The organism is Pseudomonas sp. PvP009 (assembly GCF_017832995.1).
In the GTDB taxonomy this organism is placed as follows: domain Bacteria; phylum Pseudomonadota; class Gammaproteobacteria; order Pseudomonadales; family Pseudomonadaceae; genus Aquipseudomonas; species Aquipseudomonas syringae.
This window is the reverse complement of sequence record NZ_JAFIBG010000001.1, coordinates 1,588,505-2,049,877: the sequence shown is the minus strand read 5'-3', so window position 1 is coordinate 2,049,877 and position 461,373 is coordinate 1,588,505. Positions and strand designations below refer to the sequence as shown.

The 461,373-nt window shown below is 59.3% G+C and carries 414 protein-coding genes, 6 tRNA genes, 3 rRNA genes, 1 pseudogene and 1 riboswitch (2 of these 425 only partly in view); of the genes and pseudogenes, 192 read left to right on the top strand and 232 right to left on the bottom strand.

The features are described 5' to 3' along the window. The 7 genes in view from nuoH to nuoN are tightly spaced (at most 39 nt apart) and all read left to right on the top strand, a layout consistent with a single transcriptional unit that may run on beyond the window. Nucleotides 1–51, top strand: partial view of an NADH-quinone oxidoreductase subunit NuoH gene (gene nuoH / locus JOE29_RS09125; protein WP_003317976.1) — the 3' end only. The gene continues 957 nt to the left of window position 1, outside the view; the window shows 51 of its 1,008 coding nt (coding positions 958–1,008); its start codon lies beyond the left edge, outside the window; it ends in the stop codon at nt 49–51. An 11-nt stretch (nt 52–62) separates the two neighbouring features. Next, nucleotides 63–611: an NADH-quinone oxidoreductase subunit NuoI gene (gene nuoI, locus JOE29_RS09120; protein ID WP_002554018.1), complete on the top strand. Its 549-nt coding sequence runs from the start codon at nt 63–65 to the stop codon at nt 609–611. 10 nt (nt 612–621) lie between these two features. Beyond that, nucleotides 622–1,131, top strand: coding sequence for an NADH-quinone oxidoreductase subunit J (nuoJ, locus tag JOE29_RS09115; protein WP_003317979.1), 510 nt, complete (start codon nt 622–624; stop codon nt 1,129–1,131). Beyond that, nucleotides 1,128–1,436: an NADH-quinone oxidoreductase subunit NuoK gene (gene nuoK, locus JOE29_RS09110; RefSeq protein WP_003317980.1), complete on the top strand. Its 309-nt coding sequence runs from the start codon at nt 1,128–1,130 to the stop codon at nt 1,434–1,436. Before nuoJ ends, nuoK begins: the two co-directional genes overlap by 4 nt. After that, the gene (gene nuoL / locus JOE29_RS09105) at nt 1,433–3,286 is read left to right on the top strand and encodes an NADH-quinone oxidoreductase subunit L (protein WP_044313367.1); all 1,854 of its coding nucleotides are present in this window, start codon (nt 1,433–1,435) and stop codon (nt 3,284–3,286) included. Before nuoK ends, nuoL begins: the two co-directional genes overlap by 4 nt. A 39-nt stretch (nt 3,287–3,325) precedes the next feature. Beyond that, nucleotides 3,326–4,858: an NADH-quinone oxidoreductase subunit M gene (nuoM, locus tag JOE29_RS09100; RefSeq protein WP_003395680.1), complete on the top strand. Its 1,533-nt coding sequence runs from the start codon at nt 3,326–3,328 to the stop codon at nt 4,856–4,858. 7 nt (nt 4,859–4,865) lie between these two features. After that, nucleotides 4,866–6,335, top strand: a complete 1,470-nt coding sequence (nuoN, locus tag JOE29_RS09095) for an NADH-quinone oxidoreductase subunit NuoN (RefSeq protein ID WP_024665371.1) — start codon at nt 4,866–4,868, stop codon at nt 6,333–6,335. A 68-nt stretch (nt 6,336–6,403) separates the two neighbouring features. Here nuoN and JOE29_RS09090 read toward each other — a convergent pair whose 3' ends face one another. Continuing rightward, nucleotides 6,404–7,360 carry an AraC family transcriptional regulator gene (locus tag JOE29_RS09090; RefSeq protein WP_210079414.1) on the bottom strand — a complete coding sequence of 319 codons (957 nt, stop codon included), beginning with the start codon at nt 7,358–7,360 and terminating at the stop codon, nt 6,404–6,406. A 120-nt stretch (nt 7,361–7,480) separates the two neighbouring features. On the opposite strand from JOE29_RS09090, the gene JOE29_RS09085 reads away from it, so the two are divergent. Beyond that, nucleotides 7,481–8,404 (top strand): alpha/beta hydrolase, encoded by a 924-nt coding sequence (locus tag JOE29_RS09085; RefSeq protein WP_210079413.1) that lies wholly within the window; start codon nt 7,481–7,483, stop codon nt 8,402–8,404. A gap of 107 nt (nt 8,405–8,511) precedes the next feature. On the opposite strand, the gene JOE29_RS09080 is transcribed toward JOE29_RS09085, so the two are convergent. The 5 genes from JOE29_RS09080 to JOE29_RS09060 form a co-directional block, all read right to left on the bottom strand. Then, nucleotides 8,512–9,576, bottom strand: a complete 1,065-nt coding sequence (locus JOE29_RS09080; RefSeq protein WP_003426090.1) for an AI-2E family transporter — start codon at nt 9,574–9,576, stop codon at nt 8,512–8,514. 312 nt (nt 9,577–9,888) lie between these two features. Continuing rightward, nucleotides 9,889–11,208 (bottom strand): ATP-binding protein, encoded by a 1,320-nt coding sequence (locus JOE29_RS09075; protein WP_057407138.1) that lies wholly within the window; start codon nt 11,206–11,208, stop codon nt 9,889–9,891. Then, nucleotides 11,205–11,873: a response regulator transcription factor gene (locus JOE29_RS09070; protein WP_003426085.1), complete on the bottom strand. Its 669-nt coding sequence runs from the start codon at nt 11,871–11,873 to the stop codon at nt 11,205–11,207. Before JOE29_RS09070 ends, JOE29_RS09075 begins: the two co-directional genes overlap by 4 nt. Further along, a complete protein-coding gene (locus tag JOE29_RS09065) occupies nt 11,873–12,181 on the bottom strand; it encodes a PepSY domain-containing protein (protein WP_003317989.1) in 309 nt (102 codons plus the stop codon). Before JOE29_RS09065 ends, JOE29_RS09070 begins: the two co-directional genes overlap by 1 nt. Then, on the bottom strand, nt 12,181–12,489 hold the full coding sequence (locus tag JOE29_RS09060; RefSeq protein WP_004417249.1) for a PepSY domain-containing protein: 309 nt from the start codon (nt 12,487–12,489) through the stop codon (nt 12,181–12,183). The genes JOE29_RS09065 and JOE29_RS09060 overlap by 1 nt, the downstream gene beginning before the upstream one ends. 210 nt (nt 12,490–12,699) lie before the next feature. On the opposite strand from JOE29_RS09060, the gene queD reads away from it, so the two are divergent. Further along, the gene (queD, locus tag JOE29_RS09055) at nt 12,700–13,056 is read left to right on the top strand and encodes a 6-carboxytetrahydropterin synthase QueD (RefSeq protein ID WP_003317991.1); all 357 of its coding nucleotides are present in this window, start codon (nt 12,700–12,702) and stop codon (nt 13,054–13,056) included. A gap of 182 nt (nt 13,057–13,238) precedes the next feature. On the opposite strand, the gene rrf is transcribed toward queD, so the two are convergent. From rrf to JOE29_RS09030, 5 genes are all read right to left on the bottom strand, one after another. After that, nucleotides 13,239–13,354 (bottom strand): 5S ribosomal RNA (gene rrf / locus JOE29_RS09050). Between the two features lie 158 nt (nt 13,355–13,512). Beyond that, nucleotides 13,513–16,406 (bottom strand): 23S ribosomal RNA (locus JOE29_RS09045). Nucleotides 16,407–16,648: 242 nt separating this feature from the next. After that, a tRNA-Ala gene (locus JOE29_RS09040) sits at nt 16,649–16,724 on the bottom strand. A 30-nt stretch (nt 16,725–16,754) separates the two neighbouring features. Beyond that, nucleotides 16,755–16,831: transfer RNA gene (locus tag JOE29_RS09035), tRNA-Ile, on the bottom strand. A 123-nt stretch (nt 16,832–16,954) separates the two neighbouring features. Then, nucleotides 16,955–18,493 (bottom strand): 16S ribosomal RNA (locus JOE29_RS09030). Together the 16S, 23S and 5S rRNA genes with 2 tRNA genes alongside form the textbook arrangement of a ribosomal RNA operon. Nucleotides 18,494–19,149: 656 nt before the next feature. Between JOE29_RS09030 and rhtA the strand changes: the two genes are divergently transcribed. Together rhtA and JOE29_RS09020 are read left to right on the top strand one after the other, a co-directional pair. Next, entirely contained in the window at nt 19,150–20,037 is an 888-nt protein-coding gene (gene rhtA / locus JOE29_RS09025; RefSeq protein WP_003370628.1) for a threonine/homoserine exporter RhtA, read from the top strand. A gap of 166 nt (nt 20,038–20,203) precedes the next feature. Next, nucleotides 20,204–20,518, top strand: coding sequence for a hypothetical protein (locus JOE29_RS09020; protein WP_003315720.1), 315 nt, complete (start codon nt 20,204–20,206; stop codon nt 20,516–20,518). 24 nt (nt 20,519–20,542) lie between these two features. Here JOE29_RS09020 and JOE29_RS09015 read toward each other — a convergent pair whose 3' ends face one another. Both JOE29_RS09015 and JOE29_RS09010 read right to left on the bottom strand, forming a co-directional pair. Continuing rightward, nucleotides 20,543–22,351, bottom strand: coding sequence for an aminopeptidase P family protein (locus tag JOE29_RS09015; protein ID WP_074997503.1), 1,809 nt, complete (start codon nt 22,349–22,351; stop codon nt 20,543–20,545). Between the two features lie 57 nt (nt 22,352–22,408). Then, nucleotides 22,409–23,602 carry an aminotransferase class V-fold PLP-dependent enzyme gene (locus tag JOE29_RS09010; RefSeq protein ID WP_074997504.1) on the bottom strand — a complete coding sequence of 398 codons (1,194 nt, stop codon included), beginning with the start codon at nt 23,600–23,602 and terminating at the stop codon, nt 22,409–22,411. Between the two features lie 667 nt (nt 23,603–24,269). Between JOE29_RS09010 and JOE29_RS09005 the strand changes: the two genes are divergently transcribed. The 13 genes from JOE29_RS09005 (at nt 24,270) to ssuE (ending at nt 39,299) form a co-directional block, all read left to right on the top strand. Continuing rightward, a complete protein-coding gene (locus JOE29_RS09005; RefSeq protein WP_122220338.1) occupies nt 24,270–25,391 on the top strand; it encodes a DegT/DnrJ/EryC1/StrS family aminotransferase in 1,122 nt (373 codons plus the stop codon). Nucleotides 25,392–25,396: 5 nt separating this feature from the next. Continuing rightward, entirely contained in the window at nt 25,397–26,911 is a 1,515-nt protein-coding gene (locus tag JOE29_RS09000; RefSeq protein WP_210079412.1) for an oligosaccharide flippase family protein, read from the top strand. A gap of 3 nt (nt 26,912–26,914) precedes the next feature. Next, nucleotides 26,915–27,850 carry a glycosyltransferase family A protein gene (locus JOE29_RS08995; RefSeq protein WP_003348528.1) on the top strand — a complete coding sequence of 312 codons (936 nt, stop codon included), beginning with the start codon at nt 26,915–26,917 and terminating at the stop codon, nt 27,848–27,850. Next, complete coding sequence (locus JOE29_RS08990) at nt 27,840–28,292, top strand: low molecular weight protein-tyrosine-phosphatase (protein ID WP_003420458.1); 453 nt, start codon at nt 27,840–27,842, stop codon at nt 28,290–28,292. The genes JOE29_RS08995 and JOE29_RS08990 overlap by 11 nt, the downstream gene beginning before the upstream one ends. After that, nucleotides 28,293–30,500 (top strand): polysaccharide biosynthesis tyrosine autokinase, encoded by a 2,208-nt coding sequence (locus JOE29_RS08985; RefSeq protein WP_210079411.1) that lies wholly within the window; start codon nt 28,293–28,295, stop codon nt 30,498–30,500. A 52-nt stretch (nt 30,501–30,552) separates the two neighbouring features. Then, nucleotides 30,553–31,065, top strand: coding sequence for a transcription/translation regulatory transformer protein RfaH (rfaH, locus tag JOE29_RS08980; RefSeq protein WP_016568466.1), 513 nt, complete (start codon nt 30,553–30,555; stop codon nt 31,063–31,065). Nucleotides 31,066–31,149: 84 nt separating this feature from the next. Further along, nucleotides 31,150–32,151, top strand: coding sequence for a glycosyltransferase (locus JOE29_RS08975; RefSeq protein WP_024663604.1), 1,002 nt, complete (start codon nt 31,150–31,152; stop codon nt 32,149–32,151). After that, entirely contained in the window at nt 32,148–33,353 is a 1,206-nt protein-coding gene (locus JOE29_RS08970; protein ID WP_074954696.1) for a glycosyltransferase family 4 protein, read from the top strand. The genes JOE29_RS08975 and JOE29_RS08970 overlap by 4 nt, the downstream gene beginning before the upstream one ends. A 104-nt stretch (nt 33,354–33,457) precedes the next feature. After that, nucleotides 33,458–34,573 (top strand): glycosyltransferase family 1 protein, encoded by a 1,116-nt coding sequence (locus JOE29_RS08965; RefSeq protein WP_210079410.1) that lies wholly within the window; start codon nt 33,458–33,460, stop codon nt 34,571–34,573. 73 nt (nt 34,574–34,646) lie between these two features. Next, a complete protein-coding gene (locus JOE29_RS08960; RefSeq protein WP_210079409.1) occupies nt 34,647–35,876 on the top strand; it encodes a glycosyltransferase family 4 protein in 1,230 nt (409 codons plus the stop codon). Nucleotides 35,877–35,889: 13 nt separating this feature from the next. Then, the gene (locus tag JOE29_RS08955; protein ID WP_210079408.1) at nt 35,890–37,299 is read left to right on the top strand and encodes an undecaprenyl-phosphate glucose phosphotransferase; all 1,410 of its coding nucleotides are present in this window, start codon (nt 35,890–35,892) and stop codon (nt 37,297–37,299) included. Nucleotides 37,300–37,379: 80 nt separating this feature from the next. After that, nucleotides 37,380–38,468: a polysaccharide biosynthesis/export family protein gene (locus JOE29_RS08950; protein WP_003391720.1), complete on the top strand. Its 1,089-nt coding sequence runs from the start codon at nt 37,380–37,382 to the stop codon at nt 38,466–38,468. 249 nt (nt 38,469–38,717) lie between these two features. Further along, nucleotides 38,718–39,299 carry an NADPH-dependent FMN reductase gene (ssuE, locus tag JOE29_RS08945; protein WP_003348618.1) on the top strand — a complete coding sequence of 194 codons (582 nt, stop codon included), beginning with the start codon at nt 38,718–38,720 and terminating at the stop codon, nt 39,297–39,299. A 19-nt stretch (nt 39,300–39,318) separates the two neighbouring features. On the opposite strand, the gene JOE29_RS08940 is transcribed toward ssuE, so the two are convergent. The 3 genes from JOE29_RS08940 to JOE29_RS08930 form a co-directional block, all read right to left on the bottom strand. After that, nucleotides 39,319–39,927: a LysE family translocator gene (locus JOE29_RS08940; RefSeq protein WP_210079407.1), complete on the bottom strand. Its 609-nt coding sequence runs from the start codon at nt 39,925–39,927 to the stop codon at nt 39,319–39,321. Between the two features lie 124 nt (nt 39,928–40,051). Further along, nucleotides 40,052–40,333, bottom strand: coding sequence for a lipoprotein (locus JOE29_RS08935; protein WP_003348622.1), 282 nt, complete (start codon nt 40,331–40,333; stop codon nt 40,052–40,054). 88 nt (nt 40,334–40,421) lie between these two features. Further along, nucleotides 40,422–41,312, bottom strand: coding sequence for a LysR family transcriptional regulator (locus JOE29_RS08930; RefSeq protein ID WP_024649998.1), 891 nt, complete (start codon nt 41,310–41,312; stop codon nt 40,422–40,424). Nucleotides 41,313–41,441: 129 nt separating this feature from the next. Between JOE29_RS08930 and JOE29_RS08925 the strand changes: the two genes are divergently transcribed. From JOE29_RS08925 to JOE29_RS08915, 3 genes are all read left to right on the top strand, one after another. After that, nucleotides 41,442–42,143, top strand: a complete 702-nt coding sequence (locus JOE29_RS08925; protein WP_003391701.1) for a CoA transferase subunit A — start codon at nt 41,442–41,444, stop codon at nt 42,141–42,143. A gap of 42 nt (nt 42,144–42,185) precedes the next feature. Continuing rightward, a complete protein-coding gene (locus tag JOE29_RS08920) occupies nt 42,186–42,842 on the top strand; it encodes a CoA transferase subunit B (RefSeq protein ID WP_003315741.1) in 657 nt (218 codons plus the stop codon). A gap of 487 nt (nt 42,843–43,329) precedes the next feature. Next, nucleotides 43,330–44,748: a TIGR00366 family protein gene (locus JOE29_RS08915; protein WP_003391699.1), complete on the top strand. Its 1,419-nt coding sequence runs from the start codon at nt 43,330–43,332 to the stop codon at nt 44,746–44,748. Between the two features lie 4 nt (nt 44,749–44,752). On the opposite strand, the gene JOE29_RS08910 is transcribed toward JOE29_RS08915, so the two are convergent. The 3 genes from JOE29_RS08910 to JOE29_RS08900 form a co-directional block, all read right to left on the bottom strand. Further along, nucleotides 44,753–45,079, bottom strand: a complete 327-nt coding sequence (locus JOE29_RS08910) for an antibiotic biosynthesis monooxygenase (protein ID WP_032659152.1) — start codon at nt 45,077–45,079, stop codon at nt 44,753–44,755. Continuing rightward, nucleotides 45,076–45,798, bottom strand: a complete 723-nt coding sequence (locus JOE29_RS08905) for a CTP synthase (protein WP_210079406.1) — start codon at nt 45,796–45,798, stop codon at nt 45,076–45,078. Before JOE29_RS08905 ends, JOE29_RS08910 begins: the two co-directional genes overlap by 4 nt. 109 nt (nt 45,799–45,907) lie before the next feature. Further along, on the bottom strand, nt 45,908–46,840 hold the full coding sequence (locus JOE29_RS08900) for a 2-hydroxyacid dehydrogenase (protein ID WP_003391695.1): 933 nt from the start codon (nt 46,838–46,840) through the stop codon (nt 45,908–45,910). Nucleotides 46,841–47,112: 272 nt separating this feature from the next. Between JOE29_RS08900 and JOE29_RS08895 the strand changes: the two genes are divergently transcribed. After that, nucleotides 47,113–48,255, top strand: a complete 1,143-nt coding sequence (locus JOE29_RS08895; RefSeq protein WP_004417221.1) for a glycerophosphodiester phosphodiesterase — start codon at nt 47,113–47,115, stop codon at nt 48,253–48,255. Between the two features lie 38 nt (nt 48,256–48,293). On the opposite strand, the gene JOE29_RS08890 is transcribed toward JOE29_RS08895, so the two are convergent. Beyond that, nucleotides 48,294–50,480: a TonB-dependent receptor gene (locus JOE29_RS08890; protein WP_210079405.1), complete on the bottom strand. Its 2,187-nt coding sequence runs from the start codon at nt 50,478–50,480 to the stop codon at nt 48,294–48,296. Nucleotides 50,481–50,773: 293 nt separating this feature from the next. Here JOE29_RS08890 and pssA point away from each other — a divergent pair, with 293 nt between their 5' ends. Beyond that, nucleotides 50,774–52,117: a CDP-diacylglycerol--serine O-phosphatidyltransferase gene (gene pssA, locus JOE29_RS08885; protein ID WP_024960503.1), complete on the top strand. Its 1,344-nt coding sequence runs from the start codon at nt 50,774–50,776 to the stop codon at nt 52,115–52,117. An 84-nt stretch (nt 52,118–52,201) separates the two neighbouring features. On the opposite strand, the gene ligD is transcribed toward pssA, so the two are convergent. Both ligD and JOE29_RS08875 read right to left on the bottom strand, forming a co-directional pair. Further along, nucleotides 52,202–54,805 carry a DNA ligase D gene (gene ligD / locus JOE29_RS08880; RefSeq protein ID WP_210079403.1) on the bottom strand — a complete coding sequence of 868 codons (2,604 nt, stop codon included), beginning with the start codon at nt 54,803–54,805 and terminating at the stop codon, nt 52,202–52,204. Between the two features lie 20 nt (nt 54,806–54,825). Beyond that, nucleotides 54,826–55,731, bottom strand: coding sequence for a Ku protein (locus tag JOE29_RS08875; protein ID WP_137983125.1), 906 nt, complete (start codon nt 55,729–55,731; stop codon nt 54,826–54,828). A 390-nt stretch (nt 55,732–56,121) separates the two neighbouring features. Here JOE29_RS08875 and ssuD point away from each other — a divergent pair, with 390 nt between their 5' ends. Together ssuD and JOE29_RS08865 are read left to right on the top strand one after the other, a co-directional pair. Next, a complete protein-coding gene (ssuD, locus tag JOE29_RS08870; protein ID WP_003407645.1) occupies nt 56,122–57,261 on the top strand; it encodes an FMNH2-dependent alkanesulfonate monooxygenase in 1,140 nt (379 codons plus the stop codon). Beyond that, a complete protein-coding gene (locus JOE29_RS08865; protein WP_003391680.1) occupies nt 57,261–58,367 on the top strand; it encodes a sigma-54 dependent transcriptional regulator in 1,107 nt (368 codons plus the stop codon). Before ssuD ends, JOE29_RS08865 begins: the two co-directional genes overlap by 1 nt. A gap of 152 nt (nt 58,368–58,519) precedes the next feature. Here JOE29_RS08865 and JOE29_RS08860 read toward each other — a convergent pair whose 3' ends face one another. After that, nucleotides 58,520–59,923, bottom strand: coding sequence for an FAD/NAD(P)-binding protein (locus tag JOE29_RS08860; protein WP_074954670.1), 1,404 nt, complete (start codon nt 59,921–59,923; stop codon nt 58,520–58,522). Nucleotides 59,924–59,964: 41 nt separating this feature from the next. Next, a complete protein-coding gene (locus tag JOE29_RS08855) occupies nt 59,965–60,534 on the bottom strand; it encodes an XRE family transcriptional regulator (protein WP_003427076.1) in 570 nt (189 codons plus the stop codon). Between the two features lie 111 nt (nt 60,535–60,645). On the opposite strand from JOE29_RS08855, the gene JOE29_RS08850 reads away from it, so the two are divergent. The 7 genes from JOE29_RS08850 to JOE29_RS08820 all read left to right on the top strand — a co-directional run bounded on the left by JOE29_RS08850 (nt 60,646) and on the right by JOE29_RS08820 (nt 67,857). Further along, on the top strand, nt 60,646–61,581 hold the full coding sequence (locus JOE29_RS08850) for a DMT family transporter (RefSeq protein ID WP_003391675.1): 936 nt from the start codon (nt 60,646–60,648) through the stop codon (nt 61,579–61,581). 194 nt (nt 61,582–61,775) lie between these two features. Then, complete coding sequence (locus JOE29_RS08845; RefSeq protein ID WP_024692196.1) at nt 61,776–64,694, top strand: monovalent cation/H+ antiporter subunit A; 2,919 nt, start codon at nt 61,776–61,778, stop codon at nt 64,692–64,694. Beyond that, nucleotides 64,694–65,038, top strand: a complete 345-nt coding sequence (locus JOE29_RS08840; protein WP_002554068.1) for a Na+/H+ antiporter subunit C — start codon at nt 64,694–64,696, stop codon at nt 65,036–65,038. Before JOE29_RS08845 ends, JOE29_RS08840 begins: the two co-directional genes overlap by 1 nt. Next, on the top strand, nt 65,035–66,720 hold the full coding sequence (locus tag JOE29_RS08835; RefSeq protein ID WP_003427086.1) for a monovalent cation/H+ antiporter subunit D: 1,686 nt from the start codon (nt 65,035–65,037) through the stop codon (nt 66,718–66,720). The genes JOE29_RS08840 and JOE29_RS08835 overlap by 4 nt, the downstream gene beginning before the upstream one ends. Beyond that, complete coding sequence (locus JOE29_RS08830) at nt 66,717–67,205, top strand: Na+/H+ antiporter subunit E (RefSeq protein ID WP_003319342.1); 489 nt, start codon at nt 66,717–66,719, stop codon at nt 67,203–67,205. Before JOE29_RS08835 ends, JOE29_RS08830 begins: the two co-directional genes overlap by 4 nt. Next, on the top strand, nt 67,202–67,480 hold the full coding sequence (locus JOE29_RS08825) for a K+/H+ antiporter subunit F (protein ID WP_002554071.1): 279 nt from the start codon (nt 67,202–67,204) through the stop codon (nt 67,478–67,480). Before JOE29_RS08830 ends, JOE29_RS08825 begins: the two co-directional genes overlap by 4 nt. Further along, entirely contained in the window at nt 67,477–67,857 is a 381-nt protein-coding gene (locus tag JOE29_RS08820; RefSeq protein WP_003391671.1) for a Na+/H+ antiporter subunit G, read from the top strand. The genes JOE29_RS08825 and JOE29_RS08820 overlap by 4 nt, the downstream gene beginning before the upstream one ends. Before the next feature lie 18 nt (nt 67,858–67,875). Here JOE29_RS08820 and JOE29_RS08815 read toward each other — a convergent pair whose 3' ends face one another. Then, on the bottom strand, nt 67,876–68,343 hold the full coding sequence (locus tag JOE29_RS08815; protein WP_003349255.1) for a hypothetical protein: 468 nt from the start codon (nt 68,341–68,343) through the stop codon (nt 67,876–67,878). A gap of 443 nt (nt 68,344–68,786) precedes the next feature. Here JOE29_RS08815 and JOE29_RS08810 point away from each other — a divergent pair, with 443 nt between their 5' ends. After that, on the top strand, nt 68,787–69,026 hold the full coding sequence (locus JOE29_RS08810; protein ID WP_003391670.1) for a DUF2789 domain-containing protein: 240 nt from the start codon (nt 68,787–68,789) through the stop codon (nt 69,024–69,026). A 19-nt stretch (nt 69,027–69,045) separates the two neighbouring features. On the opposite strand, the gene JOE29_RS08805 is transcribed toward JOE29_RS08810, so the two are convergent. The 16 genes from JOE29_RS08805 to iolC form a co-directional block, all read right to left on the bottom strand. Beyond that, entirely contained in the window at nt 69,046–70,530 is a 1,485-nt protein-coding gene (locus tag JOE29_RS08805; protein ID WP_044313210.1) for a DUF2235 domain-containing protein, read from the bottom strand. Nucleotides 70,531–70,801: 271 nt separating this feature from the next. Further along, on the bottom strand, nt 70,802–72,406 hold the full coding sequence (locus tag JOE29_RS08800) for a methyl-accepting chemotaxis protein (RefSeq protein WP_210079394.1): 1,605 nt from the start codon (nt 72,404–72,406) through the stop codon (nt 70,802–70,804). 192 nt (nt 72,407–72,598) lie between these two features. Continuing rightward, nucleotides 72,599–73,003, bottom strand: coding sequence for a TraR/DksA C4-type zinc finger protein (locus JOE29_RS08795; RefSeq protein ID WP_002554078.1), 405 nt, complete (start codon nt 73,001–73,003; stop codon nt 72,599–72,601). A 302-nt stretch (nt 73,004–73,305) separates the two neighbouring features. Next, nucleotides 73,306–74,331: an ABC transporter permease gene (locus JOE29_RS08790; RefSeq protein WP_003370536.1), complete on the bottom strand. Its 1,026-nt coding sequence runs from the start codon at nt 74,329–74,331 to the stop codon at nt 73,306–73,308. Between the two features lie 47 nt (nt 74,332–74,378). After that, entirely contained in the window at nt 74,379–75,956 is a 1,578-nt protein-coding gene (locus JOE29_RS08785; RefSeq protein WP_016568489.1) for a sugar ABC transporter ATP-binding protein, read from the bottom strand. Between the two features lie 69 nt (nt 75,957–76,025). Beyond that, a complete protein-coding gene (locus JOE29_RS08780) occupies nt 76,026–76,961 on the bottom strand; it encodes a sugar ABC transporter substrate-binding protein (RefSeq protein ID WP_210079392.1) in 936 nt (311 codons plus the stop codon). A gap of 44 nt (nt 76,962–77,005) precedes the next feature. Further along, on the bottom strand, nt 77,006–77,176 hold the full coding sequence (locus JOE29_RS08775; protein WP_154219789.1) for a hypothetical protein: 171 nt from the start codon (nt 77,174–77,176) through the stop codon (nt 77,006–77,008). Between the two features lie 252 nt (nt 77,177–77,428). After that, nucleotides 77,429–78,448 carry a Gfo/Idh/MocA family oxidoreductase gene (locus JOE29_RS08770; protein WP_004417202.1) on the bottom strand — a complete coding sequence of 340 codons (1,020 nt, stop codon included), beginning with the start codon at nt 78,446–78,448 and terminating at the stop codon, nt 77,429–77,431. Between the two features lie 66 nt (nt 78,449–78,514). After that, nucleotides 78,515–79,375 (bottom strand): sugar phosphate isomerase/epimerase family protein, encoded by an 861-nt coding sequence (locus JOE29_RS08765; protein ID WP_074954646.1) that lies wholly within the window; start codon nt 79,373–79,375, stop codon nt 78,515–78,517. A 52-nt stretch (nt 79,376–79,427) separates the two neighbouring features. Further along, entirely contained in the window at nt 79,428–80,438 is a 1,011-nt protein-coding gene (locus tag JOE29_RS08760; protein WP_210079390.1) for a Gfo/Idh/MocA family oxidoreductase, read from the bottom strand. A 68-nt stretch (nt 80,439–80,506) separates the two neighbouring features. Continuing rightward, complete coding sequence (iolD, locus tag JOE29_RS08755) at nt 80,507–82,444, bottom strand: 3D-(3,5/4)-trihydroxycyclohexane-1,2-dione acylhydrolase (decyclizing) (RefSeq protein ID WP_044313214.1); 1,938 nt, start codon at nt 82,442–82,444, stop codon at nt 80,507–80,509. 58 nt (nt 82,445–82,502) lie between these two features. Further along, the gene (locus tag JOE29_RS08750) at nt 82,503–83,333 is read right to left on the bottom strand and encodes a TIM barrel protein (protein WP_210079388.1); all 831 of its coding nucleotides are present in this window, start codon (nt 83,331–83,333) and stop codon (nt 82,503–82,505) included. A gap of 36 nt (nt 83,334–83,369) precedes the next feature. After that, on the bottom strand, nt 83,370–84,872 hold the full coding sequence (locus JOE29_RS08745) for a CoA-acylating methylmalonate-semialdehyde dehydrogenase (RefSeq protein WP_057407484.1): 1,503 nt from the start codon (nt 84,870–84,872) through the stop codon (nt 83,370–83,372). Between the two features lie 28 nt (nt 84,873–84,900). Then, nucleotides 84,901–85,710: a 5-deoxy-glucuronate isomerase gene (iolB, locus tag JOE29_RS08740; protein WP_003315783.1), complete on the bottom strand. Its 810-nt coding sequence runs from the start codon at nt 85,708–85,710 to the stop codon at nt 84,901–84,903. A 13-nt stretch (nt 85,711–85,723) separates the two neighbouring features. Beyond that, nucleotides 85,724–86,629, bottom strand: coding sequence for a myo-inosose-2 dehydratase (gene iolE, locus JOE29_RS08735; protein WP_003348013.1), 906 nt, complete (start codon nt 86,627–86,629; stop codon nt 85,724–85,726). Between the two features lie 58 nt (nt 86,630–86,687). After that, nucleotides 86,688–88,625, bottom strand: a complete 1,938-nt coding sequence (iolC, locus tag JOE29_RS08730) for a 5-dehydro-2-deoxygluconokinase (protein ID WP_044313217.1) — start codon at nt 88,623–88,625, stop codon at nt 86,688–86,690. Nucleotides 88,626–88,907: 282 nt separating this feature from the next. Here iolC and JOE29_RS08725 point away from each other — a divergent pair, with 282 nt between their 5' ends. Further along, nucleotides 88,908–89,816 carry a MurR/RpiR family transcriptional regulator gene (locus JOE29_RS08725; RefSeq protein WP_003315787.1) on the top strand — a complete coding sequence of 303 codons (909 nt, stop codon included), beginning with the start codon at nt 88,908–88,910 and terminating at the stop codon, nt 89,814–89,816. Between the two features lie 11 nt (nt 89,817–89,827). Here JOE29_RS08725 and JOE29_RS08720 read toward each other — a convergent pair whose 3' ends face one another. From JOE29_RS08720 to JOE29_RS08710, 3 genes are read right to left on the bottom strand one after another with little or no spacing between them, the layout of a single operon-like run. Then, a complete protein-coding gene (locus tag JOE29_RS08720; protein ID WP_004417191.1) occupies nt 89,828–90,826 on the bottom strand; it encodes a lysylphosphatidylglycerol synthase domain-containing protein in 999 nt (332 codons plus the stop codon). Then, entirely contained in the window at nt 90,823–92,073 is a 1,251-nt protein-coding gene (gene clsB, locus JOE29_RS08715; protein WP_210079378.1) for a cardiolipin synthase ClsB, read from the bottom strand. The genes JOE29_RS08720 and clsB overlap by 4 nt, the downstream gene beginning before the upstream one ends. Further along, nucleotides 92,070–92,855, bottom strand: coding sequence for an endonuclease/exonuclease/phosphatase family protein (locus tag JOE29_RS08710; protein WP_210079376.1), 786 nt, complete (start codon nt 92,853–92,855; stop codon nt 92,070–92,072). Before JOE29_RS08710 ends, clsB begins: the two co-directional genes overlap by 4 nt. Nucleotides 92,856–93,059: 204 nt before the next feature. Between JOE29_RS08710 and JOE29_RS08705 the strand changes: the two genes are divergently transcribed. Continuing rightward, nucleotides 93,060–93,599 carry a cytochrome b gene (locus tag JOE29_RS08705; protein ID WP_004417189.1) on the top strand — a complete coding sequence of 180 codons (540 nt, stop codon included), beginning with the start codon at nt 93,060–93,062 and terminating at the stop codon, nt 93,597–93,599. A 1-nt stretch (nt 93,600) separates the two neighbouring features. Here JOE29_RS08705 and JOE29_RS08700 read toward each other — a convergent pair whose 3' ends face one another. The 3 genes from JOE29_RS08700 to psrA all read right to left on the bottom strand — a co-directional run bounded on the left by JOE29_RS08700 (nt 93,601) and on the right by psrA (nt 96,186). Beyond that, nucleotides 93,601–94,341: an S-methyl-5'-thioinosine phosphorylase gene (locus JOE29_RS08700; RefSeq protein WP_003391630.1), complete on the bottom strand. Its 741-nt coding sequence runs from the start codon at nt 94,339–94,341 to the stop codon at nt 93,601–93,603. A 9-nt stretch (nt 94,342–94,350) separates the two neighbouring features. Then, the gene (nagZ, locus tag JOE29_RS08695; protein WP_032659193.1) at nt 94,351–95,361 is read right to left on the bottom strand and encodes a beta-N-acetylhexosaminidase; all 1,011 of its coding nucleotides are present in this window, start codon (nt 95,359–95,361) and stop codon (nt 94,351–94,353) included. Between the two features lie 108 nt (nt 95,362–95,469). After that, on the bottom strand, nt 95,470–96,186 hold the full coding sequence (gene psrA, locus JOE29_RS08690; RefSeq protein WP_003315795.1) for a transcriptional regulator PsrA: 717 nt from the start codon (nt 96,184–96,186) through the stop codon (nt 95,470–95,472). A 257-nt stretch (nt 96,187–96,443) separates the two neighbouring features. Here psrA and lexA point away from each other — a divergent pair, with 257 nt between their 5' ends. Together lexA and sulA are read left to right on the top strand one after the other, a co-directional pair. Beyond that, nucleotides 96,444–97,052 carry a transcriptional repressor LexA gene (gene lexA / locus JOE29_RS08685; protein WP_003315796.1) on the top strand — a complete coding sequence of 203 codons (609 nt, stop codon included), beginning with the start codon at nt 96,444–96,446 and terminating at the stop codon, nt 97,050–97,052. 9 nt (nt 97,053–97,061) lie between these two features. Beyond that, nucleotides 97,062–97,532 carry an SOS-induced cell division inhibitor SulA gene (gene sulA, locus JOE29_RS08680; protein ID WP_003315797.1) on the top strand — a complete coding sequence of 157 codons (471 nt, stop codon included), beginning with the start codon at nt 97,062–97,064 and terminating at the stop codon, nt 97,530–97,532. A gap of 14 nt (nt 97,533–97,546) precedes the next feature. Here sulA and JOE29_RS08675 read toward each other — a convergent pair whose 3' ends face one another. From JOE29_RS08675 to JOE29_RS08645, 7 genes are all read right to left on the bottom strand, one after another. Then, nucleotides 97,547–97,780, bottom strand: coding sequence for a hypothetical protein (locus tag JOE29_RS08675; protein WP_003315798.1), 234 nt, complete (start codon nt 97,778–97,780; stop codon nt 97,547–97,549). 64 nt (nt 97,781–97,844) lie between these two features. Continuing rightward, on the bottom strand, nt 97,845–98,366 hold the full coding sequence (locus JOE29_RS08670) for a DUF6586 family protein (RefSeq protein WP_003348039.1): 522 nt from the start codon (nt 98,364–98,366) through the stop codon (nt 97,845–97,847). A 123-nt stretch (nt 98,367–98,489) separates the two neighbouring features. Continuing rightward, entirely contained in the window at nt 98,490–101,102 is a 2,613-nt protein-coding gene (gene topA / locus JOE29_RS08665; RefSeq protein WP_016568498.1) for a type I DNA topoisomerase, read from the bottom strand. A 113-nt stretch (nt 101,103–101,215) separates the two neighbouring features. Next, a complete protein-coding gene (locus JOE29_RS08660; protein ID WP_003391619.1) occupies nt 101,216–101,452 on the bottom strand; it encodes a DUF1653 domain-containing protein in 237 nt (78 codons plus the stop codon). A gap of 102 nt (nt 101,453–101,554) precedes the next feature. Then, a complete protein-coding gene (gene fadA / locus JOE29_RS08655) occupies nt 101,555–102,730 on the bottom strand; it encodes an acetyl-CoA C-acyltransferase FadA (protein ID WP_003370497.1) in 1,176 nt (391 codons plus the stop codon). Between the two features lie 4 nt (nt 102,731–102,734). Next, a complete protein-coding gene (gene fadB, locus JOE29_RS08650; RefSeq protein WP_004417184.1) occupies nt 102,735–104,900 on the bottom strand; it encodes a fatty acid oxidation complex subunit alpha FadB in 2,166 nt (721 codons plus the stop codon). Nucleotides 104,901–105,593: 693 nt separating this feature from the next. Further along, the gene (locus JOE29_RS08645; RefSeq protein ID WP_003391608.1) at nt 105,594–106,031 is read right to left on the bottom strand and encodes a hypothetical protein; all 438 of its coding nucleotides are present in this window, start codon (nt 106,029–106,031) and stop codon (nt 105,594–105,596) included. A 130-nt stretch (nt 106,032–106,161) separates the two neighbouring features. Here JOE29_RS08645 and JOE29_RS08640 point away from each other — a divergent pair, with 130 nt between their 5' ends. Continuing rightward, nucleotides 106,162–106,602, top strand: a complete 441-nt coding sequence (locus JOE29_RS08640; protein WP_003391606.1) for a universal stress protein — start codon at nt 106,162–106,164, stop codon at nt 106,600–106,602. A gap of 68 nt (nt 106,603–106,670) precedes the next feature. Here the strand turns inward: JOE29_RS08640 and JOE29_RS08635 are convergent, their stop codons facing one another. Beyond that, on the bottom strand, nt 106,671–108,581 hold the full coding sequence (locus JOE29_RS08635) for an ATP-binding cassette domain-containing protein (protein ID WP_003427133.1): 1,911 nt from the start codon (nt 108,579–108,581) through the stop codon (nt 106,671–106,673). Nucleotides 108,582–108,785: 204 nt separating this feature from the next. Here JOE29_RS08635 and JOE29_RS08630 point away from each other — a divergent pair, with 204 nt between their 5' ends. Continuing rightward, nucleotides 108,786–110,714, top strand: a complete 1,929-nt coding sequence (locus JOE29_RS08630; protein WP_210079373.1) for a transglycosylase SLT domain-containing protein — start codon at nt 108,786–108,788, stop codon at nt 110,712–110,714. Nucleotides 110,715–110,771: 57 nt separating this feature from the next. Here the strand turns inward: JOE29_RS08630 and JOE29_RS08625 are convergent, their stop codons facing one another. Both JOE29_RS08625 and JOE29_RS08620 read right to left on the bottom strand, forming a co-directional pair. Next, nucleotides 110,772–111,581, bottom strand: a complete 810-nt coding sequence (locus tag JOE29_RS08625; protein WP_210079363.1) for an MOSC domain-containing protein — start codon at nt 111,579–111,581, stop codon at nt 110,772–110,774. 102 nt (nt 111,582–111,683) lie between these two features. After that, complete coding sequence (locus tag JOE29_RS08620) at nt 111,684–112,610, bottom strand: chemotaxis protein CheV (RefSeq protein WP_003315817.1); 927 nt, start codon at nt 112,608–112,610, stop codon at nt 111,684–111,686. Between the two features lie 451 nt (nt 112,611–113,061). On the opposite strand from JOE29_RS08620, the gene JOE29_RS08615 reads away from it, so the two are divergent. Both JOE29_RS08615 and JOE29_RS08610 read left to right on the top strand, forming a co-directional pair. After that, nucleotides 113,062–113,493 (top strand): hypothetical protein, encoded by a 432-nt coding sequence (locus JOE29_RS08615; RefSeq protein WP_044313222.1) that lies wholly within the window; start codon nt 113,062–113,064, stop codon nt 113,491–113,493. Between the two features lie 165 nt (nt 113,494–113,658). Beyond that, nucleotides 113,659–114,321: a response regulator transcription factor gene (locus JOE29_RS08610; RefSeq protein ID WP_137983288.1), complete on the top strand. Its 663-nt coding sequence runs from the start codon at nt 113,659–113,661 to the stop codon at nt 114,319–114,321. Here the strand turns inward: JOE29_RS08610 and yegS are convergent. Further along, on the bottom strand, nt 114,305–115,222 hold the full coding sequence (gene yegS, locus JOE29_RS08605) for a lipid kinase YegS (RefSeq protein ID WP_003315820.1): 918 nt from the start codon (nt 115,220–115,222) through the stop codon (nt 114,305–114,307). The genes JOE29_RS08610 and yegS overlap by 17 nt on opposite strands. A gap of 523 nt (nt 115,223–115,745) precedes the next feature. On the opposite strand from yegS, the gene JOE29_RS08600 reads away from it, so the two are divergent. The 11 genes from JOE29_RS08600 to JOE29_RS08550 all read left to right on the top strand — a co-directional run bounded on the left by JOE29_RS08600 (nt 115,746) and on the right by JOE29_RS08550 (nt 130,029). Next, nucleotides 115,746–117,182 (top strand): undecaprenyl-phosphate glucose phosphotransferase, encoded by a 1,437-nt coding sequence (locus JOE29_RS08600; RefSeq protein WP_003348243.1) that lies wholly within the window; start codon nt 115,746–115,748, stop codon nt 117,180–117,182. Then, nucleotides 117,182–118,639 carry a mannose-1-phosphate guanylyltransferase/mannose-6-phosphate isomerase gene (locus JOE29_RS08595; RefSeq protein ID WP_210079360.1) on the top strand — a complete coding sequence of 486 codons (1,458 nt, stop codon included), beginning with the start codon at nt 117,182–117,184 and terminating at the stop codon, nt 118,637–118,639. Before JOE29_RS08600 ends, JOE29_RS08595 begins: the two co-directional genes overlap by 1 nt. Before the next feature lie 132 nt (nt 118,640–118,771). Next, nucleotides 118,772–119,551, top strand: coding sequence for a polysaccharide biosynthesis/export family protein (locus JOE29_RS08590; protein ID WP_003427153.1), 780 nt, complete (start codon nt 118,772–118,774; stop codon nt 119,549–119,551). A gap of 17 nt (nt 119,552–119,568) precedes the next feature. After that, nucleotides 119,569–121,560, top strand: a complete 1,992-nt coding sequence (locus JOE29_RS08585) for an exopolysaccharide transport family protein (RefSeq protein ID WP_058447218.1) — start codon at nt 119,569–119,571, stop codon at nt 121,558–121,560. After that, complete coding sequence (locus JOE29_RS08580) at nt 121,560–122,738, top strand: glycosyltransferase (RefSeq protein ID WP_044313226.1); 1,179 nt, start codon at nt 121,560–121,562, stop codon at nt 122,736–122,738. Before JOE29_RS08585 ends, JOE29_RS08580 begins: the two co-directional genes overlap by 1 nt. A 1-nt stretch (nt 122,739) precedes the next feature. Next, nucleotides 122,740–124,053 carry a cellulase family glycosylhydrolase gene (locus JOE29_RS08575; RefSeq protein WP_003315826.1) on the top strand — a complete coding sequence of 438 codons (1,314 nt, stop codon included), beginning with the start codon at nt 122,740–122,742 and terminating at the stop codon, nt 124,051–124,053. 3 nt (nt 124,054–124,056) lie between these two features. Beyond that, a complete protein-coding gene (locus tag JOE29_RS08570; protein WP_024683396.1) occupies nt 124,057–125,274 on the top strand; it encodes a glycosyltransferase family 4 protein in 1,218 nt (405 codons plus the stop codon). Next, nucleotides 125,265–126,365 (top strand): glycosyltransferase family 1 protein, encoded by a 1,101-nt coding sequence (locus JOE29_RS08565; protein ID WP_044313229.1) that lies wholly within the window; start codon nt 125,265–125,267, stop codon nt 126,363–126,365. The genes JOE29_RS08570 and JOE29_RS08565 overlap by 10 nt, the downstream gene beginning before the upstream one ends. Next, complete coding sequence (locus JOE29_RS08560; protein ID WP_210079358.1) at nt 126,365–127,780, top strand: O-antigen ligase family protein; 1,416 nt, start codon at nt 126,365–126,367, stop codon at nt 127,778–127,780. The genes JOE29_RS08565 and JOE29_RS08560 overlap by 1 nt, the downstream gene beginning before the upstream one ends. Beyond that, nucleotides 127,777–128,598, top strand: coding sequence for an acyltransferase (locus JOE29_RS08555; RefSeq protein WP_024664518.1), 822 nt, complete (start codon nt 127,777–127,779; stop codon nt 128,596–128,598). Before JOE29_RS08560 ends, JOE29_RS08555 begins: the two co-directional genes overlap by 4 nt. 15 nt (nt 128,599–128,613) lie before the next feature. Continuing rightward, nucleotides 128,614–130,029 (top strand): lipid II flippase MurJ, encoded by a 1,416-nt coding sequence (locus tag JOE29_RS08550; RefSeq protein WP_003427163.1) that lies wholly within the window; start codon nt 128,614–128,616, stop codon nt 130,027–130,029. Here the strand turns inward: JOE29_RS08550 and JOE29_RS08545 are convergent. Next, on the bottom strand, nt 129,963–130,916 hold the full coding sequence (locus JOE29_RS08545; RefSeq protein ID WP_210080006.1) for a LysR family transcriptional regulator: 954 nt from the start codon (nt 130,914–130,916) through the stop codon (nt 129,963–129,965). The two genes, JOE29_RS08550 and JOE29_RS08545, sit on opposite strands and share 67 nt — an antisense overlap. Before the next feature lie 128 nt (nt 130,917–131,044). On the opposite strand from JOE29_RS08545, the gene JOE29_RS08540 reads away from it, so the two are divergent. The 6 genes from JOE29_RS08540 to JOE29_RS08515 all read left to right on the top strand — a co-directional run bounded on the left by JOE29_RS08540 (nt 131,045) and on the right by JOE29_RS08515 (nt 136,504). Beyond that, entirely contained in the window at nt 131,045–132,205 is a 1,161-nt protein-coding gene (locus tag JOE29_RS08540; protein ID WP_016568514.1) for a TDT family transporter, read from the top strand. Between the two features lie 65 nt (nt 132,206–132,270). Beyond that, a complete protein-coding gene (locus JOE29_RS08535; protein WP_074954623.1) occupies nt 132,271–133,203 on the top strand; it encodes a hypothetical protein in 933 nt (310 codons plus the stop codon). Nucleotides 133,204–133,278: 75 nt separating this feature from the next. Further along, a complete protein-coding gene (locus JOE29_RS08530) occupies nt 133,279–133,629 on the top strand; it encodes a hypothetical protein (protein WP_004417166.1) in 351 nt (116 codons plus the stop codon). 540 nt (nt 133,630–134,169) lie between these two features. Beyond that, complete coding sequence (locus JOE29_RS08525; protein WP_003412206.1) at nt 134,170–135,387, top strand: aldose 1-epimerase family protein; 1,218 nt, start codon at nt 134,170–134,172, stop codon at nt 135,385–135,387. Between the two features lie 165 nt (nt 135,388–135,552). Further along, entirely contained in the window at nt 135,553–136,230 is a 678-nt protein-coding gene (locus JOE29_RS08520) for a type 1 glutamine amidotransferase domain-containing protein (protein ID WP_103363142.1), read from the top strand. 124 nt (nt 136,231–136,354) lie between these two features. Continuing rightward, the gene (locus JOE29_RS08515) at nt 136,355–136,504 is read left to right on the top strand and encodes a hypothetical protein (protein ID WP_002554136.1); all 150 of its coding nucleotides are present in this window, start codon (nt 136,355–136,357) and stop codon (nt 136,502–136,504) included. 7 nt (nt 136,505–136,511) lie between these two features. On the opposite strand, the gene JOE29_RS08510 is transcribed toward JOE29_RS08515, so the two are convergent. The 3 genes from JOE29_RS08510 to JOE29_RS08500 all read right to left on the bottom strand — a co-directional run bounded on the left by JOE29_RS08510 (nt 136,512) and on the right by JOE29_RS08500 (nt 139,962). Further along, entirely contained in the window at nt 136,512–137,447 is a 936-nt protein-coding gene (locus tag JOE29_RS08510) for a LysR family transcriptional regulator (RefSeq protein WP_016568518.1), read from the bottom strand. Nucleotides 137,448–137,515: 68 nt separating this feature from the next. Next, complete coding sequence (locus JOE29_RS08505) at nt 137,516–138,742, bottom strand: cyanate transporter (RefSeq protein WP_044313355.1); 1,227 nt, start codon at nt 138,740–138,742, stop codon at nt 137,516–137,518. 113 nt (nt 138,743–138,855) lie between these two features. After that, the gene (locus JOE29_RS08500; protein ID WP_210079356.1) at nt 138,856–139,962 is read right to left on the bottom strand and encodes an MBL fold metallo-hydrolase; all 1,107 of its coding nucleotides are present in this window, start codon (nt 139,960–139,962) and stop codon (nt 138,856–138,858) included. 194 nt (nt 139,963–140,156) lie between these two features. Between JOE29_RS08500 and JOE29_RS08495 the strand changes: the two genes are divergently transcribed. Continuing rightward, entirely contained in the window at nt 140,157–140,771 is a 615-nt protein-coding gene (locus JOE29_RS08495; protein WP_003315845.1) for a TetR/AcrR family transcriptional regulator, read from the top strand. Nucleotides 140,772–140,791: 20 nt separating this feature from the next. On the opposite strand, the gene fahA is transcribed toward JOE29_RS08495, so the two are convergent. Together fahA and hmgA are read right to left on the bottom strand one after the other, a co-directional pair. After that, on the bottom strand, nt 140,792–142,087 hold the full coding sequence (gene fahA / locus JOE29_RS08490) for a fumarylacetoacetase (protein ID WP_099315491.1): 1,296 nt from the start codon (nt 142,085–142,087) through the stop codon (nt 140,792–140,794). After that, on the bottom strand, nt 142,087–143,391 hold the full coding sequence (gene hmgA / locus JOE29_RS08485; RefSeq protein ID WP_210079354.1) for a homogentisate 1,2-dioxygenase: 1,305 nt from the start codon (nt 143,389–143,391) through the stop codon (nt 142,087–142,089). The genes fahA and hmgA overlap by 1 nt, the downstream gene beginning before the upstream one ends. Before the next feature lie 140 nt (nt 143,392–143,531). Here hmgA and JOE29_RS08480 point away from each other — a divergent pair, with 140 nt between their 5' ends. After that, nucleotides 143,532–144,323 (top strand): IclR family transcriptional regulator, encoded by a 792-nt coding sequence (locus tag JOE29_RS08480; RefSeq protein ID WP_099315493.1) that lies wholly within the window; start codon nt 143,532–143,534, stop codon nt 144,321–144,323. Nucleotides 144,324–144,404: 81 nt separating this feature from the next. Here JOE29_RS08480 and JOE29_RS08475 read toward each other — a convergent pair whose 3' ends face one another. Continuing rightward, complete coding sequence (locus tag JOE29_RS08475) at nt 144,405–145,979, bottom strand: sensor domain-containing diguanylate cyclase (RefSeq protein WP_210079352.1); 1,575 nt, start codon at nt 145,977–145,979, stop codon at nt 144,405–144,407. 356 nt (nt 145,980–146,335) lie between these two features. On the opposite strand from JOE29_RS08475, the gene JOE29_RS08470 reads away from it, so the two are divergent. Continuing rightward, nucleotides 146,336–148,534, top strand: a complete 2,199-nt coding sequence (locus tag JOE29_RS08470) for an EAL domain-containing protein (protein ID WP_074954598.1) — start codon at nt 146,336–146,338, stop codon at nt 148,532–148,534. A 60-nt stretch (nt 148,535–148,594) separates the two neighbouring features. On the opposite strand, the gene hppD is transcribed toward JOE29_RS08470, so the two are convergent. Both hppD and JOE29_RS25410 read right to left on the bottom strand, forming a co-directional pair. After that, nucleotides 148,595–149,671: a 4-hydroxyphenylpyruvate dioxygenase gene (gene hppD / locus JOE29_RS08465; protein ID WP_003315852.1), complete on the bottom strand. Its 1,077-nt coding sequence runs from the start codon at nt 149,669–149,671 to the stop codon at nt 148,595–148,597. 142 nt (nt 149,672–149,813) lie between these two features. Beyond that, nucleotides 149,814–149,969, bottom strand: a pseudogene (locus JOE29_RS25410) (maleylacetoacetate isomerase); the annotation flags it as partial. 139 nt (nt 149,970–150,108) lie between these two features. Between JOE29_RS25410 and glcD the strand changes: the two are divergent. From glcD to JOE29_RS08445, 4 genes are read left to right on the top strand one after another with little or no spacing between them, the layout of a single operon-like run. After that, a complete protein-coding gene (gene glcD / locus JOE29_RS08460; protein ID WP_024684012.1) occupies nt 150,109–151,608 on the top strand; it encodes a glycolate oxidase subunit GlcD in 1,500 nt (499 codons plus the stop codon). Next, complete coding sequence (gene glcE, locus JOE29_RS08455) at nt 151,608–152,666, top strand: glycolate oxidase subunit GlcE (RefSeq protein ID WP_058447199.1); 1,059 nt, start codon at nt 151,608–151,610, stop codon at nt 152,664–152,666. The genes glcD and glcE overlap by 1 nt, the downstream gene beginning before the upstream one ends. Nucleotides 152,667–152,669: 3 nt before the next feature. Then, nucleotides 152,670–153,902, top strand: coding sequence for a glycolate oxidase subunit GlcF (gene glcF / locus JOE29_RS08450; RefSeq protein WP_099315496.1), 1,233 nt, complete (start codon nt 152,670–152,672; stop codon nt 153,900–153,902). A gap of 34 nt (nt 153,903–153,936) precedes the next feature. After that, on the top strand, nt 153,937–154,344 hold the full coding sequence (locus JOE29_RS08445; protein WP_003344090.1) for a heme-binding protein: 408 nt from the start codon (nt 153,937–153,939) through the stop codon (nt 154,342–154,344). A gap of 47 nt (nt 154,345–154,391) precedes the next feature. Here JOE29_RS08445 and JOE29_RS08440 read toward each other — a convergent pair whose 3' ends face one another. Together JOE29_RS08440 and JOE29_RS08435 are read right to left on the bottom strand one after the other, a co-directional pair. Beyond that, on the bottom strand, nt 154,392–155,363 hold the full coding sequence (locus tag JOE29_RS08440; RefSeq protein ID WP_044313244.1) for a YncE family protein: 972 nt from the start codon (nt 155,361–155,363) through the stop codon (nt 154,392–154,394). Nucleotides 155,364–155,691: 328 nt separating this feature from the next. After that, on the bottom strand, nt 155,692–156,708 hold the full coding sequence (locus JOE29_RS08435) for a LacI family DNA-binding transcriptional regulator (protein ID WP_016568529.1): 1,017 nt from the start codon (nt 156,706–156,708) through the stop codon (nt 155,692–155,694). Nucleotides 156,709–156,991: 283 nt separating this feature from the next. Here JOE29_RS08435 and JOE29_RS08430 point away from each other — a divergent pair, with 283 nt between their 5' ends. The 3 genes from JOE29_RS08430 (at nt 156,992) to csrA (JOE29_RS08420) (ending at nt 159,641) form a co-directional block, all read left to right on the top strand. Continuing rightward, on the top strand, nt 156,992–157,480 hold the full coding sequence (locus JOE29_RS08430; RefSeq protein ID WP_003344097.1) for a gluconokinase: 489 nt from the start codon (nt 156,992–156,994) through the stop codon (nt 157,478–157,480). A 98-nt stretch (nt 157,481–157,578) separates the two neighbouring features. Beyond that, nucleotides 157,579–158,931, top strand: coding sequence for a GntP family permease (locus JOE29_RS08425; RefSeq protein WP_003315860.1), 1,353 nt, complete (start codon nt 157,579–157,581; stop codon nt 158,929–158,931). A gap of 521 nt (nt 158,932–159,452) precedes the next feature. Next, complete coding sequence (csrA, locus tag JOE29_RS08420; RefSeq protein ID WP_002554157.1) at nt 159,453–159,641, top strand: carbon storage regulator CsrA; 189 nt, start codon at nt 159,453–159,455, stop codon at nt 159,639–159,641. 110 nt (nt 159,642–159,751) lie between these two features. On the opposite strand, the gene JOE29_RS08415 is transcribed toward csrA (JOE29_RS08420), so the two are convergent. The 3 genes from JOE29_RS08415 to JOE29_RS08405 all read right to left on the bottom strand — a co-directional run bounded on the left by JOE29_RS08415 (nt 159,752) and on the right by JOE29_RS08405 (nt 163,051). Beyond that, the gene (locus tag JOE29_RS08415) at nt 159,752–161,152 is read right to left on the bottom strand and encodes a pyridine nucleotide-disulfide oxidoreductase (protein ID WP_044313245.1); all 1,401 of its coding nucleotides are present in this window, start codon (nt 161,150–161,152) and stop codon (nt 159,752–159,754) included. Nucleotides 161,153–161,875: 723 nt separating this feature from the next. After that, nucleotides 161,876–162,136, bottom strand: a complete 261-nt coding sequence (locus JOE29_RS08410; protein ID WP_044313246.1) for a DUF1652 domain-containing protein — start codon at nt 162,134–162,136, stop codon at nt 161,876–161,878. A gap of 405 nt (nt 162,137–162,541) precedes the next feature. Beyond that, nucleotides 162,542–163,051, bottom strand: coding sequence for a GNAT family N-acetyltransferase (locus JOE29_RS08405; RefSeq protein WP_044313247.1), 510 nt, complete (start codon nt 163,049–163,051; stop codon nt 162,542–162,544). Between the two features lie 351 nt (nt 163,052–163,402). Between JOE29_RS08405 and JOE29_RS08400 the strand changes: the two genes are divergently transcribed. From JOE29_RS08400 to JOE29_RS08390, 3 genes are all read left to right on the top strand, one after another. Next, a complete protein-coding gene (locus JOE29_RS08400) occupies nt 163,403–164,347 on the top strand; it encodes an alpha/beta hydrolase (protein WP_210079350.1) in 945 nt (314 codons plus the stop codon). Nucleotides 164,348–164,401: 54 nt separating this feature from the next. Further along, nucleotides 164,402–164,842 (top strand): GNAT family acetyltransferase, encoded by a 441-nt coding sequence (locus JOE29_RS08395; protein WP_044313248.1) that lies wholly within the window; start codon nt 164,402–164,404, stop codon nt 164,840–164,842. Between the two features lie 120 nt (nt 164,843–164,962). Continuing rightward, nucleotides 164,963–167,080: a TonB-dependent siderophore receptor gene (locus tag JOE29_RS08390; RefSeq protein WP_080397680.1), complete on the top strand. Its 2,118-nt coding sequence runs from the start codon at nt 164,963–164,965 to the stop codon at nt 167,078–167,080. Nucleotides 167,081–167,137: 57 nt separating this feature from the next. On the opposite strand, the gene JOE29_RS08385 is transcribed toward JOE29_RS08390, so the two are convergent. Beyond that, nucleotides 167,138–167,659: a DUF3237 domain-containing protein gene (locus tag JOE29_RS08385; protein WP_003344107.1), complete on the bottom strand. Its 522-nt coding sequence runs from the start codon at nt 167,657–167,659 to the stop codon at nt 167,138–167,140. 184 nt (nt 167,660–167,843) lie between these two features. Here JOE29_RS08385 and JOE29_RS08380 point away from each other — a divergent pair, with 184 nt between their 5' ends. Next, nucleotides 167,844–168,461, top strand: coding sequence for a TetR/AcrR family transcriptional regulator (locus JOE29_RS08380; RefSeq protein WP_003315871.1), 618 nt, complete (start codon nt 167,844–167,846; stop codon nt 168,459–168,461). Between the two features lie 131 nt (nt 168,462–168,592). Further along, nucleotides 168,593–170,221, top strand: coding sequence for a methyl-accepting chemotaxis protein (locus tag JOE29_RS08375; protein ID WP_210079348.1), 1,629 nt, complete (start codon nt 168,593–168,595; stop codon nt 170,219–170,221). 88 nt (nt 170,222–170,309) lie between these two features. On the opposite strand, the gene JOE29_RS08370 is transcribed toward JOE29_RS08375, so the two are convergent. From JOE29_RS08370 to JOE29_RS08360, 3 genes are all read right to left on the bottom strand, one after another. After that, on the bottom strand, nt 170,310–171,191 hold the full coding sequence (locus JOE29_RS08370) for a CAP domain-containing protein (protein WP_003412256.1): 882 nt from the start codon (nt 171,189–171,191) through the stop codon (nt 170,310–170,312). 138 nt (nt 171,192–171,329) lie between these two features. Then, a complete protein-coding gene (locus tag JOE29_RS08365) occupies nt 171,330–172,970 on the bottom strand; it encodes a methyl-accepting chemotaxis protein (protein ID WP_057407490.1) in 1,641 nt (546 codons plus the stop codon). A 190-nt stretch (nt 172,971–173,160) separates the two neighbouring features. Then, nucleotides 173,161–173,886: a GNAT family N-acetyltransferase gene (locus tag JOE29_RS08360; RefSeq protein ID WP_057407441.1), complete on the bottom strand. Its 726-nt coding sequence runs from the start codon at nt 173,884–173,886 to the stop codon at nt 173,161–173,163. A gap of 574 nt (nt 173,887–174,460) precedes the next feature. Here JOE29_RS08360 and katB point away from each other — a divergent pair. Beyond that, a complete protein-coding gene (gene katB, locus JOE29_RS08355) occupies nt 174,461–175,966 on the top strand; it encodes a catalase KatB (RefSeq protein WP_003344123.1) in 1,506 nt (501 codons plus the stop codon). A 60-nt stretch (nt 175,967–176,026) separates the two neighbouring features. Further along, nucleotides 176,027–176,602, top strand: coding sequence for an ankyrin repeat domain-containing protein (locus JOE29_RS08350; protein WP_032659258.1), 576 nt, complete (start codon nt 176,027–176,029; stop codon nt 176,600–176,602). A gap of 12 nt (nt 176,603–176,614) precedes the next feature. Here the strand turns inward: JOE29_RS08350 and JOE29_RS08345 are convergent, their stop codons facing one another. The 3 genes from JOE29_RS08345 to JOE29_RS08335 form a co-directional block, all read right to left on the bottom strand. After that, nucleotides 176,615–178,708, bottom strand: coding sequence for a PAS domain-containing protein (locus tag JOE29_RS08345; RefSeq protein ID WP_210079346.1), 2,094 nt, complete (start codon nt 178,706–178,708; stop codon nt 176,615–176,617). Nucleotides 178,709–178,923: 215 nt separating this feature from the next. Continuing rightward, complete coding sequence (locus JOE29_RS08340) at nt 178,924–179,148, bottom strand: DUF6434 domain-containing protein (RefSeq protein ID WP_032699114.1); 225 nt, start codon at nt 179,146–179,148, stop codon at nt 178,924–178,926. Between the two features lie 108 nt (nt 179,149–179,256). Then, nucleotides 179,257–180,141, bottom strand: a complete 885-nt coding sequence (locus JOE29_RS08335) for a LysR family transcriptional regulator (protein ID WP_024649341.1) — start codon at nt 180,139–180,141, stop codon at nt 179,257–179,259. A gap of 104 nt (nt 180,142–180,245) precedes the next feature. Between JOE29_RS08335 and JOE29_RS08330 the strand changes: the two genes are divergently transcribed. Together JOE29_RS08330 and JOE29_RS08325 are read left to right on the top strand one after the other, a co-directional pair. Then, nucleotides 180,246–180,725 carry a multidrug/biocide efflux PACE transporter gene (locus tag JOE29_RS08330; RefSeq protein WP_074997538.1) on the top strand — a complete coding sequence of 160 codons (480 nt, stop codon included), beginning with the start codon at nt 180,246–180,248 and terminating at the stop codon, nt 180,723–180,725. Nucleotides 180,726–180,828: 103 nt separating this feature from the next. Beyond that, nucleotides 180,829–181,662: a PhzF family phenazine biosynthesis protein gene (locus JOE29_RS08325; protein ID WP_044313255.1), complete on the top strand. Its 834-nt coding sequence runs from the start codon at nt 180,829–180,831 to the stop codon at nt 181,660–181,662. Nucleotides 181,663–181,668: 6 nt separating this feature from the next. Here the strand turns inward: JOE29_RS08325 and JOE29_RS08320 are convergent, their stop codons facing one another. Further along, the gene (locus tag JOE29_RS08320) at nt 181,669–182,820 is read right to left on the bottom strand and encodes an MFS transporter (protein ID WP_003391460.1); all 1,152 of its coding nucleotides are present in this window, start codon (nt 182,818–182,820) and stop codon (nt 181,669–181,671) included. Nucleotides 182,821–183,650: 830 nt separating this feature from the next. Here JOE29_RS08320 and JOE29_RS08315 point away from each other — a divergent pair. The 13 genes from JOE29_RS08315 to rarD all read left to right on the top strand — a co-directional run bounded on the left by JOE29_RS08315 (nt 183,651) and on the right by rarD (nt 195,945). Further along, nucleotides 183,651–184,670: a Gfo/Idh/MocA family oxidoreductase gene (locus JOE29_RS08315; RefSeq protein ID WP_044313256.1), complete on the top strand. Its 1,020-nt coding sequence runs from the start codon at nt 183,651–183,653 to the stop codon at nt 184,668–184,670. A 40-nt stretch (nt 184,671–184,710) separates the two neighbouring features. Then, the gene (locus JOE29_RS08310) at nt 184,711–185,823 is read left to right on the top strand and encodes a DegT/DnrJ/EryC1/StrS family aminotransferase (protein WP_003315892.1); all 1,113 of its coding nucleotides are present in this window, start codon (nt 184,711–184,713) and stop codon (nt 185,821–185,823) included. Then, on the top strand, nt 185,824–186,336 hold the full coding sequence (locus JOE29_RS08305; RefSeq protein ID WP_044313258.1) for an NUDIX hydrolase: 513 nt from the start codon (nt 185,824–185,826) through the stop codon (nt 186,334–186,336). Then, the gene (locus JOE29_RS08300) at nt 186,333–187,439 is read left to right on the top strand and encodes a DegT/DnrJ/EryC1/StrS family aminotransferase (RefSeq protein ID WP_137983665.1); all 1,107 of its coding nucleotides are present in this window, start codon (nt 186,333–186,335) and stop codon (nt 187,437–187,439) included. Before JOE29_RS08305 ends, JOE29_RS08300 begins: the two co-directional genes overlap by 4 nt. Next, a complete protein-coding gene (locus JOE29_RS08295; RefSeq protein ID WP_137983664.1) occupies nt 187,420–188,790 on the top strand; it encodes an FAD-dependent monooxygenase in 1,371 nt (456 codons plus the stop codon). Before JOE29_RS08300 ends, JOE29_RS08295 begins: the two co-directional genes overlap by 20 nt. After that, complete coding sequence (locus JOE29_RS08290) at nt 188,787–189,485, top strand: HAD family hydrolase (RefSeq protein WP_044313261.1); 699 nt, start codon at nt 188,787–188,789, stop codon at nt 189,483–189,485. Before JOE29_RS08295 ends, JOE29_RS08290 begins: the two co-directional genes overlap by 4 nt. A gap of 2 nt (nt 189,486–189,487) precedes the next feature. Continuing rightward, nucleotides 189,488–190,600, top strand: a complete 1,113-nt coding sequence (locus tag JOE29_RS08285) for a fatty acid desaturase (protein ID WP_044313262.1) — start codon at nt 189,488–189,490, stop codon at nt 190,598–190,600. Then, the gene (gene mtnP / locus JOE29_RS08280) at nt 190,597–191,502 is read left to right on the top strand and encodes an S-methyl-5'-thioadenosine phosphorylase (protein ID WP_210079338.1); all 906 of its coding nucleotides are present in this window, start codon (nt 190,597–190,599) and stop codon (nt 191,500–191,502) included. The genes JOE29_RS08285 and mtnP overlap by 4 nt, the downstream gene beginning before the upstream one ends. Then, on the top strand, nt 191,499–192,095 hold the full coding sequence (gene nudK / locus JOE29_RS08275; protein WP_003315898.1) for a GDP-mannose pyrophosphatase NudK: 597 nt from the start codon (nt 191,499–191,501) through the stop codon (nt 192,093–192,095). The genes mtnP and nudK overlap by 4 nt, the downstream gene beginning before the upstream one ends. A gap of 8 nt (nt 192,096–192,103) precedes the next feature. Beyond that, nucleotides 192,104–193,018: an ABC transporter substrate-binding protein gene (locus tag JOE29_RS08270; RefSeq protein WP_044313264.1), complete on the top strand. Its 915-nt coding sequence runs from the start codon at nt 192,104–192,106 to the stop codon at nt 193,016–193,018. Next, the gene (locus JOE29_RS08265) at nt 193,015–194,235 is read left to right on the top strand and encodes an MFS transporter (RefSeq protein ID WP_137983662.1); all 1,221 of its coding nucleotides are present in this window, start codon (nt 193,015–193,017) and stop codon (nt 194,233–194,235) included. The genes JOE29_RS08270 and JOE29_RS08265 overlap by 4 nt, the downstream gene beginning before the upstream one ends. A gap of 6 nt (nt 194,236–194,241) precedes the next feature. Then, on the top strand, nt 194,242–194,898 hold the full coding sequence (locus tag JOE29_RS08260) for an HAD-IA family hydrolase (RefSeq protein ID WP_044313266.1): 657 nt from the start codon (nt 194,242–194,244) through the stop codon (nt 194,896–194,898). 162 nt (nt 194,899–195,060) lie between these two features. Next, nucleotides 195,061–195,945, top strand: a complete 885-nt coding sequence (gene rarD, locus JOE29_RS08255; RefSeq protein WP_003315903.1) for an EamA family transporter RarD — start codon at nt 195,061–195,063, stop codon at nt 195,943–195,945. A gap of 3 nt (nt 195,946–195,948) precedes the next feature. On the opposite strand, the gene zapE is transcribed toward rarD, so the two are convergent. Both zapE and JOE29_RS08245 read right to left on the bottom strand, forming a co-directional pair. Further along, complete coding sequence (gene zapE, locus JOE29_RS08250) at nt 195,949–197,064, bottom strand: cell division protein ZapE (protein WP_210079330.1); 1,116 nt, start codon at nt 197,062–197,064, stop codon at nt 195,949–195,951. Between the two features lie 82 nt (nt 197,065–197,146). Further along, nucleotides 197,147–198,592, bottom strand: coding sequence for a SulP family inorganic anion transporter (locus JOE29_RS08245; protein ID WP_044313268.1), 1,446 nt, complete (start codon nt 198,590–198,592; stop codon nt 197,147–197,149). A 143-nt stretch (nt 198,593–198,735) separates the two neighbouring features. Here JOE29_RS08245 and ampC point away from each other — a divergent pair, with 143 nt between their 5' ends. Beyond that, entirely contained in the window at nt 198,736–199,893 is a 1,158-nt protein-coding gene (gene ampC, locus JOE29_RS08240) for a class C beta-lactamase (protein ID WP_024664596.1), read from the top strand. Here the strand turns inward: ampC and ada are convergent. Together ada and JOE29_RS08230 are read right to left on the bottom strand one after the other, a co-directional pair. Beyond that, a complete protein-coding gene (gene ada / locus JOE29_RS08235; RefSeq protein ID WP_058447184.1) occupies nt 199,882–200,988 on the bottom strand; it encodes a bifunctional DNA-binding transcriptional regulator/O6-methylguanine-DNA methyltransferase Ada in 1,107 nt (368 codons plus the stop codon). The two genes, ampC and ada, sit on opposite strands and share 12 nt — an antisense overlap. Before the next feature lie 69 nt (nt 200,989–201,057). Beyond that, nucleotides 201,058–201,738, bottom strand: coding sequence for a DNA-3-methyladenine glycosylase (locus tag JOE29_RS08230; RefSeq protein ID WP_137983660.1), 681 nt, complete (start codon nt 201,736–201,738; stop codon nt 201,058–201,060). A gap of 260 nt (nt 201,739–201,998) precedes the next feature. On the opposite strand from JOE29_RS08230, the gene efeU reads away from it, so the two are divergent. Genes efeU through efeO (JOE29_RS08210) form a run of 4 tightly spaced genes read left to right on the top strand, consistent with a single transcriptional unit; the run spans nt 201,999 to nt 206,269 of the window. Next, on the top strand, nt 201,999–202,853 hold the full coding sequence (gene efeU, locus JOE29_RS08225) for an iron uptake transporter permease EfeU (protein ID WP_003427234.1): 855 nt from the start codon (nt 201,999–202,001) through the stop codon (nt 202,851–202,853). 8 nt (nt 202,854–202,861) lie between these two features. After that, nucleotides 202,862–204,073, top strand: a complete 1,212-nt coding sequence (efeO, locus tag JOE29_RS08220; RefSeq protein WP_137983659.1) for an iron uptake system protein EfeO — start codon at nt 202,862–202,864, stop codon at nt 204,071–204,073. Nucleotides 204,074–204,092: 19 nt separating this feature from the next. Beyond that, nucleotides 204,093–205,415 (top strand): iron uptake transporter deferrochelatase/peroxidase subunit, encoded by a 1,323-nt coding sequence (gene efeB, locus JOE29_RS08215; protein WP_137983658.1) that lies wholly within the window; start codon nt 204,093–204,095, stop codon nt 205,413–205,415. A gap of 29 nt (nt 205,416–205,444) precedes the next feature. Next, nucleotides 205,445–206,269: an iron uptake system protein EfeO gene (gene efeO, locus JOE29_RS08210; RefSeq protein WP_003427240.1), complete on the top strand. Its 825-nt coding sequence runs from the start codon at nt 205,445–205,447 to the stop codon at nt 206,267–206,269. 157 nt (nt 206,270–206,426) lie between these two features. Here efeO (JOE29_RS08210) and JOE29_RS08205 read toward each other — a convergent pair whose 3' ends face one another. The 3 genes from JOE29_RS08205 to JOE29_RS08195 all read right to left on the bottom strand — a co-directional run bounded on the left by JOE29_RS08205 (nt 206,427) and on the right by JOE29_RS08195 (nt 208,493). Beyond that, the gene (locus tag JOE29_RS08205; protein ID WP_003344155.1) at nt 206,427–207,197 is read right to left on the bottom strand and encodes a molybdopterin-dependent oxidoreductase; all 771 of its coding nucleotides are present in this window, start codon (nt 207,195–207,197) and stop codon (nt 206,427–206,429) included. Beyond that, nucleotides 207,194–207,814, bottom strand: a complete 621-nt coding sequence (locus JOE29_RS08200; RefSeq protein ID WP_003370324.1) for a cytochrome b/b6 domain-containing protein — start codon at nt 207,812–207,814, stop codon at nt 207,194–207,196. Before JOE29_RS08200 ends, JOE29_RS08205 begins: the two co-directional genes overlap by 4 nt. A 73-nt stretch (nt 207,815–207,887) precedes the next feature. Next, nucleotides 207,888–208,493, bottom strand: a complete 606-nt coding sequence (locus tag JOE29_RS08195) for a hypothetical protein (RefSeq protein WP_137983657.1) — start codon at nt 208,491–208,493, stop codon at nt 207,888–207,890. A gap of 170 nt (nt 208,494–208,663) precedes the next feature. On the opposite strand from JOE29_RS08195, the gene JOE29_RS08190 reads away from it, so the two are divergent. Next, the gene (locus JOE29_RS08190; RefSeq protein WP_002554192.1) at nt 208,664–209,353 is read left to right on the top strand and encodes a heavy metal response regulator transcription factor; all 690 of its coding nucleotides are present in this window, start codon (nt 208,664–208,666) and stop codon (nt 209,351–209,353) included. Next, entirely contained in the window at nt 209,332–210,720 is a 1,389-nt protein-coding gene (locus JOE29_RS08185) for a heavy metal sensor histidine kinase (protein WP_016568557.1), read from the top strand. The genes JOE29_RS08190 and JOE29_RS08185 overlap by 22 nt, the downstream gene beginning before the upstream one ends. A gap of 19 nt (nt 210,721–210,739) precedes the next feature. Here the strand turns inward: JOE29_RS08185 and JOE29_RS08180 are convergent, their stop codons facing one another. Then, complete coding sequence (locus tag JOE29_RS08180; RefSeq protein WP_016568558.1) at nt 210,740–211,408, bottom strand: polysaccharide lyase family 7 protein; 669 nt, start codon at nt 211,406–211,408, stop codon at nt 210,740–210,742. A 538-nt stretch (nt 211,409–211,946) separates the two neighbouring features. Between JOE29_RS08180 and JOE29_RS08175 the strand changes: the two genes are divergently transcribed. Genes JOE29_RS08175 through JOE29_RS08155 form a run of 5 tightly spaced genes read left to right on the top strand, consistent with a single transcriptional unit; the run spans nt 211,947 to nt 217,000 of the window. Then, on the top strand, nt 211,947–212,399 hold the full coding sequence (locus tag JOE29_RS08175) for a MarR family transcriptional regulator (protein ID WP_003344167.1): 453 nt from the start codon (nt 211,947–211,949) through the stop codon (nt 212,397–212,399). Further along, complete coding sequence (locus tag JOE29_RS08170) at nt 212,396–214,483, top strand: FUSC family protein (RefSeq protein ID WP_137983656.1); 2,088 nt, start codon at nt 212,396–212,398, stop codon at nt 214,481–214,483. The genes JOE29_RS08175 and JOE29_RS08170 overlap by 4 nt, the downstream gene beginning before the upstream one ends. After that, entirely contained in the window at nt 214,480–214,689 is a 210-nt protein-coding gene (locus JOE29_RS08165) for a DUF1656 domain-containing protein (RefSeq protein WP_003315925.1), read from the top strand. Before JOE29_RS08170 ends, JOE29_RS08165 begins: the two co-directional genes overlap by 4 nt. Then, nucleotides 214,686–215,570 carry an HlyD family secretion protein gene (locus JOE29_RS08160; protein ID WP_003344172.1) on the top strand — a complete coding sequence of 295 codons (885 nt, stop codon included), beginning with the start codon at nt 214,686–214,688 and terminating at the stop codon, nt 215,568–215,570. Before JOE29_RS08165 ends, JOE29_RS08160 begins: the two co-directional genes overlap by 4 nt. Further along, nucleotides 215,567–217,000: an efflux transporter outer membrane subunit gene (locus JOE29_RS08155; RefSeq protein WP_137983655.1), complete on the top strand. Its 1,434-nt coding sequence runs from the start codon at nt 215,567–215,569 to the stop codon at nt 216,998–217,000. The genes JOE29_RS08160 and JOE29_RS08155 overlap by 4 nt, the downstream gene beginning before the upstream one ends. A 20-nt stretch (nt 217,001–217,020) precedes the next feature. On the opposite strand, the gene JOE29_RS08150 is transcribed toward JOE29_RS08155, so the two are convergent. Then, nucleotides 217,021–217,563: a GNAT family N-acetyltransferase gene (locus JOE29_RS08150; protein ID WP_044313275.1), complete on the bottom strand. Its 543-nt coding sequence runs from the start codon at nt 217,561–217,563 to the stop codon at nt 217,021–217,023. Between the two features lie 541 nt (nt 217,564–218,104). Here JOE29_RS08150 and JOE29_RS08145 point away from each other — a divergent pair. Together JOE29_RS08145 and JOE29_RS08140 are read left to right on the top strand one after the other, a co-directional pair. Beyond that, a complete protein-coding gene (locus JOE29_RS08145; protein ID WP_003319214.1) occupies nt 218,105–218,938 on the top strand; it encodes an ion transporter in 834 nt (277 codons plus the stop codon). Nucleotides 218,939–219,038: 100 nt separating this feature from the next. Beyond that, nucleotides 219,039–220,037: a sulfate ABC transporter substrate-binding protein gene (locus tag JOE29_RS08140; RefSeq protein WP_024961282.1), complete on the top strand. Its 999-nt coding sequence runs from the start codon at nt 219,039–219,041 to the stop codon at nt 220,035–220,037. Between the two features lie 58 nt (nt 220,038–220,095). On the opposite strand, the gene JOE29_RS08135 is transcribed toward JOE29_RS08140, so the two are convergent. The 10 genes from JOE29_RS08135 to ccmA are packed head-to-tail and all read right to left on the bottom strand — an operon-like array spanning nt 220,096 to nt 227,486. After that, nucleotides 220,096–220,503, bottom strand: a complete 408-nt coding sequence (locus JOE29_RS08135; RefSeq protein WP_003316888.1) for a lipoprotein — start codon at nt 220,501–220,503, stop codon at nt 220,096–220,098. Between the two features lie 11 nt (nt 220,504–220,514). Continuing rightward, nucleotides 220,515–221,708, bottom strand: coding sequence for a c-type cytochrome biogenesis protein CcmI (ccmI, locus tag JOE29_RS08130; protein ID WP_137983654.1), 1,194 nt, complete (start codon nt 221,706–221,708; stop codon nt 220,515–220,517). Then, a complete protein-coding gene (locus JOE29_RS08125; RefSeq protein WP_003391431.1) occupies nt 221,705–222,175 on the bottom strand; it encodes a cytochrome c-type biogenesis protein in 471 nt (156 codons plus the stop codon). Before JOE29_RS08125 ends, ccmI begins: the two co-directional genes overlap by 4 nt. Continuing rightward, nucleotides 222,172–222,708: a DsbE family thiol:disulfide interchange protein gene (locus JOE29_RS08120; protein ID WP_003319244.1), complete on the bottom strand. Its 537-nt coding sequence runs from the start codon at nt 222,706–222,708 to the stop codon at nt 222,172–222,174. The genes JOE29_RS08125 and JOE29_RS08120 overlap by 4 nt, the downstream gene beginning before the upstream one ends. Next, nucleotides 222,705–224,678, bottom strand: coding sequence for a heme lyase CcmF/NrfE family subunit (locus JOE29_RS08115; RefSeq protein WP_210079327.1), 1,974 nt, complete (start codon nt 224,676–224,678; stop codon nt 222,705–222,707). The genes JOE29_RS08120 and JOE29_RS08115 overlap by 4 nt, the downstream gene beginning before the upstream one ends. A gap of 3 nt (nt 224,679–224,681) precedes the next feature. Next, a complete protein-coding gene (ccmE, locus tag JOE29_RS08110) occupies nt 224,682–225,149 on the bottom strand; it encodes a cytochrome c maturation protein CcmE (protein WP_044313279.1) in 468 nt (155 codons plus the stop codon). Continuing rightward, nucleotides 225,146–225,322 carry a heme exporter protein CcmD gene (gene ccmD, locus JOE29_RS08105; protein ID WP_004417064.1) on the bottom strand — a complete coding sequence of 59 codons (177 nt, stop codon included), beginning with the start codon at nt 225,320–225,322 and terminating at the stop codon, nt 225,146–225,148. Before ccmD ends, ccmE begins: the two co-directional genes overlap by 4 nt. Beyond that, a complete protein-coding gene (locus JOE29_RS08100) occupies nt 225,319–226,122 on the bottom strand; it encodes a heme ABC transporter permease (RefSeq protein WP_057407407.1) in 804 nt (267 codons plus the stop codon). The genes ccmD and JOE29_RS08100 overlap by 4 nt, the downstream gene beginning before the upstream one ends. A 54-nt stretch (nt 226,123–226,176) precedes the next feature. Further along, on the bottom strand, nt 226,177–226,848 hold the full coding sequence (gene ccmB, locus JOE29_RS08095; RefSeq protein WP_003370279.1) for a heme exporter protein CcmB: 672 nt from the start codon (nt 226,846–226,848) through the stop codon (nt 226,177–226,179). Beyond that, nucleotides 226,845–227,486 (bottom strand): cytochrome c biogenesis heme-transporting ATPase CcmA, encoded by a 642-nt coding sequence (gene ccmA, locus JOE29_RS08090; RefSeq protein WP_044313281.1) that lies wholly within the window; start codon nt 227,484–227,486, stop codon nt 226,845–226,847. The genes ccmB and ccmA overlap by 4 nt, the downstream gene beginning before the upstream one ends. A 189-nt stretch (nt 227,487–227,675) precedes the next feature. Between ccmA and JOE29_RS08085 the strand changes: the two genes are divergently transcribed. After that, nucleotides 227,676–229,304: a flagellar hook-length control protein FliK gene (locus JOE29_RS08085; RefSeq protein WP_016568567.1), complete on the top strand. Its 1,629-nt coding sequence runs from the start codon at nt 227,676–227,678 to the stop codon at nt 229,302–229,304. Next, on the top strand, nt 229,304–229,627 hold the full coding sequence (locus JOE29_RS08080; protein WP_003316875.1) for an EscU/YscU/HrcU family type III secretion system export apparatus switch protein: 324 nt from the start codon (nt 229,304–229,306) through the stop codon (nt 229,625–229,627). The genes JOE29_RS08085 and JOE29_RS08080 overlap by 1 nt, the downstream gene beginning before the upstream one ends. A gap of 21 nt (nt 229,628–229,648) precedes the next feature. Here the strand turns inward: JOE29_RS08080 and recR are convergent, their stop codons facing one another. Continuing rightward, a complete protein-coding gene (recR, locus tag JOE29_RS08075) occupies nt 229,649–230,251 on the bottom strand; it encodes a recombination mediator RecR (RefSeq protein ID WP_003316874.1) in 603 nt (200 codons plus the stop codon). Nucleotides 230,252–230,361: 110 nt separating this feature from the next. Further along, nucleotides 230,362–231,246 carry a LysR family transcriptional regulator gene (locus JOE29_RS08070; RefSeq protein ID WP_003391417.1) on the bottom strand — a complete coding sequence of 295 codons (885 nt, stop codon included), beginning with the start codon at nt 231,244–231,246 and terminating at the stop codon, nt 230,362–230,364. A 96-nt stretch (nt 231,247–231,342) separates the two neighbouring features. Here JOE29_RS08070 and JOE29_RS08065 point away from each other — a divergent pair, with 96 nt between their 5' ends. The 5 genes from JOE29_RS08065 to JOE29_RS08045 all read left to right on the top strand — a co-directional run bounded on the left by JOE29_RS08065 (nt 231,343) and on the right by JOE29_RS08045 (nt 236,608). After that, a complete protein-coding gene (locus JOE29_RS08065; RefSeq protein ID WP_058447161.1) occupies nt 231,343–232,479 on the top strand; it encodes a DSD1 family PLP-dependent enzyme in 1,137 nt (378 codons plus the stop codon). Continuing rightward, nucleotides 232,469–232,867, top strand: coding sequence for a RidA family protein (locus tag JOE29_RS08060; RefSeq protein WP_044313284.1), 399 nt, complete (start codon nt 232,469–232,471; stop codon nt 232,865–232,867). The genes JOE29_RS08065 and JOE29_RS08060 overlap by 11 nt, the downstream gene beginning before the upstream one ends. A gap of 13 nt (nt 232,868–232,880) precedes the next feature. Further along, nucleotides 232,881–234,065 (top strand): FAD-binding oxidoreductase, encoded by a 1,185-nt coding sequence (locus tag JOE29_RS08055; protein WP_024649315.1) that lies wholly within the window; start codon nt 232,881–232,883, stop codon nt 234,063–234,065. A gap of 38 nt (nt 234,066–234,103) precedes the next feature. Then, on the top strand, nt 234,104–234,961 hold the full coding sequence (locus JOE29_RS08050) for a GNAT family N-acetyltransferase (protein ID WP_210079325.1): 858 nt from the start codon (nt 234,104–234,106) through the stop codon (nt 234,959–234,961). Between the two features lie 186 nt (nt 234,962–235,147). After that, on the top strand, nt 235,148–236,608 hold the full coding sequence (locus JOE29_RS08045; protein WP_044313286.1) for an aldehyde dehydrogenase family protein: 1,461 nt from the start codon (nt 235,148–235,150) through the stop codon (nt 236,606–236,608). A 492-nt stretch (nt 236,609–237,100) separates the two neighbouring features. Here JOE29_RS08045 and rlmM read toward each other — a convergent pair whose 3' ends face one another. Continuing rightward, nucleotides 237,101–238,174, bottom strand: coding sequence for a 23S rRNA (cytidine(2498)-2'-O)-methyltransferase RlmM (gene rlmM / locus JOE29_RS08040; RefSeq protein ID WP_074997553.1), 1,074 nt, complete (start codon nt 238,172–238,174; stop codon nt 237,101–237,103). Between the two features lie 192 nt (nt 238,175–238,366). On the opposite strand from rlmM, the gene acnA reads away from it, so the two are divergent. The 5 genes from acnA (at nt 238,367) to JOE29_RS08015 (ending at nt 245,628) form a co-directional block, all read left to right on the top strand. After that, nucleotides 238,367–241,111, top strand: coding sequence for an aconitate hydratase AcnA (gene acnA, locus JOE29_RS08035; protein WP_210079314.1), 2,745 nt, complete (start codon nt 238,367–238,369; stop codon nt 241,109–241,111). Nucleotides 241,112–241,236: 125 nt separating this feature from the next. Beyond that, complete coding sequence (locus JOE29_RS08030) at nt 241,237–242,034, top strand: CPBP family intramembrane glutamic endopeptidase (RefSeq protein ID WP_024961266.1); 798 nt, start codon at nt 241,237–241,239, stop codon at nt 242,032–242,034. A 91-nt stretch (nt 242,035–242,125) separates the two neighbouring features. After that, a complete protein-coding gene (locus tag JOE29_RS08025) occupies nt 242,126–243,691 on the top strand; it encodes a PAS domain-containing methyl-accepting chemotaxis protein (protein ID WP_003422194.1) in 1,566 nt (521 codons plus the stop codon). Between the two features lie 320 nt (nt 243,692–244,011). Further along, on the top strand, nt 244,012–244,677 hold the full coding sequence (locus tag JOE29_RS08020; protein ID WP_210079305.1) for a hypothetical protein: 666 nt from the start codon (nt 244,012–244,014) through the stop codon (nt 244,675–244,677). Nucleotides 244,678–245,103: 426 nt separating this feature from the next. Next, nucleotides 245,104–245,628, top strand: coding sequence for a hypothetical protein (locus JOE29_RS08015; RefSeq protein WP_044313291.1), 525 nt, complete (start codon nt 245,104–245,106; stop codon nt 245,626–245,628). 64 nt (nt 245,629–245,692) lie between these two features. Here the strand turns inward: JOE29_RS08015 and JOE29_RS08010 are convergent, their stop codons facing one another. Next, the gene (locus tag JOE29_RS08010) at nt 245,693–247,636 is read right to left on the bottom strand and encodes an autotransporter outer membrane beta-barrel domain-containing protein (protein ID WP_161806292.1); all 1,944 of its coding nucleotides are present in this window, start codon (nt 247,634–247,636) and stop codon (nt 245,693–245,695) included. Between the two features lie 603 nt (nt 247,637–248,239). Here JOE29_RS08010 and JOE29_RS08005 point away from each other — a divergent pair. The 3 genes from JOE29_RS08005 to JOE29_RS07995 all read left to right on the top strand — a co-directional run bounded on the left by JOE29_RS08005 (nt 248,240) and on the right by JOE29_RS07995 (nt 253,304). Further along, on the top strand, nt 248,240–250,069 hold the full coding sequence (locus JOE29_RS08005; RefSeq protein ID WP_210079302.1) for a hypothetical protein: 1,830 nt from the start codon (nt 248,240–248,242) through the stop codon (nt 250,067–250,069). A 50-nt stretch (nt 250,070–250,119) separates the two neighbouring features. Next, nucleotides 250,120–252,753, top strand: coding sequence for a hypothetical protein (locus JOE29_RS08000; protein WP_210079300.1), 2,634 nt, complete (start codon nt 250,120–250,122; stop codon nt 252,751–252,753). A 92-nt stretch (nt 252,754–252,845) separates the two neighbouring features. Continuing rightward, nucleotides 252,846–253,304 carry a hypothetical protein gene (locus JOE29_RS07995; RefSeq protein ID WP_044313294.1) on the top strand — a complete coding sequence of 153 codons (459 nt, stop codon included), beginning with the start codon at nt 252,846–252,848 and terminating at the stop codon, nt 253,302–253,304. A 1-nt stretch (nt 253,305) separates the two neighbouring features. On the opposite strand, the gene JOE29_RS07990 is transcribed toward JOE29_RS07995, so the two are convergent. Then, the gene (locus JOE29_RS07990) at nt 253,306–253,995 is read right to left on the bottom strand and encodes an alpha/beta family hydrolase (RefSeq protein ID WP_044313360.1); all 690 of its coding nucleotides are present in this window, start codon (nt 253,993–253,995) and stop codon (nt 253,306–253,308) included. A gap of 695 nt (nt 253,996–254,690) precedes the next feature. Here JOE29_RS07990 and ccoN point away from each other — a divergent pair. From ccoN to hemN, 12 genes are all read left to right on the top strand, one after another. Beyond that, complete coding sequence (gene ccoN, locus JOE29_RS07985) at nt 254,691–256,133, top strand: cytochrome-c oxidase, cbb3-type subunit I (RefSeq protein ID WP_003417808.1); 1,443 nt, start codon at nt 254,691–254,693, stop codon at nt 256,131–256,133. Then, on the top strand, nt 256,133–256,741 hold the full coding sequence (gene ccoO / locus JOE29_RS07980; protein WP_016568579.1) for a cytochrome-c oxidase, cbb3-type subunit II: 609 nt from the start codon (nt 256,133–256,135) through the stop codon (nt 256,739–256,741). Before ccoN ends, ccoO begins: the two co-directional genes overlap by 1 nt. Before the next feature lie 5 nt (nt 256,742–256,746). After that, nucleotides 256,747–256,938 (top strand): CcoQ/FixQ family Cbb3-type cytochrome c oxidase assembly chaperone, encoded by a 192-nt coding sequence (locus JOE29_RS07975; RefSeq protein ID WP_003319506.1) that lies wholly within the window; start codon nt 256,747–256,749, stop codon nt 256,936–256,938. Next, nucleotides 256,935–257,912: a cytochrome-c oxidase, cbb3-type subunit III gene (gene ccoP, locus JOE29_RS07970; RefSeq protein ID WP_058445925.1), complete on the top strand. Its 978-nt coding sequence runs from the start codon at nt 256,935–256,937 to the stop codon at nt 257,910–257,912. The genes JOE29_RS07975 and ccoP overlap by 4 nt, the downstream gene beginning before the upstream one ends. Before the next feature lie 125 nt (nt 257,913–258,037). Further along, nucleotides 258,038–258,289, top strand: a complete 252-nt coding sequence (locus tag JOE29_RS07965) for a type II toxin-antitoxin system prevent-host-death family antitoxin (RefSeq protein ID WP_210079298.1) — start codon at nt 258,038–258,040, stop codon at nt 258,287–258,289. Further along, entirely contained in the window at nt 258,289–258,753 is a 465-nt protein-coding gene (locus JOE29_RS07960) for a type II toxin-antitoxin system VapC family toxin (protein WP_099315527.1), read from the top strand. Before JOE29_RS07965 ends, JOE29_RS07960 begins: the two co-directional genes overlap by 1 nt. A 52-nt stretch (nt 258,754–258,805) precedes the next feature. Continuing rightward, entirely contained in the window at nt 258,806–260,218 is a 1,413-nt protein-coding gene (ccoG, locus tag JOE29_RS07955) for a cytochrome c oxidase accessory protein CcoG (RefSeq protein WP_099315528.1), read from the top strand. A gap of 10 nt (nt 260,219–260,228) precedes the next feature. After that, on the top strand, nt 260,229–260,765 hold the full coding sequence (locus JOE29_RS07950) for a FixH family protein (protein ID WP_024961256.1): 537 nt from the start codon (nt 260,229–260,231) through the stop codon (nt 260,763–260,765). A gap of 2 nt (nt 260,766–260,767) precedes the next feature. Next, complete coding sequence (locus tag JOE29_RS07945; protein ID WP_210079296.1) at nt 260,768–263,242, top strand: heavy metal translocating P-type ATPase; 2,475 nt, start codon at nt 260,768–260,770, stop codon at nt 263,240–263,242. Beyond that, on the top strand, nt 263,221–263,424 hold the full coding sequence (ccoS, locus tag JOE29_RS07940; RefSeq protein ID WP_044313301.1) for a cbb3-type cytochrome oxidase assembly protein CcoS: 204 nt from the start codon (nt 263,221–263,223) through the stop codon (nt 263,422–263,424). The genes JOE29_RS07945 and ccoS overlap by 22 nt, the downstream gene beginning before the upstream one ends. Continuing rightward, entirely contained in the window at nt 263,417–264,100 is a 684-nt protein-coding gene (locus JOE29_RS07935) for a sulfite exporter TauE/SafE family protein (RefSeq protein ID WP_032662653.1), read from the top strand. The genes ccoS and JOE29_RS07935 overlap by 8 nt, the downstream gene beginning before the upstream one ends. A gap of 95 nt (nt 264,101–264,195) precedes the next feature. After that, the gene (gene hemN / locus JOE29_RS07930; RefSeq protein WP_044313302.1) at nt 264,196–265,578 is read left to right on the top strand and encodes an oxygen-independent coproporphyrinogen III oxidase; all 1,383 of its coding nucleotides are present in this window, start codon (nt 264,196–264,198) and stop codon (nt 265,576–265,578) included. A 14-nt stretch (nt 265,579–265,592) separates the two neighbouring features. On the opposite strand, the gene JOE29_RS07925 is transcribed toward hemN, so the two are convergent. Continuing rightward, nucleotides 265,593–266,060 (bottom strand): hypothetical protein, encoded by a 468-nt coding sequence (locus JOE29_RS07925; RefSeq protein WP_024662695.1) that lies wholly within the window; start codon nt 266,058–266,060, stop codon nt 265,593–265,595. A gap of 152 nt (nt 266,061–266,212) precedes the next feature. On the opposite strand from JOE29_RS07925, the gene fnr reads away from it, so the two are divergent. Together fnr and JOE29_RS07915 are read left to right on the top strand one after the other, a co-directional pair. Further along, nucleotides 266,213–266,947: a fumarate/nitrate reduction transcriptional regulator Fnr gene (gene fnr, locus JOE29_RS07920; RefSeq protein WP_003316840.1), complete on the top strand. Its 735-nt coding sequence runs from the start codon at nt 266,213–266,215 to the stop codon at nt 266,945–266,947. A gap of 61 nt (nt 266,948–267,008) precedes the next feature. Next, complete coding sequence (locus JOE29_RS07915; protein WP_003316839.1) at nt 267,009–267,557, top strand: adenine phosphoribosyltransferase; 549 nt, start codon at nt 267,009–267,011, stop codon at nt 267,555–267,557. A gap of 150 nt (nt 267,558–267,707) precedes the next feature. Here the strand turns inward: JOE29_RS07915 and JOE29_RS07910 are convergent, their stop codons facing one another. The 50 genes from JOE29_RS07910 to JOE29_RS07665 all read right to left on the bottom strand — a co-directional run bounded on the left by JOE29_RS07910 (nt 267,708) and on the right by JOE29_RS07665 (nt 323,143). Then, on the bottom strand, nt 267,708–268,109 hold the full coding sequence (locus JOE29_RS07910) for a DUF2802 domain-containing protein (protein ID WP_003316837.1): 402 nt from the start codon (nt 268,107–268,109) through the stop codon (nt 267,708–267,710). Further along, complete coding sequence (locus tag JOE29_RS07905) at nt 268,110–268,589, bottom strand: chemotaxis protein CheW (RefSeq protein WP_003343961.1); 480 nt, start codon at nt 268,587–268,589, stop codon at nt 268,110–268,112. It abuts the gene before it with no gap. Nucleotides 268,590–268,646: 57 nt separating this feature from the next. Further along, a complete protein-coding gene (locus JOE29_RS07900) occupies nt 268,647–269,549 on the bottom strand; it encodes a CheW domain-containing protein (protein ID WP_210079294.1) in 903 nt (300 codons plus the stop codon). A gap of 75 nt (nt 269,550–269,624) precedes the next feature. Further along, the gene (locus JOE29_RS07895; RefSeq protein ID WP_003316833.1) at nt 269,625–270,413 is read right to left on the bottom strand and encodes a ParA family protein; all 789 of its coding nucleotides are present in this window, start codon (nt 270,411–270,413) and stop codon (nt 269,625–269,627) included. Nucleotides 270,414–270,458: 45 nt separating this feature from the next. Then, the gene (gene motD / locus JOE29_RS07890) at nt 270,459–271,346 is read right to left on the bottom strand and encodes a flagellar motor protein MotD (protein WP_003316832.1); all 888 of its coding nucleotides are present in this window, start codon (nt 271,344–271,346) and stop codon (nt 270,459–270,461) included. Nucleotides 271,347–271,352: 6 nt separating this feature from the next. Next, nucleotides 271,353–272,093, bottom strand: coding sequence for a flagellar motor protein (locus JOE29_RS07885; protein ID WP_003412383.1), 741 nt, complete (start codon nt 272,091–272,093; stop codon nt 271,353–271,355). Continuing rightward, on the bottom strand, nt 272,093–273,253 hold the full coding sequence (locus JOE29_RS07880; protein ID WP_003391381.1) for a chemotaxis response regulator protein-glutamate methylesterase: 1,161 nt from the start codon (nt 273,251–273,253) through the stop codon (nt 272,093–272,095). Before JOE29_RS07880 ends, JOE29_RS07885 begins: the two co-directional genes overlap by 1 nt. A 50-nt stretch (nt 273,254–273,303) precedes the next feature. After that, nucleotides 273,304–275,571 (bottom strand): chemotaxis protein CheA, encoded by a 2,268-nt coding sequence (locus tag JOE29_RS07875; RefSeq protein ID WP_210079292.1) that lies wholly within the window; start codon nt 275,569–275,571, stop codon nt 273,304–273,306. A gap of 33 nt (nt 275,572–275,604) precedes the next feature. After that, entirely contained in the window at nt 275,605–276,390 is a 786-nt protein-coding gene (locus JOE29_RS07870) for a protein phosphatase CheZ (RefSeq protein ID WP_096114069.1), read from the bottom strand. A gap of 19 nt (nt 276,391–276,409) precedes the next feature. Beyond that, nucleotides 276,410–276,784 (bottom strand): chemotaxis response regulator CheY, encoded by a 375-nt coding sequence (locus JOE29_RS07865; protein ID WP_161420660.1) that lies wholly within the window; start codon nt 276,782–276,784, stop codon nt 276,410–276,412. Nucleotides 276,785–277,040: 256 nt separating this feature from the next. After that, entirely contained in the window at nt 277,041–277,781 is a 741-nt protein-coding gene (fliA, locus tag JOE29_RS07860) for an RNA polymerase sigma factor FliA (protein ID WP_003316826.1), read from the bottom strand. Continuing rightward, a complete protein-coding gene (gene fleN, locus JOE29_RS07855; RefSeq protein ID WP_003343974.1) occupies nt 277,778–278,611 on the bottom strand; it encodes a flagellar synthesis regulator FleN in 834 nt (277 codons plus the stop codon). Before fleN ends, fliA begins: the two co-directional genes overlap by 4 nt. 115 nt (nt 278,612–278,726) lie before the next feature. Further along, a complete protein-coding gene (gene flhF, locus JOE29_RS07850) occupies nt 278,727–280,055 on the bottom strand; it encodes a flagellar biosynthesis protein FlhF (RefSeq protein WP_003422173.1) in 1,329 nt (442 codons plus the stop codon). 11 nt (nt 280,056–280,066) lie between these two features. Continuing rightward, nucleotides 280,067–282,196, bottom strand: coding sequence for a flagellar biosynthesis protein FlhA (flhA, locus tag JOE29_RS07845; RefSeq protein ID WP_003343980.1), 2,130 nt, complete (start codon nt 282,194–282,196; stop codon nt 280,067–280,069). A 214-nt stretch (nt 282,197–282,410) separates the two neighbouring features. Further along, nucleotides 282,411–283,547 (bottom strand): flagellar biosynthesis protein FlhB, encoded by a 1,137-nt coding sequence (gene flhB / locus JOE29_RS07840; protein WP_016568592.1) that lies wholly within the window; start codon nt 283,545–283,547, stop codon nt 282,411–282,413. After that, nucleotides 283,548–284,333 carry a flagellar biosynthetic protein FliR gene (fliR, locus tag JOE29_RS07835; RefSeq protein WP_032620940.1) on the bottom strand — a complete coding sequence of 262 codons (786 nt, stop codon included), beginning with the start codon at nt 284,331–284,333 and terminating at the stop codon, nt 283,548–283,550. 6 nt (nt 284,334–284,339) lie between these two features. Further along, on the bottom strand, nt 284,340–284,609 hold the full coding sequence (locus JOE29_RS07830) for a flagellar biosynthetic protein FliQ (RefSeq protein WP_003321783.1): 270 nt from the start codon (nt 284,607–284,609) through the stop codon (nt 284,340–284,342). Nucleotides 284,610–284,634: 25 nt separating this feature from the next. Further along, nucleotides 284,635–285,387 (bottom strand): flagellar type III secretion system pore protein FliP, encoded by a 753-nt coding sequence (gene fliP / locus JOE29_RS07825; RefSeq protein ID WP_003412403.1) that lies wholly within the window; start codon nt 285,385–285,387, stop codon nt 284,635–284,637. Beyond that, complete coding sequence (fliO, locus tag JOE29_RS07820; RefSeq protein ID WP_003343990.1) at nt 285,387–285,827, bottom strand: flagellar biosynthetic protein FliO; 441 nt, start codon at nt 285,825–285,827, stop codon at nt 285,387–285,389. The genes fliP and fliO overlap by 1 nt, the downstream gene beginning before the upstream one ends. Further along, nucleotides 285,828–286,286, bottom strand: a complete 459-nt coding sequence (gene fliN / locus JOE29_RS07815) for a flagellar motor switch protein FliN (protein ID WP_003316817.1) — start codon at nt 286,284–286,286, stop codon at nt 285,828–285,830. A 61-nt stretch (nt 286,287–286,347) separates the two neighbouring features. Then, complete coding sequence (gene fliM, locus JOE29_RS07810; protein WP_003422170.1) at nt 286,348–287,316, bottom strand: flagellar motor switch protein FliM; 969 nt, start codon at nt 287,314–287,316, stop codon at nt 286,348–286,350. Nucleotides 287,317–287,325: 9 nt separating this feature from the next. Then, entirely contained in the window at nt 287,326–287,838 is a 513-nt protein-coding gene (gene fliL, locus JOE29_RS07805; RefSeq protein WP_003343996.1) for a flagellar basal body-associated protein FliL, read from the bottom strand. Between the two features lie 522 nt (nt 287,839–288,360). Further along, nucleotides 288,361–289,767 carry a flagellar hook-length control protein FliK gene (locus tag JOE29_RS07800; RefSeq protein ID WP_058444806.1) on the bottom strand — a complete coding sequence of 469 codons (1,407 nt, stop codon included), beginning with the start codon at nt 289,765–289,767 and terminating at the stop codon, nt 288,361–288,363. A gap of 111 nt (nt 289,768–289,878) precedes the next feature. Further along, nucleotides 289,879–290,235 carry an Hpt domain-containing protein gene (locus JOE29_RS07795; RefSeq protein ID WP_003316811.1) on the bottom strand — a complete coding sequence of 119 codons (357 nt, stop codon included), beginning with the start codon at nt 290,233–290,235 and terminating at the stop codon, nt 289,879–289,881. Nucleotides 290,236–290,269: 34 nt separating this feature from the next. Further along, nucleotides 290,270–291,976, bottom strand: coding sequence for a fused response regulator/phosphatase (locus JOE29_RS07790; protein ID WP_016568595.1), 1,707 nt, complete (start codon nt 291,974–291,976; stop codon nt 290,270–290,272). Beyond that, nucleotides 291,936–292,283, bottom strand: a complete 348-nt coding sequence (locus tag JOE29_RS07785) for an STAS domain-containing protein (RefSeq protein ID WP_003344003.1) — start codon at nt 292,281–292,283, stop codon at nt 291,936–291,938. Before JOE29_RS07785 ends, JOE29_RS07790 begins: the two co-directional genes overlap by 41 nt. A gap of 84 nt (nt 292,284–292,367) precedes the next feature. Further along, a complete protein-coding gene (gene fliJ, locus JOE29_RS07780) occupies nt 292,368–292,817 on the bottom strand; it encodes a flagellar export protein FliJ (protein ID WP_002554288.1) in 450 nt (149 codons plus the stop codon). 6 nt (nt 292,818–292,823) lie between these two features. Continuing rightward, a complete protein-coding gene (gene fliI / locus JOE29_RS07775) occupies nt 292,824–294,182 on the bottom strand; it encodes a flagellar protein export ATPase FliI (RefSeq protein WP_003391356.1) in 1,359 nt (452 codons plus the stop codon). Continuing rightward, entirely contained in the window at nt 294,172–294,990 is an 819-nt protein-coding gene (fliH, locus tag JOE29_RS07770; RefSeq protein ID WP_003344005.1) for a flagellar assembly protein FliH, read from the bottom strand. Before fliH ends, fliI begins: the two co-directional genes overlap by 11 nt. A 15-nt stretch (nt 294,991–295,005) precedes the next feature. Continuing rightward, the gene (gene fliG, locus JOE29_RS07765) at nt 295,006–296,022 is read right to left on the bottom strand and encodes a flagellar motor switch protein FliG (RefSeq protein ID WP_003316807.1); all 1,017 of its coding nucleotides are present in this window, start codon (nt 296,020–296,022) and stop codon (nt 295,006–295,008) included. Further along, the gene (fliF, locus tag JOE29_RS07760; protein WP_016568596.1) at nt 296,015–297,799 is read right to left on the bottom strand and encodes a flagellar basal-body MS-ring/collar protein FliF; all 1,785 of its coding nucleotides are present in this window, start codon (nt 297,797–297,799) and stop codon (nt 296,015–296,017) included. The genes fliG and fliF overlap by 8 nt, the downstream gene beginning before the upstream one ends. Before the next feature lie 15 nt (nt 297,800–297,814). Further along, nucleotides 297,815–298,144, bottom strand: coding sequence for a flagellar hook-basal body complex protein FliE (gene fliE / locus JOE29_RS07755; protein WP_003344011.1), 330 nt, complete (start codon nt 298,142–298,144; stop codon nt 297,815–297,817). 242 nt (nt 298,145–298,386) lie between these two features. Next, nucleotides 298,387–299,802, bottom strand: a complete 1,416-nt coding sequence (locus JOE29_RS07750; RefSeq protein WP_003422163.1) for a sigma-54 dependent transcriptional regulator — start codon at nt 299,800–299,802, stop codon at nt 298,387–298,389. After that, nucleotides 299,802–301,016 (bottom strand): ATP-binding protein, encoded by a 1,215-nt coding sequence (locus JOE29_RS07745; protein WP_210079290.1) that lies wholly within the window; start codon nt 301,014–301,016, stop codon nt 299,802–299,804. Before JOE29_RS07745 ends, JOE29_RS07750 begins: the two co-directional genes overlap by 1 nt. Nucleotides 301,017–301,138: 122 nt before the next feature. Next, a complete protein-coding gene (gene fleQ, locus JOE29_RS07740) occupies nt 301,139–302,614 on the bottom strand; it encodes a transcriptional regulator FleQ (protein WP_003422160.1) in 1,476 nt (491 codons plus the stop codon). 179 nt (nt 302,615–302,793) lie between these two features. Then, nucleotides 302,794–303,090, bottom strand: coding sequence for a flagellar protein FliT (fliT, locus tag JOE29_RS07735; RefSeq protein WP_003391333.1), 297 nt, complete (start codon nt 303,088–303,090; stop codon nt 302,794–302,796). Between the two features lie 24 nt (nt 303,091–303,114). Continuing rightward, complete coding sequence (gene fliS, locus JOE29_RS07730) at nt 303,115–303,504, bottom strand: flagellar export chaperone FliS (protein ID WP_024960291.1); 390 nt, start codon at nt 303,502–303,504, stop codon at nt 303,115–303,117. 123 nt (nt 303,505–303,627) lie between these two features. Beyond that, nucleotides 303,628–305,079 (bottom strand): flagellar filament capping protein FliD, encoded by a 1,452-nt coding sequence (gene fliD / locus JOE29_RS07725; protein WP_044313308.1) that lies wholly within the window; start codon nt 305,077–305,079, stop codon nt 303,628–303,630. An 83-nt stretch (nt 305,080–305,162) separates the two neighbouring features. Further along, entirely contained in the window at nt 305,163–305,555 is a 393-nt protein-coding gene (locus JOE29_RS07720; protein ID WP_003316799.1) for a flagellar protein FlaG, read from the bottom strand. A gap of 72 nt (nt 305,556–305,627) precedes the next feature. Next, entirely contained in the window at nt 305,628–306,476 is an 849-nt protein-coding gene (locus tag JOE29_RS07715) for a flagellin domain-containing protein (RefSeq protein ID WP_024682832.1), read from the bottom strand. A gap of 327 nt (nt 306,477–306,803) precedes the next feature. Beyond that, complete coding sequence (locus tag JOE29_RS07710) at nt 306,804–307,730, bottom strand: ketoacyl-ACP synthase III (protein WP_003316797.1); 927 nt, start codon at nt 307,728–307,730, stop codon at nt 306,804–306,806. 307 nt (nt 307,731–308,037) lie between these two features. After that, a complete protein-coding gene (locus JOE29_RS07705; RefSeq protein WP_210079288.1) occupies nt 308,038–310,929 on the bottom strand; it encodes a TIGR00180 family glycosyltransferase in 2,892 nt (963 codons plus the stop codon). A 114-nt stretch (nt 310,930–311,043) separates the two neighbouring features. After that, on the bottom strand, nt 311,044–314,616 hold the full coding sequence (locus JOE29_RS07700; RefSeq protein ID WP_210079286.1) for a glycosyltransferase: 3,573 nt from the start codon (nt 314,614–314,616) through the stop codon (nt 311,044–311,046). 89 nt (nt 314,617–314,705) lie between these two features. Beyond that, the gene (locus tag JOE29_RS07695) at nt 314,706–316,298 is read right to left on the bottom strand and encodes a flagellar hook-associated protein 3 (protein WP_024648360.1); all 1,593 of its coding nucleotides are present in this window, start codon (nt 316,296–316,298) and stop codon (nt 314,706–314,708) included. A 13-nt stretch (nt 316,299–316,311) separates the two neighbouring features. Beyond that, nucleotides 316,312–318,372: a flagellar hook-associated protein FlgK gene (gene flgK / locus JOE29_RS07690; RefSeq protein WP_003347339.1), complete on the bottom strand. Its 2,061-nt coding sequence runs from the start codon at nt 318,370–318,372 to the stop codon at nt 316,312–316,314. 10 nt (nt 318,373–318,382) lie between these two features. Next, nucleotides 318,383–319,636 carry a flagellar assembly peptidoglycan hydrolase FlgJ gene (gene flgJ / locus JOE29_RS07685; RefSeq protein ID WP_003422153.1) on the bottom strand — a complete coding sequence of 418 codons (1,254 nt, stop codon included), beginning with the start codon at nt 319,634–319,636 and terminating at the stop codon, nt 318,383–318,385. Nucleotides 319,637–319,646: 10 nt separating this feature from the next. Next, the gene (locus JOE29_RS07680) at nt 319,647–320,756 is read right to left on the bottom strand and encodes a flagellar basal body P-ring protein FlgI (RefSeq protein WP_003347335.1); all 1,110 of its coding nucleotides are present in this window, start codon (nt 320,754–320,756) and stop codon (nt 319,647–319,649) included. Between the two features lie 13 nt (nt 320,757–320,769). Further along, on the bottom strand, nt 320,770–321,483 hold the full coding sequence (gene flgH, locus JOE29_RS07675; protein WP_003316787.1) for a flagellar basal body L-ring protein FlgH: 714 nt from the start codon (nt 321,481–321,483) through the stop codon (nt 320,770–320,772). Between the two features lie 84 nt (nt 321,484–321,567). Continuing rightward, complete coding sequence (gene flgG, locus JOE29_RS07670; protein WP_003404338.1) at nt 321,568–322,356, bottom strand: flagellar basal-body rod protein FlgG; 789 nt, start codon at nt 322,354–322,356, stop codon at nt 321,568–321,570. A 46-nt stretch (nt 322,357–322,402) separates the two neighbouring features. Beyond that, entirely contained in the window at nt 322,403–323,143 is a 741-nt protein-coding gene (locus tag JOE29_RS07665) for a flagellar basal body rod protein FlgF (RefSeq protein ID WP_003316785.1), read from the bottom strand. A gap of 283 nt (nt 323,144–323,426) precedes the next feature. On the opposite strand from JOE29_RS07665, the gene JOE29_RS07660 reads away from it, so the two are divergent. After that, nucleotides 323,427–323,618: a hypothetical protein gene (locus JOE29_RS07660; RefSeq protein WP_003316783.1), complete on the top strand. Its 192-nt coding sequence runs from the start codon at nt 323,427–323,429 to the stop codon at nt 323,616–323,618. Here the strand turns inward: JOE29_RS07660 and JOE29_RS07655 are convergent, their stop codons facing one another. The 5 genes from JOE29_RS07655 to flgB all read right to left on the bottom strand — a co-directional run bounded on the left by JOE29_RS07655 (nt 323,619) and on the right by flgB (nt 328,469). Continuing rightward, nucleotides 323,619–325,364, bottom strand: a complete 1,746-nt coding sequence (locus JOE29_RS07655; RefSeq protein WP_210079284.1) for a flagellar hook-basal body complex protein — start codon at nt 325,362–325,364, stop codon at nt 323,619–323,621. It abuts the gene before it with no gap. 194 nt (nt 325,365–325,558) lie between these two features. Then, entirely contained in the window at nt 325,559–326,887 is a 1,329-nt protein-coding gene (gene flgE, locus JOE29_RS07650; RefSeq protein WP_004416968.1) for a flagellar hook protein FlgE, read from the bottom strand. Between the two features lie 25 nt (nt 326,888–326,912). Next, nucleotides 326,913–327,602, bottom strand: coding sequence for a flagellar hook assembly protein FlgD (locus JOE29_RS07645; protein ID WP_103694375.1), 690 nt, complete (start codon nt 327,600–327,602; stop codon nt 326,913–326,915). Nucleotides 327,603–327,617: 15 nt separating this feature from the next. Continuing rightward, the gene (gene flgC, locus JOE29_RS07640; RefSeq protein ID WP_002554316.1) at nt 327,618–328,058 is read right to left on the bottom strand and encodes a flagellar basal body rod protein FlgC; all 441 of its coding nucleotides are present in this window, start codon (nt 328,056–328,058) and stop codon (nt 327,618–327,620) included. A gap of 3 nt (nt 328,059–328,061) precedes the next feature. After that, nucleotides 328,062–328,469 (bottom strand): flagellar basal body rod protein FlgB, encoded by a 408-nt coding sequence (gene flgB, locus JOE29_RS07635; protein WP_003316778.1) that lies wholly within the window; start codon nt 328,467–328,469, stop codon nt 328,062–328,064. Between the two features lie 288 nt (nt 328,470–328,757). Between flgB and JOE29_RS07630 the strand changes: the two genes are divergently transcribed. After that, nucleotides 328,758–329,537 (top strand): hypothetical protein, encoded by a 780-nt coding sequence (locus JOE29_RS07630; protein ID WP_245226668.1) that lies wholly within the window; start codon nt 328,758–328,760, stop codon nt 329,535–329,537. Nucleotides 329,538–329,583: 46 nt separating this feature from the next. On the opposite strand, the gene JOE29_RS07625 is transcribed toward JOE29_RS07630, so the two are convergent. Together JOE29_RS07625 and cynS are read right to left on the bottom strand one after the other, a co-directional pair. Next, nucleotides 329,584–330,057: a nuclear transport factor 2 family protein gene (locus JOE29_RS07625; protein ID WP_004416966.1), complete on the bottom strand. Its 474-nt coding sequence runs from the start codon at nt 330,055–330,057 to the stop codon at nt 329,584–329,586. 10 nt (nt 330,058–330,067) lie between these two features. Beyond that, nucleotides 330,068–330,535 carry a cyanase gene (cynS, locus tag JOE29_RS07620; RefSeq protein ID WP_210079282.1) on the bottom strand — a complete coding sequence of 156 codons (468 nt, stop codon included), beginning with the start codon at nt 330,533–330,535 and terminating at the stop codon, nt 330,068–330,070. Between the two features lie 73 nt (nt 330,536–330,608). Between cynS and cynR the strand changes: the two genes are divergently transcribed. Then, nucleotides 330,609–331,523 carry a transcriptional regulator CynR gene (gene cynR / locus JOE29_RS07615; RefSeq protein WP_183132320.1) on the top strand — a complete coding sequence of 305 codons (915 nt, stop codon included), beginning with the start codon at nt 330,609–330,611 and terminating at the stop codon, nt 331,521–331,523. A gap of 93 nt (nt 331,524–331,616) precedes the next feature. On the opposite strand, the gene cheR is transcribed toward cynR, so the two are convergent. Then, nucleotides 331,617–332,444, bottom strand: a complete 828-nt coding sequence (gene cheR / locus JOE29_RS07610) for a protein-glutamate O-methyltransferase CheR (protein ID WP_003347319.1) — start codon at nt 332,442–332,444, stop codon at nt 331,617–331,619. A 51-nt stretch (nt 332,445–332,495) separates the two neighbouring features. Next, nucleotides 332,496–333,422 carry a chemotaxis protein CheV gene (locus tag JOE29_RS07605; protein WP_003316772.1) on the bottom strand — a complete coding sequence of 309 codons (927 nt, stop codon included), beginning with the start codon at nt 333,420–333,422 and terminating at the stop codon, nt 332,496–332,498. A gap of 77 nt (nt 333,423–333,499) precedes the next feature. Between JOE29_RS07605 and flgA the strand changes: the two genes are divergently transcribed. The 4 genes from flgA to JOE29_RS07585 all read left to right on the top strand — a co-directional run bounded on the left by flgA (nt 333,500) and on the right by JOE29_RS07585 (nt 336,080). Further along, entirely contained in the window at nt 333,500–334,258 is a 759-nt protein-coding gene (gene flgA, locus JOE29_RS07600) for a flagellar basal body P-ring formation chaperone FlgA (RefSeq protein ID WP_003417867.1), read from the top strand. 161 nt (nt 334,259–334,419) lie between these two features. Then, nucleotides 334,420–334,734 carry a flagellar biosynthesis anti-sigma factor FlgM gene (flgM, locus tag JOE29_RS07595; RefSeq protein WP_044313316.1) on the top strand — a complete coding sequence of 105 codons (315 nt, stop codon included), beginning with the start codon at nt 334,420–334,422 and terminating at the stop codon, nt 334,732–334,734. Nucleotides 334,735–334,783: 49 nt separating this feature from the next. Continuing rightward, entirely contained in the window at nt 334,784–335,251 is a 468-nt protein-coding gene (locus tag JOE29_RS07590) for a flagellar protein FlgN (RefSeq protein WP_003316769.1), read from the top strand. 82 nt (nt 335,252–335,333) lie between these two features. Beyond that, entirely contained in the window at nt 335,334–336,080 is a 747-nt protein-coding gene (locus JOE29_RS07585) for a flagellar brake protein (protein ID WP_003316768.1), read from the top strand. 67 nt (nt 336,081–336,147) lie between these two features. Here the strand turns inward: JOE29_RS07585 and JOE29_RS07580 are convergent, their stop codons facing one another. The 3 genes from JOE29_RS07580 to JOE29_RS07570 form a co-directional block, all read right to left on the bottom strand. Next, entirely contained in the window at nt 336,148–337,569 is a 1,422-nt protein-coding gene (locus JOE29_RS07580) for an MFS transporter (RefSeq protein WP_210079270.1), read from the bottom strand. Nucleotides 337,570–337,623: 54 nt separating this feature from the next. Further along, the gene (locus JOE29_RS07575) at nt 337,624–338,865 is read right to left on the bottom strand and encodes a glutamine synthetase family protein (RefSeq protein ID WP_161806260.1); all 1,242 of its coding nucleotides are present in this window, start codon (nt 338,863–338,865) and stop codon (nt 337,624–337,626) included. 202 nt (nt 338,866–339,067) lie between these two features. After that, complete coding sequence (locus JOE29_RS07570) at nt 339,068–339,979, bottom strand: methyltransferase domain-containing protein (protein ID WP_004416963.1); 912 nt, start codon at nt 339,977–339,979, stop codon at nt 339,068–339,070. A gap of 392 nt (nt 339,980–340,371) precedes the next feature. Between JOE29_RS07570 and JOE29_RS07565 the strand changes: the two genes are divergently transcribed. Continuing rightward, nucleotides 340,372–341,181 carry a hypothetical protein gene (locus JOE29_RS07565; RefSeq protein WP_003316764.1) on the top strand — a complete coding sequence of 270 codons (810 nt, stop codon included), beginning with the start codon at nt 340,372–340,374 and terminating at the stop codon, nt 341,179–341,181. Between the two features lie 63 nt (nt 341,182–341,244). Here the strand turns inward: JOE29_RS07565 and JOE29_RS07560 are convergent, their stop codons facing one another. The 3 genes from JOE29_RS07560 to JOE29_RS07550 form a co-directional block, all read right to left on the bottom strand. Further along, nucleotides 341,245–341,940 (bottom strand): ATP-binding protein, encoded by a 696-nt coding sequence (locus tag JOE29_RS07560; RefSeq protein ID WP_003422148.1) that lies wholly within the window; start codon nt 341,938–341,940, stop codon nt 341,245–341,247. Further along, nucleotides 341,937–343,538 (bottom strand): tetratricopeptide repeat-containing response regulator, encoded by a 1,602-nt coding sequence (locus JOE29_RS07555; RefSeq protein WP_210079267.1) that lies wholly within the window; start codon nt 343,536–343,538, stop codon nt 341,937–341,939. Before JOE29_RS07555 ends, JOE29_RS07560 begins: the two co-directional genes overlap by 4 nt. Before the next feature lie 399 nt (nt 343,539–343,937). Next, nucleotides 343,938–344,612: a TIGR04211 family SH3 domain-containing protein gene (locus JOE29_RS07550; RefSeq protein ID WP_003316760.1), complete on the bottom strand. Its 675-nt coding sequence runs from the start codon at nt 344,610–344,612 to the stop codon at nt 343,938–343,940. Nucleotides 344,613–345,063: 451 nt separating this feature from the next. Between JOE29_RS07550 and ppnN the strand changes: the two genes are divergently transcribed. After that, nucleotides 345,064–346,437 (top strand): nucleotide 5'-monophosphate nucleosidase PpnN, encoded by a 1,374-nt coding sequence (gene ppnN / locus JOE29_RS07545; RefSeq protein WP_003391287.1) that lies wholly within the window; start codon nt 345,064–345,066, stop codon nt 346,435–346,437. Nucleotides 346,438–346,488: 51 nt separating this feature from the next. Here the strand turns inward: ppnN and JOE29_RS07540 are convergent, their stop codons facing one another. Continuing rightward, complete coding sequence (locus JOE29_RS07540) at nt 346,489–347,358, bottom strand: helix-turn-helix domain-containing protein (protein WP_003422144.1); 870 nt, start codon at nt 347,356–347,358, stop codon at nt 346,489–346,491. 153 nt (nt 347,359–347,511) lie between these two features. On the opposite strand from JOE29_RS07540, the gene pobA reads away from it, so the two are divergent. The 4 genes from pobA to JOE29_RS07520 all read left to right on the top strand — a co-directional run bounded on the left by pobA (nt 347,512) and on the right by JOE29_RS07520 (nt 354,626). After that, a complete protein-coding gene (gene pobA / locus JOE29_RS07535; protein WP_210079265.1) occupies nt 347,512–348,696 on the top strand; it encodes a 4-hydroxybenzoate 3-monooxygenase in 1,185 nt (394 codons plus the stop codon). 215 nt (nt 348,697–348,911) lie between these two features. Further along, complete coding sequence (locus JOE29_RS07530; RefSeq protein ID WP_210079263.1) at nt 348,912–350,237, top strand: MFS transporter; 1,326 nt, start codon at nt 348,912–348,914, stop codon at nt 350,235–350,237. Between the two features lie 307 nt (nt 350,238–350,544). After that, nucleotides 350,545–353,937 (top strand): toxin VasX, encoded by a 3,393-nt coding sequence (locus JOE29_RS07525; RefSeq protein WP_210079261.1) that lies wholly within the window; start codon nt 350,545–350,547, stop codon nt 353,935–353,937. Then, nucleotides 353,934–354,626 (top strand): permease, encoded by a 693-nt coding sequence (locus JOE29_RS07520; protein WP_183132307.1) that lies wholly within the window; start codon nt 353,934–353,936, stop codon nt 354,624–354,626. Before JOE29_RS07525 ends, JOE29_RS07520 begins: the two co-directional genes overlap by 4 nt. Nucleotides 354,627–354,673: 47 nt before the next feature. Here the strand turns inward: JOE29_RS07520 and JOE29_RS07515 are convergent, their stop codons facing one another. The 7 genes from JOE29_RS07515 to JOE29_RS07485 form a co-directional block, all read right to left on the bottom strand. Next, nucleotides 354,674–356,911, bottom strand: coding sequence for an ATP-binding protein (locus tag JOE29_RS07515; RefSeq protein WP_057406012.1), 2,238 nt, complete (start codon nt 356,909–356,911; stop codon nt 354,674–354,676). Further along, nucleotides 356,908–357,522 carry a biliverdin-producing heme oxygenase gene (locus JOE29_RS07510; RefSeq protein WP_044312938.1) on the bottom strand — a complete coding sequence of 205 codons (615 nt, stop codon included), beginning with the start codon at nt 357,520–357,522 and terminating at the stop codon, nt 356,908–356,910. The genes JOE29_RS07515 and JOE29_RS07510 overlap by 4 nt, the downstream gene beginning before the upstream one ends. Nucleotides 357,523–357,871: 349 nt before the next feature. Further along, a complete protein-coding gene (locus JOE29_RS07505; RefSeq protein ID WP_210079258.1) occupies nt 357,872–359,905 on the bottom strand; it encodes an LTA synthase family protein in 2,034 nt (677 codons plus the stop codon). A gap of 10 nt (nt 359,906–359,915) precedes the next feature. Next, nucleotides 359,916–360,536, bottom strand: a complete 621-nt coding sequence (locus JOE29_RS07500; RefSeq protein ID WP_003314790.1) for a hypothetical protein — start codon at nt 360,534–360,536, stop codon at nt 359,916–359,918. Then, nucleotides 360,533–361,831, bottom strand: a complete 1,299-nt coding sequence (locus JOE29_RS07495) for a sialidase family protein (protein WP_210079256.1) — start codon at nt 361,829–361,831, stop codon at nt 360,533–360,535. The genes JOE29_RS07500 and JOE29_RS07495 overlap by 4 nt, the downstream gene beginning before the upstream one ends. A 38-nt stretch (nt 361,832–361,869) precedes the next feature. After that, nucleotides 361,870–362,415, bottom strand: a complete 546-nt coding sequence (locus JOE29_RS07490; RefSeq protein ID WP_210079254.1) for a cytochrome b/b6 domain-containing protein — start codon at nt 362,413–362,415, stop codon at nt 361,870–361,872. Beyond that, a complete protein-coding gene (locus JOE29_RS07485) occupies nt 362,415–362,678 on the bottom strand; it encodes a PepSY domain-containing protein (protein WP_003349279.1) in 264 nt (87 codons plus the stop codon). Before JOE29_RS07485 ends, JOE29_RS07490 begins: the two co-directional genes overlap by 1 nt. Before the next feature lie 167 nt (nt 362,679–362,845). Between JOE29_RS07485 and JOE29_RS07480 the strand changes: the two genes are divergently transcribed. Together JOE29_RS07480 and JOE29_RS07475 are read left to right on the top strand one after the other, a co-directional pair. After that, complete coding sequence (locus JOE29_RS07480; RefSeq protein ID WP_003412541.1) at nt 362,846–363,508, top strand: response regulator; 663 nt, start codon at nt 362,846–362,848, stop codon at nt 363,506–363,508. Then, on the top strand, nt 363,505–364,878 hold the full coding sequence (locus tag JOE29_RS07475; protein WP_003314786.1) for a sensor histidine kinase: 1,374 nt from the start codon (nt 363,505–363,507) through the stop codon (nt 364,876–364,878). Before JOE29_RS07480 ends, JOE29_RS07475 begins: the two co-directional genes overlap by 4 nt. Before the next feature lie 12 nt (nt 364,879–364,890). Here the strand turns inward: JOE29_RS07475 and JOE29_RS07470 are convergent, their stop codons facing one another. Together JOE29_RS07470 and JOE29_RS07465 are read right to left on the bottom strand one after the other, a co-directional pair. Further along, nucleotides 364,891–366,177: an FAD-binding oxidoreductase gene (locus JOE29_RS07470; RefSeq protein WP_210079252.1), complete on the bottom strand. Its 1,287-nt coding sequence runs from the start codon at nt 366,175–366,177 to the stop codon at nt 364,891–364,893. A 42-nt stretch (nt 366,178–366,219) separates the two neighbouring features. Continuing rightward, complete coding sequence (locus tag JOE29_RS07465) at nt 366,220–367,710, bottom strand: aldehyde dehydrogenase family protein (protein WP_046270696.1); 1,491 nt, start codon at nt 367,708–367,710, stop codon at nt 366,220–366,222. 255 nt (nt 367,711–367,965) lie between these two features. Here JOE29_RS07465 and JOE29_RS07460 point away from each other — a divergent pair, with 255 nt between their 5' ends. From JOE29_RS07460 to JOE29_RS07450, 3 genes are all read left to right on the top strand, one after another. Continuing rightward, nucleotides 367,966–369,213: an aspartate aminotransferase family protein gene (locus tag JOE29_RS07460; RefSeq protein ID WP_210079250.1), complete on the top strand. Its 1,248-nt coding sequence runs from the start codon at nt 367,966–367,968 to the stop codon at nt 369,211–369,213. Between the two features lie 23 nt (nt 369,214–369,236). Continuing rightward, a complete protein-coding gene (locus tag JOE29_RS07455; protein ID WP_210079248.1) occupies nt 369,237–370,628 on the top strand; it encodes a VOC family protein in 1,392 nt (463 codons plus the stop codon). Nucleotides 370,629–372,734: 2,106 nt separating this feature from the next. Next, on the top strand, nt 372,735–374,063 hold the full coding sequence (locus JOE29_RS07450; protein ID WP_044313617.1) for a DUF3100 domain-containing protein: 1,329 nt from the start codon (nt 372,735–372,737) through the stop codon (nt 374,061–374,063). A gap of 25 nt (nt 374,064–374,088) precedes the next feature. On the opposite strand, the gene JOE29_RS07445 is transcribed toward JOE29_RS07450, so the two are convergent. Then, a complete protein-coding gene (locus JOE29_RS07445) occupies nt 374,089–375,000 on the bottom strand; it encodes a LysR substrate-binding domain-containing protein (protein ID WP_003314779.1) in 912 nt (303 codons plus the stop codon). Nucleotides 375,001–375,129: 129 nt separating this feature from the next. Here JOE29_RS07445 and JOE29_RS07440 point away from each other — a divergent pair, with 129 nt between their 5' ends. Beyond that, nucleotides 375,130–376,506 carry an L-serine ammonia-lyase gene (locus JOE29_RS07440; RefSeq protein ID WP_024664098.1) on the top strand — a complete coding sequence of 459 codons (1,377 nt, stop codon included), beginning with the start codon at nt 375,130–375,132 and terminating at the stop codon, nt 376,504–376,506. Nucleotides 376,507–376,536: 30 nt separating this feature from the next. Here the strand turns inward: JOE29_RS07440 and JOE29_RS07435 are convergent, their stop codons facing one another. Continuing rightward, on the bottom strand, nt 376,537–377,172 hold the full coding sequence (locus JOE29_RS07435; RefSeq protein WP_024663550.1) for a LysE family translocator: 636 nt from the start codon (nt 377,170–377,172) through the stop codon (nt 376,537–376,539). A gap of 6 nt (nt 377,173–377,178) precedes the next feature. Next, complete coding sequence (locus JOE29_RS07430) at nt 377,179–377,961, bottom strand: YqcI/YcgG family protein (RefSeq protein ID WP_004416936.1); 783 nt, start codon at nt 377,959–377,961, stop codon at nt 377,179–377,181. Between the two features lie 151 nt (nt 377,962–378,112). Between JOE29_RS07430 and JOE29_RS07425 the strand changes: the two genes are divergently transcribed. Next, nucleotides 378,113–379,057, top strand: coding sequence for a LysR substrate-binding domain-containing protein (locus JOE29_RS07425; RefSeq protein ID WP_017279811.1), 945 nt, complete (start codon nt 378,113–378,115; stop codon nt 379,055–379,057). A 138-nt stretch (nt 379,058–379,195) separates the two neighbouring features. Here the strand turns inward: JOE29_RS07425 and JOE29_RS07420 are convergent, their stop codons facing one another. From JOE29_RS07420 to JOE29_RS07410, 3 genes are read right to left on the bottom strand one after another with little or no spacing between them, the layout of a single operon-like run. Beyond that, complete coding sequence (locus tag JOE29_RS07420) at nt 379,196–380,353, bottom strand: M20 aminoacylase family protein (protein WP_024663548.1); 1,158 nt, start codon at nt 380,351–380,353, stop codon at nt 379,196–379,198. Nucleotides 380,354–380,357: 4 nt separating this feature from the next. Next, on the bottom strand, nt 380,358–381,875 hold the full coding sequence (locus tag JOE29_RS07415) for an aldehyde dehydrogenase family protein (protein ID WP_210079246.1): 1,518 nt from the start codon (nt 381,873–381,875) through the stop codon (nt 380,358–380,360). 3 nt (nt 381,876–381,878) lie between these two features. Continuing rightward, nucleotides 381,879–382,769, bottom strand: coding sequence for an NAD(P)-dependent oxidoreductase (locus JOE29_RS07410; protein ID WP_003417958.1), 891 nt, complete (start codon nt 382,767–382,769; stop codon nt 381,879–381,881). 161 nt (nt 382,770–382,930) lie between these two features. Between JOE29_RS07410 and JOE29_RS07405 the strand changes: the two genes are divergently transcribed. Together JOE29_RS07405 and JOE29_RS07400 are read left to right on the top strand one after the other, a co-directional pair. Continuing rightward, complete coding sequence (locus tag JOE29_RS07405) at nt 382,931–383,836, top strand: LysR family transcriptional regulator (protein WP_003314770.1); 906 nt, start codon at nt 382,931–382,933, stop codon at nt 383,834–383,836. A gap of 105 nt (nt 383,837–383,941) precedes the next feature. Continuing rightward, on the top strand, nt 383,942–385,177 hold the full coding sequence (locus tag JOE29_RS07400) for a zinc-dependent alcohol dehydrogenase (protein ID WP_210079244.1): 1,236 nt from the start codon (nt 383,942–383,944) through the stop codon (nt 385,175–385,177). Nucleotides 385,178–386,025: 848 nt separating this feature from the next. Here the strand turns inward: JOE29_RS07400 and JOE29_RS07395 are convergent. Both JOE29_RS07395 and JOE29_RS07390 read right to left on the bottom strand, forming a co-directional pair. Beyond that, a complete protein-coding gene (locus tag JOE29_RS07395) occupies nt 386,026–386,757 on the bottom strand; it encodes an aspartate/glutamate racemase family protein (protein ID WP_003412566.1) in 732 nt (243 codons plus the stop codon). A gap of 10 nt (nt 386,758–386,767) precedes the next feature. Continuing rightward, the gene (locus tag JOE29_RS07390; protein ID WP_122232646.1) at nt 386,768–387,487 is read right to left on the bottom strand and encodes a GntR family transcriptional regulator; all 720 of its coding nucleotides are present in this window, start codon (nt 387,485–387,487) and stop codon (nt 386,768–386,770) included. Nucleotides 387,488–387,831: 344 nt separating this feature from the next. On the opposite strand from JOE29_RS07390, the gene JOE29_RS07385 reads away from it, so the two are divergent. From JOE29_RS07385 to JOE29_RS07375, 3 genes are all read left to right on the top strand, one after another. Next, nucleotides 387,832–389,283: an NCS1 family nucleobase:cation symporter-1 gene (locus JOE29_RS07385; protein ID WP_003417967.1), complete on the top strand. Its 1,452-nt coding sequence runs from the start codon at nt 387,832–387,834 to the stop codon at nt 389,281–389,283. A gap of 289 nt (nt 389,284–389,572) precedes the next feature. Further along, the gene (locus JOE29_RS07380; RefSeq protein WP_122255465.1) at nt 389,573–391,648 is read left to right on the top strand and encodes a PAS domain-containing sensor histidine kinase; all 2,076 of its coding nucleotides are present in this window, start codon (nt 389,573–389,575) and stop codon (nt 391,646–391,648) included. Between the two features lies 1 nt (nt 391,649). Continuing rightward, nucleotides 391,650–391,988: a hypothetical protein gene (locus tag JOE29_RS07375; protein WP_074997995.1), complete on the top strand. Its 339-nt coding sequence runs from the start codon at nt 391,650–391,652 to the stop codon at nt 391,986–391,988. Nucleotides 391,989–392,045: 57 nt separating this feature from the next. Here the strand turns inward: JOE29_RS07375 and JOE29_RS07370 are convergent, their stop codons facing one another. Further along, nucleotides 392,046–393,029, bottom strand: coding sequence for a GlxA family transcriptional regulator (locus tag JOE29_RS07370; protein WP_210080005.1), 984 nt, complete (start codon nt 393,027–393,029; stop codon nt 392,046–392,048). A gap of 277 nt (nt 393,030–393,306) precedes the next feature. Here JOE29_RS07370 and JOE29_RS07365 point away from each other — a divergent pair, with 277 nt between their 5' ends. Beyond that, nucleotides 393,307–394,101 carry an NYN domain-containing protein gene (locus JOE29_RS07365; protein ID WP_003314764.1) on the top strand — a complete coding sequence of 265 codons (795 nt, stop codon included), beginning with the start codon at nt 393,307–393,309 and terminating at the stop codon, nt 394,099–394,101. On the opposite strand, the gene JOE29_RS07360 is transcribed toward JOE29_RS07365, so the two are convergent. Both JOE29_RS07360 and JOE29_RS07355 read right to left on the bottom strand, forming a co-directional pair. Beyond that, nucleotides 394,071–394,490: a hypothetical protein gene (locus JOE29_RS07360; RefSeq protein WP_210079242.1), complete on the bottom strand. Its 420-nt coding sequence runs from the start codon at nt 394,488–394,490 to the stop codon at nt 394,071–394,073. The two genes, JOE29_RS07365 and JOE29_RS07360, sit on opposite strands and share 31 nt — an antisense overlap. Nucleotides 394,491–394,707: 217 nt before the next feature. Next, on the bottom strand, nt 394,708–395,571 hold the full coding sequence (locus tag JOE29_RS07355) for an alpha/beta fold hydrolase (RefSeq protein WP_096133953.1): 864 nt from the start codon (nt 395,569–395,571) through the stop codon (nt 394,708–394,710). A 117-nt stretch (nt 395,572–395,688) separates the two neighbouring features. Here JOE29_RS07355 and JOE29_RS07350 point away from each other — a divergent pair, with 117 nt between their 5' ends. From JOE29_RS07350 to JOE29_RS07335, 4 genes are all read left to right on the top strand, one after another. Beyond that, nucleotides 395,689–396,291, top strand: a complete 603-nt coding sequence (locus tag JOE29_RS07350) for a TetR/AcrR family transcriptional regulator (RefSeq protein ID WP_074997998.1) — start codon at nt 395,689–395,691, stop codon at nt 396,289–396,291. A gap of 255 nt (nt 396,292–396,546) precedes the next feature. Continuing rightward, nucleotides 396,547–397,335: an SDR family oxidoreductase gene (locus JOE29_RS07345; protein ID WP_210079239.1), complete on the top strand. Its 789-nt coding sequence runs from the start codon at nt 396,547–396,549 to the stop codon at nt 397,333–397,335. Nucleotides 397,336–397,394: 59 nt separating this feature from the next. Next, complete coding sequence (locus tag JOE29_RS07340; protein WP_210079237.1) at nt 397,395–398,396, top strand: NADP-dependent oxidoreductase; 1,002 nt, start codon at nt 397,395–397,397, stop codon at nt 398,394–398,396. 65 nt (nt 398,397–398,461) lie between these two features. Continuing rightward, nucleotides 398,462–399,274 carry an oxidoreductase gene (locus JOE29_RS07335; RefSeq protein ID WP_210079235.1) on the top strand — a complete coding sequence of 271 codons (813 nt, stop codon included), beginning with the start codon at nt 398,462–398,464 and terminating at the stop codon, nt 399,272–399,274. 39 nt (nt 399,275–399,313) lie between these two features. Here the strand turns inward: JOE29_RS07335 and JOE29_RS07330 are convergent, their stop codons facing one another. Together JOE29_RS07330 and JOE29_RS07325 are read right to left on the bottom strand one after the other, a co-directional pair. Beyond that, complete coding sequence (locus JOE29_RS07330; protein ID WP_210079233.1) at nt 399,314–399,898, bottom strand: TetR/AcrR family transcriptional regulator; 585 nt, start codon at nt 399,896–399,898, stop codon at nt 399,314–399,316. Between the two features lie 198 nt (nt 399,899–400,096). Beyond that, entirely contained in the window at nt 400,097–400,798 is a 702-nt protein-coding gene (locus JOE29_RS07325; protein ID WP_010422548.1) for a glutathione S-transferase N-terminal domain-containing protein, read from the bottom strand. A gap of 339 nt (nt 400,799–401,137) precedes the next feature. Between JOE29_RS07325 and JOE29_RS07320 the strand changes: the two genes are divergently transcribed. After that, complete coding sequence (locus tag JOE29_RS07320) at nt 401,138–403,549, top strand: DUF3772 domain-containing protein (protein ID WP_074998004.1); 2,412 nt, start codon at nt 401,138–401,140, stop codon at nt 403,547–403,549. Nucleotides 403,550–403,864: 315 nt separating this feature from the next. Here the strand turns inward: JOE29_RS07320 and JOE29_RS07315 are convergent, their stop codons facing one another. Then, entirely contained in the window at nt 403,865–404,617 is a 753-nt protein-coding gene (locus JOE29_RS07315; protein WP_210079231.1) for a DUF5677 domain-containing protein, read from the bottom strand. 376 nt (nt 404,618–404,993) lie between these two features. Between JOE29_RS07315 and JOE29_RS07310 the strand changes: the two genes are divergently transcribed. The 3 genes from JOE29_RS07310 (at nt 404,994) to JOE29_RS07300 (ending at nt 407,285) form a co-directional block, all read left to right on the top strand. Further along, nucleotides 404,994–405,149 carry a hypothetical protein gene (locus JOE29_RS07310; protein WP_164490387.1) on the top strand — a complete coding sequence of 52 codons (156 nt, stop codon included), beginning with the start codon at nt 404,994–404,996 and terminating at the stop codon, nt 405,147–405,149. Between the two features lie 48 nt (nt 405,150–405,197). Continuing rightward, the gene (locus JOE29_RS07305; RefSeq protein ID WP_210079229.1) at nt 405,198–406,445 is read left to right on the top strand and encodes a hypothetical protein; all 1,248 of its coding nucleotides are present in this window, start codon (nt 405,198–405,200) and stop codon (nt 406,443–406,445) included. A gap of 141 nt (nt 406,446–406,586) precedes the next feature. Beyond that, a complete protein-coding gene (locus tag JOE29_RS07300; RefSeq protein ID WP_029572378.1) occupies nt 406,587–407,285 on the top strand; it encodes a GIY-YIG nuclease family protein in 699 nt (232 codons plus the stop codon). A 139-nt stretch (nt 407,286–407,424) separates the two neighbouring features. On the opposite strand, the gene JOE29_RS07295 is transcribed toward JOE29_RS07300, so the two are convergent. Next, nucleotides 407,425–407,501: transfer RNA gene (locus JOE29_RS07295), tRNA-Arg, on the bottom strand. 317 nt (nt 407,502–407,818) lie between these two features. Here JOE29_RS07295 and JOE29_RS07290 point away from each other — a divergent pair. The 3 genes from JOE29_RS07290 to JOE29_RS07280 all read left to right on the top strand — a co-directional run bounded on the left by JOE29_RS07290 (nt 407,819) and on the right by JOE29_RS07280 (nt 409,035). After that, nucleotides 407,819–408,058: a hypothetical protein gene (locus JOE29_RS07290; RefSeq protein WP_003342562.1), complete on the top strand. Its 240-nt coding sequence runs from the start codon at nt 407,819–407,821 to the stop codon at nt 408,056–408,058. Between the two features lie 36 nt (nt 408,059–408,094). Beyond that, a complete protein-coding gene (locus JOE29_RS07285; RefSeq protein WP_044313595.1) occupies nt 408,095–408,280 on the top strand; it encodes a PA3371 family protein in 186 nt (61 codons plus the stop codon). A 428-nt stretch (nt 408,281–408,708) separates the two neighbouring features. Next, the gene (locus JOE29_RS07280) at nt 408,709–409,035 is read left to right on the top strand and encodes an Arc family DNA-binding protein (protein WP_002554423.1); all 327 of its coding nucleotides are present in this window, start codon (nt 408,709–408,711) and stop codon (nt 409,033–409,035) included. A gap of 186 nt (nt 409,036–409,221) precedes the next feature. On the opposite strand, the gene mgtE is transcribed toward JOE29_RS07280, so the two are convergent. After that, complete coding sequence (mgtE, locus tag JOE29_RS07275) at nt 409,222–410,664, bottom strand: magnesium transporter (RefSeq protein ID WP_003424840.1); 1,443 nt, start codon at nt 410,662–410,664, stop codon at nt 409,222–409,224. Between the two features lie 325 nt (nt 410,665–410,989). On the opposite strand from mgtE, the gene bamE reads away from it, so the two are divergent. Continuing rightward, the gene (gene bamE, locus JOE29_RS07270; protein ID WP_074998007.1) at nt 410,990–411,481 is read left to right on the top strand and encodes an outer membrane protein assembly factor BamE; all 492 of its coding nucleotides are present in this window, start codon (nt 410,990–410,992) and stop codon (nt 411,479–411,481) included. A gap of 44 nt (nt 411,482–411,525) precedes the next feature. Here the strand turns inward: bamE and JOE29_RS07265 are convergent. The 7 genes from JOE29_RS07265 to ltaE form a co-directional block, all read right to left on the bottom strand. Then, a tRNA-Arg gene (locus tag JOE29_RS07265) sits at nt 411,526–411,602 on the bottom strand. A gap of 87 nt (nt 411,603–411,689) precedes the next feature. Next, nucleotides 411,690–411,766: transfer RNA gene (locus JOE29_RS07260), tRNA-Arg, on the bottom strand. Between the two features lie 109 nt (nt 411,767–411,875). Then, nucleotides 411,876–411,966 (bottom strand) — tRNA-Ser (locus JOE29_RS07255). Nucleotides 411,967–412,028: 62 nt separating this feature from the next. Continuing rightward, on the bottom strand, nt 412,029–412,217 hold the full coding sequence (gene csrA / locus JOE29_RS07250; protein WP_002554426.1) for a carbon storage regulator CsrA: 189 nt from the start codon (nt 412,215–412,217) through the stop codon (nt 412,029–412,031). A 169-nt stretch (nt 412,218–412,386) separates the two neighbouring features. Next, nucleotides 412,387–413,619: an aspartate kinase gene (locus JOE29_RS07245; protein ID WP_074956072.1), complete on the bottom strand. Its 1,233-nt coding sequence runs from the start codon at nt 413,617–413,619 to the stop codon at nt 412,387–412,389. 91 nt (nt 413,620–413,710) lie between these two features. Then, nucleotides 413,711–416,335, bottom strand: a complete 2,625-nt coding sequence (alaS, locus tag JOE29_RS07240; RefSeq protein WP_058446416.1) for an alanine--tRNA ligase — start codon at nt 416,333–416,335, stop codon at nt 413,711–413,713. Nucleotides 416,336–416,479: 144 nt separating this feature from the next. Next, nucleotides 416,480–417,484, bottom strand: a complete 1,005-nt coding sequence (gene ltaE / locus JOE29_RS07235; RefSeq protein ID WP_210079227.1) for a low-specificity L-threonine aldolase — start codon at nt 417,482–417,484, stop codon at nt 416,480–416,482. A 212-nt stretch (nt 417,485–417,696) separates the two neighbouring features. After that, a riboswitch (FMN riboswitch) is annotated at nt 417,697–417,862 on the top strand. 126 nt (nt 417,863–417,988) lie between these two features. Here ltaE and JOE29_RS07230 point away from each other — a divergent pair. Beyond that, nucleotides 417,989–418,501 carry a 6,7-dimethyl-8-ribityllumazine synthase gene (locus JOE29_RS07230; RefSeq protein ID WP_003369893.1) on the top strand — a complete coding sequence of 171 codons (513 nt, stop codon included), beginning with the start codon at nt 417,989–417,991 and terminating at the stop codon, nt 418,499–418,501. A 78-nt stretch (nt 418,502–418,579) separates the two neighbouring features. Here the strand turns inward: JOE29_RS07230 and astE are convergent, their stop codons facing one another. From astE to acs, 14 genes are all read right to left on the bottom strand, one after another. Then, nucleotides 418,580–419,587, bottom strand: a complete 1,008-nt coding sequence (gene astE / locus JOE29_RS07225; protein WP_044313591.1) for a succinylglutamate desuccinylase — start codon at nt 419,585–419,587, stop codon at nt 418,580–418,582. Nucleotides 419,588–419,598: 11 nt separating this feature from the next. After that, nucleotides 419,599–419,886: a hypothetical protein gene (locus tag JOE29_RS07220; RefSeq protein ID WP_003314741.1), complete on the bottom strand. Its 288-nt coding sequence runs from the start codon at nt 419,884–419,886 to the stop codon at nt 419,599–419,601. A gap of 61 nt (nt 419,887–419,947) precedes the next feature. Next, a complete protein-coding gene (gene astB / locus JOE29_RS07215) occupies nt 419,948–421,294 on the bottom strand; it encodes an N-succinylarginine dihydrolase (protein WP_044313590.1) in 1,347 nt (448 codons plus the stop codon). Nucleotides 421,295–421,340: 46 nt separating this feature from the next. Further along, a complete protein-coding gene (gene astD / locus JOE29_RS07210) occupies nt 421,341–422,810 on the bottom strand; it encodes a succinylglutamate-semialdehyde dehydrogenase (RefSeq protein ID WP_210079225.1) in 1,470 nt (489 codons plus the stop codon). After that, complete coding sequence (gene astA / locus JOE29_RS07205; protein WP_004404400.1) at nt 422,807–423,832, bottom strand: arginine N-succinyltransferase; 1,026 nt, start codon at nt 423,830–423,832, stop codon at nt 422,807–422,809. Before astA ends, astD begins: the two co-directional genes overlap by 4 nt. A gap of 63 nt (nt 423,833–423,895) precedes the next feature. Then, entirely contained in the window at nt 423,896–424,927 is a 1,032-nt protein-coding gene (gene aruF, locus JOE29_RS07200) for an arginine/ornithine succinyltransferase subunit alpha (protein WP_003424821.1), read from the bottom strand. Between the two features lie 133 nt (nt 424,928–425,060). Then, nucleotides 425,061–426,278, bottom strand: a complete 1,218-nt coding sequence (locus JOE29_RS07195) for an aspartate aminotransferase family protein (RefSeq protein WP_004416903.1) — start codon at nt 426,276–426,278, stop codon at nt 425,061–425,063. Nucleotides 426,279–426,514: 236 nt separating this feature from the next. After that, nucleotides 426,515–427,507: a transcriptional regulator ArgR gene (gene argR / locus JOE29_RS07190; RefSeq protein WP_003424817.1), complete on the bottom strand. Its 993-nt coding sequence runs from the start codon at nt 427,505–427,507 to the stop codon at nt 426,515–426,517. A 135-nt stretch (nt 427,508–427,642) separates the two neighbouring features. Then, nucleotides 427,643–428,407 (bottom strand): ATP-binding cassette domain-containing protein, encoded by a 765-nt coding sequence (locus JOE29_RS07185; RefSeq protein ID WP_004416899.1) that lies wholly within the window; start codon nt 428,405–428,407, stop codon nt 427,643–427,645. A 22-nt stretch (nt 428,408–428,429) separates the two neighbouring features. Further along, complete coding sequence (locus JOE29_RS07180; RefSeq protein ID WP_044313586.1) at nt 428,430–429,542, bottom strand: succinylglutamate desuccinylase/aspartoacylase family protein; 1,113 nt, start codon at nt 429,540–429,542, stop codon at nt 428,430–428,432. 1 nt (nt 429,543) lies between these two features. After that, nucleotides 429,544–430,242 carry an ABC transporter permease gene (locus JOE29_RS07175; RefSeq protein WP_024648262.1) on the bottom strand — a complete coding sequence of 233 codons (699 nt, stop codon included), beginning with the start codon at nt 430,240–430,242 and terminating at the stop codon, nt 429,544–429,546. Further along, nucleotides 430,239–430,928, bottom strand: coding sequence for an ABC transporter permease (locus JOE29_RS07170; protein WP_003314732.1), 690 nt, complete (start codon nt 430,926–430,928; stop codon nt 430,239–430,241). The genes JOE29_RS07175 and JOE29_RS07170 overlap by 4 nt, the downstream gene beginning before the upstream one ends. 84 nt (nt 430,929–431,012) lie before the next feature. Beyond that, on the bottom strand, nt 431,013–431,789 hold the full coding sequence (locus tag JOE29_RS07165) for an ABC transporter substrate-binding protein (RefSeq protein ID WP_003424807.1): 777 nt from the start codon (nt 431,787–431,789) through the stop codon (nt 431,013–431,015). A gap of 531 nt (nt 431,790–432,320) precedes the next feature. Further along, complete coding sequence (gene acs, locus JOE29_RS07160; RefSeq protein WP_003342595.1) at nt 432,321–434,276, bottom strand: acetate--CoA ligase; 1,956 nt, start codon at nt 434,274–434,276, stop codon at nt 432,321–432,323. Between the two features lie 373 nt (nt 434,277–434,649). Here acs and JOE29_RS07155 point away from each other — a divergent pair, with 373 nt between their 5' ends. Continuing rightward, nucleotides 434,650–434,916 (top strand): DUF2790 domain-containing protein, encoded by a 267-nt coding sequence (locus JOE29_RS07155; RefSeq protein ID WP_003342597.1) that lies wholly within the window; start codon nt 434,650–434,652, stop codon nt 434,914–434,916. Between the two features lie 98 nt (nt 434,917–435,014). On the opposite strand, the gene JOE29_RS07150 is transcribed toward JOE29_RS07155, so the two are convergent. Further along, nucleotides 435,015–436,592 (bottom strand): sigma-54-dependent transcriptional regulator, encoded by a 1,578-nt coding sequence (locus JOE29_RS07150; protein WP_210079222.1) that lies wholly within the window; start codon nt 436,590–436,592, stop codon nt 435,015–435,017. A 267-nt stretch (nt 436,593–436,859) separates the two neighbouring features. On the opposite strand from JOE29_RS07150, the gene phhA reads away from it, so the two are divergent. From phhA to JOE29_RS07130, 4 genes are all read left to right on the top strand, one after another. Next, nucleotides 436,860–437,657 (top strand): phenylalanine 4-monooxygenase, encoded by a 798-nt coding sequence (phhA, locus tag JOE29_RS07145; RefSeq protein WP_044313584.1) that lies wholly within the window; start codon nt 436,860–436,862, stop codon nt 437,655–437,657. A 35-nt stretch (nt 437,658–437,692) separates the two neighbouring features. Then, nucleotides 437,693–438,049, top strand: a complete 357-nt coding sequence (locus JOE29_RS07140) for a 4a-hydroxytetrahydrobiopterin dehydratase (protein WP_003342603.1) — start codon at nt 437,693–437,695, stop codon at nt 438,047–438,049. A 454-nt stretch (nt 438,050–438,503) separates the two neighbouring features. Continuing rightward, nucleotides 438,504–438,683 carry a hypothetical protein gene (locus JOE29_RS07135; protein ID WP_054994329.1) on the top strand — a complete coding sequence of 60 codons (180 nt, stop codon included), beginning with the start codon at nt 438,504–438,506 and terminating at the stop codon, nt 438,681–438,683. Nucleotides 438,684–438,822: 139 nt separating this feature from the next. Then, on the top strand, nt 438,823–440,022 hold the full coding sequence (locus JOE29_RS07130; protein ID WP_137983803.1) for an MFS transporter: 1,200 nt from the start codon (nt 438,823–438,825) through the stop codon (nt 440,020–440,022). Nucleotides 440,023–440,115: 93 nt separating this feature from the next. On the opposite strand, the gene JOE29_RS07125 is transcribed toward JOE29_RS07130, so the two are convergent. Then, nucleotides 440,116–441,063, bottom strand: coding sequence for a transposase (locus JOE29_RS07125; RefSeq protein ID WP_210078781.1), 948 nt, complete (start codon nt 441,061–441,063; stop codon nt 440,116–440,118). A 720-nt stretch (nt 441,064–441,783) separates the two neighbouring features. Here JOE29_RS07125 and JOE29_RS07120 point away from each other — a divergent pair. After that, nucleotides 441,784–442,731, top strand: coding sequence for an IS110 family transposase (locus JOE29_RS07120; protein ID WP_024648092.1), 948 nt, complete (start codon nt 441,784–441,786; stop codon nt 442,729–442,731). 213 nt (nt 442,732–442,944) lie between these two features. On the opposite strand, the gene arfB is transcribed toward JOE29_RS07120, so the two are convergent. The 8 genes from arfB to JOE29_RS07080 form a co-directional block, all read right to left on the bottom strand. After that, nucleotides 442,945–443,358: an alternative ribosome rescue aminoacyl-tRNA hydrolase ArfB gene (gene arfB / locus JOE29_RS07115; protein WP_003314723.1), complete on the bottom strand. Its 414-nt coding sequence runs from the start codon at nt 443,356–443,358 to the stop codon at nt 442,945–442,947. Between the two features lie 31 nt (nt 443,359–443,389). Beyond that, entirely contained in the window at nt 443,390–444,799 is a 1,410-nt protein-coding gene (locus JOE29_RS07110; RefSeq protein WP_004416880.1) for an amino acid permease, read from the bottom strand. A gap of 271 nt (nt 444,800–445,070) precedes the next feature. Further along, nucleotides 445,071–446,300: a 23S rRNA pseudouridine(2605) synthase RluB gene (gene rluB / locus JOE29_RS07105; RefSeq protein WP_210079220.1), complete on the bottom strand. Its 1,230-nt coding sequence runs from the start codon at nt 446,298–446,300 to the stop codon at nt 445,071–445,073. A gap of 184 nt (nt 446,301–446,484) precedes the next feature. Continuing rightward, a complete protein-coding gene (locus tag JOE29_RS07100; protein WP_003314720.1) occupies nt 446,485–446,676 on the bottom strand; it encodes a DUF1289 domain-containing protein in 192 nt (63 codons plus the stop codon). 304 nt (nt 446,677–446,980) lie between these two features. Next, on the bottom strand, nt 446,981–447,748 hold the full coding sequence (gene scpB / locus JOE29_RS07095; protein ID WP_004411101.1) for an SMC-Scp complex subunit ScpB: 768 nt from the start codon (nt 447,746–447,748) through the stop codon (nt 446,981–446,983). Between the two features lie 15 nt (nt 447,749–447,763). Beyond that, a complete protein-coding gene (locus JOE29_RS07090; RefSeq protein ID WP_170855934.1) occupies nt 447,764–448,462 on the bottom strand; it encodes a ScpA family protein in 699 nt (232 codons plus the stop codon). A 119-nt stretch (nt 448,463–448,581) separates the two neighbouring features. After that, entirely contained in the window at nt 448,582–449,211 is a 630-nt protein-coding gene (locus tag JOE29_RS07085) for an L-threonylcarbamoyladenylate synthase (RefSeq protein WP_003424791.1), read from the bottom strand. Between the two features lie 13 nt (nt 449,212–449,224). After that, nucleotides 449,225–450,088 (bottom strand): PHP domain-containing protein, encoded by an 864-nt coding sequence (locus JOE29_RS07080; RefSeq protein ID WP_122572194.1) that lies wholly within the window; start codon nt 450,086–450,088, stop codon nt 449,225–449,227. A 65-nt stretch (nt 450,089–450,153) separates the two neighbouring features. Between JOE29_RS07080 and JOE29_RS07075 the strand changes: the two genes are divergently transcribed. The 5 genes from JOE29_RS07075 (at nt 450,154) to JOE29_RS07055 (ending at nt 453,909) form a co-directional block, all read left to right on the top strand. Then, nucleotides 450,154–450,750 carry a septation protein A gene (locus JOE29_RS07075; protein WP_003314713.1) on the top strand — a complete coding sequence of 199 codons (597 nt, stop codon included), beginning with the start codon at nt 450,154–450,156 and terminating at the stop codon, nt 450,748–450,750. Nucleotide 450,751: 1 nt separating this feature from the next. Beyond that, on the top strand, nt 450,752–451,051 hold the full coding sequence (locus tag JOE29_RS07070) for a YciI family protein (RefSeq protein WP_003393869.1): 300 nt from the start codon (nt 450,752–450,754) through the stop codon (nt 451,049–451,051). An 86-nt stretch (nt 451,052–451,137) separates the two neighbouring features. Then, entirely contained in the window at nt 451,138–451,815 is a 678-nt protein-coding gene (locus JOE29_RS07065; RefSeq protein WP_003424789.1) for a response regulator transcription factor, read from the top strand. 178 nt (nt 451,816–451,993) lie between these two features. Beyond that, nucleotides 451,994–452,473, top strand: coding sequence for a Spy/CpxP family protein refolding chaperone (locus JOE29_RS07060; protein WP_003314709.1), 480 nt, complete (start codon nt 451,994–451,996; stop codon nt 452,471–452,473). Nucleotides 452,474–452,559: 86 nt separating this feature from the next. Further along, nucleotides 452,560–453,909, top strand: coding sequence for a HAMP domain-containing sensor histidine kinase (locus JOE29_RS07055; protein WP_016568665.1), 1,350 nt, complete (start codon nt 452,560–452,562; stop codon nt 453,907–453,909). On the opposite strand, the gene JOE29_RS07050 is transcribed toward JOE29_RS07055, so the two are convergent. Continuing rightward, entirely contained in the window at nt 453,910–454,470 is a 561-nt protein-coding gene (locus tag JOE29_RS07050) for a nitroreductase family protein (protein WP_004411117.1), read from the bottom strand. A 173-nt stretch (nt 454,471–454,643) separates the two neighbouring features. Between JOE29_RS07050 and JOE29_RS07045 the strand changes: the two genes are divergently transcribed. Together JOE29_RS07045 and JOE29_RS07040 are read left to right on the top strand one after the other, a co-directional pair. After that, nucleotides 454,644–456,098 carry a TrkH family potassium uptake protein gene (locus JOE29_RS07045; protein ID WP_003314706.1) on the top strand — a complete coding sequence of 485 codons (1,455 nt, stop codon included), beginning with the start codon at nt 454,644–454,646 and terminating at the stop codon, nt 456,096–456,098. A 181-nt stretch (nt 456,099–456,279) separates the two neighbouring features. Continuing rightward, nucleotides 456,280–457,655, top strand: a protein-coding gene (locus tag JOE29_RS07040; RefSeq protein ID WP_210079218.1) for an IS3 family transposase whose coding sequence is annotated in 2 segments (ribosomal slippage) — nt 456,280–456,751 and nt 456,751–457,655 — 1,377 coding nt in all. Because the reading frame shifts where the segments join, the coding sequence is not laid out codon by codon here. Between the two features lie 407 nt (nt 457,656–458,062). Here the strand turns inward: JOE29_RS07040 and JOE29_RS07035 are convergent. Beyond that, nucleotides 458,063–459,085, bottom strand: a complete 1,023-nt coding sequence (locus tag JOE29_RS07035) for an IS110-like element ISPsy7 family transposase (protein ID WP_210079216.1) — start codon at nt 459,083–459,085, stop codon at nt 458,063–458,065. Nucleotides 459,086–459,564: 479 nt separating this feature from the next. On the opposite strand from JOE29_RS07035, the gene JOE29_RS07030 reads away from it, so the two are divergent. After that, nucleotides 459,565–459,876 (top strand): DUF962 domain-containing protein, encoded by a 312-nt coding sequence (locus tag JOE29_RS07030; RefSeq protein ID WP_003393857.1) that lies wholly within the window; start codon nt 459,565–459,567, stop codon nt 459,874–459,876. Nucleotides 459,877–459,886: 10 nt separating this feature from the next. Here the strand turns inward: JOE29_RS07030 and JOE29_RS07025 are convergent, their stop codons facing one another. The 3 genes from JOE29_RS07025 to JOE29_RS07015 form a co-directional block, all read right to left on the bottom strand. Next, nucleotides 459,887–460,708, bottom strand: a complete 822-nt coding sequence (locus JOE29_RS07025) for a UDP-2,3-diacylglucosamine diphosphatase (protein WP_003342638.1) — start codon at nt 460,706–460,708, stop codon at nt 459,887–459,889. Between the two features lie 93 nt (nt 460,709–460,801). Further along, complete coding sequence (locus JOE29_RS07020; protein ID WP_003314703.1) at nt 460,802–461,104, bottom strand: SelT/SelW/SelH family protein; 303 nt, start codon at nt 461,102–461,104, stop codon at nt 460,802–460,804. A 51-nt stretch (nt 461,105–461,155) separates the two neighbouring features. Next, a protein-coding gene (locus JOE29_RS07015; RefSeq protein WP_057445898.1) for an ABC transporter ATP-binding protein crosses the window boundary here: on the bottom strand, nt 461,156–461,373 show its 3' portion. The gene runs 607 nt beyond the window's last position; the window shows 218 of its 825 coding nt (coding positions 608–825); its start codon lies off the right edge, out of view; it ends in the stop codon at nt 461,156–461,158.

The following is a 461,373-nucleotide window of genomic DNA, read 5'->3' as shown; positions in this document are numbered from 1 at the left end:
GTGACTGCTGCGATTGTGTTGTTGAACACACCGGCAGGCTCGGTTCAGTGAGGATTTGACCCATGTTCAAATATATTGGTGACATCGTTAAGGGTACGGGTACCCAGTTGCGCAGCCTGGTCATGGTCTTCGGCCACGGCTTTCGCAAGCGCGACACCCTGCAATACCCCGAAGAGCAGGTTTATCTCCCTCCTCGCTACCGTGGCCGCATCGTTCTGACCCGCGACCCCGATGGTGAAGAGCGCTGCGTGGCGTGCAACCTGTGTGCAGTAGCCTGCCCGGTCGGCTGCATTTCGCTGCAGAAGGCCGAGACAGAGGACGGACGCTGGTATCCCGACTTCTTCCGCATCAACTTTTCGCGCTGCATCTTCTGCGGCCTGTGCGAAGAAGCCTGCCCGACAACCGCGATCCAGCTCACGCCGGACTTCGAGATGGCCGACTTCAAGCGTCAGGATCTGGTGTACGAGAAGGAAGACCTGCTGATCTCCGGACCTGGCAAGAACCCTGACTACAACTTCTATCGCGTTGCCGGTATGGCCATCGGCGGCAAGCCCAAGGGCTCCGCACAGAACGAAGCCGAGCCGATCAACGTCAAGAGCTTGCTGCCTTAAGGAAGTAAAGATGGAATTCGCTTTCTACTTCGCATCCGGTATCGCTGTTGTGTCCACCCTGCGGGTGATCACCAACACGAACCCGGTGCACGCCCTGCTCTACCTGATCATCTCGCTGATCGCCGTAGCAATGACGTTCTTCAGCCTCGGTGCGCCGTTCGCCGGTGTGCTGGAAGTCATTGCCTACGCGGGCGCGATCATGGTCCTGTTCGTGTTTGTGGTGATGATGCTCAACCTCGGCCCGGCCTCGGTTCAGCAGGAACGTGCCTGGCTCAAACCCGGCATCTGGATCGGCCCGGTCATTCTCGGCGCGCTGTTGCTGGCCGAGTTGCTGTACGTGCTGTTCGCCAACCCGACCGGCGCTGGTGTCGGTCACACCACGGTCGACGCCAAGGCAGTCGGCATCAGCCTGTTCGGGCCCTATCTGCTGGTGGTGGAACTCGCCTCGATGCTGTTGCTTGCAGCAGCCATCACGGCCTTCCATCTGGGCCGCAACGAGGCCAAGGAGCCAAGCCAATGAATGCTATCCCTCTTGAGCACGGTCTGGCGGTCGCCGGGGTCCTGTTCTGCCTGGGTCTGGTCGGCCTGATGGTGCGCCGTAACATTCTCTTCGTGTTGATGAGCCTGGAAATCATGATGAACGCCGCTGCACTGGCGTTCGTCGTGGCCGGCAGCCGTTGGGGGCAACCGGACGGGCAGGTGATGTTCATCCTGGTGATCAGCCTTGCGGCAGCCGAGGCCAGTATCGGCCTGGCGATCCTGATGCAACTCTATCGCCGCTTCCACACTCTCGATATCGATGCTGCCAGCGAGATGCGCGGATGAATCTTCTCTTTCTGACTTTCGTATTCCCCCTCATCGGCTTTCTGCTGCTGTCGTTCTCCCGTGGACGCATCTCGGAAAACCTCGCTGCGCTGATTGGCGTCGGCTCCATCGGCCTGTCAGCCATTGTCACTGCCTGGGTCATCTGGCAGTTCAACGTGGCACCACCCGAAGGCGGTCACTACACCCAGGTGTTGTGGCGCTGGATGGACGTCGATGGCTTCCAGCCCAACTTCGCGCTGTATCTGGACGGGCTGTCCGTCACGATGCTGGGCGTCGTGGTGGGCGTCGGCTTCCTGATCCACCTGTTCGCGTCCTGGTACATGCGCGGTGAAGCGGGTTATTCGCGCTTCTTCGCCTACACCAACCTGTTCATTGCCAGCATGCTGTTCCTGATCCTGGGCGACAACCTGCTGTTCATCTACTTCGGTTGGGAAGGCGTGGGCCTGTGCAGCTATCTGTTGATCGGTTTCTATTACAGCAACCGCAACAACGGCAACGCAGCGCTCAAAGCGTTCATCGTCACCCGTATCGGTGACGTGTTCATGGCTATCGGCCTGTTCATCCTGTTCCAGCAACTGGGCACGCTCAATGTGCAGGAACTGCTGGTCAGGGCGCCGGAACACTTCAAGGTCGGCGATTTCTGGATCGTGCTGGCGACGTTGATGCTGCTGGGCGGTGCGGTCGGTAAATCCGCCCAACTGCCACTGCAAACCTGGCTGGCTGACGCGATGGCCGGTCCTACTCCGGTGTCGGCGCTGATCCACGCAGCGACCATGGTCACGGCGGGCGTTTACCTGATCGCGCGTACTCACGGCCTGTTCGCACTGGCACCTGACATTCTGCATCTGGTCGGCATTGTCGGCGGCGTCACGCTGGTTCTGGCGGGTTTCGCCGCACTGGTACAGACCGACATCAAGCGTATCCTCGCCTACTCGACCATGAGCCAGATCGGCTACATGTTCCTGGCACTGGGCGTCGGTGCCTGGGAAGGCGCGATCTTCCACCTGATGACCCACGCCTTCTTCAAGGCGCTGCTGTTCCTTGCTTCCGGTGCGGTGATCGTTGCCTGCCACCACGAACAGAACATCTTCAAGATGGGCGGCCTGTGGAAGAAACTGCCATTGGCCTACGCCAGCTTCATCGTCGGTGGCGCTGCTCTTTCCGCCCTGCCGCTGCTGACGGCGGGCTTCTACTCCAAGGACGAAATTCTCTGGGAAGCATTTGCCAGCGGTAACAACGGTTTGCTGTATGCCGGTCTGGTGGGCGCGTTCATGACGTCGCTGTACACCTTCCGTCTGATCTTCATCGCGTTCCACGGTGAAGCCAAGACCGAAGCACACGCAGGTCACGGTATCGCTCATTGGCTGCCACTGTCGGTGCTGATCGTGCTGTCTACGTTCATCGGCGCGTTGATCACTCCGCCCCTGGCCGGTGTGCTGCCGCAGAGCGTCGGCCATGCCGGTGGCGAAGCCAAGCACAGTCTGGAGATCGCCTCCGGCGCCATCGCGCTGGCCGGTATCCTGCTGGCAGCGTTGCTGTTCCTCGGCAAGCGTCGCCTGGCAACGGCTATCGCCAACAGTGGTCCGGGCCGTTTCCTCTCGGCCTGGTGGTTCGCGGCCTGGGGCTTCGACTGGATCTACGACAAGCTGTTCGTCAAGCCGTATCTGGCAATCAGCCATGTACTGCGTAGCGATCCGTTCGACCGCACCATCGGCTTGATCCCACGTCTGGTCAAAGGCGGTCATGACACCATGAGCCGCACCGAGACCGGCCAGTTGCGTTGGTATGCTGCCTCGATCGCCGTGGGTGCCGTTCTGGTACTCGGTGCCGTCGTTCTGGTTGCGATCTGATATGAACCTTGCGAATTTGCGAAAGGAATTGAGCCCGTCATGATTCTGCCCTGGCTAATCCTGATCCCCTTCATCGGCGGCCTGCTGTGCTGGCTGGGTGAGCGCTTCGGCTCTACCCTGCCGCGCTGGATTGCGTTGCTGACAATGACCCTGGAACTGGTTCTCGGCCTCTGGCTGTGGGCTACCGGCAACTTCGGCTACGCGCCGGTGCCGGGTGCCGATCCAACCTGGACCCTGGAATTCCACCACCCGTGGATCACCCGCTTCGGCATCGACGTGCATCTGGCACTCGATGGCCTGTCGCTGCTGATGATCCTGCTGACCGGCCTGCTGGGCGTGCTTTCGGTGCTGTGCTCGTGGAAGGAAATCCAGCGCAAGGTCGGTTTCTTCCACCTTAACCTGATGTGGATCCTGGGCGGTGTCGTCGGCGTGTTCCTGGCCATCGACCTGTTCATGTTCTTCTTCTTCTGGGAAATGATGCTGGTGCCGATGTATTTCCTCATCGCGCTCTGGGGTCACAGTTCTTCGGACGGCAAGAAAACCCGTATCTATGCAGCCACCAAGTTCTTCATCTTCACTCAGGCCAGCGGCCTGATCATGCTGGTGGCGATCCTGGGCCTGGTGCTGGTGCACTTCAATCAGACCGGCGTGATCACTTTTGCCTACGCCGACCTGCTGAAGACCAAACTGACACCGGGTACCGAGTACATCCTGATGCTGGGCTTCTTCATTGCCTTCGCCGTCAAGCTGCCGGTGGTGCCATTGCACTCATGGCTGCCGGATGCGCATGCCCAGGCACCGACTGCAGGCTCCGTCGACCTGGCGGGTATCCTGCTGAAGACGGCGGCTTACGGCCTGCTGCGCTTTGCCCTGCCGCTGTTCCCCAACGCATCGGCCGAGTTCGCACCGATTGCAATGACGCTGGGCCTGGTCGGTATCTTCTACGGCGCATTCCTCGCGTTTGCCCAGACCGACATCAAGCGTCTGATCGCGTTCTCCAGCGTTTCGCACATGGGCTTCGTGCTGATCGGTATCTACTCGGGCAGCCAGCAAGCGCTGCAAGGCGTACTGATCCAGATGATCGCCCACGGTCTGTCGGCCGCGGCACTGTTCATTCTCAGTGGCCAGTTGTACGAGCGTCTGCACACTCGCGACATGCGTGAGATGGGCGGTCTGTGGTCACGCATCGCCTACATCCCGGCCATCAGCCTGTTCTTTGCCGCCGCCTCTTTGGGTCTGCCGGGCACCGGCAACTTCGTCGGCGAATTCCTGATTCTGCTGGGCAGCTTCGCCAGCTCACCATGGATCACGGCGATCGCCACCTCCGGTCTGGTGTTTGGTTCTGTCTACTCGCTGATCATGATCCACCGCGCCTATTTCGGCCCGTCGAAGTCCGACGAGGTTCTGAAGGGCATGGACGGACGGGAAATGATCATGGTGCTGGGCCTTGCCGTGTTGCTGGTCGTGCTCGGGGTATTCCCGCAGCCGTTCCTCGACACATCGGCGGCGACCATGCACGGCGTGCAGCAATGGCTAGGCACTGCCTTCACTCAACTCGCTTCGGCCCGGTAAGAGCGCTATGGACCTGACGATTCAACACTTTATTGCGCTTGCGCCACTGCTGATCACCAGCCTCACCATTGTCGTGGTGATGCTGGCGATCGCATGGCGCCGCAATCACTCGCAAACGTTCCTGCTTTCGGTAGCAGGCCTCAACCTGGCTCTTCTGTCGATCTATCCAGCACTGAAAGTTGCCCCTCTGGTCGTGACGCCACTGCTGCATATCGACAACTTTGCCTGCCTGTACATGGCGATCATCCTCGCCTCTACCCTCGCTTGCGTGACCATGGCGCACGCCTATCTGGGTGACGGCAAGGCCGGGTATCCGGGCAATCGCGAAGAGCTTTACCTGCTGATCCTGCTGGCAGCTGCCGGTGGACTGGTGCTGGTCAGCGCTCAGCATCTGGCGGGCCTGTTCATCGGCCTGGAACTGCTGTCGGTGCCGGTCTATGGGCTGGTGGCTTATGCCTTCTTCAACAAGCGTTCGCTGGAAGGCGGCATCAAGTACATGGTCCTGTCGGCCGCAGGCTCGGCGTTCCTGCTGTTCGGTATGGCGCTGCTGTACGCAGAGGCAGGCTCGCTGAGTTTCGACGGTATCGGCAAGGCCATCGCAGCGACCGGCATGCCGAGTCCGATTGCCAGCCTGGGTCTGGGCATGATGGTCGTCGGCTTGGCCTTCAAGCTGTCACTGGTGCCTTTCCACCTGTGGACCCCGGACGTTTACGAAGGCGCTCCTGCGCCGGTCGCAGCCTTCCTGGCAACTGCCAGCAAGGTGGCGGTATTCGCGGTACTGGTGCGTCTGTTCCAGGTTTCGCCGGCAGCCAGCAGCGGTGTCCTGCATGATGTACTGGCAGTCATCGCCGTCGCGTCGATCCTGGTCGGCAACCTGCTGGCGCTGACTCAGACCAACCTCAAGCGTCTGTTGGGCTACTCCTCCATCGCGCACTTCGGTTACCTGATGATTGCGCTGGTGGCCAGCAAAGGCATGGCTGTCGAAGCGATCGGCGTCTATCTGGCGACTTACGTCCTGACCTCGCTGGGCAGCTTCGGTGTGATCACCATGATGTCTTCGCCTTACAGCGGACGTGATGCCGACGCAATGTTCGAATACCGTGGTCTGTTCTGGCGTCGCCCTTACCTGACGGCAGTCATGACCCTGATGATGCTGTCGCTGGCAGGTATCCCGCTCACCGCAGGTTTCATCGGCAAGTTCTATATCATCGCCACCGGTGTCGAATCGCAGCTGTGGTGGCTGGTCGGGGCTCTGGTAATCGGTAGCGCCATCGGCGTGTTCTATTACCTGCGCGTGATGGTCACCATGTATCTGGTCGACAACAAGCTTCCTCGCCACGACGCAGCCATCAACTGGGCACAGCGCACGGGCGGCGTGATGCTGCTGGCCGTTGCGATCCTGACCTTCGTGCTGGGTGTCTACCCGCAACCGCTGCTCGATCTGGTGCTCAATGCCGGTCTGCACGTAGCGGGCTGATCCTGCGCAAACGCAAAGCCCTGCTCTCGAGCAGGGCTTTTTTTTGTCTCCGAAAATGGCTGGAACGGCTACCCGGCAACACTTTTCGCGGCCCGCACAGCGCCAGGGGATAGGCCCACCGTTCTTTTGAATGCACGGCTGAACGCGGCCAATGAGCCGTAACCCAGTTGACTGGCAACAGCCTCCAGAGAACAGTGTTCACGGCTAAGCCTGTGCAATGCCAGGCGCATTCTCAGCTCCGTCAGGTACTGCAATGGCGGCATACCCGTTGCCTCGAGAAAGCGCTGTGCGAACACAGAGCGGGAATGCCTGGCCTCACGGGCAAGCGTGGCCACCGTCCAGCGTCTGCCTGGACGCTGGTGCATCATGACGATGGCGCGACTCAGCCGAGGGTCTTGCAAAGCACCGAGCCAGCCTGTGGCATTTCCACAGCCGCCCGCGACCCAACCACGCACCAACAGCGCGGCCACGACTTCAGCAAGACGTGCCAGAATCCCCGCATGCCCGGCCTGCAGCATCAAGGTCTCACGCTCCATTGCCGCGAGCATGGGCCGCAGCTCGGGACATGTCTCCAACAGCGTGCTGACCTGCATGACATCCGGCATGGCGGCAACAAGCGGTTGCATGCCGCCCAGCTCCAACTCCATGCAACAGCTGAAAATGATCGCGTGATCAGAGACTCCGCCCTCCTCGTCGTATGCCCCATTGTGAACGCCATCGACAATGCCGGTAGACGGGTCAAACAGCTGTATATCGCTCGCAGCCGTGTCTTCAGCCGGCAAAATGGCATGGTGCCCACCGCGCGGAATCAGAACCGCGTCCCCGCTGTCAAGCCTGCATAGAACGTTCTCAGCGCTGCGCAACCACACCGGCCCACGTCCGACGAAATGAAACTGTGCTCGCCCGATTGCGTTACTGAAGCCAACACCAATAGGCGGTACGACTTTCAACCTCCGGAATTGAACACCGAATAGACGCATACCGAGCAGCAGTTCGCTGATGGGGTCATTTGAGCAGGTTGGCATGGAGAACGGTGACCATGAATTCAGGACGATTAATCAATTTTTCCGGATCTTACGTCATAGACCGTCCTGCGTCATCGACCTACAGTGCGCCCATCACTTCTGCCGCAGGGAAATCGCCTCATGAATCACATTCGCTTCGTTCGCCTACTGCGTAATACCTGGCTTGTCGCGCTGTTAAGCGGACTATCGTCAATTGCCCTGGCAATAGAAAAAAACTACACCGTCACAGCCCCTGACGGCGTCAAACTCGCTGTGCAGGAATCAGGAGATCCGAACGGCCCGGCTCTGATTTTCATCCACGGCCTGCTGGGCAGTCACCTCAATTGGGAGAAGCAGATCGGTAGTCCTCAGCTGCAGCGCTACCGGATGATTACCTATGACCTGCGCGGTCACGGGCTTTCCGATAAGCCCGAGAATATCGAGGCGTACCGCAATGGACGTCATTATGCGGACGATCTGGCAGCGGTAGTTGAAGCCACTGCAAGCAGGCGTCCGGTGCTGGTTGGCTGGTCAATGGGCGGCGTGGTCATGTCCAACTACCTCGCCACCTATGGCGATGCGAAGATCGGCGGGGTTGTGTATGTCGATGGTGTCATCGAGCTCAACGCTGCTTTGATTACAGCTCATCCTCAAGTGTATGCAGGCCTGAGCTCAGAGGACCTGAAGACCCACCTTGATGCAGTACGTACTTTTCTCGGACTGTGCTTCCAGACAAAACCGGATGCACTAACATTCGGACGGCTGTTATCGAGTGCCGCGATGGCATCGTGGGCGATGACCCGTGCTACGCCTGCAATGACTGTCGATGCGGCAGAAGGCTTGCCCAGGGCAAAGGTGCCGGTATTGATGCTGTATGGCGGCAAGGATGAGCTGGTCAATGTTCAGCCCAGCATCGCACGTGCCCGGCAACTCAATGCGCGGATTCAATCCAAGGTGTACGAAAATTCAGGCCACGCGCCATTTCTGGAAGAAGCATCACGCTTCAATACTGATCTGACAGCCTTCATGGACTCGGCTGCCATCGCGGCAAAAGGCTTAGAATGAGACCTGATCCGAGCGTTATGTCCTAATCAAAAAAACCGCGCATGCTCCTGCCTGATAAATGGCAGGAGGCATGCGCGGGTCTGTGTCGGCTACGCCTCCTTACAATATCAGCCTGGCAGTTTTACGGGCTTCTTGGCTCCGCTGAACAACCCCCAGCTGGACATGAACAGCGCCGCCACCAGAGGTCCGATCACAAAGCCGTTCAGACCAAAGACCGACATGCCGCCCAACGTGGAAATAAGGATCAGGTAGTCCGGCATCTTCGTGTCCTTGCCCACCAGGATCGGGCGCAGTACGTTATCAACCAGACCGATGACGAAGACGCCAAACAAGCCCAGCACCACACCTTGCCAGATCATGCCGCTGAGCAGGAAGTAGACTGCCACCGGCGCCCAGACAATCCCGGCTCCCACCGCAGGCAACAGCGACAGGAACGCCATGATCACCGCCCAAAGCAGCGCACTCGGGATGTCCAGCACCCAGAAGATGAAGCCGCCCAGCGCACCTTGCGTGACCGCGACCACCACGTTGCCTTTGACCGTGGCACGTACCACACGGGTGAACTTGAGCTGCAGACGACGCTTCTGCTGTTCGCCCAACGGGAAGGCGGTGCGGATCTTGCGCACCAGTTCCTGTCCGTCGCGCAGGAAAAAGTACAGCAGGTAGAGCATGATGAAGACGCTCACGACAAAGTCGAACGTGCCCTGTCCAAAGCTGAATGCCTGCGTCGCCAGGTACTGACTGCCCTGCATCGCACCCTTGGCGATCTTATCGCGCAACCCTTCCAGGTCTCCCATGCCCAGACGATCGAGCAGCGCCTGCACGGAGTGCGGCAGCAGGTCCTTGAACTCGGCCAGGTAGCCGGCGATATCCAGTTGCCCGGTCTCGACGTTCTTGTACAGCATGGTCCCCTCCTGAACCAGCAAGGCGCTGATCACGATCACCGGCAGAATCGCGATAACCAGACAGATCATCAGGGTGCACAGGGAGGTGAGATTGCGTGACCAGTTGAACTTGATCTGCAACTTGCGCTGCACAGGCGCGAAGATGATTCCGAGGATGACCGCCCAGAACACTGCGCCATAGAACGGCAGCAGAATCCATATGAAGGCGATGGTCACCAGTACCAGTAGTAGAATGAGGGTTTTGTATTGCAGCGTGGTTTCGTTCATGTCCTGTCCATGTCATTAGACCGCGCATCGCGCCCGGTCTAGAGCTTAGTCAGCACACAAGCGCACGAGTGCCATCTTCTATGAAGGCAATATGACGGCGACGAAAGTCACGGGTGATGGCAGGGATTCAAGCCACTGCCCGACAGACATCAGCGCCGGAACTGACCAAGCAGGCTGTCCAGGCGCGCGCCCGTTCAGCCAGGCTGCGTGAGGTCTTGGCGGTGTGCCGGGTTTCATCGGCGACGCCCTCGACTGCACTCAAGATCTGATGAACGCTGCGATTAATTTCTCTGAAAGGTGCCGGCTGACGTACTACGGGGCAGTCCGCTCTGGCAGGTCTATGCGTACCCGCAATCCCCCTGCCGGACTCTCCTGGAGTTGCAATTGACCGCCCCACGCCTCGACGATGTCGCGCACGATACCAAGACCCAGCCCGTGGCCAGTAATCTGCTCGTCAAGACGAGCGCCCCGACTGAACACTTCTGCGCGTTGCGCCTCGGGAATACCAGGCCCGTCGTCATCCACCAACAGACAGAAGCCCTGATGCTGACTCAGAATGTCCAGACGCACTTCGCTGTCGGCCCATTTGCAGGCGTTGTCCAGCAGGTTGCCGAGCAGCTCGAGAATGTCCTCTCGATCCCACGGCAGGTACATGCCCGCCTCGACATCATTGATCAACTGGAGGTGGGCACCATGAATCATACCCAGCGTGGAGAAAAGCCCGGGCAGTTCGGCGTCACAATCGAAGCGGGCTCCCGGTAGAGCGTCGCCGGAGAGGCGTGCGCGATTAAGCTCGCGCTCCAGACGCAGACGGATATTTTCCAGTTGCTCCTGCAGCGTCCTGCGCAAGGCCGGGTTGGCGTCCAATTGTCCGCTGAGGGCCAGGCTGAGCAAGACCGCGAGCGGTGTTTTCAAGGCATGTCCAAGATTACCCAGTGCATTGCGTGAGCGTTTCAGGCTGTCTTCGGTATGCGCGAGCAAGTGGTTGATCTGCGCCACCAGCGGCTCGAGTTCGAGGGGAACCTGATTATCCAGTTGTGAGCGCTGGCCCTGCTGGAGCTGAAAAATCTGCTCGCGAACGGTTTCAAGCGGACGAAGCGCTCTTCGCACGGTGATGCGTTGCAATACCAGCACCAGGATCAGCGCGGCAAGCCCGAGCCCCATCCCGACCTGCTGCATGAGACGAAAGCTCGCCCTGACCGGCGTATAATCCTGTGCGACGGTGATTGAAATCTGCTTGCCGAACTTGCGGTATTCACTGGTCAGCATCAACAGCGATTGCCCGGTCTTGCCGAGCTCAAGATTGGCATGCAAACCCACCCCAGGCTGGGGCAGCTCGAAATCCCACAGGGAGCGGGAGCGCCAGTGCCCCTGTGGCAGATCCATGCGGAAGTAATGGCCGGACAACGGACGCTGGTATGCACCCGAGAGGCGATGGTCATCCAGCTGCAGCCCGGCAGGACCTCGCACCAGTGCTACCAGCAGGTTTTCACTTTCGTTGCGCAGGCCTGACTCCAGATAGCGCTGCAGGCCCACTTCGAATAGCCAGAGACTGGTCTGCGCCATCACCAGACCGACAACGACCATGACGGCGATCAAACCCAGACTCAGACGCCGCTGTATGGATTTCAACCGCCGACTCCACCGTACAGATAGCCCTGACCGCGGCGTGTCTCGACGACTGCGCGGCCCAACTTGCGCCTCAGGTGATTGACATGGACTTCGATGACGTTGGAATCACGCTCGTTTTCGCCATCGTACAAGTGCTCTGAAAGATGGCTTTTCGAGAGAATCTGTCCCGGGTGGAGCATGAAATAACGCAGCAACCGAAACTCAGCCGAGGTGAGCTGAATATCCACGCCATCCCGGCTGACGCATTGCCGGCCTTCATCCAGATTAAGGCCGGCCGATTCCAGTGTGGGCTGGTTGGCCAGCCCGTGCGAACGTCGCAGCAATGCCTGAATACGCAGCTGCAGCTCTTCAGGATGAAAAGGCTTGGTCAGGTAATCATCGGCGCCTGCCTTCAAGCCTTCTATACGCTCTGACCAGGAGCCCCGCGCGGTCAGAATCAACACGGGGGTCGCCAGACCTTTGCTGCGCCAATGCTGGAGAACCTCAAGCCCTGGCATGCCAGGCAGACCCAGATCCAGAACAATCAAGTCATACGGTTCACTTGCGCCTTGATGAACCGCATCACGCCCGTCAGCCAGCCAGTCGACCGCGTAGCCTTGACGCCCCAGCGCAGCCAGCAGCTCATCGGCAAGGGGAACATGGTCTTCAACCAGTAGCAGGCGCATCAATCATCGTCCTCGTCTTTCAATAATCGGCTATCACGTGCATCGAACTTGAGCTCGCGGACGACGCCCTCAGGGGTCAGCAACTCAAATTCATACACGTACACATTATTCTTTTCCTCGAGCTCGGCCTCCAGCAGACGAGAGCCCGGATGAAGGCCCATCGCGCGTTCGATGAACTGTTCGAGAGGCAGGATGACCCCGCGCTGCCGCAAACTGAGCGCTTCATCCTGATTCAGATCTCTGGCATACACAAAAGAGCAGGTCAGGCTCAAACCAAGGATGACACAGAGACGCTTGTCGACATTCATTAGTTATCCTGATGATTCCTGTAGACCTGGCCCGTGGCGGCGTCCATTTCGAGAACCCACTCAACACCCTGTTTGTCACGCAGCTCGACATTGTAAACGTACCTGCCGTAGATGTTCTTGAACTGCGTGCCGGTGATACTGGCATCGGGGTGTTTGCTCAGCGCTTTGGCATCGAGCTTTTCAGCCGAATGAAGCGTACCGGCCTCACTGAGGCGCAGCACTTCCTGTGGGTCGACCCCACGCGCCTGGATGAAACAGGACGTCAAAACAAATGTAAGGGCCGCCAGCAGGGTGGTCAGCGTTTTCATAGGGGGTATCCATAGCGATCGGTGCTTCTATGGCGTCCACCTTAACCGGTACAACTTAACTCAAACTGAATAGATCTGGCCGAGTGCCATCAAACGTTCTGGCAGGTTTATCGCGGCTAACCCTTGCATGGAGTTTCAGGCCATTGCTGTTAAACTCCTCGATTGCATTTATCGCGTGAGCGATCGCCATTTTTCCGGGGCCAATACACAGTGGAAATCTTCAAAGAGTTTACCTTCGAGTCAGCACACCGCCTCCCCCACGTTCCAGAGGGGCACAAGTGTGGACGCCTGCACGGCCATTCGTTTCGTGTCGGCATTCATCTGGCCGGAAAGGTTGATCCCCATACCGGCTGGATCCGGGACTTCTCGGAAATCAAGGCGATCTTCAAGCCGCTGTATGAACGCCTCGATCATAACTACCTGAATGACATCCCGGGCCTTGAGAATCCGACCAGCGAAAACCTGGCGAAATGGATCTGGAATGAGTTGAAGCCTCTGCTACCGGAGCTGTCGGCAGTCCGTATTCACGAGACTTGCACCAGTGGATGTGAATACCGCGGCGATTGATTGCCCTGACAATAAAAAACCACCTCACCGGTGGTTTTTTTGTGCCTGTCGATCGGCGGCAGATATAGCCACGCAGAGCCATGATGCATAGAAACGAAAACGTGTTTTCACGCTGGTTTTTTGCAGGCACCAGACAAACAAAAACCCTCAACGCGTAAGCGATGAGGGTTTCTGGAATTTAATCTTGACGATGACCTACTCTCACATGGGGAAACCCCACACTACCATCGGCGATACATCGTTTCACTACTGAGTTCGGGATGGGATCAGGTGGTTCCAATGTTCTATGGTCGTCAAGAAATTCGGGTACCGAATCGTGCCCTGCGGCGCGCTTCAGCAAATCGGGTATGTGATAGCAAGCTGTTTCAGGTGTCGTTCGTGACGCAAACTTTCGGTTCGTGTCATCTTCACAGTCACCGCAATCTGCTCATTCAACGCAAATTGCTTGGGTGTTATATGGTCAAGCCTCACGGGCAATTAGTATTGGTTAGCTCAACGCCTCACAGCGCTTACACACCCAACCTATCAACGTCGTAGTCTTCGACGGCCCTTTAGGGAACTCAAGGTTCCAGTGAGATCTCATCTTGAGGCAAGTTTCCCGCTTAGATGCTTTCAGCGGTTATCTTTTCCGAACATAGCTACCCGGCAATGCCACTGGCGTGACAACCGGAACACCAGAGGTTCGTCCACTCCGGTCCTCTCGTACTAGGAGCAGCCCCTCTCAAATCTCAAACGTCCACGGCAGATAGGGACCGAACTGTCTCACGACGTTCTAAACCCAGCTCGCGTACCACTTTAAATGGCGAACAGCCATACCCTTGGGACCGGCTTCAGCCCCAGGATGTGATGAGCCGACATCGAGGTGCCAAACACCGCCGTCGATATGAACTCTTGGGCGGTATCAGCCTGTTATCCCCGGAGTACCTTTTATCCGTTGAGCGATGGCCCTTCCATACAGAACCACCGGATCACTAAGACCTACTTTCGTACCTGCTCGACGTGTCTGTCTCGCAGTCAAGCGCGCTTTTGCCTTTATACTCTACGACCGATTTCCGACCGGTCTGAGCGCACCTTCGTACTCCTCCGTTACTCTTTAGGAGGAGACCGCCCCAGTCAAACTACCCACCATACACTGTCCTCGATCCGGATAACGGACCTGAGTTAGAACCTCAAAGTTGCCAGGGTGGTATTTCAAGGTTGGCTCCACGCAGACTGGCGTCCACGCTTCAAAGCCTCCCACCTATCCTACACAAGCAAATTCAAAGTCCAGTGCAAAGCTATAGTAAAGGTTCACGGGGTCTTTCCGTCTAGCCGCGGATACACTGCATCTTCACAGCGATTTCAATTTCACTGAGTCTCGGGTGGAGACAGCGCCGCCATCGTTACGCCATTCGTGCAGGTCGGAACTTACCCGACAAGGAATTTCGCTACCTTAGGACCGTTATAGTTACGGCCGCCGTTTACCGGGGCTTCGATCAAGAGCTTCGCTTGCGCTAACCCCATCAATTAACCTTCCGGCACCGGGCAGGCGTCACACCCTATACGTCCACTTTCGTGTTTGCAGAGTGCTGTGTTTTTAATAAACAGTCGCAGCGGCCTGGTATCTTCGACCGGCAGGGGCTTACGCAGTAAATGCTTCACCTCCACCGGCGCACCTTCTCCCGAAGTTACGGTGCCATTTTGCCTAGTTCCTTCACCCGAGTTCTCTCAAGCGCCTTGGTATTCTCTACCCAACCACCTGTGTCGGTTTGGGGTACGGTTCCTGGTTACCTGAAGCTTAGAAGCTTTTCTTGGAAGCATGGCATCAACCACTTCGTGTTCTAAAAGAACACTCGTCATCAGCTCTCGGCCTTAAGATCCCGGATTTACCTAAGATCTCAGCCTACCACCTTAAACCTGGACTACCAACGCCAGGCTGGCCTAGCCTTCTCCGTCCCTCCATCGCAATAACCAGAAGTACAGGAATATTAACCTGTTTTCCATCGACTACGCTTTTCAGCCTCGCCTTAGGGACCGACTAACCCTGCGTCGATTAACGTTGCGCAGGAAACCTTGGTCTTTCGGCGTGGGTGTTTTTCACACCCATTGTCGTTACTCATGTCAGCATTCGCACTTCTGATACCTCCAGCAAGCTTCTCAACTCACCTTCACAGGCTTACAGAACGCTCCTCTACCGCATCATCAAAAGATGATACCCGTAGCTTCGGTGCATGGTTTGAGCCCCGTTACATCTTCCGCGCAGGCCGACTCGACTAGTGAGCTATTACGCTTTCTTTAAAGGGTGGCTGCTTCTAAGCCAACCTCCTAGCTGTCTAAGCCTTCCCACATCGTTTCCCACTTAACCATGACTTTGGGACCTTAGCTGACGGTCTGGGTTGTTTCCCTTTTCACGACGGACGTTAGCACCCGCCGTGTGTCTCCCATGCTCGGCACTTGTAGGTATTCGGAGTTTGCATCGGTTTGGTAAGTCGGGATGACCCCCTAGCCGAAACAGTGCTCTACCCCCTACAGTGATACATGAGGCGCTACCTAAATAGCTTTCGAGGAGAACCAGCTATCTCCGAGCTTGATTAGCCTTTCACTCCGATCCACAGGTCATCCGCTAACTTTTCAACGGTAGTCGGTTCGGTCCTCCAGTTAGTGTTACCCAACCTTCAACCTGCCCATGGATAGATCGCCCGGTTTCGGGTCTATTCCCAGCGACTAGACGCCCTATTAAGACTCGCTTTCGCTACGCCTCCCCTATTCGGTTAAGCTCGCCACTGAAAATAAGTCGCTGACCCATTATACAAAAGGTACGCAGTCACCCAACAAAGTGGGCTCCCACTGCTTGTACGCATACGGTTTCAGGATCTATTTCACTCCGCTCTCCGCGGTTCTTTTCGCCTTTCCCTCACGGTACTGGTTCACTATCGGTCAGTCAGTAGTATTTAGCCTTGGAGGATGGTCCCCCCATATTCAGACAAGGTTTCTCGTGCCCCGTCCTACTCGATTTCATTGCAAAGGGATTTTCGCGTACAGGGCTATCACCCACTATGGCCGTCCTTTCCAGAACGTTCCGCTAATCTCAATACAACTTAAGGGCTGGTCCCCGTTCGCTCGCCACTACTAAGGGAATCTCGGTTGATTTCTTTTCCTCAGGGTACTTAGATGTTTCAGTTCCCCTGGTTCGCCTCTTGCACCTATGTATTCAGTACAAGATAACCATCTTATGATGGCTGGGTTCCCCCATTCAGATATCTCCGGATCACAGTCTGTTTGCCGACTCCCCGAAGCTTTTCGCAGGCTACCACGTCTTTCATCGCCTCTGACTGCCAAGGCATCCACCGTATGCGCTTCTTCACTTGACCATATAACCCCAAGCAATCTGGTTATACTGTGAAGACGACATTCGCCGAAAGTTTGCATTTCACAAACTTTACCTTAGCCCGGACACACACCAGTGAAAGAGGTGCCCGGTCTATATTTCTTTCTATCACATACCCAAATTTTTAAAGAACGATCTAATCAAAGACTAGAAATCAACATTCATGCACTGATCATCAGGATCAATGGAATGCTCATTTCTAAGCTTTCAAACAGAAGCAGTAAGTGGTGGAGCCAAGCGGGATCGAACCGCTGACCTCCTGCGTGCAAGGCAGGCGCTCTCCCAGCTGAGCTATGGCCCCGTATTTCTACAGGCGTTTCCCACACAAAATTGGTGGGTCTGGGCAGATTCGAACTGCCGACCTCACCCTTATCAGGGGTGCGCTCTAACCAACTGAGCTACAGACCCAATTTCGAGCTTGTAGCCGCTAGCGTTGAGCTATCAGCTTGGAGCTTAAAGCTGCTTCTAATCGTCTTCTTCAATGAATCAAGCAATTCGTGTGGGTGCTTATGGTGCAGCTGAGTCGTCGATTAAGGAGGTGATCCAGCCGCAGGTTCCCCTACGGCTACCTTGTTACGACTTCACCCCAGTCATGAATCACACCGTGGTAACCGTCCCCCCGAAGGTTAGACTAGCTACTTCTGGTGCAACCCACTCCCATGGTGTGACGGGCGGTGTGTACAAGGCCCGGGAACGTATTCACCGCGACATTCTGATTCGCGATTACTAGCGATTCCGACTTCACGCAGTCGAGTTGCAGACTGCGATCCGGACTACGATCGGTTTTGTGAGATTAGCTCCACCTCGCGGCTTGGCAACCCTCTGTACCGACCATTGTAGCACGTGTGTAGCCCAGGCCGTAAGGGCCATGATGACTTGACGTCATCCCCACCTTCCTCCGGTTTGTCACCGGCAGTCTCCTTAGAGTGCCCACCATAACGTGCTGGTAACTAAGGACAAGGGTTGCGCTCGTTACGGGACTTAACCCAACATCTCACGACACGAGCTGACGACAGCCATGCAGCACCTGTCTCAATGTTCCCGAAGGCACCAATCCATCTCTGGAAAGTTCATTGGATGTCAAGGCCTGGTAAGGTTCTTCGCGTTGCTTCGAATTAAACCACATGCTCCACCGCTTGTGCGGGCCCCCGTCAATTCATTTGAGTTTTAACCTTGCGGCCGTACTCCCCAGGCGGTCAACTTAATGCGTTAGCTGCGCCACTAAGAGCTCAAGGCTCCCAACGGCTAGTTGACATCGTTTACGGCGTGGACTACCAGGGTATCTAATCCTGTTTGCTCCCCACGCTTTCGCACCTCAGTGTCAGTATCAGTCCAGGTGGTCGCCTTCGCCACTGGTGTTCCTTCCTATATCTACGCATTTCACCGCTACACAGGAAATTCCACCACCCTCTACCATACTCTAGCTTGCCAGTTTTGGATGCAGTTCCCAGGTTGAGCCCGGGGATTTCACATTCAACTTAACAAACCACCTACGCGCGCTTTACGCCCAGTAATTCCGATTAACGCTTGCACCCTCTGTATTACCGCGGCTGCTGGCACAGAGTTAGCCGGTGCTTATTCTGTCGGTAACGTCAAAACAGATACGTATTAGGTAACTGCCCTTCCTCCCAACTTAAAGTGCTTTACAATCCGAAGACCTTCTTCACACACGCGGCATGGCTGGATCAGGCTTTCGCCCATTGTCCAATATTCCCCACTGCTGCCTCCCGTAGGAGTCTGGACCGTGTCTCAGTTCCAGTGTGACTGATCATCCTCTCAGACCAGTTACGGATCGTCGCCTTGGTGAGCCATTACCTCACCAACTAGCTAATCCGACCTAGGCTCATCTGATAGCGCAAGGCCCGAATGTCCCCTGCTTTCTCCCGTAGGACGTATGCGGTATTAGCGTCCGTTTCCGAGCGTTATCCCCCACTACCAGGCAGATTCCTAGGCATTACTCACCCGTCCGCCGCTCGCCACCAGGTACAAGTACCCGTGCTGCCGCTCGACTTGCATGTGTTAGGCCTGCCGCCAGCGTTCAATCTGAGCCATGATCAAACTCTTCAGTTCAAACATCTAACTGGGTTTTGAGAAAAACCCTAAACTTGGCTCAGCAATCGTTGGTTACATCTTTGATTTCTCGCGGAGTAACTTGGGTTGCTGATAATCTGTTGACTTCAGTCTGACACCACAAGCACCCACACGAATTGCTTGATTCAGTTGTTAAAGAGCGGTTGGTTAAGACCTTTCGTCTCAACCGAGGCGCGCATTCTACAGCGTCCTCTGTATCTGTCAAGCGGTTATTTTAAGAAGCTTTCAAAGTTTCCTTTGCAACTTCAACCACTTGCGCTGCGATCAACTCTTGAGTTGCTCATCAGCGGGAGGCGAATTCTACAGCGTTACAACCGCGTGTCAAACTCTTTTTTCTCACCGCTGTCGATCAACCCAGACCCGACCTCCTTCCTCGCTGACTCTTCACTTCAAAACCTTGCAAACTATTGATCTACAAGGCTTTTTAGTTTCCGTCTGCGCCGGAAGTGGGGCGAATTATAGACACCTCACAGAGGGCGTCAACCGTTAATTTCAAAATCGCCGAAATTGACCGTTTCGTGATTACTTATATAGAAGAGCACACGCGCCTTGCGCAATATATTGCCCATTCATTGATTATTCCGCATCATGGGCCATTACCTGTACCAGGATCACGCCCAGGATGTACATCTGAAATGTCTGAGAAATCCCGCAACATAGCCTCTGCCCTGTTCCCTCTGGGACTGCTGATGATCGCCATGATCTCGATTCAAAGCGGCGCATCGCTGGCAAAGAGTCTTTTCCCTGTCGTGGGCGCGCAAGGCACCACGACACTCAGGCTGGTATTCGCAAGCCTTATCCTGGTTGCCGTCCTGCGCCCGTGGCGAGCGAATCTGACTGCAAAGTCGTTACGCACTGTCGTGATCTACGGCATTGCGCTGGGCTGCATGAACCTTCTCTTCTATATGTCGTTGCAAACAGTGCCCTTGGGAATTGCAGTAGCCCTGGAGTTCACCGGCCCGCTGGCTGTGGCGTTGCTGTCCTCCCGCAAGCCCATTGATTTCCTCTGGGTAACTCTGGCAGTCATCGGCCTGCTGCTGTTGATCCCTTTGGGGACCTCAGCTGCCGCGATCGATCTGCTCGGTGCAGGCTATGCCTTGGGCGCCGGGGTGTGCTGGGCCGCATACATCGTGTTCGGTCACAAGGCTGGCGCCGACAACGGTGTGCAGACGGCTGCCCTCGGCGTCGTTATTGCCGCGCTCTTTATAGGACCGATTGGCGTGATCCACGCAGGCTCTGCGTTACTGGATATTTCACTGATACCCGCAGCGTTGGGTGTCGCTATCCTGTCGACTGCCCTGCCCTATAGCCTGGAGATGATTGCCCTGACGCGGATGTCGGCGCGTACATTTGGCACGCTCGCAAGCCTGGAACCCGTCTTCGCAGCGCTTTCCGGCCTGGTTTTTCTCCATGAAAGCCTTTCACTGACGCAATGGCTGGCGATCGGCGCAATCATCTTCGCCTCCATCGGCGCAACCCTTGGTTCTGCAAACAGCAAACCTCAACTGGTACCGGCCGACTGAACTTACCACGCAGCAAGAAGCCATATGGCACTAGCATTTGTTACGCGCATGCGCCATGTTTGTACCTGACCGATTTATATTCGGTGGCTATGCGTTACAGTTCAAACGACTCATGGTCCAGTCAATCGGATGGATCGCGATCAGCAATGGCCCGCTAAGGAAAGGAATGAAATACATTTTTGTCGTATTGGCCATATTGGCTGTGGCAGGTTGTGCAGCCACATCCAAACCCGTCACGCAAAGCAAGCGAGGCATCCACATCAACTGCTCAGGCCTCACGTCGTCTTGGGCAAAATGCTACGAACTGGCTACCAACTCTTGCGCTTCCAGAACATTCAAAGTGATCGCAAAGTCCGGCGATGCCACCGAGGAGCCCGAAGACTATCCGTTCGGCCTGAACCCGGCGGGTTACACCAGCCGCAGCATGATCATCGTGTGCAGGAAAGCAGCACCACTGGCCGATCCGTCACCGCAGGACTGAGCCCGCGGCAACGTGAAGGCTTGATCAGACAGGGATCGTGCGGGCCTGCAGCCACAACAGCGCAGTGCCCTGCAGAAACGGGCTCAAGCGCGTCAGAACCTGCACATGGTAGTCGTTCAGCCAGGCGCGTTCTTCTGCGTTCAACATCGACACCTCGAGGCAACGGGTGTCGATCGGGCACAGCGTCAGGGTTTCAAAGCGCAGGAACTCGCCGAACTCGGTTTTGCCTGCTTCCTGGTTGATCACCAGGTTTTCGATACGCACCCCCCAGCGTCCAGGCCGGTACGTACCGGGCTCGATGGACGTGATCATCCCTGGCAGCATGGCCGTCTGCGGCGTTGCAGGTGCCTGATAGGCAATGACTTGCGGCCCCTCGTGCACATTCAGGAAATAACCCACACCGTGCCCGGTGCCGTGGCCGTAATTGACACCCTCACTCCAGATCGGCGCTCGGGCGATGGCGTCCAGCAGCGGCGACTGAATGCCCTTGGGGAATTGAGCACGTGACAGTGCGATCACACCCTTGAGGACGCGCGTACAGTCCTGCTTCTGTTCGGCACTCGGTGTTCCGATCGCCACCATCCGCGTGATGTCAGTGGTGCCACCAAGGTACTGGCCGCCCGAATCGATCAGCAGCAAACCATCACCTTCTATCCGCGCATGCTCCGCCTCGGTGGCGCGATAATGCGGCATTGCGCCATTAGCGTTGAAACCCGCAATAGTCGCGAAGCTGGGCGAGACATAACCCGGACGTCGCTCACGTGCCTGCGTGAGTTTTTCATCGATGGTCAGTTCGCTGACAGGCTCTCGCCCCAGTGCACTGTCCAGCCAGGCGAAGAATTCGCACAGCGCCGCGCCGTCCTGCTCCATTGCCTGACGGATATGAGCCGTATCGGTCTCGGTTTTTCGCGATTTCAGCAACGTGCTCGGGTTAAGCCCTTCAACCAGCGTGACCTCACTGTCCAGGTAATCGAGCAGTCCGCAGGTAACCCGCGCCGGATCGACCAGCAGTCGCGCATCCTTCGGCAGTTCACGCAAGGCGGCGCCAATCTGCGTGTACTCCATGAGGTTAATGGCCTCGCGCTCCAGGCGCGCACGCACCGAGTCCGGCACTTTCTTCGAGTCCACGAACAGCGTGACGCTTTGCGGACCGATCAAGGCAAACGCGATGAACACCGGATTGTAGGAAACGTCAGCGCCACGCAGATTGAACAGCCAGGCGATGTCGTCCAGCGTTGCAATGAAATGCCAGTCAGCTTTTCGCTCGACGATGATCTGACGAACCCGCGCGAGTTTTTCGCTACGGCCCAGTGACGCCTGGGGAGGCAAATGCTCGTAAATCGGGTGGGACGGCAACGCGGGCCGGTCCTGCCATAGCTCGGTAAGCAGGTCGATGTCGGTTCGCAGCCGCGCGCCGCGCTCGTAGAGCTTGCTTGCCAGGGTTCGCGAAGAAGCAACGGCCAGAACCGCGCCATCAACGGCAACCACGCTTTCGGCCTTGGCTTCATCTGCCAGCCATTCGAGCGGACCTTGCTGGCCAGGCATCAGTTTCACCAACTCGATGCCGCTGCCGGCCAGCTCCTTGGTGGCCTGCTCCCAATAGCGGCTGTCAGCCCAAATGCCGGCAAAATCCTGGGTGATGATCAGCGTACCGACCGAGCCGTGAAAACCCGACAGCCACTGGCGCCCCTGCCAATAGCCGGGCAGGTATTCGGAGAGGTGCGGATCCGCTGACGGCACCAGATAGGCATCGATGCGCTCCCTGCTCATCAAGGCGCGGGTTTGCGCCAAACGTTCTGCCACGTCTGAACTGGCATTGGATTGCGTGCTCATTGACTCTCCTGCTGACCCGGAAATTGACTGCTTTCACTGGTTCAGATAATGGAGCACTCATCGAGCCTGAGCAACCGCCCAGAACGCTGGCTGAATCAAAGAGGCGCGAATCGAGTCGACCGCACGCTCTATGTCCTGCTCGCGGGTGAAGCGCCCCAGGCTCAGGCGTATGGTCTGGCTGGCGGCCTGCGGGCTCAGCCCGAGAGCGAGCAGGACATGCGACGGCAGTTTTTTTGCCGAGTTGCAGGCTGAGGTGGACGAAAAGGCCAGACTCTCACCCAGCGCGGCGACGTCCAGATCGTTATGGGTGAAGGTAAAACTGAGTGTGTGGGCAATCCGCTGCGTGGGACTGCCGTTGATACGCACCCCGGGGATCTTGGCCAAGCGCTCACAAAGAAGATCACTCAGCCGCTGTACTTCAACCACTTCTTCTCCGAGCACCTCTGCCGCCAGGGCAAAGGCAGCGCCCATTCCTGCGATCTGATGCGTCGCCAGTGTCCCGGAGCGCAAGCCACATTCGTGGCCTCCCCCATGAATCTGAGCGAGTACACGCTGCTGCGCGCGCGGACCGACGTACAAGGCGCCAACGCCCTTGGGCCCATAGATCTTGTGTGCCGAGAGCGACATCAAATCCACCGCGAGCTGGCTGAGGTCAATCGGCAGCTTGCCAGCGCCTTGTGCAGCGTCGACATGCAACAGCGCCCCGTGCCCACGTACACGCCTGCCGATTTCGGCGATGTCGTTGACGGTACCCAGTTCGTTATTGACCAGCATCAGCGAGACCAGAAATGTATCGTCACGCAAGGCTGCACTGACCGCATCGGCACTGATAAGGCCCTCGCTGTCCGGCGCCAGCCAGGTAACATCGACGCCCTCTTCCTCAAGTTGACGGGCGGTGTCGAGGGTAGCCTTGTGCTCGATCAGGCTGGTGATGATATGACCGGGTCTGCCTCCTAAGACCGCTGCCTGGCGCTTGGCACGTTCCTGAGCTACCCCCTTTATTGCCAGATTGCTGGATTCGGTCGCGCCGGAAGTCCAGATGATCTGCGAGGCTTGCGCACCCACCAGGTGCGCAACCTGCCCACGGGCAAACTCCACTGCAAGGCGGGCTTTCTGGCCGAACGAATGGGAGCTGGAGGCGGGATTACCGAAATTGCCTGATGCCCCCAGGCAATCTACCATCACTCTGATGACGCGCTCGTCCACAGGCGTGGTGGCAGCGTAATCAAAATACAGCACTGGCTCGTTCATGCGTGTTCCTCGTTCACAGACCATGAAGAGGATCATGCACGAAATCAAATAGAACCAAAAATTATAAATTAGCATTTATATAGATTAAAAAAGAATAAATAGAAAGCTACTGTCGTAAAATCCGCTGATCTCTCGACGCCGGATAGAGGCCGTAAGCTGTGTCGTTAAAAAGACATCAACTGATGATATTTTTTTGACACACTTATAAATCAGTACGTTAGATTCTCCGCTCTACCATTTATCAAAAATCTAACAGAAACCTGACGAAATAATTTGACAGATACCCTGCCGCCACCGATATATAGGACCGTCAGGCACATTCCGGTTTTACGCACATGCCGCAGAGCATGGCGTCGGAATCATCCGCCGAAGTTGACTGCTGTCCCGTCTCACCCTGTCAGTTATTTCCACGGCGCTTACCCGGCGCTGGCGGATGTCCGTTGACTCTCACTTCCTTTTTAAACTGCTGAATGCGTTCGGTGTGGCGGTAGCTTTGCCTGTTGCAATGCGACCCACTCGACGCTTACGCGTTGGTTCTGTGTAAGCAGCGCCCTGACTGGATCGACACGATTCGGCGGTAGCGTGCCCGGCAGTCAACGCACGTCTGCGAAAGATGCCCGGTCACCCGCTTGGCAACGCGCTGATTCAAAGAAACATGGAGGCTTCGATGATTAACGTGACCAAGACATATCTGGGTGATATCGACCAGTTCAAACGCTATGTCGAAGGCATCTACGCACGTGGCTGGCTGACCAATCACGGTCCGCTGGCCAGGGAGCTGACGGATAGACTCAAGGACTACCTGGGCGTCAGGCACATTATTCTGACCAACAACGGCACCCTGGCCCTGCAAGTGGCCTATCGGGCGCTGGGGCTGAGTGGCAGCGCAGTGACTACGCCATTCAGTTTTGTCGCGACCAGCAGCTCGCTGCAATGGGAAGGCATCCGGCCGATCTTTGCCGACATCGATGCGCACACCTGGAACATCTCGCCGAAACACATCGAAAACAGTATTGCCGAAGACACCACTGCGATCGTCGCCACCCACGTGTTCGGCAATCCGTGTGACGTGCAAGCCATCGAGCAAATAGCCCGCGAGCATAAGCTCAAGGTCGTCTATGACGGCGCACATGCATTCGCCGTGCGTCACGCAGGCCAGTCGGTGCTCAATCACGGCGACATCAGCACCTTGAGCTTCCATGCCACCAAGCTGTTTCACACCATTGAAGGTGGCGCGATCATCACCAACGATGACGAGCTGGCCAGACAGGCCCATCTGATGTGCAACTTCGGCATTTCCGGCGTCGACCGGATCGACGGCATCGGCATCAACGCCAAGCTCAATGAATTCTCCGCCGCCATGGGGCTGTGCATTCTCGACAACATCAGCAACATTCTCGAAGAGCGTGCAGAGATAGCCGATCACTACACCTCGTCGCTGCAGGACTATCTGGATCTGCAGACACCGCAGGCCGACAGCCAGTTGAATCACAGTTATTACCCTGTGGCCCTGCGCGACGAGCAACAATTGTTGAGCGTGCGCACGGCACTCAACCAGCACAAGATCAACCCTCGCCGCTACTTCTACCCCTCGCTGGATACCCTTGAATACCTGCAGCCGCAACCCGGCCAGCCGGAGTCCAGAGCGTTGAGCGAGCGAGTGCTGTGCCTACCGATCTATCCCGGTCTGCTGAGAAGCGAGCAGGACCTGGTGATCCGCACCCTGATCGAAGCCTGCAACGGGACTGAAACTGACTACCGGGCCTGCACCGTTGCGCGGGTCTGCTGACGATCATGCCCGGCAAACATTCCCTCATTCGCAACACCCTCCTGAATTATGGCGGGCAGGCTTACGTGCTGCTGGTCGGGATTCTGATCATGCCGTTTTATCTGGGCCATCTGGGTGCCGAAGCGTATGGCCTGATCGGCTTCTTCACCCTGCTGCAGGCCTGGCTGCAATTGCTGGATGCCGGGCTGTCACCCAGCCTGGTGCGGGCGGTGGCGCATCAGCGAGACACCCCTGCAAGCAAACAATACCTGGGCCGTCTGCTGCGCTCGTTCGAACTGGTTTTTCTGCCGATGGCCATGTTCTGCGCCCTGCTTGTCTGTATCGCCAGCCCCTGGATCGCCGCGCACTGGCTGAACGCAAACACGCTACAACCCGACACGCTGACCCATTGCATCACTTTGATGGGCATCATCATTGCCCTGCGCCTGTATTCGACGCTGTACAAAAGCGCGATTCAGGGCCTTGAACAGCATGGCTGGCTCAACGTCGCCAATGTGTTGATCGCGACATTGCGCTACTTCGGTGGCCTGGTGCTGGTCAGTCAGTTTTCCCGGGACCCACGAGACTTCTTTGAATTTCAACTTGCGGTGGGGCTGATCGAAACCCTGTGGTTTGCCGGCAAGGCCCGCGGGCAGATGCCTGCGCCGCATTGGCTGACCGGTCTGGACTGGCCATTGATCAAGCCGATCCTGCCCTTCGCCGCCAGCCTGTCGCTGAGCGCTGTGCTGTGGATCGTGCTGACTCAGGTGGACAAGGCTCTTCTGTCGAATCTGCTGCCGCTGGGCCAGTACGGCTACTTCTCACTGGTGGCGTTGATCGCCACCGGCATCGTGATGCTGACCAACCCGCTGGTCCAGACGCTGCTGCCACGCCTGACAGTGTTGATGGCCGAGGGGCGGCGCGACGAGATGCACGCCTTGTTCCTCGCCGCCAATCGCTTCGCCTGCACCTTTGTGTTTCCTCTGGCGGCGGTCATTGCCCTGTATGCAGAACCGTTGATTCTCGCCTGGACCGGCGATCCGGTCGCCGCAAACTGGAGTCGCCCGGTACTGGGCTGGTACGCACTGGGCAGCGCCATCATGGCCGCCAGTGCCTTTCAGTTCTATTTGCAATACGCCTATGGCCGAATGAATTTGCACCTGTGGTACAGCCTGATATCGACGCTGGTCAGCGTGCCGGTGATGGTGCTGGCGATTCATTACCAAGGCGTGTACGGCGCGGCGTTGGCGTGGTTTTTTCTGCGCGCGACGTCTTTCGCGATATGGCCAGCCATCGTGCATCGACACCTGGCCCCCGGCCTTCATCGCCAGTGGCTGAGCGACATCCTGCGTATCAGCGTCATGACCGCTACTGGCCTGGTGGTCAGCGCTCCCATATTCAATCTGATTGCCGGTGAAAGCCGCAGCAGCGTGCTTCTGGCACTCGCGCTCAGCGGGCTTGTCACCCTGACGCTGGTGGCGACGAGTCACCGGCCGCTGGCATCGAAACTCTATGTTCTGTTCAGTAAACCGAGTACTTGAGCCATGGACGACACTGTAAGAAATACCGAGGAAACCTGCCTGGCGCCGCCGCTGCTGAGCATCGTATGCCCCGCCTACAATCAGGAAGGCTTCATCGCCCAGACGCTGGACGGGCTTTTGTCACAGCAGACCGATTTCAGGTACGAAATCCTGATCAACGACGACGCCTCCACAGACGCTACGGCGCGCATCATTGCGCACTACGCCGAGCGGCATCCGACGATCATTCGGCCCTTCTATCAGCAGATCAATCAGTACAGCCAGGGCAGAGCTTGCGTCCCGGGCCTGTTTGGCGAAGCGCGCGGTCGTTACATCGCCTACTGCGAAGCCGACGACTACTGGACCGATCCGCAAAAACTGCAGCAGCAAGTGGACTTTCTCGAAGCTCATCCGGATTACGTCATCACTTATCACGACGCGTTCGTCTTCGATGATCACGGCCAGTATGGAGTGCAATTGCAAGGCCACCTGCGCGCCGATGCCTCGGCGCTGGAGTTGCAACAGGCAAGACGCCTGTCGACCCTGACCGTCTGCTTTCGCAATGTGTTCAGCCAGATGCCACCCGAACTGAGCCTGTGCAGCGCACCATTGAACGATATGTGCTGGTGGTCGTTGCTGGGGGCCTACGGCAAGGGCAAGTTCATGGCCGGGATCAAGCCGGCCGCCTATCGCGTGCACCCTGGCGGGGTGTTCTCGATGCGCAGTGACAAACGCAAGTTGCACATGAACCTGCAGACCTGCTCAAGCCTGGCCAACTATTACAACCGCTTGGGCAATCAGCCGCTGTACCAGTATTTCCTGATGCAGACGGTGTGCCTGTCGCTGGCCGCACTCGCCCCCCGCCACAAACTGCAGACGCTGTGGAAAGTGGCGGTCAACATGATCGGCAATCTGCGCAGGCGCCTGCCGCCCGCCACTGGCAAAGCTCATGTTCAGTAGTGTGCTGGTGTTGTGCGTCGGCAACGTCTGCCGCAGTCCGATGGCCGTGGCGATGCTGCATGAACGCCTGCAGGCCACGCAGGTGCGTATCCAGTCGGCAGGCATCGCCGCGTTGTCGGGTTCATCGATCGACCCGACGGCACATGCAGTGCTGCAGTCGCACCGGGTACAGCCCCGGCGGCATGCCGCTCGCCAGATGAGTCGCGAGCTGCTGCGCCAGGCCGACCTGATCCTGCTGATGGAGCAGGCGCATTTTTCCGACGTCCTCGAACTGGCCCCCGAGGTGCGCGGCAAAGCCTTTCTGATCGGCAAATGGCAGGACCCGCTCGACATCACCGACCCTTACCGGCGGCCCGCGTCAGCCTTCGAACAGACCTACGCGCAGCTCTCGCGCTGCATCGACGACTGGCTCCCTCATTTTCAGTCAGGAGCAACAGGATAAATGACCGTCATGAACCATCCTTCCCTGAATTTCCAAGCGGACTCCCGGATCGATCTGGCAACAGTCCTGCGGATGCTGTTCGATCACAAGACCCTGATCCTGTGGACCGTCGGCGTGTTTTTCCTGATCGGCCTGGGCTATGCCATTCTGGCCACACCGGTGTATCAGGCCACCGCCATGATTCAGATAGAGCCTCGAAAAATCGGCATCGAGGGCACACCGGAAGTCAGTGCAAAGCCACTCTCGGTGTCGCAGGCGACCACCGAGATCGAGCTGATCAAGTCCCGCGCGCTGCTGGGCAAGGTCGTCGACGATCTGCAGCTCAATAGGCTCCAGACACCTGATTTGTTTCCTGTGATCGGTCCTTATCTGTATCGCACCTTCAAGCCCGCACGCGACGGTGAGCTGGCGCAGCCTTTATTCGGCCTGACCCAATATGCGTGGGGCGGCGAAAAAATAGAGGTGTTCCAACTGGAAGTGCCGGAGCACCTGCTGGGTGAAAAACTCACCCTGACCGCAGGCAAACCCGGCCAGTTCTCGCTCTACGACAGCGAACACAATCTGCTGCTCGGCGGTGCGATCAATCGCGTGGTCGAAGGCCACGGAATCAAGATCCAGGTCGCTACGTTGCAGGCCCGGCCTGGTACCGATTTCACTGTCTCCAGACAGCGCACGCTCAGCACCGCGCTGATCTATCAGAACCGCCTGAAGATCGCCGAGGCCGGCAGGGACTCGGGCATCATCTACCTGTCGATCGAGGACCAGGACGCACAACGGGCCAACCGGATTCTCGATGAGGTCAGCCATCTGTATGTACGTCAGAACGTCGAGCGCAGTTCGGCCGAGGCCGCCCAGCGCCTGCAGTTCTTGCGCTCGCAGTTACCCGCCGTACGCAAGCAGCTCGAGGAATCGGAAACCGCGCTGAACACCTTCCAGACCAGCGCCCGATCGGTGGACCTGAGCATCGAAACCAAGGGGGTGCTTGACCAGGTGGTCAGTCTTGACTCGATGCTGTCCGAACTGAAACTCAAACGCGTCGAACTGGAGCGGCTGTATACCCGTGAGCACCCGACCTATCGCAGCCTGATGAGCCAGATGAACCAACTGGAACAACAGCGCCAGGGCCTGCTGAAAAAAATCGACGCGCTGCCCATGACCCAGCAAGAGTTGTTGCGTCTGACCCGCGATATGCAGGTCATCAGCCAGACCTACACACTGATGCTCAACAAAAGCCAGGAGCAGGACATTCTGCGCGCTGGCAACATCGGCAATGTACGGGTCATCGACAACGCCGACACCAATGTCGAAAGACCCGTCAAACCGATGAAAACACTGATCGTGCTGATTGCCACGCTGCTCGGCGCACTGGTGGCAATGACCATGGTTTTCGTGCGCCAGGCGTTCTATCGCGGCGTCGAAAGCGCCGAGATCATTGAAAATCTGGGCATGCCGGTCTACGCGTCGCTGCCCTACTCGCGTCAACAGGAGCATCTGGACAAGCGCGACCATGCTGGCAAGGAGTCGAAGTTGCTGAGCATTGCCGCTCCTGCCGAGCTGGCGATCGAGTCATTGCGCAGCCTGCGCACAAGCCTGCACTTCGCCATGCTTGAAGCGCGCAACAACGTGTTGATGATATCCAGCCCGACACCGGGTGCAGGCAAGTCTTTTGTGTCGAGCAATCTGGCGACCATCATTGCCCAGACCGGCAAGCGGGTCCTGCTGATCGATGCCGACATGCGCAAAGGCTACCTGCATCGCCTCCTCGGTCTGCAACCCAAACACGGGCTGTCCGACACACTGGCGGCGCGTCTGCGGTGTACCGAGGTCATCAACACCACCCGTGTCCGGCATCTGGATTTCATCTCCTGTGGTTTCGCCGCGCCCAACCCCTCGGAGCTGCTGATGCATGACAACTTCCACAAGATGCTTGCCGAACTGTCGCCGCTGTACGACCTGATTCTGATCGACACCCCGCCCATCCTCGCCGTGACCGACGCGACGCTGGTCGGCCGTCAGGCGGGCACTTGCCTGCTGGTGGCGCGCTTCGGCATGACCACCGTTCAGGAAATCGAAGCCAGCAAACGACGTTTGGGTCAGAACGGAATTCTGATCAAGGGCGCCATTTTCAACGCGGTGGTGCGCAAGGCCACGACCTCCGACTACGACTGCGCCGCCTACGGCTACAACTACCACCCCGCGCCCCGATAACCGGGGTGCTGCTTGCCGCTGACCGAGCTGTTTCATTTAAAAGGAATTAACCATGTCCCACTCCGACCAGGATGTCCGCTGGTACCTGATCCAGACCAAACCCCGGCAGGAAGCCCGCGCCGAAGAACATTTGCGGCGTCAGCAGTTCGAGTGCTATCGACCGTTACAGGCCGATGCAAAGAAAAACGGCACCAGGGTTCAGACCGGCGAGCCGTTATTCCCCGGCTATCTGTTCATTCACATGGATCAGGTGCAGGACAACTGGTACCCGATTCGCTCCACCCGCGGCGTCTCGCGCATCGTGACCTTCGGCGGTCATCCGGTGCCGGTTCGGGATCATCTGATCGAGCAGATCCGCCAGCGACTGGCCACGCCCGCGCCGAAAACACAGTTTGCTCAGGGAGACGCGGTGCTTATCACGCATGCCAGTTGGGGTGACGTCGAGGCCATCTTTTTGAGCGAAGACGGCGCGCAGCGCGCGGTGATCCTGCTCAATATGCTGCAACGCCAGCAAAAAGTGGTGCTACCGATCAGCAGCCTGTCGCGAATCGAGGCGAGCGCCTAGCGCTCGAACCCGCCGTAATCTGCCGCACGACGTGTCCTTAAAGAACGCGTCGCACGTCTGTTTCACCAGCCTCGGAATCGCACCATGCCGCGCCAGACCACCCTGGTGACGCTCACCTATGGTGACCGTTTCAGCTATTTGCACACCCTGATCAGCCGCTCGCTGGAAAGCCCGCTGATCGGCCGTGTGATCGTTGTCAGCAATGCTTCCACCGCGCCACTGCAAGCGCTGTGCGATGAGTGGCCCGATCGGGTTCAGGTGATCTGGCTGTCACACAACACCGGCTCGGCCAATGGCTACTCGGTGGGCATCAACGCTGCGCTGCAAGCCGGAGACGACTGCATCTGGCTGATGGACGACGATAACGCACCGACCGCGCATGCCATCGAGGCATTGCATCGATCCTTGCGTGAACGGCAACTCCTCGACGGCCAGGACAACTGCGCGGTGCTCGGCTTTCGCCCCACGCATCAAGCCGACATCGCCGCAGGTGTGCCGCTGCAATACGCAATCCAGCGGCGCTCAAGCTTCTTCGGCTTTCACATCGCCCAGTTGCCTTACAAGATCTGGCGACGCCTGCCGTGGGGACAGCCCGATGCGACCCGGCTGATGCCGGAGCGCGTGCAACTGCCCTTTGCCACTTACGGCGGGCTGCTTGCCCATCGCAGCCTTTACGAAAAGATCGGCCTGCCACTGGATGCTCTCAAGCTGTACAGCGATGACAGCGAATACACCTGGCGCATCACCGACGGTGGCGGAAAGCTGTTTCTGGTGCCCGATGCGCGGCTGGATGATCTGGAAGACTCCTGGAACATCAAGGCACGGACCCGCAATGTCTATGAAAGCTACCTGCTGGGCGGGTCGGATCTGCGCGCCTACTACGCAGCGCGTAATCAGGCCTGGTTCGACAAACATGTCTGGGCAGCTTCCACGCTCAGCTATCGGCTCAATCGCCGGGTGTTTCTCTGCCTGCTGAACCTGTATGCCTGGCGCCATGACGCGGCCCAGCGTCTGGACCTGCTCAACGACGCCATTCGCGAAGGCGAAGCCGGCAGGCTGGGCCTGAACAGGGCCTACCCACTATGAAAATCCTGTTCATCAATAGCCTCTACGCGCCCGATATCGGCGGCGGCGCAGAAATCATTCTGCAGCGTACGGTCGAGGGCTTGCAGCAGCGCGGGCACAGCGTCGCGGTATTGGCCACCACTGACCGGCCTGGCTTGCAACTGGCGGAGGTCAACCGGGTCAAGGTCTATCGGGCCGGCCTGCTTAACCACTATTGGCACTTCATCGCCCAGCGTCCGGGCCGTCTGGCGCGCTTTGCCTGGCACTGGCGCGACCGCTACAACGCAGGCATGCGTGAGTACGTGGAGCGCGTGATGGAGCTGGAGCAGCCAGAACTGGTGGTGTGCCATAACCTGACGGGCTGGTCGGTCTCGGCATGGGACCAGATCACCCAGGCCAATTGCCCGATCGTGCAGGTGCTGCATGATTTCTACCTGCTGTGCCCGGCAAGCACGATGTTCAGAAAAGGCAAAAGCTGTCAGCGCCAGTGCACGACGTGCACACGGTTGCGCAGCCATCATGCACAACAGTCGGAACAGGTCAGCGCGGTGGTCGGCGTCAGCCGCTTCATGCTCGACACGCTGCGGGCGCAGGATTATTTCAAGCATGCCAGAGGCTATGTGGTGCATAACGCCAGCCCGTTTACGCCAGCGCTTCGCGAGCAGCCCAAAGCACTTGTCGATAACGCACCGTTGCGTTTCGGTTACCTGGGCACCCTGTCGACCAACAAGGGGCTGGAGTGGATGATCGAGCAGTTCCAGCGCCTGCCGTTCAAAGCCACCCTGCAGATCGCCGGGCGCGGACAGCCATCCGATGAAAAGCGCTTCAGGGCCATGGTCACGTCCCCTGACATCAGCTTCGTCGGTTTTCAGAGGCCTGAGCATTTCTATCGCCAGATCGACGTGGCGGTTGTGCCTTCCCTGTGGAATGAGCCATTCGGCATGGTCGCGGTCGAGGCGTGCGCGCACTCGCTGCCGGTCATCGCCAGCCGAATGGGCGGGCTCACGGAAATCATTCAGGAACCGCTCAATGGCTTGCTGTGCAGCCCCGATGACCCTGACTCACTGGGGCTGGCGATGCTCAAGCTGCATCAGCAGCCCGAACTGCTGGCACGCCTCGGCAGCCAGGCACGCAGCAGCGTCGCGTCATTGATGAACCTGGACTTGATGCTGGACCAGTACGAAAGCATCTTCGCCCAGACCTTGCAGGATCGCAGCACGTAGCACCTGGCAAGTAGCACGGCGAACGGGCGCAGTCGCCCCGTTCGACGACATCACGGACACGGTGTGGCACCCGCCAGTTCACCTTCATCAGCAGGATGCTCAAGATGATTTTCATCAATGCACGGTTTCTTACCCAGGACATCAGTGGTGTACAGCGCTACGCAGAGCAGATGTGCCGAGCGCTGAAGCGACTGCGCGACGATCTGGTATTCGTTGCCCCGCATAACATCAGACTGCATGACTGCGCCAGCGCATTGGAGGCGCACTGCATCGGGCGCTCCACCGGGCATGTGTGGGAGCAGATCGACCTGCCGCTGTACCTGAAACGTCGGGGCAGTCCGTTGCTGATCTCGATCAGCAACACCGGGCCCATGCTGTATGGCAACCAGATTGCGACTCACCACGACATCAACTATGTGCGCTACCCGCAAAGTTACACCCGGTTGTTCCGTCTGGCCTATCGGACCATCACCCCGATCCTGCTGTCGCGCGCCAGAACGCTGATCACCGGCAGCCACTTCTCGCGCAGAGAAATATCCTCGTTCTATGGCTACGCAGAAGACAAAGTGCTCGTCGTACCGGCTGCGGTCAGCGACGATTTCATCCCGGGGCCGACCGCTGTGAATCGTCCGAACTACCTGCTGGCCGTGTCCTCGCCGGCCGTACACAAGAATTTCAGACGCATGATTCAGGCCTTTCTCAGCCTGCGTGGCCATACGGATCTGCAATTGCATATTGTCGGCGCAGCCAGCGCGCTGTTCGCCGACCCGAACCTGCAGCACATCGCCTGTCGTGACCCGCGTATCCGTTTTCTGGGTCGCCTCAGTGATGCCGAGCTGATCGCGCAGTACCAGGGCGCGACTGCGTTCGTGTTCCCTTCGATTTACGAGGGCTTCGGCATCCCGCCGCTCGAAGCCCAGGCCTGCGGCTGTCCGGTGCTGGCATCCAATGCTGCGTCTATTCCGGAAGTTCTGCAGGCCAGTGCGCTGTATTTCGACCCGCTGGACGTCAGCCACATGGCCGCAGCCATGCAGCGCATTCTGCTGGATGCGCCCTTGCGCAAGGCGCTGCGTGTGCAAGGCCTGCAAAACGTGCAGCGTTTTTCCTGGGAGCTTTCCGCACAGCGTATTTCCCAGCGCATCGATACGTTGCTGGCGGCCGACCCTGCGCAGCAAAGCAAGCTGCACGTCGCCGCCGAATCGTCCACCGGCAAACCCTGAATCCACAACAGCAACGCCAGGATGCGCGCCGTCGCGTCCGCAGTAGCGCGGGCCATTACAGCAAGGAACGCCCATGAGAATCGCTATCGTCCACGACTGGCTGGTGAGCTACGCCGGTGCCGAGCGCGTGCTCGCGTCATTGATCAACGTCTGGCCTGCTGCTGACCTGTTTGCGGTCATCGACTTCCTCAACGATCAGGACCGCGCGCACCTGCATGGCAAGGTCGCCAGAACGACGTTCATCCAGAAGCTGCCCGGTGCCCGCAAACACTATTCGCGCTACCTGCCACTGATGCCGCTGGCCATCGAGCAACTGGATCTGTCCGGCTATGACCTGATCATCAGCAGCAGCCACGCAGTGGCCAAGGGCGTGCTGTGCGGCCCGGACCAATTGCACATCAGCTATGTGCACTCGCCGATCCGCTATGCCTGGGACTTGCAGCATCAGTACCTTCAGGAGTCAGGGCTGAGCAAGGGAATCAAGGGTGGCCTGGCACGCCTGGTCCTGCATTACATTCGCTTGTGGGACCAGCGCACGTCGAACGGCGTGGATGCCTTCATTGCCAATTCCGGGTTTATCGGTGCGCGCATCACCAAGGCCTATCGACGCGACTCCACCGTCATCTACCCGCCGGTGGACACGCTCGGCTTCACTGCCCAGGGCACGCGTGGGGACTTCTACCTCTGCGCCTCGCGAATGGTGCCTTACAAACGCATGCCGATGATTGTCGAGGCCTTCGCCGCGATGCCTGACAAACGCCTGATCATGATCGGCGACGGACCGGACCTGGCCAAGGCACAGGCTATCGCCAGTCAAGTGGGCAACGTGACGCTGCTGGGTTTTCAGCCAGGTAACGTGCTGCTCGAGCACATGCGCAGTGCCAAGGCGTTTGTCTTCGCCGCCGAGGAAGATTTCGGCATCAGCCCGGTCGAAGCCCAGGCTTGCGGCACGCCGGTCATCGCCTTCGCCAAGGGCGGCGTCATGGAGACCGTGCGCGGCCTGGATCACCCGCAACCGACCGGCGTGTTCTACCGACAGCAAACAGTCGCATCACTGATCACCGCCATAGGCGAATTCGAAGCGGCGCAATCACGCATCTCTCCCGAGGCTTGCCGGGCCAATGCCGAGCGGTTTTCGGTCGCGCGCTTCGAGCAGGAGATCAAAGCCTTCGTCGAGGACCGTCTGGCCCTCTCAAGCAGGGTTCATCTGGCGCGCCTGCCTCAGTCGCAATGGGTCGCCCAGGCAGCGCCCGGCCTGGGCAGCGAACTGCCGAACCGTGTCGTCCCTCTGAAAATCGTCTGAGCGAGCCCTCCCCATGCGTACTTCAGTCCGCGGCATTCTGCGTGCCCACCAGTCAGCGCTTTCGCTCGCCCATCGCTTGCTGGACCTGACCGTCATTGTGCTGATCGGTTACTGGCAAACCGGGCTGACAGTCACCGACAGCACAGAAGCCTGGTCGCACATTTTCCTCGCGGTGCTGGTCTTTCACTGGGTCAGCGAGTACCACCAGTTGTATGGCTCATGGCGTGGCGAGCGCATCCTGCGCGAGCTGACCAAGGTCTTCAGTTACTGGGCGATGACCTTCATCACCCTGCTGTCGCTGAACAGCCTGCTGCTCAACCAGACGCAATTGCCCGATAACGGCCAGATGAGCTGGTTCGCGCTGGCCCTCGCCGTGCTGTGCGGCTACCGGCTGCTGATTCGCCTAGCCCTGCACACCCTGCGTCGGCGTGGCTTCAATACGCGCCGGGTGGCGATCGTCGGCACCGGCCAGGTCGGCGAGCGGCTGGCCCAGTCTATCGCCTTGGCGCCCTGGATGGGCCTGATCCTGCTGGGCTTTTATGACGCGCATCCGCAGCAGATGAATCTGCAGGCACACAAGCGCCGACCGCCCGTACTGGGTGACCTGCAGCAGTTGATCGAAGATGCCCGCGCTGGCCGGATCGACAAGGTGTACATCACCCTCGCCTTCAGCGCAGAACCGCAACTGCGCGAGTTGATTACCGGCCTGAGCGACACCACCGCCTCGGTGTACCTGATTCCGGATGTGTTCATGTTCGACCTGCTGCACGCGCGCAGTGAAAGCATCAACGGCCTGGCCAGCATCAGCATTTTCGATTCGCCCATGGACGGTGCCTGGAGCCTGGCCAAACGTGCCGAAGACATCGTGCTGTCGAGCCTGATTCTGTTGCTGATCGCCGTGCCCCTGGTGACCATTGCGGCAGCCATCAAGCTTACCTCGGCCGGCCCGGTGCTGTTCCGCCAGCGCCGCTACGGGCTGGACGGCCGCTCGATCATGGTCTGGAAATTTCGCAGCATGAGCGTCCAGGAAAACACCGATGTGGTGCTTCAGGCGACGCGCAACGACGCGCGGGTAACACCGCTGGGCCGCTTTTTGCGCCGGACGTCGCTGGATGAGCTGCCGCAGTTCTTCAACGTGCTGCACGGCGACATGTCCATCGTTGGCCCACGCCCCCACGCCATTGCCCACAACGAGCAATACCGCAGGCAGGTCAGCGGTTACATGTTGCGCCACAAGGTCAAGCCCGGCATCACCGGCTGGGCGCAGATCAACGGCTGGCGCGGCGAAACCGACACGCTGGACAAGATGCGCATGCGCGTCGAGTTCGACCTGGAATACATCGAGCACTGGTCGATCTGGCTGGACCTGAAAATCATTCTGCTGACGCTGCTCAAGGGGTTCGTCAACAAGAACGCCTTCTGATGCCAGCGCTGACCTGAGCACACACCGAACACCCTCGGTACGCAACAAGAACGGAGCAATCCCATGAAAGGAAAAACGTCATGAATCGAAGCGTTACTGCGTTACTGCTGGTCAGCCTGGCGCTGCAAGGCTGTGCATTCGCGCCGGGGCAACATATGACGCCGGATGACGTCACTCTCGACAAACCGGACGAACCCCGTGCACAGCTGATCGAGGTCACGCCGAAGACCCTGCAGCAACAGCAACTGCGCGCCACTGCAGAGGCCAAGGCCCTGCCGCAGGTGCTGCTGGACTACAGGACTCCGGAATACGTGATCGGTGCTGGCGATACCTTGCTGGTCACCGTGTTCGAACACCCCGAACTGACCGCGCCAGGCTCACAGGACCAACTGGATGCCAACACCCGGGAAGTGCTCAACGACGGCACGCTCTACTTCCCCTATGTAGGCAGAATCCGCGCGAGTGGCAGAACGGTCAGCGAGGTTCGTGAGCAGTTACGCATGGGCCTGGCGCCGCAATACACCGAGGTCAAGGTCGACGTCAAAGTGCTGCGCTACAACAGCCAGCGAATACTGTTGTCCGGTTCTTTCAAGGTCCCCGGTCCGCAACCGATCACCAATATTCCGTTGAGCCTGGTGCAGGCGGTGAGTGTCGCTGGCGTCGACCTGACCGATGCCAACCTGGCCGGGCTGACCCTGCGCCGGGAGGGCAAGGACTACCTGATCGACATCGACTCGCTGAACCGCCGGGACTCGCAACTGAGCCGGATCTTCCTGAAGGACGGCGATTACCTGCACCTCAACAGCAACTCGCGAAACAAGATCTACGTGCTGGGCGAGGTCCGTAACCCTCAGGTAATCTCGTTCGGCACCACCCGCCTGACACTGCTCGAGGCGTTGGGAAACTCCGGCGGCCTCAGCCCGGACAGCGCAGACGGCGATGCGGTGTACGTCATACGCGGTGCGGAAAACTTCGCCCAGGCGCCTTCCACCGTCTACCACCTCAATGCCAAGAAGCCCACCGCGTACCTGCTGGCGGGGCAGTTCGAGCTCAAGGCACAGGACGTGGTATTCGTCGGCCCTGCCGATATCACCCGCTGGAGCCGCTTCATCAGCCAGCTGCTCGGCTCGGCCAGCGTGATACAGACCGGTGCGGCCTTTCGCAACTGAACCGCGCGGCTGTGCGCCAATCTCCCTGCACGCGGTTGTGCAGGGATTTTTTTGCCTGTCGCACTGCGCCAGACTGTTGCCAGAGCAACAGCTGTTCAACAGTTGACGGCTTTTGCATCAGCGCGGCGAACCCTCTCCTGCGGCATGAAACAGACGCAGACCCAACGACTGCGGGCCATCGCCAGACACACAAGAAGGCTGGCACATAAGCTGCTTTGCAGGCTTACGTTTATCGCAAGGACATCCCACATGCGCGTCGTTTCACTTTCAGGCAGTCCCTCCCCCAAATCCCGTTCCGGCGTTGTGCTGGCCCACGCCGGCCGCTGGCTGCAGAGTCACGGCGTCGAAGTCACCACATTGCGCATACGCGACTTCAATGCAGAGGACCTGCTTTTCGCCCGTTTCGACAGCCCGCAGGTGCTCGAATTGATCGAAGCGGTCAGTCAGGCCGATGGCCTGCTGATCGGCACGCCGGTATACAAGGCGTCATTTTCCGGCGCACTGAAAACCCTGCTCGACTTGCTGCCCGAGCGCGCGCTGCATGGCAAAGTGGTCTTGCCGCTGGCCACCGGCGGCAGTATCGCGCACATGCTGGCCGTGGATTACGCGCTCAAACCGGTGCTGTCGGCGCTCAAGTCGCAGGAAGTGCTGCACGGCATCTTCGCCATCGATACCCAGGTCAGCTACGACGACAACGAACTAGGCGGTACGCTGGACGAAATCCTCACGGAGCGCCTGCATGAAGGGCTGGAGCATTTCCACCACGGCCTGCAACGCCGCTTGCAGGCGCGTCACCAGCAGGCTGGCGGGCACTTGCAACTGGCGTTGTAGTGCCGGAATAGCAAAGGCATCAATGCTCGATAAACAGCGGATACAGCGAGGCCACCAACAGCGCTGCCATCACGCTGTTGAAAATACGTAACCCGAGCGGATCGCACAGAACGTTGCGCAGCAAACTGCCAAAGCCTGCCCAGATGCCCACGCTGGGCAGGTTAATCAGCGCAAACACTGCGGAAATCACCACAACGTTGTAGAAGTAGCCCTGCATGGGGGTGTAGGTGCTGATCGCGCCGATCGCCATGATCCAGGCCTTGGGATTGACCCATTGAAAAAGCGCGGCGCTCATGAAACTCAGCGGCTTGCCCTCGCTGTCGACGCTATCGGAGGCAGGCCCCGACGTGGCGATTTTCCAGGCCAGGTACAGCAGATAGGCAGCGCCCACATAGCGCAGGATCGTGTAGAGCACCGGCCAGGCCTTGAACACGCTGCCCAGACCGAAACCGACGGCCAGCACCAGAACGAAAAAACCGACACTGATACCCAGCATGTGCGGCAGGGTGCGACTGAAACCGAAGTTCACGCCCGAGGCCAGCAGCATCATGTTGTTGGGGCCGGGAGTGATGGAGGTGACGAATGCGAAGAGTGTGAATGCCAGAAGCAAATCGAAAGAGAGAAACATGCTGCCTGTCCGGATCAGTGAGTCAGGTGCTCACCCTATCGAAGGCGGTGCAGGAAACACACGGACAGTTGACGGCCAATTACAGCAGTACAGTTCTTACACAACGCACTTTTCAAGCCGACTGTTAACCTTGTGGCTGCTGACCCGTGACACCCAGATCGACGCTTGTTTCGCCTTTTTCATCGAAGTCCCGCGCCTGCTGGATCTGCGGATCCGCCATCAATTGCGCCTTGCGTGCCTGATACTCATCAAATGACAGGCCGCGACGGTTGAGGTCTTCAAGGGCCAACTGATGGCTTTCTTCAGCGCTGAACGCCCGCTGCTCGACAGCGTGGTGAGTGGAGCAGCCGGAAACCAGCGCAACAGTGAATGTCAGGACAAGCGCAAGGGCGAGCATACGGTTCATCGGGGGCCTCCGGTCGGGCTTCATTTCAGGAATGAAGCAAGGTTACGCCTGCCCCTGGCGCAGCAAAAATCATCCGCCGTGATAGTCGCTATCGACTGTTGCGAGCATTCTCGATCAACACCTCGCGCAACGCTTGAGCCGCAGTTGAAAGCTTGTGATCGGCAAGCATCATCAGGCCGATACGCCGTTCGATCAGCGGCTCCACCAGCGCCACGCAGCAGGCCCCCAGTTCCTGCATCTGCCCGATGCACAGTGACGGTACCGCGCTGACGCCCAGGCCATTGGCAACCATGCGCCCGATGGTCGACAACTGATGGCTCTCGAACGCGACCGCCAGCTTGCCGTGGCGCGGCTCGATAGCCTGTTCCAGCAGCAAACGTACCGCCGAAGGGCGTTGCAGGGCGATGAAGTCTTCACGCAGCAGTTCTTCCCAGGTGACCTCACGCCGCTGGGCCAGCGGCGACTCCCGGGGCACCACGGCGACGAAGCGGTCCATATAGAACGGAGTGAACGACAGGGCACTGTTCGACTCGGGCTCAAAGCCGATACCCAGTTCGACACGGCGATGTCGGACCATCTCCAGCACTTGCTCGTTGATCACGTCATGCACCGCGACATTGACGCGCGGGTAGCGCCCACGAAACACCTTCAAGGCCGCTGGCAGCAGATTGCCGGCAAACGATGGCATGGCGGCCACCGACACCCTGCCCATTTGCAAAGTGAAACGCTGACGCAGCAGTTCTTCGGTGTTGTCCCAGTCGGCCAGCAACTGGCGCGCCAGCGGCAACAGGGTCTCGCCTTCGGGCGTCAGACCGACGTTGCGTGTGGTGCGCGTCAACAGCTGTCCGCCAAGGTCCTCTTCTAGGCTTTTGATCGTCAGGCTCAAGGCCGGTTGCGACACGTTAAGACGCTCGCCGGCCTGAGCGAAACTCAGGTACTGCGCGACGGCCAGAAAAGCGCGAAGCTGCTTGACGTTCATATATTTGCTTTTCTTATGAATTGATCAGAAAAACAAAATTAACAAATCAGTCACGCCGAGAGAAGATGCAGGTCACCCGATCCTCCGACAGCGCGACTGTCGGTCAACAACTATAAAAGGCGGATCATCATGGCTGGACTCGATAAACGAGTAGCGACCTACGAAGAAGCCCTCGCCGGGCTGACCGACGACATGACGGTACTCTGCGGCGGCTTCGGCCTGTGCGGCATCCCGGAAAACCTGATCGCGCAGATCAAGCGCATGGGTATCAAGGGCCTGACCGTGGTCTCCAACAACTGCGGCGTTGACGGCTTCGGACTCGGCATCCTGCTTGAAGACCGGCAGATCCGCAAAATGATTTCGTCCTACGTCGGCGAGAATGCCTTGTTCGAAAAGCAGCTGCTCAGCGGCGAGCTGGAAGTCGAACTCACGCCACAAGGCACCCTGGCGGAAAAACTGCGTGCCGGTGGCGCAGGCATTCCGGCGTTCTATACCGCAACCGGTTACGGAACGCCGGTCGCCGAAGGCAAGGAAACCCGTCAGTTCAACGGCCGCAACGTGATTCTGGAAGAGGCCATCACCGGTGACTTCGCCCTGATCAAGGGCTGGAAAGCCGACCACTTCGGCAACGTCATCTATCGCCATACCGCACAGAACTTCAACCCGGTGGTGGCCACCGCCGGACGGATCACCGTGGTCGAGGTCGAGGAAATCGTCGAGCCGGGCGTGCTGCTGCCTACCCAGATCCACACCCCAGGCATCTACGTCGACCGGGTCATCCAGGGCACTTTCGAAAAACGCATCGAACAGCGCACCGTCAGAAAATCCTGATAGCGCAGCCTTGGCCCTACAACAATAAAGAGGCTTCAGACGATGGCACTTTCCCGCGAACAAATGGCTCAACGTGTCGCCCGTGAGCTCAAGGACGGTTATTACGTGAACCTTGGCATCGGTATTCCGACCCTGGTGGCCAACTACGTGCCCGATGACATCGACGTCATGCTCCAGTCGGAAAACGGCCTGCTGGGCATGGGCGCCTTCCCCACCGAAGACACCATCGACGCAGACATGATCAATGCCGGCAAGCAGACGGTCACCGCGCGCATCGGCGCCTCTATTTTTTCGTCGGCCGAATCCTTTGCCATGATCCGCGGCGGCCATGTCGACCTGACGGTGCTCGGCGCTTTCGAGGTGGATATCGAGGGCAACATCGCTTCGTGGATGATCCCCGGCAAGCTGATCAAGGGCATGGGTGGCGCGATGGACCTGGTGGCGGGGGCTGACAACATCATCGTCACCATGACCCATGCGTCGAAGGACGGCGAATCCAAACTGCTCACCCGTTGCAGCCTGCCACTGACCGGCGCAGGCTGCATCCGCAAGGTGCTGACTGATCTGGCTTACCTGGAAATCGAAAACGGCGCGTTCATCCTCCGCGAACGCGCGCCGGGGGTCAGCGTGGAAGAAATCGTGGCCAAAACCGCAGGCAAGCTGATCGTGCCGGATGACGTGATCGAGATGAGCTTCTGAGCACAGGCCAACGCGGAGCATTGGCAAGATACTCATGGCCAGCCACCCTCGTTCCCAAGCTCCAGTTTGGGGACGATGGTTATCAGCTCACAAGCCGGGCCTTTGGCCAAGTTGCTCTAAAGCGCTTTTCGAGCACGATGGCACAGACGACGCAGAGTGCGACGTAAGTGACGGCTGAGTCCTGGCGCTGATCCGGGGGTAGCCTGGCAGGACGCCAGGCTAGCCGCACCGGACCATGGATGGTCCGTTGCGGCGCCCCCCGGAGCAGTGACAGGGCGAAGGAACCCGACGAAGTCGGGCCGGAAACGGAGCTTGGGGGTTTGCCTACTTTGGCCCCATCAAAGTAGGTCGCCGAGGGGCGAAAAGGTGACCTGAGTCTAACCCTAATCCACCTGAAAAAGAAAAACCGCCGTGTGACGTGGAGCGTCCGCAATAGTCGGCTGTTCAAGTAACTCCCCGATAATAATTACAAAAAGAGGTGCCCCAGATGGCCGCCAACATAGAAGAAAGCCGCTCCGCCCGATTTGCCTTGCGCTGTGCTGCGTGGGCTGAACGCTGGTTTCCTGATTCATGGGTATTTGCCGCACTGGCAGTGGTCATCGTCACGCTGGCGACACTGGCGATCGGCGCGCGCCCGGCCGAGGCTGCCAAGGCGTTCGGTGACGGGTTCTGGAGCCTGATTCCGTTCACCATGCAGATGGCCTTCGTGGTCATCGGCGGTTACGTGGTCGCCAGTTCACCGCCTGCGGTGCGCCTGATCGACCGCCTGGCCCGGGTGCCGCGCAACGGCCGTTCGGCGGTGGCCTGGGTGGCGCTGATTTCCATGCTCGCTTCGCTGCTCAACTGGGGCCTGTCGCTGGTGTTCGGTGGCCTGCTGGTGCGAGCCCTCGCCCGCCGCACTGACCTGCGCATGGATTACCGCGCAGCCGGCGCAGCCGCCTATCTGGGTCTGGGTGCAGTCTGGGCGCTGGGGCTGTCGTCTTCGGCCGCGCAATTGCAGGCCAACCCGGCCAGTCTGCCGCCGTCGATCCTGGCGATTACCGGCGTGATCCCGTTCACCGAAACCATCTTTCTCTGGCAATCCGGGGTCATGCTCGCCGCGCTGGTGGTCATCTCACTGATCGTTGCCTATGCCACCGCGCCCGGCCCGAACAGCGCCCGCGACGCCAAGGCCTGCGGTGTCGACCCGGCCTTCAACCTGCCGCCACTGCCGCCCCGCACACGGCCCGGGGAATGGCTGGAATACAGCCCGCTGCTGATCATCCTGATGGTGCTGCTGGGGGTTGGCTGGTTGTTCAGCGAGTTTTCGAGCAAACCGGCGATCACGGCGATTTCCGGGCTCAACACCTACAACTTCCTGTTCATCATGCTCGGTGCCCTGCTGCACTGGCGACCGCGCAGTTTTCTCGACGCCGTCGCACGGGCGGTGCCCACCACCACCGGCGTGCTGATTCAATTCCCTCTGTACGGTTCGATAGCCGCGCTACTGACCACGGTCAAGGGCGGCGATGCGCAAACCCTGGCGCATTACATTTCGACATTTTTCACCAGCATTGCCTCCCACGACACTTACGCGATTCTGATGGGCGTCTATTCGGCCATATTGGGCTTTTTCATTCCGTCGGGCGGCGGCAAGTGGATCATCGAAGCGCCCTACGTAATGCAAGTTGCCAATGACCTGCAGTATCACCTCGGCTGGGCAGTACAGATCTACAACGCAGCCGAAGCCTTGCCCAACCTGATAAACCCGTTCTATATGCTGCCGCTGCTGGGTGTACTGGGCCTGAAGGCGCGTGACCTGATCGGCTTCTCGTTCGTGCAGCTGCTGGTCCACACGCCGCTGGTGCTGTTTCTGCTCTGGGCACTGGGCACCACGTTGGCCTATGTGCCACCGGTAGTGCCCTGAATGCCTACGCGTCGAATGCGTAGTCACGCTCGACCCGGCAGATTCGCGTGGTAAACGCCTGATACCAGCGTGAACGTCCCTGCTCGCGGACCTGGGCATGATCGGCCTGCTGTTTCCAGGCCAGAATCGCGGCTTCATCGCTCCAGTAGGACACGGTGATGCCCAGGCCGTCGTCACCGCGCGCCGACTCCACGCCCAGAAAGCCTGGCTGTTGTCGGGCCAGACTCACCATGCGCTGCGCCGCCTCCGCGTACGCCTGATCATCGTCAGGCGTACGCAGCGAGGTGAACACCACAGCGAAGTAAGGCTTGGCAAACCGGGCGGCCATCATGCCGGGTTGCTCAGGCAGGCGCGGACAAACGCGGCCACCAGAGGAGGCGTCTGGCCCTGCAACGCAGCGCGCTCCGGCTGGAACAGTGTGGCGACGTAGAACGGGTGCCCCTGCAATTCCATACTGCGCACTTCGCCCTCGGGACCGCGCCCGCTGACCTTCAGGTGCTCGCCGAACAGCGCCGACTCCAGCTCGCGGCGCAGACCGTAGCGGCAGTGATAGCGCTCGTCGGTGTCGAGCCTGCCATAGGCTTGGGCAATCAGCGTGTCGGGTTGCAACTGAATCGCTGCCACCGATTCAACCAGCGAGCAACTGAGTGGCTCGATAATCACGTTTGCCGCGTGCGGCGCAGTTTCGCCATGCTCGGCGTCTGCCCAGCCCAGTTGGTGGCGGGCGTACTCGACCAACGCGTGCTGAAAGCCCCCGCACGTCCCCAGAAACGGCACCCGGTGCTCACGAGCGAAACGAATGGCCGTCAACGCGCCCAGCATGTCCCGATACGGACTGGCCGGAACGCACCACAGACCATCGAATTCGGCGAGTTGCGCACCGCTGCCGATCCCCGGCGTCGGCAGCCATTCGAAACCGACCCGTACCTGCGCGGCCTCCGCCGCCCTCTGCAAGGCCAACGGAATGGCCTGATGCGCAGGGACATCCGCACTAAAGTCCCCTACCAGACCGATCCGTATCCCGTTGCGTGTGTTATCTGCTTTGCCCATGCCCTGCTCCCTGTTTGATGTCGTACAGCCCGGGGGGACTATAAACAGGCAGCAAAATCAGCAGAATGGGCGTTACAGCAATGCCTCGCGTGCAACGCTGCACGGTTGCTCATTCAGTCACAGGCGTCAGCACCGGTTGCCCGGCAAAAAACGCCAGCAGGTTATCGTTGACCATTTGCACACTGTCTCTCGAAGCCTCGGGGGACAGGCCTGCCACGTGCGGTGTCAGCACCACATTGTCCAGCGTCTTGAGCACATCCGGCACAGTCGGTTCATCGTCGAACACGTCCAGCGCGGCCCCGGCAATCTGCTCATGCTGCAGTGCACTGACCAACGCCTGGGTATCCACCACGCTGGCGCGGGCAATATTGACCAAAAACCCGTCAGGGCCCAGCGCCTCAAGCACCCGAGCGTCGATCAGATGCTGCGTGCCGCTGCCACCGGGCGTGGCGATGACCAGAAAATCCGATGCGGCCGCCAGCGCCTGCGCTGTCGCATGCCAGGTGTAATCGCAGTCGCTGCGTGGCTTGCGGTTGTGGTAACCGATGGCAATATCAAAGGCGGCTGCACGCTTGGCAATCGCCAGCCCTACCGCCCCCAGCCCGACGATCCCCAGACGCTTGCCTGCCAGCGACGGGCGCACCACCTTGCGCCATTCGCTGCGTCGCACCGAGGCATCGGCCTGCGGAATGTCGCGCACCAACGACAGCAGCAACGCCAGCGTATGATCGGCCACCGTGGCGGCGTTGACGCCTGCACCATTGGTCACGACGATGCCACGTGCCTGCGCGGCAGGCAGATCGACCTTCTCGTAACCGGCGCCGCTTACGCAAATGATGCGCAGCTGCGGCAGTGCATCCATTTCCTCGGCGAAAAATCCCAACGGCCCGCGTGTCACCACGGCAATGATGCTCGGCCCGTGCGTGGCAATCGCCTCGGCACGCAGTTCGGCCGTCGGGGCGCGAATCAACTGAAAACCGCTGCTTTCAAGAATCGGCAAATACGTGTCCAGGTTTTCCACCAGCACCAATACCGTTGTCATGCGCGCTCCCGTTCGATCAGCAAAATGCTGACCTTAACGCGACTCGACCCACTTGTGCAGCGCCGCTGACGCTGGAACTGAAAAAAGCCTTCCCGAATACGCCAGGCGTTCATAAAGTGGACGCATTTGCGGGACAGACTAATGCGCAAGCAGACTTGGCAATCAGCAGAGTGCGTTATGGTTGCGTGCAGTGACGCGACCAGTGGCTCTAAGGTCTGGCGCGCAGGCTGCTCATAAAACAGGCTTTCTCAAAAACAAGGAAACACCCGCCCATGCAAGGATTTCCCACCACCCTGTTGAAAAAGACCCTATTGGCTGCGGCTGTCATGTCGGGCCTGATGCTGTCGTCAGGCATGGCAGCGGCGGCGGACGCCCCAGGCAAGGTGCTGAGCGAGAAATACGGCCTGCCCTGGCCAGCCGTGATCGCCCATCGCGGTGCTTCGTTCGACGCACCGGAAGAAACCATCCCGGCCTACACCCTGGCGCGGGACCTGGGCGCGGACTACCTGGAAATGGACATCCAGCGAACCAAGGACGGCGTGCTGATAGCGCTGCACGATGACGTGCTGGAACGCACTACCAACATCGCTCAAGTGTTCCCGACACGGGTGAAAGACCCGGTCAGCACCTTCACTCTGGCGGAGCTCAAGCAACTGGACGCCGGTTCGTGGTTCAACAAGGCTTACCCGGACAGGGCCCGCGACAGTTACAACGGGTTGCAGATCCTGACGCTGGATGAGGTCATCGACATCGCCGAGGGCGGCGCCAACAAACCTGGGCTGTACATAGAGACCAAGGTGCCGAACAAGTTTCCCGGTGTCGAAGCCGACCTGAAAAAACTGCTGGCCAAACGCGGCTGGCTCGACCAGCGCCCTGCGGCAGCGGCCGGCCATGTCAACGTCGCGCACATGCCAGGACGCGTCGTCCTGCAGACGTTCGAGAAGCAAAGCCTGGAACTGCTGCAGAAAGAAATGCCGAAAGTGCCCAAGGTCATGCTGTTGTGGATTGGCGAAGGCTCGATAGAGCCCAAATCCAGCGTCGCGTTCAAGGACTCCGGAGCCAAGGACAAGGCCAGCTATTACGCGACCCAGGAAGTCAAATCAGCGCAAGAGTTCGAGCAGTGGATTGACTGGGCCAAGGCCCACGGCGCCATCGGCACCGGCCCTTCGTCGCAACTGGCCAAGGGTGGCGACCAGAGCTACATGGACCTGGTCAAACCCTGGATGAACAACCTGACCCACGAGAAAGGCATGGTCATCCACCCGTACACGGTGGATGACGCAGAGGACTTCAAGCGGATCAGCCATGATGGCGCGGACGGCTTCTTCACCAACCGCACCGCCGAACTGTTGAAGTTCTACGAGCGGCCGGCAAAAGAAAGCATTGAAACGATTCTGAAGCGTAACGGCTACTGATCCAGCGGCTGGCTGCATCCTGCGATGCGGCCAGTCGATCAGAAGTCGATAGTGCCCGACAGCTTGAGAGTACGTGGCTCGCCCTGAGTCAGGTAACCGCCATTGGCTGATGCCCAATAATCCTTGTCCATAAGGTTCTCGACGTTGGCGCGCAGGGTCACGTCCTTCTGCGCAACGTTGAAGGTGTAGCGTGCGCCCAGGTCGAAGCGGTTCCAGGTCGGGATGCTCAGGTTGTTGGCAGCATCGACATATTGCCCACCGGTGCGCAGCATGCGCGCATTGATGGCCGCGCCTTCGATCCCCGGAATGTCCCAATCGGCACCCGCATTGAACTGGAAGGTCGGCACACCCACGGCCCGATTGCCGTCGTTGCTGCCACTGGCCGTACCGCTCACCTCGGTGTCCATCAGGGTCAGACCGGCCAGCAGACGCAAGCCGCTGACGGGCTGGCCAAAGACGTTCATCTCAACGCCGCGATTGCGCTGCTGACCATCACGGACATAACGCGACCCGGTGCCTTCCAGAACCTGATAGCCGTCAGCCGGTTGCTCGATGCGGTACACGCCCAGGCTCGCGCCGAACGTACCCATGTCCAGCTTGACGCCCGCTTCCACCTGTTTCGAACGCGACGGCGCAAAAACTTCGCCAGGGTTGATGGTGACGGTATCCGGAGCCGTTGGACCTTGCGCCAGACCTTCGATGCGGTTGGCGTAGAACGACACATAGTGCCAAGGCTTGAATACCACCCCGTAGACCGGCGTGGTGATCGCTTCGTCGTACAGCGCATTGCGCGGGCCGCTGCCGTATTCATACCCCTGAACACGCAGTTGCTGGCGACGCAGGCCGGCAGTCAGCAACAGGCGATCATCGAAAAAGCCCAGCGTGTCTGAGAACGCGACGCTGCGCATGCGGCTCTTGCCGACAATGCCGGGATCATTCAGATCGCCTGCGGTGAAACTGTCGAGTGCCGGGCGCTCTTGGGAGACAGGGTCGTAAAGGTTGTTGCTGGAGGTGCCGCCAAACAGATACGCACTGCGCTGTTCGGTCCAGATACCGGACAGCCCGAAGTTGACCTTGTGGCTGACCGCGCCGGTCTGCAGCTTGCCGTTGATGCCGGCCATGGCGGTCTTGTTGTCTTCGTCATGCGGGATAAAAGACGGTGCGGCCGTGGTATTGCCTGCGGCATCGTGGACAGTTGGCGAGCCATATACGCCGACCTCGCGGGTGTGCTTGGCGCCCACTGCGGCGTACAGCGTCCAGTCTTCGTTGAGGTCGTACTCGGCGCGGCTCATGCCGAAGGTGTCTTCGGTTTCGGTCCAGGTCCAGTTCGGCGCGTAATTGGTATCCGAGTCCGGAGCATGCGGCACGCTGGTCAGGGCGCTGTCGACAAACACCGTGTTGCGGCTCTGGTTGATGCGCTGCTTCTGGTAGGCAAAATCGCCGGACAAACGGAAGTTGTCACCTCGATAATCCAGCCCCAGCGCGAACAGCTTGCTGCGATGCTCTTCGTCCTCGACGCCGGTCTCGCCTTCGCGCTGCGACAGGTTAAGACGCGCGCCGAAGCGATTGCCCTCGCCAAAGCGCTGCCCCAGATCGAGGTGCTCGCCGACCCGGCCGTCGCTGCTGATGTCGGAGGTAAAACGACGCGTCGGTGTGTCCTGCGCGCGCTTGGGCTGCAGGTTCACGCCGCCGCCAATCCCGGAACCGGTCGGCGTCACGCCGTTGATGAAGGCGTTGGGGCCCTTGAACACTTCAACGCGCTCCAGCGCATCGGTCGATATGATCTGGCGTGGCAGTACGCCGTAAAGGCCGTTGTAGGAGATATCGTCGGTGGTCAGCTTGAGGCCGCGAATGACGAAGATATGCGAAGCGTTGGCATAACCACTTGACTGACGCACCGATGCATCATTAAGCAATACGTCGCCGACGGTTTCAGCCTGCTGGTCCTTGATCAATTGCTCGGTGTAACTGCTCATGGTGAACGGCACGTCCATGATGTCGGCATTGCCCAGAACGCCCAGTTGCCCACCGCGCGCCACCTGCCCACCGGCATAAACCGGCGGTAGCGCGTGAGGGTCGGCCTTGTCGGCACTGATGTCGGTCTCGCCCAGCACCACAGGGCCGTCCTGCCGAGTGGCAGCCTCTGCAGCGGCCCAGGCCGGAGATCCAATGGAACAGCAAAACGCGAGCAACGTAAGGCGCATCGGGAACGATGGGGAGTTCATCAGTAAGTCCTGAAGACAAGTTGAACGAGATCGGAAGCAACCGTCCTGGACATCACCGATCGGGTGGATGCGAAATGATATCAGATGTTACTGGTAATGCTTATCATTTGTTTATGCATAGAAGATGATAAGTCAGCAACGTGATGCGGTTCGTTCCGGCGCTGCATCATGAAAAATCAGCGCGCATGGCGCCCCGTGGCGTTCCGCAATGCTTTGAAACAGGTTGGCGACAGCCACAGGAGGGCCACTGTCGTGTAAGCTCACAGGCTATTGGTTTTCCCATCGAGAGGCCTATGCAGTCCACTTTCCGACGCTCGACCCTGGCAGCACTTCGTGGTTTTGCCTTGCAGAGCGATGCAATCTCCATTGTTCCTTCTGCCGCCGACTATCGACGCTGCCTGCTGGAAAAGATCGCTTCGGCCACCCGGCGCATCTATATCATCGCGCTGTACCTGCAGCAGGATGAAGCCGGCCAGGAGATTCTCGACGCGCTGTACGCTGCCAAATCCGCGAGGCCGGAGCTGGATGTGGTAGTGCTGGTCGACTGGTTTCGCGCGCAACGCGGCCTGATAGGTGCTGGACGCCAGCCCGGCAACTCGACCTGGTATCAGGCGCAGAACCTTGAATACGATGAAGAAGTGCCGATCTACGGCGTGCCGGTGCAGACCCGCGAACTGTTCGGCGTGCTGCACCTCAAGGGCAGTGTGATCGACGACTGTGTGATCTACAGCGGCGCCAGCATCAACAACGTCTACCTGCACAAGCTCGACAAATACCGTCTGGACCGTTATCACCTGATCGAAAACGCAGCATTGGCCGACGCTTTCCAGAATCTGGTGCAGCGGGAAATACTTTCGTCGCCGGCCGTGCACCGCCTCGATCTGCAATCGCCGCCCAGCTCGCGCAGTTTGCGCAGCGAGATCCGTGCGTTTCGTAGCGACCTGAAACGCGCCGCCTACGACACATCGGCAGGCGAAAAGGAAAACGGCGAGATGCGCGTGATTCCGCTGCTCGGCGTCGGCCCACGCAACAATCTCAACCGCGCCATTTGCGATCTGATCGCGTCGAGCAAGATCCAGCTGACCATCTGCACGCCGTACTTCAACCTGCCGGTGGCCGTCACTCGCGAGATCAACCGGGCGCTCAAGCGCGGCGTACAGGTCGATATCATCATTGGCGACAAGACCGCCAACGACTTCTTCATCGATCCGGATGAGCCGTTCAAGGTGATCTCGGCCCTGCCCTATCTCTATGAAATCAGCCTGCGGCGCTTTGCCCACAAGCATCAGAAGGCAATCGCTCAGCACCGCCTCAATGTGCACCTGTGGAAACACGGCGATAACACCTTCCACCTCAAAGGCATCTGGGTCGACCAGCGTTATACCCTGCTGACCGGCAACAACCTGAACCCTCGCGCCTTCAACCTGGACCTGGAAAACGCCTTGTTGATCGACGACCCGAAGGGTCAGTGGAGCGAGCCAAGGGAAGCGGAAATCGCGCACTTGATGCGCAACACACAGCGCGTCAACCAGTATGACGAGCTCGACACACTGGCCAACTACCCCGAAGGCGTGCGCAAGTTTCTCAAGCGTGTCAGCCGCGTGCGGGTCGAGCGACTGCTATACCGGATTCTCTAAGCCCCAGTGTGCGGCCGGCATGTCAGTTATTGCTTGACGTGCCGCCCACGTTTCCCCTTGCAAAACCCGGACAGCGACCTAGCCTCAAGGCCGTTTCGCACCCAGTTGCTTCCACATCTTCTGCGTGATTTTACGCCGGTTGCTGTAGCCAGCCCACGGGTCGTCCTTGAGCCGCTTCAAACGCTGCTCAAGGTTGGTGATGTCCCACTGTGCCGACGACTTCAGACCCGCCAGCTCATCCAGCGCAATCGGCACCGAGACCGGCAACCCGGGCCGGGCGCGTACTGAATAGGCGGTCACCGTGCTGCCGCCGCGGCTGTTGCGCAGGTAATCGATGAAGATTTTTCCGACGCGGTTTTTCGGCCCCATGGTGGCGGTGAAGCGTTCCGGCAACTGACGGCTGGCAAACTCGGCGATGGCCTTGGCGAACGCCTTTACGGTGTCCCAGTCTGCCTGCCGCGCCAACGGCACGATGATGTGCATGCCCTTGCCGCCGCTGGTCTTGAGAAAGGCTTCCAGACCCAGCTCTTCCAGCACGGCGAGCACCATTTGTGTGGCCTCGATCATGCTGCGCCAGGGCAGTGCCGGATCGGGATCAAGGTCCAGCACGAAATGGTCCGGCGTTTCGATCCTGTCACGCGTCGCGCCCCAGGTATGCAGCTCTATAGCGCCCATTTGCGCAGCACCGACCAGCGCCTGCACCGAATCTATTTCCATCAGCGCGGCGTGCCCGGGGTCCAGCGCGCGATCCAGTTGCTTGATGTGCGGGATCGCCAGATGCTCGGCATGCTTCTGGAAAAACTGCTCACCGTCGATGCCCTCAGGACAGCGCAGCAGGGCTACGGGACGCTTGTTCAGGTAGGGCAGAATCCAGTCGGCGATGGACTGGTAAAACTGTGCAAGTTCGATTTTGCTGGTGCCGGTCTTGCTGTCGATGACGCGGTCCGGATGACTGATGCCGGTGCCCGCCACATCAACCTTCCCCTGCGCAGCCTTTTTGCGCGCCTTGGGCGCTGCCGTCTTGGTTCGTGCCTGGCTGGGCACATTGGCAGGCTGAGCGTCTTCACGCACCACGTCCTTGGCGGGCTTGTCGCTGCGCAGTCCGACAAAGGCAGCCTGGCGCACAATCCCTTCGCGGGTCCACTGGGCGAACTCGGCTTCGCAGACCAGTTGCGGTTCCACCCACTGCACGCCACGGGCCTGGGACGCGGAGAGCTTTTTGGCCAGCGGTGAATCCTTGCGCTGCAACTTCTTCAGCTGTTTATACAGTTGCTCAAGGGTCACTTCAGTGAACCCGGTGCCGACCCGCCCGGCGTAGACCAACCCATCCTCACCGGCATTGACCGCAAGCAACAGGGCACCGAACGCCGATCGGCTGCCCTGCGGCGCCGTGTAGCCGACGACCACGAATTCCTGTCGCAAGCGACATTTGAGCTTGATCCAGTCGGCATTGCGCTTACTGACGTACGCACTACCGGCACGCTTGCCGATCACCCCTTCCAGGCCCATTGCCGCAGCACTCGCGACAATGTCCTGATGGCCCGCCTGAAAGGCATCCGAATAACGCAACAGGCGACTTTTCTGGGCGTCGAGGACTTGCTTCAAGGCATCACGACGCTGCTCAAGCGGCACTTCACGCAGGTCCTCCGCGCTCAGAAACGGCATGTCGAACAGGTAATACAGAATGTCCTTGCTGTTCCCCGCGTCGAAGGCATTCTGCAAGCCCTGGAAGTCGGGCAGCCCTTGCTCATCGAGAACCACCACTTCGCCGTCGAACCAACTGTCACGCAGCTTCATGCCCTTGAGCGCCTTGACCAGCTCCGGCAGCCGCTCGGTCCAGTCATGCCCGTTGCGGGTGAACAGCCGCACATCGTCGCCCTGAATACGGGTCAGCATGCGGTAGCCATCGAATTTGATTTCGTACAACCAGTCACCGGCCGGCGGCGCTTCCACCAGCGTTGCCAGTTGCGGCGAAAGCGTATCAGGGAAAGCCGCTTTCGCTTTCCTGCGGGTCGGCTTTGCAACTGGCGTCGGCGCTTTTGATTTTGATGTGGCGGCCTTGGCTTTGCCGCTTGCAGCACTGGCCCCGGACTTTTTCGAGGCGCTGCGTTGCTTGCCCACATGAGCACCACTGATCACGCTTTGCGGCTGCTCATGGGTGATGTCGTATTCGGCAGCAGGTCGCGCGATGTCATCCTTTTCCTTGATCAGCAGCCACTGCTCCTTGCTGCCGCTGCCCTTGAGGCGCGTACGCACCAGTGCCCAGTCACCGCTGAGTTTCTCGCCGACCAGGGTGAACTTGAGTTTGCCGTCCTCGTAGGTCTTTTGCGGATCGCCGTGCGGCTGCCAGACACCGCGGTCCCAGACGATCACATCACCGCCACCGTATTGACCCTGCGGGATACTGCCCTCGAAGCCGGCGTAGTCCAGCGGATGGTCTTCGACATGCACTGCCAGACGCTTTTGCGTAGGGTCCAGGCTCGGGCCTTTGGGCACGGCCCAGCTCTTGAGCGTGCCATCGAGTTCCAGTCGAAAGTCGTAATGCAGGTTACGTGCGTCATGCTTCTGGATCACGAAACCAAGCGCACCGGGCTGCGATTTGCCTTTGCCCTTGCGTTTGCTTTCCGCAGGCTCGGAGGTGATGGCGAAATTGCGCTTGCGGGTGTATTCACTGGCGGGCTTGGCCATCACCGGTCACTCCGTAGGGCTCAAGAGGCTTTGCTGGTTTTCTTGCGCGCGGCGGGCCGCTTGGGCCTGGGGCTGTCCTTGTCGGCCGGTTTTTCCTTCGCCGCGGGCTTGCTCGCCTTGCCTTTGCTGGCCCCGCCCTTGCCCGCCAGACTGCGCCGTAGCAGGTCGGTGAGATCGATGACATCGGCGCTCTTGCGTTCTTCCTCGGCCGGATCGGTCTCGACATCCTCGATCTGTCCTTCGTCTGCCTTGGTCTTGACCAGGTGCATGATCTTGTCCTGAAAGGTGTCGCGATACAGCTCAGGCTGCCAGTCAGCGCTCATGTCCTTGACCAGGCGCTTGGCCATGTCACGTTCGCTCTTGTTCAACTTGGCGTCAGTCACCGCATCGCTCAGTTCCAGTGCATCCAGCTCACGCACGTCGGCAGGCCAGCGCAGGATCACCATCACCAGCGCCGATTCCAGTGGCATGACCGCCGCGAGGTGTTCGCGGGTATGCAGCACAACATTGGCCAGCGCGACCTTTTTGGTGTCGACCAGGGTTTCGCGTAGCAACGCATAGACTTTCTCGCCGCGCTTGTCGGGGGTCAGGAAATAAGGCGTGTCGATGTTCTGCAAGGGGATCTGCTGGCTGTCGACGAACGCGAATATGTCGATGGTCTGCGTCGACTTGGGGTGCGCAGAACGGATTTCCTCCTCGCTGAGCACCACATAGCGATCCTTCTCGTACGCCACGCCCTTGACGATGTTTTCGCTGGTGACTTCCTTGCCGGTGACCTTGTTGATTCGCTTGTAGCCGACCGGGTCCATGCTGCGTTTGTCGAGCCAGTCGAAGTCGACACTGGTCGACGTTGTCGCCGAAACCAACGCGACCGGTATATGCACCAGCCCGAAGCTGATTGCGCCCTTCCAGATTGCCCTTGCCATGGTCTGACTCCTGTTGGTCCTGGAAAAGTGACAGGGCCGGTCGGAGAAAAGTTTCGGCAGCCTGACGAGCGCCGGGAAACCTGCCCAACCGGAAACGTTTTTTACCCTGAATGCCAGACTTTCACCGCGTCGGCGCTCGGCAGGCGCCTTATTGACCGGGGGCTCTGCCACCGTCAAAAGCCTTGTGTTCAAAGGGCTGGCGCAGAGATGTCAGCGGGGTCGCAGAGGACATATGCATTTAGGATCTAAAAATATGGTTTAACGTTCTTTTGCGGAATAAAAAAGACGTTCTATAAATGGCCCCACCCCGAACGCTGTTGGTGAGGTGTCTGCCAACCGACAGCGGATCCCGTCAGCTTCCATCTGGCTGATTACTTCCAAGGATTTGTCATGAACGTTTTCTGGTTTCTTCCGACTCACGGCGACGGCCATTATCTGGGCACGACAAAGGGCGCACGTCCCGTCACCCTCAATTATTTGAAGCAGGTGGCGCAGGCCGCCGATGACCTGGGTTATTACGGCGTATTGATCCCTACCGGTCGCTCCTGCGAAGACTCGTGGGTCATCGCCTCGGCGCTGGTGCCGCTGACCGAGCGCCTGAGGTATCTGGTAGCGATCCGTCCGGGGATTATCTCGCCGACCGTCTCGGCACGCATGGCAGCCACGCTGGATCGCCTGTCCGGCGGCCGGCTGCTGATCAACGTGGTGACCGGTGGCGACCCGGACGAAAACCGTGGCGATGGCAGCTTTCTCGACCACAGCGAGCGTTATGAAGTCACCGACGAATTTCTGAAAATCTGGCGTCGCGTCCTGCAGGGTGAAGCGGTCGACTTCGAAGGCAAGCACTTGCGCGTGCAGAACGCCAAAGCGCTTTACCCGCCGATTCAAAAACCCTACCCGCCGCTGTATTTCGGTGGTTCCTCCGACGCGGCGCATGACCTTGCGGCCGATCAGGTGGACGTGTACCTGACCTGGGGTGAGCCTCCGGCAGCCGTGGCGCAAAAGCTCGCCGATGTGCGTGAACGCGCCGCGCGCAAGGGACGTACCGTGAAGTTCGGCATTCGCCTGCACGTGATCGTGCGCGAAACCAGCGAAGAAGCCTGGAAAGCCGCCAGCACACTGATCGAACACATCAGTGATGACACCATTGCTGCGGCGCAGAAGTCCTTTTCGCGCTTTGATTCCGAAGGCCAGCGGCGCATGGCGGCACTGCATGACGGGCGTCGCGACAACCTGGAGATCGCGCCCAACCTGTGGGCCGGTGTCGGCCTGGTACGCGGCGGAGCGGGCACGGCGCTGGTCGGCAATCCCGAAGAAGTCGCGGCACGTATCAAGGAATACGCCGACCTGGGCATCGAGAGCTTCATTTTCTCGGGTTACCCGCATCTTGAAGAAGCTTACCGCTTCGCCGAGCTGGTCTTCCCGCTGCTGCCTGAGCCTTACGCCAGCCTCGCAGGGCGCGGCATCACCAACCTGACGGGCCCGTTCGGCGAAATGATCGCCAACGATCTGCCCCCGCAGGCCAAGTGATGTCCGGACAACTGCTGACCTTACCGCACTCGCCTGCGCTGGCCACCTCGATCAGGGCCACTGCGCAGGTGTTCGAAGACCCCAAGTCCCGGGCCCTACTCGCTCACGTACGCCAGGTTGCGCCCAGTGATGCCAGCGTGCTGATCATTGGCGAGACCGGCACCGGCAAGGAACTGGTCGCACGTCACGTCCACGAACTGAGCGCCCGCCGCGACAAACCGTTCGTGGCGGTCAACTGCGGCGCGTTCTCCGAGAACCTGATCGAGGCCGAGTTGTTCGGCCACGAAAAAGGCGCGTTCACCGGAGCGATCAGCGCCAAGGCGGGCTGGTTCGAAGAGGCCAACGGCGGCACGCTGTTTCTCGATGAGATCGGCGACCTGCCCATGTCGCTGCAGGTCAAATTGCTGCGCGTGCTTCAGGAGCGTGAAGTGGTGCGTCTGGGCTCGCGCAAGAGCGTGCCCATTGATGTAAGGGTCCTCGCAGCCACCAACGTGCAGCTTGAAAAGGCCATCAACGCCGGGCATTTTCGCGAAGACCTTTATTACCGGCTCGATGTGGTCAATCTGGAATTGAGCCCGCTGCGCGACCGGCCGGGCGACATCCTGCCCTTGGCCCGGCATTTCATAGAGGTCTACAGCCAGCGGCTGCGGCATGGTCCGGTACGGATCAGCCCAGAAGCCGAGCACAAGCTCAAGACCTACAGCTGGCCGGGGAATATTCGCGAGCTGGAAAACGTCATCCATCACACCCTGCTGGTGTGCCGTGAAGGCGTCATTCAGCGTGATGACCTGCGCATGTCCAACCTTAGAATCGAGCGCCAGGATGAACAGAACCCGCCTGACGAATCAGCCGAGCAACTACTCAACCGGGCGTTTCAAAAGCTCTTTGAAGAACAGGCCGGTGCCTTGCACGAGAAGGTCGAGGATACGTTGCTCAGAACCGCCTATCGCTTCTGCCACCACAACCAGGTGCACACAGCCAGCCTGCTGGGCCTGACCCGCAACGTCACGCGCACACGCTTGATCAAGATTGGCGAACTGGCGGTCAACAAACGCAGACCGGGTGAAAACGTCCAGGGCGACCGCATGCTGCATCTGTCGGTGTGAAGACTCAGACCGATGACGCAGAGCGTCACGAACGGCATTCCCACGCTGGAGCGTGAGGAACGATCGCTGTCCGGGAGAACACTATCGTGCCCATGCTCCGCGTGGGTATGCGTTTCCGGACGCTCTGCGTCCTCTTCTGAGCAAGCGGCGCTTTACGACAAACGCATCGCCAGCGCCTTGGCCTGGATCGCTACATCGGTCACTGCGGTGCTTTCCCACCACATGCCGCGCAATGGCGGGCCCATGGCGAACAGGCGTGCCGAGTACTGACCGTGTGCGTCGAGCACAGCGCCAGCGGCGTCGGCGGCGATGCCGAGTGCCAGCGGGCCGGGCTGTATCAGACCGCGAACCAGCAACTGCCGGGGCAACGGGCGATCCACGCGTCGCCAGTCGTATTCGATGCCGGTAGAGTTGATTAACGCATCACCAGTAATCTGCGTCGGCTGACTCTCACCGCGCCGACGCACGCTGATCTGTACCTGACCTGACGGCAGACTGGCCACGCCCTGCAACGAGGCCGCGTCAATGCTCAACCGCCCTTGCCTGATCAGCCGCGCAAGCAGCGCAGCGCTGGGTGGCGGGGAGCGATGGTGGTGACTCTCCCACCACGGTCGTACATGACGGACGAACTGGCGGCGCTGCTGATCGCTGGCCTGATTCCACAGCCTGCCCACATTGGCACGCACGGTGTCCAGCGGTGCCTGCCAGTCAATCCCGCTCTCGATGGCCAGCTCGCACTGTTCACGCACTTTGCGCAGCAGTTGCCGAGTACTGCGGATACTCGGGTCCTGAGCGAGAAAATCAGACCATTCCGGCGGCTGACGCCGGACATGCGGCAACAGGCCGTGCCGGGAAAAGATCTGGATGGGCCCACGATGCCCGGCCGTTTCCAGCGAGACCAGCGCATCGACCATGGTCAGCCCCGAGCCGATGATCAGCACACTCGACTGCGGATCGAGCTTTCTCATCACCGCCACATCCCAGGGATCCAGCGCAGCCGTGTTCAGCTCGTTCGAATCACGTCGCGGGGTGCGTGACGCCGCGTACATACCGGTCGCCAGTACGGCGCGGCTGCCGCGCAGCATACGACCGTCAGCCAGCGAGACACTGACGCCACCTTCATGGACCTGCAGGTCCACTGCCTCGCCGGGCACATGCACGGCGGTCGAGCCAAAGGCTTCGCCAGCGCTTCGGGCTTCACGCAGCCGCTGCTGGACGTAAAGCCCGAACACCCCGCGCGGCGGAAACAGTTCGGCGACCGGGACCCTCTGCTCAGCGGCTTCAGGCCAGCCACCAGCGGCCAGATAGTCAGTCAGCCATCGGGTAAGGTCATCCGGGTTATCCGGATCGACGCTCATCCGCGCAGCGTTGCCATTGAGTGTATGGCCCGGCTCCGTCGCACTGTAGGCCTCGCCCCTGCCGAGTTCGCTACGGGTTTCGATGATCAGGATTCGCCGCTGGCCCGGTCTGCGCAGCAGTTGCGCCGCCAGCATGGTCCCGCTCAGACCGCCGCCGATGATCAGAATGTCAGCCGTCTGATGGGAATTTTCGGTCATCGAACAGTGCCTCGGTCGGGTTGCGATAAAGAATCGGAAGGTCAGAGCGCGACGTTACGCACGAAACGCAGCGGCACGTCGGCATCGTTGCAATAGCGGTGCGGCTGATTGCTGGGGAACATGAAGAACTCGCCCGCTCCTATCTGCTGCGTGGCCGCAGGGTCGGAAAAACGTATCGTCAGATGCCCTTCGACGACGTAGACCTGTTCACTCCAGCCATCGGGATCGGCCTCCGAGACATAGGCGTCCCCGGGCTGCAGACAGAACTCCCACAACTCCACCTCGCGCCGGGCAACGGCCCTGGCCAGCAGCACCGCCTTGCTGCCGGCGATAGTACCGGCCCATGCCAGCTCGTTGATGCGGCTGTAATCGTGATTTTCGGGGGCCTGGATCAGGTCGCTGAACGCCACTTCCAGGGCTTCGGCCACGCGGTCCAGAGTCGCCAGGCTGACGTTTTTCTCGCCGGCCTCGATAGCGACCAGCATACGTCGGCTGACCCCGGACTTTTCCGCCAGCGCCGTCTGGCTGAGGTCCGCACTGTTACGCAGACGCCGTACGTTCTGGCTGACGTGCTGCAGCACCGGAGGGCGCTGGGAATTTTCTTTGTGCATGCTGGTGCTCACATCAAACCGTTGCGCATTATACTGCCCAGCCCAGGGACACTGTCAGGGTGTTCAGCCTCACACCGCGCGCATGGCAATTAACAGGAATCCGGAGCTGACATGAAGTCTATCAGCCGCACACCCCGCATCAGCAAGGCAGAAGCCGTGCTGATTCTGATCACCATGCTCTGGGGAGGCACCTTTCTACTGGTCCAGCATGCGATGACCGTCAGCGGGCCGATGTTCTTCGTCGGCCTGCGCTTTGCCGCCGCAGCGCTTATCGTAGCGCTGTTTTCAATGAAGGTGCTGCGCGGTCTTACCTTTCTTGAGCTCAAGGCCGGCGTCTTCATCGGCATCGCGATCATGCTCGGTTATGGCCTGCAGACGATCGGACTGCAGACCATCCCCAGCAGTCAGTCGGCGTTCATCACGGCGCTCTACGTACCCTGCGTACCTTTGTTGCAATGGCTGGTACTGGGCCGGCGACCAGGGTTGATGCCGACACTGGGCATCATCCTCGCCTTCACCGGGCTGATGCTGGTCGCCGGGCCGCAGGGCGCTTCCCTGCAACTCAGTTCCGGCGAGATCGTGACGCTGATCAGCACAGTGGCCATCGCCGCCGAGATCATCATGATCAGTGCCTATGCCGGTGAGGTCGATGTGCGTCGAGTCACCGTGGTGCAACTGGCTACCGCATCGGCGCTGGCATTTCTGATGATCGTCCCGACCGAGGAGCACTTGCCGGATTTTTCCTGGTTGCTGGTGTTCAGTGCTGTGGGGCTTGGGACCATGAGTGCGGCGATCCAGATCGCCATGAACTGGGCACAGAAAAGTGTTTCGCCGACCCGCGCCACGGTGATTTATGCCGGTGAACCGGTCTGGGCCGGAATTGTCGGAAGACTCGCCGGCGAGCGTTTGCCGGGCGTCGCCCTGCTGGGCGCGGCACTGATTGTGGCCGGGGTGATCGTCAGCGAAATGAAGCGGCGTTCGGCGTCTGATGATCAGAGCATTGTCGACGAAGAGGGAAATGAACAAGCCGTGCGCAAAGCTGAGTGAACAGCGGGCTTTGCCAGCCATGAAACACCTTGCTTCTTCAAAGCTATTTCAAATACATATCGCTGCATCAGAAGTAATTATTTACCGAATTAAAAAAGCAGACACTTTTTGTAGGAAATTTCGGAAACCGTCCCTTTGGTATCGGAGTGTCTGGCACGTATGATGCTTGACATTCCCCTGCAGATTAGAAGCCTATGTCCCTGATAGTTCTACTGCTTCTGCCTTTCATCGGCAGCTGTCTGGCGGCCTTTTTGCCGCACAACGCGCGTAATGCGGAATCGTTTCTGGCCGGTCTGATCGCCCTCATCGGCGCGGTGCAGATGGCCTTGTGGTTCCCTCAGATCGCCGACGGCGGCGTGATTCGTGAAGAGTATTTCTGGCTGCCAAGCCTGGGCATGAACTTCGTTCTGCGCATCGACGGCTTCGCCTGGCTGTTCTCGATGCTGGTGCTGGGCATCGGTGCGCTGGTCTCGCTGTACGCGCGTTATTACATGTCGCCTGACGATCCGGTGCCGCGCTTCTTTGCGTTTTTCCTGGCCTTCATGGGCGCCATGCTCGGACTGGTGATGTCCGGCAATCTGATTCAGATCGTGTTTTTCTGGGAGCTGACCAGCCTGTTCTCGTTCCTGCTGATCGGCTACTGGCACCATCGGGCCGATGCCCGACGCGGCGCGTACATGGCGCTGATGGTTACCGGTGCGGGCGGTCTGGCGCTGCTGGCCGGCATGATGATCCTCGGCCATGTGGCAGGCAGTTACGACCTGGACCGTGTTCTGGCCTCCGGTGACGCGATTCGTGCGCACGCCCTGTACCCGGTGTTACTCACCCTGATTCTGATCGGCGCACTGACCAAAAGCGCCCAGTTCCCTTTCCATTTCTGGCTGCCGCACGCTATGGCGGCCCCCACGCCGGTGTCGGCGTATCTGCACTCGGCGACCATGGTCAAGGCCGGGGTGTTTCTCATGGCGCGCATGTGGCCGGCGCTGTCCGGCACCGAGCAATGGTTCTGGATCGTCAGTGGCGCGGGTGCCTGCACGCTGATTCTCGGCGCCTACGCGGCCATCTTTCAGAATGACCTCAAGGGCCTGCTGGCCTATTCGACCATCAGCCACCTGGGCCTGATCACCCTGCTACTCGGCCTCAACAGCCCGCTGGCTGCGGTGGCTGCGGTGTTCCATATTCTCAACCACGCGACCTTCAAGGCGTCGCTGTTCATGGCCGCCGGCATCATCGACCACGAGAGCGGAACCCGCGATATCCGGCGTCTCAGTGGTCTGGTAAGGCTGCTGCCCTACACCGCGACACTGGCGATGGTCGCCAGCGCGTCGATGGCCGGCGTGCCGCTGCTCAACGGTTTTCTATCCAAGGAAATGTTCTTTGCCGAAACCGTGTTTATTTCCGCCACTGCCTGGGTCGAGATTGCCTTGCCGGTGATCGCGACCATCGCCGGGATCTTCAGCGTTGCCTATTCGCTGCGCTTCACGGTCGATGTGTTTTTCGGTCCGGCGGCCAAGGATCTGCCGCACTTGCCCCACGAACCGCCGCGCTGGATGCGTGCGCCGGTCGAACTGCTGGTGCTGACGTGTCTGGTGGTGGGGATTTTCCCGGCGCAATCGGTCGCGCCCCTGCTCGCCGCCGCTGCGCGTCCGGTGGTCGGTGGCACACTGCCCGAATACAGCCTGGCGATCTGGCACGGCTGGAACCTGCCGATGGTCATGAGCCTGGTGGCAATGGCGGGCGGTATCATTCTGTATCTATTACTGCGCAAGCCGCTCAAGCACGAGCGCATCACCGCCCCGCCGCTGGTGGGACGTCTCAATGGCAAGCGCTTTTTCGAGCGCAGTCAGGTGGTGATGATGCACTGGGCACGCCGTTTCGAACGCAAGGTCAGCACTCGCCGCCTGCAGCCGCAACTGTTTCTGCTGGTGCTCGCGGCGGTACTGGGCGGTTTCATTCCGATGTATTTCAGCGGCCTGACCTGGGGCGACAGACCGAAGATTCCGGGTTCCGGGGTGTTTGTCACGCTGTGGCTCATCGCGATTGCCTGCGCCATAGGCGCGGCCTGGCAGGGTAAATATCACCGTTTGGCGGCACTGGTGATGGTCAGCGTCTGCGGGCTGATGACCTGCATTACCTTCGTCTGGTTCTCGGCCCCTGATCTGGCACTGACGCAACTGGTCGTGGAGGTGGTGACCACCGTGCTGATCCTGCTCGGTTTGCGCTGGCTGCCGCGACGCAATGAAGACGTCGCCCCGCTCAGCGCACGCCTGCGTGCCCGCACCCGACGCATCCGCGACTTCGGCCTGGCGGTGCTCGTAGGGCTGGGCATGGCGATACTCTCCTATGCCATGCTGACCCGCCAGACGCCCAACGCCATCTCGTCCTTCTACCTGAGTCGTGCGCTGCCCCAGGGCGGCGGCACCAACGTGGTCAACGTGATGCTGGTGGATTTCCGCGGCTTCGACACGTTCGGCGAGATCACCGTGCTGGCGGCGGTCGCCATGACAGTGTTCGCCCTGTTGCGACGCTTCCGCCCACCGAAGGAAAGCATTCTGCTGCCCGCACAACAGCGCCTGCTGGCCCGTGACGTGGTAACGGACCTGGTCAACCCGCGCAGCGCCAGCGATACCGCGCTCGGTTTCATGATGGTTCCGGCAGCGCTGGTTCGATTGCTGCTGCCTATTGCTTTCATCATTTCGATGTACCTGTTCGTCCGCGGCCACAACCAGCCTGGCGGCGGGTTTGTTGCCGGGCTGGTGATGTCGGTGGCGTTCATTCTGCAATACATGGTGGCAGGCACCCAGTGGGTCGAGGCGCAAATGAGCCTGCGCCCGCTACGCTGGATGGGCACGGGCCTGTTATGCGCGGTTCTGACTGGCGCAGGCTCGATGGCGCTGGGTTATCCGTTCATGACCACCCACACCGCCCATGTCGATCTGCCGATCCTGGGTGATATTCACATTGCCAGCGCGCTGTTCTTCGATGTCGGCGTGTACGCCGTGGTGGTCGGCTCGACGCTGCTGATTCTCACCGCACTGGCGCACCAGTCGGTGCGCAGCCATCGGCCGACGCAGTTGCCCAAGCCTGTCGCCAACCCGCAAGGAATCCTCTGATGGAAGAAGTCATTGCAATCGCCATCGGTGTACTGGCCGCCTCGGGCGTCTGGCTGATCCTCAGGCCACGTACCTTCCAGGTAGTGATGGGGCTGTGCCTGTTGTCGTACGGGGTCAACCTGTTCATCTTCAGCATGGGCAGCCTGTTCATCGGCAGAGAGCCGATCATCAAGGACGGCATTCCTCAGGACCTGCTCAATTACACTGATCCGTTGCCACAGGCGCTGGTGCTGACCGCGATTGTCATCAGCTTCGCCATGACCGCGCTGTTTCTGGTGGTCTTGCTCGCCTCCAGGGGCCTGACCGGCACCGACCATGTAGATGGCCGGGAGCCCAAGGCATGAGCTGGATGAACCAACTGATCATCGCGCCCATCCTGCTGCCGCTGCTGACCGCCGGGCTGATGCTCTGGCTGGGCGAAAAGCACCGGCCGCTCAAGGGCCGTATCAATCTGTTTTCCAGCATCCTCGGGCTGGGCATTTCCGTAGCGCTGTTTCTCTGGGTGCAACACAGCGGCAGCAGCGGCTCGATCGGTGTCTATCTGCCGGGCAACTGGGGCGTGCCGTTCGGCATCGTGCTGGTGGTCGACCACCTGTCAGCGATGATGCTCGTCCTGACCGGGATTGTCGGGGTCTGCGCCCTGCTGTTCGCGCTGGCTCGCTGGGACAGGGCCGGTGCCAGCTTCCACGCGCTGTTCCAGATCCAGCTCATGGGGCTGTACGGCGCGTTCCTGACTGCGGATCTGTTCAACCTGTTCGTGTTCTTCGAAGTACTGCTCGCGGCGTCCTACGGCCTGATGCTGCACGGCTCCGGCCGGGCACGGGTGTCGACGGGCCTGCATTACATTTCGATCAACCTGCTGGCGTCGTCGCTGTTTCTGATCGGTGCAGCGTTGATTTACGGGGTGACCGGCACGCTGAACTTCGCCGACCTGGCCATCAAGATCCCGCAGGTAGCGGAGTCCGATCTGGGCCTGCTGCACGCGGGGGCTGCAATTCTGGCCACGGCGTTCCTGGCCAAGGCTGGCATGTGGCCGCTGAACTTCTGGCTGGTTCCCGCCTATTCGGCAGCCAGCGCGCCGGTGGCGGCGATGTTTGCGATCATGACCAAAGTGGGGGTCTACACCCTGCTGCGCCTGTGGACCCTGCTGTTTTCCGGTCAGGCCGGTGCGTCGGCCTTCTTCGGCGGCGACTGGCTGATCTACGGCGGCATGGCGACGATTTTCACCGCAGCCATCGCCATCATCGCCGCCCAGCGCCTGGAACGACTCGCCAGTCTGAGCATACTGGTGTCAGCAGGCATTCTGCTGTCCGCCGTTGGCTTCGCCCAACCGAGCCTGACCTCGGGCGCGCTGTTCTACATGGTCAGCTCGACGCTGGCATTGAGCGCCATGTTCCTGCTGGGCGAACTGATCGAACGCTCCCGCTCGGCCAACGAGATCCCTCTGGAATACGACGTGGATCAATTGCCTCGTACCCTGGAGTCTCTGCATCCGCCGCCCGGCGCCAACCTGGACGACGAACAGAAGGTCGTGGTCGGTCAGGTCATTCCCATGACCATGGCTTTTCTGGGCCTGAGTTTTATCGCCTGCGCCTTGCTGATCATCGGCATGCCGCCGCTCTCGGGGTTCATCGGCAAGCTCACCTTGATCAGCGCCCTGATGAACCCGCTGGGCCTGGACGTCGCGAAGGATGAGGCGCTTTCCACTCAGGCGTGGATGCTGATCGGCCTGCTGATCTTTTCCGGACTGGCGTCGCTGATCGCTTTTTCAAGGCTCGGCACGCAACGTTTCTGGACGCCACACGAGCGTCCTTCGCCGATGCTGCGCCGCAACGAATGCCTGCCGATCATCATTCTTCTGGGTCTGTGTATCGCGCTGACCTTCAAGGCCGAACCCTTGTTGCGCTACACCCAGGACACCGCTGCAGCGCTGCATGAGCCCAAGCAGTACGTGCAGTCAGTGCTCGCCACACGCCCGATACCGGGCCCCACCAGCCAGGAAGTCGATGCGGAGGGACAGCCATGAAACGCCTGTTTCCCGCCCCTCTCCTCTCGTTGGCACTCTGGCTGCTTTGGCTGGTATTGAACCTGTCGATTAGCCCCGGTCACCTGCTGCTGGGCGCGGTGCTGGGTTTTCTCGCGCCGCTGTTGATGGCTCCTTTGCGCCCGCTGCCGGTACGTATTCGCAAACCCGGCACGATCCTGAAGTTTCTATGGCGGGTGGGACGCGACGTGGTGGTCTCCAACGTGCAGGTCGGCCTGAGCGTCTGGCGGCTCGAAAGCCGTCCGCCACGCTCGGCCTTCGTGCGCATTCCACTGGACCTGCACAACGCTCACGGCCTCGCCGCGCTGGCGATGGTCACCACGGTAGTCCCCGGAACGGTGTGGTCGGAGCTGGCACTGGATCGCAGCGTGCTGCTGATGCATGTCTTCGACCTGGAGGACGAAGCGCAATTCATCGAGCACTTCAAAACCACCTATGAGCGACCGTTGATGGAGATCTTTCAATGAGTGCACTGCTCGACAACGCCATCCTGATCAGCCTGCTGATCTTCGCCCTGGCGATGGTGATCACCCTGCTGCGCCTGCTCAAGGGGCCTTCGGCCCAGGACCGGGTACTGGCGCTGGACTATCTGTACATCATTGCCATGCTGATGATGCTGGTGCTTGGCATTCGCTACGCCAGTGACACGTATTTCGAAGCGGCCATGCTGATTGCCCTGTTCGGCTTCGTCGGCTCGTTCGCTCTGGCCAAGTTCCTGCTGCGCGGAGAAGTGATCGAATGACCGGACTGCCGAACACAGTACCCTTCTGGGTGGAAATACTGACCGCCGGGCTGCTGATCGCCAGCAGCCTGTTCGCCTTGACCGGTGCTCTGGGGCTGCTGCGCCTCAAGGACTTTTTCCAGCGCATGCATCCACCCGCCCTCGCGTCGACGCTGGGCGCCTGGTGCGTTGCGCTGGCGTCGATCATCTACTTTTCGGCGCTGAAGGCGGAGCCGGTGATCCACGCCTGGCTGATCCCGGTATTGCTGGCGATCACGGTACCGGTGACTACGCTGTTGCTGGCGCGAACGGCGCTGTTCCGCAAGCGCATGGCCGGTGACGACGTGCCCGCGGAGGTCAGCAGCGGTACCGGCAACGGAGAATCGGCAGGCGGCTGAATCAACGTCTGGCCAGTGTTACTCGCTGGCCTTGAACGTCAGCTCGCCCTTGCGCCATTTGGCAGCCTTGCCGACGGCGCCTTTGAGAAGCTTGCTCATGCCGATCTGCAATTGCTCTTTCGCAGCGAAAACCATGAACACGGTCTGACCTTCCTTGAACACGATACCGTGACCTTCGGGGACGTCGACGAAGGCATATTCGCCCAGCCCGTACACGGTGGTCTTGATTTCGCGGAATTTCAATTCGAGCTTGCCGCCCTCGCGGCTGGGCAGAACAGACGCGCGGAAATGGTCGCCCACCTTGAGCTCAAGGCGAGGTTTGTCGTCGACGACCAATGCGCTTTCGGTGTCGATTTCGGCGATATAGATGCCTTCGGCTGATTGCTCGGTGATGTAGACAAAACGGGATTGAAACTGCTTGACCAATTGTGCGCGGAGGTCGCCGAGCACGAACAAGGCATGGGTATCCAGATTACTTACAGCCAAAGTACAAACCCTCAAACATGAAATGAGGCTGCCTGATGTCAGGGCAGTCGAGAAAGTGATTCATCCATAGACCGCTTCATGTGGCCGGAAATTTTCCGGCATGCTGCACGCAGAAGCGCAGACAGCGCCGCCGCAAACCTTGTGCAGGCGGGTGGCGGATTCTACCGGCTCATGGCAGCTACGGGATATATACCTTTTGTACACAGCAGTGTCGCGCAAGCGCTGGGGCCCCGAAAATAAAGGTCAGCCCGGGCACGGCGCAAAGGCTGGACGGGTTCCAGCCTGCAATGTGTGCGTCCTGCGATAGCAGAAACATATCATTTATAGCCGCTGTAGAAAAAGCCATCTTTTCCTGCACAGCCAAATGCATCGAACTCTTGCCTGTGCCCACTACTCCCATAAGAACTGATGAATACGGGGATAACCCCCGGCGAGGAGATGACATGGAACAGACTACAACTACCATCAACGACCTGTTCGCCCAATTGGCGCTGGACTCCGATGATGACAGCATCGAAAAGTTTATCGCCAGCCATCCTCTGCCCGACGACGTCAAACTGATCGACGCAGAGTTCTGGACGCCGCGTCAGTCTGACTTTCTCAAGGAGCAGCTGCACGAAGATGCCGAATGGGCGATGGTGGTCGACGAACTGAACGTGCGTCTTCACAAAAAGCCCGAGTGAGCCACTCGGGCGTTGAGGCCTATTGCGGATAACCGGGCTGGCCGATATTGGGATGCAATATCCGGCCGCCTGACTGGGGTGCGTGGACGAAAACAGCGTCGCCTAATGTACCCACTCTGCCGACCACTGCATTCCAGTGCGCAGACTGATGGATATAGCGCCAGCGCAGTAATGCCTCTTCATGACTGTCCAGCAGGTAAGGCCCGCCTCGCGCATAGTCGATCAGCCGGCTAGAGATGTTCTCGAGCTCGGGAGGCAGCTGGAATTCGGGGGTTAGTGGCACCGGATTGAAAGGCACGCCCTCGTCACACGCCAGTGTGTGCATCACCAGCAACGATACCCTCGACAGGTGGCCAAATACCTGGCGGCCCATCCCCACTGCGGCAACAACTGTACTCATGCCATTCAGGCTTTTCCTGCACGGATAACACTTGCTCTCGCAAGCCTGAACCCCCAGCCAGGCCTGACTATCGAGCGGGTCGATCCAGTGATCGCGGTTCATTCGGTTCAATTCAGCCTGTGCCTCCTTCCAGCTTGGTGCCTCCTCGCACGGGCTGCCACGGCTGACCACACTGCTGCGGGGACGCGTGAGCAATACGCTTTCCTCCATCTGTGGAGGGTAACCCCCACCGATATCGGAATGTGCACCGGGCAGAACGATTTCCCTGGGCCACACGGGCCGAACGCTGTTCAGCGCAAAGTTGCGCCGTGACTCATCGCGGGCCACCAGATGCAACACCTGCTGCGCACACCCCGGAGGCAGGTACAGATTGACTCTCCTGTTGCTCGCATCGCGGGTATTGCCCATGTCCTTGAAGCTGCCGATGGCTGCAACGGTATCGAACAGACCGATGACCTTGAGCCGTACGCTGCCGTTGCTCCAGCTGAAACTGTCGCTCAGCCTGGCCTTGCGGCTTTCAAGTATCGGCTCGAGCATGCCCGAACGCTGCTTGAGTATTTCATTGACCAGATGCCTGGCCGACGCTGCACCTCGGCTGAAGCCGAACACGTCCAGTTCCAGCGCTTCGAGCACACAATCCGGGTTGTCGCGGGGAAACGCTTTCAATACCGATTCCAGCTTTTTGAATGCGTTTTCCACCTTGGAGATCACACCGGTGGCCCCGCGACCGAAACTCTGCCCCGGCCATACCGAATCACGTCCACCGGAGGTGGTGCCGGCCCCGCTTACATAGATCGGGTAATACACCTTCAGGCCTTCACCGTCATTTTCGGCAACAGGTTGCAGACGGTAGATATCGACCAGTCTGGCTATATTGCTTGGATCATTACTGTAACTACTGCCAGGCTGAACATGACGACCCGCGCACGCTTTAATATGCTGCCCCTCATTGATCTCCATCAATGCCTGGCAGTCGGCTCCGATCTGACTATTGACGCGATTATTTCCCGTCCCATCGAAGAAAATCCCTACCCGCGCCGTGACGCGCCGTGTCACCACATCTGAAAGGGCTGCTGACTGTTGAGAACTCCGTTTATCGCTCATAACACTTCCGTCCCTAGAGGCAAGCCATGAAAAGGCTGCGCTTAAATCAAAACGTAAATAACGTTGATTTAAACAGCTTGCTTAAAGACAGTGAGCAGTCAAGCCATGTTGCACGTTTTCAGACAGCTCCTACAACTTCTATCGCCATGACTTTATTACCTTCAACTAAAAACCTACACACGCGCCAGCAACTTTGCTGATTAGTTATTTCTTTGAAAAAACCAACTAACAGGCCAGCCCTTTTGCCGGCCTGAATGATCGGTTACGCGTCTCAGCGGCCTTGCGGCCTGTACCCCAAGCGCAGGCCGCCCCAATGTCGGCCGTTGACCAGGATCGGCACGGACAGGTCGTGCATCAGTTCACCGGTGTCTCGCGTGTAGGTTTGCAGCAGGACCGGCTGTTGGTGGCTGCCACAGCGAATGCCGGTACGGTCATCGAACTTGCGCTTGCTTCGATTGCGCGCGTTATCCAGCGTGGCATCGCCGGTCAAGGGCTGGCTGAAGGCATTGTTGTGCGTCGGCACATAGCCTTGCTGGGTACAGGCGATGGCAAATACCAGACCTTCGTGGCGCGACAGCAGCGGTTCTTGCAGTGCTGGCAATACCTGATCGGTATAACGGTCGAAACGTGTTGTAAAGCGAGTGGGTGAAGTATTGGCGACGGGTTTGTAATTGCGGTCGAACAGGTCATCAAGGCTGACGCGCCCCTGTTCGATATCGGCCTCGAATTTTTCGCTGATCATTCGCGCGCCTTCACGAGCCAGGTCGTAAATGCGTTGGTGGTATTCATCCAGACCGACCTGCGCCAGGCGCTGACTGATAGTCTCGGCCTGCTCCTCCATCTGCACTGCGGACTTGGCCAGTTGCCGGGTCTGCTCATCGCTGACAGAAAGATCACTGCGCATGTGCTCGACAGCGTCGAACAGGCTCGCCAACTGATCCTGATTGCTCCTCGCGCCCTGCGCGATTTCGCCGACCTGGCTTTCCAGTTCGACCGCAAGCCGGGCGATATTGCCCAGGTGCTCGCCGGTCAGCTCGACCTGCTCGACACCCACATCCAGATCGGACGACAGCTCACGAATCTGCTCCACGACTTGTGCGGTGCGCTGCTGGATATCCGCCACCATCTGCCCGACCTCGCCCGTGGCACTGGCAGTGCGACCGGCGAGACCACGGACTTCGTCGGCAACCACCGCAAAACCGCGTCCGTGCTCGCCAGCCCGCGCCGCTTCGATGGCGGCGTTGAGCGCCAGCAGGTTGGTCTGGCTGGCAATCGACTGAATGACCAGCGTCACACGCTGGATCTCTTCACTGCGCTGGCTGAGTGCCTCGATCAGCTCACGGCTGCCGACGGCACGCTTGCTCAGGCGGTGCATGCGTTCGATGGACTCATTCAGCACGCTGCTGCCCGATTCGCTGCGCTGGCGCGCCTCGCTGGCGGCAACCAATGCCTGCTGACTCAACTGGGCTGTCTGTTGCTCGGTGGCGATCATCTGTTCGGCACTGCTGACGATCTGTTCGGCAGCCCCCAGTTGCGACTGCACCTTGCCAGCCAGTTGCCCGACCGAAAAGGCCACCTGGGCCGCGGACAGCGCGTTATGACTGGTGGTGCGCGACAGATCGCGGGTCAGCAAGGCGATATCGCTGTCGCCCACCGCGCTGCCTGGAAGCGCTTGCCTGCTGCGCACCAGGCGCGGCAACCAGACCACCAACAACGCCAGCGGAACGACGACATACAGCGACAGGCCTGCAACGCTCATGGCGGCGAGCAACAGGCACAGGACCACGCTTTGCACCGCCGGCACCCACCACCTCGATGCAGCGTCGGGCGTATCGGCCAGCGGTAATCCGGCTGCCATGGATAGGTTGTCGGCCATGTTGCGTCACCCCGTCTGTCATTGTCGTTATGGCGCTATTAAACGCCAGATAACGGCCTTGTGCCATGCGCTGTTGGTCGTAGCGACCGGGCGATGGACGTCAACGCGTTTTCGACAAATTCCGGGCACAACAAAACCGGGAGGCAATTGCTTGCCTCCCGGTCTGGACACTCAGCCGCTGTTACCTGTCTATCAGGCCTGGCGCTGGTGCTTGTCGATCTGCTCGTGGCGCTCTTGCGCTTCGATGCAATACTTGGTGGTCGGGCTGATCAGCAGGCGCTTGAGGCCGATTGGCTCGCCGCTGTCGTCGCACCAGCCGAAGGTGTCATCGGCAATACGCGAAAGGGCCATTTCCAACTGTGGCAGCATGCGCTGGTCGCGATCGATCACGTTGACCAGCCAGTGACGCTCTTCTTCGACCGAAGCAGCGTCAGCCGGATCGGCAGGCGTGTCCAGGCTCTCGATCGCAATGCGGCTCTGCTCGATACGCTCATGGATCTCGACCTTCATGCCCTGCAACAGCTCGACGAAGAAAGCGTGCTGCTCGGCGTTCATGTAGTCATCGGCCGGCATGGCCAGCAACTTTTCCTTTGTCATTTATTTCTCTATAAAAAAACGTGCATTGAGGAGCGGCCTGACGTTGCCGTACAAACCAATAATCTCCAAGCGCCACCTGGCACTCAATTTACGAGGGGCGGCAGTCTAAGGCCGGCTAGCGGGCTCGGCAACACAATTGAAGGATTTTTGTACAGCAAATACCTTAAAACCCTTCAAGTGCGGGCGAAAGACCTGGCCAGCAGGTTGCTTGATGAGGCTCTGACCCACTGACAACGAATCGGTTCCTGCAAACTCCAACGCACAAAAGGGCCTTGAAAGGCCCTTTGATGCAGGTGATGGAATCAGCGCTTGGTCTTGCGCTTGTTGCGATATTGATCGATTACCACGGCCACGACAATGATCAAGCCTTTGATAATGTCCTGAACATAGGCGTCTACACCAACAAAGGTGAAACCGCTGGCCATCACGCCGAGGATCAGCGCACCGATAACCGTACCGGTAATCCGCCCGACCCCTCCGGAAAGGCTAGTGCCGCCGATGACCGCAGCGGCGATGGCGTCCAGCTCGTAGGACATGCCCATCCCGGCCTGCCCGGTTGCCGCTCGCGCCGAGGCAACCACACCCGCCAGCCCGGCCAGCAGCCCGGCGATGCTGTAGACGATGACCAGATGGCGCTTGACGTTGATCCCCGAGGTGCGTGCCGCCTGCATGTTGCCGCCAATGGCGTAGGTGTACTTGCCGTACTTGGTGTAACGCAGGGCTATGTGAAAGATGACCGCCACCACCAGGAAGATGATCACCGGCATCGCGCCCTGGCCAATGGCCGTGTACGAGTCGGAGAGCATGCTGACCGGCTGACCTTCGGTGTAGAAGCGTGCAAGGCCGCGCGCAGAGACCATCATGCCCAGCGTGGCAATGAACGGCGGAATACCGGTTATGGCAATGATGCTGCCATTGATGGCGCCCGCCAGCAGCCCGACGCCGAGACCGACAACGACCGGAATCCACACCGGCAGGTCGGTCAGCGACGGAAACACCGCCCGGGAGAAGTCGGAAGTCTGAGCCAGGCTTGCGGCAATCATCGCTGAAAGCGCAAGCACCGAGCCGGAGGAGAGATCGATGCCGGTGGTGATGATCACTTGGGTCACGCCGATGGCCAGCAAGCCGATGATCGACACCTGCAGGATCATCAGTACCAGACGCTGGGAATTGAGCAGGAAGCTCTGATCACGGACGATCCAGCCGAACAGTTCAAAGATCAGGCCGATGCCGATCAGCACCAGAAAGATGCTCAGTTCGGTGGGCAGCCGCCGTTTGCTTCTGGTCGGCGTCATGGCCGGTTTATTTTGCAGAATCGCGTCGCTCATGTTCGTTATCCTCTTGTTCTTCTTCTACCGAGCCCTGTAGTGCGAACTCAATGAACCTTGTGGCCGGAGGCCAGATGCATGACTTTTTCCTGGGTCGCTTCACTGCGATCAAGGATGCCCATCATTTCGCCTTCGTGCATGACCATGACCCGGTCACTCATGCCAAGCACCTCCGGCAGCTCAGAGGAAATCATGATGACCGCCATGCCCTCACTGGCCAGCAGGGAGATCAGGCGGTAGATTTCCACCTTGGCCCCCACGTCGATACCGCGTGTCGGCTCATCCAGAATCAGTACCTTGGGGTTGGTCATCAGCCAGCGCGCCAGCAGCGCCTTCTGCTGGTTACCCCCGGATAATGTGTCGATGCACTGCTCCAGTGACGGCGTCTTGACCCGAAGCTTTTTGCACATGTCTTCGCACAGGGCGCGCAAGGCCTTCTGTTGCACGAAACCGTTGCCGGCATAGTTGGCCAGCACGGCCATCTCCATGTTTTCCATCACCGACAGGCATGGAAACAGACCAGTCAATTTGCGGTCCTCCGTGAGTAGCGCAAAACCCAGTTCGATGGCCTGATGTGGATCGCCGATGTGCACCGTCTTGCCATCGAAGCGCACCTCGCCGCTGTCGCTGGGGGTTATGCCAAACAGCGTCTCGGCTACATTGGTGCGCCCGGAACCCATCAGCCCGGCAATGCCAAGCACCTCCCCGGCACGCAGGTCGAAGCTCACATCCTTGAAAATGCCGTTCAGGCTCAGCCGGTTGACGGACAGCAACACATCGCCTGCCGGTTTCTCCCGTTCGGGGAACAACTGGGTCAGTTCCCGGCCCACCATCATGGTGATCAGACTGTCGCCATCCATGCTTTCAGCGCGCTGCAGACCAATGTAGGCACCGTCGCGGAACACCGCCACTTCGTCGGCGATTTCGAAGACTTCGTTCATCTTGTGGGTGATGTAAATGATGCCTTTGCCTTGGGCACGCAGGTCGCTGATGATCGAGAACAGGTGAGCGACTTCGGTTTCGGTGATGGCCGAGGTCGGTTCGTCCATGATCAGCACGTCCGAGTTGTATGACACGGCCTTGGCGATCTCCACCATCTGCCGCTCGGCGATGCTCAGCGTGCCGACCAGTTCCTCGGGATCGAGCTTGATTCGCAGGCGCTCCAGCAGCTCGGCAGTGCAGCGATGCATCTCGCGGTGATCAACCATGTGCAGGCCGTTGAGCTGCTCGCGACCGATCCAGATGTTCTCGGCAATGCTCATGAACGGCATCAGGTTCAGTTCCTGATGGATCATGGCGATGCCTGCCTGCAACGCTGAAAGAGGCGTCTCGAAGCGGACCGGCTTGCCACGCAGACGGATTTCGCCCGCGTCCGGCTGATAGATGCCCGCAATGATTTTCATCAGGGTGGATTTTCCGGCTCCGTTCTCTCCCATCAGCGCCAGCACGCTGCCAGGGCGAACACGCAGTTGCACATCATTGAGCGCAACCACGCCAGGAAAGCCCTTGGTGACATGGCTGATTTCCAGCAGATACGGGGCCTGGGCGTCAGGCGCCCCGCCATCCCCGTCGCCGGACGGCAGATCGCGTTGCGCGGGCGGATTGGCAGTAGCAGAACCGAACATGATCACAACTCCTCAAGCGGCAGGCTGCGGCAGAGCATTTGCGTGCCCTGCCGGGCCTGACGATCGTTGTTATTTGAAAGTGGCGACGTTTTCAGGGGTGATCAGGCGATAGGGAATGATGATCGCCTGGGGCTCGACCTTTTCCTTCCTGGCCAGTTTCACCGCGGCATCTATCGCCCCGTCGGCCTGCCCTTTCGCGTCCTGATAGACCGATACGGCCAGATCGCCCTTGGTCACGGCGTTCAGTCCGTCCGGGGTACCGTCGACACCGGCGACGAAAACGTTGCCCTTGCCGACGCCTGCCTGCTTCAGCGCCATCGCCGCACCAATGGCCATTTCATCGTTGTTGGCCAGCACCGCGTTGAATTTGCGCCCTTGAGTGAGCCAGTCGTTGGTCAGGTCCATGCCCTTCTGGCGCAGCCAGGTACCAGTCTGCTCCTGGTCTATCTTGATGTCCGGGTACTTGGCCAACACCTCCTTGATGCCCTTGGTGCGGTTTTGCGTGGAGTTGTTGGCCAGGTCACCCAGCAAAATCATGACACTGCCCTTGTGGTCCATCTTGTCAGCGATGTATTGCGCCTGAAGTCGACCGGCCTCCATGTCATCCGACGTCACGGTGGCGACGCCTGCTGGCAGCTTCGGATCGTCCGGGCGGCGGTTGACGTAGACCAGCGGGATACCGGCGGCGACCGCTTCCTTGGTGATCCGCGCGGTAGCAGCGGTGTCGACCGGATTGACGATCAGCGCGTCGACTTTCTTGTTGATCAGGTCCTTGACCTGATCAAGCTGCTTGTTGACGTCCGCGCGGGCATCGACAAACTGCAGGTCCACTTTCTCGGTCGTGGACATGACTTTGGCCTTGGCATTCATGTCGTCACGCAGGTAGGTCAGCCAGGTGTCATCGAACTGCGACATAGCCACACCGATCTTGATATCGGCCAAAGCTGCACCGCTGCCCAGCATCAGCGCCATCGCCAACGAGGTCAAAGCAATCTTGGTCTTCATGAGGATCTGTCTCCAAATTCTTGTTGTTGTGTGGATGCAGCAAATCAGCGTGACAGGCGGATTCCGGTAGCACCGGGGATGCAGAACAGTTGCGCATCCTTGTGGCGCACGCACAGGCCCCGGGCGACGACGGTGAGAAATCGCTCCAGGGTCCGGATCCAGAATGACGGGGTGGCAGAACGCTTGGCGGTGACGCCAGAGGTAGGGGTTTTCATCGACAGTACCTATCTTTTGTTTTGTTTTTGTAGGGCTTGCATCTCGTGATCTGAAAAACCTTCAAAACGCGAGGGATTCGATAGTCGGTAACCTGAAAAAGACTCTATTGGAAAATATTTTCCAATTCAACTGATTTTAGAATTTTATTCCATTTCATTTTGTGCGGTTGCAGAAACGACAAAGCCTGACGCATGGCAAGCGTCAGGCTCTCTTCGATAACGGGCTGCTGGATGCGCTGCAGTGCGCGATGGCTACAGCACTACGACCCGCCCCTCTCTAGCGCTCAGGCGCGCGGCATCCATGACCTGCGCAGAGGCTATCGCATCGTGTGGATTGACCGGATTACTGCCCTGCTCGTCGACAGCGCTTTGCAGCTGGCGGTAGAACTCAAGCCAGCAACCGCGCTCCGACGGTACACGCTCGCGATGCTCACCCTGCTCGAACCAGCCCCAGCGCCGATGCTCCTCGACACCCCAGCGCTCGCCCTCGGACTTTGGCGTGAGCCCGGCAAAGGCGGCCTCTTCCTGGCCGTCCAGCCCATCGACGCTGTAACAGCCCTTCGCCCCACTGACCCTGAAACGCGGTTTGGCACTGTTTTGCAGGCAACTGCCGGAAAGGTGTGAAGTCACGCCGCTGGCATGGCTCAGGGAAACGAAGAACGTGTGGTCCAGTTCGTCTTGCGGCGCAGCGAATTGCAGTTCGGCATACACCCGTTCGACCGGCCCGAACAGCACCAGCGCCTGATCCACCAGATGACTGCCCAGGTCACGCAGCACGCCACCGCCGCTGGCTTTGCCGACAGACCGTGGCGAATAACGCTCGATGCTGGACTCGAACCGGCTGACCGCGCCCAGCGCCTCACTGTCGAGCAATTTGCGCACGGTGAGGAAGTCCGAATCCCAGCGGCGGTTCTGATAAACGCTGAGCAGTACGCCACGGCGCTCGGCCGCTTCCACCAGCTCGCGCGCCTGCGCTGCATCACTGGCGAAGGGCTTGTCGCTGACCACCCCGATACCCAGTTCTATCGCTTCGAGGATCAACGCTCGGCGCGAGGCCAGCGGTGTGGAAATCACCACCACATCAACCCCGGCAGCGACCAGATCGACCAGCGTATCGAAGGTCGCCACGCCGGGATGGTCTTTGGCCACTTCCTGTTTGCGCTCGGGTGAACGGGTTACCACACCCACAAACGTGGCACCCGGCAAACTTGAAATCAGCGTCGCATGAAAGTAACGCCCGCCTTTGCCATAGCCCACCAGCCCTGCTCGCATGCATGTCTCCTGTAGTCCATGAACCTCATGGCCGCAGCCGTCGGTTGTGTAGTTGATGCCGCCGTTTCAACGGAGCAGCTCGCTTTTGACCCGCTCCAGCATGAATCGGCTCGATTCATCTGCGCGTTCCTCCCAGGCAAATACCGCCACTGTGGCAATGCCGTCGAACTTGATGTCCCGCAACGTCGAGAAGAACGCCTCCCAGTTCACCTCGCCCTGGCCGATGTCCAGGTGCTGATGCACCGTCGCCGTCACGCCGGGCGGGTTGACGATGTAGCGCAGGTTGGAAGAAGCCCGGTGATTATAGGTGTCGGCAATGATCAGATGCGTGAGCTTGTCGCCGGCATAGCGCAGCATCGAAGCGATATCACCAACGCCATCGTCGTAGAAGAAAGTGTGTGGTGCCGCGTACAGGTAGTTGATCCAGTCCCGATCGAGCCCGCGAATAATATCCACCGACTCGTTGCTGCGCTCGCAGAAATCGTAGGGGTGCGCCTGAATATCGAGCTTTATACCTTCACGCTCGAAATGCGGCATCAATTCATCCATGGATTTCATGAACTGGTTTTCACAGACCAGCGCATGGTCGGATTGCCCGCTGAACTCGGTATTCATAAGGTCGCAGTCCATCTCAACGGCGAGCTGAATGGCACGTTTCCAGTTGCGAACCGCTGCAATACGCAGGTCTTCATCTGGCGCAGCCCAGTGGTACAGCGGCAGCAACGAGGAGAGTTTCACCCCGGCATCACTCAGGGCTTTGCGAAACTCCCTGATCCGCGCCCGATCCACCCGCGGGTATTTGTAAAATGGCATGAAATCTTCACGCGGCGACAGCTCGATATAGTCATAGCCCAGCTCCGCGGTTTTATCGACCATCGCCCCCAGTGACAGATGGCGATACATGTAAGGGTCCAGTGCAATACGCATGATGCCTCCCTTTTATTCCTTTCAAGAGATGTCCTGTTTAACCGCAGGATGGTCAGTTATAGAACACCGGACGCATGGCGAGCGCGATCGGCACGACTGCACCCGTGTTCTGCGCCAGCACGCAGGCATCGGCGGCCACAGCGGCGGCATAGCCGTCCCAGGCCGAAGGGCCGTAGAGGGTCCCCGCTTTGACGCCGTCGATGAAGTCCTGCAACTCGACGTCGTAAGCAGCGATGAAGCGGTCTTTCCAGTCCATCAGAATCGCGTTGGACAGCTTCGCTTCGCTGCGCAACTGGACCTGAGAGGGCTCCGGCAGTCTGGCAATACCCGTCTCGCCGACGACTTCACACTGGATGTCGTAGCCATACTGACAATTGACGAATACTTCGACGTCGATACGTGTGCCCTTGACCGTTTCCAGCATCACGATCTGCGGGTCCTTCATGTGCGCCAGGGCCTTGCTGGTCTTGCGCGGGAATACCACCTGCACCGACACGTAGTCATCGTCGAGCAGCCAGCGCAGCACGTTGAGTTCGTGAATGAGCGTATCGGTGATGGCCATGTCGGTCTTGTAATTCTCGCCCACCCGCGGGTTGCGGTGCGCGCAGTGGAGCATCAGCGGCTCGCCAATCTGGCCGCTGTCGATCACTGCCTTGAGCGCGCGATAGCCTTGGTCATAAGGGCGCATGAACCCTACCTGTACCAGACGCCTGCCACTGGCGATCTCGGCTTCGACAATGTGCCGGCAGCCTTCGGCAGTGACTGCCAGCGGCTTTTCGCAGAACACCGGCTTGCCCGCAGCGATGGCTGCCAGCACATATTCTTCGTGACTGGGCCCCCAGGAGCAGACCAGGACCGCCTCGACATCCGGCGCGGCGATCAATGCGTGCCCGTCGGCATACACTTCGGCGCCGAGGTCCAGATCGCGCACCACCTTCGCTGCCTGTTCGAGATTGATGTCGGTGACGGCCACCACCTGACTGCCGACCAGCGTTTTGCTGCAACGCCGGATATGATCCTGACCGATTGCGCCTGTACCGATCACGCCGAGTTTCAATGCCATTTTCATGTTCCTTTTTTGTTATTGGATGTACCCGTGAACGGATCACGAGCGCTGAACGATAAAAGTGATCAGTACTGACGAGCCTTGAGCAGCTCGCGGCTGAGCTTTTCATACACTTGAGCGGTGGTGCCGGTGGTCGACACTTCGGCAACCCCGACACGCCACCACGACAGGTATTTGTGGATCATCGTCTTGGGCAGGACCTTGATGTCGATCAGCGTCGACACGGTCTGACGTTGCGCATCGACGAGCGCCTGGCGCAGTTGTTCGGCAGTACTCACCTTGTAGGTCTTGCAGCCATAGGCGGCAGCACTCATGGCGAAATCCACTGGCACAAAGTCACCGTCGAGCTTGCCGGTTTCCGGATTGCGGAAGCGGAACTCGGTGCCGAAGCTGTTCATGCCGTGCTCCATCTGCAGATTGTTGATGCAGCCGAAAGTCATGTTGTCCAGCAACACCACGTTGATCTTGCGCAGCTCCTGGATCGAGGTGGCCAGTTCCGAATGGAGCATCATGTAAGAGCCATCGCCGACCAGCGCAAAGACTTCGCGGTGCGGCGCTGCGAGCTTCACGCCCAGTGCGGCGTTGACCTCATAACCCATGCACGAATAACCGTATTCGACGTGATAGGTGTCGACTCCGGTACTGCGCCAGGCGCGCTGCAGATCACCCGGCAAGCTGCCCGCTGCTGCAACGATCACCGCATCGGCAGGCAGGCTCTGGTTGAGGATGCCCAATACACCACTCTGAGTCAGACACGAACCCGTCAGCTCGATGAAATCGCGCAGCACGGCAGGGTCCAGGTGATCGTTGATTTCCGGGACAAAATCCTCACGCTGGTACTCGACCGCGTACAGGCGATCCACCTCGGCATCCAGCTCGGCACGTGCCGATCGCGGTGCATCGCCCCAGGCCGCACGATAACCGCAGGCCTGGAGGCTTTCGGTCAGCGCCTGCAATGCCATCTGCGCATCGGCCAGGACCTGCACGCCGTCCAGTTTCTGCACATCGAATGCACCGACATTGAGGTTGAGAAACTGCACATCCGGGTTCTGAAACAGCCATTTCGACGCGGTGGTGAAATCGCTGTAACGGGTGCCTACGCCGATGATCAGGTCAGCCTCTTTGGCCAGCCGATTGGCCGCCAGCGTGCCGGTTTCGCCGATGCCGCCCATGTTCAACGGGTGCGCCGAAACGATGGCACTTTTACCGGCCTGAGTTTCGGCGAACGGGATATCGAAGCGCTCGGCAAAGGCTTGCAAGGCATCCGCCGCGCCGGAGTAACGCACCCCGCCGCCGCAGATCAGCAACGGCTTGCGCTTGCCGACAAGTAGTTGCAACGCGTCGTCAAGCATGGCCTTGCTTGGCGGACGCCGGTCGATACGGTGCACGCGTTTTTGCAGGAAGCTATCCGGATAGTCGTAGGCTTCAGCCTGCACATCCTGAGGCAGCGCCAGGGTAACGGCGCCCGTGTCGGCCGGGTCGGTCAGTACGCGCATGGCATTGAGCGCTGCGCTCATCAACTGCTCGGGCCGGTTGATGCGGTCCCAGTATTTGCTCACCGCCTTGAACGCGTCGTTGGTGCTGATACTCAGGTCGTGAAACTGCTCGATCTGCTGCAGCACCGGATCGGGCTGGCGGCTGGCGTAGACATCGCCCGGCAACAGCAGCAACGGGATGCGGTTGGCCGAGGCCGTTGCCGCAGCGGTGACCATGTTCGCCGCGCCAGGGCCGACCGATGAACTGCACGCGTAGATCTTGCGACGCAGGTGCTGCTTGGCAAAACCGATGGCGGCGTGGCACATGCCCTGCTCGTTACGGCCCTGATGGACCACCAGGTCGCCGCTGTCCTGCTCCAGCGCCTGCCCAAGCCCCAGCACGTTGCCATGCCCGAAAATAGTGAAAATGCCGGCGACGAATTTGCTCTGTACGCCGTCGACTTCGACGTACTGGTTATCGAGAAACTTCACCAGGGCCTGGGCCATGGTCAGTCGGGTTGTACTCATGTTCGCACCTTGTTCTTGTTTGAGGTGGCCAGGGTTTGAGCCGGCCTGACGGCTGAAGTCAGTGACGCTGCGAAACGGCTCGTGACAAATGCGTCATGCTTGCCGCTATTGCCTGAGGAATGTCATCCAACGCGTGAACGCTTTCGGCAAACGGTTCGAACGACAGATGCCCCTGATAGCCACTGTCCAGCAAGCGCTCGATCTGCGACGCATTGCCCAGAATGTCGCCTTCGCCGATCAGCACGCGATGACCATCGCGAATGCTGTTGAGCGGTGTCTGCGCATCCTCGACACCGGAGATATGTACCAGCCCGGTCAGCTCCGGGAACAGCTCGACCTCGCCGGCCAGATGGTGATGAAAGGTGTCGTGAACCAGTCGGTAGACATCCAGCCCGCCCACAGCTTTGATCGCATCCACCGCTTGACGTTTGAGTCGCAGCGAGCACTCCTCGAAACCCAGCGGTTCGACGAAGCCGAGAATTCCGTGCTCGCGAAGAATCGGGGCCAAGGCCGTCAATGCGGTGCGTAATCCCGCAGCGCGCTGCGCACCGTTGCGCGGGTCGGCACGGTCATTGAGCGGGCACAGCACCAGACCGCGGGCACCGCAGTCGCGGGCGTACTGCGCCAGCTTGGTCGCTTGAGCAGCGCGCTCCTGGTTCCAGACATCGAACGGGTACAGGGCGTTGATGGACAACACCTCTACCCCCCTGGCAGCACAAAGATCACGGACGACCTCGGGGGCAGTGCCGTCTTCGATCTCGATGCCCTTAAGGTCGTTGCGAATCTCGATAGCATCGGCACCCAGCTCAACCACCAGGTCGACGAAACTTTCCAGAGACAGGCGCGGCGCGACCATTCGATTAAGGGCGAAACGCAGAGGGTGGTTCATTGTTCTTATTCTCCGCAAACATTCCATTGATGAAGACTATTTGGCAGTCGGCATACTGAACTCGGGGCCTTTGGCGATGCTGTCCGGCCAGCGCTGCATGACGCTTTTGTAGCGGCTGTAAAAACGCAGGCCTTCTTCGCCATAGGCATGGTGATCGCCAAACAGCGACCGCTTCCAGCCGCCAAACGAATGCCAGGCCATGGGTACCGGGATCGGCACGTTAATGCCGACCATGCCGACCTTGATGCTGCGAGCGAACGCGCGGGCCACGCCGCCATCGCTGGTGAAACACGACACGCCATTGCCGAACTCGTGCGCGTTGATCAGCGCCACGGCACTGGCAAAATCCGCGACGTGGACGATGCCCAGCACCGGGCCGAAGATTTCCTCCTTGTAGATCTGCATCTGCGGCGTGACGTGGTCGAACAGCGTCGCGCCGACGAAAAAGCCCTGCTCGGCACCCGGCACCTTGAAGTTGCGCCCATCGACGAGCAGCCTGGCGCCCTCTTTGACGCCCTGATCGATGAAGCCCTCGACCTTGGCCTTGTGCACGGCGGTGACCAGCGGCCCCATGTCCGAATCGGCCTGCATGCCGTTGCCGACCTTGAGCTGGTCGATGCGCGGCAGCAGCTTGTCGATGAGGCGCTGGCCGACATCGCCGACCACCACGGCAATCGAGATCGCCATGCAGCGCTCCCCTGCCGAGCCATAAGCCGCCCCGATCAAGGCGTCGGCGGCCTGATCCAGATCAGCGTCGGGCATCACGATCATATGGTTCTTGGCCCCGCCCAGCGCCTGCACGCGCTTGCCGTGGGCAGTGCCTTGCTGATGGATGTATTCAGCGATCGGGGTCGAGCCGACAAAGGAAATGGCCTCGATGTCAGGGTGCTGCAGCAACGCATCGACCGCCACCTTGTCACCCTGCACCACATTGAAGACGCCATCGGGCAGACCGGCTTCCTTGAGCAGGCGCGCCATCAGCAGGCTGGCCGACGGATCGCGCTCGGAAGGTTTGAGGATGAAGCAGTTGCCCGTCACCAGCGCCATGGGAATCATCCACAAGGGCACCATGACCGGAAAGTTGAACGGCGTGACCCCGGCGCAGACGCCCAGTGGCTGACGCAGGTTCCAGTTATCGATACCGCCGCCGATGTTGTCGCTGAAATCGCTCTTCAGCAGGTTGGGGGCACCGCAGGCAAATTCGACGATCTCGATACCGCGCACCACCTCGCCGCGTGCGTCGGACAACACCTTGCCGTGCTCGCGGCAAATGATCTGCGCCAGTTCGTCGTGGTGATGATCCAGCAGTTCCTTGAACTTGAACATCACCCGCGCACGGCGCAACGAGGACTGCTCGGACCAGGCCGGAAACGCCGCCTTGGCCGCCGCAACCGCTTCATCCACGGTCTTCACGCTGGCCAGCGCAACACGCGCCTGGACCGTGCCGACTGCCGGGTTGAAGACATCGCTGTAACGCTCGCCCTCGCCCGTGTCCAGGTGTCCGTTGATGTAGTGGCCGATTACCGGTGACTCGTTCATCTCATGCCTCCAGAACAAAAATGGGAAATCAGAGATCCAGCAGCCAGCTGTGCTGCGGATCGTTGTGGAACTGCCAGGCGCGCGTCGGGCCGGCCATTACGTTCAGGTACCAGGATTCGTAGCCATAGGGGACGGAGACCGGGTGGTAGCCCTTGGGCACGGTCACCAGGTCATTGTTTTCCACGGCCATGGCCTGATCGATGCTGCGGTCGTCGGTGTAAACCCGCTGGAAAACGAAGCCCTGCGGCGGGTTGACCTGGTGGTAGTAGGTTTCTTCGAGGAAGCTCTCGTGCGGCAGGTTGTCCCGGTCATGCTTGTGCGGCGGGTAACTGGAGGAATGCCCGGAAGGTGTACGCACCTCGACCACCAGCAGCGAATGCGCCGCTTCGCTGTCCGGCAATATGTCGCACACATAACGGGTATTGGCGCCCTTGCCGCGTACGCTGCGCTTCATGCTGCCCGGCATGATCAAGCGTGCCGGAAAATGTTTGCCGGCATCGCCCGGCGCCGTGCATACGGCAAGCTGCACCGCGCCACGCGCGACAAACTGCGCCTGGCTATGCGGCGGCAGATAGACCGCGAATGGCGATTTTTCTTCGAATACCGATTGTCGGTCGCCGATGTTTTCCCAGTTGAAAGCGCCCTGCCCCGGCGCTTCGCCACTGACGCTGGCGTGCCCGGTCAGCAGGACCACGCACAGCTCGTTTTCGCCTGCACTCAGCGGCAGGCTTTCGCCGGACTCCAGGCGGTAGGCGGCGAAGTTCACGTATTCCAGCGAACCGGGGGCCAGCGCTACGACGTCGCGGCCAGTGGATTTGCTCTTGGTCAGCAGATTCATGCTTGAGTCCTCCTTATCGTGCATCGGCCAGCAGTTGGCGCAGCGTGTCATAGCCTTTTTTGGCGTAGACATAACTCGGCGCTACGGCTGGGTCCTGTTCGGCCTCGACCACCAGCCAGCCGTTGTAATCGGCCTGCAACAAGACTTTGAGCAGCGCCGAGAAGTCGATGTCGCCGTCGCCCGGCACCGTGAAGGTGCCGTTGATGATGCAGTCCGGAAAGCTCCACAGATTGTTGCGCGCCAGTTGCACCACCGGCTTGCGCACGTCCTTGAAATGCACATGACAGATACGCTGGATGTGCTTGCTCAACACCTGAAGAGGGTCGCCACCGCCCATGTAGCAATGCCCGGAATCGAACAGCAGCCCGACTTCCTCACCGGTCAGCGCCATCAGCCGGTCGATATCCTGCGGCGACTCAACGTAAGCGCCCATATGATGGTGATACGCCAGACGCACGCCTCGGGACAGGGTGAAACGCGCCAGCTCGGTCAATTTTTCGGCGTACTCATGCCAGGCGGCATCGGTGTGAAAACGCGGTCGTTCGACCAGCGGAATACGCTGCCCCTGAATCGAGTCGGCCACCTCGCCATACACCAGCACCGAAGCGCCATTTTCGGCGAGCAGTTGCACATGCGCAGTGATGGCTTCGATTTCCTCGGCCACCGAACGCCGCGCCAGGCGGCTGGAGTACCAGCCGGACACCAGCGCCAGATCATGGGGCCGCAACACATCGCCGACGCCCTTGGCATCTTTCGGAAACTTGCCGTTGAGCTCGAAGCCCTCGTAACCAATGGCTTTGCCTTCGCTGAGCGCCGTGCTCAACGGGGTTTCTCCGCCAAGGGCCGGCAAATCATCGTTGCTCCAGGAGATCGGATTGATGCCGATGCGGATCCTGGGTGTGGAAGTCGAAACGGGCATGGCTGCACCTTTTTTGTTGTTATCGCGACGTTGTTGTGGCGTCGAAATCAGGAACGAATCAGGCGCGGCTTTCGCGCCAGGATTCGATTAACCAGTTGAAGGTGCTCTGCACCCGACTGATCAGCGTCGCATCGTCTATTTCTCCGGCCATCCAGGCCCGGCTTGGCTCACGGAATATTGTCCGGCCGACGGCAAAGCCCTGGCAGATGCGGCTGTTGCGTGCTTCGGCAAAGCCGGCGGCGAGCTCTTCGACAGGCGCATTGAGCCCGAGCAGTACCACACCCCGGCAATACGGATCGCGTTGCTGGATCAGTTCGTCCAGTTGCTGCCAGACCTGCGCGCTCTGCGCCTCGATCTTCCACCACGCCGGGTAGATGCCCAGGTTATACAAACGCTTCAGCGAGCGAAGCATCACGTCCGGATGAGGCGACGGGTGATCCTTGGGCGGAATGATTTCCAGCAGCAACTCATGGCCGCTGACTTTCGAAGCGTCGTAGAGCGCCTTGATCTGCGCTTCCTGCTCCAGGCGCAGCATCGGCTCGTCATCGGGGTGATATTGCACCAGGCACTTGATGATCTGCTCTTGCGGCCAGGCGAGCAGATTGCTACCGATGGAGCGACCGTGCTCGAAGGCCAGCGGCCTTGAGCCCTGTACTTCCACCGGACGCGCTACCCACCAGCCGCGACCGGTTGCGGCGTTGAGTGAATCCTGACCGAAGCGCTGGTCGGCAAGCAGACCGACATCGGCCTCGATACCGCGCTTGCGCAGGTCGGCTTCGACCCGCTCGACCGCTTGCACGAACAACTGCTTGAGCTGGCTGATGCTGCCCAAATCACGCCCGGCCTGTTGCGCCAGTTCGACCAACTGGCCGCGATGATCGAAGGCGAAGATGAACAACTGCCGCCACTGCTTGCGCGGCACGCTGACCTGATGCAGCCGTTGCAGGGCGACATCCTGATCAGGACGGGTGATGGGTTGCGGGCTGTTGAACAGGTAATCGAGCTCGGCCGGGGTCGGCATCGCGGGCGCGCAGGCGTGACGCGACACCACCAGCCCGCCACAGGCATTGGCCAGCTGGCAGCAGCGCTCGTCGCTGGCCTCCTTGAGCCAGCCGCTGAGAAAACCGGACATGAACGCATCGCCCGCACCGAGCACGTTGAGCACTTCGACCTGCACGCCGGGGTAGATAGCGCCCTCTTCCAGCCGCGCGGGAATGGCCCCGTGAATCACCGTGCAGCCTTGCGGGCCGAGCTTGACCACCAGCGTTGCGGCCGTCAGTTCACGCACCCTGCGCAGGGCCGCGAGCAAATCGGTGGCACCGCCGGCAATCTGGAATTCTTCTTCGGTGCCGACGATCAGGTCGAAACGCGGCAGGATGCGTTGTACATGCTGGCTGACCTTCTGATCGGCAACGAACCGGGTCTCGCCATCGGCCTTGCCTGCCAGCCCCCAGAGCACCGGGCGGTAGTCGATGTCCAGCACGCGTTTGACGTCATGCTTCTCGGCATAGTCGAGCGCCTGGCTGCTGGCCTTGAACACCTGATCAGTGGAGAAATGCGTGCCGGTGATCAACAGCGCCTTGCTGGATGCAATCTGCTGTTCGTCGATATCCTCGGCGCGCAGGGCCATGTCAGCGCAGTTTTCACGGTAGAACACCAGAGGAAAGGTTTCGCGATCCTTCAGCCCCAGCAGCACCATCGCCGTCAGGCGCTCGGGGTCGCGCTTGATCGCACTGACATCACAGCCTTCGCGGGCCAGGGATTCGACCAGAAAGCGGCCCATGTGATCATCGCCGACCCTGCTCAGCATGGCCGACCTGAGCCCGAGCCTGGCGGTGCCGAAGGCAATATTGGCCGACGAGCCGCCCAGGTACTTGGCGAAACTGGAAACGTCTTCCAGCCGCGCCCCCACTTGCTGCGCATAAAGGTCGACGCCCAGGCGTCCGAGGCAAATCAGATCCAACTGACGCCCAGTGGCAAAGCGTGTCTGGCCCATGGTGGCTCCTGTTATTTTTATCAGCCTGCAGCGCTTGCATCATGTGTACACGCTGCTTTGTGAATGCAGCGTAAAACGTAAGCGCGCATCAATCAATATTTTTTCTATAATTATTTTTATTGGAATATTTTTTCCATACCGCCATTCAAGTGCTGGCACACTGCGCAGACGGTTAGGATATAGTCGCCGTTCTGCCCCAAGGCAGACTCCACCGTCAGGCACACAACGGTCGTGCTGTGCACGCCGTTGCCCTGAAAAAGAACAAGCAGAAAGGATGTGAATATGACCAGCGCCGATCAGCCCACTCTGCCCGGGACGAGCGTCGACATGCCGCCGAACAGTGCCGAAGGCTTGTTGCGACTGATCACTGATGAATACGAGGGACTGCCACGTCAGCTCAAGCGGATCGCCAGCTATATGAGCCAGCAGAGCGACCGGATCATGGTTGACCGGATCAGCGACATCGCCCGCGAGTGCGAAGTCCACCCTTCGGCCATCGTGCGATTTTCCCAGCGCTTCGGCTTCAGCGGTTTCAGCGAGATGCAGGCGTTATTTCGCGAGGCTTATACGCACAAGACCACGCCGGTGCAGAACTACCAGCAGCGTATCCGCAGCCTGATCGCCAACAAGTCACAGAAAGCCAACGCAGGCGATCTGGCACGCGAATGCGTCAGCGCCACCCTCTCCGGCCTGGAACGCCTGAGTGTCGAACTGGATGACGATGAATTCGAAAAAGCCGTGGACCTGGTGGTCAACGCCGACAACATCTATGTGGTGGGCGTGCGCCGCTCGTTTGCGGTGGCTGATTATCTGGTCTACAACCTGCAACACACCAACAAGCGCATTCACCTGATCTCTGGCCTGGGTGGCAGCTATCGCGAGCAAATGCGCAGTGTGCGCGCCAATGACCTGGTGATTGCCATCAGCTTCACGCCCTATGGCAAGGAGACCCAGCACTGCCTGCGCATTGCCCAGCATCATCAGGCCAAGACGCTGATCATCACCGACAGCAACCTGTCGCCGCTGGCCAAGCGCGCCAACTCGGTGCTGCTGGTCAACGAGGGCAGCTCGTTCGCCTTCCGCTCGCTGAGCGCCACGCTATGCCTGTGCCAGGCGCTGTTCATTGCCGTGGCGTATCGCCTGGAACTCAAGGTCGACGAAATACACGAACAAGTCGGGTTTGATGACTGAGGGCTGAGCCCTCAGGATTTGGCTTCCTCGCCCATGCGCTGCTGGTTCTTCTCGCCCATTTTCTTCGCGCGTTTTTCCAGCACCAGATACACCACCAGCGCCAGCAGCAGCGGCAGCAGGAAGTAGATCGCGCGGTAACCGATCAACGCTGCGAGCAGGCTGCCCTTGGAAAACTGGTGCGCCAGCAAGGTGATAAACACAGTCTCGAGCACGCCGAGGCCTGCTGGAATGTGAGTGATCACCCCGGCGATGCTGCTGATCAGCAACACACCGAGAATCGCCGGATAAAACGCCTTGTCCGGCAGCAGGGTGTAAATTACCGCAGCCATCAACGACCAGTTCAGAGCGCCCAGACTGGCCTGCATCAGCGCCTGCTTCATCGATGGCAGATTGAATTCCTGATCACGGATGGTCCATGAGCGTTTCTTCGAAAACCGGCAGGCCAGCAGGTACGCAAAACACACGGCCAACAGTCCGAAGCCGATCAGTTGCAGCGTTGTGGTGCCGATCGACCACTCCTTGGGCAACTCCAGAAAACGCATCGAAAACACAAAACCGGCCAGCAGCATGTAGCCCAGCCAGTTGGTAATCAGGCTCAGGCTGAGAATCCGCGTGATGGTCGAAACGTCCAGCCCCAGTCGCGAATACAGGCGGTAACGCAAGGCGATGCCGCCGACCCAGGAACTGAGATTGAGGTTGAACGCGTAGCAGACAAACGTCACCGGCACGATCTGCTTGATCGACAACTTGTGCCGGGTGTAATAGCGCGCCAACACGTCAAAGCCGCAGTAGGTCGCGTAGCTGGCAAAAGCCACCGCCGCCGCGATGGCCAAGGTGCTGGCCTTGTAGGACGCCAACGCCTGTTTCACCTCTTGCCAGTCAAGCTTCTTGACCAGCATAAACAGCAGAACCGGGACGGCGATGAAGAAAAACAGGTTGAACACCCGCTTTGCCCACTTCCACTTGGTTCCCTGCGCACTTTGCGGCGCTGCCTGCGTGGCTTGGGTCATAGGGTTTTCTCCTGGTCCATCGGATGGTTGTTCTGCTGCTGTTCGATCACTTTCGCTTCGGGCACTACATCACCGGCACGCAGTGGCTTGAGGCGCACACCGTGAACCGGGAACAAACCGGCAATGGCCGGAAAACGGCGCAGGAAAAAGAAACTCAATACGATCATCGGCGCACGCCACCACTGGCCACGCGCCGCCCCCTTGAGGCTCATTTGCTTGCTGTGCGCAGCGGCAAGTTCCATCAGATGGTTTTGCAGATGCTCATTGAGCGCGCGATCACGAATGAACAGGTTGGCTTCCAGGTTCAGCGCAAGGCTCAGCGGGTCGAGATTGCTGGAGCCCACGGTGGACCAGTCCTGGTCGATCAGCGCGACCTTGCCGTGCAATGCACGTTGCTTGTATTCGTGAATGGCCACGCCATCGCGCAGCAGATAGGTATAGGTCAGTCGCGAGCAGACCCGCACGAACGGCATGTCGGGTTGGCCTTGCAGGATCAGGGTGACCTTGACGCCCCGCCGTGAGGCATTACGCAGCTCACGCAGAAAGCGGTAGCTGGGGTAAAAATATGCATTGGCCAGGGTGATGCGTTGCGTCGCAGCGCGAATCGCCTCGAGGTACTGCTCTTCGATATCGGTGCTGTGCTCGTCATTATCGCGCTCGGCGAGCAGCATGCTGGCGTCACCGGCGCGGTCCAGCTTGAGTGCAATGGGCGGTAACTTGTCACGAACGACCTTGCTGAGCATATTCAACGCGCTGTGGTGAATATCGCCAACAATCGGTCCGCGGACCAGAACGGCGTAGTCCTGCTTGGCCGTCACCCCGGTGTCGGTCATATGATCGACGCTGTAGTTGATGCCGCCGATGAAACCCAGTTCGCCGTCGATCACCACCACCTTGCGGTGCAGGCGGCGAAACAGGTTGGTGCGCATGCCCATGAACCGCGGGCGCGGATCGAACAACTGAATCTGGATACCGGCGTCGATCATGGTTTTGACAAACGTCGAACTCAGGTCCGAAGTGCCATAGTCATCCACCGTGACGACCACCTTCGCGCCATTCGCAGCGGCTTCGAGCAACGCCTGTTGCAAACTTTCGCCGATTCGGTCTTCAAAGATGATGAAGGTCTCGATCAGCACCTCTTTGCGCGCGGCACGTATGCACTCGAATACCCGGGCGTAGAAATCCTCGCCATTGATCAGCAACTCTACCGAGTTGCCGTCACGCCACTGCCCTGTCGTATCGCTCATAAGGTCAACTCCACCGCCAGCGGTGCATGATCGGAAAGGTGGGACCACGGTCGGCTGGACAACACTTTCGGCCGGTGCGACGTCGCATTGCGGACATAGATCCGGTCCAGGCAGAGCAAGGGCCAACGGGCCGGAAAGCTTTTGGCCGGTGCCCCGAAGCGCTCGACAAAAACCTCGTGCAGCCCACTGCCCTGCAGCGATGCATCGGCGCGCTGGCGCCAGTCATTGAAGTCACCGGCAACGATGACCGGCTCGCCCTCGGGAATACGCGCCATCAGCTCGTTAAGCAATTTGAGCTGCTGACGCCGATGACTTTCACGCAACCCGAGGTGCACACAGACTGCATGTAACCGGCCCGCGTGTGGCACCTCGAGGATGCAGTGCAACAAGCCGCGCTGCTCGGTGCCATGAATGGAAATATCGAGGTTTTCATGCTGGATGATCGGGTATTTGGACAGCAACGCGTTGCCATGATCGCCATCCGGGTACACCGCGTTGCGGCCGTAGGCAAAATCACTCCACATGCTGTCGGCCAGAAACTCGTACTGCGAAATCATCGGCCAGTCCTTGACCTTGCGCGCATGGCTCTGTTGTTCGCCGTGCACTTCCTGAAGAAACACGATATCGGCCGATACAGTGCGCACAGCTTCACGCAACTCCGGCAGAATGAAGCGGCGATTGAAAATGCCAAAGCCCATGTGCATGTTCATGGTCAGTACATTCAATGAAACACTGGCGGACACTGGTGTTGCTGGGCCGACAGGCGGATTGGCACTGGTCAAGACTTGCTCCCGGGTGAATATTCACGGCATATGAAGCCACCCGTGGGCACAGGTTCCGTCGCGTATTTCACGTGCTGTGTATTTGCCATATTTAGTGGCCGGAGAGGCACGTGAAAAAAATCAGGCCAACATGAAACGCAGGCGCCCGATCGACAGCCTAAGCTGTGCACCAGACCTGCAAACAAAGAGACAAGGAATCAAATCGTGGATGCATCGACTTCTCAACGCTACACCGCCCGGGCCAGGTGGCTGCACTGGTCAATGGCCATTCTGATCGTGCTGGCGTACACCCTGATTCTGAGCCGCACCCAGTTCAGCAAGGGCTCGGAATACCGTTTGCTGGTCGTGCAGAGCCATTACTGGGTCGGCATTCTGATTCTGATCATGGCGTTTTTCCGTGCCGCCGAGCGTCGACGTCATCGTCCACCCGGCATTACACCGCCGCTTGAAGGGGCGTTGCGCATCGTCGCAACCCTGACCCATTACGCGCTGTATGCGTTCCTGTTTGCTCAGCCGTTACTGGGCCTGCTGACGGTGATGGTGGAGAAAGGCGCACTGCCCATCCCCCTCACCGACCTGCAGATCCCCTGGCCGCTGGCCACCTCGGACCACCTGGCCGAAACGTTCGAAGACGTGCACAAGTTGCTGGGCTCGATCTTTTACTATGTCATCGGTCTGCATGTGATCGCTGCGCTCTGGCACCACCTGGTGCGCAAGGACGATACCCTCAAGCGCATGCTGTAACTCAGGACGCCGAAAGAACCCGGGCAAGCGTAGCCTTCACCTTGCCCATCCCCTCGCGCAGGGCCTGTTCGATTTCCGCCATGGTAATGACAGTCGTCGATTTGCCCGCTGCCGGATTGACCACCAGCGCCAGGCAGGCGTATTCAAGCTCCAGTTCACGCGCCAAGGCGGCTTCGGGCATGCCAGTCATGCCGACGATGTCGCAACCATCACGCTCCAGGCGAATGATTTCGGCAACAGTCTCCAGACGCGGTCCCTGGGTACAGGCATAGACGCCCCGATCGGAGAACGCGCATCCCTCTGCCGCCAACGCCGCAATCAGCCGAGCACGCAGCGGTTCGCTGTACGGATAGCTGAAGTCGATGTGCGTGACCTCTTCCAGATCATCGGCAAAGAAGGTGTGCTGACGACCGCTGGTGTAGTCGACCAGATCATGCGGCACACAGAAATGCCCGGTGCCCATGGCCGGATGAATGCCACCGACTGCGTTGACCGCAAGAATCGCTTCGGCACCTGCCTGCTTGAGTGCCCAGATATTGGCCCGGTAGTTAACCTGATGCGGCGGCAAGCGGTGCGGGTGGCCGTGGCGCGCCAGAAACATCACTTCACGACCGGCATAGTCGCCGATCTGGATTTCGCCGGACGGTGCGCCATAAGGGGTGTTCATCGGCAGGGATTGCCGAATGTTCAGGCCCTCGAGCTGGGTCAGGCCAGTACCGCCAATAATCGCGTAAACAGTCATCGCAAATCCTTAATCGATCAGTTGAGCAGCGCGCAGAGCCTGGAGCGCGGCCTGCCAGCGCGGGTGTTGCCGATAGTCGGTGCTGGCCGACGCCTGACCGCGCATACGCGCGATACGTGGCGAAGGCTTGACCTTCAGACGCTGCGCAGCGCCCAGCGCAAGCTCTGCGGCCGCCCGGTCGTTGCACACCAGGCCCATGTCGCATCCGGCTGTCAGCGCTGCCTCGATACGGCTGGCCGCATCACCGACGACATGAGCCCCGGCCATCGACAGGTCATCGCTGAAAATAACACCGTCAAATTGCAGTTCGTGGCGCAGAATGTCCTGCAACCAGCGCCTTGAGAACCCTGCGGGCTGCGAATCGACTTTCGGGTAAATGACATGCGCTGGCATCACTGCAGCCAGTTGCTGACTCAGACGAGCAAACGGCACCAGATCACTGGCGCGGATCTCTTCCAGGCTACGCTCGTCATTCGGGATAGCCACATGAGAATCGGCTTCAGCCCAGCCGTGGCCGGGAAAATGCTTGCCGGTGGCAGCCATGCCCGCAGCGTTCATCCCACGAATGAACGCCCCTGCCAGCAACGCCGCCCGCTGCGGATCGCCTTCGAACGAACGCGTGCCGACCACAGCGCTGCGCTGGTAGTCGAGGTCCAGTACCGGAGCGAAGCTCAGGTCCAGTCCGACCGCCAGCACTTCGGTCGCCATCAGCCAGCCACACTGCTCAGCCAGATGCTCGGCGTCAGGCTTGTCGGCGATGGCGCGCATCGGCGGCAGGCGTACGAAGCCCTCACGCAGGCGCTGCACCCTGCCGCCCTCCTGATCGACGGCCAGCAGCAGGTCCGGGCGCACAGCACGAATCGCGGCGCTCAACTCACGAACCTGACGGGGATGCTCGATGTTTCGGGCAAAGATGATCAAACCGCCCACTTCGGGCTGACGCAAAAACTGACGGTCTTCGCTGGTCAGCCAAGTGCCGGCGACATCGACCATCAGGGAGCCTTGCAGGCCAGAACTCATAGAAAAACCCTTACACACCAGTGCTCGTTCACAATCCGGGCATGGTGCTTGATCCTGAAGCCCGACGCAATCCGACACGCCGGTACAGCGTGACTCAGGGCAGAGGCTTCAGGCCTTGGCGACCGCAGGCGCGCTGGTGCTGCTCTTGGTCCGCGGCCTGAGCTGGGCGGCGATCATCGCAGGGTCGCTGACCCCGGTGTCGGCGCGCATGCCGGCGGCCAGAAACGGCACCATCAGGCGCATGACCTGCTCAATGGAGGTATTGACGCCGAAATCGGTCTCGGCAATGGCGCGCAGGGCCTTGATACCGGACATGCTGAACGCCGCAGCGCCGAGCATGAAGTGCACGCGCCAGAACAGCTCGATGGGTGGAATGCGCGGCGCGGCTTCGTTGACCAGCGTCATGTAGCGACGGAACACCTTGCCGTACATGTCTTCGAGGTAGCGGCGCAGGTGGCCCTGGCTCTGACTGAAGGCAAGCCCCAGCAGGCGCATGAAGATCGACAGGTCGTTACCGCTGCGCGGCTGCACCACAAGCGCCTGCTCGACGAGAATCTCCAGCAGTTCCTCAAGGCTTGGCTTGTGTTCGGGTTTTGCCTGGCGACGTTCCAGCTCGCGATCGAGACTGATGCAGAACGGTCCCAGAAAACGCGAGAACACGGCCTGAATCAACGCCTTCTTCGAGCCGAAGTGATAATTCACTGCAGCCAGATTGACCGACGCCTTGCTGGTGATAAGACGCAATGACGTTTCGGCAAAGCCTTTCTCTGCAAACAACTGCTCTGCAGCATCAAGAATGCGTTCAACGGTTTCCGACTGGGCCATGGCTCTCTGCCTAACAAACGAACGTTTGAAACATACGTATCAAACGCCTCGGTTGTCAAGTCGGCGCGTTCACTTTGTGGCCGAACAGTCACGGTAATGGATGTTAAATGACAAAACTCAGGTATTGCCGAGGTTTTTGACGGGAGGCGCTGCATGAGTAGGGCCACCGCTCGGCAGCGAAAATGAAATGGATGATTGCCAACGCGCCTTCACTGTATATAATCCCAGTCACTGTATAAAAAGCCAGAGCGCCCCTCATGATCAAACTGACGCCACGCCAGGCTGAAATCCTGGGTTTCATCAAACGCTGCCTGGAAGACAACGGGTTCCCGCCGACACGTGCGGAAATCGCTCAGGAGCTGGGCTTTAAATCGCCCAACGCGGCGGAAGAGCACCTCAAGGCCCTGGCCCGCAAAGGCGCCATCGAAATGACTCCCGGTGCTTCACGCGGCATTCGCATCCCCGGCTTCGAAGCGCGGCCGGATGACAGCAGCCTGCCAGTCATCGGCCGCGTTGCAGCAGGTGCACCGATCCTGGCTCAGCAACACATTGAAGAGTCCTGCAACATCAACCCTTCCTTCTTCCACCCCAGCGCCAACTACCTGTTGCGCGTTCACGGCATGAGTATGAAGGACGTCGGCATTCTGGATGGCGACCTGCTCGCCGTGCACACCACACGCGAGGCCCGCAACGGCCAGATCGTGGTTGCCCGGATTGGCGATGAAGTGACCGTCAAGCGTTTCAAGCGTGAAGGCAGCAAGGTCTGGCTGCTGGCGGAGAACCCTGACTTCGCACCCATCGAGGTCGATCTCAAGGATCAGGAACTGGTGATCGAAGGTTTGAGCGTCGGCGTCATTCGCCGCTAAGGAGACGTTATGCAGTTCCATCAAGCACCGCATTCGCAATTGCCGCTGTTCGAGGCGTTTCTGGCTCAGCCCATCGCCCCGCTGCTCACAGATGCAGTCGAAACGCCGTGGGGCGATGAACCAGAGCCCTTCAGTGAACTGTCATTGCGCGGCGCTGCCGGGAACTGCCTCAACCTTCTGGCCCCTATTCTTCGGGAACTGAGTGAGGAGCTGGATGCGCGCTGGCTGACACTTATCGCACCGCCATCCAGCCTGACGCAGACATGGCTGCGCGATGCCGGGCTGAACAGGGAGCGGATTCTTCTTCTGCAGCCACGCGGCACGCAAAGCGTACTGGAGTTGACTCGCGAAGCACTTCGACTGGGGCGTAGTCATACGGTGGTGAGCTGGATCAACCCGCTAGGCGCCATAGCGCGTCAGCAACTGATCAGTGCAGCAAAAATCGGGGAAGCACAGAGCCTGAACATCCGGCTGGGCTAAGGCCCAGTCGTCGATCAATGCAGAACGTGAGGCACATCATCCTTTTCGATTTCGCCTTCCGCCAAGCGGCCAGCCATCTGCACACCCACACTCAACATGGCTTTGGCGACTTCGACATGCTGACCCTGCATGAAAGCTTTGGCATCCGCAGAGAAATCAAGCGTTACCAGAGAACCCTCGTCATCGGCACGACGCAGCTCGATACGTCCGTCAGGTAGTTCGACAATTTCCAGGAAAGAGGTAGGCATTGGTACAGTTACTCCGCGATAAGCCGGCATTGTAACAGCCTGCCAGCCCTTACTTCATTGGTTTTCAGCACTCGCTCAGGCCTTCACGAAAACGGATGGCCAACCCTTTAAGCTGTTGGCGCCAATTTTCGAGCTCTTCACGTGAGAGTTCAGACTCCGGCTCTGCGTCCAGGTTCACTGCCTGTATCATCGGCTGCGTGACATCACCCTTGAGCTTTTTCGGCGCTCGCGGTGGCTCATACAACGCGTTATAGGCTGCCAGCAGTTGCGCAAGCCATGTCTGGCGATTCTGGGCGAGCTCTACCAGCTCGGCCATTTCGGGAATGGCGATGGCGTTCAGCACCTCTTGCGTCAACAACTCTTCCGCACGTCGCGCACTGGCTTGCGGCAGACGGTAGTAACCTGCGATCTCATGACACAGGCCCAGCAGCGCACCATACAGATGAAACAGCGCGGACTCGCGTTCTGCCTGCAGCAACGCAGGAGAGTTCACCGCCTGCCCCTTCTCCGCCCTCCCCAACGCTTCGAGCGAGAGCCCTGCGAAATAGATTTTCTGGTTGGTACGGGTATAGAGCTCATGAGCCATGGCGACACTCTCCATAACGATAGGATAGAGAACAGCATAGCCTGCGGCACTTGGGCCGTCCGGCGAAACAGGCGGATGCCTATCGAAAACAGCGCCCGGCTCACTTGAGCCGGGCGCTTGCGATCAACGCTTGTCTTCAACCTTCCAGGCGCTGCCGTCATAGAACGCACGCCAGCCGGTAGGCTTGCCTTCTACTTCGGTCTGGACGTATTGCTCTTTGGTCTTGCGGCTGTAGCGGATCACTGCTGGACGACCGTCCGGATCCTTCTTCGGCGCTTCGCAAAGGAAGTGATACTTGGGATCGATTTCGTCCTTGTGCGGGGCGATTTCGATGACCAGCGGTGCGCGGGTTTCGCGATTCTTCGGAAACTGGCTGGCGGCCAGGAACAGGCCCGAAGCCCCATCACGCAGGATATACGTATCGTCAACCTTGTCGCACTTGAGCTCCGGCATTTTCACCGGGTCCATCTTCGGCGGCGCCGCGTCACCGCTTTTCAGCAGTTTGCGGGTGTTCTTGCAGTCCGGGTTGGTGCAGCCAAAGAACTTGCCGAAACGGCCGGTCTTGAGCTGCATCTCGCTGCCACACTTGTCACACTCCAGGCTCGGACCTTCATAGCCTTTGATGCGATAAGTGCCTTCCTCGATCTCGTAACCGGTGCAATCGGGGTTGTTGCCGCAAATATGCAGCTTGTGCTTCTCGTCCAGCAGGTAGGCGTCCATCGCCGTGCTGCAGATCGGGCAACGATGCTTGCCGCGCAGAACACGCGACTCGGACTCACCCTCATCATCGTCGGCAATTTCGTCGCCGGGAGTCAGATTGACGGTCGCCTTGCAGCGTTCCTTGGGTGGCAGGCTGTAGCCGGAGCAACCCAGGAAAACGCCCGTCGAGGCCGTACGGATCTGCATTGGACGGCCGCACACCTTGCACGGGATATCGGTCATCACTGGCTGGTTGGCACGCATACCGCCATCAGCGGCCTCGGCCACCTCAAGCTTTTTACGGAAATCGCCGTAGAACTCGTCCAGCACGTTCTTCCAGTCGCGCTCACCCTGAGCCACGTCGTCGAGATTTTCTTCCATCCCGGCGGTAAAGCCATAGTCCATCAGGTTGGAAAAGCTTTCGGACAGACGTCCAGTGACGATGTCGCCCATCTTTTCCGAGTAGAAGCGGCGGTTATGCAACGCCACGTAGCCACGGTCCTGGATGGTCGAGATGATCGCTGCGTAGGTCGACGGGCGACCGATGCCACGCTTTTCCATTTCCTTGACCAGGCTCGCTTCCGAGTAACGCGCAGGCGGCTTGGTGAAGTGCTGGCTTGGGTCGAGCTTGTTCAGTTTCAGGGTTTCGCCCTGGGCCATGTCCGGCAGAACGTCGTCATCGCCCGGCTTGGCCATCTGCGGCAGCGCACGGGTGTAACCGTCGAACTTGAGGATTCGGCCCTTGGCGCGCAACTCGAAATCGCTCGCGGCGACCGTAACGGTGGTCGACAGGTATTGCGCAGGCAGCATCTGGCAGGCCACGAACTGACGCCAGATCAACTCGTAAAGACGCTCGGCGTCACGCTCCATCCCGGTCAGTTTGCTCGGGTGAGTGTTGACGTCGGAAGGACGAATCGCTTCGTGAGCTTCTTGCGCGCCTTCCTTGCTGCTGTAGACGTTGGGCGACTCCGGCAGGTACTTCTTGCCGAATTCGGTTTCGATGTAGTCGCGCGCCATGCTGACGGCATCAGCCGACAGGTTGGTCGAGTCGGTACGCATGTAAGTGATGTAGCCCGCTTCGTACAAGCGCTGAGCCATCATCATGGTCTTCTTCACGCCGTAGCCCAGACGATTGCTCGCCGCCTGCTGCAGGGTCGAGGTGATGAATGGCGCCGACGGCTTGCTGCTGGTCGGCTTGTCTTCACGCTTGACGATGCTGTAGCTGGACGCCTTGAGCTTTTCAAGGGCGGCCATGGCCTGGCTTTCATTCAGCGGCTTGAACGCTTCGCCATTTTCACGCGCCACTTCGAAACGCACATTGGCGCCCTTGGCGGTGCCCAGATCGGCGTGGATCTCCCAGTATTCCTCAGGGTTGAACGCACGGATTTCACGTTCGCGCTCGACTACCAGTTTTACTGCGACCGACTGCACACGTCCGGCAGACAAGCCACGGGCAACTTTCTGCCAGAGCAGCGGCGAGACCATGTAGCCGACGACGCGGTCGAGGAAGCGACGCGCCTGCTGGGCGTTAACCCGGGCAATATCCAGTTCGCCTGGCTTGGAAAACGCTTCCTGAATGGCTTTCTTGGTGATTTCGTTGAACACCACGCGCTTGTAGCGGCTGTCATCACCCCCGATGGCTTCGCGCAGGTGCCAGGCAATGGCTTCCCCTTCGCGGTCCAAGTCCGTCGCGAGATAGATGATGTCGGCATCCTTGGCGAGCTTGCGCAGCTCTTCAATGACCTTTTCCTTGCCGGGGAGGATCTCGTACTTGGCTTTCCAGCCGTGTTCCGGGTCGACTCCCATGCGCGAGACCAGCTGGCGTTGCGCCTTTTCTTTCGGCGTCAGTACCGGGCCTTCGCCCGCGGCAGCCTTGCCACGCTTGGCGGCAGGATCTTTGGCGGCACTCGCCGAACCGCTGGTGGGCAGGTCTCGGATATGGCCGATACTCGACTTCACCACGTACTGGTTGCCCAAATACTTGTTGATGGTCTTGGCCTTAGCCGGGGATTCCACGATGACCAGCGATTTGCCCATGGATCAGAAAATTCCTGAATACTAGATGAAAGACAGTGAGGAGCTTGTAAAGGCCACGCTATATATAGTGGCTACAAGGTGAGGTCAAGCACAGCCTGTTGTGCAATCGCCTCTCACGTTCGGGAAAACAGGCTGGGTTCAGCCTCAACCAGAGCAAAGCGCGGGACGTGCTCGCCGTCAACCTCGACCGACTCCAGAAACATGTTCAAGGGACGTACCCACATGCCGAAATCGCCGTACAAAGCCTGATAAAACACGACTTCCTCTTCGGTTTCGGAATGTTTTGCAACGCTGAAAACCCGGTAGTGCGGGCCCTTGTAATGGCGATAGAGCCCTGGTTGCAGCTGCATGTTGCGGTCCCCTTGTAACACGTCCAAAAAATTTGCCTGAAACCATTTTTTCAAAAAACAAAAGCCGGGGCACCAAGCCCCGGCTCGCATCACACTCGGGAATCAGACGCGTTCGAAAACGGTCGCGATGCCCTGACCCAGACCAATACACATGGTCGATACACCAAAGGTGCCGCCATTCTGCTTCATGACGTTGAGCAGAGTGCCGGAGATGCGTGCACCGGAACACCCGAAAGGATGCCCCAGAGCGATGGCGCCGCCGTGCAGGTTAACCTTCTCGTTCATCTTGTCGAGCACTTTCAAATCTTTCAACACCGGCAAGGCCTGTGCAGCGAAGGCTTCGTTGAGTTCGAAGAAGTCGATATCGGCAATACTCAGGCCGGCGCGCTTGAGCGCTTTCTGGGTGGCCGGAACCGGACCATAGCCCATGATTGCGGGGTCGACACCGGCCACCGCCATGGAGCGTATCACCGCCATCGGCTGGATACCGAGGTCCTGGGCACGCTGGGCCGACATGACGATCATGCACGATGCACCGTCAGTGATCTGCGAGGACGTACCGGCAGTCACGGTGCCACCTTTTGGATTGAAGGCAGGCTTGAGTGCCGCCAGACTTTCCAGGGTCGTGTCCGGCCGGATGGTTTCATCGTAGTCGAAGACCTTGAGGAATCCGTTCTCGTCGTAACCCTGCATCGGGATGATCTCGTCCTTGAACTTGCCTTCCAGCGTCGCCTTGTGCGCCAGCTGGTGGGAACGCAGACCGAAAGCGTCCTGCTGCTCGCGGGTGATGCCGTGCATTTTTCCGAGCATTTCGGCGGTCAGGCCCATCATGCCGGAGGCCTTGGCAGCGTGCAGGGACATATGCGGGTTCGGGTCAACGCCGTGCATCATGCTGACATGGCCCATGTGCTCGACACCGCCGATGACGAACACATCACCGTTGTTGGTCATGATTGCCTGAGCAGCCGTGTGCAGCGCGCTCATGGACGAACCACAAAGACGGCTTACCGTCTGGGCGGCCGAGGTGTGCGGGATCTGGGTCAGCAATGACGCCATGCGCGCGATGTTCCAGCCCTGCTCCAGGGTCTGGTTGACGCAGCCCCAGATCACGTCCTCGACTTCAGCCGGGTCGACCTTGTTGTTGCGCTCGAGCAACTTGCTGATCAGGTGCGCGGACATATCTTCGGCGCGGGTATTGCGGTGCATGCCGCCCTTGGAGCGGCCCATCGGGGTGCGACCGAAGTCAACAATCACGACGTCTCTTGGATTAAGGCTCATTGGTTCATTCCTCGGAAGACGCTTGACCGAAGAAGCTCTGGCCTTTGGCGGCCATCTCACGCAGCTTCGTGGTCGGTTGATACAGGGCACCCAGTTCGGCGTATTGGTCAGCCAGGGCAACGAATTCGGCAACACCGATGGAATCGATGTAGCGCAGCGCGCCGCCACGGAACGGAGGGAAACCGATACCGTAGATCAGGCCCATGTCAGCCTCGGCAGCGGTTTCGACAATACCGTCTTCCAGGCAGCGGACCGTTTCCAGGCACAGCGGGATCATCATCCAGTTGACGATGTCTTCATCGCTGACTTCGCGCTGCTCGTAGACAATCGGCTTGAGCACGTCCAGCACTGCCGGGTCATTGACCTTCTTGGGCTTGCCCTTCTTGTCGGTCTCGTACGCGTAGAAACCCTTGCCGTTCTTCTGCCCGAGGCGCTTGGCGTCGTACAGAGCGTCGATCGCAGAGCGGCGATCATCTTTCATGCGATCAGGGAAACCTTCGGCCATGACATCACGACCGTGGTGGCCGGTGTCGATACCGACCACGTCCATCAGGTAGGCAGGGCCCATCGGCCAGCCGAATTTCTCCATGACCTTGTCGATGCGCACAAAATCCACGCCCGCACTGACCAGTCTGGCGAAACCACCGAAGTACGGGAACAACACGCGGTTGACCAGAAAGCCCGGGCAGTCGTTGACCACGATCGGGTTCTTGCCCATTTTCTTGGCGTAGGCAACGGTCGTGGCGACCGCTTCTTCACTAGATTTCTCGCCACGGATCACTTCCACCAGCGGCATCATGTGCACAGGGTTGAAGAAGTGCATGCCGACGAAGTTTTCCGGGCGCTTGAGGGCCTGGGCCAGCAGGCTGATCGAGATGGTCGAGGTGTTGGACGCCAGAATGGTGTTTTCACCCACATTGGCTTCGACTTCGGCCAGTACCGCCTGCTTGACCTTGGGGTTCTCGACGACTGCTTCGACGACCAGATCGACATTGCCGAAATCGCCGTAGGACAGCGTCGGACGAATGGCGTTAAGCGCTTCGGCCATCTTCGCTGCGGTCAGACGACCTTTCTCCAGGCGACCGCCAAGCAGTTTGGACGCTTCGTTCAGACCCAGTTGAATGGCCTCTTCGCGGATATCCTTCATCAGGATCGGCGTGCCTTTGACTGCCGACTGGTAGGCAATGCCGCCGCCCATGATCCCGGCGCCCAGCACGGCCGCCTGCTTCACGTCCTTGGCAATCTTGTCGTAGCCCTTGGCTTTCTTTTTCAGTTCCTGATCGTTCAGGAACAGGCCGATCAGACTCTGCGCGGCTGCAGTCTTGGCCATTTTCACGAAACCGGCGGCTTCGATCTCCAGTGCCTTGTCACGACCGAAGTTGGCGGCTTTCTGAATGGTCTTGATGGCTTCGACCGGGGCCGGATAGTTCGGGCCGGCCTGACCTGCGACGAAGCCCTTGGCGGTTTCGAATGCCATCATCTGTTCGATGGCATTGAGCTTGAGCTTGTCCAGCTTCGGCTGACGCTTGGCCTTGTAATCGAACTCGCCGGAAATGGCGCGCTGGATCAAATCAAGGGCGGCGGCCTGCAGCTTGTCGGGCGCTACCACTGCGTCCACGGCACCGACCTTGAGAGCGTCTTCCGCAGCGTTTTCCTTACCCGAGGCAATCCACTCGATTGCGTTGTCGGCACCAATGATGCGTGGCAGACGCACGGTGCCGCCGAAACCCGGGTACAGGCCCAGCTTGACCTCGGGCAGACCGACGCGAGCGCTACTGGCGATGACTCGATAGTCTGCGGCCAGGCACATTTCCAGACCGCCGCCCAACGCGATACCGTTGATTGCCACGACAGTCGGCACGTTCAGGTCTTCGAAATCACTGAAAATCCTGTTCGCTTCCAGATTGCCGGCGACCAGCTCAGCTTCCGGCAACTTGAAGTTGTCGACGAATTCGGTGATATCGGCGCCGACAATGAATGAATCTTTGCCACTGGTAACAATCACGCCCTTGATCGATGCGTCGGCCTTGACCGCATCGACTGCCTGGCGGAACTCATTGAGGGTGAGACGGTTGAACTTGTTGACGGACTCACCCTTGAGGTCGAAATTCAATTCGACGATGCCACTTTCAAGAGCCTTAACCGTGATGGCTTTACCTTCGTAAATCATCAACTGATCTCCACAATATGGAAGCTGAACAATACCCGCCGGACCTCAATGTCCGACGGGGCTACGACGTCGCCGTCGATGAACACGCCAAATCACACGCTTACCGCCGCGACGTGGTAGTCGGGATTCTGTCAGAGCTCTCTGACGACCAAACGCTCATTTCATACGCCCGTTTGATTTGGGTACGCACACCATCAGGCATAACCACACGATTGTCAATTCGACAAAACACCTGAAAATCCACGTATTAACAGGAGCATGCGCAGGCTTCATAATGCCCACGAAGACCTACGATCCTCCATCATTCGCAGTAATGATAGTGGCCATTCGAATGCCCTGCAGCTGCCGCATGGGGCACGCGGTAATACGCCGCCACACCAGGCCTGGCGGGCTTCTGCATGACGATAGCCATGCCGCGTGACATTCGATAGGCGCAGCGAACAATTAGCCAGAAACGCACCGTACGAGGGCACGCGCAAAAAATATTTGCAGGAATCGCGACAAAAAGGAGCAAAAGGTCTAGAGTCGCAGCACTGCGCCACAAGAGGCTCGCAATGCAGCTGATTTGCGGGTGCGCAACAGCGAAAGCCGACATGGCGGCGAAAGCCTGTCGGCACGCGACGAATTATCGGCCTGCCTGGCCAACCCCGGCCCGATGTTGTTATCGGGCTTTTTAATGCCTGCGATTCAGGGTCAGGCCAGGGCCTTGAGCAGCGCATCAATACGCTGTAACACTTCTGCCTCGCCCCGCTCCGCCCAGTACACAGCAACCAGCTGCCCGTCAGCCTCGACCTTGTAGGCATCCACGGGCAATGTTTGCAGGTAAGGCAGCAGCTTCGCGTCTTCGCAAGGCTCGCGCCAGCGGTTGCGCCACACGCCCGGCTCGCTTTGCCAGTACACCCAGGCATCTGCATGTGAGCCCAGGCGCGGGCGATGGTACTGCGCGCAAGGGCTGGGCGGCTCCTTGCTTAGCCAGTGCGGCCACTCCTGCGGGGTCAGTTGCATGCCCATGCCCAGGCGCCGCGCCTGCATGCGCAACGCCATCCTGCCGCTCTGCTGGCGCGAGGGACGCAGCCACACCAGTGGACTCAACATCACACCAATGATTGACAGGACTATCCAGACCGTCATATTTCTTGCCCCCAGCCGATTTCAGGCTCTTTACAACATTCTAGAAAACAATGACTTGCACATGGGTCTGCCCAGATGCGAACGAAAGAGCCATACTCCCATCATTGCAATTCTCCCGGAGGACACCCTCATGCCATACAAACACATTCTGGTTGCCATCGACCTCACCGATGAGTGTGACCCGGTCATACGTCGCGCCAGCGGGCTGGCCAAGGCCAGCGGGGCAAAACTGTCGGTCGTGCACATCGTCGAACCGATCGCCATGGCGTTCGGCGGCGACGTGCCGATGGACCTTTCACAGTTGCAACAGCAACAGATCGATCAGGCCAGGCAGAAGCTAGCAAAGCTGGAGGACAAGTATCCGGAACTGGAGAACAGCAAAAGCCACATGGTGTTCGGCCAGCCCCGCCAGGAAATCCACAAGCTGGCCAAGAGTGAAGAATGCGACCTGATCGTTGTCGGCAGCCATGGCCGTCACGGCCTGGCCCTGCTGCTCGGCTCGACCGCCAACGACGTCCTGCACGGCGCACCCTGCGATGTGCTGGCAGTAAGCCTCAAGAAACCCGAGTAAGCTGACCCGCCACAGAGAAAAGCCCGGTTAACCCGGGCTTTTCTGCATGTCAGGAACGCGCCGGACTATCACTCGTCCAGCTCGGCCCAACGCTCCAGCAGCTTGTCCAGCTCGGCCTGCAGGTTTTCCAGCTGCGCCAGCACGGCTGCAGTCTGCTCCGCCGAGCGCTGATAGAAGCCCGGCTCGGCCATTTCCGCGTTCAGCGCGGCCATCTTGCCTTCGACTTCATCGATCTGCGCAGGCAGCGCCTCCAGTTCGCGCTGAAGCTTGTAGCTGAGCTTCTTCTTCGCCACCGGCATGTCCTGAGCGGCGACCGGCGCGGCCTGCACCACAGCGCTGGCCAGCTCGGCCTTGCCCGACTTGGTGTCGGCGACGCCCAGCAGACGCGGCGAACCGCCCTGACGCAGCCAGTCCTGATAACCACCCACGTATTCGCGAACCTTGCCCTCGCCTTCGAACACCAGAGTACTGGTGACGACGTTGTCCAGAAATGCCCGGTCGTGACTGACCATCAGCACGGTGCCTTTGAAGGTCAGCAGAACCTCTTCGAGCAGCTCCAGGGTTTCGACGTCCAGGTCGTTGGTCGGTTCGTCGAGCACCAGCAGGTTGGCTGGCTTGCTGAACAGCTTGGCCAGCAACAGACGGGCTCGTTCACCGCCGGACAGCGCCTTGACCGGCGTGCGGGCACGCTGCGGGCTGAACAGGAAGTCGCCGAGGTAGCTCAGCACATGACGGCTCTGGCCGTCGATGTCGATGAAATCACGTCCCTCGGCAACGTTGTCGATTACGGTCTTTTCCAGATCGAGCTGGTGACGCAACTGGTCGAAATAGGCCACGTCCAGACGCGTACCGACTTCAACCTTGCCGGCAGTCGGCTGCAGGTTGTCGAGCATCAGCTTGAGCAGCGTGGTCTTGCCGGTACCGTTGGCACCGAGCAGACCGATACGGTCTTCGCGCTGCAGGACCATGGAAAAGTCCTTGATCAGGGTCGGCCCGCCCGGATGAGCGAAGCTGACGTTCTCAAGGATCATGACCTGCTTGCCGGATTTCTCGGCAGTGTCGAGCTGAATGTTGGCCTTGCCGGTACGCTCACGGCGCTCGCTGCGCTCTACACGCAGCTCCTTGAGCGCCCGCACGCGACCTTCGTTACGGGTACGACGCGCCTTGATGCCCTGACGGATCCAGACCTCTTCCTGGGCCAGACGCTTGTCGAACAGTGCGTTAGCGGTCTCTTCGGCAGCCAGCGCGGCTTCCTTGTGGACCAGGAAACTGGCGTAGTCACCGTCCCAGTCGATCAGGCCGCCGCGGTCCAGCTCAAGGATGCGGGTCGCAAGGTTTTGCAGGAATGCCCGGTCGTGCGTGATAAACAGCACTGCACCCTGGAAATCCTTGAGGGCTTCTTCAAGCCAGGCGATGGCGCCGATATCCAGGTGGTTGGTCGGCTCGTCGAGCAACAGCAGGTCCGGCTCGGACACCAGCGCCTGGGCCAGCAGAACACGGCGACGCCAGCCACCGGACAATTCGGCCAGGGTCTTGTCGGCAGGCAGCTGCAAGCGGCTGAGAGTGCTATCGACCAACTGTTGCAGGCGCCACCCATCACGGGCTTCGAGGTCCTGCTGAACATGCATCAGCTTGTTCAGGTCTTCCTCGGTGACGCAGTTCTGCGCCAAGTGATGGTACTCGGCCAGCAAGGCACCGACGCCATCCAGACCTTCGGCAACCACGTCGAACACCGTCCGTCCGTCGGCTACCGGCAATTCCTGGGGCAATTCGCCGATCTTGAGGCCGGGCGCGCGCCAGACAGCCCCGTCATCAGGCTTCTGAACGCCTTTTACCAGCTTCAACATGCTGGATTTGCCTGTGCCGTTACGGCCGATGATGCACACCCGCTCGCCACGGGCGATCTGCCAGGACACCTTGTCCAATAACGGCATGGCGCCGAAAGCAAGGGACACATCGCTGAATTTGAGCAGGGTCATGAGCTTCTCCAAAAACCGGGCGCGCATTCTACCTGAGATAGCAGGCAGATGTCGGCATTCATGGCACCGCCGCGCGCCTCGACAAGACTTTATGACCGCCAATTATTTCCATATGAGACAAGCTCGTCGGCAATGCTTTCACCAAGAGCTGGCAAAAGGCTAAGCTAGCAATACTTTTCACCGACTCATCTGCTCGGAAGTCTCATGCGCAGTCGTTTGTTCAGCTTTTTATCGTGCCTGCTCCTCTCCGCCACCGCCGTCCAGACTGCTCATGCGGTAGACCTCAACCAACAACGCAAGTATTACGACGAAGCCAAGCGCGCACTGGCCAAGGGCGATTCCGGCCCCTACCAGATGTACGCCACGGCCCTGGCCGACTATCCGCTGGAGCCTTACCTCGAATACGACGAACTGACGGCGCGCCTGAAAACGGCAAGCAATCCCGAAATCGAGAAGTTTCTTGCCGAGCACGGCGATCTGCCGCAATCCAACTGGATGAAGCTGCGCTGGTTGCGCTGGCTGGCCGAGCGTGGCGACTGGCAAACCTTCGTCAAGTATTACGACCCGAAGATGAAATTCGTCGAGCTGGACTGCCTGTACGGGCAGTATCAGTTGAACAGCAACAAGCGCGCCGAAGGTTTCGCCAGTGCCGAAAAGCTCTGGATGACCGGCAAGACATTACCTGCTGCCTGTGACGGTTTCTTTGCCCAGTGGGCGGCGGCCGGCCAGTTGACCGAACAGAAGCGCTGGCAGCGCGCCAAGCTGGCGGCGCAGACGCGCAATTACAGTCTGGCCAGCACGCTGGTGGACAGCCTCAACTCGCTGGCACCGCAAGGACGCCTGCTGCTGGCTGTCGCGCAGAAACCCGAGATGGTCAACAACCCGTCGCAATTTACCCCGGTAGACGAAGCGATGTCCGACGTGGTCGGTCTCGGCCTGCGCCGACTCGCCAAGCAGGACCCGCAGAAAGCCCTGTCGATGCTCGATGGCTACGCCGCGACCATGCATTTCTCCCGCGAAGAGCAGGTCGAGATTGCCAAGGAAATCGGCCTGACCCTGGCACGTCGTTATGACGACCGCGCGCTGGAGGTCATGACCAAATACGACCCTGAATTGCGTGACGACACCGTGACCGAATGGCGCCTGCGACTGCTGCTGCGTCTGGGTCGCTGGGAAGACGCCTATGAGCTCGCGCGCCGACTGCCCAAGGACCTGGCAGCGACCAATCGCTGGCGTTACTGGGAAGCCCGCTCTCTGGAACTGGCGCAACCCAACAGCCCGCTGATTGCCGCGCTGTACAAGGACGTCGCCAAGGAGCGTGACTTCTACGGTTTTCTGGCTGCCGACCGCACCCAGAGCCCGTACCAGCTCAACAACAAGCCCCTGGTGCTGAGCCAGGCGCTGATCAACAAGGTACGCAACACGCCGGGCGTGCGTCGCGCACTGGAGTTTCACGATCGCGGCGAGATCGTCAACGGTCGGCGCGAGTGGTATCACGTGAGCCGCCTGTTCAATCGTGACGAGATGGTTGCCCAGGCCAAGCTGGCCTATGACATGCAATGGTATTTCCCGGCAATCCGTACCATCAGCCAGGCGCAATACTGGGACGATCTGGATATTCGCTTCCCGATGGCACACCGCGACACGCTGGTACGCGAAGCCAAGGTACGTGGCCTGCATTCGAGCTGGGTGTTCGCCATCACGCGCCAGGAAAGCGCCTTCATGGACGATGCTCGCTCGGGCGTCGGTGCCAGCGGGCTGATGCAACTGATGCCTGCCACTGCCAAGGAGACCGCGCGCAAGTACAGCATCCCGCTGGCCTCGCCTCAGCAGGTGCTGGACCCGGACACCAATATCCAGCTGGGTGCCGCCTACCTGAGCTCGGTGCATGCGCAGTTCAACGGTAACCGGGTGCTCGCCTCAGCGGCCTACAACGCCGGCCCGGGGCGCGTGCGCCAATGGCTTAAAGGTGCCAACCATCTGGCCTTCGATGTCTGGGTAGAGAGCATTCCGTTCGATGAAACCCGTCAGTACGTGCAAAACGTGTTGTCGTACTCGGTGATCTACGGCCAGAAGCTCAACTCGCCCCAGCCTCTGGTGGACTGGCACGAGCGGTTTTTCGACGACCAGTGACCGGTCGGCAGGAGTGCTGCGCTCAGCACTCCTGCCGGACAACGGCAGTCCCCGCCCCTACTCCAGCACTTCGACGGACATGCCCACTTCAAGCTCGCCCAACCCCTCGTTGGCCACGTTCTGGCCGAACAGCACGTTGCCTTCCACTTCCCGATAAGTCTTGAGCGTGGCGAACGGTTCGCGATCTGCACTGCGCTCGCCGGTTGCCGGGTCGACAGTGGTCAGGATGCAGCGCGCGCAAGGCGTGAGCAGCTGGAATTCGATATCGCCGATGCGGATGCGCTTCCAGCCATCCTCGGCAAAGGCCTCGGCCCCTTCGATCACCAGATTGGGTCTGAAGCGCAGCATTTCCTGAGGCCTGCCCATGCGCGCTGACAGGTCATCGAGCGATCCCTGACCGATCAGCAACAGTGGAAAACCATCGGCAAAGCTCACCCGATCGTTGACCGTCTGATAGCCGCCAGGGATCCAGCGTGCACGCTCCGCCGGCAGATAGACCATACGCGTGGGCTTGCCGATAAACCGGCTGACCCATTCGGCCGCCTCATCGCCCGCATCCGGCACCTGCAGCGAGTCACGCCAGACGGTGACGCCACGCAGATTCAGGTCGATATTCAGCGGAACCGCTACGTCCAGGGGTTCGAAGCCAGGTGCCGAAAGCGTCACGCCGCCACTGGCGTTCCACAATACCGACAGTTGGGACATGTGCGGCAGCGCACGCTGAGTGAAGAACCGGCCATTGCTGGCGTCGACCAGCATCCAGCGTCGATCACCCGCCAACCCCAACGCATCGAACGATGCGCGCTGCATCGACTCGGCCTTGCAGGATTTGAGCGAGAAACGATAGAGCGAGCTAAGACGTAACATGGGCGCCGATTCCTTTGAGGGCTGGATAAGCTTTGCTGCAGACAGCAAAGCTTATCCGATGCCGGAGCCGGCGGCACTCGCGATGAAGAATCGCGCGCGGCGTCAGACAATCATCAAAAGACGTTCGCGCACGACCTCGACCAGCTTGTCGGGCTGGAACTTGGAAAGGAAGTTGTCACAGCCGACCTTCTTGACCATCGATTCGTTGAAGCTGCCGGACAACGAGGTATGCAGGACGATGTACAGACCGCGCAGACGTGCATCGTTACGAATCTCGGTGGTCAGACGGTAGCCGTCCATTTCCGGCATTTCCGCATCGGTGAACACCATCAGCAGCTTCTCATGCACGTTCTCGCCTGCATCCGCCCAGGCTTTGAGCATGTTCAGCGCCTTGAGACCATCGCTGGCGACGTGCAGCTTGAGGCCCAACTGAGACAGCGTGTCGCGCAACTGCGCCAGCGCAACCTTGGAGTCGTCGACCAGCAACACTTCGCGGCCACGGGCGTTTTCCAGCACCGGGTCTTCGAGCTTCTCGCGGGACACCTTGGCGTTGTAAGGGACGATCTCGGCGAGTACTTTTTCAACGTCGATGATCTCTACGAGTTGATCATCGACCTTGCTGATCGCGGTCAGGTAATGCTGACGACCGGCGCTGACCGGCGGCGGCATGATTGCGTCCCAGTTCATGTTGACGATGCGGTCGACACCGCCAACCAGAAAGGCTTGAACCGATCGGTTGTATTCGGTGACGATGATCGTGCTGCCTGGGCCCGGGACCAGCGGACGCATGCCGATGGCCTGGGAGAGGTCGATCACCGGAAGGGTCTGGCCGCGCAGGTTGACCACGCCGCACACAAACGAGTGGCGTTGCGGCATGAGGGTCAGTTTGGGTAGTTGCAATACTTCCTGGACCTTGAACACGTTGATCGCAAACAACTGCCGACCGGCAAGGCGAAACATGAGGATTTCCAGGCGATTCTCGCCCACCAGTTGTGTGCGCTGATCTACTGTGTCGAGAATGCCTGCCATTATTAGCTCCTGAAGCGATGGTCACGTTGATTCTGTTGAGCCTGTATCGGCTGAAATCAGCCGGACCTTAATGGCGATAAACAGCGACTCCCAAGCATTGATATCACTTTAGCATCATGCTCTACTGATGTCGCTTTCAAGACCGTAAATGCAGCCACAAACCACTACCGAAAATGCCTCGGTGCTTCTTTGCGCCCTAAGTCATAACCATATATCTGCAAAAATATCAATCAGGGATAACCTGATATGATCGACATCTATTTGCCACTATCGTGACGCTATTCTCATTCTATGAAAGGCGTCATATTCGTGTCAGCCCGCCAATCCTTGCAATCGATCGGCACTGGCAACATTCAGAAACGCCCTACATACTTTTGTTTGAAATCGACATTAACTGTCAGCCATTCGCCGCGGGCGGAAGTTCGCTATCCATGATCAGTGGAGACAAAGGATGCTGAGCCACAACGATTGGCAGCACAAGCACGACGAGTTCCTGAGCCTGTCTCAGGCACTTCTGCACAAGTCGGAAGAATGTCTTTCGCATCTGGAACTGATCCCCAACGACGAGGACGCTACCGGCTGCCTGTTGACCACCCTGCGCAAGCTGGCCCAGGAGGCAGAAGCCGTTCCTGTGCCGTGTATCGCCGATTTTTCCCACCAGCTGTGCCAGCTGTTGAAAACCGGCGGCCAGGCCAACGAGCTTTCTCAGGAAGCCCTGCTCGCCGTCAAGAACTGCCTGACACTGATGTACTGGCAAGTCGAGCTTCTCGATCCGCAAACCGGCGAGCTGACGATGGACGACCACGAGCAGCTTGAGCTGCTGGAAAAACTGGCCAGCGTCTCCGCGCAATCGGCTTCGCCGAAAGATGCAACCCGCCAATAACACTCCATCACGTCAGACGGTGAGGATCACATCGCGATGTCATTGAGGCAGCGTTGTCACGTCGGCATTTTCCGTTCATTGTCTTTATTGTCAGTAACATCGTCTTCAAGCATGACCAGAGACTACACGCGCGCTTGAGCAGCCCCACTTGCACAAGAAATCACAATGACCTGCAATCTGTTATTGGTCGACGACCACTCCCTTATCAGAGCCGGCGTGCGAGCGCTGGTTGCAGACATGTCTGGATACGCCATCCTGGGCGAAACGGCTGACGGTGCGCAGTTGGCGACTCTTGCGCAGCAGCTCAAGCCCGACATCATCCTGCTCGACATCTGCATGAAAAATGTTGACGGCCTGGATGCACTTGCGCAGCTGCTGACGGTGCAACCGCACTGCAAGGTGTTGATCCTGTCGATGCACAATGATCCGGACATGATCGTGCGTGCGCTCGACATCGGCGCGCAAGGCTATCTACTCAAGGACACGACGGCTGCGGAACTCGAGCAGGCACTGGAAGCGTTACGTAGCAACGAGCGTTACCTGAGCCCGGCCATTGCTCAATTGGTCATCGAGTGCGCACTGCGCGGTACACCCTCGAAAAGGGCTCAGGCGGCGAAAGAGCGCTATCACCTGACCGCTCGCCAACTTGAAATCCTGCGCCTGATCGTGCGCGGCAAGTCTACTCGGGAGATCGCCGTTGGCTTGGGACTGAGCATCAAGACCATCGAGACTCACCGCGCTCAGGTCATGAAGCGCCTGCAGATATTCGACGTGGCCGGGTTGGTGTTGTTTTGCGTTCGCGAACGGATTATCAGTCTGGACGACTGAGCTTCGGTGCGCCGCCCAGTACCGGAGAGTCCGCTGGCAGGTGAACATGAAGCGCCCCCGGCCGGGCCTCGAAACGCAGGTCCTCGCCCGACAGCGGCTCACCGTCCAGATTGATATCCAGGCCTTGGGCGGACTTGAGCTCTACCCAAGGCAAACGCGCGCGAATGAACATATTGTCGATACCCAGCCCGCCCTCCAGAAGGCTCCTCAGCGTGCCGACCACTTCCTGAGGCGCTGGCAGGATGCTGATGTCGAGAAGACCATCATCGGCCATCGCGGTCGGGCACAGCTCGTGCCCACCGCCCGCCTGCCGACCATTGCCGATACCCAGTGCAAGCAAGTCACCGCGCCAATGAAAATCCGGCCCGGTGAGCTCACCATGCGCCGCATGCAGCTCGCTGAATCGGGTCAGGCCCGTAAACAGGTAGGCAGCACCACCCAGCACCTTCTTCAGGTCCTCGGACGTGTTCGCCGTGACCTGGCTGCCAAACCCGCCGGTCGCCATATTGAGGAACAGCTTGCCGCCCACCTCACCCAGATCGACCGCACGCGGAGCCACGTCCATGAGTTGCAGGGCTTTGGAGACCTCGAGAGGCACGCCGGCCGCACGGGCAAAATCGTTCGCAGTCCCCAACGGCAGAATAGTCAGGCTGGCCTTGGTTTCGGCCAGTGCCAGAGCTTCGGCGATATCGCGCAAGGTGCCGTCGCCACCACCTGCGACAATGTGCCGATGACCGGCGGCCAAGGCTTCATCGACCAGGCGCTGGGCATCGCCGGCTTCCCAGGTCAGTCTCACGTCCAGTTCCCAACCCTGCTTACGCTTGTCTGCCACTGCGTCACGCACGTCTTCATTGAGTGCCTGTTTACCGTGAAGAATGAGCATTGCCCTGCGTTGTGTCATGACACCTCCTCTGCCGAACCCTACGAATTGAAACCTGCGAGCGACGCTCTTTTCTGTTATCGGCGCCCGCTTACATTTCGCACGACGCATGACTGTGACCCCGGGCGGTCGGAAAAAGCCCATCCGATGCGGAAATTTTTTTCACCCTGGCAACCGCTCGTTTTGCCCCGCAGGCACTGGCGAGAGCCACTTAACGGGCGGTCCGGATCAACGCCTGCGTCATGAATGAAGCACTTTTGTACTGTCGCTATTCGTTTCATGAGCTTTACTGACAGCATTACCCTCAACTGAGGGAAATTTCCTTCACAAATGATTGAAAAGGCTTAAATAAAATCCGGTCAGGGACGACATACATAAAGTGCTATTCACAAAAGACGATCTGGATTCCTCATCAGCACGATGTGTAACTGGCTACGCTTGGACACAGTTCACGCATAAACACCTCCAGGGTGTTGCAGGCAGACAGTAGAAAGCTGTCCTGAATCAGCAGAATTCAGGCGCATACAGGGAGTAGGGGATTTCTATGAGGTTGCAGCCCGTCGACAGTCTTTCGCTGACCCGCACCAGCCTGGTCGAATACTTTCTTTTCGGCATCCGCCTGGCGCATGGCATCGCCTGCATACTGCCGGGCCTGGTGATCATGTTATTGATCAAGGACGGCGGCACGGACGCTCATCAGAGCTACCTGACCATGCTGCTGTTTTTCGGCTGTGTCGGGGTGCTGGTATTTCAAGCCATGGGCGTCTATTCCGAAGCGCTGTTCAGCAACGATCTGCGCATGGGCGCGATGGCGCTGGCCTGGACCGCCGCTTTCGGACTGTTGCTGTTCATGCAGCAGGCAATGGGCCTGTTCGGCTACCTGCCACCCGAAGAACTGCTGATCTGGTACCTGACCAGCCTTGCACTGTTCGGCATCATTCGCCTGCTGTTACTGACGCTTTTCAAACATCAGATGCGCAAGGGCGTCTTCCTGCAGCACGCGGTGATTCTGGGCGCGACGGAGAACGGCCAGCGTCTGGCCGAATACCTGCTTGAACATCAGGACATTCGTTCAGGCGTGACCGGTTTTATCGACGACCGTATCGGCCGCATGCCCAAGACCGTGGCCAACCTGCCGCTGCTGGGCAATACCAGCGATCTGGAACGGCTGATCCGCGAAGAGAAAGTGACTCAGGTGCTGGTCGCCCTGCCCTGGACCGCAGAAAACCGCATGGACTACATCATCCGCGAATTGCGCAGGCTACCGGTCAACGTGTTGCTGGTGCCGGACATGATTGCCTTCCGACACACCCACAACCGCATCACTGAAGTCGCCCGGCTGCCGATGTTCAATGCCTCGGATCTGCCGCTCAGTGGCTGGTCGCCGTTCATCAAACGAGCTGAAGACATCGTGCTGTCATCGCTGGCATTGCTGGCGCTGTCACCCTTGATGCTGCTGGTCGCACTGGCGATCAAACTCGATTCCCCAGGCCCGGTGTTTTTCCGTCAGAAGCGCTACGGCTACAACAATCGCTTGATCGAAGTATTCAAGTTTCGCTCCATGCATCAGCACCAGGCCGATGCAACCGCCGAACGGCAAACCACCCGCGGCGACGCCAGAATCACCCGGATAGGACGTTTCATTCGCAAGACCAGCCTTGATGAACTGCCACAATTGTTCAACGTGGTGGCGGGCAGCATGTCGATGGTCGGGCCGCGCCCGCACGCCACGGCGACCAAGGCTGCGGGGATTCTGTTCGAGCAGGCGGTCAAGGAATACACCTCGCGGCATCGCGTCAAACCAGGCATTACCGGACTGGCGCAGATCAACGGCTATCGGGGCGAAACCGACACCGTTGAAAAAATCGAAAAACGCGTCGAGTTCGACCTTGAGTACATAGAAAACTGGTCCGTCTGGTTCGACCTCTACATCCTTATGCGCACTGTGCCTGCAGTGCTATTCACCCGTGAGGCTTACTGATGAGCACTCTCATTCCCTGCATTATTGCCGGCGGCTCCGGCACCCGTCTGTGGCCGGTTTCGCGTGAAGCCATGCCCAAACCGTTCATGCGCCTGCCAGACGGTCAGAGCCTGCTGCAGAAGACTTTTCTGCGTGCGGTGGGTCTGCCGGGCGTCGAGCGTTTGCTGACGGTGACCAACCGGGAAGTGTATTTCCGTACGGTGGACGACTACCGCCAGTTGAACAAAGGCAATGCGCGCCTGGATTTCATCCTCGAACCCTTCGGCCGCAATACGGCAGCTGCGGTTGCCGCTGCGGCGCTGCACGTCAGTCAGTTGTATGGCGACGAGGCGCAACTACTGGTTTTGCCTGCCGACCACCTGATCACCGACGTGGGGGAATTCTCCAGAGCGGTGGGCGCTGCACAGAAGCTGGCTGCCGAGGGCTGGCTGGTGACATTCGGCATTCTGCCGACCGCACCGGAAACCGGTTTTGGCTACATTGAGAAAGGCCCGGCACTCAATGCGGACGCCTGTCAGGTCGCCCGCTTTGTCGAAAAGCCCGATGCGATCACCGCCCAGGGCTATCTGGACAGCGGTCAGCATTTCTGGAATGCCGGCATGTTTTGCATGCGCGCCGACGCCGTCCTGCGCGAGTTGCGCACGCATGCGCCGGACGTCCTGACCGCCGTCAGCGCGTGCCTGGAATCGAGCCCGCGCAAGGAAGGCAATCGTGAGCTGCAAGTCGAGCTGGACGGTGAATCGTTTGCCCTGACACCGGACATTTCCATCGACTACGCGCTGATGGAACGCTCCGAAAAAGTCGCCGTGGTGCCCTGCCAGCTTGGCTGGAGTGATATCGGCTCGTGGCAGGCAGTGCGTGAGCTGTCTCCGGTCGATGCTCAAGGCAACTACTGCAATGGCGAAGCCGTGCTGCACGACGTCAGCAACTGCTACATCGACTCCCCAAAGCGTCTGGTGGGCGCTATCGGCCTCGACAATCTGATCATCGTCGACACCCCCGACGCCTTGCTGATCGCCGACGGTCGCCGCAGCCAAGAGGTCAAGATCATCGCTCAGGAGCTCAAGCGCCAAGGCCATGATGCCTACCGCCTGCACCGCACGGTCACACGCCCATGGGGCACCTACACCGTCCTCGAAGAGGGCAAGCGCTTCAAGATCAAGCGCATCGTGGTTCGCCCGCAGGCGTCGCTGTCGTTGCAGATGCACCATCACCGCAGCGAACACTGGATCGTGGTCAGCGGCATGGCCACCGTCACCAACGGCGAGCGCGAGTTCATGCTCGATACCAACGAGTCGACCTTTATCAAGCCGGGCCACACACACCGCTTGGTCAACCCCGGCGTCATCGATCTGGTGATGATCGAGGTGCAGAGCGGCGAGTACCTGGGCGAAGACGACATCGTGCGTTTTACCGACATTTATGGACGTGTACCCGACAAGGCCATGAAGAGCTGATCGGCGCAGCAACAAGCGTCGCTTGATTCAAGCGCCACGCAATCGACTGCACCCGGAACAGGCATGACCCGCCTACATGAATTTATTACCCGCGAGGGAGCCGTATTTGTGCATGACAGGAGCTCAGGAACAATGAAAAGCATGATGCTGATTGCCAGCTTATTGCTGTTGAGTGCGTGCAATACCCCTTCCAGGGTGGGCCTGCCCGATGACCGTGCGCAAATCGAGGCCGGCCAGGCTGCGGGCCGTGCACTGGCTGGCAAGCCACTGCCGCCGGAGCGAATCCGCCCCGGCGACACGCTGCGCATCGTGCGCAACAGTGGCGAGGCACCGTCGATTTCGGCGTTTACCGCCAACTCCATCTATGAACTGACCCTGTTTCAGGTGCTCAACGACGGCACCTTTTCCTACCCTTACATCGGCACGGTGAAAGCCGCGGGCCTGACCCTCCAGCAGCTTAACGACCTGCTGGAAAGCAAACTGCAGACCGTTTACCGCGAGACCGCGCTGACGATCAACATTTCCCAGTCGCCAGGCAACACCGTGTTTGTCGGTGGCGCAGTGCGCAACTCGGTCACCTTGCCGGTCAACGTCGCCACCAACTTAGACCAGGCCATCGTCGGCGCGGGCGGCGTGGCGCTCGATGCCGATGCCGGTCAGGTCGCGCTTCTGCGTCAGGAAGAAAACGGGCTCTACAAGACCTACTTCTTCGATTACAGCAAGTTCCTCTGGGCGGGCGGCGTCGGTGGCCCTACCGCACCGGTCCTGTTGAAACGCGGCGATATCGTGTTCGTTCCCAAATCATCGGTCGGCAACAAGGTTGACGGCGTGTCCCTGTATTTCAACCAGTTGATCCCCTTCGCGAAGTCGATCGGCCTGGGCCTGAACTACGAGCTGCGCAACAACAATTAATTGTCAGGGAAACAGACATGATCAACATCCGCTCATTCCGCGACTTGCTGCGCCTGCTCTTCATCTTCCAGCGCGAAGTCAGGATTACCGTACTGGCGACGTTCGTCATCATTCTTCTGGGCGCGTTTCTGCTCCCCAACCGCTATGAGTCCACCGCCCTGCTGCTGGTCAAGCCCGGCCGCGACAGCAGCACGGTGCCTATCGAGTTGTCCGACCGCCAGGCCATCGTGATACCGAGCGGCCTGCGCGATCCGCTGCTTGACGAGGAGCGCATGCTCAGCGGGCGGCCGATCATGCGTGCCGTGTCCGAGAAATACCTCGCCGAGCTGTCCATGGTGCCGCCTGAAACCGGCGTTCTGGCCTCGGTGAAGAACGGCATCAAGACCGTCGTCGGGGCGCTCGTCAACGGCGTGCGCAGCGTTCTGCAATTCATCGGGCTGGTGGAACACCGCTCCCAGGCCGAGCGCCTGGCGGAGGATCTGGAGAAAAACTTCAAGGTCAGCCATGAGCCTGGCTCGTCGGTGATGGAACTGAGGTTTACCTGGAGCGACCCGGAAGTCGCGCAGACCGTGCTCAAGACCTGGATCACCGAGTACCAGACGCAGCGCACCAAGACGCTGGGCCGGGTCAGCCTGTACGCGTTCTACGAAGCGGAAGTGAAGGCGACCGGTGCGAACATCATCGAGTACAAGAAGCAGATCCAGAACTACCTGAACCAGTTGAGCGCGGTAAGTATTTCCCAGCGTCTGGCGGACACCTCGCAGGCGCTCAACGATCTGCGCACCGAGCGCAACAACACCACCCGCTCGATTGCCTCGACCAAGGCAGGTCTGGACCTGCTGAAAAAACAACTGGCAGAGCAGCCCAAGACCGTCTCGGCAGGCCGCGAACTGGCCCTCAACCCCAATCGCCAGGACTTGCAGAACCGCATCAACGGCAAGGAAGTGGAACGTCAGGAGATGCTCCGCTCGTTCAAGGACGAGGCGCCGCCGATTCGTGCGATCAATGAGGAAGTCAGTAACCTCAAAAAGCTGCTCAAGGAACAGGACGCCACCGTACAGCGCTCCGAAAGCATCACGCCCAACCCGATCTACAACCGCATGCAGAACGTGTACGCCGACCAGCAGACCAGCTACGCACGCCTGCAAACCCAGTTCATCCAGCAGAACGAGCAAATCGCGCAGCTGGAACGTGACCGCCAGCAGGCACTGAATCTGGAGCCGGAACTGTCACGCCTGCAGAACGAGCTGGATGCGGCAGAAAAAAGCTATGCGCTGTACAAAAACAGCCTGGAAAAATCGCGTATCGACCGTGAACTGGACAACAGTCAGATCAGTAATATCGCGACCATCGAGGAGGCGACCTTCAACCCCAGCCGAGTATTCCCGAAAAGCCTGATGATGCTGTTTCTGGCGTTCCCGCTGAGCGTCGTGGTCGGTGCCGTGGCGCTGTACTCCTTCTACTTGCTGGACCAGCGCATTCATGACGGCGACAAGATCGAGAGCAGCTTCGGTGTTCCGGTCTGGACCAGCCTCCCCGACCTGGAACGTGCCCAGGAACGCAGTGCAGCCCTTACCTCGAACCTGCATCGGGTGTACGGCATTCTGCCGCTGGATCAGGTAGAAGAACGCGGTTTGACCATTGGTTTTACGTCGGTGAAGTACGGGGCCGGCGTGTCGTTCGTGATCGCGCGTTTGAGCACGCTGTTGATTGAACAGGGCCATCGGGTGCGTACCGAAGGCCGCAGTCCGGCCATTCCGGGCGAAATTGTGCTGATCAACGCTTCGGCACTGTCGGCGAATCAGGACGCCTTCGTGCTGTTGCGCAAGGCTGACCTGATCGTGCTGGTGGTTCGCGCCCAGGACACCACCGTGCCGATGTTGGAAGACACGTTGAACAACCTCAACACCGCTTTCAAGAAAGTCGACGGCATCATCATCAACCGTCGGCGCTTCGAAGTGCCTGAAAAAGTCTTGAGTTTTCTCAAGCGAATCGGGAGCAGAGGCTGATGCGAATAGCTTTGCTCGCGCCGCTGCCACCCGAGCAGAATGGCATCGCCGATTACGCCGGACATCTGCGCAATGCGCTTGAAGGCCTGGGTCTGCAGGTCAGCACACCGCTGCAGGGCGTCGGCAACGATCCCCGCGCCGCAGAGCAGCGGGTGGCCGAAACTGACTGGAGCGGCATCGATCTGGTCCACGCTGAACTGGGCGGTGGGCGACTGGCAGAGTTTCAAGCGCTGCGCGCACTGCGTCGGCGTTTCCCCAAGCTGCCGTTGACCGCGACCGTACACGATCCCGAGCGGCTGGTCTGGCGGCGCGAAAAACTGCCCTGGCCGTTGTCGATGGTCAGCGGCATGCGCTCGCCGCTGCCGGAAATCGCCACGGTACTGGCCGACCCGCTGTGCCTGCATGAAGAACGGCAGCTGGCGCGGCACATGACCCGCCTGGTGACCCTGACCCAGGCGGGCAGCCAGAGCCTGCGCCAGCGCATGGGGCTGACAGCGGCGCAGATGGCGGTCATCAATCACGGCAACCTCGACATCGCCCCCGCGCCGTTGCCGCCATTGAATCCCCTGCGCCTGTTGTATTTCGGTTTCATTTATCGCGGCAAGGGTATCGAGGATCTGCTCGATGCACTGTCCAGCGTATTCACTGCCCAGCCTGCACTGCGCTCGACCGTGCGCCTGACCCTGGCCGGTGGCAGCGAGCCGGAAATGGCCTTCGGCCCTTCCGGCAGTTATCTGGAACAACTGCGACTGCGCATCCGCCAACTGGGCCTTGTCGATCTGATCGACTGGCAACTGGACCTGCCTGCCGAACAGATCCCGCAGGTTATCCAGGCCCACCACGTCATGGTCCTGCCTTATCGCGAGTCGAGCAAACTGAAGATTCTTGGCAAGCTGCGCGGCACCAGTGGCGCGCTGTCGTGGGCAGTGGCCTGTGGCAGAGGCGTCATTACCTCGGATGCACGCTCGTTTGCCGAAGAAGTCTCACATGGTAACGGCATGATCTACCCGCAAGGCGACGTCGACGGGCTGACGCAAGCCCTGGCCCGCGCCTGCGCAACACCGGAGCTGGTCAGGCAATGGGCCGATAACGCTGCGCAGATGGGCAAGGCCAGGGTCTGGAGCCATACCGCAGAACATTTTCAGAATGTATTTCGCCAGGCTTGCCAGGAGAAGTGACATGCAGCGTCCATCCAGATTCGGGCAACTCGTCACCAGCGCACTGCTCGGCGCCGCGCTGAGCTGTGCCGCGCAAGCGTCAACGGTCCTCAAGGCTCCCCGCGAGGTAGTATGGGCAGACTTTCTGGGCGTCAACGTGCAGTTTCAGTACTTCGCGCCTGACATCTATCAACAGCAGATGAGCCGTCTGGATGAACTGGGCCTGAACTGGGTGCGACTGACCATTCACTGGCCAGTAATCGAGCCGCAAAAGGATCGTTACGCCCTGACCGAGCTGGACGCCGCCATGGCCGCGATCAAGGCGCATAATTACAACACCTTGGCGTACCTGGTCGGGTCAGCGCCCTTCGCCAGCAGCGCGCCGGCCGGGGCAAAGGCCCGCGATCAATATCCGCCAACCGATTTCAACGTGTTCGCCGCACGCATGACCGCCCTGGCCCAGCGCTATCCTCAGGTCAACAACTGGCAGGTCTGGAACGAGCCGAACATCGTCTGGCTGCCCAAAGAGGACCCGGCTGCCTATAGCCGTTTGCTGACCACCACTGCCAATGCGATCCGTGCGGTGCTGCCAAGCAAGACGATCGTCACTGCGGGCATGGCTTACTACAGCCAGATGCACAGCACCTCCGGCTACATGCTGCAGACCCTGCTCGACAACGGTCTGGGCCAGCAGAATATCGTCGCGGCCTATCACCCCTACTCCGAGTACCCGGAAGGCGATTCCACACCGGATCGCGATTTCCTGGTGCGCGCCAATGCCATGAACCAGTTGTTGCACAGCAACGGCGTCAAGCAGGTGTGGGCCACTGAATGGGGCTGGTCGAGCTATGCAGGCCCGGTGGAGATGCAGCATCTGATTGGCACCTCCGGCCAGGCTGACTATACCCTGCGACGTCTGGCGCTGATGAGCGCCATGGATTTCCAGCGCATCTTCCTGTTCAACCTCAGCGATCTGGACGAGCGCGCCTCGGCCCGCGATCAGGGCTACGGACTGCTTGATCTGCAGGCCAGTCCCAAACCGGTCTACACCGCGCTGCAGAATTTCCTGAAAATCACCGGCCCGCGCCTGCTACCCGCCGAACCGCCAGCTGTAAGCAGCGTCCCGGACGACCTTTATGCCGTTCCGTGGACGCGTGCAGATGGCACGCATCTGCTGATGTTCTGGAGTGCGGCGGGCACGTCGCTGAATTTTCCGGCTATCACCGACGCTGTGGTTCACGATCCATTGACCGGTAGCCGCACCCCGCTGTCCGGCAGCCAGGGCGTCACCCTGCTGCTGAAGCCGACTCTGCAAATTCTGGAATGGAAGCCCTGAGCCATGCGAATCCTGTGGACGCTCCCCTACCTGCCCTGGCCCACCACCAGTGGCGGCAAGACCCGGGAATACCATTTGCTGCGCAACCTGGCAGCGCGTGGCCATCGCATCACGCTGCTGGTGCAGTCCAAGAACCCGCTGGACGACGACGCTCGCGCGGCACTGGAGCCGTGGCTGGAACGCCTGATCGTGATTGATCGCCGCCCTCTGCTCAGCCTGCGTACCCTGCTGGCCGTGGCGTTTGCCGCGCCACCGATGCTGGCCAGCGTGAACGGCTACGCGCCGCAACTGGAAAAGGTCTTCGAACAGTTGCTGGAGGAGGACTGGGACATTATCCAGTTGCAGCACACTTATGCCTTTCAGCCCTTCGAGCGCGCGCTCAAGCGCTCCGGCAAGCCCTTCGTGCTGACCGAGCACAATGTCGAATCGGACCTCGGTGCCGCCAGCTACGACCGTCTGCCACGCTGGGCCAATGCCTTCGCGGTCTATGACCGCTGGCGCTACCGGCGCTGGGAAACCCGCGTGTTTCGCCAGACCGGCGAGTTGATCGCGGTCACCGAGGACGATGCCAAGGCGCTTTCGCGTCTGAGCGGCAGGGCTACGTCCTATGTGGTCAACAGTGTCGACTGCGATTATTACGCCAGCGTTCATGCGGACCGTCACAGCCATCGCCTGCTGTTCATCGGCAACTATGAATACGGCCCAAATGTCGACGCCATCGAATGGGCGCTGGACGAAATCATGCCAAAGGTCTGGGCCCTGGCACCCCATGTGCGTTTTGCCATCGGCGGCTTCGGTATGCCCCCGGCCTGGCGCGAGCGCTGGCCTGACCCGCGCATTGAATGGCTGGGTTTTGTGCCTGACCTGCGTGCCTTGCAGGCCACTGCCTCGATGTTCTTCGCGCCCCTGCGCCAGGGTGGCGGCTCAAAGCTCAAGACCCTGGAAGCCATGGCCGCCGGCCTGCCGGTAGTGACCACCGCGCAGGGGGTTTCCGGGCTGGCGGTGCGGCATGGCGAACATTACCTGGGCAGCGAGGATGCCTCCGGGCTGGCGACCCTGATCGCTGAATACACCGACAAACCACTGCAGCTCGAGCAGATTGGCGAAGCCGGCCGCGTTTATGTTCGCGCCCGGCATGACTGGTCCGTTTCGGCCGCTCAGCTGGAAGTGATTTACACCCGTTTTTCGTTCTCCAAGCAAGGATTGCGCTCATGCGTATAGGACTCGACTACCGCGCCGCAGCCGGTTACCCCACCAGCGGCATCGGACGCCAGAACCTGGCGCTGGAACAGGCGTTTCGTGAACACCCGGACGTGCAATTGCAGCTGTTCGGCGTGGCCCCCTACGATCATCCGGTACGCCGCCTGATGCATGCCCCGCGCTGGGCCGCCCCATTGAATTCGGTGCATCGGCTGCCCGATCGCCTGCGCTTCGAAGGCCAGTTCCTGCCTGCAGCCCTGCGCGATGCCGGTATTCAGATATATGTGGCCAATATCAACATGGGCCTGCCGCTGGGGCGCAAACCGGCCGGTATGCGCTACGTGCTGCAATTGCACGATCTGTTTCAGCTCACGCAGCACAACAGTCACGGCTCGCAACTGAAAGCCAGGCTCTACCGGATGACCGACTACCTGTCGATTGCCTGGTCGTTGAAGGTTGCCGACCAGATCTGGGTGCCCTCGCAGTTCACTGCAAACGAAGCTGCTCGTATGTTCCCCAGGATCAAGGCCAAGCTGCGCGTCATACCGCTGCTGGTGGAGGCGTTCAAGGGTGAGCCGGCCGACATCGCGCAACTGCGCCTGCCGCTGCGTTACTGGCTGTGCGTGGGCACGCGCGAACCGCGCAAGAACATCAAATGGTTCGTGGATGCCTGGCAGACCGCGCGCATGCAATTCGTCGATACCCCGGAGCTGGTACTGGTCGGTGGCGATGATCCGCTGACCGAGGCCCAGCGCCAGTTACCGGGTCTGCATGTGCTCAGCGGCCTGAGCGACGCCGAACTGCACGCCGTTTACAAAAATGCCGAACGGCTCTGGCAACCCTCCAAAAGCGAAGGTTTCGGGCTGCCGGTGATTGAAGCACTGAACACCGGCACACCGGTTGCAGTGGCCTCGGGCTCGTCGCTGGACGAAGTCGCCCCGCCCGACAGCCCGCGCTTTTCGCCGGTCGACAGCGGTAATCTGATCAGGTTGATGGGCACCCTGTCGCAGGCCCCCGAAGAGGATCCGGCGATCGCCACAGCCTGGACGCAGCGCTACCAGTTGAAAGCCTTTTGCGAACGCGTGCACGCGGCGCTGGAGGAATTGCGCTGATGCCAATGGCCTTACCCCTGGGGCTGCTGTTCAGCCTGCTGTTCGGCGTGATGATCTGGATGTTGCCCGCGCCCTTCGTGGTGGCGGCAGCAATCGGTACCGTGGCGGTTGCCACGATCATGCGTCGGCCGGTACGCGGGCTGCTGCTGTTCTGCCTGATCGGAACCTTCCTGCCCTACTCGACGGTTCAAATCGGCATTCGCACCACGGTGTCCGAAGCGCTGATCATGCTGACCTGGGCCAGTTACCTGCTGCATGCAGTCTTCCAGGAGCGCCAGCGTGTGCCCCATATGCTGCGACCCGAACGGCTGCTGGTGGCATTGATGCTGTTCAGTGCGTTTCCTTTTCTGGTCGGGCAGTTGACGGTTGTCGCCGAGGGCAACGGACCGATCAACTGGATACGCTGGTTGTTCAACCTGTCGATCCTGTTTCTGGTGCCACGCCTGCTGACCGACCTCAAGACGCTGGAAAATGCAGTCATCGCGCTGCTGGGCGGGACGCTGTTATTGCTGCTGCTCTCGATCGGAGTCTATGTCACCAAAGGCTCGGCCACTGCAATTATTCCGATCCTCGGCAGCCTGGGCTACAGCGGTGCCGACATCCTGAGCCAGAGCCTGCTTTCGCTCGCCAGCCGCATGGGCTCACCGTGGATGCACCCCAACGTGGCCGGGGGTGCGCTGGCGATGCTGCTGCCGCTAGCCTTCTGCTTCGGCATGACGCGCAGCGGCGCGGCTCGCAAGCTGGGCCTGACGGTGGCCGCACTGGGTGCGGTCGGCCTGTTGCTGACCGGATCACGCGGTGCGCTATTGAGCCTGATCGCGATGATGCTGCTGATGGCCCGGCGACGCATCCCGCACTTGGGGCGGCTGCTGATGGGTGGATTGGTGGCCGGCATTGTTCTGCTTATGTTCTACCCGCCTCTGCAAGACCGCCTGATGGGGCTGTTCAGCGATGACGACGCCAGTACCGCGATTCGCTTTCTGGAATACAGCCATTTCCCCGATGCAGTTGCCACCTTCCCGTTCGGCATCGGTTTCAAGACCGACCCGCCGGTACTGGGCTACACAGTGTTTGGCATTTCCAACCTGTGGCTGAACTACATCTACAAGATCGGCATACCCGGCATGCTGCTGTTCATCGCCATCACCGTCAGTTGGTGGAAGGAAGTGCGCCCCGGAAGCGGCCGGATCGTGCTGACTCGCGACAACGGCATTGCGCTGGGCTGCACCACCGGTGTGCTGGCAGCGCTGTTCAGCGGCCTGTTCGACCATTACTTCAGTTTCACCAGTGTGCTGGTCGCATTTTTCTGGCTATTTGTCGGCATCAGCCTGTACGAAACCAGACGCCTGCGCGCCAGCGCCTACACAACACCCAGACATCTTGAAGCCTCACACGAGCCGGGAGCCTCCTCATGAAACACCGCATGATGCATTCTCATAATCTCAGGGAGGCACTGCCCGATTACGCGCGCAAGATGGCGGTGCCGCTCGACGAGCTGGAAGCCGCCTACCAGTGGATGCTGGACAACGAAGTATGCTTTGAAACGCGGATCAAGGATCGCACCCTGTCGTTCATCTGCTACCTCAATATCGAGCCAAGAATCGAACACCCGCTGGCGCGACGCTTCTACAAGCTGCTGGCCATCGAAACCAAAGGCCCCCTCATCCCGCTGTACGGGATCAATTGGCCGACCCTGCGCGACCGCATGTTGCGGACCTGGGAGCAGGCGTACAACATCCTGATCTGCAAGATCCCCAGCCACACCCTGCGCCTGTTGTGGTTGCGCATCGGCGGCGCGAAGATCGGCAAGGGCTCGACGGTCTGGCGCAATACCGAGGTGCTGGGCGTCGACAGCCTGCGCATCGGCAATGACAGCACGGTGGGCTGGCACTGCCAACTGGACGCACGCGGCGGCCTGGTGATCGGCGATCACGTCACCATCGCTTCGCATGTGCTGATCATCGCTGGCGGGCACGATCTCAATGAGCCTGAATTCTGGGCAGTAGGCGGGCCGGTGTTCATCGGCGACTACGCCTGGATCTGCAGCCGCGCGCTGCTTTCGTTCGGTGCCGACATCGGCGAAGGTGCCGTGGTGGGCGGTAACAGCGTGGTCTCCAAACCGGTTCCGCCCTACGCCATCGTCAGTGGCCCGAACGCGGAGATCAAGGGCGAGCGCGCTCGCGGGCTCAACTACAAGGTGGGCGGCAAAGGCCTGTTCACCTTGTTCCACTGATCAGAAGCGCAGACGATGCTGGGTTCGACACTTTGGCTGACACTGGCCACCCTTACCGGGCTGGCTGCCGGATTTGCCCGCGAATGGCTATTGGTGGCGGCGTGGGGTGCCGGAGGCCAGAGCGACGCGTTTCTGGTTTCGATGTTCCTGCCCGAGGCGCTGCGCATGTCACTGGCGGCGGGCTTGCTCAGCGCCGCTGCCCTGCCCCTTTATCAGCAGCGTACCGCTGAACGGCAACAGCGCTGGCTGGGAGGCATGGCACCGCGCCTGTTACTGACCGGGCTGGCAGTGAGTGTCATTCTGCTGTTGAGCGCCGGGGGGCTGGTGCGCCTGATCGGTCCGGGGCTGGACGCAGACGGCTACGCGCAGGCTGCCAGCGGCCTGCGCTGGCTGGCCTGGTGCGCACCGGGTTTCATGCTGCATGCGCTGTTTTGCGTACCGCTGCAGGCTCGCTCGCGCTTCGTGCTCGCCGGGCTCGGCTCGCTGCTGTTCAACCTGCCGCCGGTCATCTACCTCGCCACGTTAAGCCATGCCTCGACGTCGACCGGGCTGGCCAGCGCGTGCGTGCTGGGTAGCGTGCTGATGCCGGGTGTGTTGTTGCCAGCCCTGTATCGCTCGGGCTGGCGGCCTTGGCAGTGGCAATCGGAAGCTGGCGCAATGCGTGAGCTGTTGCAGCGCATCGGCCCGCTGCTGAGCAGCAACCTGGCCAGCCAGGGGCTTGCCCTGCTGGAGCGCATGGTGGCTTCGCTGCTCGGCGAAGGCGCGGTGACCTGGGTCAACCTGGCGCGCAAATTGATCAACCTGCCGCTGATTGCCTTGATGAGCCTGAATCAGGTGTTACTCGGTCTGATGAGCGGCAGTGCCGGCGATCAGCGCCTGTCGCTGCTGAAACGCGGGCTGGGCAGCGCGACCTTGCTGACCCTGCCGGCGGTGGCCGGGCTGATCGGCGCGGCCGGGGCGCTGGTAACACTGTTGCTGCCCAATCAGACCCAGGGCGGGCCGCTACCGGAATTGCTGGCCTGGTTTGCCGTGCCGCTGATGTTCGGTGCCTGGAATGCCTTGCTGGCGCGCTATGCCTACGCCGCCGGTGACACACGCCTGCCGCTCAATTGCGAACTAGTCGGCAGTCTGTGCAATGCGCTGCTGCTCGGCGCACTGCCCGTCGCCTTCGGCCTGACCGGCATTGCCCTCGCCGCGCTGGGCGGTGCGCTGGTCACCGGCGTGCTGCTGATGCGCCGCCAGTCTTTGCTGCATGTCTTGCCGTGGCGCAGCCACTGGTTGCTGGCCAGCCTGCTGATGGCTATCGCCGCCCTGTTGCTGCATCCGTTGCACGACACCTGGCTGCAACTGGGCCTGAGCTGTGTTTATGGCGCACTACTGCTGGTCGGGTTGGCGTTGTGGCTCAAGCCGTGGCGTAACGTGTCAGCCTGATCGGCGGCCTGACGGCAGGCTTCCCTGAAGCGCTCCAGGCTCGGCGAGATGAACTTGTCGCGGTGCCTGATCATGAAGAACCGGCGATTGAGCGGCGGCAGCGGGCTGGCGAGCGTGCGCAACTGCCTGCTGGCCAGCAGGTCGGCGACCACACGGCGGGACAGGCAACTGATGCCAATGCCTTGCGCGAGGGTGCGCATGATCGCTTCCGAGCTGCCTACCTGACGCATGTCCTGCAGGTCATGCAAATGCCTGAGCAGCAAGTGTTCGACCTCTTCGCGCGTTCCCGAACCCTGCTCACGCAGCAGCCACTCCGCGCTCTGCAGTTCGCCCAGCGACACGTGTTCCTGCCCGGCCAGCGGATGAGCGCTGCCGGCGACGATGAGCATTTCATCGACCAGCCATGGCTCGGCGATCAGCTCAGGCAGATGACAGGGAGCCTCGATGAGACCCATATCGATTTCAAACTGCGCGACCTTGCGCGCGATCAGTGCACTGTTGCCGATGTCCACATCGATTCGCAGTTGAGGCGTCGAGCCGCGCAGTGCCCCGACGATCTGCGGCACAACGTAATTGCCGATGGTGCTGCTACTGCCGATGCGCAGGCGAGCATTCAACGCCGCGTCGGGCAACAGAAAGCTGTCCTCGATCTGCTGGGCGTTTTCCAGCATCTTCATGGCACGGGGCAGCAGTGCCTGCCCGCTGTCATTGAGCAGCAGACGCTTGCCCACCCGGTCAAACAAACGCGTACCCAACGCGCTTTCCAGCTCGTTCAAGGCCGCGCTGGTGGCTGACTGGGACAGCGCCAGAGCGCTGCCTGCGCTGGTGGTGCTGCCACAGCGGGTGATCGCGCAAAAAATCTGTAATTGCCGCAGGTTGATTCTCAAGGCCATCTCTCTCGCCGGGCAGACCTACCTGAAAAACAGGTAACGATGAGAGAGATTACCCGTTTAGAAGATTGACTGTCGATCCGTAGACTGATGGCACATCCCGAAATCACCAGCAGGAAACTGCCATGAGCAGACTCGCAATCCTCATCAAGGGCAACGCCCCCTTCGCAGCACTGACCAGCCCGCTGGAGGCGATTCGGCAATTCACCCCCAACTGGTTCGCCGTGACCATGGGCACCGGGATTCTGTCGCTGGCGCTGGCTCAACTGCCGGGTAGCCCTGCCCCGCTGCGCGCGCTGGGTGAAGCGTTGTGGTTCCTGAACATCGCCCTGTTCACGCTGTTCAGCGTGATGTACGCAAGCCGCTGGTTGCTGTTTTTCGATGAAGCGCGTCAGGTCTTCGGGCACTCCACCGTGTCGATGTTCTTCGGCACCATTCCCATGGGCCTGGCCACCATCATCAACGGCCTGCTGGTGTTCGGGCCGGCGCGCTGGGGCAGCGCCATTGTCCCGGTTGCCGAGGCCTTGTGGTGGCTGGACGTGGCGATGGCCCTGGCGTGTGGGGTGCTGATCCCTTTCATGATGTTCACCCGTCAGGAGCACAGCATCGAGAAGATGACTGCTGTCTGGTTGTTACCGGTGGTCGCGGCAGAAGTTGCAGCGGCCTGTGGGGGATCGCTGACAACGCATCTTGCGGGCGCTGACTCGCAGTTCACGGTGCTGATCACCAGCTACGTACTGTGGGCCTACTCGGTGCCCGTGGCGTTGAGCATTCTGGTGATCCTGCTGTTGCGCCTGGCGCTGCATAAACTGCCCCACGAAAGCATGGCCGCCTCCAGCTGGCTGGCACTCGGTCCCATCGGTACGGGCGCACTGGGCATGCTGGTGATGGGCAGCGACGCCCCGGCCATCTTCGCCGCCCACGGCCTCGCATCCATCGGCACGGTGGCAGCAGGCATCGGTGTGCTGGTCGGTATGCTGTTCTGGGGGCTGGGTCTGTGGTGGATGGCGCTGGCCGTGCTGATTACAGCGCGCTACGTGAAACAGGGTATCGGCTTCAACCTGGGCTGGTGGGCGTTCACCTTTCCACTCGGCGTGTACGCAGTGGCGACGCTCAAACTCGGCGCCACCCTGCATCTGGGCTTCTTCGATGTCTTTGGCTCGTGGCTCGTGGCGCTGCTGGCGCTGATGTGGTCGGTCGTGTCGATACGCACTCTGGCCGGCGCCTACCGGGGTTACCTGTTCGTCTCGCCCTGCATCGCAGCACAAGGGTGCGTCCGCCGGTAAGTTTCCTTGAACTTACCTCGGCGGCGAGGCGCCTGAGAGGAATATCTTCATGACAGAGAGCCTCCATGCCCAACTCAGCATTTTCCGCCAGCCACTTTTCCGGCAACCACGCCGCTCGCGATGAAAACATCGTCATCAACTCCTACACCACCGTGCTGCGCAAAACGGGCGTTCCCCATGAACTGTTCGCGACCTACTGGCGCGACGTTCATGGCCCGCTGTGCGCCAGGCTCGAAGGTCTGGGCTGGTATGTTCAGCATCACCTGACGCGGGAAAAGGACGGCCACCTGTGGCCAGTCATCGAAGGCGTTACGGCCTTGCCTGGCTACGTACTGGATGGTGGCGTGGAGATCGGCTTTCTGTCCGCCGAAGCGCAGAAACAATTCAAGGATGCCAGCGCCCTGCTGTTCTCCGACGAGCAGAACATGTTCGAGGAAACCATCGCCTACGACGTACCGGATGGCTCCAGCACCCTGGTGGATCGCCTGCCTGACCCGATCCCCAACGAAACCGCCACACTGGACAAGATGCATCTGCACTTTCATCTCGCCAGCGCTGACCTGCCTGCAGCCCGAAAAGCCATTGAGCAGCTGGCCCATGACATGGCAGGTTCCGATGCCGTGCTGAAACTGCGCCTGCACCTCGCACAACCTTACGATAACGCCAAGCCTGCACCGCCTGCGCCGGATGTTAATCATGAGGTCGAAGCGTCGCGCCTGAATATTGTCATGATGGAGTTGGTGTTCGAATCGGCCTGGACGCGCCGGACCTACTATGCCAGTGAGCAGTTCAAGACGATTACTCAAGGCATCAGCAAGCATGTTCGCTACATCACGCCGTTCGGTGTCAGCGGTGTCTACACCTACGTACGCGATGCGCTGATGACCACTGCTGGTGTGCGTGGCAGCAGGCAGGCAGAGCTGATTCGTCAATTGGGTGCGATCAACCAGACCCGGCCCGAGATCGAAAGCCTGTTTGGTGCGCCGTCGACGTTTTAATATAGCTGCCCCGCATGTCTGCTTTAACCGGCACGATTCGGAATCGTGCTTTACTCAGCAAAATGGAATTGGGTGATGCCTGTGAAAGCTTTGACGACTCGTGAGGTGTATCAGCAACTGCGGGATGCTGCGATGGGTACACGGTCGCTGAAGTTTACCGGCACACCCTCCGGCTTCGGGCTGCAACAGGTGGACATCGACGGCTGGCTGCTGACGCTGGAAGTCACCGAGGGCAGCCCGACCCGCTGTCGGGCGTGCCGCTGTCCGCTGGGTCGGGAAGGCTCGTTCGAAAGCTGGCTGCGCACTGATCCGGTAAGTTTGCTCAGTGGCTGGGAGCATGCGCAGATCGAGCGGTTGCTGGGTGAGGCGGCAGCCGGGCAGCTTGGGCTCGATCAGGTTCCGGGGCAGTCACCTGACTCTCAATGAGCGGTGCTTTAACTGCCTGGTTATGTTTGACCGAGGCACCTCTCGTTACTCATCGTTATACACAAGTCTGCTTTTGATTCTGGCCGAAGGCCGTGGGAGCGAACTTGTTCGCGAAGGGGGCTGTATAATCGCCGAAAATACATCGACTGAAACACCGTCTTCGCGAACAAGCGAAGCGTCACCCGGCTCACTTCCACGCCCTTCGGGCAGAAGCCTGTAAGTCCTTTATTCCGGGCATTCTAGAACGTGTGTATAACGCTGAGCGCTGCGCGTGGGAATGCAGTTCGTGACGCTCTGCGTCACACAGCGGTTCTGCGATTTCAGGTGGACTGGGGTTCGACTCAGGCCTCCTTTTCGACCATCAGCGAGTGATTTTGATGAGGCTAAAGTAACCTCACACTCTGTGCCGTCAGTGCCATTGTGGTTGAAAAGTGCTTTGCCCGGACTCAGCCCATTGCTGAATCGTTTAACTCGGCGTTAAATAGCTGTTCAGATGATAGGCAACACCATAATTCCAATAATTACAGAAGGACCACCACCATGAAATCCCTTCCTCTGCTCGTAGGCCTCGGTGCTCTTACAGCCGCTTCCAGTGTGTTTGCCTGGGATTACGTGCTGCTCGACACCGACAAGGCTGCGCAGAATCAGCAGATCACCAGTCAGCAACTGGGCGTCAAGACCGACAAGCCGTTCACTGTCACGATGCGTACGCTGCATGGCGGTCGTCAGGAGGGCGTGAGCATCATCGATATCGACAATGGCACGATGAAGCTGTCAGTCGTCCCGACCCGTGGCATGAATGTGCTGCAGGCGTCAGTCGGCGATGTGCGCATGGGCTGGGATTCGCCGGTCAAGGACGTGGTCAATCCGGCCTTCATCGAGCTTAATGGCCGCGGCGGCCTGGGCTGGCTGGAAGGTTTCAACGAGTTGGTAGCTCGCTGCGGCTACGAGTGGGTGGGCCATCCCGGGATGGACAACGGCGAGTTGCTGACCCTGCACGGCCGTGCCGCCAACATTCCGGCGAGCAAGGTGACACTGCAGATCGACGAAAAACCGCCGTACGCAATCCGCCTCAAGGGCGAATTGAAGGAGCAGGCGTTCAAGAAGGTCGACTTCTCGGTGCAGACCGAACTGGTCACCGAGCCAGGAAGCACAAGCTTTTCGCTCAACGATACACTGACCAACAATGGCGACTATCCGAAGGAATACCAGGCGCTGTACCACAGCAACTTCAGCACGCCGTTCCTCGAGCAAGGGGCGCGTTTCGAAGCGCCGGTCAAGCAGGTCTCGCCGTTCAACGACAAAGCCAAGGGTGATCTCGGCGACTGGCAGACCTACCGCGCGCCGACGCCGGATTACGACGAGACGGTCTACAACATCGTGCCCTACGGTGATGCCAAGGGTGACACGCTGACCGTGCTGCACAACAAGGCTGGCAGCCTGGGCGTGTCGGTCGGTTTCAATACCAAACAGTTGCCGGTGTTCTCGCTGTGGAAAAACACCGACACCAAAGGTCAGGGCTACGTCACCGGGCTGGAACCGGGGACCAGCTTCTCCTATAACCGCCGCTTCCAGCGCCCGCTGAATCTGGTACCAACCATTGCCCCGAAAGAGCAACGTCAGTTCCAGATCAGTTACAGCCTGCTGGCTGACAAAGGCGCGGTCGACAAAGCCCTTGGACAGGTCAAGCACATTCAGGACGGTCGCGAGACCGAAGTGCGCAAAGAGCCGCTGGTGGATCTGACCAAAGAGCAATGATCCTCATCTGACGTTTCTCCAACGCAGCGGTGAAACAGGGCCGGATGTCGACGCAAGCCATTGTGTCGACATCCGGCCCTGCTCCTTCCGGAGGTAAAAATTCTCACAACACTTGAGGTTTTCGCCTGTCTACACCCTCTCAACCCCTCGAAGACGAGCACGCACATGAAAATCCTGATGGTTTTGACATCCCATGACCAACTGGGCGACACCGGCAAGAAAACCGGTTTCTGGCTCGAAGAGTTCGTTGCGCCGTATTACGCGTTCAAAGAGGCCGGTGCCGACATTACGCTGGTTTCTCCGAAAGGCGGTCAACCACCGCTGGACCCGAAAAGCGATGAGCCCGACGCTCAGACCGAAGACACCAAGCGCTTCTCCAAAGATGCTGATGCACAGAAAGCGCTCGCTAACACCGGCCTTCTGTCTGGCGTCAATGCTGCCGATTTCGATGCCGTGTTCTACCCGGGCGGTCACGGCCCGCTGTGGGACCTGGCTGAAGACAAGCACTCCATCGCGCTGATCGAGGCCTTTGCCAAAGCAGACAAGCCACACGCAATGGTCTGCCACGCACCTGGCGTATTGCGTCACGTAAAAGCGCCGAACGGCCGGCCTCTGGTCGAGGGCCGCAGCGTCACAGGCTTCACCAACAGTGAAGAAGAGGCGGTCGGCCTGACAAAGGTCGTGCCTTTTCTGGTCGAAGACACGCTCAAGCAACTGGGCGGTGACTATTCCAAAGTTGAGGACTGGGGCGTCCACGTGCTGACCGACGGCAAGCTGGTGACTGGCCAGAACCCGGCCAGCTCTGCGCAGGCAGCCAAAGACCTGATCACTCTGCTGAGCTAATCGATTTGCGCGGTTCGGCGTCCGACGCTATCAGCATCGGGCAACGGACCGCGCGTCATTTAAATCGAATCTTGCACCCGCCACACTGACCAATAACCACACCCCGACAATAAGGAGTACGGTCATGGCTGATGAATCCAAACGCGAAGACCTCGATCACAAGCCTGAAAACGCCGGCAAAGTGGGCGAGAAAAACAAACAGCTCAATCAGCAGGGTGAACAGGCCCGACCTGCCACTTCGCCCGACCCGCAGAAAGACAAGTCCGGCAACTGATACCGCGTCAGAGCAAGCCGCGTTCGGCACACACCTTCACGACTTGTTCACGCAGCCAGCCACTGGCTTCGTCTCGATCCGCCTGGGCGCTCCATAGCATGTCCAGACTGAAGCCAGGCAGGTCAGGCGGCAGTTCGAATACGGAAATCCACAGTTCATTACCCAGCAGCGTTTGAATACGGCGTGGCAGCACCAGCATGAAATCGGTGCCTTCCAGCAACTGCAAGGCTGCGCGGTAGCTGTTGGCCCGTGCGACGATATTGCGCTCAAGCCCCTGCCGCTGCAGCCAGCCATCCACCATGTTGGTATCGGACGTCCACGGCGTCGGGTAGACATGGCGGTGCTGGATAAAGGTTTGCAGGTCGATCAGGGCGCTGAGCGGCGCGAACCTGGAGTCCATGACGCACACCAGATCATCCTCCATCAACACCTGCGAAATCAGGCTGTCCGGGACTCGGTGAAAACCAGGCCCGAAGCACAGGGCAAGGTCAAACAGGCCATCATTCAATTGCTCGGCCGGCAACTGCTTTTCAAGCTTTTGCACATTGACCGTCACCGAGCAACCGGCGGCAGCGAAGTCACGCAGCAAATGCGGCAATACCAGCAGCTCGAAATACTCAGGGGCACAGACCGTGAAGGTGGTCTGTGCACGAGTCGGGTCGAACAGATCGAGGCCGTTATGGCACAGATTGACCGAGCGGAGAATCTGCTGCACATGGTCGTGCATGGCCAGCGCCTTGCGGGTCGGACGCATGCCGTTGCGGGTGCAGATGAACAGATCGTCCTCGAAGTTCGCACGCAGCTTTTTCAGGCAGTAACTGACCGTCGACTGGCTGACATGCAACGCTTCCGCGACCAGAGTCAGGTTGCGCTGCTCATACACCGAGACAAAGACCATCAGGTCCTGCATGTCCAGCTTTCTCAGGGCATTACTGTTAAGCATCAAGGTATCTCGCTGGCGCTGTGACCGGGCGGTCAGGTCAACGCGCACAAGATAGCATCAAAATGCAATCATGCCGCCTCCCTGCCAGTGATGACAGGTTCGTCGAGTGCGTTGCGCAGATGATCAGCATAACGTCGGGGATCGAGTCGCACCACCATCAACAGCATGATCGCGACCAACGCCATCAGTGACCACCATGCACCCGCAAAGCTGCCCGTCAGGTCACGAATGACGCCGGCAAGCAGCGGCGACAGGCTGGCGATCAGATAACCCACGCCCTGCACGAATGCCGTCAGGCCACCCGCCTGTTGTGGATCATCGAAATGATCCATGGACACGATCAGGCTCAGCGGAAAAAGACCGCCAATCCCCAACCCCAGCAGGCCTGTCCACAGCAGGCCCATCTGTTGCGGCATCAGAATCAGCCCGGCAAAGCCAATCATCATAAACGTCAGCAGCACAACCAGCGCCATGCGCTTATCGCGACTGCGGTTGGCCAGCGCCGGAGCCAGCAGACCCGATACGACCTCCATCAGGGTCAGAAAGCCCAGCAGCAGCCCTGCACTCTGCTCACTCCAGCCATTCTCCAGATAATACGGCGCCAGCCAGGCCAACACGCAGGTATAGGACGCCGTGCCAAGGCCGAAGAAAATCCCCAGCATCCAGGCCCGAGGCATGTGAAAAAAAGTCTGCCGGTGCCCTGCAGCGGTTGACGCGTCGGACTGCAAAGCGTGCCGCTGGGCAAACCAGAAGCACATCGCCAGAAGAACCAGTAGCGACCAGACCGCCAGGCCGACGCGCCAACTGCCACTGCTGTCCATCACCAGAGGGCTGAATGAAGCAGCCAACGCGGCGCCACCCATAATCGCGGTCACATAAAATCCCATGCACAGGGACACGTTGGCCTTGAAACGCGATTTGATCAACGCAGGCATCAGCGCCTGAATCAAGGCGATACCCAGCCCCGCCAGCACAGCGCTGAGGATCAGTTCAGCAGCAGAATCGAGAAACAGACGCGCCACGGTTGCCAAACCGATTAGCACCAGTGAAAGCAGGATGCTGCGATACGATCCCAGGTAACGAGCGATGCCCATGCCGAAAAACATCGCCAGTCCCATGCTCATGACCGGCAACATGGTCAGCAACGACGCCGTTCCGAAACCGAGCGGAACGTCCAGCCGAATCGCCACCAGCAATGGACCGACCGCAGCCATCGACGGGCGCAGGTTCAGCGCCACCAACAGGACACTGATCATCAACCCCATATTCTGAACCGCCGAACCACGCATCTGCATACCGTCACCATCGCTATTGATGGTCACGATTAGGCCGGGCGCGTGCTCAAGTGACAAATCAAAATCTGGGCCATGCTATTTAAAAATCAGTTCACCGTTGCCAAAGATGGTTTTCAGGCGTTCTGGCGACGGCAACTGCAGGATTCTGCGGCCTCCGGCTGGGCGGCTTCAGCTTCAGACTCAACCACCTCAACCACCTCATCCACGGCCAACCACCAGGTCAGACCGCGACACGGGTACTGCACATAGAACGGCTGGCCCATCATCGGCGTAGTGATCGAGACATTCTGCTCCCAAGCCAGAGCCAGAATGCGATCGAACGGCTCGTGCCAGGCATGCATCGACAGGTCGAAGGTGCCATTGTGGATCGGCAGCAACCAGCGACCGCGCAGGTCCAGGTGCGCCTGCAGCGTCTGCTCGGGCTGCATGTGCACATCGGGCCACTCGACGTTGTAGGCGCCGGTTTCCATCAGGGTCAGGTCAAACGGTCCGTATTGCTCGCCGATGGTTTTAAAGCCATCGAAGTAACCGCTGTCGCCACTGAAGAAGATCCGCTGATCGCCATCGATCATCACCCAGGACGCCCACAAGGTGCGGTTGCTGTCGAGCAGCGTGCGCCCGGAGAAATGCTGTGAGGGTGTGGCGACGAACTCGATTCCCGCCACCTCGGTGGACTGCCACCAGTCCAGTTGATGCACCTTGTGCGCAGGCACGCCCCACTCGATCAACGTATCGCCCACGCCAAGCGGCGCCAGAAAATGCTCGGTCTTTTCGGTCAGCGCCTTGATCGCCATGCGATCGAGGTGGTCGTAATGGTTGTGCGAAAGGATCACCGCTGTGATCGGTGGCAATTCTTCGAGGCTGATCGGCGGCTGATGAAAGCGCTGCGGGCCCGCCCACTGCACGGGCGAGGCACGCTCGGCAAACACGGGGTCGGTCAGCCAGAACTGGTCGCGCAGTTTGAGCAGAACGGTCGAGTGCCCCAGGCGGTACACCGTATTGTTCGGTGCAGCCAGCAATTGCTGACGCGACAGCGGCTGTACCGGAATGTCGCCTGCCGGGCGTGTGTCCTCGGGCTTGTTGAACGCTTGATCCCAGAAAATACCGAGCGTGCGCAGCAGGCTCGATGGCTTCATGGTGGCGTGATTGCGGTATCGCCCTTCGTGACGGGACAAGACAGGCAGTGAAGAAGAGTCCTTTTTCTGATGCGTCGAGGCCATGGTTCGCTGACTCCTGGGGGCAGGTTGAGGCTCCAGCCGTGCATACTTCGTACGTGATCCTGTTGCAGGATGTCCGAGGGAAAATATGTAACAGTGTTTTACACTACACGGTGTAGTTTTAAGGTTGCATGATCCTTGGCGACAAGTAAACTGCTGAGTGTAATTTTCTCTAAACGCACGTTTGAAGCGAACCTATGACCGAACCCATGCGCCTCACCGATCAGAAACGCGAATCCATCGTCCAGGCGGCTATCGCCGAATTCGGCGATCGTGGCTTCGAGATCACCAGCATGGACCGGATCGCCGCGCGGGCCGAGGTTTCCAAACGCACGGTCTATAACCACTTCCCCAGCAAGGAAGAACTGTTCGCCGAGATGCTGCAGCGCCTCTGGAGCTGCGCCCCGCCGCAGGCCGAAGTGGTTTTTCATCCGCAGATCGGCTTGCGCGAGCAGTTGCGGGAATTGCTCTGGGGCAAGATGCGCAACCTGACCAACAGTCACTTCCTCGACCTGGCCCGCGTGGTGGTTGGCGCGACCATTCACTCGCCCGAGCGGGCGCAGGTGTGGATGGCGCGGATCAATGAACGAGAAGAAACCTTCAGTGCCTGGATTCGCGCCGCGCAGAAGGACGGCCGTCTGAAACCGGTCGACCCGGCCTTTGCCGCGACGCAAATGCATGCGTTGCTCAAGTCGTTCGCGTTCTGGCCGCAGGTGACCTTCAGTGCGGCATTGCTTACCCCCGAGGAGCAGCACACGGTGGTCGAATCGACGCTGGACATGTTTCTCGGCTGGTACGAAATAGCCCGCTGAAGCAGCCGGACACGTTATTTTCAGTCGAGCACAACGCCCCGGCACTCGCCGAAGCCAATCGAGACGTGCCCTTCGCGATGACAACGGGCACGCAGAATCACCTCGTCGCCCCGCTGCAGGAACATTCGCGTTTCGCCATTAGGCAAGGTCACCGGTTGCTTGCCGCCTGCGGTCATCTCCAGCAGGCTGCCGTACTGACCTTCCTGGGGGCCGGACAACGTACCGGTGCCGAGCAGGTCTCCCGGTTGCAACTTGCAGCCGTTGACGCTGTGATGCGCAACCATCTGCGCCACTGTCCAGTACATGTTCAGCGCGTTGCTCAGACCTAACCGATGAGGCGCCAGCCCGTCGGCTTTCATCTGTGCAGTCAGCAGCAGCACTTCCAGCTCGATATCCAGCGCCCCGCGCTGCTGATCGTGGTCATCCAGCAGATACGCCAACGGTTGCGGATCGCCTTCCGGACGCGGCGGTTGCGCGCGACGAAACGGCTCAAGTGCTTCGGAGGTTACCACCCAGGGCGAGATCGTCGTGGCAAAGCTCTTGGACAGAAACGGTCCCAATGGTTGGTATTCCCATGCCTGTATGTCACGCGCCGACCAGTCGTTGAGCAGGCACAACCCGGCGATGTGTTCGGCAGCCTGATCGATCCCGATGGCCTCGCCCTGGGCATTCCCCGGCCCGATCCAGACCCCCAACTCCAGCTCGTAATCGAGGCGTTTGCAGGGACCGAAAACGGGAACCTCCTGGCCTGGCACCAGGGTTTGCCCGTTGGGCCGCCGCACCGTCGTACCGGAGGGACACAAGGTCGACGCTCTGCCGTGATAGCCGATCGGCACGTACTTGTAGTTGGGCAGCAGTGGGTTGTCCGGGCGGAACAGCTTGCCGACATTCAGTGCATGATGAATACCGACGTAAAAGTCCGAGTAATCACCCACCCGAGCCGGCATGTGCAACGTGCACTCGCTCATCGGCAGCAACAAACCGCCAACGCCCTGTAGCCTGTCACGCTGTGGACTGTTTTCATCGAGCAACTGCAACAAGGCGGCGCGCAACGCCCGTCGGGCAGCGGCACCCAGCGCAAGAAAATCATTGAGCTGGTCGCGGCTGGCAATTTCAGCTACTTCGGCGGCCTGCCCCTGAAACACCCCGGACTCTGTTGCCACGCGCAGATCGAAAATCCTGTCGCCGATGGCCACCCCACCACGCGGAGCGGTCTGGCCATGGCTGAACACGCCAATCGGCAGGTTCTGCAGGGGGAAATCGGCATGCCCGTTGGCAGATTCGACCCAGCTACGACGATTGAGCGCGGTAGTCATCAGCGTGGCTCCTGGGTAAACGTCCTGGCCATGTCCTTCCAGCAGGCATCGTAATCGGTTTGCAGTTGCGGGCAGTCGAGCGCGTGACGACTGGGGCGCAACACCTTGCCGGTCTCGAACATGAAGGCCATGGTGTTGTCGATCCTGTGCGGTTTCAGCTCGGCGGCAATGGCCTTTTCGGCGGTGACATTATCGGGGCCATGCGCACTCATGCAATTGTGCAGCGAAGCGCCACCGGGCATGAAGCCTTCGGCTTTGGCATCGTACGCGCCGTCGATCAGGCCCATGAATTCATTCATCAGATTGCGGTGGAACCACGGCGGGCGGAAGGTGTTTTCCGCCACCATCCAGCGCGGCGGAAAAATCACGAAATCGATATTGGCCTGGCCGTGAATAGCCCCCGGTGAGGTCAACACGGTGAAAATCGACGGGTCCGGGTGATCGTAGCTGACCGTCCCGAGGGTGTTGAAACGCCGCAGGTCGTATTTGTACGGAACGTTGTTGCCGTGCCAGCCCACCACGTCGAACGGTGAATGCTCCAGTTGCGTCGACCACAGTTCGCCGAGGAACTTCTGCACCAGTTGCATTGGCTGGCGACTGTCTTCGAACCAGGCGACCGGGCTCAGAAAATCACGTGAATTAGCCAGCCCGTTGCTGCCGATCGGGCCCAGTTCCGGGAGGCGCAAGGCGCAACCGTGATTCTCGCAGAGGTACCCACGAGCGCTGCTGTCGAGCAGTTGGACGCAGAACTTCAAACCTCGCGGCAAGACGGCGATTTCCAGGGGTTCGATGTCCAGCAAGCCCAGTTCGGTGACGATTCTGAGTCGGCCCTGCTGCGGCACCACCAGCCATTCGCCATCCGCACTAAAGAACGCTCGCTGCATGGAGGTGTTGGCGGTGTACAGGTAAACGCTGACACCCTCGGCCTGCTCCGCCGCCGAGGTGCTGGCGAGGGGGATGAGACCGTCGATGAAATCAGTCGGTGCCGCCGGGATGTCGAAGGCATTCCAGCGCAACCGATTGGGGTTGATCGGCCCCTGCTCCTGACCGGCGATCTGCCGATCCATGCGCTGATAACGCGGATGGGCTGCCGATGGCTTGATCCGATACAGCCAGGTACGTCGGGCTTCACTGCGCGCGACCGTAAAAGCGGTGCCCGAGAACTGCTCGGCATACAGACCCAGCGGATGCTTCTGCGGCGAATTCTGGCCAACGGGCAGCGCACCGGGCAGCGCCTCGCTGCTGAACTGGTTGCCGAAGCCCGACTGATAAACCAATGCGTCGGAACTGGAGTGGATAGCCATCTGGACCTCTTGTTGTCATGGGGTCGGGCAGAGACAGGACGAAACATTATTTTACGTAAAGCGATTACGCATAACGTAATTTGAGTTTGCCAGCCGGTCAAGCTATAAAGCTGCCTTTCCCGATCGGCGCACAACACCCCATGACCCAGCAAACCGAAAGCCCCGCAGGCGGACGCCCGCAAAAGGTCCAGGCCGCCGAAGTCGGGCTGGGCGTGCTCAAGGCGCTCGCTGAACTCTCCCCTGCCACGTCCCTGTCGAGACTGGCCGAACACCTGGGCATGCCCGCCAGCAAGGTCCATCGTTATCTGCAGGCGCTGATTGCCAGTGGCTTTGCCGAACAGGATGCTGTCAACAATCACTATGGGCTGGGGCGCGAGGCGTTGCAGGTCGGGCTGGCCTCGCTCGGCAAGCTGGATGTCCTCAAAGTGTCGGCCCCCTGGCTGGCCAGCTTGCGCGACGAGTTGAATCAGACCTGCTTTCTGGCGGTATGGGGCAACAAGGGGCCGACCGTGGTGTACGTCGAGCCCTCGATGGGTGCGGTGACGCTGGTCACGCAGATCGGTTCGGTGCTGCCGCTGCTCGGCTCGTCCACCGGCCTGGTGTTCGACAGTTTTCTGAACGGGCGCGAAACCGCAGCGCTTCGCGAGCAGGAAGTGCCGTTGCTGAGCGCCAGCCAGTTGCGTGAGGTCGAGCAGCATGTCGAGCAGATTCGCACCACTGGCGTGCACCAGATTCAGGGCTTGCTGATGCCGGGTATCAACGCAGCCTCGTCACCGCTATTCGCCATGGGTAACAAGCTGGTGGGCGTGATCACGGTCGTCGGACCGGGATCGGTGTTGAACGACGAGACGCAGAGTCTGGCGGCCAGAAGGCTTTTGCAAACGGCGGTGACAATCAGCGAGCGCATGGGAGGTAGCCGTCCGTCAGACTGACGTTGCGCCTGCGGCGACATACGTTGGTTTGCCGAACATATTGATAGCAACCCTGTGCAGGTACAGATCCATGACGCTCGACTATCGAGTGGACGCTGTGGATACCCTGGCAAAATGACTATCTGCTTGCCACCCTTGAATCAAGCGACCTTCGACACGGTTACGCCCTTTGGTTTTGGCCAGGTAAAGGAGTCGATCCGCTTCCTCCAGCGCAGCAGTATGCCGATTCTTCTCTGCCGCGTTGACCGCCACCACGCCCGAGCTGATGCTCAGCCTGCCCAGCGGGCTGGACGAGTGCTCGATACAACTGGCTTCAATGGATGATCTGATTTTTTCCGCAAGTTTCAGCGCCCCTGCCAGGCCGGTTTCAGGCAACAGAATGACAAACTCTTCGCCGCCGTAACGTGCAGCCATATCCCCAGACCGGTCGAGACTGTTGCCAATCAGCCCCGCCACTTGCCTCAGGCAGTCGTCACCCTGCAGATGGCCGTAGGTGTCGTTGTATTGTTTGAACCAGTCGATATCCAGCAAAATAATTGCGATGGTTGCATCATTCCGGCTCGCCCGCCCCCACTCCTGCTGCAAGGCCGTATCGAAGCAACGTCGATTGGCCAGGTGCGTCAGGCTGTCCGTGTGAGCGATGATCTCCAGGTCGTTCCTGGCGATATTCAGTTCACCCTCCGCCGTGATCAACTGCTGGATTTGCCGGTACAACAGCACGCCCAGAAAGACCAGCGCCAGGATAATGATGCCGGTGATGGTCATGGACCGCTGTGCATAGGCCCACCAGGGCGCGAACACATGCTGACTGGAGATACCGGCAGCGGCGACGATGGGCAATCCGGACACGCGCCGATAGGCGTATACCCTTTCCACCCCATCCACCACGGAGTTGATCACTGCGGTGCCGCTGTCGCTGTACGGCAGATAGCGCGTGAAGATATCGCCCTTGGCTACATTGGTGGTCATCAGTGCGGTTAAGGTGGGCCGCCGCGCAAGCAGGTCGCCATTATTCAGAGCGAGGAAGATCACACCCTTGTCGTCTACATCCATACGCTGGAAAAACGCCTGGAAATAAGCCACCGGCACGGTGGCGAGTGCAACGCCTGCAAAACTGCCATCCGCCGCATTGATACGCCGACTGACCGGGATGACCATGTCCCCTGTATTGCGGCTTTCAACAATGGACCCTACATGAATGGACGGGTCAGGGTTGTCGCGGTGGTAGATGAAGTAAGCACGGTCTTCGTTGTTGCGGGTCTGCACGCCCTTGGCAAAGGAGTTGGCGACCCAGTTGCCTTGAGCATCGTAGATGAACAGCCCCTGAAGCCCTTTGACGTTGACCAGGTCTTGAGCCATCAGTCTGGTCAAGCGGCTTTGCTGCTCGCCTGCGGCGCCATCCTGCTCAACACGCTCGGCAAGGTCACGCAGCGTATTGTCAGCCTGCTGCAGGGTGTCCTGAGCCTGCTGTTCAGCAGCAAGCACGATATTGGACACCGCAATCCTGGCAGTGGCGACGCGCTCGAGCTTGGATTGGTTCATCTGCCAGGCGGTGGCCAGGATCAACGATAGACAGACCAGGGCAATGAAACCGATCAACGCCTTGCTGAGCGCCGAAGGTGCAAGCCTCGTCGAAATAGAGAAAAGCCGCTGCATAGGGTCGTCATCAAATTGGCAGTGAAAACCGCTATGCAGTTTCCATACCCTTGCGACGCCAAACCTGAACACTTCGTTACGACCGGGTAATACTGGCCTTAGTTGGATCCATACCCGCCACGCTAGTTGCTCGAGAAGTTGTTACAGGTATCCGGCTTTTTGACGATATAGCTTCTAAGCTGCCTTGGACAGCTATCGAGACGCTACCGCAAGAGGTGCTGCATGTATCTGACTTTCCTTTTCCGGCGTGGCGCAAGCGCATGCTGGCAGGGTACCTCCACCGGTGCCGACACAGCGGCGTTACCCATCGATCGCTTCGTGTCTCGCGTGCGATCAGCGTTTAGCGATGGCCTCAAATGAATAGTTACCCAGTCGGCGATGATGACGAAGAACGTATTCGTATCTTGAATGCCTTTTCGCTGATGGATACCCCACCTGAGCACGAATACGATCAGATCGTGCAAATGGCATCGCGGATTTTCGATGTGCCCATTGTTCTGATTTCTCTGGTTCATCGAGACCGGCAATTCTTCAAGGCGCGCGTTGGCCTCGATGTCTGCGAAACGGGCCGCGACGTTTCATTCTGCAATTTTGCGCTCATGGGCCGTAACGTTTTTCTGGTGCCTGATGCATTGCAGGATGAGCGGTTCAGCTCAAACGCCTTGGTAGTCGGCGCTCCCCATATTCGCTTTTATGCCGGGGCGCCGCTGATAACCGCCAGCGGTCATGTGCTGGGCAGCCTGTGCCTGATCGACAATAAACCTCGGGAGACTTTCTCGGAGCGAGATCAGCTGGTTCTCCAGGACCTGGCGGTCATGGTCATCGAGAGAATGGAGTTGCGTCGGCTCACGCTCGAGAATGAAGACAGCCATACCCGCTTCATGAATATCACCTCGACTTCACCCGACGCGATCATCTGCTCGGACAGCAAAAACCGGATCATCTCATGGAACAACTCGGCCGAACTCATTTTCGGGCATCGATCCGAGGACGCCATGGGCAAGCCTCTCGACATCATTATTCCGCCCGAAATGCGCTCCAGGCACCATGCAGGTTTATCGAGGGTTGCTGCGGGTGGCCCGGCCTCCATTATCGGAAAATCCATCAACCTGACGGCCATCCATCGCGACGGTCACACCCTCCCCATTGAGCTCTCGCTCTCACAATGGACGTATGCCGGCGAGCCACAATTCGGAGCGATCATTCGGGACATCACCCAGCGTGTCGAGGCGGACAAATTACTCAAGCATGCGGCCGAATACGATCACCTGACCGGGCTTGCCAATCGATCGACACTCAAAAGGCGGATCAAGGAGGCGTGCGACGCGCAGCTGTCAGCAGCCATCCTGCTGATCGATCTGGACGGCTTCAAGGACGTCAACGACACGTTGGGCCACGCTGCAGGTGATTTTGTGCTCAAGGTGACCTCTCACCGTCTTCGCGAACACGTACCGGCCTGCCATATGGTCTCGCGTCTGGGCGGCGATGAGTTTGTCGTGTTCCTGTCCGACACCGCAGACCCTGAAAGGGCGATCAAGCTGGGCCTGACGCTCATCGCGGTCATCGAGGAACCGATAGAGTTTGAAGACAATTCAATCTACATCGGCGCCAGCATCGGCGTCTCCGTAAGGTCTGGCGCTGATTACGACGATGAGCAAATGCTCGGCAATGCGGATCTGGCGCTCTACCAGGCCAAGTCTGACGGACGCTCCCTGGTTCGCACCTTCACCTCCGAGCATCGACAGACCGCTTCAAGAAGAGGAGCGCTCAGCTCATCGATGCGTCAGGCATGGGCCAACAAAGAGTTCGAGCTTTACTACCAACCTCAGGTACGACTTGCGGATGGTCGTATCACCGGAGCCGAAGCCCTTATACGCTGGAACCATCCGACACTGGGCGTCGTGTCCCCGGCGGTTTTTCTGCCCGCACTGGAAGCAGGCCTGCTTGCGGTGCCGGTGGGCGAATGGATACTGCGTTCAGCCTGTGAGCAGGCAGCGAAATGGCGAAATACCGGCTGCGAGGAATTCCGCATCGGCGTCAACCTGTTCGCTGCGCAGTTTCGCATGCGCGACTTTGCCGAAATGGTTGAAAGTGCGCTTGAAGACTTTTCCTTGCCTGCACACTCACTCGAACTGGAGATCACGGAAAACATCATCTTGCGAAACGAGCAGCGCATTATGGAACCGCTGCGTCACCTTCGCTCGTTGGGTGTGGGCATCGCGTTCGACGATTTCGGTACCGGCTATGCGTCCCTGAGCCTGCTGAAAGACTATCCGGTGACACGACTGAAGATTGACCGCTCATTCGTAAGTGGCGTAGAGCGCAGCAAAAAAGATGAAGTCATCGTCGAGGCCGTTGTCAGGCTGGCAAACGGCTTCAATCTTCAGGTCACGGCAGAAGGCATAGAAACCCGTGAGCAGGAAAGTCTGATGCGCCATTATGTATGCGACGAAGGCCAAGGCTATCTGTATGGTCGCCCCATGCCGGCGCATGACTTCACCGAGCGCTATATCTCTTCTCACAACCGGCAAGCTGACGTTCTCAAGCACAAATGACTCAGAACGAGCCTGGGCAGGCTCGTCTGATCGCGCAAGACGGACGCTTTTTATGATTGCTCAGTCCGGCGTCAGGACACCACGCTGAATCTGGTCGCGTTCGATGGATTCAAACAGTGCCTTGAAGTTGCCTTCGCCAAACCCGTCATCGCCTTTGCGCTGAATGAATTCGAAAAACACCGGGCCCATCAGCGTTGCGGAGAATATCTGCAACAGCAAACGACGCTCGCCCCCTTCGGAAGAACCATCGAGCAGAATACCGCGTGACTTGAGCTCGGCCTCCGGCTCACCGTGATCGGGCAGGCGGCCTTGCAGCATCTCGTAGTAGGTGTCGGGTGGCGCGGTCATGAAGCGCATGCCGGTTGCTTTCAGCGCGTCCCAGGTCTTGATCAGGTCATCGGTAAAGAACGCCACGTGCTGAATGCCTTCGCCATTGAACTGCATCAAAAACTCTTCGATCTGACCCGCGCCCCTGGACGACTCTTCGTTCAGCGGAATGCGGATCATGCCGTCCGGGGCGGTCATGGCTTTGGAGGTCAGGCCGGTGTATTCGCCCTTGATGTCGAAGTAACGCAGCTCGCGGAAATTGAACAGCTTTTCATAGAAACCGGCCCAATACGCCATGCGTCCGCGGTACACGTTGTGGGTCAGGTGATCGATGAATTTCAGACCGGCACCGACCGGATGGCGGTCAACGCCTTCGATGAAGTTGAAATCGATGTCGTAGATCGACGTGCCCTCGCCGAAGCGGTCGATCAGATACAACGGCGCGCCACCGATGCCCTTGATCGCGGGCAGGCGCAATTCCATGGGCCCGGTAGCGATTTCCAGCGGTTGTGCGCCCAGTTCCAGTGCCCGGTTATAGGCCTTCTGCGCATCTTTCACGCGGAACGCCATACCGCATACCGAAGGACCATGCTCGGCGGCAAAGTAAGATGCCAGGCTGTGCGGTTCGTTGTTGAGGATCAGGTTGATCGCCCCCTGACGAAACAGGGACACGTCCTTGGAGCGGTGCGTTGCGACTTTGGTGAAGCCCATCATCTGGAACACAGGCTCAAGGCTGTTGGGCGTCGGTGATGCGAATTCGATGAATTCAAAGCCCATCAGGCCCATGGGGTTTTCGTAGAGATCAGCCATGACTGGCTCCTTGCAGGAAAGTGAGAGTGGGTAACCCTGGCAATCACTGTCCTGCGGGCGGCGCACACGGGATGCCTCGCACGCTGCGTGCGAGAAAATCACCGAATATCAGTTGCAGACCAAGAATCTTCATGAGGGCAGCCTACTCCGGCTTATCCGATTGTGCATCAGGGTGTGCCTGGTAAAAGACCGAGGGCTGCCGGGCCAGATGCTCGACCCGCTGAATACGCACGAATGCAGTCGGGCCTACGCGGTAACGATGCGCTGCGTACAACTGGGGTAGCAGGTAAATATTCGCATGGATGCGGTGTTTTTTATTTTCGTAAACCTATTACGTCATGCGTAAATTGCGGGATCGGACCCTCGCTGTCAACTCAAGCCTCGCAGCGAATGAGCTAGGATGCATTAACCCGACAAAAACAACCCAGGGTGGCTTGATGAACATTCTGTACGACGAACGCATCGACGGCGTGCTGCCCGCCGTCGACAAGCAGCTGCTGTTGCAGGCGCTGCAACAGCAGTTGCCCGACCTGGACATCCTGCATCGTCCCGAAGAGCTGCGGCCTTATGAGTGCGACGGGTTGTCGGCCTATCGCACCACACCGATGCTGGTGGCATTGCCGCGGCATGTGGAAGAAGTACAGACGCTGCTCAGGCTGTGCCACGCACGTCGCGTACCGGTGGTCGCTCGCGGGGCGGGCACCGGGCTGTCGGGAGGCGCGTTGCCGCTGGAAAAAGGCGTGCTGCTGGTCATGGCGCGTTTTAACCAGATCCTCGATATAGATCCCTCCGCGCGCTTGGCGCGGGTTCAGCCCGGCGTGCGCAACCTGGCCATTTCCCAGGCGGCAGCGCCCCACGGCCTGTATTACGCGCCGGACCCGTCCTCGCAAATCGCGTGCTCCATCGGCGGCAATGTGGCGGAAAATGCCGGTGGCGTGCATTGCCTCAAATACGGGCTGACCGTGCATAACCTGCTCAAGGTCGAGATCCTGACGGTGGAAGGCGAGCCGATGACGCTGGGCAGCGACACGCTGGACTCGCCGGGCTTCGACCTGCTGGCACTGTTCACCGGCTCCGAAGGCATGCTCGGCGTCATTACCGAAGTCACGGTCAAGCTGTTGCCCAGACCACAAGTGGCCAAGGTGCTGCTGGCGGCGTTCGATTCAGTGGAAAAGGCCGGGCGCGCGGTGGCCGATATCATCGCCGCGGGCATCATCCCCGGCGGGCTGGAGATGATGGACAATCTGGCGATTCGTGCCGCCGAGGATTTCATTCACGCAGGCTACCCGGTCGATGCCGAAGCCATCCTGCTCTGTGAACTGGACGGCGTGGAAGCCGATGTACATGCCGACTGCGAACGGGTTAGCGAGGTGTTGACACTGGCAGGCGCTACCGAAGTGCGCCAGGCCAAAGACGAAGCCGAACGGGTCCGCTTCTGGGCCGGGCGCAAAAACGCTTTCCCGGCCGTGGGTCGCCTGTCGCCGGACTACTACTGCATGGACGGGACCATCCCACGCCGTGAGTTGCCGGGCGTATTGCGCAGCATCAGGGAGCTATCCGAGCAATACGGCTTGCGCGTCGCCAACGTGTTTCATGCGGGCGATGGCAACATGCATCCGCTGATCCTGTTCGATGCCAATCAACCGGGTGAGCTGGAGCGCGCCGAGGCACTGGGCGGCAAAATCCTCGAGCTGTGCGTCAAGGTCGGCGGCAGCATTACCGGCGAGCACGGTGTCGGTCGCGAGAAGATCAATCAGATGTGCGCCCAGTTCAATAGCGACGAGCTGACCTTCTTCCATGCCATCAAGGCGGCATTCGACGCCAGTGGCCTGCTCAACCCCGGCAAGAACATCCCGACCCTGCATCGCTGCGCGGAATTTGGTGCCATGCACATCCACGCCGGGCAATTGCCGTTCCCCGACCTGGAGCGTTTCTGATGAGCACGATGGACAACGACGTCAGCCAGGCACTGCTCGAGCGGGTCAATCAGGCGCTGCGTGACGAAACGCCGTTACGTATTCAGGGCGGCAACAGCAAGGCTTCTCTCGGTCGTGAAACCGCTGGCGAAATACTCGATACCCGCGAGCACCGTGGCATCGTCAGTTATGACCCGACAGAACTGGTGATCACTGCACGCGCCGGCACGCCATTGAACGAACTGATGCAGACGCTGGATGCCGCAGGCCAGATGTTGCCTTGCGAACCGCCCGACTTCGGCGCCGCGACGCTCGGCGGCATGGTCGCTGCGGGACTCTCGGGACCGCGCCGGCCGTGGAGCGGATCGGTGCGTGATTTCGTGCTGGGCACACGGGTCATCACCGGTCTTGGCAAACACCTGCGTTTCGGCGGAGAAGTCATGAAGAACGTTGCAGGTTATGACGTTTCACGCCTGATGGCAGGCAGTTTCGGCTGCCTGGGGCTGCTGACCGAGGTGTCGCTCAAGGTGCTGCCCAAACCACGTCTGTGCAGCAGCATCGCACTGGAAATGGACAGCGCGCTGGCCTTGGCGCGCCTTGCCGAGTGGGGTCAGCAACCGATACCGATCAGCGCGGCCAGCCATGATGGCCACGTATTGCGCCTGCGCCTGGAAGGCGGCGAAGGTTCAGTGGCCGCAGCCCGGGACCGGCTCGGCGGCGAGCTGCTCGATGCCGCGTACTGGCAACAGTTGAATGCGCACCGCCTGCCCTTCTTCGATGACCCGCGGCCCCTGTGGCGGCTCTGTGTACCTGCTGACAGCCGCCTGCCGGATCTGCCGGGCGAGCAGTTGATCGACTGGGGTGGCGCGCAACGCTGGCTCAAGTCGGATGCTGACGGACAAACCATCAGAGCGATCACTATGGCGGTTGGCGGCCATGCGACCTGCTACAGCCAAGGCGTCGTCGACAGCCCGTTTGAACCGTTGGCCGCACCTGTGCTGCGCTACCATCAGGCACTCAAGACCCGACTCGACCCGCAGGGGATTTTCAACCCCGGTCGACTGTACGCGGAGCTTTGAAACATGCAGACCACATTGAGTGAACACGCCAGAACCCTGCCGCGCGCCGAAGAAGCCGAACGTATCCTGCGCAGTTGTGTGCATTGCGGTTTCTGTAACGCTACGTGTCCGACCTATCAATTGCTGGGTGATGAGCTGGACGGTCCACGCGGCAGGATCTACCTGATCAAACAAGTGCTCGAAGGTCAGCCGGTCACCGAGAAAACCCGTGTGCATCTGGACCGCTGCCTGAGCTGTCGCAATTGCGAGACCACCTGCCCGTCCGGGGTGGATTACCACAACCTGCTGGACATCGGTCGCGCGGCGGTGGAGGCCCTGGTGCCGCGGCCACTTGCAGAACGCGTGCTGCGTGAAGGCTTGCGTCGCGTCATCCCCCACCCCGGACTGTTCAAATCCCTGACCGGCATGGGCCTGAAGTTCAGGCCGTTGCTGCCGCAAACCCTGGCCACCAAGCTGCCGGAGACGGTCCATCCTGGCGGACTTCGCCCGCACACCGGTCATGCGCGCCAGGTGTTGCTCCTGGAAGGTTGCGTTCAGCCGGGCCTGTCGCCAAACACCAATAGCGCTACGGCGCGGGTACTGGATCGTCTGGGCATCGGCATTACGGCGGTCAGCCAGGCGGGTTGCTGCGGCGCCGTGGATTATCACCTCAATGCACAGGAGGCAGGGCTGGACCGGGCGCGGCGCAACATCGACGCGTGGTGGCCCGCGTTGCAAGGCAGTGCTGAAAGCCTGATCCAGACGGCCAGCGGCTGCGGGGCCTTCGTCAAGGATTACGGCCACCTGCTGCGCCATGATCCAGCCTATGCCGACAAGGCCGGGCAGATCAGCGCGCGAACCAAGGATCTGGTCGAACTGCTGCGCGACGAACCGCTGGAAACCCTCGGCATCAAGACCGATCAGCGCCTGGCGTTTCACTGCCCGTGTACGCTGCAACACGCGCAAAAACTCGGCGGCGAAGTCGAGCGTGTCCTGACTCGTCTAGGCTTCAATCTGACCACAGTGCCGGACGGTCATTTATGCTGCGGCTCTGCAGGCACCTACTCCATCACCCAGCCTGCCATCGCCCGTCAACTGCGCGACAACCGCATGAACGCACTGGAGAGCGGCAAACCGCAGGTGATTGCCACCGCCAATATAGGCTGTCAGACCCATCTGGCCAGCGCCGGCCGAACGCCAGTGCGGCACTGGATCGAACTGATCGACGCGGCGCTTGGCACGCCTGAATCACACTGAACGCCATTCGATAATCACTACTCCGGAGAGCTCCATGAAGATCAAAGCCGTACTGACCCAGACCGAAGTCAGCCTGATGCTCGGTGCCGCACGCGAAGAGGCGCAGGCCAATGGCTGGGCCGTTTCCATCGCCGTCGTTGATGACGGCGGCCATTTGCTGGCATTCGAGAGACTGGACGACGCCGCACCGATCAGCAGCTACATCGCGATCGAAAAAGCCCGCACCTCGGCACTCGGCAAACGTGAGTCCAAGGGTTACGAAGAGATGGTCAATGGCGGGCGCACTGCATTCCTGAGTGCTCCGCTGCTGACTTCCCTGGAAGGCGGTGTGCCGATCATCGTCGACGGCCAGGTGATCGGTGCGCTGGGGGTTTCAGGCGTGAAGGCCGAACAGGATGCTCAGGTCGCCAAGGCCGGCGTCGCAGCGCTTGACGCCGACTGACGGTCGACCCGGCTGGTAACACGCAAGCCAGGCCATTGCAGGAGTCTTCATAGCCGGTAGATCGAAATCCAGCTCATGTCCGGATGACTGGAATAGATGTACGTGCCGGTCTTGTTGAGTACCGCACCGCCTACCGACGGAAAATAAGCGATGCAGGTGGCGATGCCCTTCACCGTGTCGATCCGGTAAACGTCGTAATTACAGGTATAGATCGCGTAGACATAGCGGTCATCCGAGGTCACTCCGATGACTTTCACCGGGTAGCCTTGCGTGCCGATCCTTTCCCGATAGAAGGTTTTGTTGGTCGCCGAATCGATGATGTAGACCTCGTCGATGCCACCGACATACAGCCAGGCGCCATCGGAACTGAAGGCCATCGAACGCGGGTCGGAGAAGCCGGGAATGTCATGTTGCAGGTAATCGACCTTGCTGATCGCAAGAACATCGGTAGGCGCGGTCCGGTCAACCAGCATGGTTGCGTAAAACCTGTCGTTCAACGGGCTGATCCCGAGGGCCAGTGATGCGTTGGTCAGGGCACCCAGATCGAACTCGTTTTCGACCGTGTAATTCTCGGTCTCGATGAGGCGAATCAACCCGCCGAGCGCGTTCTGAAAGGACAGGCAGATAAAACGGCCATCGGCACTGCACAGGATCCTGTTGACGTTGGCTGCAGGAAGTATCCTGATCACTTCGCGCATGCGCGTATCGACCACGTAGCACCTTTTCTGGCCGATGGTGTAAAGCCTTTTGCCATCGGGGCTCAGGGTAATCGCGCCTGCCCCTGCCCGCTTGATGGCACCCGTTACGCTGGCACTGGCGATGTCGACCACACTGACTTCGCGACCACTTTCATGAGCGACATACAACGTGGTTTCATCAGGGCTGATAGCGATCTCTGCGGGTACGAAGCCCAGCGGGATAATGCCGGTCAGCCAGGCGATGTCCAGGGGGACACCTGGACCGACGGGGTCGACGATATGCGTCAGGGCTCTAACGTTCTGAGATGCTTTTTTTTGCATTTCTCTCACCTTCAATAGGTCTTGTAAGACCGCCAGAACGGGGAATAGATAAGAAGATATATCCCCGTCATCCAACGATGCGGCCAAGACACTTATGCCGCTCCGAGCCAAAAACGTAGGGTCATTGAATACTCAACACGGGGGGATGGGTACTGTCAGAAATAACAGTCGAAATGTGCCGAAACCGTTCGAATGAGGGTATCGACAACAGTGCAGGACAGCACGGTCGGGCACTCCAGCCCGGAGGCATCGAGCCCGCAGAGCGCCCCTACCATTGGTCAGTGCAATGACCCGGGGAAGGATCGCCAGGGCTGGTCGGGGAAAAGATTCAAGAGCTTTCCCGTACCACCAGTTCAAACCCTAGATCGACCTGCGGGTGCTGGGTGACTCCGTCCAGCAGGCCCAGCAAGACCTGAGCAGCACGCTGTCCGACTTCTTCCCTGGGTGTGCGAATCGAGGTCAGGCGCGGCACCATGTGCGCGGACCCAGGCAGGTCGTTGAAGCCCACCAGAGAGACCCGTTCGGGAATCGCGACCCCCAGGCGCAAGGCCTCCAGCGCAGCGCCCTGCGCCAGGTCGTCATTACAGAAGAACACCCCGTCGACATCCGGATGCTGGTCAAGCAGGCGCGCGAACAACTCCCCGCCCAGACCGATCGAGGAGGCCTGGCGTGTCGAGACCTGCAGCGCGGGGTCGAACAGCCCGGCGTCTTCCAGCACCCGACGGAACCCGGTGCCACGTTGCAGCACACGAGGGTCGAGCTGGGCGGCCATGTATGCCAGCCGATGGCGGCCACGCCCGAGCAGGTGCCGCGCAGCTTCGGCACCGGCCTGTTGCTGCGAGAACCCGACGCAATAGGCGCCCAGGCGAGTGTCGAGTTCCATCATGTGCACGCAGGGTATGCCGCTGGTTTCAAGCATCTGGCGGGACGCTGCCGTGTGGTCGAAACCGGTCAGCAGAATACCGCGCGGGCGATTGACCAGATGGTTGCGCAGCAGCTTCTCTTCCTCTTCGGGTGAGTAATGGTAGTTGCCGATGAGCACGTCCAGGCCGCGCACGCGCAACACGTCCTGAATGGCTTCCAGCGTCTCGATGAACAACTGGTTGGAAAGCGACGGCACCAGCACCACGACGGTCTGACTGCAGGAAGAGGCCAGCGCCCTGGCTGCCGGGTTGGCCACATAACCCAGGCTCTGCGCCGCAGCACGGACCTTTTCGACCAACTCGGGCGCCACGGTGCTGATACCGCGCAAGGCTCGCGAGGCGGTGATCGGAGAGACGCCAGCCAGCTTCGCCACTTCATTGAGCGTGGGGCGACCAGTCGAGCGGGAACCAATGCGTATCATGCGTTGCCAACTAACATAAGGGTTGCCAAATGTGTCGAATGCCCCATAAGGTAGCGCTGTCTCATGGAACGTGACAATGCTTTATCGCTGGTTTCACAGGGGTTACCCGATTCGGGTCCCGCGGAGAACAGCCTCCCATGCTTATTGATGAGCCCAAAACAACGACAAATAACTGGAACAGTCCGGGATAAGACTTATGTCCCCCCGAAAGAAGACAGCGCTGTCTCCAGATGAGGTGCCTACTGTGACAACTGCGAATACTGCTATTTCCGCCCTTGTGGTGATGGGTGTATCTGGCTGCGGCAAAAGCGCCGTCGGTGCCGAGATTGCCCTGAACAGCGGCGGCCGCCTGATCGAAGGCGACGCGTTCCATCCTCCAGCCAACATCGAAAAGATGAGCGCCGGAACCCCCCTCAACGACGAAGACCGTGCCGGCTGGCTGACCCGCCTGGGCGAAGAGATGGCTGCCGCCCTCGCCAACGGTGAACACCCGGTTCTGACCTGCTCTTCGCTCAAGCTCATCTATCGCCAGCGCCTGCGTGATGCGGTGCCAGGCCTGGGTTTCGTTTTTCTGGAACTCAGCAAGGAACTCGCCAGCGAACGCTGCTCGCACCGGCCTGGGCACTTCATGCCCGCCAGTCTTGTAGACAGCCAGTTCGCGACCCTCGAACCGCCCTATGGCGAACCGCTTACATTGATCGTGGACGCGTCCCAGCCTATCGATGTCATCGGCAAACAAGCCGCAGCATGGTGGAAAGGCTCTCACGCCTGATAAAGGCGTGAGTGCAAAAGACAGCGCTGTCTTGCGCACACACGATTGAAGTCGGCGCTGTTAACAGTTCCTTAAAACAATAAACCGGAGAGACATCCATGTTCGGTATGACCCATGAGACGTTCCTGCTCGTCGATGCGTTGGTGACCATCGTCGGCCTGGTGCTGCTGATCACCACCTTCAAGGTGCACCCTTTCGTCGCGTTGACCCTGGCGGCAGGCTTTCTTGGCCTGACCTCGGGAATGCCGGTCGAAAAAGTCATGAAATCCTTCCAGGACGGCTTCGGCGGGGTGCTGGGCTTCGTCGGCATCATCCTTGGCCTGGGCACAATGCTCGGCAAGCTGATGGCTGACTCGGGCGGCGCGGACCAGATTGCGCAAACGCTGATACGCACGTTCGGCAAACAGAAAGTGCACTGGGCAATGATGTTCTCTGCCTTCCTGGTGGGCATCCCGTTGTTCTTCGAGATCGGTTTTGTCCTGCTGATCCCGCTGGTGTTCATTGTTGCGCGGCGCACCGGCGTGCCCATCGTCAAGATCGGCATCCCGCTGCTGGCAGGCCTGTCAGCCGTACACGGTCTGGTTCCGCCTCATCCGGGTCCGTTGCTGGCCATCGGCATCTTCGGCGCCGATATCGGCAAAACCATTTTCTACGGACTGATCGTTGCACTGCCGACGGCCATCATCGCCGGCCCGATCTTCGGTAACTGGATTTCCAAAAGCATCCCCGGTACGCCGTCCAAGGAACTGATGGATCAGATCGCCAAGGAATCGAGCACTGAAAACCTGCCAGGCTTCGGCATCACACTGGTGACCATCCTGCTGCCAGTCTTCCTGATGCTGCTCAAGACCTTTGCCGATGTGGTGTTGCCGGAAAACAACATGTTCCGCATCTGGATGGACCTGATCGGTCACCCGATCACCGCCCTGCTTGCCGCGCTGTTGCTGGCGTTCTACACCTTCGGCGCCGCACGTGGTTTTGATCGCAGCAAAATCATGAAGCTGCTGGACCAGAGCCTGGCTCCAGTGGCGGCAATCGTCCTGATTGTGGGCGCAGGCGGTGGCTTCAAGCAGATGCTGGTTGCCAGTGGCGTGGGTGACGTGATCGGACACATGGCTGTGCAGGCGCAGATCAACCCGATCATGCTGGCCTGGCTGGTAGCGGCGGTCATCCGTATCGCAACCGGTTCGGCGACGGTGGCAACCATTACCGGTGCTGGCATCGTAGCGCCGGTGGTCGGCCTGATCCCAGGCGTCAATCGCGAGCTGCTGGTGCTGGCAACCGGTGCCGGCTCGTTGATCCTGTCGCACGTCAATGACGCCGGGTTCTGGCTGGTGAAGCAGTACTTCAACATGACCGTTGCCGAGACCTTCAAGACCTGGACGGTGATGGAAACCATCCTCTCGGTCGTCGGCCTGATTTTCATCATGCTGTTGTCAATGGCGGTGTAAACCCCGAACGAGCCTTCGCGGGCGCTGAAACCCGCGAAGGCCTGGCCCTGCCTCACACCTGTGCATCCCTTCCCAGCCCCCCCGTGGTACCCAGCATCAGCGTGAACACCAAGGTGATCCGCAGACCCTTCCTACACACTCGCTCAGCACTTTCATTTGAATTTTCAGAAAGCCCGGGCAATCTGGTGCAGTCGTGCCTACGCTTGTACTCATATCGAAATGGCTCAGGCAGCACCGTCGGCTAAGATGATGATGACCCGGAACGGTGCAGCGGTTGACGTTACTTTTTATATGACGCCAGTAAATACGGGCATTTTCACGTCGAAACGGGCAGAATTGGCGCACTCGTCGTATCCGGGATGCAAATCTCGATGACAAGAAAATGAACCGAGGGAATTTAATTCACCTGTGCGACGTCATAAGACGGATGCATTTGGATGCACTCGGCAACAATCACCACGCAAAGGCAAACGCCAGCCTCTTGAGAGAGGCGTTTTCAAGAGGCCATCAAGGAAAAGATTATGTTGATACTCACTCGCAAAGTAGGCGAAAGCATAAATATCGGTGACGAGATCACCGTCACGATTCTTGGCGTTCAAGGGCTTCAAGTCCGCCTGGGCATCAATGCACCCAAAAATGTTTCAGTGCATCGTGAAGAAATCTACAAACGTATCCAGGCAGAACTGGCTCCCAACCAGGACCCACAATAATTCCCGCACTACCCCCTTATTCAATGCTGACCTGCCGTTTATTGGCAGACCGGCCGTACGGCGTCCCTGGGACGCCGTTTTTTATGACCACCAACCTGCGCTGCACCAGCCTAACCGGCCTGAAGGCCTAAAGCCGCTTGCATGAATCCTTCCGAAATGAACGTCTCGACAGCTACAGGCTGATGAGCGAGTCTGCGTGTGACCGCCTCCAGTACCACTCGGCTGGCATCATGATGAAACTGCCAGACGCCATATATCCGGCCGTCGAAGGCTGGCTCGCTGCCCAAGTGCGGATCGACGCCCAGCCCGGCGCCAAGACCGAAAAGATGCAGACCCTTGACTCGACGGCCGTGCTGGTCGAACGGGCAGCCGCCAGCGTCCGAGTCTAGTCCCCCCTTGGCCTCGCGCAGGCTGACAAGGTTGCCATCGGCATCCTTCAGTCTGGGCAACACGGGCTGATAACCAGAGCACTGCACGATCACAGCCGAATCGGCCAGAACTAGTCGGGCCTGCTCGTGTTCATCGGGGCGTCCGCCCAGTGTCTGCAGCATCTGTACGCGCACGCCGGTTTTGCCTACGCGACCGCTTTGCAACGCTTCGCGCCCGATCTCCAGCGCACGGTAACGCAAACCTCCGGAACGGTTGACCCGACCTGAAACCGAACAGACATCAAGCTGCGCGTCAAATACGTAACCGGCCGCGTGCGCCAGTTCAACACTTTCGTAAAACAGCCTGATGCTGCTGCGATGGACGAGTGACAGTTCCTGCAAGCCGGCAAACTCCAGTGCATCCGCCAGATTCTCCAGCGTCGAAAAAGCGCTGTGAGATCCCCCGACGATGGTGATGCGCCCGTTATCGGCCAGCGCCGGGGCAAACACTTCGCGCAACTGCACCGCGTTCATGCGCAGCAAGCGGTCAGCGCTCTGGACAGTGCAGTGGTCCGGCAGCGTCAGGCCTTGTCGAGCAAGATCATCGATCAGGTGTTGTGGATCCTGGCGCCCGCCCAGGTTGAGTACCAGCGCCTGACAGCGCACGCGTCTTTTGCCGTACACGCTGTCAACGTGCAGACAAAACTCGTCACCCTCGCATATCACCTCATCCAGGCGCGTGCCGGACCAGACTTCTACACCATAACGTTGCACGATGTGGTCCAGCACCAGCCTGGATGCCTCGGCCATGAGCAGGCCCACATCCGACAGTTGCGGCGCGCTCTGTGCCTGAGCCTTGATGCGCCAGTAAGCTGCGGAGTTTTCCAGGGGTTCGAATACCTCGCGCAATGCCGGATCGCGAAGACAATCAATGAACACATCGCCAACCGAGTTGGCAGTGATCCGGTAATCTCCCAGCGCACCCGTACCGGGCCGGTCACTTGCATCAATGACAATCAGTCCTTTGGCTGCGAGCCCGGGCATCGCGCCGCTTTTCAGGGCGTTGAACAAAAAGCCCATGCCCGCGAGCCCTGCGCCACCCACCACGCAACCGCAGGCTGTTTCCATACAGGTATCAAACATAATGATGCTCCATCGTCATTTTCATACGTGGGTGCAGTCCAGAAGTTCTGGAGGGTCGAATACCTGATTGATAAAGCGAATCAGCGTCCCTGCACGATTCGAGGCAAAACACATGCAGCACACTGCACACTCTCTCACTCACGGCACCTGTGAGCCGCCATGGTCAGAAAAAGTGTTCTTCACAAAAAATTACAATAGGTAAAACAGACACAAGGCCTTAAGTTCAGACCTGACAGGAATAAGACGTCATGCTACCGCCCTTTTTTAACCCAGCGCCTTTATCAACTTGAGAAGAGTGACAATGCGTTACAAAATAAATCGGGCAACTGAATAGTTGCAAAGAAAAGCAAGAGTGTCAAATGGGCTGCAAGCAGCGGCAACGGCCCGGAACGCTTTATAACCTGATGATTTGAATGAGCTTGTATCTTTCAGCCGTGGAAGCCCCCTTCAAAAGAGCAGTTGTCGACGACATTACAGCGTTCAACGCGTTCAACTTATTTTTTATCGTCTGCGCTAAAAACAACAGGCTTTCGACGCTGTTAATTTGACGAGCACACTACCGATGTGCGCCACCCAAGGGTCCGCGCTCATGAAGAGCAGAAGAGCCCCTCTCCCAGCACTGAATGCGATTGATAAATCGACCCATGGAAACGACAAGGCCCCGATCAGCGATGATCAGGGCCAGGTACCGTAATGCCGGAGCATCAGCGGGGTGCAGCGGTATCAGGCAGCGCTGTAGTAAGCTTTCGCGACTCGAGCCGTCACCGGCACTTCACGCAACTCGGCCACCAGCTCAGCGATGTCCCGGACGGTCTTGATACGGCTGAGCGGCAGTTTCTTCTGACGCTGGGTGCGCCCGGATACCGGGTGGCTTATCTGCACATTCATCTGCTCATCGGCAATCGTACAGGTGCAACGCAACGGCAAAAGCGCACGTTCAACCATACTCCTGAGTTCTAACTCGGACAGTCCACTCGCGATCATTTCTTTATCTCCTTATGTGTGTAAGCATGTCCCGACCGTGACAAAATCTTGATAATTTTTATTGTTGATGACTTTTTAAAAACGGCCCGCGCCAGCCCGCCAATTATCTGTCGCCACTCACGTGATGCTTAAACCCGTTATACACTGCGCCCTGCACTTGAGGCAACTTCCATAACTGAATATCGACAACCCTTTTAACGCAGTTTTTTATTGACGGCGTCAACAGAAAAAACGATTCACTGCCCTATTCATCAACAAAATGGCACTTGAGGTGAACCCGCGTGGATAAACGGCACGTAAAAGAAGGAAGTTAAGACTGACGAACGGTTGAAGCCTGAAACGGATGCGGCTCTTGCAAGGCACGCCCGCTCCGTCGAAAAGAGTCGTGCGTGCCCTGCTCGAAACTTACTCTTGCGTGTCTTGCATGTTCTCTTCTGCGTCGATGCCGGACAGCCGCAGATGAATCAACGCCACACGCTCGCCGCGCTTATCGCGCTTTTCTTCGATATGGAATGGACGGAATCCCATCCGTGGATAGAACAGCAGGCCAGGGACGTTATGGTTATAGCAGGAGGCGACCATTTCAGTGGCCTCATGCTTGTCGAACGCGATCCCCATCATGGTGGTGATCATGAAGCGCCCTACCCCTCTGGACCGGGCTTTCGGGGCGATGATGACATTACCCAGCGAACAGCGGCCGCGAAATTTGCATTGAGAAAAATTGGCAAAACCTACCACTTCGCCGTCCATTTCAATGACGGTCGAATCATACCTTGTCTCAAGCGCTTGGCCGAGTTGCGAGGCGGTCAGCGGGTACGTTGCCCCGGGGAACATATAGAACAGCTCATCGGCATTCTGCGGCAGCTCGCAAATGAGGGGGACGTCTTTTTCTTCCAGGGGACGGTGAGTGAACATAGGCGGTAACCTCTTGAAGAAATTGAAGAAAGCGCGGGAATACAGCAAGCAGATCGGCGAATCCGGCGACGGTAGATGACAAAAACACAGCGCCCTCGCCCACACAGCATAATCCGCGGCTATCGAAAAGGGCTACCTCAATAACAAAACGTGCTAATAAGCGTCGTTGTCGATGCTGCCTTTAGGCCACATTGCGCAAGGTATTGAAGCCACGGGTTTTACTCGCCTCGGTCTTTCAGTGCTTGCGACGCAGGTACGCAATATCCTGTAACCCGGCGTTCGTCGGCTGGTCTTGCATCCCGGATGCAGATTCTGCATTTATTTCATTTTGTTGACCGGACCATTCCTCTTATGTCGATTTCGCCGCTGGCTCGCTTCAAAGCCCGTCCGCTCAGATGGATTAGCATGATAACCGTCATCCTTGGCCTGCCCGTCGGCTGTGCAGTGCTTGAACACAAGGAGCGCGAACTGGTGTTCCGCATCGAGCCCGGTACCGCCAGCTGGTACAGCGGTCTGCCGGCAGATGTGCAGGAAATCGAACTCAGTACACCGGCATTCGGCACCTCGCAGAATATCCATGCATGGTGGTGGCCCGCTGCGGACAAGAACGCTCCGGCGGTGCTGTACCTGCATGGATCACGATGGAACCTCACCGGCCAGCTGTTCCGTATCCAGCAACTCAAGGCGCAGGGCTACTCGATACTGGCGATCGATTACAGGGGTTTCGGACAAAGCATGGGCCAACTACCGTCGGAGAAGTCCGTGTATGAAGACGCACGTATCGCCTGGGAACGTCTGAAGCAGTTGCAACCCGACCCGCAGCGCAGACTGATTTATGGGCACTCTCTGGGCGGTGCGGTGGCAGTGGATCTGGCTGCGGAGCTGGGCGAAAACGCTGAAAAGGACAATGTGCCGATTCAGGCCCGCGGGCTGATCATAGAATCCACGTTCACCAATCTGGCCGATGTGGCCACCGCGCTGGCCAACACCTCACTGCCGGTGCGCTGGCTGCTGTCGCAGAAGTTCGACTCGCTGGACAAGATTGCAGACATCCATATGCCGGTGCTGATCGTGCACGGCACCGAGGATCGCTATGTACCGGCTCGCTTCAGCGAACAGTTGTTTGCAGCCGCGCAGGAACCCAAGAAGCTGCTGTTGGTGCCTGGCGGTACGCATAACAACAGCATGCAGCTCGGACAGCCCGCTTACAGCCGGGCCATTCGTGCCCTGTTCGATAAACCTGCATCGCTGCCTCAGGTGACAAAACAGGGCGAGGACTCAAAGAACGCCGGTTAGACAGCGCCGGGCGCGTGGCAGTAGTCTTCGGACTCATGGCCTAAGGACCCCGCAATGAACTGTATTGTCGAATATTCAGACCCGCATCACCGCCTGGCGGTCATCCAGCTGTGGAAGACCGTCTTCAATGACGACATGCCACACAATCGCCCAGACCTGTCGATCGACAAGAAACGGGCTGTCGACGACCATTTGTTCTTCGTTGCACTCGCGGATGACCAAGTGGTCGGGACCCTCCTTGCTGGCTACGACGGGCATCGCGGCTGGCTGTATTCGGTTGCCGTCGATCCGCAACAGCGCGGCAACGGCCTGGGCACCCGGCTGGTCAGGCATGCAGAAAAGGCGCTTGCGGATCTCGGCTGCGTGAAGATCAATCTGCAGATCCATACCTTCAATGAGAGCGTGCAGGCCTTCTATCGAACCTTGGGCTATACGCCTGAACTCATTATCAGCATGGGCAAGCGGATCGATGCCAACGTAACGGCTCAGTCCTGAGCCGAGCGCTCTCTGTTTGCCGAGGCGACCGAAACCATCGGGCGCCTCAATCATTTATTTACATGAGAATTAATATCAAATTACAATTATTGCTATTAACGTCATAGCAGAGCATCTCCCTTGAGCACGTCCTTCCAATGCCCTCGCCGTCCCGGCACTTTTCTGCTGTCCGCGCTTTCTCTGGCGATGTTCTCCGGCGGCGCAGTGCATGCAGCTGAAACTGCAACGCTGCCCGCTACGCAGGTGTCGGCAACCGCGACCGAAGCGCAGGAAGGCTACAGCGCCAAAAGCGCCAGCACCGCGAGCAAGAGTGATGTACCACTCAAGGAAGAAGCGCAGTCGGTCAACGTGGTGACACCGCAGACCATCGCCGACTACAACGTGCGCTCGCTGGACGATGCCATGAAGTTTGTCAGTGGCGTCAGCCAGGGCAATACGCTTGGCAACACCAAGGACTCACTGGTCAAGCGCGGCTTCGGTACCAATGATGATGGCTCGGTGCTGCGTGACGGCGTGCGCTCGGTGGTGTCGAAAAATTTCGGTGCCACTGCCGAACGCGTTGAAGTGCTCAAAGGCCCGGCCTCGCTGCTGTACGGAGCAATGGAGCCAGGTGGCGTGATCAACGTGATCAGCAAACAGCCGCAATACGTGCAAAGCACCACGCTCAGTGGCTCGGCGTACAGTGAAGGCGGCGGCAGTTTCGGCGTCGACACCACCGGCCCGCTCGGCGACTCGGGGCTGGCCTACCGCCTTGTGGCCGAGCGTCAGAGCGAGGACTACTGGCGCAACTATGGCGTTGACCAGCACACGCTGGTCGCGCCGTCGCTGTCCTGGACCGGGGAGCGCGCCAGCCTGACGCTGGCTTACGAATACAACGACTACGTCAGCCCGTTCGACCGTGGCACGGTGTTCACGGGCGGTCACCCGGCCGATATCAGCTACGACAAGCGCCTGGACGAAAAATGGGCAAATACCGTCGGCATCAGCGAAACCGCGACCGCGCGCTTCGAGTACCAGCTCAGCGATGACTGGAAAACCCGCCTGACCTACGGCTGGAACAACGACCGCTACAGCCTCTCGATTGCCCAGCCGAGTACGCTGTCCAGCAGCGGCGTGCTGCGGCGTCAGGCCAATGGCGGCCATTACGATTATGAAACGCGTTATGCCAGCTGGGACTTCATCGGCAAGCAGGAAGTGTTTGGCCAGCAACATGATCTGCTGATCGGTGCCGAGCAGGAAGACTCCGACAAATACCGCGGCAAGACCTACCGCAACGCCATTCAGGGTGGCTTCAATATCTTTTCGCCCAGCTACGGCAGCCTGGCGGAGCCCAGTGTCGTCAGTGCGACCACCAGCAACCTGAGCAATCAACTGACCTCGTCGTCCGTTTACCTCAAGGACAACTGGCACCTTGATGACCGCTGGATTCTGGTCCTGGGTGGCCGTTACCAGCATTACGATCAGTACATCGCCCAAGGTCTCGGCGCCACCCGCAACACTAACCTGAACAAAAATGACGATATATTCCTGCCGATGGCGGGCCTGGTGTTCAAGGTCAATGAAGACCTGTCGCTGTACGGCAATTACAGCCGCTCTTTCGTCCCCAACGAGGCCGTTAACGATGACGGCACCACTTTCGACCCGGAAGAAGGCCGCAGCTACGAAGTCGGCGCCAAATATGCACTGGCACCGGAACTCGACTTCAACCTCGCCGTGTTCGACATCGAGAAGAAAAACGTTGTGACCACCGTTGCTACCGGCGTCAGTGAAGCGGCTGGCAAAGTTGGCTCACAGGGCGTGGAGCTGGACGTGACCGGCCGCATCGCCGAGCGCTGGGACATGATCGGTACTTACGCCTACACCCACACCGAAGTGCTCGACGATCCGAAGAACGAGGGCAATCGTCTGATTCAGGCACCCAAGCACACGGCCAGCCTGTACCTCACCCACCACCTGCAAGTCCCGTCCGGTCTGGGCGACTGGCACGCCGGTGGCGGCGCACGCTACGTCGGCGAACGCGCCGGCGACGATGCCAACACCTTCTATATGAGCAGCTATACCGTAGCCGATGCGTTTCTGCGCTGGGACGTGCCTATGGCCGGTTATAAAACACGCCTGCAGTTGAACGTGGATAACCTGTTCGACAAGCAGTACTACCCGTCCAGCACCGGCAGCCAGTTGCAAGTCAATGTGGGTGAACCGCGCACCGCACGCCTGAGCGCCAGCGTCACGTTTTAAGAGGTTGCCACGGAGCAGGCCTGCGCGGGCTTGCTCAGTGGCACTTGAAGGGATGAATCAGAACTTCATTCGGTAAAAGCTGATCAGCGCTTCATTGCCATACAGGTATTCGAACCTGCCGATGAACGCGCTCTTCTCCAGCCACTCGTTAGGACCCAGAGAAACCTGAAAGCGGGGTGTGCAAGTGCACTGGTAATGGCCTTCGCTGATTGGCCATACTCCGTTCTGCAGCTCGTGCTGGCCCATTTCGTCAACAAGCAGAGCGCCTCTGCTTTCTACGTTGATCATTTCACCCAGTTGGGTGACCAGCGTGAAACGGGTTTCGAGAAAGGCCAGCTCGGATGACAACTCAACCAGCGTATTGCTACCGCCGGAAAGTACCGAGCCGCTGAAGTTTTCGCCGTAAAACTCCCCGCCCAAAACAGTGCTGTTGCTACGCAGTCCATCGCTACATATCCCCATGAGCACAGGAGCATCGGTCTTCAGAATCACCGTCAGCATTTTTTCCAGCTGAGGAGCCGTTGCCGTATTACCACGAAAAGAGCGTTTGACGGATTTGTTGAAGTCGATAATGGTCATAGAACTGTTCACTCCATCTTTGAATGGATTCGGGCAACGAATGGCCGGGTGCAGTCCATCGGCATTTATCTACGCCTGCTTTTCCAGTAAGCTCCACGGAGTCGACTGAAATCGTACCGAACGGTTCAGTTCCAGTCTAGAGAATTTTGCACACGATCTGCCCACCGGAGAATTGAGGATATGAATGAAGGTCCGTACTGAAGCTCGCCGCGAAGCCATCATTGATGCCGCAGCAAGTGTCTTCCTCGAAATGGGCTACGAGCGTGCATCGATGAATGAGGTCACCAAACGAATGGGTGGCTCCAAGGCGACGATCTACAGTTATTTCCCTTCCAAGGAAGAACTGTTCATCGCCGTAGTCGACAGACTCGCAACCGCCCATTTGGCCGACGCGGTTTCAGAGCTGGCGATCCAGGATGACAGACCGATCGATTTGCGGACCCTGTTCACGCGCTTCGGGGAACGCATGCTGATGGTGCTTATCAATGATGACAAGGCACTGGCCGTGTATCGCATGGTGGTCGCCGAGTCCGGACACTCGGACATCGGCATGATGTTCTACGAATCCGGTCCCAGCCAGTGTCTGCAGACAGTCACCTCAATGATGGCTCTGGCGATGCGAAGAGGCCAGTTGCGTGACACCGACCCGCATATCGCCGCGTTGCAGCTGACTGCGCTATTGACTGCCGAAACCGAGATTCGCCTTTACCAACAGGCACCCATGCCGCTGAGCATCGAAGAAATTCGCGCCTTGGTCAAACGCGCAGTCGATACTTTCATGTTGGGCATGGAGAAACGTTGAGCGCACATAACAGAACCAGCTGGTACTGATAAGAACCGACATTGCAACCCTTCTGAAATACCTTGTTACTCTTTTACAGCCAAGTTAATCCGAATGAGGGCGATAGCTGATTACCCCTTCGGAGAAACACTATGATCCTGCGAAAACTCAACCTGGCCGCCCGTTCGACGCTCTGTTTCGGCGTGTTCTGCCTGATGATCATTGCCTTGGGCCTCCTCGCCCTGCGTCAGGCGGCCGAGCTCAATGCGGCGGAAAAATTCATCGAGACCAATGTGCTTCCGAGCGTGAAACAGCTCGGGTCGATTGATCGGGAGTTTGTCAGTATCCGCGGCAACAACGCCCGTGTGCGCAATCCGATTGAACCGCAGGATCGAAAGACCAAGGCGCTCAGCGATATCCAGCAGTCTCGCTCGCTGATCGCCAGCTATTTTGATGCACTCGGCAAATTGATCGTGACTCCGCAAGGGCGCCAGGCATTCGATGAATTGTCCCAGGCACAGGCCGGGTATCAGGTGGCACAGGACCGCTACCTGGCCTCGGTGGCAGCCGGCAATCTGGAAGCTGCAGTGGCAACCTCCAATGGCGAAATGAAAAGCGCGGCCGATCAGGTTGAAGCCGGGATGAAGAAACTCATCGGCGTCAACGACGGCAAAGCAGAGAAAGCTGGCGCTACCGCTCAGGCTGCCTATAAGCAGACATTGTGGATGGTGGGTATTTTCATCGCCGTCGGCGTCATTACCACGCTGCTCCTTGCCTGGATGTACACCCGCAGTGTGACGGGCCCGATTGGCGATTCGTTGAGTATCGCGCAACGCATTGCCACCAATGATCTGAGCAAGGATATCCCGCAACATGGTACTGACGAGGCGGCGAAACTGATTGCCGCACTCGCCACCATGCAGGCCAACCTGCGCAATGCCCTGATCCTGATCGGCGACTCGTCCACCCAGCTGGCGGCCACCTCCGAGGAAATGCATGCAGTCACGGAAGACGCATCGCGCACCATTCTGCGCCAGACCAACGAGATCGAAATGGCAGCCACGGCCGTTAACGAGATGAGCGCGGCGGTGGAAGAAGTGGCCAGTAATGCCGCATCGGCATCGGAAGTGACCTCGCAATCGAGCACTGCAGCCATGGCCGGACGCGCGCAGGTCGATGAGACCGTCACGGCGATCAACCTGATGGTTTCCAAGGTGCAGATCACCTCCACCGAGGTACAGGGCCTGGCCGTCATGGCGACGGATATCAGCAAGGTGCTGGATGTGATTCGCGCCATCGCCGAACAGACCAACCTGCTGGCGCTCAACGCGGCCATCGAAGCGGCCCGCGCAGGTGAAGCCGGACGAGGTTTTGCGGTGGTTGCGGACGAAGTCCGGGCACTGGCGCATCGCACTCAGCAATCGACCCGAGAAATCGAGCAGATGGTCGGCTCGATTCAGACCGGAACCGGCAATGCCGTCAGCGCAATGGAGCAGACCAGCGTTCAGGCCCACAAGACGCTGGAGATGGCCAATGGCGCCGGCAAGGCGCTGCTGGAAATCACCGAATCCATCAGCCAGATCAATGAACGGAACCTGATGATTGCCACCGCAGCTGAAGAACAGGCTCAGGTCGCTCGAGAAGTCGACAGAAGCCTGGTCAGCATTCGTGATCTGTCCAGCCAGACGTCCGAGGGCTCCAATCAGACGGCCATCGCCACTGCCGAACTGTCAACCCTGGCTTCAAGCCTGAACCGTCTCACCAAGCAATTCCGCGTTTAAGCCCCTCTGCCGGGAAGCTCGCTTCCCGGCATCTTTCCTTGTCGAATAGCTTGCCCAGGCTTGACAGCCCGTTGCGCAGCGGCAGACGCTACTGCTGCGTGCCGAACATTGCCGTCCAGTAAATCCCTGCGTCACTTTTCGGGTCCATCGCGTAGGCTGCACCCAGCTCGCGGAAATCCGGATTCATCAGGTTGGCGCAGTGGCCCGGGCTCAGCAGCCAGCCATCCACCACCTTGCGCGCACTGTCCTGACCGGCGGCAATGTTCTCCCCCACCTGCTGACCCACATACCCGGCCAGTTCGGCGCGGTCGCCAGGTGTACGGCCGTCACGATCCTTGTGGTCAAAAAAGTTTTGATTGGCCATCGCCTGGGAATGACGTTGTGCAGCGGTCCCCAGTACCAGGTTCCAGGCCAGCGGCGTGGTAGCGGCGAAGGATTGTGTGCCGCACTGGCGTGCCTGAGTGCGGGCGTTGTTGATCATTTCCAGTATCTTTTGCCCCTCTGTCTGCCAGTCGCCAAGACGCGACGCGACCAGCGAGCGCGCCAGCACGATACGCCAGTCTCGCCCTTCGCGGCTGACACCGATGTCGACGAACTGCGGGTCCAGCACCACACGGCAGAAACTCTCCAGAACCGCCTTGAGTGCAGCGTCTGCATTGTTCGGACCGGACAGGCTTATCGCCTGCACGGTGACCATCGGGTAGGAAGCACGCGTCAGCGCCTGTTGCAGGTCCAGATTGCCACTGGCCGGCAGCACCAGACGCGCATCGCTGGTCAGCGGTGGCAGTTCCATGGACACCTGCTCGCCGCAGCGCTGCGCCTGGCCGCGATAGGCATTGAGGGATTCGATCAATTGCGTTTCGTCGCCGGCCAGCGCAGCACTGGCAAACACGCCAGAGCACAACACGGCCAGAAAGGATATCGACACTCGCGGGAGCGACAGGCGCAGAAGGTAATGAATGACAGGCATGAAAAGTCTCTCTCGGGCTGAGTCCGCCTATGATGCGCGAAATGACCCGGTCGGGCGCAACGCCTTTTTCATGCCTGACCGGAATTTAACAACCGATCGGGCCCAGACGTGCGCCAGACAATGCCTCGTGAGGACGACTTACAGCTTGAAGTTGGCAACCAGTGAGTTGAACGAGGTGGCCAGTCGCGACAGCTCCTGACTGGACGCGCTGGTCTGGTTGGCACCGGCAGCGCTCTGGGTCGACAGGTCCTGAATGTTGATCAGGTTGCGGTCTACCTCGCGGGCCACCTGGGCCTGCTCTTCCGAGGCGGAAGCAATGACCAGATTACGCTCGTTGATGGTGGCTACACCCAGGGTGATTTTCTCCAGCGCCGCGCCCGCACGCAGGGCCAGTTCCTGGGTGTTGGTGGCCAGCGACAGGCTCTTGCCCATCGCCGCAACCGCGCCATCAGCACCCGACTGCACGGTACTGATCATGCCTTCGATTTCCACGGTCGATGCCTGGGTACGGTGCGCCAAAGCCCGAACCTCGTCAGCCACCACCGCAAAACCACGACCCTGTTCGCCGGCACGCGCAGCTTCAATGGCGGCGTTCAAGGCCAGCAGGTTGGTCTGCTCGGCGATACTGCGAATCACGTCAAGCACCTTGCTGATTTCCCGCACATGCCCGGCCAGCTCGGACACAGCGCCAGTGGATGCCGTGATCTCATGGACCATGGTGGTGATGCCCTTGACCGTGTGATCGACCTGGCCACGACCATCGACGGCATCGTCTGTCGCAGACTTCGAAGCCTCGGAGGTGGACACCGCGTTGCGCGCCACTTCTTCCACTGCGGCAGTCATCTGATTGACGGCTGTTGCCGCCTGCTGGATTTCGTCGTTCTGGCGAGTCAGCCCGCGGGTGCTTTCATCGGTGACGGCGCTCAGTTCTTCGGCAGCGGAAGCCAGCTGGTCCGAGGCACTGGCAATCTGTTGGATGGTGTTTTTCAGCCCGCCCTGCATGTCGGACAGCGCGTCCAACAGTTGCCCGGCCTCATCGCCACTGTTAGAAACAATAGGCTGGGTCAGGTCACCGCCCGCAATGCGCTGAGCACTGGCGACTGCGACAGCCAAAGGACGGGTGATCATGCGGGTAATCAGCACGCCGAGCATGATGGCCACCAGAAAAGCGATCACCACGCCAATCTCCAGCATCAATACCGAACTGGCCTTCAGGTCGGCAGCAGCGGCTGCGCCTTCCTTGATCTGACGGTTGTTGGAATCGATAATGGTGCGCAGGTAACTGCGCACCTTGGTAAAGCTTTCCGAGGACAGGCTGTTCAACTGGGTACGGGCAGCCTCGTAATTACCTGCCTTCATCAGGTCGACAACCTGTTGAGAGCCCGAAACGTAAGCGGGCAGCATCAGTTCCAACTGGTCCCCGGCGGCGCGCTCGTCATCTTCCAGAGGCGTGGCGCGGTAGATCGCAAACACTTTTTGCGCACGGGCCAGGTCATCACTCAACGCCTGACGAACGCGATCCTTGTCCGTTTCGGAGACACCGCCATCCTGCGCATCCAGCAAACGGTAAAGCCCACGGTTGTGAGCGGTGAAGCTGGTCAGCGCTTCATTGGTGTTGCTGACCGAGACGAGGTTGTTGGAAAAAGTAAGCTCAAGGTTATTGCCCAGGCGGGTCACTCCGACCATCCCCAGAGCGCCGACGGCCAGCGTGATCAACGCACAAATGATGAAAGCAGAGAGAAGCTTGGTAGAAAACTTGGACTGACGCAGGACGTTCATGGGGCTTACCTGTTGCTGAATGAGGAGTGGTGTCAGTGCCGGAATGAGTTGATCAAACAGCGATGATGTCATAATGACTTCACCTCATTTGGATCGTTCCACCCCCTCCTCGTTTTTTGATAGAAAACTTTTACAAGTCGCACTTGTGCCCTAACGCTCTCTATCGGTCCTGCCTCACTGGCACTCTTTGTCAGTGCAGGCGCGAGGTTTGCGACGCGTCGTCTGCCAGCTCATTGTTGCCAAGACGTTGCTCGGCGAACGTTCTCGCTTCAAGGGCCATGCGGTCCAGATGGCGGTCGCGTTGCTTCTCCGCATCGACCATAGCGCTGTTGCCGTGCTGTTTGAGCAGGTAAGCATGAATCTGCCGCACTTCCACCGAGTTGTAGATCGGCGCGATATCCATGACCGCAAGCAAGCCGTCAGTACCGTGATCACGCGTGTTCATGATGACCTGCGGACCACGCGCACCCAACACTTGAAAGCCCATTGCCTCGAAATACGCGACTTTTCCGACCACGCAATACAGCTCTGCGTGCGGATAGCGACTGGTCATTTTCTCCAGCATCGAGCGTGCGATGCCCTGACGACGGTGGCTGTCGCGCACCGCCATGTAGGCTACGGCGCAGGCTTGCGGATCATCCTGGACAGGCAGGTACAGCAAAAAACCCAATACGGTTTCGGGGTCTTCATCGTCCAGCGCGACGATCAGCTCCACGGTCAGCTGCTGCGAACCGTCCATGGCATTCAGGTACAAATGCACCTCGTAGCCCACGCCGTACTGGTAAAGGTTGTACAGCGGGTTGCTCGGCGCAATGGCCACCAGGCTGATGTCCGTCACGTAGTCGACAACCATCTGCTGGATCTGGCTACGGATGAATTCCGGCGGCGGGGTGTGTAGCAGCATGATCGTCGGCATGGGACAAGGGGCTCCATTTAATAGGTGTGTCTGTACAGGACGTGGCCACATGATAGCGCGTCGAAGCATTCAGGACCGATATTGTCATATTGCCAGCATCCAGCAGCGCGCCAACTTAGTTGCAACTTATACGATGACTTAAAAAAAAATATCAAATAGTCACCCACCTGAACGATGACCCTAACTATCAGTACGATCGTACCAACCCACTCGACAGCGACCTGACGGGAGCCAGACAACAAAGTTGATAATGATTCACATCTGCCTGATAGAGGGGCGAGACGGCAAGTTTAATGACTGTCGACATTCAATAAAAATCCATTTATTTCAGATGGATACAGAACTAGAGAAAATACGGATATATAACTTGATCCACAACGTCTGAACGTGCATCAATGCACCAGGCGAGTTCAGTGCAAACATTCTTTACCGGGTCTACCTTTTGCCCGAGTATTTATCTCAATCGCCCCGATACATTTTTATAATCACCGCATTTCCCTCACGCGCCTAAGATAATCCGGCCTACTAAAAATATGAGGGATTCAAAATGCCGTTATTAAACTGGTCCAGACACATGGTGTGTCTAACTGCAGCCGGTCTGATTACTATTCCGACCGCTTATGCAGCCGATACCCTGACCCGCGACAATGGCGCCGTCGTTGGAGACAATCAGAATTCTCAGACCGCAGGCGCCGAAGGGCCTGTCCTGCTGCAAGACGTGCAGCTGCTGCAAAAGCTGCAGCGCTTTGATCGCGAACGCATTCCTGAGCGCGTCGTGCATGCCCGTGGTACTGGCGTCAAAGGCGAGTTCACGGCCTCCGCCGACATCAGCGACCTGAGCAAGGCGACCGTTTTCAAATCCGGTGAGAAGACCCCGGTATTCGTGCGCTTCTCCTCCGTGGTTCACGGCAATCACTCGCCTGAAACCCTGCGCGACCCGCACGGCTTCGCCACCAAGTTCTACACGGCTGACGGTAACTGGGATCTGGTCGGCAACAACTTCCCGACCTTTTTCATTCGTGACGCCATCAAGTTCCCGGACATGGTCCACGCGTTCAAACCTGACCCGCGTACCAATCTGGACAACGATTCGCGTCGCTTCGACTTCTTCTCCCACGTACCAGAAGCCACCCGTACGTTGACCCTGTTGTATTCAAACGAGGGCACCCCAGCGGGCTATCGCTTCATGGACGGCAACGGTGTACACGCCTACAAACTGGTCAACGCCAAGGGCGAAGTGCACTACGTCAAGTTCCACTGGAAATCCCTGCAGGGCCTCAAGAACCTTGATCCCAAGGAAGTTGCTCAGGTCCAGTCCAAGGACTACAGCCACCTGACCAACGATCTGGTCGGCGCGATCAAAAAAGGTGACTTCCCGAAATGGGACCTGTACGTTCAGGTCCTGAAGCCTGAAGAGCTGGCGAAATTCGACTTCGACCCACTGGACGCTACCAAGATCTGGCCGGACGTTCCCGAGAAGAAGATCGGGCAGATGGTCCTGAACAAGAACGTCGACAACTACTTCCAGGAAACCGAGCAGGTCGCCATGGCCCCGGCCAACCTGGTTCCAGGTATCGAACCTTCCGAGGACCGTCTGCTGCAAGGCCGTGTGTTCTCCTACGCTGACACCCAGATGTATCGCCTTGGCGCCAATGGCCTGAGCCTGCCCGTCAACCAGCCAAAAGTTGCGGTCAACAACGGCAATCAGGACGGTGCGCTGAATACCGGTCACACCACCAGCGGCGTCAACTATGAGCCGAGCCGTCTGGAACCGCGTCCAGCGGATGACAAAGCGCGCTACAGCCAGCTGCCGCTCAGTGGCACTACCCAGCAGGCGAAGATCACGCGTGAGCAGAACTTCAAGCAGGCGGGTGATCTGTATCGCTCCTACAGCGCGAAAGAGAAGACTGACCTGGTGCAGAGCTTTGGTGAGTCGCTGGCCGACACCGACACTGAAAGCAAGAACATCATGCTGTCGTACCTGTACAAGGCGGATCCGGACTACGGCACTCGGGTAGCCGAAGTCGCCAAAGGCGATCTGAGCAAGGTCAAGTCCCTGGCTGCAAGCCTCAAGGACTGATGATCTGATACCCCGTCCCGGTGCTCTGTCGCCGGGACGGTTCCCGTCAGGAGAACGCCCATGAAGCATCTGATCTATGGCTTGCTGCTGTTTGCCGCAGCCGCTAACGCCACACCACCGGCATCGACACCCACCCCCACTCCACCGCCTTCAGAGCTGAGCGCCGAACAGACTGCCAGCCAACTGCGCACGCTGTTTTTCGACGCCTCCCGTGAAGGCAACAACCCGATGCTGGACACGTTTATCGAGGCTCATTACGACCTCAACATCCGTGACGAACAAGGCTATACCGGTCTGATTCTGGCGGCCTATCACGGCCATGAGGATTCGGTGATACGCCTGATAGACGCCGGAGCGGACCCATGCGCCAAGGACAATCGCGGCAATACGGCGCTGATGGGTGCGATTTTCAAAGGTGAACTGAGCATCGCCAAGCGTCTGGTGCAGGCAGATTGTGGTGCGAACCTCACCAACAATGCCGGACAGACTGCGGCCATGTACGCCGCCTTGTTCAAACGCACTGAAGTGCTCAAGGAACTGACCGACAAGGGCGCAGACCTGAGCATTCGTGACAGCATGGGCAATGACGTGGAAGGCTTGTCCAAAGGTGAATTCCAGGCGCCGCCTGTCCGCTGACGGCGGCTGGAATCAGTCTTCGCGCTCGATCATTTCGTAGATGCGGCTGGCAAACGCTTCCATGGTGAAGGGTTTGGTGAGCACCCACATCCCCGGGTCCAGATGGCCGTTGCCAATGATGGCGTTCTCTGCGTAGCCGGTAATGAACAGCACTTTGAGGTCGGGTCGAATGATCCGCGCCGCATCGGCCAATTGCCGGCCATTCATGCCACCCGGCAACCCGACGTCAGTCACCAGCAGGTCGATACGCGCATCGGACTCCAGCACCTTGAGCGCAGATGCGCCTTCGTCCGCCTCGATCGGAATGTAGCCCTGATCCTCCAGTACTTCGGCCACCAGCATGCGGATGGTCGGCTCATCGTCGACAATCATCACGGTGCGCTCGTTCTGTACCGACGTCGATTCAGAGGCATCCGCAGACTCGATCTCTTCCGGCGCCCCAAGGTAATGACGCGGCAGATACAGGCACATGTTCGTGCCCTGATCAGGCTCGGAATAAATGCGCACCTGGCCGCCGGACTGGCGCACGAAACCGTACACCATCGACAACCCCAGCCCCGTGCCCTGCCCCAGTGGCTTGGTAGTAAAGAAAGGATCGAATGCCCGATTGATGACCTCGGGCGACATGCCGGTGCCGGTGTCGCTGACACACAACGACAGGTACTGCCCGGGGATCAGATCGCGGCTTTGCGAACCACGCTCGTCAATCCAGCGGTTGGCTGTCTCGATGGTAATCCGCCCGCCTCGCGGCATGGCGTCCCTGGCGTTGATGCACAGGTTCAACAAGGCATTTTCCAGCTGCGGTGCATCGATGAACGTTGACCACAACCCGACCGAGGTCACCACCTCCACGGTGATGTGCGGCCCGACCGTGCGCCGAATCAGTTCTTCCATGCCGATGACCAGCCGGTTGACGTCGACCGGCTTGGGGTCCAGGGTCTGCCGACGCGAAAACGCCAGCAATCGATGAGTCAGTGAAGCCGCACGTTTGGAAGCATCCTGCGCAGCCCCTATGTAGCGGTCCAGTTCATTGAAACGGCCCTGGCTCACCCGCGTCTTGAGCAGTTCCAGCGAGCCCGTGATGCCGGTCAACAGGTTGTTGAAGTCGTGGGCGATACCGCCAGTCAACTGGCCTACGGCTTCCATCTTCTGCGACTGGCGCAAGGCTTCTTCAGCCTGGCTCAGGCGCTTCTGCTCGCGCAGCCGTTCGCTGACATCGTAGGCAAACAGGTAAGCGCCAATGGCCTGCCCCTGAGCATTGCGCAGCGTGCTGTAACGTATTTCAAAATGGCTGGCCGGATCGTTCGAGTCACTGAAGCTGACGCTTTCGGCGAACTCCTCGCCCGCTAACGCACGCGTCCAGCGCCGTTCAAGATCAGCCTTGCTGTGCGGCCGGTCGTCGAGCAGGTCGAGCATACTGTCACCCACTTGCGGCCGGACGCCGAACAGGCGCTCGAACTCGCGCAAGGCAGCGCCATTGATGGCCATCCAGCGAAAATTGCAGTCGACGACATGAATGATCGCATTGGTGCCGTTGACGACATCGGCCAGCACATTGCGCTCGGCCACGGCTTCGACAATGCGCGCCTCCAGTGTTTCGTTCAGTTGCTTGAGCGCCAGCTCGGCGCGCTTGCGTTCAGTGATGTCTTGAAACAGTACCGCGACCTGCCGGCGGCTGGCCGGCTCGATGCGAAACGCGGTCAAAGCCAGATAACGCCCGGTGGCCACCAGCTCGCGCTCGAAACGGATCGGCTTGCCGGTCCGCAACACATCGCCGTAAAACTCCACCCAGCCATCAGCCTCCTCGCGAACCATCTCGCGCAGCTTCTTGCCCACCACGTTGGAAATGCCGGCGTGGTACTCGTAGGCCGGGTTGGCTTCGACGTGAAGGTAATCGCTCAGCGGACCGTGCGGCCCGTCAAAGAACTCAATGATGCAAAAGCCTTCATCCATCGCGTTGAACAGAAAACGATAACGCTCCTGGGATTGTGCCAAGGCGTATTCGGCCTCCCGACCGGTGACGCTCAGGCTCTCTTTAAGCGAAGCGTTTTCCTGCTCCAGAGCCGCTAACCGGCTCTGGAGACGTTGTAAATCTGTCGGGGTCACAGCGGCGGCACCTGAGGTATTGGTTGTGCCGCTTTCCCGTCGTGCGGGGCGACGCGAACACGCTACGAGAAAAAACGCTCGCTTGCAAAAATAATGGCTTTTTGAGTTCAGAAATTGGTGGTTTTCGTCAAATCAGATCGAGACATGCTTTTGTGAACAGTCTTCACCAGCACAGGACCTGCCGTGCGGGACCGGTCCCATTGCGGCGCACGCTGTCAGTTCGACACTGAGGTTGCCGCATGCAGGCGCAGCCATTGGTCTGCGACTTGCCCCATGTTCTTGGGCTCGCCATTTTTGATCCACGCCATGAATGGCCGATCGAACCTGAACGACGCCCCGCACTGCAAGGTCATGAAGCGCCTCACGTTCTGCGTGTTCCGATAGTGGTCATTCACCGGCGTGTCGCGCGTGATGAGGTCGGAGTGCCAATCGAAAGCCATGCCTGATTCCTCGTGCTGTCGGGTTGCAGACACTCTTTATAAAGGGATTCTGCTGCAGTCGCGAGACTGGAAAAGCTTGTGGCGTACAGGAAATTGCGCAAACCCGACTCACTCTCCCGCAAACGGCACCAGCGACTCAAGCAGCCACGCGCCCGCAGGCCCCAGACTGCGTTGGAACGACCAGATGACGTCCACCGCCGAGCGCCGCGGCCAGCCGGAGACTTGCAGCTCTTTCAGAAGGCCGCCCGAATAGCGCGACACCAGCCAGCGCGGTAATGCCGACCAGCCAAACCCGAACGCAGCCATGTCCATCAACAGCAGGTAATTGGGTGCCGACCAATGCCGATGGCCGCTGGTGGGCAGGTCGTCGGTGGGGATGCTGTGCTCGATCAGCGTATTGAGGCGCAAGGCGCGATAGCGGGCCAGCTGTTGGTAATCGACCCGTTCCAGCGCGGCCAGTGGATGTTTGTGCGACACGAACAGACCGAAATCGGCACTTTCCTCGATGGTCGCGTGACCGATTTCCGGTGGGTAGCTGGCTTGCGCCGACAGCAGCCCCAGTGACGCCCTGCCCGACTGCACCAGGCTGATGGCGTCGCCATGCTCGGCGAACACGCATTCCATTTCCAGCTCTGGAAAGCGTTGATCGAGCTCGGTCATCAGCCGTTCGAAATCGGCAAACTGGTTGGCATCCGACAGCACCAGCGTCAGCCGTGGCTCGACCCCTGCCGCAAGCCGCGCAGCCGCGCGACGCAGCCGGTCCGAGGCGCACAGCAGATCATCGACACGGCCCAGCATGACCCTCCCCGCTTCGGTGAGGACCGGTTGCCTGGAAGAGCGATCGAACAGCTCCAGCCCCAGATCGATTTCCAGGCGGGCGATCGCTTCACTGATGGTCGATTGACTCTTGCCCAGACGGCGTGCGGCCGCGCTGAACGAACCCAGCGCGGCAATCTGGGCGAAGGCTTCCAGGGCTTCTGGCGAATAACTCATGGCGCTCTCATATCGGTTTAACCGATGGCATTGATTTTCAGCTTAACGTAAACACCGATGATAATACCGCCATCAATTCAATCATCACCAAGGGCAGCGTAGTCATGAGTAACAGCCAACCGCACATCGACCGGCAACCCGGCGTCGCCAGCAAAACCCTGCGTGAGCGGGCGATGCATGCCGCGCTGTTCGAGATCGGCGGTGTGATTCTGGTCGCACCACTGCTGGCCTGGCTGATGGACCAATCGCTGGCGATGATGGGCGCCATGACGGTGATGATCTCGACCATCGCCATGCTGTGGAACATGACCTACAACGCGCTGTTCGACCGCCTGCGCAACCGCTACGGATTTACCATCAGCCTCACGGTCCGCGTCCTGCACGCAACGGGTTTCGAAGCCGGACTGATTCTGGCCGTGGTGCCGCTGGCCGCATGGTGGCTGACGATCAGCCTGATGGAAGCGTTCTGGCTGGACATCGGTCTGCTGCTGATGTTTCTGCCCTATACCCTGCTCTTCAACTGGGCTTACGACACGCTGCGTGAGCGCCTGATACAGCGACGTCTGGCGAGGTGTGAGGTGTGATGCATCAGGCACACGCATACCGTGCATCAAATGTTCTCACTGGATAATCAAATCCTCGTCATTGCACACTGTCCTCTACTGGCCCAGGCAAGGACACCCTTCGATGACAACTGAAGTACTCAAACTGGCGGCGTTCAGCGATGGCGATCGCGGTGGCAATCCGGCAGGTGTGTGGATTGGCGATGCGTTACCCGAGGATGCCGTCATGCAGCAGATTGCCACCGACATCGGTTTTTCCGAAACGGCGTTCGCTGCGCCTGTCGAAGGCGGCTGGCGGGTGCGGTATTTCTCGCCGCTGGCAGAAGTACCGTTTTGCGGGCACGCCACCATCGCCCTGGGCGCAGCGCTGGCGGCACAGCAAGGCGATGGCGTGTTTCAGCTGACACTCAATCAGGCGCAGATTACGGTCGAGGGCCACGCGCAGGGCTCGCTGACGTCGGCGGCGCTGCAATCGCCACCCACGTTCAGCAAGCCGGTCAGTGTGCCGTTGCTGGAAGAAGCATTGGCGCTGTTCGGCTATAACCATGCCGATCTGGATGAGCGCATTACCCCCGCGCATATCAATGGCGGTGCCGGGCATCTGCTGCTGGCGCTGAACAGCCGCGAAAGGCTCAAGGCCATGCGCTACGACCAGCAGATGGGTCACGACCTGATGGTCCGTGAAGGCTGGGCGACGATTCTGCTGGTGTGGGCCGAGACCGATCAGTTGTTTCACACCCGCAACCCGTTTGCGTTCGGCGGCGTCTACGAAGACCCGGCCACCGGCGCGGCCACGGCAGCGCTGGGCGGCTATCTGCGTGATATCGGCTGGCCGCATGGCGGTTTGATAGACATTATTCAGGGCGAGGACATGGGCAGCCCATCGCGTCTGCGCGCCGAAATCCCGCAGCAACCGGGAAGCTCGATCCGGGTGTCGGGGATGGCGCGCAGGTTGTAATACCGATCAGGTCCTGAGTTTGCTGCCCCCGATCGCCACGCCCACCAGCATCACGGCAACGATCATGAACGCCAGCTCAAGACTGCTGACATGGGCAATGAAACCGATTGCCGCAGGACCGATCAGAATCCCGGCGTAACCGACTGTGGTAATGGCCGGGATTGCCACGCTTTCAGGCATGGTCTTCTGCCGACCGGCTGCGCTGTAGCAGACCGGAACGATGTTTGAGCAACCCGCCCCCACCAATGCATACCCCAGCAGCGCCGCCTGCCAGAACGGGATCAATGTCGCGACGGCCAGGCCCGCCGCGGCACACAGTCCGCCGAGAATGATCACTCGATTGGAGCCGACGCGTTTTACCACTGCATCGCCAAACAGCCGTCCAAGGGTCATGGTCGCGGCGAATACCGCGTAACCCAGCCCGGCATAGGAAGGCTCGACACCACGCAACGAGGTCAGGAATACCGCGCTCCAGTCGAGCATCGCGCCTTCGGCCAGAAATACGGTGAAACACAGCAGGCCGATGAACAGCACCACGCCACGCGGGATTGCAAAGGCTGGCCCATCGGCCGGACTGCCGTAAGGCAACAGATTCGGCGCCGCTTTGGCCAGCGCGACCAACGTCAGAAAGACCACGATCAGCATCGCCGTGAATGGCGAGATACCCAGGCTGAGCAAACCGGCGACGCCCGCTGCACCGACAATCCCGCCAAGGCTGAACAGGCCGTGAAACCCCGACATCATGGTCTTGCCGCTGGCGCGCTCGACAATTACCGCCTGCACGTTGGCCGTGCAGTCCACTCCGCCCATGCTCGCGCCAAACAGAAACAGCGTGGCGATCAATAGCGGCAGACTGGAAATCGTCGCCAGCAGCGGCAGGCACAGGCAGATCAACAGCGTCGAACACACCAGCAGACGCCGACAGCCAAAGCGCGCCGCCAGTGCTCCCGCCAGCGGCATCGAAATGATCGAGCCCACCCCCAGACACAGCAACAAGAGCCCAAGCGTGCCCTCATCAAGGCCCATCCGCTGTTTGACGTAAGGCACCAGCGGCGCCCACGAAGCCACGCTGAAACCGGCAATGAAAAACGCGATACGCGTCGAAGACTGCTCCGCCCGAGCCTTGGCATCCTGGGCTGCGGTGCTGAAAGAGGTCATGCATGCTCCTTTGGGTGTCGGATTATTCCGTGTCGAAACCTGGCATTTGAGAAACGAACAAGTTAAACAAATTATGATACACAATCAGTTGACGCCCGCCTCAGGACAGTTTCCACATGAATAATCTTTTCATTCTAAATGGGCAAAAAGCCAGCAAAAACAAAGGATAACTGAAAAAAACGTTAAAAATCAAAAGCATTTACCAGTCTCTGAATAAACGTAATACGAAAGCATAATTTTCATAACCTTCCTCTATGTTTTTTTGATCTACGCGCGTTTATTGCCACGCATAAAGGGCTGGGTTAGATTCAACCCCGCACTCAGTTAGTGCAACTGGCCGACGAGATGTTCCCTGGTGATTGTTCAGCAAGCGCTTGAAGCGTCACCGATTAAGGAGGATCAATAGATGACAACTTGCCCGACCGAAACATACCGCCCCCTGCGCGAAGCAACGCATGAGTATTTCGCACGTGCACTGACTCTCCCCGGCATCAGTCAGACTACTAAAGGCTCTTCGCCTCGGTGTTTTTCGTCCTACCCCGATCGGCGCTCTCCTTTCATTACAGGCCATGCGCGTGATTCGCTGGCGCTGACGAGGAACAGCGCTGCCTTGATGACACTCATCACACACCGCTCTGCAACGGGTGCCGGCAGTCTTCGCTGCCAGATCGACCCCACACCTTAGAGCATTGCTGCACGGCTCAACTGACTCGACACGAACACTGAACTCATTCGGTTTGCCCTTCAGGTAATCCGTTATGGAATTCGTGTACGCGCTCGCCCCTTTTTCTTCAATGAACTACATCTGAACGTTAAAGACGGAGATAATTATGGCTGCACTCAAAGTTGGCATTGTTGGTCTCGGCGCACAAATGCAGGAAAATCTGTTGCCCACTCTTTTGCAGATGCCGGACATTCGTATTGTTTCAGTCTGCGACAGTGATCGCGGCCGAGCCGAGCAAATCAATCGTTTCGTATCGAATGTGATGATCACGGATAATTTCGACGACATGCTTGCAAACGCCGGGCTCGATGCGGTCGTCATGGCCTGCCCGCCCCAGGCTCACCGCGATCTTGCGTTCAAGGCAATGGCCAAAGGTGTGCATGTCTTCGTCGAGAAGCCACCTTGCTTCACCCTTGACGAACTGGACCAACTGATCGACGCAAGTCGCCGTTCGAACGTGATCACCGGCGTCGGCATGAATTTCAAATTTGCCAAGCCCATGCGCCAGTTGCGCCAGATGACCAGTGCCGAACAATTTGGCCAGGTCGTGCATGTCCAGCTCAACCACTACGCCAGCAAACCCACCTCGCCACTCTGGGGTCTCGACTCGACGCTGAGGTCGTTCCTGCTCGCACAGGCCATCCATACCATCGATCTGGGCGTCACGTTCGGAGGCGGTGAGCTGCGTGATATCGAATCGCGAGTGCAACGTCATGGCGATTCATTACTGGTCAGTCTGGAGCTGCAGTTCACCACGGGCGCCAGTGTCAGCCTGCTCAGCGGAACAATGTTCCCGTACTTTGAATTCGACATGAAAATTGTCAGCTCGAACTCGATGATGGTCGAGCTCAATAACCTGTGGAACATCACCATGCACGAACCGGAGCACGGCACCAGCGCTACCGGCCCAGGTAAACGCTGGAGAGGCGCCTGGCAGCCGGGGCCTCTGGATTCGGGGTATGAGCGCAGTGGCTACTTCGGCGAACTCGAGCAGTTTTTCCATGCCGTTCGTAACAACACTACTTATGAGGCGAGCTTCGAAAGCCTGCGGCCGACCTATGAGGTCATCGAGAGCATTTGCAAGGCAGATGCCGTCGCTCGACCAGACCTGGCCCTGAGCGCCTGACCCTACGCCAACCCAATGCCTGTTTTCGGAGCTTGCACACATGTCCAGTCTTTCCAGTAACGCCACTGCTCGACCTGCCGTTTCGGATAAATATCGCCCGGTATACGCAGACGATCTGCTGACCATGCAACTGACGCTGGAGCGTCCCCTGTCGGGGACTAGTGATGTGGTCGGCGAATACGAAAGCAAACTCGCCGCCTGGTTCGAAGCGCAACACGCCATTGCCGTATCGTCAGGCGGTGCCGCATTAAGTGTGGCTATCTACGCCTCCGGGGTCGGTCCGGGCGACGACGTTCTGCTGACGCCCAGTTGCCCGCTGTGCACGATTTACCCGATCATCGCTGCCGGGGCCAACCCCATCTTCGTCGACACCCGCTCCCACGGCTTCGGTGCCGATCCGGCGTCCATAAAGGCGCGCATGACCTCACGCACCAAGGCCATCATCGATATTCCGATGTGGGGCTATCCCACGGAAGTCGACGAGTTGCGCACCCTGACCCATGAGCTGGGTATCAAGCTGATTCTCGACCTGGCTCATTCGCACGGCACCACCCTGGAAGGCCGCCCGATGTCCCAATTCGGCGATCTGTCCTGCTTCAGCACCCACGAGCGTAAACCACTGGCAACCGGCGAAGGCGGTTTCATTCTCACCGACGACGATGCATTGGCGCAGCGCTGCCGCGACTACAGCCGCTTCGGTAACCTCAACGGCAAGGATTTCGGCCTCAACTACAAACTCGCTGCACTGCCAGCGGCGCTGGGCGGCAGCCGTCTGGCGTCACTGAATGAGCAGATCCAGAAACGCAGAGAGAACGCGGCCTACTTCCTTGCCAGGCTCGATCACAGCAAGGTCCGGGAGAAGAAAATCATCGACGGCGGCCTGCCTAACTATTACTTCCTGAACCTTGAGCTGCACTTCGCCGACAACCGTGCATTCATCGATTACCTCGACGAAGCCGGTATCCCTTCCGACATCAAACGCTACGGTTGCAAGGCACTCTATGAGTTCCCGGCACTGGCACAGTACCGCAACGAATGCCCGAACGCAGAAGCGCTGCTGGCAGGCATGACAACAATTCCGGTTCATCCGGGCATTACCCGGGCGGAGCTCGAATACATGGCTGATCGCATCAACCAGTACGGTGGCGCATAAATGACTGAACCACTCGATCGCTCACAACTGGATCGGCATTTCACCGCGTCCGGGTTCGTCTTGAACCCGGAGCGCAAGATGCTGCTGCTGCATCACCGCAAGCTGGGCGTCTGGCTCTATCCGGGCGGCCACATCGAACAGGGCGAAACACCCGACGTTGCAGTACTCAGAGAGATTTTCGAAGAGACGGGCATTCATGCCGAGTTGCTCGGCGAGCGTGATGAAGAGCTCGCCGATGTCGAAACCGATGTCACCGTACTGCATCAGCCTTACCGGGTGCTGTGCGAATACATTGATGACAAACGCGGCCCGCACTATCACCTGGACCTGATTTATGTCACGGCAACAAGCCTGCAAGCCTGCCCGGACAACCGGGAAGTCGAGCATGCGCGGTTTTTCAGCCATGCGGAAACCGCAGACCTGAAGATGTTTCCCAATTTCCGGCGAATGGTAGACCGGGTTTTTGCAGACGATGCGCTGTGGGATCTGGTGGGAATGAAGGTGGCACCATGAGCCTGCGTACCATTACCCAGCTGCGCACCATCACCCAGAAAGGGCCGATGCATTCGATCGATGATCTGCATGAGCTGGAGCGGGCGCTGCATTCGGGCCTGACAGGCACTTCGCAGGTGGTCGATGAATACGAAGCGGCGCTTTCCGGGCTCTATGGCATCAAGCATGTGATCGCTGTGTCTTCGGGTGCGGCATCAGTGACCGCTGCGCTTGCCGGTGTCGATTTCCAGCCGGGCGACGAAGTCATCGTCGCCCCGACGGGACCGATCTGTACGGTCCTGCCGATCCTCTCGCTGGGGCTTGTGCCGGTGTTCTGCGATGTCGCGCCGCACAGTTTCGGCCTGGATCCGCAAGACCTGCAGCGCTGCATAGGCCCTCGTACCTGCGCAGTCATCGAAGTACCGATGTGGGGCTATCCGATTCGCTCGAATGAAACCTGGGCGACCATGCGCCAAGCCGGTATTCCTCTGATCCAGGACCTGGCCCACGCACACATGACCCGGCTGGACGGCACCTGGCTCGCACGGCATGGGGATATCAGCTGTTTCAGTACCCATGACTGCAAATTCATCTCGACCGGCGAAGGCGGCTTCGTGATGACCGATGACGACGACCGGGCCAGACGAATCCGCGCCTATACCCGTTTCGGCAACCTGACAGGCGAATCGCTGGGTATCAACCTGAAGCTGGGCGGGCTGCAGGCGGCGCTGGGGCTGGCCCGTTCGCGTCAGCTCTATTCGCACCTCGAACGCCGGATGAGAAACCGCGATCTTCTTCTGTCCATGCTCGATAACCCGGCGTTTCGCGAGCTGCCTGTCGTCAAAGGCGGCGCAGTCAACGCCTACTCGCTGCTCCTGCAGTCAGTGGGGCATGACGGTCGCCAACTGGTGCACTACCAACAACGTCACGGTATCGAATCGGACATCGGCAAGTACGATAACCAGCCGCTTTACCAGTTGCCGCTGCTGACCCGGTATCAACGCGACTGCCCTAACGCTGCCAGATTGCTGCGTTCACTGACGACGGTGCCTCTGCACCAGAATCTGCAGGACGACGATCTGCATTACATCGCCAAGGTGCTCAATGACTACTCTCCCGATTGAACCGGCCCTGCGCTCGGGCCATGCGGTAGTAATTGGCGGCAGTGTCACCGGCTGCCTCACCGCTGCCGTGCTGGCGCGCCGCTTCGAGCGTGTCACTGTCGTCGAAAAAGGCGACTTTTACGACGAGACAGGCCCGCGTCAGAGCCTGCCTCAAGAACACCATGTGCACCTGCTGCTGTTGCGCGGCAAGCAGATCATGGAGCGGATCTATCCGGGGCTGCTGAGTGCGCTCGAACAAAGCGGCGCTCAGGTGGCGGACCTCGGACATGATGTGAAGTGGTACCAACGCGGCCGCTGGAAAAACCGTTATCGCAGCGGCATCGAAGCTCACTACTGCAGCCGCCGGCTCATCGACAACCAGTTGCGCCGTTGCCTGACGACCGTACCGCAGGTCAGCATTCTGTCCGGTACACGGGTCACGCGCATCGAGTTTTCCGGTGCCGAGAACCTGCGTCAGGTGAGCGGCGTCGCGATCAATGACGGCTCGGGCGAGCGCAACCTGTCCTGCGACCTGCTGGTGGATGCCAGCGGCCGCGGCACGCACATGCCTTCCTGGCTGAAAGACGCAGGCTTTGGCAGCGTGCAGAACAGTGTGGTCAAGACCGAACTGGGCTACGCATCGCGCATCTACAAACGGCTTCCTGCCTTCGCTGAACAATGGAAAGTATTGCTGGTGCTGCCAACCGCTCCGGCCCAGCGTTCGATGGGGGTCATCAGCCCGATCGAGGGCGATCGCTGGATGGTGACCACCGGGGGCTGGTTCGGCAACTTCCCCGGCAAGGACCCCGACGAGTTTCTTCAGGCGCTGGCCAGCCTGCCCGTCCCGGACATCCATGACGTCATCCGCGAGGCCGAGCCACTCTCGGAGGTCTTTACCTTCAGAATGCCTGGCAGTCGCCGCACTCACTACGACCGTCTCAAACACTGGCCAGAAGGCCTGCTGGTGGTGGGTGATGCATTGAGCAGCATGAATCCGCTGTACAGCCAGGGCATGACCATCGCGGCACTCGAAGCCGATTGCATCGATGAGCGCCTTGACGCACTGCTGGATAAATCACTCCGCTGCCATCAGTTGCAGGGCCTGCTGTGCAGTGTCGTTGACGGTGCCTGGAACATGGCCACGACCGAAGATTTTCGTTTTCCGGAAACCTCCGGGGAACGCACTTGGCGCACACGTTTCGACCATTGGTATGGCGCCGGGCTGGGTGCGCTCTCGGCGAACAATCGTCGTGCGCTGGAAACGCAGATCAGTGTGACTAACCTGGTGATGGACCCGGCTCGGGTGTATTCGCCAGCGATTGTGTCGCGCATCGCTCTTAATGCCCTACTTTCCCGGAATACCCGACAATGATCGACGACATCCTGCATTTCTCCGGCATCGAGCATGTGGTGTTCGACTGGAACGGTACGTTGATCGACGACCTCGATCTTGCCGTCTGCGCCGTGAATCGTTGCGGCGAGCAGTTCGGCGTCGCGCCTGTCACCGCCGAACAATACCGGGCAAGGTTCGACTTTCCGATTGCCGGGTTCTACGCGTCACTCGGCTTTGACCTGAACCGTGTGCCGTTCTCTACCATCGTGCAGCATTACCTGGAGCACTTCGACGCAAACGTTGCCCACTGCCCGCTGCAACCGGGCGTGATCGAGTTTCTCGACGCGGCGCGCAGGGTCGGGATCGGCGTCTCGATCCTGTCGGCATCGCACTGTGACGTTCTGGTTCAGACCCTGCACGCGAAGGGCCTGTATGAGTGTTTCGAACATGTCGTGGGGCTGAGCCATAACCAGGCCACCAGCAAAACCGCCGAGGCCGTAGTGCTGCAGAAAACCTTGGGCACACCGGCCTCACGCACCCTGTTTGTTGGCGACACGCTGCATGACTTCGACGTCGCAAATGTCGTGGGCTGGTCGCCGGTGCTGGTTGCGACAGGCCATCAGAACAGCGAACGCCTGCGACTCAGTGGTGCCCCGCTGTTCGATGGCCTGGGCGATCTGCTCGAACGCTTCACACCCGGCCCCACATTGCACGCCAACACCGGGAGTGCCTGACCATGACCGCGTCGCACATCGTTCTGTCTGGCCTGATCGCCACTGCATTGACCTTGCGTGCGATCGTTGCCTTTTACTACCGCGACAAGCAGCGCATATTGCGATTGCTGCGCCTGACACCCCGGCTCCCTGACCGCAAGGAGCACTACTATCGACCGCTGGATGGCTGGCTCGCGCCGCTGCCGTTCATCTGGACCTGGCTGGATATCGTCGCCGCCGTGCTGCTCGCATCACTCTACTCCTCGCCGTTGGCGTGGCTGATGGTGGTGCTGTGGAGCGGTGGACGGCTGCGTGCGCTGCAGGAGTTTGGCCATAACGCCGTGCATTTTGCGTTATGCCCCAATCATGATTGGCAGTGGTGGCTGAGCGATATTTTCTATCAGTTTCCAGCATTCAAACGTGACATGCGCAGCCGACACCAGACCCACACGCTGGAACACCATCGCAACCCCAATCATCCAGATCTCGACCCCAACCGCGCACGGGTGCATGCCGGTGGCTATGTGGCCGGCATCTCTTCCGGCAAATTCTATTGGTTGCTGCTCTATCCGCTGACGCCCCAGGGGGCCCGGGTCAATCTGAGCACCATGGCGCGCAACAGTCTGCTGAATCACTCGCGCCTGACCACGGTGGTTCGTATCGTGTGTCTGCTGGCGGTCACCGCGCTGCTCTACTGGGCAGGCGGCTGGAAAGGCGTGCTGTTTGGCTGGCTGGTTCCGTTGCTGACGTCGTATCCGGTGTTTGCCTGGGTGTCACTGCTCACCGAGCACCGCTGGTTTGTCGAAGGGACGCCCAGGGACAGACGCGATCTTGAATACCTGGCAGGCCGGCCCACCGATTATTTCGGCATCACCGGGTGGCTGATCCGCGTGTTCATCGCGCCGACGTCCGACGCCTACCACCTGGCGCACTCGCTGTACCCCGGCGTGCGCTGGAACTACCTGCCGGCGATTGACCGGCACCTGAAAATCCATGAGCCACGCTACAGCAACAACGCCAGTGAAGGCCTGCTGCTTCGACGCGGCAGCGCACCCACTGCGCTATCCGAACTGTATGAGCGTCTGGTGACCACCGGACATCCAGAAACCACCTTGAAAACCAGAGGCAGCGTATGAATACCCCGGCACATCAGCACATTCAACGTATCGGCATCATTGGCGGCAGTGGCCTTCAACAGTTGCCCGGTTTGAAGGACGTACAGCTCGTCGAGTGCGAAACGGCGTTCGGCAAACCCTCTTCTCCCGTCACGCTGGGCACCCTCAACGACGTGCCGGTGGCGTTCGTGCAGCGTCACGGTGTGGGCCATACCATCCCGCCAGCGTTCATCAATGTGCGCGCCAATATTGCCGCGCTGCGCAGTGTCGGCTGCACTCAAATGTTGTCGGTGAGTGCCGTGGGCAGCCTGAGCCACGATGCACCGCCGGGCAGCTTCGTGCTGATCGACCAGTTCATCGATCGCACGATCAAGCGTGACAAGACGTTCTTCGGGCCGGGGCTGGTCGGTCACGTGCCGTTTGGCGACCCGGTGTGCGGGCGCATGCGCTCGGTGTTGGCCAGCGCTGCAGAAGCCGCCGATGTGCAGGCCCGCAACGGCGGCACCTACGTGGTCATGGAAGGGCCGCAGTTTTCGACACGTGCCGAATCCAGCCTCTATCGCCAATGGGGTGGCACCGTGATCGGCATGACCGCCATGCCTGAAGCCAAGCTGGCACGCGAAGCGGAGCTTTGCTACGCGATGATTGCCATCCCCACGGACTTCGACTGCTGGCACGAGTCCCATGAACAGGTCAACGCGACGCTGGTCGCCCAGCGAATGGCGGATACCGTCACACTGACCCGCCGTCTGGTCACCGAAGCCGTGACGCGGCTGGGCGAACATCAGGGTGCCTGCTCAGCCGGATGTGATCACGCGCTGGACACCGCCGTCATGACCGCCCCCGAGCACCGCGATCCGGAAATGGTCGCGCGCCTGCTGACGGTTGCCCCCAACGCCACTCACCTGGGAGCGAAAGTATGAACAATCCGGGCACCACTCAGGACAGAGTGCGTATCAAGAAGGTCGAAGTGCTCTCGGACAACTGGTACGTACTGCGCAAGACCACCTATGACTTTCAGGGGCGCAACGGCGCCTGGCGCACGCTGACCCGGGAAACCTACGACCGCGGCAACGGTGCGACCATCCTGCTCTACAGCAAGCTGAAGCAGACCGTCGTCCTGACCCGGCAATTCCGCTTTCCGGCCTTCGTCAACGAGCACGACGGCATGCTGGTCGAAACCTGCGCCGGGCTGCTGGATCGCGACGATCCGCAAACCTGTATCCGCAAGGAGACCGAGGAAGAGACCGGTTATCGCATACAGGAGGTGCGCAAGGTCTTCGAAGCGTTCATGAGCCCTGGGTCGGTGACCGAGCGGCTGTACTTTTTCGTCGGCGAATACTTCGATGAAAACAAGCTGAGCGACGGCGGTGGTCTGGAAGCGGAAGGCGAAGAAATCGAGGTTCTCGAGCTGCCGCTGGACGAAGCACTGGCCATGATAGAAACCGGGGCGATCTGCGACGGCAAGACCATCATGCTGCTACAGTACGCCAAACTGCATGGACTGCTGGATTGAGGCCGGGCATGGATGAACTTATCGCTATCAGCTCGATGGAAAATGCCGAACTGGCCGAGTTCGTGGCAGGCATCAGCGAGCATATCGGTGTACCGGTGCGCCTCTCGCGCTGGTCCACATCAGAATTGATCGAACGCGTGATCGACGGCACGGCAGGCGACTGGGATCTGCTGTTGGGGACGGCTGCCACCGCCCTGCTCGATCCTGCACTGAACTCGCAGTTGCTGACGCTGGACGCGCTTGATTGCTCGATGCTGCCCGCGCAGGCGATTGCCGCCGACCGACGCTGGTTCAGCCCGTCAGGCTTTGTCCCGGCCTTTTGTTATGACCCGCACGTGCTCGCTGCCCACGGCCTCACGCCCCCTCTGTCCTGGGACGCGCTGTGCGCACCGGCGTGGGCCGATCGCATCGCCTTGCCAGATCCGGGACGCTCGGGCGCAGGCTATCTGCACCTGAGCGCGCTGCTCGAAGAGTACGGCGAGCAGGCCTGGGACAGGCTCGCTCACATTGCACAACTGCGGCCATCCATCAGCGGGTCGTCCACCGCCCCGATAGAGGCGGTGATCAAGGGCCATGCGCTGGTCGGCGTGACGGTGTCCACGGCTGCCACTCGTGCCGCGGCGCAGCGGAGTTCCCTGCACTGGTGCGTGCCCGGTGATGCACGTCGCTACGAGTTCGAAGTGTTCGGCTGTCGTGCCGGTTCGCCGCGTGCGACACAGGCGCTGCAGGCACTTGGCTGGATGCTTTCGCCGGGCGCCGCTGCCATCAGCCGACGCTACGGCAAGGTCGTGATCGGTGGCCTGTCGAGCGATACACTGGCAGCGGCCGACCTAAAGGCGCTGGATGCCATCGAGGCCAGCCATACCAAAGTCGCCCGTTGCGCACGCTGGCATTCACTGTTCGACACAAAGGCTGGCCTATGACCGACATGGCCCACAACCAATCGATGCAATCGCCCTCTGCCCCGGCAAGAACGGAGCCACGGCCGTGGGGGATTTACCTGATGTTCGGCCTGTTCGGGGCCCAGCAAGGCATGCTCGGACCACTGATGCCGTTTCTGCGTGCCGAGTTCAATCTTGATCTGCGCTGGACCGGCCTGCATTTCGCCGCATACGCCTTGGGGCTGGTGCTGATCGGAGTGCCCTATCGCTGGCTGGAGAGCCGGGCACTGGCAATCGGCATCGGTCGTATCGCCATAGGTTCTATCGTGCTGGCCAGCGGACTGTTTTCAATCGCCAGCGGTTTGACCATGACACTGCCCGGCAGCGTACTGATGGGCTTCTCGGGAGGTCTGGTCATGGCCGTCGGACAGGCCATGCTCGGCAGACTGTATGGTCGGCAGGCCGCCGCCAAACTGGTGGAAGCTCATATTGTGGCAGGCCTCTGTGTACTGGGCGGCGCGCTGCTGGTGGGCGCAGCGACAGCCATCGGGCTGTCGTGGCGCATGGCTCCGCTGATGGTCAGCAGTTGGGCGCTGATCATGTTCTGCCTGCCGCTGACCATTCATAAGTCCGGGGCCGGCCACAACGCCTCATCGCAAAGGGTCGATACCCCGCGCCTGCAACGCCTGACCCGGCTCAGTCTGTGGGCTTTGGTGATACTCGGAATCTCGGCGGAATGGGGTGTCGGGTTCTGGGGCGCGGAGTACATCAAGACCCATGTACAGACCAGCGCGTCGGTCGCAGCGACGCTGATGAGCCTGTACTTTGCCGGCACCGTCTGCGGGCGACTGGTCAGCAGCTACGCGCTGCGCCGGGTCTCACCGTTTACATTGCTGACCGTGGTGATATTCAGCGCTATTGCCACGCTGCTGGTGCTGTCTTTCGTAAAAGGCGTCACCGGCACAGCGATCCTCACGTTCGTGCTCGGCGCCTGCCTGGGCAATTTCTTTCCGCTGATTCTTGGCTCGGCCATGCGTATTGCGCCACAGGCCAGCTCGACGCTCAGTACCCATGCATCACAGGCGGTCGGTGTGGCGCTGCTGCTGGCGCCGTTTCTGCTCGGGCTGCTGTCCGAACGAATCGGGGTCGAGGCCGCCTTCCGCCTGCTGATCGTCTATCCCCTTCTCATGTTGCCGCTAGTGCCCGCCCTGCGTGGTGCCTGGTCTGCCGGCAACGCTACCACCCCCTCAAAGGAGTAGGAATCGATGGCCCTTTGCGCGCTGTTGTTCGATCTGGACGGAACGCTTATCGACACCGATGAACTGCATTTGAACGCCTATAACCAGTTGCTCGCACGCTGGGGCCGTTCGATGGACATCGGTTATTACAAGGCCCATGTCATGGGCTTCCCGGATGACATGATTTTTGGCGGCCTGTTTCCCGATACTCCAACGGCGCAATACGCCAGTCTGGCGGCGGAGAAAGAGGCCATGTTTCGCGCTCAACTGGGCGAGACGATCCCGGTGGCAGGCGTGTTGCGTATCCTGGATCACGCGCGCGAAACCGGCCTGCGCACCGCAGTGGTGACCAATGCGCCCCGTGAAAACGCCATGGCCATGCTGACTGGCCTGGGCATTGTCGACCGGTTTGAAACCATTGTGATCGGCGGTGAGCTGGCGCGTGGCAAGCCGCATCCGATGCCTTATCTCACGGCGCTGGAACTGCTGGGCGTGACGGCCGACCAGGCGCTTGCCTTCGAGGACTCGCTGGCAGGCGTCCAATCGGCGAGCGCCGCCGGGATCCATACTTTCGGCATGCTGTCGGGGCTGGATGAGGGGCAGCTGCGAGCGGCCGGTGCCCGGGACATCATTCGCGACTTCAACGGTGATGCGCTCTGGCGACACCTTGAATCGCCCGCCTGACGCGCCCGTTTTCGGTCAGGTGCAGAGTGACATCCGTGCGCCCTCGCCTGACGAACGTTGCGCCTGCAAATCCGAGCTTTTTGCGACCCTGCACACTAAACTAGCCTCCGCGCGCACCAGACAGGTGCGCAATCTGTCGAATCAGTTGTTGCGGAGGCCGTTGTGTACAAAGGTGTGGTGCTGTCGGTCCTGGCGTCTACGCTGTTCGGGGTCATGTATTTCTATACGTCACTGATGGCCCCGCTCGACGGCGAAGAAATCTTCGGCTGGCGCATGCTGCTCACCGTGCCCTGCGCGACGCTGTTCATGCTGGTCAGCGGTGACTGGCGGCGAGTCCGCGAAGTGGCTGTCCGACTCAGGCAGCAACCACTGCTGATCTTCGCGCTGCTGCTGTCTTCGGTGCTGCTTGGTGCGCAGTTGCTGATCTTCATGTGGGCACCGCTGCACGGGCGCAGTCTGGAGGTGTCGCTGGGCTATTTCCTGCTGCCGCTGAGCATGATTCTCACCGGCCGCGTGGTGTATGGCGAGCACCTCTCCTACTTGCAGAAAGTCGCTGCGGTGTTTGCCATGATCGGCGTGGCGCATGAGCTGTGGCGGCTGGGCAGTTTCTCCTGGGAAACCCTGCTGGTCGCGGGCGGCTATCCGCTGTACTTCGTGCTGCGTCGCACGCTCAAGACCGATCACCTCGGCGGGCTCTGGTTCGACATGCTGCTGATGCTGCCCATCGGCCTGTGGTTCATCGCCCACGGCCATCCGCAGGCCATTCAACAGACACCGCTGTTGTACCTGCTGATTCCGTTGCTCGGGGTAATCAGTGCCTCGGCGCTGGTCAGTTACATCCTTGCCAGCCGCCTGCTGCCGTTCAGCCTGTTCGGACTGCTCAGTTATGTCGAGCCGATCCTGCTGGTCGGCGTCGCCCTGCTGCTGGGCGAGAGCATCGGTCGTGATGAATGGCTGACGTACCTGCCGATCTGGATGGCCGTCGTGGTCCTGATGATCGAAGGCGCCAAGCACATGCGGGCCCAGCGCCGCCGCGATGCGAGCTAAGCGTCAGGACTCGGTGAAACGCTCCAGCTGCATTTCCTGAAGTCGACTGAGGGTGCGCCGGAAGGCAAACGACAGGTAGCCCTCGGTGTACAGGTCGTCCATCGGCACCGGCGCTTCGACATACAGCGGAATGCGCCGGTCATAGCACTCGTCGACCAGCGCGATGAAGCGCCGCACGCCATCATCGTTGGGCGACAACTGCGGCAGCTCGCGATCGCCTGCGGTCACCTGCTCGACGCCATCCTCGGTGCCGCGGGCAATTTTCGCTTCGCGCTGTGAGGCCCCCAGCAGCGGCACCTCGCTGAGCAGAATCACCGAAAAGCGATCGCACAAGGCGATGAAATCCATGGCCGCCAGCGGCTGTTCGCAAAGGTCGCGATAGCGGCACCACACGGCCGTGTCGGAATGCTGAACTACATTAATGCTGCGATAACCGAGCATGACCTGCGAATCGTGAACCGGCTGATCCGCGCTCAACGCTTCGAAGATGCCCTGCAAGGCGCTGGGTCTACCGGCTTCGGCAATCCAGTAGCGCTGATGCAGTTGCCCGGGGTGCAGCCGGTGATCCTCGCCGCCGTCGACGGCCACGACATCCATGTACTTCAGAATGGCCGCAACCGCTGGCAGGAAGCGCTCGCGATTGTGGCCGTGGCTGTATAACTGCTCCGGTGGCTGGTTAGACGTGCAGACCAGCACCACGCCCTCTTCGAACATCACCTGCAGCAGCCCGCCGAGGATCACTGCGTCACCGATATCGGTGACGAACAGCTCATCGAAACACATCACCCGCACGTCACGCGCCAGCTCCCTGGCGACCACGGTCAGCGGCTGGGAAGTGCCCATCAACTCGAACATGCGTTTGTGCACCCAACGCATGAAGTGATGAAAATGCTGACGCCGGGCCGGTACGCTCAGGCTTTCGAAAAAGCGGTCCATCAGCCAGGTCTTGCCACGTCCGACCGGCCCCCACAGATAAACGCCACGAGCCCGACCGCGAGCGTCGGCCAGCCCCTCATAACACGCCTGCAATTGCCGGGCGGCCTGCAACTGCGCCTGATCGGGTTGAAAACCACGCTGGACGGCACGTTCGTAGGCTTGCAGAGGAGAGACGGCATCCATCAGGCACACACCCTTCGCTATCGGAGAAAAGACATCCAGCCTATACGAGGCTGCGCAGCGCAGCGCAACTCATCAACTCAACTCAGGCATGCTGCACACCGGCACGTTTGAGCAATCGCTTGCAGCGCTCGGACAGGTGTACCACACGCAAATGCTTGTCCGCTTTGGCGTAGCGCTCGCGCAGGGTTTTGAGCGCAGCGATGGCCGAGTAATCGACAAAGCTCAGGTGCCGGCAGTCCAGTGTCACCTGCGCCGGGTCTTCGGCCGGGTTGAACTGGTCGAGAAACGGTGTGGTCGAGGCGAAGAACAGCGTGCCATGCAGGTGGTAGACCTTGCTGCCGTCGGCTTCGACATGGCTGTCGGCGTACAGCTCGCGAGCCTGCTGCCAGGCGAAATTGATTGCTGCAATGATAATCCCGAACAGCACTGCGGTGGCCAAATCGGTCAGCACCGTGACCACGGTCACGGCAATGATCGCCAGGACGTCGTTGACCGGCACCTTACGCAGCACGCGCAGCGAAGCCCAGGCGAAGGTCTGCTGGGCGACCACGAACATCACCCCGACCAGCGCCGCCAATGGAATGCGCTCGATCAGCGGCGAGAGGAACAGCACGAACATCAGGATCATCAAGCCCGCGACCACGCCCGACAGACGACCACGGCCGCCAGAACTCAGGTTGATCACGGTCTGGCCGATCATCGCGCAGCCGCCCATGCCGCCGAAGGCACCGGACACCACGTTGGCAGCACCCAGCGCCACGCACTCGCGATCCGGATAACCACGGGTTTCGGTGATCTCGTCGGTCAGGTTGAGGGTCAGCAGGGTTTCCAGCAGACCGACCAGCGCCATCAGGATCGCGTAAGGCGCGATGATGCGCAGCGTCTCCAGATTCCACGGAATGTCCGGCATGGCGAATACCGGCAAGCCACCGGCGATGTGCGCCATGTCGCCCAGGGTGCGGGTCGGCAGGCCGAGCAGGTAGACCGCCAGCCCGACGCTGAGGATAGCCACCAGCGCTGGCGGCACAATGCGGGTCAAGCGTGGCAACAGGTAGACAATCGCCATGGTCAGCGCCACCAGCCCGAGCATCACGTACAGCGGCGTACCGCTGAGCCATGATTCACCCACCTTGAAGTGCTCCAGTTGCGCCATCGCGATGACGATCGCCAGGCCGTTGACGAAGCCCAGCATCACCGGATACGGCACCAGCCGCACCAGTTTGCCGAGCCGCAGCAAGCCGAACAGGATCATGATCAGACCGCCCAGCAATACGGTCGCCAGCAAATACTGCACACCCTGCTGAACCACCAGCGCGACGATCACCACCGCCATGGAACCGGCCGCACCGGACACCATGCCCGGACGCCCGCCGAACAGCGCAGTCAGGGTACAGATGATGAATGCGCCGTAGAGCCCCATCAGCGGATTGAGATGGGCCACCAGCGCAAAGGCGATGCACTCGGGCACCAATGCAAAAGATGTGGTGAGGCCTGCCAGGACTTCGGCACGTATACGGATCGTTTTCATGGGTTACCTGAGCGGCGCTCCGTGGAAGAAGCGCAAAAAAGGGGCATATTACGCAAACCTTTGACGACCGACCACCACGGTGGGGCTTCCAGGAAAGCTCTCTGATGATCGGCCCATGCCCCAAAACAACAAGGAATAATCCAATGCAATGGAATGGAGCGCTGCTCTGCACAGGACTTCTGCTGTTCAATGCGGTGGCTGTTGCCGACGATGACACAGCGTCTGTCGACGCATTCGTGCAGGCAGAAGCCAGCAAAGTGATGCAGGAAAATCATATCGCGGGCCTGTCGATCGCCGTTACTCGCCAGGGCAAACAGCAGTTCTACACCTATGGCGTCGCATCAAAAGCCACCGGCCAGCCAGTCACCCGCGATACGCTGTTTGAACTCGGCTCGATCAGCAAGACCTTCACCGCCACCCTCGCTACCTGGGCGCAGGCCAATGGGCAGCTGTCGCTGACGCAAAGCATCGACAGCTATATTCCGCAGTTGCAGGCCACGCGGCTGGGTAAGGTGCCGGTTTTCCATCTGGGCACCCACACGGCTGGCGGCTTCCCGCTTCAGGTGCCGGATAAAGTGCAAAACACCCGCCAGTTGATGGAATATTTCAAGGCCTGGCAGCCCGACTATCTGCCCGGCACCCATCGCACCTACGCCAACCCCAGTGTGGGCCTGCTCGGCATGGTTGCGGCGCGCAGCATGAAACTGCCTTATGAACAGGCTCTGCAGCAGCGGCTGTTTCCGGCGCTGGGTCTGAGTAATACCTATATCAACGTGCCCGATGAAAAACAGGCGCTGTATGCGCAGGGCTACAACAAACTCGACGAGCCGGTCAGGGTCAATCCAGGTCCACTGGCGGCTGAAGCGTACGGAGTGAAATCGAGCAGCAGCGACTTGCTACGCTTCGTCGAAGCGAACATCGGGCTCGGTCAAAACGACGCCGCGCTGCAAAAAGCCCTGCGCGATACCCGGACCGGCTATTTCAAGGTCGGCGGCATGACTCAGGACCTGATCTGGGAGCAGTATCCGCTGCCGGTTCATCTGGATACGCTGCTTGAGGGCAATGCCAGCGCCATGCTGAACACGGTCAAAACCGAGATGATCGAGCCACCGCAGGCAGCGCAATCTTCGGTCTGGGTCAACAAAACCGGATCAACCAACGGTTTCGGCGGCTATGTGGCGTTCATTCCGGAGCAGCAGTTGGGGATTGCCATCCTCGCCAACAAAAACTACCCGAACGAGGAGCGGGTGAAACTGGCCTATCGAATTCTGCAGAAAATGGGCTGCTGCTCAACGCCCTGAAAACAGTCCTGCTCCCTCGGCCGCTTCGATTTCAAGCAGCTTGCGCTTGCGCTCGACGCCCCAGCGGTAGCCCGACAACGATCCATCGCTGCGCACCACACGGTGGCAGGGAATGGCCACTGCGAGCTTATTCGCACCGCAGGCATTGGCAACCGCACGGACTGCACTGGGCAGTCCTATCTGCGTCGCGATCTGCGTGTAGGTGGCCGTCGATCCGGCAGGAATCTCCCTGAGCGCCTGCCAGACCCGCTCCTGAAACACCGTGCCGCGGATATCCAGTGGCAGCGCCAGGCCGGTCGCGGGTGATTCGACAAAACCCACGACCTCGGCAACCAGTTGTTCGAACGCTGCGTCTGCGCCGATCAGGTTGGCGTTGGGAAACTGGTCCTGGAAAGCTTCGATCAGCGCATGCGGGTCATCACCGAGCGAAATTGCACAGATGCCCTTGCTGCTCGTGGCCACCAGAATCGAACCCAGCGAACTTTCACCCAGAGCGAACCTGATATCGACATTGGTCCCGCCTGCGCGGTATTCGGAAGGTTTCATGCCGAGCATGTTCTGCGAAGCCTCATAGAACCGACTGTTGGCGTTGTAGCCCGCCTCGTACAACGCACGGGTAATGCTGACGTCCTGTGAGAGCTGGACTTTCACCCGCGAGCGTAACGAGGCAACACTGTAGGCCTTGGGCGTCAGCCCGGTCAGCCTTTTGAAAATACGGTGAAAATGAAAACCGCTCATCCCGACCTGCTCGGCGAGCTCGGTCAGAGTGGGCATCGATTCGGCGGCATCGATCAGTCTGCAAGCCTGGGCAACGGCTTCCGCGTGCTTGAGCTGCAGCGCATGTGAATCTCCGGCATTGCGCAGGGACGGGCGAAACCCGGCGGCCTCGGCGTCGCGCGCACTATCAAAAAACACCACGTTTTCCGGACGCGGCAGCCGGGTCGGGCTGCACGGGTTGCAATAGATGCCAGTGGTCAGCACGCCGTAAACGAAGGCAGCGCCAGCGTCTGAACGCCGATTGACCAGGATGTCCCAGCGCGGATCGTCTTCAGTGCGCAGGGCGCGTGCCGGTTGAGTGCGTTCTGTGCTGTCCATGGTCGAGCCCGCCTTGAGTTTCGATAAGACTGCGCCTGTCAGAGCCACTGGGCACTCCGAGTCTTGCTTTCAAATTCGAGATGAACCGAGTTCGCTGAAATCGACCGGCACTCGCCACAGATACCAGGCGGCGATGGTTCGGTAAGGCGCGAAGCGCTCGGCAAGCCGGGCCATTTGCCGGTGCGACGGCTTGAGTTGCAGAGCATACAGTCGCCGGTAGCCTTCGCACACGCCGAAATCGCTGGCTGGCATCACATCCAGCTGAGCGAGCCCGTAGATGAGCATCATCTCCACGGTCCAGCGGCCCACGCCCGGTAGCTGGATCAGGCGTTCGACCAGCGCCTCGTTGCCCATCGCCAGCGCAGCACTGACCTCAGGCACCAGACCGTCCAGCCGCGCCGCAGCAATCGCCTTGATCGCCCGGCATTTGGACGCCGAGAAGCCACAGGAGCGCAGCGCCTGATCATCCAGCTCGACCAGTGCCTGCGCGCCCGGGAAGCTGACCTCTGGAAGGCTGTCATCCAGAAACAACGCACGCAGCCTCCTGACCATCGCATCGCCCGCCCTGGCATGCAATTGCTGATAGGCGACCGCCTTGACCAGCGCCTGAAACGGGTCCTGCGCTGCGCTGACCGGATGCAGACAAGGGCCGACATGGTCGATCAATGACTGCCATTGCACGTCTATGGACCTAAGCGCCGCGACCGCCTCAGCATGCTCGCGGTCAGCGCTGTGTGATTTTGATGACATGATGACTTCCAGATTGAAGCGGCCAGGCGGGCAAACAGGGTTTACGCAGAGGCGGAAATGATCGTTGATTTACGAAGACCGCGGAACGTTCAAAACACCGTGACCGATTACCTGAACCTGACCTGAACGACCTGCCAAAAACGCATAGCCGATAAAAAACAACTACCCGCATTCAAGAATGAGTATCATTATGTTACGCAGTGTTTCCGGCCTACGACCCGCTGAGACACGTTCACCCTACAGCTTTGACTCGGTGAGATATGCTTGTTCCCTTTTTGATCATGCTGCGCGAAGGCATCGAAGCCGCGCTCATCGTTGGCATTATCGCCAGTTACCTGAAGCAGACCGGCCGCGGCGAGTGGATGCCTGCGGTATGGATCGGCGTATTTCTGGCTGCCGCGCTCTCGCTGTTCGTCGGCGGCGGGCTTGAGTTGATGAGCGCCGAGTTTCCGCAGAAGCAGCAGGAACTGTTCGAAGGCATCGTCGGCCTGATTGCGGTCGGCATTCTCAGCTCCATGGTGTTCTGGATGCGCAAGGTCGCACGGTCGATAAAACACGCGCTGCATGAATCACTCGACGCCGCCCTCACCGGCTCGAAAAACCAGACCTACGCGCTGATTGCCATGGTGTTTTTCGCCGTGGCCCGCGAAGGCCTGGAGACCGTCTTCTTTCTGCTCGCCGTGTTCCAGCAGAGTGACGGCTCCGGCGCGCCGCTGGGCGCCCTGCTCGGCCTGTTACTGGCAGTCGCTTTCGGTGTGGCCATCTACAGCGGCAGCATGCGCCTCAACCTGAGCCTGTTTTTCCGCTGGACCGGGTTGTTCATTCTGGTAGTGGCGGCGGGCATTCTCGCCAACTCCGTCCAGGCACTGCATGAAGCCGGGGTCTGGAATCACCTGCAGGAAGTGGTTTTCGACATCAGTGCGCTGCTGCCGATGGATGGCCCTGCCGGTTCGGTACTGGCGGGCATGTTCGGTTACCAGGACGCGCCGACGGTCAGCACCCTGAGTGCCTACCTGATTTACCTGATCGGGGCGCTGCTGCTGTTCTTCAAGCCGCACACCCCGGCCGCTGGCAAGGTCATGCAGCCAAACACATCTTCTGTTACGAACGAATAAGGGCCTCCATGTCTAACCGTCCCTCAGGGCCTTCCGGGAAAGCCCGGCCGCCCCGTGTCCTGCGATTGGCAGTCGCCGGCTCAGTGATCCTGATGATCGCCGCAGGCGGGCTGTTCTACTACGCCTCGCAGGTCGCAGCCAAAAAGCGCGCGGCCAATGCCGGTACTGAGACCGTGGTCAATATCCACGCTCGTAACTGCGAACCGAACGCCTTGACGGTCGCTGCGGGCAAGAACGCCTTCCGCATCGTCAACCGCTCGGAACGCGCCGTCGAATGGGAAATTCTCGATGGCGTGCTGGTGATTGAAGAACGGGAAAACATCGCGCCAGGGCTGAGCCAGGTGATCAATGCCAACCTGACGCCCGGTGATTACACGATTACCTGCGGTCTGCTGAGTAACCCGCGCGGCACCTTGCATGTCACGCCGACGGCAGAGTCCGACGCCAAGGCCAAGGCGCGTCCGTCCATGACCGCCTTCATCGGGCCGCTCTCCGAGTACCGCGTGTACCTGAGCCTGCAAAGCTCGGCGCTGATCAAGGCCGTCACCACCCTGCAACAGGCCATTGATGCCGGCGACCTGAGCGCCGCCCAGGCCGCCTACCTGCCCGCCCGCGCCGTCTACCAGCGCATCGCACCGGCTGCACAGCGCCTTGCCGAGCTGGACAATGCGATCAATGCCCGCGCCGACTATTACGAGAAACGTGAACAGGATCCTGGCTTCGGCGGCTTTCACCGCATTGAATATGGCCTGTACGAGCAACACAGCGTCGAGGGCCTGGCGCCGGTCGCGCAGCGTCTGCAAACCGACGTCACCCAGCTCAAGCAACAGTTGATGGCGCAATCGCTGGCGCCCGAACAGCTGGCGGCCATCGCCACGCGCACCCTGCGCAGCCTGGCTGAGGTACGCAGCAACGGCGAAGAGGAACGCTACAGCCACAGCGACCTCAACGGCTTTGCCGCCAACCTGGACGGCACCCGCAAGATCGTCGACCTGCTGCGGCCGTTGCTGGCCCGCAGTGCGGGTGATCTGTTGCAGAAGATCGACGCAGCCATGGCTGATCTGGACACCACGCTCGATGCGTTGAGCAGCGCCGATGGCGGCGTACGCCCCTACGATCAGGTGGATAAGGCGCAGCGTCAGCAGATCGCCGCCAAGGCTGGCGCTCTGGCTGACGCGCTCAATGGCATCGACCCGGCACTCGGCCTCTCCGGCCTTTGATTTACTGGAGCACAGCACGATGAAAAATCCGGACAGCAATTCAGACACGAGCAATGCTCCGGCCTCCCTGCAACGCCGCCGCGTTCTGATGGGGCTCGGCGCTGCAGGGGCCGCGCTGGCGGGCAGCAGCCTGAGTGGCAACGCACTTGCCGCAGCACCTGCGCAGGTCGCCGAAGCGCCGAACAGTGAGAAAACGCAGGACCACAACGAGTTTCACGGCCTGCATCAGAGCGGCATCGTCAACCCGCGCCCTGCTGCGGGCATGCTGGTGGCATTCGATGTTCTGGCCGCCGACCATGAAGACCTGGAACGTCTGTTTCGCACCCTGAACGAGCGCATCGCGTTCCTGATGACCGGTGGCCCGGTGCCGGAGATCGATCCGAAACTGCCACCGCCGGACTCGGGCATTCTCGGTCCGGTGGTGACCCCGGACAACCTGACCATCACCGTGTCGGTAGGCGAGTCGCTGTTCGACGAGCGTTTCGGTCTGACCCCGGTCAAGCCGAAACGCCTGAGCCGCATGACCGGTTTCCCCAACGATGCGCTGGATCCGGCCAGTTGCCATGGCGACCTGAGCATCCAGTTCTGCGCCAACACTGCCGACAGCAACATCCATGCGCTGCGCGACATCGTCAAGAACCTGCCCGACCTGCTGCTGGTGCGCTGGAAACAGGAAGGCACCGTGCCGCCCCAGGCACCGAAGAAACCCGGTCAGCCGCCGGAAAGCGCGCGCAACTTCCTGGGTTTCCGGGATGGCTCGGCGAACCCGGATTCCAACAACCAGAAGACCATGAACGAACTGGTCTGGGTGCAGCCGGGCAGCGACGAACCGGCCTGGGCCGCCAACGGCAGCTATCAGGCGGTGCGCATCATCCGCAACTTCGTCGAGCGCTGGGACCGCACGCCCTTGCAGGAGCAAGAGTCGATTTTCGGCCGCAGCAAAAGCACCGGCGCGCCCATGGACGGCAAAGTCGAGAGCGATGTGCCCAACTACGCAGCCGACCCGGAAGGCAAGAAAACCCGACTGGATTCGCACATCCGCCTGGCCAACCCGCGTACCGCCGAAAGCCAGCGCAACCTGATACTGCGCCGCCCGTTCAATTACTCCAACGGGGTGAACAAGAACGGTCAGCTGGACATGGGCCTGCTGTTCATCTGCTATCAGGCCGATCTGGAAAAAGGCTTCATTACTGTACAGAGCCGGCTTAACGGCGAGCCGCTGGAGGAGTACCTCAAGCCGGTCGGTGGCGGCTATTTCTTCACCCTGCCGGGGGTAACCGGCGACCAGGATTTCATCGGTCGCTCGCTGCTGGCGGCCGTATCGTCCACTCAAAACGCATGACCTATCCACTCCTGACCCGGAAGACACTCATGAAAAAGACGCCCCTGGCTTTGCTCCTGACCCTTGGCCTGCTCCAGACTCCACTGGCGGCCTTCGCCGCCACCGCGCCGCTGGATCTGGTAGGCCCGGTGTCGGACTATAAGATCTACGTGACCGAGAACATCGAAGAACTGGTCAGCCACACCCAGAAATTCACCGATGCCGTGAAAAAAGGCGACATCGCGACAGCCAAAAAGCTCTACGCCCCTACTCGCGTGTACTACGAGTCGGTAGAGCCGATTGCCGAACTGTTCAGTGACCTGGACGCGTCCATCGACTCACGCGTCGACGACCATGAACAAGGCGTTACGGCGGAAGACTTCACCGGCTTCCATCGCCTGGAGTATGCGCTGTTCTCGCAGAACACCACCAAGGATCAGGGCCCTATCGCCGACAAGCTGTTGAGCGACGTCAAAGACCTGGAAAAGCGCGTGGCCGAACTGACCTTCCCGCCTGAAAAAGTCGTCGGCGGCGCCGCAGCCCTGCTGGAAGAAGTGGCAGCGACCAAGATCTCCGGCGAAGAAGACCGTTACAGCCACACGGACCTGTATGACTTCCAGGGCAATATCGATGGTGCGAAGAAAATCGTCGACCTGTTCCGCCCGCAGATCGAACAGCAGGACAAAGCCTTCTCGAGCAAAGTCGACAAGAACTTCGCCACCGTGGACAAAATCCTCGCCAAGTACAAGACCAAGGACGGTGGCTTTGAAACCTACGACAAGGTCAAAGAGAACGACCGCAAAGCCCTGATCGGTCCGGTCAACACCCTGGCAGAAGACCTCTCGACCCTGCGCGGCAAACTGGGCCTGAATTGATCTGAAGCGCCGCGCCTGCCCAAGGTGCGGCTCTTTGCCCTGCCCGGTGGTTACTGCACCTGAGTGTGACGCGGAGCGTCACGAACGGCATTCCCACGCTGGAGCGTGAGGAACGATAATCTCACTACCGCCATCGTGCGACGCTCTGCGTCCGTTCCTAGATCCCGCTGAACCAGTTGTACCCCTGATCCTCCCAATACCCCCCAGGATTCTCGTTACTGACGAAAATCTCCACGATGTGCTTGGGATTCTTGAAGCCCAGCTTGGTCGGCACCCGCACCCGCAACGGGTAACCGTAATCAGGCGGCAGCGCCACTTCACCGAAATCCAGCGCCAGCAAGGTCTGCGGATGCAACGCAGTAGGCATATCCAGACTTGAGTAATAGCGGTCGGCGCACTTGAAACCGACAAAACGCGCCGTCGTGTCAGCGCCGATATACTCCAGGAACGTCTTCAGCGGCACGCCGCCCCACTGCCCTATCGCACTCCAGCCCTCGATGCAGATCAACCGCGTGATGTCCGTGCGTTGCGGCAGTTTGCGCAGCGCCTCAAGCGTCCACGGCTGCTTGTCCCGCACCAGCCCCGACACCGCCAGTTGGTAATCGGAAAGATCCAGCTCCGGCACATTGTACTCAGGGTAGAACGCATTGAACGGGAACGGGTTGGTCAACTGCGCCTTGCTGTAGGTCGGCGCCAGCTTCTGGCCGTTGAACAGCCAGGCCTGAACCCGGTCATTCCAGCGCGACATGGCCCACAGCACTTTATCGACCTGATCGCCATCCTGCAGGTTGCAGCCTGTGAGCATCGACATCGCGCCCACGGTCAGCCCCGCGCGCAAAAACGAGCGGCGCTGAATATCGACCAGCTGGCGCTCTTGCGCGGGCTCAAGGCGGATACGCTGAGTGATGCGTTTACGTGGTTCGTTCATGATTGCGCAGTTCCGTCTTCGTTCGGCTGGCGGCCGCCGGTAATCATCGGCAGCAAAGTACTGGGCACCAGCACGACCAGCAGCAGATGGACGATGACGAACGCGCCGATGGCGGTCATCGCCCCGAAATGTACCCAACGGGCGAAATCGAATCCGCCCAGCAGACTGACCAGTCCCTGAAACTGCACCGGTTTCCAGATAGCCAGACCGGACAGCACCACCAGCACGCCCATGGCCAGCACCAACCAGTACATCAACCGTTGCACGGCGTTGTAACGGCCTTTGACGTGGACCAGTCGAAAACGCAACGCGTCACTCATGTCACGCGTCACTTCGGACGGCCGGACCGGCAACAGGTCGCGTTTGAAATGGCGGCTGAACACGCCATACAACACATAAATCAGACCGTTGATGACCAACAGCCACATCACCGCGAAGTGCCAGGCAATGGAACCGCCCAGCCAGCCGCCGAGTGTCAAGAATTTGGGAAAGGTGAACGGCATCAGTGGCGATGCGTTGTAGATCGCCCAACCGCTCATGAACATACAAACCATGCCCACGGCATTGACCCAGTGGGTCAGGCGCACCGGCCACGGATGGATGGGGCGGGTTTTCATGTCGAGATCCCTCTGATCAGGCCTGGAAAGGCTGTCAGGGGCAGCCTTGCGCCCCTGACAGCTCTGGCGGTGATTACATCGGCGGGGTGAAACCGCCTTTGCCGACGGCCACACCACGAGCGGACTTGCCGTCGTCAGCCGGGAACACCACGACCTTGGCGCCCTTGGTCAACTGGTCGACCTTGCCTGGCTCGACGTAGGCGATAGGCACATCCTGCGGCACCACCAGTTTCTTCTCGCCACCCTCGTATTTGACGGTCAGCGTGCGGCCATCGGTGCCAGCCAACGTGCCAACGGTGCCATTGGTCATGGTGCCGGTGCTGCCATCAGCGTTTTCCCAGCCATAGTGACCTTCGCCACTGCCTTTGAGGCTGGCTTCAAAAACGGTCACTTCCAGCGCTTTCAGTGTGCCGTCCGCCTGCGGGATGGCAGCCGACCCGACAAAACTGTCGCCTTTGATTTGCTTGAAGTCAGCTTCTGACACAAGACGAACACCGGTCTTGTCAGTCAGCTTGATGCTTTCGTGCTGACCCGAACGGGTGGTGAAATCGAGGGTGTCGGCGCTGACGCTGTCGACGGTCCCACGCATCGGTTTGACCACCTTCATGTCGGCAGCCTGGGTCATGACAGCGGCACTGAGCAACAGCAGGCCGAACGTAGTAGAGAGTGCAGTCTTCATCGGTACTTCCTTGGCAGGTGAGATCTGAAACCCATCTTTGCACCGCTACCGGCACCGCAGAATGACCGGGCAATGACATTTTTGTCATTCGTCGGACACCTTGTCGGCAACTGGTTAGACTCCGGCATCGGCGCACCATGGGTGCAGGCAAAAGCGTAGCGGACAAAACGATGCATATCCTGCTGATTGAAGATGACACCAAAACCGGCGAGTACCTGAAGAAGGGTCTGGGTGAGTCCGGCTACAAGGTGGACTGGACCCAGCATGGGGCCGACGGCCTGCACCTGGCGCTGGAAAACCGCTATGACCTGATTGTGCTGGACGTGATGCTGCCGGGCATCGATGGCTGGCAAATCATCGAAGTACTGCGCGCCCGGCAGGACGTGCCAGTGCTGTTTCTGACCGCGCGCGACCAGTTGCAGGACCGGATTCGCGGCCTGGAACTGGGTGCCGACGATTATCTGGTCAAGCCGTTTTCCTTCACTGAACTGCTGCTGCGCATCCGCACCATCCTGCGCCGGGGCGTGGTACGCGAGGCGGACCACTTTCATCTGGCCGATCTGGAACTGGACCTGCTGCGCCGCCGGGTGACGCGCCAGCAACAGGTCATCGTGCTGACCAACAAGGAGTTCGCCCTGCTGCACCTGTTATTGCGCCGCGAAGGCGACGTACTGTCCAGGGCACAGATTGCCTCGGAAGTCTGGGACATGAATTTCGACAGCGACACCAATGTCGTGGACGTCGCCATCAAGCGCCTGCGCAGCAAGGTGGACCTGCCCTACCCGGTCAAACTCATCCACACCGTGCGTGGCATCGGTTATGTGTGCGAGGTGCGGCCATGCGACGCCAGCCTTCCCTGACCCTGCGTTCGACCCTGGCCTTTGCCCTGGTGGCGATGCTCACTGTCAGCGGCGCCGGCCTGTACCTGTATCAGTCAATCGAAGAAACGGTCATGCAACGCAGCGACCATGCCGTGCTCGCGCGGCTGGACCACTTTCGCAAGCTGCTGCGCTATGACTTGACCATGGACAACCTCAAAGGCAGCCCGCAACTGTTCGAGAACATGCTCGACAGCGAAGAAGATATCTTCATCATCGGCGAGCCAGGCAAATCACCAGTGATCTCGGTCAACCCGCAGCACGCGCCTCTGCCGGAGCTGCCGACCGTGGCGCAGGACCAGCCGCTGCGGGTCGACGATCTGCGCAGCGGCATGAGCCTGCAAGGCGTGCCGTTGCGCGCGGCTGCCGTGCAGGTGATGTCCAACGGTGTCGAAGTGCGTTTGCAGGCCGCGCACCTGATGGTCAAAGAAATGGCCATGCTCGCCAGCTTCCGTCAGCGTATCTATATAGCCGTGGCCCTGGCGTTTCTGATCACCGCAGCCTTGGGGTATGTGCTGCTGCGTCGCGGCTTGCGTCCGCTGCGCAGAATGGCCGCCCATGCCGCCGCAATCACCCCGGCCAGCCTGCACAAACGCCTCGACAGCCGCGATACGCCCGTCGAGCTGCAACAACTGAGCGACGCCTTCAACGCCATGCTTGACCGTCTGGACGATGGCTACCGACGCCTGATGCAGTTTTCTGCCGATCTGGCCCACGAAATCCGCACACCCGTCGGCTCGCTGATGGGCCACTGCCAGGTCGCCTTGCGCCAGAACCGCAGCGCCGATGAATATCAGGCGCTACTGGCCTCCAATCTGGAAGAGCTGGAGCGCATCTCTCGGCTGGTAGAAAGCATTCTGTTTCTGGCACGGGCGGACGAAGCCCAAGCCGCGCTGGAACGTCAGTCGCTGGATTTGCATGATGAGCTGCAACGAGTCGCCGGCTATTTCGAGGGGCTGGCCGAAGAACGCAATCTGACCCTGAGCACCCACGGACAAGGCACGTTGCTGGCCGATCCTATTTTGCTGCGGCGTGCACTGAGCAATCTGGTCGCCAATGCGATTCGCTACGCCGATGAAGACAGCGAAATTCTGATGCGGGTGACGGCTGTGGACAGGCACTGGAAGATCGATGTGGAGAATCAGGGACCGGTGCTGCCGCAAGCCACACTCGCGCGCTTGTTCGATCGTTTCTATCGCGGTGACGCCTCACGCCATGAGCGTTCGGATTCCAACGGCCTGGGGCTGGCGATCGTCACGGCAATCATGCAACTGCACGGCGGTCGGGTCGAAGTCGATCAACCCGCCGTCGGCAGAATCTGCTTCAGTCTGATATTCCCGGCGGCCTGAAGCCTGCGGTGCGCGAGGATCAATTCTTTTTTTCGTGGGCAATGGCCAGCTTGTAGAAGGTGGCCGAGCCGCCTTCCGTGGTGTAGCCGGTATTGTCTTGGGTATAGACCCCTGCCTTGAAGTAGAACAGTTTGCTGGCCCAGGCTGAATCCAGCTTGGCGTACCAGACTGCGTCAAAGGCATTGACCGTCAGATCGCCAGACGGCGACAGGTTGATGGTGTAGTTGAACTGCTTATCGAGCGGCACACCCTGGGCGATGGTGATGACCTCGATTTCCGAGTCCGGCGTACGACGAAACTTGGCGACGATGTTGCCGGTCTGCAGCTTCTCCTTGTACTGATACTCCACCTTCAGCAGCGGTTCGGTGCTCTGGTAGCAGTGAATCTGACCGATCACGATCTTGCCGCTGGAAGGCACCTGATCAACTTCCAGGGTGGCGCGCAAAAAGTTGTCGGCACTCGAGTAGGCCCAGTTGAAGACTCTTCCGTCTGAAGTCGTCTCACGCAATTCGGAACGCGGGTACTTGGCGTTTTCGGTGGTTGAACCCGTCACCGGCGCCCAGAAGAACAGCGTATCCCCCGATTGAAAGTAGCCATCCCGATAGCCCTTTACCAATTTGGGGGTTTCGATGATGGTCGCGGGGCTTCCGACAGGTACGGAGAGATTCCAGGTAGCAAGGTCGATCATCGCGTAGCTCGCAAGGTGCGTATCACGCACCAACTGAATGGCTCTGGAACGGGTGTGCTGGCCCGTTTGGTCATCCAGACTATCGGCTTAATCGTTTATTTTTAAAACAGACCCGACAACGCTTTGGCGTCAACAAAACGTCTAAAAACAGCCCATGCCATCACTCCGATATCAATTGTTGCAGTGCAGCAATGTGCCACTGTCGAGCTACAAGCGTTGATTAACGTGAAGAAGTGTTTTGTGAAGCGCGTCATTTTTTTGAATGTATCGAGTCCGCCACAGCGCGAAAAACCCCAAATAACCGACAGACGGTAGCGGTTATCTTCAGGATAAATGAACTTCCGCCGCTTGAAGCACACCAAGGCGACCCTTTTAGAGCGTCACGTCGTCTCAAAACACGTTTTTAACGGGTTAGAAAGAAAGCGCCTCCGCCGGGCAACTTCGGGTTGACTGTAAGCAGTTGTTACGGGATATTAGTTAGCAAGCTATTTATATCCCTGCTAACAATATTGCTCCTAACTAAATTCCTGGTGTTTCCATGTCTGTCGAATCCTTGCATCGGACAATCAGCAGTGGCCTGGTGGCCGCGTCTCGCCAATGGCGACGCATCTGCCAGAACACGCTGGTGACCTATGGCATTTCCGAAGCCTGCGCAGGTCCGCTGTTGGCCATCGCACGCCTGGGCGATGGCGCACATCAGGTAAAAGTCGCCCAGGCGGCCGGCATGGAGAGCCCGACGCTGGTGCGTCTGCTCGATCAGTTGTGCCAGGCCGATATCGTTTGCCGCACCGAAGACCCGAATGACCGCCGCGCCAAGGCCTTGAGCCTGACGCGCAAAGGTCGCGCACTGGCCTGTTCCATCGAAGCCGAGCTGACCCGCTTGCGTGCCGAAGTGCTGCAAGGCCTGCAACCTGCCGACCTGGAAGCCACCTTGCGGGTGTTACAGGCGTTTGCCGATGCGGCGCAGCGCGAACACGGGGGCCAGGCTTGAACGGATTTTTCTCCAGCGTTCCACCTGCACGTGACTGGTTCTACGGTGTACGCACCTTCGGCGCGTCGATGCTGGCGCTGTACATCGCATTATTGATGGAAATGCCTCGCCCCTACTGGGCAATGGCCACGGTGTACATCGTCTCCAGCCCCTTCGTCGGCCCGACCAGTTCCAAGGCCCTGTACAGAGCAGCCGGAACCCTGGCCGGTGCAGCGGCCTCGGTCGTGCTGGTGCCCATGTTCGTGCAGACGCCGTTGTTGCTGGCCATCGTGGTCGGGCTGTGGACCGGTACCCTGTTGTTTCTGTCCCTGCACTTGCGCACCGCCAACAGCTACGCATTGATGCTCGCCGGCTACACCATGCCGCTGATTTCGCTGCCGGTGGTCGACAACCCGCAGGCTGTATTCGAGATCGCGGTGTCGCGTACCGAAGAGATTTTTCTCGGCATCATCTGCGCCGCTGTCGTGGGTGCGATGTTCTGGCCCAGACGCCTGGCGCCGGTGTTTCAGGCCACCACGGAAAAGTGGTTCAGCGATGCCGCGACCTACAGTCAGCGTTTTATCAGCCGCACCTGTCAGCCCGAAGAAATCGGTACGCTGCGCAACTCGATGGTCGGCAGCTTCAACTCACTGGAAATGATGATCGGCCAGTTGAGCCACGAAGGCGCCCGCAAGCAAACCGTGCGCAACGCCAATGAACTGCGCGGCCGGATGATCCACCTCTTGCCGGTCATCGATGCGCTGGACGACGCGCTGTGGGCGCTGGAGCGACGCACGCCCGAGCTGCTGGCCAGCCTCAACCCCTTGTTGCACAAGGCTTGCGACTGGCTTGAAAGCACTGCCGACGGGCCACAGGTGGAGCAATGGCAGCAGTTGCACCGCGATCTGCAGAGCCTGCAACCGGACTCCGCGCAACTGGACGACCGCAATCAACTGCTGCTTTCCAATACGCTGTTCAGGCTGGGTGAGTGGATCGATCTGTGGCTGGATTGCCGAACCCTGCAATACGCGATCAAGACCGACGACCAGTCACAGTGGCGCGCGGTCTATCGCCACTGGCGCCTGGGCCGGCTGACCCCGTTTCTCGACCGCGGTCTGATGCTCTATTCGGTGACCTCGACAGTACTGGCGATCATCTCCGCGTCGGTGTTGTGGATTCTGCTCGGCTGGAAAGACGGCGCAAGTGCCGTGGCACTGGCGGCGGTGTCGTGCAGCTTCTTCGCCGCCATGGACGACCCTGCCCCGCAAATCTACCGGTTCTTCTTCTGGACCCTGCTCTCGGTGGTGTTCGCCAGCCTGTACCTGTTTGTGGTGCTGCCCAACCTGCATGACTTCCCGATGCTGGTGCTGGCCTTCGCCGTGCCGTTCATATGCGTCGGGACCCTGACCGTGCAGCCGCGCTTCTTTCTCGGCACGCTGCTTACCATCGTCAACACCTCGTCGTTCATCAGTATCCAGAGCGCTTATGACGCGGACTTCATGAACTTCCTCAATGCCAACCTGGCGGGTCCTGCCGGGCTGCTGTTCGCCTTCATCTGGACCCTGGTGTTCCGCCCGTTCGGCGTCGAACTGGCGGTCAAGCGCCTCACCCGTTTCAGCTGGCGTGACATCGCCAGTCTCAGTGAAAACGCTTCGCTGGCCGAGCATCGGCGCATGGGCGTGCAAATGCTCGACCGCCTGATGCAGCAACTGCCGCGCCTTACGCTCACCGCCCAGGACACCGGGATTGCCTTGCGTGAACTGCGCGTCGCGCTGAACATGCTCGACCTGCTGGCCTACACCCGCCGTGCCACGCCTGCGGCGCAGGTACTGCTGCGTCAGGTGATCGACGAAGTCAGCGGCTATTTCAAACAGTGCCGCAAGGCCGGTGAACGACTACCCGCGCCCAGAGGCCTGCTGATGGCCATGGACCGCGCACGCCGTTCACTGACCGATCAGGAGATGGGCGACAACCCGGCCCGACTGCACCTTCTGCACGCCCTCAGCGGCCTGCGCCTGGCGCTGCTGCCGGGGGTCGAAATCGTCACCGTAGGCGGCGAACTGACCGAGCAACTGCCGCACAACATCGATGGAGCGCCCCTGTGATCGGTGATCTGGACATCAGCGGGATCTTCATCCCCACGTTCCTGGCGATGATGGGCATCGCCTATCTGCTGTTTCTGGTCGTGCACGCGGTGCTGTCGCGTGCCCACTTCTACCGTCTGGTCTGGCACCGGGCTTTGTTCAACGTAGGTCTATACGCTTTGTTGCTCGGCGCCGTGGATACTCTAAGTCGATACCTGATGACATGAAAAAACCGATACTGACACTGGGCCGCGTGGTCCTGACCCTGCTGGTTGTCACCCTCGCCGCCGTGGTCGTATGGCGCATGGTGATGTATTACATGTATGCACCGTGGACGCGGGACGGGCATATCCGCGCCGACATCGTGCAGATCGCACCGGACGTGTCCGGGCTGATCCAGAAGGTCGAAGTCACTGACAACCAGCCTGTGCACAAGGGCCAGGTCCTGTTCACCATCGATCAGGACCGCTTCCGTCTGGCACTGCGCCAGGCGCAGGCGACCGTCGCCGAACGTCAGGAAACCTGGGAGCAGGCACGCCGTGAGAACAAACGTAACCGGGGCCTGGGCAATCTGGTCGCCCGCGAACAACTGGAAGAAAGCCAGTCACGCGAAGCCCGAGCCCTTTCGGCACTGGGCGAATCAAAGGTTGCGGTGGATGCCGCGCAGTTGAACCTGGATCGCTCGGTGATCCGCAGTCCGGTGGACGGCTACCTCAACGACCGCGCCCCCCGCGAACATGAGTTCGTCACTGCCGGGCGTCCGGTGCTCTCAGTGGTCGATTCGACGTCGTTCCACATCGATGGCTATTTCGAGGAAACCAAGCTCGATGGCATCCATGTCGGCCAGGGCGTCGACATCCGTGTCATCGGCGACAACGCGCGGCTGACCGGCCATGTGGTGAGCATCGTTGCCGGTATCGAAGACCGCGATCGCAGCAGCGGCTCGAACCTGCTGCCCAACGTCAACCCGGCCTTCAGCTGGGTGCGTCTGGCGCAGCGGATTCCGGTGCGGATTGCCTTCGATGACGTGCCTGCCGATTTCCGCATGATTGCCGGGCGTACCGCGACGGTGTCGATTATCGACGACACGCAGGAGCGCAGCCGATGAAACGTGCTTTACGCGTGGCCGCGCTCGGCTTTACCGCCGTGCTGTCGGCCTGCCAGATGGTCGGTCCGGATTACCAGTTGCCCAAAGACGGCGCGATCAATCGTCCGGACCTGCAGGGTGAACTGGCTGGTCGCTCGGTCAACACGGTTTCGGCCCCGGTGCCTGCTCACTGGTGGCGCCTGTACCAGGATGCGCGTCTGGATGAGCTGGTGGGCCAAGCCATCGCTTCCAATACCGACCTGCGCATCGCTGCCGCCAACCTGCAGCGTGCCCGCTATCAGACCTCGGAAGCCGAGGCGGCCGGCGGCTTTACCAACGGTGCGAAGATCGGCGCGCAGCGCGTGCAGGAGTCTGGCGAGGCGTTTCTGCTGACCGACAAGGTGCCGGTGGCCAATGTCGGCGATGTGGGTCTGACCACTTCGTACCAGTTCGATCTGTTCGGCACCTTGCAGCGTGGCATCGAAGCGGCGCAGGCCAATGTCGATGCCAATCAGGCGGCGGTGGATACGGCACGTATCACGGTGGTCGTCGATGTGGTGCGCGCGTACACGCAGATTTGTGCGGCCAACGAAGAGCTCGACATCGCCCGCGAATCGCTGGAATTGCAAAAACAGAGTGTGTCCCTCAACCAGCGCCTGCGTGATGCCGGGCGTGGCGATGAAACCCAGGTCACTCGTTCGCAGACGCAGTTCAAGTCATTGCGCGCCGAAATGCCCCGTTACGAGGCGCGTCGTCAGGCTGCGATGTTCCGCCTGTCGATGTTGCTGGCCAAACCTGTCGAGCAACTGCCCGCCGGGGTCAGCACCTGCAACCAGTTGCCGCATATTGCGCAGGTCATGCCGGTGGGCGACGGCGCAGCACTGCTCAAACGCCGCCCGGATGTGCGTCAGGCTGAACGCCATCTGGCGATGTCGACCGCCGAGATCGGCGTTGCCACCGGCGAGCTGTATCCGGACATCAGCATCGGCGCGAGCATTGGCACCACCGGCCTGATCGAGAACCTTGGCAAGCCGGCGGCCAATCGCTGGGGCTTCGGGCCGCTGCTGAACTGGACTATCCCGTCCAACGGCTCACGCGCCCGCATCCATCAGGCCGAAGCCTCGGCGCAAGCTGCGCTGGCGCGCTTTGACGGTGTGGTGCTCAATGCCATCCGTGAAACCCAGACCGGTCTGGCGCAATACACCGCCCTGCTCGACCGCCGCGACGCGCTCAAAGACGCCGAGCAATCTGCCAAGGAGGCGGCTGACCAGACGCACCGTTTCTATCAGGCCGGACGCGCCTCGTTCCTCGCCGATCTGCAGGCTACGCGCACTTACACTGACGTACGCGCGCAGATGGCCGAAGCCAACACTCAGGTGGCGATGGGGCAGATCAATCTGTTTCTGGCACTCGGCGGCGGCTGGGAGAAGGATGACGTGGCGCAGCAGTAGGATGGGCGTTCGCCTCGCCATCAGGCGTGGTTCGGATTGATCAGTGCCCTGAGGACATGGTCTTCCCAGACGCCGGCAATTTTCAGGTAGGCACGGGCATAGCCTTCCTGTTCGAAGCCAAGCGACTGCAGAAGTCGCTGACTTTTCAGGTTGTGTGGCAGGTGGTTGGCCATGATTCGATGCAGGCCCATGTGTTCGAAGCAGTAGCGATTGGTGACCTCCAGTGACCTTTTCATCAAGCCCTGCCCCTGAGCGGTTTCTGCCAGTGAGAAGCCGAGGTTGCAGGCCTGGAAAGCGCCTCTCACGATGTTGGTGTAGCTGCAGCGTCCCAGCAATTCTCCGTCCGGAGCGGTGATAAGGAAAAAAAACGCGCTGCCGACCTGCATGCTTTCCCATTGCTGCTGGACCCTTGACCGGGCGTTTTCGAGAATGAAATAGTCATCGTCCCTTAGCGGTTCCCAAGGCTGCAGATGCTGGCGATGGGTATTTTCATAACGGTTGATCAGCTCGGCATCATCAAATGCCAATTTTCTGAGAGAAAAGTTCTCGCCTGCATACTGCATGTTTACTCCCCGTGTCAGTCACTACCCGGATTATCGTTTCTACGCTCCAGCGTGGGAATGCAGTTCGTGACGCTCTGCGTCACACGGCGGTTTTTCTTTGTCAGGTGGATTTGGGTTCGGCTCAGGTCACCTTTTCGCCCCTCGGCGACCTACTTTGATGGGGCCAAAGTAGGCAAAACCCGCAGTTCCGTTTCCGGCCCGACTTCGTCGGGTTCCTTCGCCCTGGCACTGATCCGTCACCTACGTCGCAATTTGCGTCGTTAGTGCCACCGTGATCGAAAAGCATTTCGGTGGCAGTGGCGGCGATTTTGACTATCGTTCCTCACTCCGCGTGGGAATGCAGGTCGTGACGCTCCGCGTCACACAGCGGTTTTCTTTGTCAGGTGGATTGAAGTTCGACTCAGGTCACCTTTACGGGCGCTGTAACGGCGTTTTCGCCATCAAGCGAAGCGTCGCCCGGCTCGCTCCCGCAAGTCTTGTGCGCTTGCACTCAACCTCCCAATGCTCCTAGGCTCTCCCGATCTTTGATTCGGGAACCACCATGGACAGCTCTCTCAGCCGCCGCGAGCGGTTGCATATTGTTATTTTCGAGGCCAATACGCCTGCCGGGCGGATGTTTGACAAGGCGGTGCTGGTCGCGATTCTGCTCAGTCTGCTGGTCACTATCATCGACAGCATCGAGAGTATTCATCGTGATTACGCGATGCTTTTCGCATGGATCGAATGGGGCTTCACGCTGATGTTTGCCATCGAATACATGCTGCGCCTGTATTGCTCGCCGCGGCCGCTGAAGTACGCATTCAGTTTCTACGGGTTGGTGGACCTGCTGGCGATCGTGCCGGGCGTGCTGTCTATCTATTACAGCGATGCGCAATACCTGCTGATCGTGCGGATCATCCGTATGCTGCGGATTTTCAGGGTGCTCAAGCTCGGCACCTACCTGCGGCAGGCCAATTACCTGCTGGCGGCGCTGCGTGGCAGCAAGCAGAAGATCATCGTGTTTCTGGTCACGGTGTCTACGCTGGTCACCGTATTCGGCACGCTGATGTATGTGATCGAAGGTCCGGAGCATGGTTTCACCAGCATTCCCAAGGGTATTTACTGGGCCATCGTGACCCTGACGACGGTGGGCTTTGGCGATATCGTGCCCAAGACTCCACTCGGCCAGATGCTCTCCTCGCTGGTGATGATTACCGGCTACTCGATCATCGCCGTGCCCACCGGGATATTCACCGCCGAGCTGGCCAACGCCATGCGCGGCGAGCAGTTGAAACACGACTGCCCGGTGTGCTCGAAAAACCTTCACGAGCACGGCGCGGCGTTCTGCTCACGCTGCGGCAATCAATTGTTTAAAAAAACAGAGCACACGGCATAAGCAAAGATCTTTTCGGTCTTTAAACCGCAGGCGCGATGCTGATAGTGTCGCGGCATTACGCCATCAGGCTGATAACACTCTTCATCTCAAGGACCCTGCAGTGAATAAACTCTTCGCCGCCTCGCTACTGGCCGCCGGCCTGGCTTTTGCCAGCGCTGCCCAGGCAGCTCCAACGCTGCTCAACGTCTCCTATGACGTGATGCGTGATTTCTACAAGGACTACAACAGCGCCTTCCAGAAACACTGGAAAGACGAGAAGCATGAAGATGTGACCGTGCAGATGTCCTTCGGCGGATCGAGCAAGCAAGCGCGTTCGGTCATCGACGGGCTGCCGGCTGACGTGATCACCATGAACATGGCCACTGACATCAACGCCCTGGCCGACAATGGCAAGCTGGTGCCGGAAGACTGGGTCAGCCGCCTGCCAAACAACAGCGCGCCCTTCACCTCGGCCACGGTGTTCATCGTGCGCAAGGGCAACCCGAAGGCGATCAAAGACTGGCCGGATCTGATCAAGGATGGCGTGGAAGTCATCGTGCCCAACCCGAAAACCTCGGGCAACGGCCGCTACACCTACCTCTCGGCCTGGGGTTACACCTTGAAAAAAGGCGGCGATGAAGCGGCGGCGAAGAAATTCGTCGGTGATCTGTTCAGCCATGTGCCAGTCCTTGATACCGGCGGCCGTGGTGCGACCACAACGTTCATGACCAACCAGATCGGCGACGTGCTGGTCACCTTCGAGAACGAAGCGGAAATGATCGCCCGCGAATTCGGTCGCGATCAGTTCGAAGTGGTTTACCCCTCCGTGTCGGCAGAAGCCGAGCCACCGGTGAGTGTGGTCGACAAGGTCGTGGACAAGAAAGGCTCCCGCCCCCTGGCTGAGGAATACCTGAAATACCTGTGGTCACCGGAAGGCCAGGAAATCGCTGCCAAAAACTACCTGCGCCCGCGTGATCCGCAGGTGCTGGCCAAGTACACCGATCGCTTCCCGAAAGTGGACTTCCTCTCGGTGGAGAAAACCTTCGGTGACTGGCGCACGGTGCAGAAGACCCACTTCATCGACGGCGGTGTGTTCGACCAGATCTATCCGGGCAAATAAACCGCTCAGGCAATGCAAAACGGCGACCTTCGAGGTCGCCGTTTTTATTGAGCCTGAATCATTTACTGAACTGTTTGCCCAGCCCTGCCGGCACGCCACTGACATCAGTCGCCTGCCACGGACCGTTGGGGCTGGTTGCCCAGCTCCAGCCGTCATTCCACTGGTAGTACGTGCGCTGGCGATAGAAAGTATTAGGCTGATCGTCCATCACGTACACGCCCAGGCGCGGGTCCCAGTGGCTGCCGCCGCCCGGTGGCGGCGCGAAACTGGCCGAGGACTTCGGCGCTGCGGCAGGCGCCTTGGCAGGCTCCGAAGGCGCGCTACTCGGACGCGGTGCGCCGGGCTGCTGGCCACCCGGCAGGTTGAGGATAGGATCCTGGCTATGTGGCGGTGCCGGATGCTGGACAGCACAGGCACTCAGGCCAACGACCAGACCCAACAAGGTGATGCGTGCGGTACGGTACATAAGCGAATTCTCTAGTTATCCGGACTGTCAATGGTCAACGCCTGCTGCGCCGCAGTATCACTGGCCAGTGGCTGACTGCGGCCGACCCACTCACCGGTGGTTGGCTGCCCTGCGCGAGACACTCGCGCAACCAGTTGGACTTGCGCAAAGTTCGACAGGTTCAGTTGCGGCATCATTGCGTCGGCATCGCTCAGTTCCACGTCGGCAGGCAAGTCCGCCACGGTAATGCGTTTGACCGCCAAAGGCGCCGCCGGGCCATTGATGGCGCGGGCAAAGACGAACACGCTGTCGTTCGGGCTTACCTTGCCTTGAAGTGCCGCAGCCAGCTCGACATGAATTTTTATCGACTTCGCCTTAACTGCCGGCGCCGCGTCTGCCGCGCGTTTGGCGAGGTTATCTCTGGCGCGGGCAATGCCGCCTTCCAGTGCCGAACGCGATGCGTCATCTGCGGGCAGTGCTGCGAGCAACCGGGTCCAGTAATCCACCGCCGCCTGATAGCGCTGTGTTTCGAACGCGGCAATCCCAAGCAGACCAAGGCTGGTGACTTCCTTGGGGTCAGCCTGCAGCGCTTCGTCGGTCAGCGCCTGCACCTGGGGTGTGAAGTGCTTGTCGCTGGCGAAATACAGCGCCTGAGCCCACTGCCCGAGCAACTCGGGCTGCCTTCCGGCCAGCGCCACTGAACGCTCGAACATCTGCGCGGCATCACCCGGGCGGTTCTGCGCCATATAGCTGCGCGCCAGAAAATACAGGTTTTCGGCTGAATCCGGTTGAGCCTGCACGCTGCGCTCAAGGCGCTGTGTCATGTCTGCCAGTGAGGTCGGTGGTCGAGCGAATTCGCGACTCAGTTCAACCCGGTCACTGGCACCCAGCTGGAGATAGCCCGCCAGCCCCAACACCGGGACCAGCAGCGCAGCCAGCACCAGCAGGGGCTTGCCCAGACGCGATGTGCGGGCAGGCTCTGCGCCTTCGGTGTCGGCAAGCAGCTCACGCGCTGCTTCGGCACGTGCAGACTGCAATTGCGCCACCGACAGCACGCCCTGCTCGTGCTGAACCTGCAGCTCGCTCAGTCGCTCCTGATACAAGGCCACGTTCAGAGCTGTGCGGTCTTCTTCCCGTTGCGCGCGATGGCCGCGCAGCAGCGGAATCAGCAAAAAGCTCAGCGCGACCATCAGCAACAGCCCGGTAGCCATCCAGAAGTCGATCATGGGCGGTGCTCATCCAGCAAGGTGGCAAGACGCTGCTTCTCATCTTCGCAAAGCTCGTCGGCCTGTGCGGATTGTGCCTTGCGGCGGCGGCCAACGATAAGGCCGATCACCACAAACCCGCCAACCAGAAGGCCGGCCGGCCCGAACCACAGCAGCCAGGTGCGTGCATTGAGGCTCGGCTTGTAGCGAACGAAATCGCCATAGCGATCGACCATGAAATCGATGATCTGTTGATTGCTCTGCCCTTCGCCCAGCATGCGGTAGATTTCCTTGCGCAAATCAGCGGCAATCGGCGCATTGGAGTCGGCAATGTCCTGGTTCTGGCATTTCGGGCAGCGCAGTTCTCGGGTCAGTTCGCTGTAGCGCGCGCGCTCGGCATCGTCGCGAAAAGCATAAGCGTCGATGGCCGCGTGGGCGATGCCGGAACACAGCACGCTGAACAGGACGATCATCAGGCAGCGCTTCATGGCCGCGCCTCATCGACCAGTTGCTGATAACGCGCGGCAAGCTTTTCGCGCCACACTGCGTCGTCGATAACCCCGACGTGTTTGTAACGAATGACGCCTTGGGCATCGATCAGGAAGGTTTCCGGCGCACCGTACACCCCCAGGTTAAGGCCCAGAGAACCGTCCTGGTCACGAATATTCAACTGATAAGGATCATGGAATTCCTTGAGCCATTTCAGCGCGTCCGCGTTGACGTCCTTGTAATTCACGCCGTAGATCAGCACGCCCTGCTGCGCCAGCCGGGTCAGCACCGGATGCTCCACCCGGCAGGCCACGCACCAGGTGCCCCACACGTTGACCAGCGCAGGTTTGCCGAGCAGATCGGCACGGCTCAACATCCGCTCGCCCTGCACCGCCGGCAGCGAGAATGCCGGAAAAGGCTTGCCGATCAGTGCCGAGGGCAGCTCGGCGGGGTCCAGATACAAACCGCGATACAAAAACGCCGCTACGCCCAGAAACAGCACCAGTGGCAGCACCATGACCCAGCGTCTCATTGTGCTGCTCCCGACAAACCCAACGCCTCGCGCACCTTGCTCTTTACCCGGGTGCGATAACGCCGGTCCAGCGCCGCCAGCACCCCGCCCAGGCCGGTCAGCAGGCCGCCCAGCCAGATCCAGCGCACAAACGGTTTGACGTGAACCCGAACGGCCCACGCACCATCGCCCAGCGGTTCACCCAGGGCGACATACAGGTCCCGGCTGAAACCGGCAGCAATGCCCGCTTCGGTCATCATCGACTGCTGCACGGTGTAGAGGCGCTTCTCCGGGTGCAGTTCGGTCAGTTGAACGCCGTTGCGCAGCACGCGAACCGTGCCCCGATCGGAGGTGAAGTTAGGCCCTTCATAATGCCGGGCACCCTCGAAGACAAAGGTATACCCACCCAGTTCGGTGGACTCGCCAGGGGCCATGCGCAAATCGCGCTCGGCGCTGTTCTGGCTCGACAGCACCACCCCCAGCGCGCACACGACAATCCCAAGGTGCGCCAGCTGCATGCCCCAATAGCTGCGGGTCAGACCGCGTGCGCCGCTGAGCAGCCCCTTGTGGCGGGTCTTGTCGAGCAGGTCGCGAACCCCGGCCAGCAGCACCCAGGCGGCGAGCATCAGGGTCGCCAGCACCGCCCACTGGAAATCGCCCAGCAGCAGACCGGCCAGCACCGCCAGGACGACGCTGCCGATTAGTACCGGGGCCAGCATGCAGAGCAGCCATTTCAGCGGCGTGTCCTTCCAGCGCACCAGTACGCCGACCGCCATAACCACCAGCAACAAGCCCATCAACGGCACGAACAGCGTATTGAAGTACGGCGGGCCGACCGACATCTTGGCGCCGCTCATGGCATCAATCACCAGCGGATAAAGGGTGCCCAGCAGAATCATGGACGCAGCAACCACCAGCAACAGGTTATTGCCCAGCAGCAGGGTTTCCCGCGACCACAGGCCGAATCCGACCTGGCTTTTGACCACTGGTGCGCGAATCGCGAACAGGGTCAGCGAGCCACCCACCACGACCAGCAGGAACATCAGGATAAACACACCGCGTGCCGGGTCCGAGGCAAAGGCGTGCACGGAGGTCAGCACCCCGGAACGGACCAGGAAGGTGCCCAGCAGGCTCAAAGAAAACGCAGCAATGGCCAGCAATACCGTCCAGCTCTTGAATACGCCACGTTTTTCCGTGACCGCCAGCGAGTGAATCAGTGCAGTGCCGACCAGCCAGGGCATGAACGAGGCGTTTTCCACCGGGTCCCAGAACCACCAGCCGCCCCAACCCAGCTCGTAATACGCCCACCACGAGCCCAGGCTGATGCCGATGCCGAGAAAAGCCCAGGCCACCAGGGTCCATGGACGAGACCAGCGCGCCCAGGCAGCGTCGAGTCGACCGCCGAGCAAGGCCGCGATGGCGAACGCAAAGGCCACGGAGAAACCGACATAGCCCATGTACAGCATCGGCGGATGCACGATAAGGCCAATGTCTTGCAACAACGGGTTCAGATCACGTCCATTCGCGGGCATCTGCGGCAACAGACGCGCGAACGGATTTGAGGTGAGGATCAGAAACGACAGGAAACCCAGGCTGATCATGCCCATTACGGCGAGGACCCGCGCCAGCATCACCTGCGGAAGTTGCCGTGAAAACACCGACACGGCGAAGGTCCAGCCACCGAGAATCAATGCCCAGAGCAGCAATGAACCTTCATGCGCGCCCCACACGGCGCTGAACTTGTAGTACCAGGGCAGCGCAGTGTTGGAGTTCTGCGCAACGTAGGCGACGGAGAAGTCGTCGACCATGAACGCGTAGGTCAGACAACCGAAGGCGAAGATCAGAAAGCTGAACTGGCCCCAGGCTGCCGGACGGGCAAGGCTCATCCACAGGCGATCACCGCGCCATGCGCCGATCAGCGGAATGATGGCCTGCACCAGCGCAAAGCAGAATGCCAGAATCATGGCCAGCTGGCCGAGTTCGGGAATCATCGATCAACCCTGTTTGACGGGTGTGGAAGGCGCAGCCGGTGCCGTCTGACCGCTGTCACGCAGCGCCTTGGTGACCTCGGGGGGCATGTATTTCTCGTCATGCTTGGCCAGTACCTCATCGGCCACCACTACGCCCTGTGCATTGAGTTTGCCCAGCGCCACGATGCCCTGCCCTTCACGAAACAGATCAGGAAGAATGCCTCGATAGGTGATGGTTACCGACTTGTTGAAATCGGTGACCACAAAACGCACGTCCAGCGAATCGGCCGAGCGCTGCAAGGAGCCCTTTTCGACCATGCCGCCAGCCCGAATGCGCGTATCCAGCGGTGCCTCGCCATTGGCGATCTGGCTGGGGGTGTAGAACAGGTTGATGTTTTCCTGCAAGGCGCCGAGGGCCAGGGTCACGGCCAGACCGACACCGGCCAGCAGCGCGACAATGATCAACAAGCGTTTTTTGCGCAGCGGGCTCACGGGCGATTCTCCCGCTTCAGGCGACGTGCCTGCTGTTTCAGAAAGCGCTGCCGCGCCCAGAGCGGCAACGCCACGTTGATCAGCAGCACCACAAGGCACAGCCCGTAGGCCGACCAGACAAATACGCCGTGGCGGCCCATGGCAAGAAAATCGCTGAACGATGCAAAACTCAAAGCGTGTTCTCCGACTGCGCTGCTGTGTGGCCCAGGCTGCGCAGAATCTCGGCCTTGACCCACTGGGTGCGCGCTTCGCGACGCAGCACTTCAAGACGCATGCGCATCATCAACAGCACGCCGAACAAGCAGTAGAAACCCAGCGTGGTAAACAGCAGCGGCAGCCACATTTCAGCCGGCATGGCGGGCTTTTCCGTGAGGCTGAACGTCGAACCCTGGTGCAGGGTGTTCCACCACTCGACCGAATACTTGATGATCGGAATGTTCACCACACCGACGATCGCCAGCACCGCGCAGGCCTTGGCGGCGCTGTCGCGGTTACTGATGGCGTTGCCCAGCGCGATCAGGCCGAAATACAGGAACAGCAGAATCAGCATCGAGGTCAGTCGCGCGTCCCAGACCCACCATGCTCCCCAGGTGGGCTTGCCCCAGATCGCGCCGGTCGCCAGCGCCAGCGCGGTCATCCACGCGCCAATCGGTGCAGCGCAGTGCAGCGCGACATCGGCCAGCTTGATTCTCCAGACCAGCCCGACCAACCCGCACACGGCCAGCATGACGTAACAGGACTGGGCGAGCATCGCGGCAGGGACGTGGATATAAATGATCCGGAAGCTGTTGCCCTGCTGGTAATCCGGCGGCGCGAACGCAAGGCCCCAGACCATGCCGATGACCAGTGACAGCAAAGCGGCAACACTCAGCCAGGGCAGCAGGCGTGCGCTGACGCGGTAAAACCCTTTCGGCGAGCCGAGCGTGTGCAGCCAGGCCCAACCGATGCTGCTTTTCATGGCGTTGCTTTTCATCAGGGTGCATCCAGGGTGTTGACCGGCATCGAAGTCTCGATCCCGGAACCTCAATTATTCGCCGATGCTGATTTTCAGGCCAGCGGCTATCGCAAAGGGTGTCAGGGTGATCGCCAGCGCCGCCAGGCTGCCCAGCCACAGCAGATAGCCGGTCGTCGGCATGCCCTGCAGCGCGGCCTGCAACGCGCCACTGCCCAGAATCAGCACCGGGATGTACAGCGGCAGAATCAACAATGCCAGCAGCAGGCCGCCACGCTTCAAACCCACGGTCAACGCCGCCCCCAACGCCCCCAGCAGGCTGAGCACCGGGGTGCCCAGCAGCAGCGAAACCATCAACACCGGCAGGCACTGCACCGGCAGACCGAGCATCAAGGCCAGCAAAGGTGACAACAGTACCAGTGCCAGCCCGGAAAAAACCCAGTGTGCCAGCACTTTGATCAGCACCAGAAGGGCCAGCGGGTGCGGCGAAAGGACCCACTGCTCCAGCGAGCCGTCCTCGAAATCACTGCGTAACAGCCCGTCCAGCGACAGCAGCACGGCCAGCAGCGCCGCCACCCAGACCAGCCCCGGCGACAAGGTTTGCAACAATTGCGTCTGCGGCCCCAGCGCCAGCGGGAACAGGGCGACCACGATCGCGAAGAACACCAGCGGGTTGGCCAGCTCTGCCGGACGCCTCGCCAGCAGCCGCACCTCACGGAGCATCAGCAGAACAAACACATTGCTCATGCTGACCACTGCCCCAGGTCGAGGTCCCGATAGCCCGCGGGCAGACGGCTCAGGCTGTGGTGGGTGGTCATGACAATCATGCCGCCGTGTTCACAGTGCTCGGCGAGGTGTTTCTCCAGTTGCTCGATGCCTTGGCGGTCGAGCGCGGTAAACGGCTCGTCGAGCAGCCAGAGTGGCGGGCCCGGCAGATACAGACGTGCCAGCGCGACGCGACGCTGCTGCCCGGCCGACAAAGTGTGACAGGGCACGTCCTCGAAACCTGCAAGGCCGACCGCATCTAGCGCGGTAGCTATCGCGCCGGCATCGGCTGGCTGGTGCAGGGCGCTGAGCCAGGACAGGTTTTCCAGCGGCGTCAGCATATCCTTGAGCGCTGGCGCATGACCGATCCACAACAGCTTGCTGCCCGGTGCCGCGGGCCCACGATCCACTGGCTGCGCGTCGAGCACCACCTGCCCGGCCGTTGGCTGCATCAACCCGCACAGCAGGCGCAGCAGGCTGGTCTTGCCGCAGCCGTTGGGACCGCTGATCTGCAGCATGTCGCCCGCGTGCAGATGAAGATCGAGGTTTTCGAACAGCATCCGCCCGTCCCGCTCACACGCCAGAGCCGTCGCTTGCAAAAATGGGGTGGCTGGGATCATGAAGCGTTTCCAGTGCTTTGCGTCGCGAAATGTGCCAAAACAGAGACATACGGAGTAAAACGCGGTTCAAGTCGGGATTGATACGGCCGTTACATGAAGAGAAGTTAATGGCGGCTGGTCCGGTTTCGGCCGGTATTATACATGCGAGTCCTGTTATCAAAGGGGCAATTTCCTCGGGTTGATAGTTCAATGACAGGCGACATCACCAGCGTTCCGGCAACAAACGCCACCCTGACACTGTTGCGCGCCGGCATCTCCCCCGCGCAAGTGCTGACCATGCTGCAATCAGCGGAAAATCTGATCCCCGAAGGCGAAACCGCTAACGCCGAAGTGCTGACCCTCAAGCAGGTCAACCAGAACTTCCAGCTGCTGTTGCGGCTGGTGCTCGCCAACGGCAGCCTGACCAATTTACCGGTCACCAGCAGCGTCCCGTTCACGCCCGGCAGCCTGCTGCAAGTGGCGCAGGCGTCGGCCAACGAGCTGACCTTGACGCTGCAGCAGCTCAACGGCGCGCTGAAAAACTCGATGACCAGCATCGATACCCAACAATTACCGGTCGGCACGCTGCTGCAAGGCAAAGTCATGACCAGCCAGGTGATCGCTCAGGCAGTCAATCAACTGGCCGCCCAGAACCCGGCTGCGGCGACGCCCATCTACCGCTCCATCGTGATGCTGCTCAACACGGCGCTGGCGGGTTCCAGTCTGACCATCGAGAGCCCGCAGCCGCTGACGGTTGGCAGCCTCTTGAGCGCTCAGGTACAAGGCAATCAGGCACTCAACTTCGTGGCCCTGCCCGGTCGTTTCGACCAACTGGCCGTGGCGCAGCAACTGTCCGCACAGCAAAATCGTCAAGGCTCGCTGGACACCCTGATCAATGCCCTGCAAAACCTGCAGTCCGGCAGCCCGACCAGTACCAGCCCGGCCATCAGCGCGCCGCTGCAGGCCAGTATCAATCAGTTGCTCGCCGACCTGCCCGACGTCGAGCAGATGACCACCCCTAAGGGCGTGGCCCAGGCGCTGAACGCCAGTGGCGTGTTTCTGGAAGCCAGACTGCTGGCCGGATTGAACCCGGCGCAGCAGCTACCGGACATGAAGGCCAACCTGATGCGTCTGATCGCCCAGATCCTGCCCGGCCTGCCGGACAATATGTCTTACGGCGCAGCGGCGGCGTCCAACACCCTGGCGCGCACGATGCCCAATGCAATCCGCAATGCGCTGGGTACCCTCGGCCTGGTCGCGGCACGCACTCAGCCAAGCATTTTTCCGCTGCCGTCGCGCACGGTCAGCGGTGGCGAGAAGGAGGATGATCTGGAAATCCTCCTCAAGCTCGCTGCGGCTGCTGTCTCACGCCTGCAAAGCCATCAACTGGGCGGGCTGGAACAAACGCGCACCAACGCCGACGGCACACAGGTGACCACCTGGCAGCTGGAAGTGCCGATGCGCAACGCCCACGACATCGTGCCCTTGCAGGTCAAGGTGCAGCGTGAAGACACGCCCGATCAGGACGCGGCCGAAGACCGTGATGGTATCGAGATCAAGGACACCCGGGAAAAGCTCTGGAAAGTCGACCTGGCGTTCGATCTCGAGCCGTTGGGCCCCTTGCAGGTGCATGCGCAGTTACTGCGCGGCACGCTGTCCAGCCAGCTGTGGGCCGAGCGCCCCGACAGCGCGGCATTGATCGAACATGAGCTGGGGTATCTGCGCGAACGGCTGATAGCCTGCGGCCTGGCAGTGGGCGAACTGGCCTGCAGCCACGGCGCACCACCAAGCGGTCCGCGTACCGCGCTCGAACAACGCTGGATCGACGAGAACGCCTGATGAGCCTACCCGAACACACTCCGCGCCAGGCGATTGCCCTCAGCTATGACGGCCAGCATGCCCCGACGCTCAGCGCCAAGGGCGACGACCAGTTGGCCGAGGCGATTCTGGCCATTGCCCGCGAATACGAAGTGCCCATCTATGAGAACGCTGAACTGGTCAAGCTGTTGGCCCGCATGGAATTGGGCGACAGTATTCCCGAGCCGCTGTACCGCACGATTGCCGAAATCATCGCGTTCGCCTGGCACCTGAAAGGCAAGTTTCCGGCTGGTCAGGACCCGAACGCGCCACCTGTCGAGCGCGATATTACGCCGCGCTACTGACTGCAGAAGCGCTGGCCGGTATCACATTGCAATCGGCTTGCGCCCTGCAAACGAATGCGCCAGCGTGCCGCCGTCGACCAGGTCCAGCTCGCCACCCAGAGGAACGCCGTGGGCAATGCGCGATGCGACCAGGCCCTTGTCATGCAGCAACTGGGCGATGTAATGCGCGGTCGCTTCGCCTTCCACCGTTGGATTGGTCGCGAGGATCACCTCGGTGAAGGTGCCCTGCTGGCTGACGCGTTCCATCAATTGCGGAATGCCAATGGCCTCCGGTCCCAGGCCGTCGAGCGGCGACAGGTGCCCCTTGAGCACGAAGTAACGACCGCGATAGCCGGTCTGCTCCACCGCATAGACATCCGTCGGGCCTTCGACCACGCACAGCAGCGTGTCATCACGACGCGGGTCTGCGCATTGCGGGCAGAGTTCCTCTTCGGTCAGCGTGCGGCACGAGCGGCAGTGACCCACGCCATCCATCGCCTGCCCCAATGCCTGCGCCAGCCGCGAACCGCCGCTGCGGTCGCGCTCCAGCAACTGCAACGCCATGCGCTGAGCGGTTTTCTGACCGACGCCCGGCAGCACGCGGAAGGCATCGATCAACTGGCGAATCAGGGGGCTGAAGCTCATGGAGAAAAATCCGACAAAAACACAAGACGCGGTTTATACCCGCGCGTTGCCGTGAGCGTCAATTAAGGTGTTCAACACAGCGACCAACAGCGTGCCGGTGCTTTGCCGAATCAGGCTTTCAGGGCTGTCTCGAGAAACTCGGTCAACGCCTGTACCCGTGCGCTGCGATGCTTTCGTACAGGCACCAGCAGGTTGATAGGCGCACTGGCCAGTTGCCAATCGGCAAGCACCCGCACCAGCCTGCCGCTGGCAATGGCGTCGCTGACGTCCCACTGCGAACGCAACACGATGCCCAGCCCCTGTTCGGCCCAACGCCGGGCGACCGAGCCGTCGTTGCTGAGCAGCGCGGGCTCGATGCGCAGGGTCTTTTTCGTCTGGCCCTTGCTCAGGTGCCAGAGGGTGACGTCTTCATCGTTTTCGCGAATGCAGATGCAGCGATGGCCAGCCAGTTGATCGGGCGTCGAGGGCACACCATGCTGCTCGATATACGCCGGGCTCGCGCACAGCCAGCGATGATTCTGTGCCAATGGCCTGGCGATCCACTGGCTGTCATTGAGGCTACCGATGTGTATCACCGCATCGCTGTCGTGACGGTCCGGCCAGGGTGTTTCGCGCAGGTCCAGCTGCAGACACAACTGCGGATGCAGCCTGGCGAAGCGCGCCAGCAGCGGCGCAATGCGCTGGCGTCCATAACCGAACGGCGCTGCCAGACGCAATGTGCCCACCAGCCGTTCATCACGCTGCCTGAAAGACTCCGGGAGTGCCTCCAGTTGCTCCAGCAACTGTGCGCTTTCGCGGGCGAAACGCTCGCCATCAGCGGTCAGACTCAGGCGTCTGGCGTCGCGACTGGCCAGGGTGATGCCCAGTTGCGTCTCCAGTTTGCGCAAGCGCATCGACAACGCCGGCGGCGAGACGTTGAGGATTCTGGCGGCAGCACTGAGCGATTCGCAGCGCGACAGGGTCACGGCCAGACGCAGGTCTTCGATAGCGATCATTCACTTCAGCTTAATGATTGATGATCACGCATTGAACCACAGCTTCATCATCGCTGCGTAGAGTGGCTCCCGTACCCAGCCACACGAGCGCTTTCCATGTCAGCCTCCCTGTCCTCTCTCGATACGCCTGTCGCGCTGCTCGATGTGTCGCGCATGCAGCACAATATCCAGCGTATGCAACAACGCATGAACGAGCTTGACGTGCGTTTGCGCCCGCACGTCAAGACCAGCAAATGCCTGCCGGTCATACAGGCGCAGATTGCAGCAGGCGCCAGCGGCGTCACAGTGTCGACGCTGAAAGAGGCCGAGCATTGCTTTGCCGAGGGCATCGACGATGTGTTCTATGCCGTCGCCATTGCACCCGGCAAGCTGGAGCAGTCACTCAGACTGCGGCGCAAGGGCTGCCGCCTGAGCATCCTCACCGACAGCGTGACCGCTGCCCGGGCAATTGTCGCCTTCGGCCAGGCGCATGACGAACGTTTCGACGTCTGGATAGAAATCGATTGCGACGGTCATCGCTCCGGCCTGACCGTCGACGACCCCTCGCTCGTCGAGGTCGCGAGCACGCTGGTCGACGGTGGCATGCAACTGCGTGGGGTAATGACCCATGCCGGGTCCAGTTATGACCTCGACACACCCGCAGCACTGCAAGCCCTCGCCGAACAGGAACGCAGGCTCTGCGTCAGCGCCGCCGAGCGGATTCGTCAGGCAGGACTGCCCTGTGCGGACGTCAGCATCGGTTCGACCCCGACGGCACTGTCGGCGCAGAGCCTGCACGGCGTGACAGAAGTTCGCGCCGGGGTGTATGTGTTCTTCGATCTGGTGATGCACAACATTGGCGTATGCCAGGCAGATGAGTTGGCCCTGAGCGTGCTGACCACGGTCATCGGCCATCAGCAGGACAAGGGCTGGATCATCGTTGACGCAGGCTGGATGGCCATGAGCCGCGATCGCGGCACGCAGCGCCAGCGTGAGGATTTCGGCTACGGCCAGGTGTGCAGCGAAAGCGGTGAATGGATCGACGGTGCACGGGTCACCGGTGCCAATCAGGAGCACGGCATCATCACGCTTGCTGCGGGCAGCGAGGCCGACATCAGCGAGCGTTTTCCCATCGGCAGCCGACTGCGCATTCTGCCCAACCACGCCTGTGCCACCGGCGCGCAATTCCCGGACTACCACGCCTGCGACAGCGAAGGCGCAATCCATACCTGGAGTCGCCTGCATGGCTGGTGAGATGAAACCGATCAGTACGTCCCTGGCCGCAGCACCCGGTGGGCATTATTCGCAGGCGATGCTGCATCAAGGCACGCTGCATGTTTCCGGACAACTGCCGGTGCGCGCCGATGGCAGTCACAGCGTCGGCGAGCCGTTCGAGGTCCAGGCTGCGGTCGCGCTGGACAATCTGCTGGCCATCCTTGGCGCGGCGGGATGCAATACGGATGACCTGCTGAAAGTGACCGTTTATATCGCCGGCGTCCAGCATTGGCCTGCCTTCGACCGCCTCTACGCTGGCTATCTGGGCGAACATCGCCCTGCGCGCGCGGTGGTGCCGGTTCCGGAATTGCACCACGGCTACCTGATCGAGATCGAAGCGCTGGCGCGTTGTAGCCAATCCACATGAGCGGGAGCCCTTCATGACCCCACAAAAAAGCGATGTCCTGATTATCGGCGGCGGCTTCATGGGCGCGTCCTCCGCGTTTTTTCTGCGCCAGCACGGCCGTTCGGTCACCCTGCTGGAGCGCGACCAGATCGGCCAATACGCCAGCGGCGTGAATTTCGGCAACGTGCGCCGTCAGGGACGGTTTCTCGGCCAGCTGGAACTGTCCAATCGCTCCTGGGCACTGTGGAAGCGCCTGCCGGAGCTGATCGGCGAAGACCTGGAATTCATTCCCAGCGGGCATATGCGCGTGTGCTATCGCGAAGACGAAATCGCCGAACTGGAGGCCTATGCCGCCGCCCCGCAAGCCCGCGAGCTGGACTTGCAGATCCTTTCCGGCAAGGCGCTGCACGACCGTTTTCCGTTTCTCGGTGCGCAAGTCAAAGGCGGTTCCTATGCGCCCCATGACGGGCACGCCAACCCAAGGCTGGCAGCCCCCGCGTTCGCCCGCGCGGCGATTCGTGCGGGGGCAAGAATCGAAGAACGCACTGAAGTGACCGAGGTACAGAAGGTCGGCGGCGAGTTTCAAGTCACCACCGCCGATGGACAGCTATTCGTCGCCGAACAGTTGCTCATCACTGCCGGTGCCTGGGGTGCCAGGCTCGCCGAGCAGTTCGGCGAGTCTGTCCCTCTTGAGCCCAACGGACCGCAGATGTCGGTGACAGAACCGGTACCTTACGCACTGCCGACGGTGATCGGGGTGTTTACCAAGATCAAGGAAGAAGTGATCTATTTCCGGCAGATCCCGCGCGGCAACATCATCATCGGAGGCGGCAATCGCAATAAACCGGACATGCTCAACCGCCGCGCCTACTTCAAGCCGGAGAGCCTGATCAACCAGATGAAACAGATGAAACGCCTGCTACCGGGCGCAGAAAAGCTGAACATCATCCGCGTCTGGAGCGGCATCGAGAGTTACACACCTGACTCGCTGCCGATCATGGGCCGCAGCGGCAAAGTCGACGGCCTGTTCTACGCGTTTGGCTTCTGCGGCCATGGTTTTCAGCTTGGTCCCGGCGTCGGTGACGTCATGGCCGAGCTGATCAGCACCGGCAGCACGCGCACGTTGATCAGCCCGTTCGATATTCGCCGCTTCACCGATCCGACCGCCATCGAAATGCCGCTCATGTCCAGCCTGATGAGTACTGGAAAGCTGGTATGAGCCCAACCACTCACCCACTTCATCGCAACGGAGGCGCCATGCCTGCAACCTCAGACGCTCACTACCAGTATCGCCCGGTGACTGCGGCGGATATCCCGGCAGCCCATGCCCTTTCAGTGAGCCTCAAGTGGCCACACCGCGAACAGGACTGGGCGATGGTGCAACGTACTTCCGAGGGTTTTGTCGCCGAGCACGGTGGCCAACTGGTTGGCGTGGCGTTTACCTGCCATCAGGGCGACTGGTCCTCGATCGGGCTGGTGATCGTCCGCGATGATCATCAGGGCAAAGGCATCGGTCGCCGCTTGATGAAGCTGTGTCTCGACGCGACGGCACCGCGCACGCCGATCCTCAACGCTACGGAACTGGGCGCGCCGCTTTACCAGAGCCTGGGTTTCGTTGACTTCGCGCGTATCCAGCAGCATCAGGGCGTTGCCGACCTGTCAGGGCTGGCGGCACCGAAAGACGACCTGCCGATTCGTACGCTGGGCGCGACCGACCACGCAGAACTGATCCGCCTGGCCAACGCGGGCAGCGGCCTGGATCGCACTGCCGTGTTGACTGATCTGTTGCACGATGCAGAACAGGCGGTCGGCATTGAACACGCAGGCCAGTTGCAAGGCATCGCCCTGCTGCGCCGTTTCGGGCGCGGTCATATCATCGGTCCGGTGGTTGCCCGTGATGTCGATCAGGCAAAACGATTGATTGAACACCTGTTGCAACAGATACCCGGTCTGTTCGTGCGCTTCGACATTCTGGCTGACTGCGGGCTGGCGCCGTGGCTCGAAAGCCTGGGTCTGCCGTGTGTCGACAGGGCACCGCGCATGGTGCTCGGGACGCCGCCCGCCTACAACCCGGATGTGCAGCAATTCGCGCTGGTGACTCAGGCGATCGGCTGAGTCACCAGCGCGGGTAAACGGCCGAAACAGGTCCGCCATGTTAGCGGGTTGCATACAGCAGATTATTCTTTGCAACCCGGCAGATCGGCGCTTTTTATCCAGACTGCTTTGTTAGCTTATGGGTATCGAACGGCCTGACCGTAAAGGGCCTGGCCTTGACCACTATTGCTCCAGGGAGCCCGCTGGATGACCTCACAGTCCTTGAACAGCCATCACGTTGATCCGGACACCGCGCTGAAACTCTATATTGATGGTGGTTGGTCCGCCCCGCTCGACCCGGTCAGTATCGCGGTGATCAACCCTGCGACCGAAGAGGTGGTGGCGCATGTCGCCAGTGGCACGGCCGCCGATGTCGACCGTGCGGTTGCGGCAGCGCGGGCAGCCTTTGCCAGCTGGTCCGGCACCTCGCCACACGCCCGGGCACAGGTCATCGGCCGAATCTACGAGCTCATTATCGAGCGCAAGGAACAACTGGCGCAGGCGATCTCGCTGGAGATGGGCGCATCCATCAGTTCGGCGCGAGCCATGCAGGTGCCGCTGGCCGCAGAACACGTGCGTGTCGCACGTGACCTGCTGGCGAGCTACCGCTTCCATACCGTCGAAGGCAGCACGGCGATCGACCGCGAGCCCATTGGTGTGTGTGGGCTGATCACACCGTGGAACTGGCCGCTGTATCAAATCACCGCCAAAGTCGCCCCGGCCATCGCGGCCGGCTGCACGGTGGTGCTCAAGCCCAGCGAACTGTCGCCCCTGAGCGCCCTGCTGTTCGCGCAACTGGTGCATGACGCCGGTCTGCCGCCCGGCGTGTTCAACCTGGTCAATGGCAGCGGCCCCGAGGTCGGCGGCGCGATGGCGGCCCACCCTGATATCGACATGATCTCGATCACCGGCTCCAACCGGGCAGGCGCATTGGTGGCGCAAGCCGCCGCGCCGACGGTTAAACGAGTGACTCAGGAACTGGGCGGCAAATCACCGAATATCCTGCTGCCCGACGCCGACTTCGCCAAAGCCGTGCCGCCCGGGGTGATGGCCGCGTTCCGCAATGTGGGTCAGTCGTGCAGCGCGCCGACGCGAATGATCGTGCCCAGAAGCCGACTGGCGGAAGTCGAGGCTCTGGCTGCCGAAACGGCCGCAGCCATTGTTGTGGGCGATCCACAGTTGGAGGGGACGGTATTGGGCCCGATCGCCAACGAGGCGCAGTTTCACCGTGTCCAGGCGATGATCGATGCAGGGCTGAGCGAAGGCGCGAAGCTGGTGTGCGGCGGGCCGGGACGGGTGCAGGGCCATGAGCGAGGCTTCTATACCCGGCCAACGGTGTTTTCCGAGGTGGACTCGTCGATGCGTATCGCCCAGGAAGAGATTTTCGGCCCGGTGCTGTGCCTGATTGCCTACGATACGGTCGAGGAGGCTATCGCAATTGCCAACGATACGGTCTATGGCCTGGGTGCGCATGTCCAGGGGCAGGACCTCGAGCAGGCACGCGCGGTGGCTTCGCGCATTCGTGCCGGGCAGGTGCACCTGAACTACCCCGCCTGGAACCCGATGGCCCCGTTTGGCGGCTACAAGCGCTCGGGCAACGGTCGCGAGTACGGCGTGCAGGGGTTCGAAGAGTATCTGGAGACCAAGGCTATTGTGGGGTTTGGCTGAGTGGGGTTTGTGCTACGCGCTAATTTGGAATGTAGTTGACTATCGTTCCCATGCTCCGCGTGGTAATGCCTTTCGTGACGCTCCGCGTCACACAGCGGTTCTGCGATATCAGGTGGATTGAGGTTCAACTCAGGTCACGTTTTCGCCCCTCGGCGACTCACTTTGAGGGACCAAAGTGAGCAAAGTCCTTCGCTCCTGTTTCCGGCCCGACTTCGTCGGGTTCCTTCGCCCTGTCACTGATCCGGGGGTCGCCGCAACGCGCCATCCATGGCGCGGTGCGGCTAGCCTGGCGTCCTGCCAGGCTACCCCCGGATCAGCGCCAGGACTCAGCCGTCACTAACGTCGCACTCTGCGTCGTCAGTGCCATCGCGGTTGAAAAGCACTGCGGTGGCAGCGACTGCGTGTAAGGCATAACATTGTTTCGCATCGACGATTTGTGACGCGGAGCATTGGCACGATAATCACTGGAGCGTGCGAAACGAGAGTAAGAAATCACTTTCTCGCCGCTTTGGCCACGTCCATCCTGCGCAGGTGGCAGGTGACTTCTTCGCGGTCGTGGTAGAGCTGTTTGCAGCCGATGGACACCCGTACCCCTCGCGCCTGAAAGCCCTCTTCGATGCGGTCGAGCAGTCGGCGTACTTCAGCGTAGCGCTGTTTCATCGGCAACTTGAGGTTGACCACCGCTTCGCGGCACAGTCCTTCACCCAGCCAGGTCTCCAGCAGCGCCGCATTGCGCGCAGGCTTTTCGACGATGTCGCAGACCATCCAGTCCACGGGCTGCCGAGGCTTGTAGGTAAAACCGTCCGCCATCAGATGCTGCACCAGCCCGGTGTCCATCAGGCTTTCCGCCATCGGCCCGTTATCGATGGCGGTCACCAGCATGCCGCGGCGCACCAGTTGATACGTCCAGCCGCCCGGCGCGGCACCCAGGTCCACGCCGGTCATGTCGCCGGAAAGGCGCTCGTCCCACTGGTCTCTGGGAATGAAGTGGTGCCAGGCCTCTTCAAGCTTCAAGGTCGAACGGCTTGGCGCTTCGCGGGGAAACTTGAGGCGCGGGATGCCCATGGGCCACATGGCGGAGTTGTCCGCATCGGCCAGACCGAGAAACACCTCGCGACCACTCTTGAAGGTCAGCAGCAGACGCGGCTTGCGCGGGTCATCCACCAGTTTGCCTGCCTGAGTCAGGGCCTTGCGCAGCGGCGCTTCGAACTTCTTGCAGAAATTCGACAGTTCCTTGCCGTCGTTGGTATCCACGACCTCCAGCCACAGACTGCCGCAGGTAGGAAACGCCGCCAGCTGCGCGAGAATCACGCTGATGCGATCGGTTTCCGGCAACTCGAGAAACAGACCCCGCGCCCACTGCCGGGGAAAGATCAGCTTGTCGAAGCGCTGACCGTTCATCAACCGTTCGGCGCCATCCGCCTCGGTGCAGATGAATTCGGCGCAGGCCGTGTCGGGACGGGCCTTGGCATACCCGGCCACGTCCAGGCGCGCGGCGTGATCGGCTATTTCCGAGCAGACTTCGCCCTCAAAACCGGGTCGGCAGTGCATAAACAGTGTATTCATGGGTTACTCCTGGGCAGTGGGCACTCGGGCGTAACCCCGCAGACTTGAAAGCCGCGCATGATAGCCCAATCCAGGAACCACTGGTGCGGCCGAACAGTCCACAGAACTTGAAGCCTGATGCGGCGCTCCCGACCTGATGCACATGGAGCCCGTAAACCGATGTTCGGAGATCATTCCTCAAAGGAGACATTCATGCCCTCCCTCGATAGCCTGAAGAGCCTTAAAACCCTCGAAATCGATAACAAGACCTACCACTACTTCAGCCTGCCGGAAGCCGCCCGATCACTGGGCGATCTGGACAAGCTGCCCATGTCACTCAAGGTGCTGCTGGAAAACCTGCTGCGCTGGGAAGACAACAAGACGGTAACCGGCAACGACCTCAAGGCCCTCGCCGACTGGTTGACCGAGCGTCGTTCGGACCGGGAAATTCAATACCGCCCTGCCCGCGTCCTGATGCAGGACTTCACCGGCGTACCGGCGGTGGTCGATCTGGCCGCCATGCGTGCGGCCGTGGCGAAGGCCGGCGGCGATCCGCAGCGAATCAACCCCCTTTCCCCGGTGGACCTGGTGATCGACCACTCGGTGATGGTCGACAAGTTTGGCAACGCCGAAGCCTTCGGCGAGAACGTCGATATCGAGATGCAGCGCAACGGCGAGCGCTACGCGTTCCTGCGCTGGGGCCAGAGCGCTTTCGATAATTTCAGCGTGGTGCCACCCGGCACCGGCATTTGCCATCAGGTGAACCTCGAATACCTGGGCCGCACGGTATGGACCAAGGAAGAAGACGGTCGCACTTACGCGTTCCCGGACACCCTGGTCGGTACCGACTCGCACACCACGATGATCAACGGCCTGGGCGTGCTGGGCTGGGGCGTGGGCGGTATCGAAGCCGAAGCGGCGATGCTCGGCCAGCCGGTGTCGATGCTGATCCCGGAAGTGATCGGTTTCCAGCTGACCGGCAAACTGAAGGAAGGCATCACCGCCACCGACCTGGTGCTAACCGTCACCCAGATGCTGCGCAAGAAAGGTGTGGTCGGCAAGTTTGTCGAGTTCTACGGCGACGGCCTGGCCGATCTGCCGCTGGCCGACCGCGCGACCATTGCCAACATGGCGCCCGAATATGGCGCGACCTGCGGCTTCTTCCCGGTCGATGACGTGACGCTGGACTACCTGCGTCTGTCAGGTCGCCCCGACGAAACCGTCAAGCTGGTCGAAGCGTATTGCAAGGCTCAGGGTCTATGGCGTCTGGCGGGTCAGGAACCGGCGTTCACCGACAGCCTGGAACTGGACATGAGCACGATCGAAGCCAGCCTTGCCGGCCCCAAGCGCCCTCAGGATCGTGTAGCACTGCCGAATGTCTCCAAGGCGTTCAGCGATTTCCTCGGTCTGCAGGTCAAGCCTGCCAAGGTCGATGAAGGTCGGCTGGAAAGCGAAGGCGGCGGCGGTGTCGCGGTTGGCAACGAGGCTCAGGTCAGTGGCGAAACCCAATATGAATACGACGGCCAGACTTATCACCTGAAAGACGGCGCCGTGGTGATCGCAGCGATCACGTCCTGCACCAATACCTCCAACCCCAGCGTCATGATGGCAGCCGGGCTGGTCGCGAAAAAAGCCGTCGAGAAAGGCCTGAAACGCAAGCCGTGGGTGAAAAGCTCGCTGGCTCCCGGTTCCAAAGTGGTGACCGATTATTACAACGCAGCGGGTCTGACCCAATACCTCGACGCCCTGGGCTTCGATCTGGTCGGTTACGGCTGCACCACCTGCATTGGCAACTCCGGTCCGCTGCTGGAGCCTATCGAGAAAGCCATTCAGCAGTCCGACCTGACCGTTGCGTCGGTGCTGTCGGGCAACCGCAATTTCGAGGGCCGCGTCCATCCGCTGGTCAAGACCAACTGGCTGGCATCGCCCCCCCTGGTAGTTGCCTATGCGCTGGCAGGCTCGGTGCGCATCGACATCAGCAGCGAGCCGCTGGGCGAAGGTGCAGACGGCAAGCCGGTTTATCTGCGTGATATCTGGCCGAGTCAGCAGGAAATCGCCGACGCCGTGGCCAGCGTCAACACCGGCATGTTCCATAAGGAATACGCCGAAGTCTTTGCCGGCGACGAACAATGGCAAGCCATCGAGGTGCCGCAGGCTGCCACCTACGTCTGGCAGGACGATTCCACCTATATTCAGCACCCGCCGTTCTTCGACGGCATCGACGGTCCGCTGCCGGTTATCGAAGACGTGGAAAACGCGCGCATCCTGGCCCTGCTGGGCGACTCGGTAACCACCGACCACATCTCACCCGCCGGTAATATCAAGGCCGACAGTCCTGCCGGGCGCTACCTTCAGGAAAAAGGCGTCAAGTATCAGGACTTCAACTCTTACGGCTCGCGCCGTGGCAACCATGAAGTGATGATGCGCGGGACGTTTGCCAATATCCGCATTCGCAACGAAATGCTCGATGGCGAAGAAGGTGGCAACACGGTGTATGTGCCCTCCGGCGAGAAGCTGGCGATCTACGACGCAGCCATGCGCTATCAGGCAGAAGGCACGCCGCTGGTGATCATTGCCGGCCTGGAATACGGCACGGGCTCAAGCCGTGACTGGGCTGCCAAAGGTACCAACCTGCTGGGCGTCAAGGCTGTCATCGCCGAAAGCTTTGAACGGATTCACCGCTCGAACCTGGTGGGCATGGGCGTGTTGCCATTGCAGTTCAAGAACGGCCAGACGCGCAAGACCCTCGGCCTGACCGGCAAGGAGACACTGAAGATCACCGGGCTGACCAACGCAGACGTGCAGCCGGGCATGAGCCTGACCCTGCATATAGAACGCGAGGACGGCAGCAAGGAAACCGTCGACGTGCTGTGCCGCATCGATACGCTTAACGAAGTGGAATACTTCAAGTCAGGCGGCATTCTGCATTACGTGCTGCGCCAGCTGATCGCGTCCTGATACCCCCTGAATAGGGCCTGCACCCAGTTTCAGGGTCAGGCCCCTTGCATGAAAATTTCTATAATCTCGCCCCTGCCCTGCTGAACGCCGGATAGAATTCCCCGCTCTCAAGGCAGGACTTACTCATGACCACAAGGCACTGGCTGACTTTCTGCCTCCTGAGCAGCGGCTACGCGCTGGCGTTGTTCCACGGCAACCTTGCCCCTTCGGCAGCGCTGAGCTTTGGCGCGTTGTTCATTGCCTGGTTTTGCGTGGCGCGATCCTCTTATTCCTCCATTCGCCTGTGTGGCCACGGATTGTTCATCGTGACCGGTCTGGCGCTGGCCTTTCACCTGGCGCCTGGCTTCAATAACGCCAACGTCATCGAAGCAACGCGATTCAGTGCCGATGCCGCGCTGTTCTCCATGGACCTGAGTCTGGACAAGCCGCTGATCGGCTTCTGGCTGATACTGGCCTGCCCCTGGATTCTGCCTAAGGTTGACGTCGCCCATTCACTGCAAACCGGGCTTCTGGCGCTGATTGTGACGTCGGCGTTCTGCATGACCGCTGCGGTCATGTTGAACGTCGTCGGCTGGACACCGAAATGGCCTGACCAAGGCCTGATATGGCTGCTCAACAATCTGTTGCTGGTGACCCTGACCGAAGAGCTGTTTTTCCGCGCTTATCTGCAAGGCAGCCTGATGCGCCTGTTCAAGGGCTCAAGGTATGCGACGGCATTATCGATCACCCTCGCTGCCGGCCTGTTCGGACTTGCGCACGCAGGTGCCGGCCCGCAGTGGGTAGCATTGGCGAGCATGGCGGGCCTGGGGTACGGCATCGCATTTCGTTTCGGCGGGCTGCAGGCCGCCGTCATCAGCCATCTGGGCCTGAACCTCGTGCATTTCGGGCTGTTCACCTACCCCATGCTGGCCCGCCAGGGCTGACTCTACGGTCACTTGTCGCACGCCGCTCAATTTATCGACGTGCCCGCCGATAACCACGCCATAGTCTTCCGGATCGAAGGATCGAAATCCCATGCGCAACAACCAGCCCGTCACTCAACATGAGCGGACATTTCCTGCCGAACAACGACTGATTTCCACCACCGACACACGCGGCACCATCACCTATTGCAACGATGCCTTCGTCGACATCAGTGGTTACAGCGAGGCTGAGTTGGTGGGTGCGGCGCACAACACGGTGCGTCATCCGGATGTACCGCCTGCTGTATTCGAGCACATGTGGACCACGCTCAAGTCCGGGCAGCCGTGGATGGGCATCGTCAAGAACCGCTGCAAGAACGGCGACCATTATTGGGTCAATGCCTACGTGACGCCGGTGCTGGAAAACCGCCAGGTGGTGGGTTTCGAGTCGGTACGTATCAAGCCGACCGCCGAACAGATCCGCCGTGCCGAGGCGCTTTACACCCGCCTCAACAAGGGCAAGAGCGCCGTACCAAACCGCGACAAGTGGCTGCCGGTACTTCAGGACTGGCTGCCGTTCATTCTGGTCAGCCAACTGAGCTTCCTGATCGGCGTGTGGCTCAATTCACATTGGGGGTTTGCCCTGGCTGCGGCACTGTCGGTACCACTGGGCCTGCTGGGTCTTTCCTGGCAGCAGCGTGGCACCAAACGCTTGTTGCGCCTGGCCGAGCAGACCACTTCCGACCCGTTGATCGCGCAGATGTACACCGACAGCCGCGGCCCGCAAGCGCGCCTGGAAATGTCGATCCTCAGCCAGGAAGCGCGCATGAAAACCTGCCTGACGCGTTTGCAGGACACGGCCGAACACCTGAACAGTCAGGCTCGTCAGTCCAACTCGCTGGCCAATGCCAGTTCGATCGGGCTGGAACGTCAGCGTGTGGAAACCGAGCAGGTTGCCGCCGCCATCAACCAGATGGCCGCCACCACTCAGGAAGTCGCCAGCCACGTAAACCGTGCCGCTGACGCCACCCAGCAGGCCAACGAACTGACGCGTCGCGGGCGCGATATCGCCGGTGAAACCCGCGAAGCCATTCAGCGCCTGTCCACCTCGGTGGGCGAAACCGGCCTGACCGTGACCCGCTTGGCCAAGGACAGCGATGAAATCGGCGGCGTGGTCGATGTGATCAAAGGCATCGCCGACCAGACCAACCTTCTGGCCCTTAACGCCGCGATCGAAGCAGCGCGCGCCGGTGAGATGGGTCGCGGCTTTGCCGTCGTGGCAGATGAAGTGCGCCAGCTGGCGCAACGCACCGCCGAGTCCACCGGGCAGATTCATGGCCTCATCGCCAAACTGCAGCAGACCGCAACCGACGCGGTACACACCATGGACACCGGTCGCCGTCAGGCCGAAGAAGGCGTTGCCCGGGTACTGGAGGCCGATCAGGCGCTGGTGGGCATCAGTGAGGCTGTCGCCAATATCACCGACATGACCACGCAAATCGCCACCGCCACGGAAGAGCAAAGTGCCGTGGCCGAGGAAATCAATCGCAACATCGCCACCATCGCCAGCCTGGCAGACCAGACCTCTGACGAAGCGCGTCGCTCTGCGGTATTAAGTGGCGAACTGACCGACACGGCCAACTCACAGTATTCACTGGTAGAGCGGTTTAATCGCTAAGGCCTGAGACTGTATGCCAAGCCTCGACAAACTTCGGTTGGTCGGGGCTTTTTTATGAGCATTAGTAGTATGCACTGTTAACACTCTATTCAGATCTGACGAAATCTTAAAAGCCATCTGAAGACTGTGTAGGATATTTCTTTAAAATCTTCAGTAGCAGCCATGCATGATTTTTGTCTATTGACAGTGAACGCTTACTCAGATTAGTTGAAATTCAGGTGATGCGGTAGTTATCTATTACCCCTTACGCCGACTATCACCCGAGTAAAAACTTTAGAGCTACGTCATGTGGCGTTTGGCTTTTTAATTGGAGAGAAAAAATGAAAGATTTCACCCAGTACTATAAATTTTCCGCACCACGTGTTCCAGCAGCCAGCCCTATTGATGGAATGATGCCAGTTGACAGCCTGAACCGGCCGGTGAGCGTTGAGGTTGTTCTTTGGAGCGAGATGCGTCCGGGCTATGACATCCAACTGAACCTGGACGGTCATTTGGTGGGGGAACGAAAAACCCTGACTCACGATAACAAGCCTGGCGAAGTAGTTCACTTGGAGGTGGACAAAAAGTACTTGAGAGAAGAGCGTTCATACACCTTGCGCTGTATGGCCACGAACAATATCAACCAAACTGTAGAGAATTCACCGTCTACCTCCTTGATTCTCGACCGCACCGCTCCAGGCGCAGCACTGCTTGCGCCTATCATCTTCCATCAGGTCAATTTCGGCGAAGCGCTGAAAGGCATGCTACCCGGCTACGCCGACATGCAGGCCGGCGATTGCATCCAGACCTTCTGTAATAACAGAGAAGGCCCGGTTCATGTGGTGGAGCCTGAAAACCTTGCCACCGTTCCCATGCAGATCGTTTTCAGCAAAGCATTCCTGCTTGGTCTGGACAGCCAACACGTTACCATCAATTATCAGGTCATCGACCGTGCGGGCAACGTTTCACTGCTCTCGCACTCTGTGACCCTGTCAATGCAGTTTTAAGCACAGCAGCCTACATTTCTGCCCATAACCTTGAGGGTCTCGCACGCTAACGCGTGCGAGACCCTAATGATAAAGTTGAGTGAATATTCCTACGCAGGAGTGGGAATTCAGCCAAAACTTACTTTTTTACCTTTTGTAAGACTTATCTGTAGTTAACGTCCTACAGGTATTTCACGCACAAAAAGCCCTGAAAGAACACCCACATCAAGCCACGCCCTTTATTTACCGCATCTCCGACACTAACGAGCAATAACTCAATATGCACATGATACCAAATGTAACTGCATAACCTCGCACAACCTTGGCTTACCTTTGATATCGGCAGACACTTGACCTGAACACTTATGTGCCTTGTAATATTTCCGTTGCCGACAACTGCCGGCACGTACATAACAACTCAACTTAATGTCAATAAAAGAGTTCACGATGGATAAAGAACAATCCACGGATGTAGCGGCGCGCACCCAAAAAAAACAAAACAATCCCGACAGCGCGAGCACTGTTCAAGAAGCCCCGCCCCACAAGAGCCTCTACCGACACGCGAGCCCCCTCCATCTTCCATCCGATATTTCCGATACGCTGAAAGCACCTGTGCTGCCTGACATCGATCCTGACTCCATCAGTCACGAACAGGCACATGCGGGCATTACCATTCATATCCCAGGGTCAGTCAAAATGTGCTGGGGTGACGAAATCCGTTTTTATTGGGGAAAAAACCTGTCATCGACAACGCTTTTTCATCGGGTAGGCGAAAACAGCGTGATACGTGTGCTGTGCATTTCCTACACTTTTACGCCCTATATTCAGTACGGTCTGGTTGATCTGTATTACGAGCTTTATCGTGATCATCGACTGATCGGCACATCGCCAGTGCTACGGGTGAACGTCAACTACGCGGTGCCTGTCACCTCCCGACAGAGACAACGCAAACGCAGGTTCACCGATCATTAACTGAAAAGCCCCCGGTGATCATTCACCGGGGGCTCTGGTGTTCCTCAGGCACTGGCCTTAAGAATCAGAATGCCAGGCGTAGCCCTACATTCGCTCCCCAGGGTTGCTCGATATGCCGACCTTTCATGTAATCGAAGTCTGCGTGCAGTTTCAGACGCTCGGACAGCGAAACCGATACCCCGGCTCCCAGTTCGCCGCGCGAACCGAACAGGCTGTTATCGAATTTCACATCGTTGGCTTTCACCTCGTTGCGACGCGAAAACTCCTGTGCAACGGCGACACGCACATAAGGCTGCAATACCCCGCCATCCTTGAGCGCGACACTGCGGCCCAGCGAGGTGCCGACCTTGCCCAATAACGATTGGGTCTGGTCGTTCTTCGCCTTCATGCCATTGTCCAGGCGCAGTTCCTGTCCCTGAACGACGACACTGGACAACTGAGCGAACGGTTCGAGAAAGTAATCGTCCGCCAGTTTTATGTGGCGGCCGAACTCTACCCATCCCCCTACCCCGTTGTTGGTGTAGTCACCCTTGGCCTTGCTTGCATCGCTCATGGCAACATCTGCCTTGTTGCGAAAGCGGTTGAGTTTGAGCACGCCGTCAACGTAGTAGCCTTCGTCCAACAGCCAGGTGGCATAGGCGCCTGCATAGTAGCTGTCGACTTTACCCGTAGTGCCACGGCTCAAATCGATACCGGACGTGCTGTACCCTCCCAGCACACCCACTACCAGTTGGCCGTTGCTGACCTCGACGGGCGCATCGGCACCCAGCGACAGGCCACTTTGTTTCTGCCGGTAGTCAACACCGTCACTGGTCGTGGCATTCAGCCTGTTGCCATAGGCACGCATCCAGCCGCCCGCCCTGCCGCTTGCACGAACCTCACCCATGCGCGAACGCAAGGTAGAGAGCTCACTCATCCAAATGGCAGGTGCCGCGCTGTAAAGGGCAAGCGCGCTCTGGGTCGAAGGGCTTATGACCTTGTCTTTACCGACGATGAACCAGTCATTGCCCTGCTGCTCCAGCAGATACGAATAGGCGCCCAGGTCGACCCGTCCGCCCAGCAGGCTGAATTGCGCGTCGCCACCTTCGGTATGCACCACCTTGAGCGGTGCCATGTCGGCAGACACAATCTCCTCCCCCGTGTTGCGCACCCGCAAGCCGAACTGCCCACTGGCCTGGCCGTTGACGTCAATGAGGTCTCCGACGCCGTTGTCCAGATCCACGCGCAAGCCGAACGTGCCAGCCCCTGACAACTCATTCAGCGAAAGGGTATGAAACCCTTCGCCAGCAAACGAGACCCTGCCAGCCTGCAGGGAAAGCGACCTGACGGCATTGTCGCCCTGCATCTGCCAGTGGCTGCCCGAGGTAATCGCCAGACGGTTGCCATTGACGATGTCGCCGTTCAATTGCGCGCCGTTTTGCAGCGTGATGTTCAGGGTGCTGGTGTCATCGGCGACAAGGTTGCCATTGAGGGTGCTGTTGTCGACGTTGAAGTTGGCGGTGCTCTGGTTCAGAACCTCAAGAAGCATGCCATTGCCGGACAGCAGGAGGGTGTCGTTCTTGATCTCAATATCCGCAAGGTGGCTTATACCCTCACGCCCTTCCACCCTTATGGCGGCTCCTGTCAGCCCTTCGACGGTAGAGTTGTCGATGCTCAGTTGACCGTGATTGAACTGCGTTCCATCACCCACTGTGAGGCCTGGATGAGTGAACCATACCCCGTGAGACAAGCCTTTTATGTAGCTCCGGGAAGTGATATCAGCGCGAGCGCCAAAAATGCCAACGCCCCAGCCAGTGTGTCTACCAACTTCACCCTGCAGCGAGCTGACCTGTGTATTGCTGATCAGGGCCGAGGCGTCCTCGACAACGGTAATGCCGCCCCCTTTTCCCTCAACGACACTGTGTTCAAGTGTCACGTTCGAGTTGCCCTGCACGATGAGCGCTACCGCGCTATCGCTGAGGATGGTGGAGTCTTTAACTAAAACCCGAGCGTCACCGTCAGACAACATTCCATCCTTGACCAGGGTATTGCCCGTTAATTCGACCCTTCCGCCATAAGAAGACATACGTTTGATCGCAGCCCCATCGGAATGAAGGTATCCAGTACCGTATACAAGGTAATTACCAAATGCGCTGGCCGCATCCACATACTCTGTCCGGTCTCTGACAATCTCCCTAAGCGGAGAGTCGGCCATCACGTGAGTCGACGCGAGGTACGCAATAGCGCCCAGCCCTGCCCTGTAAAGCCCACACTTCCCAATAAAACACTCAGCCACAATAAGAAACTCTCAACATTCATAGGAGTTTTATTGTGGCTGCGACGCTAGCGGATACAATTAATTTCCAATAACAAACAAGTAGTCCAATTCCGAAACTTTAGTAGTACCTTTCCCACAAAACACCAGGCTAATCCGATTGAACAGCCAGCCTACATCTATAATAATATTTATCTACAGAGCATTGACAGCCGTTCAAAAAGCCTATTACTTAAAAATCCAGATGAAGCCAAGAGCTTCTCTCTGACGGCCAAGCGCCCCTGGAATTATCGTTATCGACTGACGACATCAGGACACTCCTGCTCGTCAATAAAAATTAAATAGAGGAATTTCGACATGCGTCAAAAAAATACTTTTTACACACGCGGCCCCAATCAAGAACCGACGCTCATACCACCGTTTGTTCCTGTCGCAGACGAAGTGGACGGACTTATAAAAACAGCCGACCTTGCCAATGACATCATCGTCGAATTTCCAGTCTGGGAAGGTGCCAGGCATCAAGACTCTTACCAGTTGCGATTGAATGGCGATGAAGTTGGTTTAGCAGGCCAACTGATACCTCTGCCACCGGTCGGAACGCTATTACGCTTGACCATCCCCGTCGACACCGAACTGAAAGACGACGGCGCGTACGAACTTGACTACATGACGATCGGTTATCCCAGTGGTGCGAAGCAATCGTCCCAAATCAAAACGCTTATTGTCGACCGCACCGCTCCGGGCGCCCATCAACTGGGTTACATGGATTTTCCGGCTGAGGCCAAAGATGGCCTGACACTTGAAGAGCTTCAGTCCATGGGCGGTGTATTGACCGGTAGCATTTTCGGATATTCGGGACTGAATCGCGGCGACGTTATCAAAACCTATTGGGGAAACGTGCCCGGTCCAGAGCTTGAACTGAACGGTCTGGAAGATGAAAGTCAAGCGATCGAAATCCTGTTTACCCAAGAGTTTCTTACTGCTCTCGGCAGCCCTGCAGGTGCAACCTATTACACGGTGACGGACCGAGCCGGCAACACGTCTGCCGAGTCTCAGAAGATTACCATCCCTCTGTTTCTGACCGAAGTGACGCCCGGCCTGCCTGCTCCGGTTATTGATAATAACGACGGCGTGATTGATTACGCAGAGGCCATGGCCAGCGTCGAGGTAAAAATTCCTTTCTCGTCCTTTTTGATGGAAGGCGATCAGATTCTCCTGCGCTGGGGTTCTGAAGAGTTAGGGCCTGCCGCTATTGCCGTGGAGGACTTGGACGAGCCTTTCATTCTGTTCTTTGATGTCCCGTATCTGATCATTGAACAGGCTCAGAATGGTCTGCGCGATATCAAGTATGACGTCATTAGAAACGGACAGGTTACCGGTACTTCAGACCCGCTTGAGGTGCTTGTCAACATCGAGCTGCCCGTACCCGGCATTCTCGACAAACCGACGATCAAAGGTAGCAGCAGCACGCCCAGCAATGAAGACAACTTTATTGATGAGAACGACTTTGAGCTTGACGCCACCGTACTGGTTAACTGGAACCCTCTCTTTAAGGCCAATCAGATCTTGACGGTCTTTTGGGGCGGCCAAGAGGTATTGGAACAACCCTACACGCTCACCAACAGCGACGTCGTGGCCGGCCGTACGCTGTTGCTCACTGCGCTGAACAGTAAGTTCACCGCCGTGGGCACAGGAAACGACATCAGAGTTTATTACACCGTCAAAACCGAGGGTAATCCCAATCTCTCCACGTCATCAGAGCAGGGCTTGATCGTGCGTTCAAAAAATGAATTACCGGGTGGCCCGGACGGACCAGAAGCGCCGCAATTTATGTCGCTGTCTGCCAACGGCACGCTCACCTTTGAAAACAGTGCGCAAGGCGCCCCCATTTTTATCCAACCCTATTTAAATATGGCCCCAGGACAAGTCATTGTCTTCACCTATGAAGCCTACAACGAGCTGGTGGGCGATGATAAAAAATTCGAATGGTCAGTCACGTCACCGGCCCTCACTCAGGAAGAGGTCCAAAACGGCGTTAATATTCTGGTGCCCCGCACTGTATTGAACCAGCACTGTTACGGGCATGCCGAGATCAGCTTCCAGGTAAGAAGCAGTATGGGCCAAGGTAATTCGAAACGCGCCAGCGCCTACGTTGATATGCGTGTCGGTGGACTCTGCAGAATTTGACCTCGCCTGAACTTCGCCATTTATCGTTAAACACGAAAAAGAGAACATCCATGAATACACTACAGACCTTACCTGCACTGCCTGTTCCACTGCCCTTGAGCTATAACCCTCAAGGCATTGGCGATGTTGACGTAGCAGATCCGGCCAAGTCGATAGAAATACTGATCGGCCCTATCAACCTCAAACCAAAAGACCGGATCGACCTGTTCTGGGGCACACACAATGAGGTTATTGATACCTACACACATTCTTCAGACTCACCGAACACCAATGGCTTTTTTTCATTGTATGTGGATACCCGCTGGGTCCAGTCAGGCCTTACTGATGTCAACTATCTCTATACACCGTTCCCCTCCAATATTCAGGAGCATTCGCCTGTTAACAAAATAGTCGTCAAACTGGAAATCCCCGGTGGTCGGGATCCCGACCCAGCCACACCCTACGAAAATGAAAAGCTCGACATCCCGACCGTCAACCCGTCTGGCGTGATCACCTCACCTGAGGGGGTAAGCGTTACCCTCGACGCTTACGAAAATATGGCTGCAGGTGATTCGATTTTTATCTATTGGCACGGCATCAGAGTCGAACATCCTCCTCTGACAGCAGACCAGCTTGGTAAACCGGTCACTGTGAGTATCGACAAGCAGATCATTATCGAAGCAGGGGACTCGGAAAATATTGTTGTCCGGTACGATGTCAGGGATATCGTCAATAACTGGTCCCGCTTCTCTTTCCCAGCCTATGTCACAGTCGAAGCTGGCAACTCCAGCCTGCAGGCCCCCATCGCCCCGCAGGCGCCCAACATGGAGCTTGACCTCGATAAGCTGGCCGGCGCAGATGTTCAAGCGCTCGTGCTGTCACATGCCAGTATCGCCACCGGTGACATCATAAACTTCGTGATGGAGCGTAATACTGCAGAAGGCATTCAACTGGAGTCCTTCACCGCATCAAAAGTGGTTCAGATACCTGGCAGCTTCGTAGAGTTTCTTATCCCCAATGAACAGTTCCACCCCATCGCACAGGGTCGGGCACGCCTGAAATACACAGTGATCAAAGACACTGGCGAGGCGTTGCGCTCAAAAAGTCTGACACTCGCAGTACTCGGCCAACCGCAGCAGCTGTCATTGCCACATGTCCAAGGCGTCACCAATGGAATTCTGAACCCTGATAGTCACAATGTGATCACTCAGGTGCCGCCTTACTACTTTATGGCAGACGGCCACGACATCAACCTGGTATGGATTGGCAAAACTGCTAACGGTGAGACGGTCATGCATCAGGAGGTTAAAAACCTGAATGCCGATGATATCGGCAAGAGCATCGAGTATTTGATCCCGGATGAAAAGGTTGGTGCATTGGCAGGCGGCTCACTTGAGGTTTACTACACCGTAACCACCTACGCGAAAGCGTTCTTCAAATCGCCCACACTACGGTTGCTCGTGGACGTGGATAACAGCACTCCGCTGGAAGCTCCTGTCGTAGATAAGCTGAGTGCGGACGGCATTCTCGACCCGGCCGATGTACCACTCGAAGCCATTGTTCGCGTGTCGCCTTATCGCGCAATGGCTGAGGGAGACAAAGTCACCATTCACTGGGAAGGCGTTGACGCAGAGGGTACCTATGGCACCTACACCGTTATTAATTCCGGCACCGTCAACAGGGAAACCGTGTTCCGCATTCCTAAACTGTACGTAGATGCCAATTTAAACAGGCTGGTCCAGGTCTGGTATACGGTACAACACGAAGACAGAATTGCTGAATCGGAGAAATCAGCAATTACTATCCGTGAGATGGTGGCACTGCCCCTCCCCACCCCCACCCTGAAAGAAGCCATCGGCACCACGCTCGACCCGGCCAACGCTTCATCCGGTGCAACCGTGGTGATCGACGCCGTCGCCAATCTGCAAGCGGGCGACCAGGTCATCACACAGTGGCAAGGGCCCAACGGCAACGACACCCGGGAAAAAACCCTGACTGGCGCAGACGCGGGCAAGACGCTGGAGGTAGTGTTTGCTGTGGCGCTGGTGACGGCAAACGCCGGGCAGACGGTGGCGGTTTCTTATGTCGTCAATCGCGTCAATGGCCTGGTTCAGGTATCCGGCACGCTGGCCTTGCAGATTCTGGCGGCGCAGCCCGAGCTGGTGCTGGACACTTCGCCGGTCACTCTGGGTGGCAAGGTGTATCTGCTTCCGGGCTCGCCGGACCTGTTGCCGAACTTCCCGTCCGACACCACCCTTCTGCGTCAGGCCAGTGGCGGACAGGCACCCTATCAGTACGCTTCGAGCGACCCGCTGGTCGCGAAAGTGGAGAACAACGGTCTGACCTCGGTTCGAGGCAAAGGCACGGCCATCATTACTGCGACCGATGCGCTGGGCGCGAGCAAGCAGTACACGGTGACCGTCACCGGCGTCATCCATTGCATCGGCCTGGGCAGCGGCAGCTTTTCTCAGATCAGCAAAAACGCGGGCAACAACGGCGCGAGGATTCCAACCATCCACGAGCTGGTGGATATCCACGCCCTGTATGGCAATCGCTGGCCGATGGGCAAAGGCAATTATTGGTCGTCGACTGTTTCAAGCGCCGGTATCGGCGGATGGAACTGGTATTACGTGAAAAATATGGTCACTGGCGGCAACTTCAAACTGAAGAGTCACAATTCCAGTCTTGGCGTAGGCATCAGATGATCGATTGCTGAACCCATTGTTAATACGGCAGGGCGTTGCGCTAAAGGTGTAACGCCCTGTCGTCGTTTTCAGGAGCTTCTCAGGGCCAGCCCATGCACCGACCGACTCCCTCACGCCAACGCTGCGTCCACCCTGTTGTTCTCGAAGACCGCTTTGCCGCGAGCATCAACACACAACCTTTCAGGACGTCCTCACTGACAGGTCGATTGACACTGAGATCGGAGCTGGAACAGGCCCCCGCTCACTGGATATGGCAGGTCATCGCCGATGGCAAGGTGGGCAGCCGACGAACCTCCATCGGCTTGTTTCTGGATCGCGATCTCGAGCCTGGCGGCCACGACCTTATCGATCATGAGCAGATCAAGGTGATCTACACCGAAACGCTGCACCGGAAGAACACCGTCTACCACTCGGCGCATTTCCAGGGCGGCCGGCTGGTGCTGCTTGAAGCCAACCCCTGCACACTGCGGATAAGGGGCGTGTTCAGTTTCAATATGTCATCCATTAACCTTGATGTGACCGACGGCGCCTTCGACCTGTATTGCCGGTGACTCAGCCGCGCAGGAACCCGGCAATCTCTCTCGCGGATTCAGCCAGGCATTGCTCGTGGCTGATACCCGCGACCTTCAGTGGCTTTAGGTCGTGATTGGCAGTCGGCAACCAGTGCAGCCGGATGGCACTGGACAATGCATAGCGCTCTACTGCTTCGCGATTGCCCAGCGCGTCGCGTTCGCCCTGAACGATCAGCGTGGGCGTCCTCAGTTCGGCCAGATGAGCCACGCGTGGTTTTTCTGGCTTGCCAACGGCGTAGAACGGATACCCCAGACACACCAGCGCATCGACCTCAAGCTCATCGGCGATCAAGCTGGCCATGCGCCCGCCCATTGATTTGCCGCCGATCGCCAGACGTCCGGGGATGTAAGCACGGGCGCAGGCGAACACCTCTCTCCAGCACTCCAGCAGTTGCGCTTGTGGATTGGGGGGGCGCTTGCTGCCGCCCTGACGCCGCTGCGCCATATAGGGGAACTCGAAGCGCAGGGTGCTGATACCTTGCGCCGCCAGATCAGCCGCCATGCGGTTCATGAAGTCGCTGTCCATGGGTGCGCCGGCACCATGCGCCAGCAGCAGGGTCGGTGTGTCCAGCGCATCCGCAGGTTGCGCGGGCGTCCACAGCCTGCCTCTTTCATTGACCAGCTGCAGCCATTGATCCTGACCGATATCGGGCTTCAAGCCGTTGCTCATGGTTGCCTCATTCAGGTGGGTCGCAAAGTAGCCCGTCACTATAACGGCGAACAGGGTCGCGAATCCTGCACGAATCGCGAGCGCACGGCGCATCGGCATGCCCTGCCACGTCGGACAGCCACCATTCAGGTCTGCCTGGGTAATCTGTCAAGGTGCACAAGGTCAAGCACCGAGACAATGAGCGCCCCAAACTCGACACCGCCGGGCGGTTTCATTGACGGCACTGGACGCGCACACGTGCAACAACACCGCTGAGTCGGTCACCAGAGTCATATGCCTGCTCAGGCCAACTTGCTGGGCAATGACAGGTGTTACTGCCGACTGAATAGACGTGACAGTCTTTGCGCGAGTCCTGATCAACTCGTCTGTACGCGAAGATCGCCACCGCTGTATTGCAGTCCAGCGGCGATGCGTGAACTCCGCACCCTGCAACGGGGTGCGGAATACCTTCTGAGCCTGCTTTCAACGCAGCATCACCAAACACAGCCACTTTTCGTACAGAGCCTGCGACTTCCCACACCCCTGTTTCAAAGTTAAACTCGCCAACACGCGTCTGCCGCAACCCTTTGACGCTCGTTGATGTGCCTGTCTGTTCCTGCCCCTGCCTTTTCGGTGTGCTTCGATGCCATTTCCAGCACTGCATCGCCCTGGCCCGATTACGTCTGCGGTAACCCTCTGAATCGTGGAAGTCTGCAATGAGCACAACAATCAGTCCGACAACCTACAACTACACCGTGGTGCGCCAGTTTGCCATCATGACCGTGGTCTGGGGTGTGGTCGGCATGAGTCTGGGCGTGTTCATTGCTTCGCAGCTGGTCTGGCCAGGGCTGAACCTGGAACTTGAATGGACCACCTTCGGACGCCTGCGCCCGCTGCACACCAATCTGGTGATCTTCGCCTTCGGCGGCTGCGCGCTGTTCGCCACCTCCTATTACGTAGTGCAACGCACTTGCCAGACGCGGCTGATTTCCGACGGTCTGGCGGCCTTTACCTTCTGGGGCTGGCAGGCCGTGATTGTCGGTGCCATCGTGACCCTGCCGATGGGCTACACCACTACCAAGGAATATGCCGAGCTCGAATGGCCGGTGGCGATTCTGCTGGCCATCGTCTGGGCCGCCTACGCGGCGGTGTTTTTTGGCACCATCGTCAAACGCCGCACCCGGCATATCTACGTCGCCAACTGGTTTTACGGCGCGTTCATCGTCGTAACCGGCATGCTGCACATCGTCAACCATATCTCGTTGCCGGTCAGCCTGTTCAAATCCTATTCGGCGTATGCCGGTGCGACCGATGCCATGATCCAGTGGTGGTACGGACACAATGCCGTCGGGTTTTTCCTGACCACCGGCTTTCTCGGCATGATGTATTACTTCGTGCCCAAACAGGCCGAGCGCCCGGTCTACTCCTATCGTTTGTCCATCGTGCATTTCTGGGCATTGATTACCCTGTATATCTGGGCCGGCCCGCACCATCTGCACTACACCGCCCTGCCGGACTGGGCGCAGTCGCTGGGCATGGTGATGTCGATCATTCTGCTAGTCCCCAGCTGGGGCGGGATGATCAACGGCATGATGACGCTGTCGGGCGCGTGGCATAAATTGCGGACCGATTCGATACTGCGCTTTCTGGTGGTCTCGCTGGCCTTTTATGGCATGTCGACCTTCGAAGGCCCGATGATGGCAATCAAGACCGTCAACTCGCTTTCGCACTACACGGACTGGACAATCGGCCATGTCCACGCCGGAGCCCTGGGCTGGGTCGCGATGATTACCATCGGGTCGGTCTATCACATGATTCCGAAACTCTACGCCCGCCCGCACATGTACAGCGTCAGCCTGATCAACACGCACTTCTGGCTCGCGACCGTCGGTACCGTGCTGTACATCACCTCGATGTGGGTCAATGGCATCACCCAGGGCCTGATGTGGCGCGCGGTGAACGACGACGGCACGCTGACCTACTCCTTCATCGAAACCATGCAGGCCAGCCACCTGGGCTATATCGTGCGGGCCATCGGCGGCGCGATTTTCACCAGCGGCATGTTGCTGATGGCCTACAACGTCGTGCGTACGATACGTGCCTCTGACCCGCAGGCGGCCGCAGCGGCCACCCGCATCGCAGTCGCAGGAGCGCATTGATGAAGCACGATGCGCTGGAAAAAAACATCGGCCTGCTGGCCTTCTTCATGGTGATTGCCGTGAGCATCGGTGGGCTGACGCAGATCGTCCCGCTGTTCTTTCAGGACGTCACCAACCAGCCTATCGAGGGCATGAAGCCACGCAGCGCGCTTGAGGTGGAAGGCCGTGATGTGTTCATCGCCAATGGCTGTGTCGGTTGCCACTCGCAGATGATCCGCCCGTTGCGCGCCGAAACCGAGCGCTACGGGCATTACTCGGTGGCAGGCGAAAGTGTCTGGGACCATCCCTTCCTGTGGGGCTCCAAACGCACCGGGCCGGACCTGGCAAGGATCGGCGGTCGCTACTCGGACGAGTGGCACCGGGTACACCTGAACAATCCGCGCGACCTGGTCCCGGCGTCGATCATGCCGGCTTATCCGTTTCTGGCCGAGAAGACAATCGACAGCACGCAGACTGCAAAAAAACTGCAGGTGCTGCGTACCCTCGGCACCCCTTACACCGACGCGGATATCGCCGGTGCGGCGGCTGCGGTGCAGGGCAAGACCGAAATGGACGCGCTGGTGGCCTATCTGCAAGGCCTTGGCACGCTCATCAGGAGCAAACGGTGATCATGATGGACATCGGAATGATTCGAGGCCTCGGCACACTGGTCGTGATGGTGGCGTTCATCGGCCTGATGCTTTGGGTGTTCAGCCCTGCCCGCAAGGCAGACTTCGACGACGCGACCCTGCTGCCTTTCGCGGATGACCCCGAGGCCATCGGCAAGGTCGAAGATGCCAAGGCTGAACGGGAAGGCCGGTCATGAGCACGTTCTGGAGCCTTTACGTCGCGGTCCTGACCCTGGGCACCCTCATCGCCATGCTCTGGCTGCTGGTGTCCACGCGCAAAGGTCAGCCCGACGAACCCACGGATGAAACCGTCGGCCATACATTCGACGGTATCGAGGAGTACGACAACCCGCTGCCCAGATGGTGGTTCTATCTATTCGTAGCGACCATCGTCTTTGCCCTGGGGTATCTGCTCCTGTACCCGGGCCTGGGCAACTGGCAGGGCTTGCTGCCCGGTTATGAATACCGGGACCAGGACAGCAAAACACAATTCTCCGACGGCCAGCAAGGCTGGACCAGTGTCCATGAATGGGAACGGGAAGTCGCAAACGCCGAAGCCCGCTACGGGCCGCTGTTTGCCAGGTACGCCGCCATGCCCGTCGAGGAAGTGGCGAAAGACCCGCAGGCGTTGAAAATCGGCGCACGCCTGTTCGCGTCCAACTGCTCGGTCTGCCACGGCTCTGACGCGAAAGGCGCCTATGGCTTTCCCAATCTGACCGATGCCGACTGGCGCTGGGGCGGCGATGCGCAGGCGATCAAGACGTCTATCCTCGCCGGGCGCATGGGCGTGATGCCGGCCTTGGGCGGAGTGCTTGGCGAACAAGGGGTTCGCGATGTGGCGGCCTATGTGCTGACGCAACTGGACGCGCGTGCGCTACCGCAGGATGCCAAGGCTGACCCGGTGGCAGGACAGAAGACCTTCGCCAGCCTGTGCGTTGCCTGTCATGGGCCAGAGGGCAAAGGAATGCCGATTCTCGGCGCGCCGGACCTGACCCACCCCAACGCGTTTATCTACGGCTCCAGCTTCGCTCAGTTGCAGCAGACCATTCGTGATGGCCGCCAGGGCCAGATGCCTGCTCAGCAAGCATTGCAAGGCAATGACCGGGTTCATATTCTGGCTGCCTATGTTTACAGCCTGTCCCGCCAGGAGCAGCCAGCCGAATCCAGATGACAGGGCTCCGGTCAGCCTGGGGTTGTAGCATTCTGAAAGAACAAATTCTTTGTAGTTACATCTCTACATGACTAGACTCGATCATGACCACGACACTCTGTCTACTCATTCTGGAAGTAGCGCATATGACCACAACCCTCTCCAGCCGTGAATTCAATCAGGACACCAGCGGGGCCAAGAAAGCGGCTAATGAAGGCCCGGTGTTCATTACCGACCGCGGCCGCCCGGCCCATGTGCTGCTTTGCATCGAGGATTACCTGAAGCTGACCGGCAGTGCGTCAAGCATCGCCGACATGCTGATAATGCCCACTGACATCAATATCGAGTTCGAGCCTCAGCGCGCCGTGATCACGCCCCGACAGGTTGATCTGTCCTGATGTTCCTGCTCGACACCAACGTGGTTTCAGAGCTCAGAAAGCGCACTGCAGACGCCAACGTGCTGCGCTGGTCGCGAACACAGATGGCCTCCAGCCTGTTCATCTCGTCCATCACGATTCTTGAACTCGAAACAGGTATCCTGCGCATCGAACGCCGCGACCCGACACAAGGCGCAGTATTGCGAATGTGGCTCGACCAGCATGTATTGAAGGCATTCGCCGGGCGTATCCTGACAGTCGACACCCAGGTCGCAAGGCGCTGCGCGCAATTGCACGTTCCCGACCCGCGCAGCGAATGCGATGCGCTGATAGCCGCCACTGCGCTGGTACATGGCATGACCGTGGTCACACGCAACACAATGGACTTTCAGTCGTGCGGGGTCGCGTTGCTCAATCCCTGGGTCAGCCAGTTGAATGAAGAAGCGGCCGCTTATTCACGTGCATCACGTTCAACGCGGATGTGAACCTGCCTGACCTGTATCGGTCGGGGCCAAGCCACTGCCGCTGGACTCATCGATGACCAAACAGATTCCAGTACACAACATCACCCCGGCATCCGAAACAGGCGGCGAATTCACCGACCTCTATGCTTCGCGCGAGAAGATCCAGACCCGCGCGTTCAAAGGCCTGTTTCGAAATGTGCGGATGCTCGGCGGCGCGCTGTTGCTGCTGATCTTTTTCGGCACGGTCTGGCTGAGTCGCAGCGGGCATCAGGCGGTCTGGTGGAACCTGCCGGAACGCAAGTTCTACATCTTCGGCGCAACGTTCTGGCCGCAGGACTTCATCCTCTTGTCCGGCATTCTGATCGTTGCAGCGTTCGGGTTGTTCTTCATCACCGTCTATGCCGGGCGGGTCTGGTGTGGCTATACCTGCCCGCAGAGTGTCTGGACCTGGATCTTCATGTGGTGCGAGAAAGTGACTGAAGGCGACCGCAACCAGCGAATCAGGCTCGACCATGCCCCTATGAGTGCCGGCAAAATGCTGCGCAAGTTCGCCAAACACAGCCTGTGGCTGCTGATCGGGTTTGCCACCGGTATGACCTTCGTGGGCTATTTCTCGCCCATTCGCACGCTGTGCGTGGATCTGTTCACGGGCCAGGCGGATGGCTGGGCCTATTTCTGGGTCGGTTTCTTTACCCTGGCCACTTACCTTAATGCCGGCTGGCTGCGCGAACAGGTATGCATTTACATGTGCCCCTATGCGCGATTCCAGAGCGTGATGTTCGACAAGGACACGCTGATCATCTCCTACGACCAGAATCGTGGCGAAGCCCGAGGCCCGCGCAAGAAGGAAGCCGATCCTCAGGCACTGGGGCTGGGTGACTGCATCGACTGCACGATGTGCGTGCAGGTCTGCCCGACCGGCATCGACATTCGTGACGGCCTGCAGGTGGAGTGCATCAGCTGTGCAGCGTGCGTCGATGCCTGCGATACGGTCATGGACAAGATGGATTACCCTCGCGGCCTTATTCGCTACACCACCGAGCACAACCTTGCCGGGCAACGCACCCGCACCCTGCGCCCGCGCCTGATCGGTTATGCGCTGGTCTTGCTGCTGATGATTGCGCTGCTGACGGCTGCTTTCTGCATGCGTACGCTGGTGGGCCTGGAGGTCAGCAAGGACCGCATGCTGTTCCGGGAAAACGCCGAGGGCCGGATCGAAAACGTCTACAGCCTGAAAGTGATGAACAAGGATCAGGTGGACCACACCTATGTCCTGCAGGCCAGCGGCCTTTCCGACCTGAAACTGCAGGGCCGTCGGGAAATCAGCGTCCCGGCGGGTGAAATCGTCAGCCTGCCGGTGGAGCTGTCCAGCGCGCCGGAAAAACTACCGTCGCACAGCAACGAGGTAACCTTTACCCTCAAGGACATCGACAGCGATACACAGGTCGAGACCCAAAGCCGCTTTCTTGGCCCACCTATTCGTTAAGAGCCCCGTCATGCCCGCTGCGACTGCTGCAAGCCCTTGGTATCGGCACCTATGGCCATGGATCATCATCGCCATCCTGACCGGCTCGGTGACCTTGAGCCTGTCGATGGTGTTCATCGCCGTGACCCACCCGGATCCGCTGGTCACCGATAACTATTACGAGGCCGGCAAAGGCATCAATCGCTCGTTGAATCGTGAAGTGCTCGCCCAGACCCTCAAGCTGCACGCGCGCCTGAAAATGGATGAGCTGACCGGCGAAGTCGAACTGCGCCTGAGCGGCAACAGTAACCCGGAGCGTCTGGAACTCAACCTGATTTCGCCCACGCGCCCTGACAGTGACCGCCGGGTGTTCCTGACCCGCAGCCCGTCCGAACCAGGCCGTTACATCGGTCAGTTGCAGGACAAGGTCAACGGTCGGCGTTTTGTGGAACTGCTGGGTGTCGAAGGCGAGCAGACCTGGCGCCTGTTCGAGGAAGAACAGATCGGCACCAATGACGTGACCCTGGGTGACGAGCCCCTGCAAGCCGCGCAACGCCGGAAAGACTGAACGTGGCCAGGCCCTCCTCCCCCGCTCCGCTGCACTGCTACCACTGCGGCCTGCCGGTTCCGGCGGGCAGCCATTTCAACGCGGTGGTGCTCGGTACAACCCGACAGCTGTGCTGCCCCGGTTGCCAGGCAGTAACCGAGGCCATCGTCGCGAGCGGTCTGGACAACTATTACCGCCATCGCAGTGAAACCTCGGCCAACCCGGAAAGCCTGCCCAGCCAATTGCTCGATGAACTGGCGCTCTACGACCGCCCCGACGTACAGGCGCCGTTCGTGCGCCACGACGGCGACCTCTCAGAGGCCACCCTGCTTGTCGAAGGCATCAGTTGCGCGGCCTGCGGCTGGCTGATCGAGCAACGCCTGGGGCGATTGCCCGGGGTGACCGAAGCGCGGCTGAACCTGTCCACTCATCGCCTGCTGGTGCGCTGGAACGCCGACCAGCTTGCCCTCAGCCAATTGCTGAACGAACTGCACGCGATTGGCTATGTCGCCCATCCATGGCAGGCCGACCGCGCTACCGAGCGCATGGCGAGTGACAATCGCCTGGCGCTGCGACAACTGGGCGTCGCCGGCCTGCTGTGGTTTCAGGCCATGATGGCAACCATGGCCACCTGGCCGGAGTTCAATATCGACCTCAGCCCGCAGATGCACACCATCCTGCGCTGGGTGGCGCTGTTTCTGACCACGCCGATCGTCTTCTACAGTTGCGCGCCGTTCTTTCGCAGCGCGTGGCGCGACCTGCGCAGCCGTCACCTGACAATGGATGTCTCCGTGTCGCTGGCAATAGGCGCGGCCTACGCCGCAGGGATCTGGACCGCCGTCACCGGCGCTGGCGAACTGTATTTCGATGCAGTCGGCATGTTTGCGCTGTTCCTGCTGGCAGGACGTTACCTGGAACGCCGGGCTCGCGAGCGCACGGCGGCGGCCACAGCCCAACTGGTCAACGTGCTGCCCGCCTCATGCCTGCGCCTCAGCGATGACGGCCAGAGCCAGCGCATCATGCTCAGCGAACTGCACCTGGCTGATCGGGTGCTGGTGCAGCCCGGTGCAGTGATACCGGCCGATGGCAAAATCCTCGAGGGTCACTCCAGTGTCGATGAATCGCTGTTGACCGGCGAATACCTGCCACAGATGCGCAGTGTAGGCGATGCGGTCACCGCAGGAACGCTGAATGTCGAAAGCCCGCTGACCGTTGCCGTGACGGCGCTGGGCCACGAAACCCGTCTTTCGGCCATTGTCCGACTGCTCGAACGCGCGCAGACAGAAAAGCCCCGACTCGCGCAGATCGCCGACCGTGCAGCACAGACCTTTCTGCTGCTTTCGCTGATCGCGGCCGCGCTGATCGGAGTGATCTGGTGGCAGCTGGACGCATCGCGCGCGTTCTGGATCGTTTTGGCCATGCTCGTCGCTACCTGCCCCTGCGCACTGTCGCTGGCGACGCCGACTGCATTGACTGCGGCGACCGGCACGCTGCACAACCTTGGTCTGCTGCTGACCCGGGGTCATGTGCTCGAAGGCCTCAACCAGATCGATACGGTCATCTTCGACAAGACCGGTACCCTGACCGAAGGGCGCCTGACGCTGCGCGGCATTCACCCGCTGCGCGAGCTGGACGCCAATCGCTGCCTGGAACTGGCGGCAGCCCTGGAAAACCGCTCCGAGCATCCCATCGCCCGCGCCTTCGGTCGAGCGCCAAAGGCTGCCGAAGAGGTGCTCAGCACCCCGGGACTGGGCCTGCAAGGTCGTGTTGAAGGGCATCTGCTGCGCATCGGCGAGGCGGCTTTCGTCTGTGCGCTGAGCGGCGCTGAAACACCCTTGCCAACCGAGCGTTCCGGCCAATGGCTGTTGTTGGGGGATACGCAGGGCCCACTCGCATGGTTGGTACTGGACGACCGACTGCGCGAGGATGCAGGCACTCTGTTACACGCGTGCCGGGCGCGAGGCTGGAAGACGCTGCTTTTGTCTGGTGACAGCTCGCCGATGGTTGACCGTGTCGCGCAGGCGCTGGGCATCGACGAGGCGCGTGGCGGCATGCGCCCGGACGATAAGCTAGAGGTGCTGCGCCAGCTTCAGGCTCAGGGGCGCAAGGTGCTGATGATCGGTGACGGAGTGAACGACGTACCGGTCATGGCAGCAGCCGACATCAGTGTGGCGATGGGCTCGGCCACCGACCTCGCCAAAACCAGCGCTGACGCCGTGCTGCTGTGTAACCGTTTGCCGGTGCTGATCGACGCGCTGAATCTGGCCCGGCGCACGCGTAGCGTCATTATCGAAAACCTGCTCTGGGCCGGTCTGTACAATGGCCTCATGCTGCCCTTCGCGGCGCTGGGCTGGATCACTCCGGTGTGGGCGGCGATCGGCATGTCGCTCAGTTCGCTGACTGTGGTACTCAACGCCTTGCGCCTGACCCGCCTGCCGCGTCGTGCGCCCGTTTCCCCATCTGCCCCGGAGGTTTCATGCCCGCGCTTTACATCATGATTCCTGCCGCTCTGTTGCTGGTGGGCGTGGCGATCTACGTGTTCTTCTGGGCAGTGGACAGCGGTCAGTACGACGACATGGACGGTCCGGCACACAGCATATTGTTCGACGACACACCGCCTGTCGAGCATGCCCCGCCTGAGTCTCCCCAACCGTGCCCGGACGAGAAACGCGATGTTTGAACTCGCTTCGATGCTGTTCTCGGCGTTCATTCTCGGGCTGCTCGGCGGCGGCCACTGTCTGGGCATGTGTGGCGGCCTGATGGGCGCCCTGACGCTGGCCATCCCCAAGGAACAGCGCAGCCGACGGTTTCGTTTGCTGCTGGCCTACAACCTGGGGCGCATTCTCAGCTACGTCGCAGCCGGCCTGTGTTCCGGACTGGTCGGCTGGGCTGTGGCGCAAAGTCCGCTGGCGACGGGCTTGCGCATCGTCGCCGCCGTGTTGCTGATCATGATGGGGCTGTACCTGGCCGGCTGGTGGAGCGGACTGACCTATATAGAACGTCTAGGCCGAGGCCTGTGGCGTTATTTGCAACCCTTGGCCAGTCGCCTGTTGCCGGTGTCCAGTGTGCCGCGCGCCTTGTTGCTCGGCGCCCTGTGGGGCTGGCTGCCCTGCGGGCTGGTGTACAGCGCCCTGCTCTGGGCCGCCAGCCAGGGCAACCCTCTCGACAGTGCACTGCTGATGCTGGCCTTCGGGCTGGGCACCTGGCCCGTTCTGCTGGCCACCGGCCTGGCTGCCGAACGCACCACGGCTTTGCTGCGCAAACGTGGCGTGCGCATGGCGGGAGGCTTGCTGGTGATGGTCTTCGGTATCTGGACCTTGCCAGGCCCACATCAGCACTGGCTGATGGGGCATTGAGGCCGGCAACTCTTGCCATTTGATCCACATCAACGCCGACCCTCCGCCTCCTGCGTATGCTCGCGATATCGCCAGCCGGACCGGGAAACGCGCGCATGCTTGACGCCATTCGTTGGGATTCAGACCTGATCCATCGCTACGATGTGGCCGGACCGCGCTATACGTCCTATCCGACAGCGGTGCAGTTTCATACCCAAGTGAGCGCCTTCGACCTGCTGCACGCGCTGCGCGAAAGCCGCAAGGCGTCACGTCCGTTATCGCTCTACGTGCATCTGCCCTTCTGCGCGAACATTTGCTACTACTGCGCCTGCAACAAAGTCATCACCAAGGATCGCGGACGCGCTCAGGCCTACCTGCAACGGCTCGAGCACGAGATACAGATGCTCGCCTGTCACTTGGCGCCCGGTCAGTTGGTGGAGCAACTGCATCTGGGCGGCGGTACGCCGACCTTTCTCAGTCACGACGAACTGCGCCGCTTGATGGCGCAGCTGCGCTTGCATTTCAACCTGCTGGACGACGACTCCGGCGACTATGGCATCGAGATCGATCCTCGCGAAGCCGACTGGTCGACGATGGGGCTGCTGCGCGAGCTGGGTTTCAACCGGGTCAGCCTGGGCGTGCAAGACCTCGACCCGACGGTGCAGCGGGCGATCAACCGCATGCAGAGCCTGGAAGAGACCCGCGCAATCGTTGAAGCGGCGCGCACGCTGCAATTTCGTTCGGTGAATATTGATCTGATCTACGGTCTGCCCACACAGAATCCGCAAACCTTCAGCCACACCGTGGACAAGGTCATCGATCTGCAGCCCGATCGGTTGTCGGTGTTCAACTATGCGCATCTGCCCGAGCGCTTCATGCCGCAGCGGCGCATCGACGTGGCAGACCTGCCGGATGCAGAAAGCAAACTGCTGATGCTGGAGCGCACCGTCGAGCAATTGGGCAACGCCGGTTATCGCTACATCGGCATGGACCATTTCGCCCTGCCCGACGACGAGTTGGCCACCGCTCAGGAAGACCTGACCCTGCAGCGCAACTTTCAGGGCTATACCACGCACGGTCACTGCGACCTCATCGGCCTGGGTGTCTCGGCCATCAGCCAGGTCGGCGAGCTGTACAGCCAGAACAGCAGCGACCTGAACGAGTACTTGAGGCTGCTGGACAGCGACCAGCCAGCAACCCGACGCGGGCTGATCTGCAACGATGACGACCGCATCAGGCGCGCGATCATTCAGCAGTTGATCTGCCACTTCACGCTGGATTTCGGCGAGATCGAAAAGACTTTTTGCATCGATTTCAGGGACTATTTCAGCGAAGCGTGGCCGCAACTGCTTGGCATGGCGAGCGACGGGCTGATTACGCTGAGCGAGACGGGCATTGAAGTCAGACCGGCAGGCCGCCTTTTGGTACGCGCAGTGTGCATGGTCTTCGATACTTACCTGACCCGGCAGAACAGACAGCAGTTCTCCCAGGTGATATGACCTGCGGCCGGGTGCTACATTTTGGCCAGAACCAGCATCCCCGCCTTGGTCTTGTCGGCGTCACTGGAGCCCAGGCTGTTCATGAGCGACGACAGATCGGCCGTGGAATTGCTCACTTGCGCCTGCAACGTGCTGAGCACGGTCTGTAGCGCCGCAGCCTTGGTCCTTCGCTCCTCGGGGCTCAGGCTGGGGTCATTCAGCGCCTTCTGGATCTGCTCCATGGTTTCCTCGATCCTGCGCTGAAGTTCGCGAATCGCCTTGAGGATCTTCTGCACGGAACCAGGCAGGCCGCTCTGTTCGATATCAGCGTTTCTGGAAGACGATGACGCAGCCGCCTTGCCTTCTGCCGACAAATTGACCTGTACGGCCTTTGTCTCGCTTGCCGACGCCTCGGTAGTGATTTGCTCGGCGTTACTGTAGGTGGTCTGCGAGGTCGCAGTCCGTATCGTAATGCTGCTGATCAACGGGAGTGTCGTTGACATGACGAGGCATCCTGGCTTGGCTGAAGGAATACGTGGTTATCGGCAGGCAACCTGTAACCTTGACGACGCCGACAGATTTGCAGGCTGGCCCCGACAAGCACGGGTGAGTTACCCTTACGGCTTATGTGTGATTTCCCACAAGGAATTAAGTGATGTCCGAGCCAGTCAAGTCGCGCGCGCAAAACCAGGCTCACTGCAAGGATTGCAGTCTCGCGCCGTTGTGCCTGCCCCTTTCGTTGAATACCGAAGACATGGACTGCCTTGACCAGATCGTCAAACGCGGCCGCCCGCTGAAGAAAGGCGAATTTCTGTTTCGTCAGGGGGACACCTTCGAGTCGGTCTATGCGGTGCGTTCCGGGGCGTTGAAAACCTTCAATATCAGTGACAGCGGTGAAGAACAGCTCACCGGTTTTCACCTGCCCAGCGAACTGGTGGGCATGTCCGGCATGGACGCCGAGGCTTACCCAGTCTCGGCCCAGGCACTGGAAACCACGTCGGTCTGCGAAATCCCTTTCGAGCGTCTGGACGAGCTTTCCGCGAAACTGCCGCAACTGCGTCGGCAGTTGATGCGCGTCATGAGCCGTGAGATCCGTGACGATCAGCAAATGATGCTGCTGCTCTCGAAAAAGACCGCCGATGAGCGTATCGCCACGTTTCTGATCAACCTGTCTGCACGCTTCCGCGCCAGAGGCTTTTCGGCCAATCAGTTCCGCCTGAGTATGTCGCGCAACGAAATCGGCAATCACCTGGGTCTGGCAGTCGAGACCGTGTCCCGTGTCTTTACCCGGTTCCAGCAAAATCAGCTGATTTCTGCCGAGGGCAAAGAGATTCACATCCTCGCCCCCATCGAGCTGTGCGCACTGGCTGGCGGGTCGATGCAAAGCTGAAACGTGCGATCTTTGGCGGGTCGGCTTAAACTGTCGGCCAAAACTGCCATGGAATCCCCTGATGACTTTCGATCAATCGAACTTCAAATCCCTCATCCGCCCGGTCGTGGACTTCCCTAAGCCGGGCGTGGTCTTCCGCGATATCACACCGCTGTTCCAGTCGCCCAAGGCCACCCGTCAGGTGATTGACAGCTTCGTGCAGCGCTACATCGATGCCGAGTTCAGTCATATCGGCGTCATGGACGCGCGGGGTTTTCTGATCGGTTCGGTGGTCGCGTATCAATTGAACAAGCCGCTGGTGCTGTTCCGCAAACAAGGCAAACTGCCTGCCGATGTACTGTCCGAGGCGTATCAGACCGAATACGGCGAAGCGTATCTGGAAGTGCATGCCGACAGTCTGTGCGAAGGTGACTCGGTCATCATGTTCGATGACTTGATCGCGACCGGAGGCACGCTGATCGCCGCTGCCAATCTGATCCGCCGTATGGGTGCCGAAGTGTACGAGGCTGCTGCGATCATCGACCTGCCGGAACTGGGCGGCTCCCAGCGTCTTAACGACCTGAAGATCCCGACGTTCTGCCTGACCGAGTTTGCGCTAGACGAGCAGTAACGGCATAGGCATGAGAGTTACAGGTTCCGAACGGTCCAGCACTCACGGCTATCGTAAACGCGCTTTTTTATCGCGATGGCGCTGACGACGGAGCGTCACGAACTGCATTCCCACGCGGAGCATGGGAACGATAGCCATACGAACGAGAAACTAGCTCGCTGTATTACCGTGCAGTTTGGTCATCAGTTGCGCTTCGGCCTGGGTCAGGCCGCAGGACTGGGTCAGCTCGTCGATGCTGGCACCCATGCCGACCAGACGGGCGGCCTGGGCGAAGGATAGCGTGGAGGGATCGCGCTGCTCCAGAGCGGTGAGCTTGTCCGGCAACGGCGCAACGACGGCACGCAGCTCATGCAACGCTTCGCCCATGCGCACCGTGCCGTTCTGGTAGTTGTCCAGACGCCTGGCCAACTCCTTGATCCGCTGATCCCGCAAGGCAGCCGCCTCATCACGCTCGGCGTCGAGCTTGCGCTGACGCCTGGTATGGGCCAGGAACATAAACAGGGTCACTACCCAGAGAATGCCCAGAAAGACGACAGCTACCTCAAAGATCAATCAGATGTTCTCCAGATCGGACCACTCTTCTTCGGACATCATTTTGTCCAGTTCAACCAGAATCAACAGTTCGCCGTTCTTGTTGCAAACGCCCTGAATGAACTTGGCCGACTCGTCGTTACCGACGTTAGGCGCAGTTTCAACTTCCGACTGACGCAAGTAAACCACTTCCGCAACGCTGTCGACCAGAATACCGACCACTTGCTTGTCGGCTTCGATGATCACGATACGCGTGTTGTCGCTGACTTCAACCGGGTCCAGGCCAAAACGCTGACGGGTGTCGATCACGGTCACGACGTTACCGCGCAGGTTGATGATGCCCAGCACATAACTTGGCGCACCCGGCACCGGGGCGATTTCAGTGTAGCGCAGCACTTCCTGCACCTGCATTACGTTGATGCCGTAGGACTCGTTGTCCAGGCGGAACGTAACCCATTGCAGAATAGGATCTTCGGAACCTTGTGCAGACGACTTATTCATAACCCCAACCCCTCACGTGTGTTCTTTGCAGGTGACGCCACTGGCATCGACCCATGATTATTTCGACTTGTTCAACTGCTTGACCGCGCCACTGGCTATCAGCTCGGCCAACTCTGCTACATCCAGCAACGCGCACATATGCTCGATGACCGTACCCGCCAGCCATGGACGATGACCTCGCCGCGCGCGCCATTTGATCTCGTTCGGATCAAGACGCAACGAACGGCTGACCTGATGCACCGCCAGCCCCCACTCGTATCCCTGCACCGAAATCACATACTGCAATCCCTGGCGAAAATCGTCGCGGTAGCGATCAGGCATGATCCAGCGCGCGGTATCCAACACTTTCAGGTTGCCTGCCTGACACGGCAGGATCCCGAGAAACCAGTCCGGCTGACCGAACAGCGGCGTCAGCTCCTGCCCTGCCAGCGGATAAATCGACCCCAGGCACACCAGCGGCACCGCCAGTGTCAGACCGGCCACATCGAACAACAGGCATTCGAACGGCTCGGCAGCCCATGCCGGACGACCATCACTGGTCGGCGGTGGCGTCGGGGTACGCTGGGCTGCCAGCGTGCTCAACTCGGCGACCGGTTCCACCAGCGCAACAGTTGGCACTGCCTCTTCAACCTGAGCCTCTTCAACCTGCACCGCTTCGGCAACGATCACCGGAGCGACTTCAACCACTGGCGCAGGCGCCAGGACCTGCACCTTGACAGCCACCGGAGCCGGCGCGGCAACCGCGACCGCCAGCGGCTTGATCTGCGCCTGCATCCGCGCATCAAAGGCCTGCTCTTCGAGCACAGCCGCCTGAAATTCATCGATGCTGCTGACGGGCTCTTCGAGCACTTCAGTCGCGTCGTACAGCAGTGCGTCCAGGTAGGACTGCAAAGCCAGTTTGGGTCGTGTTGCTACTTCTACAGGGCGGTTCATACCGGGGCCCAACGAAAAATGGAGCATGTGCAGCCTGATACAGTTATCGGCCGCATTGAGGCATCACTTGAGCAAACAATGCAGAAAGAGTAGACGTTCACGTCAGGCCACCTGCGCATTGAGCTGCTCGGCGAGCATATGCTTGAGCAATGCCCGGTAAGCGATCACACCGCGACTCTTGCTGTCGTTCTGCGACGGCGTAAGCCCCAGACGGCTGGCATCGCGCAGTCGTGTATCGACCGGCACGTAGGCTTGCCAGACATGCTCGGGAAAGCTGTCGCGCAACAGTTTCAAGGTGCCCATCGATGCCTGGGTACGGCGGTCGAACAAGGTCGGCACGATGGTGTAAGGCAACGGCACCTTGCGCGAACGATTGATCATGGTCAGCGTATTGACCATGCGCTCCAGACCTTTCACGGCCAGAAACTCGGTCTGCACCGGAATCGCCAGTTGCTGGCTGGCCGCCAGTGCATTGACCATGAGAACGCCCAGCAGCGGCGGACTGTCGATCAACGCATAGTCAAAATCCTGCCACAACTGAGCCAGGCTTTTCGCGACAACCAGACCCAGGCCGCTCTGGCCGGGTGACTGGCGCTCCAGCGTGGCAAGCGCGGTGCTGGAGGGGATCAGCGAGATGCGTTTATCGCTGGTAGGCAGCAACAACTGGCCGGGAAGACCGTCCGGCACAGCACCTTTATGCAGAAACAGATCGAAAGCGCTGTGTTCCAGCTCGTCCGGGTTATGCCCGAAATAACTGGTCATGGAGCCGTGAGGGTCCAGATCGACCACAACCACGCGCTTACCTGAGTCGGCCAGCAAACCGGCCAGGGCAATGGTCGTGGTGGTCTTTCCGACTCCACCTTTCTGGTTGGCTACTGCCCAGACTCTCATTAATTGTTTTCCTTGCGTACAGCGACGACCATACCGATACGATGTTTAGGGGGCGGGTGACGGAGAATTGACGGCGTTCGCGCGTACCGGCGGCTTTGCTGGCACCGGTGCAGTTTGTGTGCCAGCACGCCGCAATGCAGCATCAGGCTGCACATTGGCCGATCCAGCGCTGGTCAGGCTGCGGCGAACGTCCAGATTGCGCGAGATAACCAGCACTACACGGCGGTTCTTGGCGCGTCCGGCCGTGCTGGTGTTGGGAACGATCGGCTGAAATTCACCATAGCCCACCGAAGCGAGTCGCGCCGGATTGACGCCGTCCATGGCCAACATGCGCACAATGCTGGCAGAACGTGCCGAAGACAGCTCCCAGTTGGTCGGGAATTGCGCAGTGCTGATCGGCTGGTCGTCGGTAAAGCCTTCGACATGGATCGGGTTGTCGAAGCGTTTGACGATTCCGGCGACCTTTTCGATGATGGTGAACGCCTTGTCGCTGGGCATCGCATCGCCGCTGCCGAAAAGCATGCTGGAGTTGAGCTCGATCTCGATCCACAGTTCGTTGCCACGCACCGTCATCTGATCGGACTTGATCAGGTCACCGAACGCATCGCGCACGTCCTGGGCAATGGTCTGCAACGGGTCATCGGACGCCTGACCTATACCGGCGTCAGTCTGCTCACTGTCCTTGACCAGCGGCTCGGCAGGCTTGACCGAGACCGGGCGCTGCTCACCGATGGGGATCGGCTTCATGGTGCGTTCAGTGTCGTTGAATACGCCGACCAATGCCTGGGACAGGATCTTGTACTTGCCTTCGTTGACCGAGGAAATCGAGTACATCACCACGAAAAACGCGAACAGCAAGGTAATGAAGTCGGCATACGACACCAGCCAGCGTTCGTGATTTTCATGTTCTTCGACCTGACGACGGCGAGCCATGCGTGGTTACTCCATGAAGCCTTGCAGCTTGAGTTCGATGGAGCGCGGGTTTTCACCCTCGGCGATGGACAAAAGACCTTCAAGCAACATTTCGCGGTAGCGCGCCTGACGGTGGGCAATGGCCTTGAGTTTGTTCGCCACTGGCAAAAGGATCAGGTTGGCCATGGCCACGCCGTAGATGGTGGCGACGAAGGCCACCGCAATACCGCTGCCCAACTGGCTGGGATCAGCCAGGTTGCCCATGACATGGATGAGGCCCATGACTGCGCCGATGATACCCACGGTCGGCGCGTAGCCGCCCATGCTTTCGAATACTTTCGCAGCCTGAATATCGCGGGTTTCCTGCGTGATGAAATCCACTTCAAGAATGCTGCGAATCGCGGCGGGTTCTGCACCGTCGACCAACAGTTGCAGGCCCTTGCGCGAATAACCGTCGGGCTCGGCATCGGCTACGGTTTCCAGACCCAGCAAGCCCTCTTTGCGAGCGGTCATGCTCCAGCCGATCACTCGATCGACACCGCCAGGCAGATCGATACGTGGCGGAAAAATGATCCAGTGGATGATTTTCATGGCACGCATGAACGCGTTCATCGGCGACTGCAACAGCGAAGCACCGAGTGTACCGCCCAACACGATCAGCGCCGCCGGACCATTGAGCAAGGCACCGAGGTGCCCGCCTTCGAGAAAATTACCACCAATGATTGCGACAAACGCCAGGATCAGACCGATAAGGCTCAGTACATCCATCAGAGACAGGCCTCTACCAGGTGCCGACCGATGTCGTCCAGACTGTAGATCGCATCCGCGAGTTCAGCCTTGACGATGGCCATCGGCATGCCATAAATCACGCAGCTCGCTTCATCCTGAGCCCACACGGTACTGCCAGCCTGCTTGAGCAAACGCGCGCCCTCGCGGCCATCGGCGCCCATGCCGGTCAAGACCACCGAAAGCACTTTATCGCCGTAGGACTTGGCGGCAGAGCCGAAGGTGATGTCGACGCAGGGCTTGTAATTGAGGCGCTCGTCGCCCGGCAGAATCTTCACCGTGCCGCGTCCGTCAACCATCATCTGCTTGCCACCCGGTGCCAGCAGCGCCAGACCAGGACGCAGCACGTCGCCGTCTTCCGCTTCCTTGACGCTGATCTTGCACAGCTTGTCGAGACGTTCGGCAAACGCCTTGGTAAACGCCGCAGGCATGTGCTGAATCAGCACCAGTGGTGCCGGAAAGTTGGCTGGCAGTTGGGTCAGTACGCGTTGCAGTGCGACCGGGCCGCCCGTTGACGTGCCGATGGCCACCAGTTTGTAGGCCTTGCGCTTGGCCGTGCCTGACGTCGTCGGGTGCGCCGGCGCATGATGGGCCGGGGCGGCCGAAGCGGCAGCGGGTGTTGCCGTGCGTGACGGCACCGCCCTGGCGGGTGCCGGGGCTGGCGCAGAAGCGCGGCTGGTCAACGTCGACGGAGCCGGTGCTGCCGGAGTTGCACTGGCTGAACCGAACCCGCTGGAACGACGATTGCTGCGTGAGATGCTGTTGATTTTCTCGCACAGCAGTTGCTTGACCTTCTGCGGGTTGCGCGAGATATCTTCGAAATTCTTGGGCAGAAAATCCACCGCACCGGCGTCAAGAGCATCCAGCGTCACGCGCGCACCTTCGTGCGTCAGCGACGAGAACATCAATACCGGGGTGGGGATACGCTGCATGATATGGCGAACTGCCGTAATGCCATCCATCATCGGCATTTCGTAGTCCATGGTGATGACATCCGGCTTGAGCGCCAGCGCCTGCTCAATCGCTTCCTTGCCGTTGGTGGCGGTGCCGACCACTACAATGTTGGGGTCCGAAGAAAGAATTTCCGTAACGCGGCGGCGGAAAAAACCGGAATCATCCACCACCAGGACCTTGACTGCCATAAACACTCCAATAGGTGCCGCAAGCAGCCAGGCTGCCCGCGACCCCGGGTTCAGATACGCCGTGCGGCGTAACGCTTGAGCATGCTGGGTACATCGAGAATCAAGGCGATGCGACCGTCACCGGTGATGGTGGCGCCCGACATACCCGGCGTACCTTGCAGCATCTTGCCCAGCGGTTTGATGACCACTTCTTCCTGACCGACCAGTTGATCGACGACAAAGCCGATGCGCTGAGTGCCGACCGTGAGGATTACCACGTGCCCTTCGCGCTGCTCCTCGTGAGCCGCCGAACTGACCAGCCAGCGCTTGAGGTAGAACAGCGGCAAGGCCTTGTCACGTACGATCACCACTTCCTGGCCATCAACCACGTTGGTAGTCGACAGGTTCAGGTGGAAGATTTCGTTGACGTTGACCAGCGGGAAAGCGAAAGCCTGGTTGCCCAGCATCACCATCAGGGTCGGCATGATCGCCAAGGTCAACGGCACCTTGATGACGATCTTCGAACCCTGGCCCTTGGTCGAGTAGATGTTGATCGAGCCGTTGAGCTGGGAGATCTTGGTCTTGACCACGTCCATGCCCACACCGCGACCCGACACATCGGAAATCTCGGTCTTGGTCGAGAAGCCCGGCGCGAAGATCAGGTTGTAGCAATCGGTGTCACTCAACCGATCGGCTGCATCCTTGTCCATGACGCCGCGCTTCACTGCAATGGAGCGCAGTACGTTAGGGTCCATGCCCTTACCGTCATCGGAAATCGACAGCAGGATATGGTCGCCTTCCTGCTCTGCCGAAAGAATCACACGACCGCCGCGGGACTTGCCCGTGGCTTCGCGCTCTTCCGGCGTTTCGATACCGTGGTCGACTGCGTTACGCACCAAGTGGACCAGTGGATCGGCAAGCGCCTCTACGAGGTTCTTGTCAAGGTCGGTCTCTTCACCGACCAGTTCCAGGTTGATCTCTTTCTTGAGCTGGCGAGCCAGGTCACGGACCAGACGCGGGAAGCGGCCGAAGACTTTCTTGATCGGCTGCATGCGGGTTTTCATCACCGCAGTCTGCAGATCGGCAGTCACCACATCCAGGTTGGAAACTGCCTTGGACATGGCTTCATCGCCGTTGTTGAGACCCAGGCGCACCAGACGGTTGCGCACCAGCACCAGCTCGCCGACCATGTTCATGATCTCGTCCAGTCGGGCGGTATCGACACGTACAGTGGTTTCGGCTTCTGTAGCCACCGGTTTTTCACCACTGGGTGCAGGAGCGCGCGCAGGGGCTGGAGCCGCAGCGGGTTTGGCCGGCTCGGCTTTCGCAGCAGGCGCCGGTGCAGGCTTGGCGACAGGAGGTGGCGGAGCAGCCGCTGCGGCCGGAGCAGGCGCCTTGGCAACGATCGCCTCAGGCTCGAACTTGCCCTTGCCATGCAATTCATCGAGCAGGCTTTCGAATTCGTGATCAGTGATTTCGTCCGAAGCAGCAGCGGGAGCCTTGGCCGCAACGGCTACAGGTGCAGCAGCTACCGGAGCCGCTACGGCGCCATCAAACGAGCCTTTGCCGTGCAGTTGATCGAGCAACGCTTCGAATTCGTCGTCGGTGATTTCATCACCGGCAGGCGCTGCACTGCCCTGCGCCACAGGTGCACGTGCCGGAGCAGGAGCAGGAGCAGCGTCAGCCGCAAACTTGCCTTTGCCATGCAACTGATCAAGCAGGGATTCGAATTCCTGATCGGTGATTTCATCACCCGCCGGCGCAGCCGCAACCGCTGCAGGCGCCGTTGCTGGCGCTGCAGATACCGGGCTTGAGCCGTGCAGCGAATCGAGCAACTGCTCGAATTCATCATCGGTAATCTCGTCGCCAGCGGCTGGCTCCGCAACGGCAGCAGCAGCCTGGACTTCAACCACCGGCTCAGGTTCAGGAGCCGCTACTTCATCGGCGGATTGTGGCTCGGCCAGACGCGCCAGCGCGGCCAGCAGTTCTGGCGTCGCCGGAGTTACGTCAGTCCGTTCACGTACCTGACCGAACATGCTGTTGACGGTGTCCAGTGCTTCCAGGACCACGTCCATCAATTCGGAATCGACGCGACGTTCACCCTTACGCAGGATGTCGAACACGTTTTCGGCGATGTGGCAGCACTCCACCAGCTCATGGAGCTGGAGGAAGCCGGCGCCCCCTTTTACAGTGTGAAAACCGCGAAAAATTGCATTGAGCAGATCAGCATCATCCGGTCGGCTTTCCAGCTCGACCAATTGCTCTGACAACTGCTCCAGAATTTCGCCGGCCTCTACCAGAAAATCCTGAAGGATTTCTTCATCGGCGCCGAAGCTCATGGGGTGCTCCCTAAAATTAACCGTCAACAGACCTTAGAAGCCGAGGCTCGATAGCAGATCGTCTACATCATCCTGTCCGGATACGACGTCTTCACGTTTATCGGCATGAATCTGCGGACCTTCACCCTGAGCGAGATGTTTTTTAGGATCTTTTTCATCGAGGATGGATTGTTCGTCATGTTCGATGCCTGCAAAGCGATCGACATGACTGGCCATGAGCACCAGTTTGAGCAGATTGCTCTCGACTTCAGTGACCAGTTGCGTCACTCGCTTGATAACCTGACCGGTAAGGTCCTGGTAATCCTGGGCGAGCAGAATGTCGTTGAGATGCGCGGAAACCTGATGGGTTTCCTTCTCGGTACGCGTCAGAAAACCATCGACCCGCTTGGCCAGCTCGCGGAACTCTTCGGCACCGATTTCGCGGCGCATGAAACGTCCCCAGTCTTCGCTCAACGCCTTGGCGTCGGAACTCAGGCCGTTCATGACCGGCGTACTCTCCTCCACCAGGTCCATAGTGCGGTTGGCCGCATTCTCGGTCAGCCTCACCACATACGACAGGCGCTCGGTAGCATCCGTGATCTGCGACACTTCCTCGGCTTGAGGCATGTGCGGATCGATGTGAAAGTTTACGATTGCACTGTGCAGCTCACGAGTCAGCTTGCCCACTTCCTGATAAAGGCCGCGGTCGCGTGTCTGGTTGAGTTCGTGAATCAGTTGCACAGCGTCACCGAAACGACCCTTTTCAAGGCTGGTGACAAGTTCCTGCGCGTGTCTCTTTAAGGTCGACTCAAAGTCGGCCATCGAATCATTGTTATCCATAGCGCCCTCGCGGCTTGCATCAGCTATTGACGCGTTCAAAGATCTTGTCGATCTTGTCTTTCAGGGCTTGGGCAGTGAATGGCTTGACTACATAGCCGTTCACCCCAGCCTGGGCAGCTTCAATGATCTGCTCACGCTTGGCTTCGGCAGTGACCATCAGCACGGGAAGGCTCTTGAGGCGTTCGTCCTTGCGGACTTCGCGCAGCAGATCGATACCGGACATGCCAGGCATGTTCCAGTCCGTCACCAGAAAGTCAAAGGCACCGCTCTGCAGCATCGGCAATGCGGTCAGACCATCATCCGCTTCCGATGTGTTGGTAAACCCCAGATCACGCAAAAGGTTCTTGATGATCCGCCGCATCGTTGAGAAGTCATCAACGATGAGGATTTTCATGTTCTTGTCCAATTCGACCTCCAAGCAGTCTTTAACGCGTTCAGCACCTGAACACGCTGTTCACTCAATACTGGCACAGCACACCTCCGGCTGTACGAAACGACGACGGGCTTGGCACAACAACAGGCAAGGACCTGAGAAACAAGCCCATCAAGGCAATGCCTGACACGCTTCTGACGAGTCCATCCTGTTACCACGTAACGCTCTGCACAGCCGGCTTGCAGCCAACGTGCGGCCAAGGACCGCACATTGCCTGTCAACGCGCTCGCCACTCCCCCAAACGCCCTCGCAAACGAGCTGCGCACTGGCTGTGTAACTGACTGACCCGAGATTCGCTGACCCCAAGAACCTCTCCGATTTCCTTGAGGTTCAGCTCTTCGTCGTAGTACAGCGCCAACACCAGACGCTCGCGCTCTGGCAGATTGGCAATTGCATCGGCCAACGCAGCCTGGAAGCGCTCGTCTTCCAGGTCGCGCGACGGCTCAAGCGATCCGCTTGCGCCATCCTCGTGCAGCCCTTCATGATCGCCGTCCTGCAGCAGGTCGTCGAAACTGAAGAGGCGGCTGCCCAAGGTGTCATTCAAAATCCCGTAGTAATCATCGAGACTCAACTGGAGTTCGGCCGCAACCTCGTGATCTTTAGCGTCACGGCCGGTTTTAGCTTCAATTGACCGAATTGCGTCGCTGACCATGCGCGTATTGCGGTGTACCGAGCGTGGCGCCCAGTCACCCTTGCGCACTTCATCGAGCATCGCACCACGGATGCGAATGCCAGCATAGGTCTCGAAACTCGCACCCTTGGTGGAATCATACTTGGTGGAGACTTCAAGCAGGCCGATCATGCCGGCCTGGATCAGATCCTCGACCTGCACGCTGGCCGGCAAGCGCGCCAGCAGATGATAAGCGATACGCTTGACCAATGGCGCATAGCGCTCGATCAACTCGTACTGTGAATTACGGGAAGTCTTGCTGTACATCTGGTAGCCGCTCGCAGTCATTGCACAGGCCCTGCACTGGTCTGGTGAACGAGTCGCTCAACGAAGAACTCGAGATGACCCCGCGGATTGGCTGGCAACGGCCAGGTATCAACCTTCTGGGCAATGGCCTTGAAGGCCAGTGCACATTTGGAACGCGGGAATGCTTCGTAAACAGCGCGCTGTTTCTGTACCGCCTTGCGTACGCACTCGTCGTACGGCACGGCACCTACATACTGCAGTGCAACATCGAGAAAACGATCCGTCACTTTGGTCAGTTTGGCAAACAGGTTGCGCCCTTCCTGCGGGCTCTGTGCCATGTTGGCCAGCACCCGGAAGCGGTTCATGCCGTAATCGCGGTTGAGCAGTTTGATCAGGGCGTAGGCATCGGTGATCGACGTGGGCTCATCGCACACCACCAGCAGCACTTCCTGAGCGGCGCGCACGAAGCTGACCACCGACTCACCGATACCGGCGGCTGTGTCGATCACCAGCACATCGAGGTTGTCGCCAATCTCACTGAACGCCTGGATCAAGCCCGCATGCTGGGCGGGCGACAGATGCACCATGCTCTGGGTGCCGGAAGCGGCGGGTACGATTCGAACCCCGCCCGGCCCCTGCAACAGCACGTCGCGCAACTCACAACGCCCCTCCATGACATCGGCAAGCGTGCGTTTGGGCGTCAACCCAAGCAGCACGTCGACATTGGCCAGACCCAGATCGGCGTCCAGCAGCATGACGCGACGGCCAAGCTCGGCAAGGGCCAGTGAAAGGTTCACTGACACGTTAGTCTTACCGACGCCACCTTTGCCACCGGTCACCGCGATAACCTGTACGGGATGCATGCTGCCCATGTTATTTCTTTACCTTGTCTTGCGTAGACCGAAACCACATCGAGGGCTGCACGTTCGCAAATGAACACTGCATGGCAGACCGTTGACGCAGGGACATTCCAATAATATCCATCACTTAACCCACTCTCTTGCCAGGGGTGTGATAGAGGTCAGCAAACATATCAGCCATTGCTTCTTCGCTAGGCTCGTCCTGCATCTGCACACTCACAGCGCGGCTTACCAACTGATGACGACGCGGAGTATGCAGGTCATCAGGAATACGTGGTCCGTCCGTGAGGTAGGCCACAGGTAGTTCGTGACTGATCGCCAGGCTCAGGACTTCACCAAGGCTGGCAGTTTCATCAAGCTTGGTCAGAATGCATCCGGCCAGGCCACAACGTTTGTAACTGTGATACGCGGCTGTCAGCACCTGCTTCTGGCTGGTGGTTGCCAGTACCAGATAGTTGCGCGACTTGATGCCGCGACCCGCGAGGCTTTCCAGCTGCATGCGCAGCGCAGGATCACTGGCCTGCAGGCCGGCGGTGTCAATCAGTACCACGCGCTTGCGCAACAGCGGTTCCAGCGCCTGAACCAGAGACTGGCCAGGATCGATATGGGTGACCGGTACGTTGAGGATGCGCCCAAGGGTCTTGAGCTGCTCTTGCGCGCCGATACGGAAACTGTCCATGCTGACCAGTGCGATATTCTGCGGGCCGTACTTCAGCACGTAACGTGCTGCCAGTTTGGCCAGGGTGGTGGTCTTGCCCATTCCGGCAGGACCGACCATTGCAATCACGCCGCCCTCTTCGAGCGGCTCGACTTCGGGTACGGCGATCATGCGGGCCAGGTGCGCCAGCAGCATGCGCCAGGCCTGACGAGGCTCGTCAATCTCCGGAATCATCGACAGCAGGTCGCGTGACAGCGGGCCGGACAGGCCGACACGTTGCAGGCGACGCCAAAGGTTGGCCTGCTGCGGACGACTGCCCTGCAGCTGGTTCCAGGCCAGCGAGCCGAGCTGGACTTCCAGCAACTCACGCAGGCCGTTCAATTCGGAGCGCATCGAGTCATAGGCGCGCTGGCCAATGGCAGGCTCGGCGGCCTGTGCCGGTGCGTACGCGAATGGACGCGGCGGCTCTTCGAGCGTCGGCTCAATGTGCGTATCGGCAGGGTTGGCCGGCTTGCCGGAAAAAAGCTGCAGGTTGATCGATGCGTCGCTGTCGCTGCGGTTGTTCAATTCGGCCTGGGCGGAGACGATGCGCGACTGAGTCTTGCGCAGCTCGTCTTCCAGTTCCATGTTCGGCACACGCGGTGCCAGGGCGGACAGCTTGTAATCCAGAGCAGCAGTCAGCTCTACGCCACCGGCAATGCGCCGGTTACCGATGATGGCCGCTTCAGCGCCCAGCTCATCGCGAACCAGCTTCATGGCTTGACGCATATCGGCGGCGAAAAATCGCTTAACTTGCATGACTCACTACCTCAGCCGTTTGGCCCGACAGTCGCTACGATGGTTACTTGCTTGTTGTCCGGAATTTCCTGGTACGCCAGAACATGCATGTTCGGTACAGCCAATCGTCCAAATCGTGACAGCATCGCCCGGACAGGCCCTGCTACCAGAAGAATTACCGGCAACCCTTGCATCTCCTGACGCTGGGCGGCCTCGATCAACGAACGCTGGAGCTTCTCAGCCATGCTTGGCTCAAGAAGAACGCCTTCTTCCTGACCCTGACCAGCCTTCTGCAAACTATTGAGCAATATCTGTTCCAACCTTGGTTCCAGAGTGATAACAGGCAGCTCCGGCTCAACGCCTACAATGCTTTGGACGATTGCGCGACTCAGACCCACGCGCACCGCGGCCACCAAAGCGGCGGTATCTTGACTCTTCCCGGCGTTGTTGGCGATAGCCTCTGCAATGCTGCGAATATCCCGGACAGGTACGTGTTCAGCCAGCAGCGCTTGCAGCACGTTGAGCAGCGAGGACAGCGACAGCACGCCAGGTACCAGCTCTTCAGCCAGCTTGGGCGAGCTTTTGGCCAGCAATTGCATCAATTGCTGGACTTCCTCGTGGCCGATCAGCTCATGCGAATGCTTGTAGAGAATCTGGTTCAAGTGAGTCGCCACTACAGTACTGGCATCGACCACCGTGTACCCCAGCGACTGAGCCTGACTGCGCTGGCTTATTTCGATCCACACGGCTTCCAGACCAAACGCCGGATCTCTGGCGGTGATGCCGTTAAGGGTGCCGAACACTTGACCGGGGTTGATCGCCAGCTCGCGATCCGGGTAGATCTCGGCCTCGGCCAGAATCACGCCCATCAGTGTCAGACGATAGGCGCTTGGCGCCAGATCAAGGTTGTCGCGAATGTGCACGGTGGGCATCAGAAAACCGAGCTCTTGCGAGAGCTTCTTGCGCACGCCCTTGATACGCGCCAGCAACTGACCACCCTGATTGCGATCCACCAGCGGAATCAGGCGGTAACCTACTTCCAGGCCGATGATATCGATGGGCGTGACGTCATCCCAGCCCAGCTCCTTGGAGTCTTGAACGCGGGTCGGTGACGGCAGCAGGTCCTGTTGACGCTGCACTTCGGCCAGCGCCTCGACCTTCACCTGGTTGTCTTTCTTCCACAGCAGGTAAGCACCACCTGCGGCCACCAGGCCAAGACCGATGAAGGAGAAGTGCGGCATGCCTGGCACCAGACCCATCACGATCATGATGGCGGCAGATACAGCCAGCGCCTTGGGCGAGGCAAACATCTGGCGATTGATCAGCTTGCCCATCTCTTCAGAACCGGAAGCACGGGTCACCATGATCGCGGCAGCGGTGGACAGCAGCAGTGATGGCAATTGCGCCACCAAACCGTCACCGATGGTCAACAGGGTGTAAACGCGACCCGCATCGGCGAAGGTCATGTTGTGCTGAAAGATACCGACCAGCATGCCGCCTATCAGGTTGATGAACAGAATCAGCAGGCCGGCAATCGCGTCACCGCGTACAAACTTGCTGGCACCGTCCATGGACCCGTAGAACTCGGCTTCCTGGGCCACTTCGGCACGACGGCGCTTGGCTTCCGGCTGGTCGATAAGACCGGCGTTGAGATCGGCGTCGATCGCCATCTGTTTGCCGGGCATCGCGTCGAGGGTGAAGCGCGCGCTCACCTCGGAAATACGGCCGGCACCCTTGGTGATAACCACGAAGTTGATGATCATCAGAATCGCGAACACCACGATACCGACGACGTAGTTGCCACCGATCACCACTTCACCGAAGGCCTGAATCACCTTGCCCGCCGCGGCGTGGCCGTCCTGGCCGTGAAGCATCACCACCCGGGTGGAAGCCACGTTCAGCGCCAGACGCAGCAACGTGGCGACCAGCAGAATGGTCGGAAACACAGAAAAATCCAGCGGCCGCAGGGCGTATACGCAGACCAGCAGCACGACGATGGACAGTGCAATGTTGAACGTGAAAAGTACGTCCAGCAGGAACGGCGGCATGGGCAACATCATCATTGCCAGCATGATCAGCAACAACAACGGAACGCCCAACTGACCACGGCCCAGGCCTGTGATGTTGCTGCGTGCGCTACTGAGTAATTGAGAGCGATCCACTGATTCGTTACCTGCGCACTAGATCAAAACATTGACGCCGATGGCGCCCTGTATCGACCCTGTTGCAAAAAGCTGTCCAACTTTTACAAAGCCAGCGGCGGTAAGGTTTTAGAGACACAAGCCAGGTTAAACCGGAGCGCGGACCGCCCGGAACGGCATGCCCACGCGGAGCATGGGCAAGATGGTGGTCTGCCGGCAACGAAGGGAGAGCGGGCTACGCGTCGCGCTGCAGGTCGGGAGGAATCCTGATGTCGCCCAGAGGGTCGGGGCGCTTGCCCTGACCGGCGCGGAACTGGCGGATCTGGTAGACGTAGGCCAGCACCTGTGCGACCGCCAGATACAGGCCGGCGGGGATTTCCTGGTCAAGCTCGGTGCTGTAGTAGATAGAACGCGCCAGTGCCGCAGACTCCAGAATCAGGATCTCGTTATGCGCGCCGATTTCGCGAATTTTCAGTGCCACCAGGTCAGTACCCTTGGCCAGCAGCATCGGCGCCCCGCCCTGTTCGGGATCGTATTTCAGGGCGACGGCAAAGTGTGTCGGGTTGGTAATGATCACGTCGGCCTCGGGGACGGAGGCCATCATGCGTCGCTGGGACATTTCACGCTGCAGCTGACGAATGCGCTGCTTGACCTCCGGGCTGCCCTCGCTGTTCTTGTGCTCGTCGCGCACTTCCTGCTTGGTCATCAGTAGCTTCTTGTGCGCCTCATACAACACAAACGGCACATCCGCCGCCGCGATAAATATCAGGCCACACGCCATCCAGAAACTGCTCCAGCCCACCACCATCAGGCTATGGATCATGGCCTGCTCGAGCGGCTCGTGAGCAATCGCAACCAGGTCCTTGCGCTCGTTGTTAAGAACCACCAGCGCCACGGCCAGGATGATCAGAAATTTTCCGAAGGACTTGAGCAATTCAACCAGCGCATGCGGCGAGAACATGCGCTTTAGCCCCGCTGCCGGGTTCATCCGGCTGAACTTGGGCATCAACGATTTGGTTGCGAACAGCCAGCCGCCGAGCATGATCGGCCCCACCAATGCAGCGACCAGCATGGCGATCAGAAACGGCAGGACCACGATCAGCGCATGCATCCCGGAACTGAGCAGCGCCTTGCCCATGTAGGACTGATCCATCAGGGTTTCACGGGATATCGTGAAATTGTCGCGCATCAGCTCGGACATCATCAGGGCGATATCGGAGCCGAACACCAGTAAACCGCCCGCCCCCATCAGCATCACCACCAGCGTGGTCAGTTCCTTGGAGCGCGCGATCTGGCCGTCAGCCCGTGAGTCCTTGACCTTTTTTTCCGTGGGGTCTTCTGTTTTGTCCTGGCCATTCTCGTTTTCTGCCATTCAACGAGCCCTCACCATGTCGCGCAACGCCTGCAAGGCCTGCGTAGCGATCGGCTGATACTGATTGAGAATGTCGCCCATCGTCATCCACAGAATGACCATGCCCATGACCAGCGTAAGCGGGAAGCCGATGGAAAAGATGTTGAGTTGCGGCGCGGCGCGGGTCATGACCCCGAAAGCGATGTTAATGATCAGCAGCGCGGTAATCGCAGGCAACACCAGTCGCATGCCCGAAGCCAGTACCCAGCCCAACCCGTTGGCCAGCTCCCAGAAGTTATTGACCAGCAAACCACTGCCGACCGGCATCGTGGTAAAGCTCTCGACGAGAATCTCCAGCACCACCAGATGGCCGTTCATGGCCAGGAACAACAGGGTGACCAGCATCGTGAAGAATTGGCCGATGGTCGCGGAGGAAACACCGTTGGTAGGGTCGACCATCGACGCAAAGCCCATCCCCATCTGCGTCGAGATGATCTGCCCCGCAACCACGAAGATATGGAAGAACAACTGTAGCGACAGGCCCATCCCGGCGCCGATGATGATCTGCTCACCGATCAGCAACAACGCGCTCAGGTCGAGCGCCTGCACGGGCGGCATGGCAGGTAGCGCAGGCGCGACCACCACGGTAATCGCCACGGCGAGGTACATGCGTACGCGACGCGGGACCAGCGTGGTGCCGATGATCGGCATGGTCATCAGCAACGCGATGATGCGAAATAGCGGCAGCATGAAACTCGCTACCCAGGTACTGATCTGGGTATCGGTCAGCGCAAGCATCGGCTGCATGCAGTGCTAGCCGATCAGTGTCGGAATACTGGTGTACAACGACAGCATGTATTCCATGAATATTTTCAACAGCCACGGGCCGATGACGATGAGGGTGATGAGCATCACCAGCAGGCGCGGCAGGAAGCTCAAGGTCTGTTCGTTGATCTGCGTGGCGGCCTGAAACATGGCCACCAGCAGACCGCACAACAGACTTGGCACTACAAGAATCGCGACCAGCACAGTAGTCAGCCACAGGGCCTCGCGGAACAGATCGACGGCTACTTCCGGCGTCATCGGGCAGACTCCTCAGTAAAACGGCTCATACGCCACCAAAACTGCCAGCCAGGGTGCCGACAATCAGCGCCCAGCCGTCCACCAGCACAAACAACATGATCTTGAACGGCAGAGAAATGATCAGCGGCGACAGCATCATCATACCCATCGCCATCAGCACACTGGCCACCACCATATCGATGATCAGAAACGGAATGAAGATCATGAAACCGATCTGAAACGCCGTCTTGAGTTCCGAAATCACGAACGCCGGAACCAGAATGGTCAATGGCGCGGCATCCGGGGTCGGGATGTCGGTACGCTTGGACAAGCGCATGAACAGCTCGAGGTCACTGGTGCGCGTCTGGGCCAGCATGAAGTCCTTGATCGGCACCTGCGCCTTGGCCACCGCATCCTGCGCCGAAAGCTTCTCGGCCAGATAAGGCTGCAAGGCATCCTGATTCACCCGGTCGAAGACCGGCGCCATGATGAACATGGTCAGAAACAACGCCATGCCGGTGAGGATCTGGTTCGACGGCGTCTGCTGCAGGCCGAGGGCCTGACGCAGAATCGAGAAGACAATGATGATTCGCGTGAAGCTGGTCATCAACATGACGAACGCCGGAATGAAGCTCAGCGCGGTCATGATCAGCAGAATCTGCAGACTGACCGAATACTCCTGCTGACCATCGGCACCGTTGGACAGCGTGATCGCCTGGATCGACAGTGGATCGGCCGCCAACGCAGCAGGCGTCACCATGACCAGCAACAGCAGTATCAGGAAACGCAAAGCGCCCATTACTTCTTGTCCTTATCCTTGCCCATCAGCTCCATCAGGCGCTGAGCGAATTCAGGGGTAGCCTGCTCGCGCACCGGCACCTGTACGGGCTCCTTGAGCACATGCAGAGGCGTGATTCGCCCGGGCGTAATGCCCAGCAGCACTTGTTCATTACCGATCTGCACAAGCACCAGCCGATCACGCGGGCCCAGTGCGCGCGAACTCACCAGCTCGATCACCTGATTGCTGTTCGGCCCGACGCGCTGCACCCGGCGCATCAGCCAGGCGAGCACGAAAATCAGACCAATCACCAGAATCAGACCGAACAGCAATTGCACCACCTGCCCGCCCATGCCGCCGGAGACCGTGTTGGCCACTTGCGCAGGTGCCGCCTGAGCGGCGGGTTCGGCAGCCCAGGCCAGCGATGGCAGGGTCAGCAAAACACTCAGCCAGCGCCTCACTTAGCGCAGCTTCTTGATGCGTTCGCTCGGGCTGATCACGTCGGTCAGACGGATGCCGAACTTTTCGTTGACCACCACCACTTCGCCATGCGCGATCAGTGTGCCGTTGACCAGCACATCCAGGGGTTCGCCTGCCAGACGATCCAGCTCGATCACCGAGCCCTGGTTGAGCTGCAACAGGTTACGAATGTTGATGTCGGTGCTGCCTACTTCCATGGAAATCGACACCGGAATGTCTAGAATCACATCCAGGTTGGGACCATCCAGAGAAACCGGACCGGTGCTTTTCGGCACGCTGCCGAACTCCTCCATAGCCATCCGGCTACCCGAATTGCCGGCGTCCGCAGCCAGCAACGCATCAATATCAGCCTGACTGTCGCCAGCTTCGCCCAATGCAGCAGCCCATTCATCGGCCAATGCCTGGTCTTCAGCAGACGTCATATCGTTTTCATCAGCCATCGGTTGTCCTCTGCACGCAGTATTTCAGTTACGCAACAATTTCCGACGCAGACCTGAAAGGTCAGCGTCGCGCTATAGGTTCGATTACTTGCAGGGCCATCTTGCCCTTGTGCGAGCCAAGCTTGACCTTGAATGAAGGTACGCCATTGGCACGCATGACCAGCGAGTCGCTCAGTTCCACCGGGATGACATCGCCAGGGCGCATGTGCAGGATGTCCCGCAACGGCAACTGGCGCTGGGCGATGGTCGTGGTGAGCGGCACGTTGACATCCAGCACGTCTTCCTTGAGCGCGTTGACCCAGCGCTCGTCCTGATCGTCCAGATCGGACTGGAAACCGGCGTCGAGCATTTCGCGGATCGGCTCGATCATCGAGTACGGCATGGTCACGTGCAAGTCGCCGCCACCGCCATCGAGTTCGATGTGGAAGGTGGAGATCACTACAGCCTCGCTCGGCCCGACAATGTTGGCCATGGCCGGGTTAACTTCCGAGTTGATGTACTCGAAATTCACTTCCATGATCGCCTGCCAGGCCTCTTTGAGGTCGACAAACGCCTGATCCAGCACCATGCGTACGACACGCAGTTCGGTCGGCGTGAACTCACGGCCTTCGATCTTGGCGTGACGACCGTCACCGCCGAAAAAGTTATCCACCAGCTTGAACACCAGCTTGGCGTCGAGAATGAACAGCGCGGTGCCTCGCAGCGGCTTGATCTTGGCCAGGTTGAGGCTGGTCGGCACGTACAGGGAATGCACGTACTCACCGAACTTCATGACCTGAACACCGCCCACTGCCACGTCCGCCGAGCGGCGCAGCAGGTTGAACATGCTGATACGCGTGTAGCGAGCGAATCGCTCGTTGATCATTTCCAGCGTCGGCATGCGTCCGCGGACGATCCGGTCCTGGCTGGTCAGGTCGTAACTTTTGACACTGCCAGGCTCGCTGTTGTTGTCAGTCTGGACCATCCCATCGTCGACGCCATGCAGCAGCGCATCGATCTCGTCCTGGGAGAGCAGGTCTTGCACGGCCATGTGAGAGTCCTACTGCAATACGAAGTTAGTGAAGAGCAGCTGTTCTATCACAGTCTTGCCGAGTTCTTTCTGTGCGACTTCCTGAATACTGGCGGTCGCTTTCTGACGCAGCATTTCCTGGCCGATCGGCGAAGCCAGCGATTCGAAGGGAATGGCTGCAAACAGCATGACCAGATTATTGCGGATCAATGGCATGTGTACCTTCAGCGCTTCCATGTCGGCTGCATTTCGACCCAGCATGGTGATGCTCACCTGCATGTAGCGTTGGCGGCCATTGGCGTTGAAGTTGACCACGAAGGCCGGGGTCATCGGCTCGAACACCGCCACGGGCTTGACGTTCGCTGCCGCTGCGGCCGCCGCTGGGTCTACCTTGCTTTCGCTCTTGTGCATGAGGAACCAGGTCGCGCCCACCGACAAGCCTACCGCCAGCAGCAACGCCACGACGGCAATGATAATGAGCTTGAGCTTGCCTTTACCTTTGCCTGTGGTCGCGGGGTCTTTAACTTCTTCGCTCTGCGCCATGCCAATAATCCGTCACTATTCAAGAGGTTCTTCAATACGTGACAGAGGCAGAGCAAGTGTTATGCCAGAGTTGTACGAAACGGGGATGTATTGGACACAAACGGTTACGCGCCTGGGCGCGAGGGCATGGTGACTCTTGTACAGCCGTTGAAGGCGCGGCCCCTGATGACTATCGTTCCTCACGCTCCGCGTAGGAATGCAGTTCGTGACGCTCTGCGTCACACGGCGGTTTTTCTTTGTCAGGTGGATTGAGGTTCGGCTCAGGTCACCTTTTCGCCCCTCGGCGAGTCACTTTGATGGGGCCAAAGTGACCAAAGCCCCTGGCTCCGTTTCCGGCCCGACTTCGTCGGGTTCCTTCGCCCTGTCACTGATCCGGGGGTCGCCGGAGCAGCGCCAGGACTCAGCCGTCACTTACGTCGCACTCTGCGTCGTCTGTACCATCGCGTTCAAAAAGCACTTCTGCGCCAACACGTTCAGGCAGTGCATGACGTCGCGTCGCGGTTGCCATGTGGCGCAGGAGCCTCACGCGTAATAATCGATCTCACTGGTGCCGATCACTCGTGCCGCTGGCTGGCTGACAGGGATGGCCGCATCGACGCCTGCGATTTCATCCGAGCTATCGCCAGAGCTCCTGCCCCCACCCCGACCGCTGCGCTGGGCGCGACTGGCCTGCTCTTGAGCCTGTTGCTGGGCCTGCTGTTGCGACTGATCGGAGACATTCACGTCGACGTTGCCAAGCCCCTGCTGCACGAACGACTCACGCAACTTCGACATTTGGCTTTCCAGCGCATCACGGACACCCAGGTGCGCGCTCATGAAGGTCACTTGGGTCTGCTGCTCAGGCGCCATGTTGATCCGGATATCCAGACGGCCGAGTTCGGCAGGCTCAAGCTTGATATCCGCGGTCTTGAGGTTCTGGCTCGACAGGTACATGACGCGGTCGACGATGCCTTCGGTCCAGCCACTTTGATGCATGGCCAACGGCTGGTTCATCAAGGGCGCAGCCGGTGCCGCCGCTGCACGTACGGGTTGCGCGGCCTGGCTGAGCGCAGCGAGGCGATCGGCAAAGTTGTCGACGCGCGTGTCACCGGCGGCGCCTTTTACATCCTTCAGCCCCTCACCGATCAAACCGCTGAACGACTTGTCGCTGCTTTCAGTGCTGCTGCCTTCGGACGGAAGCTGCTCGCTCAAGACCGACAGGTTATTGACGATATTTTGATTGGGGTCAGCTTCAGCATTGCTCGGCGTCGCCTTGTTGGCAGCCTGGGCATTCTGCGCAGCCAGTTGGGTTTTGGCAGTGGCGTTTTCCAGCGCCAACTGCACGGCATCCAGACCATCAAGCGGATCGGCGTCTGGGTTGAAGGCGTCTTCAACCACGGCCGGCGGTGCCGCCTGAGTGGTGGTGGTGAGCGCCGAGACCACTGGAGCAGTGACGACTTCCGAACTGGGTGGCACCTTGGCTACAGGGGCCCCGGGAGCCTGTGCGACCATTGCCTGCAATGCCGGATCAAGGGCCGGATCGACGACCGCCTGGCCCTCAGTCAACGCCGGATCGGCAGAGGCCTGTGCATCATCCTGTTTAGCATCAGAATGCCCCGCGTCATCATCTGCAGCAGCCGGCTTGGCTGGCAAATCATTGCCGCTATCGGCAACGCTCGACTTGTCGGCGGCATTTGCCTGATCACTTGCAGGCTTGTCCTTGCCGGCGGCGACCTTGTCCTTGTCAGGCGCGGTCTTGTCGCGAGCTGGCTTTACTGGCGCATCTTCCCGCGCAGGGGCAGTGTCTTTGGCCTGCTTTGCATAGACATTGGAAAAGCTGGAGGCCCCGTCCTTGCTGCTGTCAGCAGACTTGACCGCATTATTGGCCACACCGGACCTGGCGGTCACAGAGGTTGTGGCCTGAAGAAGCGCATTGGTAGCAAGGGGCATTTCGGTCTCCGCATCAGCTGCTGGTTATCGCCTTACCGGAGTAGCTAGCAATATGCGGGCCAATTTTTAAATGATCCTTGGTAACGGGAATCAAGGGGGTGACGTCAGGACTCAACTGACGAACAGCTGCCGCTCGGAATTGAACAGCCCGCGAATCGTCATGTATTCGCTGTCGATCGTGCGAATCAGCTCTGCCAGGCCTGCGAACTGCTGCTGGCGAGCCTGGTCCTCGAGCTGACGACACAGCTCGGAAAGCTGCAAGGCGCCCATGTTGCTGCTGCTGCCCTTGAAACTGTGAGCGGTCAGGCTCAACTCCTGAAAATCAGGATCGTGCGACCCCACAGCCAGGCGCAGTTGCGCGATACGCTGCTCGGAATCCTTGAGAAAAACATCCAGCAAGGTCGGATATTCGTCCTCCATGACCTCCTGCAAGGCATTCAATACGCTGTAATCCAGATGAATCGACACTTGTTCACTCCTTGATCAAGACTCCAGGCGAGGATTATGCCACTCCCTTCCAGGAAAATTCCACGCAGGCCGTCCTGCCATCCCTGGACCACCTGGCCTCGCGGCTCAATTCGCAGACCAGATGCAGTCCGCGACCATACAGTTCATTGCTGGCAGACGTCGGCGTCCGGGTCTTTTCCACATCGAATCCCTGGCCGCTGTCCTCGACGCTGAGGGTCAACCGACCGCCCTGCGCGACCGTTTCGACCTGCAGGGTCACCCGGATGAAGCCGGACTGCAGCCTGTCGAGACGCTCTGCGCGCTGCTGGTAATAAAGCGCGAAACCTGCTGCATCGTGCTTGAGCGACGAATCCAGCGCTAGCACACCATGCTCCAGCGCATTGCTGTACAGCTCGCCAAGCACCATGTGCAGTGCGGCCCCCTGATCACGCAGGCCATGAACCTCCAGCAGTAGTTGCAGCACATAAGGCAGTGGGTTGAAACGCTTGAGGGTCGAGGCACGAAACTCGAAGCTGGCCGACCAGTCCAGCGGGCTGGATGCGCCGCTGTCCGAATACATCATCGCTGGCAGACTTTTCAGCGGCGCCTCGACAGCGCTGACTTCCAGAAGGCTGACATCGTCACGCGCCTTGCCGCCAAATTCGTTGAGCGCCTCGAGGATCTCTTCGATCAGCAACTGCGGTTCGCGATTGGCAGACAGAACCTCTCGCAGACGCTGCGCACCGAACAGCTCCTCCTGGCTGTTACTGGTGTCGAGCACGCCGTCGGACAACAGAAATATGCGATCACCCGGTGCCAAGGGATACACGTCGGTGCGCGCATCGAAGGCATCGACGCTCAATACACCCAATGGCAGATGATTCGAAGCCAGCGGCACATGCTCGCCCTGCACGCCGCGCAACAGGTAACCGTCCGGCAAGCCGCCACTCCAGACCTCAACCTGCCGCTGCGGCAGATTGATACACAGCAGCGTCGCACAACAAAACATGTCGACCGGGAGGATGCGTTTGAGCTTGGCGTTCATTTCACGGAGGATTTCAACCAGACCATAGCCCTTGGCGGTCATGCCGTAGAACACCTCGGCAAGTGGCATGGCACCCACCGCCGCCGGCAAGCCATGTCCGGTGAAATCCCCGAGCAGCACCTGCATGTGCCCGGCTGGCGTATAAGCGGCGAGCATCAGGTCGCCGTTGAACAATGCGTAGGGAGACTGAAGGTAGCGGATATTGCTCGCCCCCAGGCAACCGGCGTGGGCGATCTGATCGAACACCGCCTTGGCGACACGCTGCTCATTGAGCAGATACTCATGATGCCTGGCGATCTGGTCACGCTGCTGGCGGACGGTTTCGTGCAATACCCGCAAGCGGTTCATGGCGTTGATCTTGGCGGCCAATACCAGCGGGTTGTAAGGCTTGGACATGAAATCGTCGCCACCGGCATCCAGGCAGCGTGCGAGCGCTTCGCCTTCGGTGAGCGAGGTCAGGAAGATGATCGGCACCAGCGATTCGCCGGCCATTGCCTTGATTCTTCGCGCCGCTTCGAAACCATCCATGACCGGCATCATGGCGTCCATGAGAATCAACTGCGGGCTTTCGGCCTTGAAAATGGCAACCGCTTCGACACCGTTGCCCGCGCTGAGAACCCGGTGACCCTGCCGCGCAACGATAGTTGAAAGCAGCAAGCGGTCACTGGTGCTGTCATCAGCGATCAGAATGCACAGTTTTTTCGGGGCTGACTGCACTGGGTATGCTCAATTCGAACAGCTTCGAGAAATTGGAAATGGCCAGAATCTTCAGCACATCAGGCGTGCAGTTGACCAGGCGCACCAACGCCTTGTCACCGCCAGCATGATCGCGCAGCAGCAACAGCATCCCCAGCGCCGAGCTGTCCAGATAATGCGTACCGCGCAGGTCGACCACGTAATTCAATGACTGCGGATGGTCCTCATAGGCAGCGCGAAACGCCTGATGGGAGTTGAAATCGAAGCGTCCTTCGATTTCAAGGATCAGCGTCCGGCCATCGTCAGAAAGTTTGGAAGTGACTGTCATGGGAACCTCGAGGTGTTTCATCACCGAGACATTGATAGCGTAGACCAGCCCGAGAGATTGCTGCGGGTCTGATTGAGTCAAACGTCAGAATTGTTCATGGCGAGGCAGACGCTGCGACAACTCGTCGAGCAATTTCTGCTCGCGCTTGTCCTCCAGCCTGCGCGCCTCGTCCATGTAGCGCTGCACCAGCTTGCGCAAGCCCTCCACACGCGCATAGCAATCCTGCCAGGCGCTGCGCGCCCGATCCAGATTGGCCTTGTGCCATTCGAGACTTTTGTATTGCTGGGCAACGGCGACATCGAGCTGACTGAGAAAGCGCTGGTAGCCCAGCAGCCATTGCCCGGAAACCCCGGCACTGCCGCGCTGCAACCATTGCTGCTGATAATCCTGACGAAACTGGTCAAGCTCCTGCAGCTTGTTATTGGCAAGGTTGACCTGCCCCTGGAAGTGCCCAAGGCGCTGGGCGGCGGTTCGCTCGGCGGCTTCTGCCATCTCGACCACCGGCGCCAGACGCGCCGCTCGACTCTGGGCCATGGCTTATCAGCCGCCAGGCGCTGGTGCGAAAATCGACGCCAGCGCCTCGCTGCTGCCTTCTATGCTTTCGTTTTCACGCAGGCCCTGGCGCTGGTAGCGCACCAGCACCGGGTGCAGCGCGATCGCCATGTCGGTTTCCCGGTCGCCACCGGCCACGTAAGCACCGACGCTGATGAGGTCGCGGGTCTGCTGATAGCGCGACCACAACTGTTTGAAATGCTGGGCACGCGCCATATGTTCAGGGCTGACCACCGCAGGCATGACCCGGCTGATGGACGCTTCAATATCGATGGCCGGGTAATGCCCCTCTTCGGCCAAGCGCCGGGACAGTACGATGTGACCGTCGAGCACACCACGCGCCGAGTCGGCAATCGGGTCCTGCTGATCATCACCCTCCGAGAGCACCGTGTAAAACGCGGTGATCGAACCACCACCCGCCTCGGCATTGCCAGCGCGCTCCACCAGCTTGGGCAAACGGGCGAAGACAGAGGGCGGATAACCCTTGGTGGCTGGCGGCTCGCCAATGGCCAGCGCGATTTCCCGCTGAGCCTGAGCAAAACGGGTCAGGGAGTCCATCAGCAACAGGACATTCTTGCCCTTGTCACGAAAGTATTCGGCGATTCGCGTGCAATACATCGCTGCACGCAAGCGCATCAGTGGCGCATCATCGGCTGGCGAAGCGACGACGACCGAACGCTTCAGGCCCTCTTCGCCGAGGATGTGCTCGATGAACTCCTTGACCTCACGGCCCCGCTCACCGATCAGGCCGACGACGATGATGTCCGCCTCGGTGAAGCGCGTCATCATGCCGAGCAGCACACTCTTACCCACGCCCGTACCGGCAAATAGCCCGAGACGCTGACCGCGGCCCACCGTCAATAAACCGTTGATGCACCGAATGCCGACATCCAGCGGCCGACTGATGGGGTCACGCTTGAGCGGGTTGATGGTCGGGCCATCCATCGGCACCCAGTCTTCGGCCTTGATCGGCGAGCGACCATCCAGCGGACGACCAGCGCCATCGAGCACCCGGCCCAACATGCTCATGCCCATCGGCAGCCGACCGGTATCGGCCAGCGGCACAACCCGTGCGCCAGGCGCGATGCCCGCCACGCTGCCGACCGGCATCAGAAACACCTTGCCACCGGAAAAACCCATCACTTCGGCTTCGACTTCCACCGGGTGATGACTGTCGTCATTGATGACCACACAGCGGCTGCCCATCGCCGCGCGCAGGCCCTCGGCCTCAAGCGTCAGACCCACCATGCGCAGCAGGCGGCCTTCCACTACGGGCTGGACAGGCAGGCTGATCGACTCGGCATAGGAACCGAGGCGCTTGGCGAAACTGGTGCGATCAAGGCGCATCGAGGGTGTCCGCGTCGGATTCGTCAGCAGTAGGCACTGTACCTGGCGAGGCTTGCAGATCGATACTCAGATCGGCTGCCGCAGGATGGGTTACCTGCTCATGCAACTGGTCGTGCATCTTGGAAATTGCCAGGGCGATGCGCGTTTCGACGCTGGCGTCGATACGGCTATGTTCGGTTTCGATCCGACAACCACCTGGCAGCAGGTCTTCATCTTCGACGATCTTCCAGGACTCCTCGTGACGTTCGCGCATGGCCTTGACCAGCAGAAAATCCTGAGGGTTTATGAAAATTCGCACGTTCTGCGCGCCCATAGGCAAGAGCTTGAGGGCATCGCGCAGGACGCTGGCAATCTGTGCCGAGTCGGTAACCAGTTCACGCTGAATCACCTGGCGCGCGATGTGCTCGACCAGATGAATGACGGCCTTCTCGATCTGGGTGTCCTGCTCGGCGATAGGTGTCAGCAGGTTGCTCATCAGTTGTTCCAGGCTGGCGACTTTTGCCGCAAGAACGACCTCAGCCTCCTGACGCACTTTTAGCTGAGTGCTGTGGAAACCTTCCTTTTCACCGGTGGCAAAGCCTTCGTTCCAGGCCTCCTGACGGATACTTTCCAGCTCTTCCAGGGTCAGTGGCTGGACTTCATCCAGCGGCACTTCTTCCATCTCGGCCGGTTCGTCGAGCTGCTCGGGCTCCGGTTCAGGTTCGGGCTCGACGTGCGGATCGAAGCTGGGCAACGCCCAGATATCGAGCAACCCGGCGTCCTTGGCGCGAATGAGGTCGCTGGCCGATTCTTTATTGGAACTGGACATGAGTCGGCTGAATCCTTAGATCATTTCCTCGCCACCCTTGCCACCGAGTACGATCTCGCCGGCCTCGGCCATACGACGCGCGATGGTGAGGATTTCTTTCTGGGCGGTTTCCACATCGCTGACACGCACCGGACCTTTTGCTTCCAGGTCGTCGCGTAGCAGCTCGGAGGCACGCTTGGACATGTTCTTGAAGATTTTTTCCTTGATCGCTTCGTCCGAGCCCTTGAGGGCCAGTACCAGCACGTCCGAGGATACTTCGCGCAGCAGCGCCTGGATACCGCGATCGTCCACATCGGAAAGATTGTTGAAGACGAACATGAGGTCTTCGATCTGCACCGACAGGTCTTCGTCGACCTCGCGGATCGAGTCCATGAGCGAACCTTCGATCGAGCTGTCGAGGAAGTTCATGATATCGGCCGCACGCTTGATACCACCCAGTGTGGTACGCGACGTGTTGGCGTTACCGGAGAACTGCTTCTCGAGAATCTGGTTCAATTCCTTGAGAGCCGCTGGCTGTACGGTGTTGAGCGATGACACGCGCAGGATGATGTCGAGGCGGACCTTGTGATCGAAATGCCCGAGCACCTCGCCCGCCTGGTCGGCGTCGAGATAGGCGACCACGATGGCCTGAATCTGCGGGTGCTCGAAACGGATCACGTCGGCAACGGCACGCGGCTCCATCCACTTGAGGCTGTCCAGACCGCTGGTATTGCCACCCAGCAGGATCCGGTCGATCAGGCCGTTGGCCTTGTCCTCGCCCAGTGCCTGAGTCAGCATCTTGCGGATATAGCCGTCGGAACCGACGCCAAGGCTGGTCTGATCGCCAACGATGTCGACGAACTCGCTCATGACCTCTTCGACCTGCTCGCGATGCACATTGCGCATCTGCGCCATCGCTACGCCCACCTTCTGGACTTCCTTGGGGCCCATGTGCCGGAGCACCTGAGCCGCATCGGTTTCGCCCAGCGAGAGCAACAGTACAGCCGCTTTTTCAACTTTGGAGAGTTTGGCTACCATGGCTCGTTCATTCATCAGTGTTGATCCACTCTTTCACAACCTGAGCCACACGGCCAGGATCCTCAGCCACCAAACTCTTGATTGCATTCAGCTGTGCATCATAGCCTTCGGTAGGGCTCGGCAGCAGAATGCTCTGCGGGCCGCCCAGGCTTACGCGATCGTTGGACAATTCGCCGTCCAGACCGCCCATGCCCCCCAGCTCGGCGTCGCCACCGAAACCTGCCAGTTCCTTGCGCTTGCCGTTGGTGATGTTGTTCAACACCGGGCGCAGTACACCGAACACCAGAATCAGGATGAAGATCACGCCAACAGCCTGTTTGACGATGTCCCAGAACCAGGGTTGCGAATAGAACGACGCTTCAGGCAGCACTTCAGCGCGTTCGCTGGAGAACGGCACGTTGATCACGCTGACGCTGTCACCGCGGCTGGCGTCGAAACCGACGGCATCCTGCACCAGACGCGTGAAGCGCGCCAGATCCGCGGCGCTCCACGGAGCACGGCTGACTTCGCCATTGGCCGCGTTGGTCTTGACCATGTCGTCGACCACTACCGCAACCGAAAGGCGGGTCAAACGGCCCTGCTGCTGCTTGGTGTGACTGATAGAACGGTCAAGCTCGAAGTTCTTGGTCGACTGCACGCGCTTGTCGGCCGGGTATGGCGCCAATGCGGGCTGACCGGTTGCCGGGTCCATGATCTGCTGACCATTGGCATCCAGCAGGGGCTGGCCTGGCGCGATGGGGCCGGCAGCACCGGCGGCACCAGCACCTGCAGTCTGTGGAGCCGTCGCCGGGCCGGGCGGCTGGTTGCTTAGCGCCCCCGGAACGCCGCCCGAGCTTGAGCTGCTGGAACGTTGCTCATTGACCGACTGCTCGCTGCGCAAGGCAGGCTGGTCAGGGTTGAAGCTTTCGGCGGTCGATTCGACAGCGCTGAAATCAACCACCGCCGAGACCTCGGCCTTGTAGCGGTCATTACCCAGGATCGGCTGGAGGATGTTCTGCACACGCTGGGTCAGCATGCCTTCCATGCGCCGGCTGTAGTCAAACTGCTTGCCAGCCATGGTCAGCTCGGAGTTTTCCGCCTGATCAGAAAGCAGCGTGCCCTTCTGGTCAACGACGGTAATCTGCGACTTGCTCAATTCGGGAACGCTGGTGGCGACCAGATTGATAATGGCCAGCACCTGGCTCGGCTCCAGCGAGCGACCGGCATATAGCTCGACCAGTACCGAGGCACTTGGCTTACGGTCATCACGGACAAACACCGAGCTTTTCGGAATGGCCAGGTGCACGCGGGCACCCTTGACGTTGTTCAACGCAGAAATGGTCCGTGCCAGTTCGCCTTCCAGCCCGCGACGATAACGCGTGGCTTCCATGAACTGACTGGTACCCAGGCCCTGATCCTTATCGAGGATTTCGAAGCCGATATTGGCGTCGTTCTGTACCACGCCCGCCTGGGCCAGCTGGATGCGCGCACGCTGCACATCATCGGACTTGACCAGAAGCGCACCGGAGTTCGGCTCGACGGTGTAGTTGATGTTCGCTGCAGTCAGGGTGTCCATGATCTGCTTGCTGTCCATGCCCGCCAGACTGCCATAAAGCGGACGATAGTCAGGCTGTTGGGACCAGAGCACCACGGCAAAGCCGATGGCCACGCTCGCGGCAAGACCGACCATGAGGCCGATCTGCCGCAGCATGGTCATTTCGGAAAGATTTTCCAGAAAAGACATACCGAACAACGGTTTTCTTTCGGAAGCGCCCGCTCTTGCAGGAACGGTATCGGCAGCTGCTTCGGCCATGACTCAGTACGTCCCTTAAACCGGCATCTGCATGATGTCTTGGTAAGCTTGAACCAGCTTGTTACGTACCTGGGTCAACGCCTGAAAAGACACACTGGCTTTCTGCGACGAAATCATGACGTCGGTCAGATCCACGCCGCTCTTGCCGACTTCGAATGCATTGGCCAACTGGCTGGAAGCCTGCTGGGTCTGCGCGACCTTGTTGACGGCCTGACCAAGCATGTCAGCGAAGCTGCTGGCACCGGCTTCCTGCGCACCGGACACGGGCTTGGGCGCAGACATCGCATCCATCTGCATGGCCCGCATATCCAACATCAAGCGATTAAATTCAACACCTTGGCTCATGGACATATCTCTCGTAAGGCCCGCAAATTTTTGACACTGATTCAGCGGGTACAGAAGGTATAGCAACAACGATGCCAGCTAGATGGCGGCTATTTGCCACACCAGATAAGCGCATCATGTCACTTGACACGAGATCACGCCGAATCGCCCTTATTTACGGGGCGTCGGGTGTATTTCAGACTTGCATCACAGCAAAAATATTCAGTGACCGCCGATCGGGAACGGCAATCAGTGTGCTTCCTTCATGTGGCAAACAGATAGGCTTCCACATCCATTCCAGCGTCACGCATCTGCGCCAGCTTGTAACGCAATGTACGTGGGCTGATACCCAGGCGTTCCGCAGCCTCCTTGCGACGTCCCCGTTCAGAACGCAGGGTGTCGATGATCATTTGAAACTCATGACGCCTGAGGTCATCGCCCAGCGCGCCGGCAGATTCCGGACTGACGCCGGTCCCTGCATTCTCCGCCACGGTAGTGACGGTAACAGCCGCTGCAGCCTCGACGGGCGCGGCAACAGGCAAGCTGGTAACCGGCCCGGACAGACAGAAATCCTGCGCCTGAATCACCCCGCCCTGCTGCAGAATCAAGGCCCGCTGTACTGCGTTATCCAGTTCCCGCACATTCCCGGGCCATGGATAGCTCACCAGACACTGCTGCGCTTCTGCAGAAAGACGAACCGGCGCGTGCTTCATTTTATTGACGTGCTTGGCCAGAAGCCGCTCGGCCAACGGCAGAATATCGGCAGTCCTTTGACGCAACGCCTGCCATGCCAGTGGAAATACCGACAGGCGATAAAACAGATCCTCACGAAAGCGCCCCGCCGCCACTTCGCCCGCCAGATCGCGGTTGGTGGTCGCCACGACGCGAATGTCCAGAACGATCGGCTTGCGCGCCCCTACGCGCTCGACTTCGCGTTCCTGCAACACACGCAGCAATTTGGCTTGCAGCCCCAGCGGCATTTCGGAAATCTCGTCCAGCAGGATCGTCCCGCCGTCAGCCTGCTCGAACTTGCCGGCCTGCGCCGCAATGGCGCCGGTAAACGAACCCTTTTCATGGCCGAATAACGTGGCTTCCAGCATGTTGTCCGGAATCGCTGCACAATTGATCGCAATAAAAGGCTTATCGGCACGGGGCGAGTTTTGATGAATGAAACGCGCCAAAACCTCTTTACCAGTACCGGACTCGCCGGAGATCAACACGGTGGAGTCGCTTTTCGCCACGCGACTGGCCAGGTTCAGCAACTGGATACTGGCGGGCTCCACGGCAATCGGCCCGTCGCGCTCGGCAGGCTCCAGACGACCCAGTGCATGCCGCGCAACCAGTGCGATCAGCGCCTTGGGCTCGAAGGGTTTGACCAGGTAATCCGCAGCACCCTGGCGCATGGCGTCGACCGCACGCTCGACTGCGCCGTGCGCAGTCATCAAGAGCACTGGCAATTGCGGATGCCGGCTGCGTAACAGACTCAGCAATTGGTGCCCGTCCATGCCCGGCATGTTGACGTCACTGATCACCAGGCTGAAGGGCTGTGCGTCGGCGGCCACTAGCGCCTCTTCGGCAGAACCGACCGCCTGATAGTCATAACCGGCCAGCTCGAGGGTTTCCCCAAGCGCTTCCCGGAGCGAAAGATCATCCTCGACCAGCAGCACATTGATCGGCATCAGTTAGTACCTGTCGAACTGGAAGCCGGGATCAACGGCAGACTGATAATGACGCAGGTACCACGGCCGACCCGCGACAAATAATGCACGCGTCCCTGATGCGCACGCGACACCGCCGTCACCACAGCCAGACCAAGCCCTGTGCCGGTGGTCTTGGTCGTAAAGAATGGCTCACCGATGCGCGCCAGCCCAGCCTTGTCAATGCCGCTGCCGTTATCGCTGAAGCAGATCCGCAGCTCATTGCCGCGACTGTAGGCGTGAACTTTCAACAGCGTCCGGCCAGCGCTTGCCTGGACGGCGTTTTCAATCAGATTGAGCAGAGCGCCGACCAATGTGTCGCGATTGCACAGCAGCTCGCCATCGATACTGTCGCACTGCCAGCGCACCGCTAAGCCCTGAACATGCGTCGCAGCAGCATTTTGCAGCGCCTGAAACAGAGCTCCGGGGGTCAGCCGATCCGTCAGCGGCAGCTCGCCCCGGGCGAATACCAGCATGTCGCGAACCTGATGCTCCAGCTCGTGCAAACGATCCTTGAGCCGCGCGGCGAAACGCTGCTGGGTTTCCACCGGCAGTTCCCGCTCGGTCAAGTGGCTGGCGTAAATCATCGCAGCGGACAACGGTGTACGAATCTGATGCGCCAGAGAAGCGACCATACGCCCCAGTGACGACAGGCGCTCGTGACGGGCCAGCTGCTCCTGAAGATGACGGGTTTCGGTCAGGTCATTGATCAATACCAGCTGCCCCGGCTCGGCATCCAGCGAACGCGTGGCAATAGAGAGCCTGCGACCGTCCTTGAGCGAGACTTCGTGACCATCGTCCTCACGGGGTGCAAAGCAGCGGCTGATCACATGACGCCAGAGCATGCCCAGCAGCGGCTGCCCGAGCAGATCGATGGCAGCGGGATTGGCCTCTCGCACGACGCCCATGCCATCAATAACGATGACGCCACCAGGCAACAGATCAAGCAGATTCTGCAGGCGGTTGGCCAGGCGTTCTTTTTCCGCCAGTTCCTGAAGACGCTGGGCGCCGGCATGCGCCAGTTCGCCCTTGAGTTCGGTAACACGCGCTTCAAGCACGCCGTAGGAATTGGTCAGTTGCGCCGACATTTGATTGAACAGCGAGAATGCCTGCTCAAGCCCCTGACGACTTTCCAGTTCCGGGGAGTACTGAGCCTGAACAGATAGGGCGGAAGTCAGTTGGGCGGCCTGGGACATGATTCATCTCTCTCGTGGCGAACCGTCAGTAAACGGTGTGTTAAGAGAGACTTAGCAATCCCCGTGCCTAAAAAAAACCCCTGAAAAATCAGGGGCTTGGTTTTTGGCACAAAAAACCGGCGTCAATCATCTGCCTGTTCATCGCCCTCACGACGACTCATACCGTACTTGCGCATCTTCTCGACCAGCGTGGTACGACGAATACGCAAGCGCTCCGCAGCGCGGGCAACGATACCGTTGGCATCGTCGAGTGCCTGCTGAATCAGGCCCTGCTCAAGACCACCGAGGTAGTCTTTCAGATCGAGCCCTTCAGGCGGCAGCATCGCGCCAGAGGCGAAATTCGGGGTGTTGCTGTTGATCGCCACACGCTCTTCGATCTCGCTGCGCATGCTGTCGACCATCTGCTCGTCTTCGTCGTCGACATAGCGAAACTTCTTTGGCAGCTCGGCCACACCAATCACACCATACGGATGCATGATCGCCATGCGCTCGACCAGGTTGGCCAGCTCACGAACGTTGCCCGGCCAGGCATGGCGACACAGCGACATGATGGCGGCGGAGTTGAAACGAATCGAACCGCGCTTCTCGTGCTCCATGCGCGAAATCAATTCGTTCATGAGCAGCGGGATGTCTTCGACACGCTCGCGCAACGGCGCCATTTCGATCGGGAACACATTGAGACGGTAGTAAAGATCTTCGCGGAAGCTGCCCAGCTCGATCATGGTCTCGAGGTTCTTGTGCGTCGCGGCGATGATGCGCACATCGATACTTTGCGTCTTGTTGCTGCCCACACGCTCAAAGGTGCGTTCCTGCAGGACGCGCAGCAGCTTGACCTGCATCGGCAGCGGCATGTCGCCGATTTCGTCGAGGAACAAGGTACCGCCGTTGGCCAGCTCGAAGCGGCCGGCACGGCTGGTGATCGCGCCGGTGAACGCGCCCTTCTCGTGTCCGAACAGCTCGCTTTCGAGCAATTCGGCCGGAATGGCACCGCAGTTGACCGGCACGAACGGCGCATCACGACGCTTGGAGTGGTAATGCAGATTACGCGCAACAACTTCCTTGCCGGTCCCCGACTCACCAAGAATCAGTACGCTGGCATCGGTGTCGGCGACCTGCTGCATCATCTGCCGCACGTGCTGAATCGCGCGGCTGGTACCTACCAGACTGCGGAACAGGTTCGGTTCACGATGACGGCCGCGCTCGCGAGCCTGGTCGTACATCTCGCGATAGACCTGGGCACGGTGCAGCGAATCGAGCAGCTTGCTGTAGCTGGGTGGCATTTCGAGTGCGGAAAGGACTCGTCTGCGCAAATCCTCGGGCAACTCGACCGAAGAATTTTCGCTCATCAGCAGCACAGGAAGGAACTCATCCCATGCCGCGATGGTCTTAAGGAGCCCCTGCAGGCTGCCCGGTGCATTTACGCTACCGACAAGTACGCACAGTACTTCTCGTGGAGACGCCAGAGAGCCGACTACCTGCTGCCAGTCCTGAGTGGAACAGGAGAGATTTTCTTCGCCAAGAAAATTCAGGATAACCGCCAGATCCCGGCGGCGCTGGCTATCGTCATCGATTAGCAGAATCTTGATTTCACGCCACATGCAATAGCAACTTCCCTAGTCAACTCAATGCCCATGATTGGGGGGGCAGCTTGGCTTTCTCAGCTGTATAAACCTTGAGACGCCAGAAAATAGTAAACATCACTAGTTAAGTCAAAAAAACGGACACAGTCAAATTTATGGCGAAATTCTTGTCGAACAATAAAAATGACAATTAAACATTAACCAAACAGATGGTATACCTTCGTCGCGCTCTTCGCATTCTGGATTTGAGTCATTTCTTCGACAACCGCTTGACGCTCGCCGGTTGCAACATCAATCAGTTGCCTGTAGACACCCAATAACTCCTCAAGGTTGCTGCGCAGTGCAGGTTCGTCGTCGGGCGCTTCGCCGACCACCGCGTCGACGCACTCGCGACATGCCAGGTCCAGCTTGACGATAGCCTCCCAGTCACGATCTGCCAGCGCGCCTACCAAGGCTTCGCGGGTTTCTTCGATACGCTTGAGCGCAGCACTCATTATTGTTCTCCTCAGGCCAGCAGATTATTGCAGGGTGCCGATAGCGTCCCAGCCTTCCTTGACGGTGATCAACAGGCCGGCGACTTCATCGAGTATCTTCTGATCATTACGGGCGTTGGCTTCCGCCAGACGCGTCATCATGTAGTGATAGAGGCTGTCCTGCCTGGCCAGCGCACCGCCGGGCGAGCTTTCCAGATCCAGTCCCTCACGCAGGCCGCCCACGATGTCGATGGCCTTGCCGATGAGCACGCCCTTGCTGGCGATATCCTTGCGCGCCATAGCGCCCTTGGCCTGAGCGATGCGGTCAAGCCCCCCCTCCATCAACATCTGGACCAGACGATGAGGGCTTGCTTCCGAGGTCTGAGCCTGGGCGCCGATTTTCTGATACTGCCGCAACGCTAACATCGGATTCATAATGGGCCTCGTAACAAATCCAGAATACTGATACTCAAGCTATCGACGCAGTGCCCGGAAACTTTAGCCTAAAAGCAAGAACCCGACACAGGGTCGGGTTCTTGGCACTTCTGCACTCGTTATTTACGAGGCGTTTTTCTGGGCGTTCATCGCGTCAAAAATCGACGTAATGCTTGAAGCAGTCGCTTTTAGCTGCCCGACGATCAGGTCCATTGCGTTGTATTTCTTGGTGAGGGTTGCCGTCAACGTCGTAATACGACGATTAAGCGCCTCTTGATCGTTGGCCAGTCTCGTCTGCACTTTATTGAGGATCGTGGCCTTGCCAGCAAGAACGCCGTCAGCCTTCGTGTAAGGCTCAAGCGCTTTGTTCATGCGTGCGATCAAGCCACCCGAGCTCGTGCCGTCAGCAGCGGTCGTACCGGTGAACATCGCCTGTATCTGGCTGCCCAGCTTCTTGTCGCTCAGCGCTGTGGTCAGGTCGGCCGCATTCAACGACAACTTACCGTCAGCCTGCTGAGTCTTGATCCCCAATTGCGACAGGGAACTCAAGCCGGCATTCGACGTAGCCGTGGCAATCTGGTCACGTATCGTTGCCAGCAGCGCACGCGGCGTGGAATCGCCGGTCAACGCGGCGGCCGTGTATTTACCCTGACTGTCGACAGTACCCTTGGTCAACGACGACACCAGTGAAACCAGTGTGTTGTAGGAGTCGACGAACGACTGCAATGACGTTTTCAGACCATCGGTATTAGTGGCTACCGTGACCTTGGTCGATGCCGAAGGATCAGCAGAAGCGCTGGGCGCGACCAGTTCGAACGTCAGACCGGAAATCGCCGTGCTCACGGTATTGGTCTTGCTGGTCAGACTCAAGCCATCGACCGTGAATGCGGCGTCCTTGGCGACATCGGTAATCGCACCGGCGCCAGTACCCGAGGCACTCATCAACTTGGTGCCATCAATGTTAAGTGCTTCCTGGCCGGAAGACCCCGTCACCGAGATGTCACTGCCCTTGCCGGTGGTCGTCGAACTGAACACCAGCCTGGAACCGTTGTTGTCGTTGATAATGTTGGCAGTGATGCCTTTACCCTGCAGCGTCGAGTTGACCTTGTCGCGCACTTCCTGCAGCGTCGAGGTCTTGTCGATCGCCACGTTGTAATCAGTGCCATTTTGAGTGATTTTCAGAGTACCACTCGGAATAGCACTCGCCTGCGTCGAGCTCAGCGCGGCGGTAGCCACCTTCGAAGGCGTTGCCAGCTGGCTAATGTTGATCGCGTAGGTGCCGTTGACTGCCGTGTTGCCCGCTGTGGCCTTGACCACCGCTTCATTGGAAGACGTAGCAGCAAAGCCCTGAAAGGCAGGCGTGGTGGAACTGGCAAGGGTGTCCAGTGTTTTCTGGAACGCAGCCAGTGCAGACGTCAACTGACTGACACCCGACAGCGATGCAGTCGTTGAGGCACTTTGCTTGTCGATCTGGTTTTGCTTGGGCGTCTTCTCGGCGTCGACAAGAACCGTCACGATATTGCCGATCGCCAGGCCCGAACCCAAGCCTGTTGAAGCTGAAATTGGACTTGCCATGTTACTTCTCCCTTCAAGAATGCCGCCGGCTTTCCTGCGCTTTCAAAGCACCGGGCAACCTGCAACAAATACCGTACCGGTGTTCAAGCCTTGGCGCGAAACAACAAACTGTTCGCATCACTCAGGCTATCGGCCAGCTTCAGGATTTCTGCATTAGGAATCTGTCTTACCACTTCACCCGAGTCGCTGGCAATGACCTTGACAATGACTTTGCCAGAATCTTCGTCAATCGAAAACTCGAGATTGCGCTTTACCTCGTGAAAGAACTTCTGGATGTCCTCAGCGGCTGCCTTGACTTTGGCATCGTCCTTGGAATCATCCTTGTGCAGACCGGAGCCTTTACTTTCGGCCGTTGCGGCAACGCGCTCGACGGGCGCCTTATCAGCAGGCTTGTCAACCGACGCATCCGGCACAGGGGCCTGACTCACCGGTAGAACGGCCGGATAAGTCACGTTCAACTTCACACTCATATCCATGACCATTACCTCAGAAAGTAAAAAAGCGAGAGAGCACTGTTAAGTACTCCCCCGCTAAAACTCACGCCGCTATTACTGAAGCAGTTTCAGTACTGCGGATGGCAGCTGGTTAGCCTGAGCCAGAACAGAGGTGGAAGCCTGTTGCAGGGTCTGTTGCTTGGTCAGCTGTGCAGTTTCAGCAGCGAAGTCGGTATCCTGGATACGACCCAGTGCAGCACTGGCGTTTTCGTTGATGTTCTGCAGGTTGGAGATGGTGCTGGTCAGACGGTTTTGTGCAGCACCGAGATCAGAACGCGTGTTGTTGATGGTCTGCAGAGCCGAGTCGATAGCTGCGATTGCGGCGGAGAAGTTAGTCTCTGCAGCAGCACTGTCGGAACCGACGATGGTGATTGCCGAACCGACACCCAGGGTGTTTGCGTCAAAGCTGGCGCTCAGAGTCAGAGTGATCTGGTTCGAAGAGCCGGAGTTGGAGCCAACCTGGAAAGTCATGGTGCTGGCAGAACCGTTGAGCAGCGCTTTGCCGTTCAAGTTGGTGCTCGCGGAGATACGAGTCAGCTCGGAACTCATCTGGGTGAATTCTTTGTTCAGCGCAACGCGGTCAGTGTCACTGTTGCTGTCGTTTCGCGACTGAACAGCCAGTTCACGCATACGTTGCAGAATGTTGGTCGACTCTTGCAGCGCGCCTTCAGCGGTCTGAGCAATGGACATACCGTCGTTGGCGTTTTTGATCGCCATGGTCTGACCTTTGATCTGCGAGTTGATCTTGGTGGCGATGTTCAGGCCAGCAGCGTCGTCTTTGGCGCTGTTGATTTTCAGACCGGAAGACAGACGAGTCATCGAGGTCGAAAGGGCGTCGGAAGCGCGACCCAGGTTCTTCTGGACGTTCAACGATGCTACGTTGGTGTTTACTGTTAAAGCCATGATGAATTCCTCGTTGGTTTGGTACTACGTGGCTTCCGGCCCCTGCAAGCGCCGGGTGTGCCTAGAGAACCTTCGTAATAGTTATCGTCGCGATGGCAGGTTGCTTGAGTGTTTTTTTTTAATATTTTGCCATCACCGTGACACCCCTTATAAAACAAGGGTTTGGGGCAAAATCACACGACGAAAAAGAGAGGAATTGATGACAGTGAGAAACAGGGTGAGGCAAGCGTGTTGCGTAGCGAAGTTCAAAATGTGACGGGGATCACAGTTTAATTTAAAAACGCCCGGGGAGTTATCCGCAGGCGTTCTTTGTAAGACGAGTCGAACTCAGTCTTTATAGATAATTGCAGAGCCCCAGGAAAGTCCCACACCAAAGCCACTCAAGGCGACCCGCTTCCACGAAGAGCCAAGCACATGCTTTTCGATCAGCAACGGAATACTGGAGGACACGGTGTTGCCGGTTTCGACCATGTCCTTGAGAAACTTCTCGGGCTTGTCTTCGAAGCGCCGCGCGACCGCATCGACGATCGCGGCACTGCCCTGATGAATACAGAAGGCATCGATATCGTCAGGGGTCAGATCCGACTCGGCCAATAGCTCATGCAGATGCGCCGGGACTTTCAACAGTGCGAAGTTGAACACCTGACGACCGTTCATGAAGAAAATGCCGTTGCTGACCTTCAGATGTGGCGCACCGGAACCATCGGTACCGAACTTCGCCTTGCCCAGCTGCCATTCGGCACCCTCGCCCATCCAGGTGGCCGTCGCAGCATCTCCGAACAGCATGGTGGTATTGCGATCTTCCGGGTCGACAATTTTCGAATACGGGTCGGCAGTGATCAACAGGCCATTTTTCAAGCCTGCCGCTTCCATGAAGCCCTTGATTGCGTAAATGCCGTACACATAGCCGGAACAGCCCAGCGATATGTCGAATGCAGCGACATTGGTCGACAGCCCCAATTTGTCCTGAACGATGGCTGCAGTATGCGGCAGCCCTTCCTCGTCGCCATTCTGGGTGACGACGATCAGCACATCGATGCTTTCGCGCTTGAGCTGCGGGTTATTGGCAAACAGCGTGTTGGCTGCCTCAACGCACAGATCCGAGGTTTCCTGGCCGGCGTCTTTGCGCGGCAGGAAGGTGGAGCCGATCTTCCCAAGGATGAATTCTTCATCCTTGCCGAATTTGGCGCCTTGAGCGTAGTTATCAACACCTGCAACAGGCACGTAACTCGCTATGCTTTTAATGCCAATCATCATGGCTTCCCGATGAGTAAACAGGTCATTTTCCGTCCCGACGAAATCGGGGCGCTACCGAATAGGGGTGATTTACAGACATTTTCAGGGCGCTTGGCAGGTTAAAGCAAGTCAGGCGCATGTCGCTCCCTGTAAAACAATACAGTGGAGATGCACTTTATGACCCGCAGGTCACTCCCGTCTGCATGCTTTAGGATAATTTGCGTCGAGGGAACATGCACTTGAACCTTGCCGACTGCTCTCTGCGAGGAAGCCTTCAAAGTGAAGAACCGGCCGCGAAGCAGCCGGTTTTACGGGGGTGAACGACTCAAACAGCCAGAGTGAAGCCTTTGCCGTGGAGATCCAGATTGACGTTGTAGGCTTCATCCTGCGCGAACTGCGATGACCACTTGTCCATCAATGCTTCGCGCGCCTGCTGCGGGGCATGCAGCACACCGGAATGCACCACCTGCACATGCGGCGTCCATACGGTCAGGTAGCCGGCTTGCGCAGCCTTGAGGCACAGGTCGACATCGCCCAGCGCTTCGGCGAATGCCTCTTCATCCAGGCCGCCCACGGCGTTGTACAGCTCCTTGGCAATCATCAGGCAGGCCGATGACACGGCAGAGTAGTTCTGCTCGACCACCAGCCGCTGCATGTAGCCGGTCGCGGTCTTGGGCTCGCCGACGAACCCCGAACCCACGCCGCCATTGAGTCCCAGCACCAGACCGGCCTGAGTCACTGCGCCTTCGCCATCCACCAGCTTGGCGCCTACCACGCCCACTTCCGGGCGCTGCGCCTGGTTGAGCAGTGATTCGATCCAGCCGACATTGACGATCTGACTTTCGGCATCCAGCAGGATCAGGTATTCGCCACCGGCTTCCTGGCTGATCAGATTGCGCAGGGCTGCAGGGCTCATGCGCTGTTCGGCACGGAACACTCGAACACGACCCGACACCTGCTCCTGCCGGGCAAGCCAGGTCGACAGTTCGGCAGAGGTGCTGGCGTTGTCACCGATCAGCACTTCATAACGCTGATAGCGGGTGCGTTGCAGAATGCTTTGCAGGCAACGCTGCAATTGGGGCAGGTTGTCCTGGCTGTGCAGCAGGATCGAAACCACCGGCCGATGGGCGTGGCGATAATCGATCTTGTAAGTACCAGGCTGCGCCGAGCTGATTTCTGCCTGATAACCGCGCTTGCCAAGGTGGCGCTTGAGCGCTTTTTGTTCGTCCGAGTTGTCTTTCAACTCGGGCGCATCACAGATCAGCAGCGGTTCGCTCAGATGGGCCAGGCCACTCATGCCGCCCTGCTCGATCAAGCGCAGCAACAGATCGAATTCCAGCGCCTCGGGAAACTCGCGCGAGTAACCACCCGCCTCGACCAGCAACTCGCGACGCACCAGCCAGTGACGAGCCATCAATGACGGCAGGCTTTGCAGCAGATCAAGGTTGAAACCAGGGCGAAACACCGGGGCCAGCGTGCCATTGGCTTGACGCTGAACCTCATCCACTGCAACAGCCCGGCACTGCGCCGCATCGATCAGCTCGGCGCTGGCCAGCAGCAGACCGCTGCGGGTGAACTCTTCGCCGGCCTGCGCGAGCATCAGCCAGTCGCTGGGCGACTGTTTGACGACCTGATTAATCTTGTCGACGTAATTGCTTTCGGTGACTTTCACAAAGTGCAGGGTATTGTGCAGCGTGGTCACGGCTGGCAATTCCCCGGTGGTGAACACCACCACCCTGAAGGCCTTGTAATGACTGTTGATCAGGCTGTCGAACGTGGACTGCAGCTTGAATACGTCAGCCTCAAGGTCCAGCAACAGGATACCGATCTGCGACCCGGCCGGTTTGCTGGCGAGCTTGTCGCTGATCTGCTTGAGGGCCTCAGGCGCCGGATCGCGCGAATCGAGCCAGTTGAGCAGTTGACCGGAAGCCATGCTATCGAGCAGCCGACCATTGTCGAAAGCGGATGCCGCCTGCAGACGCTGGCTCCACGCCGAAACCTGTTCGATCTGCTTTTCGCTGTCCTTGCCTTTGCCGCTGATCAATTCCGCGATCAGGCTCTTCACGACGCCGAGGTTGAAAGCGTAGGTTTCGTAGGCGTACCACAAGCGGCTGATGCGCGCCTCGGCGTCCGGGTTGCTCTGCTCGCGCAACAACTCGGCCTGCTTGAGCAGCGCCGCTTCCACCCCTTCCAGCTGCAGACGGCCCGCCGGCATCAGATGGATGAGGAATTCGATTCTGGCCAGTTCATCGAACAGTGCCTGGTTGTAAAACGGCATTTCGACGAACTGGCGAGGCTCGAAGAGCGCGTCCGATTGCTCAAGGCCGACATTCCACACCGCGCTGATGATTTTCTCATCGCCCTGGAAGCCCTGAGTCTTGAGGCATTCGCCCATGGCGGCAAGACCGGCCTGAATCTTCTGTTCGCCCTGCGCGCCTTCACCGAGCAGCGCGACCAGTTTTTTGGCGAACGCATCGCGGGCTGTCCTGGCTTTGGGATCAGTGTGCCTGACGGCGGCGGCAATGGCCGCGCCATGGCGCAGCTCGGCCTGCTTGCCCGAGGTGAAGTGCAGCGCATGAGGGACTGGCAGGATGCGCAGGCGAGCCGCCGCAACCAGATAGTTCATGTGGCCGATTTCCTGCCAGTGCGGCTCGGTGTCATCGGTAACCGAGGTAAACCACTGCTGCGCCAGCTCCGTGCGCGTCACAGCGCTGAGCAGCGACAGGCTTTCGCTCATGAAACTCAGAACCCGCTCACCCGCGTCATCCGAGGCATAGTCTTCGCAGGTTTTGCGATCGCGACGGAAATAGTCCACCTGACCGACCTGCGCCTGATAGCTCAGGCTGTAGCCTTGACAGGCGCCGTAGGTCGGGTTGGCCTCAAGAAAGCTCAGCGCTGCGCTCAGTGCATCAGGCAGCAAAAAACTGTCGACCGGAGCCTGAACCACGAAGGGGGTGGTCACCTGCCTGAGCCCCTCGGCGACCCTGACGCCAAGGCTGGCACTGGCCAGCGCGTCGCTGTGCAGGTAATGCAGGCCTGCTGTACCGGCAATCTCCGCATCAGGCTGGGCTGACGCATCGACCACTATGAGGGTGCACGGAAACTGGCTGTAATACTTCAAGGCGCGGCGCAGGAAGTCTGGCTGGTCCTTGGCCATCAACAGCAGGGTCAGGCGCTGATTCAAAGCGGTGTGTTCATTTCCCGAATGGCTTTGCATGATCTTTCCTTATAACGAATCGATTGCGCCTTCAACCGCAGCGGGCGTTGAAGCAAGAGCGTAGCGTGGCCGCACCAGCAGACAACCCGCTGGTGCGTGTTCAAACGGATCGGATCAGTCCGGCAACCAGCCGTTGGCCCAATATTGCAGGTTTTCGCCGCGCAACATGAAGTCACGCAGTACTGTCTCGCGCAACTCGTCGCCCATGCGGTAACTGGCATTGGGGTCGGACAAGTGCATGCGGATCGCCTGCAACCACTCTTCGGAGCTGTTGGTGTACACCCGGGTCGCTGGCAGATGGCCGCGATACGCCTCGGTGTCGGAGCAGATCACCGGGTAGCCGCAGGCGCCGTACTCAAGCAACCTGAGGTTGCTTTTGCAGTCATTGAAAATATGGAATTCCAGCGGCGCCAAGGCCAGATCAAGGTTCAGGCTGGCGAGCTTGGCCGGGTAGGTTTTCAGGCTGACCCCAGGATGGAACTCATGGATATAGGGTTTGAGCAGGTCCGGGCACATGCCGAAGAACACCCACTCGACTTCATCTGCCAGTTCGCGCACCACATCGACAATCAGCTCCAGGTCCCCCCGGTGGCTGGTGCCGCCGCCCCAGCCGATACGCGGCTTGTCGGAGCTGCGCCGCTGGGTTCTCAGGTTGCTCCACAAGTGGGTCGCCAGCATATTCGGCACGACACGAATGTCGCTGTGCATGCTCGACAGCACCTCGGCCAGCGGATGAGTCGACACCACCACACGGTCACACAGGCCTATGCCTTTGCGCAGCATGGCACCGATGTTGTCCGGCATGTTGCGCTTGTGCTCGTTGCGCTCGGGGACATCGGCGATATAGTCATCGAGTTCGAAAATACGCATGGCGCTGGAATAGTTCTTCGCCAGTTCGATGTCCGGAACCTTGGCTTCTGTGTAACGGCCCTGGAAAACGATGACATCGGGCGACTCACGCTCTATTTCGACCGGCGTTGCGGTCTCGTAAGTCATCCGGCCAACCACCCGCCCGGCCGCCATCAACTCCAGCAGTGGCTGGCTGACCCGGTAGTGACCCACCGCCGAAGAGTTGACCGCCATACCGAAAATGGACGGCAGATGGCGGGTACAGAACGGGCTCCAGCCTGCCAGCAGACCGGGGTCCAGAGCGAACGACAGCGCCTCGTTGAGGTACAGATTGGGGTTGTAGGCCTGATCCCTGGCCATTTTCGGCAGCCACTTCTGGAAGAACGATTTCTGCTCGTTGTCGAGTACCTGACGAGACGTCTCGTTACGTTCAGCGGCGGCAGGCTCAGCCAGTACCAGCGATGAATCCGGAGTACCGACGATCAGGTAGCCCTCGCGCCCGACGCGCATGCACAGGTCCAGGTCCTGCAGCCCCTGGGTGAAGGTCGTCGCCTCCAGTGCGTCGACGGCATCGAACACCTCTTTGCGCACCATCAGGCAATTGCCGCTGACCGCGCTCCAGTTCTGGGTCAATTGCAGACGCTGCATGTAGCCGCTGGCCCCTGCGGGGAAATTGACGAACGGCCGACCAGCCAGGCCATCCATGCCCATGACCATGCCTGCATACAGAATATTGCCTTGCGGATTGAGGATGCGTGGGCCGACGATCCCGACTTCAGGGCGCTGAGCATGGTGAACAAGCCCCTGCAGCCAGTCCGCCTGATGAATCAGGGCATAGGCGCTGAGCATCAGCAGATAATCGCCACGCGCCTGTCCGGCGGCGTGATTCTGGGCAATTGCCTCGCTGCCAGCCGCGGACAGGGAAAAAATCCGCAGCTTGTCGCTGCCCAGCTCACTCATCGCCGTGAACCATGCCCGGGCTTCAGCGCTTTCGCTGGCGTTGTCGACGATCAGGACTTCGTAATTCGGGTAGGTGGTGTTGCTGAGCAGGCTGTCTATGCAGCGCTCCAGGGCGCCCAGTTGATCCTTGGCGGTGATGATGATCGAGACCAGCGGCAACGACGGGTGAACGTACTCGATGCGATTGAGCAACGGCAACTGATCGTGATGAATCACGTGTTCTCTGCCAATCCGTGACAGGTGGGCTGCAACCAAAGGCTCGCTGTGCTCAATGACACCGGGCAGTGACAGCCAGTCAGCGAATGCCAGACGCGACTCGACCTGCACTTCGGCAATGTGCTCGATGCTCTGCGGCCCTGCCCCCTCGACCAGACGCCAGATCACATCGTGCGGGGCGAGTTCATCGAAGGCCGGATCGAAACCGCCCATGTCGAGCAGATTTCGACGTTCGAACGCCAGCGTGCGCCCGACATAAGGGTAGGCACGCAGCAGGTCCAGGTTGAAGCCGGGTTTGAATATCGGCTCTCTGGACTCGTCCTCGACCAGCGCGCCTTCGTCGCTGTAGACACACAGCAGCCCGGGGATCTGGGCGATACGCTCGGCCAGAATCAGCAACGCTGGCTGCGTCAGCCGGTCACCGGCGCGCAACAGGTAAACCCAGTCGGCACTGTCCAGCAGTGGCAATACTTCGTTCAGTTGCCGAGCCCAGTCCGGCTGCAGAGAAAAACGCAGCACCTGCGGATCGTCGACGCTGGCGTTGGTCAGCACCACCACCGAGTCTGCGGCATAGTCCTGTTCGGCCAGACTGCGCAAGGTGATATCGAGGGCCTCGGCATCGCCATCCGGGTCGATGATCACCGGCACGATACGTGGCTGCCAAGCCCAACTGACAATGCGCTGTTCCAGCAACTTTTTTTGCGGCTCGGAAAACCGGCGGCAGGACAGCCACTCGGCGTAAAGCTCTGCGTAGCTGTCACTGCTGCTGCCGACGCGGCTCATCATGATGCCCTGACGACCAGCCATCACCCCGTAAAGACCGACCTCATCCCACTCGCGCGGCTCTTCTTGCGCGCGACGCAGAGGCAGAAAACGCACCCAGCCCTGGGCCGGTGCGTCTTCGCCGCTACGCGCCTGGAGCATTTCGTTCAGCCAGCCCCATTCGGTGGTGGCTTTCTGGTGCATATCGCCCTGACTGCTGAAGCGCCCCGGGTGCAAGCGTTCGGTGCTCTGGATACTGTGCAGCACAACGAGATTGCCGCGTCGCAGCAGGCAGATGAACAGCGTGAAATCCAGCAGCGCGACGAAACCCTGCGGCAGCGCAATGGACGGCAGGTATTCCTGTACATCGGCGCGACGCATCAGCGCGCCACTGAAGCCGCCCAGATAGTTACGCGGCGTGCGCTCGAAAATCGCCAGCATGTCCTCGCCCTTGAACACTGCGTCGTAGGGCACGAGGCCGACGTTTTCCATGCGGGCCGGCAATACATAATCATCGACGTCCACCAGATGGCGCTTGCTGACGACGAGTTGAACGTCCTTGTAGGTATCGAGGGTTTGCGCCTGATAAGCAACGCAGTAGTTATAGAGGCGGTCGTCATCACAGAGAAATTTGATGTACTCGCCACTCGCCTGCTCCAGACAATTGAGCAGATTGCCCTGAAACCCCAGGCGCTGAGGATTGCGCAGGTAACGGGCCCGATCACTGTCGGGAGCCACCAGTTCGTCGAAAATCGCCTTGATCTCGTCGGTACGGCAATCATCACAGACGATGACTTCGAGATTGTCGTAGACCTGGTCCAGCGCACTTTGCAGCGCTGCGCGGAAGAAGCGCGGATTGAGGGCGGGAATGACAATACTGACGAGAGGGACTGAATTCACTATGACTGACTCGCGAGCGGCTGGGGACCCTTCAGTCGAGTGGCCCCCCTCACCGCTGAAAAAAGACGGCGGATGCTCAACGTCAGAACTCAAAGCTGACTGAACAGGTTCAACTTGGATAGCATGGTAAACACCTGCTGAGAAGCGTCCAGCATGGTTTTCTGCAATGTCAGGCGGGTGGTCGCCTCGACGATGTCGGCATTTACATAAGTGCCTTGCTCAGTGGTGTTGTTGCCTTTGAGCAGATCGTTGGTCGTGCCTTGGGCGGTTGCCGCCAGCTGACGCGCACCGCCACTGGAACGTGCCGTAGAGGCTTGTTCGATGGAACTGCTCATGTTGCCCAGCGCAGTGTTCAGCGCCGCCGTCATATTCTGCGAGGCCACCAGGTTGCCATCGGTGGGCGTCGACAGGGCTTTAATCGCCGCGGTCAGCGTATTCAGGATGTTCTCGGTCTGGTGTGTGCCGGATTCGACGATGAATTGGTCGCCTGCAGCCGGTGTGCCGCTGATATTGAAGTTCACGCCGGAGGCATTGGCCGTCGAACCGGTCATGGTGCCGCTGGACACTGGCTTGCTGTTACTGGTCAATGGCGCAGCATACAGGTCGTAATCGGTCGGGCTGGTGAACTTGAGGATTGCGCCTTCTGTGGGGAAGGTATTGTTGAACGCGGTACGGTCCGCAGCGGTATTGCCCACGGCAGAGCTGCTGACTGTCGCCGTCGAGGTATTGCCGGCGCTGCGCGCTGTGGAAACACTGTCCGGTGTCGACGCCAATTGGTAGCTGCGATTGGTCAGCGCCGCATCTGCGGTGGCGTCCGAGACCCGGTCAGCGGCAGGCAGGTTGACGTTGAGGGTCATTTCCACGCCGCGGAAGGTGAACGTCTGGGCATCGAACGAGCCGTGGGAAAACTTGCCACCCGACGACGTATCGGAACTCACGTCAGTGCCACTGGCATCAGTGATCTTGAACTGCGTGCCACTGAGAAAGGTCAGCGTGTAAGGTTCGCCGCCCTGGTAGCTGGCGTTATAGGTCGGAGTGGACGTCACCAGGCCACCGCTGAGGCCGATCTTGCCGTCATCGGTTGCAGGAGAAAGCAGTGTGGCAGACGTACGGGTAGTGTTGACCGACTGCTCGAAAGCCTCGAAACCCGTGGTGTTGCTGGCCATTACCAGGCCGTCGCCTACCGCCAGATTGACGCTGGTCTGGTCGCCCTTGTAGCTGTAAGAGCCGTCAGCGTTCTGCGCGTACGGTGGCGTCGACGCCTTGGAACCTGAAAATATGTACTGACCATTCGGGTCCTGGCTATTCATCAAGCCCAGAATCTGGCTCTGGTACTGCTTGAGCGCCGAAGCCTTGGCGAGACGGTCGGAGTCGGTAAACGCGCCACTGCCCGCCGAGACGATCTGCTCACGCGCAGCCTGCATCGTGTCGATGATGCTGGTCAGGGTCGTTTCGGTGGTCACAACGTTGGTATTGATCGTGCCGATATTGGTTTCGTACTGGGTCAGCATGGAGTTCTGCTGGGCCAGTTGCAGTACGCGCGCGGCACCCACCGGATCATCGCCCGCGGTATTGAGCTTGATGCCGCTGGAGACCTCTTCGCTGGTCTTGTTCAGGTTCGAATAGTTACGCTGATAATTGGTGTTCGTGGATTCGAAGAACTGGGTAGTCGAGATACGCATGGCTCACGATTCCTTAAAGACTGTTGATCAGCGTGCTGAAAATGGTTTGTGCCGCCTTGATGATCTGCGAAGAGGCGGTGTAGTACTGCTGGTACTTGATCAGGTTGGACGCTTCTTCGTCGAGCGATACACCCGAGACCGAATCACGCGACGACTTGGCCTGGCTGACCACGGCCGCAGTGGCGGTCACATCGTTCTTGCTCTGGCTGGCCAACGTACCTACCACAGATACCGTACTTGCATACGCACCGGACAGGCTGGTGCCCACACCACCGTTGATGACGCCGACAGTCTTGGCGGTCTGCAGACCTGCCACCGCCAACGCATTGCGGTTATCGGACGAGCCACCACCGGTCATGCCGATGCTGAACGTGTCATTGGCAACCGGCGAGCCGGAGATAGTCATTTGCAGTTCAAAAGCGGTTTTGCTGCTCGGCGTCGTCGTAGTGTCAGTGTAGCCAACGTTCAACTTGACCGTGTTGGCCTGGCCCTGAATGATCGAACCGCCGACGGCGTTGCCATTCTGGTCAAGCACCGCACCGCCACTCGCATTGATCAGGGTGTAGCTCTGCACGCCGCTGCTGTTCGCAGCACCCATCACCAGTTTCATCGGGGTGGAGGATTTGAGCGCATTACGCAGGTCAGCGGTCTGGGTGCTGTCGTAGATATCGGACTTGGTGTTCAGCACCGGCTGAGTGAAGCCACCGGTGCCGGAGTTGCTGCTACCCGCCGTTGCCGTCAGGGGCGCCGCAGCTGCAATGTCCTTGGCATCGGTCAGCGCCACCGAAATCCCCGCCGCGCCAGTACGTGTCGGGATGACCTTGAAACTGTCACCCGCCGCCAGCGTATTGCCGTTGAGGCTCACACTGAAGCCTTCGAACTGCTTGGGCGGATTGTCAGCCAGCGAACCGGCCCCCACGCTCTCGCCATTGGGCAGGCGGCGCACGCTGAAATTCGATGAGTCGCTGAACGTCACTTCATAATCGTTGGCGGTCAGCTTGCTGGTGTCGCCGATCGTCACGTTGAGGTTGCCGGAGCCGACACTGTTGGTGGTTTTGCCGATGCTGCGCTGGGTAATGGCATCCGCACTGTTGATGCTGGAGTACAGGTTCGAACCAAAGTTACCCTTGCTGTCGATACCCTGATTCATCTGGCTGTTGACCTGATCGGACAGCACCATCGCGGTACGCCCCAATTCATTGGTCGCGGGCACCAGCACTTCGTTGCGATAACGCAACAGACCACCGATCGAGCCACCCGTGAGCACCGAGGTCACATCCGTCTGGGTCTGGCCGTAGGCAACCTGCACGTTGTACTGCAACGGATCGGACGGGCTCGGGCTGGCCGACATCTTGTAGGACGTGCCGCCACTGACCAGTGATTGTCCGGTGCCGGTATAGATGTCGAAGTTGCCGTTGTTCTCGACAACCTTCACACCGACCAGCTCGTTGAGCTTACGAACCGCCTCGCTGCGCGAATCGAGCAAGGTATTTGGCGTGGCATTGCCCGCCGACGCTTGTGTAATCTGCTTGTTCAGGCTCGCCAGGGTGGTGGTCAGTTCGTTGACCTGCTTGGTGAACGTGTCGAGCTGCGTGTTGACGTTGTCGTTCTGCGTGGACAGCTGCGACGACACCGAGTTGAAGCGTGCACTCAACGCGCCAGCCTGGGTCAGGAACGACGAGCGTTCGGCCGACTGCGTGGCGCTGGTGGCGATGCCCTGCATCTTGGTGAAGAAGTCCGCCAGTTGCACGGAGATCCCCGTCGCACTGTCGGACAGCAATGTATCGGTCTTGCTGGCCTGACCGGAATAAGCCACTGCATCCGCGCTGAGGGCGGTGCTCGATTGCAATTGGGTGTCCAGATAGCCGTTGTAGATGCGACGTACGTCGGACAGCGTAGTGCCGGTACCGATGTAGCCTACACCCTGACCAAGAGCGATCTGCGCCGACGCCGTGGTCAGCACCTGCTGACGCGAGTAACCAGCGGTATCCACGTTGGCCGTGTTGTTACCGATGGTGTTGATCGCGGCACTGCTGGCATTGATACCTGAGAGCCCAATTGAAATCAGCGACATGAGTCAAACCTTATAAAGTCGTGGAAGAGCCCGCTGCAGCGGCGTAAGTCTGGTAACTCTTCATCTGCTTCGCAATCTGCGAAATCTTGCTGGCATAGTCCGGGTCAGTGGCGTAGCCGGCCTTCTGCAATTCTTTTACAAACTGTTCCGGTTTATCGGCCGAATTGACCACTTCTTTATACCGGCTGTTGTTCTGCAACAGACTGACCAGGTCGTGGAAGCTGTCGGCGTAGGAATCGTAGGAACGGAAGTCCGCCGTTTCCTTGACCATCTTGCCGTCGCGGAACTCGCTGGTGATCGCGCGTGCTTCGGCACCCTTCCAGCTGCCCGCCGCCTTGATGCCGAACAGGTTGTGGCTGCTGCTGCCGTCCTGCTGACGCATGATCGATTTGCCCCAACCGGTTTCCAGTGCCGCCTGCGCCACCAGCATGACCGGGTCGACGCCGATTCGTGCTGCGGCTTCCTTGGCCAGTGGCAGCATGGTTTCGACGAACTGATCGGCGTTGCTGAACGCACGCTTGGCCGGTGCCAGCGGTGGCTGGGCCATGGAGCGCACGTACTCAGGCGCGGGTGCCAGGTTCGGATCAAGAGTCCAGTCGCCGTTGTTGCCTGTGCTGCCAGCTGTCGCGCGAGCAGGTACCGGGCTGTTGCTGACCGCCGCTGTAGCGGAAGGCACGATGCCAGCCAGCAGACGATCGGTGAGCTTGGCGGGCAAGGACAGACGGCGCGAGTTGAGCATTGCCATGTCATTGCGCCCTTCTCCGGACGCCGATGCCGCAGCCGCCGCCTGATCGGCAGCCACCGAGCGTGTGGCCCACAACGGACGCTGGTAGACACTGGTCGCCAGGCCGGTCTTGGCCGGCGCAGCGTCGGTAGCGGCCGTTGCAGCCTTGGCGGCGTCGGTCGTATTGATCGGCGCGGCGTGGTTTATCCCCTTGTCTTTCGACAATTGGCGCATCAGCACGTCCTGCAAGCCGATACCGTTGCCACGGGTGGACAGCGTGACCGCCAGTTGCTGGTCATACATATCCTGATACTGCCGCGTGGCCGGGGTGTTCATCGGATTGTCCTTGGCCAGCACTTCGTTGGCCGAGCGCATGGCCTTGAGCATCTGGCTGACGAACAGCGACTCGAACTCGCGGGCCACTTTCTTCTGGTTTTCCACACTGTCCTTGTCGCCATGCTTCAGCGACGCCAGACGGTTGACGTCGGTATAGGCACCCGAATCGACCGCCGACGAAATTCCGCTCTTGGGCATATCCATGCTCGAATCCTCAGATCACGATCAGGTCGGCTTGCAACGCGCCGGCCTGCTTAAGGGCTTCGAGAATGGCCATCAGGTCACCGGGCGCAGCGCCCACCTGATTGACCGCGCGAACGATCTCATCCAGCGTCGTGCCTGGACCGAACTTGAACATCGGGTGCAACTCCTGCTGGGCATTGACCCGCGAGCGTGGCACGACCGCAGTCTGACCACCGGACAATGCGCCCGGTTGGCTGACGATCGGGTCTTCGGTGATGGTCACGGTCAGGCTGCCGTGGGTCACGGCAGCAGGCGAAACCTTGACGTTCTGGCCGATGACGATGGTGCCGGTCCGCGAATTGATGATGACCTTGGCAGCGGTCTGGCCCGGATCGACTTCCAGGTTTTCCAGAATCGACAGGTAGTCGACACGCTGGCCCGGATCAAGCGGTGCGGTCACACGCACCGAACCACCGTCCAGCGCCTGAGCGACGCCCGGGCCCAGCAATTCGTTGATCTTGTCGACAACCCGCTTGGCAGTGGTGAAGTCGGAGCGATTCAGGTTCAGGGTCAGGGTATTGCCCTGATTGAAACCGCTCGGCACCGAACGCTCGACCGACGCTCCGCCAGGAATGCGCCCCGACGACGGAACGTTGACAGTGATTTTCGAGCCGTCACGACCTTCCGCATCGAAACCACCGACCACCAGGTTGCCCTGAGCGATGGCGTAAACGTTGCCGTCGACACCTTTCATCGGTGTCATCAACAGCGCACCACCGCGGAGGCTCTTGGAGTTACCGATCGAAGAAACGGTGATATCGACCGTCTGGCCCGGTTTGGCAAATGCTGGCAAATCTGCGTACACCGCAACTGCTGCAACGTTTTTCAACTGTACGGTGCCAGAGCCGGCCGGGACCTTGATGCCGAACTGCGACAGCATGTTGTTGAAGGTCTGCAGGGTGAACGGGGTCTGGGTGGTCTGGTCACCTGTACCGTTGAGACCGACGACCAGACCGTAACCGATCAACTGGTTGGCCCGTACGCCGGAGATGCTCGCGATGTCCTTCAGACGCTCGGCGTGGACGCCGAACGCTGTGGACAACAACAAGGTCGCCGCTATCAGTTGCTTGAGCTTGATCATGTTTATCCCGCTATCAGAAAGGGAACAACGGGCTGAGGAAGAACCGGTCGAACCAGCCTGGCTGGCTGGTATCGGCAAAGGCTCCGGTCCCCGAATAGGTAATACGTGCATCAGCGATACGGGTGGACGACACAGTGTTGTCGGTCGCGATGTCATCAGCCCGGACCAGACCGGCAATGCGCACCAGCTCGTCACCGGTATTGAGGGTCATCCACTTCTCGCCACGTACCGCCAGAATGCCGTTGGGCAGCACATCCGCAACCGTCACGGTGACCGAGCCGGTCAGACTGTTGCTCTGTGCGGCCTTGCCGTCACCCTTGGTGGTCCGCGCGCCGTTGTAACCGGCGTTGAGGCTCAAATCATTGCCGCCAATCGGGTTGTTGGTGGTCAGACCCGAACCGAACAGCGAGGTCAGACCAATGCTGTTGTTGCTGTTCTTGGACATCGCCGAAGTGGCCGCCTTGCTCGCCGCCATACGCTCGGAAAGCGTGATGGTGATGATGTCGCCAATACGGAAGGCCTTGCGGTCACCGTACAGGTTCTGCTCGAAACCGGCCTGATAGATGGCGCCATTGTTGGCAGCCGCCGACATGGGCGTACGCGGCAACACCGGAGCGTAATAAGGGTCATTGGGCTTGGCCGTCGGCGCAACACAGCCGGACAGCAGGGTGATCCCGCACAATGAAGCGATCAACACTGAAAAACGCGGAACACTAAGGCGGTTCATGACACTTGAAACCTCGCGGTGTAACAGGCGCTTATCAGGCGCCCCATCGGATTGAGCGGTTCTACGAGCAGCGACATCAAGGACTTACAGGTTCTGCGTCAGGTTTTGCAGCATCTGGTCAGCGGTCGAGATCACTTTGGAGTTCATCTCGTAAGCGCGCTGGGTAGTGATCATGTTGACCAGTTCCTCAACGGTGCTGACGTTGGAGTTTTCCAGGGTGTTCTGCAGGGTCGGACCCAGGCCGTTAAGGCCAGGAGTGCCGATCTGCGGCGCGCCGCTCGAACCGGTTTCCAGGTACAGGTTGCCACCCATGGCCTGCAGACCGGCCGGGTTGATGAAGTCTGCAGTCTGGATGTTGCCGATGATCTGCGGCGTAGCGGTTGCACCTGCCAGCGTGACGGAAACAGTACCGTCCTGGCCGACCGTGAAGGTCTGGGCGTTCTGTGGAACGACAATCGCAGGCTCGAGGGCATAACCGTTGGCAGTCACGATCTGGCCGTTGGCGTCGAGGTGGAACGTACCGTCACGGCTGTAGGCAATGGTGCCGTCCGGCTGGGTCACCTGAAAGAAACCACGACCGTTGACCGCCAGGTCCAGCGGGTTGTTGGTGGTCTGCAGGCTACCGGCAGTGAAGTTTTTCTGCGTGCCGACAATGCGCACACCGGTACCCAGTTGCAGGCCGGAAGGCAGTTCGCTGTCTTGGGTGGACTGGGCACCCGGCTGGCGTTTGATCTGATACAGCAGGTCCTGGAACTCGGCACGGTCACTCTTGAAACCCGTGGTCGAAACGTTCGCCAGGTTGTTGGAGATGGTGGTCAGGTTGGTGTCCTGAGCGGCAAGGCCGGTTTTGGCGACGTATAGTGCAGGAAGCATGTGTGTTCTCCTCGAGCGCCGGTTTGTCGGCGCAAGCTGTCATTGATTAGCCAAGTTGCAAGACGCGAGCCATAGACTGATCGTCTTCTTCGGCGGTCTTCATCATCTTGACGTGCAATTCGAATTGACGGGACAAGGCCAGTACCGAGGTCATTTCCTCGACCGCATTGACGTTGCTCGCCTGCAGAAAGCCGGACTCGACCTGAACGGTGGCGTCTGCGTCGGCAGGCCGGCCGGTCTTGGTGTGGATCAGGCCGTCAGGGCCCTTCTCCATGGTCTTCAGGTCAGGCCTGACCAGCTTGATGCGGTCAACCTGCGCCATCACCTGCGGACTCTCGCCCAGCGAACGAATGCTGATCGTGCCGTCGGCGCCGATCTCGATCTGCTGCTGAGGCGGCACGGCGATCGGACCGCCGTTGCCCATAACCGGCAAACCACTGCCGTCGCGCAACACGCCCAGGGCATCGATGTTCATGCCGGAACTGCGGGTATAGGCTTCACCGCCATCGGGCGTCTGCACGGCGATCCAGCCATCACCCTTGACGGCGATGTCCAGCTCGCGACCGGTCTGCACCATGGCACCGGCGGAAAAGTCGGTACCGGGACGCTCGCTCATGGCGTAGGCGCGCGATGGCATGACCTCGCCAAACACCGGCATCGAGCGGGCCTGTTCAAGGTCACGCATGAAACCGTTGGTTGAGACGTTTGCCAGGTTGTTGGCATGAGCCTTTTGCGCGATCGCGTTTTCGGATGCACCGCTCATTGCGACGTAAAGCAACTTGTCCACAGTCTTCCTCCTCCGACAGACGCTTGCCGCCTGTAGCTGTTCTGAAAGGGTTAAAGCAATTTTTGAACCAACTTGTCAGGCTCGATACAAATGCCTGATTAACCAGTAAAAACTGGTGTTCGCCGATGACCTGAGGACAGAGCGCCAGCCAATAGCGGCGGCGGACTGCCGCCTGCCGCTTGCCAGGCAGGAAACACCGCCAAAAAAACTTCATCGAACTGCGCTGACAACCGGATCGACAGTGATAATCTTGCCGACACCGCAACCCTGATCGGGAACCGTCATGCCTTTTCGTGCGTGCATCATCGGTATCGCGAGCGCGAGCCTGATGACCTTTGCCCTGCTCTCTCAGGCCGCTCCCGCCCACTATTACAAATGGCAGGGCGACAGCCGTATCGTCTGCGCCCAGGCCAGCCCGGGCCCAGGCTGGAAACGATTGAAAGGCCACTTCATCAAAGCCGACTGCTCGATGTAATCAGGTCGACTGAATCAGCGTCTGCATCAGCGTCACTTCGGTGGATATCGCCTTCGAGTTGGCCTGATAGGCTGTCTGGGCCTGGATCAGCGCAATCAGCTCATCGGCCAGCACGACGTTAGAACCCTCCAGCGCGCCACTGACGATGCTGCCCAGCGTACCGACGCCCGGCACATCATATTCAGCCACTCCGGAATCAGCGGTGGCGGTCCAGCGTGTATCACTACGCGGCTGCAAGCCATGCGGATTGGCGAAACTGGCGAGCATCACCTGACCGATAGACTTGGTCATGCCATTGGTAAACCCGGCACGCAGAATGCCGTCCCGGCCAACGTCGAGACTTTTCAGTTCGCCTGCCGAATGGCCATCCACGTAGGCAGCCGAGCGCGAACTGGTAGCGTTGTGCTGAAGCAGACGGGTGAAGTCGATGGTGATGCCGTCAGCGCTGCCAGCCGCCCCGTTGGATATCCAGCGCTCGCGCGCGGTGCCAGGATCAACCGCCATCACAGGCGACCAGCCAGTGAGTTTCAGCTGAGTGCCATTGCTGCTCAGGCCCGGACTGCCGGTCAACGACGCAACAGTGCCATGCGAATCGAAGACGATGTTCGCCGTCAGCGGCGTGGTGGAAGCGGAGTTCTGCGGGTTTCGATCATCGATCAGTGCGTGCATGCGCCAACTGTTGGTGCCGTCCTTCACGAAATACTGTTTCAGCTCATGAGTGTTGCCCTGACTGTCAAAGATCTGGTTACCGAACATCCTGCTGTAGGTGTTCAGGTCTGCGGGATTGAAGTCTGGAACCGGCCGATGCATGACCGTATCACCGGGATCGAGCAGACTGGCCCCGGCATCGTTCAACGGCAACGAAACAGCCCCGCCGTTCAGCGAGCCATTCGCCGCCCAAGCGCCATTGATCTGCGCGGCAGGCACCCATCCCTGCAAGGCAAATTCGGTATCCGAGACTTTGCTCAGGTGCTGATCATTGCCGCTGTACGACAGCGAGCCGTCAGGCTTGAGCTCAAGGCTTACCTGCAGCGGCGCTACGCTGTCGGGATCCACCGGATTGCGCCCGTCCACCAGCACATACATCGACCATTGATTGGCCTCGGTCTTGACGAAATACTGCTTGAGCTCATGATCGGCTGCGGGCACCGGAGTGATGCCCACATCCTGGATGGTCCGGGTGGCGACCCGTGTGTAGGTCGCGGGGTCGTCCGGGTCGAAGGTCGGCAAGCGAGCAAGCGAAGGCAGCGAGGCATCCAGATTGATAGTTTCAGCCACCGTGGTCGTAGCCCTGGCACCGACGTTGGACGTATCGATCTGCAAGTCCGTGCGGATACCACTGGCAATCTCGCCCTTATCGTTTGCGGCATAACCCTGCAAACGTCCGCCATCGCTGTCGACGACAAAGTTGGCAGCGTCTTTCAAAAATGCGCCGGCCCGCGTATAAGCCAGCGAACCCTGGTCACTGACCACGAAAAAGCCGTTGCCCTGAATACGCATATCCAGCGCATTGCCGGAACTGATCACGGTTTCACCCTGATTGAAATTCTGCTGCACCGAAGCAAGTCGTACACCATCCCCGACAGCGTGCTGCCCGGCCCCCAACTGTGCGGACGCATATAAAGCCGAAAACTGCGCACGGGATGACTTGAAACCCAGAGTGCCGACGTTGGCAATATTATTACCCGCCACTTCCAGTCGTTTATTGGCAGCATGAATACCGCTGATCGCTGTATTGAATGACATGAGGACTCCCTTGCCGCAAAGGCAATTCATAGAGGAGTTTTATTCTCACATCATCGTGCGTAGGAAGTTTCCAAGTAGGGTGCGGGAGTAATCCGTAACTTTCAGCACTAAAATATATAACAACGTACTGGGCAGGCAGGCATAAAAAAGCCCCTTTTACAGGGGCTTTTTCAATACAGTTCAAACAACGTTTGTTACGTCATCTGAATAGTGGTCTGCATGATGGTGCTTTGTGTGGAAATGGTCTTGGCGTTAGCCTGATAGTTGCTCTGCGCCTTGATCAGGTTAACTAGCTCCATGGTCAGGTCGACGTTGGATTCTTCCAGCGCCTGACCGGTGATGTAACCCAATGTACCCGACTGTGGAGCGCCGCTCACCGGTACGCCGGAAGCGAACGTTTCACGCCAGTTGGTGCCGCCGGCCTGCGCCAGGCCCTGCACGTTGGCAAAGCTGGTCAGCGAAGTCTGGCCGATGACCTGCGACTTGCCGTTGGTGTAGGTGGCGAACAGGTTGCCGCTCGAGTCGACGTTCATGCCGCTCAACTGGCCAGTGGCGTAACCATTCTGATCCTGCTTGAGCAGGCCCGATACCGAAGCGGTCTGGGTAGTGGACGACATGTCCAGCTTGATCGAAGCTGCGCCAGTAGCGCCGTTTGCTGCCCAAGTGGCCGTCGTGCCAGTACCGACCTGCACGCCAGGTACCCAGTTGTTCACGGCAAACGTACCGTCAGCATTGAACTTGATGTTGGCGCTGTCAGTAGGAACAGCGGCGCCGGCGGTGGTCACCAGGTTGCCCGAGGAATCGAATGTCAGATCATTCTTGTCCGGCGCGGTAGACGTCGGATCGGAAATGCTGCGCCCGTCCATCAGGGAATACATCGACCAGGTATTGGTGCCGGTCTTGACGAAATACTGATCCAGGGTGTGAGCATTACCCTGAGTGTCGTAAGTCGGGGTGCTGTACTTGTTGTTGTAACTCTTGGTGTCGGTCGCATCGAACGTCGCAACGGTCGGTAATGGCGTCGTCGAGTTCAAGTTGGCGGAGTTGGTGATCGTGCTCGTCGCCTTGGGGTCCAGGTTGGACGCGTTCACACGCAGATCGCTGAGCGCACCGGTCACGACAGAGCCATTGGCGTCAACGTTGTAACCCTGCAGCTTCATGTTGCTGCTATTGACGACGTAGCCTTCCTTGTCGGTGTGGAATGCACCGGCACGGGTGTACAGCTTCTCGCCGTTATTGCTCATCATGAAGAAACCGTCGCCATTAATGGCAAGGTCCAGACTGTTGGCTGTTCCGGTGGTCAGGCTGCCCTGGGAGAACTGCTGGGAAACCGCAGCGGTCCTCACGCCACTGCCGACGCTGGTATTGCCGGAAGTACCACGAATCGACTGAGCGTATTGATCAGCGAACTCGGCACGTGACGATTTGAAACCGGTTGTCGCGACGTTGGCAATGTTGTTGCCGGTAACGTCGAGACTTTTGTTTGCAGCATAGAGCCCACTAAGGCCGATATTGAAAGACATGTTTCACTCCTGCGCCGTAGCGGCTCTACAATCCGATAGTTTGAACTTTGGACAGGGCGACACTGCCGCTGGCCAGGTTAAGCGTTGTTTCTGCGCCATTGACACCCATCGTGACACTGTTGACCGTGGCGGGCAGGTAAGTTGAAAGCTGTGTGTTCTTGCCTTGGATCGAGCCTTCAGCTTTGAAGGTATAAGTTCCCGATGGCAACTGAGTACCGCTTGAGTCCGTACCGTCCCAGGCAAAGCTGGTGGTACCGGCTTTTTGCGTGCCCAGGTCAACACTGTCGACCAGATTCGATTGCGAGTCGTACACCTTGACGGTCGTTAGCGAGCTTTCGCCCGGCACTACGATCGACCCGGTCAGGCCTTTGGTCGTATCGACCGAGGTACTGCTCGCATCGATGATTACCGAGCGTCCGACCAGTGACGAGGCCTGCAAGGCCTGCGACGACTTGTAGCTGCTGGCGATCGTGTCAACGGTCGAGGTCAGATTCTGCATGCTTTCAAGGCTGCTGAACTGCGCCAGTTGCGCCACGAACTGCGTGTTGTCCTGCGGATCCAGAGGGTTCTGGTTCTTCATCTGCGTCACGAGCAACTGCAGAAAAGAGTCCTTGCCCAGCGTGCCGGTAGAATTCGTCGCGGTCGGCGTCGGATTCTGCAGCGTATTCAAAAATGTCGATGAAACGCTGTTTGCTGTGGTGCTATCAACGGCCATAACGTTCGCCTTCTATCACTGACCGAGGGTCAGAACCTTCTGCATCATGGATTTAGCGGTGTTCATGATTTCTGCGTTGGTCTGGAAAGACCGGCTGGCAGAAATCATGTCGGCCATTTCTTCCACGACATTGACGTTGGGGTAATAGACATACCCGTCCTTGTCAGCGGAAGGATGATTGGGCTCGTAACGTGCTTCCAGGTTCGAGCTGTCTTCGATGATGCCGTTGACCTGAACGCCCTGCCCGGCTTCGCCCTGGTCCTGAAACAAAGAACCACCGGTCGACTGCTGACCCTGCATCACGGTGGCGAACACCGGGTGACGGGCACGATAGGTCTGGTCCATGCTCGAAGACACGGTCTCGGCGTTGGCGATGTTACTGGCCGTGGTGTTCAGACGCGTGGTCTGGGCACTCATGGCGCTACCGGCAATGTTGAACACATTGGCTAGTGACATGAATTATTCTCCGCGAAGGGCTGCAACCAGCCCCTTGAACTTGCTGTTGAGCAATGTGAAGCTGGCCTGGAAGCCCATGGCGTTCTCGGTGTAGCTGGCCTGCTCGACCTGGGAATCAACGGTGTTCTGGTCCAGCGAAGGCTGCGACGGCGTGCGATACATCAGCGTCCCGTCGTCATTGCCCATGCCCTCGGCTTCGATATGGCGGCTGTTGGTCTTGTTCAGCGCGAAGTGACCGTTCTGGGCCTTGTCGGTTTCGGCAGCCAGCACCGAAGAAAACTCCAGATCACGAGCCTTGAAGTTCGGGGTGTCGGCGTTGGAAATGTTGTTGGCCAACACCTCTGCCCGCTGAGCCCGGAAGTTGAGGGCCTTTTCATGTATGCCTAGCGCTTTATCGAAGCTGATGCTCATTTCGGGAAACCTTTGCCGGTTGACCTGATTCTGTTGTTACTGACAAAGCAATCGGCGTGCCATGTTGTAAAAGTCAATGTTTGCAGGGCCCGCAGGCGGCGGCGAGGCGGCAATGCCAGAAAAGCGGCAAGGCATTTCCGCTGTGGAGGGGTAAAGCGGCAAGGTGGGTGCCGTTTTTTTGCCAGTATGGGGGCAGCGTTGGCGAATCTCGTATCTGCACTACAGGATTGTGGTGATGACCGATACACTCAGGCGCACAAGGATTGGGAATTGGAAAGGAGCTTCATCTTGGTCGACTCAATAGGCACTCACAACAACCCGGGCATTAACACCGCAAAAGCCGTGGCGTCCCCCATCACCTCACCCATCCCCGGCACCCCTTCTGCCACCTCAAACAAAACGCAGGACTCAGGCAAGCTTTCTTCTCTTTCTGTGCAACTCAGCGAAAGCGCGACGCGTGCGGCGTCAAGAGATGCGGGCCTTGACCGTAAAGCCTTGAGTGAAAAAAACAGCCAGTTGACAGAGCAACTGGTAGGAAGCAGTTACGACGCGAATAAAGCCAGGCACGATGCCGAAGTCCCCCAAAGCAGAGATCCTGATCGCCTGGAACGCGCAAAAAACGCGACTGAATTCGTTACTGGCAGTGGAAAGAACCCGTTTTCCGGCATGTCCCGAGACCAGCTTTCACTTATCGCCTATGACGAAAGCGGCGACTTTACAGTCAACGAGAAAAAGTCAGCCTGGCTGGAGTCCTATCGCCAGGAGAGGGCATGGCGCCAGCAAGTTGTAGCCGAAGGAAGCGCTGAATACAGTAGGACCGGCAAGCTGACTGACTTTTTCACATCGGTTCTCGATCACTATAAAGGGCTGCCAGCCATCGAGCAGTCGCAATACCCTTCCAGCTATGAAACCAAACTTCAGGGCTGGATTGATCAAGACTTCAACTACCTGACCAATACGGCTGAAGGCAAAAGTGACGCTCAAGATTTCATCGGCAAGCTTCTGACACGTAATGAAAGCTTATTTGGCGACAGTGCATCAGCTACCGACTCACCATCCACCGAATGAAAGTCCGGGCGGTTTTCGATAATCTCCGCCCGGACAACGCTTTCAATCAGAGACCCAGCTCACTCAAACCCGGGTGATCATCGGGTCGGCGCCCCAATGGCCAATGGTATTTGCGCTCGGACTCGGCGATCGGCAAATCGTTGATGCAGGCAAAACGTCGTTGCATGAGGCCGTTTGCTGCGAACTCCCAGTTTTCGTTGCCATAGGAACGGAACCAGTTGCCGGAGTCATCGTGCCATTCGTAGGCATAACGCACGGCGATGCGGTTATCCGTGAATGCCCAGAGTTCCTTGATCAGCCGGTAGTCCAGTTCCTTGCGCCACTTGCGTTCCAGAAAGGCCTGAGCCTCTGCGCGACCATTGACGAACTCGCTGCGGTTACGCCAGTAGGTATCTTCGGTGTAGGCCAGCGCGACTTTCGCCGCATCGCGCGAATTCCAGCCATCCTCGGCGCCACGGACTTTCTGGACTGCAGTCTCCAGGGTGAAGGGTGGCAATGGCGGTCTTCCTTTATCACTCATCTCGGCGTCCTCAGAACGGTTTGTAGGGCAGGAATTTTCCATCGAGGGTGATCACGGCTCGCTCGCCCCCTTCCGGATCGTCGACTTTCTTGATGTCGAGCTTGAAGTTGATTGCGCTGATGATGCCGTCGCCGAACTGCTCGTGCACCAGTGCTTTCAGCGTTGTGCCGTAGACCTGAACCATTTCATGGAAGCGGTAGACGGTCGGGTCACTGGAGACGTCTTCGACATTGCCGCGCAACGGGATGGTTTGCAGTTCGGCGACCGCGTCCCGGTCCAGCCCGAGACGCTCGGCGACCACCTCGGCCACCGCTTCCGGCAAAGGGTGCTGACCAAGCAACGCAGCGGTGACATACACCACGCTCAACCCCGTACCTTCTGCGAGCCCTGCCCAGGTCAGGTTCTTTGCAGTCTTGGCCTGCAGCACACGTTCAGTCAGATGCTGGCGCAGCGCTCTGGAAATATTGCTGTGCGGCATAGGTAACCCTCCGGAATGAATTCACGTCAATCACAGCATCGACGACTATCACCATAAGATCCAAGACTGATTTATGATCATCGCCATAATCCTGACTTATGGTGATGCTGTGCTGTTACGCCATATACGTTATTTGCTGGCAGTCGCCGACCATGGCAATTTCACCCGGGCAGCCGAGGCCCTGCATGTCTCGCAACCGGCGCTGTCGCAGCAGATCAGGCAGCTGGAAAGCAGTCTGGGTGTGCAACTGTTCGACCGCACCCGCCGCAGTGTCGTGCCGACCGATGCCGGCCGCGTTTATCTGGACCACGCGCGTCGCTGCCTGCTTGAGCTGGAGGCAGGGAAGCGTGCGCTCGACGATGTCAGCGATCTGTCACGCGGACAATTGCGCCTCGGCGTCACGCCCACCTTCAGTGAATACCTGATAGCACCACTGATCGACCGCTTCAGCGCGCTGTATCCTGGAGTGGCAATTATCCTCACAGAGCTGCCTCTGGAGCAGATTACCGAGGCATTGATCAGTGACGCGCTTGATCTGGCCATCGGTTTTGCCGGCAGTCATGCTGTCGAGATAGACAGCCAGGCTCTGTTCGATGAACAACTGTGCCTGGTCATGGCCAAGCCTGGCCCCGAAAAGCAGGCCGCATTGACACTTGAGGACCTGCAAACACTTCGCTTTGCCTTGCTCGCCCCCGGATTCGCCACTCGCCAGTTGCTGGATGCCTGGTGCCAGATGCACAACTTCAAGCCGACGGTCGGCCTTGAGGCGAACTCGATTGCCATTTTGCTCAAGGTCGTCGCCCAGGGTCGCATGGTGACCATTCTTCCCGATGCCATCGTTCGCGAGCAGCCTGGATTGCGCGAAGTTCAGACCATCCCTGCCCTGCCTGGGCGGACGGTTGCGCTGCTGCGGCGTAAAAACGGCTACCAGAGCGCTGCCGCCAACGCTTTTGCAAAACTGGTGAGCGGCAGCAGTACGCAAACATGAAACCGATGGGCAGACGATCAGAGCTGTTTTCGGCCGCGCACAAAAAAAGAGACCCGAAGATCTCTTTTTTCATGACAGGCAACTGACAGATCGTCACTTGGCCTTATAGATGATCCCGGGGCTGCACTGAACCATCTGGTAGTGATCCGGCAAACCATTGAGCGCTTCGGAAGCCCCCAGAAACAGATAGCCGCCTGGCTTGAGCGTGCCGTGGATACGCAGCAGGATGTCTTTCTTCACTTCGGCCGAGAAGTAGATCAATACGTTACGGCAGAAAACGATGTCGAACTTGCCCAGCGAGGCGTAGCTGTCGAGCAGGTTGAACGAGCGGAACTCCACACGACTCTTGATCGGCGCCTTGACCACCCAGCGGCCCGGGCTTTTTACATCAAAAAAGCGCTGCAGACGATCCGGCGACAGGCCGCGGCCGATGGCCAGACTGTCGTATTCGCCGGTCTTGCAGTTATTGAGCATCAAGCCCGACAGATCGGTTGCGACGATCTGCACACCCGATTTGAGCTGCCCCTGATTGGCTCGCTCGAACTCATCGATGGACATCGACAGCGAATACGGTTCCTGACCCGACGAACAGGCGGCCGACCAGATGCGCAGTCGCTGACCAGGGCTTGCCTTGATCTGCTCGGGCAGCACCTTGTTCTTCAGCACTTCGAATGGATAAGTATCGCGAAACCACAGGGTTTCGTTGGTGGTCATCGCATCGACCACCTGCTCGCGCAAACCACTGCGCGGCTGGGTCTGAATGCGCTGGACCAACTCGCCAAGCGACTTGATGCTTTGCTGCTCCATCAATTTGTTGAGGCGGCTGGACACCAGGTACTGCTTGTTTTCCCCAAGCAGGATGCCACAGGCTTTTTCCAGAAATACCCGGAACTGATCAAAATCCAAATTACCCGTAGACAAAGTGCCGCCTCTCAAATCATGTGAATCACCGGGGACGACGCCCCCGGCTGGTTATTCTGCTGCCTTGATCCGCGCAACGACCCTGGCCGCCAGATCATCAGGCCTGAATTTCGCGAGAAAATCATCCGCGCCGACTTTCTTGACCATCGCCTGGTTGAATACCCCTGACAGCGAGGTATGCAAAGTGATGTGCATCTTCTGCATGCGTGGATCATTACGTATTGCTGCGGTAAGGGTATAGCCATCCATCTCCGGCATTTCAATGTCGGAGATCATCATCAGGAACTCTTCTTCAGGTTTTTTGCCTTCTGCGACCATCTTGAGCAGGTAATCCAGCGCCTGACGACCATCGTTGAGCGCTACCACTTCCACCCCGACGGTTTCCAGGCAGCGGCTCACCTGCTTGCGGGCCACCGACGAGTCGTCGACCGTCAGCACGCGCAGGGAGACAGCCTTGTGCTGAACCTCGGCGTCAATGACACCGACCGAAATTTCTTCGGACACTGGCGCAACTTCGGCGAGAATTTTCTCGACGTCGATGATTTCCACCAGCTGGTTATCAACCCGGGTAACGGCGGTCAGGTAATGATCGCGCCCGGTGCCCTTGGGTGGTGGATGAATCTCTTCCCAGTTCATGTTGACGATGCGTTCGACAGAATGCACCAGAAAGCCCTGAACCTTGGTGTTGTACTCGGTAATGATGACGAAGGAATTAACCAGCGAAATCATGCCTGTGGAACCTGTCGCCATTGCCAGATCCATGATCGGGATCGTGCCGCCACGAATATTGGCCACGCCCCGAACGATCTTGCTCGATTTGGGCATGATGGTGAGTTTCGGGCATTGCAGTACTTCTTTTACCTTGAAGACGTTGATCCCATAGAGCTGCTTGCCGTCGAGACGGAACAAGAGCAGCTCCAGGCGATTCTGACCGACCAGCTGAGTTCGCTGGTTTACCGAATCCATTACACCTGCCATGCCGAACCCCCTTACAAAATGACCGCCGCCCAGACACCAGATCAACAAGCGGCACGGGCTTTGCTATTTATTACTTCATGAACGCAAAGACGACAATTTCTCGACACCTCGCATTAGAAACCCGCAGGCTTCTGTGCGCAATCGCCCTGCTGTGCCTTTCCAGCACGGTGACCCTCGCTCGTGCCGAGAATTTCACACTGCCTGAGCAGCTTATCGGCGTCACCCAAGGGTTTCTTGAGTTCACAGTAGAAGACTATTTGGCAACCAACCAGATTGACGGGCGTCATGAGATACAGGTCAAGCAACTTGACCCGCGTTTAAGGATGGGTGCCTGCGACAAGGATTTGACAGCCACACTGGAAAGTCCGCGCCCGGTTGGCCGGGTCACCGTGCGGGTGCGCTGCGAAGGTTCTTCACCCTGGACGGTGTTTGTACCCGCCCAGGTGCTGCTGTATCGCAACGTCGTGACCGTGATGCGCCCGCTCAAGCGTGACGCGATCGTCACCGAAGAAGACGTTGCGATGCGCGAGCGGGATGTCAGCAGCCTGGGTCAGGGTTTCCTGGCATCGCTGGATCAGGCAGTCGGTCAGAAGGTTGTCCGACAGATGGTCATCGATCAGGTCATCACCCCGGTGGCGCTTGAGCAGCCACAAATGGTTCACAAGGGCGATCAGGTTGTGATCATCGCCCGCAGCGGCTCGCTGGCGGTTCGCATGCCCGGCGAAGCGATGTCCGATGGAGGCTTCAACGAACAGATACGGGTGAAAAACCTCAATTCCCAGCGGGTGATCAAGGCAAGTGTCACCGGCCCAGGGCAGGTGGAAGTCGCTATGTAGTGCATTGATGGTGGCGCGAAGGGTGTGTTTTTTTTAGACTGCGGGGAATGCCCGACGGCAAATGTCGTCTATTGGGAAGCTTTCTCACAATCAGCCTAAAGTTTGATAGGGGTTGGCCGAAAACAAGGCAAGCGTCCAAACACCCAGAGGTTTTTTCAATCATGGTCATAGATTTCAGTCGCCTTAACAACTCACAGTCTGTTGCCGGTGCTTCCCGTACCAGCCCCGGTAAAGACACCGCCAAAACCGCTGCCCCAGACCCTGCCGTCACCGCAGGCGTCAAAAGCACCGGGGAAACTTTTTCCTTGAGCAGTGAGGCTCAACAGTTGCAGAAAATCACGGACAAGCTGACCGATCTGCCAACCGTCAACAGTGCTCGCGTTGCCGAGCTCAAACAGGCCATCGCCGACGGTAGCTACACAGTGGACAGCAACCGTGTCGCCAGCAAACTGTTGAATTTCGAAACCCAACGCTAAGCTCAGGCTGGCGCTGGATATTCTGGACGCTTAAAAACCAGAGCATGCGATGCAAGACACTACTTTGCTGCAGATGATCACTGACGACATGGTCTCGGCCCGACAGCTTCTTGAGCTGTTGCAGGCCGAATCATTGATTCTTCACGGCCGCGACATGGGCGAGATGGAGCAGGTGCTGGCGCAGAAACAGGCGCTGGTCATTCTTCTCGATCAGCATGGTCGCAAGCGTAGTCAGGTGCTTGCGGGCATGGGGCTGCCAGCCAATCGCAGTGGTCTCCAGCAACTGGCCAGCCAGTCGGATATCGGTGAGCAATTGCTGCTGGCTGCCGACGAACTGAATACGTTGATCAATGAATGCCAGACGCTCAACGAGCGCAATGGTAGTCTGATCCAGATGCAGCAGGTCAGTACCGCTCACCAGCTTCGCATCTTGAACGGTGGCGATACGCCTACACTCTATGACAGCCGCGGGTCGACTGCACTTAGAGCAAAACCACGCCCTCTGAGTCAGGCGTAACTTCCTGTATCAAGGTTTCGTGCATGGTGGCAGAATGCCTGATGTTGCGTTGCCGTAGTATTTTGCCTGGAGATTCAAGAACGTGAATGGCTCAAGCGCGGACGATGCTCCGCAGCCCCCGAAGGTTCTCAATACACCTTTGGAAATTGCCGCTAACCTGCGGCTGCTACTCGAGAGTCATGATCCTCTGATCATTACCTTTCATGAGCGCCCCCAGCGCTTTCAGAGCTATATGCTTGAAGTCGACCGCGACAACAACGTCATGGCCCTCGACGAAATGATCCCCCGCGATGGCGAACGCTTTCTGAGCAACGGCGAATCCTTCCGTGTCGAAGGCTTTCACGACGGCGTGCGGATTGCCTGGGAAAGTACTGCGCAAATGGACATCCTCAGCACCGACGGTCAACGCATGTACCGCGGCCCGATGCCTGAGGAAGTGGTTTATCACCAGCGCCGCAACGCATTCCGGGCCGCGCTGAAGCTGGCGCAACTGGTCGACGTCGAAATCGGCGGTGACCGCCTGAAATTTACGCTGGCCGGCAAGCTGCTGGATATTTCTGCTACCGGTTGCAAGTTGCGCTTCGAGGGCGACGTGTCCGATCGCATGCAATTGGGCCAGGTATACGAACGCTTCGTTGCCAAGCTGCCTTTCGGCGCCATGACAGCGCCTGTCGAGTTACGCCATCTGCATTTCGAAGAAAGAATCAACACTACCTTTGCCGGCGTGCGCTTCCACAACATGAGTGGGCTGGTGCAGCGTCAGGTCGAACGTTTCGTCTATCAGTTACAGCGCGAAGCACGACGCTTCGACAAAGACGACGACTTCTGACACTCATCTGAATCGCCCAACGATTGCGGCATTGCTGCCGCAATCGTGCACTGCCCTGCGCTACTCGTCAGGCCTTCCAGGTCTCGCTTTCACGCTCGCGTTCATGCTCATCGGCTTCAGCCGTTTCCGCCTCGGCAGCCGGCTCGGCCTGAACCAGAACCTCGCTTTCCGTATCGACCTCTGCTTCGGACGCGACCTCGGAATCCGGCTCCGGCTCTGGCTCAACGGTTGCCTGCATCTGTTCCTGAACCACCTGCTCGTCGACACGCGGGTCAAGTGCAACCACCAGTGGCGAACTGGACATACTGTCCGGCATCGCAACGTGGTGCAGCGGTGCGTTTTCGACCTGGTGCAGGTGAGTGACCGCCTTTGGCCTGATCAGCAGTACCAGAATCACACCAGCGCCACACACGAACGCATACAGCATGTGCCCGCCAAACAGCTTCATCACCACACCCGCAGCCAGCGGACCGATACTGGCGCCGATGCCGTAGGTCATGAGCAACATGGCCGTCAGCGACACTCGGCGCTCGGCCTCGACGTGGTCATTGGCGAAGGCCACTGCCAGCGGATAAAGGCAGAACTGCATCAGCGAAGCCAGAAAACCGACACCGAACAGCACCTCGACCGGCACGCTGGGGAACACCGCCAGCGGTAACGACGCCACCACCAACGCGGCGGCAAAGATACGCATCAGTACGGAGCGGTCATAGCGGTCGGACAGCAGGCCCAACGGCCACTGCACCAGAAAACCGGCCAGAATGCAGCAGCCCATGAACAGACCGACCTGCTCGGTGGACAGACCCTGCTCGGCGGCGTAGACCGGTGCCAGACCATAGAACGAACCGATGATCAGACCGGCGCCCAGTACCGCCGTCAGCGACTGCGGCACACGCTTCATGAAGAAGCGCGGCTCCAGTGGCGCCGGATGCAGCGGTGCCGGGTGAATCGCCCGGGTCATGGCGACGGGCACCAGACACAGAGCGAAACACATCGCCACCAGCATCAGCAGCTCAGGCCCCAGTTGCGGGTGAACCACCAGCACCAACTGACCCAGCACCAACCCCAGGTAGGACGCAATCATGTAGCCGCTGAAGACCATGCCGCGCTGTTTGGCAGCCGCCTGCTCGTTCAGCCAGCTCTCGATGACCATGTATTGGCACATCATACCCAGACCGACGATCACCCTCAGCACCAGCCAGGCTGGCAACCAGCTGATCAGGCCATGCCCGAGCACTGCCGCACCGACGATGCCGGCACAAGTGGCGTAGGCGCGAATATGCCCGACACGGCCGATCAGGCGGTGACCGATCTTGCCGCCCAGTACCAGACCGAAATAGTTGGCAGCCATCAACGCACCCACCCACAGGCTGTCAACCTGATCGGCGGCCAGGCGCAGGGCCAGATAAGTGCTCAGCAGACCCGAGCCGATCAACATCATCAACGAGGCAAAATAAAGCGCTCGAAAGGACTTCCAGATTTGGCGCATCAACTTTCCAAAAATAGGGAGTCGCCCGACTGGGCGAGCCCGACACTGCGATTCTTAAACCTGAGCAGCCAGCACGCGCCGTTCCCAGGGGGTTATCTCGTCAAAAAAACTGGTCAGTTCCAGGGTCTTCGACGCGATGTAGCCTTCGATGAATTCATGACCAAACAGTTCCTTGGCCAACTGACTGCTTTTCAGACGCTCCAGAGCAGCGTGCAAGGTACACGGCAATAACAATTCTTCCGGCACCTCCAGTTCGCCCTGCAGCGGCGGCGTCGGTTGCAGTCGTTGCTCGATGCCATGCAGCCCGGCCGCCAGACTTGCGGCAATAGCCAGATAAGGATTGGCGTCAGCGCCCGGCAGACGATTTTCCACCCTTCTGGCCGCCGCTGCACTCGACGGAATGCGTAATCCGGCAGCACGATTGTCGTAGGACCAGCAGGCGTTATTGGGTGACGCATAAGGATGGCACAGGCGCTGGTAGGAATTCACATTGGGCGCGAACAGCGCGGTGAAGTCCGCCATGCAGGCTTGCTGGCCAGCAATAAAATGACGAAACGCGTCTGTCGGCTCACCCTGCGCATCACTGAAGACGTTCACTGCGGTCTCTGCTGCCACCACGCTCTGATGAATATGCATCGAACTGCCCGCCGTATGGGCCAGCGGTTTGGCCATGCACACCACGATGAGCCCGTGCTTGAGCGCAACCTCCTTGAGCAAGTGCTTGAACAGAAAAGTCTGATCGGCCAGCAGCAGCGGATCGCCATGCAGCAGGTTGATCTCGAACTGGCTGACCCCCATCTCGTGCATCACGGTGTCACGCGGCAGGCCCAGCGCGGCCATACAGGCATACACCTCGGCAAAAAAAGGCCGCAAGCCGTTGTTGGAGCTGACACTGAATGCCGAGTGCCCCTGTTCGCATCGCCCGTCCAGCCCTGTCGGTGGCTCAAACGGATAAAGCGGCTCAGGATTGGGCGCAAAAACAAAAAACTCGAGTTCGGTGGCCACCACTGGCACCAGGTCCTGCGCAGCGTAACGGGCGATAACCGCCTTGAGCTGATTACGGGTGGAGAGCATGCAGGGCTGGCCATCGAGGTCATGCGCATCACAAATGGCCAGGGCACGCGGCGACGTGCTCCAGGGCAGACGGTGGAGCTGCTGTGGATCACTGATCAGCGCCAGATCGCCGTCATCACTGCCGTAAAAGCGCGCCGGCGGATAGCCGCCCATGATGCATTGCAGCAACACGCCGCGCGCCAGCTGCAAACGGCGGCCTTCGAGAAAACCTTCAGCCGTCATCACCTTGCCGCGCGGCACACCGTTCAAATCCGGGGTTACACACTCCACTTCATCAATGCCCATCAGCATTTCTTGCTGCGAATGGGGGTCATTGCGTGTCATGGGTCAGTCCTTTTAGTTGAGCAGCAAACGCCAAGCTTCAACCTTCAGACTGCAATCTTCAAGCACCGCGCTTCAGGCTGTCGGCCTGCCGCTCAACGCGTCAGAGAACCGGGTTATGGAAAGGTGTCCCGGTCACTTCGATGAACTCTTTTCGGTAGTCTTCGTTTTCCGGGTCGACCACGAGGGCCTGGCGCAGGAATTCGACGCCTTCGGCCACATTACCCAATTGACGACTCAGGGCACCGGCGAGGTGCAGCCTGGTGGCATCGAAAAAATTGAATGACAGCATAATCTTGGTCAGCGTCAGCGCGTTCTCGAGCTTGCCCGCCATCAACAATTGGTTGAACTGCGTGTTGAAGTCGCCGACGTCCTGCCACTTTTCGGCAGACAAGCCCTCCACTTTGCGCAGCACGACGGTGTGGCCGTTGCCTACTTTCGAATCGGTTTCTTCGACGCACTCGATGTACCAGCAACCCAGGCCTGACGAGTTAACGTAATTGACCGCACGGAGCATGCTTTGCAGGGAAAAAACCTGATAGTGACCGCGCCATTCGCCTTCAGTGACGGTGGTCATGTCGACCTTGTTTTCATAGTCCTCGATCATCTGCGCCAGCGTCGTCAAACGACGCGCCCGATCAGTCTTGGCTGCGGTGCGCTTGGGAAAGATGCAGAAAAATACCCCGCCGTTCTTCAGCACTCGGAAGGATTCGACGTAGGCAGAAAGCAGGTTGGGGACGTGCTCGATGACGTGCGAACTGATCAGATAGTCAACCGACGAGTCTGCCGTATGGATGCATTGAAAATCGCCCAGCATGTCGACCTTCGAAACATCGCCCGACACTTTCATCTGCTCGACGAAGTACTGCTGATAGTCTTCCATGTCGCGAGGGTGCAGAAAATCCACACCGTTGCACGGCGCAACGTTCAGGCAATGGGCAAGATTGAACGCGTTGTGAGCCGCGGCGCCCAACTCTATACCGTGCCCCTGGCAGTACTTTTTAGCTAACAGCATCACCCACCCACCGCTCATCGTGATATCGAATACAGCCTTTCAACGATTTCGGCGGTGTCCGCTAAAACTTTAACCAGCACCGCTCCAGGCCTTTGGCGTGCCAGCAATTGGCGTAAATATTGCAATCCACCGCGTACATACATCGATTTACGTCAGCGCGGGCTTGAACTGCCCGCCACGCTGCGACGCCAATCAACAACAATCACGCTAGGCTCTGTACGAAAAGTCGGCGAGCGAAGGTCAGGCAAGGCAAAAACAGGCGAGGAACGGCCGGGGTCGCGTTCGACTCTACGTGTTGTAAATGAGCATTCCGAGCCTGTTTTTAACGAAGCATCACCGAGCGCAGCCACTTTTCGTACAGAGCCTAACGCCCGAGAGAACAGAGGATCACCATGATCAATGGTCAAAAGGTTGGCTGCGGCATCGTCACCTACAACCGTCCTGCGCTGCTGAAAAAGCTTTACGATTCCCTGCCTGCCGAGATCATCGACTGCGTTGTCATCATCAATGACGGCGAGGTGTACCCGGAGTTTTCCGCGTATGACAGCGAGGTTTTCTTCAACAACGAAACCAACCTCGGCGTTGGAAAATCCAAGAACAGAGCTTTGTCGCGACTCATGGACGCCGGGTGTGAACACCTGTTCCTGATCGAAGACGACATCTATATAAAAAGCCCGGAAGTGTTCGAGCTTTATATTCTGACCTCGACGCTGACCGGCATTCAGCACCTCAATTACAGCCAGCATGGTCTGATGAACAAGACGCCGTCCGGCGAGGCCAACGCGGTGTACCGGATTGACTACGGCAATGGCATCAACCTGCCCTTGTACCGCCATTGCGTCGGTGCGTTTTCCTACTATTCCAGACGTAGCCTGGAAGCCGCCGGCCTGATGGACGAGACGTATCACAACGCCTTTGAACACGTCGATCACACACTGGCCATCATCAACCAGAACATGCACCCACCTTTCTGGTTTTTCGCCGACATCGATAATTCGCAGCTGTATCTGGGGGACGAGCCCTGGACGCTCGAGGGCTCAACGATTTCGTCCGATACCCTGCACCGCAAAAACGCCCTCGCAGCCATTGAACACTTCACGCTCAAGCACGGCTGCGAACCAGTCAGACATCCGTTGGCGTCTGATCAGGAGCTGATGGACAGCCTGAACAGCATCAAACAGAACTTCGGATTGAATATCTAAGCGCCGAGCCCGCCCCGCAATCCTGACAAGGCGTTGCGGGGTACTCGTTGCAAGACCGCTGCCTCAGGGCAGGGTCATACTGAACATCGCCCCGCCCAGCACGCCGCCGTTGGCGATTTCAATGCGCCCGCGCATGCCGTTGCGTACATGCAGCCGGGCAATGTGTGCAGCGAAGTACAAGCCCAGGCCGGTACTGCCGCTGCCCTGGTTGATGCCCTGCACATAGTCGGTCTGGCGCTCGATCAGATACGCCGGGTAGCCGGGGCCGTCGTCATTGATGGTGATTTTCAGCTGCCCGCCTTCATCGCCGACACTGACAACGATCTGCTCGCGGGCAAAACCGATGGCGTTGACGATGATATTGCCCACCACCGAGCCGATCAGTTCGCGGTCGAAAAAGCCAAGGGGACTCGCCACGTCGATCGCATGACGCGCGGCAATCCCGCGGCTGGCCAGTACGTCCTGGTGATGGGCGAGTTGCGCTTCGATGAAATCGTCCAGTTCGTGGTAGTCCGGACGCAATGGCATCTGGTTGACACCCAGCTTGTAGAGGCCGAGCAACTGCACGAGCATGCCGTTGAGGTTGGCAAATTCATAGTCGATGATGCCATGCTCGGACGTGTCGCGCTGCTGGACCGAAAGCTTCGCCTGCCACTGGCTGTGTGCCTGGGTCAGGGTCGCCAGCGAGTTCTTCATGTCGTGCACCGTGGAGGCGATCACCATGGAAAAATCGAGGCCCTGCTCTGTCTCTTCATTCATGCGCTAAACGCCCTCTCCCTGAGTTTATGGTAGCGCTCATAGCGTGGATCGCTTTCCGGGATCTTGCCAAGCATGGTCAGGCTGGCCCGACACTCGTCAATTCCGGCCTGGCCCAGATTCTGGCCAGGGTGAAGCAGCGACTGCACCATGTTCAGCGCAATACTGATGTTCTTTGGCTGCAAGCCAAGCGCACTGCGGAAAAACGCCTGTGCTTCGGTGAGGTTGCCAGCCTTGTAACTGCGCACGCCTTGCAGGTTGAAATCGACAGCCGCCTTGCTGGCCCCCAGAATCGCCGGATCATCGGTCATGCTGGCGATGCTTTTCATCACCGCTGGATCGTCGCCATAGGCTCCCGCACAACTCTTCAAGACGCCGGCACCGGCCTCTTCCTGACCGAGCTTCTTCAGTTGCGCAGCCACCATCAGTGCGGCGTCGGCACTGAGCACCTGCTCCATGCCATCCAGCCTGGCCATCGCCTGCTCGGTGAGCTTGGCTGCGGCTTCCGGGTCCGAATGCTGCAGGCTGGCCGCCTTCATCAGCCGGGTGCGCACTTGCAGACCCTGGTCGTCGCCATGCTCCTTGGCAACGTCGACGAGGGCGTTGTTGATCTCGACGCGGGTGCGCGCATCGAGCCCCTGATCACCACCCTTGCTGATCAACGCATGCGCCAACCCCAGGTTGGTTTCCGGATCCTTGAAACGCGAATGCTGACCTTGGGAGACGGCCTGGCGATAGGCCTTGGAGGCACTTTCGAAGTCATCGTTGCCCAATGCCAGCTTGCCCAGCAGCTTCTGCCGACGCACCGCCAGCGGCGACAGGCGCACTGCGCTTTCCAGCACAGACTGCGCGCGCTTGCCATCGCCAAGCGCGACCAGCACATCAGCCAGGCCATCGAACAGCGCAGGCATGGTCGGAAATGCCTTGATTGCCTGTTCGTAGATAGCCTGCGCCTCGGCGGTCTTGCCGCGCTTGAGCAGCAGGCTGCCCAATGCACCGTAGGCCCACGGCGTGGCCCGATCAGCCAGAATGGTCTTGAGGAACGCTTCCAGGGGCTCGTTCTGCTTCAGGTCACGCAAGGCATCGGCCTTGTAGCGCAGGCACAACGGCGCATAACGCGGGTCCTGCTCGATCAGATTGTCACACGCGGCCAGCACCTCGGCCGGTTTGCGACGGTCGAGGGCCTGCAGAATCGGCTTGAGCAAGGTCTTGCGCTGCACCAGCTTTTCCAGCCGCTGGGCCAGCCCGGCGCGGTTGAACGGCTTGGTCAGGTAACCATCCGGCTCCCACTCGAGCGCACTCATGACCATCGCCTGACTGTTTTCGGCAGTGACCATGATGAATACGCTTTCGTAACTCAGCAGGCGCTCGATCATCAGGTCTTCCAGCACCTGCTGGCCGTTCTTGCGGCCATCACCCAGGTTGAAATCGTGCAGCACGAAGTCATAACGCTTTTGCGAGCACATGCGCAGAGCCTGCTCGCCGGAGTCGGCGGTGTCCACTTCCTTGACGCCCAGTTCACGCAGCATCGATCTCACTGAACTGCGAAAGTCAGAGAAATCATCAACGATAAGAAAGCTTTTTTGGTTGTACGCCAGCATCCGGATTCCTGCACAGGAGAGGGTGAAAATATGAGATCCGCGGCCTGAACATCATTCAGACCCGACTCGGCAGCCCATTTTTCAGGACGCACATAATAACTGATGGCAAAGAGCCATAACACAACTTGCCATGACCCCTTCCCGCGCATCAAAGCGCGAGGTTGAGGGCAACACTCAGTTTTTCGACCATCCACGCAGAAACTGTAGAACGAACATCAACTTCGCACACGAACCCTATGCCAGGCAGACATAAAGAGTGTGGGCTGGGTCGTGATTGCGGCAGGGGAAAGGCATTTTCGGAGAGGTCCGTCACACATCGGCTGCGCACTCGATATAACGCACAACGTGGTGGACAGCATGCCAGCGCGGGGCGCTGGCATGTGAGGTGGTCCAGGCGGTTTACACCCAGCCGTCGTTCTTCTTGCGGCCCTTGGTCAACGCCGGGAGGATCAGGCCGACCAGCAAGCCGGCACCGGCAATGCTGCCGCCGTAGACCATGTAACGCATCATCACCTGCTTGTTCTCATCGCCAAGTCGCGCCTGAGTCGCACGCAATTCAGCCTGAGAGTCGGCCAGTTGATCGTTAAGGGTCTTGGTGCGCGCCTCCAGTTCATCGACCAGCTTCTTGCGCGCGTCCAGCGTTTCCTGCATGCCCTGCACGCGGGTCTTCCAGGTATTGTCGATGCCCGCCAGTTGCTCGGTCAGATCGGCGACCTGCTGAGTCAGTTGTGGCACACGCTCGGCCTGACCAGGGACTTCCTGCAAGTCGCTGCTCGGAATCCACACCGTGGAACCGCCTTCGCCACGCACCTGGCTGAACTTGCCCGAAGCGCTGAGCAGCTCGACCTTCTGCCCGGATTTCAGCGTCCCCACAATCCGGTGATCATCGGTTGGTCCGCTGCGTACATAGGTGGTGAGGCTGTCGCTGACCCAGCGATCGCTGCCTGCGGCCTGTGCGCTGCCAGGCATGACAACGGTCAATGCAGCGCCAACCAGGCCTGCGCCGAGCAAGCGACGCGAAACGGCGAACAGGCCAGGGGCTCGGGAAAGAAGTGCGGAAAAATGACGAGACATGGCGATAATTATCTTTATCTGAAATGAAAATAAAGCCTCGTTTAACGGGCCGGCTAAGGATGGGAGCGGCAAGTGATCAACGGTTTTGCAACTCCTGCCCGGACGGAATGTCTGCCTGTCAGGCGCGTTGAAAAAGCACCTGATGATCCCTTTCATGCAGGCCGTCCAGAAAGTCCATCAGCTAACAGACTCCGTTAAAGGGGTCAGGTTCACTATTGCCCGTTGTCCGCGTCAAAATTCAGCCGCACGGTCAGCGAAGCAAGTGCCTGCTTTCAAAAGAATTCGCCTGCCGATTCAATCCTGCGATGACGCACAACGGCTCAAACAGGGGACGTCTGCGGTCCGGCGTTTGCTTTCCCGGCCAAGTGCTGTAGAAAAGGCTCCACAGGGGCGAATGTTCTCGATATTCGCCATCCTGATGCTCGACTGCATCGCTCTAATGGAAAATAGAATGATCCCAAGACAAGTGATTAACGCCACCGTAAGCCCGAAAGGCAGCCTTGAAACCCTGTCCCAACGTGAAGTGCAGCAGCTCAGCGCGGCCGGTTCAGGCAGCACCTATACCCTGTTTCGCCAGTGCGCCCTGGCCATTCTCAATACCGGCGCCCACGTCGATAACGCCAAGACCATTCTTGAAGCGTACGAGAGTTTTGAAGTCCGCATCCATCAACAGGACCGCGGCGTTCGCCTGGAGCTGCTCAACGCGCCTGCCGATGCATTCGTCGACGGCGAGATGATCGCCAGCACCCGCGAAATGCTGTTCAGCGCCTTGCGCGACATCGTTTATACCGAAAGCGAGCTGGACAGCCAGCGCATCGACCTGAGCAATTCCCAGGGCATCACCGACTACGTGTTCCACCTGCTGCGCAACGCTCGTACCCTGCGTGCCGGTGTCGAGCCGAAGATGGTGGTGTGCTGGGGCGGCCATTCGATCAATACCGAAGAATACAAATACACCAAGAAAGTCGGCCACGAGCTGGGCCTGCGCAGCCTGGATATCTGCACCGGCTGCGGCCCCGGCGTGATGAAAGGCCCGATGAAAGGCGCAACCATCGCGCACGCCAAGCAGCGCATCGTCGGCGGTCGCTACCTGGGCCTGACCGAACCGGGCATCATCGCCGCCGAAGCGCCCAACCCGATCGTCAATGAGCTGGTCATCCTGCCGGACATCGAAAAACGCCTCGAAGCGTTCGTGCGCGTCGGCCACGGCATTATCATTTTCCCTGGCGGCGCGGGCACTGCCGAAGAGTTCCTGTATCTGCTGGGTATTCTGATGCATCCGGACAACAAGGATGTGCCGTTCCCGGTGATCCTGACCGGCCCGAAAAACACCGAACCGTACCTGCAGCAGTTGCACGCGTTTGTCGGTGCCACGCTGGGTGAAGAGGCGCAGCGTCACTATCAGATCATCATCGACAACCCGGCAGACGTTGCCCGGCAGATGACGCAGGGCCTGAAGGAAGTGAAGCAGTTCCGCCGCGAGCGTAACGACGCGTTTCACTTCAACTGGCTGCTGAAGATCGAGGAAAGCTTCCAGCACCCTTTCGATCCGACCCACGAGAACATGTCCAGACTGCAACTGAACCACGATGTGCCGACTCACGAACTGGCCGCCAACCTGCGCCGGGCGTTTTCCGGCATCGTCGCCGGCAACGTCAAGGACAAGGGCATTCGTCTGATCGAGCAGCATGGTCCTTATCAGATCCACGGCGACCCATCGATCATGGGCCCGCTGGACAAGTTGTTGCAGGCCTTCGTCGATCAGCACCGCATGAAGCTGCCAGGCGGCGCGGCGTACGTGCCGTGCTACCAGGTCGTGACCTGACCGCATAACGGCATGCTGCAAGCCGACGGGGTGCTCTTGAGCACCCCGTTTCTATTTCTGCTGGCGAAAGGCCTTGGGCGACTGCCCGGTAGCGCGCTTGAAGAAGCGCGAAAAATACGCAGGCTCGGAAAAACCCAGGCTGTCTGACACCTGATTGATGGTCAGGGTGGTGTAGATCAGGTTGCGCTTGGCCTCCAGCAACAAGCGCTCACTGATGATCTGCAAGGCCGACTGATTGCACAGCCGCCGACACAGTGCATTCAAATGCGCGGCGCTGATACCCATCGCCTGAGCATGCTGGTCGATCGACCAGTGCTCGCGAAAACTCGCCTCCAGTTGATGCATGAATACCTGCAAATGCTCGCGGCCGCGATCCATCGCATGAGTCTCTTCGCCGGCATGCTCGCTGCTGCGCCGGCTGAGCCATACCGCCAGCACATTGACCAGCGAGTGCAGCATCAGATCGCGGCCCGCTCTGGGCTGCCGGTATTCATCGGCAATGGCATTGAACAGCGTGTCCACATAATCGCTGTCTGCCCCGAGCACATAGCAGCGGGAAGCGCTGAGGGCAGAGACGTCGAGCGCAGCCTCGAGTTGCTCCACCAAGGGTCTGGCCAGGCTGAGAATATGGCCCTGAATATCTCTGGAAAACCTGAAGGTGTGCACGCTCAGTGCGGGAACGACTTGCAGCGCAGGCATCTCGACCTCGCTGACCCGGTCCTCGACCTTGAGCATCGCCTTGCCCGACTGCACGTAAAGCAGCTGGACCAGATCCCCATGCCGATGCGGCTTGATCTCCCATTCGTGAATCCTGCTGCGCTCGGGGATCGACTCGCAATGGATCAGGTCCGGGGTGGGCCAGGCCGTGGTTTCTCCGTAGAGCTTGAACACCGGTATCGCTGCTGTAGCAGGTCTGGCCATGTCGTCCTCTCTCGTCCGGACCCTCGAAAAGTCCAGATAATGCAGCGGATATTGCCTTCTTATCCAGACAGCATCCATTAAAAATGCAGGAGACAAAAACAAACACGTCCCGCTGGCTAAACCTGGCAGGGATCAAAAGACAGGACTATCGCCATGAAGACCAAGGTTGCCATTATCGGTTCAGGCCCTTCCGGGCTGCTGCTGGGCCAACTGCTGCAGCGTGCCGGCATCGACAACGTCATCGTCGAGCGCAAGGCCCCCGATTACATCCTTTCGCGCATCCGCGCAGGCGTTCTGGAACAAGGTATGACCGACCTGTTGCGTGAAGCGGGCGTCAGTGAACGCATGGACGCAGAGGGCATGATCCATGACGGTTTCGAGCTGGCGTTCGCCGGTCGCTGCGAGCGCATCGACCTGAAGAGTCTTGCCAATGGCAGGACGGTGATGGTCTACGGCCAGACCGAAGTCACCCGCGACCTGATGGCCGCGCGCGCCGCGACCGGTGCAATGACGATCTATGACGCCGCGGACGTCAAAGCGCATGACCTCAAGAGCAATAGTCCGTACCTGACGTTCGTGAAAGACGGCGAGACCGTGCGCCTGGACTGCGATTACATTGCCGGCTGTGACGGCTTTCACGGGGTGTCACGGCAATCGATTCCCGCTGACGCCCTCAAGGTATTCGAACGCGTCTATCCGTTCGGCTGGCTCGGCGTACTGGCCGATACGCCGCCGGTCAACGAAGAGCTTGTCTACGCCAATCACCCGCGCGGCTTTGCCTTGTGCAGCATGCGCTCGGCCATTCGCACCCGCTATTACGTGCAAGTCAGTGCCGACGAGAAGGTCGAAGACTGGTCGGACGAGCGCTTCTGGGAGGAACTCAAATCCCGCCTGCCCGAGCATCTGGCGGAGCGTCTGGTCACCGGGCCGTCCATCGAGAAAAGCATCGCGCCGCTGCGCAGCTTTGTGGTTGAACCCATGCAGTACGGTCGCCTGTTCCTGCTCGGCGACGCCGCGCACATCGTCCCGCCGACCGGTGCCAAGGGGCTGAACCTGGCGGCCAGCGATGTCAGCACGCTATACCGCATCCTGCTCAAGGTGTACCAGGAAGGCCGCACTGACTTGCTGGAAAAGTACTCACAAATCTGCCTGCGCCGGGTGTGGAAAGCCGAGCGTTTCTCCTGGTGGATGACGTCGGTGCTGCATAACTTCCCCGATACCGACGCCTTCAGCCAGCGCATCCAGCAGACCGAACTGGACTACTACGTCGGCTCGGAAGCCGGGCGCAGGACCATTGCCGAGAACTACGTGGGCTTGCCGTATGAGGCGGTCGAGTAGAGCGTTGGCCCCGGCGCTGTGATGTTCGTTGCGTACTGACGTTGGCGACAAGCCATAACCTCCCCCGCGTACCTGCGTTGTGCAATCACACAACGCATGCCCCCTGCCGCCGTGCAAACCCCCAAAGCGTTTTCGTCACCGGCCACCTATGATCAAGCGTGCATCCAATAGCTATCGGGCTATATAAAAACAACAAGCACAGAGGAACACCCGCCATGACACCCGTTTCGACCCACGAGGTGGGCGACGCTGAAGGCAATCTTGTCTACCGTCGCATCACCCTGCGCCTTATCCCGTTTATCTTCATTTGTTACCTGTTCAATTACCTCGACCGCGTGAACGTCGGCTTCGCCAAACTGCAGATGCTCGATGCCCTGAATTTCAGCGAGACGGTTTATGGCCTCGGTGCCGGTATCTTCTTCATTGGCTACGTGCTGTGTGGCCTGCCCAGCAATCTGGCGCTGAACCGCTTCGGGCCGCGTCGCTGGATCGGTCTGATGATGATTACCTGGGGAATCTTCTCGACCTGCCTGCTGTTCGTCACCACGCCGGTCGAGTTCTACGTGCTGCGCTTTCTGACCGGTATGGCAGAGGCCGGCTTCTTCCCCGGCATCGTGCTGTACCTCTCGCGCTGGTATCCGAACCAGCGTCGCGGACGGATCATGGCACTGTTCATGTCGGCCATTCCGGTCTCCGGACTGCTGGGCGGCCCGTTTTCCGGATGGATTCTCAATCATTTCGCTGCGGGCCAGGGCGGCATGGCCGGCTGGCAATGGATGTTCCTGATTCAGGGCTTGCCGACAGTGGCGCTGGGTGCGCTGGCCTTCGTTCTGCTGTGCGACAAGGTCGAGGATGCCCGCTGGCTGACGCCCGAGCAGCGTCAGCGGGTCAAGACCGATATCACCAACGATGAACTGAGCCGTCCGGTACACGGCAAAAGCTCGGTGGCTTCAGTGCTGAGCATGCCGTTCATATGGATTCTGGGCTTTATCTACTTCTGCATTCAAAGCGGCGTCTACGCGATCAATTTCTGGCTGCCGTCGATCATCAAGAACCTCGGTTTCAGCGATGCACTGGTGATCGGCTGGATCAGCGCCGTGCCGTACCTGATGGCGGGCGTGTTCATGCTGTTGGTCGGCCGCTCTGCCGACCTGCGCAATGAGCGGCGCTGGCATCTGGTGGTCCCGATGCTGATGGGCGCGAACGGCCTGATCATTGCCGCCAACTTCGCGACGCTGCCCATCGTTGCCATCATCGGACTGACTATCGCGACCATGGGTGCGCTGACCAGCCTGCCGATGTTCTGGCCATTGCCGACCGCCCTGCTGAGCGCCAGCGTTGCCGCAGGCGGGCTGGCGCTGATCAACTCGATTGGGCAGATGGCAGGCTTTCTCAGCCCTTACCTGGTGGGCTGGATCAAGGATCAAACCGGCTCGACTACCCTGGCGCTGTACGCACTGGCCGCGCTGACCATCGTTGGTAGCCTGGTGGCATTGCGGGTCAGTCGTTCGTCAGCGGTCAAGGTGGCAGGCCCCGCCTGATCGCCATGGCCGAAGACAGCGTGATCCTGCGTATTTGGCATGAAGCGGGATGCGCAGATTTTTGCGCACCCGATACCCGCATAAAACTGACCAAGGCTTGTATTTAAAACGCTGCAGCACACAGGAATGAGTCGGCGCATGTGCGCAGACGTTTGCGCACTATTTCACGTTTTTTTTGCTCGATGTCTTTGCTTTAAATCTCTATCTATTTGTTTTACATAGATAAATAGACAGTCGGCACATATCTTGGAATGCACTTCTGCATACAGCGGGCGATATCGCCCGTTTCTGCGCAGAGATTCCATGCATGACCGACAAATCCGGCACCCATACACAACGACGTGCTGCAACGTTCGCCAAAACTCCCGCCACGGCCACCAGCCTGTGTCCCTTCCGAGGACCTGACGTGGCTATCGTGCCGGTGCGCTATGCGCTGGACCGCTCCCGCTACGATACCGCTCCCCAGAAGCTGAAACCGCTACTCAAGGGCAGCCGCTGGGCGGTGATGCCGAAGTTGAAAACACGCAGCTATACCCTTCGCCAGCTGTATGACGGCTACGTGTATGTCTATGACGAAACGGCAGAGACGTTGCACGAATACGCGGTGTCAGCCGCCAGCGGCAACCTGAGCCATATTGTCTGGACCGATGCGCAGCTTGGCAGTGACCAGCGCAGTGGCGGCAGCGACGCCAAGCCTTTTCTGCTCTATCCGCGAAACAACCTGCTGCGCATCGCCTTTTCAGCGCAGCAGTGGACCTGGCGAATTTGCGAACACCTGCGCTCCAATCCGGCAAGCCGCACGTCATGGATGAAAATGCTGGATCTGATACGCTACTGCATGACCATGGCCGAGCCGCATACCCTGCCGTTGAACCGTATCGCCGAGGCGGTGGCGGACATCGACAAGGAGCATGCGGTTGAAGATAACCGGTTTGCAGACTCAGCGATTCCTACACACGAGTCCTCCAGCGAAGAAAACCAGCCGCTGTTTTCGCCAATCGGCGCTGACGTTTTCTGGCAAGGCAGTGTTGAACATCAGAACAGCTCTCTGCTCATTGCCCTTGATGACCCGCTGGCCATTTTCAATGATCTGGGCATGCAACTGGCCGCCGATCAAGCCGCTTACCGCAACTGGCAAGCCGAGCACGAACACAAGCTCCAGATCGCCCAGACCGTCACCACGCTATGTGGCGCTGAAAGCGAGCCGGAGAAACTGCCGGCATCGGTGCGCGGCAATGCCGCGCTCACCCATCAGTACCTGAGCGACGTCGAAGCCTATTTTGAACAATGCATGTTTGAACAAGAGCAGATCGGCAACAACACGGCTCCCGGTGGCGTGCTGTTGCTGCCGGATATTTTCAAAAGCCCGGAGATGCGCAGATCGATTGAAATGCGTTACGGCAGCGCGCCCTCCGACGACGCCCTGCAAGCCTGGAAAGATCGCCAAAAATGGCGGCGCGAGGTCGATCTGAGCGGCGCGCGTCAGTACCTTCAGCAGCACCTGCCAACCGGCGACACACTGCTGCAACAGGTGCGTGACACGCAAAGCGACTTTCGGCAGTGGTCGACCCATCTGGGCACAGAACCGCTCAAGCTGTTTGTCGACACCACCCACCCAGAAAGCCTGCTGTATCTGCAAACAGTCATGCTCAACCTGCAGATCATTTACGCTCAGGACAACGCCGCCAGCGCCTGGCTCGCCGAGCAGGAAGCCAACGACAGCAGCCTGTTTGGCACCTTGCGCTACGGCTTCTCACCGGCGCTCAAGCACGCGCTGCATCAGGAGGCCAACGCGCTGCTGAACGGCCTTGGCGACATCACCAACCTGGCCACCCGCATCGGCGAACTCAACGGCACGCTCAATCACCAGGGCTTTGCCGACAAGCCGTGGATGAAGGCGCTGAAACAACCTGTTCAGGACACCTTCAAAGCCCTCGGCCAACTGGCCAGCAACGCAGGCAAAGCGACGTTCGAAAGTATCCTGCTGGCCTGGGTGCCCATCGACAGCCGCCTGGCGGTGGGCAAGCAGCAGAACATCGTTGTGCTGATTCGCACACTGCTGATCGGTCAGATCCTGCTCGATTCGAAGGCACGTATTGCGATCGATCAGAAAATGTTTACGAAGCTGAAAAGCTGGATCAGTGAGTGGCGGGTACTCAACAAGCAGATCAGCGACACCCGCCGCAGTTGGCTCTATCCCACCGCTTACAACCCTCGCAAAAGCATCGCCAGCCACCTGCGCGCGCTCGAGCAAGAACTTCGCCTGCACGAACTGAGCATGCCCTCCCTGCTCGACTATCAGAACAACCAATACGCCAAGCAATTGCAGGACGAGATTCGCCTGCACTTCCAGTCCGGCAAAGCCATCACCAAAGAATGGCTGGGCACCGCCAGGCGCTGGCTCGATGGACTGGGAGGGATTGCCGGTTCGATTACCTGGGGCGTGATCATGCTCAACTTCATCAACACCGCCTTCACTTATCGCGACCTTACTCGGGATGGAGACTTTAGTGCCAAGGACATCGGCAAGGTGACGTATGGGTTGGGGTATAGCTTTAACTTGTTGATGGCGGTGTTTGTTGAAGCGCCTTGGGCGGTTATCAGGGATGCGACGCCCCTTTCTGTTGGCGGATATAACATAGGCATTCTCGATAAATCGGCGGCTTACTGGAAAGCACGGGGCAATGCGGTTTGGGGGGATGCGATAAGGGGGTTTAGAGTTTCAATGGTGGCAATGGGTGGGTTTGGACTCGCGGCAGTTACGCTTGAAATATTTGATGTTGCAGATGACTTTTACGCAGCAAAAACACCAGAAGAAAAGAACGTAATCATTGTAAAAGGCATTTCTGTGTTCACAATGGGAGTGGGCTCAACTTTTCAATTGATGGGAGGATTATCGCCTGCCAGTGCATTCGCGACTGTTGCGATGAGTTCCTGGTTTAGTGTGGCGCTACTCATAATAGGCTCTATTTATCTTTTCACTACGATGACCCTGAATTATTTCAAACAAGACAGTGTTGGCTGGTGGCTACGCAAGTGCTGTTGGTCCAGAACCCTGGACTATCGCTACGCTGAGACTGCCCAAGGTGAGCATGAAGAAGTTCGCGCGCTTATGGAAATTAAATTATCTCCGCAAGTTTATGTAAAAAGCACCGTATATTATGAAAACCGTTATCTAGGAAAAGGAGATCACTACAGTGTAGCGGTACAAAATGGCGCTGGAGTACAAGTGCACTTGCCAAATCTGATACGCGGGCAGTCCGTGCACTTCAACATCGTCAGCAGCAAGCGACCATGGGGAGTGCTACCTGTAGAAAAAATAGACGACCCGCTGCATCAAACTTTTCTGGACCGCGGGCAATTCAGGAAAGCCGAACAGTTCGGGAAGCTAACCAACACGCCTCTTGGCAAGGCGAGTGAAGACTTCACCTATCCTCTCATGCCACCAGACAATGAAGACCTCATCTGGGAAACCTGGGTGCCACTGGACAAGGACGCAACATATCTTGAGCTGCAAATCTGGTACCCGGCCAGTCTTTTAGACCCTGGCGAAGAAGATAGAAGCTATCTGTTTCAGATGCAGCTTAGCCCAAAAGGCGATACCGCTATTGACGGACTGGCTGCTGTGGAACTTGAAGTGAAGACATCAAACAGGGCAGGTACGCTGACTCTCGAAGTCGCAGAGGGCACGCCATTATGACTCAAAAAGAAAAAACCCCAACTTTCCCACACGGTAGAGATGTTCTGAACTGGAAAATCAAAACACTTGCGAGATCGCCCAGAGAAATGATGATAACTCAGTCCATATTTATCGCAGTCTACCTAACAGGATGCACCCTTTACATGTGGGTAGGCTGGATAATGTTTTCAGATAGCCTCTACTCATTAGTGGGCACTGTATTAGCGCTCGCCGGCATTCTTGCCTATTTCGTAGGCCTGCTCATCCGCCAAAAAACCATCTTCAACTACACCCTGAAAACCGATGGAGCCACGGTCGAGTATTACCTCCACTACCCCGACTTCGCCTCAAGCTTCTTCAAGGGCATCGCCATTTTCGTCATGCTGGTATTCGGACTCGTCGCCGTCCTGACCGGATCGTTGCTCTTTCTGGTCGGCCCGGTGGCGATGGCTTTCATCGCCGCCATCAAACTGCTGAACTGGGAAAACCCTGTCCACCATCGACAAACCGCCCCTTGGGCACTGCACGAATTCGTCACGGTCGATCACAAACGCCTGATGGTCATCATCCATTGCGAAGATGTCACCACCGGCTTCGCCGCACGCTTTCCCAGCAAAGCGTTGATGGACAAGTACCTCGCCTTCCTGCGCGAGGTACTTCCAGCAAAGGTTGAATACATCGAAAAGGCTACCAACTGGTATCAGGGCTGATGCGACTCAGGCTTGAGTTGAAACTCACTGCAAGCCTGAGAAAGCGATCAAACTGCCATGGGCACCGTGAAGCGGAACTCGCTGCCCTCGCCCACCCGGCTTTGCGCTACCAGTTCTCCACCATGAGCCTTGACGATGCCCTGGGAGATGTAAAGGCCCAGGCCGGTGCCGGTCGGGTTGCCTTCCTTGACGGTCCAGTAGCGTTCGAAGATATGCGGCAACTGCTCGGGAGGGATACCCTCGCCGGAGTCCCTCACGGTGAACACGATTTCAGAGCCGTTGGACATGGCTGACACGTCGATCTTGCCCAGTTTCGGGGTGAATTTGATAGCGTTGCCAACCAGGTTGGACAGCACCTGAAACAGGCGCTCCGGGTCAGCATTGACCTTGATATCCGGCTCGGCGTTGAAGGAAATTTCGACGGATTTATCCATCGCCAGCGGGGCCAGCAAGGTATAGGCCTCCTCGAATATCTGGCTGACTTCCAGCGGCTGCGGCGTAATCGTGTAACGGCCTGCTTCGATTTTCGAGGTGTCGAGCAGGTCTTCCAGCAATACATTCATGCGGCTGGCCGCTTGCTGCATGGTATCGATTGCCGTGGAAATGCGTCGCGACGTGTGCGGCCCATCGGAGCTGAACGATTTCTGCATCATTCCGCAGAGCATGGAAATGACCGTCATCGGGTTACGCAAGTCATGGGAAACAACCGCTACCAGCTCGTCGCGGGCGCGAACAGCCTGTTGCTCCCTGCGCACCTGACGGGCAAGGTCGTTTTCCAGGGCGGAGCGGCGCAGGTCATTGGCAGCGAACACGTCGCCATAGCTCCACTTCGTAGCGATCCCGGTCATCTCGACCTTCCAGATCTCAAACGAGGTGCGCGGCCGAAGACGCATGCCGCCTGCCGAGCTCTCCATATCCAGTGGTTTTTTCGGATTACCGCTCCACTGGACCGTTTCCTTGACCTCGGGACGAAACCAGATAACACCGTTGTCGACCGGCTTTGGCAGGCTCATCGCCAACACGCCGCTGGCGATTGGCTGATAAGCCTCGGCAGGCGCGTAGACACTGGATAGATGATGACTGGCATACACTGGTTCGCCACCAGCGATCATCCACGCATGCAGCGAACGTATGTCGGACGGCTCAGGGCAGATGCCGAAACAATGCGTTTGCCGGTCTTCGATGATGGCGACGCCGGTTGCGCCCACCATATCCATCAACAACTGTGGTTGCTGCGCCAGGCCATCGAAGACGTTTTCTTCGGACCCGGCCATGGCCAGATTCAATTGCTCGAGCGCCCTGACCTTCGCCTCTCGCTGACGGCTTATTTCCAGCGCTTCCATGGCGCTGATCTGCAGCGACAGAACCTGGCCTATCGCCTGGCAGGCACTGCGCAGTTCGTGGGACACGTACAGCGGCGTGCGGTTGCCGCAACTGATCAATCCCCACAACTTGCCGCCTTGAATCAGCGACACACTCATGGATGACAGCACGCCCATGTTCTTCATGTACTGGCAGTGGATCGGTGAAACACTGCGCAACGTCGAAAAACTCAGGTCAAGCTGCTGCTGAGTGTCCGGGCGCAGTTGAGGCACCAGGGGCACCGGGGTGTAATCGGCATCGGGAATAATGCGCAGCCAGTTGCGGCGATAGAGTTCGCGCGCCTGCTCGGGAATGTCCGATGCCGGGAAGAACAACCCGTTGAAGAGCTCCATGCTTGGCGCCGAGGCTTCGGCGATCACCTGACCATGGCCTTCTTCTTCGAAACGGTAGATCAGCACCCGGTCGTAACCGGTCATTTTCTGGATCTCGCGAACGCTGACTTCATACAGGGTCTGCAGATCAGTCGCGGCGTGCAGTTGGCGCAACATGCGCCCAATGTTGCCGGTGCGCTCGGAATAACTGACCGACTGCGCATCCTTGCCCTGAATTTCGAGCTCCAGAACCAGAACGCCCTGATGGCGGTGCAGCAAGGCTTCGAACTCAATGCCGTTGATGGACATCAGCAGGCGTTGCGCGTCGATGAACGAATCATGAGCACTGGCGCTTCGGATCACGTCGGCCCAGCCAGCGCCCAGCACACAGTCCAGCCCCTTGCCGAGCACCTGCTCGGGCACATGGCCCAGCACAGCCTTGACGTTGGCACTGACTTGCAGGATTTTCAGATCGGGCTCTGTCAGTGTGAACAGCAGACCATGGGGTTGAATGGCACCGGGAAACTGAATGGGCTCATCTGCACAATTGGCCAGAAGGACTTCAAAGGCGTCTTTGTCGAGTTGGCTCATAACAGTACCTCTTGACCCTCGAGCCAGTGCTCGAAACATGCAAATGTGGAGTGCGCTGCAGAGGCGGCGGCATCAGTAAAAGCAACTTCTCGGGGTACTTCATCCAGGTGATTAAGAAACGCCTTCCAGCGAGGTCCGGTAAGGGCACCGTACACATCGAGAAAGGCCGTTCCACTTTGTTCATCCAGCCCCAGACGCTTGTTTATTTCGCGTCGCAACACTTGCCCGCCCAATGTCGCCCCTTCCAGCACATACATCACCCCCATACATGCCCCGGGAGAATCAACAGCGGGTAACTGTTCGCAGCGAGGCAATTGGCCAATGTCATGGTCGGACAGCCCCAACGCACGCAGATCCTCGACCAACACAGGGGTTTTGACCCTCTCGAGCGGGATAAGCTCCGCAGGTATCAAGGCACTGGCATGCAGTATCGCTTCAAGCGGTGCATAAAAACCGTAGTAAGCCTGAAGCAGACGGAGGTAAAGAGCGTGATCCAGAGCGGATGAAAAAAATGGCATGCGTTTTTCAAGCCTGACGTGCAACTGACTCGTCTCAGCACGCAGTGCATCAAGCAGTTTCGGCGGGGTAACAGATGAAAAACTTGCCGGCATCCAGGAAGGCTCTTGAGTGTGCAATGGGCAGAAAACGCATCCGAGCGAAAACAGGCCGCCAAAATACAGATTCAGAGCAAAATCTGACAGGTATTTCCTAGGTTTACGATGAAATACCACTGTCCACAAAGAAAAACAGTCAGCGTTACAAGACGACGGTTTGCAACTGCCCGCAAAATACGCGCTCAACTAACGACGATAGTCGAAACCCAGCCCATACGCGTTCGGCGCGTGTGCGGTTCGCGCAGGCAAGCACTTTAACATCATCCGATAATGATGCCATCCTCTCGTAAGCCACCGACTCGATCGGCGGCTCACGTGCCCCCCTGAATAAAGCTGGCTCGCTCTGTCAACGCACGTTCTGGTACAGCATCATTCGCGAGGTTTCATGCAGGCCGCGGGTCAGGTCGCGCAGCCGTTCAAACTCTTGCGGGTTCTGTTCGGCAACGTTGTCCAGCGGCGTGGGGGAAGACAGGTCGTGGAGCGTTGGCGAACTGCCGTCGTGCTCCATTTGCAGCAGGTAGTTGCGCGTGACACCGCCGATCAGCGGGAACGTACCTTCGCGCAGTACCAGCGGCACCACACGCTCACCTTCTGGAGCCGCTTGCTGAATGTCACGGCCCATGGTGCCGCTGGTGAAGTCCATACCGGCCATCCCCGCCAGTGTCGGCAACAGATCGGCGAGGCCGACCGCTTCTTCGACGACCCGTGTGCCCAGCAGGCCGGGGGCGTGAATCAACAGCGGGACGTTGTTGCTCTCCAGGCCCAGTTGCTCGAACGCCGGCGCCATGTGCGGGATCTGGCTGATGCGCGTGTTGTGATCGCCAAACAGCACGAAGATGGTGTTTTCGTAGTAACCGCCCGCCTTGGCCAGTTCCATTAACCGTCCGATGTTGAAATCCAGCAGGCGCACGGCGTTGTACTGCTCCACGCTGCGCGAACCGGCGGCCTGGACCTGCTCCACGGTCTTGTCACTGACCTGAAAACCGTCGTTGTCCTGTGGAATGGTAAACGGCCGATGATTGCCCGCGGTCTGCACGTAGGCAAAGAACGGTTTGTCGGCTGGCAACGCACGCAGGATCCGGTCGCTCTCCTTGAACAGATCAAGGTCGGAAATCCCCCAGACATCTACCTGCGGTGACTTCCAGTCGCGCTCGTCGTAGAGACGTACGTCATCGATACTGCGACGGATCAGGGCGTTCATGTTGGCCCAGCCGGAATTGCCGCCAATCATGTACAGCTTCTCGTACCCTTTGAAGTCGTTGATGATGGTGTTTTGCCGTGTGAGCAGCGGGTGACGCGTGGCGGTTTCCTGCCGTGTCACGTCGGGCACCCCGGTGATGCTCGCCCAGACCGTTTTCGCAGTGCCGGTAACCGGCACGTAAAAGTGCTTGAAGAACCAGCTTTGGGTGGCCAGATGGTCCAGGTTCGGCGTCGGGTTCAGCGGGTTGCCGTAGGCGCCGACGGCACTGGTGCCCAGCGATTCGAGCATGACGAACATGACATTCGGCGGCCGCTCGCCCGGCAGCCGGTAAGGCTGCACGGTCTGGTGACGCTTGAAACTCAACCCCTGCACGTCTGGCTGGGGGACGCCCAGATAACGCGCGACCTGTTCATAGTGCTTGCGCACCTGGGGTTCATCGAAGTTCAACTGCGAGACCTTGAGCGTGTCGTACAGGAACAACGCCGGATTGAGCCCCAGCGCCGCCACCTGACTGTTGCCGGAGAAGAACGCATCGCTCCAGCGCAACGGTACCGGGTTTTCCAGATTGAGATTCTCGACCCGGCCCAACAGGCCGAGAAAGGTTGCACAGACCATCAGGGCCGAACCCCAGACCACGGACCCGCGTTTGATCGGCCTGGCCTCACGGTCCAGGGTGACACGTTCAAGCCTGATCAATACCCAGCCGAGCACCGCGACCGTGAGCAGCCAGCCGACAGTGATCCACAACACCGGATAGGTCTGCCAGAGCATGTCCCGGGAAATCTGCGCATCCTCCAGATAGCGTAGCACGCTGGCGTTGAGCCTGACGCCGAGATAGGCGTAATGGCCGAAATCGACGATGTAAATCATCGTCAGGATCGCCAGCGCCACGATCAGATAGCCTCGCGCCAGCCAGCGCAAGGCACGCACGCTGATCAGGTTCCAGCCCGGCAACCAGAGCAGCACCGCGATAGGCAGCAGTATCAGCAGCGCCAGGCGCAAGTCGAAGCGCAGACCGATGCCCAGCGTCTGTGCGACCTCGCCATGCGTGAACAGCGTGCCCGGCTCGATGCCGGAAAACCCGAAGAAGAACACACCCCTCAGCAACGCCGACAGCAGGAACACCACCATGACCGCGCCCAGCCAATAATGCAGGCGTCGCGATTGCAACCAACTCATCGTCATTCCTCTAGACATTGCCGACAGACAGAGCGGCCGGACGGCGCGTCTCCATTGCCCGGCGATAAACAAAACGGACAGCCAGGATCAGCAATGCCCCACAACAGTAAAGGCCAAGCAGCGGATCGATCAGGTAATCCCAATAATTCTCCGATGGCTTGATGCGGAAAGTGAAGGCCAGCGTCGCAGCGCTGAGCATCACCGCGGCCAGCGCATTGCGCATAAAGACCAGCCCCAGCGCGATGACAGCGACAATCATGATCATTGGCCGCGGGTTGTAACCCCAGCGGTACGGATCGAAATACGTCAGGCCCAGCGTAGCCGGGTACAGGGTCAGTGCCAGCGCAGCAAACACCAGCAACACCACCGCGCGCCTGGACACGGCCAGTGGCTTGAGCACACCCAGTCGCTGCAGGGTCAGCCAGCCCAGCAGCACCAGGCTGCTGATGGCCAGGTCATCGGTCAGGCTGCGGGCATAGGACGCCATCGACAGCCCGTCGATCGAGATCACACTCAATAGCGAGACGGCGGCCAGCAGGCCGCAGCGCCACCATAACGATGCGGTCAGCGGCGCCAACAGTACAAACAGGGTCCAGGCAAACGCCAGATGAGCCAATCCCAAAGCGATCATAAAAGTTGCTCCGCCAGCCAGGCCTCGTTGAAGCTGACATGCTTGATGAAGGTGTTATTCCATGAGTAGACCAGGTGATACAGGCCGTCCGGGCTACGGATGAAGTACGGGTATTCGTATTCGAAGTCGCAGCCCTGGGGCGAGCAGACGCGTTGGTCCAGATTGCTCAGAAACGCCTCTTCCATCGGTTGACGCAGTGCGCCACTGGAACTGCGGAAGCCCTCGCCGATCACCTCCTTGTACGCCTCGAGGGTAAACGGCGTGCCCAGCGGATCGGGCGACTTGTCGAAATCCATCAATGGCCGCCAGACGTTCATCTCCTCGTCAGTACGGTACAGGCTGAGCTTGAAGCGCCCCTCGCGCAGGTCATTGAGCGCCACCAGCAGCCCCCTGCCCGGCACACCAACCGCAGCCAGCGAAGAATTGGGGTTGCTCGGGGTCAGCGGATACGGCTCGCTCCAGCTCTGCCCGCCGTCTTCGGTGCGGCTGGCCAGCACACGGTGGAACGTCTCGCCGGCATAGCGCAACAAGGCCACGGCGCGCTGCCCATCCAAAGGCACCACGGTGGGCTGCAGGGAGTTATTGCCACGGCTGATGCGAAACTTGTCGATCACTTCACCGTCGGCACTCAGGTACAGGTATTCGGCAAACTTGCCGAGAAACTCATGATAGACCGGCAGGCCGATCGAACCGTCGGCATGAAACACCGGCGCGCCGCGCACCAGCGTACTGATGTTCAGGAACGGTGTTGTCACCAGTTGCCATGGCGGCGACCAGCTGGCGCCCATGTCGCTGGAGACCATGGCGTTGACCGTACTGCCCGCCCAGCCGCCGACCGAAACTGAAACGTAGAACAGCCATAGGCGATTGTCCGGAGCCAGGGCGATCACCGGATTGCCCAGCTTGCGGATGTATTTGCCAGTCCCCGACTGGGTGGACTCACGGGTTGCCAGCACCTGCTCGCCGCCCCACTCACCACTGGCCGCATCGAAGCGCGAGGTGCGTATTTCAACGTCGCCCGCCCCTTCGCGAGAACCGGCGAACCACACCGACATCAGGTCGCCGCCGGGCAACGCCGTCACGGCTGAGGAATGCACGAAGTCGTCCAGGTCGGAAGACGCGAAACGCGACATATAGGACGCCTTGGGCGCCACGCTCTCAGCGCCAACTGGCGCGGGGCTGACCGCAAAGGGCGCAATACGGTGCTGTGGATGGCTGAGCCACGCACTGAGAAAAATCGCCACAACAATCAGGCCTGCGCTCCATGCAGCCAGGTTTCGGGAAATAACACGCATCGGGAGGCATCACTGTAATGAGGAACAAAGGTGTGGTTTCAGCGATGGCGATCTTCGGGCAACGGACGTCGTTTGCCAGTCAGCATCGACAGGGGCAGATTGTCACGCACTTGAAAGCTTTCGAAGATGGCGGCGGCCATGTGCAGTACCACCAGGGCACACAAGGTGTTAGCGAGAATTTCATGGATGTCCTGCGGCCAGTCGGCGCCCCACAAGGCATCGACCTCTTCCATCAGAAAACCGGTCAGGCCCATGCCGAAGATCAGCACCATCATGAGTACCATGACCAGCGCGCCGAGCGGGGAATGACCGAGCCGATGTATCGGTCGCAGGTCGATCAGCGAGCGCATGTGCGCACGCAGGCGCGCCGGATGTGGCCAGAAATCGCTCCAGCGTGCGCTGCGCGGCCCGATGAATCCCCACACCACTCGCACCGCCAGCCAGGCAATCGCGTAATAGCCCAGCCAGATATGCCAGTCGCCCCCTGCTTCATTGAAGAAATAATTGGCAACAAAAACACCCGCGATCGAGACGTGAAACAGCCTGACCAGCGGGTCCCAAAGGCGCAGGGAAACACGGCTCATTACTTGGTCTCGGTCTTCACCGCTTTACCCGTCACCGGATCGTGATAAATCTCGACCTTGCGCTTGTCCTTGTCGAAACCATAGATTTCGTAGCAGTTGCCGTCAGTCACCTTGAACTTGCTGATCTCGTAACCCTGAGCCTTGAGCTGCTCCTGGAATTTGGCCTGATCCTGCCATTGGGACTTGTCAGCCGTGGTGCATTGCGGCCCGGCAAGTGCCAGCGGGCTGGCCAGACACAGGGAAATCAGCAGGACTTTACGCATGACAGATACTCGCAAGCAGTTAAGGAGCGCCTACTGTGCGAAACGAATCTTAGGAAAAGCTTAATACGTAATAGCTCGTAACATCTTCCCGGACACACGGCACTTCGCGCTGCTGCCTGCTGAATGCATCATGGCGCCCTTCTTCCCACACTCACCGGTCAAACCCTATGCGCCTGCTTCTCGTCGAGGATGATCGAGCCATTGGTCAAGGCATCCGCGTGGCCCTGAATACCGAGGGCTACACCCTTGACTGGCTGGAGGACGGACTGAGCGCGCTGCACGCCTTGCGCAGCGAGCCATTCGACCTGTTGCTGCTCGACCTCGGATTGCCACGCATGGATGGCCTGGACCTGCTGCGCCAGTTGCGCGCTGAAGCACTCACCCTGCCGGTGCTGATCCTGACTGCACGCGACGGGACTGCCGACCGTATTGCCGGCCTGGATGCCGGTGCGGACGACTACCTGATCAAGCCCTTCGACGTCGATGAATTGAAAGCCCGGGTCCGCGCCCTGCTCAGGCGCAGCCAGGGCCGTGCGCAACCGCTGCTGGAGCACGCGGGCATCAGCCTCGACCCGGCGTCGCAACAGGTCAGCTTCAAGGGCAGCGAAGTACCAATGACGCCGATGGAGTACCAGCTGCTGCATCAACTGATGATCCGCCCCGGCAAAGTGGTCACCCGCGAGCGTTTGTCCAATACCCTGTACGGCTGGCAGGACAAGGTCGAAAGCAACACCTTGGAAGTGCTGATTCACAACCTGCGCAAGAAACTGTCTACCGAGCTGATCCGTACCGTGCGCGGCGTCGGCTACCTGCTGGAGCTCAAGGCATGACCTCGGTACGCGCGCGCATTCTGATCCCGGTACTGATGCTGTTGCTGCTCGGCGACCTGACCATCAGCCTGCTCGCCCTGCGCGACAGCCATCACGAAATCGAAGAAGTCTACGATGCACAACTGGCCCAGAGCGCGCGCCTGCTGCAAGGTGTGCTGCGTCAGCGCGCAGCGGGTGAGCAGGACCTCGACAAGCTGTATCAGGCGTTCGATCAGGCCATGAGCCGGGTCGGCACCAGCGGCGTGGCCCATCCCTACGAAACCCGGCTGACCTTTCAGGTCTGGCGTACCTCGGGCGAGCTGCTGGTGCGCTCGGCCGAAGCGCCGCTGCTCAGTGCACCTCCGGCAACCGAAGGCTCCCATGATCTGGTCGAGAACGGGCACGAGTGGTGCGGCTTTCTCCTCGCCGATCCACAGCAGGGTTTTCTGATCTGGGTGGGTGAGCGCGATGACGTGCGCCAGGACCTGATTCAGCGCATTGTCAGTCACACGCTGTGGCCGACGCTGATCGGTGTGCCGCTGCTGGTAGTGGCGATCTGGCTGGCCATCGGCTGGGGCCTGCGCCCTCTGCAAGCGATGGCCAGAGTCATCCGCAAGCGCGATGCCGAGAGCCTCGAACCGCTTGATGTAACGCCACTTCCCAAAGAACTGGAGCCCATGCAGTACGCGCTCAATCGTCTGCTGACCCAGATCGAAAGTGTGCTGGAACGCGAGCGACGCTTCATCGCCGACGCGGCCCACGAACTTCGCACGCCGCTGACCATCCTGCGCATCCACGCGCAGAACGCACGCCAGGCCGAAACCCCGGAGCAACGCCTGGAAGCACTGGATTTCCTCGTGCATGGCGTCGACCGCGCCGCCCGCCTGGCCAGTCAGTTATTGACTATGGCACGCCTGGAACCGCGTCTTGAAGTCAGCCAGTTACAGACCTTCGAGCTAAACACACTGGTACGCGAGGAGATGGCCGAACTCACGCCACTGGCCCTGGAAAAGCGCGTCGATCTGGTGTTCGAGGAAGGCGAGGATTGCGTGATTCGCAGCGACCCGGCAGCCATCACCATTGCCTTGCAGAACCTGCTGACCAATGCGCTGAATTTCGCCCCGACCGCCAGCGAGATTCGCGTCGCCCTGCACACCCAGGAAGATGGCAGCGCGCACCTGTCAGTCGAAGACGCAGGGCCGGGTATCGACGAACAGCAGAAGGCGCGCCTGTTCGAACGCTTTTACAGTCAGGGTCACAGCAATGGCGCAGGACTGGGGCTGGCGATCGTCGACATGATCGTGCGCAAACTGGAAAGCAGCCTGCACCTGCGCAACTCGGCGCAGGGCGGACTGTGTGCAGAGCTGCGCATCAAGAGCAGGACGAGCTGAACCCTGCTCGGCTCAAAGCACCACGCGCAGGCATTGCCCGGCGTGATACAGGGTGAAGCCCGCGTCGTAGGCCAGGCTGCGCAACGAACTTCCCGAGACCTTTTTGCCGCTTGAAAAACTCATCGGCAACGCAGTTGCATCGTCAGTCAGCAGGTAATCGGCAAAGCACTTGCCCACCAGCGTCCCGGTGGTCACCCCGCGGCCATTGAAACCGGTCGCCGCCAGCAAGCCTGGCGCTGGTTCGAAGAGGCGCAACAAGTGGTCCGGCGTGAAGCCGATGCGCCCGGTCCAGGTGCTCTGCCACTCGACCCGGCCCAGTTGCGGGAAGTAATGCTGCTGGACGCGATCCGCCCACTGACGAATGAACCACAGCGGATAATTGCCGGCGTTACCCAGGCTGCCCAGTAGCAGGCGCCCATGGGCATCACGACGAATGTTGCTGAGCACCGTGCGCGTATCCCACGAACCCTGCCCGCCGCGCAGAATCTGCGCCTGCTCGGCACCGCTGAGTGGCTGCGAAGCGACCTGATAGTAGTAACCTGTGAAGATGTGATCCTTGATATCGGTCCACTCGCCTTCGGTGTAGGCATTGGACGCGATGATCACTTTCTCGGCGCTCACACTGCCCGCAGCAGTAGAGACCTTCCAGCCGTCAGCGGTGCGTTGCAAGCCGTTGACAGGAGAATCACCGAACACTTGCCCACCCTGCGCCACCACGTTGAGCGCCATGCCCGAGACATAGGCCATCGGGTTCACCGTGCCGGCGCGGTGATCGAGCAAGGCACCGCTGACCTTGTCGGTACCACAGGCGTCTTCGCAGGGTTTGCCAGTCAGTAATTCGACGTTGGCACCGCGCCGCTGCCACTGTGCGGCGCGGCTGCGCAGGTCAGCCAGGCCCTTGGCGTTATGCGCCATGTGCAGGTTGCCGGTGCGCGTGTCCTGGCAATCGATGCGGTACTGGTCGATGGTCGCGAACACCAGTGCCGGTGCCGCGCCCAATGCGCCATTCAGTCGGCTGGCCTCGACGCTGCCCAGTACTTTGTCCAGCTGATCGGGCGCCACCCAGGTCCCGGCATTCACCAGGCCGACGTTGCGTCCGGAACCGCCATGGCCGACCTGGTGCGCTTCGACCACACACACCGACTTGCCGCCTTCCAGCAAGCGCAACGCCGCCGACAGACCGGTAAACCCGGCACCGATGATGCACACATCGGCGCTCCGCTCACCGCTCAGGGCCGGGCTGACCGGACGTTGCGGAGTCAATTGTTCCCACAGACAGCCTTCAGCAAACTGCACCATCGAAAAACTCCAGCAATGTCGGTAACAAGCGCCCGGTTCACATCAGTCGAAAACGATGCCCTGAGCCAGCGGCAACTCGCGGGAGTAGTTAACGGTGTTGGTCTGCCGGCGCATGTAGGCGCGCCACGAATCGGAGCCGGACTCGCGGCCGCCACCGGTTTCCTTCTCGCCACCAAATGCCCCGCCGATTTCCGCACCGCTGGTGCCGATATTGACGTTGGCAATACCGCAATCGCTGCCCGCGGCGCTCTGGAAAGCCTCGGCCTCGCGCAGGTCGGTAGTGAAAATGCACGACGACAGGCCCTGCGGCACTTCGTTGTTCAGGCGCAGAGCCTCTTCGAAGTCGTCGTAGGCCAGCACGTAGAGAATCGGCGCGAAGGTTTCGTGACGCACGACGTCGCTCTGGCCAGGCATTTCGGCAATGGCCGGCGTGACGTAGTAGCCGTTCGGGTATTTGTCCTGCAACTGACGCTCGCCACCGAACACCTGTCCGCCTTCGTCACGGGCCTTGGTCAGCGCGTTCTGCATGGCCGAAAACGCTTGCTGGTCAATCAGCGGACCGATCAGATTACCTTCACGCGGATCACCGACGCGCACCTTGGCATAGGCCGCCTTGACGCGGGCGACCACTTCGTCCTTGATCGAACGGTGCACAATCAGGCGGCGCAACGTGGTGCAACGCTGACCGGCGGTGCCTACCGCACTGAACAGAATGCCGCGCACGGCCAAGTCCAGATCGGCGCTCGGGGCCAGTATCATCGCGTTGTTGCCACCCAGCTCCAGAATGCTGCGCCCGAAACGGGCGGCGACACGCGGACCGACTTCACGGCCCATGCGGGTGCTGCCGGTGGCGCTGATCAGCGGCACGCGCGGGTCATCGACCAGCGCTTCGCCGGCGTCACGATCACCAATCACCAATTGCGCCAGTGCTGCGGGTGCATCACCGAAAATCTTCAGCGCCTTGTCGAACAGCGCCTGACAGGCCAGTGCCGTCAGTGGGGTCTTTTCCGAAGGTTTCCAGATCACCGGATTGCCGCAGACCAGCGCCAGCGTGGTGTTCCAGGCCCAGACCGCGACCGGGAAGTTAAACGCGCTGATCACGCCGACCACGCCCAGCGGGTGCCAGGTTTCGCGCATGTGATGACCGGGACGCTCGGAGGCGATGGTCAGACCGTACAGCTGACGCGACAGACCAACGGCAAAGTCGCAGATGTCGATCATTTCCTGCACTTCACCCAGACCTTCCTGAGTGATCTTGCCGGCCTCGACCGACACCAGTTCGCCCAGATCAGCCTTGTGCTCACGCAGCACTTCACCAAAGATCCGCACCAGCTCGCCACGCCGTGGGGCCGGCACTGTGCGCCACTTCAGAAACGCGCTGTGGGCGCTGTCGATTCGCGCCACCACCTGTGCCTTGCCTTCAAGCGTGACCGAGGCAATCCGGCTGCCATCAATCGGGGTGTAAACCGGATAGTCCCCTTGGGTGTGGGCACTGCTCGCCACGCCCAGACGTGCTAGTAACTCGGCAACCATGTTGATTCTCCTGTCATGAAACCACGGTGGAAATCATCGATGACCTCAGTATCAAGCCACTCAGGGTCGGGCTACAAACGACGTTTTTGAAAAACATGATTCCTTTTAGGAATGAACTTCTGATCATTAGCAGCCAGAAAAGCCATTACATCGGGAATTATTGGAATGACCCGGTGATTTTATTTCGTTTGCGAGCGCTGCCCGATGTTTGTTTGGATAAGGCCATCATGATCACCCGGAGTCGGGGCCAGACCGATGAGCGAACACATCAGCGAATCCATTTCGTTTGTCCACAACATCACGTTGTCCCACGGCCGCAACGCTGAAGTCTGGGACACCGACGGCAAACGCTACATCGACTTTGTCGGCGGCATCGGGGTGCTCAATCTGGGGCATTGCAACCCGCAGGTGGTCACGGCCATTCAGGATCAGGCGGCAAAGCTGACCCACTATTGCTTCAACGCCACGCCTCACGACCCGTACATCCGCTTCATGGAGCAGCTCACGCAGTTCGTGCCGGTCAGTTATCCCCTCAGCGGCATGCTCACCAACAGCGGTGCGGAAGCGGCTGAAAATGCGTTGAAGATCGTACGTGGCGCTACTGGCCGTACTGCGGTCATCGCGTTCGATGGTGGCTTTCATGGCCGAACGCTGGCGACCCTGAACCTCAATGGCAAGGTAGCGCCCTATAAACAGAAAGTCGGCGTACTGCCCGGCCCGGTCTTTCACGTTCCGTTCCCCAGCAAGGACAATGGCGTGTCCACCGAGCAGGCACTCAAGGCCATGGACCGGCTGTTCAGCGTCGAGATCGACGTCAACGACGTGGGCTGCATCATCTTTGAGCCGGTGCAGGGCGAAGGCGGTTTTCTGGCCATGCAGCCGGACTTTGCCCAGGCATTGCGAGCGTTCTGCGATAAGCACGGCATCGTGCTGATCGCCGATGAAATCCAGTCCGGCTTCGGCCGTACCGGGCAGCGTTTCGCGTTCAGCCGCCTGGGCATCGAGCCCGATCTGATTCTGCTGGGCAAAAGCATTGCGGGCGGCATCCCGCTGGGCGCCGTGGTAGGTCGCAAGCCGTTGCTGGACAACCTGCCCAAGGGCGGCCTGGGCGGTACCTATTCCGGCAACCCGATTGGCTGCGCAGCGGGCCTCGCGTCACTGGCACAGATGACCGATGCCAACCTGTCCAGTTGGGGCGAGCAGCAGGAACACGCCATCGTTTCACGCTATGAAGCCTGGCAGGCGAGCAGACTGTCGCCGTACCTGGGCAGGCTGACCGGTGTTGGCTGCATGCGCGGTATCGAACTGATCACGCCGGAGGGCGAGCCCGGCACCCGACAGCTCGCCGAGCTGCTGAGCTCAGCCAGGGACGCCGGGCTGCTGCTGATGCCCAGCGGCAAGTCACGGCACATTATCCGCCTGCTGATTCCGCTGACCATTGAGCCCGATGTGCTGCACGAAGGGCTGGATATTTTCGAGCGCTGCCTCGCGGCGCTGGCTTGAACCCGTACGGAGAAAACACCCTGATGAGCACAGCACGCTTTGCCGACCCGGATAAGATCCGCGCGGGTTTTTCTCGCGCCATGTCGCAGATGTACAAGCACGAAGTGCCGCTGTACGGCACGCTGATGGCGCTGGTGAGTGAAGTCAACGAACAGGTCATGAGCCATGACAGCAGTGTGCTGGACAGCCTGCGCCAGACCGGTGAAATCCAGCGCCTGGACATGGAACGGCACGGTGCGATCCGCGTCGGCACGGCACAGGAACTGGCCACCCTCGCCCGCCTGTTCGCGGTCATGGGCATGCAGCCGGTGGGTTACTACGACCTGAGCGCGGCCGGCGTGCCGGTTCACTCCACCGCCTTTCGCGCCGTGCATGAGCAGGCGCTGCAGGTCAGTCCGTTTCGCGTGTTCACCTCGTTGCTGCGTCTGGAGCTGATCGAAAGCGACAGCCTGCGTGAGTTCGCCAGTCAGGTGCTGGGCAAGCGCAGTATCTTCACGCCCGGCGCCCTGGCGTTAATCGACAAGCATGAAGCAGACGGCGGCTTGAGCGAAGCCGATGCGTCCGAGTTCATTCAGCAGGCGCTGGAAACCTTTCGCTGGCACAACACGGCGACGGTTTCGCTGGACGACTATCAGAAGCTGAACACTCAGCATCGCCTGATCGCTGATGTGGTGGCGTTTCGAGGTCCGCATATCAACCACCTGACGCCACGCACGCTGGACATCGATGCGGTTCAGGCCGGCATGCCTGGCAAGGGCATCACACCCAAAGCGGTGGTTGAAGGGCCGCCACGTCGCCAATGTCCGATACTGCTGCGCCAGACCAGTTTCAAGGCGCTGGAAGAACCGATTACTTTCATCGGCCAAGGGAGCATTCAGTCGGGCAGCCACTCGGCACGCTTCGGCGAGATAGAACAGCGTGGCGCTGCACTGACGCCCAAAGGCCGCGAGCTGTATGACCGGCTGCTGAACGATGCCCGCGAAGCGCTGGGCGAGTTCCCCAGTGAGGCTAATGCCGTTCGCTATGCCGGGCTGCTGGAAGAAACGTTCAAAGCGTTTCCGGACAGCCACGCTGAAATGCGCAGGCAGGGTCTGGCCTACTTTCGCTATTTCCCGACCGAGTCAGGCATTGCCGCGCGCGCATCCGGCAGTCTGGAGCAGCTTGTCGAAGCCGGTCATGTGCGCTTCGAGCCATTGGTGTACGAAGACTTTTTGCCGGTCAGTGCGGCGGGCATCTTCCAGTCCAATCTGGGCGATAACGCACAGGCGCATTACGCGACGAATTCGAATCAGCAGGATTTCGAGCGGGCGCTGGGACGCGGGACGCTTAACGAACTGGACCTGTATGCCGACACCCAACGGCGTTCCTTGGAGGAATGCGCCAGGGCGCTGGAGCTGAGCAGTCCAGCCTACTAATTAGTGAGAGCGAGCTTGCTCGCGAAGACGATGTTTCAGGCGATGCATTTTGGCGCCCATACCGACTTTTTCGCGAACAAGTTCGCTCCTACGGCCTTCGGCCAGAATCAAACGCGCACTTATGTATAACGATGAGCGCTCTGCGTCACATTCCCGGTTCGCTACCCCTTGGGCAAAAGGCCGTTTTGATTCTGCCCAACGGGCGTAAGAGCGGACTTGTCCGCGAAGGGGCCGAAAGCCTTCCCGAGAATGTATCGCCTGAAACGTCGTCTTCGCGAACAAGTTCGCTCCTACGGCCTTCGGCCAGAATTAAAAGCGCACTTGCGCATAATGATGAGCGCTCTGCGTCACATTCCCGGTTCGCTACCTCTTGTCCAGAAGGCCGTCTTGGTTCTGCCCAACGGGCGTAGGAGCGGACTTGTCCGCGAAGGGGCCGCAAGCCTTCCCGAAAATATATTGCCTGAAACATCGTCTTCGCGAACAAGTTCGCTCCTACGGCCTTCGGCCAGAATCAAACGCGCACTTATGTATAACGATGAGCGCTCTGCGTCACATTCCCGGTTCGCTACCCCTTGGGCAAAAGGCCGTTTTGATTCTGCCCAACGCGCGTAGGAGCGGACTTGTCCGCGAAGGGGCCGCAAGCCTTCCCGAAAATATATCGCCTGAAACATCGTCTTCGCGAACAAGTTCGCTACGGCCTTCGGCCAGAATCAAAAGCGCACTTGCGCATAATGATGAGCGCTCTGCGTCACATTCCCGGTTCGCTACCCCTTGGGCAAAAGGCCGTTTTGATTCTGCCCAACGGGCGTAGGAGCGGACTTGTCCGCGAAGGGGCCGCAAGCCTTCCCGAAAATATATCGCCTGAAACATCGTCTTCGCGAACAAGTTCGCTCCTACGGCCTTCGGCCAGAATCAAACGCGCACTTGTGTATAACGATGAGCGCTCTGCGTCACATTCCCGGTTCGCTACCCCTTGTCCAGAAGGCCGTCTTGGTTCTGCCCAAAGGGCGTAGGAGCGGACTTGTCCGCGAAGGGGCCGCAAGCCTTCCCAAAAATATATCGCCTGAAACATCGTCTTCGCGAACAAGTTCGCTCCTACGGCCTTCGGCCAGAATCAAAAGCGCACTTGCGCATAATGATGAGCGCGCTGCGTTACATTCCCGGTTCGCAACCCCTTGTCCAGAAGGCCGTCTTGGTTCTGCACAACGGGCGTAGGAGCGGACTTGTCCGCGAAGGGGCCGCAAGCCTTCCCGAGAATGTATCGCCTGAAACGTCGTCTTCGCGAACAAGTTCGCTCCTACGGCCTTCGGCCAGAATCAAACGCGCACTTGTGTATAACGATGAGCGCTCTGCGTCACATTCCCGGTTCGCTGCCCCTTGTCCAGAAGGCCGTCTTGGTTCTGCCCAAAGGGCGTAGGAGCGGACTTGTCCGCGAAGGGGCCGCAAGCCTTCCCAAAAATATATCGCCTGAAACATCGTCTTCGCGAACAAGTTCGCTCCTACGGCCTTCGGCCAGAATCAAAAGCGCACTTGCGCATAATGATGAGCGCGCTGCGTTACATTCCCGGTTCGCAACCCCTTGTCCAGAAGGCCGTCTTGGTTCTGCACAACGGGCGTAGGAGCGGACTTGTCCGCGAAGGGGCCGCAAGCCTTCCCGAGAATGTATCGCCTGAAACGTCGTCTTCGCGAACAAGTTCGCTCCTACGGCCTTCGGCCAGAATCAAAAGCGCACTTGTGCATAATGATGAGCGCTCTGCGTCACATTCCGGGGCGTTCTGTGTTCTGTTTAAAGCAACGATAAATAAAATTCGCAATATTGGTGTGCAACCTCGTGCTATGCATACTGCGGTTGCGTGTGGACAGCAAAGTGCCGTATTCAAAGGCTCATCCCTTCAAATAGCGCACCCTGTGATCCCCTTGCAAAGGCTCGAAGCAGTTTGGGTCTGGATCACATTCAGACCTCATAAAAATACCTGGCCGGATAACGGTCTCCATGACTTCATGGACTTTTTAACGCTGCCCTGGCGCTTTACCGCGCCGACCTGAAAAACAGAATAACGATTGATAAGGCCTGAAAAAGGCCATTCAGCAGGCAAGGGGATCATCATGCAAAACTCACACGCTGCAGTGTCGGGTGACAATCAGGCCGTTTCATCGACGGTGAAACTGTATGTCTGGGCCGCCGTTATCCTCACCATTGCCGAAATGATCGGTGCCGTCAGTATCCCGCTGGGCCCCGGCAAGGTGGTGTTGTTGCCGATGGTGTGGGCGCTGCTGCTGGGCGCGACGATCGGCCTTGCCAGCCGCCGTATGCCAGGCACCATTGGCATCGACCACGGTACGCAATTGCGCTCGGCCTCCATCCTGCAACCTGCCCTGCTGCTTTTCATTGCCAAGCTCGGCCTGGTGGTCGGTGGCTCGCTGCCGGTGGTGTTCGCCTCCGGGTGGGCGCTGATGTTTCAGGAGTTCGGCCACTTCGTCGGCACCGTGATGCTCGGTCTGCCGGTCGCACTGATGCTCGGTATCAAGCGCGAAGCCATTGGTGCGACCTTCTCGGTCGGCCGTGAGCCGAGCCTGGCAATCATCGGCGAGCGCTATGGCATGGACTCTCCGGAAGGTCGCGGCGTATTGGCCGAGTACCTGACGGGCACCCTGTTCGGCGCGCTGTTCATTGCCATCGTCGCCGGGTTTATCGCCAGCCTGGGGATCTTCCATCCCAACTCGCTGGCGATGGGCTCAGGCATCGGTTCGGGCAGCATGATGGCCGCTGCTGCCGGGGCGATTGCCGCACAACAAACACCGGAAGTCGCCAAGGAAGTCATGACCCTGGCGGCAGCCTCGAACCTGATCACCACCACCATCGGCACCTACTTCACCCTGTTCATCTCCCTGCCACTGGCGGTCTGGGGCTATCGTGTGCTCGAGCCGCTGATCGGCCGCACCACCAAGGCATCGATGAGCGAGGAAGGCCTGCGCCACAGCGACGTGTCGCTGGAGGTGCCGGAACTGGGCTGGTCGGGCAAGATCAGTGCGTGGCTGGCTGCGGGTGCACTGGCACTGATTGCCAACTATGTCGGCTACAAGACACTGTCAGGCGATGCCTTCACCGGCATGGGCATCATGATTTTCTGTGCCTTCGTGGGTGAGGTGTTTTGCAACCTGCTTCGCCGCAAGATCCCCGCCGTGTGCATGGTGTCGCTGGTGGCAATGTTCCTGACCTCGCCGGCATGCCCCTGGGCCGCCGAGATTGCGCGGATCACCAGCTCGATCAACCTGCTGGCGGTCATTACTCCGATGCTGACCTTCGCCGGTCTGTCGATTGCCAAGGACCTCCCGGCCTTCCGCCGTTTGGGCTGGAGGATTGTACTGGTGTCGTTCCTCGCCAACTTCGGTACGTTCATCGGTGCGGTATTGATCGCCGAGCTGTTCCATTGATCCACACTGCCTGATTCGGCGCGAGTCAGCCCAGCGCCTCGTTCACCAGCCAGTCATGCACTGCGCGACGTGACGGGGTGCTCAGCGCCCCTTCGCGATAGGCCAGCACGTATTTCTTTCTGGCCTTGATCGGATGGCCGAAGGGCACGATCAGCAAGCCCTGCTCCAGCTCATCGGTAATCAGCGCCTTGCGGGCAATGGCCACGCCCATGCCCATGCGCGCGGCGTCGATGGTCAGGTGATTACGGTTGAACGTGTGGCCGCGACGCACATCGATGCCATCGGCACCGATGGCCGTCAGGTAGAACTCCCACTCCGCATATTCATAGCTGCCGCGCCAGGCGGTGATGTCGTGCAGCAACGGAAAGTGCACCAGCTGACTCGGCGTATCCAGCGGCGGCTTGCCCACTAGCAGGTCAGGCGAGCAGACCGCAAACAGCTCTTCCTCCAGCAAGGGCGTAGTCGACAACCCCGGATAGCTGCCGTCGTTCAGGTCGATGGCCAGATCGAAATCGTCATCACGCAACGACCCGCTGCTGTCCTCGGCAATGATCCGCAACTGGATGTCCGGAAACGCTGCCTGCAAGCGTGGCAGGCGCGGCATCAACCATTTGCTCAGGAATGATGGAATGCAGCGCAGCTTGAACACCCCGCCGATACGCCCGGAATACAGCAGGCGCAGTTCTTCGCTGATACGGCTTTGCACTTCGTTGGCGACCACCGCCAGACGCTGACCTTCAGCGGTCAGCTCAAGCCCGCGCCCGACCCGGTGAAACAGCGCAAAGCCCAGGCGCTCTTCGAGCTGGCGCATCTGCTGACTGATCGCGCCGGGGGTGACGTGCAATTCTTCCGCGCAGCGGGTGAAGGACAGGTGACGGGCCGCGCAGGCGAACACCTGTAGCCAGGCGTGCATCTGTGCGTTGAAGATTCTGCTCATTGAAGAGTTCCGCTAAAGCGTTGCATAGCAACAATCGTTTGTCGTTTCGACAGCCGAAGCCAAAGATGAGTAACAGAAAAAGGGGAATACCAAATTCCCGTGCATCATCTCACCTGAAGGACCTTCGTGATGGCTATCAGCGTCTTCGACATGTTCAAAATCGGCATCGGGCCGTCCAGTTCCCACACCGTCGGGCCAATGCGCGCCGGCGCACTGTTTGTGACCGAACTGCGCAATCACAACCGGTTGCACAGCGTAGAACGGATAGAGGTGCGATTGTACGGTTCTCTGTCGGCCACGGGCATCGGTCACGGCAGCGATCGCGCAACGGTCATGGGCCTGATGGGTGAGTGGCCTGACCAGATCGACCCTAGCCAGGTCAACCAGCGCATCGACGCGCTGCGTGCCGATAACCAGCTGATGCTGGCGGGCGAACAGGCCATCACCTTCGTCTGGGAGCGGGACATGTGCCTGCTCGATGAAAGCCTCCCCTACCATCCCAATGGCATGACGCTGTGCGCCTATGGCAAGAACGGCGAACTCCACGAGCAAACCTACTATTCGGTGGGCGGCGGCTTTGTAATTGACGCCGAGCAGGCAGCCAGTGGTGTACTGGACAGTGACACGACTGTGCTGCCTTATGACTTTTTCAGCGGCGCGCAACTGCTGAGGCTGTGCAAAACCCACGGCATGAGCATTTCCGAATTGATGATGGCCAACGAAAAGGTCTGGCGCAGCGAGGAAGAAATCCGCGAGAAAATCATGGTGATCTGGGCCGCGATGCGTGCCTGCGTCGACAAGGGCCTGGTGGAAACCGGCATCCTGCCCGGTGGCCTGAACGTGCGGCGACGTGCCTACCGCCTGCATCAGAACCTGCAGAACCTGGATAACCCCAACGTGATCGGCTCGACGCTGAGCGCCATGGAATGGGTCAACCTGTTCGCCCTCGCGGTCAACGAAGAAAACGCCGCAGGCGGGCGCATGGTGACGGCGCCCACCAACGGCGCGGCTGGCATCGTGCCCGCCGTGCTGCACTACTTCATGAAATTCAAACCCACGGCCAATGACGATGACGTTGTACGGTTTTTCCTGAGCGCCGCTGCGGTCGGCATTCTGTGCAAGAAAAACGCCTCGATTTCCGGTGCCGAGGTCGGTTGTCAGGGTGAGGTAGGATCGGCCTGCGCGATGGCCGCCGCGGGCCTGGCAGAGATCCTCGGCGCGACGCCCGAGCAGGTAGAGAACGCTGCCGAGATTGGCCTGGAGCATAATCTGGGGCTGACCTGCGATCCGGTCGGCGGGCTGGTGCAGATCCCCTGCATCGAGCGCAATGCGATTGCTGCCGTGAAGGCCATCAATGCCGCCCAGATGGCCCTGCGCGGCGACGGCGAGCACCACATCTCGCTGGACCACGCCATCCGCACGATGCGCGACACCGGCGCCGACATGCACGACAAATACAAGGAAACCTCACGCGGCGGCCTGGCGGTCAACCTGATCGAGTGCTGACAGCGCAGACGACTGCGGCGGGTTCGGCGCTTACGGATTCAGCAGCGTCGAACCCGAATAGAAGATGCCGGCCAGTGCAATCAGCAGCAGCGTCAGACTGGAAACGATCTCGATCTTGCGCTTGTACTTCAAGGCCAGTTTCTGACGCATGAGGAAGATGTAGGAGAACATGATCGTCAGGTCAAGGATCACGTAGATTCCCGACAACAATGCGATGCTGCCTTTGAACGACGCGGTAACGTGAATGAATTGCGGGAAAAACGAAACAAAGAAAATGATGTCCTTGGGGTTGGAAATCCCCACCAGAAAGCCGGTGACCAGTCCACTGTGCTTGCCTTGCTTAGGGACCGGCGCTGCATCGCTCTTTGCAGGGGCAGAACGCAACGCCTGCTCCAGTACCTGAAAGGACATATAGGCGATAAACAGGCAACCGATCAGGCTGATCCAGTTCAGCACCTGCTCGCTGACCGACAGCGTGCCGGTCAGGATAAATGCCGAGACCATCACCAGCACCAGCGCCGCCCAGTTGGTACCCAACGCCGTCAGCACTGCCCGTTTCGGACCGCACGCAAGGCTGGTACTGACGACGAGCGCCACCACCGGACCGGGTATGATGATCAGCATGAATACGCTGAACGTGTAGATAAGCAGCAACGATATATCCATGGGTACTCAACGCTCGCTAAAAGGGTCAGTCGTGTTGGCTTTGATGTGAAGAGGGCATCTGGATAACGACAGCCCGCCTTTTTCGTATAACTGATACTGCTTCCACTCAAGGCTGTCGCCATCACCGAAAAAGCCCAGCGTGTCGGGCATCACGCCTTTGTTGTAATCGGCGATTCGCTGACGAATTCTTTCCCTGATCTTGCGCCCGCTTTCCGTCTCGCCACTCGCCACTTCGTCAAAGTTTTCACGGGGATTGACCACGAATACGATGTGCCCACCCAGCGAACGGCTTTTCATCGCGGTATGGCGGGGAAAGCTCATATTGATGAACAACGACAGCCCGGCGAAGTGGTACGTCCATTCGAACGTTTCCGGATTCGTACACGCGCCAGCGGGCCAGGGTGAATTATCATCGTCATGCAAATGTTGTAACGCGGCCCAGGCATGGGCCTGTTCTTCGGCGAGGGTGTTGAAATCGTTTTTTTCGAAAATGACAATTAGCGGATTGAACAGGCGATCTTCAAGTGGTGTTTCATTGACGAACTTCACATACGCTTGCAGGCCATCACACAGCGTCTGTCGTTCATCTTTTTCGGGAATGAACAACAGCAGACAACTGCCAGCCTTGTTGGCCCGACGTCCAAACAGGCAGGGAAACCCCTTGTCACTCAGCACCTGTTCGAATTGCCAGTAAGCCTGAATTCTCCAGCCCATTTCGAGGGCCGTATCACTTTCCAGCAAACGCCTTACAACAGACTGGCGTAATAGCATTTCGGACTTGGGCAGCATAAAGCCTCACGCACACAACAGATAAGAACACCGCCTCGTTGTTTGTTTTTTTGCGACAGTGAAGAGCCGGCGATTCTGACCGGAGACAGGGATGCTTAAAAATGGAAAAAGAGGTAGCCTGTGATGATAAATAATCATGGTTAGTTATCGGATGACTGAACGCATGCCTCCGCTTTACGCGCTAAGAGCCTTTGAGGTCGCCGCGCGATCATGCTCTTTTACGCGTGCGGCACAGGAACTATCACTGACTCAAAGTGCTATTAGTCGTCATATTCGGACGCTCGAAGAAACCCTCGGTTGCCGCTTATTCGAGCGTAAAGGTCCGAGGCTTTCGTTAAGTGATGAAGGTCGGCGACTGTCCAGCCAGCTCAAGATCGGCTTTCGGATCATAGAAGACGCTTGCCAGCCTTTTCGCGGTCAGGCCGCGAACCTGCGTCTCAAATCGCCGTCGACCCTGACCATGAGATGGCTGCTGCACGCGCTGGAATCCTTCAAACAGCCCGAACCCGCCCTGCCGGTCCAGCTTTCCAGTGTGTGGATGGACTTCGATAGCGTGGACTTTTACTCAGAGCCCTTTGACTGCGCGATTCTGTTGGGCAATGGCAACTTCGGTGCGGAGGTGGAAACCTGCAAGCTGTTTGATGAGTGGCTGATTCCGATCTGCTCGGCAGACACGCTGGGCGATCAACCCTGGGGACCGGAGCGCCTGGAGGAAGCCGAGCTCATCCATCCGTCGAGTGACCGCAGGGACTGGCGGCGCTGGTTGAACCGGATGGACCTCGCCGGTCAGGTGACGTTGAGCAACGGCAAGGTATTCGACACCCTTGATCAGGGCATCACCGCTGCGGTCAGAGGGCACGGGGTATCGATCGGTGATCTGTTTCTGATCGCTGATGATCTGAACGAGGGCCAGGTGTTTTTGCCCTTCAACTCGGCGGTGGGAACGGGTGATGCCTATTATCTGGTCTGGTTGCAGGACAGTTTCAAACGCCAGCGGGTACTGGAGCTGCGCGACCATCTACTGACCTGCCTGCCGGATATATCCGGTATCGCAGTGGAATTGCTCACCGCGCCTTCATCCGTGGCTGCTCGCTAGTGTTGTGCACAGGTCATGATGCCCCCGGAAAACAGGCTTGACTATCGTGCCTGCGCTACGCGTCGGCATGCAGCTCTGGACGCGCTGCGTCCTGTTTGTGGCGCTACGCACTCAGAATCGAGTGCGCAGGCAAGTCATTCAACTGACCGGCAAACACTGCTCCACCAGCGAGGTCCACACCGCAACGCCGGGTTCGATGACCTGGTCGTTGAAGTCGTAGTACGGGTTGTGCAACGCCGCCGACGGCTTCTCGCCGTCGACGCCCATCCAGATATAAGCACCCGGACAGGCATGCAGCATGAAGGCGAAGTCTTCGGAGGCCATCGACGGGTTGCAGCCCCACTGCACGTTGGCCTCGCCCACTGCAGCGACTGCTGCACGACGGATCGTGGCTGCCGCTTCGACGTGGTTCTCGGTCACCGGGTAGCCGACGTTGTAGACCAGCTCGCCGCGCACGCCGAAGGCCGTCGGCAAACGCTCGACGAACTCGCCGATCAGGCGCTGGACCTTCTCCCGCACAGGGGTTTGCAGGCAACGCACGGTGCCCCGCAGTGTGGCGGTTTCCGGGATCACGTTGATCGCCTCGCCGGCATTGAACTGAGTGATGCTGACCACCGCCGAATCAAGCGGCGACAGGCGCCGGGAGACGATGGTTTGCAGGCCCAGGACCAGTTCGGCAGCGGCCACGATCGGATCGTTGCCCTTGTCCGGCATGGCCGCATGGCTGCCTTTGCCGGTCAGGGTGATTTCAAAGGTGTCGAGCGACGCCATCATCGGCCCCGGATTGATCACCACCTTGCCCGCCGGCACGCCCGGCCAGTTGTGCAGGCCGTAGATGGCTTCCATCGGAAAGCGCTCGAACAGCCCGTCTTCGATCATTCGCTGTGCGCCGCCGAGGTTCTCCTCGGCAGGCTGGAAGACGAAATGCACCGTGCCGCGAAAGCGCCGAGTCTCGGCCAGATGCCTGGCGGTGGCCAGCAGGATCGCGGTGTGGCCATCGTGACCGCAGGCGTGCATGCAGCCCTTGTGGGTCGACTTGTGAACGCTGTCGCCCAGCTCCTGAATCGGCAAGGCATCCATGTCGGCACGCAGGCCGATGGTCGGGCCGTCGCCGTTACGCAGGGTGCCGACCACGCCAGTGCCGCCCAGACCACGGTGAATCTCGATGCCGAAACTGCTCAGCAGCTCTGCCACCTTGTCGGAGGTTTTCAGCTCCTGAAAGCCCAGTTCCGGCGCGGCATGAAGGGTGCGGCGCCACACGGTTGCTTCGTCAATCAACGTCTTTGAAATGGACATGTGCTTACTCCAGACTCGCGCCGTAGCCAAAGCTGGCGGCTGGCTTGGCGGCGGTTTCGACCCAGACGCTTTTCACTTCACTGTACTCGCGCAGGGCATCCAGACCGGAAGACCGGCCATAACCACTCTCACCATAGCCGCCGAACGGCGAACTGACGTGAATAGTCTTGTAACCGTTGACCCAGAAGGTCCCGGCACGCACTTGTCTGGCAACGCGGTGAGCGCGGCCGACATCGCGGGTCCAGACACCACCGGCCAGGCCGAAACGGCTGTCGTTGGCGATGCGGATCGCATCCTCTTCGTCCTTGAATGGAATCGCCACCACCACCGGGCCGAAGATTTCTTCCTGCGCGCAATAGAGCTCGTTTGAGCCTGCCAGAACGGTCGGGTTGATGTAGTAACCGGGCTTTTCCGGGATCGGATCAGCATGCTCGCCCACCAGCTTCGCGCCGTCTTTGAGCGCTTGCTCGACCATGTTTTTCACGTGGTTGTATTGCTTGGCGTTGTTGATCGGGCCGATCTGGGTTTCAGGGTCGCTCGGATCACCGACCTTGAACTGTGTCGCTGCCACTGCCAGGGCATCGGTGAACTTCTCGAAGATCGATTCCTGCACCAGCAGGCGCGAACCGGACACACAGCTCTGCCCGGCACCGGAAAAGATCGCGGCCTGGGCACCGCGCAAGGCGACTTCCAGGTCGGCATCGTCGAACACGATGTTGGCCGACTTGCCGCCCAGCTCCAGCACCGCAGGAATGCAACGCTGCGCTGCCGCCACGGCGATATGCCGGCCAGTGGCGGGTGAGCCGACGAACACCACCTTGCGAATGTCAGCCTTGGCAATGAACGCCTGGCCGATGGAATGACCGAAACCGGCAATCACGTTGACCAGCCCTTTCGGCACGCCGGCCCGCTCGATCAGCACGCCGACCATCAGCGAGCTGAGCGGGGTCAGTTCCGACGGTTTGAGAATTACCGCGTTGCCCGCTGCAATCGCCGGGGCGATCTGCCAGCCACAGGTGAAGATCGGCGCATTCCAGGGTGTGATCTGCAACACCGTGCCCAACGGTTCGTAGGTCACATAGTTCAGGTGCGTGGTCGGCACCGGGATGATCTCGCCGTGCAGCTTGTCCGCCCAGCCGGCGTAATACTCGAACATCTCGGCCACTTTGAGTACTTCGACACGGGCATCGCGGATCGGCTTGTTGGCGGTCAGGGATTCGATCTGCGCGAGGTTTTCCAGCTCGTCACGAATCAGATTGCCCACCTGATACATGGCGCGGCCACGTGCCTGAGCGGTCAGTGCCCACCATTGTTGTTGCGCAGCTTTTGCGGCCTTGTCGGCCACTTCGACCAACGACTCGTCGGCGTCCGGGAAACTCAGCAGCAGGCTGTCGTCATGGGCATTGCGCACTTCAACGGGCGCGCCGTGGCCTTCGATGAACTGGCCGCCGACGTAGCTGGCGATGACACTGCGATCGCCCCAGTAAGGACGCATCAGTTCGAGGATTCTTGCAGTGCTCATCGCTTATTCTCCATGACCGTAAAGTTTGCCATCGGTGCGTTGCACGATGGCGCAGAAGTCTTCGTTGTCCGCCAGGGTTTCACTGCTGGCCTGCCACAATTGTGCAACGACGCGCGACAGCGGCAGGTCCATGTCGAGGCTGTCCGCCAGATCGCTGGCCAGGCCGACGTCCTTGCGCATCAGGCCCATGGTGAAACCGGAGTCATACGCCTTGTTGAGTACCCAGGTCGGGAACATCACTTGCGTGGCACCGCTGCGTCCGGAACCGGCATTCAGGCCCTGCAGAAGTTTTTCCGGATCGACCCCTGCGCGCGCGGCCATCGCCACGGCTTCGGCAGTGCTGATCAGGTGACAGGCGGCGAGCATGTTGTTGGCGATCTTGGCGACGTTGCCTGCGCCACATTGCCCGACGTGCACGCGTGTCCCGCTCATGCCTTCCAGGACCGGCATGGCGCGCGCCAGGTCAGCGTCCTCGGCACCGATCACCATCGACATGGTGCCGGTGGCAGCGCCTTTCGGGCCGCCAGACACCGGCGCGTCGATGAACGCAATGCCGTTCTTCGCCAGTTCGGCGGCGACCTTGCGGCTCATTTCCGGCGTCGACGTCGTGGTATCGACAACGATAAGGCCCTTGCGCCCCACCTCGTTGATGCCGCCCGCGCCGAGGCACACCGATTCCACGTGCTCGGCCTTGGGCAGCGAGAGGATCAGAATGTCCACGCCTTGAATCAGTTGCGTACGGTCGGCAACCGGCTTGACGCCCTTGCTTTCGGCTTGGGCCAGCGCGGCCTGCGACAGGTCGAAGCCGCTGACATCAAAGCCCTTGCCCGCCAGCGTGGCAGCCATGCCGCCGCCCATGTTGCCCAATCCGATCACACCTGCTTTCAAAGTCATGTCTGCATCCCGATCAAAGATTTTGTACGAATTAGAGGATGACGCTGCGAGCCCTTTCGGCCTGCAATGCGCTGATGATTCGAGTATGGACAGCGCTCTCCCCTCTCAGCAATAATCCAAAAATCGAATTTATGTTGCCTTTAGCGCAACACTGGAAGCCCATGAGCCTCGTTCAAGATCGACGCATCCTGTATTTTTTCGAAGCCGTACGATTGGGCAGCGTCCGGGCTGCCGCCGACTTCCTCAACGTTGCGCCTTCGGCGGTGAGCCGCCAGATCGCACAACTGGAACAGGAGCTGGGCTCTCCCCTGCTGGAGCGTCATCGACGCGGCGTCAAACCGACCGAGGCGGGCGACAAGGTGCTGGCCTACTACCGCCAGCGATTGACGCAGCAGGAGGTTTTGCTGGATTCGATTCAGGCCTTGAAAGGCTTGCACAGCGGCTCGGTGACACTGGTCTCCGGGGAGGGTTTTCTGGAAAGTCTCGCGCAGCCGCTGGCCCGGTTTTCCGAGCTGTACCCCAGGATCGAACTGATCGTGAACGTCTGTGGCAGCAACGAAGTGATTCGCCAGGTGGTCGAGGATGAAGCGCACATCGGTCTGGTCTTCAACCCGGCTGCCGACCCGAAAATCCGCTCGCATGCGCATCAGCGTCAACCGGTCTGTGTGATCACTGCGCCAGATCATCCGCTGGCCGAAGAACCTGGCCCGATACAGCTGCGGGCACTTGAAGACTACCGTGTCGCCCTGCCTGCCGTGTCTTACGGTATCCGCCAGATTCTGCTGCAAGCCGAGCATCAGTTGGGCATCACCGTGCAGCCGACGCTGACCTGCAGCACCTTCGCGATGCTCAAGCATTTCGCCATGCAGGGTGGCGTCACGCTGCTGCCGACCTTTGTCGTGGAGGAAGAAATAAAGGCCGGAAGATTGCGTGCCCTGCCCTTGCAGCATGAGGTGTTCAGCAGCCCGCAGACTCACCTGATCAGCCGATTGGGCCGTCAACTGAGTGTCGGCGCCAATCGCCTGATGGGCATGCTGTTGCAGGATATGACAGCATTCCGCAACTGACCTACCGTTAGTCCCCACGTCAAGCAATCGCGCTGAACCAACAAAAACCTCATGGTTCATCTTCAGTAACGGATCGGAATTTTCTGCTGTCACTGAGGATTAACCATGAGAGCTTTGACTTACCACGGCGCGAACAGTGTGAAGGTCGATACAGTGCCGGACCCTGTGATCGAGCAAGCGGATGACATCATTCTGCGCGTCACGGCGACCGCTATCTGCGGTTCCGACCTGCACTTGTATCGCGGCAAAATCCCTACGGTTGAACACGGCGACATTTTTGGTCACGAGTTCATGGGCGTCGTGGAAGAAACCGGCTCGGCGGTCACGGCTGTGGCCAAAGGCGATCGCGTGGTGATCCCGTTTGTCATCGCCTGCGGCAGCTGCTTTTTCTGCAACCTCGACCAGTTCGCGGCCTGCGAAACCACCAACACCGGACGTGGCGCGATTATCAACAAAAAGTCGATTCCACCAGGGGCGGCGCTGTTCGGCTTCAGCCATCTGTATGGCGGCGTCCCGGGCGGCCAGGCTGAATACGTGCGAGTGCCCAAGGCCAACGTCGGCCCGTTCAAGGTGCCAGGCACACTGGCTGACGAGAAGGTTCTGTTCCTCTCCGATATTCTTCCCACCGCCTGGCAGGCTGTACTCAACGCCGGGATTGGCCAGGGCTCGACGGTTGCCATTTACGGCGCTGGCCCGGTCGGCCTGATGAGCGCAGCGTGCGCAAAAATGCTCGGTGCGGAGAAGATCTTCATGGTCGATCACCATCCTTATCGTCTGGCCTATGCGCAGAAAACCTACGGCGTTATCCCGATCAATTTTGATGACGACGATGACCCAGCCGATACGATCATTCGCCAGACCGCCGGCATGCGCGGTGTGGATGGGGTAGTGGACGCAGTGGGGTTCGAGGCCAAGGGCAGCACCACTGAAACCATTCTGGCCACGCTGAAACTGGAAGGCAGCAGTGGCAAGGCGTTGCGTCAGTGCATCGCGGCGGTACGCCGTGGTGGCGTGGTCAGTGTGCCAGGGGTTTATGCCGGGTTCATCCACGGCTTCATGTTCGGCGATGCGTTCGACAAGGGCCTGACCTTCAAAATGGGCCAGACCCATGTGCATCGCTTCATGCCTGAATTACTGGAGCATATCGAGGCCGGCCGCCTGGAACCCGAAGCCATCATCACGCACCGGATGTCACTGGAGGATGCGGCGCAGGGCTACAAGCTGTTCGACAAGAAGGAAGAGGATTGCCGCAAGGTCATACTCACACCCGGCAACAACACGATTGTGGTGCCGGACGACACGACCGAAGCCCTGGTCGGGGGTGGCGTGCCGGCTATGTAAGGTACGGGCTCGCCTTTGATTCTGGCCTAAGGCCGCAGGAGCGAACGTGTTCGAGAACGGTATTTCAGACGATGTATGTTCATCGTTCACACTGCCCCCTTCGCGAACAAGTTCGCTCCTACGCCCTGCGGGCAGAGGCCTGAGAACAGTATTTCAGACGATGTATGTTCATCGTTCACACTGCCCCCTTCGCGAACACGTTCGCTCCTACGCCCTGCGGGCAGAAGCCTGAGAACATTTCAGACGGTGTATGTTCATCGTCCACACCGCCCCCTTCGCGAACAAGTTCGCTCCTACGCCCTGCGGGCAGAAGCCTGAAAGCGGTGTTTCAGACGATGTATGTTCATCGTTCATGCCGCCCCCTTCGCGAACAAGTTCGCTCCTACGCTCTGCGGGCAGAAGCCTGAAAGCGGTGTTTCAGACGATGTATGTTCATCGTTCATACCGCCCCCTTCGCGAACACGTTCGCTCCTACGCCCTGCGGGCAGAAGCCTGAAAACGGTGTTTCAGACGATGTATGTTCATCGTTCATGCCGCCCCCTTCGCGAACACGTTCGCTCCTACGTCCTCCGGGCAGAAGCTTGAAAACGGTGTTTCAGACGATATATGTTCATCGTTCATACCGCCCCCTTCGCGAACAAGTTCGCTCCTACGCCCTGCGGGCAGAAGCTTGAAAATGTCACTACCACGCAGAGCGCTCATCGTTATGCGCACGTTCGCTTTTGACTCTGGCCGTAGGCCGTAGGAGCGAACTTGTTCGCGAACGGTATTGCAGACGGTGTATGTTCATCGTTCATGCCGCCCCTTTCGCGAACACGTTCGCTCCTGCGCCCTGCGGGCAAACGCCATCACCGGCTCAGGTAGGCAAACCGGCCTTTGAACGGTTTGCCGATCGGGTCGGCCAAGTCGCCGTGTTTGCTGGTGGTCAGGCCCAGATCCACCAGTGATTCGGCCAGTTTCACCGCCGCTGCCACGCCGTCGATGACCGGCAGGCCGATCGCTTCGCTCAACTGCCTGCCCAGATCCGCCATGCCGCCGCAACCCAACACAATGGCTCCCGCCCCTTCTTCGTCACGGGCGCGCCGGGCCTGTTCGGCCATGCATTCGATGAGCTCCGGTCCGCTTTCCTCCAGCGCCAGCACCGGCAGATCGATACAACGCACCGATGTGCACAACTCACTGAAGCCATAACGCTGCAATAGATGCTCGGCAATGATCCGCGTGCGGGTCAGCGTGGTGACCACGGCGAAACGGGTGGAAATCAGGCTGGCCATATGAAAGGCCGCTTCGGCGATGCCGATCACCGGGGCGCTGGCGTACTCGCGTGCCGCCAGCAGGCCAGGGTCGCCAAAACAGGCAATGATGTGCGCGTCGACCTGTTGCTCGCGTCCCTTGCGCACTTCTTCCAGCACGCCCAGCGTCGCTATCGCCTCATCGAAATGGCCTTCGATGGACACCGGGCCATCCGCCGGACTGCAGGCGATGATCTGCGTGCCGGGGCGCGCCACGGCTTGCGCGGCCAGGCCGATCTTGTGGGTCATGGCTTCGCTGGTATTGGGGTTGATTACTTGAATACGCACCGGGACTCCTTCAGCGCCGTTTGAAAATGCTATGAAAATCCACTGTCTCGCTGAGCGGCGCATCTACATTCAGGCTGGCACGGATGCGGCGCAGATGCTCGGCCATCCAATCGCGCGCCTGTTCGCCCTGCCCGCTTTCGAGCAAGGCCAGCAAGTCGACATGCTGGCCACAATCACAGCCGACACTGCGTCGCGAGCCGTACACCGCTACAATCAATGAGGACCGTGTGGTGAGCTGCGCGACTTGTTCGGTCAACACCTGATTGCCCGCCAGCGCGCTCAACTGCACATGAAAGCGCGCCGACAGTTGAATCGCTTCGCTGTGGCGCCCGGCGTGTTGCGCCTCATGCTCCTGATCGCAAAGCGCGCGCAGTGCCTCCAGACGCTGGCCGCCGACTCGCGTGGCGATATCGGCCATCAGTGCGGGCTCGATCAGTTGCCTGGCGCCCAATACATCCTGTGCTTCCTGAGCCGAAGGTTGCGCAACCTCTGCGCCGCGCTTGGGCCGTAGGGTAACCAGTCGCTCCAGCGCCAGACGCTGCAAGACCTTGCGAATACCGGTGCGGCTGATCTCGAACACTTCGGCCAGGGCGTCCTCGGGCAAGCGCGTTCCCGGAGCGAGCCGGTGTTCGACGATGGCTTCCAGTACATGCTGATAAATCTGTTCATCACGGCCCTTTTCATCGGTAGAAGGCGTGAGAAACAACGGGGCACTGTCAGGTCGGATCATGGCTTCACATCACATTGGCATTACAGATCGTATACAAGAATAGTGCCTGATGCGGAACATGATGAGTAGCGCAATTTGATTAACAGGCCAGATAGCCACTCAACTGAAAACGAATTAACCGCACCGTAAATGAGCAAAAGCGCCCTGTTTACGTGCACTTCAAGCACCTGCTCGGACTTTCCTGATTTACCCGCCCGCCTGAGTAGAAACGCCCTAAAACAAGACTCGCAGCCATTACCTACCAACGAGAAATCGTATGGCACATGTTTTGCGTACACGATCGTATACAAAAAAATCATCGATCGTACTCCGATCCCGTCACGACACACCGAGGGAGTCAGGCAATGACAGATCAACGCCCGGCCGGGTACAGCCCGCGCCTGCACAACCACGATCTGGGGCCGGTGCCGCAGAAGTGGACCTGGTACAACATTCTGGCGTTCTGGATGAGCGACGTGCACAGCGTCGGCGGCTACGTTTTCGCTGCCAGTCTGTTCGCCTTGGGACTGGCCAGTTGGCAGGTGCTGATCGCGCTGCTGGTGGGGATCTGCATCATTCAGGTGATCGCCAATCTGGTCGCCAAACCCAGTCAGCAAGCCGCCGTGCCCTACCCGGTCATCTGCCGCCTGGCCTTCGGCGTCTTCGGAGCCAACATTCCCGCCATCATTCGCGGGCTCATCGCCGTGGCGTGGTACGGCATTCAAACTTACCTGGCGTCCAGCGCACTGGTGATCGTGGTGCTGCGTTTCTTCCCGGAACTGGCCGCGTATCAAAGCGTGACGTTTCTCGGTCTGTCCTGGCTCGGCTGGTTCGGCTTTCTCGCGTTGTGGGTGGTGCAAGCCGCGGTGTTCTGGACAGGTATGGAATCGATCAGGCGCTTCATCGACTGGGCCGGCCCGGCCGTTTACGCGGTGATGTTCGCCCTGGCAGGCTGGATTGTCTGGCGCGCCGGCTGGGACAACATCAGTTTTACCCTGGCGGAAAAGGAGTTGTCCGGCTGGGCGGCGTTCGGCCAAGTGGTCATGGCCATTGCTCTGGTAGTCTCGTATTTCTCTGGGCCGACGCTAAACTTCGGTGATTTCAGCCGCTATTGCCGCAGCATGGCCGACGTGCGCCGCGGCAATTTCTGGGGTTTGCCGGTGAATTTTCTGGCGTTCTCACTGGTAACGGTGGTGATTGTTTCAGGCACGTTGCCGATTTTCGGTGAGATGATCCACGACCCGATCGCGACCGTCGCGCGCATCGACAACACCACGGCCGTGCTGCTCGGTGCCTTTACTTTTGTGACCGCGACGGTCGGCATCAACATCGTCGCCAACTTCGTTTCCCCCGCCTTCGACTTCGCCAACGTGGCGCCCAGCCGCATCAGCTGGCGTGCAGGCGGCATGATCGCTGCGGTGGCGTCGATCTTCATCACACCCTGGAACCTGTTCAACAACCCGGAAGTGATTCACTACACCCTGGACGTGCTGGCGGCCTGCATCGGCCCGCTGTTCGGCATCCTGCTGGTGGATTACTACCTGATCAAGAAGCAGCAGATCGATGTCGACGCCCTGTTCAATGACACGCCGAGCGGGCGCTACTGGTACACCAACGGCGTGAACTGGATCGCGGTCAAGGCCTTGCTGCTCACCGCACTGGTCGGTCTGTGCTTCACCTTTGTCGAGTGGTTCAAGCCGATTGCCAACTTCGCCTGGTTTACCGGCTGCATCCTGGGCGGCGCAGTGTTTTATGCGCTGACTCGCTGGTCACCGGTGCAGGCTGCCAACCTGCCTGCGCCTGTCGGACAGCATTGAGGTGTTGGCAAGAAGCTAAGTACTTGAATGAAACCAGCGCTTTCAGGTGATTCGCCAGCCCCGGCATGACCTGGAAGCGTTGCCCTGCCTGCTCCGCTGAAGCTTGCGCGCGCCTCAAATGATATTATTTTAATATCACCCCTACCTGAATCATGAAATGATCGAGTGTCACTGATCGCTTTGTCAGGCATCAGGCACAAAATAGAATAAATTTTGTACAACTTTCAGGCCGCTGCGCTGCCCTATGACTGAGTCTTTGTGAACCAGGCGTTCAAGTGGGTCGATAGTGATGAGCAATGATGTTTATGGCGGCAAGCCATTCGCCCCCCAGCCCCCCCTATCCTCGGCGCAGGAAGCGGCCGAGCGGCTGCAACTAACCCTCGATTCTGGGGCAGTTGTCGGCACTTGGGTGTGGGACATCATTGCCGATCAACTGACTGGCGATGAGCGTTTTGCCCGGACCTTCGGCTTGTGCCCGAAGTTGTGCGCCAAAGGCTTGCCACTGGAACTGGTGATTGCCTCTATTCATCCTGACGATTCGGCCAGAGTCGACAAGTCGATCGAGGAAGCGCTGCAGAGCAGCGAAACCTATCGATGCGAATACCGGGTTCTGCATGAAGACGGCATTTATCGCTGGATCGAAGCCAGCGGAAGAATCGAGCGCGACAGTCGCGGCAAACCTGTTCGCAGTCCGGGCGTGTTGCTCGATATAGACAGCCGTCGCACTGCCGAAGACGAGCGCGACCGGCTCAACGAGTTGTTGAGAATATTCACCGCTGCCGTTCCCGGCGTTGTCTACGCCAAGGATCTCGAGGGCCGCATGCTCGTTGCCAATCGTGGTACCGCTGACCTGATCGGCAAGCCGCCGGAGTTTTTCATTGGCAAGACGGACCTCGATTTCCTGGATGACCAGCAACAGGCGCGAATCCTCATGGAAACCGACCGCCGGATCATGCAGAACAACGTCAGCGAACAGATCGAAGAACAGGTCAACCTGGCTGATGGCTCTGCAGCAATATGGCTCTCGACCAAAGCGCCCCTGCTCGATGAAAACGGCGAGGTGATCGGTCTGATCGGCTCATCCATCGATGTCACCGCCAGAAAAAAAGCCGAAGAGGCGGTCAGAGAGCTCAACCAGACACTTGAACAGCGCATCGAACAGGCGGTTTTCGAACGCGAGCAAATCGAAGATGCCCTGCGCCACTCGCAGAAGATGGATGCCGTCGGGCAACTGACGGGGGGCATCGCCCATGACTTCAACAATCTGCTGGCCGGCATTTCCGGCAGCCTGGAACTGATCACCAAACGCTTGGCCCAGGGCCGCGTCGGTGACGTAGACCGTTACGTGTCGGTCGCCCAGGGCGCGGTACGCCGCGCGGCGTCGCTGACTCACCGCCTGCTGGCGTTCTCTCGACGCCAGACACTGTCGCCGAGAGCCACCGACGTCAACGGGCTCATTCATGACATGGAAGAGCTGATCGCCCGTACCGTCGGCCCGGAGATAGACATAAAGGTCGTTGCGCAGAATGACCTGTGGCCCGCGCTGATCGATCATGCCCAGCTGGAAAGCTCGCTGCTGAACCTGTGCCTGAATGCGCGTGACGCGATGCCCAACGGCGGGCGCATTATCATCGAGACCGCCAATGCGTCCCTTGAAGAGTGCACCGACCCGGACCACGGTATTCCAGCCGGCGAGCACCTGAGCATCCGCGTGACCGACACGGGCATCGGCATGAGCCCGGACATCGCCGCCAAAGCCTTTGAACCGTTCTTCACCACCAAGGCCATAGGTGCCGGCACCGGTCTCGGGCTGTCGATGGTGTATGGCTTTGTGCGCCAGTCCGGGGGGCAGATTCGCGTCGAGTCGATCGAAGGCCAGGGCACCAGCGTGGTCATGCACCTGCCCCGCCACACCGCTGAAAACGCTCCCCGCCCCGTCGAGCCGGAAGTTATCGAAGAACCGCCGCATCACACCGGCGAAACCGTTCTGATCGTGGACGACGAACCCTCGGTGAGGATGCTCGTCGCCGAAGTCATCAGCGGTCTGGGCTACAACTGCCTGGAAGCGGCAGACGCACAATCAGGCTTGCAGATCCTGCAGTCGGACACACGCATCGACCTGCTGATCAGTGACATAGGTTTGCCAGGCGGCATGAATGGCCGGGAAATGGCCGATGCGGCCGGTGACTGTCGACCAGGCCTGCCGACCCTGTTCATCACCGGTTACGCCAAGACGTCGGTGCTGGACGATTGCCACCTGCGACCTTGCACGCAAGTGCTGACCAAGCCGTTCGGGCTGGACGCGCTGGCCGGACGGGTGACAGGCCTGATCGGCGCTGACGCGGTCGCCCGCGGATATTCGTAGGGTGAATCCGACCACGCCGGATGGTCGGTATTTTGTGGTCAAGGGGCAACTCTGGCGATGCTCCAATCCCTCTTTGAGCGACGACGTCCGCCAGCATCTGGTGGATGAGCTGATGGCTGCGCGTCGTGCAGTCAAAGCCGCCAAGGCATCCGAAGACCCCGCAGCCCTGAAGGCGGCTCGTGCCAGTGTCGACAAGGCCAAAGTTGCACTGGGCGAGCGCGGTGAAGTCTGGTGGACCGATGGCGCCGAGGATTTCAATCGGCGCAAGGTAAAAAACACACCTTATGCACAGTGGTATGCAGAGCACGAGCCGTCGGAAAAACAGACAAGCAGTGAGTAAGCACGTTCATGCCATAACACGTGATGATCGACACCATTGTGCTGCTCGCTCACTTGTTTATTTGACACGCCTTTTCTCCGCAGAGGGGCGGTAGCCGAAGTAGGAGCTGTAACACTTGCTGAAATGGCTCGGCGATACAAATCCGCACGCCACCAGCACTTCGGTTTGAGACAACTCGGTGTGCTGTAGCAACCGCCGAGCTTCGGTGATGCGAAGTTCCAGATAATAGCGCTGCGGTGTAGTGCCTAATTGCTCTTTGAACAATCGCTCAAGCTGACGTCGCGAACGCCCCCCATAAACGGCCAGCTCTTCCATTTCCAGAGGCTCCTCTAGATTGGACTCCATGAGCCGGATCACTTCGCGCAAAGGAGCGCTCACGGACAGTAACGGCGAGGTTTTGATACGCCGGTATCTGGACTCTTCGAATGAAAGAATGTCTTCAATACCCTCTACCAACGCCTTGCCATGCAGACCTTTGATCCACTCCAAGGCCATATGATAGGCGCCTGTCGGACTTGATGCAGTCAGTCGGTCCCGATCTGCGACATGCGCTTCACTGGTGACCTGGCCCACGCTGGCAATTTCCGCGAGAGCGGGTCGATGCTCGGGGTGAATCGCGCATCGGTAGCCATCCAGCAAGCCGGCCCGCCCAAGGAACCAGGCACCATTCCATAATCCTGCCAGGGTTACCCCCTGAGAGGCAGCGTCGCGCAATAAGCGGATCAGGTGATCGCTCGCCTTCAACTCGGTGCGATAGCCTCCGCAGATGACCAGCAGGTCCAGTCCTGCAAGGCTGTCACGCCCAAACAGCTCGTCCGGGCGAATCACCAGCCCAAGATCGCTGACCACCTCGCCTTCGCTAAGACCCAGCGTGGTGGTCGAAAACAGATCTCGTCGCAGCAGATTGGCCGTGACAATGGCGTCCAGCACCTGGGTGAAAGCAGGTAACGAAAAATGCTCCAGCAGAAGAAAACCGGCACACGTTTGCCGTGTGGACTCAGGCTGTTCCTCTTTCAGAAAGCGAAGGTTTTTCCCTTGCATTGCGTCGCTGAATTTACGCCTGGCGATCACTTGAAACCTCGCTTGATTCACGCCAATTGAAAACCACTCTTGCCGATGTACCCGCAGGCCGCAGTAAATGCGAGACGTCGAAGAGAGGTATACATTGAAACGCGCGCTGAATGCGTTCCATGCACCTCATTTTGTTTTCGTGACGTTATCAAAACCTGATGAAAAACGCTGCGTTGCATAAATATCGGGGAATAGCGCCAATCTCTCGTTTTGGCGGTATGGTTAGGCTTTCCTATGAGGGTGATCCATGGCCGTCCAAAACCCCAACAGTTCTCAAAAGCACTTGGCGGTGCTGATCGATGCCGACAATGCGCCAGCAGCGATCGTAGAAGGCCTTTTCGAAGAGATCGCCAAATATGGCGTGGCCAGCGTCAAACGCATCTATGGTGACTGGACCGGCCCGCAACTCGGCGGCTGGAAAAAAGTTCTGCTCGACTACTCCATTCAGCCCATCCAGCAGTTCGCCTACACCAAAGGCAAGAATGCCACTGACAGCTCATTGATAATCGACGCTATGGACTTGCTCTACACGCGTCGTTTCGACGGGTTCTGCCTGGTGTCCAGCGACAGTGACTTCACACGCCTGGCCTCGCGCTTGCGTGAGGAAGGTCTGACCGTTTATGGCTTTGGCGAAGAAAAGACACCCAAACCCTTCGTGGCGGCCTGCGACAAGTTCATCTACATCGAATTGCTTCGCGAAGAGATCACCACACCGGCCACCGGAGACTCTACGCCGGATGCAGCTGCAACACCGAGCAACGTGAAATCAGTGGCAACCGAGCCGAGCAAGAAACCCAAAGCCCCTGTGGGCTTCATCGCAAAGATAATGGACGATATTGCTGATGAAGACGGCTGGGCACCCTTGGGCGCCATTGGCACGAACATCACCAAACTGCGGCCTGAGTTCGATCCTCGTACCCATGGCTACAAGAAACTGAGCGATTTGATCAAAGGCTATCCACAAACGTTCGAGCTACAGGCCCGTCCGGCCTCTGGTGGAACGGCAGTGCTTTATGCGCGGCATAAACTGCAGGGCAAGTGAGGTTCGTCAGTCGGGGACTGACAGTTGCGATTGTCAGTTCTTTCCTGACGCTGTAGCTGGAACGGCACCGTCGAACACATGTAAAAAAGGTCAGCCTGAAAACTCCGGTCTTCCAGTACGGCCGCACCTGTTTCGGTAACACCAAGAACAATGTGCTGGACATAGGGAAACGAGATGTCGTGCTCCAGCACAGCGGCGGAAACCAGCAGACCCTCTTTGACCAGTTCATCAATCATGGCCATAAAATCCCCGGCCGCCGGAACGTCTGATTGAAGACGTATCAGCGCGAGATAAATTTGACCGGACGTCAACTTTCCAGGGCGGACGAAGTTCGCGCTGCGGACAATTTCAAGCACCGCCAATTCATCGGAAAAATTATTAAAACCCATAGCGGCCTCCCACTTCTGAAGGCACTGACCCGCCTGTCCGGCTACGTCAGGACTTTTAAAAGAAGCTCAGCTCGTGATGAGCGGAAACGCATCTGGCTTCCGTTATTCATCTTGCAATTAAACGAGCCAGATCCAGCTGGCACATACGGATTTCATGAAGCTGCGTGTAGACGCTTTAGAGTGGAATCGTTGGAAAGGCCATCCGTTGCGGATGCCGTTAACGATGATCCGGTGTCAGAAATTTCATCGCTTCCTTAATCACCGAAGGGTGATCAATCAGCCGATTGTGGCCAAGCCCTTCAGTGGTAAACAGACGCGCTCCCGGCCATAGCTCTGCAAAACGAGCGCCCTTTTCCCACGGTGTTTCACGATCACGGCGGTCATGAATGACCAAGGCGGGACGATCAAGCAGCGGCAGTCGCGAACTGGCGTCGTAGTCTGCGAAGCGGCGACCGGTCAGCGAATGCAGGACGCCCTCGAAAGGTTTGAATACTGTGTGGGCAACACCGACTGAATCGAACAGTTGAAGGACGCTGTCCGTAGGTGCCAGGAACGGCGCAATCAGGATAAAACGATCAGGGCGCCACGACTGTTCCTGAGCGAAAACAATCGATGAAGCGCCGAGTGAATGCGCTATCACCGCCGAAGGCTTTCCGAAATGGCGCCCCACGTGCTGCTGCACAGCCACGAACTGGGTCATATGACTGATGCTGCCCGCGCTCAACCCATGCGCGGGCTGATCGAACCCCACCACGGCGTAGCCCATCGAGCGCAGTAACGGCACCCATCCGATAAACCGCATCGCGTAACTTGACCAGCCGTGGGCCAGCAACACATACGGCTGGCTGGAGGGATCGCCCCAGACATAGGTGGCAATTCTGATGCCGTCCAGCTCAAGGCTACCGGTTTGCACATCCGTCGCTGTACTCAGAATTTCAGCAGCCTTGGCACGTCCGGACGCCTGCGGAGTCACAAAACGTCGAGCGAGATATCTTCCAGTGATGCCCGGTAGAATACGGCTGGTCAGCGTGAACGTGCCGCGCAGCGTCAATAGTCGAAGCCTCTTGATGATGTCGCTCATCGGTGTTCCCCACGCCCGTCAGATGATCTGGCACCATTAGAACAGCCTATCTTGTCACTGACAAGATAGGCTGAACCGATGGGAATATAACTTTTGTTTCATGATAGGGAGCCTTACATGTCGACTTCAGACGCCCCACGGACCTACCACCACGGCAATCTGCCCGCCGTCCTGCGTCAGGCCGCCTGGGATATCGTGGGGGAAGCGGGAGTCCGCGGCATGTCACTGCGCGAGTGCGCCAGACGGGCGAATGTCTCTCATGCCGCCCCCGCCCACCATTTCGGCTCTCTGGAAAATCTGCTGGCAGAAGTGGTGGCCGATGGATATGAGCGCATGGCCGACGTCATCATTGCCGTCCAACAGGAACTTGACGACACCCTCCTGGGTTGCGGTATTGGTTATGTAAGTTTCGCCAAAAGTTACCCGGAGCACTTCCGATTGATGTTTGGCGCGGGTGTAAACCGCACGTTGCCCAGGCTTCTAAAATCGGGTGAACGTGCGCTGCAAGTGCTCCGCCAGTCGATACGCAATGCCTGGATAGCGAAATACGGTAGCGAGCCCGAGCCGGAACTGCTTGAACAGCGCACCTTCCTCGCCTGGAGCACCGCGCACGGCTACGCTTCCCTGACCATCGACAGAAAGACGAATAACCCCCCTATTCCCTCTGCCGAGTCGGTACTGCAATTGATGACATGCGCCGTGCTTATGCCCTCAGGCTGAAAACAGGCGCACTGCCGCCACCCGATTGATAAACAACCGCCGTCGTGACTGCGCTTGCACAGAAGCGGTTTCGACGGTGTGCATGCAATTTGCCCGCACGTCTTGCGACGATGTTCCCCACGTCCCTTTCCGAAAACCGAGCAAGATCGGCATCGACCATTTTTGATGTCGATCAACATCAATGCGTTGACATTTTAGATTTGGATCGTAATCATAAGTGCGACTTCCTCAACGCACATTACGAGTACCTCCTCCATGACAACGCCATCCACTGTTCTCATTACCGGTGCTTCCAGCGGCATCGGCGCGGTATATGCCGAACGCTTTGCCCGTCGCGGTCACAATCTCGTGATGGTCGCTCGTGACAAGGCACGTCTTGATGCCCTGGCAACACGCCTTCGTGAAGAAAACGGCGTTGCCATTGAAGTCATCCAGGCGGATTTGACTCAATCTGCCGATCTCACAGCTCTGGAAACCCGTCTGCGTGAGGACGCCAGCATCGATGTGCTGATCAACAACGCGGGCATTGCCCAATCCGGAGGGTTCGTTCAACAGAACGCCGAGTCCATCGACAAGCTTGTCGCACTCAATATCGTCGCCCTGACACGCCTTGCGGCCGCCGTGGCCCCGCGTTTCGCACAGTCCGGCTCGGGCTCGATCGTCAACCTCGGATCGGTGGTGGGTTTTGCGCCAGAGTTCGGCATGTCGGTCTACGGTGCGACCAAGGCCTACGTACTGTTCCTTTCCCAAGGAATGAACGTGGAATTGGCGCCCAAGGGCGTATACGTCCAGGCGGTGCTTCCGGCAGCCACGCGCACAGAAATCTGGGAGCGTGCGGGGATCGATCTGAACACTATTGCAGAGGTGATGGACGTCGAAGAGCTGGTTGATGCAGCAATGGTGGGTTTCGACCGCCGCGAACAGGTGACCATTCCACCGCTGCATGTGGCGGGGCGTTGGGACTCGCTGGATGAGGCGCGACTAGGGCTGATGTCGGACATTCGACAGGCTCAGGCGGCCGAGCGCTATCGCCCGCAAGCCTGAAGCGGATCAAGCCGCGGCAGATGCACATCCTTGTTCGAAGACACTGGAATCAGAGCGTCATGAAAGCACTGACATTTGAGAATTACGGCAAGTCGCCTGAGATTGCGATTACCCACGTCCCCATACCCGCCATCAAACCTGACGAACTGTTGGTGGAAGTTCACGCGGCCGGGTTGAACCCGATCGACAACATCATCACTACGGGTGTCTTCAAGTCGGTGGTGAAGTTGCAACTACCGGCCACCATGGGCAGCGATCTGGCGGGCGTGGTCATTCAAGTGGGCAGCGCAGTCACTCGATTCAAGGCAGGCGACGCGGTATTCGCGAGCCTGTTCGAACTGGGTGGGGGCGCCATCGCCGAGTTCGCCGCCGTACCGGAACACGCTGCCGCATTGAAGCCCGCCAACCTGGACTTTGTTCAGGCAGCCTCTATCCCGATGGTCGGGCTTACGTCGTGGCAGGCATACAAAGATCGCGCCCCTCTTCAAGCGGGCCAGAAGGTGTTCATACCGGCCGGGTCTGGAGGTATCGGCACCTTCGCCATCCAGCTGGCCAAACACCTGGGCGCCACAGTGGCCACGACCACCAGCACAGGAAATATGGCGCTGGTTCGTAGCCTGGGCGCAGATGAAGTGGTGAATTACAAAGAGCAGGCATTCGAACAGGTGCTACACGACGTTGACCTGGTGCTTGGCACCACCCGGGGAGACGACCTTGAAAGAGCTGTCGGCATCATCAAGCCCGGCGGCAGGATCGTATCCTTGGTCGGCCCGCTGGATACGGCATTCGCCAAGGCTCGGCGGATGAATGCCTTCTTCGCCTTCGTATTCGGGTTGATGAGCCGCAGGATCACGCGCCTGGCCAGAAAGAAGAGTGCGTCGTACTCGTTTCTGTTTGTCCGCGCGGATGGCGCTCAACTTGGCGACATTGCCAGGTTGCTCGAACGTGGCCAGATAAAACCGGTGATTGACAGTGTCTTTGCGTTTGAACAGGCCCGCGAAGGGCTTGAATACCTGGGTCGGGGCCGCGCCAAAGGCAAGGTCGTTGTGAAGATCAGATAAGCACCTATTCGACGCGTCGCTCAACCACCCTTCAGGCCCGCACCTGTCGAGCATTGGAGTATCAAATGAACACCTCTTCCGAAAGAACCGCCATCGTCACGGGTGCATCATCGGGCATCGGTCGCGCCACCGCCGAGGCCTTGGCGCGCTCGGGGTACACCGTGTTTGGTACCAGCCGCAAAGCCGGTGACAGTGAGGCACAGGTCTCCATGCTGACCTGCGATGTCACGGATGACGATTCTGTCCGCGCGCTCGTTGCCACCGTCCTCGCGCAAACCGGGCGTATCGACCTGCTGGTCAACAATGCCGGCATCGGTATGCTGGGCGGCGCCGAGGAGTTCTCGATCCCGCAAGTGCAGGCACTGTTCGACGTCAATCTGTTTGGCGTCATGCGCATGACCAACGCAGTACTGCCATCAATGCGCCAACGAGGTCAGGGGCGCATTATCAATATCGGCTCGGTCCTGGGGCTGATACCGGCGCCCTACTCGGCTCATTATTCGGCCGTCAAACATGCCCTGGAAGGCTATTCGGAATCACTCGATCATGAAATTCGTGCCTTCAACGTCCGGGTCTCGGTCATTGAGCCGGCCTACGTACGCACCGTCTTCGATCAAAATGGCATCGAGCCTGACTCGCAGTTGCAGGCGTACGATCAGGCGCGAGCCAGTGTCCGTGCATTGCTCGCCGATGTCATGCAGACAGCCGACCTGCCCGAGGTTGTCGCAGCGGTGGTGCTGAAAGCGGCGAGCGATGTTCGTCCCCGGCATCGATACACCGCCGGCAAGACCGCCCGACAAATCAGCCTGCTACGGCGCTTCGCACCTGCCGGGGCGTTCGATAAGAGCTTGCGCAAGCAGTTTCGCTTGCCGGAGTGAATGGCGTGGGTCGGGTTGGCAGCTTCTCGAATTCGAGTGTCAGCGCCGTTCCACACTCACTTGGTTCGGCAGCGGCCCACAGGCACGATAGGTGTTGATCAACGTGTCAAAAAGGGAAATGTCCGACCTGCTTCTGGCAACCAGTTGAGCGCCCGCCACAGCGGAAAAAATAGCCTGCGCCCGCACCTCGCTGTCCGCAGGCGTGCAAATGTTCGCGGCCACCAGAAGCTTGCTCAGCCAGGCAATGTTGACCTGGGCAAACAGCTGCATTTCCTCAGTCATCTCCGGCGGCAGGTTGTCGGTTTCAGCGCCGACGAAAGTGCCCAGGCAAAGGCGGTTTTCAACCTCCAGCGAACGCCGGAAAATTTCCGGGAAACGCTGTAACGCTTCGCCGGGATCGGGGGTTTCTGCGCAGATCATCTCGAGTGCAGCGGCACCGTCCTGCCAGTATCGCCTGGCAACCGCGACACCCAGGTCAGCCTTGCTGGGGAAGTGGTAGTAAATACTGGCCGGCTTGATTCCGACCTGGGCGGCCAGATCGCGAAAGTTCAGGCCGTTGTAGCCCTGCGACTGGGCGATGTTTCTCGCAGCAAGCAGGATCGCCTCACGGGCGTTGATGGTCATCGTAGTGCCTTGTACTTCGGACGCGTTTCTGGAGACCGACACATGCTAATTCAAAAACCTGCCTTTTGTTAGGTAGAAAGACGGTGTAGCGCATGGCTGCTGAACGGCTATCGTCGGTTTCTCCCAAGCTGCAACGGCTATCGCCGGGAACATCCTGCTTGACGTTCCCGGCGATAAGGTGCGCGTACAACAGCTCAATCATTCGGCCGGCGAGTCCAGCTCAGGAATACCGCTGCTGCGATCAGCATAGGCCGCCTGGAAAGCCGGACGCTTCTGCCAGCGCTGCCAGTACAGGTCCAGGAACTCGAAACGCTCATCCAGTGGCGTGGCGTTGACCGGGAACTTGGAGAAGGCAATGGCGGTTGCAAGCGTGATGTCCGCGAACGTTGGCGCATCGCCGCCCAGCAGCCACTCGCGACCATCGGACAGATGACGATTGACCAATGCCGCATGGCTCAGCGCCTCTTTGCGGCAGTGCTCGCCCCATGCTTCGTTCTTGGTCAGTTCAAGTTTGAAACCGAGGCCGGTGTGCAGCACGTGAAAGGCCGTAACGATCCGATAGAGGATATGCACCCAGATGCGGTTATCCCACATGTTGTCGAGGCCCTGCTGCAGAGCGCCCTCGCCCATGATCTTGCGGCCCGGATAAGCCTGATCCAGATAGCGAGCGATAGCGGCCGTCTCGGAAATGAAGCTGCCGTCTGCCAGTTCCAGGGTCGGTGTTTCACCCCACGGGTTCATATTCAGGTGACGCCAGCCACGCTGCTCTCCGCCCGGCGTCATGTCATAAATGGTTTCTTCGAACTGATCGGCAATGCCTTTTTCGTGGATGAACAAACGCAGGCGTTGAGGATTCGGAAAAGCCGAAGGAGAGGTGAAAAGTCGCAATTTAGAGGTCATGGTCGGGCCTGTGAGGTAGGGTAAAAAACCTACCTAACTATCGTTAGGTAGCCATACCGTAGCGGTACTTTTGCGCCGAGTCAATGTCTACCTAACATTTGTTAGGTAGCCAATATCTGGCTCGGCTGACCAGCAAGCCTAGCAACCGGACAGGATTGTGCTGAAAATGCAGCCCTCAGGCGTGGGTTGGCCCGCATTGACAGCGCTCAAACGTGAGCGCCTTGATATCCTGTGCGCCGATCTCGGGCGGCCAGTGAATGCTGCTCAAAAACGTACAAGACCCAGGCTCGAACCACAGGCCTTGCCAGGCCGCATCGCGCAGAGAAAGAAGGAAAAAGAATGCAGCACGCTTCGCTGAACCGTTTTCGTACCGGGTTGCTCGCCTTGCTCTTGCTGTGCGTGACCTTGCCGGCCCTGGCCCAGAATGCCCCCGCGCCCCAGGCCGATAGTGCCAGCAGCGCAGCGCCTGCCGTGGTTGTCCCAAGCCTGGATGATCTGAACCAACAGCTCGATCAGATCCGTCAGAAAGTGACGGTCAGCGCCAACGACGACCTGCTTTCAAGCCTGCGCCAGGCGGCTTTGCAGGTTCAGAAACAAGCCGACAATCTGGTTGCGCAGCAAGCTGTCGACATCGAACACCTGAATGATCAGCTCAACATTCTCGGGCCGGTGCAACCGGACGAAGCGCAGAGCCTGACCAGTCAGCGCAAGACGTTGACCGCGCAGAAAAACGCGCTGGTCAATGATGAACGGCAGACCAATGAGCTAAGCCAGTCAGCCCGGGATCTGGCCACGCAGATATTCAACCTGCGCCGCAGCCTCTTCGATTCTCAGATCAGCACGCGCACGGCGAGCCCGCTCAGTTCGGCATTCTGGTCCACGCTGATTCGCCCGACCGATGACGACCTGGGACGCCTGAACAGGCTTCTGGTGGACGTGCGCCAGGTGCTCAATAACGCGATGGCACCGGAAAACCGTGTGCAATTCATCAGCGTGGTGCTGGGCGCGTTGTTCATCTGGGTGGTTGTCCGGCGCCTGCTGGAGCGCCTGCTTATCTGGGCGATGATTCGCTGGCTGCCCGAAGGCCGCCTGCGCCGCAGTGCTCTGGCCCTGGCTGTCGGGCTGTCGACCATTCTCACCATCACCATTGCCACTTCCTTGCTGCGCTGGGGAATCGTCCACAACGCGGTGCTCAGCAACGACGTGGTCAATCTGCTCGATCAGGTGCAGACGCTGATTACCTTCTGCGCCTTCATCGTCGGTCTGGGCCGTGCGCTGTTGATGCTGGCACACGCCTCGTGGCGCCTGCCGCAAATTCCTGACCAGATCGCCACCGCACTGGGCCGCTTCCCCCCTGCCCTGGCGCTGGCACTGATGGTCATCGGCACACAGGAGCGAATCAACAGTGTGATTGCCAGCAGCCTGGCACTGACGGTTGCGGTCAATGGCCTGACGGCACTGGCGGTTTCGCTGGTGTTCTTCTACGCCCTGTTGCGCTACCGCCGTACCCGCCGCCGCTTTGAACTGGAGCGCCCAGCGGGCTTCGCCGGGCTGATTCCGTTTATCGTTGCGGTGTGGGTCGGCCTGAGTTTGCTGGCATTGTTGAGCGGCTACCTGACGCTGGCTTACTTTCTGGCAGTGAAACTGCTCTGGGTCAGCGTAGTGGCGTCCACTGCGTACCTGCTGATCGCCTGCTTCGGTGACATCTGCGAAACCCTCCTGTCGCCCAAACAACCTGGCGGCCTGGCGCTGGGCTCAGCGTTGGGCTTGTCCACTCGCCATCAGGCGCAGGCAAGTACCGTACTGGCCGGCATAGGTCGCACCTTACTGCTGCTCACCGCTGTCCTGCTGGCGTTCCTGCCCTCAGGGTCGAGCCCGGGCGACCTGCTCGCCAGCTTTACTCAGCTGGATGTCACGTCCAAATCCATGGGCAACCTGAACATTGTCCCCAGCGACATTCTGGTGGCATTGGTCTGCCTGGTCGTCGGCCTGCTGAGTGTGCGTGTACTCAAGGAATGGTTTGGAGAACGCCTGCTGCCCGAAACCAATATGGACGCGGGCATGCAGGCCTCGCTGGTGACCCTGATCGGTTACATCGGCTTTGTGCTGGTGGTGGCCGTGGTGATGTCCATGCTCAACATCAGCCTCACCAACCTGACCTGGGTGGTCAGTGCGCTGTCGGTGGGGATAGGTTTCGGCCTGCAAGCCATTGTGCAGAACTTCATCTCCGGCCTGATTCTGCTGACCGAGCGTCCGGTCAAAGTCGGCGACTGGGTGAGCCTGGCGGGGGTCGAAGGCGATATTCGCCGGATCAACGTCCGCGCGACCGAAATCCAGATGGGCGACCGCTCGACAGTGATCGTGCCGAACTCGCAGTTCATCACGCAGAACGTGCGTAACGTCACCATGGGCAATGCGCTGGGCGTGGTCGGAATCACCCTTACGCTGCCCCTGGAAACAGACGTCCTGCAAATACGCGAACTGCTGTTGCAGGCCTTCACCGAGCATGAAGCCATACTCGATGCGCCAGCGCCTTCAGTCACCTTCAAAGACCTGACCAATACCGGTTTGATCATCAGCGCCAGCGGCTACGTGAACAGCCCACGCTCGGTGGGTGGCGCACGGAGTGATCTGTTGTTTACGGTCTTGGGGCGTCTGAGGGAATTGGGTGTAGCGCTGTCTGCACCGCAGAGCATGGTGTTGATTAATGAGGGGGCTGGGAAGGATGCGGCGGCGGAGGAGAGTCAGTGATGCTTGTTTGTGTGGTGTCCAAGGCGGGGTTCGAACCTGCACCTAGGGGGCAATTTTAGCCCTGCGGTTACAGCCACAAGCCCAATATTACCGGGCGTTTTAGTCTCATTGGGCCCGTGAACTTCGCGAGGAAAGCTACGTCAATCCGAATGAGTACGGCAGGTTGCGGCAGCGTAAGGGATGCTGCGGCCATGAGCAGGTTTCTGCACCTGTAGGCTCGAGGGGCACCTGTGGATGATAAACAGTGCCTGCTATGCGCATGGTTAGCGGCTTTCAATGCAGATGACGGAACTTGCATCAGGCAACCCGCCTGCCTCAAAGATCTTCCCCTGAAGGCTCTTCGTACAAAGGATCCATATCAACATTCGTGAAGCCCCAGAAATAAGCCACATTCTGAGCCTGCTCTGGAGACATCTTTAGCGCAGTACGGCCTGATGGGAAAAGCTCCGCGTAAAACGCTACCGCTCGAGCCATCACATGGATTCTGGTTTGCAAGGCGACTAAGCCAAGCATTCGCTGATCGTCGATTAACTGAGCTTGCCCCATTTGCATTGAGCTGATGTAGGACGTGTGCGCGTACCCGCAAAAATGGGAGTACACGTTCTGAAAATACTTTTTGCTGAAGCCAGCCCTTACTGCTTCGTTCGTCCATGACCAGCCAGCTCTCCAGTCTCCCTTCATCAAACGCTTAACCTGATCCGGACTGTAGCCGCCGAGAAAAGGAGATGGCTCAATTTCTGCAATCTGGTCGGCGGCTTGAAGCCGTGCCACCTTTAGTGCCTCACTAGCCTGATCGGTAGATGGATGTAGCTTGAGTCTGTCCATCAATCCGCCTAATCGCCAAACACCGTATCGAAATTGCCGCAAAGCGGGATCTTGGCATTGGAATATCCAGTGGAAGACAATGAAAGTTTCCAAGCAGGCACGAGCCAAGATTGTTGCCGAAGAGTGATCGACGAAGACGATTTGCGAGCCGTCGTGGAAGTCTAACTGCGTCGGATCGAGTATTAGCCTGACCGAACAGGCTTGCTTGAAAAGCTTTACTGCCAATATCTGGGCGTGATTCATCCAAGCATCCTAGGAACTCAATGCATGACTTCGCTGAGCTTCGATCATTCTTGCAAACAGTTCGGTCAACGTTCCGAAATCTTCTTCGGGATCGCGATGGGAGGTTGGGCGTGGAGTCGATGACATTAGGTAGGCTCTGGTCGTCCATGGTGATCTAGAACTCTAGATCACCATTTTACCTACCCACGATGCCGCCCGGAAAATAAGTGTATCGCCATGGAATTGATTCATTTCTCAAAGGGTTGAACATGATCATTTGCGAGTTGAGAGTCTGGTTTTAGATTTTTCCGAGTTTGCCCCCCTGACTGCAATCGGAAGGCTACGTAAAGTCGATTGCAGCGCTCAGGCGTTCAACCCGAACCTCAAGGAAAATGACATGACCAAAAAATCTTCAAGCACTAAATCACAACCTATGACTAAAGAAGCCAAAGCCCGCATCTACTCCGCGACTTCTCGAGAGAATGACGGCATTATCCCTCCGGATAGCTTCGCTTCCCGAGCCGCGAGGGCGGCAGATAAAGCAAAAAAATAAAAGGATTTAGCATCCCGAGGGGGCCTTCCCCCTTGGGCAGGTGACCGCATGAAACTCCCAGTCTCACCCTATCCATCTATAGGCGAAGTCGTTTACGAGATTGCGACCCGTAGCGGCCTTGTACTCTCTACAGAGGGTACTGGCTTGTATGATGATTTGAAGGCATTCAAGGACGAGCGCAGACGCCCTGGCCTTGACCCAATCGAAATACCAACCACCATTCTGTTCAAGCTTGAGAACAGGTTGGCCACCTTTATCGGAGATGAGGTCTTTGCCAACTCGATATTCGTAGCATGGCGTCGCTGGCTCGAATACTACGCGTCGATTATTCCTAGGCATGATGCAGGCCTACTCCACCGTCGAGACATGATGTACCTGCTATGGCCAACGATATTCGCGTTTGGCGGCAGTCTGGTGCTGAAGATGATTCACCACATTTTGCCAATCGTTCCTTTGGGCAAACTGCTGTCTGCCACTGCGCCCTTTGGCTTTCTCGTTGAGGCCTTCTGTACTTGGGGAACTAAGGACTACACCAAAATCTGTGAATATCGGGCAGAGGTGAATGCAATCGACCTCGACAATTGCCGAGATACTCTCGACGATTGGCTGAGAGGCTCAGCGGTTACAAACCTAGACCGAGCGCGAGAGATTCTTCAAGCGCTAGGGCTCGGCGAAGAATTTGCACCGAAACTGTGGATGGTAGCCGCTAGACTCCTAGCTCGGACGCCACTTAAATATCGCGAAGCGATTTCAAATCACTTGGATCTACCCGAAGACGCTGACTCCGCTCTAGAAGCCTATTACTGGCGTAAACGGCAGTTAGCCATAGAGAGGGCTGAAAGTTTGAATATCGGCCCGGATCGCCCATTTTCGGCGATTCGCGAAGCACTTTACAATCCAGCTATACCAAGAGATGCGCACGCCGTCGAAGATATGCTGAGACGCCTTGAAAAGACGTGGGAGCCCATTTCTGAAGAGACTTATCACATCATTGATTGGCTACGCGGACGCTTTCTAGTTCTATCTGGGCAGGAAGAACAAGCCCTGAAATACTATCAGAATGCCTACATCCACGGAGTTGGTAGAGAAGCTGATGTATTCAACCACGTCCTCCCTGAAGCCCTTGCACTTGCAGGTAAGCTGGGAAAGAAAAAATGGGTAGCGCGGTTCGACTCGTTGCTTGGCCTTCACCGGAAGGGAGACTGGAATGGTGACCCTGAGTCGTTCAAGGCGCTTTTCGAAAAGCATTTCGATAGCCGGTTGCTGTATGGAAAACCTGATCCCACGCGGGAGTGACGGCGACCGTTGTTCTGGATAATGGCAGCGGAGATTATCACTGGTCTACGCTGGATACCGTTCCGGCGCATCTAATGAACTTCAGGGCGCTATGTCGCTGCGATAGTCTAGTAGACTATAGATCTGTGCAAGGAAGCTTAAGTGAAATTTTATCGCTTTGATCCCCAAAAACTTGTCATGCCCGTGATGCACGACGTGCAGGTGGATTCCGATTTAGTCGGCCTGATTCTTCAGGCGCGTCCCAAGGACTGCATTGTGCTGGCCGGTTGGGACGCGAGAGCCCAAATTGGTAATGTGAGCGCATTTGGCATCGTCATGACAGTTGATCAAGCATCAGGTCGTGCAAAGATCCTGTGGCGCGAAACTGATATCACGCTTCGGCCTAGCTCGAGCGGAAGACGTTACTGGGAGCAAACCAAACACTGGTTTGCTTTTGCCCCTGACGTGGTCAACCGGTACGGTCTTCCAGATCTACATGCCGAATATTTTCCAGACATCGCCGGATTCGACATCCCGGTGCCGCCACCGCCCGTGAGAAGCGTGAGTCAACCCTCTAGTTCGCCCACAGGTGGCTACGTCTATGTCATTCGATCTAAGCTGGGTTTCAAGATAGGCAAGACAATTCACCTGAAGGCTCGCACCCGGCTCTTCGAGGTCAAGCTCCCCTTTCCGATAAGTCTTGAGCATTACGCCTGGTTTGATGACTACACCTATGCAGAGCGGAGTTTGCATCTTGCCTATCAAGCAAAGCGCCTTGAGGGTGAGTGGTTTGATCTCGACGCCTCCGATCTTAAGCAGATTAAGACTCTTGGTAAGTCTGTGCCAGTAGCAGGGCTTTGAGTGGAAGATCAAATGGAAGTGACTAGGTACTTGCGGATCGAAGAGTCAGTAGAGGCTAGCCTCGATAGTTCAGGAAGACATCCTGTAGTCACCGAGAAGGCGCGCTGACAGGATAATACCTTGAAAGGCTTTATTTATATGGTGTCCCAGGCGGGGTTCGAACCTGCAACCTTCCCCTTAGGAGGGGGATGCTCTATCCAATTGAGCTACTGAGACACTGCGTGCCGACACACCGATCGGTGCCAGCGAGGACGGCGTGCATCTTAGCGGCATGTGGCGCTTTTGTCATGTCGTCATTGCCCTTCGACCCTGTAGCCGATGTCGCCTGGAAACACGGTCTCATAAACCGATCATGCAATTTGCAATACCCCAAAAAGCCATCATTGCAAAACGCACTGCAGAGCACTTTTTTTAATTTAATAAGCCATTGATTAGAAAGGATTTTTTATCATTTTACGATTGGCATGCAGACTGCATTATTGATATCTGTGGAACACATCTCATCCCAAACGGTCGGGCACAGGTACTGGAAAATGAACAAGACTCTCTCAGTGTTGAATGCGGCAGCTCTGGTGGCTCTGGTGGCATTTCATTTCCAGGATTCTGGTATCAAGGACGCTCAGGCCGCTATGCCTGCTCCAGTCCACCACCAGATCAGTCAGGCGCCAAAACTGGCAATCATGACTGAACGCGTTGCAAGCGCAGCGATGCTGGCCAATGACGATGATGAGTCACTTCAGTTTCCACGCGCCGAACAGCGCTGGGTTTTCTGATAACGCCCGCAACGACCCTTTCAAGAGAGAGTAGCCATGTCAAAATCCGCGTTGTCATTTCTGGTCCTGGCGATAATGGCTGTCGTCGCCGACCTTTTGCTTCCTGTTAATGCGCAAGCCATGAGTATCGCTGCAAATATCGCCGCCGGTGTGTTCGCCTGTCTCTTCGTAGTTGCGTTGTTCGTCGGTCGTCGCTTCAAGTTCGACCCGGTGCTTCGCTGACAGCGAAGCTACCTGCAGCAATTTGCCCGGTCGTCTGACCGTTCGCATCCAGAATCCCCCCTCCTCCAAAAGAACCTTCCTGCACCGCAGCCAACCCTTTGTCGGCTAACCTCGCTCACGCTGAATTTCGACGCATACTTAGAGTCAAATGGCCATGACAGGAAAAAGCTCGGTGGCGTGCCCTTTTATCCCGGGACAAATGCGATGACTTTGCAAATTCGCTCGCATTTCTGATAATTGGTGCTGGCAATACGCCTCTACCTGAGTCAATATTTGTCACAGAATTGACGCCAAGGATTCGACGGAATGCGGCATTATGTCGGCCCCTTGGAACCCCGGTTGAACATTTGGCCAAAATGACTGTCTGACTGTGACAATCTTGCGGCCACTTGCTAGAACCGCTTCCCCTGAACTAACCGGTTAAATATATGAGCCCTATGAAACAGGCTACTTATTCCAGCCGCACGGCTGACAAGTTCGTCGTTCGCCTACCAGATGGCATGCGTAATCGCGTGCAAGAGGTAGCCAAGAATCATCACCGCAGCATGAACTCGGAAATCATCGCTCGTCTCGAACAAAGCCTGATTCAGGAAGGCGCTCTTGGTGATGAACCAAGCCTGCGTCTCGATAGTCCTGAGCTGTCCTTGCACGAACGCGAGCTGCTGCAGCGCTTTCGTCAGCTTTCACATCGTCAACAGAACGCTCTTGTTTCGCTGATTGCTCATGACACGGAACTCGCTTCCGAAGAGTCCTGAGATTTCACTTAACAGACAAAGGCCAGCGAAAGCTGGCCTTTTTCGTTATAGCCTTCTTGTAGTCTTTTTCTTTATTAGTCGTCGGCTTATCGCGTTACACAACGAGATGAAGACTTGGCCGAAGCATAAAAAAACCGCCTGATCACGGCGGTTTTTTATTTCAAAAGACTGTAAGAGTCGCGAGGCTTAGAGCAGAAAGATCGTCGCCAGTCCAAGGAAGATGAAGAAGCCGCCGCTGTCGGTCATCGCCGTAATCATGACGCTTGCCCCCATCGCGGGATCTCGTCCCAGGCGAGCAAGCGCCATGGGAATGGAAACGCCCATCAGCGCTGCCAGCAACAGGTTGAGCGTCATGGCTGCGGTCATGACCACACCTAATGACCAACTGCCATACAGCATGTAGGCGACCACGCCGATCACACCCCCCCAGAGCAGCCCGTTGATCAGGCCGACAGCCAGCTCCTTGCGCAGCAAGCGCGCCGTATTACCGGTATTGACCTGGTCCAGCGCCATCGCGCGGACGATCATGGTGATGGTCTGATTACCGGAGTTGCCACCGATACCGGCCACGATAGGCATCAGCGCAGCGAGCGCCACCAGCTTCTCGATGGAGCCTTCGAACAGGCCGATCACGCGCGAGGCCAGGAACGCAGTTACCAGGTTGACTGCCAGCCAGGCCCAACGGTTGCGCAGCGAACGCCATACCGACGCGAAGATGTCTTCCTCTTCACGCAGACCCGCCATGTTGAGGACTTCGCTTTCGCTTTCCTCACGGATCAGGTCGACCATTTCATCGATGGTCAGACGGCCGATCAGCTTGCCGTTCTTGTCCACGACCGGCGTGGAAATAAGGTCGTAACGCTCGAACGCCTGTGCCGCATCGTAGGCATCGTCTTCCGGGTGAAAGCTGACCGGGTCGTTGGCCATGACTTCGCCAACCTGCTTCTCCGGATCATTGACCAGCAGACGCTTGATCGGCAGCACGCCCTTGAGCACGCCCTCGGAATCGACTACGAACAGTTTGTCGGTGTGACCGGGCAGCTCTTTGAGCCTGCGCAGGTAGCGCAGTACGACTTCAAGGCTGACATCCTCACGGATCGTCACCATCTCGAAGTCCATCAGCGCACCGACCTGATCCTCGTCATAGGACAGGGCCGACCGCACGCGCTCACGCTGTTGTGAATCCAGTGTTTCCATGAGCTCGTGAACGACGTCGCGGGGCAACTCGGGAGCAAGGTCGGCCAGTTCGTCGGCGTCCATGTCCCGTGCCGCCGCGAGCAACTCATGATCGTCCATGTCGGCGATCAGGGTTTCACGAACGGAATCGGATACTTCGAGAAGAATATCGCCGTCGCGATCGGCCTTGACCAGCTGCCAGACGGTCAGACGGTCTTCCAGGGGCAAGGCTTCAAGGATATAAGCGACGTCGGCAGAGTGAAGGTCTTCGAGCTTGCGTTGCAACTCGACGAGGTTCTGCCGGTGAACCAGGTTTTCTACACGGTCCTGATGCTGACCTTCCTGACGATGGGTCAGGTCCTCAACAATACGCTGGCGCTGCAGCAGATCGACGACCTGAGCCAGGCGATCCTGCAAGCTTTCCTGCGTTTTTTTTACTTCTCTTTCGGTCATAGGCGAACTCCACTCCCAGCAGCGGAGCACGCCGGGAGATCAATCAGTTAATTCATGATTGTTGAAAAACATTATCGAGTAACGACTGGGTATGTCCATGGAGGTGTTCCACAAGCCCCGGCGGAGCTGACGGGCGCAATGATACACCGCTTTGAGCGAAGCGCACGCGAGAAAATTCAGCTCAGAACAACCGTTTGCAGTGCAAACCTGCACAACTCCGTAAGCCAGCCAGGGTTCGACGTCACATTCAGCCAACAAAACACGCTCGCCCCTTGCAAAGGCGGGAGTTAGCCTTTGCTGACACCCGTCACGGAGGACCTTGGGCATGCGACCTGCCAATCACCTGCTGCTGTGGAGCGCCCTGCTCTGCCTGCCTGCGACTGCAACCGCCAGCAACGTTCATCGCTGCGAGGATGCATCCGGAAAGATTACGTTTACCACCCTGGGATGCCCGGATGGGCACAGCATCCGCCTGCAGAGCGCCTTCAATGCACCGCCGGGAACCCGTATCGATGTGCTACCGCCCGCTAACACTGCGCAAACCGCGCGCGGAAAACCGACAGACCAGACAGTTGTCGTGGTCGGCACACGCGATGATGGCTGCGGCAACCGCTTGAGCGCCGAACAGCGCCGGGCTGCGATCATCAACCAGCGCACCCCTCCTGGCATGACGCAGCGTGATGTGGAGAGCCTGCTGGGGCGCCCCGACAAGATCACCAACCGCAACGGAGAATTGCATTACGTGTACAACCAGAAAAAAGGCCGCAGCAATAAGGTGACATTTGACGAGCACGGATGCGTTAAAGGAAAACGCTAGAAAGCAAAAAGCCCACATCTTTCGATGTGGGCTTTTCGTTTGTATGGTGCACTCGACAGGATTCGAACCTGTGACCGCTCGGTTCGTAGCCGAGTACTCTATCCAGCTGAGCTACGAGTGCATTGGTGTTTTTAGACCAGATCACCTCTGGTTGGAGCCAGTTATCGGAAACCTTGTAATTGCTTACAACATTTCAAACAACTTTAAATGGTGCACTCGACAGGATTCGAACCTGTGACCGCTCGGTTCGTAGCCGAGTACTCTATCCAGCTGAGCTACGAGTGCATGTGTTGGTGCCGCGCATTATAGGTCGTAAAACTGTTTAGTCAAGCACTTTTTCTAGTAAATTCAACAACTTACAGATCAAGCCCAGTTTTACGCACTACATAAATAATGGCGGAGAACGGGGGATTCGAACCCCCGACACCCTTTTGAGGTGTACTCCCTTAGCAGGGGAGCGCCTTCGGCCACTCGGCCAGCTCTCCGCAACACGGGGCGTATAATAACCACCCTTTTCCCCGTTTGCAAACCAAAAATTCAATAAAAATTAATGGCTTGGTTCTTCGTCCTTCTCTTTCTTGATACGCAGGTAAATCTCTTCACGGTGGACAGCGACTTCCTTCGGCGCATTGACACCAATACGCACCTGATTACCCTTCACTCCGAGCACGGTGACGGTGATTTCACCATCCCCAATGATCAGGCTTTCCGCGCACCGACGAGTCAGAATCAGCATACTTTTCTCCTTACGCCTTTATTCAGGGACAACAGTCTGCAACCTATAGGCAGTGACACTAGCAAAACGCCATGACCACTACCTGTATATCGACTAACGCAAAGAAAACAAAAGCCCTTCTGCGCAGCACCCGAAAGACGCGGTCACGCCGCGCCCTTCGATGACAGGGTCATTCACCCTGCCGCGGAGCATCCAGCTCAAAGGCCGTGTGCAATGCGCGCACAGCCAACTCCAGGTATTTCTCTTCGATGACCACGGAAACCTTGATTTCCGATGTGGAGATCATCTGAATATTGATGCTCTCCTTGGCCAGCGCTTCGAACATGCGACTGGCAACGCCGGCATGCGAGCGCATGCCGACGCCGACGATGGACACCTTGGCGATCTTGGTATCGCCGGACACTTCACGCGCGCTGATTTCACGTGCGGTGGCCTCAAGCACCTGCAAGGCCGCCTGATAGTCGTTGCGATGGATCGTGAAGGTGAAATCGGTGGTGTTATCGTGCGAGACGTTCTGCACGATCATGTCCACTTCGATATTGGCCGCGCTGATCGGGCCGAGAATCTTGAACGCCACGCCGGGGGTGTCTGGCACACCACGGATGGTCAGCTTGGCTTCATCGCGGTTGAAGGCGATGCCGGAAATGATCGGCTGTTCCATGGATTCCTCTTCATCGATTGTAATAAGGGTGCCCGGCCCCTCTTTGAAGCTGTGCAGAACGCGCAGCGGGACATTGTATTTGCCGGCGAACTCGACCGCACGGATCTGCAGCACCTTGGAACCGAGGCTGGCCATTTCCAGCATCTCTTCGAAGGTGATCTTGTCGAGGCGCTGGGCCTGCGACACGACGCGCGGATCAGTGGTGTAGACGCCATCGACGTCGGTGTAGATCTGGCACTCGTCCGCTTTCAGCGCCGCCGCCAGGGCAACACCGGTCGTGTCCGAGCCACCACGCCCGAGGGTCGTGATGTTGCCGTGCTCATCGACACCCTGGAAGCCGGCAACCACTACCACACGACCCGCTTTCAGGTCGGTACGGATCTTGTGGTCGTCGATCTGCAGGATGCGCGCCTTGTTGTGCGCGCTGTCGGTGAGAATACGCACCTGATTGCCGGTGTAGGACACCGCAGGAACGCCACGTTTCATCAAGGCCATCGCCAGCAGCGCGATGGTGACCTGCTCGCCCGTGGAGACAATGACATCCAGCTCGCGAGGAACCGGCTGATCACTGATCTGCCTGGCCAGCTCGATCAGACGATTGGTTTCACCGCTCATGGCCGACAGTACGACCACCAGGTCGTCACCCGCCTCACGGAATTTCTTGACCTTGTCGGCCACCTGCTCGATGCGCTCTACAGAGCCCACGGAGGTGCCGCCAAATTTCTGTACGATTAAAGCCATCTCAAAGCCGCCTCAAATCCCGTTAAGAGCACCCATTAACATTCGAGTTCAAGTACGGCCTGCCGGTGTGCGGCAGGCCCGCTGACCCGACTCAGATACCCTGCTCTACAAAAGGAACGGCCAGTGCCAGCGCTGAATCCAGCGCACCGGCATCTACACCACCGCCTTGAGCCATATCAGGACGGCCACCACCTTTACCACCTACGGCGGCAGCTGCCTGCTTCATCAAATCACCGGCTTTGAGTTGGCCAGTCAGGTCCTTGGTCACGCCTGCGACCAAGACAACCTTGTCCTCATGAACACTGCCGAGCAGGATCACTGCGCGGCCGAGCTTGTTCTTCAACTGATCGACAAGCGCCAACAGCGCCTTGCCGTCCTGACCATCCAGGCGCGTGGCCAGAACCTTGACCCCTTTGACATCCAGCGCAGCTGACGACAGGTCGTCACCGGCGGCACTGGCTGCCTTGGCCTGCAGTTGTTCCAGTTGTTTTTCCAGCAGACGGTTGCGTTCAATCACCGCCGTCAGCTTGTCCAGCAGGTTGTCGCGATTGCCTTTGACCAGCGTCGCGGCTTCCTTGAGTTGATCTTCGGCCGAATTCAGCCAGGCCAGGGCCGCAGCGCCGGTGACGGCCTCGATACGGCGCACGCCTGCTGCAACACCGCCCTCACTGACGATCTTGAACAGCGCGATGTCACCGGTGCGGCTGGCGTGAATGCCACCACACAGCTCGACGGAAAACTCGCCGCCCATGCTCAGTACGCGAACGCTGTCGCCGTACTTCTCGCCGAACAGCGCCATGGCACCCTTTTTCTTCGCCGTGTCGATATCGGTTTCTTCGGTCATTACCTCGGTGTTCTTGCGAATCTCGGCGTTGACGATATCTTCCAGCGCACGCAGTTGCTCGGGCTTGATCGCTTCGAAGTGGCTGAAGTCGAAGCGCAGACGCTGACTGTCGACCAGCGAGCCTTTCTGCTGAACGTGCTCACCCAGCACCTGACGCAATGCGGCGTGCAGCAAGTGAGTGGCCGAATGGTTCAATTTGGTTGCATCGCGAACTTCATCAGCCACTTGTGTTTCAACCTGCGCGCCAACGCTCAGGCTGCCGGACGCCACAACGCCGTGGTGCAGGAACGCACCACCGGTCTTGGTGGTATCACTGACGTCAAAGCGCGCGTCACCGGCCTGCAGGAAACCGCTGTCACCGATCTGACCGCCCGACTCGGCGTAGAACGGGGTGATGTCGAGAATCACCACGCCCTCTTCGCCTTCATTCAGGTGAGAAACCGACTGGCCTTCCTTATAGAGAGCCACGACGCTGGCGCGGCCAGTGGTCGCCGAGTAACCGGTGAACTGCGTGGCCACATCGACCTTCACCAGGCTGTTGTAATCCATGCCGAACGAGCTGGCCGAACGGGCGCGCACGCGCTGGGCGTCCATTTCACGCTCGAAGCCTGCTTCGTCCAGGGTCAGGTTGCGCTCGCGGGCGATGTCGCCGGTCAGGTCCATCGGGAAACCGTAGGTGTCGTACAGCTTGAAAACCACTTCGCCCGGAACCACGGTGCCTTTGAGGTCGGCCAGATCCTGCTCGAGGATTTTCAGACCTTGCTCGAGGGTCTTGGCGAACTGCTCTTCTTCGCCTTTGAGTACGCGTTCGATGTGCGACTGCTGTTGCACCAGCTCAGGGAACGCAGACCCCATCTCGGCAACCAGCGCGGCAACGATCTGGTAGAAGAAGCTGCCCTTGGCACCCAGTTTGTTGCCGTGACGGCAGGCGCGACGAATGATGCGGCGCAGCACATAACCACGCCCTTCGTTGGACGGCAGCACGCCGTCGGCGATCAGGAAGCCGCACGAGCGAATGTGGTCAGCCACGACTTTCAGCGAAGCCTGGTTGTCATTGCTGCAACCAATGGCCTTGGCCGACGCAGCCAGCAGGCTCTGGAACAAGTCGATTTCATAGTTGGAATGCACGTGCTGCAGGACCGCACTGACACGCTCCAGGCCCATGCCGGTATCGACCGATGGCGCTGGCAGCGGGTGCAGCACGCCATCTGCAGTCCGGTTGAACTGCATGAATACGTTGTTCCAGATCTCGATGTAACGGTCGCCGTCTTCTTCCGGCGAGCCCGGCGGGCCGCCCCAGATTTCCGGGCCGTGATCGAAGAAAATCTCGCTGCAAGGACCGCACGGGCCGGTGTCGCCCATGGTCCAGAAGTTATCGGAGGCGTACGGTGCGCCTTTGTTGTCGCCAATACGGACCATGCGCTCGGCAGGTACGCCGATCTCCTTGGTCCAGATGTCGTAGGCTTCGTCGTCAGTGGCGTACACCGTGACCCAGAGCTTTTCCTTGGGCAGGTTGAGCCATTTTTCGGAGGTCAGGAAGGTCCAGGCGTAGGTGATGGCATCACGCTTGAAATAGTCACCGAAGCTGAAGTTGCCCAGCATTTCGAAAAAAGTATGGTGACGAGCGGTGTAGCCGACGTTTTCCAGGTCGTTGTGCTTGCCACCGGCACGCACGCATTTCTGACTGGTAACGGCGCGGGTGTAGGCGCGCTTTTCCTGGCCCAGGAAGCAATCCTTGAACTGGTTCATGCCTGCGTTGGTGAACAGCAGGGTTGGGTCATTGCCCGGAATCAAGGAGCTTGAAGCGACACGGGTGTGGCCTTGCTCTTCGAAGAAGCCAAGGAAGGCTTCACGGATTTCTGCGCTTTTCATAGGTTCTTCCACGGAGACTGCGGCCAGAGGCAAGTGCAAAACGTCAAATGACGTAGCGACGGCAAAGGGCCGCATTATATAGGCGTTGCGCCCTCGGTACAGTGTGTTTGTGCGATAGAAACAAGTAACTGGATTATCGGCATGTCATGGGTGTTCAAAGGCTGCGAATGCGGCGATGACCTGTTCGACCTGAGCGCGCGACACGTTCAGGTGGGTCACCATGCGCAGCCGCGCCGAGGCCGTGAGTACGATGCCACGCTCGGCGCAGAACGCTTTGAGCGATGCCGCGCGCTCGCCGATCTGCACATAGACCATATTGGTCTGCACCGGCTCGACAGCGTAGCCGAGCCCGCTCAGGCCTTCAGCCAGAAACGCCGCGTTGGCATGGTCGTCCGCCAACCGCTCGACCTGATGATCCAGCGCGTAGAGCCCTGCCGCCGCCAGCCCTCCAGCCTGACGCATGCCACCGCCAAGCATCTTGCGCAAGCGGCGGGCCTTGGCGATCAACGGCTGCGAACCACACAGCACCGAGCCGATCGGCGCGCCCAGCCCCTTGGAAAGGCAGACCGAAACCGAATCGAAGTGCCGGGTGATCTCATGGACATCGACACCCAGCCTGACCGAGGCGTTGTACAGCCGTGCGCCGTCCAGATGGAGGGCGAGCCCCTTTTCCAGAGTCAGGGTACGCGCGGCAGCCAGGTAGTCCAAGGGCAGCACTTTGCCCTGCATGGTGTTTTCCAGGGCCAGCAGGCGCGTGCGGGCAAAGTGAAAATCATCGGGCTTGATGGCGTCGAGCACCTGCTGCAGGTCCAGGGAGCCATCGGCCTGTACCTCCAGGGGCTGTGGCTGAATGGAGCCCAGCACTGCCGCACCGCCACCTTCGTACTTATAGGTGTGGGCCTGCTGACCGACGACGTACTCATCGCCACGTTCACAGTGCGCCATCAGCGCCAGCAGATTGCTCATGGTGCCAGACGGCACGAACAGCGCGGCATCGAACCCGAGGCGTCCGGCAAGCGTCGCTTCGAGCAGATTGACGGTAGGGTCCTCGCCGTAGACATCATCGCCAACGGGCGCACGTGCCATGGCATCAAGCATGCCGGCCGTGGGCAGAGTCACTGTGTCGCTGCGCAGATCGATGACAGTCACGAAAAAGCTCCCTGAAGTTGAAGATCGATAATGCATGCAACCTTTGGCTTGCAACAAGGCATTACTGACGACGCGGTACATGATAATCAAGCGCCGCCGCTCTCGATACTCCGACTCCTTATAAGAAAAAGGCAGGTATACCGTACGAAAGTGTCCATGCATGATCCAGCGAACTATGATAAAAATCTCGCGCCGGCCACGTAAAGTGACGGCAACGTTCTCAGGGCGGGGTGTAATTCCCCACCGGCGGTAATGACGCGCAATGCGTCTAGCCCGCGAGCGCTTGGGGGTCGTGGCGTTGGCCGCGATCTGCAAGGTCAGCAGACCCGGTGTGATTCCGGGGCCGACGGTCATAGTCCGGATGAAGAGAGAGCGGGATTGGCGTCAACAAGAACGTCTGCAAAACCTATCCATGAACGACATCGTTCAGGAGGCTTTCCTACGCAGCTTGAATCCCTTTCGATCCAAATGCCCTGTTTTTTCCATAAACAGGAGTCAGAACACGTGCAACCAACCGCAATCGACAGCAAAAGCAAAAGCCACGCAAACGAGCGTGTCGCGTTCATCCAGGCCTGCTGGCACAAGGATATCGTCGACCAGAGCCGTAAAGGTTTTATCGCCGAGATGGCCAATCAGGGCTACGCCGAAAGCGATATCGACATCTTTGAAGTGGGCGGCGCCTTTGAAATCCCGCTGCATGCAAAACTGCTGGCCAATACCGGCCGCTACGCTGGCATCGTCGGCGCCGCACTGGTAGTGGATGGCGGCATCTATCGTCACGAGTTCGTCGCGCAGTCAGTGGTCAGTGCGCTGATGCAGGTCCAGCTGGAAACCGAAGTACCGGTGTTCTCCGTGGTCCTGACACCGCATCACTTCCATGCCGGCGAAGAGCATCAGAAGTTCTTCTTCGATCACTTCGTGCACAAGGGCGAAGAAGCAGCCAAGACCTGCGCTGACACCCTGAACAAGGTACGTAGCCTGCGCCGTCTGGATGCACAGCAGAAAGCGGCCTGCTGAGACGCAGCATCGGTAGGTGTTCTCCCGGACACCTATCGTTCTGGACGCTTTGCGTCCGATCCTGAGGGTGCCGAGCGATCAGCCGAGGCTATCCGCATCAGTGGGTACGATCAGAATCCCCGCCCGCAGGCCGTTTTTGACCCTGGGGTTGGGGAAGATGATTCTCGCGCCCTCTTCTTCCACTACCCAGCGTGAACCACCCGCGTCTTCGGCCAGCACGTAGCCCTTTTCCAGCGGGGAGAAGTTCTCGACGTCATCGGCCAGGTTGAAGGTGAACGCATCGGTGCGCTTGATCACTTCCCGCGCCACGCTGAACAGTTGCAACCCTTCAAGATCGTCATCCAGCTCAGGTTCAGTGCCCTCGATGAGCTGCTCGATACACAAGCGCAGCGGCCCGAGATTGACCTGCTGGTTATGCCCGAACGGCCGCGCCTTGCCCAGTTCCAGAGTGAAAGCCTCGGCCCCCAATTGATCGTAGGTGTAGGCGCTGAAGACAATGGACGGCTTGTTCTGCAGCAGCACCGCACTCATGCCCGCCGCTCGTAGCCTGGCCAGCTCAAGCCGGGAATGCTGACGTCCTTCCTTCCACGGGTACAGCGCGAACTGTTCGATCGTCGAGCCGCGAATGGCGGTGTGCAGATCGTAATGCAGCCGATAACGCTCCGGCAGACTGAAAAAGCTGGCGGCCAGTCGCTCCAGCTCGCAGGCCCGCAAGGCCTCGGCGCCACCGCTTTGCAGATGACGGCCGTTGAACAGCCGATTGACGTCCTGCTCGACAAAACGCGCCCCGCGTCGCATGGCGTCGGGATTGCCGAACAGGAACAGAATACGTGCGCGCGGTTTCAGGTCGCCGCGCGCAATGCTGCGGATCAATTCATCCAGCAGCTCAATGGGCGCAGTCTCGTTGCCATGGATACCGGCAGACAGCAGCAGGTCAGTGCCATTGTCACGAGCCTCTGGCGGGCGGACTTCCAGTGCGCCCTCGCCCATCCAGCGCATGCGCACGCCTTCGACGGTCAGTTGAGTCTTTTCCGCCGGCTCACGTCCAGCCAGGGTCAGTTCAAGCAGTTTGCCGAGGGCGAGCATGGCGCGCTTCCTTAGTGGTTGCAGTCAGGGCCGTGAACGTGACCGTCTTCCTCGACGCCCATGTCGGCCGGCTCCATTTCCAGTTGCAGGCTGACCAGGTTGGTCGCCAGCGGACGCAGCAGCAGGTTGGCGTATTCGGCATCGTCCTCTTCGACGTCAACGCCGATCAGCAACTGGCCACGGCCATCCTGCTGAATCCACAGTTCCTTGCCCTGCCAGATGACGGCAACGCGGGTGCAGGACGTTTCCAGCTGGGTGCCATCAGTGTCTTCAAGGATCAGTTGCAGGGCGTCGCTCATATAAAAATGCTCTCTATAAAGGAAATAGTGCGCCGGACAGTGGCCCGACGCGCAGGATGCTTCAATTCAGTTGAAATGGATAAACCGCGCCCAGTTTAAGGATTTGCGTCAGTTCATCCAATGCCGCGCGGCATTCGTTGAGCAATCGAGGGTCGGCCAGATCGCTTTCACTCATGCGGTCCCGGTAGTGCCTGTCGACCCACTGCGTCAACGTTTCGTACAACGGCGCAGTCATGATCACCCCCGGATTCACCGCCGCCAGCTCGGTGTCGTTGAGTGCTACACGCAAGCGCAGGCAGGCTGGACCACCGCCGTTCTGCATGCTTTGCTTGAGGTCGAACACCTTGACCTCGGCAACCGGGCTGTCATCGGCGATCAATCGTTGCAGGTAAGCCCAGACACTCGCGTTCGCCTGGCATTCCTGCGGCACTATCAGCAGCATCGAGCCATCGGACCGCGACAACAGCTGGCTATTGAACAGGTAGGAGCGCACGGCATCCTGAACCGAGACCTCGGCACGCGGTACGCAAATCGCCCGCAACTGCCCGCCGACACGACTGAGCTTGTCGCGCAGCTCATCGAGCATCGGTTCGGTATTGAGGAATGCGTCCTGGTGATAGAACAGCACCTCACCGTTGCCGACCGCAATCACATCGTTGTGGAACACCCCCTGATCAATGACCGCCGGGTTCTGCTGACTATAGACCACGCCGGCCTCGCTCAGGCCGTGCAGCCGAGCAACGGCGCGTGACGCCTCCAGGGTCTGACGCGCCGGGTACTTCTGCGGCGCCGGGTAGCGCGTGTCGAAGGCACTGCGGCCGAACACGAAAAACTCGACCCCGGCCTCGCCGTAATCACGACAGAAACGGGTGTGGTTGGCCGCGCCTTCATCGCCAAACTGCGCGACAGCCGGTAGCGCAGGGTGATGAGCGAAATGCTTTGCATCCGCGAACATCGCGCCGAGCACGCGGGTGGTGGTCGGATGCTCGATGCTGCGGTGGTATTTGCAGTTGAGGTTGGCCGCCGTGAAATGCACGCGCCCATCGGCAGTGTCGGCACTGGGGCTGACCGTGGCCGCGTTGGCCACCCACATGCTGGATGCCGAGCAACTGGCGACCAGCAACGGCATGTCCTGACGGGCCGCTTTTTCAATCACCTGCTCATCGCTGCCGGTGAAGCCCAAACGGCGCAGGCCGGACACATCAGGACGTTCCTGCGGTGCCAGTACGCCTTGGGTAAAACCCAGGTCCATCAGCGCTTTCATTTTCGCCAGGCCTTGCAGCGCCGCCTCACGCGGGTTGGCGCTTTGCTGGCTGTTACTCTGGGAGGCAACGTTACCGTAGGACAACCCGCCGTAGTTGTGGGTTGGCCCGACCAGACCGTCAAAATTCACTTCACAGGACTTCATCGGCAAGGCTCCGTGGATCTGTTTTTATAAGCAATCGTGCGCAATGTCAGCTCAGCCTGATACCGGGGGTCAGTGTCGCAGGCAGCGTCAGGCTGCCGGCCTCCAGCGAAGCCACCGGATAGGCGCAGTAATCGGCCGCATAATAGGCGCTGGCGCGATGGTTGCCCGAGGCGCCTACCCCGCCAAACGGGGCGCTGCTGGCGGCTCCGGTCAACGGTTTGTTCCAGTTGACGATCCCGGCACGGCTGTGCAGCCAGAACTGCTGATAGCGCGCTTCGGAGTCAGACAGCAGACCTGCCGCCAGGCCATAACGGGTGGCGTTGGCTTCGGCGATGGCGGCGTCGAAACCGGCGTAGCGGATGACCTGCAGCAGCGGGCCGAACAGCTCTTCGTCGGGTCGATAGGGCACCGCGCTGACATCGATAATGCCCGGCGTCAGCAGCGCCGAGCCGGGCTGCGGCTGGCGCATTTCCAGCAGGGTCAGTGCGCCGTTGGCGAGCAGATTGCGCTGCGCGTCGAGCAAGGCGCGTGCAGCCTCCAGCGAAATCACCGAACCCATGAACGGCGCAGGCTGTTGATCGAACGCACCGGCTTCGATAGTAGCGCTGACGCCCACCAGTCGTGCCAGCAAGGCATCACCCCAGTCGCCTTCGGGCACCAGCAGACGACGCGCACAGGTGCAGCGCTGGCCCGCGGAAATGAAGGCTGACTGAATGATGGTGTACACCGCTGCATCGATGTCCTGAACCTGATCGACGATCAACGGGTTGTTACCGCCCATTTCCAGGGCAAGGATCTTGTCCGGCCGACCGGCGAACTGCTGATGCAGCGCATTGCCGGTCCGGCTCGACCCGGTGAAGAACAGGCCGTCGATACCCGGATTGGCCGCCAGCGCGATTCCGGTTTCGCGACCGCCCTGCAGCAGGTTCAGAACCCCGGCAGGCAGTCCGGCTTCGATCCAGCACTTGACGGTCAGCTCAGCGACTTTCGGTGTCAGTTCGCTGGGTTTGAACAGCACCACGTTGCCCGCCAGCAAGGCCGGGACGATATGGCCGTTGGGCAGATGCCCGGGAAAGTTGTACGGGCCGAACACGGCGACCACGCCGTGCGGCTTGTGGCGCAGTACCGCAGTGGCGTCGCCCAGTGGCCCGCTCTTTTCGCCGGTTCGTTCGCGATAGCTCTGCACCGAGATGGCAATCTTGTTGACCATGCTGGTCACTTCGGTCGCTGATTCCCACAACGGTTTGCCGGTCTCTTCACCGATGCAGTGCGCCAGCGCGTCGGCGTGATGTTTGAGCCGTGCAGTGAAGGCCTCCAGTACCGCGATGCGCTGATCCAGAGACAGCAGCGCCCAGGCAGGAAATGCCTGACGCGCCGCCTGCACCGCCTGCTCGACCTGCGCGGCGCTCGCCCCACGCCCGGACCACAGCACCTGCTGGGTCACCGGGTTCAGCGAATCGACCACCTCACCCTGCCCGTCCTGCCAGGCACCTGCGATGTAAAGGCTATTCATCAAACGCCCTCCCGTGCCGCAGACAAGGGCACCGCGCGCACATTGTCGCCCGCACTCATGCGCAGGCGCTTGGCGGTCTGCGGAGCGACGACCAGCGTACCGGCGGCAAAACGCGCAGCGCCTACCGTTACGCGGCAGTCTTCACGCTTGCGGTTGTAGATCAGGAACTGTGGAGCGTCGTCACCTGGCGTGCCGATGGCCAGCACCAGCGCCTGGCTGTCCTTGATTGCGCGAATCTTGCCGGTCTCGCACTCGATGGCCGGGCCGGCATCGAAGATGTCGACATAACCCTGATACGAAAAGCCTTCGCTCTTGAGCATGGTCAGCGCAGGCTCGGTGTCGGCATGCACCCGACCGATCACGTTGCGTGCGTCTTCGGAAAGAAAGCAGCTGTACAACGGAAACTTGGGCATCAGTTCGGCGATGAATGCCTTGTTTCCCACGCCGGTCAGGTAATCCGCTTGGCTGAACTCCATCTTGAAGAAATGCCGCCCCAGACTTTCCCAGAACGGCGAACGGCCCTGCTCATCGGACATGCCGCGCATTTCGGCAATGATCTTGTTGCCGAACAGCCTGGGGAATTCGGCGATGAACAGCATGCGCGCCTTGGACAGCAGGCGACCGTTGAGGCCGTTACGCGAATCACTGTGCAGGAATAGCGAGCACAGCTCGGAATTGCCGGTCAGGTCGTTGGCCAGGAACAGGGTCGGAATTTCCCGGTAGATGTTCAGCTCCTGTGAAGCGCTGACGGTCAGACCGACCCGGTAGTTGTACCAGGGCTCGCGCAGACCGACCGCTCCGGCAATGGCGGAAATGCCCACCACCCGGCCGTCGTCGTCTTCCAGCACGAACAGGTAATCGGCGTCGCCGCGCTCGGCTTCTCCGCGAAAGGTCTTTTCAGCCCAGCCTACCCGGTGCGCCAGACGCTGCTCATTGGCGGGCAGAGTCGTCAGACCGGCACCGGTGCTACGCGCCAGCTCGATCAACGCGGGCAGGTCGCTGCTGCGTACAGGACGAACGATCATGTTATCTCCTCAGCGGCTCATCAAGAGCCTTGAAACTCGCTAATCAGCTATCGAACGTCCGGTTCAGACCGCGACAATCCGTACACTGGCACCTTCACCAACACCCAGGGCATCGGCAGCCTGGAGACTCAGCACCACCGGCCTGCCGGGCGCCCAGTCCAGTTCCAGCAGCACCGCGCGGTAGTCCTGCAACAGGCCATTGGCGATCAGATACAGACGCCCGCCCTTGCCGACATCGCTGCCTTGCCCGGGCTCGACCTTGACCGGAACCAGACGGCTCTGGGCAATCGAACGAATCCCGGACACCCGAGCGTGCAGCGTCGGTCCACCGTCGAAAATGTCGATGTAGTGATCGGTTTCAAAGCCCTCGCGCATCAGGATGTCGAAGGTGATCTGCGCGCGCGGATGTACCTGTCCCATGGCTTCCTGCGCTGCGTCGGGCAACAGTGGCACGTAGATCGGGTAATGCGGCATCAGCTCGGCGAGGAAGGTCCGGCTTTTCAGCCCGCACAGGCGCTCGGCAGCGGCGTAATTGATATCGAAGAAGTTGCGCCCGATGGCATCCCAGAACGGTGAGTCGCCCTGCTCATCGCTGTAACCGACGATCTCGGTCACCACCGAATCGGCAAAGCGCTCGGGGTGACTGGCGACAAACAGCAGACGGCCGCGCGAATTGAGCTCCGACCATGCCGTCCCGACCAGCTCCGGGACCACGTAAAAACTGGTCAACAGGCTGTTGCCGGTCAGGTCATGACACTGCGACAGCACGTGAATCTTGTTATGGATCTTCAGTTCGCGGGAAGCATGCACGAAGGTTTCGTTGCGAAAACTGTAGAACGGCTCGGAGTAGCCCGCCGAGGCCACGATGCCCGAGCAGCCCACCAGCTTGCCGCTTTCGCTGTCTTCGAGCACGAAGAAGTAGGTTTCTTCGCCGTTGAAGCTGACTTCGGCGGCAAACGACGCCTCCGACGAGCCGATCTTGTCGGTCAGGCGGCCAGCATCGTCGGGCAAGGACGTGACACCGATAGGGCTGTCGGCAGCGAGGCGTTGAACCTCGGCCAGGTCAGCCATTTGCGCAGGGCGCATTACCAGCATGGTGCCACTCCTTGTAGATCGACCAGCCTTTACGACCGGCGCTAGTAAAAGCACCACATGGCGTCAGGCCGCATGGCGCAGGAAACAGGTGCGGCGTCCGCCATCAAGCGGACACCGCAAGGCTGCCATCGAATCAGGATGTCAGTTTGGCGATGGCGCGTTCGAAGCGGTTCAGGCCCTCTTCGATGTCTGCGTCTTCAATCACCAGGCTCGGCGCGAAACGAATCACGTCAGGGCCGGCCTGCAGGATCATCAGGTCCTGGGCCTCGGCCGCATTGAAGATGTCCTTGGCCTTGCCTTTCCAGGCATCGGACAACACGCAACCGATCAACAGGCCCAGACCGCGCACTTCGCTGAACACGCCGTATTGCTGGCCGATACTTTCCAGACGGGTCTTGAATTGCTGATGCTTGCGCTGCACGCCCGCAAGCACTTCAGGCGTATTGACGACATCGATGACCGCCTCACCGACCGCGCAGGCCAGCGGGTTGCCGCCATAGGTGGTGCCGTGCACGCCGACCGCGAAGTGCTTGGCGAGCTTTTCAGTGGTGAGCATGGCCGCCAGCGGGAAACCGCCGCCGATGCTCTTGGCGCTGGAAAGGATGTCCGGGGTCACGCCGTAATGCATGTAGGCGAACAGATGACCGCTGCGGCCCATGCCGCTCTGCACTTCATCGAACACCAGCAGGGCGTTGTGCTCGTCACACAGCTTGCGCGCACCTTGCAGGTATTCCAGCTGACCCGGCAGAACACCGCCCTCGCCCTGAATCGGCTCCAGCACCACGGCACAGGTCTTGTCGGTAACAGCGGCCTTCAGTGCGTCGAGGTCGTTGTACGGCACATGGCTGATGCCGGTGATCTTCGGCCCGAAACCATCGGAGTACTTCGGCTGCCCACCCACGCTGACGGTGAACAGGGTGCGGCCATGAAAGCTGTTCAGCGCCGCGATGATTTCGTACTTCTCCGGGCCGTACTGGTCATGCGCCACACGGCGTGCCAGCTTGAAGGCGGCTTCGTTGGCTTCAGCACCGGAGTTACAGAAGAACACGCGCTCGGCGAACGTCGCATCCACCAGTTTTTTCGCCAGACGCAGGGTCGGCTCGTTGGTGAAGACGTTGGACACATGCCAGAGGTTATTGGCCTGCTCGGTCAAGGCACCGACCAGCGCCGGGTGGCAGTGGCCCAATACGTTGACGGCGATACCGCCCGAGAAATCCACCAGTTCGCGCCCCGCCTGATCCCAGACCCGGGAGCCCGCACCGCGCACAGGGATGAACCCGGCCGGGGCGTAATTGGGGACCATTACCTGGTCGAAATCGGCGCGTTGCACCGCAGCATGCTCAACGGACATCGGAGTCTCCTGATGAGGAACGCCTGCCTGAAACTGGCGAGCGATGGAAAGATTGTAAGGACTGATTTGTGTTCGGCCTTGCCGCCAGGCGACAACTTGTTACAGCGCAAAACCGGGTTTTTTCAAGGTTTTCGGCAATGCGACAATTTGCGTCACAAAGGCGCAGTTTAAACGGATTGAGGCGGGCCTGTCTGGACCTGAGCTGTCGCGGCAGCACTTCTATCGCGACAAGACAATCAACCGCGTTCGGCAGGCACAGGGGAAAGTTCGAACGGGCTGCTGCTGCGTCGCTGATTGCGGTCTTCACGCGGCGTGGCACCGAAGAAATTGCGGTAGGCGCTGGAGAAGTGCGGTCCCGAGGAAAAACCGCACGAAAGGCCGATCTGAATGATCGACTTGCTGGTCTGCATCAGCATCTGGCGCGCCTTGTTCAGGCGCAGCTCCAGGTAGTACTGGCTGGGCACACGGTTGAGGTACTGCTTGAAGATCCGTTCCAACTGACGACGAGACACGCACACATGCTGAGCGATTTCGTCGGTGGTCAATGGCTCTTCGATGTTGGCTTCCATCAGTAGCACCGCCTGGGTCAGCTTGGGATGGCTGGAGCCCAGACGGTTCTGCAGCGGAATGCGCTGACGCTCGCCGCCTTCGCGAATGCGCTCGACCACCAGCTCTTCGGAAACCGCCCCGGCCAGTTCGGCCCCATGATCACGGGACAGCACTGCCAGCAGCAGGTCGAGCACCGACATGCCACCACAGGCGGTCAGGCGATCCCGATCCCAATCGAACAAATGGCTGGTGGCAATGACCTTGGGGAAACGCTCGGCAAAGTCGTCCTGCCAGCGCCAGTGCACGGCGGCACGGTAGCCATCCAGCAGGCCCAGTTGCGCAAGCGGATAGACGCCCGCCGACAGCCCGCCAATCGAACAGCCGGCACGCACCAGTTGCTTGAGCGCGCTGCCCAGCGCCGGGGCCACACCTGCAGGAGGCTCGTCAGCCAGTAAAAACAGCTTCTGAAAGCCTTCCAGCCGGCCGGCCCAGGGCTCACCCGGCAATTGCCACGCGCCGGCGAGCGCCGAAGGCTCCGTGGCCTCGGCCTGCAGGAACGACAGCTCATAGACCACTTCAGGGTGAACGCGCTGCGCAACGCGCAAGGCTTCCTCGGCCAGTGCCAGGGTCAGGGCTTTGGTGCCAGGCCAGACGAGGAAACCTATTCGATGGGCAGTCATTGGGACATCCGATACGTATTGCCGCAAAAGCCGAGCCTTGGAAGATAGCTCGATCTGGAACATCCAGGTCGTGTCGCGCGTCGCGCAGCATGCCCTGTTCTGCCATAAAAAGGCATCGTCATACGCTGCCGATCGTCACTTCAGGCTGCCGGACAGGAATTGCTGCAAACGCTCGGTCTGCGGATTGGCCAGCACTTCGCGCGGGGCACCACGCTCCAGAACGACACCCTGGTGCAGGAAAACCAACTGATTGGAGACCTCACGGGCGAAACCCATTTCGTGAGTCACCACCACCATGGTGCGGCCTTCCTGAGCCAGGCCCTGCATGACCTTGAGCACGTCACCGACCAGCTCCGGGTCCAGCGCCGAGGTCGGCTCATCGAACAGCATGACCTCGGGCTCCATCGCCAGTGCGCGGGCAATCGCCACACGCTGCTGCTCACCGCCGGACATGTGCCCAGGGTAAGCGTCCTTGCGATGGGACACGCCGACTTTGGCCAGATAATGTTCAGCCTTTTCCAGCGCTTCCTTTTTCGACACACCCAGCACATGGACCGGCGCTTCGATGATGTTCTGCAGTGCCGTCATGTGCGACCACAGATTGAAGTGCTGAAACACCATCGACAGGCGTGAACGCATACGCTGCAATTGCTTGGCGTCGGCAGCTTTCAAACCGCCTTCCTTATTCGGCACCAGCTTCAGCTCTTCGTTGTTGAGCAGGATCTTGCCGGCATGGGGCTGTTCGAGCAGGTTGATGCAGCGCAGAAAGGTGCTTTTGCCAGAGCCGCTGGAGCCGATGATGCTGATGACATCGCCGGCCTTGGCGGTCATGGACACACCCTTGATCACTTCGTGACTGCCGTAGCGCTTGTGCAGGTCCTGCACTTCCAGTTTGTTCATGCTTTGGGTTTCCACAGAACGGTCAATCACTGAGCAGACGTCCGTGACGCAGCGCCGTGCGCCCCGCCACCTTGGCCAGCCAGAAACCGGGTTGAGCGTAACGAAGCCGCTCGATGGCGAACAACACCCCGGCAGTATTCGCACAAATGGTACTGACCTGATCGGACAGCGGGTCGATCACTTCGAACAGCGGATCGCCCGCCTCGACCCTCTCGCCAGCAGCGCGCAGGAACGTCACCACGCCAGGGTGCGGCGCATAGAGCAATTCGGTGCCTTCGAACGGCAAGCCCTCGCAGGCTTCATGCGCCGGCTGCGGCCAGTCGCCGCCGATGAAGCCCTGTTCGGCGAGAAACGCCAGAATGCCCTCGGCGTGCGCGAGGGCCTGCGGCTTGCCAGTATCGGCCTGACCGCCCAGTTCAAGGGTAGTCGCGAGGCAGGCCAGCGGGATCTGCGCCTGCGGGAAAATCCGCGAAAGGCGCAACCACGGCAGCGAGCAGGCTTCATCGAAGGAGCTGCCACCGGAATCCTCGGCGAGCAGCGCCACCTGGATATTCAGATGCGCCGACAGCGAACGCCATTGTGGCCAGTGCTGCGGCAAGGCGTACATGTGCAACGCGGCATCGGCATCACAATGCAGATCGAGCACCACATCAGCGACGCAGGCATGACTGAGCAGGATGCGTTGCATGCCTTGCAATTCGCTCTGCGGCGCGGGCAGACCTTCGAGCGCAGCGCTCATTGCCTGGCGAATCAGCCGGGTATTGGCGCGCGGGTCGTCGCCCAGTTGACCTTCCAGCAACTCGGCGACCGGCTCGCTCAGCTCGGTGAAGTCACGGTTGAAATTCTTGCCACTGCCGAACTCGAAACGGCCCTGATGCGCACCTTGCAGCAACTGCCCCAGGCCCAGTGGATTGGCCACCGGCACCAGTTCGACGACACCTTTGAGGAGGCCCTGCTGCTCCAGCTCGGTGAGGCGTTTTTTCAGCTCCCAGGCCGTGCGCATGCCGGGCAGTTCGTCGGCATGCAGGCTGGCCTGGATGTAGGCCTTGCGCTCGCCGGTGCCGAAGCGAAAGACGCTCAGCGTGCGTTGGGTGCCGAGGGTGCTCCACGGCAATACATGATCGGTTCTTTGCATTTCAGACCTTCCGTGGGGCGAGGTAGCCCAGCCAGCGGCGTTCGGCGATCTTGAACAGCCGCACCAGAATGAATGTCAGGCACAGATAGAAAACGCCTGCGGTGATGTAAGCCTCGAAAGGCAGGTAGAACTGCGCATTGACCGTACGGGCCGCGCCGGTGATGTCGATCAGGGTCACGATGGACGCCAGACTGGTGGTCTGCAGCATCATGATGACCTCGTTGCTGTACTGCGGCAGCGCCCGGCGCAAGGCCGAGGGCAGCAGAATGCGCCGGTACATCTTGGCTTTCGACATGCCCATGGCCCGCGCGGCCTCGATTTCACCCGCCGGTGTGGCCTTGAGGCTGCCGGCGATGATCTCCGCCGTGTAGGCGCTGGTGTTGATGGTGAACGCCAGGCAGGCGCAGAAGGTGGCACTGGACAGCCAGGGCCACAAAAAGCTTTCGCGCACCGCATCGAACTGAGCCAGCCCGTAATAGATCAGAAACAGCTGCACCAGCATAGGCGTGCCGCGAATCACGTAGGTGTACAGCCACGCAGGGATGTTCACCCAAGGGTTTTTCGAGACTCGCATCAGGCCCAGCGGCAATGCCGCCAGCAGCCCGAACGCGAGTGAAATCGCCAGCAGCTTCAGGGTGGTCAGCAGGCCGCCGAAGTACAGCGGCAGACTGTCCCAGATCACGTTGTAGTCAAAGATCATAGGTCAGCCGCCCTCACGCCCACCGAGTAGCGTTTTTCGAGGTAACGCAAGGCGAGCAGCGACACGCTGGTGATCACCAGGTACATCGCCGCAACCGCCAGAAAGAAGGTGAAAGGCTCGCGGGTGGCATCGGCCGCCTGCTTGGCCTTGAACATCATGTCCTGCAGACCGACCACGGAAATCAGCGCGGTGGCCTTGGTCAGCACCAGCCAGTTGTTGGTGAAACCGGGAATCGCCAGACGAATCATCTGCGGCACCAGAATACGGAAGAACACCTTGCCGCTGCTCAGGCCATACGCCATGCCCGCCTCGGCCTGCCCCTTGGGAATGGCCATGAACGCACCGCGAAAGGTTTCCGAGAGATACGCGCCGAAGATGAAGCCCAGCGTGCAGATGCCTGCCATCAACGGATCAAGGTCGATGTAGTCGTCAAACCCCAGCAAGGGGGCGACGCGGTTGAGCAGGTCCTGGCCGCCGTAGAAGATCAGCAGAATCAGGACCAGATCGGGAATACCACGAACCACCGTGCTGTACAGGTCGCCCAGCCAGGCGATCCAGCGTACCGGAGACAGCCTCAGCGCCACGCCGATCAGACCGAGAACGATCGCCAGAGCCATCGACGACAGGGCCAGCTGCAACGTCAGCCAGGCACCTTCGAGGATGACAGCTCCGTAACCTTTCAACATGATGTGCGGTCCTCAAGCGTGGAATAAAAATGGCGCAATCCAGGCAATTCTGTTTGCGCCATTGGTCAGGGTAAGGACGACGACTTATTTGCCGTAGATATCGAAATCGAAATACTTGTCCTGGATAGCCTTGTACTTGCCGTTGGCACGGATCGCGGCGATGGCGGCGTTGAGACGGTCAAGGTCGGCCTTGTCGCCCTTGCGCACGGCAATGCCGATGCCGTCACCAAAGTATTTCGGATCGACGAACGACGGACCTACGAACGCATAGCCTTTGCCTGCGTCGGTTTTCAGGAAGCCGTCCTGCAACAGCGTGGCGTCGGCGACAGTACCGTCCAGGCGACCTGCACCGATGTCCAGGTAGATTTCGTTCTGCGAGCCGTACGGCGTCACTTCGACACCTTTGGGAGCGAGGACTTCACGGGCGAAACGCTCGTGGATCGAGCCACGCTGCACGCCGATCTTCTTGCCCTTGAGTTCAGCCAGGCTGTCGCTGACCGTAGTGCCGTCCTTCATAACCAGACGCGCCGGGGAATTGTAATACTTGCCGGTGAAGTCCACGGACTTCTTGCGGTCGTCAGTGATGGACATCGACGACAGGATCGCGTCGATCTTGCGCACTTTCAGCGCCGGGATAAGGCCGTCGAATTCCTGCTCGACCCAGGTGCACTTGACCTTCATTTCTTCACACAGCGCATTGCCGATGTCGTAGTCAAAGCCGACGATGCTGCCATCCGGGGCCTTGGACGCGAACGGAGGGTAAGCCGCTTCGATACCGATTTTCAGTGGTTTTTCATCAGCAAAGATCGGCTGGGCGAGCACGGACAACGCCATCGCGCCAATAAGCATGAGCTTTTTCATTTCCAGGGACTCCATCGGTAAAGCACGACAAGTGGCAAAGTGAGCAAGCGCCCAATGTGCGAAAGGACAATCTCGGGGAAAAGCGACGCCGGATACGTGACACCGCGCTGGCGGCTCACAGCCCTTCGGCGAATGAGGGGCATTTTAACGACAGGCTCGAAGTCGATATTTCTTCAATGCGACAACTAGTTACAGAAGCGCTTGAAAACCCACTACACGGTATTGACGGGGCCCGCTTCTGCTGATCCAGCAGCGCAGACTCAACCTGTCATAACAGCAAAAAGCGCGCCCATTATTGGCAAACCCTTTTAATCCGGCAAGCCCAGCGTGCCACATGGCGATTTAAAAGCCTTGCTGCGTCGTACTTTCCTACATAGAAACCCCAGACATGTCCCACAACGAAGCACTGCGCGACAACGCCGTGTAAACCGGTAACAACCCGATATATATCCCTTTTCCCTTACCAGACGCCGAAAACGAAGGCGCCCCGTTCGGCTCTCACCGAACGGGGCGCTTCAGTCACAGGATCGCTCAGGCAGCGTTCATGGCCTTGTGCGTGTCGATCAGATGCTGCACCACGCCCGGGTCGGCCAGGGTGGAGATATCACCCAGCGCATCGTACTCGGCGGTCGCAATCTTGCGCAGGATGCGGCGCATGATCTTGCCCGAACGAGTCTTCGGCAGGCCGGGCGCCCACTGAATGAAGTCAGGCGAGGCAATCGGGCCGATCTCCTTGCGCACCCAGTTGCGCAATTCGGTGCGCAACGCGTCGCTCGGTTCTTCACCGCCGTTGAGGGTCACATAAACGTAAATGCCCTGCCCTTTCAGGTCATGCGGCACACCGACCACAGCAGCCTCGGCGACTTTCGGGTGCGCAACCATCGCACTTTCGATTTCAGCCGTGCCCATGCGGTGGCCGGAAACGTTGAGCACGTCATCCACACGCCCGGTGATCCAGAAATAACCGTCCTCGTCACGACGGGCACCGTCACCGGTGAAGTACATGCCGCGGAACGTCTTGAAGTAGGTGTCGACGAAACGGTCATGATCGCCGTACAGCGAGCGCGACTGGCCCGGCCACGAATCGAGGATCACCAGATTGCCCTCGGCAGCGCCCTCGATGAGGTTGCCCAGGTTATCCACCAGCGCCGGAATCACACCGAAGAACGGACGTGTCGCCGAGCCCGGTTTCAGGGCGGTCGCGCCTGGCAACGGGCTGATCAGGATGCCGCCGGTTTCGGTCTGCCACCAGGTATCGACAATCGGGCAGTTCTGCTTGCCGACCGTGTTGTAGTACCAGGCCCAGGCTTCCGGGTTGATTGGCTCGCCCACCGAACCCAGCAGGCGCAGGCTGGAACCGTCGGCACCTTCAACGGACTTGGTGCCTTCAGCCATCATGGCGCGAATCGCGGTCGGCGCGGTGTAGAGGATATTGACCTTGTGCTTGTCGATGATCTTCGACACGCGGGTAATGTCCGGATAGTTCGGCACGCCTTCGAACAGCAGCGTGGTCGCACCATTGGCCAGAGGGCCGTAGACAATGTAACTGTGCCCGGTGACCCAGCCGACGTCGGCGGTGCACCAATAGACTTCGCCTGGTTTGTAGTCGAACACGCGTTCGTGGGTCAGCGCCGCATACAGCAGATAACCTGCAGTGGTGTGCAGCACGCCCTTGGGTTTGCCGGTCGAGCCCGAGGTGTAGAGAATGAACAGCGACTCTTCAGCACCCATCTCTTTCGGCGCACAGGTGCTGGACGCCACTTCCAGAAGCGAGTGGTACCAGATGTCACGGTGACGGTTCCATTCGATCTCGCCCCCGGTGCGCTTGCAGACGATGACCTTCTGCACGCTGCTGGTTTCCGGGTTGGTCAGGGCGCGGTCGACGTTGGCCTTGAGCGCCGTCTTCTTGCCGCCACGCAGACCTTCGTCAGCGGTGATGACCACTTTGGAACTGCAATCGATGATCCGGCCTGCCAGCGCTTCGGGCGAAAAGCCGCCGAACACCACCGAGTGAATCGCACCGATCCGCGCGCACGCCAGCATGGCGACCACAGCCTCGGGGATCATCGGCATGTAGATGGTCACAACGTCACCACGGTGCACGTCCTGGCCACGCAGCGCGTTGGCGAACTTGCACACTTCGGCGTGCAGTTCGCGGTAGGTGATTTCCCGGTGCTCGGAAGGGTCATCGCCCTCCCAGATGATGGCGATGCTGTCGCCGCGTTCTTCCAGATGGCGATCCAGGCAGTTGTAGGCAACGTTCAGCGTGCCGTCGGCGAACCATTTGATATCGACACGGTGATCATCGAACGAGGTCTGTTTGACCACGGTGAAAGGTTTGATCCAGTCGAGGCGCTGAGCCTGTTCACGCCAGAAACCATCAGGGTTGACCACCGACTGCTGGTACATGGCCTTGTAGGTCGCTTCATCCGTCAGCGTAGTCGCTGCGACTTCTGGGCGGACGGGGTACAGGGAAGCTGCACTCATCTTGGTTACCTCGGTGGATAGTTGTTGTTTTATGCCCCTGTTGTATCCCGCCCCACCCGCAGGGGCCATTCGACGTTGGTCTTACCGGGCGGGGCCGGAGCTGCAAGCCATAAGCTGCAAGCCGCAAGCATTAAGCCCGAAAGCTTGAAGCTTGCAGCTGCCCTCAAGATTATTACCATTTTGATAAAAGCGCTTATCCAAAGTCTTTATATATGCGCTGTCGCAACAGGCATAGAATTCGATCCGCCAACAAGGCAGACATCAACTGCCCCCACGCAGTGTTGTTCCAACTCGAAAAACGTATCAGACCGCCTTAGCCCATGACGTCAAAAACGTGATGCGACGGCGCTCACTTTGAAAAAGGTAAACGACAATGAAAGCTTTATTAGTGGCATTGGCCCTGTGCGGCATCAGTAGTTTCGCCATGGCCGAAGAATCGCAGACCAAAGTGGCTGCGCAACAGGCGCGTGTCGAGCAATATACCTACGGCACTCATCTGGATATCGCCCGGGTTATTTCCATCAGCCAGATCCCTAACGTCTGCGCAGTGGTCCCGGCGCGCATGGTGTATGAAGATTCGCAAGGCGCGCGCCACACCATGGGCTATCAGGTGATGGGCAACGGCTGCAGCAACGGTTGAGGCTTCTTACGGTTGCAACCTGTGCACGACGCCTCGCCGCTCTTTATAAGGTGCGAGGCGCATGCACGAAGTGGCCGACAGGACTATCAATGAGCAAGTTATTTATCGACTGGATGCGGATCTGATTCGCGCCCCAATTCATAGTCGCGCAACTTGTTGGCAATCGTTGTATGAGACACCCCCAAGCGTTTACCTAATTGGCGACTGCTGGGATATTGCGCATACAGTTGTTCCAGCACCGACTTTTCAAAGCGCCCGATAATAGCGCCCAGCCCGCCCTCCAGCGACGCCTCACTCAATCCCTGGCGCACGCCGTAATCCGGCAAACGGATATGCTCGGCCTGCACCTTGCCGCCATCACACAGCGATACGGCCTGAAACAATACGTTTTCCAGTTGTCGCACATTGCCGGGCCAGTGGTACTGACTCAGACGCTTGATGGCCGCAGGTAATATGCCGGGCAGCGGACAGCCTATCTGTCGGCTGGCCTGATCGAGAAAATGCTCCACCAGAGGCTCAAGACCGTCCAGACAGTCGCGCAGTGGCGGTATATGCAGCGACAGCACGTTAAGGCGATGATAAAGGTCCTGCCTGAACATGCCTTTGGCGCACAGCTCCGAAAGATCGACCTGGGTCGAACACATCACTCGCACATCAAGAAACATGTCCTCGTCACTGCCGACCCGGCGAAAGCTGCCGTCCTGAATGAAGCGCAGCAGTTTGGCCTGCATACGGGCGCTCAGCTCACCTACACCATCGAGAAACAGCGTGCCGCCCGCGGTCAGTTCCAACAGCCCCAGCCGCCCTTCCGCACGCGCGCCGTCGAACGCACCAGGGTCATAACCGAACAGCTCGATCTCGGCCATGGACTCCGACAACCCGGCACAGTTGAGTGCCATCAGCGGTGACTGGCCGCGCGGGCTTGCCAGGTGACAGGCGCGGGCCAGCAATTCCTTGCCAGTGCCGGTTTCGCCCTCGATCAGCAGCGGCGCATCGAGGGGCGCCATGCGCCGCGCCTCGCGAACCACGGCAGCCATGACCTTCGAGCTCTGAAAGATGCTGTCGAAGCCACGCAGCTCCTGCTTGCGCACATGGTAGATGCGCTCGCCGATCCGATCCGCGCGGTGCAGCGTCAGCACGGCCCCGGCCATGGCTTCGCTGTCGTCATGTTCCGATTGCAGAGGTGCGATGTCGGCAAGAAACACATCGCCACATACCTTGACCCGCAGCCCATTGATCCGCGACTGGCTGGCGCGCACCAGCTCAGGCAGGTCGAAATCTTCGGCGTAACGCGACAAGGGCATGCCCGGCACTTCATCGACCCGCACGCCCAGCAACTGCGCAGCGGCACGATTGGCCGCAACGATCGCCCCGCCCATGTCGATGGACAACACCGGGAATTCCAACGCGCCGAGCAAGGCATTGAGCTCCATGTGCCGGCGCTCGCTGGGCATCAGCCCGACGCGCTTGACGCCGAACACCCCGGTGATCGCCTCGAACTTCGGGCGGAGGGCCTGGAACTGCAGGTTGATCAGGTTCGGGCAATGCAGATAGATCGCGTCACCGTGTTCGCCCCCCACTTCACCGCGCGCCACGTTGACGCCGTAAGCCACCAGCAGATCGAGAATGTCGCGAAGAATGCCGATGCGGTTCTGGCAGTGCACCTTGATGCGCATGAGTCATCGTCTCTGTAGGGGTATGTTTTTTTATGAAGCGGGAAAATTAATGTCAACAATACGTTACGCATGCGCGCTTCGCGAGCGGCAGGATGCTTGATTTCAAGCCTCTTCCATCGCAAGCGTAAACTTTTCGTTACGAACCAGTGATCAAACCCATGCGCTACCCTGCTCACACCCACTGACGTGCCCTCGAAACCGGGTTATTCCTGAACACAGGCTTTTACAAGAACACTCTAAAAACACCAGCCTTTCGAGGATATCAGCATGGCCCAGACGCTTTACGTGGCACGCGAGCCGGACGCTTCGGGTTTCATCGATTACACGGCGGACGAACATGCGGTATGGAACACCCTGATTACCCGACAGATGAAAATCGTCGAAGGACGTGCCTGTCAGGAGTATCTGGACGGAATCGAGCACCTAGGCCTGCCGCTCGATCGCATTCCTCAGCTAGGCGAAATCAACAAGGTTCTGGGCGCGACCACGGGCTGGCAGGTCGAGCGAGTGCCCGCGCTGATCCCCTTCCAGACGTTTTTTGAACTGCTGGCCAGCAAGCGCTTTCCGGTGGCGACGTTCATTCGTAGCGCAGAAGAACTGGACTACCTGCAGGAACCGGACATCTTTCATGAAATATTTGGCCACTGCCCGCTATTGACCAATCCATGGTTTGCCGAATTCACCCACACCTACGGCAAACTCGGCCTGAGCGCGAGCAAGGAACAACGCGTGTACCTGGCCCGGCTGTACTGGATGACCATCGAGTTTGGTCTGGTCGATACACCGCAAGGACGGAAAATCTACGGCGGCGGCATCCTTTCTTCACCGAAGGAAGCGTTGTACAGCTTATCGGCAGCCCCCGAACACCAGCCTTTCGATCCGCTTGAGGCGATGCGCACCCCTTATCGCATCGACATTCTGCAACCGCTGTACTTTGTCCTGCCGGATCTGAAGCATCTGTTCGACCTGGCGCAGCAAGACATCATGGCGCTGGTCGGGCAAGGCATGCAGTTGGGCTTGCACGCTCCCAAGTTTCCACCTAAAACCAAAAGCCACGCCGCCTGACGCTCGGCCCGCTATCCGAAAAGGACACTCTGCTTATGACCACCTTGAATCAAGCCCACTGTGAAGCCTGCCGTGCCGATGCGCCGCAGGTCAGCGAAGCCGAATTGCCGGAACTGCTCAAGCAGATCCCGGACTGGAACATCGAGGTCCGCGACGCGGTGATGCAGCTGGAAAAAGTGTTTCTGTTCAAGAATTTCAAATGGGCGCTGGCGTTCACCAATGCCGTGGGCGAAATTGCCGAAGCGGAAGGCCATCACCCGGGCCTGTTGACCGAGTGGGGCAAGGTGACCGTGACCTGGTGGAGCCACTCGATCAAGGGCCTGCATCGCAACGACTTCATCATGGCCGCGCGCACGGATGAAGTGGCCAAGGGTGCAGAAGGCCGAAAATAAAATGATCAACGGGCCGCGGACCCTGCTCACGCGGTCCGGCCCAATGAAATCAAGCTGCTCAGCGCCTCGCGAGGCGAAAAGTCGGACAGTGAAAAAGCCATTTTGTTTCACGATCAGGGCAATCGGGGTAAAAAAATATCCTGATTGTCATTTTCAGTGGGTTATCCTGCGCATGCTTTTTTAAAGCACGGTTCTATCTGCAACCCCTTGCGAGGAGCGACGACGATGCATGAAATCCCTAACTTCCCACCAGGCCAACAGGAACCACAACAGTCGACTCTGGCTCAGCAAGAGCTTGGTCAACCTGTAGCAATGAAAGCAGCACCCTCGGCTCAAGACAGCCAGAAAGCCGGACGCAAAGACTGAAGGCGATTGTTTTCAGGCGTATCGAAAAACGGTTTTGCCGGTTTTCAATACGCCTGGAAAACCAGCAACAGGCAAACAGCAGATTTTTATGAGCGACTTCACTGAAACCCAAGCCAGCGCCCTGATTGGCACCGCCGAGAAAATGATCGAGATCTGGTCACGCCTCAGCCCGGAAAAACAGAGCGCCCTGCTCGCCCGTTTCGGTACTCAGGAAAACGCCTTGGCCGCACTTGTGACCACACACCTTGTGGCACCCAGAGACGAATAGCCCCCTCCATTCAGGTTTATTTCAATCTGTTGCACCTGCATCGCCCGATGCATCGGTATGATAAGCACTTCGAGAGCTTGCTAAGGGTTTTCCCTGCCCGCTCGAACGCCATGCCCGCAAAAGAATGAAAGCCCGCCCCATGTCCGAGACACAGCAAAACACACCACAAACCCCGATGGCCGTTACCCTGACCGTCGTGTCCATCGTGATGTTCACCTTTATCGGCTACCTGAACATCGGCATCCCCCTCGCCGTTCTGCCCGGCTACGTCCACAGTGATCTGGGCTTCGGTGCAGTCATCGCCGGGCTGGTCATCAGCGTGCAGTACCTGGCCACGCTGATCAGTCGCCCCTGGTCGAGTCGCATCATCGACAATCTGGGCAGCAAAAAAGCTGTGCAGATCGGGCTGACCGGTTGCGGGCTGAGCGGTGTGTTCATGCTGGTGCCGGTCTGGCTGGACAGTTGGCCGATGGCGAGCCTGGTGATTCTGCTGATTGGCCGGGTGATCCTCGGTGCCGCGGAAAGCCTCGTCGGTTCTGGCTCGATTGGCTGGGGCATCGGCCGGGTCGGCGCGCAGAACACCGCCAAGGTCATTTCCTGGAATGGCATCGCCAGCTACGGCGCGCTGGCCATCGGTGCGCCACTGGGTGTGTGGATGGTCGACGAACTCGGCCTGTGGACAGTGGGTGTGAGCATCATGCTGCTGTGCGCGCTGGGGCTCTACCTGACGTGGTATAAAGAGCCCGCGCCGATCGTGCAGGGCGAGCGACTGCCATTCATGCATGTACTCGGACGAGTGTTTCCGCATGGCATGGGCCTGGCGTTGGGCGGTATCGGTTTCGGCACTATCGCGACGTTCATCACCCTGTATTACGCGAGCAACCACTGGCCGAACGCCGCGCTGTGCCTGACGCTGTTTGGTGGCAGCTTCATCGCCGCGCGCCTGCTGTTCGGCAGCCTGATCAATCGCCTGGGCGGCTTTCGAGTGGCGATTGTCTGTATGTCCGTGGAAAGCCTGGGGCTCTTGCTGCTGTGGCTTGCGCCCACTCCGGACCTGGCACTGGCTGGCGCGGCGCTGACCGGTTTCGGATTCTCGCTGGTGTTCCCGGCGCTGGGCGTGGAAGCGGTCAATCTGGTCCCGGCGTCAAGCCGAGGCGCGGCAGTGGGCGCCTACTCGCTGTTCATCGACCTGTCACTGGGCATCACCGGCCCACTGGCAGGCGCCATTGCCGCCGGCTTCGGCTTCGTCTCGATCTTCCTGTTCGCGGCACTGGCGTCACTCACCGGGTTGGCGTTGAGCGTTTATCTGTACAAGCAGGCGCAGGTACTACGCCAGTAATGATCGGTGCTCATAGTCATACAGGTCCTGAAGAGCCCGGAAAGCAGAGTTTTCAGGCTGCTCGTAGGAGATTCTATGGTTTTGGGAAAGCCCTCAAGCCACTTTTGTTTGATATTCGCTCTGGTTCTTTAACAGAGCGAAGACTACTCGAGCCAACTTTCGGGAGAGCATGACCAGCGCTTGAGTTGTACTAAAGCCACGCTTTCTCTGCTCTTCATAAAAAGGCTTCCAGGCCGGCGTACGGCTCCCGGACATAGCCGCGTTGTGCAGCAACCGTCGGGCTTCTGGATCGCCGCGTTTGGTCAATCGACGAGGTCCATCACTTTGCCCTGATTTGGATACTCTCAGGTCCAGCCCAAGAAACGCGATAAAGGCGTTCGCTCCGCTGAACTCGCCTCGCTGAAAAGAAGTGACCAAACGAGCTGCAGTCAGAAAGCCGATCCCTTCTACTTTCATACAGCGGTTGACCTGCCTCATCAGCCCGGCTTCCTGCAGTACATCGCGAATCTTCTTTTCAACGAGCGCCTCAAATCGTTTCATCGAGTTGACCTGATTGGTGAACGCTGTTCTCAGAAAAGGCTCGTTGGTCCAGCTTTGTACCAGGCCAGTACGAGCCTGAACCAAGGCTGCACGACGTCGGAACAGGCTCAGAAGCTGCCGATAAAGCGGGCTCGCAGGTATCCAGGGCCGCAACTCATCAAGCTCGTTTTTCAGGTATCGGGCCAACAAACGAGCATCTTGGGCATCGGTTTTGGCGCGTATGTTGACGCCTTTACGGTAATGACTGAGCTGATAGCCATCCACCATATAAACGTCACAGCCTGCTTCGTGGGCCGCATCCGCGAACAGGACGTGATAGACGTTAGTGGCTTCGATGGCGATGGCGCGGCTGCTCGCCAAGGCCTTCAGCCATTGGGTGATGGCGACTTTGGTATTGGGGATTGCCTCAAGTCGATCATATTGATCGTGGTAGATCACCAGCTCATTCTTGGCGACATCTACACCGATGATCGGTTTTTCCAGAGTAACCCGCATTGCCATAACGCCTCCTCGGGGATAAGGTTTACAGACTTGAAGGGGCCACCCAGAGGCGCAGGCTTGTTTCTATCGTAGGTTGTGAGCCTTAAGCATTCTTTATCGGCGCTTGGGTGAAAGGAGGAGGGGTGAAATCTCCTACGGGTCTGTACTGCGCGAACAGTCAGAAGCGAACTAAGTCCCTCCTCCTCCCTTCAAGTCTTACCATACAAGCGAACTTGTTCGCGAAGACATTGTTTTGAACGCCAGATCTTCCGAGACGGTACGGGCCCTTTCGCGAACAAGTTCGCTCCTACGTTCGAGCGTGGGAACGGGGCTTTTGTAGGAGCGAACTTGTTCGCGAAGGCATTGTTTTGAACGCCAGATCTTCCGCGACTGTACGGGCCCTTTCGCGAACAAGTTCGCTCCTACGTTCGAGCGTGGGAACGGGGCTTTTGTAGGAGCGAACTTGTTCGCGAAGGCATTGTTTTGAACGCTAAATCTTCTGCGACTGTACCGGCCCTTTCGCGAACAAGTTCGCTTGTATGGTAAGACTTGAAGGGAGGAGGAGGGACTTAGTTCGCTTCTGACTGTTCGCGCAGTACAGACCCGTAGGAGATTTCACCCCTCCTCCTTTCACCCAAGCGCCGATAAAGAATGCTTAAGGCTCACAACCTACGATAGAAACAAGCCTGCGCCTCTGGGTGGCCCCTTCAAGTCTGTAAACCTTATCCCCGAGGAGGCGTTATGGCAATGCGGGTTACTCTGGAAAAACCGATCATCGGTGTAGATGTCGCCAAGAATGAGCTGGTGATCTACCACGATCAATATGATCGACTTGAGGCAATCCCCAATACCAAAGTCGCCATCACCCAATGGCTGAAGGCCTTGGCGAGCAGCTGCGCCATCGCCATCGAAGCCACTAACGTCTATCACGTCCTGTTCGCGGATGCGGCCCACGAAGCAGGCTGTGACGTTTATATGGTGGATGGCTATCAGCTCAGTCATTACCGTAAAGGCGTCAACATACGCGCCAAAACCGATGCCCAAGATGCTCGTTTGTTGGCCCGATACCTGAAAAACGAGCTTGATGAGTTGCGGCCCTGGATACCTGCGAGCCCGCTTTATCGGCAGCTTCTGAGCCTGTTCCGACGTCGTGCAGCCTTGGTTCAGGCTCGTACTGGCCTGGTACAAAGCTGGACCAACGAGCCTTTTCTGAGAACAGCGTTCGCCAATCAGGTCAACTCGATGAAACGATTTGAGGCGCTCGTTGAAAAGAAGATTCGCGATGTACTGCAGGAAGCCGGGCTGATGAGGCAGGTCAACCGCTGTATGAAAGTAGAAGGGATCGGCTTTCTGACTGCAGCTCGTTTGGTCACTTCTTTTCAGCGAGGCGAGTTCAGCGCAGCGAACGCCTTTATCGCGTTTCTTGGGCTGGACCTGAGAGTATCCAAATCAGGGCAAAGTGATGGACCTCGTCGATTGACCAAACGCGGCGATCCAGAAGCCCGACGGTTGCTGCACAACGCGGCTATGTCCGGGAGCCGTACGCCGGCCTGGAAGCCTTTTTATGAAGAGCAGAGAAAGCGTGGCTTTAGTACAACTCAAGCGCTGGTCATGCTCTCCCGAAAGTTGGCTCGAGTAGTCTTCGCTCTGTTAAAGAACCAGAGCGAATATCAAACAAAAGTGGCTTGAGGGCTTTCCCAAAACCATAGAATCTCCTACGTTCGAGCGTGAGGGCTTTTGTAGGAGCGAACTTGTTCGCGAAGGCATTGTTTTGAACGCTAAATCTTCTGCGACGGTACGGGCCCTTTCGCGAACAAGTTCGCTCCTACGGCCTGCGGCCAGAATCAAGCGTAGACTTTTGTATAGCGCTGAGCACTGCGTGGCACGAGACTGAAAAACACCTCAAAAATCCACTTTCCCGCGTCCGGCCTTGATCGAGCCGCGTTTGCTCTTGGACTCCAGGCGCCGGGTCTTGGAGCCGAGCGTCGGACGGGTCGGGCGGCGTTTCTTTTCGACCTTGGCCGCGTTGACGATCAGCTCACTCAAACGCAGCAAGGCATCGGCACGGTTCTGCTCCTGGGTCCGATACTGCTGAGCCTTGAGCACGATCACGCCGTCGCTGGTAATCCGGCTGTCACTCAACGCCAGCAGCCGTTCCTTGTAAAACGGCGGCAGCGATGAGGCGTTGATGTCGAAACGCAAATGCACCGCGCTGGAGACCTTGTTGACGTTCTGCCCGCCCGCGCCCTGAGCACGGATAGCGGTCAGTTCGATCTCTGCATCCGGCAGATGAACGTTGTTGGAAATCACCAGCATCGGGGTCTCTTCTTCTCGGAAACGGGCAAGGCTATTTGCCAGACTGTGCAGATAGGACAACGCTACGCCTGTTTTTGGCCCGGTAACAGACCCACATCACCGCCAGCCACACAGGTATCGCATAGACCGATATGCGGATGCCGGGGATCATCAGCATGATGCCGAGGATAAACACCACAAAGGCCAGGCACACATAGTTGCCATAGGGATACCACAGCGCCTTGAACAGCGGCACCTGGGCGGTCCGGTTCATGTGTTGGCGGAATTTCAGGTGCGAGTAGCTGATCATCGCCCAGTTGATCACCAGCGTGGCCACCACCAGCGACATCAACAGTTCCAGCGCCTGCTGCGGCACGAAATAGTTGAGCAGCACCGCGACCAGTGTCACGGCGGCAGAGGCGAAGATCGCCTTGACCGGCACCCCGCGTTTGTCGACCTGGGCCAGCGCCTTGGGCGCATCACCCTGCTCGGCCATGCCCACCAGCATGCGGCTGTTGCAGTAAGTGCCGCTGTTGTAGACCGACAGCGCTGCCGTCAGCACCACAAAGTTGAGGATGTGCGCAGCCGTGTCGCTACCGAGCATCGAGAAAACCTGCACGAACGGGCTGCCGCTGTAGGAATCGCCAGACGCATTGAGGCTGGCCAGCAGGCTGTCCCAGGGCGTCAGCGACAACAGCACCACCAGCGCGCCGATGTAGAAAATCAGGATGCGGTAGATGACCTGGTTGATCGCCTTGGGGATTACGGTTTTTGGCTGTTCGGCTTCGGCAGCGGTGAAACCGAGCATCTCCAGGCCGCCGAAGGAGAACATGATGATTGCCAGCGCCATCACCAAACCACTGACACCATTGGGAAAGAATCCGCCATGCTCCCAGAGGTTACTGACCGAGGCCTGCGGACCGCCGCTGCCACTGACCAGCATGTAACTGCCCAGCGCAATCATGCCGATGATCGCCACCACCTTGATGATCGCGAACCAGAACTCGGTCTCGCCGAAGACCTTGACGTTGGTCAGGTTAATGGCATTGATCAGCACGAAGAAGGCTGCCGCGGAGACCCAGCCCGGGATGTCCGGCAACCAGTAATGAATGTATTTGCCGACGGCAGTCAGCTCGGACATACCGACCAGGATGTACAGCAGCCAGCAATTCCAGCCCGACAGGAACCCGGCGAAACCGCCCCAGTAGTTGTGGGCGAAGTGGCTGAACGAGCCGGCGACCGGCTCTTCGACAATCATCTCGCCCAGCTGGCGCATGATCATGAAAGCGATGAAGCCACAGATGGCATAACCTAGAATCATCGACGGCCCGGCTGATTTCAGCACGCCCGCCGAACCGAGAAACAGGCCCGTCCCGATGGCACCGCCCAAGGCGATCAACTGGATGTGTCGATTCTTCAGGCCACGTTTCAGTTCGCCCGAGGGTGAGGTTGTTTCACTCATTCAATAGCCACCTGATCGATCTTGTTCTGTGACGGAATAGAACCTGCTGCGCTCGTGGCGCAACAGAATTGCAGCGTTCGAGGCGGATGGCCCGGAGCGTTGAACAGCACTGTTTCACAGAAAAAAGCGCAGCATTGTACACGTGCAACCCGGCTGAGGTTCAAAACAGGGAGGTCGATGCGCGACGGCAGTGTGACAGCGCTTTTCAGAGCGACGAAAACGACAACGCCAGCCCTGTGGACTGGCGTTGCCATTCATTCACAACGAGCGATCACTCAGGCTTGCGACGACCGAAACCCGGACGCTGACCTGAACCTGCCGGTGGGCCACGACGCTTGCCTGACGGCGCATCATCGTTGACCAGCTTGATGCCGACACGCTTCGGGCCCGGCTTGGCCGGACGCTTGTTCATGTCGCTCGGACGCTCGGCGACCGGCGTACCACGGCTGTTGTCGGCCGGACGCGGCGCGCGTGAACCGGGCTTGCCCGAATCCTTGCGCGACGAAGGACGCTGAGTCGAATCGCCACCGCGCGGACGATCACGCTCGCTGCCGGTGATCTGCGGCTGACGCGGTGCGCGCTCGCCGCCGGCTGCCGGAGCACCAGCTGCAGGACGCAAGGTGCGAACGCGCTCGCCTTTGCCCAAAGGGCGCGACGATTGACGCTGCAGACGCTCCATCTTGTCTTTGGTCTTGGCATTCATCTGCGGCTGGGCCACAGGCTGCAGACCGACTTCGGCTGCCAGAATGTCGACTTCGTACTGGCTCATTTCGCGCCAGCGGCCCATCGGCAGGTCGGAGTTGAGGAACACCGGCCCGTAACGCACGCGCTTCAGGCGGCTGACCACCAGCCCCTGGGATTCCCAGAGACGACGCACTTCGCGGTTACGGCCTTCCATCACCACGCAGTGATACCAGTGGTTGAAGCCTTCGCCGCCCGGTGCCTGCTGGATATCGGTGAAGCGTGCAGGACCATCTTCGAGAATCACACCGTTCTTGAGGCGCAGCAACATGTCGTCATCGACTTCGCCACGCACACGAACCGCGTATTCACGGTCCATTTCAAACGATGGGTGCATCAGGCGGTTGGCGAGTTCACCGTCGGTGGTGAACATCAGCAGGCCGGTGGTGTTGATGTCGAGACGACCAATGTTGATCCAGCGGCCTTCTTTCGGGCGCGGCAGACGATCAAACACGGTCGGACGGCCTTCAGGGTCGTCACGGGTGCAGATTTCACCATCGGGCTTGTTGTACATGATGACGCGACGGACCGTTTCGGCCGCTTCTTCGCGCTTGATGACGCGACCATCGACACTGATGGCGTCATGCAGGTCGACGCGTTGACCGAGGGTCGCGTCCTTGCCGTTGACCTTGATACGGCCCTGGGTAATCCAGGCTTCCACGTCACGGCGTGAACCCACGCCAATGCGCGCCAGAACCTTCTGCAGCTTTTCGCCTGCGGGTCCGATTTCCTGGCTGTCCTGCTTGTCTTTTTCACTCATCTGGGCACCTCCCGGTGTGTCGAATCAGGGCTGGCCGAGAACCGGCAAGACCTGTGCCCGGCGCGCTGTGGATAGCGGCAAGGCGAAATACTTGAAAGCCCGGGCGACACTTGATCGCCGAGGGTCGGCCATCATACGCCCCTGCGCCGGTTTACGCATCCGGCGTCAGCGGCAAATGCCCGAATCACTTCTTCTTTTTACGACCGGCGGTCTTGAGCTTCGCCAGCCGCTTGGCAGACTCATCGAGCACCGTGCGCTTGTCGTCCTTGTCGAGCTTCTTCCAGGACTTGATTTCGCGCTTGCTGCGACCGCAGCCCAGACAAATATCATCATCGAACTTGCACAGGCTGATGCAGGGGTTCTTGGTCGAACTCATGGGCAGCGAATCTCATGGCGAGTGGTATCAGATGTGACCCTGGGCTGGCGCATGAATTCGACCGGAGTGCGCGGAACGTTGGCACGACAATTCTGATTATCGTTCCGCACGCTCCAGGACGAGGTATCAAGAGGACGCAGAGCGCTCATGGCTACATACAGGTCTTGTGGGAGCGAGCTTGCTCGCGAAAGGGCCCTTACAGAATCCGAAAATAGCGAGCCTGCACCATCGCCTTCGCGAGCAAGCTCGCTCCCACGAGACTTGTGTATCACGCTGAACGCTTCAGCGTGGGAGCGCTAGTCAATCAGACCTCATCGTCGCCTTTGCCGTCTTCAGGCTCAGGCTCCGCGCGCAGCAGGTCGTCGAAGTCGGTCTTGAGGCCCTGTTCCATCGAATCCAGTTCCACCAGCAGACTGCGGAAGCTGGTTTCGTCACGCGGCGCTTCGGGCTCTGCGTCCGGGTCGAGGCTGGCGTCGGCCAGGGCTTGCAGGTGCGCAGGCACCGGCGCTTCTTCGAAATCCAGCACCGGCTCGGTTTCCATCTCGCGCAGGTCGGCCAGCGGCGGCAGTTCGTCGAGGCTTTTCAGGTTGAAGTGGTCGAGAAAGCCTTTGGTGGTCGCGAACATCGCCGGTTTGCCGGGCACATCGCGGTAGCCCACCACGCGAATCCACTCGCGCTCGAGCAGGGTCTTGACGATGTGGCTGTTGACCGCGACACCGCGCACATCCTCGATCTCGCCCCGCGTGATCGGCTGGCGGTAGGCGATCAGCGCGAGGGTTTCCAGCATGGCTCGGGAGTAACGCTGCGGCCGTTCTTCCCACAACCGCCCGACCCACGGCGAAAAGCGGTCACGAATCTGCAGGCGATAACCCGACGCCACTTCCTTGAGCTCGAAAGCGCGCCCCTCACATGACTTGCGCAACACCTCGAGTGCCTTTTTGAACACCGGGGGTTCAGGGCGCTCGCCTTCCTCGAATAGCTCATACAGGCGCTCCAGCGTCTGCGGTTTTCCGGAGGCCAGCAGAAATGCTTCAAGCAGCGGGGCCAGTTCGCGAGGTTCGTTGAGGTTCATGAATGTGTTTTAGCTCTACTCGGCTCGCGCCCGGACATGGATCGCCGCAAAGGGCTCGTTTTGGACCAGCTCGACAAGTGACTCCTTGACCAGTTCAAGCACCGCCATAAACGTCACGACCACACCCAGACGCCCTTCTTCGGCGGTAAACAGCTCGGCGAACGGCACAAAACCGCCGCCCTTGAGACGCTCCAGCACGTCGCTCATGCGCTCGCGGGTGGACAGTGCCTCGCGGCTGACCTGGTGGCTTTCGAACATGTCGCCGCGGTGCAGCACTTCGGCCATCGACATCAGCACTTCTTCAAGGCTGACATCCGGCAGCAACTTGCGTGCACGGGCTTCGGGAGCGTCCAGTTTCGGCACGATGACATCGCGGCCTACACGGCTCAGGCCATCGATGCCCTCGGCGGCGGCCTTGAAGCGCTCGTATTCCTGCAAGCGGCGAATCAGCTCGGCGCGCGGATCACCCTCTTCCTCTTCGACCTCCGCCGAACGCGGCAACAGCATGCGCGACTTGATCTCGGCCAGCATGGCGGCCATGACCAGATACTCGGCAGCCAGCTCCAGGCGCACGGTTTTCATCAGCTCGACGTACCCCATGTACTGCTTGGTGATCTCGGCCACGGGAATATCGAGGATGTCGATGTTCTGTTTGCGGATCAGGTACAGCAGCAGGTCGAGCGGCCCTTCGAACGCTTCGAGAAAAACCTCCAACGCATCGGGCGGGATGTACAGGTCCAGCGGCATCTGCGTGACAGCACGCCCGTAGACCAGCGCGAACGGCAGCTCTTGCTGGGCGTCGGCCTGGCTGTCGACTGCCTCGACGGCTGTCATCAGGCGCGTTCACCGAAAGGCGTCGGATCACCACAGCCGACCCGAACGATCTGGGGTTCACCCTCAGCCAGGTTAATGACCGTGGACGCCGAAATACCGCCGATCCCGCCATCGATGATCAGATCGACCTGATGCTCGAGAATCTGGCGCATCTCGTAGGGATCGCTGAGCGGCACGCTGTCGCCCGGCATGATCAGGCTGACGCTCATCAGCGGCTCGCCCAATTGCTCCAGCAGGGCCTGGGCGATGGGATGGCTTGGCACACGCAGGCCGATGGTGCGGCGCTTGGGGTGCAGCACCAGACGCGGTACCTCGCGGGTGGCGTTGAGAATGAAGGTGTAAGGCCCGGGCGTGTGCGCCTTCAGCGCACGGAACGCACCGGTGTCGACCTTGGCAAACAGCCCCAGTTGCGACAGGTCGCAGCACATCAGGGTGAAGTTGTGCTTGTCGTCCAGCTGGCGCAGGCGGCGGATACGCTCGATGGCGCTCTTGTCACCGATCTGGCAACCCAGTGCATAGGACGAATCTGTCGGGTACACCACCAGCCCGCCGGCCTTGATGATTTCAGCGGCCTGTTTGATCAGGCGCGGCTGCGGGTTTTCCGGATGGACCTGGAAAAATTGACTCACGATTACTTCCTGTTCAGACGGAGGCAGTAGGCTGTTCATGTTTGAATCTGCACCACAAAGGCGGTAGATCTTCAGGCACGGGACGATAAGTGCCGATCTCGCCCCAGGTGCCAGGACCGTGGAAGTCGCTGCCGGCAGAAACCAGCAAACCGAACTCGCGTGCAAGGATGGCCAGGGTGCCGACCTGATCGGCAGGCTGCATGCCATTGACCACTTCTATGGCGTGCCCACCGGCCTGGACGAAATCGCCGACCAGTTTACGCCGTTTACTGCGGGTAAAGTCATAATGTGAAGGATGCGCGAGACTGACCCATGCACCCGACGCCCGCAAGGTGGCGACCGTGTCCTCCAGCGTCGGCCAGTGCTGCTTCACATCGCCCAGTTTGCCCGCGCCCAGCCATTTGCGAAATGCCTCGGCGCGATCCTTGACGAAACCCGAGCGCACCATGAAGTCGGCAAAGTGCGGACGCGCAGGCGCATTACCGCTGTCACCCAGTTCCTGCTGAATCGCGCGAGCGCCTTCCAGCGCGCCAGGCATACCTTTGATCGCCAATTTGCGACTGATTTCTTCCGCACGCAGCCAGCGTCCTTCATGCAAACGGCTGATGGCCTCGGTCAGCGCCGGGGCCTGGGTATCGAATCCGTAACCCAGAATATGAATGGTCGCGCCGCCCCAGGTGCAGGACAGCTCCACCCCGTTGATCAGTTGCATACCCAATGAATGCGCCGCCGCACGGGCCTCTTCAAGCCCTTCAAGGGTGTCGTGGTCGGTCAGCGAAAGGACGCGCACGCCGTTTTCATGAGCACGCGTGACCAGTGCCGTGGGCGAGAGTGCCCCGTCGGAAGCGGTGCTGTGACAGTGCAGGTCTACATTCATAGTGAGGCTTTCGTGTTCATTGATGTTTGTTATTATGCCGCCACATCCTGCTTCTGGCTGCCATTGTGAAACAATTCATCGACTTCATCCCGCTGCTGCTGTTCTTCATCGTTTACAAAACCGAGCCGCGTGCCGTGGATATCCTCGGCAATACCTATATGGTAGGCGGCATTTTCAGTGCAACGGCGATGCTGATCATCAGTTCGGTGGTGGTCTACGGCATTCTCTACGTCAAACAGCGCAAGCTGGAAAAAAGCCAGTGGCTCACGTTGGTGGCGTGCCTGGTGTTCGGCAGCCTGACCCTGGCCTTCCACAGCGAAACTTTTCTGAAATGGAAAGCCCCGGTGGTCAACTGGCTGTTTGCCGTCGCCTTTGCCGGCAGTCATTTCATCGGCGACCGGCCGCTTATCCAGCGCATCATGGGTCATGCATTGACCCTGCCGGCGGCGATCTGGACCCGCCTCAACATCGCCTGGATCATATTCTTCCTGTTCTGTGGCGCAGCCAACCTGTATGTGGCCTTCACTTATCAGGAATTCTGGGTCGACTTCAAAGTATTCGGCAGCCTGGGCATGACCCTGATCTTCCTGGTCGGCCAGGGGATCTACCTGTCACGCCACCTGCACGACACCGCTCCCAATACGACCAAATCCGAGGACTGACATGCTCTACGCAATCATCGCCACCGACGTCGAAAACTCGCTGGAAAAACGCCTCAGCGTTCGCCCGGCACACCTGGAGCGCCTCAACGCACTCAAGGATGAAGGCCGTCTGGTGCTGGCAGGTCCACACCCGGCAGTCGACAGCAACGACCCCGGCGCTGCCGGTTTCAGCGGCAGCCTGATCGTTGCCGAGTTCGAATCGCAGAGCGTCGCCAAGGCCTGGGCCGAAGCCGATCCGTTCGTGGCCGCAGGTGTATACGCGAACGTCGTGGTCAAACCGTTCAAGCAGGTCCTGCCCTGAGCCTGCCCGACCGACTTTTTAACAGCTCTGCTTTCTGATCGAGGCAGAGTCACGCGGCACCCCGGTAGTGGCCAATTGAGTGAGTCATGAGCGAGCTGTTACTAATTGATGATGATCAAGAGCTGTGCGAACTGCTGAGCAGTTGGCTGAGCCAGGAAGGCTTTCAGGTGCGCGCCTGTCACGACGGGACCAGCGCGCGTCAGGCATTGGCCGACGCCGCCCCGGCTGCCGTGGTGCTGGACGTGATGCTGCCCGATGGCAGCGGCCTGGAGTTGCTCAAGCAATTACGTGCCGACCACCCCGACCTGCCAGTGGTCATGCTCTCGGCACGCGGCGAGCCGCTGGACCGCATCCTGGGTCTGGAGCTGGGCGCTGACGATTATCTGGCAAAACCCTGCGACCCTCGTGAACTCACTGCCCGCCTGCGCGCCGTACTGCGCCGCAGTCATCCGGTGGCGTCGTCAAGCCAGCTCGAACTGGGCGACTTGACCTTCAGCCCGATGCGCGGCGTGGTCAGTGTCGACGAAAAGGAACTGACCCTCACGGTGTCCGAAAGCCGCTTGCTGGAAGCATTGATGCGCCAGCCCGGCGAACCGCTGGACAAGCAGGAACTGGCGCAACTGGCCCTGGGCCGCAAGCTGACCCTGTACGACCGTAGTCTGGATATGCACGTCAGCAACCTGCGCAAGAAAATCGGCCCGCACTCCGACGGCCGCCCACGCATCGTCGCGCTGCGCAGCCGCGGCTATTATTATGCTCTTTGAGCAGCTTCAAGCCACAAGCTACAAGCTGCAAGCAGAGCGCTTCTGGCTTGAAGCTTGAAGCTGACAACTTGCAGCTGCCCCTTACACAAGCTTTACCAAGCGCTGACTGCGCTTGACCTTGATCTCCCTAAACTGGGCTCATCGGCATCGAGCCGCACTAGAGACAAGGAGATACACAATGCGCAAGACCCTGATCGCTTTGATGTTTGCTACTGCCCTGCCGACCATCGCCATGGCCGCACCACCACCGCCACCTGCCGGTGGCCCGGATGCTGACGGACCTGCCATGCACATGGATCGCGATGACCGCGGCCCTGGCCCACGTATGGACCGCGGCCCTGGCCCAATGGGACCGATGGGTGAGCTGGACCTGACACGTGAACAGCGTCAGCAGATCGAACGTTTGATGCGCGAGCAACGACACGAGCGCCGCGAAATCACCCAAAGCTACCTGGAAAAAATGCCTGCTGCCGACCAGAAAGCAATGCATGACGAAATCGAAGCCAAACGCTCCAAGACCGACAGCGAAGTTCGTGCACTGCTGAGGCCTGACCAGCAGAAGCAGTTTGACGAAATCAAGAAGAAAGAAGATGAACGTCGCGCCGAATGGGCCGAGTTCAAGGCCTGGAAAGCGGCAAAAGCAGCAAAAACGCTGTAACCATCAGGCCTCGCGGCCCGATGAGTTGAACACAACCCGGCATGCGCACGCATGCCGGGCTTTTTTACTGAGACCGAGGAAATCCCGTGCGTTCATTGTTCTGGCGAATCCTGGCCAGCTTCTGGCTGGCCATCGCTCTGGTAGGCGGCCTGTCGGTGCTCATGGGGCATATGCTCAATCAGGATGCGTGGATCCTCAGTCGTCACCCGGTGCTCAACTCGTTGCCCGAACAGTGGACACAACGCTTCGAGGACAAGGGCGCGGATAACGCTCAGGAATTTCTTCAGGACATCAAACGACGCAATCGTATCGACACTCAAGTGCTCAGCGAAAGCGGCGAGCCCATGGTGCGTGGCACCTTCCCGCCGCGCGCCGCCGCCCTGGAAGCACGGCAGCGGGAAGACGACGAGCAGGGGCGCAAACTGCCCTGGCGCCGTCTGGCCACCGAGTACAGCAGCCCGAAGACCGGCGAAACCTACCTGTTCATCTACCGCGTTCCGCACCCGGAGCTCGACGAGTGGCACCGTCAGAGTCTGATGTGGCCATTGAGCGCGCTGGGCATTGCACTGGTGGTCCTGACCCTGTTCAGCCTGTTCGTGACGCTGTCGATTACCCGACCACTGAGTCGCCTGCGCGGCGCAGTGCACGATCTGGGGCAAACCAGCTATCAACAGCACAGCCTCGGACAACTGGCCAACCGGCGTGACGAGTTCGGCGTGCTGGCCAAGGACTTCAACCGCATGGGCGCGCGCCTGCAAAGCCTGATTGGCAGTCAGCGCCAGTTGCTGCGCGATGTGTCTCATGAACTGCGCTCACCGCTGGCCCGGTTGCGCATCGCCCTGGCGCTGGCTGAACGTGCGGAGCCTGCAGAGCGTGAAAAGCTTTGGCCACGGCTGGGCCGTGAATGTGACCGGCTGGAGGCGCTGATCAGCGAGATCCTGGCCCTGGCACGCCTCGACGCAGAGCTTCGCGGCCCGGAGCCCGTCGACCTCGAAGCGCTGCTGCAGCGCCTGAAGAGCGACACACAGCTGGACGGTGTCGATCAGAATATTCACATTGATGTGCAGGACAACCTGCAGTTCAAAGGCTGGCCGGACATGATCGAACGGGCGCTGGACAACCTGCTGCGCAACGCGCTGCGCTTCAACCCGAGCGGCCAGCGCATCGATCTGCAGGCAACTCAGGTCGGCGATCACATCCGTCTGAGCGTTCGCGATCATGGCCCAGGCGTTGCCGACGAACACCTGACGCAACTGGGCGAGCCGTTTTACCGAGCCCCCGGCCAGACCACCCCGGGTCACGGCCTGGGACTGGCGATCGCCAAACGCGCAGCGGAACGACATGGCGGCACTCTTATGCTGGGCAATCACCCGGACGGCGGGTTTATCGCCACACTGGATCTGCCCAGAGAGCCGCTCAGTTCGTCGGCTGTCTGATCAGCCCTGCCACTCGCTGACAAACCCGCCCACATCGACTTTTGGTGCTTCCCGCGGCGGGTTCAGCGGGGTGCCCAGGTACAGAAAGCCGAGCACTTCTTCGCCGGCTTCAAGGCCGAAGCCCTTGGCTACCTGTGGCGCATAGGACAGCTCGCCAGTCCTCCAGACCGCACCGATACCCAGTGCATACGCTGCCAGCAACACGCCATGGGCGGCGCATCCGGCGGTGATCCGTTGTTCCGAGTGCGGGACTTTGAAGTGGTCCTGCAAGCGCGCGATCACGACCACCACCAAAGGTGCGCGCAATGGGCCAAGACGGGCCTTTTCCAGCGCCTGCGGGGTCACTTCAGCACCACTCTCCTGCAGCGCCTGCGCCAGCATCTCGCCCATGCGCTCACGGGCCGCGCCTTCAACCGTCAGAAAACGATACGGCTTGAGCTGTCCATGATCCGGCGCGCGCAATGCAGCACCGAACAGGATTTCCCGCTGCGCAGCGTCCGGGGCCGGGTCGACCAGTCGTGGAACCGATACACGATTGAGCAAAACGTCGAGCGCCTGCATGGACTGTCTCCTTGAAAAGTGATCGAGCATTCTAGAGCCTGTTTAGCGTCAATAACGAGTGCGACGCACAATTCGTTACCTCTGCGCTTGCAGACGCTCCTCGGCCGCGCCGGTTTACATGCCTTCAAGCGCAGGTAGAATGGCGCCTTTCCTCACACCAGCCAGAGCCTGTCATGTCGTTGCCGACCTTGCGTATCATCGGTTTCATTATCGGCATCTTCCTGATCACCCTGGCTGTCGCCATGATCGTGCCCATGGCCACGCTGGTCATCTACGACCGTTTCGAAGATCTGCGCGAGTTTCTCTGGGCCAGCGCCATCACCTTTATCGCCGGTCTGGCGCTGGTGGTGCCCGGACGCCCCGACAACGTTCAGTTGCGCCCTCGGGACATGTACATGCTGACCGTCTCCAGCTGGATTGTGGTGTGCATTTTCGCCGCCCTGCCCTTTCTGCTGACCCAGCACATCAGTTACACCGACTCGTTCTTCGAGAGCATGTCCGGCATCACGGCCACCGGCTCGACAGTACTCAGCCATCTGGACAGCATGTCGCCGGGCATTCTGATCTGGCGCTCAATGCTGCACTGGCTGGGCGGTATCGGCTTCATCGGTATGGCCGTGGCGATTCTGCCCCTGCTGCGCATCGGCGGCATGCGTCTGTTTCAGACCGAGTCCTCGGACCGCTCGGAAAAGGTCATGCCCCGCTCGCACATGGTGGCCAAGTTCATCGTGCTCGCCTATGTCGGCTTTACCGCGCTGGGCAGTCTGGCTTTCTGGGCAGCGGGCATGAGTCTGTTCGACGCGATCAACCATGCGATGTCGGCGATTTCCACAGGTGGCTTCTCCACCTCCGACCAGTCGTTGGCCAAATGGCCGCAACCGGCGGTGCATTGGGTGGCGATCGTGGTGATGATCCTCGGCAGCCTGCCCTTTACCCTGTATGTCGCGACATTGCGTGGCAACCGCAAGGCGTTGATCAAGGATGAGCAGGTTCAGGGCCTGATCGGGCTGCTGTTGATCACTTGGCTGGTGATGACGGTCTGGTACGCCAATACCACGGACCTGCCGTGGACCGAGGCGCTGCGCCATGTCGCGCTGAACGTGACCTCGGTGGTGACGACGACGGGTTTTGCACTGGGTGACTACAGCTTGTGGGGTAATTTCTCGCTGATGCTGTTCTTTTATCTGGGCTTTATCGGCGGCTGTTCTGGCTCGACAGCCGGCGGAGTGAAGATCTTCCGTTTTCAGGTGGCCTACATTCTGCTCAAGACCAACCTCAATCAACTGATCCATCCGCGCGCGGTGATGAAGCAGAAATACAATGGCCATAGGCTGGACGATGAGATCGTGCGCTCGATCCTGACCTTTTCGTTTTTCTTCACGATCACTATCTGTCTGATCGCGCTGATGCTGTCGCTGCTCGGGCTGGACTGGATGACGGCGCTGACCGGCGCTGCCAGTACGGTATCGGGTGTAGGGCCAGGGCTGGGTGAGGTCATCGGGCCGGCGGGTAATTTCTCTACCCTGCCGGATGCGGCCAAATGGATTCTGTCCGGCGGCATGCTGCTTGGCCGTCTGGAAATCATTACTGTGTTGGTGCTCTGTGTACCGGCATTCTGGCGGCATTGAGGCCTGGCAGAGGCCGCGGGTAAGGCATTATCGTTTCCATGCTCCGCGTGGGAATGCAGTTTGTGAAGCTCTGCGTCACACGGCGGTTTTGCGACTTCAGGTGAATTGGGGCTCGGCTCAGATTCTCGTTCCCGCGCTCTGGTGTGACCCCCGAAGGTTGGATGCAACCTTTGGAGGCGTCATGGGTAAATATACAGAGCAGGCAAAACTCGCAGCCGTGAAAGAGTATTGTGCTGGCAAGGCAGGTTTGAGGGATGTTGCGCATCGCCACGATGTGGATTTTTCCTGCCTTAGGCAGTGGGTTGCGGCCTATCAGATTCATGGCGTAGCGGGCCTGCAAGAGAAAAAACGCCAGCGCTACAGTGACGAGTTCAAGCTGACTGTTTTGAAGCGCATGCATGATGAGCGTTTATCTCTGCGCCAGACAGCGGCCTTGTTCGATATCCGTCAGTTCGGCATCATCGGTCTATGGCAGCGCCATTATGAAGAAGGGGCCTTTGATGCCTCCTCCAAGCCACCCACAAAAGCCGGACGCCCAAGAAAGATGACGACTGCACTTCCGCCTGTGAACGCCCCCTCAATCGACGATGAATCGCGCTCGCGTGACGAGTTGCTTGCCGAGGTGAAGCAACTGCGGATGGAGGTCGACTATCTAAAAAAGCTCGATGCCTTGGCTCAGAAGAAGCAACGAATAGCGCAACAGAAAAAGCGCAAATCGTAACCGAACTGAGACTGGGGCATTCTCTGGGTGGCCTGCTGAAGCTTGCCGGTCTGGCGCGCAGCACTTTTTACTATCAACAAAAGGTACTGCAAGCGGGCGATAAGTACGCCGGGCTGAAAGACCTGATTCAGACAGTTTTCTACGATCATAAAGGCCGGTATGGCTATCGTCGTATCACGGCGGCGTTGCGGCGCGCAGGCCATCTTGTGAACCACAAGACGGTGCAGAAACTGATGGGGCAGCTTGGCCTGAAGAGCCTGGTGCGAGTGAAGAAATACCGCTCTTACAAGGGCGAAGTAGGCAAGGCTGCGCCCAACATTCTCAAGCGTGATTTCAAGGCCCAGCACCTTAATGAAAAATGGGCCACGGACGTCACTGAGTTCAAAGTGGGAGGCCAGAAGCTCTATCTGTCGCCCATCATGGATCTGTACAACGGCGAAATCATTTCCTATGCAATCGCCAGGCGCCCGCTGTACTCCATGGTGGACGAAATGCTTGAAGGAGCGTTCAAGAAGCTTGAGCCGCATGAAAAGCCTATTTTGCACTCAGACCAGGGCTGGCAATATCGGATGCCTGTTTACCAACGATTACTCAATGAGCATTCGATCACATGCAGCATGTCGCGCAAGGGCAACTGCTACGACAACGCGGCTATGGAAAGTTTTTTTGGCACGCTGAAGTCCGAGTTTTTCTATCTGAACAAATTTAACAATCTGGATGAGCTTCATGCGGGCATCGACGAGTACATTGAGTATTACAATCAGTCACGCATCAAACTGAAACTTAGCGGCCTGAGCCCTGTGGAGTTCAGAATGCAGGCCGCTCAGGCAGCGTAGAAATAATCGTCCAACCTTCGGGGGTCATACCACTCCGCGTGGGAATGCAGTTCGTGACGCTCTGCGTCACACAGGGGTTCTGCGATGTCAGGTGGATTGGCGTTCGGCTCAGGTCACCTTTTCGCCCCTCGGCGAGTTACTTTGATGAGGCCAAAGTAACCAAATGTATGGTCAGCCCACCCCCTGCAATCGCAGTTCGATGAGCGGTAAAGCATGCTTGCGCTAATGTATCCGGGCTCATTCTGGGCAATTTTGCTGCCCGGCCCTTGATGAGTATTCGCCGCCTTACTGTCCTCAAAAGCCTTAAAGCCTCGAAGGCTGCTTTGGTTATCAGGTTCTCAGTCAGGCCATGAGCTGTTTATCGTCATCATCACTGCGTCGCAAAAGCTGGTATGTCTATTTTCTACTCAGATCATTGATGCGTTGTAAGTGCTACCTCGTCTGAGCACCGCCCATACGATTCTTGCCAGCTTGTTCGCTAAAGCACATACCACCTTGTTCGGATGCTTGCGTGTCAACAAGTCTCTTACCCACTGCCCAAGGGCATCATCGCGGCGTTCTATTCGAATCATGAGCGCTCGAGAACCTTGCACCAGCAGGGTTCGCAGGTGCCTGTCACCTCGCTTGCTGATACCCAGCAATACGGGTCTCCCGCCTGTAGAGAACTGTCTGGGAACCAGCCCCAGAAAAGCGGAAAGGTCTCGTGAGGCTCGAAAATTGGAAGCGTCACCCAGATCCGCTACAAATGCGCTGGCGGTAATAGGACCAATGCCAGGAATCGTCATCAAGCGTGTACCAGCATCGTCTTGCGCCAGTTGCTGCTTGATTTGCGCATCACAGGCCTTTATTTCGGTATCAAGGCGATGAATATCCTCCAGCAAATGCTCCATGACCCTTTTGAACTGCAGCGGCAGGTCGCTACGTGAATCGTCAATCAGCTCAGGTACTTTGGCGATCGCTGCCTTGGTGACTGGCAAGGCAACTCCGAACTCAAGCAAAAAACCATGCACCCTGTTGATGGCTTCAGTACGGTGGCAAACCAGTGACTCGCGAAGACGATGTTGTACAGAAAGTACCTGCTGCTCCACAGTCTTAACGGCAACGTAATGAGTACGCGGTCTGGAGGCCGCCTCGCATATAGCTTCGGCATCGATGAAGTCATTCTTGTTGCCCGTCACGTAGGGCTTCACATGTTGCGGAGCAATCAACTTCACCCGGTGCCCCAGCGAGGCGAGTTTCCTGGCAAGCCAGTGAGAGCCACCGCACGACTCCATTGCAATGGAGCAGGGTTCAATCTGAGCCGCAAACTGCAGAAGGCGATTGCGATTGAAGCACTTGCGTAATACTTGGTGGCCGCCTGCATCATGGCCTATGAGGTGAAAACTATTTTTACCAATGTCGATGCCTAAGAGCTTGAGGCCGTTTTTCATGAGTGATCTCCTCGACGTTAGAGAGAAACCCGGAAAGTGTAGACACTCCGGGTTTCTCGGATCGGGCTGACCATCTCATTAGCCTTTCGCTCCGGTTTCCGGCCCGACTTCGTCGGGTTCCTTCGCCCTGTCACTGCTCCGGGGGTCGCCGCAACGGGCCATCCATGGCCCGGTGCGGCTAGCCTGGCGTCCTGCCAGGCTACCCCCGGAGCAGCGCCAGGACTCAGCCGTCACTAACGTCGCACTCTGCGTCGTCAGTGCCATCGCGGTTGAAAAGCGCTTTTGCGGCAGTGGCTGCGGGCAAGGCATGACGGTGTTTCGCATCTTGGATTTGTAACGCGGAACGTCACGAACTGCGTGCCAACGCAGAGCATTGGCACGATAGTCGTAAACATGAGCACGACTCGAATGCTCCACATCGGCACGACAGTCGGCTAAATTTGTGTATAACAATAAGAACCCACACGAGGACAGGCACCGTGGATACCATCAGGCGTTTTTCGAGCTTTGCCGAGTTCTATCCTTTTTATCTTGCCGAGCACAGTAGCGCTACCAGCCGGCGTCTGCATTTTGTCGGTACGTCTCTGGTGATTTTCCTGCTGGCGTTTGGTGTGGGCAGCGGCCGCTGGGGGTTGTTATGGTTGTTGCCGGTCGCGGGTTACGGTTTCGCGTGGGCCGGGCATTTCTTTTTTGAGAAGAACCGTCCGGCCACGTTCAAGCATCCGTTTTACAGCTTGCTCGGCGACTTTGTGATGTACCGCGACATGCTTCTGGGTAAGGTGCCTTTCTAGGCAGACTGCTTCAGGCAAGCGTTTCGCTGGCGGGTTCTTCGACCGCAACCTGTTGCGCCTTCAAATGCGCATCCGCCAGACGGAACAGTTCGATGTTGCCGTCCAGGTGTTCGATCAGGGCGGTACAGGATTCGACCCAGTCGCCGCAGTTGAGATATTCCACGCCGCCCACCTGGCGAATTTCCGCATGGTGGATGTGCCCGCAGACCACCCCGTCCAGCCCGCGCTTCACGCATTCGTGGGCGATGGCTTCCTCGAAATCGCTGATGAAATTCACCGCACTCTTGACCTTGTGCTTGAGGTACGCCGACAGCGACCAGTAGCCATAGCCGTATTTGGCGCGCCAGTGGTTGAGCCAGCGGTTGAGGGTCAGGGTGAATTCATAGGCCGAGTCGCCCAGAAAGGCCAGCCAGCGGTGGTAGCGGGTGATCACGTCGAACTGGTCGCCGTGAATGACCAGAAAACGACGTCCATCGGCCGTCACGTGTTCGACTTCGTCTACCAACTGGATGTTGCCCAGCACCAGCTTGGAGTAACGGCGCAGGAATTCATCGTGATTGCCGGTGACGTAAATGACTTCGGTGCCGCGCTTGCTCATGGTCAGCAAGCGGCGAATCACGTTGGTGTGTGCTTGTGGCCAGTACATGCCGCCGCGCAGTTTCCAGCCATCGATGATGTCGCCGACCAGGTACACCTTGTCAGCCTGATAGCGCTTGAGAAACGCGGAGAGGTGCTCGGCCTGGCAATCACGTGTGCCCAGATGAACGTCGGAAATCCACAAGGTGCGCACGCGCTGTTTGCGGCTGGGTGTGGCGAGCTGAGCACTGGTCATGTGACGACCTCCGGCAGGGTTTCCAGAAGAGTGGAGCATGCCGGTTAACCGAATGTGACACGTGCGTGGCGATGTCGTGACAGTTGCCCCGTATTACTGAGGGTCTGCCGGAGTATGGCGGTCGTTGTGGCCCAGATCGCGGGCCGGATCGATCTGGTCACGCAGCCGCTGCTTGAGCACCTTGGCTTCGGGAAAGCCGCCATCGGCCTTGCGTTCCCAGAGTTGCACGCCGTCACAGGTAATACGGAACACGCCGCCGGTGCCTGGCTGCAGCGAGACTTTACCCAGATCATCACTGAACGTGCTCAGCAGTTCCTGGGCCAGCCAGGCAGCGCGTAATAGCCACTGGCATTGAATGCAATAGGTGATGATGACTTCAGGCTTTTCGACAGACATGGGCGTCCCCTTCGGAAATTCAGACGACCATGATACGCAGCGTGCGCCGAATCAACGAGCGTTGGCGAAGCGGCGCAGTGCGCTGAGCGTTACGTCCTGCTCCGGTGCTTGCGGAGCGGTATCGGCAGCTGCGTTCACCTTGACGCCCAGCAAGCCCAGCAAGCGGCTTCGAATCAGTTGGAACCCGGCCTGCCCGCTGTCGCGCTGACGCGGCAGGTCGACGCGGATGTCGTCGGCAATCTTGCCGTCGGCCAGCACGATGACCCGGT

Bases quoted from the DNA above. Each gene is read 5' to 3' on its own strand.
- nuoI (WP_002554018.1), top strand. From the start codon at position 63: ATGTTCAAATATATTGGTGACATCGTTAAGGGTACGGGTACCCAGTTG.
- nuoJ (WP_003317979.1), top strand. From the start codon at position 622: ATGGAATTCGCTTTCTACTTCGCATCCGGTATCGCTGTTGTGTCCACC.
- nuoK (WP_003317980.1), top strand. From the start codon at position 1,128: ATGAATGCTATCCCTCTTGAGCACGGTCTGGCGGTCGCCGGGGTCCTG.
- nuoL (WP_044313367.1), top strand. From the start codon at position 1,433: ATGAATCTTCTCTTTCTGACTTTCGTATTCCCCCTCATCGGCTTTCTG.
- nuoM (WP_003395680.1), top strand. From the start codon at position 3,326: ATGATTCTGCCCTGGCTAATCCTGATCCCCTTCATCGGCGGCCTGCTG.
- nuoN (WP_024665371.1), top strand. From the start codon at position 4,866: ATGGACCTGACGATTCAACACTTTATTGCGCTTGCGCCACTGCTGATC.
- JOE29_RS09090 (WP_210079414.1), bottom strand. From the start codon at position 7,360: ATGCCAACCTGCTCAAATGACCCCATCAGCGAACTGCTGCTCGGTATG.
- JOE29_RS09085 (WP_210079413.1), top strand. From the start codon at position 7,481: ATGAATCACATTCGCTTCGTTCGCCTACTGCGTAATACCTGGCTTGTC.
- JOE29_RS09080 (WP_003426090.1), bottom strand. From the start codon at position 9,576: ATGAACGAAACCACGCTGCAATACAAAACCCTCATTCTACTACTGGTA.
- JOE29_RS09070 (WP_003426085.1), bottom strand. From the start codon at position 11,873: ATGCGCCTGCTACTGGTTGAAGACCATGTTCCCCTTGCCGATGAGCTG.
- JOE29_RS09065 (WP_003317989.1), bottom strand. From the start codon at position 12,181: ATGAATGTCGACAAGCGTCTCTGTGTCATCCTTGGTTTGAGCCTGACC.
- JOE29_RS09060 (WP_004417249.1), bottom strand. From the start codon at position 12,489: ATGAAAACGCTGACCACCCTGCTGGCGGCCCTTACATTTGTTTTGACG.
- rhtA (WP_003370628.1), top strand. From the start codon at position 19,150: ATGTCTGAGAAATCCCGCAACATAGCCTCTGCCCTGTTCCCTCTGGGA.
- JOE29_RS09020 (WP_003315720.1), top strand. From the start codon at position 20,204: ATGAAATACATTTTTGTCGTATTGGCCATATTGGCTGTGGCAGGTTGT.
- JOE29_RS09015 (WP_074997503.1), bottom strand. From the start codon at position 22,351: ATGAGCACGCAATCCAATGCCAGTTCAGACGTGGCAGAACGTTTGGCG.
- JOE29_RS09010 (WP_074997504.1), bottom strand. From the start codon at position 23,602: ATGAACGAGCCAGTGCTGTATTTTGATTACGCTGCCACCACGCCTGTG.
- JOE29_RS09005 (WP_122220338.1), top strand. From the start codon at position 24,270: ATGATTAACGTGACCAAGACATATCTGGGTGATATCGACCAGTTCAAA.
- JOE29_RS09000 (WP_210079412.1), top strand. From the start codon at position 25,397: ATGCCCGGCAAACATTCCCTCATTCGCAACACCCTCCTGAATTATGGC.
- JOE29_RS08995 (WP_003348528.1), top strand. From the start codon at position 26,915: ATGGACGACACTGTAAGAAATACCGAGGAAACCTGCCTGGCGCCGCCG.
- JOE29_RS08990 (WP_003420458.1), top strand. From the start codon at position 27,840: ATGTTCAGTAGTGTGCTGGTGTTGTGCGTCGGCAACGTCTGCCGCAGT.
- JOE29_RS08985 (WP_210079411.1), top strand. From the start codon at position 28,293: ATGACCGTCATGAACCATCCTTCCCTGAATTTCCAAGCGGACTCCCGG.
- rfaH (WP_016568466.1), top strand. From the start codon at position 30,553: ATGTCCCACTCCGACCAGGATGTCCGCTGGTACCTGATCCAGACCAAA.
- JOE29_RS08975 (WP_024663604.1), top strand. From the start codon at position 31,150: ATGCCGCGCCAGACCACCCTGGTGACGCTCACCTATGGTGACCGTTTC.
- JOE29_RS08970 (WP_074954696.1), top strand. From the start codon at position 32,148: ATGAAAATCCTGTTCATCAATAGCCTCTACGCGCCCGATATCGGCGGC.
- JOE29_RS08965 (WP_210079410.1), top strand. From the start codon at position 33,458: ATGATTTTCATCAATGCACGGTTTCTTACCCAGGACATCAGTGGTGTA.
- JOE29_RS08960 (WP_210079409.1), top strand. From the start codon at position 34,647: ATGAGAATCGCTATCGTCCACGACTGGCTGGTGAGCTACGCCGGTGCC.
- JOE29_RS08955 (WP_210079408.1), top strand. From the start codon at position 35,890: ATGCGTACTTCAGTCCGCGGCATTCTGCGTGCCCACCAGTCAGCGCTT.
- JOE29_RS08950 (WP_003391720.1), top strand. From the start codon at position 37,380: ATGAATCGAAGCGTTACTGCGTTACTGCTGGTCAGCCTGGCGCTGCAA.
- ssuE (WP_003348618.1), top strand. From the start codon at position 38,718: ATGCGCGTCGTTTCACTTTCAGGCAGTCCCTCCCCCAAATCCCGTTCC.
- JOE29_RS08940 (WP_210079407.1), bottom strand. From the start codon at position 39,927: ATGTTTCTCTCTTTCGATTTGCTTCTGGCATTCACACTCTTCGCATTC.
- JOE29_RS08935 (WP_003348622.1), bottom strand. From the start codon at position 40,333: ATGAACCGTATGCTCGCCCTTGCGCTTGTCCTGACATTCACTGTTGCG.
- JOE29_RS08930 (WP_024649998.1), bottom strand. From the start codon at position 41,312: ATGAACGTCAAGCAGCTTCGCGCTTTTCTGGCCGTCGCGCAGTACCTG.
- JOE29_RS08925 (WP_003391701.1), top strand. From the start codon at position 41,442: ATGGCTGGACTCGATAAACGAGTAGCGACCTACGAAGAAGCCCTCGCC.
- JOE29_RS08920 (WP_003315741.1), top strand. From the start codon at position 42,186: ATGGCACTTTCCCGCGAACAAATGGCTCAACGTGTCGCCCGTGAGCTC.
- JOE29_RS08915 (WP_003391699.1), top strand. From the start codon at position 43,330: ATGGCCGCCAACATAGAAGAAAGCCGCTCCGCCCGATTTGCCTTGCGC.
- JOE29_RS08910 (WP_032659152.1), bottom strand. From the start codon at position 45,079: ATGATGGCCGCCCGGTTTGCCAAGCCTTACTTCGCTGTGGTGTTCACC.
- JOE29_RS08905 (WP_210079406.1), bottom strand. From the start codon at position 45,798: ATGGGCAAAGCAGATAACACACGCAACGGGATACGGATCGGTCTGGTA.
- JOE29_RS08900 (WP_003391695.1), bottom strand. From the start codon at position 46,840: ATGACAACGGTATTGGTGCTGGTGGAAAACCTGGACACGTATTTGCCG.
- JOE29_RS08895 (WP_004417221.1), top strand. From the start codon at position 47,113: ATGCAAGGATTTCCCACCACCCTGTTGAAAAAGACCCTATTGGCTGCG.
- JOE29_RS08890 (WP_210079405.1), bottom strand. From the start codon at position 50,480: ATGAACTCCCCATCGTTCCCGATGCGCCTTACGTTGCTCGCGTTTTGC.
- pssA (WP_024960503.1), top strand. From the start codon at position 50,774: ATGCAGTCCACTTTCCGACGCTCGACCCTGGCAGCACTTCGTGGTTTT.
- ligD (WP_210079403.1), bottom strand. From the start codon at position 54,805: ATGGCCAAGCCCGCCAGTGAATACACCCGCAAGCGCAATTTCGCCATC.
- JOE29_RS08875 (WP_137983125.1), bottom strand. From the start codon at position 55,731: ATGGCAAGGGCAATCTGGAAGGGCGCAATCAGCTTCGGGCTGGTGCAT.
- ssuD (WP_003407645.1), top strand. From the start codon at position 56,122: ATGAACGTTTTCTGGTTTCTTCCGACTCACGGCGACGGCCATTATCTG.
- JOE29_RS08865 (WP_003391680.1), top strand. From the start codon at position 57,261: ATGTCCGGACAACTGCTGACCTTACCGCACTCGCCTGCGCTGGCCACC.
- JOE29_RS08860 (WP_074954670.1), bottom strand. From the start codon at position 59,923: ATGACCGAAAATTCCCATCAGACGGCTGACATTCTGATCATCGGCGGC.
- JOE29_RS08855 (WP_003427076.1), bottom strand. From the start codon at position 60,534: ATGCACAAAGAAAATTCCCAGCGCCCTCCGGTGCTGCAGCACGTCAGC.
- JOE29_RS08850 (WP_003391675.1), top strand. From the start codon at position 60,646: ATGAAGTCTATCAGCCGCACACCCCGCATCAGCAAGGCAGAAGCCGTG.
- JOE29_RS08845 (WP_024692196.1), top strand. From the start codon at position 61,776: ATGTCCCTGATAGTTCTACTGCTTCTGCCTTTCATCGGCAGCTGTCTG.
- JOE29_RS08840 (WP_002554068.1), top strand. From the start codon at position 64,694: ATGGAAGAAGTCATTGCAATCGCCATCGGTGTACTGGCCGCCTCGGGC.
- JOE29_RS08835 (WP_003427086.1), top strand. From the start codon at position 65,035: ATGAGCTGGATGAACCAACTGATCATCGCGCCCATCCTGCTGCCGCTG.
- JOE29_RS08830 (WP_003319342.1), top strand. From the start codon at position 66,717: ATGAAACGCCTGTTTCCCGCCCCTCTCCTCTCGTTGGCACTCTGGCTG.
- JOE29_RS08825 (WP_002554071.1), top strand. From the start codon at position 67,202: ATGAGTGCACTGCTCGACAACGCCATCCTGATCAGCCTGCTGATCTTC.
- JOE29_RS08820 (WP_003391671.1), top strand. From the start codon at position 67,477: ATGACCGGACTGCCGAACACAGTACCCTTCTGGGTGGAAATACTGACC.
- JOE29_RS08810 (WP_003391670.1), top strand. From the start codon at position 68,787: ATGGAACAGACTACAACTACCATCAACGACCTGTTCGCCCAATTGGCG.
- JOE29_RS08805 (WP_044313210.1), bottom strand. From the start codon at position 70,530: ATGAGCGATAAACGGAGTTCTCAACAGTCAGCAGCCCTTTCAGATGTG.
- JOE29_RS08800 (WP_210079394.1), bottom strand. From the start codon at position 72,406: ATGGCCGACAACCTATCCATGGCAGCCGGATTACCGCTGGCCGATACG.
- JOE29_RS08795 (WP_002554078.1), bottom strand. From the start codon at position 73,003: ATGACAAAGGAAAAGTTGCTGGCCATGCCGGCCGATGACTACATGAAC.
- JOE29_RS08790 (WP_003370536.1), bottom strand. From the start codon at position 74,331: ATGAGCGACGCGATTCTGCAAAATAAACCGGCCATGACGCCGACCAGA.
- JOE29_RS08785 (WP_016568489.1), bottom strand. From the start codon at position 75,956: ATGTTCGGTTCTGCTACTGCCAATCCGCCCGCGCAACGCGATCTGCCG.
- JOE29_RS08780 (WP_210079392.1), bottom strand. From the start codon at position 76,961: ATGAAGACCAAGATTGCTTTGACCTCGTTGGCGATGGCGCTGATGCTG.
- JOE29_RS08775 (WP_154219789.1), bottom strand. From the start codon at position 77,176: ATGAAAACCCCTACCTCTGGCGTCACCGCCAAGCGTTCTGCCACCCCG.
- JOE29_RS08770 (WP_004417202.1), bottom strand. From the start codon at position 78,448: ATGCGAGCAGGGCTGGTGGGCTATGGCAAAGGCGGGCGTTACTTTCAT.
- JOE29_RS08765 (WP_074954646.1), bottom strand. From the start codon at position 79,375: ATGCGTATTGCACTGGACCCTTACATGTATCGCCATCTGTCACTGGGG.
- JOE29_RS08760 (WP_210079390.1), bottom strand. From the start codon at position 80,438: ATGGCATTGAAACTCGGCGTGATCGGTACAGGCGCAATCGGTCAGGAT.
- iolD (WP_044313214.1), bottom strand. From the start codon at position 82,444: ATGAGTACAACCCGACTGACCATGGCCCAGGCCCTGGTGAAGTTTCTC.
- JOE29_RS08750 (WP_210079388.1), bottom strand. From the start codon at position 83,333: ATGAACCACCCTCTGCGTTTCGCCCTTAATCGAATGGTCGCGCCGCGC.
- JOE29_RS08745 (WP_057407484.1), bottom strand. From the start codon at position 84,872: ATGAACGAGTCACCGGTAATCGGCCACTACATCAACGGACACCTGGAC.
- iolB (WP_003315783.1), bottom strand. From the start codon at position 85,710: ATGAATCTGCTGACCAAGAGCAAATCCACTGGCCGCGACGTCGTAGCG.
- iolE (WP_003348013.1), bottom strand. From the start codon at position 86,629: ATGCCCGTTTCGACTTCCACACCCAGGATCCGCATCGGCATCAATCCG.
- iolC (WP_044313217.1), bottom strand. From the start codon at position 88,625: ATGGGCCAGACACGCTTTGCCACTGGGCGTCAGTTGGATCTGATTTGC.
- JOE29_RS08725 (WP_003315787.1), top strand. From the start codon at position 88,908: ATGACCAGCGCCGATCAGCCCACTCTGCCCGGGACGAGCGTCGACATG.
- JOE29_RS08720 (WP_004417191.1), bottom strand. From the start codon at position 90,826: ATGACCCAAGCCACGCAGGCAGCGCCGCAAAGTGCGCAGGGAACCAAG.
- clsB (WP_210079378.1), bottom strand. From the start codon at position 92,073: ATGAGCGATACGACAGGGCAGTGGCGTGACGGCAACTCGGTAGAGTTG.
- JOE29_RS08700 (WP_003391630.1), bottom strand. From the start codon at position 94,341: ATGACTGTTTACGCGATTATTGGCGGTACTGGCCTGACCCAGCTCGAG.
- nagZ (WP_032659193.1), bottom strand. From the start codon at position 95,361: ATGAGTTCTGGCCTGCAAGGCTCCCTGATGGTCGATGTCGCCGGCACT.
- psrA (WP_003315795.1), bottom strand. From the start codon at position 96,186: ATGGCCCAGTCGGAAACCGTTGAACGCATTCTTGATGCTGCAGAGCAG.
- lexA (WP_003315796.1), top strand. From the start codon at position 96,444: ATGATCAAACTGACGCCACGCCAGGCTGAAATCCTGGGTTTCATCAAA.
- sulA (WP_003315797.1), top strand. From the start codon at position 97,062: ATGCAGTTCCATCAAGCACCGCATTCGCAATTGCCGCTGTTCGAGGCG.
- JOE29_RS08675 (WP_003315798.1), bottom strand. From the start codon at position 97,780: ATGCCTACCTCTTTCCTGGAAATTGTCGAACTACCTGACGGACGTATC.
- JOE29_RS08670 (WP_003348039.1), bottom strand. From the start codon at position 98,366: ATGGCTCATGAGCTCTATACCCGTACCAACCAGAAAATCTATTTCGCA.
- topA (WP_016568498.1), bottom strand. From the start codon at position 101,102: ATGGGCAAATCGCTGGTCATCGTGGAATCCCCGGCTAAGGCCAAGACC.
- JOE29_RS08660 (WP_003391619.1), bottom strand. From the start codon at position 101,452: ATGCAGCTGCAACCAGGGCTCTATCGCCATTACAAGGGCCCGCACTAC.
- fadA (WP_003370497.1), bottom strand. From the start codon at position 102,730: ATGAGCCTTAATCCAAGAGACGTCGTGATTGTTGACTTCGGTCGCACC.
- fadB (WP_004417184.1), bottom strand. From the start codon at position 104,900: ATGATTTACGAAGGTAAAGCCATCACGGTTAAGGCTCTTGAAAGTGGC.
- JOE29_RS08645 (WP_003391608.1), bottom strand. From the start codon at position 106,031: ATGACGGTCTGGATAGTCCTGTCAATCATTGGTGTGATGTTGAGTCCA.
- JOE29_RS08640 (WP_003391606.1), top strand. From the start codon at position 106,162: ATGCCATACAAACACATTCTGGTTGCCATCGACCTCACCGATGAGTGT.
- JOE29_RS08635 (WP_003427133.1), bottom strand. From the start codon at position 108,581: ATGACCCTGCTCAAATTCAGCGATGTGTCCCTTGCTTTCGGCGCCATG.
- JOE29_RS08630 (WP_210079373.1), top strand. From the start codon at position 108,786: ATGCGCAGTCGTTTGTTCAGCTTTTTATCGTGCCTGCTCCTCTCCGCC.
- JOE29_RS08625 (WP_210079363.1), bottom strand. From the start codon at position 111,581: ATGTTACGTCTTAGCTCGCTCTATCGTTTCTCGCTCAAATCCTGCAAG.
- JOE29_RS08620 (WP_003315817.1), bottom strand. From the start codon at position 112,610: ATGGCAGGCATTCTCGACACAGTAGATCAGCGCACACAACTGGTGGGC.
- JOE29_RS08615 (WP_044313222.1), top strand. From the start codon at position 113,062: ATGCTGAGCCACAACGATTGGCAGCACAAGCACGACGAGTTCCTGAGC.
- JOE29_RS08610 (WP_137983288.1), top strand. From the start codon at position 113,659: ATGACCTGCAATCTGTTATTGGTCGACGACCACTCCCTTATCAGAGCC.
- yegS (WP_003315820.1), bottom strand. From the start codon at position 115,222: ATGACACAACGCAGGGCAATGCTCATTCTTCACGGTAAACAGGCACTC.
- JOE29_RS08600 (WP_003348243.1), top strand. From the start codon at position 115,746: ATGAGGTTGCAGCCCGTCGACAGTCTTTCGCTGACCCGCACCAGCCTG.
- JOE29_RS08595 (WP_210079360.1), top strand. From the start codon at position 117,182: ATGAGCACTCTCATTCCCTGCATTATTGCCGGCGGCTCCGGCACCCGT.
- JOE29_RS08590 (WP_003427153.1), top strand. From the start codon at position 118,772: ATGAAAAGCATGATGCTGATTGCCAGCTTATTGCTGTTGAGTGCGTGC.
- JOE29_RS08585 (WP_058447218.1), top strand. From the start codon at position 119,569: ATGATCAACATCCGCTCATTCCGCGACTTGCTGCGCCTGCTCTTCATC.
- JOE29_RS08580 (WP_044313226.1), top strand. From the start codon at position 121,560: ATGCGAATAGCTTTGCTCGCGCCGCTGCCACCCGAGCAGAATGGCATC.
- JOE29_RS08575 (WP_003315826.1), top strand. From the start codon at position 122,740: ATGCAGCGTCCATCCAGATTCGGGCAACTCGTCACCAGCGCACTGCTC.
- JOE29_RS08570 (WP_024683396.1), top strand. From the start codon at position 124,057: ATGCGAATCCTGTGGACGCTCCCCTACCTGCCCTGGCCCACCACCAGT.
- JOE29_RS08565 (WP_044313229.1), top strand. From the start codon at position 125,265: ATGCGTATAGGACTCGACTACCGCGCCGCAGCCGGTTACCCCACCAGC.
- JOE29_RS08560 (WP_210079358.1), top strand. From the start codon at position 126,365: ATGCCAATGGCCTTACCCCTGGGGCTGCTGTTCAGCCTGCTGTTCGGC.
- JOE29_RS08555 (WP_024664518.1), top strand. From the start codon at position 127,777: ATGAAACACCGCATGATGCATTCTCATAATCTCAGGGAGGCACTGCCC.
- JOE29_RS08550 (WP_003427163.1), top strand. From the start codon at position 128,614: ATGCTGGGTTCGACACTTTGGCTGACACTGGCCACCCTTACCGGGCTG.
- JOE29_RS08540 (WP_016568514.1), top strand. From the start codon at position 131,045: ATGAGCAGACTCGCAATCCTCATCAAGGGCAACGCCCCCTTCGCAGCA.
- JOE29_RS08535 (WP_074954623.1), top strand. From the start codon at position 132,271: ATGCCCAACTCAGCATTTTCCGCCAGCCACTTTTCCGGCAACCACGCC.
- JOE29_RS08530 (WP_004417166.1), top strand. From the start codon at position 133,279: ATGCCTGTGAAAGCTTTGACGACTCGTGAGGTGTATCAGCAACTGCGG.
- JOE29_RS08525 (WP_003412206.1), top strand. From the start codon at position 134,170: ATGAAATCCCTTCCTCTGCTCGTAGGCCTCGGTGCTCTTACAGCCGCT.
- JOE29_RS08520 (WP_103363142.1), top strand. From the start codon at position 135,553: ATGAAAATCCTGATGGTTTTGACATCCCATGACCAACTGGGCGACACC.
- JOE29_RS08515 (WP_002554136.1), top strand. From the start codon at position 136,355: ATGGCTGATGAATCCAAACGCGAAGACCTCGATCACAAGCCTGAAAAC.
- JOE29_RS08510 (WP_016568518.1), bottom strand. From the start codon at position 137,447: ATGCTTAACAGTAATGCCCTGAGAAAGCTGGACATGCAGGACCTGATG.
- JOE29_RS08505 (WP_044313355.1), bottom strand. From the start codon at position 138,742: ATGCAGATGCGTGGTTCGGCGGTTCAGAATATGGGGTTGATGATCAGT.
- JOE29_RS08500 (WP_210079356.1), bottom strand. From the start codon at position 139,962: ATGGCCTCGACGCATCAGAAAAAGGACTCTTCTTCACTGCCTGTCTTG.
- JOE29_RS08495 (WP_003315845.1), top strand. From the start codon at position 140,157: ATGACCGAACCCATGCGCCTCACCGATCAGAAACGCGAATCCATCGTC.
- fahA (WP_099315491.1), bottom strand. From the start codon at position 142,087: ATGACTACCGCGCTCAATCGTCGTAGCTGGGTCGAATCTGCCAACGGG.
- hmgA (WP_210079354.1), bottom strand. From the start codon at position 143,391: ATGGCTATCCACTCCAGTTCCGACGCATTGGTTTATCAGTCGGGCTTC.
- JOE29_RS08480 (WP_099315493.1), top strand. From the start codon at position 143,532: ATGACCCAGCAAACCGAAAGCCCCGCAGGCGGACGCCCGCAAAAGGTC.
- JOE29_RS08475 (WP_210079352.1), bottom strand. From the start codon at position 145,979: ATGCAGCGGCTTTTCTCTATTTCGACGAGGCTTGCACCTTCGGCGCTC.
- JOE29_RS08470 (WP_074954598.1), top strand. From the start codon at position 146,336: ATGAATAGTTACCCAGTCGGCGATGATGACGAAGAACGTATTCGTATC.
- hppD (WP_003315852.1), bottom strand. From the start codon at position 149,671: ATGGCTGATCTCTACGAAAACCCCATGGGCCTGATGGGCTTTGAATTC.
- glcD (WP_024684012.1), top strand. From the start codon at position 150,109: ATGAACATTCTGTACGACGAACGCATCGACGGCGTGCTGCCCGCCGTC.
- glcE (WP_058447199.1), top strand. From the start codon at position 151,608: ATGAGCACGATGGACAACGACGTCAGCCAGGCACTGCTCGAGCGGGTC.
- glcF (WP_099315496.1), top strand. From the start codon at position 152,670: ATGCAGACCACATTGAGTGAACACGCCAGAACCCTGCCGCGCGCCGAA.
- JOE29_RS08445 (WP_003344090.1), top strand. From the start codon at position 153,937: ATGAAGATCAAAGCCGTACTGACCCAGACCGAAGTCAGCCTGATGCTC.
- JOE29_RS08440 (WP_044313244.1), bottom strand. From the start codon at position 155,363: ATGCAAAAAAAAGCATCTCAGAACGTTAGAGCCCTGACGCATATCGTC.
- JOE29_RS08435 (WP_016568529.1), bottom strand. From the start codon at position 156,708: ATGATACGCATTGGTTCCCGCTCGACTGGTCGCCCCACGCTCAATGAA.
- JOE29_RS08430 (WP_003344097.1), top strand. From the start codon at position 156,992: ATGGGTGTATCTGGCTGCGGCAAAAGCGCCGTCGGTGCCGAGATTGCC.
- JOE29_RS08425 (WP_003315860.1), top strand. From the start codon at position 157,579: ATGTTCGGTATGACCCATGAGACGTTCCTGCTCGTCGATGCGTTGGTG.
- csrA (WP_002554157.1), top strand. From the start codon at position 159,453: ATGTTGATACTCACTCGCAAAGTAGGCGAAAGCATAAATATCGGTGAC.
- JOE29_RS08415 (WP_044313245.1), bottom strand. From the start codon at position 161,152: ATGTTTGATACCTGTATGGAAACAGCCTGCGGTTGCGTGGTGGGTGGC.
- JOE29_RS08410 (WP_044313246.1), bottom strand. From the start codon at position 162,136: ATGATCGCGAGTGGACTGTCCGAGTTAGAACTCAGGAGTATGGTTGAA.
- JOE29_RS08405 (WP_044313247.1), bottom strand. From the start codon at position 163,051: ATGTTCACTCACCGTCCCCTGGAAGAAAAAGACGTCCCCCTCATTTGC.
- JOE29_RS08400 (WP_210079350.1), top strand. From the start codon at position 163,403: ATGTCGATTTCGCCGCTGGCTCGCTTCAAAGCCCGTCCGCTCAGATGG.
- JOE29_RS08395 (WP_044313248.1), top strand. From the start codon at position 164,402: ATGAACTGTATTGTCGAATATTCAGACCCGCATCACCGCCTGGCGGTC.
- JOE29_RS08385 (WP_003344107.1), bottom strand. From the start codon at position 167,659: ATGACCATTATCGACTTCAACAAATCCGTCAAACGCTCTTTTCGTGGT.
- JOE29_RS08380 (WP_003315871.1), top strand. From the start codon at position 167,844: ATGAAGGTCCGTACTGAAGCTCGCCGCGAAGCCATCATTGATGCCGCA.
- JOE29_RS08375 (WP_210079348.1), top strand. From the start codon at position 168,593: ATGATCCTGCGAAAACTCAACCTGGCCGCCCGTTCGACGCTCTGTTTC.
- JOE29_RS08370 (WP_003412256.1), bottom strand. From the start codon at position 171,191: ATGCCTGTCATTCATTACCTTCTGCGCCTGTCGCTCCCGCGAGTGTCG.
- JOE29_RS08365 (WP_057407490.1), bottom strand. From the start codon at position 172,970: ATGAACGTCCTGCGTCAGTCCAAGTTTTCTACCAAGCTTCTCTCTGCT.
- JOE29_RS08360 (WP_057407441.1), bottom strand. From the start codon at position 173,886: ATGCCGACGATCATGCTGCTACACACCCCGCCGCCGGAATTCATCCGT.
- katB (WP_003344123.1), top strand. From the start codon at position 174,461: ATGGTGTGTCTAACTGCAGCCGGTCTGATTACTATTCCGACCGCTTAT.
- JOE29_RS08350 (WP_032659258.1), top strand. From the start codon at position 176,027: ATGAAGCATCTGATCTATGGCTTGCTGCTGTTTGCCGCAGCCGCTAAC.
- JOE29_RS08340 (WP_032699114.1), bottom strand. From the start codon at position 179,148: ATGGCTTTCGATTGGCACTCCGACCTCATCACGCGCGACACGCCGGTG.
- JOE29_RS08335 (WP_024649341.1), bottom strand. From the start codon at position 180,141: ATGAGTTATTCGCCAGAAGCCCTGGAAGCCTTCGCCCAGATTGCCGCG.
- JOE29_RS08330 (WP_074997538.1), top strand. From the start codon at position 180,246: ATGAGTAACAGCCAACCGCACATCGACCGGCAACCCGGCGTCGCCAGC.
- JOE29_RS08325 (WP_044313255.1), top strand. From the start codon at position 180,829: ATGACAACTGAAGTACTCAAACTGGCGGCGTTCAGCGATGGCGATCGC.
- JOE29_RS08320 (WP_003391460.1), bottom strand. From the start codon at position 182,820: ATGACCTCTTTCAGCACCGCAGCCCAGGATGCCAAGGCTCGGGCGGAG.
- JOE29_RS08315 (WP_044313256.1), top strand. From the start codon at position 183,651: ATGGCTGCACTCAAAGTTGGCATTGTTGGTCTCGGCGCACAAATGCAG.
- JOE29_RS08310 (WP_003315892.1), top strand. From the start codon at position 184,711: ATGTCCAGTCTTTCCAGTAACGCCACTGCTCGACCTGCCGTTTCGGAT.
- JOE29_RS08305 (WP_044313258.1), top strand. From the start codon at position 185,824: ATGACTGAACCACTCGATCGCTCACAACTGGATCGGCATTTCACCGCG.
- JOE29_RS08300 (WP_137983665.1), top strand. From the start codon at position 186,333: ATGAGCCTGCGTACCATTACCCAGCTGCGCACCATCACCCAGAAAGGG.
- JOE29_RS08295 (WP_137983664.1), top strand. From the start codon at position 187,420: ATGACTACTCTCCCGATTGAACCGGCCCTGCGCTCGGGCCATGCGGTA.
- JOE29_RS08290 (WP_044313261.1), top strand. From the start codon at position 188,787: ATGATCGACGACATCCTGCATTTCTCCGGCATCGAGCATGTGGTGTTC.
- JOE29_RS08285 (WP_044313262.1), top strand. From the start codon at position 189,488: ATGACCGCGTCGCACATCGTTCTGTCTGGCCTGATCGCCACTGCATTG.
- mtnP (WP_210079338.1), top strand. From the start codon at position 190,597: ATGAATACCCCGGCACATCAGCACATTCAACGTATCGGCATCATTGGC.
- nudK (WP_003315898.1), top strand. From the start codon at position 191,499: ATGAACAATCCGGGCACCACTCAGGACAGAGTGCGTATCAAGAAGGTC.
- JOE29_RS08270 (WP_044313264.1), top strand. From the start codon at position 192,104: ATGGATGAACTTATCGCTATCAGCTCGATGGAAAATGCCGAACTGGCC.
- JOE29_RS08265 (WP_137983662.1), top strand. From the start codon at position 193,015: ATGACCGACATGGCCCACAACCAATCGATGCAATCGCCCTCTGCCCCG.
- JOE29_RS08260 (WP_044313266.1), top strand. From the start codon at position 194,242: ATGGCCCTTTGCGCGCTGTTGTTCGATCTGGACGGAACGCTTATCGAC.
- zapE (WP_210079330.1), bottom strand. From the start codon at position 197,064: ATGGATGCCGTCTCTCCTCTGCAAGCCTACGAACGTGCCGTCCAGCGT.
- JOE29_RS08245 (WP_044313268.1), bottom strand. From the start codon at position 198,592: ATGAAAACGATCCGTATACGTGCCGAAGTCCTGGCAGGCCTCACCACA.
- ampC (WP_024664596.1), top strand. From the start codon at position 198,736: ATGCAATGGAATGGAGCGCTGCTCTGCACAGGACTTCTGCTGTTCAAT.
- ada (WP_058447184.1), bottom strand. From the start codon at position 200,988: ATGGACAGCACAGAACGCACTCAACCGGCACGCGCCCTGCGCACTGAA.
- JOE29_RS08230 (WP_137983660.1), bottom strand. From the start codon at position 201,738: ATGTCATCAAAATCACACAGCGCTGACCGCGAGCATGCTGAGGCGGTC.
- efeU (WP_003427234.1), top strand. From the start codon at position 201,999: ATGCTTGTTCCCTTTTTGATCATGCTGCGCGAAGGCATCGAAGCCGCG.
- efeO (WP_137983659.1), top strand. From the start codon at position 202,862: ATGTCTAACCGTCCCTCAGGGCCTTCCGGGAAAGCCCGGCCGCCCCGT.
- efeB (WP_137983658.1), top strand. From the start codon at position 204,093: ATGAAAAATCCGGACAGCAATTCAGACACGAGCAATGCTCCGGCCTCC.
- efeO (WP_003427240.1), top strand. From the start codon at position 205,445: ATGAAAAAGACGCCCCTGGCTTTGCTCCTGACCCTTGGCCTGCTCCAG.
- JOE29_RS08205 (WP_003344155.1), bottom strand. From the start codon at position 207,197: ATGAACGAACCACGTAAACGCATCACTCAGCGTATCCGCCTTGAGCCC.
- JOE29_RS08200 (WP_003370324.1), bottom strand. From the start codon at position 207,814: ATGAAAACCCGCCCCATCCATCCGTGGCCGGTGCGCCTGACCCACTGG.
- JOE29_RS08195 (WP_137983657.1), bottom strand. From the start codon at position 208,493: ATGAAGACTGCACTCTCTACTACGTTCGGCCTGCTGTTGCTCAGTGCC.
- JOE29_RS08190 (WP_002554192.1), top strand. From the start codon at position 208,664: ATGCATATCCTGCTGATTGAAGATGACACCAAAACCGGCGAGTACCTG.
- JOE29_RS08185 (WP_016568557.1), top strand. From the start codon at position 209,332: ATGCGACGCCAGCCTTCCCTGACCCTGCGTTCGACCCTGGCCTTTGCC.
- JOE29_RS08180 (WP_016568558.1), bottom strand. From the start codon at position 211,408: ATGATCGACCTTGCTACCTGGAATCTCTCCGTACCTGTCGGAAGCCCC.
- JOE29_RS08175 (WP_003344167.1), top strand. From the start codon at position 211,947: ATGTCTGTCGAATCCTTGCATCGGACAATCAGCAGTGGCCTGGTGGCC.
- JOE29_RS08160 (WP_003344172.1), top strand. From the start codon at position 214,686: ATGAAAAAACCGATACTGACACTGGGCCGCGTGGTCCTGACCCTGCTG.
- JOE29_RS08155 (WP_137983655.1), top strand. From the start codon at position 215,567: ATGAAACGTGCTTTACGCGTGGCCGCGCTCGGCTTTACCGCCGTGCTG.
- JOE29_RS08150 (WP_044313275.1), bottom strand. From the start codon at position 217,563: ATGCAGTATGCAGGCGAGAACTTTTCTCTCAGAAAATTGGCATTTGAT.
- JOE29_RS08145 (WP_003319214.1), top strand. From the start codon at position 218,105: ATGGACAGCTCTCTCAGCCGCCGCGAGCGGTTGCATATTGTTATTTTC.
- JOE29_RS08135 (WP_003316888.1), bottom strand. From the start codon at position 220,503: ATGTACCGTACCGCACGCATCACCTTGTTGGGTCTGGTCGTTGGCCTG.
- ccmI (WP_137983654.1), bottom strand. From the start codon at position 221,708: ATGATCGACTTCTGGATGGCTACCGGGCTGTTGCTGATGGTCGCGCTG.
- JOE29_RS08125 (WP_003391431.1), bottom strand. From the start codon at position 222,175: ATGAAGCGCTGCCTGATGATCGTCCTGTTCAGCGTGCTGTGTTCCGGC.
- JOE29_RS08120 (WP_003319244.1), bottom strand. From the start codon at position 222,708: ATGAGACGCTGGGTCATGGTGCTGCCACTGGTGCTGTTTCTGGGCGTA.
- JOE29_RS08115 (WP_210079327.1), bottom strand. From the start codon at position 224,678: ATGATTCCCGAACTCGGCCAGCTGGCCATGATTCTGGCATTCTGCTTT.
- JOE29_RS08100 (WP_057407407.1), bottom strand. From the start codon at position 226,122: ATGAAAAGCAACGCCATGAAAAGCAGCATCGGTTGGGCCTGGCTGCAC.
- ccmB (WP_003370279.1), bottom strand. From the start codon at position 226,848: ATGAGCAATGTGTTTGTTCTGCTGATGCTCCGTGAGGTGCGGCTGCTG.
- ccmA (WP_044313281.1), bottom strand. From the start codon at position 227,486: ATGATCCCAGCCACCCCATTTTTGCAAGCGACGGCTCTGGCGTGTGAG.
- JOE29_RS08085 (WP_016568567.1), top strand. From the start codon at position 227,676: ATGACAGGCGACATCACCAGCGTTCCGGCAACAAACGCCACCCTGACA.
- JOE29_RS08080 (WP_003316875.1), top strand. From the start codon at position 229,304: ATGAGCCTACCCGAACACACTCCGCGCCAGGCGATTGCCCTCAGCTAT.
- recR (WP_003316874.1), bottom strand. From the start codon at position 230,251: ATGAGCTTCAGCCCCCTGATTCGCCAGTTGATCGATGCCTTCCGCGTG.
- JOE29_RS08070 (WP_003391417.1), bottom strand. From the start codon at position 231,246: ATGATCGCTATCGAAGACCTGCGTCTGGCCGTGACCCTGTCGCGCTGC.
- JOE29_RS08065 (WP_058447161.1), top strand. From the start codon at position 231,343: ATGTCAGCCTCCCTGTCCTCTCTCGATACGCCTGTCGCGCTGCTCGAT.
- JOE29_RS08060 (WP_044313284.1), top strand. From the start codon at position 232,469: ATGGCTGGTGAGATGAAACCGATCAGTACGTCCCTGGCCGCAGCACCC.
- JOE29_RS08055 (WP_024649315.1), top strand. From the start codon at position 232,881: ATGACCCCACAAAAAAGCGATGTCCTGATTATCGGCGGCGGCTTCATG.
- JOE29_RS08050 (WP_210079325.1), top strand. From the start codon at position 234,104: ATGCCTGCAACCTCAGACGCTCACTACCAGTATCGCCCGGTGACTGCG.
- JOE29_RS08045 (WP_044313286.1), top strand. From the start codon at position 235,148: ATGACCTCACAGTCCTTGAACAGCCATCACGTTGATCCGGACACCGCG.
- rlmM (WP_074997553.1), bottom strand. From the start codon at position 238,174: ATGAATACACTGTTTATGCACTGCCGACCCGGTTTTGAGGGCGAAGTC.
- acnA (WP_210079314.1), top strand. From the start codon at position 238,367: ATGCCCTCCCTCGATAGCCTGAAGAGCCTTAAAACCCTCGAAATCGAT.
- JOE29_RS08030 (WP_024961266.1), top strand. From the start codon at position 241,237: ATGACCACAAGGCACTGGCTGACTTTCTGCCTCCTGAGCAGCGGCTAC.
- JOE29_RS08025 (WP_003422194.1), top strand. From the start codon at position 242,126: ATGCGCAACAACCAGCCCGTCACTCAACATGAGCGGACATTTCCTGCC.
- JOE29_RS08020 (WP_210079305.1), top strand. From the start codon at position 244,012: ATGAAAGATTTCACCCAGTACTATAAATTTTCCGCACCACGTGTTCCA.
- JOE29_RS08015 (WP_044313291.1), top strand. From the start codon at position 245,104: ATGGATAAAGAACAATCCACGGATGTAGCGGCGCGCACCCAAAAAAAA.
- JOE29_RS08010 (WP_161806292.1), bottom strand. From the start codon at position 247,636: ATGTTGTCTGACGGTGACGCTCGGGTTTTAGTTAAAGACTCCACCATC.
- JOE29_RS08005 (WP_210079302.1), top strand. From the start codon at position 248,240: ATGCGTCAAAAAAATACTTTTTACACACGCGGCCCCAATCAAGAACCG.
- JOE29_RS08000 (WP_210079300.1), top strand. From the start codon at position 250,120: ATGAATACACTACAGACCTTACCTGCACTGCCTGTTCCACTGCCCTTG.
- JOE29_RS07995 (WP_044313294.1), top strand. From the start codon at position 252,846: ATGCACCGACCGACTCCCTCACGCCAACGCTGCGTCCACCCTGTTGTT.
- JOE29_RS07990 (WP_044313360.1), bottom strand. From the start codon at position 253,995: ATGAGCAACGGCTTGAAGCCCGATATCGGTCAGGATCAATGGCTGCAG.
- ccoN (WP_003417808.1), top strand. From the start codon at position 254,691: ATGAGCACAACAATCAGTCCGACAACCTACAACTACACCGTGGTGCGC.
- ccoO (WP_016568579.1), top strand. From the start codon at position 256,133: ATGAAGCACGATGCGCTGGAAAAAAACATCGGCCTGCTGGCCTTCTTC.
- JOE29_RS07975 (WP_003319506.1), top strand. From the start codon at position 256,747: ATGGACATCGGAATGATTCGAGGCCTCGGCACACTGGTCGTGATGGTG.
- ccoP (WP_058445925.1), top strand. From the start codon at position 256,935: ATGAGCACGTTCTGGAGCCTTTACGTCGCGGTCCTGACCCTGGGCACC.
- JOE29_RS07965 (WP_210079298.1), top strand. From the start codon at position 258,038: ATGACCACAACCCTCTCCAGCCGTGAATTCAATCAGGACACCAGCGGG.
- JOE29_RS07960 (WP_099315527.1), top strand. From the start codon at position 258,289: ATGTTCCTGCTCGACACCAACGTGGTTTCAGAGCTCAGAAAGCGCACT.
- ccoG (WP_099315528.1), top strand. From the start codon at position 258,806: ATGACCAAACAGATTCCAGTACACAACATCACCCCGGCATCCGAAACA.
- JOE29_RS07950 (WP_024961256.1), top strand. From the start codon at position 260,229: ATGCCCGCTGCGACTGCTGCAAGCCCTTGGTATCGGCACCTATGGCCA.
- ccoS (WP_044313301.1), top strand. From the start codon at position 263,221: ATGCCCGCGCTTTACATCATGATTCCTGCCGCTCTGTTGCTGGTGGGC.
- JOE29_RS07935 (WP_032662653.1), top strand. From the start codon at position 263,417: ATGTTTGAACTCGCTTCGATGCTGTTCTCGGCGTTCATTCTCGGGCTG.
- hemN (WP_044313302.1), top strand. From the start codon at position 264,196: ATGCTTGACGCCATTCGTTGGGATTCAGACCTGATCCATCGCTACGAT.
- JOE29_RS07925 (WP_024662695.1), bottom strand. From the start codon at position 266,060: ATGTCAACGACACTCCCGTTGATCAGCAGCATTACGATACGGACTGCG.
- fnr (WP_003316840.1), top strand. From the start codon at position 266,213: ATGTCCGAGCCAGTCAAGTCGCGCGCGCAAAACCAGGCTCACTGCAAG.
- JOE29_RS07915 (WP_003316839.1), top strand. From the start codon at position 267,009: ATGACTTTCGATCAATCGAACTTCAAATCCCTCATCCGCCCGGTCGTG.
- JOE29_RS07905 (WP_003343961.1), bottom strand. From the start codon at position 268,589: ATGAATAAGTCGTCTGCACAAGGTTCCGAAGATCCTATTCTGCAATGG.
- JOE29_RS07900 (WP_210079294.1), bottom strand. From the start codon at position 269,549: ATGCTCCATTTTTCGTTGGGCCCCGGTATGAACCGCCCTGTAGAAGTA.
- JOE29_RS07895 (WP_003316833.1), bottom strand. From the start codon at position 270,413: ATGAGAGTCTGGGCAGTAGCCAACCAGAAAGGTGGAGTCGGAAAGACC.
- motD (WP_003316832.1), bottom strand. From the start codon at position 271,346: ATGGCTCGCCGTCGTCAGGTCGAAGAACATGAAAATCACGAACGCTGG.
- JOE29_RS07885 (WP_003412383.1), bottom strand. From the start codon at position 272,093: ATGGATGTACTGAGCCTTATCGGTCTGATCCTGGCGTTTGTCGCAATC.
- JOE29_RS07880 (WP_003391381.1), bottom strand. From the start codon at position 273,253: ATGGCAGTCAAGGTCCTGGTGGTGGATGATTCCGGTTTTTTCCGCCGC.
- JOE29_RS07875 (WP_210079292.1), bottom strand. From the start codon at position 275,571: ATGAGCTTCGGCGCCGATGAAGAAATCCTTCAGGATTTTCTGGTAGAG.
- JOE29_RS07870 (WP_096114069.1), bottom strand. From the start codon at position 276,390: ATGGATAACAATGATTCGATGGCCGACTTTGAGTCGACCTTAAAGAGA.
- JOE29_RS07865 (WP_161420660.1), bottom strand. From the start codon at position 276,784: ATGAAAATCCTCATCGTTGATGACTTCTCAACGATGCGGCGGATCATC.
- fliA (WP_003316826.1), bottom strand. From the start codon at position 277,781: ATGACTGCGAGCGGCTACCAGATGTACAGCAAGACTTCCCGTAATTCA.
- fleN (WP_003343974.1), bottom strand. From the start codon at position 278,611: ATGGGCAGCATGCATCCCGTACAGGTTATCGCGGTGACCGGTGGCAAA.
- flhF (WP_003422173.1), bottom strand. From the start codon at position 280,055: ATGCAAGTTAAGCGATTTTTCGCCGCCGATATGCGTCAAGCCATGAAG.
- flhB (WP_016568592.1), bottom strand. From the start codon at position 283,547: ATGGCAGAAAACGAGAATGGCCAGGACAAAACAGAAGACCCCACGGAA.
- fliR (WP_032620940.1), bottom strand. From the start codon at position 284,333: ATGCAGCCGATGCTTGCGCTGACCGATACCCAGATCAGTACCTGGGTA.
- JOE29_RS07830 (WP_003321783.1), bottom strand. From the start codon at position 284,609: ATGACGCCGGAAGTAGCCGTCGATCTGTTCCGCGAGGCCCTGTGGCTG.
- fliP (WP_003412403.1), bottom strand. From the start codon at position 285,387: ATGGGCGCTTTGCGTTTCCTGATACTGCTGTTGCTGGTCATGGTGACG.
- fliN (WP_003316817.1), bottom strand. From the start codon at position 286,286: ATGGCTGATGAAAACGATATGACGTCTGCTGAAGACCAGGCATTGGCC.
- fliM (WP_003422170.1), bottom strand. From the start codon at position 287,316: ATGGCCGTGCAAGACCTGCTCTCCCAGGACGAGATCGATGCGCTGCTG.
- fliL (WP_003343996.1), bottom strand. From the start codon at position 287,838: ATGGCGCAGAGCGAAGAAGTTAAAGACCCCGCGACCACAGGCAAAGGT.
- JOE29_RS07800 (WP_058444806.1), bottom strand. From the start codon at position 289,767: ATGCCCCTTGCTACCAATGCGCTTCTTCAGGCCACAACCTCTGTGACC.
- JOE29_RS07785 (WP_003344003.1), bottom strand. From the start codon at position 292,283: ATGACAGTCACTTCCAAACTTTCTGACGATGGCCGGACGCTGATCCTT.
- fliJ (WP_002554288.1), bottom strand. From the start codon at position 292,817: ATGGCCCAGAGTCGAGCGGCGCGTCTGGCGCCGGTGGTCGAGATGGCA.
- fliI (WP_003391356.1), bottom strand. From the start codon at position 294,182: ATGCGCCTTGATCGCACCAGTTTCGCCAAGCGCCTCGGTTCCTATGCC.
- fliH (WP_003344005.1), bottom strand. From the start codon at position 294,990: ATGTCCAGTTCCAATAAAGAATCGGCCAGCGACCTCATTCGCGCCAAG.
- fliG (WP_003316807.1), bottom strand. From the start codon at position 296,022: ATGAATGAACGAGCCATGGTAGCCAAACTCTCCAAAGTTGAAAAAGCG.
- fliF (WP_016568596.1), bottom strand. From the start codon at position 297,799: ATGGCCGAAGCAGCTGCCGATACCGTTCCTGCAAGAGCGGGCGCTTCC.
- fliE (WP_003344011.1), bottom strand. From the start codon at position 298,144: ATGAGCCAAGGTGTTGAATTTAATCGCTTGATGTTGGATATGCGGGCC.
- JOE29_RS07750 (WP_003422163.1), bottom strand. From the start codon at position 299,802: ATGCCGATCAATGTGCTGCTGGTCGAGGATGATCTTTCGCTCCGGGAA.
- JOE29_RS07745 (WP_210079290.1), bottom strand. From the start codon at position 301,016: ATGTCCCAGGCCGCCCAACTGACTTCCGCCCTATCTGTTCAGGCTCAG.
- fleQ (WP_003422160.1), bottom strand. From the start codon at position 302,614: ATGTGGCGTGAAATCAAGATTCTGCTAATCGATGACGATAGCCAGCGC.
- fliT (WP_003391333.1), bottom strand. From the start codon at position 303,090: ATGAGTGCTGCGCTCAAGCGTATCGAAGAAACCCGCGAAGCCTTGGTA.
- fliS (WP_024960291.1), bottom strand. From the start codon at position 303,504: ATGAATCCGATGTTAGCGTTGCGGCAGTATCAGAAAATCGGCGCCCAG.
- fliD (WP_044313308.1), bottom strand. From the start codon at position 305,079: ATGGCAAGTCCAATTTCAGCTTCAACAGGCTTGGGTTCGGGCCTGGCG.
- JOE29_RS07720 (WP_003316799.1), bottom strand. From the start codon at position 305,555: ATGGATATGAGTGTGAAGTTGAACGTGACTTATCCGGCCGTTCTACCG.
- JOE29_RS07715 (WP_024682832.1), bottom strand. From the start codon at position 306,476: ATGGCTTTAACAGTAAACACCAACGTAGCATCGTTGAACGTCCAGAAG.
- JOE29_RS07710 (WP_003316797.1), bottom strand. From the start codon at position 307,730: ATGATTGGCATTAAAAGCATAGCGAGTTACGTGCCTGTTGCAGGTGTT.
- JOE29_RS07705 (WP_210079288.1), bottom strand. From the start codon at position 310,929: ATGCAAAGCCATTCGGGAAATGAACACACCGCTTTGAATCAGCGCCTG.
- JOE29_RS07695 (WP_024648360.1), bottom strand. From the start codon at position 316,298: ATGCGTATCTCGACTACCCAGTTCTTCGAATCCACGAACACCAATTAT.
- flgK (WP_003347339.1), bottom strand. From the start codon at position 318,372: ATGTCGCTGATTTCAATTGGGCTCTCAGGTATCAATGCCAGCAGTGCC.
- flgJ (WP_003422153.1), bottom strand. From the start codon at position 319,636: ATGGATATGCCCAAGAGCGGAATTTCGTCGGCGGTCGATTCGGGTGCC.
- JOE29_RS07680 (WP_003347335.1), bottom strand. From the start codon at position 320,756: ATGATCAAGCTCAAGCAACTGATAGCGGCGACCTTGTTGTTGTCCACA.
- flgH (WP_003316787.1), bottom strand. From the start codon at position 321,483: ATGAACCGCCTTAGTGTTCCGCGTTTTTCAGTGTTGATCGCTTCATTG.
- flgG (WP_003404338.1), bottom strand. From the start codon at position 322,356: ATGCTTCCTGCACTATACGTCGCCAAAACCGGCCTTGCCGCTCAGGAC.
- JOE29_RS07660 (WP_003316783.1), top strand. From the start codon at position 323,427: ATGCCTTTTCGTGCGTGCATCATCGGTATCGCGAGCGCGAGCCTGATG.
- JOE29_RS07655 (WP_210079284.1), bottom strand. From the start codon at position 325,364: ATGTCATTCAATACAGCGATCAGCGGTATTCATGCTGCCAATAAACGA.
- flgE (WP_004416968.1), bottom strand. From the start codon at position 326,887: ATGTCTTTCAATATCGGCCTTAGTGGGCTCTATGCTGCAAACAAAAGT.
- JOE29_RS07645 (WP_103694375.1), bottom strand. From the start codon at position 327,602: ATGGCCGTTGATAGCACCACAGCAAACAGCGTTTCATCGACATTTTTG.
- flgC (WP_002554316.1), bottom strand. From the start codon at position 328,058: ATGTCACTAGCCAATGTGTTCAACATTGCCGGTAGCGCCATGAGTGCC.
- flgB (WP_003316778.1), bottom strand. From the start codon at position 328,469: ATGAGCATCAGCTTCGATAAAGCGCTAGGCATACATGAAAAGGCCCTC.
- JOE29_RS07625 (WP_004416966.1), bottom strand. From the start codon at position 330,057: ATGAGTGATAAAGGAAGACCGCCATTGCCACCCTTCACCCTGGAGACT.
- cynS (WP_210079282.1), bottom strand. From the start codon at position 330,535: ATGCCGCACAGCAATATTTCCAGAGCGCTGCGCCAGCATCTGACTGAA.
- cynR (WP_183132320.1), top strand. From the start codon at position 330,609: ATGATCATCGCCATAATCCTGACTTATGGTGATGCTGTGCTGTTACGC.
- JOE29_RS07605 (WP_003316772.1), bottom strand. From the start codon at position 333,422: ATGGCAGGTGTAATGGATTCGGTAAACCAGCGAACTCAGCTGGTCGGT.
- flgA (WP_003417867.1), top strand. From the start codon at position 333,500: ATGAACGCAAAGACGACAATTTCTCGACACCTCGCATTAGAAACCCGC.
- flgM (WP_044313316.1), top strand. From the start codon at position 334,420: ATGGTCATAGATTTCAGTCGCCTTAACAACTCACAGTCTGTTGCCGGT.
- JOE29_RS07590 (WP_003316769.1), top strand. From the start codon at position 334,784: ATGCAAGACACTACTTTGCTGCAGATGATCACTGACGACATGGTCTCG.
- JOE29_RS07580 (WP_210079270.1), bottom strand. From the start codon at position 337,569: ATGCGCCAAATCTGGAAGTCCTTTCGAGCGCTTTATTTTGCCTCGTTG.
- JOE29_RS07575 (WP_161806260.1), bottom strand. From the start codon at position 338,865: ATGACGGCTGAAGGTTTTCTCGAAGGCCGCCGTTTGCAGCTGGCGCGC.
- JOE29_RS07570 (WP_004416963.1), bottom strand. From the start codon at position 339,979: ATGCTGTTAGCTAAAAAGTACTGCCAGGGGCACGGTATAGAGTTGGGC.
- JOE29_RS07565 (WP_003316764.1), top strand. From the start codon at position 340,372: ATGATCAATGGTCAAAAGGTTGGCTGCGGCATCGTCACCTACAACCGT.
- JOE29_RS07560 (WP_003422148.1), bottom strand. From the start codon at position 341,940: ATGAATGAAGAGACAGAGCAGGGCCTCGATTTTTCCATGGTGATCGCC.
- JOE29_RS07555 (WP_210079267.1), bottom strand. From the start codon at position 343,538: ATGCTGGCGTACAACCAAAAAAGCTTTCTTATCGTTGATGATTTCTCT.
- JOE29_RS07550 (WP_003316760.1), bottom strand. From the start codon at position 344,612: ATGTCTCGTCATTTTTCCGCACTTCTTTCCCGAGCCCCTGGCCTGTTC.
- ppnN (WP_003391287.1), top strand. From the start codon at position 345,064: ATGATCCCAAGACAAGTGATTAACGCCACCGTAAGCCCGAAAGGCAGC.
- JOE29_RS07540 (WP_003422144.1), bottom strand. From the start codon at position 347,358: ATGGCCAGACCTGCTACAGCAGCGATACCGGTGTTCAAGCTCTACGGA.
- pobA (WP_210079265.1), top strand. From the start codon at position 347,512: ATGAAGACCAAGGTTGCCATTATCGGTTCAGGCCCTTCCGGGCTGCTG.
- JOE29_RS07530 (WP_210079263.1), top strand. From the start codon at position 348,912: ATGACACCCGTTTCGACCCACGAGGTGGGCGACGCTGAAGGCAATCTT.
- JOE29_RS07525 (WP_210079261.1), top strand. From the start codon at position 350,545: ATGACCGACAAATCCGGCACCCATACACAACGACGTGCTGCAACGTTC.
- JOE29_RS07520 (WP_183132307.1), top strand. From the start codon at position 353,934: ATGACTCAAAAAGAAAAAACCCCAACTTTCCCACACGGTAGAGATGTT.
- JOE29_RS07515 (WP_057406012.1), bottom strand. From the start codon at position 356,911: ATGAGCCAACTCGACAAAGACGCCTTTGAAGTCCTTCTGGCCAATTGT.
- JOE29_RS07510 (WP_044312938.1), bottom strand. From the start codon at position 357,522: ATGCCGGCAAGTTTTTCATCTGTTACCCCGCCGAAACTGCTTGATGCA.
- JOE29_RS07505 (WP_210079258.1), bottom strand. From the start codon at position 359,905: ATGAGTTGGTTGCAATCGCGACGCCTGCATTATTGGCTGGGCGCGGTC.
- JOE29_RS07500 (WP_003314790.1), bottom strand. From the start codon at position 360,536: ATGATCGCTTTGGGATTGGCTCATCTGGCGTTTGCCTGGACCCTGTTT.
- JOE29_RS07495 (WP_210079256.1), bottom strand. From the start codon at position 361,831: ATGCGTGTTATTTCCCGAAACCTGGCTGCATGGAGCGCAGGCCTGATT.
- JOE29_RS07490 (WP_210079254.1), bottom strand. From the start codon at position 362,415: ATGAGCCGTGTTTCCCTGCGCCTTTGGGACCCGCTGGTCAGGCTGTTT.
- JOE29_RS07485 (WP_003349279.1), bottom strand. From the start codon at position 362,678: ATGCGTAAAGTCCTGCTGATTTCCCTGTGTCTGGCCAGCCCGCTGGCA.
- JOE29_RS07480 (WP_003412541.1), top strand. From the start codon at position 362,846: ATGCGCCTGCTTCTCGTCGAGGATGATCGAGCCATTGGTCAAGGCATC.
- JOE29_RS07475 (WP_003314786.1), top strand. From the start codon at position 363,505: ATGACCTCGGTACGCGCGCGCATTCTGATCCCGGTACTGATGCTGTTG.
- JOE29_RS07470 (WP_210079252.1), bottom strand. From the start codon at position 366,177: ATGGTGCAGTTTGCTGAAGGCTGTCTGTGGGAACAATTGACTCCGCAA.
- JOE29_RS07465 (WP_046270696.1), bottom strand. From the start codon at position 367,710: ATGGTTGCCGAGTTACTAGCACGTCTGGGCGTGGCGAGCAGTGCCCAC.
- JOE29_RS07460 (WP_210079250.1), top strand. From the start codon at position 367,966: ATGAGCGAACACATCAGCGAATCCATTTCGTTTGTCCACAACATCACG.
- JOE29_RS07455 (WP_210079248.1), top strand. From the start codon at position 369,237: ATGAGCACAGCACGCTTTGCCGACCCGGATAAGATCCGCGCGGGTTTT.
- JOE29_RS07450 (WP_044313617.1), top strand. From the start codon at position 372,735: ATGCAAAACTCACACGCTGCAGTGTCGGGTGACAATCAGGCCGTTTCA.
- JOE29_RS07445 (WP_003314779.1), bottom strand. From the start codon at position 375,000: ATGAGCAGAATCTTCAACGCACAGATGCACGCCTGGCTACAGGTGTTC.
- JOE29_RS07440 (WP_024664098.1), top strand. From the start codon at position 375,130: ATGGCTATCAGCGTCTTCGACATGTTCAAAATCGGCATCGGGCCGTCC.
- JOE29_RS07435 (WP_024663550.1), bottom strand. From the start codon at position 377,172: ATGGATATATCGTTGCTGCTTATCTACACGTTCAGCGTATTCATGCTG.
- JOE29_RS07430 (WP_004416936.1), bottom strand. From the start codon at position 377,961: ATGCTGCCCAAGTCCGAAATGCTATTACGCCAGTCTGTTGTAAGGCGT.
- JOE29_RS07425 (WP_017279811.1), top strand. From the start codon at position 378,113: ATGACTGAACGCATGCCTCCGCTTTACGCGCTAAGAGCCTTTGAGGTC.
- JOE29_RS07420 (WP_024663548.1), bottom strand. From the start codon at position 380,353: ATGTCCATTTCAAAGACGTTGATTGACGAAGCAACCGTGTGGCGCCGC.
- JOE29_RS07415 (WP_210079246.1), bottom strand. From the start codon at position 381,875: ATGAGCACTGCAAGAATCCTCGAACTGATGCGTCCTTACTGGGGCGAT.
- JOE29_RS07410 (WP_003417958.1), bottom strand. From the start codon at position 382,769: ATGACTTTGAAAGCAGGTGTGATCGGATTGGGCAACATGGGCGGCGGC.
- JOE29_RS07405 (WP_003314770.1), top strand. From the start codon at position 382,931: ATGAGCCTCGTTCAAGATCGACGCATCCTGTATTTTTTCGAAGCCGTA.
- JOE29_RS07400 (WP_210079244.1), top strand. From the start codon at position 383,942: ATGAGAGCTTTGACTTACCACGGCGCGAACAGTGTGAAGGTCGATACA.
- JOE29_RS07390 (WP_122232646.1), bottom strand. From the start codon at position 387,487: ATGATCCGACCTGACAGTGCCCCGTTGTTTCTCACGCCTTCTACCGAT.
- JOE29_RS07385 (WP_003417967.1), top strand. From the start codon at position 387,832: ATGACAGATCAACGCCCGGCCGGGTACAGCCCGCGCCTGCACAACCAC.
- JOE29_RS07380 (WP_122255465.1), top strand. From the start codon at position 389,573: ATGAGCAATGATGTTTATGGCGGCAAGCCATTCGCCCCCCAGCCCCCC.
- JOE29_RS07370 (WP_210080005.1), bottom strand. From the start codon at position 393,029: ATGCAAGGGAAAAACCTTCGCTTTCTGAAAGAGGAACAGCCTGAGTCC.
- JOE29_RS07365 (WP_003314764.1), top strand. From the start codon at position 393,307: ATGGCCGTCCAAAACCCCAACAGTTCTCAAAAGCACTTGGCGGTGCTG.
- JOE29_RS07360 (WP_210079242.1), bottom strand. From the start codon at position 394,490: ATGGGTTTTAATAATTTTTCCGATGAATTGGCGGTGCTTGAAATTGTC.
- JOE29_RS07355 (WP_096133953.1), bottom strand. From the start codon at position 395,571: ATGAGCGACATCATCAAGAGGCTTCGACTATTGACGCTGCGCGGCACG.
- JOE29_RS07350 (WP_074997998.1), top strand. From the start codon at position 395,689: ATGTCGACTTCAGACGCCCCACGGACCTACCACCACGGCAATCTGCCC.
- JOE29_RS07345 (WP_210079239.1), top strand. From the start codon at position 396,547: ATGACAACGCCATCCACTGTTCTCATTACCGGTGCTTCCAGCGGCATC.
- JOE29_RS07340 (WP_210079237.1), top strand. From the start codon at position 397,395: ATGAAAGCACTGACATTTGAGAATTACGGCAAGTCGCCTGAGATTGCG.
- JOE29_RS07335 (WP_210079235.1), top strand. From the start codon at position 398,462: ATGAACACCTCTTCCGAAAGAACCGCCATCGTCACGGGTGCATCATCG.
- JOE29_RS07330 (WP_210079233.1), bottom strand. From the start codon at position 399,898: ATGACCATCAACGCCCGTGAGGCGATCCTGCTTGCTGCGAGAAACATC.
- JOE29_RS07325 (WP_010422548.1), bottom strand. From the start codon at position 400,798: ATGACCTCTAAATTGCGACTTTTCACCTCTCCTTCGGCTTTTCCGAAT.
- JOE29_RS07320 (WP_074998004.1), top strand. From the start codon at position 401,138: ATGCAGCACGCTTCGCTGAACCGTTTTCGTACCGGGTTGCTCGCCTTG.
- JOE29_RS07315 (WP_210079231.1), bottom strand. From the start codon at position 404,617: ATGAATCACGCCCAGATATTGGCAGTAAAGCTTTTCAAGCAAGCCTGT.
- JOE29_RS07310 (WP_164490387.1), top strand. From the start codon at position 404,994: ATGACCAAAAAATCTTCAAGCACTAAATCACAACCTATGACTAAAGAA.
- JOE29_RS07305 (WP_210079229.1), top strand. From the start codon at position 405,198: ATGAAACTCCCAGTCTCACCCTATCCATCTATAGGCGAAGTCGTTTAC.
- JOE29_RS07290 (WP_003342562.1), top strand. From the start codon at position 407,819: ATGAACAAGACTCTCTCAGTGTTGAATGCGGCAGCTCTGGTGGCTCTG.
- JOE29_RS07285 (WP_044313595.1), top strand. From the start codon at position 408,095: ATGTCAAAATCCGCGTTGTCATTTCTGGTCCTGGCGATAATGGCTGTC.
- JOE29_RS07280 (WP_002554423.1), top strand. From the start codon at position 408,709: ATGAGCCCTATGAAACAGGCTACTTATTCCAGCCGCACGGCTGACAAG.
- mgtE (WP_003424840.1), bottom strand. From the start codon at position 410,664: ATGACCGAAAGAGAAGTAAAAAAAACGCAGGAAAGCTTGCAGGATCGC.
- bamE (WP_074998007.1), top strand. From the start codon at position 410,990: ATGCGACCTGCCAATCACCTGCTGCTGTGGAGCGCCCTGCTCTGCCTG.
- csrA (WP_002554426.1), bottom strand. From the start codon at position 412,217: ATGCTGATTCTGACTCGTCGGTGCGCGGAAAGCCTGATCATTGGGGAT.
- JOE29_RS07245 (WP_074956072.1), bottom strand. From the start codon at position 413,619: ATGGCTTTAATCGTACAGAAATTTGGCGGCACCTCCGTGGGCTCTGTA.
- alaS (WP_058446416.1), bottom strand. From the start codon at position 416,335: ATGAAAAGCGCAGAAATCCGTGAAGCCTTCCTTGGCTTCTTCGAAGAG.
- astE (WP_044313591.1), bottom strand. From the start codon at position 419,587: ATGCTCGCCCTCGGCAAACTGCTTGAACTGACCCTGGCTGGACGTGAG.
- JOE29_RS07220 (WP_003314741.1), bottom strand. From the start codon at position 419,886: ATGAGCGACGCCCTGCAACTGATCCTTGAAGACACTGATGGCACCCAG.
- astB (WP_044313590.1), bottom strand. From the start codon at position 421,294: ATGAAGTCCTGTGAAGTGAATTTTGACGGTCTGGTCGGGCCAACCCAC.
- astA (WP_004404400.1), bottom strand. From the start codon at position 423,832: ATGATCGTTCGTCCTGTACGCAGCAGCGACCTGCCCGCGTTGATCGAG.
- aruF (WP_003424821.1), bottom strand. From the start codon at position 424,927: ATGCTGGTAATGCGCCCTGCGCAAATGGCTGACCTGGCCGAGGTTCAA.
- JOE29_RS07195 (WP_004416903.1), bottom strand. From the start codon at position 426,278: ATGTCCGTTGAGCATGCTGCGGTGCAACGCGCCGATTTCGACCAGGTA.
- argR (WP_003424817.1), bottom strand. From the start codon at position 427,507: ATGACTGCCCATCGAATAGGTTTCCTCGTCTGGCCTGGCACCAAAGCC.
- JOE29_RS07185 (WP_004416899.1), bottom strand. From the start codon at position 428,407: ATGAACAAACTGGAAGTGCAGGACCTGCACAAGCGCTACGGCAGTCAC.
- JOE29_RS07180 (WP_044313586.1), bottom strand. From the start codon at position 429,542: ATGCAAAGAACCGATCATGTATTGCCGTGGAGCACCCTCGGCACCCAA.
- JOE29_RS07175 (WP_024648262.1), bottom strand. From the start codon at position 430,242: ATGATCTTTGACTACAACGTGATCTGGGACAGTCTGCCGCTGTACTTC.
- JOE29_RS07170 (WP_003314732.1), bottom strand. From the start codon at position 430,928: ATGTTGAAAGGTTACGGAGCTGTCATCCTCGAAGGTGCCTGGCTGACG.
- JOE29_RS07165 (WP_003424807.1), bottom strand. From the start codon at position 431,789: ATGAAAAAGCTCATGCTTATTGGCGCGATGGCGTTGTCCGTGCTCGCC.
- acs (WP_003342595.1), bottom strand. From the start codon at position 434,276: ATGAGTGCAGCTTCCCTGTACCCCGTCCGCCCAGAAGTCGCAGCGACT.
- JOE29_RS07155 (WP_003342597.1), top strand. From the start codon at position 434,650: ATGAAAGCTTTATTAGTGGCATTGGCCCTGTGCGGCATCAGTAGTTTC.
- JOE29_RS07150 (WP_210079222.1), bottom strand. From the start codon at position 436,592: ATGCGCATCAAGGTGCACTGCCAGAACCGCATCGGCATTCTTCGCGAC.
- phhA (WP_044313584.1), top strand. From the start codon at position 436,860: ATGGCCCAGACGCTTTACGTGGCACGCGAGCCGGACGCTTCGGGTTTC.
- JOE29_RS07140 (WP_003342603.1), top strand. From the start codon at position 437,693: ATGACCACCTTGAATCAAGCCCACTGTGAAGCCTGCCGTGCCGATGCG.
- JOE29_RS07135 (WP_054994329.1), top strand. From the start codon at position 438,504: ATGAGCGACTTCACTGAAACCCAAGCCAGCGCCCTGATTGGCACCGCC.
- JOE29_RS07130 (WP_137983803.1), top strand. From the start codon at position 438,823: ATGTCCGAGACACAGCAAAACACACCACAAACCCCGATGGCCGTTACC.
- JOE29_RS07125 (WP_210078781.1), bottom strand. From the start codon at position 441,063: ATGGCAATGCGGGTTACTCTGGAAAAACCGATCATCGGTGTAGATGTC.
- JOE29_RS07120 (WP_024648092.1), top strand. From the start codon at position 441,784: ATGGCAATGCGGGTTACTCTGGAAAAACCGATCATCGGTGTAGATGTC.
- arfB (WP_003314723.1), bottom strand. From the start codon at position 443,358: ATGCTGGTGATTTCCAACAACGTTCATCTGCCGGATGCAGAGATCGAA.
- JOE29_RS07110 (WP_004416880.1), bottom strand. From the start codon at position 444,799: ATGAGTGAAACAACCTCACCCTCGGGCGAACTGAAACGTGGCCTGAAG.
- rluB (WP_210079220.1), bottom strand. From the start codon at position 446,300: ATGAGTGAAAAAGACAAGCAGGACAGCCAGGAAATCGGACCCGCAGGC.
- JOE29_RS07100 (WP_003314720.1), bottom strand. From the start codon at position 446,676: ATGAGTTCGACCAAGAACCCCTGCATCAGCCTGTGCAAGTTCGATGAT.
- scpB (WP_004411101.1), bottom strand. From the start codon at position 447,748: ATGAACCTCAACGAACCTCGCGAACTGGCCCCGCTGCTTGAAGCATTT.
- JOE29_RS07080 (WP_122572194.1), bottom strand. From the start codon at position 450,088: ATGAATGTAGACCTGCACTGTCACAGCACCGCTTCCGACGGGGCACTC.
- JOE29_RS07070 (WP_003393869.1), top strand. From the start codon at position 450,752: ATGCTCTACGCAATCATCGCCACCGACGTCGAAAACTCGCTGGAAAAA.
- JOE29_RS07065 (WP_003424789.1), top strand. From the start codon at position 451,138: ATGAGCGAGCTGTTACTAATTGATGATGATCAAGAGCTGTGCGAACTG.
- JOE29_RS07060 (WP_003314709.1), top strand. From the start codon at position 451,994: ATGCGCAAGACCCTGATCGCTTTGATGTTTGCTACTGCCCTGCCGACC.
- JOE29_RS07050 (WP_004411117.1), bottom strand. From the start codon at position 454,470: ATGCAGGCGCTCGACGTTTTGCTCAATCGTGTATCGGTTCCACGACTG.
- JOE29_RS07045 (WP_003314706.1), top strand. From the start codon at position 454,644: ATGTCGTTGCCGACCTTGCGTATCATCGGTTTCATTATCGGCATCTTC.
- JOE29_RS07035 (WP_210079216.1), bottom strand. From the start codon at position 459,085: ATGAAAAACGGCCTCAAGCTCTTAGGCATCGACATTGGTAAAAATAGT.
- JOE29_RS07025 (WP_003342638.1), bottom strand. From the start codon at position 460,708: ATGACCAGTGCTCAGCTCGCCACACCCAGCCGCAAACAGCGCGTGCGC.
- JOE29_RS07020 (WP_003314703.1), bottom strand. From the start codon at position 461,104: ATGTCTGTCGAAAAGCCTGAAGTCATCATCACCTATTGCATTCAATGC.